This is a genomic window from Duganella aquatilis (genome assembly GCF_009674565.1).
GTDB lineage: Bacteria > Pseudomonadota > Gammaproteobacteria > Burkholderiales > Burkholderiaceae_D > Rugamonas > Rugamonas aquatilis.
This window is the reverse complement of the sequence record NZ_WKJL01000004.1, coordinates 1-323,870: the sequence shown is the minus strand read 5'-3', so window position 1 is coordinate 323,870 and position 323,870 is coordinate 1. Positions and strand designations below refer to the sequence as shown.

The window sequence follows — 323,870 nt, the reverse complement described above, 5'->3', positions numbered from 1 at the left end:
GCCGGCAGCCACGCCGACGCCGGCACCGGCACCGGCGATTGCCGCGCCGCGCCCGGCGCCGGCGGCAGCACCGCGTCCGGCCGCACCGAAGAAAGCCGCTCCGGCGCCATCCGGCGCCGACGAGTGGGAAGAGTTTTAAGCTACACCCCGTGGCATAGTTAGCATAGCCAAAAAAGGATTTAACATATGCCGCAATCAAAAGACACGGTCAAGGAATTTGACTTCAACGCCCGCGATTTCGAACGGGTCCGGGGCCTGATCTACAAGCGCGCCGGCATCTCGCTGGCCGACAGCAAGCAGGAGATGGTCTACAGCCGCCTGGCGCGCCGCCTGCGCGCCACCGGCATCGACTCCTTCGCCAAGTACCTGGACGACCTGGAATCGGGCAAGCTGGGCGAGGAGTGGGAGTCGTTCACCAACGCCCTGACCACCAACCTGACCTCGTTCTTCCGCGAAGCCCACCACTTCCCGCTGCTGGCCGAGCACGTCAAGGGCAAGCGCGAGCCGCTGACCATCTGGTGTTCCGCCAGCTCCACCGGCGAGGAACCGTATTCGATCGCCATGACGGTGTGCGAAGCGTTCAACACGCTGACGCCGAACGTCACCATCGTCGCCACCGACATCGACACCAATGTGCTGGCCACCGCCGCCAACGGCGTCTACGGCATGGACCGGCTGGACAAGATGTCGCCCGAACGCCAGCGCCGCTTTTTCCTCAAGGGCAAAGGCGATCGCGAAGGGATGGCCCGCGTCCGCCCGGAATTGCGTAATATGATCACGTTCAAGCAGTTGAACTTGTTGGCCGACAGCTGGCCGATCAGCGGCCAGTTCGACGCGATTTTTTGCCGTAACGTCATGATTTACTTCGACAAGGCGACCCAGCGCAAGATCCTGTCCCGCTTTGTCCCGCTGATGAAACCGGATGCGCTGCTGTTTGCAGGGCACTCGGAGAACTTCCTGTATGTCTCGGAGTCGTTGAAATTGCGCGGCAAGACCGTCTACGAACTGGACGACACCGCTGCGGCCCGTAAAGCACCGCAACGCACATGAGAATAGAACATGGACCTCGAACAATTTGCCACGAACGTCTATTTCGATAGAACGTTCGACTGCCAGGCGGCCAAGATCCTGCCGGGCGAGTACTACTTCACCAACAAGGACATGTTGATAGTGACGGTGCTCGGCTCCTGCGTGTCGGCCTGCATCCGCGACCGCGTCACCGGCCTGGGCGGCATGAACCATTTCATGCTGCCGGACGGCGGTGGCGACAACGGCAGCCCGGTGTCGGCCTCGGCGCGCTACGGCACCTATGCGATGGAGATCCTGATCAATGATTTGCTGAAGGCCGGCGCCCGCCGCGAAAACCTGGAAGCCAAGGTGTTCGGCGGCGGCGCGGTGCTGAAAGGTTTCACCGCGATCAACGTCGGCGAGCGCAACGCCGCCTTCGTCCTGAACTTTTTGAAGGTGGAAAAAATCCGCGTGGTAGCGGAAGATCTGAACGATATCTATCCGCGCAAGGTGTACTTCTTCCCGCGCACCGGCAAGGTGCTGGTCAAGAAGCTGATGCAAAGCCATAACGACACGCTGGTCAAACGCGAGATCGAGTACGCCAGCCGCCTCAAGGTGGCGCCGGTGGCAGGTGAAATCGATCTGTTTTAAATAACAAGAAGGTAGTTTTATGAAGATCAAAGTCCTGGTGTGCGACGACTCCGCACTGATCCGCAGCGTGATGAGCGAGATCATCAATTCCCAACCCGACATGGAAGTGGTCGGCGTGGCCCCCGATCCGCTGGTCGCGCGCGAGCTGATCAAGCAGACCAATCCCGACGTGCTGACGCTGGACGTCGAGATGCCGAAGATGGACGGTCTCGACTTCCTGGAAAAGCTGATGCGCCTGCGGCCGATGCCGGTGGTGATGGTGTCATCGCTGACCGAGCGCGGCTCGGAGATCACCATGCGTGCGCTGGAGCTGGGCGCGGTCGACTTCGTCACCAAGCCGAAGATCTCGATCCAGGCCGGCATGCGCGAATACACCGAACTGATCACCGACAAGATCCGCGCTGCCTCCAAGGCCCGCGTGCAGGCGCGCCGCCTGCCGCAGCCGGGCGCCGAAGGCCACGCGGCGACGCCGCTGTCGGCGCTGCGCAACCCGCTGCTGTCGTCGGAGAAGCTGATCATCGTCGGCGCCTCCACCGGCGGCACCGAGGCGATCCGCGAATTCCTGATGCAGATGCCGTCCGACTGCCCCGGCATCCTGATCACCCAGCACATGCCGGAAGGCTTTACGCGCTCGTTCGCCAAGCGCCTCGATTCGCTGTGCAAGATCTCGGTACAGGAAGCGCAGGGCAACGAACGGGTGCTGCCCGGCCACGCCTACATCGCGCCCGGCCATTCGCACCTGTACCTGACCCGTAGCGGCGCCAACTACATGACCCGCATCGACCAGGCCGAGCCGGTCAACCGCCACCGGCCGTCGGTCGATGTGCTGTTCCGTTCCGCAGCGCAGGCGGCGGGTAAAAATGCGGTCGGTGTTATCCTGACCGGCATGGGCAAGGACGGCGCGGCCGGCATGCTGGAGATGCGCAACGCCGGAGCGTATAATTTTGCCCAGGACGAGGCGAGTTGCGTGGTGTTCGGCATGCCGCGCGAGGCGATTGCGGTGGGCGCCGCGCACGAAGTCGGTGCATTGCAGGCACTGCCCGGCATGGTGCTGGGCCACCTGGCACAACACGGCATGCGTGCCTTGCGTGTTTAATCGTGCAACTGTGACGTTTTACTGCTACTTTGTTCGCCTTAAGGCAACGGAAATGCTATCCTACAACTTATTGCCGATGTGGGCACTATTAGTAGGCACTATTAACAACCGCGTAGAGAATCAACGGAGCAATTCATGGCTGATCCAAAGATGAAATTTTTAGTTGTTGACGATTTTTCGACGATGCGTCGCATCGTCCGAAATCTGTTAAAAGAACTGGGTTATGCCAATGTCGACGAGGCAGAAGACGGCGTGATGGCGCTGGCGAAGCTGCGCGCCGAATCGTTCGACTTCGTCGTGTCCGACTGGAACATGCCGAACATGGACGGTCTGACGATGTTGCAAAACATTCGTGCCGATCCAGCCCTGGCCAAACTGCCGGTGCTGATGGTCACCGCCGAAGCGAAGAAGGAAAACATCATTGCGGCGGCCCAGGCCGGCGCCAACGGCTACGTGGTGAAACCATTCACCGCCGCCACGCTGGACGAAAAACTGAACAAGATCTTCGAAAAACTCGGAGCTTGATCGTCGTGACGTAACAAATCGGTTGCACCGCCGTTGTCGCCGGTCCCGTGGGCGAGCTACGCGATCGTCCGGGTTTCTGATTTGTATGGCCCGCTCCGGCGGGCCTTTTTCATCCTCCTGAGAGCCATGCATCAGACTAACTTCATCGTCCGCGAACCCTTGCTCGATCCCAAGCAGCGCGTGATCGGGTACGAGTTGTGCTGGCAGCAGGCCAGCACCGGCGCGGCGTCGACGCTGGAGGCGCTGGAATCGCTGGTCAGCTTTGTGGCCGGTCAGGTGGTCGACGAGGACGACGGCTGGCTGCTGCGCGACAAGATGCTGTTCCTGGAAGCGGTGCCGGCGATGCTGTCGACCGACGCGCTGCATGCGCTGCCGCCGCAACACACGGTGTTGTCGATCAAGGCGGCCGAGCTGGCCAATCCGGACACCATGGCGGCGGTGCAGGGCTTGCGCGCCGGCGGCGTCGGCGTGCTGCTGCGTGAAGCCGACCTGACGCGCATCGGAGTCCGCTTGCCGACCATGGCCTCGTACGTGGAAGTGCGCTTCTCGGGCGCCGACGTCGGCTCGCAGGCGCGCACCTATGCGGCGCTGAAACAATCCACCGTGGGCATGATTGCCCGTCCGGTCAGCAACTGGACCGATTTCGACGCCTGCGCGGCGCTGGGACTGAATGCCTTCGTCGGCAAGCTGCACCTGACGCCGCGGCCCTCGGCCGACAGCAAGGGCCTGAATCCGGCCCAGACCATCATCATGCAGCTGATGCAGATGGTGCGCCAGAATGCCGACATCGCCCAGCTGGAGGCGGTGCTCAAGCGCGACGCCACGCTGTCGTACAAGCTGCTGCGCTTCATCAATTCGGCCGGCTTTGGCGCCGGCAGGGAGGTGCAGTCGCTGCGCCAGGCCCTGACGCTGCTGGGCTATACGCCGCTGTACCGCTGGCTGACCTTGCTGCTGGCGACCGCCAGCACCTCGGGCTATTCGCCGGTGCTGCTGGAAACTGCGGTGGTGCGCGGCCGTCTGGCCGAGCTGCTGGGGCAGGCGAGCCTGGGCAAGAGCGAGGCGGAGAATATCTTCGTGGCGGGCATGTTCTCGCTGCTGGACCGGCTGCTGGGCATTCCGATGCAGGAAGTGCTGGCCAATATCCAGCTATCCGACGACGTGGTGGCGGCGCTGCTGACGCGCAGCGGCAAATACGGCCCCTACCTGGCGCTGGCCGAGGCCTGCGAGCTGAATTCCGACCTGGTGGCCTCGCTGGCCGCCACCTTGAAACTGAGTCCGATGGACGTCAACAAAGCCCACCTGTCAGCCCTGGCCTGGGCCCAGAACGTCGCTGCTTGAGCGCTCTCAAACACCTGACGCACGGCGGTTGACGCTCCGGCTTGCGCGGCGCAAGATGGCTGCATGAACGCGAATTCCGACAGGGAGTACATCGACAACAAGGTGGGCGACGTCCGCACCGCCGTTGATGACTTGCGCGTGGCGATGAATGAACGCTTCGTCGCTGTTCACGCTCGCTTTGACAGCATTGACGCCAGGATCGAAAGCGCGGTGGCCAAAGGCACCGCCGAAATAATCAAATGGGTGGTCGGACTATTTGTCACGACGATTGCGCTGAACGTGGCGCTCGCCAGCGTGGTGCTGCACGTCGCGTTGCGCGAGCCGCCGCCATCCACACCTGCGCCAGCGGTGGCGCCTGGCATCAGCACGCCATCCCTCATCATCCAGCTCTCGCCGCAAGGCGCGGCCGTGTTGCCGGCCGCGCCTGCGGGCAGGCCTTAGATTTCCAGGTTGTCGATCAGGCGGGTGGAGCCGAGCTTGGCGGCGGCCAGCACCACCAGCGGCGTGCCCTGCGCCAGGTCGCCGGCGTTCGGCGGTTGCAGGTCGTTGCGCTTGCGGATGGAGATGTAGTCCGGCTTCCAGCCGCGCTTGGCCAGATCGTCCATCGCCTTGTGCTCCAGCTGGAACACGTCCAGATGGCCGGAACGCATTTCATTGGCGACAAAGTTCAAGGTCTGGTACAACGCCGGCGCTTCCGCGCGCTCGGTCTCCGACAGATACATATTGCGCGACGACAGCGCCAGGCCATCGTCCGCGCGCCAGGTCTCGGCCGCGATGATCTCGGTCGGCATCGCGAACTGGCGCGCCATATTACGCACGATCATCAGCTGCTGGTAATCCTTCTTGCCGAACACGGCCACGCGCGGCTGCACGCACGAGAACAGCTTGGTCACCACCGTGCACACGCCGTTGAAGAAGCCCGGGCGGAACTCGCCTTCCAGCGTATTGCCCAGGCCATCCGGCGGCTGCACGCGGTATTCCTGCGGCTCCGGATACAGATCCTTCTCGGTCGGCGCGAACAGCACGTACACGCCTTCCTTCTCCAGCTTCTCGACGTCGGCCTGGAAGGTGCGCGGATACTTGTCGAAATCCTCGTTCGGGCCGAACTGCAGGCGGTTGACGAAGATCGACGCCACCACCGGGTCGCCGTGCTTGCGCGCCAGGCGCATCAGCGACAGGTGGCCTTCGTGCAGATTGCCCATGGTCGGGACAAAGGCCGTGCGCAGCTGGCCGCTGAGTTGGTCGCGCAATTCTTCAATGGAGGTGATAATTTTCATGGGTGTAGTCGCCTAAGCGTAGATAGGCGCCGGCTGCATCAAGCCGGCGAGTAGGCCAGCCGCACGTAAATCGGTGCGAACGGTTCGGCCTGGGTAATTTCAATCAGGGTTTCCTTGGCCAGCTCCAGCAGCGCGACAAAGTTCACCACCACCACCGGCACGCCGCCGGCAATGTCGAACAGGTCGGCGAACTCGACGAAGCGGCTCGACTGCAGCCGGCGCAAAATGCCGGTCATGTGCTCGCGCACGGACAGCTCTTCGCGGCTGATCTTGTGGTGCTGGGTCAGCTTGGCGCGCTTCATCACGTCCAGCCAGGCTTGCTGCAGATCGATGGCCTCGACTTCCGGCCAGGTCGGCACCAGGCTTTGCTCGATGAAGATCTGGGTGCGGACGAAATCGCGGTCCACCTGCGGGATCGTGTTGAGGTCGTAGGCGGCCAGCTTGATCTGTTCGTATTCCAGCAGACGGCGCACCAGTTCGGCGCGCGGATCGTCGGCTTCCGCGTCCAGGTCGACCTGGCGCTGCGGCAGCAGCATGCGCGATTTGATCTCGATCAGCATGGCCGCCATCAGCAGATACTCGGCCGCCAGCTCCAGGTTGGACAGGCGGATCTGGTCGACGTACTTCAGGTATTGCAGCGTCAGCTGCGCCATCGGAATGTCGAGGATGTTGAAGTTCTGCTTGCGGATCAGGTAGAGCAGCAGGTCCAGCGGACCTTCGAACGCGTCGAGGAAGATTTCCAGCGCGTCCGGCGGGATGTACAGGTCGGTCGGCAGCTTGAGCAGCGGCTCGCCGTACAGGCGGGCGAGGGCGGAGACTTCGGCCGTGACAGCGGCGGCTTCGGCCGCAGCGTCGTTGGCCGCAGCGGCAGTGCCAGCGTCGACGTGCGCGTGGGCGCCGTCCTCCGGCGTGCCGTGTTCGGCTTCCGGTACTGGCGGCTGCACGTCAGCCGTATCGTCTGGCAACATCCTTGCCGCCCCGCGCGTGGCTTAGACCTTGTTCTGGTAGACGTAAGGCTGTTGCTTGACGGCCGACTCCAGCTGACGGTGCTGCTCATCCAGCGAGACCGGTGGACGATCCCACAGCAGCGCGCGACCTTGTTGCTGGCCGGCTTCAATGCCTGGGTTCTTTTCCTTCAACGCCTTGATGAACAGGGTGTGGTCGGATTCGTACATCGAATGTTGTTTAGAAAGTTTCATATTATCTAAGTGGGTGGATCAGCAACGGCTATTTTACCGCGCCCCGGCGTTGCAAAGCTATTTCTATCGCTTCCGCACGACGGTATCGGGTATGCTCTTGCAGAGAATGTTGTGCAAATATCAAAAATGAACCAGCGCCTCTCGTCCAAAACCATCTTCCTGCTGACCTTGCCGCCCTTGCTGTGGGCCGGCAACGCCATTGTCGGCCGTCTGGTGCACGACCAGCTGCCGCCGGTGCTGCTGAATTTCCTGCGCTGGGGCATCGCCTTTTTCCTGCTGCTGCCGCTGGCCGGTCCGGTGTTCCGGCGCCAGGCGGGGCTGTGGACGCACTGGAAAACCTACGCCATGCTGGGCCTGCTTGGCATCGGCATGTACAACGCGCTGCAATACATGGCGCTGCAAAGCTCGACGCCGATCAACGTCACGCTGGTGGCGTCCGGCATGCCGGTGTGGATGATGCTGACCGGCTGGCTGTTCTTCGGCGTGCCGGTCAACCGCCGGCAGGTGGCGGGCGCGGTGCTGTCGATCGCCGGCGTGCTGCTGGTGCTGGCGCGCGGCGAATGGCGCCACGTGCTGGAACTGCGGCTGGTGGCCGGCGACCTGTTCATGATCCTGGCGACCATCGCCTGGTCGGTGTACAGCTGGATGCTGACGCGCGTGACCGAACCGGCCGACATCCGCGCCAACTGGGCCAGCTTCCTGCTGGCGCAGGTGGCGTTCGGCGTGCTGTGGTCGGGCGGCTTCGCGGTGGGCGAGCAGGCGCTGGGGGCGATTCCGGTGCAATGGAGCTGGACGCTGGCTGTTGCGCTGCTGTACGTCTCGACCTGTCCGGCGGTGATCGCCTTCGGCTGCTGGGGCGCGGGCGTGCGTGCGACCGGGCCATCGGTCGGCGCCTTCTTTGTCAACCTGACGCCGCTGTTTGCCGCGATGCTGTCGTCGGCCTTCCTGGGCGAGGCGCCGCACGGCTACCACGCCGCCGCCTTTGCGCTGATCGTCGGCGGCATCGTGGTCTCCGCGCGGCGCGACTAGCCGGCCGTCGCCGCCTTCAGCGCGTCGATGAATACGCGCACTTTCTGCGGCACGTGGGCGGTGGCGGGATAGACGGCGTGGATGTCGCTCTCCGCCAGCGACCATTCCGGCAGCAGCCGCACCAGCCGGCCCGCCGCCACATCGTCCTTCACTGAAAACACAGTGGCGCGCAGCACGCCGTCGCCGCTCAACGCCGCCGCGCGCGTGGCGTAGGCGGTGTTCGAGGAAAACACCGTGTTCCGCATGCGCACATCGGCCTGATTGCCGGCGCGGTCGGTCAGCAAAAACTGCGTCGGCTGCGCCAGCACCGACAGCGACACGTAGGGCAGCTGTGGCAAATCATCCGGCGTGGCCGGCATGCCGTGGCGGGCGATGAACTCCGGGCTGGCCACCAGCCAGCGCACCAGCGTATCCACCCGCGCCGCCATGTGGCCGGAATCAGCGAGCTTGCCCAGCCGGACCGTCACGTCGATGCCCTCGGCGATCAGGTCGATGATGTGGTCGCCGCAGGTGAGGTCGATCTTCAGTTCCGGGTAACGCGCGCGCAACTGCGCCAGCAGCGGCGACACCACGATCAAGCCATAGTCGATGGGCGAGGCGACGCGCAGCGTGCCTTGCAGCGTGTCACGCCCGCTGCGCGCCTGTTCAATGGCTAGCTCGGCCGCCTGCAGCAGCTGGCGGCTGGCTTCGTAGAAGGTGCGTCCGGCCTCGGTCAGGCTCAGCTTGCGCGTGGAGCGCAGCAGCAGGCCGACGCCCATTTCCTGCTCCAGCAGTTGCATGTGCTTGCTGACCATGGATTTGGCCAGCCCCAGCCGTTCGGCGGCGGCCGTCAGCGAGCCGGCTTCGACCACGGCGACAAAGGTAGTCAGGCGGTTCAGGTTGATGGTGCTGAGATCGATCATGGCTTGATTGTACACTTTAAGTGGACGGTGATTCCGATTTTGTCCGTCTTATCAGCACGATGCGGTCTCCCTATACTGGCGTCATCACTCACCAACCAAGGACGCATCATGAAGCTGTACGGCATTCCCCTCTCCGGCCACACCCACCGCGCACGCCTGTTCCTCAGCCTGCTGAACCTGCCGCACGAATTCGTGCAGGTCAACCTGGGCGCCGGCGAACACCGCCAGCAGCCCTTCCTGTCGCTGAACGCCTTCGGCGAAATTCCGGTGCTGCAGGACGGCGAGGTGACGCTGGCCGATTCCAACGCCATCCTGGTCTACCTGGCCTCGAAATATGACGACAGCGGCCGCTGGCTGCCGCGCGATCCGGTGGCGGCCGCCAATGTGCAGCGCTGGCTGTCGGCCGCCGCCGGCAAAATCGCCTACGGCCCCGCCGCCGCCCGACTGGTCACCGTGTTCAACGCGCCGCGCGACCACCAGGTTGCCAAGGACATCGCCGTGCGCCTGTTCGACGTGATGGAACAGGAACTGCAAGGCCGCCGCTGGCTGGCGGGCGAGCACGCCAGCATCGCCGACGTGGCCGGCTTCAGCTACATCGCCCACGCGCCGGAAGGCGGCGTCTCGCTGAAACCGTATCCGAACATCCGTGCCTGGCTGGACAACGTGCGCGCGCTGCCAGGTTTTGTCGCCATGCCGGCCACCCAGGCTGGACTCGCTCCCGAGGAGGTGTAATCATGAATGCCGTCGCAACGATCTTCCATGCCGGTGAACTGGCGATCCAGGAGCGCGCCGGCGTGCGCGAGCAGATGGCGGGGGCGACGGCATACATTCGGGATCACATGCCGGAACAGCATCGCGAGTTCTTCCACGAACTGCCGTTCTTCTTCCTCGGTGCGCTGGATGCGGCGGGACAGCCGTGGGCGACCATGCTGGCGGCCGAACCCGGCTTCATCGTCACGCCCGATGCGCGCACGCTGCGCATCGACGGCGGCATGTTGCCGGGCGATCCGCTGGAGGGGCAGTTGCACGCCGGCGCCCACATCGGCGGACTGGGGCTGGCGCCGGCCACGCGCCGCCGCAACCGCGTCAACGGCGAGATCGTGGCGGCCGATGACGGCAACTTGCGCATCAGCGTCACGCAGAGTTTCGGCAACTGCCCGCAGTACATCCAGCATCGCCTGCACACCGCTGCGCTGGCGGATGGTCACAAAGTGCAAGTGCTGCGCGGCATTGCCTTGAGCGCTGCCGACCGCGAGCTGATCGCGCGTGCCGATACCTTCTTCATCGCCAGCGCCAATATGTCGGCCGATGCGGGCAGGGGCCGTGGCGTGGACGTGTCGCACCGCGGCGGCCGGCCCGGCTTCGTGCGCGTGGACGATGAGCGCACGCTGACGGCGCCTGAGTTTGTCGGCAACTATTTCTTCAACACGCTGGGCAACCTGCTGGAGCATCCGCGCGCCGGCCTGCTGTTCATCGACTTCGAGCGCGGCGACATGCTGCATATCGCGGTGGAGGCGGAAATCATCTGGGATGGTCCGCAGCTGCAAGCCTTCGCCGGCGCCGAGAAGCTGCTGCGCTTTCACGTGCGCGAAGTGGTGCGCAACGTGGCGGCGCTGCCATTCCGCTGGAGCGAGCCGAAGCCGGCCGCACAGCTCGTCCGCACCGGCAACTGGCGCGAGGCGGACAGCGTGCAGGCTGCCTCGTCGCTGACCAAGGGCTGGCGGCCATTCAGCGTGACGGATGTGGTGGCGGAAAGTGCGGACGTGCGTTCGTTCTACCTGGAGCCGGCCGATGGCATGGGCGTGGCGGCGCATGTGCCGGGCCAGTTCATTACGCTGCGCGTGCCGGAGTGGGCCGGTGACGGCGCCGCGTCGCAGATTCGCAGCTACACCATTTCCGACGCGCCGGATGGCCGCCGCTACCGCATCAGCGTCAAGCGCGACGGCGTGGTGTCGCGCTGGCTGCATGCCCACCTGGCGCCGGGCGCGCAGATCGAGCTGATGGGACCGGGCGGCGACTTCACGTTTGAAGAGGGTACGCAGCGGCCGGTGGTGATGCTGTCGGCGGGCATCGGCATCACGCCGATGATTGCCATGCTGAACGGCCTGCTGGTGAACGGCAGCCGCACGCGGCACAAGCATCCGATCTACTTCATCCACGGTGCGCGCGATGCCGGCCATCCTTTTGGCGTGCACCTGCAAACGATGGCGGCGGGGCATGGCAATCTGTTTGTGCACGTCGAGCTGGGCCGCATCGACATCAAGCTGTTGAAGGACATGCTGCCGTTTGACGACTACGATTTTTACCTGTGCGGCCCGGCGGGCTTCATGCAAGCCATGTACGACGGCTTGCGCAAGCTGAATGTGGCCGACGAGCGGATCCGCTTCGAAGCGTTCGGCCCGGCCAGCGTCAAGCGCGAGACGGCGCCACCGGCGGCGCAGGTGACGCAGCAGCCGGTCGCCGTGCGCTTCGCCGCCTCTGGTGTCGAGGCTACCTGGGACGGCACGCACGCCAGCCTGCTCGATCTGGCGGAGGCCAATGGTGTGCAGGCGCCCTCGGGCTGCCGGTCCGGCGTCTGCGGTTCCTGCGCGGTGGGATTGCAAGGTGGCGAGACGGCGTCCACGCGCACCTGCAGCGCCCAGCCCGATGACGGACAGGTGCTGCTCTGCTCAACCGCGCCGCGCGCGGGCAGCGGCCCGATCACGCTGGCGCTGTAACAACCGGGGTCAGTTCTGCCAATCGCACACGAGCTCAACCATTTCAATGGTTGAGCTCGTGTGCGATTGGCAGAACTGACCCCGGTTTCAGATTAACGCTTTGATTTAACGGTGGTGTCTTCGCATGGCGAGTGGGCCGGTGCGGTGGCGTTGCCGTCGGTGTGGGCGGTGTTGCAGTCGGCGTTGGCGTTTTTCCGCGCCTTGCGGTCCTTCGCGGTTTTTGCCGGCGCGGTGTTCTGCATGTTGGAATTGTTCTGCATGGCGGTGGCGTTCTGCTCGCCGCTGGTGGCTTTGCTTTCACCCGTGGCTGGCGTGCCGGTGTTCGAGGTGCCCGAGGTTTGGGCGATGGCGGCAGTGCTCATGCATGCCGCCGCAATGATGGCGATCAGTTTGCTGTTCATGATGGACTCCTTGTGGTGGGTTTAACGTTTCACGTCCGGATTGGGCGTGGTGGGGGCGGCATGCGGCGCGGAGGCCTTGCCGTTTTCCTTGCCGCAGTTCGCGGCCTGGGCTTTGCCGGTCTTGGCATGCGCCTCGACGCTCTCGCCGCCACTGGCCTCGGTGCCGCCCTGCATGCTGCCGCAGGCGGCTTGGGCCGGCTTGTCGGACTTCTTGGCCGGCGCCGTCTTGCCGTTGCCGGTTTTGACGGACGGGTCAGGATTGGTCTGCTGTGCAAAGGCGGGGGCGCTCAGGCAGCCTGCGAGCAGGCAGAGGGTGGCCAGGTTCTTCATGGACGCACCTGGCCGGGTTGCGTGCCGTTGCTGTTGCAAGCGACATTCGGTGCGGTGTCAGTACGGACCTGGCCGGTCGCCATGGCTGCCGTCGAGCCGACGCCGGCGTTCACGCCGTTGACGCAGTTCACCGAGTTGTTGCGGTTGATGTTGTTCAGGTTGTTGTTATTGTTCAGGTTGTTAGTGCTGTTGAGCGTGCTGTTGGTGTTGAGGTTGTTGTTCAGATTGTTCAGGTTGGCGCTATTGTTGAGATTGTTGTTGAGGTTGTTCGACGGCGTGTTGTTCAGCGTGCTGCGCGGCTGGGTCAGCGGCAGGGTATTGTTTGGCGTGCCGGCCGGGACCGCGCCTGGCGTCAGCGGCTGGGAGCCGGTGGTGGCCTGGCCGGCAGGTGGCGGCGTGGTCGGCGCAGCGGTTTGGGCGACGGCGGCAGCGCTCAGGCTGGCGGCTGCGATGAGGGCAATCAGTTTGCTGTTCATGTCGAGCTCCTAAGAGAATGAACAGTCATTCTTTCATGCAGGCGCCGCCGCGCACGTAGGACTCGCTCTCGTACGCCTGTCAGTGCCGCAGCAGACGTCGCATGACCAGCGGCGGCGGCTCCAGCGGATTGGCGTGGGAATATTCCAGTTCCTCGGCCAGCTCGAACGCGTAGGCGGTGTAGAAATCGATCAGCTTGGGCTGGTCGGCGCGCACCGCCAGCCGCACCTCTTCCACGCCGGTGGCCAGGCCGTGATGGATCACCGCCTCTAGTAGATGCTGGGAAAGATTGCTGCCGCGATACTCCGGCAGCACTCCCATGCGGCACACTTCCCACACGTCCTGCTCCGCGTCCAGCGGCAGCCAGCGCACCGAGCCGACCGCGCGGTTGTCGATCTCCAAAACAAAACCGCCGCCATCGCGCAGGTGTTCTGCAACGATGACGGCGGTTTCGCGGTGGCCACTTGAGGTGACGCTTACCTTGCCGGCCCACGCAGCACGCGTGAGCTCGGCGATCAGTTTGGCATCGTCCTTTGTTGCTTCTCGCACCATCAGATTCATGCCGGATTCCTTAACTGATGCGCATGCCAGGTTCCGCGCCCGGCCATGGGTTCAGGATGTAGATGCCCGGCTTGGTCTTTTCATCAACCGCCGAAGCCGCCATGACCATGCCTTCCGACACGCCAAACTTCATCTTGCGCGGCGCCAGGTTGGCCACCAGCACGGTCAGCTTGCCGATCAGGTCTTCCGGCTGGTACATCGACTTGATGCCCGAGAAGACGTTGCGCAGGCGGCCTTCGCCGGCGTCCAGCGTCAGGCGCAGCAGCTTGTCCGAGCCTTCCACGTGTTCGCAGTTGACGATCTTGGCGATGCGCAGATCGACCTTGAAGAAGTCGTCCACCGAGATTTCCGGCGCGATGACTTCGATGCCGGTTTCGGTCACGGCGACAGCCGGCGCGGCCTTGGCCTTGGCCGGTTTCTCGGCCTTGACCGCTGGCGCGGCGGCGCCTTGCGGCGCGTCGAACAGGTCTTCGATCATCTTGGCGTCGACGCGGGTCATCAGGTGCGCGTAGGCGCCGATGGTGCGGCCCAGCATGGCGCTCGACACCACGCCGCTGGCGACATTGGTATCGTCCCACAGCAGCTGCTCGTCGTTGAGGAACTTGGCCACGTTGGCGGCCACGCCCGGCAGCACCGGCGACAGCAGCAGCGTCAGCTGGCGGAACAGGATCAGCGCGGTGGTGCAGACGTCGTGCAGCTCGGCGACTTTCGATTCGTCCTTGGCCAGGATCCACGGCTTGTTCTCGTCGACATACTGGTTGGTGATGTCGGCGATTTCCATGATTTCGCGCAGCGCCTTGCCGTACTCGCGCGCCTCGAAATTGGCGGCGATGCTGGCCTGGCGCTCGGTGCCGTCAGCCGTCACCAGCGCGCGCTTGATCCACGCCTGGGCGTTGTCGGACAGGCTGGAGGCCAGCTTGCCGTCGAACTTCTTGGCGATGAAGCCGGCGCAGCGCGAGGCGATGTTGACGTATTTGCCGATCAGGTCCGAGTTGACGCGGGCCACGAAATCGTCGCCGGTGAAGTCCAGGTCTTCCACCTTGGAGTTCAGCTTGAAGGCGATGTAGTAGCGCAGCCATTCCGGATTCATGCCCAGGTTCAGGTAGCGCAGCGGCGAGATGCCGGTGCCGCGCGACTTGGACATTTTTTCGTTGTTGACGGTCAGGTGGCCGTGCACCGCCACGCGCATGCGCTCGATGGTCGGGTGGCCGGCAAACTTCAGCATCGCCGGCCAGAACAGCAGGTGGAAGGACACGATGTCCTTGCCGATGAAGTGGATCTGTTCGGTGTTCGAATCGCGCAGGAAGGCGTCGTAGTCCAGGCCCTTCTTGTCGAAGTAGTTCTTCAGCGAGGCCAGGTAGCCGACCGGCGCGTCCAGCCAGACATAGAAATACTTGCCCGGCGCGTCAGGAATCGGGATGCCGAAGTAGGGCGCGTCGCGCGAGATGTCCCAGTCGGCCAGCTTTTCGCCGGCTTCGCCCAGCCATTCGGAGACCTTGTTGACCATTTCCGGCTGCAGGCGGCCAGGCGTGTTCAGCCATTCCTTGAGGAATTCGTAGCAGCTCGGGTCGGACAGCTTGAAAAAGTACTGTTCCGAATCCTTCAGCACCGGCGTGGCGTTGGTGAATACCGAGAACGGATTGATCAGTTCGGTCGGCTGGTAGGCGGCGCCGCACACTTCGCAGTTGTCGCCGTACTGGTCCTTGGCGTGGCACACCGGGCACTCGCCCTTGATGTTGCGGTCGGCCAGGAACATGCCTTTGACCGGGTCGTAGAAGCGCGGCACGATTTTGGTCTGGATCAGGCCGGCATCGCGCAGCTTGCGGTAGATGCCTTGCGACAGCTCGACGTTTTCCGGCGAGTCGGTCGAATACCAGTTGTCAAAGGCGATGTGGAAACCGTCCAGGTACTGGGCGCGGCCGGCGGCGATCTTGGCCACGAACTGCTGCGGCGTGATGCCTTCCTTCTCGGCGGCGATCATGATCGGCGTGCCGTGCGTGTCGTCGGCGCCCACAAAATGGACTTCGCGCGCCACACCGTTGTCGCGCTGCATTCGCTGGAACCGGACCCAGATGTCGGCCTGGATGTACTCCATCATGTGGCCAATATGGAAAGCGGCGTTTGCGTAGGGCAGGGCAGTGGTGACGAACAGCTTGCGAGTCATGGTTGTTGCACTTTGTGGGTGGAAAAGGAGCATTTTACCAGTGGATGCGGCACTTGCGCAGGTTGCGCTAGAATGACGGCATATTTCACGGAGAGTTACATGACCATTGCAGTAGAAGACGTCAAGGCCGCCTTGTCGAAAATTGTTGACCCGAACACAACGAAAGATTTCGTATCGGGCAAGGCCGTCAAAAATTTGAAGGTTGATGGCAGCGATATCTCGCTCGACATCGAACTGGGCTACCCGGCCAAAAGCCAGATCGACGCCATCCGCAGCAGCGTGATCGCCGGCCTGAAAACCCTGCCAGGCGTGGGCAACATCAGCGTCAGCGTGTACAGCAAGATCATCGCGCACACGGTGCAGCGCGGCCTGAAGCCGATGGTGAATGTCAAAAACATCATCGCCGTGGCCTCGGGCAAGGGCGGTGTTGGCAAATCGACCACCGCCGTCAACCTGGCGCTGGCGCTGTCGGCCGAAGGCGCGTCGGTCGGCCTGCTGGACGCCGACATCTATGGCCCGTCGCAGCCGATGATGCTGGGCGTGTCCGGCCGTCCGCAAACCAAGGACGGCAAATCGATGGAGCCGCTGGAGAACTACGGCGTGCAGGTGTCGTCGATCGGCTTCCTGATCGATCCGGACGAGCCGATGGTGTGGCGCGGCCCGATGGTCACCCAGGCGCTGCAACAGCTGCTGGAGCAGACCAACTGGCGCGACCTGGACTACCTGATCGTCGACATGCCGCCAGGCACCGGCGACATCCAGCTGACGCTGTCGCAAAAAGTGCCGGTGACCGGCGCCGTGATCGTCACCACGCCGCAGGACATCGCGCTGCTGGACGCGCGCAAGGGCCTGAAGATGTTTGAGAAGGTCGGCATTCCGATCCTGGGCATCGTGGAAAACATGAGCGTGCACATCTGCACCAACTGCGGCCATGCGGAAGAAATCTTTGGTCACGGCGGCGGCGAGAAGATGTGCAAGGACTTCCACGTCGACTTCCTCGGCGCGCTGCCGCTGACCATGGCGATCCGCGAGCAGGCTGACGCCGGCAAGCCGACCGTGGTGGCCGATCCGGACGGCCAGGTGGCTGCCATCTACAAGGCCATCGCGCGCAAGGTGGCGATCCAGGTGTCGGAAAAAGCCAAGGACATGACCAGCAAGTTCCCTACGATCGTCGTCAAAAACGACTAACAGGAGCAACCATGATGAAATCGGTATTGGCGGCAACGCTGCTGGCCTTGGGCGCCAGCGCGTGGGCGCAGCAAACGGTGTCGTTTGTCGAGCCAGTCAACGGCGCAACCGTGAGCAGCCCGTTCAAGGTCAGGTTCGCGGTGGCCGGCATGAGCGTCAAGCCGGCCGGCGACATGACGGCCAATACCGGTCACCATCATCTGCTGATCAACGCCGCGCCGGTCAAGGCCGGCGAGGTGATACCGGTGGACGACAAGCACCTTCACTTCGGCAAGGGCCAGACCGAAACCGAACTGACCCTGCCGCCAGGGAACTACACCTTGACCATGCAGTTTGCCAACGGCCTGCACCAGGCTTACGGCCCCAGCATGAACAAGGAAATCAAGATCACCGTCAAGTAACTACTTGTGCAGCGTGACGGCGATGGTTTTGCCCTCGGCCGGCAGCGTGAAGCGGGCGGCCTCGTATTTCGGCGGCCCGAACTTGGCTTCGGCATTGTTGCTGAAGCCGGTCGGCTCTGACGGGATGCCGAACATCAGCGTATCCATCTTGCCGTTGCTGTTCACGTCCTGGAACAACGCAATCGCGTAGTCGCCCGGCGCCAGGTCGTCCAGCTTGACCTGCATGGCCGCTTCGCCGGCCGGCACCTCCAGCCTCTTCATCGACTTGTGCAGGAACTGCTCGCTGTTGTTGTAGATGGAGATCATCAGCGTGCCTTTGCCTGGCACGACATCTTTCAGATCCAGCGTCACCGTGGCTGCCTGCGAGGCGCTCGCCATCGCCGCCAGCGCCACCGCCGCCATGCCGGTGCGCGCCGTCCGTCCCCAGAAGTAGGCCAGCAGCATCAGGAACGCCATCATCGTCACGCCCTGCACCAGGCCGGCCATCGCGCGCTCGCCGTGCAGCAAGGGCACGCGCACAAAGGCTTCGTTGATCAGGCCGCCGATCAGCTGGTAGTAGCTGAAGACGATGGCGGTCAGGTGGATGCGCAGCCAGTGACGGCCCGGCTTGCGCCAGCGGGCGCTGGCAAAGGCGATCGCCAGGCTGGCGAGCGTGACCAGCGCCAGCACGTGGAACACATTGAAGCCACCCAGCTGATGGATGCACAGCGCGCTCACGTTCACGAAGGTCATGGCGTAGATGTAGCGCAGGCCGTCGCGCCGGTGCGTGGCGCCGCCCTTGGCGCGCCACAGCAGCACGCCGCCGATTGCCAGCGCGTAGAAACAGGCCAGGGTGTGCAGCCAGCCGATCAAAGTCATGTGCATGGTGGTCCTCTCAGGTCAGGTGATCACATATCCAGCAATGCGCGCAGTTGCGCCACGTGGTGGCGGTAGGCGGCGCGGCCGGCAGGCGTGGTGCGGATGCGGGTCAGCGGTTTTTTGCCGACGATTTGTTTGTCGATCTCGACATAGCCGGCGCGCGCCAGGGTTTCCAGGTGCGCGCCAAGGTTGCCGTCGCTGGCGTTGACCAGCGATTTCAGGCGGACGAATTCAATCCATTCGTCCTTTTTCAGGGTATGCAGCGCCGTCATCATGCGCAGCCGCGTGCTTTGGTGTATGACTTCGTCGAGGCCGTCCATTGCCGTTGTCCTCAGCGCGCGTGGCGCATCCAGGTGCCGCCCAGCAGCAGGCCGCCGCCGGCCGCAACCGCCATGATCAGGTCGTACCAAGGCCCTTGGAGCAGATAGGCGGCCAGGCTGACGGCGATCACCAGGCCGCCCAGCACGGTCCAGCGCAGGCCGAACCACAGGCCGTGCAGCATATAGGTGCTCATCGCCAGGCAGGTCCAGAACACTTCAATACTGCGGCTGCGCGGGCCGATCAGCATGGAGACGATGATGCCGAACGCCAGCAGGATGCAGCCGGCCCACGCCAGCCGGCGGTCGTTCTGCTGCTGGTTGGCGCCGTCGTTCTCGCGCCAGCGCAGCACGATGGTGCCGATAAAACCCGCCACGTCGCAGAGCATCCAGATGCTGCCGGCCTTGCCCGGCAGCCAGTAGCAGGCCAGGTGCGCGACGATCCACACCACGCCCCACAGTTGCACGATCGGCCCCCGGCGCCAGTAGCCCAGGTATTGCTCGCTGCGTTGCTGTGTTTCTTCAATCTCCGCCAGGAGGTCGCGCGCCAGTTGCTGATTCATTGATGATCCATAGAGTACTCTGTAATGCAGAGTAGTTTGCTGTTAGATTATCTGGATGTCAATTCGGATATCCGGCATCGCGCTAAAATGATGTTTTTACACACAGCCTGTTTTATGCCGCCTGCCGCACTTCGTCTTCGCAAAGCGCCACGCCAGAGCCGCGCCGTCCACACCGTGGATGCGCTGCTGGAGGCGGCTGCGCTGGTGCTGGAGGAGGACGGGCTGGAGGGTTTCAACACCAATGCCGTGGCGCGTCGCGCCGGCGCCAGCATCGGCACGCTGTACCAATACTTCCCCAGTAAAGATGCACTGACCCTGGCGCTGCTGATGCGCGAGGAAGCCAGGTCGCACGCCGCTGCGGCTGCGGCCGCTGCGTTGCCGTCGTGGCGCGAGGCGCTGTCGGCCTTCATCGATGTCGGTGTGGCGCAGCAGCTGACGCGGCCGAATCTGGCGCGGCTGCTGGATCAGGAGGAAGGACGTCCGGAGATCCGCGCGGCGATGGCGGGACAGCACAGCTTCCACGACCTGCTGCTTATCGTGCTCGACAAGCCGGACGCGCCGCCGCATCTGCAGGATGCCGCGCGTCGCGCGGTTGCCGCCGCCGATCTGTTCGTGATCATCCGTGGGCTGGTGGATGCCGCCGGCCAGCGCGGTGAGCACGATGTGGCGGATCTGGCGCGGCGCGTCCGCGCCGCAGCCTTCGGCGTCCTGGCCGGCTAGCCGCTTACCACGGCCAGGCCACGCTCAGGCCGGCGCCATCCCGTTGCGCTGCTTTATATAGAAACTCTCCCAGCACCAGATCCTGCAAGGCCAGGCCGGTCATGTCGAACACCGTGATGTCCGCCGGTTCGCGCGTGAACGATGCGAGGCCTGCCAGCAGATCCCCCATCTGCACGCTTGCCAGTCCGGTGGCCCACTGCATTTCGCCGAGCGTGCTGGCCTGGGCCTGGTCGTCAACGACGATGCGCGCCTGTTGCAGCAAGCCCTCCGGCAGCTCGCGCTTGCCGCGCGTATCGGCGCCGACGCAGTTGATGTGCGTACCGGGCCGTACCGCGCTGGCGCTGAACAGCGGTCCACGGCCCGGCGTTGCCGTGATGACGACGTCGCTGGCAGCCACCGCCGCATCGGCATCGGCCGCGTGTTCGGGCTTGCCCCAGGCGGCGAATTGTGCTTCAAAGCCGGCGTCCGGTGCGCCGCGGTGCGACACGTAGCGTATCTCTTTCAGCGAAGGCAGGGCGCGCAACGCGGCCGCTGTTTGCGCGGCGGCCTGCACGCCGGTGCCGAACATGCACAGCGTCCGGCTGTCCTGGCGCGCCAGCATGCGCAAGCCGAGTTCGCCCGCCGCCGCGGTGCGCGCGGTGGTGATCGCATTGCCGTCCATGATGCAGCGCGGCCGCCCGGTGGATGGATCGAACAGCATCACCGTGGCCTGGTGCGGCTCGCCGCCCAGCGCGCGGTTGGCCGGCCAGAAGCCGGCCGCCTTGAAGCCAAGCACATCCTGGCTGGCGATATCGCCCGACTTGATGCCGAACACGCCGCCCGTCGCCAGCGCCTCGCGCACGACCGGGAAGATGCGTCCCTGCTGCGTGCCCTGCAGTGTGAATGCGGTGCTCGCCGCTGTGAGCGCCATGTCCGGCGTGAGCAGGCCGGCGATTGCATCGCGGTCCAGAAGCAGAAGTTGGGCTTGATTGCGCATGATTGGCTAATTTGTCTAAAATTGGATAGAATGTATTTTATCGCAAATAAGGAGCTGGTCATGCAAAACATCCTGGAAACCCCGGTCCTGTTGCTGGACGAGCGCCGCATGCAGCACAACATCGAGCGCATGCAGAACCGCATGGACAAGCTGGGCGTGTCGTTCCGCCCGCACGTCAAGACCAGCAAATGCCTGGAAGTGGCGCGCCGCCAGATCGCCGCCGGCGCGCGCGGCATCACCGTTTCGACCCTGAAGGAGGCGGAAGAGTTCTTCCGCGCCGGCGTCGAGGATATTCTGTACGCAGTCGCCATCGTGCCGAACAAGCTGGACCACGCGCTGAAGCTGATCCGCGCCGGACTGCGCCTGACGCTGCTGGTGGAATCGGTGGCGATGGCGGAGCAGGTGGCCCGCCACGGCGCCGAACACGGCGTGTGCTACGAGGTGCTGATTGAAATCGATACCGACGGTCACCGCTCCGGCGTCAAGCCCGCCGACCCGATGCTGCTGGACATTGCCGCCGCACTGCAAGGCGGCGCCCGCCTCAAGGGCGTGATGACGCATGCCGGCGCATCCTATGATCTGAACACGCCGGAAGCGCTGGAAGCGATGGCGGAGCAGGAACGCTCCCGCTGCGTGGCGGCCGCCATGCTGCTGCGCGGCGCCGGCCATGCGTGCGACGTGGTCAGCGTCGGCTCCACGCCGACGGCGCTCAGCGCGCGCCATCTGGACGGCGTGACCGAAGTGCGCGCCGGCGTCTACGTCTTCTTCGACATGGTGATGGCCGACGTCGGCGTCTGTACGCGGGACGAGATCGCCATCAGCGTGCTGTGCACCGTGATCGGCCACCAGCCGGCGCAAGGCTGGATCATCACCGATGGCGGCTGGATGGCGATGAGCCGCGACCTCGGCCATCAAGCGCACGGCTATGGCGTGGTGTGCGACGCCGATGGCCAGCCGCTTCCCGACCTCGGTTTCGGCAAGGCCAACCAGGAGCACGGCGTGCTGCAATGGCGCGGTGACGCGGGCGTGGACATCGTCCAGCGCTTCCCGGTCGGCAGCAGCCTGCGCGTGCTGCCGAATCACGCCTGCGCCACCGGCGCGCAGCACGGGCAGTACCACGTCATCCCGCAAAACGGCGGCGACTGGCCGGTGTGGCCGCGCTTCAGCGGCTGGTAAAAGCGAGCAATCCGCTTGCGGCGGCGTTAAGTCGTTGACGGCAAAGGATTTTTCGCGACCGGAAAGCGAGTTGAGGGCAGGGCGTCCGGGTCTTATTCTGATGGCTTCACCAACAGGAGTCAGACCCATGAAATTCAATCACCTCAGCTTCCCATCCAGCGACGTCAAAGCCACCGCCAACTTCTTCGTGCAGCACCTCGGCTGCGCGCTGGAATTCATCAGCCCGGCGGTGGCCATGCTCAAGCGCGCCGAGTTCGACATCGTGATCGAGGCCAAGGACCATGCCGTGGTCTGGCCGCATAACTTCCACCTCGGCTTCGAACTGCCGACGGTGGATGCGGTCAGCGAGCTGTACCAGCACCTGCTGGCGCAGGGCGTCGTCATGAAAACCGGCATGTTCCAGCACGAGCGCGGCTCGCGCTTCTTTTGCGAAGCGCCCGGCGGCCTGCTGTTCGAAATGAACACCCGCGCCGACGCCCACGAGAAGTACCGCGCCAGCTTTGAGCGCCAAGCCCTCGCCGACACTGTAAAATAGCGCTTTTATATCTCAGCTTTTTTACTTCGATGACCAACGCACCAGCCAAGCCAGTCCGCACCCGTTTCGCTCCCAGCCCGACCGGCTACCTTCACCTCGGCGGCGCCCGCACGGCGCTGTATTCGTGGGCCTTCGCCCGTCACTTCGGCGGCACCTTCGTGCTGCGTATCGAAGACACCGACCTGGAGCGCTCGACCCCGGAAGCGGTGCAGGCGATCATCGAAGGCATGGCATGGCTGGGCCTGAATCACGACGAAGGCCCGTTCTACCAGATGCAGCGCATGGACCGCTACCGCGAAGTGGTGGGCCAGATGCTGGAAGCCGGCACCGCCTACCACTGCTACTCGTCGCCGGAAGAAGTGCAGGCGATGCGCGACCGCGCCACCGCCGCCGGCCAGAAGCCGCGCTACGACGGCACCTGGCGTCCGGAGCCGGGCAAGACCCTGCCGGCGATTCCGGAAGGCCGCAAGCCGGTGGTGCGCTTCAAGAATCCGCTGGACGGCGAGGTGACCTGGAACGATTTCGTCAAAGGCCCCATCACCATCGGCAACAAAGAGCTGGACGACCTGGTCATCGCCCGCACCGACGGCACGCCGACCTATAACTTCTGCGTCGCCATCGACGACCTGGACATGGAAATCAGCCACGTGCTGCGCGGCGACGACCACGTCAACAACACGCCACGCCAGATCAACATCCTGCGCGCCATCGGCGCACCGCTGCCGGAGTACGGCCACCTGCCGATGATCCTGGGTTCGGACGGCGCCAAGATGTCCAAGCGCAAGGACGCGGTCAACGTCATGCAATACCCGGCCGAAGGCTATCTGCCGGAAGCCATCCTGAACTACCTGGCGCGCCTGGGCTGGAGCCACGGCGACGACGAAGTGTTCTCGATGGAACAGGTGTGCGCCTGGTTCGACGGCTCGCACCTGTCGAACTCGGCCGCGCAGTTCAACATCGAAAAACTGAACTGGCTGAACAACCACTATATTAAGCAGGCCGACAACGAACGCTTGGCCGAGCTGGCCAAGCCGCGCATGCTGGCCGCCGCCGCCGTGTTCGACGGCGCACCGGCGCTGGCGACCGTGCTGGGTCTGTTGAAGGAGCGCACCAACACCGTCAACGAACTGGCCGACGCCGCCATGCTGTTCTACCGCGAGCCGCAGCCGGACGCCGCGCTGCTGACCCAGCACGTGACCGACGCCGTCAAGCCGGCGCTGGCCGACTTTGCCGAGCGGTGCAAAACGGTGGAATGGAACAAGGCTGCGATCGCCGCGATGATCAAGGAAGTGCTGGCGGCCCACGGCCTGAAGATGCCGCAGATCGCCATGCCGTTGCGCCTGTTCATCACCGGCCAGTTGCAGACGCCGGCGATTGACGCGGTGCTGGAAATTTTCGGCCGCGACACGGTTGTGGCGCGCCTCGCAAAGTTCCTCTAATTAATTCATTGAAGCAGGGGCAAAGTTGCAAAAGGGTATTTGCATAATACGGCGCCTCTGCTATACTCTTGTCTCTCGCGCAAACGGGGGTATAGCTCAGCTGGGAGAGCGCTTGCATGGCATGCAAGAGGTCAGCGGTTCGATCCCGCTTACCTCCACCAGTTTGCAGAGGTTGTAGTACGGTAGTGCCAAGGTCCCCATCGTCTAGAGGCCTAGGACATCACCCTTTCACGGTGAGTACCGGGGTTCGAATCCCCGTGGGGACGCCAGCTTCGCCAAGGCTGGTCAGTAGTAAAAATCTGTGCCAGAGGGGGTATAGCTCAGCTGGGAGAGCGCTTGCATGGCATGCAAGAGGTCAGCGGTTCGATCCCGCTTACCTCCACCACCGCACAGAGATGATGTAGTAAAAAGGTAGTTCCGAGGTCCCCATCGTCTAGAGGCCTAGGACATCACCCTTTCACGGTGAGTACCGGGGTTCGAATCCCCGTGGGGACGCCAGCGATGGCAAAAGTAGTAAATGTTTTCTGCGCCCGGGGGGTATAGCTCAGCTGGGAGAGCGCTTGCATGGCATGCAAGAGGTCAGCGGTTCGATCCCGCTTACCTCCACCAACAGCGCAGAATGCATATTGAGGTTCCTTGGTCCCCATCGTCTAGAGGCCTAGGACATCACCCTTTCACGGTGAGTACCGGGGTTCGAATCCCCGTGGGGACGCCAAAAAATGATGAAGCCGCCATGAGCGGCTTTTTTGTTGTCTGTGCTCTTCACTTTCCCTCCCTCCAAGCCCGAACACCGTCGCGCAACGTGACAAAGTACGCATTTTTCATCTGGGCAAGATGCTATCCTAAGCAACATTGTGATTAACCTACGTTATCTCCGCTCGCGGGCGAACGGCAGATCAACGCAAACTAGTAATTCCATGAAATTTAACCGTCTCATCGCGGCGAGCGTGGGGCTGCTGCTGTCCGCCACAGTCCACGCCGCGCCGCCGATCGCCGATTTCTTCGACAACGCCGCTTTCAACGGCGCGCTGCTGTCGCCCAACGGCCGCTACCTTGCCGCCCTGGTCGGCGCCAATGATCTGCATGACGGCATCGCCGTCATCGACCTCGGCGACATGAGCGTGCACCTGGCGGCCCGTCTGGAAGACACCGATATTGGCCACGTTCAATGGGTTAATAATGACCGCCTGTTGTTCACCACGATCGACAAGAGCGTGGGGCTGGGCTCGTTCGATGACTATCTGCCCGGCCTGTTTGCGGTCGATCGCGACGGCAAGAATTACCGCCAACTGGCCGAACGCCGCAGCGCTGGCTGAAAAACGGCAGCGACGATCAAAACATGCTGTCGTGGCGCACCTTCATGCTCAACCAGACGGGCGCGCAAGATTCCGACTACGTGTATGTACGGTCTTACGAGGTGGTCGGCAACGACAACATCCCGTCGTGGGAGCTGTTGCGCCTGAATACCCGCAGCGGCCATACACAGTCGGTGGACTATCCCGGCAACCACCAGGTCTGGATGCTGGACCAGAAGGGTGAACCGCGCATCACTACCACGCTCGACAAGGACACCGCGACCATCAACTACCTGGACCCGGCAACCAGGCAATGGCGCGCCCTGAGCACCTACAACGGCTACACGGGCATCGGTCCATTTCATCCGCTGACGTTCGGCCCGGACGGCATGCTCTATGTCGTCGCCAGCAACCAGCAAGGCTTCGATGCCCTGTTCCGCTATGACCTGGAGCACAACAAGGTGGCCGACCAGGCACTGGTCAACCTGGATGGCTTCGATTTCAGCGGCAAGCTGATCATCAGCAAGCAGCGCTTGCTGGGTGTCCGCGTGCATGCCGATGCCGAAGGCGTGTCGTGGTTCGACCCGGAAATGCAGGCGCTGCAAGGTGTCGTCAACAGGTTGCTGCCTGGCGCCGTCAACCTGATCACGCCGCCGACGCGGCCGGAAACGCCGTGGATGCTGGTGGAATCGTATTCCGACAAGCAGCCGCGCCGCTACCTGGTGTTCAACACGGAGACGAAGCGCCTGACCGAAGTGGGGCGGCTGGCGCCGAAGATCAAGCCGGCCGAGATGGGTGCGCGCGATCTTCATTATTTCAAGGCGCGTGACGGCCTCACCATCCCGGTCTGGGTCACGCTGCCGCCTGGCGGCGCAAACAAGAATCTGCCAGCGATAGTGCTGGTGCACGGCGGCCCGTGGACACGCGGCGGCACCTGGGAGTGGGACGCGGAGGCCGAATTCCTGGCCACACGTGGCTATGCGGTGATCGAGCCGGAATTCCGCGGCAGCACCGGCTACGGCAACGCGCTATTCGAGGCCGGGATGAAGCAATGGGGTTTGAAGATGCAGGACGACGTCGCCGACGCCACCCGTTGGGCCATCGCCCAGGGCTACGCCGACAGCCGACGCATCTGCATCGGTGGCGCCAGCTATGGCGGCTACGCCACGCTGATGGGGCTGGCCAAAGATCCGGAGCTGTACAAGTGCGGTTTCGAATGGGTGGGCGTTACGGACATCAACCTGATGTACAACCCAGGCTGGGGTTATACATCCGATGCCACCGAAGGCCTGAAGCGCTACGGCATGCCGGCGATGATCGGTGATCCGGTGAAGGACGCCGAACAGTTGAAAGCCACCTCGCCATTGCTGTTGGCCGACCGCATCCGCCAGCCGCTGCTGCTGGCTTACGGCAGCGCCGACGTGCGCGTGCCGCTCAGCCATGGCGTGAAGTTCCGCGACGCCGTCCAGGTCAATAACCACCAGGTCGAATGGGTGGTGTACGACGAAGAGGGCCACGGCTGGAAACTGCCGAAAAACCGTATCGACTTCTGGAGCCGCGTGGAGCGGTTCCTGGACAAAAATATCGGCAAGAACTGAGAGTCGGTGGAGGTCTTGCCACTAGGCGCATTGCTGTTGATGGTTCTCCAGCAGCTTACGCGTACAGGGCGGGATTAAACGGTAAAGGAAGAATTTTTTGAATAAGAAAACATCAATTAAGATACTTGGAATAATATTCGGCATTACCCTTTTGGCCGAGATTCTGACTTGGGTATTGGGGGCGCCTCCAGAGAAGAGCATAGTCAGATTGCTAGGCTTAACTGGAATGTTTTTATGGTTGCTCAGCGGGTCTCGCTTTGCGCGCTACGCGTTGAGTGTCGTGTACTTTCTGAGTGCGCTTTTGGCCGCATTGTCGGCTGCGCGACCAGGAGAGGCTCCTGCATTCATCGCCCTGTTTTTGTCTTTTAGTACGTTCTCGTTTGTTGCAGCTGTTTTCTTCGTTCGCTCAACTGTCCTGGGTGCATTGACCGATCCAGTACCTTAAACGATAGAATGATGTAGCGTCCGGCCATTCGCTGCCGGACGCTATTGAGATTTTCTAAGTTCATTGCGAAGGCGGAGCCTGACTGTGTCCGTCCGAGAACTCTTAAGGAATGTTGGAAAATAAGAGCCGATAGAGGCCTCGCAATGCAAATTTATTTTGAAATTGTTGCGATACATCTCTTGGGACTGCTAGTGCTCGCTTCAATTGCGGCTTTGGGCGTATTCCTCTATCAATAAAATGACGGGGCTTGGCCCTTGAGGCTCACTGCTCCGTGACGCCAACCGGCCAATAGCGGGCAACCATTTTTCGCATATGAAAAGTAACGAAAATCGCCTTGATCATGTATCTTAAAATTAAAGAATAGATTCGTTAAAGAAGAGGAAGAAATTGCGCATCATTGTAAGTGGTCCCGCAGCAATTTTTGACGCAGCAGGTGTTGAAGTCAAAAGCTTGGAGAGCTTGTCTCGCTTCGATAGTTATCAGTTCGATGGCAAACTGGTGGTGGAGGATGCAGATAATGCACTTTCTCATTTTAAAGGTGGATATTGCTATCTAACGCTTGATCGTGATACAGGTGCACTTCGAGTAAACACTGAATTCCTTGTACACCGCAAGCTAAACACGAGCGAGCTACGTCTACTGGTGCAATGCGTAAATGCTCAATGGTCTGATGGGTTCGGCGAAGAGCACCATTCTATTGCTGAATCTGGCGAGCAAATATCGTGGTACCCGATCCCGTATGACGAAACCTCAATTCGCGTCGAGCAAACCCAAGGATCATTTCTTGCTCGTATCTATTCCCTAATTTCACGCGTCCGCGAGTTTATCGTGACGTCAGCATTGGGTGGCGTTGATCGCCCGGGCAGATGGGGAATGACTCGCCTAATGCAGGCGGCAGCTGAAGGCGATGTTCAAACCTTGACCTATTGCATCAAAAAAAAGGCGAATGTGCATCACCGGGGCGAAGGGGGACGTACGAGCTTGACCATGGCAGTTATGTCCGGGAATCTCCAAATTGTCAAAATTTTGCTGGATGCGGGGGCTAACCCAAACGATGCTGACGATGAGGGAATGAGTGCAGTAATTTGGGCTGCAAACCGGGGGTATTTGACAATTTTAGACGGCTTGGTCGCACGTGGCGCGACGTTGAATGCTGCAAATACTCGCGGTGAAACAGCACTTTTTTATGCGCAAGAAATGTCCATGGTTGAACATTTACTCGTACTCGGGAGCGATCCTTGTCGGCGCGATTTGGCAGGTAATACGGCCGCTCAATACGCGCGCATTCAGGCAGAGGGTTTTAAGACGCTGAAGAACTGGCCGCGACCTGACCGCGTGGCGTTCGAAGAAGCCAAGGCCTCATTACTCGAAAAGAGATGTGCCGAGTTAATTTAATAGTATGAGGGGCCGCTAAGCAAGATTGCGGAGAAATACCGGGCCAGTCGCATGCGTGCATGCACGCCGGTATGCGCTATGGGCAGGAAGACCTCTGCTGCCTGCGTCATAGGGATTTTCGATTTCTTCGATCGTATCCCCTCAAACTTTCCGTTTTGTCCAAGCTCTGTGAGGGCTCATACTTGCGCGCTTTCCATCGAAAGCCGCCGCCATGAAGCTCAGTCTCAAACTCCCTCTCGCCTTTATTTCCGCTCTTCTGGTCGCGCTGGCGGCCGGGCTGGCAGGTATCTACACGCTCAACCATGTGGTGATGGACTCCGGCAAGGCGGTGCAGGACAGTTTTGCGCGCGAACGTGTGGTCGGCTACATCGCGGTGGCCTACAAGGTTGAGGTGCTGCACTGGAAAAATACGCTGCTGCGTGCCGCCGATCCGGCTGTGCAACATCAGCAATGGAATGCTTACCTGGCGGCGGAGGCGGAGGTCGACGGCAAGGCGCGCGCCGTGTTGTCGCAACTGGATGGCGACGCGCGCCAGACCATGGCGCGCTTTGTCGAGCTGCATGCGCAGCAGCGGACGCGCTATGCCGCAGCCCGCGCCATGCTGGTCGACGGCGCCGGCAGTGCGGCGGTTGCCGCTGCCGATGCCAGCGTGCGCGGTATTGATGCCGAGCCGGCCAGCTTGCTGGCCGAGGCTATCGGTCAGTTGACCGCGTCCAGCGCCGCCATCACCGACGCTGCCACCGCCAGCGGCAAACGCACGTTCAATCTGACGGCGGTGCTGATGTTGCTGGTGTCGGCCGTCGCGATTGGCGCCAGTCTGGCGTTGAGCCGCTCGATTATTCGTCCGCTGCACGGCGCCCTGGCTGTGGCGCAAGCCATTTCAAGTGGTGATCTGAGCGGCAGCAAGCCAGCGTCGCGTCGCGATGAATTGGGGCAGATGCTGGGCGCGCTCGGGGATATGACCGCCAGCCTGCACAGGATTGTGTCCGAGGTACGCGGCGGCACGCAGGCGATCGTGACGGCGTCGGGGCAAATTGAAGCCGGCAACGCCGACCTGTCCGCACGTACCGAGCAGCAGGCCGGCGCGCTGGAAGAAACCGCCGCGTCGATGGAGGAGCTGACCGCCACGGTGCGTCAGAACGCCGACAATGCCAACCAGGCGCGCCAGCTGGCGGCCGGCGCGGCGGAAGTGGCGCAGCGCGGCGGTGAAGCGGTGGCGCAAGTGGTGGCCACCATGGCCGAGATCCGCCAGGCGGGACGCGAGATGGGCGCCATCATTGCGGCGATTGACGGCATTGCATTCCAGACCAATATTCTGGCGTTGAACGCGGCGGTGGAGGCGGCGCGCGCGGGCGAGCAGGGGCGCGGCTTCGCTGTGGTGGCCGGCGAAGTGCGGACGCTGGCGCAGCGCAGCCACGATGCGGCGCGGCAGATCAAGGTGCTGATCGAAGCGTCCGGCGCCCACGTGGAGCAGGGTGGGGCGTTGGTCGACCGGGCCGGTTCCACCATGGGCGAGGTGGTGGTCAGCGTGCGCCGGGTCAGCGACATCATCGCGGAAATCAGCCATGCCAGCCAGGAGCAGCGGGCCGGCATCGAGCAGGTCAACCAGGCCATCAGCGATATGGATCGCGTGACGCAGCAGAACGCAGCGCTGGTGGAGGAGTCCGCCGCAGCGGCCGGCGCGATGCGCGAGCAGGCCGTCGGCCTCGCGCGGTTGGTTGATGTGTTCCAGTTGCGCCGCAAAAATCCGTGATTGCGCAGGTGTGACAAAGTACGCATTTTCCATTTTGGCAAGATGCTATCCTGAGCAACTTCATAGTTGATAAGCGGATGGCATCCCTGATGAAATTCCAATTCCCGTTTTTTGCGATCTTGCTGGCCCTGCTTGTTGGCGGCTGCTCCACCGTCAACATCACGTCCAAACAATTCATCCCCAAAGATGCCGGCAAGGTTGCGCTGCTGAAGAAGACGGCGCCGTCCTACCAGGTTGATGATATTGAATTTACTCATCCCGATGGCGCCATCAGCCGAGGCATCTTTGTGCATAAACCTGATGCGCAATTTATGGTGTTGTACTTTATGGGCGCTGGCGTGCGGGTGGATGTCAATGGCGCGATGATCGCAAAGCCGTTTATCGAAATGAACGCGAACTTCATCAGCTACGATTATCACGACTTCGGACGCAGCGATGCGCCCGAGTCATCCTTTGGCTTGCCGGACCTGGAGCGCGAAACTTTGGCGCTGTACGACCATGTGCGCGCCACGACCAAGGGTACGCTCGTGGTCCACGGCCATTCTTTCGGCAGTTTTGTTGCCGCCAAATTGGCGGGCAAGCGACAGTTGGACGCGCTGGTGCTGGAGGGAACCGGCACCAATGCGCAAGCCTATGCCGACAATCAAATTCCCTGGTTCGCCAAGCCGTTCGTGCGTGTCAAGCTGGATCAGGAGCTGCTGGCCATCGACAACCGCGCTGCGCTAAGTTCGTATGATGGGCCGGTGCTGATCATCAACGGCGTCAATGATGTTCAGACGCCGGTTGGCATATCGCGGGAACTGTTCGACAGCTTGAATAATCCGCGCAAGCGCTTTGAGGCTGTCAATGAGGCAGGGCATATGAACTCGATGAGCAAGGCGCAGGCCGTCAGCGCATACCGTGCGTTCATTGGTGGTGCGTATTCGAGTTAACATGCTCTGGTTTATTCTATTTTTTGCCGTCTTCGGAGCATGGTTGGCGTACGAGATTCGCGCATTGGGGCGAATGGGAACTCAGAAATCCGAAGAGGCGGCCAAGTATGCGATGCCGTGGAGGGCAATATCGTATGCGCCACTGGCAAACATTCCTGTGACGTCCTTCCTGGGATACGATGTTTATGAAAAGACGCTGACCGGAGTGGGCAAGGGACTATTTGTTGCGGTAGTGTTTTTTACGCCGATGTTTTATGTTGGATTCGTTATTTTTGGTCTTCCGATATATTTCCTGCTTCTGCGGTTGAATCTCTTAAATGTCTGGACCTTGTGCTTGCCCGTGGCGCTGATATCCTTTGCGTTGTTGACAGGAGAGGTGCCGGGGCTGGTGATCTGCATCCTTGTTGCGTCGGCCGTTGTCGTGAGTGCCGCGGCTTATTTTTTACGGCCCCGGATGACGGGATTGCCATAGCGGTTCTGGTGCTGCATGAAAGATGCAAATGACCACTGCCCAATACGCCTTTTCACTTCTGTTGGCAGCTGCGCTTATGCCTGCCGGCGCGTCCGGAAGCGAACTGCAAAAGGTGGTCGTTAAAGGAAAGCAGGATCCCTCTACGGTTGTCGTGAAAGGCGTGCGTGATCCGTCAGCGTGGTTCCGGATCGAGAGTCAGCACATGATCGTCTATTCCGACGACGATCCAGACGACGTCATTGAGCTGGTCAACAACCTGGAGCGGCTAGATTATCTTCTGCGCTTGTATCTGAAGCCTTTCATGGACGAGCAAGAAGCAATGCCCAAGCCCACGCTGTACTTCCTCAAGGGGCGCGTGAGCTGGCCGCCCGAGATTGGCGAGGAGATGCCGTTCGCCATCGGCATGGCTAATAGCTGTGTATCCGCGACGCAGGTCTTCATTTACAGCGCAGGAAAGAGCTGGAAGCTGCAAAATTCGTCGCTGCTCCACGCGGAAGACGATTACACGCTGATGCATAGCCTATGGCTGTACTCCGAGAATTTCTTGCGCCGCCACACCCGCATTCGCGGTCCCGCGTGGTTCATGACTGGCTTTGTCGCGTATTTCGGCGGCGTGCGCTTTACCGATACTCAAATGGCGATAGGGCGCGATGCCGGCACCTCCTACAATTGGCTGCAGGCGATTGACGAAGGTCGAGCCGGAGGACGTCTTTCTTTCGACGACGTGCTCGATTTTAAACCGACGTCCAAGCCTGTCGCGTACCAAAGTGCCGAGTACTATGAGCGATGGGAATTCATGGGGCGCGCTTTCAATCTCATGCACTACATGCTTTCGTCGGAGGAAAATCGCGGCAGGATGGCGAAGTACCTCGACGCGGTCAATAATGGCGCTGACTCCGGTGCGGCGTTCGCCGAGATATTCGGCCTGGCGGGCCGTGATCTCGACGCGGCCATGTGGCGCTACCGGCGGATGTCTCTGCAAATTCTTCAGGTCGACGTGCCGACTCTGCCCAGGGCCGACATCGACTTCACCCGCTTAAGCCGCATCGAAGGAGAATTCGTGCTCGACAACGCCGTGCTGAAGACCTGTCCTGCGCCCACCCAGGGCGGAAAGCTGCTGGCGCGCTTGACGGTGGCCGCAGCGACGGCCCCTGCCGTCGATTTTGCCCAGACGGCCTTGAGCCGCGCCCAGGTCGAGTGGGGCGATCCGCGCGCCGCCATCGGCTACCTGTCGCGCGCCGTAGACAACGATCCCTACAATCCCGAGTTGCATTATCTGTTAGGGGGAGCCTACGCAAAACTGGCGGAAAACGCCGGCGCAAAAAAGCCGGACTTGCTGGCGTTGGCACAGGCCAGCCTGATGCAGGCCTCCGTCCTTGCGCCCGAAGCGCCGGAGACATCGTATGCGCTGTTCCGCGTTGCGCTCATGGGCACCGCGCCGGCTGAAAAAGACATGGGCAAGGCAATCACCGCCTGGCGTCATGGCTATGACGTTCCCGCATACGCGCGCATGGCCGCGCTGGCCTACGCGTGGCTGGGCGATGCCGCCGATTCGTATCAGGCATTCAATACGCTGGTTAGGGATAATGGGAATCCCGAGAGCGCCGCGTGGGCGGCAAGCTGGCTCGCCAGATTGGAGCGGGGCGTGCCGCGCGATGAACTGCTGACGGCGATGCGCAGGGAAAATTCGGCGCCGCCCGGCTTCAGAGCGTGGATGGATGGCGGCCGCTAGGCGGCAACGTTGCAGCGCTGCCAATCTTGCTGTGATTTTCCTGCAAAAACAAGGGTTTGGTATTGCGTTCGTGGAATTAGGCTGCTATGATTCGCGCCTTGGAAATGTCCCCATCGTCTAGAGGCCTAGGACATCACCCTTTCACGGTGAGTACCGGGGTTCGAATCCCCGTGGGGACGCCAAAAGACATTTCCAAATGGCCAGTACGGACAGTTTCTGTCCCCATCGTCTAGAGGCCTAGGACATCACCCTTTCACGGTGAGTACCGGGGTTCGAATCCCCGTGGGGACGCCAAATCATGCAAAAAGCCGCCTTGAGCGGCTTTTTGCATTTCCGGCCCTACCACATGATCGGATTGTAGGGCTTGGGCAGCGGGAACTGGCCCACGTGCAGCGGCTGCCAGTGCGGGTGGTACATCATCTGCGCCCGCGCCAGGTCCAGTCCCAGCGGATCGTAGACCACCGGATTGCCGACGATGAGCCCGGCCATCATAGGCGTCATCACGCCGGCCTGTTGCGGCGCCACCGCTTGCGCCGGCTGCTGGCCCGGCTGCGCCTGCAGGCCGACCGCCACCAGCACATCCGGCAGGCCGTAGCCGATGCGGCTCTGGTCGCCCTGGCTGACGCGGCGCGCGCTGGCGCGGATGATCTGGAACAGCCGCTCCACCCGTTCCGGGCCGCGCGTCTTGTACGGCGCGGTCTGGAAGTCCGGATGATGCGCCAGCGTCAGCGCCGCCAGACCGGTCACATGCGGCGTCGCCATCGAGGTGCCGTCCCAGGCCGCGAAATTATTCGGCGGCACGCAGGAGGTGATCGCCACGCCCGGCGCGCACACCGCCACCTGCGGCCCGAAGCAGCTGAACTTGGCCGTGAAGTAGCCGTAGGCGTCGACGTTGCTGTCCAGCGTCTGCGCGTGGTAGCTGTCGGCCGGGAATTCATCCAGCTTGCCGATGGCCGCCACTGCCAGCACGTTGGGCGAGGAAGCGGGATATTGCACCGCGCCGCCCGAATTGCCGGCCGCGACCACGCACGCCACGCCGGCGCGCTTGGCGCGGATGATCTGCTGCTCCAGCGCCTCCGACACTTCGGCGCCGCCCAGCGACAGGTTGACCACGTCGACCTGCTTGTCGATGCAGTATTCCAGCGCGTCGATCAGCTGGCTGACCTGGCCGCCGGGGAACAGCTTGCAGGCGTGCACTTCCGCCTCCGGCGCAAAGCCGCGGATGCCCGAGGCGATGTCGGCCGCCGCGATGACGCCGGCGCAGTGGGTGCCATGGCCCAGCGTATCCTGGTCCCAGCCGTCGGGATTGGTCTGCTTGTTGAGCACGTCGAAGCCGGCGCGGATGCCGTGCAGATTGTCGTGCGTGGTGGCGGCGCCGGAGTCGATGATGGCGATCTTCACGCCCTTGCCGCGGTAGTTGCCGGGCAACTGGTCGAGCCGCATGGCCTTCTGGCCCCAGCCGTAGCAGCGCTGGCGCGGAAAACCGGCCAGCGCCGGCCAGTCGGACAGCGCGCGCAACGCCACCACATTCGGTTCGTCATTGCTGATGTCCGGATCGCTCTGGTAGAAGCTCCAGTAATCGGCCTTGGGCTTGACGTACAAGCCGCGCACCGTGTCGGCGGTTTCGCCGAACAGCGACAGCGTCACGCGACCGTTGGCGTCGGTCACGCCACTGGCCGGCAGCATGCTGCCGAACAGCGAGACTTCGGCGTCGGCCTGCGGCGCGCCATCCTTGCCGAGGACGTTGATGACGGCGTTGAGCACCGGTCCGCCGCCATTGGTCGGCGTAACGCCGGTGACCATGGCCGGCAGCCGCAGCGACGGCTCCATCAGCGCCAGATGCTGGTCGCGCTCGACCAGCAGGCGGCCCTGGCCCTGCTGGTGCAACGCGGCGGCTTTCTGTTCCGTCATGCGCGCCACCAGCACGCCTTGCGCGCTGCCGCTGCCGTTGGACAGTGCGCTCAACACGGAGCGCGGGCCGACCTTGTCGACCACTTCGATATCGCTGCTGTTGCGCAGCGCCTGCTCCAGCGCGTCGAACGCCAGCGGCTGGAAGCCCAGCGTCTGCAAGCCTTCCGGCGGATGGCGCGGGGCGATCACAAATTGTTTTTTGCGCGCGCCGATGTTGTGGCCAACTTCGCCGGCGTGACCGTTGCTGTGCGGCGCGGCGTCGCCATCGGGAGCGGCGGCGCTGGTCTCGGTGGTGCGCGCTTCGGCGCCGCCACCCGGCGCACGGCGACCGCCGCCGGGATTAGCGCTTTCGGCGAGGGGCGCGCTGTCGCCGTCGGCGGTGGCGAGGTCTGGCGGAATGAGGCCGCCGCCATTGGGATTCTTGGGCATGATATTCCTTTCAAAGGGGGGCGAACGGGCGGTTGTCGAACATCGACAGCGGCTGATCCGGCTCTATCGTCAATTGGTGCGTGGGCGTGCCGGTGGTGCGGAAATGCTGGTCCAGCAGGCGCGCCTTGTCCGGGCTGATCTCCACCACCGCCGTGTGCGGCCGGTCGAGCGGACCGATCACGTCGACCACGGCGATCTCGGGATCGGTCGCGGCCACCGTCAGGAAGTCGTTGAGCGGCGCGCCGCGCGCGGCGTGGACCAGGAAGCGCGCCTTGTCCGGCATGGCTTGCGTGGCGCTTGAGGTTTCAGGCATGAGGAATTCTCCTTAAAGCACAGCGCCCTCCGGCGGCGCAAGCCGCCGGAGGGCCGAATGGCGAACGCCCGCGTCCGGGCGTCGCCGCCGCGATCAATGCAGGGTTTGCTGGCCGTACAGCGCGGTGTTGCCTTGCTGTGCCGCCAGTTGGGCCAGCTGAGCCAGCTGCGCCTGTTGTGCGTAGGCCGCCGTCACCGGATCGACGCCGAACGGCAGCATGCCGCCCAGCTGGCCGGCGAAGCCGCCGATGGTGTTGCCCAAACCGGCGTTACCGAAGGCGCCGCCGATCGCGCCGCCCAGCGGTTGGGCCACGCTCTTGATGATGTTGCCGAACCAGCCCTGCGGCGCCAGCCCTTGTTGTTGCAGCTGCTGTAGTTGTTGCAGTTGCGCTTGCTGGGCATAGGCCTGGCTGACCGGGTCGGCGCCAAACGGCAGCATGCCGCCCAGCTGGCCGGCGAAGCCGCCGATGGTGTTGCCCAGCCCGGCGTTACCGAAGGCGCCGCCAATGGCGCCGCCCAGCGGCTGGGCCACGCTCTTGATGATGTTGCCGAACCAGCCTTGGGGCGCCAGCTGGGCCTGTTGTAGCAGTTGTTGTTGCTGTGCTTGCTGCGCATAGGCAGCGGTGACTGGATCCACGCCGAAGGGCAGCAGCCCGCCGCCGATGCCGCCGGCGGCCGAGCCGATCTGGCGGCCCAGGTTGGCATTGCCGAACAGGCCGCCGATGCCGCGACCGATCAGGCCGCCCAGCGGGGCGCCGATCAAGCCGCCGAAGAAGCCTTGCGGGGCCAGGTCGCCGTATTGTTGGGGCATCATTTGTGGTTGTCCATAGTATTGTTGAAACTCGTTCATGACATCTCCTTGTTGTGGTTTGGATTCGCAGCGTGCCGTCAGGCGGCGCTGGTACGATTGGACTGGCAAGGCGCGCGCGAAGTTTTGGTATTCTTGGTGGCTATCGCGCGTTAATCAGGTATCATCCAGCCCCGACTTTTCTGCCCGCACCCATGATGAAATTCCGCCGCCTGGACCTGTTTTGCCGCGTTGTCGATAACTATGGCGACATCGGTATCTGCTGGCGCCTGGCCAAACAGCTGGTGCGCGAGCATGGCCTGGCCGTCACGCTGTACGTCGACGACCTGGCCAGCTTCCGCCGCATCTGCCCGGTGGTGGACGTGGCGGCCGAACGCCAGCTGGTGGACGGCGTGACCGTGCGGCACTGGCGCGACCAGGACGGCGTCTACACGCCGGCCGAGGTAGCCGACATCGTGATCGAATTCTTCGCGGTCGATATCCCGCCCGGCTATGTCGACGCCATGGCGCAGTGCGAGCCGCGTCCGGTGTGGTTCAACCTGGAGGGGCTGACGGCGGAAGAGTGGGTCGAAGGTTGCCACCGCTTGTCGTCGATGCAGCCGCGCGGGCTGACCAAGCATTTCTTCTTCCCCGGCTTCACCGATAAAACCGGCGGCCTGCTGCGCGAGGCGGAACTGGCGCAGCAGCGCCTGCAGTTCGAGCCGGCCGCCTTCCTGTCTCAGCTGGGCCTGACGCCGGCGGAAATCGCGGCCACCAAGGTATCGCTGTTCTGCTATCCGCATGCGCCGGTGGCGGCCCTGTTCGACGCCTGGCGGCAGGGCGACGCGCCGATCGCCTGCCTGGTGCCGGAAGGCGTGGCGGCCGACGCCGTGCGCGCCTTCACCGGCGGCGACGGCGGAGCAGGGACGGTGGTCACGCGCGGCGCGCTGACGGTGCGCGTACTGCCTTTCGTGCCGCAGCCGGATTACGACAAGCTGCTGTGGGCCTGCGACCTGAACTTCGTGCGCGGCGAGGATTCCTTCGTGCGTGCGCAGTGGGCCGGCAAGCCCTTCATCTGGCACATCTACCCGCAGGACGAAAACCTGCACCACAAGAAGCTGCGCGCCTTTTTGCAGCGCTACGCCGGCGAACTGCCGCACCTGGCCGACTTCGCGCTGCGCTGGAACGGCGCCGGCAACGGCGCGGCCGACGACTGGCGCGCGCTGTGGGCCGCGCTGGCGGCGGAAAGCGGCGCCGCGACGACCCGCGCCGAGGCATGGCAACAACAGATGCTGGCGAACGGCGATTTGGCCGGCAATCTGCTGTCGTTTGCGGCCACGCTGAGATAGGCGCTGCCGGAAAAACAATGTACAATGCCGGGTTAATCTCTATGACGCATTTTTTACCCGATCAAGCGTAAGCCTGCGTGGCGACGATGATCTTTACGCAACCACCTTATTAAGTAGAATCGCTATGAAACCTGCAAAAGAAATTCGTGTTGGCAATATCATCATGGTTGACAGTAAGCCATTCATCGTACTGCGCTCCGACGTCAACGGTTCGAGCCGCACGGGCTTCACCTACAAATGGAAGATGAAAAATCTTCTGACCAACAGCCCACTGGAAAACGTGTTCCGTGGCGACGACAAGTTCGACGTTGTGGTTCTGGACAAAAAGCCAGTGACCTACTCGTACTTCGCCGACCCACTGTACGTGTTCATGGACGCTGACTACGAACAGTACGAAATCGAAGAAGAAAACCTGGGCGACGCGCTGAACTACCTGAAAGACGGCATGGAATGCGAAGCCGTGTTCTACGATGGCAAGGCAATCTCGGTTGAACTGCCAACCACCATCCAGCGTCAGATCGTGTACTCGGAGCCAGCTGTCAAGGGCAATACTTCGGGCAACGTCCTGAAAGAAGCGCGCATCGAAAACGCCATCGAATCGAAACAATTCACCGTTCAAGTGCCACTGTTCGTGAGCCAGGACGACATCATCGAGATCGACACCCGCACCAACGAATACAAGAAAATCGTCCGTAACTAAGCGATTTGTCTTAAAAAAGCACGCCCGCGCAAGCCGGCGTGCTTTTTTTTTATCAATTTTTGTGGTGGAAGTAGCAACCTGCTGATATATTAATGCAACGCAATAAATGCGTTGCATTAGTGATCAAGGCAAAACCAACCACGAGGATGGCATGGATCGCAGGGATTTCGTAAAACTGGGCCTGGCGGCGGGCGCTGCCACGAGCGGCAACCGGGTGCTGGCGGCCACCGGCAATAGCGCGGCTAAACAACTCGGCACGGGTGGCATCCTCGACGCCGGCGTGTGGGAACAGCAGCAGATGATGGAAGCCGGCAAGCTGACGTCGCATGCGCTGACGTCGCAGTATCTGGCACGCATCAAGACCATCGACAAATCCGGCCCGCGCCTGAACGCCATCATCGAGATCAATCCCGAAGCGCTGAAGATCGCGCTGGACATGGACCGCGAGCGCAAACTCAAGCGCGTGCGCGGCCCGCTGCACGGCATCCCGGTTCTCCTTAAAGACAACATCGCCACCGCCGACCGCATGAGCACCACCGCCGGATCGCTGGCGCTGGCCGGCGTGCGCGCCGCGCGCGATGCACACGTGACGGCGCAGCTGCGCGCGGCCGGCGCGGTCATCATCGGCAAGACCAACTTGAGCGAATGGGCGAATATGCGTTCGACCCATTCGGTCAGCGGCTGGAGTGGGCGCGGCGGCCTGACCCTGAATCCGTATTCGCTGGACCGCAATTGCAGCGGTTCCAGCTCCGGTTCCGGCGCGGCGATCGCAGCCGGCCTGGCCACGCTGGCAGTGGGCACCGAGACCGATGGTTCCATCGTATCGCCGGCGTCGATCTGCGGCCTGGTGGGCATCAAGCCGACCTTGGGACTGGTGAGCCGCAGCGGCATCATCCCGATCGCGCATTCGCAGGACACCGCCGGCCCGATGGCGCGCAGCGTCGCCGACGCCGCGCTGATGCTGTCGGCGATGACCGGCATCGATCCGAAAGATCCCATCACGCAGGAAAGCGCCGGCAAGGTTGGCGACTACCGCGCGGCGCTGGACAAGGGCGGCTTGAAAGGCATGCGCATCGGCGTGGCCCGCAACTTCTTCGGCCAGCACGCGGAGCGCGATGCCGTTATCGAAAAAGCGCTGGTCGATTTGAAGGCGCAAGGCGCGGTGCTGGTCGATACCGAGGTGCCGAACGTCGGCAAGTACAGCGAGACCGAAACCGAAGTGCTGCTGTACGAATTCAAGGCCGACCTGGCCGCGTATCTGAAAGAGTATGCGCCGAACGCGCCGGTGTCCAACATGGCTGACGTCATCGCCTTCAACCAGCAGCACCGCCAGCAGGAACTGCCGTACTTCGGACAGGAATATCTGGAGCAGGCGCAGGCCAAGGGCGATCTGGATACGCCGGCCTACAAGGATGCGCTGGCCAACAACCGCCGCTACGCGCGCGCCGAGGGCATCGATCAGGTCATGAAAGAACACAAGCTCGATGCGCTGGTGGCGCCAACCGATGGCCCGGCGTGGCTGACGGACTTCATCAACGGCGACCATTTCACCGGCGGCTTCTCGTCGCCAGCGGCGGTGGCGGGCTATCCGCACATCACGGTGCCGGCAGGGTATGTGCACGGCCTGCCGGTGGGCTTGTCGTTCGTGGGCACGGCCTACAGCGAAGCGTCGCTGATCCGCATGGCGTATTCGTACGAACAGGCGACGCTGCACCGGCGCGCGCCGCTATTCCCGCCGAGCGTGTCGCTGGCGGTGCGCTAGTTCTTCAGCACGTGGCGGAAGGTGGGTTCGATGCCTATCGCATGCAGGTGGCGGACGATGTCTTCCAGCGTCGCGTCCTTCAGCAGCAGGCCGCCCGGAGTGGTGCTGGTGCTTGCGTTGGCGCGTGGTGCGGCTGGCGCCACGTCGTGCCGGCGCAGCAGCGTCGCCAGGGCATGCGCAAATTCTTCCTCGCTGATGCTGTGCAGGCCTTCCAGGAAAGCCGCCTGCGGCGACTCCGGCGGCGCCATCTCCAGACCCAGATCCTCGGCCAGCGCGCCACCCATGCTGGGGTTGATGAAGGCCGACCACAGGCCGGTCGCGCCGTTCAGGCCAGGCGGCAGGTCGATGCGGCTGCGGCCCAGATCAATCGCTTCGTCTTCAAAGTAAGCCTTGTGCAGCAGGGCCAGGAACTGCGTTGCCTGTGCCGCCGGCACGGGCGTCGCTAACGACAGCCACAATCGATAGGCGCTGCCGCCGTCGACGCTGACCGCTGGCGCCGGCAGGCCCAGTTCCGTCTGCAGGGCGTTCGCCACATCGCACAGGCGCACCCAGTGCTGCTCGTCGGCCGCCTTGTGGAAGTCGATGGCCAGCGCGCGCACCAAGCCGCCGTTGACCAGGTCTATCGATGGCGCAGCCGGATCGAAAGGCTGGTCGCCAAACAGGTAAAGCCTGCGCAGTTCAGAAGTTAGTTTTTGCATCAATCCATTGTACTATCACCTGGCCGCAGCCGTGGAGCTGCATCACCTGGGAGTTGGCTTGATGCGTAAAACTGTTCTTGCAGTATTGGCCTTGAGTGCTGGTTGGGCGATGGCGGACGATTTCGCCGTGCCGCATCGGATGATCGCTGTCGACGGTCACAAAATGAATCTGTACTGCAGCGGCAAAGGCCCGGTCACCGTGGTGTTTGATGCGCCGTCGGGCGATGCCGGCTGGTCGTGGTCCAAGGTGCAGCCCGACGTGGCCAGGCATGCGCGCTCCTGCGTGTACGACCGGCCGGGCATGGGCTTCAGCGAATTGTCCAAACGTCCGAACACTTCCGAGAACGTGGTCGAGGATCTGCACAAGCTGCTGGCGGCGGCCGGCGAGAAAGCGCCGTATGTCCTGGTCGGCAATTCGCTGGGCGGCGCCAATGTGCAGGTCTACGCTTATCGCTATCCGCAGGAAGTGAAAGGACTGGTGCTGGTGGAGGCGGAGCACGAGGACGAAACCGAGCGTGCGGACAAGGCCAGCGGCGGCAAGATCAGGGCGTTCTACAAGATGGTCGCGGATCAGAATAAAAACTGCCTTGCCGCCGCCCAGAAAGGATTCAAGCCGGGCAGCGACGAGCAGGCGATGTGCGTCGGCAGCGTGGACGATTTGGGAAAAATCTTTGGGCCGAAGCTGGGCGCGGCGATCGTGGCGTCGCGCGGGAAAGCCAGCTACTGGCGCGCCAACGTGGACGAATACGATGCGGTCGACACCAGCGATGCGCAGCTGCGCAAGTTGCGCCGTCCGTTCGGCGACTTGCCGATTGTGGTGCTGACGCGCGGCGTCAGCCCGTACCGCATTCCGGACCAGCCGCAAAGCGCCACCAACAAGGCGATTGAAGACGCCAACTTCGCGGTGCAGAAGGAATACCTCAAGCTCACCACGCGTGGTACGCAGCGCGTGGTGGAAGGCGCCGGCCACGTGATTCAGGCGGAGAAACCGCAGGCCGTGACCGACGCCGTGCTGGAAGTGCTCAAGCAGGTCAAACGCTGATTACATCGCCTTGCGCACCAGGACCGCATCGGCGCGGTACTGGTCCGGCAGGATGCGCTTGAGGTTCGCCACCTTCGGCAGGTCGTTGAAGACGATGTAGGGATCGGAAGGATGCAGCGTCAGGTAGTTCTGGTGGTAGGACTCCGCGGCGTAGAACTTCTTGTCCGTTTCGATCTTCGTCACCAGCGGCTTCTTGAAGGCATGCGAGGCGTCCAGCTGGGCGATGTACTTCTCGGCCACCGCACGCTGCGCCGGCGTTTGCGGGAAGATGGCGGAGCGGTACTGCGTGCCGCTATCCGGCCCCTGGCGGTTCAGCGTGGTCGGATCATGCGCGACGGAGAAGAACACCTGTAGCAGCTTGCCGTAGCTGACCTGCGTTGGATCGTAGGTGATCTTCACCGATTCCGCGTGGCCGGTGTCGCCGGTTTCAATCATCTCGTAGCTGGCGGTGCGCGCCTCGCCGCCGGTGTAGCCAGAGACGGCGTTGCTGACGCCTTTCACGTGCTGGAACACGCCTTGTACGCCCCAGAAGCAGCCGCCGGCAAAGATAGCGGTGGCCGTGTGTTCGCTGCTTGCCGGTTCATCGACCGCTGGCGGCGCGATGACCACGGCGGCTTCCGCCGCCGAAGCGGCGTGCTGCTGGAAGGCGACGGCAACCAGGAGGGCGAGCGGTGCGCCAAGTTTGAGTGCGATGTTTTTCATGTCTGATTCTCCTGCTTAACCGAAGGTGAAGGCGTAGGCTTGTACGCCGGGATCGAGAAACTCAATGCTGAAGGTGTGGTCGCGGACCTCGCTGTTGTCGCCGGCCTGGCGCACCAGCTGGTACAGGCGCTGGCTGTCGATCTTGCCGCTGCCGTCCGCCGCCGTGTCGGCGCCGTGGTTCTTTCCTGGGGCGGCGCCATCGATGGTCACGCGGTAGCGCACCGGCCTGCCGTCCTTGCCCGGTCCCAGCACCAGGTGCACGTCACGCGCATGGAAGCGGTAGACGATGCTGCCGCTGCCCTGGTTGAGCGTGATCTGTTCCGCCTGCGACAGCCAGTTGCCGGCCAGTCCCCACTGGTTCAGGGCCGGCCTGGCGGGCGCCGTGTATTGACGGGCGGCGTTGGCGGCCTGCTTCTCCGGTGAGGCGAAGTTTTCGGCGCGCTCGTAGCCCAGATAAGTCTCCGGCGAGCCGACCTGGCCCATGTCCGACTGCTGCTGCACGCCGTGCGCATCTTCTGCGCTGACCACGGTGTTGGTCACGTCCTTGCGGCCTGCTTCTTCCAGCAACTGCTGGATCACCTGTTCCGACTTGGCATATTCGCCTTCGCCGAAGTGGTGGAAGCGGATATTGCCCTTTGCGTCGATGAAGTAGTGCGCCGGCCAGTATTGGTTGTTGAAGGCGCGCCAGATCGCGTAGTTGTTATCGATCGCCACCGGGAAGGTGATGCCCTGGTCTTTCACCGCCTTGCGCACGTTGTTGACGTTGCGCTCGAAGGCGAATTCCGGTGCGTGCACGCCGATTACCACCAGGCCCTGGTCGCGGTACTTGTCGGCCCAGGCCTTGGTGTAGGGCAGGCTGCGCAGGCAGTTGATGCAGGAGTAGGTCCAGAAGTCGACCAGCACCACTTTGCCTTTCAGCTGCGCGGCGGTGAGCGGTGCGGTGTTCATCCATTCGATCGCGCCGTCGAGCTGCGGCAGCTTGCCTTCGACCGGCAGCTCGTCTGTGCCGTGCGCCACGGCGCGCATCGCCATCATGGCCGGACCGGCGGCATTGCGCGACATCATGGCGCCGCCTGGCGCGACATCGTCGCCGGTGGCCACTGCGGAGCGCATCATCGCGCCACCGGCGGCCGGTGCGGCATCGCCGTTCGGATTGCCGCGCGGCGCCAGCTTGTCGATCAGCGTTTGTTCGACACTGGCCGTGGCCACGCTCGACACCTGCGTCAGCAGGCCGGTATCGACGCCGGTGACGATCGCCGCCACGCCGGCCAGCATCGCCACGCCCAGGCCACGGCGTATCCATTCGCCGGCGCCCAGCGAGCGCTTCATCGCGCTGAAGACTTTGCCGCCGACCAGCAGCGCCAGTCCCAGCGAGGTCGCCGCGCCGGCCGCATACGCCAGCAGCAGGAAGGTGGTGCCGACGCTGGCGCCATTCAGCGCCGCACCGGTCAGCACAAGGCCCAGCACCGGGCCGGCGCACGGCGCCCACAGCAAACCGGTTGCCACGCCAAGCAGGAAGGACGAACTGACGCCCGAACGCTCGCCGCTGGCGGCCTTGTTGGACAAGCGGTCGCCCAGCGCCACCAGCGGCTTGGTCAGGCGATCGGCCAGATGCGGCAGCATCAGGGTCACGCCGAAGAAGGCCATCAGCACCAGCGCGATCCAGCGGCCGTACTGGTTGGCTTGCACCACCCAGCCGCCGCCGACCGCGGCCAGCGTGGCCACCAGCGCGAAGGTCAGCGCCATGCCGGCCAGCAGCGGCAGTCCGCTGCGCGCGAACGGCTGGCCGGTGCGGGCAAACACGAACGGCAGCACCGGCAGGATGCAAGGGCTGACGATGGTCAGCGCGCCGCCGAGATAAGAGAGCAGTATCAGTAGCATGATGGCATCCTCCCCTTAAGCTTCGCCGGCGACGAAGTTCAGCGCCACGCCATCGATGCAGTAGCGCAGGCCGGTCGGTTCCGGGCCGTCGTCGAACACGTCGCCGAGATGGCTGCCGCAGCGGCGGCACACCACTTCCACGCCATACATGCCGAGCGCGGTGGTGCGGCTGGTGTTGACGCCACGGTCCAGCGGTTTCCAGAAGCTCGGCCAGCCGGTGCCGCTGTCGAACTTGTTCTTCGACGAGAACAGCGGATTCTGGCAACCGGCGCAGAGGAACTTGCCGGCGCGGTGTTCCTTGTACAGCGGGCTGCTGAAGGGCCGCTCGGTGCCGTGCTTGCGCAGCACCTCGTACTGGGCCGGCGAGAGCAGGGCGCGCCATTCGGCGTCGGTATGCGTGACTTCCCACGCTGCGGCCGGTGCGGCCACGGTGCTGCGCCAGGCGATACCGGCCAGCAGGGCGGCGCCGCCGGTCAGGATGAAGGAACGTCTCGTTGTCATGATTTTCTCCCGTGGATGGAATATCGATGGAGCCATTCTGCGCCCGCAGTGGTGACAAAATCCTCACGTAAACTTAAACTAATTGTGATACTTTTCAGGCCCGGAATCCTGCACAATGGCGTCCATGGAACCCGCAAAACGTGTATTAATCGTCGAAGACGACTTTCATATCGCAGATCTGCTGCGCATGCACCTCCAGGATGAGGGGTATCAGGTCACCCACTGTGCCGACGGCACCCAGGGCCTGGCCCAGGTGCGCGCCGGCGGCTGGGACGCGCTGATCCTCGACATCATGCTGCCCGGCGTGGATGGGCTGGAAATCTGCCGCCAGGCGCGTGCGATGACCACTTATACGCCGATCATCATCACCAGTGCGCGCTCCAGCGAGGTGCACCGCATCCTCGGTCTTGAGCTGGGCGCGGACGATTACCTGCCGAAACCGTTCTCGGTGCTGGAACTGGTGGCGCGCGTGAAGGCGTTGCTGCGTCGTGCGGACGCCATGTCGCGCAGCCAGCGCAACGCCGGCGGCGCGCTGGAACTGAACGGCGTGCGCGTCGATCCGCTGACGCGCCAGGCCACCGTCCACGGCAACGCACTGGACCTGACGCCGCGCGAATTCGACCTGCTGTACTTCTTCATCAAGCATCCTGAAAAAGTGTTCTCGCGGCTGGACCTGCTGAACCAGGTGTGGGGCTACCAGCACGACGGCTACGAACACACGGTCAACACCCACATCAACCGCCTGCGCGCCAAGATCGAAACCGATCCGGCCGATCCGGTGCGCATCCTCACCGTGTGGGGCAAGGGCTATCGATACGCCAGCGCCAGCGGGGCCGCATGAACCTGACGTTATCGCAGCGCCTGTCGCTGGTATTTTCGATTCTGCTGCTGGCCTGCTGCGGCGCCTCCGCATGGCTGCAGATCCGCGCCAACATCATGCACGAGAAGGAAGTGGTGCAGGGCCTGTCGCGCGGGCTGGCGCGCAGCATCGCGCTGGACGCGCAGCTGATGCACGCGGAGGACGACACCACCGCCACCCAAGGCATCAGTCCCGAGGCGGTGCGCCGCCTGTTCAGCCGCCTGATGGACGTGAATCCCAGCGTGGAGGTTTACCTGCTCGACATGGACGGTCGCGTGGTCGGCCACGCCGCGCCGCAAGGCAGCTTGAAGCGCGACCACGTCAACCTGGACCCGATCCGCCGTCTGCTGGCCAACGAACCGCTGCCGATCCAGGGCGACGATCCACGCAGCGAAACAGGCCGCAAGGTGTTCAGCGTGGCCGTGCTGCGCGCGGGCGAACGCAAGGTCGGCTACATCTACGTCATCCTGCAAAGCGAAGAGCATGACCGCCTGGCCGCGCGCGCCTCGGCCAGCTCGGTGCTGCGCACCACCTTGTGGTCGATGGTGGTGGTGGCCGGACTGGTGCTGATCGCCGGCCTGATCGCCTTCCGCCTCATCACGCGTCCGCTGCGCCGCCTGACCACCACCATGCAGCAGATCGACACCAAGGCCGATCAACTGGCGCTGCCGGCGCCCAGCGCGGCCGGCCAGCGCGACGAAATCGCGATCCTGGAGCATGCCTTCGGCGACATGGCCTCGCGCATCAACGACCAATGGAAAACCATGCGCCAGCTGGACCACGACCGGCGCGAAGTGGTGGCGAATATCTCGCACGACCTGCGCACGCCGCTCGGCTCCCTGCACGGCTACCTGGAAACGCTGTCGCTGAAGGACGAGACGCTGGATGCGGCCGAACGCCAGCGCTATCTCGGCATCGCGCTGGCGCAAAGCCAGAAGGTGGGGCGGCTGGCGCAGGCCCTGTTCGAACTGGCGCGGCTGGAACACGGCTCGGTGCAGCCGGAGCTGGAAGCCTTCTCGCTGTCCGACCTGATACAGGACGTGTTCCAGAAATTCGAACTGCAGGCGGCCGAACGCCAGGTGCGTCTGATGGCGACGCTGCCGCATCCGGCGCCGATGGTGCGCGCGGACCTAGGCATGATCGAGCGCGTGCTGACCAATCTGTTCGATAACGCCATCCGTCACACGCCGCTCGGCGGCGAAGTGGAAATCACCGTCGCATCCAACGAAGGCGGCAAGGTGGCGGTGACGGTTGCCGACACCGGTCCCGGCGTGCCCGCCGCCATGCGCGAGAACCTGTTCCACCGCCCGGTGGCCCTGCAGGGCGAATACCGCGTCGGCGGACTGGGACTGCTGACGGTCAACCGCATCCTGCAACTCCATCACAGCAAGATCGAACTGGCGAGCGAGCCGGATCAGGGTGCGGTGTTCCGCTTTACGCTGGATGCAGCGTAAGCGGCTGGCGCCACTCGGTCAGGTAGTGCTGCGGCGTTTTGCCGAGGATGCGGCGGAACATGGCGCTGAACGCGCTCGGGCTGGCGTAGCCCAGCGCCGCCGCGATCTCGCCCACGCTGCGGCCGTGCGCCAGCCGGTTGAAGGCTTCGGCCAGATGCACCTGCTGCACCCACTGGCGGTAGTGCAGGCCGGTCTCCTTGGGGAATAGCCGGATCAGCGTGCGCGCGCTGGCGCCGACGTCGTCCGCCCATTGTTCGATATTGCGGCTGCTGCCCGGATCGGCCAGGATCGCCGAGCACACGGCCACCAGGCGCCGGTCGTGCGGCCACGGAATCGCAATCGGTATCGTCTCCGCCGCCTTCAATTCGGACAGGATCAGCATCGCCAGATGCTCGCCGCGTCCCGGTATCGCGTACTCGATCGGCTCGTTCAGCAGCGCCAGTATCAGCTCGCGCAGCAGCGAACTGACCTCGATCACGCGGCAGCTGTCGCCAAAGGCCGCCGCCACGCCAGGTTCGATGTAGATGGTGCGCATGGTGACCTTGCTGAGCGCCGTCCAGTGGTGCACCACGCCGGGCGGTATCCACAGCGCGCGGCGCGGCGGCAGTATCCATAGCCCGGTTTCGGTATGCACCCGCATCACGCCCTGCGTGGCGTACAGCAGTTGCGCGCGTTCGTGGCTGTGTGGCGTGCCGGAGACGCCGTGCTCCTCGTCGCGCGCCATGGCGGTGACGGTGCGGGGAACGCGCTGGTAATCGCGGTGGTCGCTGCTGCGTGGGATGGTAGGCATTGTCACTTATTCGACGAAAGTTGGAATATCAAACTTTGCCGACCATATTACACTGCTTTATCCTCAAACAAGGTCTCTATTATGAATACCGCTACCGCCACCATCAGCCGGCCACACGGCGAAACCGTCATGCAGATCCTCGGCGCCGTCGCGCTGGTGCACCTGCTGAACGACCTGACCCAGGCCATGCTGCCGTCGATTTACCCGATGCTGAAGGCCGAATTTGGCCTGAGCTTCACCCAGGTCGGCCTGATCACCCTGACCTTCCAGTGCACCGCGTCGCTGCTGCAGCCCTGGATCGGCCTGTACACCGACAATCGCCCGATGCCGTTCCTGCTGCCGATGGGGATGGTGTCCACGCTGATCGGCGTGCTGATGATGTCCTTCGCCTCGACCTTCCCGGCGCTGCTGGTGTCGGCCGCGCTGATCGGCGTCGGTTCCTCGACCTTCCACCCTGAAGCCTCGCGCGTGGCGCGTGCCGCATCGGGCGGACGCTTCGGCTTTGCGCAGTCGCTGTTCCAGGTGGGCGGCAATGCCGGTTCGGCGCTTGGCCCGGTGCTGGCGGCGGCCGTCATCATCGGCCGTGGCCAGGGCAATATCGCCTGGTTCGCGCTGCTGGTGCTGGCCGCGATCGTGGTGCTGGTGTACGTGAGCCGCTGGCACAGCCACCATCTGGCGCAGCCGAAGAAGGCGGCCGCCGCGCCGGTGTCGCCGCTGCCTAAGGCGCAGGTGTACGGCGCCATGACGGTGCTGGCGCTGCTGGTCTTCTCCAAGTACATCTACATGTCCAGCCTGACCAGCTACTACACCTTCTACCTGATCGATAAATTCGGCGTGTCGGTGGCGAATGCGCAGATGTATCTGTTCCTGTTCCTGGCGGCTGTCGCTGCCGGCACCTTCATGGGCGGCCCGATCGGCGACCGCATCGGCCGCAAGCGCGTGATCTGGATTTCGATCCTGGGTGCGGCGCCGTTCACGCTGGCGCTGCCTTACGTCGGCCTGTTCTGGACCGCGGTGCTGACGGTGATTATCGGCTTCGTGATCTCGTCGGCGTTTTCGGCCATCGTGGTGTTTGCGCAGGAACTCATGCCGGGCAAGGTCGGCATGGTGGCGGGGATCTTCTTTGGTCTGATGTTCGGCGTGAGCGGCATTGGCGCCGCCGCCATGGGCCACATTGCAGACGTCAGCGGCATCGCCTACGTCTACAAGCTGTGTTCCTATTTGCCGCTGCTGGGCATTCTGACTGTGCTGCTGCCGCACATCGAGCAGCAGAAGCACTAAGCGGCACTGATTGAATCAGGCGTCGATGAAGCGCATCTTGAAGTTGCGGCCTTTGATGGCGCCGAAATCGCCGCCCAGCGGATTGCCTTTGTTCAGGCGCGCAAAGGCGTCGTAGGCGACGCGGCGGTCGATGGCGACGTAGGTCTGGAACTCGGTGACGTTGATCTTGCCGACTTGTTCCTTGCTCAGGCCAGCGTCGCCGGTCAGCGCGCCCAGCACGTCGCCCGGACGCAGCTTGTCCTTCTTGCCGCCCGAGATCACCAGCGTCATCATCGGCGCCGGATCGACACCGTACTCATTGTCGTCCAGGCTGGCCAGGTCGAACCATTCGACCGGCTGGCCCTGATATTCCTCGATCAGCTTGACCCACTTCTTCTCGTTCGGCGCGCACAGCGACAGAGCCAGGCCTTGTTCGTTGCCACGGCCGGTACGGCCCACGCGGTGGATGTGCACCTCGGTGTCCTTGGAGACGTCGACGTTGATCACCGCTTCCAGGTTCGGAATGTCCAGGCCGCGCGCGGCGACGTCGGTGGCCACTAGTACGGAGCAGCTGCGGTTGGCGAACAGGATCAGGATCTCGTCGCGTTCACGCTGTTCCAGCTCGCCGTACAGCGCCAGTGCGGAGAAGCATTTCGCCTGCAGCGATTCCACCAGCTCACGGCATTGCACCTTGGTGTTGCAGAAGGCGATGGCCGATACCGGCTTGTAGTGGCCCAGCAGGCGCGCCACGGCGTCGTTGCGCTGGTCGAAGCCGATCTCGAAGAACAGCTGTTCGATCTTGCTGTTGTCGTGCTGCGCTTCCACCGTCACTTCGACCGGATCGGCCAGGAAGTCGTCGGTGGCGCGGCGGATGTCGTCCGGGTAGGTGGCCGAGAACAGCAAGGTCTGGCGGCGTTTCGGGCAGGCGCTGACGATGCCGGCGATTTCATCGTAGAAGCCCATGTCGGTCATGCGGTCCGCTTCGTCCAGCACCAGCGTGCTGACTTTCGACAGGTCCAGCGTTTCGCGGCCCAGGTGGTCGCGCACCCGGCCCGGCGTGCCGACGATGATGTGGGCACCGTGTTCCAGCGAGGCGATTTGCGGGCGCATCGGCGAACCGCCGGTCAGCACCAGCACCTTGACGTTGCCGGTCGAACGGGCCAGGCGGCGCAGTTCACCGGCCACCTGGTCGGCCAGTTCGCGCGTCGGGCACAGCACCAGCGCCTGCACCGCGAACCAGGCCGGATTCAGCTTGGCCAGGATGCCGATGCCGAAGGCGGCGGTCTTGCCGCTGCCAGTCTTGGCCTGGGCGATCAGGTCGCGGCCTTCCAGCACCGACGGCAGGCTTTGCGCCTGGATGGTCGTCATTTCCTTGTAGCCGAGCGAGTCGAGGTTGTCCAGGAAGGCGGGGCTCAGCGGCAGGCTGGCAAAGGAGGTGGAAGTCATGGTGGCGGACCCTGTTCAAAAAGGATGTGGGCACAGTCTAACAGGCTAACCGTAGCCTGGCCCACTGTGCGTAAGGTGTTTGTGAGGCTTGCAGCAGCCGTACCGTATCAGTCGCGCTTCCATACCGGCAAACCGGTAAGGTCGAGATTCTCGTCGCGGACCCAGACCGGCAGGCCGGTCGTATCGGTCGGTTCCAGCAGTTCCAGCTGTTCCTGCTTGAGCGAGGCACGCTTGCCGCGCGGCGGCGGTGGACGTTTGGCTTCCGGTTCGAGCGGCGCGGCAGGGGCAAAGCCCGGCAGGTCGAACGTAGCGTTATCTTTTTTATCTCTCATCGGGGAAAAAACAAAAGCCCGGCTGTAGTAGTCGGGCTCCGGTAGCTTACTGGATTAATTGCGCGCAGTGTAACACAAACTGTTGCTGCAAAGCGCAACTCAGCGGAAGCTCAGCGCCCCCGTCAGATCGCCCGGCGGCGTGGCGTGGCGCGCGGCGAAGGCTTCGTTGCGGGTCTTCAGGCCTTCCAGCAGCGGCAGGTCGTGCAGGCGGGTGATGAAGCGCATGATCGAGGTGGTGTCGTAGAAGCTGTGATCGACGTGGCCTTTTTTCGCGAACGGCGAAATGACGATGGCCGGGATGCGCGAGCCCGGGCCCCAGCGGTCGCCCTTCGGCGGCGCCACGTGGTCCCACCAGCCGCCGTTTTCGTCGAAGGTGATCACCACCAGCATGTTCTTGAACTGCGGCGACTTCTTCAGGTGCTCGATGACGTTGGTGATGTGGGCGTCGCCGGCCTCGATGTCCGAGTAGCCGGCGTGCAGGTTCAGATTCCCCTGCGGCTTGTAGAAGGTTACGGCCGGCAGCTTGCCGGCCACCGCGTCGGCGATGAATTTATTGGAGATCGGGCTGTCGCCCAGGCCGCCATCGCGCAGATGTTCGGTGCGGGCGGCGGTGCCCGGCGCGAACTGCTTGAAGTAGTTGAACGGCTGGTGGTGGTACTGGAAGTTCGGCTTCTCGCCGCCACCGCGCGCATCCAGCGCCGCCTGCCACGCGCCGCCGTACCAGGCCCAGCTCACATTCTTCCGCGACAGCAGGTCGCCGATGGTGTCGTAGGTTTGCGGCGGCAGGGTGCCGGCGTCCTTCGGATCGGCATGCAGCGGATCGCCGTCGTAGGCCGGACGGATATAGCTAGGCTGGTAGGGCGGGGCCATGGTGTTAACCGCGTAGCCGTCCGGCGTGATGGCGCCGTTGTTGACGAAGTGCGGATGGCCGTCCAGCGCCGAAGCAGGGGAGTCCGGCGCGGTGGACAGGCGCATGCCGGTCGGGCCGTCGTCCAGCACCGCGATCTTCTTCCTGGCCGCGGTGTCCTTGGCGTTGAAGTACTCCGGCACGCGGCCGGTGATCAGGAACTGGTGGTTCAGGTAGGAGCCGCCGAAGGCCGCCATGAAGAAGTTATCGCACAGCGTGTACTGTTCGGCGATCTTCCACAGGCCCAGGTTCTTGCTGGTTTCGCCGTAGTAGCCCATCACCATGCCGCCGGTGTTGCCCCACGCGGCAAAGCCGTCGTTCTTGCCGCCGTTGATCTGCATCTGGTTCTGGTAGAACAAATGCCACAAGTCGCGCGTGATTACGCCTTCCGGCAGCGGCTTGCCTTCGGTGTCCACCAGCTTGAATGGGCCGTTCGGCAGGTTCTTGATGTCGTCTTCCTTGATCGCGTATTTTTTTCCGCCGATGTCCTGCGTGTTCGGCACCATGCCGCCCCAGATCTTCGGCAGCACCGGCAGCACCGAGCCGTCGCGGTCGCGCTGCTGGCAGGCGGCGGCCGGCGCGGCCGACAGCGGACTGGCGGTGCCGGGGAAGTTGGCGAACAGGTTGTTGAAGCTGCGGTTCTCCAGGTAGATCACCACCACGTTCTTGATGCTGGCCTTGATCTTGTCGTCGAGCGAGCCTTTGGCGGCAGTCTTGGCCGGCGCGGCTTCGGTCAGCGCCGGCAGGGAGGTTGCCAGACCGGCGGCGCCGGCCGCCTGGAAGATGCGGCGGCGCGAAGGGCTGACTGGTGCATCCTGCTGTTCTGCTGCGATTGTTTGATCCTTCACGCGCGACTCCCCGGCTAAGCTAAAACGATAATTGTGACAGCTTTGTGACCAATTGGGTATGCAACAGGTTTCAGTCCGTTTCGACAAACGGCCGGCAATCGACCGGGATATCGATCAGGAAGGTGGTGCCGCCGGCTGGCGAGCTGTCCACCGCGACGCTGCCGCCGTGGCTCTCGGCCACGCTCTTCACGAACGGCAGGCCCATGCCCCAGCCGCGCTTGTCCTTGGCGCCGCCTTCGCGCCACAGGTATTCGAAGATCTGTCCGTGATGTTCAGGCGCGATCGGATTGCCGCTGTTGTGCACCGACAGCAGCATGCGGCCGTGCGCTTCGTCGATCTTGATCTGCACGCCGTTGCCGTCGCCGTACTTGATGCCGTTGACGACCAGGTTTTCCAGCGCGCGGCGCAGCGAGTCTTCGCACCAGTAGCCGACCACCGAGGCGCCAACCACCGCGCATTGCGCATCGTCGCTGACGCTGGTGTCGCGGCACACGGTATTGGCCAGATCCAGCACGTCGAATTCGCTGAGATTCAGCGGCAGCTTTTCGCCGCGGTTGAAGCTCAACGCATCCAGCAGTTCCTCGATCATGGTGGCCAGTCGCTTGCCGTTGTCCAGTATTCTGCTGGCGATGAGCGGCGTGCGGTCCGGATTGGCGCCGAGCGACAGCACGTGCGCGGCACTGACGATCACCGACAGCGGATTGCGCATGTCATGCGACAGCGAGGCCGCCATCTTGTGGCGGAACGAGTCATGCATCGACGTGAACTTGCGGATCGACTCGCGCACCGCGGTGTCGATCGAGCTGTTGACGATGCCCCATTCGTCGCGCGTCAGGGTCACCCCTTGTTCATCGGCGACCTGCGAGAACGCGTCGCGGAACAACTGGTATTCGTGGACGATCTGTTCCGGCTCGTAGGACGTCATGCGGGCGCGCTCGTTGCCGTGGGCGGCGGCGATGTCGTTGTTGCTGGTCGCGTTGCTGCGCGGATGATTCGGCGTGAGCGCTTCCGCAATATTGTCGTAAAAGACAGGCAGGGTATTCAGCAGCGTGGGATGCAGGATGTGGCGTGCATCCTTGATCAGGCGGCGCACCTGGCTTTCCCATTCCGCAAAGACGGCATCGCGCATCGCGAGGACTTGCTTGGAGGTGGCCGACAAGCCGTTTGCGTTCATTTTTTGATCAGATGCCAGCATGCGCTGCCTTCCTCGAAATGGTGTGCGGAGAGTTGGACTGCAAAGACACGACAGCGGGCGAGGATGGGGACCGCAGCGGCTCATGATACGCCAAACCCCGGTATCGCGCACCTCCCAGAGCCGTTGATCTCATCATGCGTAGCCTGGATGTTTGAATATGCATTGCGCAAAATTAGCGCGACAAATCGAGGCTATCTTTTTTCCAGTTCTCTACCTTGAGGTTTTTAACGCGATTGAATTCTTGTGTGTTGTCCGTCACTAGCGTCAGTTGGCGTGCACGGGCATGTGCGGCAATGAGCAGATCGTTCGCGCCAATGATTTTTCCAGACGCTTCCAGCACGGCACGAATGTCGCCATATTCAACGTCTGCTGGCGTATCCAGCGATAGAACTGGAATCAGTTTGAGGAAAGCGGCCACCCTGGCCGTCAGTTTGGGCGATTTTTTCTTTTCGCAGCCGTAGCGCAACTCGGCTGCGACGATGATGCTGGTGAAGATCTCTTTAGGATCGATCTCTGCAAGACGGAGTGCAGCAGGTCCGCCTGGGCTTTGGATGACGTCACTGATGATATTCGTATCCAATAGATATCCGCTCAAAATATATCCTCCGATTGAGCGGGAAGGTCCTCAATGATTGGGAACGCATCGTCGGGCCCGAGTGGCGCCTCTTTCCTCCACTCGGCGAGCAATTCAGCGATGTTGCTTGGCCCGGTCACTGGCTCAATGATGAGTTTGTTGCCCTCTTGGTGGATCAGTACACGATCGCCTGGCAATTCAAACTCGACAGGAATCCGCACCGCCTGGCTGCGGTTGTTGCGAAAGAGCTTGGCTTCTTTGGGCTTGGACGGCTTCGATAAGATAGACATAGCGTCGCTCCTTTCGGTGTATATGCCATAATGTATATGCAAAAAATAAGCTTTGTCAACTCTCTGGCAGAGATTGGCTGCGCATGCCGTGAGCACGCGTCGGAAAACAAAAAAGCCGTTGATTCCTGAATAGAATCAACGGCTTGCGTATTTGGTTGCGGGGACAGGATTTGAACCTGTGACCTTCGGGTTATGAGCCCGACGAGCTGCCAGACTGCTCCACCCCGCGTCTGAGGCCATAATTATATACAAGCGCGATGAATTGCGCAAGGCCTTATATTTTGATGCTTATATGGCAGCCAGGCGCCACAGCGAGGTGACTTCGGCGGCGCGGGCGGCGTGCAACGGATCGCTGGCGTCGGCGGCGCGCGGATGCGTCGGGCGCACGTCGTGGCGGTCCAGTACCTTCAAGCCGGCGGCGGCGATCCATGCCAGCAGCTGCTCGCGCGGACGCAGGCCCAGGTGCTCGGCCAGGTCGGACAGAATCAGCCAGCCTTCGCCCCCCGGCGTCAGGTGCGCGGTCAGGCCGGAGAGGAAGCCGCGCAGCATGCGGCTGTCCGGATCGTAGACCGCGTATTCGATCGGCGAACTCGGACGCGCCGGCACCCATGGCGGATTGCACACCACCAGCGGCGCGCGGCCTTCCGGGAACAGGTCGGCGGCCACCAATTCGACTTTGTCGTCGAGGTTCAGCAGCGCCAGGTTCTCGCGGGCGCAGCGCAGCGCGCGCGGGTCCTGGTCGGTGCCGATCACGCGGGCGATGCCGCGTTTGGCCAGCACCGCCGACAGCACGCCGGTGCCGACGCCGATGTCGAACGCCAGCTTGACGCCGGAAGGCAGCGGCGCATCGGCCACCATCTGCACATACTCGCCGCGCACCGGCGAGAACACGCCGTAGTGCGGATGGATGCGCGCGCCCAGCGCCGGAATCTCGACGCCGGTGCGGCGCCATTCGTGCGCGCCGATCAGGCCAAGCAGCTCGCGCATCGAGGCGATGAACGGTTCTTCGTAGCGGCCGTAGGCTTCGTTGCAGGCCAGCTTGACTTCCGGCGCGCGGCGCAGCGGAATGCTGTAGTCCTCGCCGAAAGGAATCAGCAGCATGGCCAGCGTGCGGGCGCGTTGCGACTGCGCCTGGCGGTGCAGGTTGAACGCGTCGGTCGGCGTGGCGGGAATCTTGGCGGGCTTGTTCTTCTTGGCCGGCTTGCCTTTGTGGTCGGCACGGCGCGCCAGCGCCTGCAGCAGTTGGCGCGCGTTCTGGAAGTCGCCGCGCCACAGCAGAGCGGTGCCTTCGCAGGCCAGGCGGTAGGCGACATCGGCGTTGGTGCGGTCGTCGGCGATGACGACGCGCTTCGGCGGCGGCATGCCGGCTTCGGAGCGCCAGCGCGCGGAGCGTGGTTCGCCGTTTTCCTCCCAGTGGATTTGCTGTGGAATCGGAGCGGAGGAGGTTTGTTCAGGCATGTGGGGGCAATCGACAGGAAATAGGACGCGCTGCGCCAGGCGGCGCAGCGGAAAGTGTCGCTATTATACCGGTCGCCGGCCCGCGCTTACGTCGATGCGGTTTGGGCGGGCGCCGTGTCGCTTGCCGCAGCGGCTGCGGCGTCGCTGGCGGCTGGCGTGGTGGCCGGCGCTTCGATCGTGGCCGGGGTGTCGGTGGCGCTGGTTGCGGTCTTGGCCTTGTCGGCGGCGGTGGGCGCGCTGTAGGTGTTGACGTCCTTGCTGTCGACCAGGTTGAGCAGGCGCAGCGACAGGCCGCGCAGCGTGTTGTGGTCGATGCCGTCGTCGGTCTTGCTGTTGCTGTTGCCGCTGGAGCCCAGCGCGGTTTGCAGGTCGCGGCCGATCAGCTGGAACAGGTCCGCCAGCGTGCCGGGGAAATCGATGTTCGGCACCTGCAAGGTCGGCAGCGAGGCGGACGGCTTGTCGCTGCTGGACTGGTCCTGCGCCGGCTGGCTGGCGGCGTCGCTGCTTTGGCTGGCGGCGGCACTCAGTTCGGCGTTGTACTGGACTTCCACTTCAAAATCGAACTTGCGGCCGTCGGCGGTGGTGATGGTGCCTTTGCCGATGAAGTGCGAGCTGTCGGTCAGGCTGAAGCCCGCCGCGTCGCTGGTGCCGTTGGCGCCCTGGGTGTGCTGGTAGCCCACCGCCAGGCTGGAACTGGCTTCCAGGCTGGCCGAGTCGAAATCGATCGTCGCGCCCTTGGCGGCGTCGCCGAACAGCGCTTGCGTGAAGCTATTGACGAAACTCTGGGCGAAATCCACCGTGGCGTTGCCCATCGAGGCGACGCGGCTTTCCAGGTCCAGCGACTTGGCGGACTGGGTGGCAGGCGATGCGGCTTGCGTCTTTTGCAGAGCCGAGGTCTGGCTGTCGGTTTTCTGGTTGCCGGTATAGAGCGACGCCGGCAAGCGCGCACCCAGGTTGGAGATGATAGACATGGTGAATTCCGTGTTCGATATAACTTCTACAACTCTTTAACGGTATCCTAGATGAATACTTGAGGGTGCGGCGCGCAATTTAGTGGTGGTGGGTCCAGCCTTCCGGCGCGGCCAGGTAGGAAGCCACGGCGTCTTTCTGGCCGATGGCGTGGTGTTTCACTTCGCCGCAGGCGCAAATGCCCAGGTAAGGCTGGATGTGCGAGCAGGCCGAGACCTTTTGCAGGCGGGCTTGCACGGCTTTGGCGCATTTGACGCATTTGAAAGTGAGGGTGCGTGGTGCTTTTAACATGATTGCTCGATGACTTGAAAAGGCGAAGGCGGGATTTTATCACTCACGCATAAACATTCACCGAGGACGCCGCGGCCGGCGTGGCGCCATAGGCGTTGTCGGTTTTCTGTTTTGCCAATTCGGCGCGGGCCTGGCTTTCCATCTGCTGCGCCTGGGCCGCCACCGCGCGGTCGGCGTCCGACGGCGCGGCAGGCGCCAGCGCCGCAGCCTGGATGGTGCGGGCGCGTTCGATGGTTTCTTCCGGCGTGGCGCCGGGCGAGGTGTCGATATTGACCTCGCCGCCGATGGCGTAATTGACGCCGTTCGGGCCGCGCTCATAGGTGAAGGAGGCGCCGGAGGTGGCCAGTCCGCCCGCCGCCGCCATGTGGGCCGCCTCGTGCTGGCGCACTTCGAGGTCGCGCGATTTGAGCTTGTCGAGCACCGCCAGCGCTTCGGGCGAGAGCTGGGTCGACGCCGTGGCTGCCGGCGGCGCAGGGCGCGTCGCCGGGCTGATGGCGTAACTGGAGGTGATGGCGCCGATATTCATGGGATGAAAGGCCGCTGCCGTGCGTGTCCCTGAATGATAGCAAAAAAACAGCGCGGGATCGTCGCTAACGGGCCACAGTGGCCACCACGGTGTGCAGCAGGCGATTGACCCTGGCGCCCATTTCGTCGGAACCGTAGTCGCCGGCGGTGATCACCAGCGTCATGTCCAGTTCCGGCACGATGAAGATGCGCTGGCCGCCATTGCCGAAGGCGGCGTTCCAGGCGACGCGATGGTCCTTCCATGCCGCCGTGCCGGCCCACCACTGGTAGCCGTAGTGGATTTCGTCCGGCTGGTCGCCGGGGCTTTTGAAGCCGACGCTCAGGCGCGGCGTCAGCGAGGCGTCGATCCAGTCTTCCGCCACCATCTGGCGGCCGTTCCAGCGGCCGTGGTTCAGCATCAGCCGTCCCAGCTTGGCCATGTCGCGCGGCCGCAGGCGCAGGCCGGCGAACGAGGCGGGACGGCCGCGCAGATCGGTCACCCATTGCCATTGCGTGATGCCGAGTGGCGCGAACAACTCGGTATCGGCCACGTCCAGCCACGGTTTGCCGGCGACGCGGCTGACGATATCGGCCAGGATCAGCGTGCCGCCGCCGTTGTAGTTCCACACCGCGCCGGGCGCCGCTTCGATCGGGCGTTCCAGCACGTAGCGCACCGGATCGGATTTCCAGAACAGGCGCATCTCGTTGTTGGGCTGCGTGCCTTCGTCCCACTTCCAGCCGCCGCTCATGGTCAGCAGGTGTTCGAGGTTGATGGCGTCCAGCGCCGGCGAGCGCAGGTCTTTGTGTTCCGGGTAGTAGTCCAGCACCGGCGTGGTGAGGCCGGCGATTTTGCCCTGCTGTTTCTCGATGCCGATTAGCAGATCGATGATGCTCTTGCCGATGGAGCGGGCGTCGTGCAGCGTGTCCGGGCCGAAGTCGACGGTCGGCGCGAACGGCGGCCACACGCCCAGTCCGCGCGCGATCGATTTGTCCTTGCCGCTGCGGTACATCTCCGCCACCAGTTTGCCGTGGCGTTCGATGACGATGCTGTGGATGTTGTCCTTGCCTTGCGCGATGGCGGTCAGCGTCATGCAAAGCGTGGTGGGATTGAAGCCGCTGGCTTCGGGCGTGCTCAGTTCCCAGCCGTCGGTTTGCACGGTGGGCAGGGCGCAGGAGGCAGCGCTGGCCGACAAGGGAAACAGCAGGCAAAGGCTGAGGCTCAAGGCGCGCATGGCGTTCCTATTGAACGGTGATGGCGCTGCGGCCGCCGGCGGATGGCTGGACCAGGATCTTGGCCGAGATCCGCTCGGTCATTTCCTGCACGTGGGAGATGACGCCGACCTTGCGGCCCATCGCCTGCAGGCCGTCCAGCGCGTCCATGGCCACGCGCAGAGTGTCCGCATCCAGGCTGCCGAAGCCTTCGTCGATGAACAGCGATTCGACGCGCACGCGATTCGAGGACAGCGACGCCAGTCCCAGCGCCAGCGCCAGCGACACGAGGAACGATTCGCCGCCGGACAGCGAGTGCACCGAGCGCATTTCGCCGCCCATGTCCTGGTCGCGTACCAAGAGAGCCAGGGACGGATTGGCGTTGTTCTGGATACGCTCCAGTTGATAGCGGCGCGACAGGTGGTTCAGGTGCGCGTTGGCGTAGCCCAGCAGGACGTCCAGCGTGAATTGCTGGGCGTAGTTGCGGAAGCGTTTGCCGTCGGCGGAGCCGATCAGGTCATCCATGCGCGCCCAGCGCTGGGTGATGGCTTCCTGCGCTTCGATTTCGGCCAGCATGGATTGCGAGCGGTGGCGCTTGTCGTCGTCCTGCGCCAGCGCCAGTTGCAGGGCGGTGGCGTGGTCGTTGGCGGTTTTGCGTTCGGCCAGCAGGGCGTTGAGTGCCGCGGTGACGGCATCGATGGGCGAGTCCGCCGTCGCTGGCGCCTCGTCGGTCGCTGCGATGTCCTGCTGTGCGTCGTCGGACCACAGGTCGGCGGTCGCGGGCGCGGCGTCGTCGGCGTTGCCGGTGTCGGCAGGCGGAGGCGCGGCGTGGACGCGTGATGACGGCGCGGAGAGCTGATGCTGTTCGCGCTGGCGCTGGCGTTCCTGCAGCACGGTGTTAGCCTGGTCGGCGGCGCGCGCCAGCGCTTGCAGGGCGGCGCGTTCGGCGTCGATGTCGTCGAGGCTGAGGGCCAGCAGTTCACGCAATTGCGCCAGGTCTTGCAGGCCGGCGTCGGGCTGGCGCTGCTGGAATGCGGCCAGCCAGTCGGCCAGGCGCGCGGCGGCGGCCGTGGCGGATGCCTGCAGCGTTGCTAGGCGGTTGTTGGCCTGCGCGAGCGCTTCGTCGCAGCGTGTTTTGGCTTGCGCGGCCTGCTGCGCGGCGGTCTGGCTGGCGGCGTAGCGGGCCTTGGCGGCGTCGATCGCGGCTTGCAGCGCGGCTTCTACGTCGCGGATTTCCCTGCCTCCCCACATGGTCATGCGCTGTTCCTGGTTGGCCTTCAATCCGGTATCGGCTGCGGTGAAGGCGTCGCGGGCGGCGAGGGCGTCGTGGCCGGTGCGGGCCAGCGTTTCGTTCAGCGTTTTCAGTTCGGCTTCGAAGGCGGCGAGTGAGGCGGCGCGTTCATCGTAAGCTGCGCGCTGCGCCAGCCATTGCTTGCTTTCGGCCTGACGCGCTTCGTAGAACCGCGCCGGGCCGGACTTCCAGTCTTCCTTCCATTCTTCGCTCGGAATGTCGCCGCCGCTGAAGGCCGCATCCAGATCGGACAGCAGGGCGCTCAGTGCCAGCGCCACTTCGATGCGCTGGTCTTCCAGCGCCTTGTATTCGGTATTCGATTGCGCCAGCGCGGTCTTGGCGCCGGCAGCCACGGTTTGCAGGCGCGTGTGCTCGGCGGCGGCGCGCTCGTAGGCGGCTTGCGCCTGGTCGCGGGCGATGCGCGCCGCGTGCACTTCGCGCTCCTGCTGCTCGACGGCTTGCAGGCCTTTGTAGGCTTCGCCCATCTGCGCGGTGAACCATGCAGTGCGCCCGGTCTCCGCCGGCAGCGCCTTGACGTTGACGATGGCGTGTGCGGACCAGGCGACGGCTACGCGCTCCATTGCCTGCTGCACCGAACGCTGCTCGGCGGCCAGCACATTCAACTGGTCGGCGCTGGCTTGCGCGGTGGCGCGTTGCGCTGCCTGTTGATTGACGTTGGCTTCCATCTGCTGGCGGCTGCGGGCCACATCGCCTTGCAGTTCGCGCAGCATGGTTTGCAGGCTGTCGTCGTTGTGGCGGTATGGGTGATCCTTGGCGCCACAGACCGGGCAGGGCGTGTCGTCTTCCAGCGTCTGGCGCAGCGATTCGACGCTGGCGGCGGTGGCGGCTTCCGCCAGCTTGAGCGAGCGTTCGGCCTGCGCGAAGGTTGCCAGAATGGCGATGCCTTCCTGCTGTGCGGCGGTCAGCTGCGCTTCGGCGGCAGTCATGGCCTGGCGCAGCTGGACCGATTGGGCTTCGATCTGGGCGTGGCGCGTCTGGCGCGATTCCAGGTCCAGCCAGATTTTCTCCGCACCGGCCAGCAGGTCGCGGTGCTGCTCCCAGCTGGTGCGCGAGGCCTGCAACTGCTCGACCGAATAGGCAGCCAGGTTTTGCGCGGCCTGTTGGCGCTGGAGGTCCAACGCTTGCAGCGCTTCGACGGCGCCGGCCAGCTTGGTGCTGGCGTCGGCTTCCTCGTCGCGGTGCATCTGTGCGTTGCGCTGCACGCGCGACAGACCGGCGTGCAGGCGTTCGGCAATCGCCGCCTGCTGGCCGGCCTGAACGAACAACACGTCCCAGCGCTCCCATTGCTGCGCCAGCGCTTTCCAATGCTTGTGCTGCTCCAGCCACGTGACACCGGCCTGCTGCTGCGCGGCCAGGCGCGCGTGCTCGCTCTGGCGCGATTGCAGCGCGGCTTTGGCGGCGGCGTCGGCATGCTCGGCTTTTTCGCAGGCGGCTGCGGCCTGGCGCCAGGCCGGCAGCATCGCTTCGATGCGGGCGTCCAGCGCCTTGGCCTGGTCCAGCTGTGGCGCGGCCGCGCGCTGCGCGGCTTCGGCTTCCTGCTGGCCGGTGGCTACCTGTTGCTGCGCGGCGTAGGCCTGTTCCAGCGCCAGCGCGGCCTGCTGCGCATGCTGCGCGCTGGCGACAATGGCTTCCTGCGTGGCGGCGATGTCGGCGTCGATGCGGCGGATGTCTTCCGCCAGCGGGCGTGCCTGCTGTACCGCGTCGATGCGCGCCAGGGCGGTGTGGCGTGGCGCGGCGGCTTGCACCGCCGCCAGCGCGGTGACGCTGGCCTGCTGCGCCGCCTGTTCTTCCTGCGCCAGTTTCTCGGCTTGCTGATGCCAGCGCAATTCCTGTTCCAGTTCCGTCTTCTGCTGGTCCAGCGCTTGCAGGGCAATGCCGGCGTCGTTGCTCTTGGATGTGAGTTCCGCGCGCTCGTCGGTGCTCAGCGGCTTCTGGTCGGCCAGGCGCAGATTCAGTTTTTGCAGCGCCGCCTGTTCCAGCTTGTTGCGTTCAAAGGCGCGGATCGAGATTTCAGAGTAGACGGTGCTGCCGGTCAGCGTTTCCAGCAGTTCGCCGCGTTCGTTGTCCTCGGCTTTCAGGAAGGCCGAAAACTCGTTCTGCGCCAGCAGCACGGCGCGCGTGAACTGTTCGAACGACAGGCCGATGCGTTTCTCGATTTCCGCCTTGACCTCGGTCTTGGTGCCGCCGATGGCCTGCAGGGCCGGCAGCAGATGCAGCGACATGGTGGTCGGCTGCAGGGCGCCTTCGGCCTTGGTGCGGGCGCGGCGCACGTTCCAGCGCGCGCGGTAGGAGGCGCCGTCGCTGCCGACGAAGTCCACTTCCGCATAGCCTTCCGCCGTGCCGCGGCGCAGCAGGTTGCGCGGGTCTTGCGTGGACACGGTTTCGTTGCCGACGTCGGCCAGGTAGTTGCGGCCGACCACGCGCAGCAGACGCGGGGTGGCGTCGTACAAGGCCAGGCACAGCGCGTCCAGCAAGGTGCTCTTGCCGGCGCCGGTCGGGCCGCTGATGGCGAACAGGCCGGTGGAGGCCAATGGCTCGGCCTCGAAATTGACGCTGAATTCGTCGGCCAGCGAGGCCAGGTTCTTGCCGCTGATTTTCAGGATTCTCATGGCAGCATCAACTCCGCGAAGGCGCTCAGTTGATCGGCCGGCGCTTCGTTGCCGAAGCGCTGCGCATATAGCTGCCGGAAGATGTCGTCGGGCCTCAGCTTTTCCAGCTGGTCCAGCGTCATCACTTCCTTGTCGATGGACGAGGCGCGGGCGGCGGTCGAAGTTTCGATTTTCGCCAGCCGCACAGGCTTGCCGTCCAGCGCCGCTTCGATGCGCGCGCGCAGGCCGGGTTCCGGCTGCTCCAGCAATACGCGTACTTCCAGATACGGTTGCTGCTCGGGCGGCGTGTCCGGCGGCGCCAGCTCGGCCAGTTCTTCCAGCACCTGTGTCAGCGGCGCCGGCTTGGACGGCACGCGCAGCAGCTCCACCGCGCGCGGCACAGGCACCGGCGCGATTTCGCGCACCACAGCGCCTTCCAGGTCGATGCGCAGGATCTGATGCGCGTAATTCACCTCGGCGAAGGACAGCGGCAGCGGACTGCCGGCGTAGCGGATATGTTCCTGCTTGCCGACGTTCTGCGCCAGATGCAAATGCCCCAGCGCGGCGTAGGCGATGGCAGGATCGAATATCCCGGCCGGCAGCATCTCGGTGCCGCCGATGACGATGCGGCGCTCGGAATCGTTGGACATCTGGCCGTCCACCATGTGGCAGTGGCCCATGGCGATGATTGCCTGGCCGTCCTGGCGCTTGCTCTGCGCCAGTTCGAACGCCTGGCGGTAGAGCAGGGCGATGCCGGCCAGGTAGGGATCGGCGCCTTCCTGAAGCTCGCCGCGCGGCACGTCGCCGGGACGCAGGAAGGGCACCACCAGGCACCACGCCTCGACCGCGCCGCTGCGGCCGGTCAGCGGCAGCACCAGCGATTCGATGTCGATCTCGCCCTCCGCATTGCGCTGCACGGCGCCGATCACGCGGGTGCCGTGCGCTTCCAGCAGCGGACCTGGTGCATCGAGCCGGCCCGGCGAATCGTGGTTGCCGGCGATGATGATCAGGTTCAGATGCGGCGCGCGCTCCTTGGCCTGCCGCAGGAAGCGGTACAGCTGCTTCTGCGTCGCGGACGACGGATTGGCGTTATCGTAGACATCACCGGCGATCAGCAGCGCGTCGGCCTGTTCGGCGACGATGGCGTCCAGAAGCCAGTCGAGGAAGCGCTGGTGTTCATAATGACGCTCGAAATTATGCAGGGATTGGCCGAGATGCCAGTCGGAGGTGTGCAGCAGACGCATGAAAAAATGTGATCAAACAGCCGGAAAGCGCTCAATATAGCGCAAGCCGGCCGCACCCGGTTTGATTTATGCCGCGTTGCTTGCCGGTGGCGGGATCACCTGGCCGGCGCGGAAGGTGTTGCGGCCCGCCTGTTTGGCCTCGTACAGCAGGATGTCGGCGCGGTTCAGCAGCTCGGCGGGGCTGACGTCTTCGTCGCGGTAGTAGGTCAGGCCGATGCTGGTCGAGATCGACACCACCGTGCCATCGAGGTCGAAATCGGCCTGCATGGCGGCGACGATCTTGGCCGCCAGCGCGGCCGCGTCGTCGATGCGGTGAATGCGCTCCATGATGATGGTGAACTCGTCGCCGCCCAGCCGGGCGATGGTGTCGCTGGCGCGCATGGTGTGCGTCAGCCGCGCCGAGAAGGCCTTCAGCAGGGCGTCGCCGACGGCGTGGCCGAAGGTGTCGTTGACCGGCTTGAAGCGGTCGATATCCATGTACATCACCGCCATCAGGTTGCCGTTTTCGCGGCTGTTGGCCATGGAGTCGTGCAGCTTTTGCAGGAAGCCGGCGCGGTTGGTCAGGCCGGTCAGGGCGTCGACCTGCGACAGCCGCAGCAGGCGCTGCTTCTCGCGCTTCTGCACCGTGACGTCCTGGCGCATGACGTGGAAGCCGATCACGCCGACGCCGTCTTCGTCCATCTGCGGAATGTAGACCACTTCGTAGGTGCGCTCGATGGTGTCGCTGGTATCGTCTTCCTCGAAGGTCAGGGTTTCGCCCTGCAGTGCGCGCAGCACATAGGGTTCGAGGAAGGCGTAGCGCTCCGCGCCCATGGTGTCGCGAACGCTGCGGCCCAGCACCGTGGGGCCGGTGCGGTTGAATTCGCGCTCGTAGGCGACGTTGTGGAAGCGGTAGACCTGCTCGGCGTCGATATAGGCCACCATGGCCGGCAGCGTGTCGGCGATGGTGCGCAGGCGCGATTCGCTCTCGCGCAGCGCCATCACGGATTTGCGGATGTGGGTGATGTCGTCCACCGTGCCGACGTAGCCGTAGACATTGCCGTCGACGACCATGGCGGCGATCTTGAACGACACCCAGATGATCTTGCCGTCCGGGTGGACGCAGCGCAGCGTGTCCTGGAACGGCGCGCGGGTGCGGGCCATGTGGTTGAGCGCCGACTTGAGCACCGCGCGGTCGGCCGGGTGGACCGCGCGCATCCAGGCGTCGCCCAGCGCCTCGTCGCGCGTCAGGCCGGTGATGGTTTCGAAGGTGCGGTTGACGTAGGTGCAGTGGCCGGTGGCGTCGGCGCGCAGCAGGCCGAGGGGCGAGGCGTCGTTGACGGCGGCGAGTTCGGCCTGGTTCTTGCGCGCCGCCAGTTCGGTTTCCTTGCGCGAGGTGATGTCGCGCACGTTGACCGCGACGCCGTCGGTGATCGGCACGATCTGGTGGTGCAGCCAGTGGACGGCTGCGTTGGGCAGGAAATCGACCGCGTATTCCTCTTCCAGCGGCTGGCGGCTTTCCAGCACGTGGCGGTATTTTTCGACGAAGCCCTTGGAGTGCAGCGCCGGCATGACCTCGACCAGGCGCTTGTCCTTGATGTCGGCGCTGCGGTAGCCCATCAGCTGGGCGCCGCGCTCATTCAGGTCGGCGATGGTGAAGTCGAGGATCTCGCGCCGCGCGCCGCGCATGCGGCAGGCCTTGAACAGAAACACCGCATCGAGGCTGGCGTCGGCGGCGGCGCGCAGCATCAGTTGCGCCTCGATCACCATGCTGGCGCTGCGGCGCAGGCGGTGCGCCTGCTGCACCAGCAGATAGACGAACAGCAGCACCAGCGCCGAGGCGACGGTGGCGGCGCCGTAATACATATTGCGGCGGCTGTAGAAGCGCGTCATGGCCGTGGCGGTCGGATTGCCGACCACCGCCGTCAGCAGATAGCGCGGCATTTCGGCATAGCCGTAGACGCGGTCGATGGCGTCGAACGGGCGCTTGAGCAGGAATTCCTCCGACGGCTGCGGCACGCTGACCTGGGCCACGCGGAAGTCGATGCTGTCGCTGATGATGATCTGGTCGTCGATGCGGGCGGCCGACATGCCGTTCTCGCGGCTGATCAGCATCACCGCACCGCCGGTGTCGACGTTCAGGCGGTCGTAGTCCTCGACGAAATAGGCCGGATCGATCATCACCATGATGACGCCGGCGAAGCTGCCGTTGGCGTGGTTCAGCCGGCGCGAGATCTGGATCTGCCATTTCTTGGTGCGGCTGTCGATCACCGGCGTGGCCACCAGCGAGACGTCGGCCGGATTGCTGGCGTGGTTCTTGAACACCGTCTCGTGCTTCTGGTCCGGCGTGAAGTAGCCGTTCATGCTGTCGACGACGCGGCCGTTCTGGTCCAGGATGGCCATCGGCAGATCGAGCTTGGTCGGCAGCAGCGAATCGAGCAGGCCGTTCTTGCGGGTGAATTCGGGCAGCCGCAGCGCGCCGTCGGTTTCCTCGTATTTGAGCTTGAACAGCTGGGTGGCGTGATCGAGCTGGCGCAGCAGGTGGTTGGTGTGTTCGGCCAGGGTGTGCGCCAGCGACTGGCTGTGCAGCACGGCCTCGTAGCGGGCGGTCTGCTGTTCCTGCCGCACCTGGTAGGTGACGGAAGCCCAGGTAAAGATCAGCAGCGCCGCACCGAAGGCGGGCAGCAGTATCGCGCGGTACAAACGACGGAAAAAATCCAGCATCTGGCAGCAGTCCTTTCGGTGGGCCGAAGTGTTTGCGGTTATTCTGCACGGAAATATCGCTTTTGGCGTGAAAGCTGTGAAAAAAAACATATTCCGTTCACAGGCAATGTTGATTTCTTTATTAGAATAGCGGTCATGACTGAACCGATATTGAGCTTGTCCGCCGCGCGGGCGCTGCATCTGGCGGCGCAAGGGCTGTTGCAGCCGCGCCGCCGCAAGGCGCGCCAGGCCGACCTGCTGGCGGCGATCCGGCAAATGGGCGTGCTGCAGATCGATACCATTCATGTGGTGGCGCGCAGCCCCTACCTGGTGCTGTGGAGCCGCCTGGGCGACTATCCGCAGCCCTGGCTGGAGCAGGCGCTGGCCGCCGGCGAACTGTTTGAATACTGGGCGCACGAGGCCTGCTTCGTGCCGGTCGAGGACTACGGCCTGTATCGGCACCGCATGCTGGACCCGGAGGCCATGGGCTGGAAGTACTCGGCCACCTGGATGCGGGAGCGCCGCGCCGAGGTGGAAGCGGTGCTGGAACATATCCGCGCCAACGGCCCGACCCGTTCCTCCGACTTCGAGCGCACCGACGGCCAAGGCGGCGGCTGGTGGAGCTGGAAGCCGGAAAAGCGCTCGCTGGAAGTGCTGTTCACCACCGGCGCGCTGATGATCGCCGCGCGCCACAACTTCCAGCGCATCTACGACCTGGCCGAACGCGTGCTGCCGGATTGGGACGACAGCCAACTGCCGCCCATGGACGAGGTGCGCCGCGAGCTGGTGCTCAAGGCCGTGAAAGCCATGGGCTGCGCGCGCGCGCCGTGGATCAGCGACTACTTCCGCACCAAGCCGCCGCGCCTCGATCCGGAAACGCTGGTGGCGCAGGGCGCCTTGCTGCGCGCCTGGGTCGAGGACTGGGACGATCCGGTCTACGTCCATCCCGACCACGCCGAACTGCTGGACAGCGCCGCCGCCGGCACGCTGGCGCCGACGCTGACCACCATCCTGTCGCCGTTCGACCCGGTGGTGTGGGACCGCCGCCGCGCGCTGGAACTTTTCAATTTCGACTACCGGCTGGAATGCTATACGCCGGCCGACAAGCGCAAATACGGCTACTTCACGTTGCCCATCCTGCGTCGCGGCGTGCTGGCCGGCCGGGTCGACGCCAAGGCCCACCGGCGCGACGGCGTGTTCGAACTGAAGTCGCTGATACTGGAGCCGGGCGCGCGCATCAGCGACCGCTTCACGCGCGACATCGCCGCCGCGCTGCAACGGCTGGCCAACTGGCACGCCTGCCCGCGGATCCAGATCACCCAAGCCACGCCCGCCGCTTTCGGCGCGCAGCTGCAGGCCGCGCTGGACGCGGCCGAACCGACAAAGGAAGCCGCATGACCTTGCCCGCCGCCCCCGCCAGCCTGCTGGCCGCCGACGGCCAGCCGCTGTTTGGACGCTACGCCGGCCAGGTCGGCAATATCGACTGGAGCCAGCTGGCGCGGCCGTTTTCGCGCAGCCCGCTGTGGCGGCGCTTCCACCACAAGCGCTGGCATTACGTGGCGCTGTGCACCGAGGAAGTGTTCTGCGCGGTCGCCATCGTCGATCTGGGCTGGATCAGCACCGCCTTCGCCTACGCCTTCGACCGCAAGGACGGCGACATGCTGGCCAACTTCTCGCAGGACGGCCTGCCGCTGGTGTCGGCGCGGCTGGCCAACCATGCGGGCGAGTCGAGCCGCTTCCAGCGCGGCGGCAGCCATATCGCCATCGAGACCAACGGCGACGGCAGCTATGCGCTGACGCTGCGCTGCGACTACCTGGAAATCGACGCCGCCTTCGGCCCGTCGCCGTCGCCGCTGCTGCTGGCCACCGGGCCGATCGACAAAGGCTCGGTGCACGCGACGCAGAAATCGTCGGCCATGCCGCTGCGCGGCGAGGTGCGCACCTGGCGCGACGAATTCAAGCTCGATGGCGGCGTCGCCAGCTTCGATTATTCCAACGGCCTGCTGGCGCGGAACACCGCCTGGCGCTGGGCCTCGGCGCACAATATGGAGCTGGGCTTCAACCTGCAGGCCGGCTATTTCGGCGGCCACGAAAACGCGCTGTGGCTGGACGGCGACCTGATCGCGCTGGCGCCGGCCCACTTCCTGTACGATAAAAAGGACGCGCTGTCGCCGTGGCACATCTTCACCGAAGACGATATGCTGGACCTGATCTTCACGCCGGACGGCGCGCGCCGCGACGACAAGAAGATGATGGTGGCGGCCAGCCGCTATTTGCAGCCGGTCGGCACCTTCAGCGGCTGGGTGCGCGCGGCGCCGGACCAGCCGAAACGCATGGTCACGCAGCTGATGGGCGTGACCGAAGACCATTCATCCCGCTGGTAGCCTGACATGAGCATCCGCAATCTCGATCGTCTGTTCCAACCGCGTTCCGTGGCCGTGATCGGCGCGTCGGACAATCCGCAGCGCATCGGCACGCGGGTGCTGGCCAACCTGCTGGAGGGCGATTTCACGCACAACGGCGGCAAGGTGTGGCCGGTCAATCCCAAGCACCAGAAGCTGCATGGCCTGCAAAGCTACGCCCGCGTCGGCGCGCTGCCGGCGGCGCCGGACCTGGCCGTGATCTGCACGCCGCCGGCCACCGTGCCGGGCCTGATCGGTGAATTGGGCGCGGCCGGCTGCAAGGCCGCCATCGTCATGACGGCCGATCCCGGCCACACCGGCGGCCGCTATCTGCACCAGCCGATGCTGGAGGCGGCGCGGCCCTACCTGCTGCGCATCCTCGGCTCCGGCAGCGCCGGGCTGCAATCGCCGGCGCTGGGCCTGAATCCCAGCTTCACGCAGATGGCGGCGGGGAAGGGCAAGCTGGGTTTCGTGTCGCAGTCCGGCGCGCTGGCGACAGCGGTGCTGGACTGGGCCGGCCAGCGCGGCATCGGCTTCTCGCGCTTCGTGGCGATGGGCGACGGCGTCGACGTGGACTTCGGCGACATGCTGGACTACCTGGCGGCCGACGGCGAGACGGAGGCGATCCTGCTGTGCATCGAGCGCGTGAGCAGCGCGCGCAAGTTCATGTCGGCCGGCCGGCTGGCGGCGCGCGGCAAGCCGGTCATCGTGCTGAAGGTGGGGCGCGATCCGGCGCCCGGCGCCGACCTGGTGTTCGACGCCGCCATCCGCCGCGCCGGCATGCTGCGCGTGTACTCCACTGAAGATTTGTTCGACGCCGTCGAAACGCTGGCGCGCCAACGACCGCAGCGCGGCGAGCGGTTGGCGGTGCTGACCAACGGCGGCGGCCTGGGCCTGATCGCCGCCGACGCGCTGGCCTGCAGCGGCGCCCAACTGGCGGCGCTGTCGCCCGAAACCTTGAAGCGGCTGGCGCAGGCCGGCGCGCCGCCAACCAATCCGGTCGACTTCCTGGCCGACGCGCAGGTCGAGCGTTACACCGGCGCGGTGCAGGCGCTGTTGCAGGAGCCGCAGGCCGACGCGCTGCTGTTCCTGCACGCGCCCACCGCCATGGTGGCCAGCGATCTGATCGCCCACGCGGTGGCGCCGCTGATGCAGGCGGCCGGCAAGAACGTGCTGTCCTGCTGGCTGGGCGGCGGCTCGGTGGCCAAGGCGCGCCAGGTGTTCGCGGAAGCCGGCCTGCCGACCTACGACACGCCGGAAAAAGCTGTCAACGGCTTCCTGCAAATCGCCCAGTACCGCCGCAACCAGGAACTGCTGATGGAAGTGCCGGTCGGGGTGCCGACCACCGGCGCCGGCGAGCGCTCGGCGGCGCGCGCGCTGGTGCAGGCGGCGCTGCACGCGGGCCGCAGTGAGCTGTCGGATGCCGACGCGCGTTCGCTGATGGCGGCCTACGGCATCGCGCTGGCCATGCCGCAGCAGGCGGCGCTGACCGGCGCCACGCTGGCGGCGGCGCGCATCCAGATCAGCCACGACCCGGTGTTCGGGCCGGTGGTGTTCTTCGGCCAGGGCGGCATCGCGGCCGACGTGGCGGCCGACCGCGCCGCCGGCCTGCCGCCCTTGAATATGGCGCTGGCGCGCGACATGGTCAGCCGCACCCGCGTCTCGCGCCTGCTGGCGCAGGGCCAGACGCCGGCCGACGCCGAGGCGCTGATCCGCACCCTGGTGCAGGTGGCCGACATGGTGGCCGACCTGCCGGAGCTGACCGAGCTCGATCTGAATCCGCTGCTGGCGATCGGCGGCAGCGCCGTGGCGCTGGGCGCGCGCATGCACCTGGCCAAGGCGCGCGGGCGGCGCGCGGAACTGGCGATCCGGCCCTATCCGCAGGAACTGGAAGAGCGGGTGGACTGGAACGGCGGGCAAATCCTGCTGCGGCCGATCAAGCCGGAGGACGGCGCCCAGCACCAGCAGTTCTTCAGCGCGCTGGCGACCGACGATGTGCGCCTGCGCTTCTTCTCCGCCATGCGCGAACTGCCGCCGGCGCAGCTGGCGCGGCTGACGCAAATCGACTACGACCGCGCCATGGCCTTCATCGCCACCCGGCCGAACGCCAGCGGCCAGCCGGAAACGCTGGGCGTGGTGCGCGCCGTGCTGGACCCGGACAACCAGTCGGCCGAGTTCGCCATCATCGTGCGTTCCGATTTGAAAGGGAAAGGACTCGGCTACATCCTGTTCCAGAAACTGGTCGATTATTTCCGCGCCCGGGGCACGCGCGAAATCGTCGGCGACGCCTTGTCGGAGAACGGCGGCGTGCAAAAGCTGATCCGTCATTTCGGCGGCGTGGTATTGCCGCATCCGGAAGCAGGAATGGTGCGGCTGCAACTGCCTTTGCGATAGCATTCGCCGCACGGTTGAGATATATTGGGGGCATTAGCGTCATAAAAAAGCGCAGGGCGGGTTTGTGCTAGCTCAAAGCGCGGTTGTCGGGAAACTTTACACTTTTACTTCCGCTACATCGCCCTGGGAGTCAGAATGTTAACCGCCACATACACCTTGGTAGCACTATCGGTCGAGCAATCGAGCGTTCGTCTCAGTCTGCTATCGTTTCAAAAGTATGTGCGCACCACGCTCATGCAACAGAACAGCATGACACTGTCGCAGCTGGAATACGCTTGCGAAAACCTCAATACCCTGTATCAAGCCTGCCATTGGCGCAAGACCGAGATGTATCTGATTCCGGCGCTGCGCGACGCCACCGAGCGCGCCGATCAGCTGCTGGAAGAACTCAACCGCCTGAACCAGTCCGCGCTGGTGTCGATCCGCGTGCTGCAAGACAAGCTGGGCTCGCTGGCCGACGTCCGCGACGAGCAGGTCAGCGAAGTGTGCGACAGCATCGACGCCTTTTGCGCGACGCTGCTGAAGCGGCTGGAAAAGGAGGAGCAGGAATTGTTCGCGCTGGCGCGCAACGCCATTGCCGGCGAAACCTGGTTCTCGATCGCCAACCAGTTGATGATGCACGACAAGCATCTGGATGAAATGAAGCGTTCCGGCCTGCCGCCGGCCGAAGCCGCCCAAGTGGCGGCGCGGCGCCGGGCGCTGCCGGGCGGGGAAGTGGATGACGGCCAGATTTCCATCCCCGGCCTGCAGGTATTGCCGATTGTTAGCCTCGACGACGCCCCGGCGGCGGCGGCGCCAAGGCCCGCGCGGTCCACGCCGCGTGATGATGCACTCATGAAATAACCGCCCCCGTAGCGCACTAGCAGGGCAAATTTCCCCTGCACTGCTATGATGGTGGTTTTAGCCATCACCATAGCGCACCATGTTTGATTTCCTCTTTAAGCGTGCGACCGAAGCCTCGGCCGTTCCCACAGCATCCGCGGCGACGCCGGAGCAGGACGCGGCGACCGCCGCTGCCGCCAGCCGCCGTGACGAACAGACGCAGCGCGCCGCCGCGCTGAATGGCAATGAAGCGGCCGCGGTCGCATTAATCCTGGAGAGTGAATTTGCCGGCGTGCGCCTCAGCGCGGCCGAGCACGTGCAGTCGCAGCCGGCGCTGGAGCAGGTGCTGCACGCGGTGCGCAACACCGACCGCCGCGTCGCCAAGCTGATGCAGGGGCGGCTGGACGCCATCCGCTACCGCCAGGCCGAGCAGCAAAAAGCCCAGGCCTGCCTGGAGCACGCGCAGCGCCTGTTGCAAGACGAGAAACTGACGCCGAACCAGGTGGCCGAGCTGGACCGCCAGTGGCTGGTCGTTGCCGAAGTGCCAACGCTGACCGAGGCCTTCGCCGGCGCCCGCGCCGCCCTGGCCGCGCGGCTGGAAGCGCAGGTCAACCTGCAACGCCGCATCATCGACGCGCTGGCCGCCGTGCGCAAGCTGCCGGACAGCGGCCTGCCGACCGACGAAGCGCTGCAGGCGCTGGAACGCCACGCCGCCGATCAAACTGAATACCAGCAGGCGCCGGAACACAGCGCCTTGCCGCGCCACCTGTTGAGCGATTACGCCCAGGCGCTGGAACAGGCCCGCGCCGCGCTGACCGCCCCGCCGAAGCCGGCTGCCCCGGCCGCCGTGCCCGCGCCAGCCAAGCCGGCGCCGTCCGCCGCGCCTACGTCCGCCGGTTCGCCCGAGGCGCCGCAGGAGGTCGCCGCCGACACCGCGTCCGCCAAGCCGCCAAAGCAAGCCAAGCCGGCGCCCAAGGAAACCGACAAGAAATTCCTGGAAACCATGGACGCCCTGGAAGCCGCGCTTGAGCAAGGCCAGCTGCACGCCGCCGCCGAGCACGACAAATGGCTGCGCGAGCACAAAACCCGCCTCAGCCCGGCGCAAACCGAACACCTGAACCACGTCCGCGCCGAACTGAAGCGACTGGGCGACTGGGCCCGCTGGGGCGGCAACATCTCGCGCGAGGAACTGGTCAAGGCCGTGGAAGAACTGCCGGCCCAGAAGCTGGCGATGAGCGAACTGGCCAAGAAAGTCGGCAGCATGCGCGACCGCTGGAAGCAGCTGGACGCCGTTTCCGGCCACGCGCCGAAAAGCCTGTGGGAGCGCTTCGACGCCGCCTGCACCAGCGCCTACGCCCCGGCCGCCGCCCACTTCAAGCAGCTGGCCGACGAACGCCACGCCAACGCCGCCAAGGCCGAGGCGCTGATTTCCGAAACCCGCGCGCTGGGCGAATCGGCCGCTGCCGAGGGCGCCGACCTGAAAAACGTGGCCGCCGCCGGCCAGCGCCTGCGCCAGATGTGGACCCGCCTGGGCACCATCGACCGCAAGGAAAAGCGCAAGCTCGACCACACCTTCGACAAGGTGCTGGCGCACATGCTGGCGCCGCTGTCCGAGCAGCGCAAGGTGGAGGCCGCCAAGCGCGAGGAATTGATCACCGAAGCCGAAGCGCTGGAGCCGTCCGACCGTCACACGCTGGACAAGCTGCGTCGCCTGCAGGAGCGCTGGCAGGAGCAGGCCAAGGCGCTGCCGCTGGAACGCAAGGTGGAGCAGGCGCTGTGGCAGCGTTTCCGTAGCGCATGCGACGCCATTTTCGCCAAGCGCAAGGAAACCGCCCACGCCGCCGACCACGAACGCAAGGCGCATCTGCATGCGCGCGAGGCGATCTGCAAGGAACTGGAAGACGCGACCTTCAGCGGCGAGGACAAGGCCCAGCTGGCCGCTATTGCCAAGGCGCTGAAGGATGCGGCGACGGCCTGGAACGCCGCCGGCACCGTGCCGCGCGCCGCCGAAGCCCGCATCAACCAGCGTTATCACAACGCGGTCGGCAAGGTGCAGGCGCAGGCGGACGCGATCAAGCGCCGCGCCGGCGCCGCCCAGGCCAACGCGCTGCGCGACAAACTGCGCCTGGCGCAAGGGCTGGAAGCGGCCATTGCCGGCCCGGATGCCATCGATGTTGCGGATTGGCAAGCCAAATGGACGGCGCTGCCGTCGCTGGGCAACGATTACGAGCGCGCGCTGCAAGGCCGTTTCAACGCCGCCGTGTCGGCCGTCGACGGCCGGCGCGCCGCCTACGCCCAGGAGCTGGAGCGCAACCGCGCCAGGCTGCTGGACGAAGTGCTGCGCCTGGAAATCGTGGCCGGCGTCGACAGCGGCGCCGAGTTCGCCCGCGAGCGGTTGAAGATGCAGGTGGAAGTGCTGCAATCGTCGCTGAAATCCGGCCAGAAGCCGCAGTCGGCCACCGCTGCCTACCTGCAACTGTGCGCGATGCCGGCCCTGGCCGACGCCCGTACGGCCAGTCGCATCGAGCAACTGTTGCGCCGCATCGGCGCCGCGGAGCGCGCATGAGCTTGAGCGAAGTCCGCATCCAGACCGAGGATTTCGACCTGTCCACGGAAGTTGCCCGGCTGCGCGCGGATTATCCCAAAGTAGGGGGCGTGGTCACCTTCGTCGGCACGGTGCGCGATCTGAACGAAGGCGCTACTGTGTCGGAGATGGAGCTGGAGCACTATCCGGGCATGACCGAACAGGCGATCAGTGACATTATTGACAAGGCCAAACAGCGCTGGCCGATTTTCAGCGCGCTGGTGATACATCGCGTCGGCCCGCTCAAGCCGAAGGAGCAGATCGTGCTGGTGGCGGTGACGTCCGCGCACCGGGGCGAGGCCTTTGCCGCCAGCGAGTTCATCATCGATTACCTGAAGACCGAAGCGCCGTTCTGGAAGAAGGAGCAGACGCCGGAGGGCGCACGCTGGGTGGATGCCCGCGTCAGCGACGACCAGGCGCTTAACAAATGGTTGTAGCTGCTCCTTGAAAAGCTATCGCTGATCCCTATGTTAGCGATAGTTAAATATATCGGAGCAACACCATGCGTCACGACAAACTCACCACCAAACTCCAGGAAGCCCTGTCGGACTCGCAGAGTCTGGCCGTGGGCAATGACAATCAATACATCGAACCGCTGCACCTGCTGACGGCCCTGCTGAACCAGGACGACGGCGGTGCGCGTTCGCTGCTGCAACGCGCCGGCGTCAACGTCGGCGGCCTGACCAAGGCGCTGACGGCCGCGCTGGAACGCCTGCCGAAAGTGTCCGGCACCGGTGGCAATGTGCAAGCCAGCCGCGAGCTGGGCGCCGTGCTCAACCTCGCCGACAAGGAAGCGCAGAAGCGCGTCGACCAGTTCATCACCAGCGAAATGGTGCTGCTGGCGCTGACCGAGGACAAGTCCGACGCCGGCACGCTGGCGCGCGAAAATGGCCTGAGCCGCAAATCGCTGGAAGCCGCCATCGACACCCTGCGCGGCGGCGCCAAGGTGGATTCGCAAGAGGCCGAAGGCCAGCGCGAAGCCCTGAAAAAATACACCCTCGACCTGACCGAGCGCGCCCGCCTGGGCAAGCTCGACCCTGTGATCGGCCGCGACGATGAAATCCGCCGCGCCATCCAGGTGCTGCAACGCCGTTCCAAGAACAATCCGGTGCTGATCGGCGAACCTGGCGTGGGTAAGACCGCCATCGTCGAAGGCCTGGCGCAGCGCATCGTCAACAACGAGGTGCCGGATTCGCTCAAAGGCAAGCGCGTGCTGGCGCTGGACATGGCCGCCCTGATCGCCGGCGCCAAGTATCGCGGCGAGTTCGAGGAACGCCTGAAATCCGTGCTGAAGGAATTGGCCATGGACGAAGGCCAGACCATCGTCTTCATCGACGAGATGCACACCATGGTCGGCGCCGGCAAGGCCGATGGCGCCATGGACGCCGGCAATATGCTGAAGCCGGCGCTGGCGCGCGGCGAGCTGCACTGCGTCGGCGCGACCACGCTGGACGAGTACCGCAAGTACATCGAGAAGGACGCCGCGCTGGAGCGGCGCTTCCAGAAAATCCTGGTGGACGAGCCGACCGTGGAAGCGACCATCGCCATCCTGCGCGGCTTGCAGGACAAGTACGAGCTGCACCACAAGGTGGCCATTTCGGACGCGGCCATCATCGCGGCGGCGGAACTGTCGCATCGCTACATCACCGACCGCTTCCTGCCCGACAAGGCCATCGACCTGATCGATGAGGCGGCGGCCAAGATCAAGATCGAAATCGACTCCAAGCCGGAGGTGATGGACAAGCTGGAACGCCGCCTGATCCAGCTGAAGATCGAGAAGGAAGCCGTCAAGAAGGAAAAGGACGAGGGTTCGCGCAAGCGCCTGGAGCTGATCGACGAGGAAATCGTGCGCCTGACGCGCGAGCTGAACGACTTCGAGGAAATCCTGAAGGCCGAAAAAGCCGTGGTGCAGGGCAGTACCCACATCAAGGAAGAGATCGACCGCATCAAGCTGCAGATGGAGCAGGCCACGCGTGAAAGCAACTGGCAGCGCGTCTCGGAGCTGCAATACGGCCGCCTGCCGCAACTGGAGGCGGAGCTGAAGCAGGCCGAGGCCGCATCGGCCAAGGGCGTGTCGCTGGAAAAGAACACGCCGCCGAAGCAGCGTCTGCTGCGCACCGAGGTGGGGGCGGAAGAAATCGCCGAAGTGGTGTCGCGCGCGACCGGCATTCCGGTGTCGCGCATGATGCAGGGCGAGCGCGACAAGCTGCTGCACATCGAAGAGAAGCTGCACGAGCGCGTGGTGGGCCAGGACGAGGCGATTTCCGCCGTGGCCGACGCCATCCGCCGCTCGCGCGCCGGCCTGGCCGATCCGAATCGTCCGTATGGTTCCTTCATGTTCCTGGGCCCGACCGGCGTCGGCAAGACCGAGCTGACCAAGGCACTGGCCGGCTTCCTGTTCGACACCGAGGAATCGCTGATCCGCATCGATATGAGCGAGTTCATGGAGAAGCATTCGGTGGCCCGCCTGATCGGCGCGCCGCCGGGCTACGTCGGCTACGACGAGGGCGGCTACCTGACCGAAGCCGTGCGCCGCAAGCCGTACAGCGTGATCCTGCTCGACGAGGTGGAGAAGGCGCATCCGGACGTGTTCAACGTGCTGCTGCAGGCGCTGGACGATGGCCGCATGACCGACGGCCAGGGCCGCACGGTGGACTTCAAGAACACCGTCATCATCATGACCTCGAACCTGGGTTCGCATAAGATCCAGTCGATGGAGGATTCCGATCCTGGCGTGGTCAAGCTGGCGGTGATGGCCGAGGTGCGCTCGCACTTCCGTCCGGAGTTCATCAACCGGATCGACGAGATTGTGGTGTTCCACGGCCTCGACGAGAAGAACATCGGCGCGATTGCGCGGATTCAGCTGGCGATCCTGGAGCGTCGTCTGGCCAAGATGGAGATGACCTTGACGGTGACCGACGCGGCGCTGCACAAGATCGCCGAGGCGGGCTACGATCCGGTGTATGGCGCGCGGCCGCTGAAACGGGCGATCCAGCAGCAGATCGAAAATCCGCTGTCCAAGCTGATCCTGCAAGGAACGTTCGGGCCGAAGGACACCATCAAGGTGGATGTGGTCGACGGTGCGCTGACTTTCGGCGGCTAAGCCCGGCCTAGTGGTGGACGATGCGGTTGCGGCCGTCGCGCTTGGCGCGGTACAACGCATCGTCCGCCCGTTTCAAGACTTCCTCATACGAGAGATCGCCCGCGGTCATCTCGCTCAGGCCGCCGCTGATGGTGGCGCCCGGTCCCAGGGTTCCCAATTGTTGTAAAGCGTCGGCGATGCGCTGGCGCAGCCGTTCGGCGATCGGCATCGCCTGTTCGCTGTCGGTGTGCGGCATCAGCACCACGAATTCGTCGCCGCCCAGCCGCGCCGGAAAGTCGGTGGCGCGCAGTTCGCGCCGGCAGACGTCGGCGGTGGTGGCGATGGCCTTGTCGCCGGCCAGGTGGCCGTATTCGTCGTTGATGCCCTTGAACCTGTCGATATCGAAGATCAGCACCGAGGTTGGCGTCTTGTAGCGCGCGAACAGTTCGAAATGCTCGGTCAGGCCGCTCATCAGCTTGCGGCGGTTGAACAGGCCGGTCAGCGAATCGGTTTCGCTCTGCGTGCGCAGCAGCGTTTCCAGTTTTTTGCTGGCGGTGATGTTGCTGGCGACCCAGAGCACGGCTTCCTCATCCAGCACCTGGTAGTCGAGCGGCTGCACCCGGCCTTCAAACCAGATCACTTCCTCCGGGCCGTCGCTGCCCAGACCCTTGATGTCCTCGCGCCCCAACGGATACTCGACCACATGCAGGCCCTTCGAGGCCAGTGCGATGGCGATCTGCGTTTCGAACCAGGCGGCTTTTTCAGGATTGAGGACGTCGCAGATGGATTTGCCGATCAGGCCGCTGCCGTCGTGGTAATAGCGGCTGTCGGTGCCGCCGAAGACAGCGGCGTAGCGGCCGCTGCGGGTGAGGATGAATGCCGGGTCCGGCAAAGCCGCCAGCAGTGCCGCGATCTGTTCGTTTGAAAAAAGGGACAGGTCCGCCATGCGATATCGATTTTCTAATTGATTAGTTTCCACTAATGTACCGTACTTTTGTCCAAGCAAGCGTTATCGGCAGAAAAAATGAAAACTTAATGAACGGTCATTATTGTTGTTATCCAAAGAAGGTCGAGGGCGAGCAGCCGAAGGTCTTCTTGAACATGGCCGAGAAGGCGGACTGGCTGGCGTAGCCCAGCTCGGCGGCCACTCGCGCCAGCGGCACGCCGCTGGCGATCAGCGGCGCGGCGTGCGCCAGCCGCACCTGCTGGCGCCATTGCGTGTAGCCCATGCCGAGTTCGCGCTCGAACAGCCGGGCCAGGGTGCGCTCCGAGGCGCCGACCTGCCTGGCCCACGCCGCCAGCGTGCGTTCGGCGCCGGGGTCGGCGATCAGGGCGTCGCACAGGGCTTTCAGGCGCTTGTCGGTCGGCAGCGGCACGCGCACCGGCCGCACGGCGCAGCGCGGGATTTCGTCCAGGATCATTTCCATCAGCAGCTGTTCGCGCGGCGACTGCTCGTCGCGGTCGTGCTGCTCCAGCGCCACCAGCAGTTCGCGCAACAGGCCGGACAGCTCCAGCAGCTTGCACTCGCCACCGGCGAAGGGCGCACGCCCGGCGTACACCGACATCGGCCGCAGGTGCGTGTTTTCCAGCACCGTGACGCTGTGCTCGACGCCCGGCGGTATCCAGATGGCGCGCTGCGGCGGCACGATCCAGCTGCTGTGGTTGGCGTCCACCCGCATCACGCCGCGCAGGGCGTAGGTGAACTGGCCCCAGTCGTGATGGTGGGGCGGCAGCATGGCGGTGGCCTGCAGGTCGCGGCCGGCCATGGTCAGCGGCCGCCCGGCGCTCGGCTGGTCGTTGTGCCAGTTGAAGTGGGTGTGGCTGACGATGGGGATAGGCATGGCAGAAATGCGATAAATATTGTCGCTCTATCTTAAATCAGACCATGGCAAATTGCTTACACTTCGGCAAAACAACGACAGAGAGAACGGTATGAACGACAAGACCTTGTGGCGTCAGGACGCCCGCGTCATTGCAATGGTCGGGCTGGCGCACGGCACTTCCCACTTTTATCACGTGATCCTGGCGGCGCTGATTCCGTGGCTGAAGCCGGAATTCGGCCTCAGCTACGCCGAGCTGGGATTGCTGATGACGGTGTTCTTCGTGGTTTCCGGCGTGGGGCAGGCGATGGCCGGCTTCGTGGTCGACCGCCTCGGCGCGCGCACCGTGCTGTTCAGCGGCATTGCGCTGCTGGGGGTGTCGGCGGTGCTGCTGTCGAGCGCGCACAGCTACGTGCAGCTGATGCTCGGCGCGCTGGTGGCAGGTTGCGGCAACAGCGTGTTCCATCCGGCCGACTACACCTTGCTGAACCAGCGCGTATCCAAGGCGCGGCTGGCGCATGGCTTTTCGGTGCACGGCATCAGCGGCAATATCGGCTGGGCGCTGTCGCCGCTGTTCCTGACGTTTGTGGCGGCGCGCACCGACTGGCGCACGGCGCTGCTGTGTGCGTCGCTGTTGCCGCTGGCCGTGCTGGCGCTGCTGGCCTGGAATCGCCATGCGCTGCGGCCCGAAGCGATGGCGCTGCCGGCGGCCGGCAAAAGCGCCGGCGCAGCGGACGCCGGCGCCTTCGGCTTCCTCAAGCTGAAGGTGGTGTGGCTGTGCTTTGCCTTCTTCCTGATTTCCGCCGTGGCGCTGGCCGGCATCCAGACCTTTGCCGCGACCAGCCTGGTCAGCCTGTACGGCATGTCGCTGGGCACGGCGACGTCGGCCTACACCTGCTTTATGTTCGCCTCCGCGCTGGGCATGGCGTATGGCGGCTTCCTCGGTGCGGGCAGCCGCAACCATGACCGCATCATCATGCTTGCCTTCGGCACGGCGGCGCTGCTGGCGCTGGTGCTGGCGGCCGCCGTGGTGCCGGCGTGGATGGCGGTGGTGCTGATGGGGCTGATCGGCCTGGTGACTGGCATTTCCGGCCCGTCGCGCGACCTGATGATACGCGGCGCGGCGCCGGCCAACGCCACCGGCCGCGTGTTCGGCGTCGTGTATTCCGGCCTGGACAGCGGTCTGGCGCTCGGTCCGCTGTTGTTCGGCGCGCTGATGGATGCCCACCATCCGGCCGGCGTGTTCGTGTTCATCGGCATCTTCCAGGCGCTGGTGATACTGACGGCGGTGGGCGTCGGCAGCAACACCCGCGTACCGGTGGCGCCGAAAACCGCATAGAATTAAAATTATTCTAACAATGCGAGAGGGACGACCATGAGCTTTGACACCACCGATTTGTGCGACGACCACGCCAACCTGCTGGACGACGGCCGCCTGGCCGTGCTGCCGCCGTTGTTCCGTCACTACGGCCAGCGCGTGCGCTTCTCGGGCCGGGTGGTCACGCTGAAGGTGCATGAAGACAATGCGCTGGTGCGCGCCATGCTGGAAACGCCGGGCGAGGGCAATGTGCTGGTGGTCGATGGCGGCGGCAGCCTGCGCCGCGCGCTGGTCGGCGGCCAGCTCGGCCTGCTGGCGCAGGACAATGGCTGGGCCGGCATCATCGTCGACGGCTGCATCCGCGATACCGATGAACTCAACGCCTGCGACATCGGCGTGCGCGCGCTCGGTGCGCATCCGCAGAAAAGCAGCAAGAAGGGCGTGGGCGAGCGCAACCTGCGGGTGCACATCGCCGGCGTGCCGGTGAATCCCGGTGACTGGATTTATGCCGATGCGGATGGGGTGCTGGTGGCGCAGCAGAAGCTGGCCTAGGAAAACAGCCGCGCCGAACCCGCCGCGGCTGCCGTGCTGTTACGGTTGCTGTTGATGCTGCTGCAGATGGCGGCGCAGGCGCTGCTGGAATTCTTCGACGTCATCGACGGTGGTCAGGTCATCGTCGACTTCCACCATGTGGGTGGCGTGGCCGGGCGAGAACGACACGGTCGCCTCCACGCCATCCTTGTTTTCCGTCAGGTTGTGGCCCTGGACGGCGCCCAGCACGTTGCCGTGCACGTCCGTTACGATGGTCATCTTCATGACATACCTCCGCCTTGCAGGTTGTGGAAGCACCCGCCGGCACCCTGGTTGTGGATGGCGACGAAGTACGTGGCGTTGCCGTTGTTGTCCTTGGCCTTGCGCTGCTGGTCGGCCAGGTGCACGGCGCCCTGGTTGGGCGTCTTCACATCCGCCGAGGCGAACTGGGTGCCACGGTCGCCGCCGTAGGTGTAGCTCCAGAACGCGGTTTGACCGGGCGCCAGGAAGGTCAGCGGCCCTACGTTGTTAAAAGCCATAATCTCCTCCATGAAAGTATGTCGCGCCAGCGGATGCCGGCGTGGCAGTTCCATCTTAGTCAGCTGACATCGCCACACCTTGATCCAAACGAAGTGCGCGCTTTTTTGGTCGGCGGCGCGTTCTGAGGGATAATGTCGGATTGAATCAATCAGGATCACCAGCTTATGTTCTCTTACCGCCACGCCTTCCATGCGGGTAACCACGCCGACGTGCTGAAGCACTTCATCACCATCCAGTTGCTCCAGTACCTGAACCAGAAGGACACGGCGTACAGCTACATCGATACGCACTCGGGCGCCGGCGTCTACGAGCTGGACGGCGCGTTCGCGTCGAAGAACGCCGAATACGACACCGGCATCGGCCCGCTGTGGAACCTGACCGACATGCCGGCGCCGATCAAGGAATACGTCGACCTGGTCCGCGCCATGAACCCGAGCGGCAAGATGCGCTACTACCCCGGCTCGCCGTACATCGCCGACCAGGTGGCGCGCGAGCAGGACCGTTTGCGCCTGTTCGAGCTGCATCCGGCCGATTCCAAGCTGCTGGCCGATAACTTCCGCAAGCTGGAAGAGCACGCGGCGGCGCAAGGCATCCGTCCGACCGTGCGCGGCAAGCGCGTGCTGGTCACCCGCGGTGACGGCTTCGCCGCGCTGAAGGCGCTGCTGCCGCCGCCGTCGCGCCGCGCGCTGGTACTGATCGATCCGCCGTATGAAGACAAGCAGGACTACAAAAAGACCAAGGACGTGCTGGCCGAAGCGCTGGGCCGCTTCCCGACCGGCACCTACGCCGTGTGGTATCCGCTGCTGCAACGCATGGAATCGCGCCAGTTCGCCGACAAGCTCAAGCAACTGCCGGCCGCCGAATGGCTGAACGTGGTGCTGACCACCAAGAAACCGACGCCGGACGGCTTCGGCCTGCACAGCAGCGGCATGTTCATCCTGAACCCGCCGTACACGCTGGAACCGATGCTGAAGGAAGTGATGCCGTGGCTGGTCAAGGCGCTGGGCAAGGACAGCGGCGCGCGTTTCACGCTGGAGAAGGGCACGCAGGCGACGGGTACGCGCAACAATAGCGAGCGCCGTCCACCTGTCCGTCAGAAAAACGTTGTCAAGAGTTCATAAACTGGCGTAGGCTTGGTGACAAGCAAATCGAATGGGAGTGTCCCATGATGATAGCCTCGTCACCGGCGCCATCCAAGTTAGCTGATAATTTCTTCCTCGCGCGCCAGCCCATCCTCAACCGGGGACAGCGGCTGGTGGCGTATGAATTGCTGTTTCGCGGCGCCGCTGCCTACAACGGCGCGCAGGTCACCGACGATGCGGAAGCCACCGCCACCGTGATCGCCAACGCCGCCGAGCTGGGCCTGGGGCAGGTGGTGGGCGACCAGATGGCCTTCGTCAACGTCGACGCGGTGGGCCTGATGAGCGATTTCATCCGCTTTCTGCCGAACGACAAAGTCATCCTCGAAATCCTCGAAACGGTCAAAGCCACGCCGGAAGTGCTGGCGCGCGTGCGCGAGCTCAAGCAGGCCGGCTTCAAGTTCGCGCTGGATGACGTGATCGGCCAGACGGACGACGTGCAAAAGCTGATGCCGTTGTGCGACGTGATCAAGGTCGACATCAAGGACATGCAGCCCGGCACCTTGCCGGCGCTGGCGCGGGTGCTGAAGACGCCGGGACAGAAGCTGCTGGCGGAAAAGGTCGAGACCATCGAGGAGTTCCAGGAGTGCATGGAGCTGGGCTTCGAATACTTCCAGGGCTATTATTTTGCGCGGCCGGTGATCCTGAGCGGCAAGAAGATCTCGCCGTCGCAGATGAGTGTGCTGCATCTGCTGGAAATGCTGGACCGCGACGCCAGCAGCCAGGAAGTCGAGCGCAGCGTCAAGCACGATGCGCTGATCACGCTGAACCTGCTGCGGCTGGTGAACACGCCGGCGGTGGGCGCGCGGCAGCGCATCAACTCGGTGGGGCATGCGCTGATGGTGCTGGGGCGGCGCCAGCTGAAGCGCTGGCTGCAGATCCTGCTGTACGTGAAGAATGGCGGCACGCAGGAATTCACCTCGCCGCTGCTTCAATTGGCGACCACGCGCGGCAAGACCATGGAGTTGATGGTGGAGCACCGCAAGCCGGGGCAGCGGGTGAGCGCTGACATCGGCTTCACGGTGGGGGTGATGTCGCTGATGGACACCTTGTTCTCGATCCACATGCGCGACGTGCTGGAAAGCGTCAACGTGCTGGACGACGTGCGCGCCGCGCTGCTGCACCGCTCCGGCGACTACGGCGCCATGCTCAGCCTGATCGAACACATCGAGCGCGGCCACGACAGCCGCGAGCTGGCGCAGATGCTGCAGCAGCTCGACCTGCGGCCGGCCGAGCTGTACAACATCCAGCTCTCCGCGATCGAATGGGTAACCGAATACACCCGCAACATCTAATCCGGGGTCAGTTCTGCCATTGGTACATGAGCTCGTGTGCGATTGGCAGAACTGACCCCGGTTTTATTCATAGCGCAGGGCTTCGGCGGGATTGGTGCGGGTGGCCCACCAGCTGGGGTATAGCGTGGACAGGAAGGATAGCGCCACCGCCACGCCCACCACGCCTGTCACGTCGCTCCACAGCAGTTGCGACGGCACCGAGGTGATGAAGTAGATGTTCTTGTCGAGGAGCTGCACGCCCAGCAGGTGTTCGATGCCGCTGGCGATGTCCGGCAGGTTCCAGGCGATCAGCACGCCCAGCGTGGTGCCGGCCAGTACGCCCATCAGGCCCGACAGCAGGCCCTGCACCATGAAGATCTTCATGATCGACGACGGCCGCGCGCCCAGCGTGCGCAGGATGGCGATGTCGGCGCGCTTGTCGGTTACCGACATCACCAGCATGGCCACCACGTTGAAGGCGGCCACCGCCACGATCAGCGTCAGGATGATGAACATCATGTGCTTCTGGCTTTGCACGGCGGCGAACCAGGTCGAATTGCGCTGGGTCCAGTCGCGCACCAGGTAGTCGCCGTTGAGGCTGTTCTTCAGCGCTTGGGCGACTTGCGGCGCCTGATTGGCGTCGGCGATGCGCAGGCGCAGGCCGATCGGGGCGTCGACGTGCAGCAGCTCTTCGGCGTCCTGCATGTGGATGAAGGCCATGCCCGAGTCAAACTCGAAGTGGCCCACCTCGAAGGTGCCGGCTACCGTGAAGCGGCGCGTCTGCGGCATGACGTTGTTCAGCGACGATTGCTGCGACGGCATCGCCAGGATGACGTGGTCGCCGGCCTTGACGTGCAGCGCCTTGGCCAGTTCGGAGCCAAGCACGATCTGCCACGCGCCCGGTTTCAGCATGTCGAGCGCGGCGGCGTTCTTGCCTTGCATGAAGTCGGCGACCTTGGCTTCCTGTTCCGGCAGAATGCCGCGCAGCAGCGCCGGTTTCATCGTGTCTTCCTGCAGCAGCATGCCCGGCACCTCGGCAAAAGGTGCGGCGGCCTGGACCGCCGGGTTGCGTGCGGCGTCGCGCGCGGTGGCTTGCCAGTCCCGCATCAGGCCGCGCGCATCGAACACTTCGATATGCGACAGCACCGAGATCATGCGCGCGCCAACGTCGCGCTGGAAGCCGTTCATCACCGACAGCACGACGATCAGCGCCGCCACGCCCAGGCCGACGCCGGCGATCGACACCAGCGACATGAAGGAGATGAAGCTGTTGCGGCCGCTGCGGCGGCCGGCGCGCAGGTAGCGCACGCCGATCAGCCATTCGTAGGGCGAGGTCATTATTGGCCCAGCAGCAGGAACACGGTCGGCTTCTTGTGGAAGTCCGGCGCCGGCGCGGTTTTCCACTGCGCAGCCGTCATCGTGCGGATGGTTTCGGATGGCAGGCTGAGGTCGGTCGCCACGCACAGCAGCGTGCCCGGCGCGCAGGCGGCGACCAGCGCTTCCAGCATGGCGGCGTTGCGGTATGGCGTTTCGATGAACAGCTGGGTTTGCTTTTCCTTGCGCGAGCGCAGTTCCAGCTCCTTGATGCGCTTGTCGCGCTGCGCCGCATCGGTCGGCAGGTAGCCGTTGAAGGCGAAGCTCTGGCCGTTCAGGCCGCTCGCCATGACGGCCAGCAGCAGCGACGATGGGCCGACCAGCGGTCGCACCGGAATCTTGTGCTGATGCGCCAGGCGCACCAGGTCGGCGCCCGGATCGGCCACCGCCGGCACGCCGGCTTCCGACACCAGGCCGCCGTCCTGGCCCGCCAGCAGCGGCGCCAGCAGGTCGGCCAGCGCGGCGGTCGGCGTGTTGACGTTGAGTTCGGCGATTTTGATTTCCTGCATCGGCTTGCACAGCGGATGCCGGGCGCCGACCAGTTTCAGGAAAGCGCGCGCGGTCTTGGCGTTTTCCGCCACGAAGTAGTCCAGCTGCGAGGTGATGCGCTGTACCTGTTCAGGCAGCACATAGTCGAGGCCTTCGGTCTCGCCCAGGGTGTTCGGAATTAAGAAGAGGGTGCCGGTCATTGTTTATTTTGAAAAGAAGGTGACGCCGATGTTGCGCAGCATGCCTGTCAGCGCGATTAATGGCAAGCCGGTGAGGGCGGTCGGGTCGCTGCTGTCGATGCGTTCCAGGATGGCGATGCCCAACGCTTCGTTCTTGGCGCTGCCGGCGCAGTCGTAGGGCTGTTCGATGCGCAGGTAGGCGTCCAGCTCGGCGTCCGGCAGGTCGCGGAACTTGACCACGGTCTGGATGTCTTCGACCTGGGCCGTGCCGTCGCGGCCGTCCCACACGCACAGCGCGGTGTGGAAGATCACTTCGCGGCCGCGCATTTTCTGCAATTGCGCCAGCGCGTTGGCGTGGTTGCCCGGTTTGCCGATCTGTTCATCGTCCAGCGTGGCGACCTGGTCGGAGCCGATGACGATGGCGTCCGGCATCTTGGCGGCCACGGCGGCGGCCTTTTCACGCGCCAGGCGCAGGGCGGTGGTGCTGGGCGTCTCGCCGGCCAGCGGCGTTTCGTCGATGTCCGGAATCGCCACCGCGAACGGCAGTTGCAGTCGTGATAATAATTCTTTTCGGTAGGCCGAACTGGAAGCCAATACGAGTAAACTTGATGTCATGAGGGGAATGTTATATGCTCTGTCGCCGGCGATATGGGCTAAGGCCAGCGACAAAAATGTCGCAAAAAATCGCTAAGGCTTTGACTTGATGTCGAAAACCCTGCTATTATCGCAGGTTTTCCGGGGAATTTTCTGTAATGAATGCTTTTGTGATCGACACCTTTGAATTTTGTCGGATCAACGGTAAGCAGGAAGGCGTGACGTCTGTCGCTGAAATGACCCGTCTGGCCAAGGAGTGCGCGGACGCCTCCGGCGAGATCGCCTGGAAAGTCGCAGGAAGCACCAGCAAGATGGGCTTCCCGCAAATGACGCTGTCGGTCAACGGCACCGTGCAGCTGGTCTGCCAGCGCTGCCTGCAGCCTTACGCTCACCACCTCGCTTCGTCGACGGTGCTGATGCTGGGTAAGGACGATGAACAGGCAGACGAAATTGAAGAGATTATTGCTGACGAATCGATCGACGTGATCGTCGGCAGCCGCAGTATGGAGTTGATGTACCTGGTGGAAGACGAAGCGCTGCTGGCCCTGCCGCACACGCCGAAACACGATGTCTGCCCCGACTCAGCCCTGCTGGACAAGGCAAAAAGCGAGAAGATCTCGCCATTCGACGCTCTGAAGAGCCTCAAATCCGAATAAGTAGTAGTAAAGAACGTGTCAATGCGCGGCGAGTAAATCGAGTCTTGGCAAGTTAGCAGTGCAAAGTAGTAGGGCTCGATTCGCATGTTTTATGCCGGTCGATTGTGTTAGAATTTTAGAACTTATGTATTAGGAGTCATTAACATGGCAGTTCAACAGAACAAAAAATCCCCATCGAAGCGCGGTATGCACCGTTCGCACGATTTCCTGGTTGCTCCACAACTGGCAATCGAGCCAACCACCGGTGAAACCCACCTGCGTCACCACATCAGCCCTAACGGCTTCTACCGTGGTCGCAAAGTCCTGAAAACCAAAAACGACGAGTAATTGTCGCTTTTGCTGGACACAGAAACAGGCGGTGCTGACTTGTGTAGCATCGCTTTTTCTTTTTTAATCGGCTGCAATTTGGTTTTGCATACCGTCATGTTCCAACGCGGATTCCGGCTGTTGCGGTTCTGCCGCTTGCCATAACAATGACAATCAAAATTTCTATCGACTGCATGGGTGGCGATCATGGCCCCTCAGTCACTATTCCCGCAGCTGTTTCCTTCGTTAAACGTGAGCCTGATGCCGAGCTGATCCTTGTCGGTCTCGAAGACGTCATCCGCGCCGAACTGAAGAAACACCATGCCGACGCGCATCCGCGTCTGAGCGTGGTCCACGCCTCCGAACAAGTCACCATGGACGATCCGCTCGAAGTGGCCCTGCGCCGCAAGAAGGATTCGTCGATGCGCGTCGCCATCGAGCAAGTGAAAGACGGTAAAGCCCAGGCTTCCGTCTCGGCCGGCAACACCGGTGCGCTGATGGCTGTCGCCCGCTACGTGCTGAAAACCATGAGCGGCGTCGACCGCCCGGCGATTTGCAGCATCATGCCGAATCAAAAGGGCGGCCCGACCTATATGCTGGATCTGGGCGCCAACGTCGACTGCGAACCGCACCACCTGCACCAGTTCGCCATCATGGGTTCGGTGCTGGTGTCGGCGATGGAAAACATCGCCCGCCCGACCATCGGCCTGCTGAACGTCGGCACCGAGGACATCAAGGGCAACGACGTGGTCAAGGCCACCAGCAAGCTGCTGCAGGCCGACCACGAGCGCGGCGCGCTGAACTTCTTCGGCAACGTCGAAGGCAACGATATCTTCAAGGGCACCACCGACCTGGTGGTGTGCGACGGCTTTACCGGTAACGTCACGCTGAAGGCAGTGGAGGGCGTGGCCCGCTTCTTTGCCGATACCGTCAAATCGGAGTTCACCCGCAACCCGCTGACCATGCTGAGCGCACTGATCGGCCGCGGCGCCCTGAACAACATCAAAAAACGCCTGTCGCCATCGCGTTACAACGGCGCCAGCCTGCTGGGCCTGCGCGGCCTGGTGTTCAAGAGCCATGGCGGCGCCGACGCATATTCCTTTGAATGGGCGATCAAGCGGGCGTATGATGCTGCAAAAAATGACGTGTTGCCGCACATTTCGACCCTGATCGCCGAGCTGATGCCGCGTAACACCGAAACACCGGAAGTACCAAGCTCAACTATTTAGTGGACGGTAAAACGGCATGACCTTGTATAGCAAAATTATCGGCACCGGCAGCTATCTGCCGGAAAAGCGCGTGACCAACCAGGAGCTGGCTGATCAACTCGCTGCCAAAAACATCGAGACTTCGGACGAGTGGATCGTCAGCCGCAGCGGCATCGCGGCGCGCCACTTCGCCGCACCGGACCAGAACTCGTCCGACCTGGCCGTTATCGCCGCCAACAACGCGCTGGACATGGCTGGCCTGCAGCCCAACGACATCGACCTGATCATCGTGGCCAGCTCGACCCCGGATTTCTTCGGCAGCTTCCCCAGCACCGCCTGCGTCGTGCAGCGCAAGCTGGGCATCACCAACCACGGCGCCGCCGTTGACGTGCAGGCGGTCTGCAGCGGCTTCGTCTACGCGCTGTCGACCGCCGACGCCTTCATCCGCGCCGGCGTGCACAAGAACGTGCTGGTGATCGGCGCCGAAGTCTTCTCCCGCATCCTGGATTTCAACGACCGCACCACCTGCGTGCTGTTCGGCGACGGCGCCGGCGCCGTGGTGCTGACCGCCTCGCAGGAGCCGGGCATCCTGGCCACCGCGCTGCACGCCGATGGCAGCCATGGCGACATCCTGTGCATGCCGAATTCCTTCGGCGGCGCGATTGCCGGCGAAGCCTACCTGTACATGGACGGCCCGGCGGTGTTCAAGCTGGCGGTCTCGGTACTGGCCAAGGTGGCCGACGAAGCGCTGGAAAAGGCCGGCATGCAGCCGGAGCAGATCGACTGGCTGATCCCGCACCAGGCCAACCTGCGCATCATGAGCAGCACCGCCAAGAAGCTGGGCCTGCCGATGGAAAAGATGGTGGTTACCGTCGATCAGCACGGCAATACCTCGGCCGCATCGATTCCGCTGGCGCTCGACGCCGCCGTGCGCGATGGCCGCGTCAAGCCGGGCCACAACATCATGCTGGAAGGCGTGGGGGGCGGGTTCACCTGGGGCGCCGTTCTGGCGAAGTTTTAAGCTGAATTAGAATTAGAGTTCTAACGGACTCAACAGTAGCCGTGCTGTCATGATTGCATGATAGCTTTGCTGCCAATAATAAAAGAGATGGATGGACGTCATGACTAAATTTGCTTTTGTATTCCCAGGCCAAGGTTCGCAGGCGATTGCGATGCTGGACGGCTTTGCCGGCAACCCGGTGGTCGCACAGACCGTCGCTGAAGCGTCGGAAGCGCTCGGCTTCGACCTCGGCAAGCTGATCGCCGAAGGTCCGAAGGAAGAGCTGGACCTGACCACCAACACCCAGCCGGTGATGCTGACCGCCGCCGTGGCCACCTACCGCGCGTGGATCGCCGCCGGCGGCGCCGTGCCGTCGGTCGTGGCCGGCCACAGCCTGGGCGAATACTCGGCGCTGGTCGCCGCTGGCGTGATCTCGTTCAAGGACGCCGTGCCGCTGGTGCGCTTCCGCGCGCAAGCCATGCAGGAAGCCGTGCCGGTCGGCCAGGGCACCATGGCCGTGGTGCTGGGCCTGTCGGATGACGAGGTGCGCGCTGCTTGCGCCGAAGCCGCCGCTGGCGGTGGCGTGGTGGAAGCCGTCAACTTCAACGCGCCGGCGCAAGTGGTGATCGCCGGCGACACTGCCGCAGTCGAGCGCGCCTGCGACATCGCCAAGGGCAAGGGCGCCAAGCGCGCCATGAAGCTGCCGGTGTCGGCGCCGTTCCACTCGTCGCTGCTGAAGCCGGCGTCTGACCGCCTGCGCGACTACCTGGCCAACATCACGTTCTCGGCGCCGCAGATCGAACTGATCAACAACGTCGACGTGGCCGTGCTGAACGATCCGGCCGCGATCAAGGATGCGCTGGTGCGCCAGGCCGCCGCGCCGGTGCGCTGGGTGGAAACCGTGCAGAAGATCGCCGCCGACGGCATCACCAAGGTGGTGGAATGCGGTCCGGGCAAGGTGCTGATGGGCTTGACCAAGCGCATCGACGCCAACCTGGTGGGCGACGCCATTTACGATCAGGCTACGCTGGAACGCGTATTGAGCGAGCTCAAATAAGCGTTTGCGGTTTCAGGCACACTCCGTATTTACTGTAGAAGGATTTACATGACTTTAGCAAATCAAGTCGCCCTGGTAACGGGCGCATCGCGCGGCATCGGCAAGGCCATCGCTCAAGAGCTGGCGCGCCAGGGTGCGCGCGTGATCGGCACCGCCACCACCGAAGCCGGCGCGGAAGCCATTTCCGCCTACCTGGCCGAGATCGGCGCCGAGGCAGGCAAGGGCATGGTGCTCAACGTCACCAACGCCGAGGCCTGCGCCGCCATCATCGACGACATCAGCAAAACTTACGGCGCGGTTGGCATCCTGGTCAACAACGCCGGCATCACCCAGGACAACCTGGCGATGCGCATGAAGGACGAAGAGTGGGACAGCGTCATCGCCACCAACCTGAGCTCGGTCGGCCGCCTGTCGCGCGCCGTGCTGCGCGGCATGATGAAGGCCAAGAACGGCCGCATCATCAACATCACTTCGGTGGTGGCCTCGTCCGGCAATCCGGGCCAGATGAACTACGCCGCCGCCAAGGCCGGCGTGGAAGGCATGACGCGCGCGCTGGCGCGTGAAATCGGCAGCCGCAACATCACCGTCAACAGCGTGGCGCCGGGCTTCATCGATACCGACATGACCAAGGCGCTGGGCGAAGAACAGCACGCCGCCTTGCTGACGCAGATTCCTCTGGCGCGCCTCGGCAAGCCAGAGGATATCGCTGCGGCGGTCGCCTTCCTGGCGTCGCCGCAAGCCGCTTATATTACCGGCACCACCCTCCACGTGAATGGCGGTATGTATATGAACTGATGCGGAACGGCATAAAAATAAAGCCGTTTCAAATCTTTTAGCAGTGATTTCGGAATATTTAGCAGCAGACACCGAAATTAGTTTTTCAGTGCGCAAACCTGATAAAATGCGCGCTTTCCGTAACAAACAAATGGAGCCATAACATGTCGGATATCGAACAACGCGTTAAGAAAATCGTCGCTGAGCAACTGGGCGTCGCCGAAGCAGACATCAAAACCGAATCGTCGTTCGTTGACGATCTGGGCGCTGACTCGCTGGACACCGTTGAACTGGTGATGGCCCTGGAAGACGAGTTCGAAATGGAAATCCCTGACGAACAAGCAGAAAAAATCACCACCGTGCAGCAAGCGATCGACTACGCTACCGCGCACGTCAAGGCGTAATTTCTGCCCGATCGACTTTAGGAGAATCGCTTGAGAGGTTCTAAAAACCGTCGTGTTGTCATTACCGGCCTGGGCGCCGTCACTCCGATCGGCAATAACATTGCCGATTCGTGGGCAGCGGCCACCGAGGGCAAATCCGGTATTGCCACCATCACCAAGTTTGACGCAACAGCTTTCAGCACCCGTTTTGCCGGTGAAGTCAAAGGCTTCAACATCGAGGACTATATCTCCGCGAAAGAAGCCCGCCACATGGATACCTTCATCCATTACGGCATGGCGGCCGGCATTCAAGCTGTGCAAGACTCCGGCGTGGTTGTCACCGAAGAAAACGCCGACCGCATCGGCGTGATCGTCGGTTCCGGCATCGGCGGCCTGCCGATGATCGAAGAGCAGAAGGAAGACTACGACAAGCGCGGTCCGCGCCGTATCTCGCCGTTCTTCGTGCCGGCATCGATCATTAACATGATCTCGGGCAACCTGTCGATCAAGTACGGCATGCGTGGTCCTAACCTGTCGATCGTGACGGCTTGCACCACCGGCCTGCATTGCATCGGCGCAGCCGCGCGCATGATTGAGTACGGCGATGCCGACGTCATGGTGGCCGGTGGCGCTGAATCGACCGTGTCGCCACTGGGCCTGGGCGGTTTCGCCTCGGCCAAGGCGCTGTCGTCCCGCAACGACGATCCGGCGACCGCTTCCCGTCCATGGGATGCGGACCGCGACGGCTTCGTGCTGGGCGAAGGTGCGGGCGTGATGGTGCTCGAAGAGTACGAACACGCCAAGGCGCGCGGCGCCAAGATCTATGCGGAAGTGCTCGGCTTTGGCATGAGCGCCGATGCGTACCACATGACCTCGCCTCTGGAAGATGGCAGCGGCGGCAGCAAGTCGGCGCAAGCCGCGCTGGCCGACGCCGGCATCAATCCGGACCAGGTGCAGTATGTGAATGCGCACGGCACCTCGACGCCGCAAGGCGACGTGGCGGAAGTGCAGGGCATCAAGCGCACTTTCGGCGACCACGCCAAAAAGCTGGTGGTCAATTCGACCAAGTCGATGACCGGCCACTTGCTGGGCGGCGCGGGCGGCCTGGAGTCGGTGTTTACGGTATTGGCGCTGCACCACCAGGTGTCGCCGCCGACCATCAACATCTTCAACCAGGATCCGGCGTGCGACCTGGACTTCGTGGCCAATACGGCGCGCGACATGAAGATCGATTACGCGTTGAAAAACTCGTTCGGCTTCGGCGGCACCAACGGCTCGCTGGTCTTCGGCAAGATCTAAAAAAGTTTGAACCAATTCTCGTCTCGTCCTGTCCAATCAGGGTGAGCGAGAATTCGGCGCCGGCACTCGCCGGCGCCTGAATTGCCCGGCCCCGCGCCGGCGCTTCCACGCAGTATCCCCCATTTTTATTCATGTGTTTGTTGTGCTGCCGTCATGTCGATTGCGGTGTCTGTCATCGTTCGCCCCTCGTTCGGCCTGCGTGTTGCGCATGCCGGCCTGTGCTGTTGCGTGATGGCGTCCGCCGCCGTGTGCCCTGGCGTGGTGGCGCCTCTGTTGTGTCTGTTGGCCGGCGCGCTGGCGTGGCTGGGCGGCCGTCCGCCGGCTATTGCGCGCCAGCTTGATATATCCGGTGTCGGCCAGGTGCGGCTGGCGGTATACCAGCACAACGCGGGTGCGCATCAGGGCTGTGCGTTGCGCCTGCTGGGCGGCTCGACTTTATGGCCGCGCCTGCTATTGCTGCGGCTGTGCGACCAGGCCGGCAAGGTGCAGGTGCTGGCGGTGCTGCCGGACAGCGTGGCGCCCGTCGCGTGGCGTGCCGTGGCGCTGGCCTGCCGCGCGGCTGCGCGCAGCGAAATAAACACGTCGGCAGTGTGAACTTCTTGCAGCGGGCTAACTCTATAGCATATGGCTATACGAATCGGCTGCGCTGCAGGCCACCGAGGAATGCAGGAGTGACGACAGAACGCGAGTGCGACCAGTTGCTGGTCGAGCGGGTCCGGGATGGCGATAAGCAGGCGTTTGATTTGCTGGTGGCGAAGTACCAACGCCGGCTGATGCGTCTGCTGTCGCGCATTGTGCACGACCCGGCCGAGGCGGAGGACGTGGTGCAGGAAACCTTTATCAAGGCGTATCGGGCGTTGCGGCATTTCCGCGGCGACTCGGCTTTCTACACCTGGCTGTACCGTATCGGCATCAATACCGCCAAAAACTTTCTGGCGACGCAGGGACGGCGCATGCCCACCTCCACCGACGCCGATAGCGAACAGGCTGAAGGATTTAACGATGGCGAGCATTTGCGCGACATCAATACGCCAGAGTCCATGCTGGCCAGCAAGCAGATCGCCCAGACCGTCAATGCGGCCATGGACGCCTTGCCGGTGGACCTGCGTACCGCGATCGCGCTGCGCGAGATCGAGGGGCTGAGCTACGAGGAGATTTCCGACATCATGGCCTGTCCCATCGGAACCGTGCGCAGCCGCATCTTCCGCGCCCGCGAAGTCATCGCCGAAAAATTGAAGCCTTTACTGGACATGCCGGTTGACAAGCGCTGGTAAGGCAGGAATGATGGATGACATTCGGCAACTTGAGATGGCGGGATAGCTATGGACACCGACAAAAAACTGCGTGAACATATCTCGGCACTGGCGGACGGCGCCTTGCCCGACAGCGAGCGCGAACTGGCCCTGGCCGCGCTCGACACGGACAACGGCCAGGCCGCCTGGCGCGCCTACCACCTGATCGGCGACGTGCTGCGCAGCACGCCCGGCGGCGACCTCAGCGACGGTTTCGGCGCGGCCCTGGCCGCGCGTCTGGCGGCCGAGCCGGCGCATGCCCCGGTTGCGGCGCAAGCGCCGGCGCTTGAAGATCAGCCGGCCGCCATCATTTTCCCCTAAGCACATACCCTTATAATTATTCCGGGCATACGGTATAGCGACATTTCGCTTACCATGTGCTAGCCTCACGTCGCGCGCTTGCCACATCGCTGCGACGGGCAGGGCGCTTGCATCCCGAACTTTAAAGAAGAGACCGATACTCCATGAAAAATAACTTCTCTGCTGGTCGTAAAACGCTGTCCGCGCTGGTTCTCGGCGCAAGCTTCTGGGTGTCCATGGGCATGTCGCCGGCCATGGCGGCCTCGCCGGTCACCGGCGCCGTCATCGGCCTGCCGGACTTTGCCGACCTGGTCGACCAGGTCGGCCCGGCGGTGGTCAATATCCGCACCACCGAGCGGCCGAAACAAGGCAAGGGCGGCGCCAACGGCCTGCCCGGCGACGAAGACATGCAGGAACTGCTGCGCCGCTTCTTCGGCGGCGGCCTGCCGCCGGGCGCGGCGCCGAACGGCCGCTCGCCGCGCCGCCCGGCGCCGTCCGACGAGCCGGTGCAGCGCGGCGTCGGTTCCGGCTTCATCCTGTCGGCCGACGGCTATGTGATGACCAACGCCCACGTGGTGGACGGCGCCGACGAAGTGTTCGTCACGCTGACCGACAAGCGCGAATTCAAGGCCAAGGTGCTGGGCGCCGACGCCAGCACCGACGTGGCGGTGCTGAAGATCGAAGGCGACAAGCTGCCGTTCCTGGTGATGGGCAATTCGGACAAGATCCGCGCCGGCGAGTGGGTCATCGCCATCGGCTCGCCGTTCAACCTGGAAAACACCGTCACCGCCGGCATTATCTCGGCCAAGGCGCGCGACACCGGCGAATATCTGCCGCTGATCCAGTCGGATGTGGCGGTCAATCCGGGCAACTCGGGCGGCCCGCTGATCAATATGCGCGGCGAGGTGATCGGGATTAACTCGCAGATCGCCACCTTGTCGGGCGGTTCCAACGGCATTTCGTTCGCGGTGCCGATCAACGAGGCGATCCGCGTTTCCGAACAGCTGAAGAAAAACGGCAAGGTCACGCGCGGCCGCATCGGCGTGCAGATCGGCGAAGTCAGCAAGGAAGTGGCGGAGTCGCTGGGGCTGAAGAACGCGCACGGCGCCGAGGTGGCGCTGGTGGAGCCGGGCGGTCCCGCCGACAAGGCCGGCATCAAGGCGGGCGACATCATCCTGAAGTTCAACGGCGTCGACGTGAACCGTTCGTCCGACCTGCCGCGCCTGGTGGGCGACACCGCGCTGGAGAGCAAGGCGTCGGTGACCGTGTGGCGCAAGGGCGCCGAGCTGACGCTGCCGGTGACGGTGGCCGAGCTGGATGCCGACAAGACCGCCAAGGCCGGCAAAGGCAAGGGCGCCAAGCCGGCGCCGGAAGCCGCCAAGGCCAATGCGCTGGGCTTGAAGGTGATCGACCTGACCGACGCGCAGAAGAAGGAACTGGGCGTCGATGGCGGCGTGCTGGTCGATTCGGTGGAAGGTGTGGCGGCCAATGCCCAGCTGGACGAGGGCGATGTGCTGTTGCAACTGAATAACATCGAGATCAAGAACGTCAAGCAGTTCAATGCGGCGGTGGCCAAGCTCGATCCGAAGAAACCGTCGGTGGTGCTGGTGTTCCGTGACGGCTCGACCCGCTTCATCTCGCTGCGTCCCACCGCGAAGTAAGGAGCAGGCCCTCCGGCTGTGGCCGGAGGGCGCAACGCATGCATTTCACCCTCTATTCCCGCAGTTATTGCCATCTGTGCCAGGACATGCTGGACGCGCTGCTGCTTCTGCAAACGCCGCAGCGGCCGTTCACCGTGGACGTGATCGACATCGACGAGGCCGGCGATCCGGCCCTGCTGGCCCGTTACGACGAGCTGGTGCCGGTGCTGTTCGCCGACCTCGCCCAGCCTGAGCTCTGCCACTACTTCCTGGACGAAAGCAAAGTCCGGGAAGTGTTAAAAGACTAAGCTTTTGCATTTCTCACTGCATAAGTCGGCCTTTCCACTCTGAAATCCGGTAAAATGCCGGGGGTAGAAAATGTCTTCAAGGCGCTCATCAGGGCAACTGCCCCGCTCGGAGCGCTTTTTTTGTATTGCGCGCACCTTTGCGCCCCCGTCGTGTCAAACCCGTTTTTGAATATTTGTTAATGAACAACATACGCAACTTCTCCATCATCGCCCACATCGACCACGGCAAATCGACGCTGGCCGACCGCATCATCCAGCTGTGCGGCGGCCTGTCCGACCGCGAGATGGAGGCGCAAGTGCTCGATTCGATGGATCTGGAGCGCGAGCGCGGCATTACGATCAAAGCGCAAACCGCCGCCCTGCAGTACAAGGCCCGCGACGGCGTGGTCTACAACCTGAACCTGATCGACACGCCCGGCCACGTCGACTTCTCGTATGAAGTGTCGCGCTCGCTGTCGGCCTGCGAAGGCGCGCTGCTGGTGGTCGACGCCTCGCAAGGCGTGGAAGCCCAGACCGTGGCCAACTGCTACACCGCGCTCGACCTGGGCGTGGAAGTGGTGCCGGTGCTGAACAAGATCGACCTGCCGAACGCCGATCCGCCAACCGCGATCGCCGAAATCGAGGACGTGATCGGCATCGAAGCCGGCGACGCCGTCCAGTGCTCGGCCAAGACCGGCCTCGGCGTGGAAGACGTGCTGGAATCGATCATCGCCAAGGTGCCGCCGCCGAAGGGCGACCCGAACGCGCCGCTGCAGGCGCTGATCGTCGACTCCTGGTACGACGCCTATGTCGGCGTGGTGATGCTGGTGCGCGTGGTCAACGGCACGCTGAAACCGAAAGAAAAAATCAAGCTGATGGCGACCGATTCGCTGCAGCTGGTGGAAGACGTCGGCATCTTCTCGCCGCGCTCGTTCTCGCTGCCGCAGCTGTCGGCCGGCCAGGTGGGCTTCGTCATCGCCGGCATCAAGGAGCTGAAGGCCGCCAAGGTAGGCGACACCATCACCCACGCGGTGCATGGCGCGGCGGCGCCGCTGCCGGGCTTCAAGGAAGTGCAGCCGCAGGTGTTCGCCGGCCTGTTCCCGGTCGAGGCCAACCAGTACGACGCGCTGCGCGATTCGCTGGAAAAACTGAAGCTGAACGACGCCGCCCTGATGTACGAGCCGGAAGTGTCGCAGGCGCTGGGCTTCGGCTTCCGCTGCGGCTTCCTGGGCCTGCTGCACATGGAGATCGTGCAGGAACGTCTCGAACGCGAGTTCGACATGGACCTGATCACCACCGCGCCGACCGTGGTGTACGAAGTCGAGATGCGCGATGGTTCCATCGTCAAGGTGGACAACCCGTCGCGCATGCCGGAAAACACCAAGATCAACGAGATCCGCGAACCGATCGTGACCGTCAACCTGTACATGCCGCAAGAGTATGTCGGTTCGGTGATCACCCTGTGTATCGGCAAACGCGGCGTGCAGATGGACATGAGCTACCACGGCCGCCAGGTCAAGCTGGTGTACGAGATGCCGATGGGCGAGATCGTGCTGGACTTCTTCGACAAGCTGAAGTCGACCTCGCGCGGCTACGCCTCGATGGACTACGAGTTCAAGGAATACCGCGCCTCCGACGTGGTCAAGGTCGACATGCTGATCAACGGCGAGAAGGTCGACGCGCTGGCGATCATCGTCCACCGCTCCAACTCGGCCTATCGCGGCCGCCAGGTGGCGGCGAAAATGCGCGAGCTGATTCCACGTCAGATGTTCGACGTGGCGATCCAGGCGGCCATCGGCGTCAACGTGATTTCGCGTGAAAACGTCAAGGCGCTGCGCAAAAACGTGCTGGCCAAGTGCTACGGCGGTGACGTCAGCCGTAAGAAGAAACTGTTGGAAAAGCAAAAAGCCGGTAAAAAACGCATGAAGCAAGTGGGCTCGGTCGAGATTCCACAAGAAGCATTCCTGGCAATCTTACAAGTGGACGATAAATGAGCCTGCAAGTCATCTTAGGAAACTTTGCATTAATCCTGTTCGTGCTGATGGTGATCACCGGCGTGATCTGGTGTCTGGACGTGTTTTACCTGGCCAAGCAGCGCCGTGCCGCCGCCAACCGCGCGCTGGCCGAGTACGACGCCCGCAACGCCCGCCTGAGCGCCGACGGCATCAAGGCCGACAACAGCGGCAACCGCGCCCAGCTGGAAGCCGGCATCCTGCGCCAGCCGACCTGGATCGAGTATTCGGGCAGCTTCTTCCCGGTGATCGCGCTGGTGTTCGTGCTGCGTTCCTTCCTGTACGAGCCGTTCAAGATCCCGTCGTCGTCGATGGTGCCGACGCTGCTGGTGGGCGACCTGATCCTGGTGAACAAGTTCACCTACGGCATCCGCCTGCCGGTGCTGAACAAGAAAGTGATCCAGATCAACGACCCGCAACGCGGCGACGTGATGGTGTTCAAATACCCGATGGACATGAGCCAGGATTACATCAAACGCGTGATCGGCGTGCCGGGTGATAAAATCACGTATGAAAACAAGCGCTTAACCGTCAATGGCGTGGAAGTGAAGTACACGCCGCTGGACGATTACCTGGAAGACGAGAAGCTGGTCTACAACAAGCAGTTCGAGGAAAACCTGAGCGGCGTCAGCCATCGCATCCTGAACAACGCCAACGCGCCGACCTACAATCGCGACAGCGTGCTGCAGTTCCCGAATAACGAGGCGTGCACCTACCGCTATGAAGGGTTCACCTGCACGGTTCCAGCGGGCAACTATTTCATGATGGGCGACAACCGCGACAACAGTGCGGACAGCCGCTACTGGGGCTTTGTACCGGACAAGAATATTGTCGGTAAAGCATTTTTTGTCTGGATGAATCTGGGTAACCTGCGCCGCATCGGCGGCATCCATTGATGTGCAAGGTGCAGCATAGCGGCTCGAAAGGGACTAAGATGCAACAACGGCAGGGTGGCATGTCGCTGGTCGGACTGATTTGCGTGTTGGCGGTGCTCGGGTTTTTCGTGCTGCTGGCGCTGAAGATCGTGCCGACCTACGCCGAATACCGCGCGATCAAGAACGCCATCGTCACGGCCAAGGCGGCCGGCGGCAGCGTCGCCGAGATCCAGCGCTCGTTTGACGCCAGCGTCACGGCCGGCTACATCGACTCGATCAGCAGCCGCGACCTGATCATCGAAAAAGTGAATGGCGAAACCGAAATCAGCTTCGCCTACGAGAAGAAAATCCCGCTGGTCGGACCGGCCAGCTTGCTGCTTGAATATGAAGGCACCACCGACAAGGGTGGCGCCAAACCCGCGAAAACCGAATAAAGAACCGATCACCCATGAATCTCCAGTTATTGCAAACGCGTTTAGGCTATACGTTCCAGGATGCTGGCCTGTTGCAGCAAGCCTTGACGCACCGTAGCCACAGCAGTCTGCATAACGAACGGCTGGAGTTCCTGGGCGACTCGATCCTGAACTGCGTGGTGGCCTCGATCCTGTACGAGCGCTACATCGACATCGACGAGGGCGACCTGTCGCGCCTGCGCGCCAACCTGGTCAAGCAGCAGTCGCTGTACGAAATCGCGCAGAAGCTGGAACTGTCCAACTTCCTGCGCCTGGGCGAGGGCGAACTGAAATCCGGCGGTTTCCGCCGGCCGTCGATTCTGGCCGATACGCTGGAAGCGCTGCTCGGTGCCATCTTCCTCGACGGCGGCTTCGAACCGGCGCGCGCGGCGATCCGCTCGTTCTACATCCCTATCCTCGACACGGTCGATCCGCAGACGCTGGGCAAGGACGCCAAGACGCTGCTGCAGGAATTCCTGCAAGGCAAGAAAATCTCGCTGCCGCTGTACAACGTGATCGCCACCCACGGCGCCGCGCACAGCCAGGAATTCGAGATTGAATGCCTGGTGCCGAAACTGGGCATCCAGGTCTTCGGCCGTGGCGGCAGTCGCCGCGCCGGCGAACAGGCGGCCGCCAAGCTGGCGTTGGTCGCTGCGGAACAAGCGGCGCAAAAAGCGCCTGCCGCCGCCCGCAAGTCCAAGCCGCGCGCCGCCCAGCTCAAGCTGGCCGGCATCGCCACCGTGCAGAGCAGCGACGCACCGTCGCCGCCTGCCAAGGCAGCCAACAAGTAAAGAGAAATACCATGACGACCGAAACGACCTCCGCCAGCAACTTCCGTTGCGGCTACATCGCCATTGTGGGCCGCCCGAACGTGGGCAAGTCCACGCTGATGAATACGCTGATTGGCGCCAAGGTCAGCATTACCTCGCGCAAGGCGCAGACCACGCGCCACCGCATCACCGGCATCCAGACCTATGACGACGCGCAGTTCATCTACGTCGATACGCCGGGCTTCCAGACCCGCCACGCCAACGCGCTGAACAAGACGCTGAACAAGACCGTCACCAACACCCTGATTTCGTCGGACCTGATCCTGTTCGTCATCGAAGCGGGCACCTTCGGCCCGGCCGACCAGCAGGTGCTGGACCTGCTGCCGACCGAAGTGCCGGTGATCCTGGTGATCAACAAGTCGGACCGCGTCAAGGACAAGGTCGCGCTGATGCCGTTCGCCCAGCAGGTGGCCGCCAAGTTCAACTTCGCCGCCATCGTGCCGGTGTCGGCCAAGCTGCGTTTCCAGCTCGACGGCCTGGAAAAGGAACTGAAGAAATTCCTGCCGGAGAACGAAGCCATCTTCGGACCGGACGACATCACCGACCGCAGCGAGAAGTTCATGGCGTCGGAAATCGTCCGTGAAAAGCTGTTCCGCTTTGTCGGCGACGAACTGCCGTACACCAGCACCGTGCTGATCGAGAAATTCGAGCAGGAGGGCGACCTGCGCCGCGTGTTTGCCGCCATCCTGGTCGAGCGCGACACGCACAAGTCCATGATTATCGGGAACAAGGGCGCGCGCCTGAAGGAAGTATCGACGCAAGCGCGCCTGGACATGGAAAAGCTGTTCGGCGGCCCGGTGTACCTGGAAATCTGGGTCAAGGTCAAATCCGGTTGGGCCGACAACGAAGCGGGCCTGCGCGCTTACGGTTACGAGTAATCCATCACCAGCATGTCCACCACGCCAGACGCCACCTTGGACGCACCGCCAGCGGCGGTGACGGCGGGGGCGGACGTGCCTGCCGCGCCGGTCATCACGCCGGCGCCGCCCAAGCGTCCGCGCGCTCCGTCGCGCGAGCGCACCGTCGGCACCAAGGTTGCCGGCCAGCCGGCCTTCGTGCTGCACAGCTATCCCTACAAAGAAACCAGCCTGATCATCGACCTGTTCACGCGCGACTTCGGCCGCGTGGCCTTGATCGCCAAGGGCGCCAAGCGGCCGCATTCACAGCTACGCGGCGTGCTGCAGACCTTCCAGCCCTTGTCGTCGAGCTGGGTCGGCAAATCGGAACTGCGCACGCTGACCGAGGCCGAATGGGTGGGCGGCATGCTGCCGCTGGAAAAAACCGCGCTGCTGTGCGGCTTCTACCTGAACGAACTGCTGGTCAAACTGCTGGCGCGCGATGACGCCCATCCGGCGCTGTTCGACCATTACGTCTCGACGCTCAACCAGCTGGCGCACAACGAACCTGCCTCCATCGTCTTGAGAAAATTCGAACGGGCCCTACTTAAAGAGACGGGCGTCGCCGCCGACCTGACGCGCTGCGTGGAAACGCGCCGCAGCGTGCAGGCCGACGTCACCTACGTGGTCGATCCCGAGCGCGGACCGCGTCCCGAACGCGCCGCCGATCCGTGGCCGCGCGTGGCCGGCAAGACGCTGCTGGACATGGAATGCGAAAATTACGAAGACGTCGCCACGCAAGCCCAAAGCAAGCAGCTGATGCGCTTTCTGGTCGCGCACCACCTGAACGGCGCGCCGTTGAACACCCGCCAGATCCTCGTGGATCTGTCCCAGTTATAAGAGAAAAAACAATGAGCTTCCTGCAACCCTCCGGCACCATCATCGACCTCGGCGTGAACATCGACCACGTGGCGACGCTGCGCAACGCGCGCGGCACCCAATATCCGGACCCGATCCGCGCCGCGCTGCTGGCCGAGCAGGCCGGCGCCGACTGCATCACGCTGCACCTGCGCGAAGACCGCCGCCACATCAAGGACGCCGACGTCATCGCACTGGCGCCGCAGCTGATCACCCGCATGAACCTGGAAGCCGCCGTGACGCAGGAAATGATCGACTTCGCCTGCAGCATCAAGCCGGCCGACGTCTGCCTGGTGCCGGAAAAACGCACCGAAGTCACCACCGAAGGCGGCCTCGATGTCGCCGGCAACTACAACGCCGTCGAACGCGCGGTGAAGCAGCTGCAGGCCGAAGGCATCCGCGTCAGCCTGTTCATCGACGCCGACGAGGCGCAGATGGACGCCACCGCCGCCCTCGGCGCGCCGGTGATCGAACTGCACACCGGCCGCTACGCCGACACCGAAGGCGCCGAGCAGGCCGCCGAGCTGGAACGCATCCACCGCGGCGTGCTGTATGGCGTCGGCAAGGGCCTGAAGGTCAACGCTGGCCACGGCCTGCACTACACCAACGTGCAGGCGATCGCCGCGATTCCGGAAATCGCCGAGCTGAATATCGGCCACGCCATCGTCGCCCACGCGGTGTTCGTCGGCTGGGAAAACGCCGTGCGCGAAATGAAGGCCATCATGGTCTCGACCCGCATCGGACGCGCGTCGTGATCTACGGCATCGGCACCGACATCTGCAAGATCCCGCGCATCGAAGCGGCGCTGGCGAAGCATGGCGACCGCTTTGCGAAAAAAATCCTCGGGCCGCAGGAGATGGAAAAATACCTGGCGCGCAAAGCCAAGCACCCGGTGCGCGGCATCCGCTTCGTGGCCACGCGCTTCGCCGCCAAGGAAGCCTTCGCCAAGGCCATCGGCCTCGGCATCCGCATGCCGATGACCTGGCCCGCCGCGCAGATGCTGAATCATCCCGGCGGCAAGCCGATGATCGTGTGCAGCGGCGTGCTGAAAGAATTCATGGAAAAGCATAAGCTGTCGGCGCAGGTGACCGTCAGCGACGAAGAGGACTATGCGGTCGCCTTCGTCATCGTGGAGCAGGAAAAGTGACCGAAGAAGTAAGCGATCCGCGCGAACAGGTATTAGCCACCGTTGCCAAGCTGCCCAACCTGCCGGGCGTGTACCGCTATTTCGACGCCGAGGACAAGGTGCTCTACGTCGGCAAGGCGCGCGACCTGAAAAAGCGCGTGTCGAGCTACTTCCAGAAAAACCTGAGCAGCCCGCGCATCGCCATGATGGTCGAGCGCATCGCGCGGCTGGAAACCACCGTCACGCACAGCGAGGCGGAAGCGCTGATCCTTGAGAATAACCTGATCAAGGCGCTCAGCCCGCGCTTCAACATCCTGTTCCGCGACGACAAATCGTATCCCTACCTGAAGATCACCGGCGGCGATGCGCCGCGCATGGTCTACTACCGCGGCGCGGTGGACAAGAAGAACCAGTATTTCGGCCCGTTCCCCAGCTCGTGGGCGGTCAAGGAATCGATGCAGATTCTGCAGAAGGTGTTCCAGATCCGCACCTGCGAGGAGAGCGTCTACGCCAACCGCACGCGTCCCTGCCTGCTGCACCAGATCGGCCGCTGCAGCGCGCCGTGCGTGGACCTGATCAGCAAGGAAGATTACAAGCTCGATGTCGACAACGCCGCGCGCTTCCTGCGCGGCCGCCAGTCCGAGGTGCTGGAAGACCTGGAAAAGAAAATGCACGCCTACGCGGCCGAGCTGAAATTCGAGCAGGCGGCGTCGGTGCGCAACCAGATCCAGTCGCTGTCGCGCGTGCTGCACCAGCAGAGCATGGAGACCACCGGCGACGCCGACGTCGATATCATCGCCGTGCTGGTGCAGGGCGGCCGCGCCTGCGTCAACCTGGCCATGGTGCGCGGCGGCCGTCACCTGGGCGACCGCGCCTACTTCCCGACCCACGTCAGCGACGCCGAGGCGATCGCCGAGGAGTCGATCGAAGTCGAGGTGCTGGCCGCCTTCATGGCGCAGCACTACGTCGACAAGTTCATCCCCGGCACGCTGATCCTGAATATCGAATTCAACCACCCGGCGCTGATCCAGGCCTTGCAGGAGCAGTGCGGCCACCGCATCAACCTGATCTTCCAGCCGCAGGACCAGCGCCGCAAATGGCTGGAACTGGCGCAGAAGGGCGCCGAGATCTCGCTGGCGCGGCTGCTGTCGGAGCAGGGCTCGCAGCAGTCGCGCACGCGCGCGCTGGTCGAAGCCTTGCAACTGGAGCCGGAAGACATCGATGCTTTGCGCATCGAATGCTTCGACATCTCGCACACGCAGGGCGAGGCGACACAGGCGTCGTGCGTGGTGTTCCATCACCACCAGATGCAGAACGGCGAGTACCGCCGCTACAACATCAACGACATCACGCCGGGCGACGATTACGCCGCCATGCGCCAGGTGCTGTTCCGCCGCTACGAGAAGGTCGCCAACGGCGACGGCGTGATGCCGGACGTGGTGCTGATCGACGGCGGCAAGGGCCAGATCGAAATGGCGCGCCAGGTGTTTGCCGAACTGGGGCTGGACATCAGCCTGATCGTCGGCGTGGCCAAGGGGGAAGGGCGGCGCGTCGGTCTGGAGACGCTGATGTTCGTCGACGGCCGGCCGTCGCAGGAACTGGGCAAGGAATCGGCGGCGTTGATGCTGGTGGCGCTGATCCGCGACGAGGCGCACCGCTTCGCCATCACCGGCATGCGCGCCAAGCGCGCCAAGACGCGCCAGACCTCGCGCCTGGAGGAAATCGAAGGCATCGGCGCCAAGCGCCGCCAGCGCCTGCTGGCGCGCTTCGGCGGCCTGCGCGGCGTGGTCGACGCCAGCATCGAAGATCTGAAACAAGTTGAAGGCATTTCCAGCGCGCTGGCGGAAGAAATCTACAAGCAGCTGCATTGACGGGCGTCGCGGCGCAACGGTGCTGGTTTAATGTGCTATGTCAAGGTAGACTAGCGGCGCATTACAACATTTCATGGCCGCACATCACTTTTAGCTTATGCCCTTCAATATTCCGATACTGTTGACCTGGTTGCGCGTTGCGCTGATCCCGCTGGTGGTGGGCGTCTACTACCTCCCGACCACCATGCTCCCGGTAGCAGATCAGAATCTGGCGGCCACGCTGGTGTTCATCGTGGCCGCCGTCACCGACTGGTTCGACGGCTTCCTGGCGCGCCGCTGGAACCAGACCTCGGCCTTCGGCGCCTTCCTCGACCCGGTGGCGGACAAGCTGATGGTGGCCGGCGCCTTGCTGGTGCTGGTGCAACTGGACCGCGCCAACGCCGTGCTGTCCTTCATCATCATCGGCCGCGAGATCGCTATTTCGGCGCTGCGCGAGTGGATGGCGCAGATTGGCGCCTCCAAATCGGTGGCGGTCAGCTCGCTGGGCAAGATCAAGACCACGGCGCAGATGATGGCGATTCCGCTGCTGCTGTTCCATGACGTGCTGTTTGGCGCGGTCGATACGCAGTTCTGGGGCGCGCGCCTGCTGGAGGTGGCGGCGGTGCTGACGGTGTGGTCGATGTTCTACTACCTGCGCCTGGCATGGCCGCTGATCAAGGAAAAATCGGGCCAAATCTAACCGTATAAACAATATTTTCATTGGGCATTGACAGGCGGTGTAGATCCTCTATAATGCTGGCCTGTTGTTGATGACGACGAAGCAAAGCGGGAGTAGCTCAGTTGGTAGAGCGCAACCTTGCCAAGGTTGAGGTCGAGAGTTCGAGACTCTTCTCCCGCTCCAAGCGAAGTCATCGAAAACAAGTAGTACTAGCAAAAACAGCAGTCACCTGCTAATATGCTGGACTCGAAATGCGGGAGTAGCTCAGTTGGTAGAGCGCAACCTTGCCAAGGTTGAGGTCGAGAGTTCGAGACTCTTCTCCCGCTCCAGTTTCTCCGGAAACCGGTTGGCGCAGTAAAAATAGTAACTCCAAGCGGGAGTAGCTCAGTTGGTAGAGCGCAACCTTGCCAAGGTTGAGGTCGAGAGTTCGAGACTCTTCTCCCGCTCCAGAATTCCGGATCGCAGCGCGTAACCCGCTGCGGTCTTTAGTAAAAGTTTCCTCTGGCGAGGTAGCAAAGCGGTTATGCAGCGGCCTGCAAAGCCGTCTAGGTCGGTTCGACTCCGATCCTCGCCTCCAAAACGACTCCAAGCGGGAGTAGCTCAGTTGGTAGAGCGCAACCTTGCCAAGGTTGAGGTCGAGAGTTCGAGACTCTTCTCCCGCTCCAGTATTGAAGAAGGGCAGCCATGTGGCTGCCCTTTTTGCGTTCCTCGCGGGCCCGGCAATGCTTACGTCGACAGCGGGCCGAAGAAATGGATCATGTTTCCCTCGGGGTCGCGGATCATGGTCGAGCGGCGTTGCGGCGTCAGTTGCTGGTCGGCCCAGACGAATTCAACGCCGTGGTCAGCGAATGCCTTGGTGACCGCCTGCAGATCGACGGTATCGAAGACCAGGGCTTTATACCCCAGTACGCCGAGATGGCTCGGCGGCGCCGTGCGATCGACCGCCACCGTGCTCGCGCCGGCCAGCGTGACCAGTTCGATGCGCGTGCCGGCACCTTCCATCATGGCGTAATCGGCGCCTACCGCATCAAAGCGGCCGCGTTGCGCCGCGGTCAGTCCCAGCACGCGCTCGTACCAGGCGGTCATGGCCGGCAGGTCGCGGACCGCGATGGCGACATTGTTCAGGGTCAGCCCCCGCGCGGGACCGTGGATCGATTCAGTTGATGTGCTCATTGTTTTCTTTCGGTGGATGTAGGGCAGTGTGCCCGGTGTGGTTAATCGTGCTCGGCGCCGAACGGCCCGAGATAATCGAGCTTGCCGACCTTGACACCCTGGTTGCGCAGGATGTTGTACGCCGTGACGATGTGGAAGAAAAAGTTCGGCAGGGCGACGGTCAGCAGATAACTTTCGCCCGTGAACGGCACCTCCGCCGACGGCCAGCTCAGTGCGATGGCGCGCGCGCCGCCCGCATCAAGCTGGGCGGTATCGACGCTCTCCAGGTAGGTGATGGTGTTGGCGATACGCTGCTGCAGCTGCGCGAAGGTGGTTTCGTCGTCGGCGAAGCGCGGGCCTTCGCCGCCGCTGAGGCGCTGTGCGGCGAACTTCGAACTGTCGCTGGCGCGCTGCACCTGTGCCGACAGCGGCAGCATGTCGGGCGCCAGGCGCGCGCCGAGCATCGCCGCCGGTGCAATGCCGTGCTGGACGGCGTGTGCTTCGCCCTTGCTCAGCAGCGTGGACAATACTTTCAACGCGCGGACAAACACCGGTACGCTGATGCTGGACATATTCGTGGACATGGTGATTCCTTTCAAGAGGGAGTTACGTTATGAGGGATTACGATTGATGCCGATCAGCAGTGAGGCCAACGCCGCCAGCGCGCCGCCTGCCAGCAGGGCGCTGACGACGCCCATGCCGTCAACGATCAGGCCACCCACCAGCGCGCCCAGCGAAATGGCGATCTGGAAGAAGCTGACCAACAAGGCCTGGCCTGCTTCCGGGGTGGCCGAGGCGGCCTTCAGCATCCAGGTGGTCATCGCCACCGGCACCAGGCCGAACGCGGCGCCCCAGGCGAATACCGCCACGGCGCCGGCCACCGTGCCAGCCGCCGCGCCGTGGCCCGCCAGCGACGACAGCAGCAGCACCACGGCGATCACCAAGGCCGCCGCCAGCGCCGTGCCGCGCACATTGCGCGCCACCAATTGGCCGCCGACGAAGGTGCCGGCGAAGCCCGCCACGCCGTACACCAGCAGCAGCGTGGTGACCGCTGGCGTGGACAGGCCGAACACCTGTTGCAGCATCGGCCGCAGGTAGGTGTAGCCGGTGAAGTGTCCAGCCACCAGGAACAGCGCCACCAGCAGGATCAGGCGCGAAGCGGGATGCGTCAGAGGCGCCAGCAGGTCGCGTGGCTGGACCGCGCGCGCCGGCGGCATGGCGGGCAGCACGCGCGCTTGCAGCACCAGCACGCAACTGGCCACCACGGCGGAAGCGATGAAGGCGGCGCGCCAGCCGATCAGGTCGCCCAGCAGCGCACCGGCCGGCACGCCGGCAATCGTGGCGACCGAGATGCCGGCCAGCACATACGACATCGCGCGCGGCTGCAGCGCGGCCGGTACCAGGTGGCCGGTGGCGCCGGGCGCGAAGGTCCAGAAGCCACCGACAACCAGGCCCAGCAGCACGCGCGCCAGCAGCATGGTCGCCAGGTTCGGCGCCATCGCCGCCAGCACGTTGGACAGCACCAGCAGCGATGACAGCGCCAGCAGCACGACACGCCGGTCCAGCCGGCCGGAGGCGATGATCAGCAGCGGGCCGGTCAGCGCCGCCACCAGTCCCGGCATGGTGATCATCAGGCCGACTGTGCCTTCGCTGACGTGCAGGCTGGCGGCGATGTTGGTCAGCAGGCCGATCGGCAGAAACTCGGTGGTGACCGAGGCGAAGGTGCTGATGGCCAGCGAAGCCACGGCCAACCATGCCGGCGCGGCAATCGCTGGCGCGGCGGAGGCACGGGGGCTGGCCGCAAGGTCGGCGCCGCTTACCATGGCAGCACCTCACCGAGGTGGAAGAAACCGCCGCTCGGGCCATCGTCCGGCAGCAGCGCCAGTTGCACGCTGGTGCGGGCGCCGTCCGCCACCGCCATCGGCGCGGCGCTGCCGCCCATCGACGTTTGCACCCAGCCCGGATGCGCCGCGTTGGCCTTGACCGGCGTGCCGGCCAGCGCCTTGGCCAGGTGCACGGTGTAGCCGTTGAGGGCGGTCTTCGAGGTATCGTAGGCCACCGAATTGGCGCTGTAGATCGGCGAGGACGGATCGCGGTGCAGTGTCAGCGACGCCAGGATGCTGGACAGGTTGACGATGCGGCCGGCGGCCGAGCGCTGCAGCAGCGGCAGCAGCGTTTGCGTCAGCAGCACGGGAGCGAAGAAGTTGGCCTCCATGGTTTGGCGCAGCACCGCTTCGGGCACGTCGGCGGCGTTGTACAGATCCTTGACGCCGGTCTCGCCCTCCAGGTAGACGCCGGCGTTGTTGACCAGGATGTCGAGGCGGCCGGCCAGCGCGTGGAAATGGTCGTAGGCGCGCTGGTGATCAGCGTAGCGGGTGACGTCGAACAGCAGCCACTGGGCCGCAATGCCGTCGGCGCGCAATTGTTCCACCGCTTCGCGTCCGGCCTGCTCGCTGCGGGCGCCGATGACGGGCAGCGCGCCGGCTTGTCCCAGCTGACGCGCGGTCTCGAAGCCGATGCCGCGATTGCCGCCGGTGATGAAGGCGATTTTTTGTTTGGGTACGTGGGTCATAACGGTTCCTTTAATGTGTCAACAAACGGCACAAATTGATGAAAAAAAATGTCAGGCGGCCAGTTGCAGGCTGGCGGTGAAGTCCGCCAGCGTGTGCTGCGCCAGGCTGTGTTCGAAGTCGCACTGCACCCGCTGCAGCAACTGCGCCATGCCGCCCTTGATGGTGCGGCTCACCTGGCAGCTGTCCTGCGTCGGGTAGGCGTGCACGCTAAACGCGGCGGGCGCCTGACTGGCCAGGTAAATATCGAGCAGGGTGATCTGTTGCGGATCCCGGGCCAGCGTGCAGGCGCCGGTCTTGCCGCGTGTGGTCGCCACCAGCCCGGCCTTGGCCAACTTGGACACCACACGGCGTACAAAGCTGGGATCGGCGTTGACGCTGCCGGCCAGCTCGGCCGAGCGCACCGGCGTGCCGTGGTGGGTGGCCAGCGCCGCCATCACGTGGGCCGCGACGGAAAATTGAACGTTGATCTGGGTCATATTGTGATCCTAAACGGCACAAATTTGTTTGTCAAACACACGCGACTTGTTGAGTAGCTGACAAAGCTCAGTGTAGGACCAAAGCATTCATTTAAAAATACGTAAAAATAAAAACACTATTCATACGCGGGAATAATCGATCGCTTTGCAAGCACTCCAATAGTGGTGCCGTTTTTATTTTCGGATCGCCGGTGGCGCGGCAGGGGCGCGTTCGATGCCTGCCCCCTTCACCTGTACCCAGCCATTCGGGCGCAGCCGGTATTCCAGCGTCTTCTGGTAACGGCCGATACCGCCATACTCGACATTGAGCGTGATGCAAAAATGGCCCACGGCTCCGCCAAGCAGCCGTCGCATGGGAATCGAGGCGTCAATGATCGCGTCGCTTGGATTGAATTTTCCGCCGATATCGGCAATGCCTTCGGTGCCGGCTTTGGCGGTCCCCAACAACGCCAGAACCTGGGCTGGCAGTTCACGCAGGGTGGTCACTGTGTTGCCTGCGGCTGCGTCGCATTGCGGCTCTTGCATGCTGTCAGGGTCAGCTGTCTGGGATGCATGGGCGCTGAAGGCCAGTAATGCACCGCACAGCAGGGCAGTTGCGCTAAACGGATGAAGTATGTGCATAGTGATATAAGTTTGGCAGGGCTGACGCGATCATCGCCTATATTGCGGTCCGCAAGCCATCGAATTTTTATTATGTACTCTTTGCTACACTCAGGCACGGAGCGCCTGGTGCTGCTGCAGCATGCCGGCCATCTCCTGCGCCGGCATCGGCCGCGCGATGTAATAGCCTTGCACCTCGTTGCAGCCGAGGTCGCGCAGTATGCTCAACTGGCCGGCGGTTTCGACGCCTTCGGCCACCACGGTCATGCCCAGCGCGTGCGCCATCGAGACGATGGCCTGGAAGAACACCCGGCCTTCGGTCGACAGCCCCAGCTGCGAGGTGAAGGCCTTGTCGACCTTGAGTACATCCATCTTCAGCTTTTGCAGCTGCGAGAGCGACGAGTAGCCTGTGCCGAAATCGTCGACGTGCAGCTTGACGCCCAGCGTGCGCAGCGCGGCCAGCTGCGCCAGGATGGATTCATGTTCGCCCAGCATGGCGGACTCGGTGATTTCCACCTCGATCAGGCTGGCCGGTAACTGGTACCGGGTCAGCTGCGCTTCCAGATGGCGGTGGATGCCGCCATGCGAAAACTGCTTCGGCGAGACGTTGACCGAAATCGGCGCCAGCGGCAGGTCTTGCGCGCGCCACTGCGCCAGCTGGGCGCAGGCCTGGGCGATGACCAGCTCGCCGATGGGCACGATCAGCCCGTTGGATTCCGCCATCGGGATGAAGTCCAGCGGCGGGATCACCCCTTGCTCGGGATGGATCCAGCGCACCAGCGCCTCCATGCTGCACAGCTGTCCGGTCTGGGTGTCCACCCGCGGCTGGTAGTACAGCTGCAGCTGGTCGCGCTCGATGGCCTCGATCAGGTGTTGCTTGAGACGGGTGCGCGATTTGATCTGCTTGTACAGGGATGGATCGAAAAAGCGGTACTGGCCCTTGCCGTCGCTCTTGCCCGCATACATGGCGATGTCGCCGTGGCGGATCAGGGTTTCGGCGTCGGCGCCGTCGCGCGGAAAGACGCTGATGCCGATCGAGGCCCCGACCGACTGCTTTTCCTCGGCCACCATGAAGGGCTGGGAAAACGCCTGCAGGATGCGCTCGGCCACGGCGCTGCTGTGGGCGTCGGAATCGGCCGGACTGATCACCACCACGAATTCGTCGCCGCCAAAGCGCACCACCCGGTCGCTGGGACGCAGCAGCGACTTCAGGCGGGCCGCCGCCTGGCGCAGCAGCTCGTCGCCGGCCGCATGGCCCTGGGTGTCGTTGACGTGCTTGAATTCGTCCAGGTCGATGAACAGCAGGGCCACCGCGTGCCCGGCCGCATGGGCTTGCGACAGGGTGTGCTTGAAAAACTCTTCCAGCCAGTGGCGGTTCGGCAGGCCGGTCAGCGCGTCTTCGTTGGCCATGCGCTGCAGCTCGGCCTCGTGGCGCTTGCGCTCGCTGACGTCGCTGAGCGTGACGGCCAGGCCGTTGCCGACGCGGACCAGCCGGCGGTGGCACCAGCCGATGTTCAGCCGGTTATCGGCCGGCATTTCACGCTCGTCTTCGAGATAGCCGCTCGACATGGCCGCCAGATAGGTTTGCAGCAGCGATTCGGCAAACAGGTGGTTGACCATCAGCGACACGCGCTGGCCCAGCAATTCGCCGCGGGTGACGCCGAAGAAGAAGGCGCCGCGCTCGTTGCAGTCGACGATTTCGAAATCGCGGATCTGCCCGGCCTCGTTGCGCAGCGCCATCGCCATGTAGAAGCCGTCGGTGGCGCTTTCGGTGGCGGTGCGGTAGGCGCGGCGGACTTCCTCCTCTTCGTGGCGGCGCTGCAGTGCGCGCTGCGTCATCACCCGGCCCCAGGCGCCCAGCAGCACCAGCACCAGCGTGGCCAGCATGGCGCTCTGGGTGCGGTTGAGGTTGGCGGTGTTGGCGGCTGCCATCGCTTCGCTTTGCGCCAGGCCGACCGCCGCCACCACAGGGTAGGCGCGCGAACGGCGCCAGCCGAAGATGCGCGCCTTGCCGTCGCTGAAGCTGCCGCCGTCCAGCAATCGGCTGCCGCTGTCCTGGGGCAGTTCGGGCTGGCCCAGCAGCAGCGAGGCGTCGTCGCTGGCGCTGGCGTTGCCGTGCTGTTCGAGGCGCAGCGTGCCGCTGGTGCTGAGCATGGTCACCATGCCTTCGTCGCCAAGCGTGCGGGCGCTGTAGAACGAGGTGAAGTAATCGGCCGCCACGGTCAGCACCACCACGCCGGCGAAGCTGTCGTCCGGCCCCTCCAGGCGGCGGCTGAACTCGATCGAGCGCTGGATCGGATCGTGCTGCTGCGTCGGCACGTTGATGCTCAGCGAGGTGGAATTGTTATTGCGATGGAAGCGGAAATAGTCGGCGCGCGCAATGTTTTCCGGGCCGGCCAGGCGCCGCGTGGAGGTGACGATGCGGCCGCTGCTGTCGGCGATGCGCACGGCAAGAAAGGCGCGGTCGGTGAACATGCCGTCGCGCTGCAGGTCCTCGACATGCAGCTGGCCGCCGGACTGCTCCCAGCTTTGCTTCAGCTGCATGGTGATCTGGTCCATCTGCACCAGCGAGCGGGTGATGTATTGCTCGTAGCCTTCCGCATAGCCGCTGGCGTCCTTGTGCGCGGCCAGTTCGGCGTTGCGGGTTTCGGCGCGGCCCTTGATCAGGGTAAAGCTCCACAAGGCGACCACGCACAGCAGGGCGATCCCGGGCCACAGCAGCGCGCGCCGGCTGTGGCGCATCGCCAGGCGGGTGTCCTCACGCTGCATGCGTTGTGCTTGCGCCGGTGATGGACGACGGCGCGTTCATTGTTGAAATTGCCATGAGGTAAAATTGATAGCCTGATGGAATGGGCTTTAAAGACAATTTACCCTAGAATTGTTTCAGGATCATTGCAAATGAGAGTTCCTTATAAAGCTATAAGAAGTTCTCAATTCTGGCTGCAGATTCCCCTCCTTATACTGTGAGCGCTCGCTGCCCCGGCGGGCGTCATTCAGAAAAGGAAAGCCATGTTCTACGAAATGCGTACCTACACCCTGCAGCCGGGTAAGTTAAAGGAATATCTCCGCCATTTTGAAGCCGAGGGGTTGCCAGTCATCTCGCGCTACGCCACGCTGGTCGGCTACTGGCATACCGAGATCGGAGAACTGAACCAGTTGGTGTCGATCTGGGCCTACGACAGCCTGGACGAGCGCAGCAAGCGCCGCGCCGCGCTCTACGAAGACCAGGACTGGCTGACCAATTTCGTGCCCAAAACAGTCCATTTGCTGCTGCACCAGGAATCGAAACTGCTGCTGGCCACCTCTTTTTCGCCGATACAATAAAAACCAGACCAACGAGGAGACAAGCCATGTGCAACCACAAACAAAAAAACGCGCCCGATGTTCGCAGCCTGCTGGAGGGCTTGCCGAGCAACTGGGGCAAATGGGGCCCGGAAGACGAAGTCGGCGCGCTGAACTATCTGGGGCCGGAGCAAGTCCTGCGCGGCATCGCCGCCGTCAGGCAGGGCAAGACCTTTACCCTGCAGGTCGATATCGGTCACGCCAAGGGCGAGCCGCTGTTCCCCGGCCGGCGCCCGTCGATGCGCATGAACGTGCTGGACAAGGGCCATTTCCTGGCCGGCAAAGCCCATTTCGACGGCAACGTCGAATATGCCGACGACGTGATTTTCATGCACCTGCAGGGATCGACGCAGACCGATGCGCTTGGCCATGTCTGGTACGACGACAAGCTGTGGAACGGCTATGACGCCCTGAGCACGGTCGGCGGCATGGAGCGCGCCAGCATTCTGCCGCTGGCGCAGCGCGGCGTGGCCGGGCGCGCGGTGCTGATCGACATGGCGCGCCACCGTAACAAGGCGGTGCTGGACAAGGGCGAGACCTTCGACCACCACGACCTGCTGGCGGCCGCGCGCGCCCAGGGCGTGACCATCGAGCGGCACGATATCCTGATCATCCGCACCGGCTGGATCGGTTCGTTCTACGAGCGCGATGCGGAGGAGTTCTATCAGGACTTCACGGAGCCCGGACTGACCTTCAGCCGCGAGCTGGTCGAGTGGTTCCACGAGATGCAGATTCCCAACCTGGTGACCGACACCATGTGCAACGAAGTCACCGTCGATCCGCACTCGGGCGTGATCATCCCGCTGCACAATGCGCTGATGCGCAACCTGGGCGTGGTGTTCACCGAGGTGGTGCTGTTGGACGAGCTGGCGCGGGATTGCGCCAACGACGGCCAGTGGCAGTTCCTTTACACGGCCGCGCCGCTGAAGATCGTCGGCGGCACCGGCGCGCCGGTCAATCCGCTGGTCATCAAGTAAGCATAAAAAAAAGGGCAGCCGTGCAGCTGCCCTTGATCAGTTGCCGGCGCGCGTCAGAAGGTGCCCGGATAGGCGCCGCCGTCCAGCAGCAGATTCTGCCCCGTGAAATAGCCGCCGTGCGCGCCGCACAGGAAAGCGCAGAAGGCGCCGAACTCCTCCGCCGTGCCGAAGCGGCCGGCCGGTATCGCCTGGCGCTTGGCTTCCAGCACCGTCTCGTAGCTCCTGTCCTGCGCCGTCGCCGCGGCCTGGGTCGACTGCCGCAGGCGGTCGGTGTCGAACAGGCCGGGCAGCAGATTGTTGATGGTCACATTGCCCTGGGCGATGCGCTTCTGCCGCGCCACGCCGGCAATAAAGCCGGTCAGGCCCGAGCGGGCGCCGTTGGACAGGCCCAGCACGTCGATCGGCGCCTTCACCGCACCCGAGGTGATGTTGACGATGCGGCCGAAGCCGCGCTCCGCCATGCCGTCCACGGTGGCCTTGATCAGCTCGATCGGCGTCAGCATATTGGCGTCCAGCGCGGCCAGCCAGTCTTCGCGCGACCAGTTGCGGAAGTCGCCGGGCGGCGGACCGCCGGCATTGTTGACCAGGATGTCGATGTGCGGCGCGGCCGCCAGGGCGGCGGCGCGGCCGGCGCTGGTGGTGATGTCGCCGGCCACGGCCACCACCGTGACCGCCGGGTTCAGCGCGCGCAGCGCTTGCGCGGTGGCTTCCAGCGCCTCGGCGCCGCGCGCCGTGATCACCACGTTCACGCCTTCCTGCACCAGCGCCTGCGCGCAACCGCGGCCGAGGCCCTTGCTGGCCGCACAGACCAACGCCCAGCGTCCCTTGATATTCAGATCCATTCCGTTTGCTCCCTGGTTTCAATAATGGTTGGGTTAATGTTCGCCGCCTCCCGGGCGGCGCCGTACTGGAACAGGTGGTGGCGACCCAGTTCGTCCAGCGTGCGCACGCCCATCAGCGCCATGCTGACGTCCAGCTCGTTGCGCAGAATCTGCAGCATGCGCGCCACGCCGGGCTCGCCCATGGCGCCCAGCGCATACATGAAGGCGCGGCCCACCATGGTGCCCTTGGCGCCCAGCGCCAGGGCCTTGACCACGTCCTGGCCGGTGCGGATGCCGCCGTCCATCCACACCTCCAGCTGGTCGCCCACCGCATCGACGATGGCCGGCAAGGCCGCTGCGCTGGAAGGTGCGCCGTCCAGCTGGCGGCCGCCATGGTTGCTGACGACGATGGCGTCGGCGCCGATCGCCGCCGCCATGCGGGCGTCGGCCGGATCGAGGATGCCTTTCAGCACCAGCTTGCCATCCCAGGCCTTGCGGATGGCGGCCAGGTCGTGCCAGTTCAGCGTCGGATCGAACTGCTGCGCCACCCATTTGCTGATGGCGATGACATCGCCGCCGCTCTTGGCGTAGCCGGCCAGGTTGCCGAAGGTCTTGGCGCCGCGCAGCGCGCGCAGCGCCCAGGCCGGCTTCGAGGCCATGTCCAGCAGGTTGGCCGGCGTCAGCCGTGGCGGCACGGTCATGCCGTTCTTCAGGTCCTTGTGGCGCTGGCCGTTGATCTGCAAGTCCAGCGTCACTACCAGCGCCGAACAGCCGGCCCGCCTGGCGCGCGCGATCAGTTCGTTGTTGAAGCCGCGATCGCGCATCACATACAGCTGGAACCAGAACGGCGCCGAGGTGTGGCGCGCCACGTCTTCGATCGAGCAGATGCTGACGGTCGACAAGGTGAACGGCACGCCGAACTGTTCCGCAGCGCGCGCGCCCAGGATTTCGCCGTTGGCCCACTGCATGCCGGCCAGCCCGGTGGGCGCGATCGCCACCGGCATGGTCACCGGCTGGCCCAGCATCGTGGCGGCCGTGGTGCGGCCTTCGACGTTGACGGCCACGCGCTGGCGCAGCTTCAGCGCGGCCAGCGCGCGGCTGTTGTCGCGGTAGGTCGACTCGGTGTACGAGCCGCTGTCGACATAGTCGTAGAACGCCTTCGGTACCCGCTTGCGCGCCAGTACGCGCAAATCTTCAACACAAGTAATAACTGACATGCGATTTCCTGTTGAGATACATGGTTTTCAAATTTTAACCGCTGCCAGCGGCAGCGCGGGTTCCGGCGCCCGCACCGCCACCGGCTGCCGCACCAGGATCAGGTAGGCCAGCGCCGAGCACAGCGCCACCGCGGCGCTGGCGATCAGGGCGTAGACGAAGGAGTGGGTGTGGTCGACCACCAGGCCGGTAACGATGGGCGCGGCCGAACCGGCCAGAAAGCCGCCGAAGTTCTGGATGCCGCCCAGCGACGCCACCGCCTGGCGCGGCGCCACCACGCTGACCAGCGACCAGGCGCCGCCGGACGCCATGTTCAAAAACAGCATGGCCAGCGAAATAAAGGCGATCGCCAGCCAGGCGGACGGCGTCAGCGCGGCCGGCACGGTGGCGGCGGCGGCGCCCACCAGGCCGACGCAGATGGGCCACTTGCGGCTGGTGATGGCCGACATGCCCTTGCTGTACAGCCAGTCGGCAATGTAACCGCTGCCGACCATGCCGACGGTGCCGAACAGGTAGGGAATGGCGACCACCCAGCCGGCCTTGGCGATGCTCATGCCGCGCTCGTGTTCCAGGTAGGCCGGCAGCCAGGTCAGGTACAGCCAGACCATGTAGATCACGCCCATGAAGCCGAACAGCATGCCCCAGGTGGTGCGTTGCGTGAACAGGCTGCGCCACTGGGCGCCGTCCAGCGGCGCGCCGTGCGCCGCCGCTTCTTCCTGCGCGCCCTGGTTCAGATGGGCTTCGTCGGCGGCGTCCAGCGTCACTTCGCTGCGGTTGCGGTAGGCCGCGTACCAGCCGAGCGAGACCAGGATGCCGAAGGCGCCGGTGATGATGAACATCTCGCGCCAGCTCATGCTCAGCATCAGCCAGGTCAGCACCGGCGGCGCGATGGCCGGGCCGATGGTGGTGCAGGCCACGAAGATGCCGGTCGGCGCGCCGCGGTCACGCAGCGCAAACCATTCGCCGATCACCTTGGCGCCGGCCGGAAACTGCGGCGCTTCGCCGACGCCCAGCAGCGCCCGCGCGACAAAGAATTGCTGGAAGGTGTGGACGAAGCCGGCGCCGAGCTGGGCGACCGACCACAGCAGCATGCCGACGCCCAGCATCAGGCGCGCGCCCAGCCGGTCCAGCAGCATGCCGACCGGCAGCTGCGCGAAGGCGTACGACATGGAAAACGCCGACAGCAGCAGGCCCATCTGTGCGGCGCTCAGGTCCAGTTCGCCGCGGATGGTGCTGTTGGCCACCGACAGCGCGCTGCGGTCCAGGTAGTTGATGCATCCAGCCAGCGTCAGGAAAAAAATCGACAGCCGCTGGATACGGCGTAGTTTGCTGCTTGCCTGCATGGTGGTCTCCGGTTGTTGTCATGGGTGCGCCGTCTGTGCGGCTTGTCGTGCGCGCCGCGGGCGGCGCTGGTCCATGCTGCTGGCTGCGCTTACATCGACGCCTCCAGCAGCGCATGGTAATCGTTGTCGCTGGCCACGCGCGGATTGGTCTTGTGGCTGTGGTCCTTGAGCGCGCCCTGGACGATGGCGGGGAACAGCGACGGCGCCACGTCCAGCTGCGCCAGCCCGGTCGGCAGGCCGAGCCGTTCCGTCATGGCGCGCACGGCGCCCGCCACCTCGGCGCCGCCGGCCAGCCCCATGGCCTGCGCCATGCGCGCCAGCTTGTGTTCGCTGCGCATGGTGTCGGTTTCCTGGTTGAACTGGATCACGGCCGGCAGGAAGATGGCGTTCAGCGTGCCGTGGTGCAGGCGCGGGTTGATGCCGCCCAGCGCGTGGCTGAGGCTGTGCACGCAGCCCAGTCCTTTCTGAAACGCCAGCGCCCCCTGCATCGAGGCGCTCATCATGTTCAGGCGCGCTTCCTTGTCGTCCGGCGCATGGGTGGCGCGCTCGATGTGCTGCCAGGCGCGCCGCAGACCGTCCAGCGCGATGCCGTCGGCCGGCGGATTGAAGGACGGCGCCATGAAGGTTTCGAGGCAGTGCGCAATGGCGTCCATGCCGGTGGCGGCCGTCATCAGCGGCGGCAGGCCCAGCGTCAGTTCGGGATCGCAGATGGCCACGCGCGGCACCACGAAGGGGGAAATCACGCCGACCTTGCGGCCATCGTCGAGGATCAGGATGGCGCCCCGGCCCACTTCGCTGCCGGTGCCGGCCGTGGTCGGCACGGCGATGACGGGCGCCGTGTTTGCCGTAATGCGGCTGGCGCCGCCTTCGATGACGGCAAAGCCGAGCAGCGGTCCGTCGTGGGTGGCGCACACCGCCACGCCCTTGGCCAGGTCGATGGCCGAGCCGCCGCCGACCGCGACGACGCCGTCGCAGCCGTGGCTGCGGTACATCGCCACCGCCTCGCGCACCACGCCTTCGTTGGGATTGGGCGGGGTGCTGTCGAATACCGGCACCGGCGTGCCGCTATCGAGCGCGGCCAGCACGGTGTCGACGATGCCGGCCGCGCGCACGCCCTTGTCGGTAACGATCAGCGGCCGCCGGATGCCGACGCGTTCGCATTCGCCGTGCAGCAGGCGGATGGCGCCAAAGTCGAATTGAATTTGCGTGATATAGTTGATCAGGGACATGGCAATGAACTTCAGTTATAGTAGACGAAATGCACCCACTGTGGGGCCCGGTCCGGAGTCAGTTGCCGCGCAGCGCTTCCTCATCCGGCTATGGGGCCAGTATAGGAGCGCTGGCGGCCGCCGGTAATTGAGAGCTGCTGATAGGACTATAACTTTTCCTCAACCCCAATGCTTCCTTCCCTGAATTCCATTATTTCCCGATTGCACCTGAAGCAGCTGCGCCTGCTGATTGCGCTGGCCGACCACGGCTCGCTGCTGAAGGCGGCGCAGCAGGTGGCGCTGACCCAGCCGGGCGCCAGCAAGGCGCTGCACGAGATCGAGACCACCTTCGGCATGGCGCTGTTCAACCGCACCAACCGCGGCCTCGAACCGAACCAGATCGGCCACTGCGTGATCCGCTATGCGCGCCTGATCCATACCGATCTGGCGCATCTGCGCGAGGAAATCGGCGGCATCATGCGCGGGCACGGCGGGCGCGTCACCGTGGGCGTGATCATGGGCGCGGTGCCGCTGCTGGCCGACGCCGTCACCCGGCTGGTGGCGGAGCACCCGGAAATGTCGGTCGAGATCGTCGAGGACACCAGCGCCACGCTGCTCAGCCAACTGGACGCGGGCCGGCTCGACCTGGCCATCTGCCGCACCACCATCAGCCCGACGCCCGAGCACTACGGCAGCGTCCAGCTGCAGGAGGAAACCCTGGCGGTGATCGCCAACGTGCGCCATCCGCTGCGGCAGGCGGCGACGCTGACGCTGCAGGACCTGGCCGAGTCCCGGTGGGTGGTGTACCGCGCCAACATGCCGATGCGCCTGCTGCTGGAGCGGGAATTCCGCGACGCCGACATCCGCTTTCCGCAGCACCTGCTGGAAACCACCTCGGTGTTCGCCACGCTGGCCCTGTTGCAGGCCAATCCGTCCTTCGTGGCGCTGGTGTCGGTCGACGTCGCCAGCTTCTTCGCGCGGCACGACATGATGTGCATCCTGCCGCTGACCCTGGCGTCACGCAGCGAGCCGTATGAAATGGTGGTGCGCAAGGGGGCGCCGCTGTCGCCGGGCGCGCGCCTGCTGATTGACGCCCTGACACCGGCGCCGCCGCCGTGATGCCCGGCCCGGCTACACCGACGCCGGCCAGCACAGATGGCGCTCGGACGCCACCAGCTGCTCGATGGCGTTCATCACCGCGCGCACGCGCGGCGAGCGGGCCAGGTCGTTGTGCACCGACATCCAGTAGCTCATGTCGATGCGCACGGACTGCGCCAGCACCGGCTGCAAGGCAGGGTAGTGTGCCGCCAGATAGGTCGGCAGCACCGTCAGGGCCTCGCCGCCCAGCACGGCGGCCAGTTGCGCGGTCAGGCTGTTGGTGCGGTAGCGCGGCATGATGACGGTGTCGCCGAAGGTCAGCATGTCGAGGATCTCGGTGAACAGCAGTTCCTGTATATAGCCGCACCACAGGGCGTCGGTCAGGTCGGCGATCGACAGCGGCGCCGGCCGCCGCGCCAGGAATTCCGCGCTGGCATAGATATGCAGGCGCGAATCGCACAGCTTGCGCAGGCGGATATCGCCGCTGTTCGGGCGGTCCATGGTGATGACGATGTCGGCTTCGCGCATGCCGAGCGAGTAGGTGCGCTGCACCGCCACCAGTTCGATTTCCAGTTCGGGATACTGGTGCAGGATGGTCGGCAGCCGCTGCGCCAGATAATGGGAGCCGAAGCCTTCCGAGGTGCCGATGCGCACCTTGCCGCTGATGCCCTGGCGGCGTTCGGCCAGCGCCTGGACGTCGCGGATGACGATGGCTTCCATTTTTTCCGCCGCGGCCAGCAGCTTGCAGCCTTCTTCTGTCAGGTTGAGCCGTTTGGCGGCGCGGTCGAACAGCACCACGCCGGCGTCCCGTTCCAGGCGGGCGATGCGGCGGCTGATGGTCGAGTCGTCCATGCGCAGCAGGCGCGAGGCCTCGGCCATCCGGCCGCTGCGCGCGACCTGAAGAAAGACCCGGATATCACTCCATTCCATGCGGAACTCCCATTCGTGCAAGAGCCTCTCTCATTTCTGCGCATTGCCGCCGCGTCTGGCTGTGCCAATAATAGCAGCATAGGGAGGAGCCATGAAGATCAGCTACATATGCGGCATTCTGGGTCTGTGCTTGCCGGCGCTGGCGCCGGCGGCGCCATGGTATCCCGCGCAGACAGTGGCCGACGGCCGCCATGTTGCCTACCGGCCGCTGCCGCGGGTGCACAAGTCCTGGCGCATCTGCGCGCTGTTTCCCCACGTGCGCGACCGCTACTGGTGGGGCGTGTCATGGGGCCTGGTCGACGAGGCGCGGCGCCAGGGCGTCAAGCTGGGTCTCTACCAGGCCGGCGGCTACGACAACCTGGCCGTGCAGCAGGAGCAATTCCAGGCCTGCCTGCGCAAGGGCGCCGACGCCATCCTGCTGGCCTCGCTGTCGGCGGACGGCATGAACGATGCCATCGCCCAGGCCGCCGCGCGCGGCGTTCCCGTCATCGACCTGATTACCGGCGTCAGCAGCGACAAGGTCAGCGCCCGTTCGCTGGTGCGCTTTGACGACATGGCGCGGGCCGCCACCCGCTATCTGCTGAGCTATTCCCGGCGCCAGCAAGTCAGCATTGCCTGGCTGCCCGGTCCGCGCGACGCCGGCTGGGTCCGGGGCGCCGAGGCCGGCATGTACCAGGCGATACGCCACAAGTCCGTGACGCTTCAGCACGGTGGTTACGGGCCGCCCGAACTGACTACCCAGATGGGCCTGGTGCGCGCCATTTTGCGCGCCGACGCGCGCTACCCCGATTATTTCTTGGGTAATTCGGTGGCGATCGAGGCGGCCGCCAATTACATGCATCACTATCCACAGGTGGCGAGCCGGGCGATTTCGTTTTACGCCACCGAACCTGTGCTGCGCCTGATCGCGGAAGGCAAGGTGCTGGCCGCCGTCAGCGATTCGCCGGTGCTGCAAGCCCGCATCGGCCTGGACCTGGCGCTGCGCATCCTCGAGAAACAGCCGCATGCCTACAGCGTCAGTCCGAAAATCGAAGTGATCGACGCCGGCAACGTCGCCGCCTATGACCTGAGCCGCGTCTACAGTCCGGAATACGTCCGCATCACGCAGCAAGCCTTACCCAACTGAGGCGGCATGCGCCGGGCGCTGCGGCCGCCTGTTCGTCACCCGGGCATGCTGGTTGAAAATCCGGTAGATTTCCGCCGCCAGGCAGCGGGGATCCGACGACCTGCGCATGTCCGGCTCGGACAGCACCCTGAAGATCGTCGTGGAGGGAATCGCGTGCCGCAGCATGTACGACCAGGCGATCGCCGAACCGTATTCATTATCGATCCGGATGCCGATTTCGATCGTCCTGGCCATGGAGGTGTTGGTTCTCTCAACCATGCTGGCAGCCCTGTGGTTACCTTGGCACGGTGTAGTTCGCCGGGATGAATTCGTATCCCTTGCCGTGGCGGCGGATGTGGCCCAATCCGGGAAATTGCAGGTGCGCCGCACCGACCAGGTAAGCTTCTTCGGCGGCGTCCTTGAATACCGCCTGGCGGCTGGCCATGGCCTGCCTGGCGTCGCTGTCGAAGACGATGGTCACCGAGGGGTCTTTAAACTGTATCACGCCAAGGTGCAGCAAATCGCCCAGCAACATCAACTTCTGGCCTTTGCTCTCGACCAGGTAGCGCGTGTGGCCCGGGGTGTGGCCGTAACTCGGAATCGCGGTAACGCCGGGCAGCAACTGGGTCTTGCCGTCAAACGTTTTCAGCTTGCCGGCCTTGGCATACTCGCCGACCGTGCTGATAATGCCTTTGAAATAGTCTTTGTCGGCCTCGTGTGCGGTCGCCTTGTTCGACTCGTTCAGCCAGTAGTCGGCATCGCGTTTGTCCGCATGGATGAAGGCGTTCGGGAAAACGCTGGGCGACGTGCCGAGGCCGCCGATGTGGTCCGGATGCATGTGCGTGATGTAGATGTCGTCGATTTGCTCGGGCTGATATCCCGCCGCTTTGAGGTTGGCAATCAGGTTGCCCAGGGTGGGGCCGAACAGGTTGCCGCCGCCAACGTCGATCATGACCAGCTTTTGCCCGGTATTGACGACAAATGCATTGAACGAGGTTTCGGTCGGCGTATCCAGGAAGGCATCCTTCAGCGCCTTGTGGGTGGCCGCGGGCGGCGTGTGCAGCCACTTGTCAAACGGCAGATTCGACGTGCCGTCGCAGATGGCGGTCACTTCAAAATCGCCAAGCATCATGCGGTAATAGCCCGGCGCCTGGGTTTTGGCGAAAGGCGCCGCCGCAAATGACAGGGACTGCAACAAGCTCAGGGCGATGGCGATGATCAGTTTCATGATTTCCCCTTTTTGACGAGTCCGACGGCAAGGACCAAGGTAGTAATGTACTGTTCGCCCCCTGAGCAGGTAAGTTAAAAAAAGTAAATATTTGGTAATGCCCCGGCGCACCGTCGGGGCATTGCCGGCTGGATGGACGGGATCGATTAAACTGTGCGCCTGCGAAAGGTGCTTATGAAACTTGATCCTGTGTCCTTGCGGTTGTTTGTCAGTGTGGTCGAAGAAGGAACGATAGCCGGCGCGGCGGCGCGCGAGCACATTGCGGCGGCGGCGATCAGCAAACGCATCAGCGAGCTCGAAGACCAGCTCGACACCGTCCTGCTGGTGCGTAGCAACAAGGGCATGTTTGTCACCGCGGCCGGCGATGCGCTGGCCCACAAGGCGCGCGGCGTGCTCAGCGACCTGGACGACCTGGTGCTGCAAATGAAGGATTTTTCCAGCGGCGCCCGCGGCTCCGTGCGGGTGCTGGCGAATATCTCGGCCATCACGCAATTCATGCCGGCCGCGCTGCAGTCGTTCCTGGCCGCCCATCCGCTGATACGGGTCCAGCTGCGCGAAACCACCAGCCGCGACGTCATCCGCGGCGTGGCGGAGAACAGCGCGGACATCGGCATCTTTACCCAGGTGCCCTATACGGACGACCTGGAAGTGCGCCGCTTCCGCAACGATGAACTGGTGCTGATCGTCCCGACCGACCATCCGCTGGCGCAACTCGACGCGGTCTCGTTCGCGCAGGCGCTGGACTACGAATTTGTCGGCCTGCATGTCGGTACCGGCCTGAACTTTCAGATGCTGAAAGCCGCAAGCGAACTGGGACGGTCGTTAAAGCTGCGCATCGAGGTCAACAGCTACGATGCGCAGTGCCTGATGGTGGAAGCCGGCCTGGGCATCGGCCTGCAGCCCAAGCTCAGCGTGCGTACCTACAATGCGCTGGCGATCAAATCCATCCCGCTGACCGATCCGTGGGCGTTCCGCCAGCTGGACATCTGCGTGCGCGCCGCCAGCGGATTGTCGCCGGCGGCGCGGCTGCTGTACGACCACCTGCTGGCGCCTTAGCAGGCGAAGCTCTGGCGGGCCGCCTTGCCCGACAGCAGATAGCCGGCATTCGGCACCACCGGATCGAGCTCCAGATTCTTCAGCATCTGGTACACGGTGGCGGCCGCCGCGGTCAGCACCGGCTTGCCCAGACGGTCTTCCACCAGCTGGATGGCTGGCAGCGATGGCATCTGCACGCAGGCGGACAGCACCACCGCATCGGCGTTGCTGATGTCGAGGCGGTCGGCGTGGCCGACCAGGTCCATCGGATCGAGGCGGCCCACGGCCAGGTTGTCCGACACCTCCAGGCTGATCGAGTCGGTTACTTGGATGCCTTCGCTCTCGATGTAATCGATGACCTGCTGGGTCAGCGGCTTCATGTACGGCGTGATGATGGCGACTTTTTTGAAGCCCATTTCCTTCAGGCTGTTGACCAGCGCGCCGGCCGAGCTCAGGACCGGCACCGGCGCCTGCGACTCCGCCGTCACCTGGGTCAGGCGTTTTTCCGAGACGCGGTGGTAGCCGGGCCCCTGGCACATGATGGCGACCAGGCAGGCATAGGCCATGACGTCGACGCGGGCGTCACTGAGTTCGACGGCGCAGCGGTCGCTGGCCACGTCCATTTTTTTCAACTCTTCAGGCGTGACATGCATCATGCGCATGCGCGACGAGTGGAAGGTGAAGCGTTCCTCGGGAAACTGCTCGGCGCGGGCCAGCAGCATGGCCGGGATTTCCGTTTCCATCGTGGTGTTCGAGCTTGGCACGATCTGGCCGATGCGGTAGGTTTTCATGGGTAAGTCCTTTCGTAAGTGGTAAGTCAATTGCCGCTGGTCAGCTGGATGCCTTTGGTTTCCTGCAAGGTAAAGACCATGATGGCAGCGAGCAGATAGGCCACGGAGGCCAGGGAAATGGTGTAGGTAAAGCCGATCAGCGGGATCAGCACCGGCACCAGCTTGATGCCGGCGATGGCGCCGACGCGGCCGAAGTTGAAACAGAAGCCGGCTGCGGTGGAACGGATGCTGGTCGGGAACAGCTCCGCGTACCAGGCGCCGAAGCCGCTGAAATACCCGGTGAAGAAGCCCAGCACCGCCGACAGGCTGCCGAGGATGAAGACGTTGCTGGCGGTCAGCTGCAGCTTGCCGTCGACCAGCGGCATGGCGTTCACCGTCAGCGTGAAAAGCGGCACCATCAAGGTCATACCCAGGAAGAACAGCGCGAACGACTTGCGGCGGCCGATGCGCTCGGCCAGCATGCCGAACACCAGGTAGCCCGCCATCGCGCCCAGCCCGCTCCAGACCAGGAATACCGGCGCCTCGTTGATGCGCACCTTCAGGATGTTCTGCAGGAAGGCCGGGGTAAAGGTCAGCAGAATCCAGTAACCCCACATGCCCAGGATGGAAACGGTCAGCGCCAGCAGGGTCGCGCGCAGGTACTGCGGCTGGAAGATGGCGAGCAGCTTGCCCTTGGCCGTGTTCTGCGCCATGAAGCCGCGGTTGGCCAGCCACACCGGCGATTCCTTCATGAAGCACATCACGAACAGCAGGGTGGCGAACGCCGGCACGCTGGCGACGATGAACATGGTGCGCCAGGCGTCCGGATCGTTGGGCTTGAGGACGTTCCATGCCAGCACCGCCGCCAGCAGGTTGCCGCCGGACCAGCCGGTCTGCAGCACGGCGATGGCCTTGGCGCGGCCTTCCGGTTTCCACACTTCCGAGATCAGTGCGGCGGCGGCGGACCACAGGCCGCCCACGGCGACGCCGAGGATGGCGCGGTAGATGTTCAGTTCAAGCAGGCTGTGCGCGAAGCCGCACAGCAGGGTGGCGGTGCCATACGTGAAGACCGACAGGACGATGGTTTTCTTGCGGCCGATCCTGTCGGAGATATTGCCGAGGAAGTAGCCGCCGATGCCGGTCGCCAGCAGGAACCAGGCGACCGTCGACACCACGTCGCCGAGCTGCACGGAAAAACTCTGGGCGATGGACAGCATCACAAAGCCAAAGATGCCGGCGTCCAGCGCGTCGAACAGCCAGGCGACCCAGGCGCCGGCAAGGTTGAGGTAGCGTTGCCGTCCGTTGACGACCTGTGGCGGGCTGCTTTGCTGGGCGCCGAGTGCTGCTGTTTGCATAGTTTGTCTCCATCATGGTTTTCCGCATCAGGTGCGGCATTGAGCCATGATCGGACCCAGCGGCGATTGCGTAAAGCAATCGATGGTTAACCTGCCATCGCCAACGGCGATGGCAGCGCCCGTCGCGCCGCCGTGGCCAGGGCCGGGCCTGCCGCATCGAGGCGGAAGCGGCTCACCGTCCGCACCAGTCCGGTCGCCTGCTGCTCCAGCGCGGCGGCGGCGGCGCTGGCTTCTTCGACCAGGGCGGCGTTCTGCTGCGTCACCGAATCCATCTGGGCGATGGCCTGGTTGATCTGGCCTATCCCCTGGGTCTGCTCGACGCTGGCGGAGCTGATCTCGCCCATGATTTCGGTGACGCGACGGACACTGTCGACGATCTGCGACATGGTGGCGCCGGCCCGGTCCACCAGTTGCACGCCGGCGTTGACGTTGCTGACCGAGTCGCTGATCAGGTCCTTGATCTCCTTGGCGGCCGCCGCCGAGCGTTGCGCCAGGCTGCGGACTTCGGACGCCACCACCGCGAAGCCGCGGCCTTCCTCGCCGGCCCGCGCGGCTTCCACCGCGGCGTTCAAGGCCAGGATGTTGGTCTGAAATGCGATCCCTTCGATCACGCCGATAATGGCGACGATCTTGTTGGACGAGTGGTTGATCGCGTCCATCGTCGTCACCACTTGCGCGACCACGTCGCCGCCTTGCCGCGCCACGCCCGACGCGCTGAGGGCCAACTGGTTGGCCGTGCGGGCATTGTCGGCATTCTGCTTGACGGTGCCGGTCAGCTGCTCCATCGCGGCGGCCGTTTCTTCGAGTGCGCTGGCCTGCTGTTCGGTGCGGACCGACAGGTCCAGGTTGCCGGCCGCGATCTCGCTGGAGGCGGTGGCGATGGTGTCCGTGCCGTTGCGGACTTCGCCCACCACCTGTTTCAGGCTGCTGTTCATGTCGCGCAGTGCGTGCATCAGCTGGCCTGTTTCATCGGTGCTCTCGACCGTGATGTGAGTGCGCAGATCGCCGGCGGCGACGGTTTTGGCGACGGTGATCGCCACTTTCAGCGGCCGCGTGACGGAACGGGAAATCAGCGTGGCGCAGGTGGCGCCCAGGGCCAGCAGCAGGAAGCCCAGCAGCACCATCATCTTCAGGCTGCGCTGATACATGTCGGCGATGCGCTTGCCGGTTTCATCGATGTGCTGGCGCTGCATGGCGACGAAAGCGAGCACCTGGGTGTCCAGCGCCTTCGCGGCCGGCTCGAACGCCGCGCTGTAGAGCCGCTTGGCTTCGCTCAGGCTGCCACGCTGTTTCTGCGCCACCGTATCGTTCTTGGTCTGTAAAAAACGCGTGCGCACGGCGGCGATCTCGCGGTAGGCGGTTTTCTCATCTTCCGACGCGAGCAGGGGCTCCAGCGATTTCTGCAGCGCGGCGGACTGCTCCTGGCCGGCCTGGATGTCGTCGGCGAAAGTCGTCGCCAGCGTATTGTCGGAGCTCTTGATGATCAGCTCCGTGCGTACGATCGCCGCCATCACCAGCAAATGCCAGTCGGCGGCGATGCGTTCCTTGGCCAACGGCTGCTCCATCATCTTCTGCGTGGCCTGGGCAACCTGGCGCAAGTTCCAGATGCCGATGGAGGTGGTGACGGCGGAAATAATCAGGACCGTGGCAAAACCGATACCCAGCCGGGTACCGATGTTCAGATCGGAAATTTTCATGGTGTATCCCTTGACCGCCTGAGCGGATGCTTAGTAAATAAGAAATTGTAGGAATACCCATGCATGCAGTACAGCAACATATTGGCAGCATGCCATCGCCAATGGCGATAATGAGAAGCGCCGTTCAGGCGGCTTCCGCCTGCAGCCAGCCTGTGACGAGGTCGTGATTCCTCTCCATCCACATGCTGGCGGCCTCGCGCGGCGTGAGCTTGCCGACATTGACCAGGTAATCCATCTCGGTGACCGCGTCGATCCCCAGCTTGACGCGGGCCAGCACCGCAAGCGTGTTGCGGGGCAGTGTGTTGAGCCGCCGGGTGGAACCGACCAGCGAGGCATGGCTGGTCCCGCCCAGTACGCCCAGGGTGTCCTGCAGCGGCCGCAGCTTGCCGTCGCGGTTCAGGTATTGGGGCGCCCAGGTTGGAAACACCATCCATTCCCCGGCCGCGCGCGCCTTCTCGTAGGCGGCGATCCAGTCCGCCGCCGGGCCCGGCTGCACGGCATAGCCGGCGGCGCCGAGCTGGTAGTCGCCGACCGCTTTGTGCGACAGGACGGTGATGGCGGCGCCGCTGCCGACGCTCTGTATCCGCTTGCTCATCCGCGCGGCGACCTGCGGCTTGGCCAGGTCGGCAATGCTGCCGACCTCGCTGGCCGGCACATAGTCCGGCACCGCCCAGAAGAAGCGGGCGTCCTCATACAGCACCGCGACTTCCTGCGCGCGCTGGCCGTAGCGCTTCCAGTACGCCGCGTGGCCTTCCGGCAGCCAGGCGGCCGCCATCAGGTCTATGTCGCCGCTGTCCAGCAACGGAAACATTTCTTCGTGCGGCCCCTGGCGCACCACCACCGTATGCCCCAGTTTTTCCAGGAGGTTTTGTATCACCGCGCCGGTCACGGCATAGAAGCTCAGCGAGACCTGGCCCAGCACCACCGGACCCGGATTCTGCGCCTGCGCCTGGGCAGCCACCAGCCTGGCGGCGGCGCCGGTGAGCATTGCCGCTGCGGCGCCAGCCAGCAGGGATCTTCTGGAAATTTTAGCTTGCGGCATACGAACCTCCTTCAAGGCATTGCTTACAGACTGGCTTCGAGGATGCGGCGGCTCTGCGCCAGGGTGACGTCGCCACGTTCGCCGAGGGCGGTCATGCCGTGCGCTTCGAGCTGCTGGATGACGGCGTCGATGTGCTTGGCGCCGATGTCGTAATCGCGCAGGCGGGTCGGAACGCCCATGCTTTCGAAGAAGGCGCGGGTGTGGCCGATGGCCGCGTCGATGCGCTGCTCGACGTCGCCTTCGGTGATGTCCCAGACGCGCTCGGCATATTGCAGCAGCTTGTCGCGCTTGGCCTCGCGGCGCACCTGCATGTTTGCCGGCAGCACGATCGCCAGCGTGCGGGCGTGATCGATGCCATGCAGCGCGGTCAGCTCGTGGCCGATCATGTGGGTCGACCAGTCTTCCGGCACGCCGGCAGCGATCAGGCCGTTCAGCGCCATGGTCGCGGTCCACATCAGGTTGGCGCGGGCGTCATAGTTGTCGGACTCGGCCAGCACGCGCGGACCGATCTCGATCAGCGTTTGCAGCAGACCTTCGGCGAAGCGGTCCTGCACGCGGCCGTCGACCGGGTAGGTCATGTACTGTTCCATGACGTGGGTGAAGGCGTCCACCACGCCGTTGGCGACCTGCGGCAGCGGCAGGCTGTAGGTCTTGGTCGGGTCCAGGATCGAAAAGCGCGGGTAGACGTGGTCGCTGGCGAACACCAGCTTGGCCTTGGTGGCGGCCTTGGTGACGACGGAACCCTTGTTCATTTCCGAGCCGGTGGCCGGCAGCGTCAGCACGCAGCCGAACGGCATCGCCTGCTCGACCACGGCGCCGTGGGTTTCCATGATGTCCCAGGCGTCGCCCTTGTAGTGCACGGCTGCCGCGACAAACTTGGTGCCGTCGATGACCGAGCCGCCGCCGACGGCCAGCAGGAAATTCAGGCCCTGGCGGTGGATCATCTCGACCGCGCGCATCAGGGTTTCGTAGCTTGGATTCGGCTCGATGCCGCCAAATTCCACCACGGCGCGGTCGCCCAGCGCGGCACGCACCTCGTCCAGGGTGCCGGTGCGGCGCGCGCTTTCGCCGCCGTACAGGATCAGGACCCGGGCGCCGGCAGGCACCAGGTCGTTCAGCCGGCCGACGGTTTCCTTGCCGAAGACGATGTGCGTAGGATTGTGTAAATCAAAATTTTGCATGGTGATCTCGTTCTAGAAATGGTTACTTCGCCAGCGCCTGGCGGCGGGTTTCATAGGCGTCGCCGAAGACGCGCTTGGCATGGCCGCGCACCTGGACGAACTCCAGCTGCTCGCCTTCCGGGCCCTTGGCGTAGATCAGCGTCCAGCCGTCCGACTTGCCGCTGGTGATGCGGTTGGTCATGGTGTCGAGCGGCGCCTGCAGGCGTTCCTGCTCGCTGCCGGAGGCGACGATGCGGTTGGCCTTGACATTGCTCATGCCGCGTTTGGCGGACTCGGCCTCCAGGTCATGGATGAACTGGTTGAAGTCGACATCGTCGCGGATGTAGAAGCAGATGTGCATCGAGCGCGGGTAGGCCGGACTGGTATTGTCGTTAGGCTGGGCAAAGCTGTCGCCGCTGCCTTGCGGCTGGTTGCTGTCGCGGTACTGCAGCAGTTCGATGACGACGTTGTCGAACTGGACGAAGCGGACATCCAGGCGTTGCGCGCCGCTGCGCAAATCGGGCACGCCGCGGGTGCGCGGGTTGACGTGGCGCCGTTTCGATTCCAGGTCTTCGGTCAGCAGCAGGGTGTTGTGGATGCCGTCGCCCTGGAAGTCGCCGTCGCGCATGATCTCGGTGCCGCCCAGTACCTCGGTGTAGAAGGTGAATGCGCGGTCCATGTTCTGTACCGTCAGGCCGAAATGCTGGACGCCCTGGAGGCGGGCGCCAAGCGCGCCTTGCTTGACCTCACCGGTCGCAGCCTTGGCCACGGCGGGTGCGAAGCCGGTCGATGCGGATGCGGCAACGCCGCCGATGGCGACCGCGCCGGCCTTGCGTATCAGTTCACGGCGGCCTGGATTGCTTAAGTCGATAGACATGTTGTAGCCTCATGCGTTGATTTGGATGCGCTCACTTTATCCAGCGGCTACTGGCAAGACCAGTAAAGCTAGGTAAAATTTGGTAAAGCGCGGAAATCCCGGTGGGACGCCATGCCGTGTGCGATCATAGTGTTTTAAGCAAAAGAACCATGCCGGATAATATGAACAATAGCGACCAGACGGCGGCCAGCGCCGAGCGCGAATTCATTTTTGAGCCTTACCGCTTCATCCCCGCGCAGCAGCTGCTGCTGTACCACGACGCCCCGGTGCGCCTGGGCAGCCGCGCGCTGGACATCCTCGCCGAACTGGTGGAGCGTCCCGGCGAAGTGGTCAGCAAGCATGATCTGATGGCCCGCGCCTGGCCGAAAAGCGTGGTCGAGGAAAACAATCTGAAGGTGCACATTTCGGCGCTGCGGCGCGCCATGTGCGATGGCGGGCGCGAAAACCGCTACGTCGCCACCGTTACCGGGCGCGGCTACCGTTTCGTGGCGCCGGTCACGTCGCAAGTCCGCGAGACGCCGCTGGAACCGCTGCCGGCAACCTGGGAGCAACTGCGCAAGCTGCCGGCGCCGGCCAGCCGCACCACCGGCCGCACGGAAACCATTGCGGCGCTGCTGCGCATCCTGGAGCAACGCCGCTTCGTCAGCATCGTCGGTCCTGGCGGCATCGGCAAATCGACCGTGGCATTGCCGGTGGCGGAAGCCTTCATCGCCCATACCGATATTGAAATTTGCTTTGTCGAACTGAGTCCGCTCTCCGACGAAAAATTCGTGGTCGGCGCGGTGGCGGCGGCGCTGGGGCTGACCGTCCATTCCGGCGACGGCATCCAGTCGCTGGTCGCCACCTTGCGCGAGCGGCGGCTGTTGCTGGTGCTCGACAGCTGCGAGCACGTCATCGACGCGGTGGCCGTGCTGGTGGAGCAGATCATCAATCGCGCGCCGGAGGTGCGGATCCTGGCCACCAGCCGCGAACCGCTGCGCGCCGCCAGCGAGTACGTCTACCGGCTGACGCCGCTTGCCTATCCGGCTGCGGGCGGGCCGATCACGGCGGCGCAGGCGCTGACCTTCCCGGCGGTCCTGCTGTTCTGCCTGCGGGCGGCCGAAAGCCTGGACGGCTACGAGCTGACCGACGCCGATACCCCGGCGGTGGTGGAAATCTGCCGCCGGCTGGAAGGCATTCCGCTGGCGATCGAACTGGCGGCCACGCGGATGGATGCGCTGGGCGCGGCCGAGCTGGCGGCGCGCCTGGGCGGCCGCTTCGAATTGCTGAAGCGCGGCCGGCGCGGCGTGCTGGAGCGCCACCGCACGCTGTCGGCTTCGCTGGACTGGAGTTACGACCTGCTGCAGGACAGCGAACGGGCCTTGCTGCGCAAGCTGTCGGTGTTTTCCGGGAAGTTTGACCTGGATGCGGCGACCGCGCTGTGCGGCGAGGAACTGGCCGACACCGCACTGGTGGTGGACGGCGTCGCCAACCTGGTGGACAAGTCCATGCTGGTCGCGGATCTGCGCGCATCCTCCGTGCACTACCGGCTGCTCGACACCACCAAGGCCTATGCGCTGGAAAAGCTCGACGAGAGCGGCGAAACCGGCCGGTTCCGGCGGCGGCACCTGGAATTCCACCGCGACCGCCTGGTCCAGTCGGCGCAGGAGCAGGATAGCCTGAGCGACGCCGACTGGATTGCCAGATATGGCCGCTACCTGGACGACGTGCGCAGCGCGCTGGGCTGGGCGTTTGCGGCCGAGGACAGCTCGGCACTGGCGATTTCGCTGACGGTGGCCGCGATCCCCTTGTGGACGCAACTGTCGCTGCTGGAAGAGTGTTATCAATTCGTCGAACGGGCGCTGGCCTGCGGCGTGGCCAGCCGGAGCGACGAGCTGAAACTGCGCGCCGCGCTGGGCGCCGCCGTCCTGTATGTCAACGGTCCGGTTCCTTCCACCGAAGCCGCGTGGACCGCGGTGCTGGACCTGGCCGATGCGCTGGACGACAAGGAGTGCCAGCTGATTGCCCTGTGGGGCATGGCGGTGTGCCGCGCCTACGCCGGCGAAGTGCCGGGCGTGTTGCAGCTGGCGGCGCGCTTTCAGGATATCGCGGTCACGGTCGACCGCCATACCGTGCCGTCCAGCATGGACCGGCTGATCGCCACCGCCCGCCATTATTCCGGCGAGCAGGCCGTGGCGCGCACGCTGTTGCAGGAGATCCTCGACCATTACGTTGCGCCGGCGCACAAATCGCGCCTGGTGCGCATGCAGCTCAATCAGCGCTCGGCGTCGCTCGGCACCCTGGCCAACGTCCTGTGGCTGCAAGGCTATCCGCAGCAGGCGGTGGAAACCGTCGAGGCCGCGATGGAGGCGGCGCGGAGCTCGGGCCATGCGCCGTCGGTGATGTATGCGATCGCCAACGCGGCGTTCCCTATCATGATCCATGTCGGCGACCATGCCGCCGCCGAGCGCTTGCTGGCCGAGCTGGCCGATTATCTGAAACAGCACGCCTTCACGCTGTGGGATACCTTGTGGAACTGTCTGCAGGCGACCGTGCAGGTCCAGCGCGGCGACACCTCCGCGCTGTTCGCGCTGGAACGCGCGGTCGCGCAGTTGCAGGATGCCGGCTACCGTCCGCGCATGGCCTGCCATCTGGCCAAGCTGGCCATGACGCTCAACGTGCAGGGGCGGCAGGATACCGGCCTGACGCTGATCGAATACGCCCTGGCGCTGTGCGACATGGGGCAGGAGCGCTGGTGCCAGGCCGAGATGCTGCGCATCAAAGGGGTGCTGCTGGAGGCCGGCGACCAGCAGCTGGCCGAGGCGCTGTATCGCCAGGCGATCGAGGTGGCCGGGGCGCAGGGCGCGCTGTCGTGGCAGCTGCGCGCGGCAAACAGCCTGGCCAGCCTGAAGCTGCGCCAGGGCTGCGGGGAAGAGGGGCAGCGGCTGCTGCGCGGGATCTACGGGCGGTTTGAGGAAGGCTTCGATACCGCCGACCTGATCGAGGCGCGCAGCTTGCTCGATCAGGCCGGGTAGCCGCTTAAGACAGGGTGGCGTAGTCGGTGTAACCGCCGGCGCCGCCGCCGTAGAAGGTGCTGTGGTCGGCTTCGGTCAGCGGCGCGTTACGGCGCAGACGCTCCACCAGGTCCGGATTCGAAATGAACGGACGACCGAAGGCAACCATGTCCGCGTGGCCGGAATTCGCCGCTTCAATCGCCATCTGGCGGTCGTAGCTGTTGTTGGCGATGTATTTGCCGCCAAAGGCCGCGTGCAGCTTTTTGAAGTCGAACTCGCCGGCGGCATTGTCGCCGCGGGTCTGGCCTTCCACGCAGTGCAGATACGCCAGGCCCAGCTTGCCCAGCTGTTCGGCCAGGTAGAAATAAGTGCCTTCCGGATCGCTGTCGAGCGGCGTGTCGCCGACCGCGCGGGTGATCGGCGATAGGCGCACGCCGACGCGGTCCGAGCCCCAGACTTCCGCCACGGCGGTCACCACCTCGATCGGCAGGCGGGTGCGGTTTTGCACTGAACCGCCGTATTCGTCGGTACGCTGATTGGTGCTGTCGCGGATAAACTGTTCCAGCAGATAGCAGTTGGCGGCGTGCACTTCAACGCCGTCGAAACCGGCGTCCTTGGCGCACTGGGCGGCATGGCGGTAGTCATTGACGATGCGGGCGATTTCGGCGATTTCCAGCGCGCGCGGCATGGATGGGCGTTCGACCGTCTGGTTTTCCAGGAACACCTGTTCGTTGGCCTGGATGGCGGAAGGCGCCACCGGCGCGGCGCCGTTGGCCTGCAGGCTGACATGGGACATGCGGCCCACGTGCCACAGCTGGCAGACGATCTTGCCGCCGGCCGCATGCACCGCATCGGTGACCTTGCGCCACGCAGCGACGTGTTCCTTGGTGTAGATGCCCGGCGTGAAGGCGTAGCCGCGGCCTTCCTGCGAAATATTGGTGGCTTCGCTGATGATCAGGCCGGCGCTGGCGCGTTGGCGGTAGTATTCGACCGCCAGTTCGGAGTGCACGCCCTGCATGTCGGCGCGGGAGCGGGTGAGGGGCGCCATGGCGACACGGTTGGCGACGTCGATCGCGCCGATCGTGGCCGGCGTGAACAGCGGGAGTTCATTGGTAGACATAGTGTTGACCGTTTCTGAAGAAGTGAATGAATTTCAATGGGAAGATACCCAGTTGCACTAAAACCAGATTAGCACCGTGTTCGCAATGAAGGGGTAAAGCGTGGTAAAACCTGGCCCTTTACAAAATTTAACCGCACAACCGGTATGCGCGGTCCGGCGTCAGCAGCTGCCTGGCGCGCCGCAGGTCGAGCGATTCGAAGCCCTCGGTGAACTGGTCGTAGACGGCGCTCAGGACGGCATGCCCCTCGTCCGCGCGGCCTTGCCGGATCCGTAATGTTGCCAGGTTGATGGCGGTGCGCAGTTGCCACGACAGCGCGCGCTGGCTGGCGGCAACGTGCAGCGAACGCAGATACAGCGTCTCGGCGGCCTGCTCGTCGGTGGCCTCCAGCAGTTCGCCCTTGATGCGCAGCAGCTCCGCCAGACACCATTGCTCTCCGCTGGCCTTGCAGCCGGCCAGCGCTTCACCGATGGCGGCCATGGCTTCCGCGTGTTTGCCGTGCCGCCCCCATGCCGCCGCCAGCACCCCCAGGTAGCTGCGATAGCGCAGGCGGAAGCCGGCCTGGCGCAGCTCATCCAGCGCCGCGGCCAGCATCGGCAGTCCGCGCACCTCCCCGCCTTGCACCAGCAGCATGCCGCGCAGGCAGCGCCATAAAGCGCTCCAGACCGTCAGCGCGTGCCTGGCCAGATGTTCGAACAGTTCCTCCAGCAGGCGCTCGGCCTGCTTGTAGTCGCCGAGATACAGGGCGATCGGACAGGCGGCATGCGCCAGGGCGTTGAACAGCGACAAGGCGTGATCGCTGTCGCGCGCGCCGCTCAGGGCGTCCTCGGCCGCAAGCAAGGCCTGGTCGGGAAAGCCCTGTATCCAGCGCACGTTCGCCAGCGTCCCCAGCGCGGCGGCGCGCTGGTCCAGCTGGAAGCGGGCGATGTGCGAGCGCTGCACCGGCGCCACATAGCGGCTGAGCATGACTTTCAGGTGCCGGTGCGCCGACTGCTGGTCGCCCAGGTAATGCAGCGCGGTGGCGATCAAGCGGTCGACGCTGATGTAGGCGGCGCGGTCGCCGCGGCTGTCGGCAATGGCGCGGAAGCGCCTGGCCAGCGCCAGCACTTCGCGGTACTCGCCGGTGTAGCTGCGGTAAACCGCCAGGCCCCACAGCGCGCGCAGCCGGTACTCGTTGTCCTCCAGCGCTTCCGCCAGCGACAGCGCGCTGGTCCAGGCGTCCGCCGTCGCCGCCAATGGGCCGTGCGCGTACAGCAAGGCGGCCGCCAGCGCGGCGTGAAATTTCATCTCGTCGCGCGCCGACGGCTGACTGCCCGCCGCGCCGGCGGCCAGCGCCTGCCCGACCCGCTGGCAGCACTCGTCCAGCAGCGATAAGTGCATCCAGAGCGGAATCGCGGCCGCCGTCAGGGCGATGGCGATGCTGCTGTCGCCGTCCGCCGACCTGGCCCAGATCAGCGCGGCGCGGACATCGTCGATCGCCCGCCCATAGTCGGCCAGCCAGTCGGCGGTGGGGCGCGCCTCCCATTCGATCGAGGCGCGTTCCAGCAGCAGCCGGAACCAGTCCGCGTGGCGGCGCCGGATCGCGGCCATTTCGCCGCTGCCTTCCAGCTTGTCCTGGGCGTAGGCCTTGGTGGTGTCGAGCAGGCGGTAGTAGGTCAGCGAGCCGGTGACGATGGGGGAGATCAGCGATTTGGCGACCAGATCGGCGACGCCGTCGATCACCGCCAGCTCGTCGGCGCCGGCCTTGCCGCACAGCGCGTGGGCGGCGTCCAGCGTAAACGGGCCGGCAAACACCGAGACCGCCCGGAGTATCGCCTGTTCCGCCGGCGACAGGTATTCATAGCTCCAGTCCAGCGCGGCGGACAGCGTGCGGTGGCGCGCCAGCGCGCCGCGCAAGCCGCGCTTCAACAGGCGGAAGCGGTCGTCCAGGCGATGCGCCAGTTCGCGGGCGCTGAAGGCGTCCATGCGCCTGGCCGCCAGCTCGATGGCGAGCGCGTTGCCTTCCAGGCGGCGGCATATCTCGGCCACCGCCGGCGCATCCATATCGTTCAGGCGATAGCCATCGACGCATTGCGCGGCCCGTTCCGCGAACAATTCCACCGCCGCATATTGCAGCGCATGGGCCGCCGTCCGCGGCAGGGCGTCGCCGGGAAAGTCGAGCGGCGCCAGCCGCTGCACGTATTCGCCGGCGGCCCTGAGCGGCTCGCGGCTGGTGGACAGCACCATGACCCCGGCGGCGCCGGCGATCAGTCGTTCCGCCAGCGCGGCTGCGGCGTCGATGACATGCTCGCAGCTGTCCAGGATCAGCAGCAGGCGGCGGTCGCGCAGGCATGCCACCAGCGCCGGCGTGGCGTCGCTGGAATGGATGCTCAGTCCCAGCGCCGCCGCCAGGGCGCCGGCCACGAACTGCTGCTCGCGCAGCGGGCTGAGATCGACGAAGCAGGTTTCGATGCCGTGCTGGCGGTACAGCGCTTCGGCCAGCGCCAGCGCCACGGTCGTCTTGCCGATGCCGCCGGGGCCGACGATCGTGGCAAAGCGCTGGGCGATCAGCAGGCGCATCATGGCCAGCGCGGTGTCGTCGCGGCCGATCATGCGGTTCGCGGGCACCGGCAGGTCATAGGCCTTGCGCGCCGGCGGCGGCGGATGGGCGGTCAAGGGATGGCAGCTGACGGGGGCGACGAAGCGGTAGCCGCGGCCGCTGACGGTGCCGACGTAGTGGTGTCCTTCGCCTTCGTCCAGGGCGCGCCGCAGCGCCGCCACGTGCACCTTCAGATTGCAGTCTTCGACGATGCTCTTGGGCCAGACCCGCGCGATCAGCTCGCTTTTGCTGACCAGTTCGCCGGGGCGTTCCAGCAAGGTGGCCAGCACTTCCAGCGCGCGGCTGCTCAGGCGCAACGAGGTTTCTCCGCGCAGCAGGGATTGCTGCGCGGGGATGAAGCGGAACGGCCCGAACAGATACTCCCGTTCCGACAGGGGAATGCCACCAATCCAGTTGTTCATTGTGTTCCCGTTGTGTGCTAAGCCAGTTTCCGGTAGGCGGTTTCCTCGGCGCGGTACGCGATCCAGCCGGTGAGCATGCATGCCGATGCAATGTACAAGGCGGGGGCGGACGCATGTCCGGTATGTTCGATCAGCCAGATCGCAATCAGCGGCGCGAAGCCGCCCGCCAGCGCCACGGCCAGCCCATAGGCCACCGACACCAGCAGCACCCTGCCTTGCGTGGGAAACAGCTCGGTGACCGCCACCGGGCTGGAGCCATGCAGCATCGACACCACCAGCGCCAGGCCGCCCTGGAGGCCGAGCATGGCCGGGAGGCCGGGCGCCGAACTGACCAGGGAGAACGCCGGCGCCGCCGCAAACATCAGTATCAGGCTGGCGTAGATCAGCAGCGGCCGCCGTCCGTAGCGGTCGGAGAGGGCGCCCATCAGCGGGGTGGCGAGCGTCATGACGGCCAGCGCCAGCGTATTCGAGGTCAGGGCCTCGGTCTGGGAAAAGCCGCCGTACTGCACGGCGTAGGTGGTCATGTAGGTGAAGAAAAGATACTGGCACACCACCGGCGCCACGATCAGGCCGATAGCCTTGATCACCAGCGGGGCCGACCTGGCCAGCCCGGCGCTGGCCGGCACGGCAGGAAGCGCGGCCGGGAGAGTTGCCGGCGCCGGACTGGCCCTGCGCAGCAGCCAGGCGATGGGCAGCAGCAAAGCGCCGCCGAGCAGAAACGGCAGGCGCCAGCCCCAGGCGGCCATCTGCTCGGCGCCCAGCGCGGCGTTCAGCAGCGTGGCGGTGCCGCAACCCAGCAAGGTGCCGCAATGGGTGGACGCCTGTTGCAGGCTTACCACCACGCCTCTGCGCAAGTTCGGGGCGGATTCCGTCAGGTAGGATAGCGACCCACCGAGTTCGCCGCCGGTGGAAAATCCCTGCAGCAGCCGGCACGCCAGCAGCAAGGCCGGGGCCCAGGCGCCGATCACCCGATGGCTGGGAATGAAGGCGATCAGCAGCGTGCCGGCCGCCATCACCAGCAGGGTGATGGTCAGGGCCGTCTTGCGGCCGTGCTTTTCGCCGATGTAGCCGATCACCACCGCACCGGCCGGACGCATCAGAAAGCCGGCGCCGAAGGTGGCGAACGCCAGGATCAGGGCCGTGCTGTCGGAGTAGGTGGGAAAGAAATTCAGGCGGATGTAGGCGATCAGGAAGCCGTACAGGCACCAGTCGTACCATTCGAGAAAATTGCCGAGCACGGTGGCGCCGATCAGGCGCGTATCCGGCGCGGCGGCGGCAGGGATGCCAGTAAGGGCGTGGCCGTGCAGACCGCGCAAATCGGTGAGCTGCGACATGGATCAGTCTCCGCTTGGATGGCGTCCAACAGCTCCCGGAACGCTGGAAAATTATATGCTGCAAGTCGGTTAGCGTCCAGCGTGGAATGCCCACGGCAGCTTGGCGGGCCGCATCGTTGTGGCCCGCAAGGCAACGGCGCGGTCAGCCGGCTTTCGCCTTGAAGCCGTCGGCCAGCGCCTTCAGCCCGTCTTCATAGATGCCCTGGAACAGGCGGGTGGCTTCCTGATCGCTGACGCCGACCGGGGTGAAGCTGCCGAACCATTCGACCTTCGCCGCCTTGGGACCGTCTTCCTGCACGCGCAGGGTCGACAGGTAGTCCTTGACCGGGAAGGGCGCCCGCAGAATCGCATAGCTGTAGCTGCGCGCGGCATGGTCGAAGGCCATCAGCCGCTCGACGATGGCGTCGCCATTGGGGTTGGCCAGCTCGCGCACCCGGCCTCCCTCGCTGAGTACGCTTTTGGGGATGTAGGGCAGCCAGTCGGGCAATGAGTCGAAGCCGCCGATCAATTGCCAGACCTGGTCCGCCGGTGCGGGAATGTTGATGCTTGTGGATGCCTTTGCCATGATATGCCCCTTGGTTAACGGTCAATCGGAAGCGGCGCCAGCGGCGACACCAGTTGTTTTTCGCGCAGTTCCAGCCAGAACGCGGCCGGGATTTCCTCCAGCAGGGCCGCATGGTCTTCGGCCAGCCGCTCGGGACGGCTGGCGCCGGGGATGACCGACACCACCGCTGGATTGGCCAGCGAAAATTGCAGCGCCGCGGCCTTGATCGACACGCGGTGGTGCGTCGCCACCGCGCGGATGCGCTCCACTTTCGCCAGGATCTCTTTCGAGGCTGGCTGGTATTCGAAATGGGTGCCGCCGGCCAGCACGCCGGAACTGTACGGGCCGCCGACCACGATGCCGACGTTCTGTTTGACCGCCGCCGGCATCAGCCGTTGCAGCGCGCGGTCGTGGTCCAGCAGGCTGTAGCGGCCGGCCAGCAGGAAACCGTCCGGTTTGGGCTCGTCCAGGTCCAGCGTCAGCTCGCAGGGTTCTACGCGGTTCACGCCCAGGCCCCAGGCCTTGATGACGCCTTGCTCGCGCAGGCGCGTCAGCACCCGGAACGCGCCCGTGCGCGCCGATTCGAAATGGATCAGCCATTCATCGCCATAGAAATCCTGGGCAATATCGTGGACCCAGACGATGTCCAGCTTGTCCGTGCGCAGGCGCTTCAAGCTGTCTTCGACGGAGCGCATGGTGGCGTCGGCGCTGTAGTCGTTGACGATCTTGTTGGGCCGGCCAAATTCAAACAGGCCGCCTTTTTCGCCGAGGTTGCGGGCGGCCGGGTCTTCCGTCTCGTCGAGAATCAGGCGGCCCACCTTGGTGCTCAGGACATAGTCCTTGCGCGGATACTTTTCCAGGAATGCGCCCAGCCGCAATTCGGACAGTCCGGCGCCGTAGAACGGCGCCGTGTCGAAATAGCGGGTGCCCTGTTGCCATGCCGCGTCCACCGTCGCTTCGGCTTCCTTCTCCGGAATGTTGCGGAACATATTGCCAAGCGGCGCCGCGCCAAAACCGATCGGAATTTTGGGCAATTGGTCTTTCAGACTCATGATGACTCCTTGATATCGTCGGCGCTCTCTGACTTGCAGTTCTCGTACGTGGGAGCGTTGCACGTAGGTAGTAAATTACGTTGCGTTCTTACAAGATGATTGCAAAAAAATATCGACCCAAGGTAGTAAAACTTCGTCAATTTTGGTTAATGGCAGCGGCTTGCTGTAAGCTATTGTGTTTTAGTCACTGTATTGCGTGTGTATGGGTTTCCGCCGGAGCAGACTGCCGATCGCCCTGATGGCTGCGTTGTGCGCGGCGGCTGGCGTGCATGCCGCCGCCGGTCCGCTGCCGTTCTGGCAGTCCAGCCTGTCGCATACGGCCTGGACCAAGCGCGAGGGGGCGCCGGCCAACGCCAGCGCCATGGTGCAGGACCGTACCGGCATGCTGTGGTTTGGCGCCTCTGACGGCCTGTTCCGTTTTGATGGCGTGCGCTTCGAGCGCGTCGACGGTATCGGCGATAACAAGTTGCTGTCGCCCAACGTCTATTCCCTGGCGCTATTCGGCGACGCGCTGTGGCTGGGCTATGCGCACGGCGGCATCACCGTGTTCGAGCACGGCACGGCGCGGCACTATCGCGAAGCGGACGGCGTGCCGCCCAGCGCCGTTATCCAGTTCGGCAAAACCGCCGACGGCACGCAGTGGTTCTCCAGCCCGGCCGGCATCTACTGGCTGGACGGCGCGCGCTGGCGGCGGGTGGCGCCGGAGGACGGCCTGCCGGCCGGCGAGCAGCCGACGCTGACCGTCCTGAACGATGGCAGCCTGCTGGTAACCCACCTCTCCGGGCTGTACCGCAGCGTGCCCGGCACGCACCGCTTCCGCAAGGTGGACGGCTTCGGCAGCATGCAGCGCAGCCAGCTGACCGCCGACGGTCAGGTGATCGTGATGCGATTCGGCTATACGCCGCGGCTGTTCGATCCCGTTTCGGAAACCTCGGCGCCGCTGCGCCTGCCCGATGTCGGCGTCGCGCCCTACAGCATCAACCGCGACCGCCGCAACGCCTGGTGGATCGGCCCCGGCGACGGCTTGCGGCTGTACACGCCGGATTTTCAGCTGAAAAAGCAGTTGCTGGCGCCGGCCGGTTTCAGCGCCGTGCGTGTCTATCGGCCGCCGTTTGACGACCGTGAAGGCAATCTCTGGTTCATGACGGAAAACGGCGTGGACCGGATGCGCGAAACCCGCCTGTCGGTGCAGGACATGCCGACCGGCAGCACCGATTTCAGCATCGTGGCCGGCGCCGACGGCGAAGTCTGGATCAGCAGCCACTCGTCGTTGAGTCCGTTTTCTCCGCCGACCTTCGCCATTGCCGCCGACGGCCAGCGCACCGCCAGCGACATGCCGTCCGCCACCGCCGCCACCCTGGCCGCCGACGGCACGCTGTGGTTTGGCAATGTGCACTGGGTCTGGAACCGGCGCCACGGCCAGGTGCAGCGCTGGCCGATGCCGCCGGGCCTGATCGAGCAGCCGGTGCAAGCTGTGGCGATGGGGGACGATGGCCGGCTGTGGGTCTCCATCATGCGGCGCGGCGTGCACACCTTCAAGGACGGCGCCTGGCAGGCCGGCGGCGGCCACCCCGAGCTGGCCGAGCGTACCGCCGTCTCGCTGCACACCGACGCCCAGGGCCGGACCTGGTTCGGCTACACCGACAACACGCTGGCGGTGCTGGATCACGGCCGGATTCGCCGCTTCGGCGCCGCCGACGGCGTGGCGGTCGGCAATGTGCTGACCATGTTCAGCCGCCGTGGCGTGCTGTGGATCGGCGGCGACCAGGGCGTGGCGCGCTTCCGCGACGGCCGCTTCGTCATGCTCAACGACAGCACCGGCCAGCCGTTTGCCGGCGTCTCCGGCATCGTCGAGACGGCGCAGGGCGAACTGTGGCTGCATGGCCTGGATGGCCTGATCCGCATCGGCGCGGCCGACCTGGCCGCCGCGCTTGGCGATGGCCGCGAGCGGGTTGCCGCCGAGCGTTTCGGTTACCTGGACGGCCACCAGGGCGTGCCGGCCCAGGTGATTCCGCTCAACACGCTGATCGAGGCGGACGACGGCCGCCTGTGGTACGCCACCTCCAGCAGCGTCGGCCTGATCGATCCGCGCCGCATCGCCCGCAACCCGGTGGCGCCGACGCCGCAGATCACCTGGCTCAACACCGACAGCCGGCGCTATGCCGTCGCCGACGGCCTCGAACTGCCGCGCCACACCCATAACCTGCGCATCGACTTCACCGCCGCCGTGCTGTCGGTGCCGGAGCGGGCGCGCTTCCGCATCCGGCTGATCGGGCAGGACCATGCGTGGCGCGACGCCGGCGCCTTGCGCCAGGCGTTCTACACCAACCTCGGCCCCGGCGACTACCGCTTCGAGGTGATGGCCGCCAACGAGGACGGCCTGTGGAGCGCGGCGCCGGCCAGCGTCAGCTTCCAGATCGCGCCGGCGTTCTACCAGACCGGCTGGTTCAAGCTGGCTTGCGCGGCGCTGCTGGCCGGCGCCCTGTACCGGCTGTACCTGTGGCGCCTGTCGCTGATGACGGCGCGCGTGATCGAACGCATGCGCACCCGGCTGGACGAGCGCGAACGCATCGCCCGCACGCTGCACGACACCTTCCTGCAAAGCGTGCACGGCCTGAGCCTGCGCTTCCACAGCATCAAGGCGGTGCTGGCGAAGAACGATACGGCGCAGCAGCAGATCGACGCCGCCCTCGACGCCGCCGACGCCGTGATCGAAGAAGGCCGCGAGCAGCTGATGGACCTGCGCGTCAACCATTCCTGCCGTGGCGAGCTGGCGGCGGTGCTGCAGGAGGCCGGGGCCGCGGCCGCCGCCCAGCAGCGCATGGCGTTCTCGCTGCGCGAGGAGGGCACGCGGCGCCTCCTGCAGGCCGAGGCCCAGGATGAGCTGTTCGCCATCGCCAGGGAGGCGATCGCCAACGCGCTGCTGCATTCCGGCAGCGCCGACGTGGCGGTGCAGATGACCTACGGCGCCACCGTCTTCACGCTGGCGGTGCAAGACCATGGCAAAGGGCTGGACGAGGTGGTGCGCCAGACCGGACGGCGCGAGCGCCACTGGGGCCTGACCGGCATGCGCGAGCGCGCCGCCCGCATCGGCGCCACGCTGGCGATACACAGCACGCCCGGCGCCGGCACCGCCGTGGTGGTGACGCTGCGCGCAGCCTTGGTCTACCGGTAGCCCGGCGTCTATGGCAAAATAATCTCATCATGCATATTTTCCAGCCGCTGCCCATCACTTTGCTGACGGTGGACGATCACCCGCTGTTCCGGCAGGGCATCGCCAGCGTCATCGCCGTCGAGCCGGATCTGTATCCGGTCGGCCAGGCCGCCAGCGGCGCCGAGGCGATCGCCATGTACCGCGAGCTGCGCCCGGCCGTCACGCTGATGGACCTGCAAATGCCCGACATGAACGGCGTCGACGCGATTGCCGCCATCCGCGCCGAATTTCCGGCCGCCCGCATCGTCGTGCTGACCACGCTGGAAGGCGATGTCCACGCGGCGCGCGCGATCAAGGCCGGCGCGGTCGGCTACGTGTTCAAGAACACGGTGCGCAAGCACCTGGTAGACACGGTGCGCCGGGTGCACGCCGGCGAGCGGGTGATACCGCCATCGCTGGCGCATGCACTGGTCGACAGCCGCAACGGCAGCGCCATCACCGGCCGCGAGATCGAGGTGCTCAAGCTGGTCGCGCGCGGCAACTCCAATCCGATGATCGCCGAGGCGCTGCGCATCTCCAGCGAAACGGTGAAGGGCCATGTCAGCAGCATCCTGCTCAAGCTGCAGGCGCGCGACCGCGCCCACGCGGTGATGATCGGGCTGGAGCGCGGCATCCTCAGCATCTGAGCTGGCATCCGACGCCCCCTGTTCGGGGGGAATCTGCGGCGTCATTTTTGCGCCGCGCCGGCACAGCGACGAAAAAATCGGGCAAGCTGGCAGGCATGACCGCGACAACTGTGGAAGCCTGGTATGGATCAGATACATCTCATGCGTGTGTTCGTCGCCGTGGGCGAACAGGAAAGTTTTGTCGGCGCCTCGCGCCGGCTCGACCTGTCGCCGGCGGCGGTGTCGCGCGCCATATGCGGGCTGGAGGAACAGCTGGGCGTGCGGCTGGTGCTGCGCACCACGCGCCATGTCCGGCTGACCGAGGCAGGGCAGCGCTACATGGAGGATTGCCGCGACATTCTGGCCAGCATCGCCGAGGCCAACGAGGTGGCGGCCGGCGTCAATGCCGCGCCCAAGGGCCACTTGTCGGTCACGGCGTCGGCGTCGTACGGCAAATCGTTCATCCTGCCGTGCCTGGTGGAGTTCCTGAAGCAGTATCCCGAGGTCGAAGTCTCGGCGCACTTCCTGGACCGGCCGCTGAACCTGGTGGACGAGAGCGTCGACGTGGCGGTGCAGATCGGCCACCTGCCGGACTCCAGCCTGAAGGCGCTGTACGTCGGCCAGGTGCGGCGCGTGCTGTGCGCCGCGCCGGAATACCTGGCCCGGCACGGCGTGCCGCAGCATCCGCGCGACCTGCGGCAGCATGCGATTGTCGCCGCCGCCGGCGTCTCGCCCAGCGTGGACTGGAAGTTCGGCGGCTGCGAGCCGACCACGGTGCGCATGAAGCCGTGCCTGACCGTCAGCAGCAACGATGCCGCCATCGACGCCGTGCTGGCCGGCCTCGGCATCTCACGCCTGCTGTGCTGCCAGATCGCCGCCGAACTGGCCGCCGGGCGCCTGCAAATCATCCTGTCCGACTACGAGGAAGCGCAGTGGCCGGTGCACATCCTGCATCGCCAGGGCAAGTTCGGCTCGTCCAAGGTGCGCAGCTTCATCGACCTGCTGGCCAGTTCGCTGCGCGCGCATCCTTACATGAATCATCACGGCTGATGCGCGCGGCGGTTTCATAGTCCGAGCTCGGTCAGGCCGGGATGGTCGTCCGGGCGGCGGCCCAGCGGCCAGTGGAATTTGCGCTCGCTGTCATTGATCGGCAGGTCGTTAATGCAGGCGAAGCGGCGCTGCATCAGGCCGTGCTCGTCGAATTCCCAGTTCTCGTTGCCGTACGAGCGGAACCAGTTGCCCGAATCGTCGTGCCATTCGTAGGCGTAGCGCACCGCGATGCGGTTGCCGTCGAACGCCCACAGTTCCTTGATCAGCCGGTAGTCCAGCTCGCGCGCCCACTTGCGCGCCAGGAATTGCACGATTTCCGGCCGGCCGGTGGCGAACTCGGCGCGGTTGCGCCAGCTGCTGTTCTGGGTGTAGGCCAGGCTGACTTTTTCAGGATTGCGCGAATTCCAGCCATCCTCGGCCAGTCGGACTTTCTCGATGGCGGACTCGCGGGTGAACGGCGGCAGCGGCGGACGAATTTCGGTGCTCATCTGGGTTCCTCTGACTGAAGGGAGATGGCCAAATTCTATGACCCGGCGGCGGCGGCGTCGATAGCGCGCGGCGCAACATACAATTTCGCGGCGCGGATCTATGAGCCGGCATCATAAACCCATGCAAATTCCGGTCCGTTTGATGCCTGGTTTCGCCGTTAAGATGCCTGACTCCAGCAACGAAAGGAATTCCCATGACGGTTAAAGCCTATGGCGCCCATGCCAGCGATCAACCCCTGGTGTCGATGGACATCACGCGCCGTGCGCCGGGCGCGCACGACGTGCAAATCGATATCGCGTTCTGCGGCGTCTGCCACTCGGACTTGCACACGGCGCGCTCGGAATGGGCCGGCACGCAGTTTCCCTGTGTCCCAGGCCATGAAATCGTCGGCCGCGTGACGGCGGTCGGCGCCCACGTCAACAGCCACAAGGTCGGCGACCTGGTCGGCGTCGGCTGCATGGTCGACAGCTGCCAGCATTGCGCCGATTGCGAAGACGGCCTGGAAAACTATTGCGACAACATGATCGGCACCTACAACGGCCCGACCGCCGACGCGCCGGGCCACACGCTGGGCGGCTACTCGCAGCAGATCGTGGTGCATGAGCGCTATGTGCTGCGCATCCGCCATCCGGAGCAGGATCTGGCGGCGGTGGCGCCGCTGCTGTGCGCCGGCATCACCACTTATTCGCCGCTGCGCCACTGGCAGGCTGGTCCGGGCAAGAAGGTGGGCGTGGTCGGCATCGGCGGCCTCGGCCACATGGGCATCAAGCTGGCGCACGCCATGGGCGCGCACGTGGTGGCGTTCACCACCTCGGAATCGAAGCGCGCGGACGCCAAGGCGCTGGGCGCCGATGAAGTGGTGGTGTCGCGCAATGCCGATGAAATGGCGGCCCACCTCAAGAGCTTCGACTTCATCCTCAACACGGTCGCCGCGCCGCACGACCTGGACGCCTTCCTGGTGCTGCTGAAGCGCGACGGCACCATGACGCTGGTCGGCGCGCCGGCCACGCCGCATCCGTCGACGCAGGTGTTCAACCTGATCATGAAGCGCCGCGCGCTGGCCGGCTCGATGATCGGCGGCATTCCCGAAACCCAGGAAATGCTGGACTTCTGCGCCGAGCATGGCATCGTCGCCGATATCGAGCTGATCCGCGCGGACGAGATCAACGCCGCCTACGAGCGCATGCTGAAAGGCGACGTCAAGTACCGCTTCGTGATCGACAACGCCAGCATGGCGTAAGCGCTCAGTCCTTGTGCCGGATCGCCTCGATCACCAGCGCCAGGGCGCGCGAGGCGTTGCGGTGGCTGGGATAGTAGGCGTACAGGCCTTCAAATGGCGCGCACCAGTCCTGCATCACGCTGACCAGGCGGCCGGCACGCACGTGCTCGCCGACCAGGCTGTCCGGTAGGAACGCCAGGCCGAAGCCGGCCAGCGCGGCATCCAGCATCGGATAGATGCTGGTGAAGACCGTCTGGCCGCGCACGCGGGCTTCGACCGGGCGGCCCTGGTGCACCAGTTCCCACGCATAAAAAGCGCCGCTGCCGGCCAGGCGCAGGCTGATGCAGTTGTGGCGCAGCAGTTCCTGCAGCGAGGTTGGCTTGGGATGGCGCGCGAAATAGGACGGTGCGCCGACGATCAGCATCGGCACATCGGCCGTCAGGCGCACCGCGATCATGTCCTTGTCGACCTGGTCGCCGTGGCGCACGCCGATGTCGTAGCGCTCGGCGGCGATGTCGACCAGGCGGTAGTCGGAACTGATCTCGACCCGCAGGTCCGGGTGCTCGTGCAGCAGCGGCGCGATGCGCGGCCATAACACCGTGTCCACCGTGTGGTCGATGGCCGTGATGCGCACGGTGCCGGCCGGCTTGTCGCCGAGGTCGCTGATGGCGCTGATCTCCGCCTCGATCTCTTCCAGTCGCGGCGCGACGTTTTGCAGCAGGCGCTCGCCGGCCTCGGTGGGCGAGACGCTGCGCGTGGTGCGTGTCAGCAGGCGCACGCCCATGCGGCTTTCCAGCGCGCGGATGATGTGGCTGAGGGCCGACTGCGTCATGCCCAGCTTGGCGGCCGCGCGCGTGAAACTGCGTTCACGCGCCACCGCGAGAAATACCAGAATATCGTTGATGTTATCGCGTGCCATGCAGTGTATCCGTGAAAAGACGGTGGAATCATACACGCTGCGCAGTGTGGTATACTTGCCGCCTACTCAGAAGGGCAGCCGGTATGGCTGCCCTTTTTGCCTTGTTGGCCGCTACAGAAACGATTTGGACATCTCTCATGGAAATTAAAGTCAACTTTCTCGACAAGCTTCGCCTGGAAGCCAAGTTCGATGATTTCACCGTCGTGGCCGACCAGCCCATCCGCTACAAGGGCGACGGCTCGGCACCGGGACCGTTCGACTACTTCCTGGCGTCGTCCGCCCTGTGCGCGGCTTATTTCGTGAAGTTGTACTGCAATACCCGTAACATTCCGACCGAAAACATTCGTTTGTCGCAGAATAATATTGTCGATCCGGAAAACCGCTACCAGCAGATCTTCAAGATCCAGGTCGAGCTGCCGGAAGACATCTCGGAAAAAGACCGCCAGGGCATCCTGCGCTCGATCGACCGCTGCACGGTCAAGAAGGTGGTGCAGGCCGGTCCCGAGTTCGTGATCGAGGAAGTGGCCAACCTGGACGCCGATGCGCAGGCGCTGCTGATGGTGAATCCGGATACCGAAGCCAGCACCTATATTCCGGGCAAGGACCTGCCGCTGGAGCAGACCATCGCCAATATGTCGTCGGTGCTGGCCAACCTGGGCATCAAGATTGAAATCGCCTCGTGGCGCAATATCGTGCCGAACGTGTGGTCGCTGCACATCCGCGACGCCCACTCGCCGATGTGCTTCACCAACGGCAAGGGTTCGACCAAGGAAAGCGCACTGGCGTCGGCGCTCGGCGAATACATCGAACGCCTGAACAACAACCACTTCTACGCCGGCGCCTTCTGGGGCGAGGACATCGCTAACGCCGACTTCGTGCATTATCCGAACGAGCGCTGGTTTAAGCCGGGCCGCAAGGACGCGCTGCCGGCCGAGATCCTCGATGCCTACAGCCTGGCCATCTACAATCCGGACGGCGAGCTGCGCGGCTCGCACCTGATCGACACCAATTCCGGCAACGCCAAGCGCGGCATCTGCTCGCTGCCGTACGTACGCCAGTCGGACGGCGAGGTGGTGTACTTCCCGTCCAACCTGGTGGAAAACCTCTACGTCAGCAACGGCATGAGCGCCGGTAACACGCTGGCCGAAGCGCAGGTGCAATGCCTGTCCGAGATTTTCGAGCGCGCCGTCAAGCGCGAAATCCTGGAAGGCGAAATCGCCTTGCCGGACGTGCCGCAGGAAGTGCTGGCGAAATATCCGCGCATCGTGGCCGGCATCCAGGGCCTGGAAGAGCAGGGCTTCCCGGTGCTGGTCAAGGACGCGTCGCTGGGCGGCGTGTACCCGCTGATGTGCGTGACGCTGATGAATCCGCGCACCGGCGGCGTGTTCGCCTCGTTCGGCGCCCACCCGAGCTTCGAGGTGGCGCTGGAGCGCAGCCTGACCGAACTGCTGCAAGGCCGCAGCTTCGAGGGTCTGAACGACCTGCCGCCGCCAACCTTCGTCAGCAACGCCGTCACCGAGCCGAACAACTTTGTCGAGCACTTCATCGATTCCAGCGGCATCGTCTCGTGGCGCTTCTTCAGCGCCAGGGCCGATTACGACTTCGTCGAGTGGGACTTCTCGGGCCAGGGCGAAAACTCCAACGCCGAGGAAGCCGCTACCCTGTTCGGCATCCTCAAGGACCTGGGCAAGGAAGCCTATATGGCCGTCTACGATGACCTGGGCGCCATCGCCTGCCGCATCCTGGTGCCGGGCTATTCGGAAGTGTATCCGGTGGAAGACCTGATCTGGGATAACACCAACAAGGCGCTGCTGTTCCGCGAAGACATCCTGAACCTGCACCGCCTGGACGAGGCCCGCCTGGAAGCGCTGCTGGACCGCCTGGAAAACAACGAGCTGGACGAATACGGCGACATCGCCACGCTGATCGGCATCGAGTTCGACGAGAACACCGACTGGGGTCAGCTCAACGTGCTGGAACTGAAGCTGCTGATCCACGTCGCCCTGCAACAGTTCGAGGAAGCGCACGACCTGGTCGGCGCCTTCCTGCAATACAACGACAACACGGTCGAGCGCCGCCTGTTCTACCAGGCGCTGAACGCGGCGCTGGAAGTCGAGCTCGACGATGAGCTGGACATGGACGACTACGAGGCCAACTTCCGCCGCATGTTCGGCAACGAGCGCATGGACGCGGTGCTGGGTTCGCTGGAAGGCAGCGTGCGCTTCCACGGCCTGACGCCGACCAATATGCAGCTGGAAGGCCTGGATCGCCATCACCGCCTGATCGACAGCTACCGCAAGCTGCACGCGGCGCGCGCTAAAGCGGCATCGTCAAAGTAAACACGGTTTTCCCGGCGCTCGACTCGACGCCGAGTTCGCCGTGATGGGCCTTGGCGATTTCTGCCGCGATATACAAGCCCAGGCCGAGGCCGCCTTGCTTGCCCTTGCGGTCGGTTTTCGAGAACGGGTCGAACAGGGTGGCCAGTCTGGCGGCCGGAATGGCATCGCCGCTGTTGCTCACCGCCAGCGTAAAGCGCTGGTGGCCGGTGCGCGCCTCCAGCCGGACCGGCGCCTGCTGGTCGCCGTGCAGCAGGGCGTTGACCAGCAGGTTGGAGGCCAGCTGCGCGATCCGCATGGCGTCGCAGGAAATCGGATCGGTCAGCGACAGGTCGGCCGTGATGCTGCGGTCCGGATACGCCAGCCGCAGCTCCTCGATTACATGCGCCAGCACCTGCTGCATCTGGCAGTGCGGCTCAAGGTTGGAGGCCAGGGCGCCGCCCACCTTGCTGCGCGTGAAATCCATCACGCTGTCAATCAGCATGGAAATCCGCTCCACGCTCAGATTGATGCGCGACATGGCCTTGAGCGTGCGCTCGTCCTCGGAAATCAGGCGCACCAGCCCGGCGCAGGCGGAAATCGCCGACAGCGGCGTGCGCAGATCATGGCCGAGGATGCCGATCAGCCGTTCGCGCATCTTGCTGATGTCCTGCTCTTCGATCAGCGCTTCGCGCGCCGCGCTCAGGCTGTGGCGGTCATCGATCTGGCTCGACAGCAGCTGGGCGTAGAGTTCCAGCGATTCCCGCATGGCCGCGTCGGACAGGCGCGCCGGCGCGGTGTCCAGGCCGCACAGCGTGCCGAAGAATTCGCCGCCCTTGCGGTGGATGGGGATCGAGAAATAACTTTGAAAGCCGTACAGTTGCGGCACCGGATGCCCCTGGTAGGCGCTGTCCGTCGCGACGTTGTCGATGATGATGCTGGCCTGCTCGCGCCGCACTTTGTCGCACAGGGTCTTGGTGATTTCCAGCACGGCGCCCGGCGCAAAGCCGAACGCCAGCTCATCGTGCACGGCGCAAATGGTCAGCTCACTTGCCGTGACGCGCGCAACCGCCACCCAGCGCAGCCCGGTGGCGCCGGCGATCACGCGCAGCATCCTCGGCACCGCGCCGATGGATTGCACAATTTCAACATCAGATGGCGTAGGGCTATTCATCCCGGGTAGGCGCGTAAAGAAAGAAGGTCAACTGATAATAGCCCAAGTGGCACAATCGGAGCCATGGCTTTTTCTCGCGTATAATGCAATTTCCATGGCGCGGCCCCTATTGTCCGCCTCATCCACCTCGGCCCCATGTTTGCCGTACGCAGATGCAGCGTCGCTGCATGCCACCGACCGGAAACATCATGGCTTCCCAGTTCTCTCCGAAACGCATACTTGTTGTCGATGACAATCGCGACGCGGCCGACCTGGTTGCTGAATTGCTCGCGCTTCATGGTCATGTCACCGCCGCCGTCTACGATGGCGACGCCGGCATCGCCTCGGCGGCGGCGTTCGCGCCCGACGTGGTCCTGCTCGACCTCGGCATGCCGGTGGTGGATGGCTTTGCCGTCGCCACCGCCGTGCGGCAACTGCCGGTCGCGGTCCAGCCGGTGCTGATCGCCTACAGCGCCTGGAACGACCCGGCCACGCGCAACCGCGCCATCGAAAGCGGCTTCGACGACTACCTGCTGAAGCCGGCCCGCTTCGACGAACTGCTGCAGCGCGTGGTATCGACCGGCCGGCGCAGTGCCCGCTAGCCGCGGGCGCCATCTCGCCGCGGGCGCCGGTTATCGCTAGAATAGAGGCTGTCTCAACAGTATTCCTCCAGATCCATGGCCAGCAGACCTACTCCCGAACAACGCCACGAGTTTGGCGCCTTTCTTTCCAGCCGGCGCGCGCGCCTGCAGCCGAAGGAGTTCGGCCTGCCGGAAGGGCCGCGACGCACGCCGGGCCTGCGACGCGAGGAGGTGGCGGTGCTGGCCGGCGTCAGCGTCAGCTGGTACACCTGGCTGGAGCAGGGGCGCGACATCCAGCCTTCCGCCGACGCGCTGCGGCGCATCGCCAAGGTGCTGAAGCTGGACCGGGTGGAGGCGTCGCACCTGTTCGCGCTGTCCGCGCTGGAAGCGCCCGCCATCGAGACCAGCGGCGAAGTCAGCGCCGGGCTGGAAATGCTGGTGCGGGCGATCAATCCGATTCCGGCCTATGTGCGCAATCCCCGGCTCGACATCCTGGCCTGGAACGATGCCATCGCCGACATGTTTGTCGACTACGGCTCGCTGCAGCCGCATGAACGCAACACGCTGCGGCTGTTGTTCCTGTACATCCCGTACCGCACCCTGATCCTGGACTGGGAGCAGATGGCGCGCGGCATGATCTCGACCTTCCGCGCGGCCCGCGCCCACGCCCAGGACAAGGCGCCGTTCGACAGCCTGATCGAGGAATTGTCGGCGCAAAGCCCGGAATTCCGCGCATGGTGGCCGGATACCGAGGTCAAGGGCTTCGACGAAGGCCGCAAACGGCTGCTGCACCCGACCAGCGGCTATATCGACTTCACCTACGTGGCGCTGACGCCCGAGGGCCGGCCGGACCTGTCGCTGGTCACCTACATCCCCCGCCACGCTGCCTATGACCCACAGTCATAGGATAACAAGACGCCTTCTTCGCCCGATTCGACTTACCTACACTGATGGTCATGGCAGTGCATTACGCACTGCACCCAACCATCCCGGAGGTAAGAATCATGTCCCAGCAAAATACCAATGTTGCCGTTTCGCGCAATCCTGCCAACGGTGAGCTGATCGCCACCTACGCATACCAGACCCCAAGCGAAGTCGAACGCCTGCTCGACGCCAACAGCGCCGCCTTCCGCCTGTGGCGCGCCACGCCGATGCGCGAGCGCGTCGCCGCCTATCGCCGCCTGTCGGCCACGCTGCGCGAGCGTTCGGAAACGCTGGCCGCGCTGATTACCGCCGAAATGGGCAAAACCATCAAGGCCGCCCGCGCCGAAGTGGAAAAATGCGCTGCCACCATCGACTGGATCGCCGACAACGGCCCAGCCATCCTGGCCGACGAGCCGGTCGCAGTGGACGGCGACGACCAGGTGCACGTTTCCTATTTGCCAATTGGCACCGTGCTGGCCGTGATGCCCTGGAATTTCCCGCTGTGGCAAGTGGTGCGCGCTTCCGGCCCGATCATGTTGTCCGGTAACGGCTTCCTGCTGAAGCATGCACCGAACGTCATGGGCTCGGCCTATGCGCTGCAAGAAGCCTACGAAGCCGCCGGCTTCCCGAAAGGCTTGTTCGCCAACCTGATCGCCGACAACGACACCGTGGCCCGCACCATTGAAGATCCGCGTGTCGCCGCCGTCACGCTGACCGGCAGCATGCGCGCCGGTTCCGCCGTCGCCGCCACCGCCGGCAAGGCGCTGAAGAAAAGCCTGCTGGAACTGGGCGGCGCCGACGCCTTCATCGTGCTGGCGGACGCCAATATCGACCTGGCGGTCAAGGCCGGCATCGAAGCGCGCTTCCAGAACGCCGGCCAGGTCTGCCTGGCGGCCAAGCGCTTCATCCTGGAACAGCCGATCGCCGAGGAATTCACCCGCAAGTTCGTGGCCGCCGTACAGCAGATGACCGCCGGCGACCCGCTGGATCCGGCCAGCACCATCGGCCCCATGGCGCGCGGCGACCTGCGCGACGAGTTGCATCAGCAGGTGGAACGCACCATCGCCGCCGGCGCCACGCTGGTGACCGGCGGCCGCAAGCTGGATGGCCCGGGCAATTTCTACGCGCCGACGGTGCTGACCAATGTCCAGCCTGGCATGGCCGCGTTTGACGAGGAAACCTTCGGCCCGGTCGCCGCCATCACCGTGGCTGACAACGCCGAGCACGCCATCCTGCTGGCCAACACCAGCGACTACGGCCTGGGCGGCAGCCTGTGGACCAGCGACATCGCCCGCGCCCAGCGCATCGCCCGGCGCCTGGAAACCGGCGGCGTGTTCATCAACGGCTATCCGGCGTCGAACGCCCGCATCCCGGTGGGCGGCGTGAAGAAGAGCGGTTACGGACGCGAGCTGTCGCACTTCGGATTGCGCGAATTCACCAATGCACAGGCCGTATGGGCCAAAACCGTTGACTAACAAGGAGAACATCATGCATGCCAATAGCCCAATTCTTCAGCCTGTCACCATCGGCAGCCTGTCGCTGAAAAACCGCATCGTCATGGCGCCGATGACGCGCAGCCGCTCGGACGAGGCCGGCGTGCCGCCGGACTATGCCGCAGCGTATTACGCGCAGCGCGCCGGCGCCGGCCTGATCGTCACGGAAGCCACCAATATTTCGGCCCAGGCCCGCGGCTATCCACGCACGCCCGGCATCTGGACCGAGGAACAGGTCGCCGCCTGGCGCCACGTGACCGACGCCGTGCACCAGCGCGACGGCAAGATCTTCCTGCAACTGTGGCACACCGGCCGCATGTCGCATCCGGACATGCACAACGGCGGGCTGCCGGTGGCGCCATCGGCGATCAAGCCGGAAGGGCAGATCCGGGTGCAGGACGGCATGAAGGACTTCGTCACGCCGCGCGCGCTGGAGGCCGGCGAACTGCCTGGCATCGTTGAGGATTACCGCCGCGCCGCCGAAAACGCCAAGCGCGCCGGCTTCGATGGCGTGGAAGTGCACGCGGCCAACAACTACCTGCTGGAACAGTTCGTGCGCGACAGTACCAATCATCGCATCGACGAATACGGCGGCTCGCTGGAAAACCGCCTGCGCTTCCCGCTGGAAGTGGTGCGCGCGGTGGTGGATGTCTGGGGCGCCGACCGCGTCGGCATCCGCATCTCGCCGGTGACGACGGCGCCGGGCAACACCCCGCTCGACAGCAACACCATGGTCACCTTCGGCGCCTTTGTGGATGCACTGTCGGCACTGGGCCTGCTGTACATCCACGACATCGAGGGCGTGACCCAGTTGAGCCGTGAGGCCACCGACGGCATCAGCTTCACGGCGCTGCGCGAACGCTTCAACGGCGCCTACATCGCCAACAACCAGTACACGCTGGCGCTGGCCGAGCAGACGCTGGCGGCGGGCGACGCCGACCTGTTCAGCATCGGCCGGCCGTTCATCGCCAATCCGGACCTGATCGAGCGCCTGCGCACCGGCGCGCCGCTGGCCGAAGCGCCGAAGGAATACTGGTACGGCGGCGACGCCACCGGCTATTCCGACTGGCCCGGGCTCCATGGACGCTGACCGGCTCAGGGGATGGAGCGCCGCCGCCGCCAGCGTGGCGCGCGACTTCCTCCCCTGGCGCATGTCCGGTGCGCGTGCTGTCGATGAGGTCAGCTGCCTGGCGGCAGTGCTGCTGGCCATCGCCGGAGCGCATGGTCTGGGCATCGGCAATGTCGGCTGGGCCGCCTTCAGCGCCTTCATCGTGATACGCGGCACCTTTGCCGAAACCGCGTGGCGCGGCGCGCTGCGCGTGGCGGGCACGGTGGCCGGCGTGACGCTGGCGTGGCTGCTGGCGCCGGTGTTGCTCGGTTCGACCGTTTTGCTCAGTCTGGCGCTGGCCGTGGTGGGCGGCGCCACGCTGTACCTGTGCGTGGTGGACCGGCGCGGTTATGGCTGGCTGCTGGTCGGCCTGAGCTTTGCCATGGTGCTGGTCGACGGCATGCAGGATTCCAGCGTGGCGCTGGCGGCGTTTGCGAAGGCGCGGCTGGCCGAGGTCTGCGTCGGCACCGCCGCCGCAGTGCTGGTCAGCGCGGTTTCGGCGCTGCTCACCCGGCGCGCCGTGCCGTTGGTCGCGGCGCCGGCCTTGCAGTTCTGGCACAAGCCGGCCTGCCTGCACGCCTTGCAGGGCGCACTGGCGCTGGCGCTGATACCCTGGGTGTGGTCGGCATGGCACATCAAGGCGCTGAGCCAGAGCAGCATCACCATCATGGCGGTGATGATGGTGCCGGCGGTGGAGCTGGCCACCTCGGACAGCCCGGCGGCGACCCGGCTGCGGCACCGTTTCTTCGGCTGCTGCATCGGCGGCCTGCTGGCCACCGGCATCCTGCTGCTCAGCCATGCGTCGCCCGTCATCATGACGCTGGCGGCTTGCCTGGGCGTGGCGGCCGGCCGCCACATCGAGAACGCCGGGCACGGCGTCGAGTACGTCGGCACGCAGCTGGCGCTGGCGTTTCTGGTGGTGCTGGTGCCGGACAACTACGCATCGGTGGACGCCGCGACGGGGCTGCAGCGCCTGTTCGGCATCGTGATCGGCATGGTGTTGCTGGAGGTGGTACGGCGTTTTCTCAAAACAAAGCGTGGTAAAATCCCCGGCCCTTGAGGGCAGCCGCTGCGGCTGCCCTTTTTTGCATCTGGGATGAATAAATCAACAAGCAATGGAGGCAGTAGTGAGTATTTTTAGAACCAAGGACTTGGACGCCATGCGCGAGGCCAGCGCCAAACCTGGCGGCCTGAAGAAAGTCCTCGGACCGGTCGATCTGATTTTGATGGGTATCGGCGCCATTGTCGGCACCGGTATTTTTGTGCTGACGGGCAGCGGCGCGACGACCGCCGGCCCGGCGCTGGCGCTGTCCTTCGTGGTGGCGGCGTTTGCCTGCGGCTTTGCCGCGCTGTGCTACGCGGAGTTCGCCTCCATCCTGCCGGTGGCGGGCGGCATCTACACCTACAGCTACGCCATTTTGGGCGAGATCATCGCCTGGATGATCGGCTGGGACCTGATCCTGGAATACGGCCTGGTGACGTCCGCCGTGTCGGTGGGCTGGTCGGGCTATTTCCAGTCGCTGCTCGGCGGCTTCGGCATGCACATTCCGGCGGCGCTGTCCGCCGCCCCCGGCGCGCTGCCTGGCGTGACCACCTTCTTCAACCTGCCGGCCTTCCTGATCATGATGGTGCTGACCGTGCTGCTGTCGCTGGGCGTGCGTGAATCCGCCCGCGTCAACAACATCATGGTGGTGGTGAAGATCGGCGTGGTGCTGCTGTTCATCCTGGTCGGCGCGCGCCACGTGTCGCCGCCGAACTGGCATCCCTTCATGCCGTATGGCGCCACCGGCGTCATGAGCGCGGCGGCGCTGGTGTTCTTCGCCTTCATCGGTTTCGACGCGGTGACCACGGCGGCGGAAGAGGTCAAGCAGCCCAAGCGCGATCTGCCGATCGGCATCATCGGCTCGCTGGCGGTCTGCACCGTGCTGTACGTGGTGGTGTCGGCGATCATGACCGGCATCGTGCCGTTCACCCAGTTCAAGGGCATCGACCACCCGGTGTCGCTGGCGCTGCAATTTGCCGGCGAAAACTGGGTGGCCGGCTTTGTCGACCTCGGCGCTATCCTGGGCATGAGCACCGTGATCCTGGTGATGGCGTTCGGCCAGAGCCGCGTGCTGTATGCGATGTCGCGCGACGGCCTGCTGCCGAAGCGTTTGTCCGCGCTGAACGGCGCCGGCACGCCGATCGTGGCGACCTGGCTGGTCGGCATCGTGTTCGGCCTGCTGGGCGCGCTGGTGCCGCTGGAAGTGCTGGGCGAACTGGCAAACATCGGCACGCTGGCCGCGTTCTGCCTGGTGTCGGTGGCGGTGATCGTGCTGCGCAAGAAGCGTCCGGACCTGCCGCGTGCGTTCCGTTGCCCGGGCGTGCCGGTCATCCCTGGCCTGGCGATCCTGTTCTGCGGCGCGCTGATGGTGTTCCTCAGTGCCGTGACCTGGATTGCCTTCATCATCTGGCTGGCGATCGGGCTGGTGGTGTACTTCACCTATGCCCGCCGCCACTCGCTGCTGAACAAGGCCAACTGACCTTATTTGCTCAGGTTGTCCTTGACCAGGTCGATCACGTCCTGGCCGCGACCACTCAGCACCGCCTTGGCGGAATACAGGGCGGTGCCCAGCACCTGTTTCATCTCCACGGTGGGCGGCATGACCAGTTCAAAACGGTCGGTCGTCACATCCAGAAGCGCCGGGCCCGGATGGGCCAGCCAGGCCTGCACCGCTTCTTCCAGCTGGGCCGGCGTTTCGACCCGCTGGCCGTAAATGCCGATGGCTTCCGCCACGCGCGCGAAGTCCGGATTCTTCAAGTCGGTATAGGCGTCCAGCAAGCCTTCGACTTTCTGTTCCAACTCCACAAATCCCAGCGAGCTGTTGTTGTAGACCGCGACCTTGATCGCGATGTTTTCCTGCACGGCCGTAATCAGATCGCCCATCAGCATCGCCAGGCCACCATCGCCTGACAACGAAATCACTTGCCGCTGCGGGAAGGCTTTCTTGGCGCCCAGCGCCTGCGGCATGGCGTTGGCCATGGTGCCGTGGGTCAGGCTGACCAGCGTGCGGCGGCGGCCGTTGGCGCGCGTGTGGCGCAGCACCCAGACCATGGGCGAGCCGCCGTCGGCCGTGAAGATGGCGTCGTCGGCGGCGTACTTGTCGATCGTCGCCGTCAGGTACTGCGGGCGGATGGTGCCGTTGTCGCCGGCCGTGGCGCGTTCGTTGAGATGGGCGATGGCTTTCTGGTGGCGGTCGACGCAGTGGTCGAGGAAGGCGGCGTCTTCATGCTGCTGCAACAGCGGCAGCAGCGCCGTCAGCGTGGCGCCGATGTCGCCCACCGCGCCGATTTCGATGGGATGGCGTCGGCCAAGGTGAGTGGGATCGATGTCGATCTGGATGATGCGCGCATGCGCTGGATAAAACTGGCGCCAGGCGAAGTCGCAGCCCAATAGCAGCAAGGTGTCGCACTCGCTGACGGCGTGGTAGCCGGATGCGACGCCAAAGATGCCGGTCATGCCGACGTTGTGCGGATTGTCGTACTCGACGAAGTCCTTGGCGCGCGAGGTGTGGGCGATGGGCGCCTTCAGCCGCGCCGCCACCGCCATCAGCGCCGCATGCGCGCCCTGGCAGCCGGAGCCTCCGTAGATGGCGATTTTCTTGCCGGCGTTGAGCACTTCGGCAATGCGCGTCAGCTCGTCGTCCGATGGCCGCGTTTGCGGACGCGGCTGGTGCACCGCGAACGGCGGCTCGTCGGCTGCGGTTTCCTTCGAAATATCGGCGGGCACGATGATGACGGCCACGCCGCCCTTGGTCAGCGCGGCCTGCGCCGCCGCCGCGGTGACGCGGCGCGCCTGGGCCGGCGTGCGGATCTCCTGGCAGAATACGCTGCACTGGTCGTAGATCGGCTTGTAATCCACTTCCTGCGGGAAATCGAAGCCTTGTTCGTCGCGCACGATCTGGCTGGCGATCAGCACCACCGGCGAGCGGTTGCGGTGCGCCTCGAACAGGCCGTTGACGAAGTGCAGGCTGCCGGGACCGCAGGAACCGGCGCACAAGGTCAGGCGGCCGGTGAGCATGGCCTCGGCGCCGGCGGCAAAGCCGCCAGCTTCCTCGTGGCGCACGTGAACCCAGTTGATCTCGCTGCGGCGGATGGCGTCGGTGATGTGGTTGAGGGTGTCGCCGGGGACGCCCCAGCAATGTTTGGCGCCTGCTTGTTGCAGGGTTTCGATGATGACTTCTGCGACGGTCTTGGACATGGTCTGTTCCCGGTGTTGGTAGCAGACTTAGCATGTGACAGGCGGCCGTTCGTGTATGTTCGCTTCCGCACGAGCGGCCGATCTTGCTTTTCGTCAGGAGAGCAGGGCGGTGAGAGCGTTCGGGTGGATGGCCCAGCCGGCGAGTCCGGCCAGTCCCATCAGCACGCCGAAGGCGGTCGGCACCAGCGCCACGAAGTATAGCGCCCACAGCTGTGTCAGCGCGGTGATGGCCAGCAGCGAAATGGCGATGGCCAGCAAGGCATCCGACAGGTCGAACTGGTCGTCCTTGAAGTTGGCGGCGTCGTAGAGTTTCTGGTCGTTCTCGGCATCCGCCTTGGCCTCGGCTTTCTTGTGGCCCTGTTCCAGCGCCAGCGCTTCGTACTGCTTGATCGCGTCCTGGTACGCCGCCTGTTCGCCGGCCGGACGGCCCACCGCCGCCAGCTTCAGCTGCACCACTGTCGCCTTGGCCACTTCCTCGCGCACGTTGCGCGCCTGGTAGAAGGCCCAGTGGTCGACGCGGTTCACCTGCGCCTGCTGCATGCTCTGGTTGATGTTGTCATCCTTGACCTTGCAGATGCCCATGAAGGTGGCGAGCAAGGCTACCGTGATGGCGACAGTGGCGTTGAGCTTGCGGCCAGCCGGCTGTTGCGGTTCGTTCTGTGTGTCGACGATATCGAGAGGTTCCATAATGCGGTGAAAGTGGGAAAACCGCTAGCATAGCCTAATGCCTTGCTTGCCGCGCCGCCATTTCGATGGAGCTGAGGCCGACATTTGTCGCCGGCGTTTGACGTGGATCTAAAAGCGGACAAATGTGCGCAAGGGACTCAGGTGTATGCTGATTTTTCCGATACAGGAGGCTCACATGAAATCCAGCAAACTCCCCAAGCAGATCACCTGGACTGTTTCGTTGCCGGAAACGGAATATGACGCGATGCAGACCTTGCGTCTGGAACTCGGCGAATCGTCCGGCAGCAAGATCAAGAAAAGCGTGCTGGTCCGCGCAGCCTGCCGCATGCTGATGCATCAGGATCGCGCGGCGATTGCAAATGAGCTATCGAAAATCGACGCGCAATAACGCTGTACTTTCGCATGCCTGACGAATCTGCTAAGGTTGCGGCAGTGTTGGAAACGCCGCCAGAACTGGGCTAGTTCTGTGGCGTAGAGCGCATTATTGCTCAAAATTTTCAAAATCAGGAGCCCATATGAAATCTGCTAATGTTATATTTTCCCGCGTGGCAGGCGTGGTTGAAATGACGCTGGAGATTGACGGTCAACGCATCGCCAGCAGCACCAGCCAGGAATCCATCGCCCTCGAATTGCAAATCCACGAAGTCGGTCATTTGGTTATTGACGGCAAGTTCTCAACCGATTTGCCAACCTCCGCTGAAACGTTGGCGCAGGCGTCGGAAGTTGCGTTCAGCGAACTGATGCCGGCGTTGCGACTGATCGCCGCCTGTTCGACGACGGGACTGGCGAGCCACTCGCTGCTGCCCAAGAAAGCACGGAGGCGCGCCGTTGTTGAGGCCAAGCCGGCAAAAACGGGCAAGCATCCGAATCACTAGATGATGTTCAGCTGGAGCCAGCGATGTCCACGACAAATGTAGATGGTTACGAAATCGAATTTACCGCGGAAGCGCTTGCGGGAACGAACGAGTGGGGCGCATACGTTGCGATCTTCGCGCCTTCCGACAATCCCATGCATCTGGCTAACATCTATCCCAGGCAGCGCGTCGCTGCCGACGTGAGTTTTGCCAGCGAAGCCGACGCCGAAGCGGCGGCGCAGCAGGCCGGACTGGACGCCCTCCAGCAGTTGCGCGCGCAGGGTGACAAGCAACCATAGCAGCATCGGTGCGCTGGCACACCGTCCTGGCGCGGTTTCAGGTCTACATTTCAGGAACACTTAGTTCACCTGAAGAGACCGAAAAATGAAAACCGCACATCTGGCATCTGCATGCATTCTTGGCGCTATCGCCCAATTCGCTGCCGCGCAGACTTCCGCCATGCTGAACAAGGCGGACGAAGGCCGTCTGGTCGCCATCGCCCAGGCCAACATCGCTGAAGTGGCGGCCGGCAAAATGGCGCTGGAGAAAAGCGCCAACGCCGACGTCAAGCAATTCGCGCAGATGATGATCGACGATCATGGCAAAGGTCTGGATGAAACCAAGAAGGTAGCCGCAGCGAAGAATGTCGCCTTGCCGACCGAGCCTGACGCCGCTCATCAAAAAATGGCGGCCGACCTGCAAAAACTGTCTGGTGCGGCATTCGACAAGGCCTACGTGAGCAAGGCCGGCGTGGCCGACCACACCAAGGTCCATGCCGCGCTGAAAAAAGACATCGCCGACAGCAAGGACGCGGACGTCAAAGCGCTGGCGACCAAGCTGGAGCCGACCGTCGCGCACCATGAGGACATGGCGAAAAAACTCGACGCCGCAGTGAAATAAGCATGGCCGCGCCGCTCGCCGGTGAGGCGCGCTTTTGCGTTGGCGAGTGGCTCGACAGCGATCAGGCGGTGTTTGCGGACTGGATGCGTTTGCTGGGCGTGTATGCCCAGGCGCATCCGGCGCCGCTGTTGCCGCCTGTTGCAGCGCTTGCGCAGCATGTTGCCGCAGACGCCGAACTCAGCGCGTTGGTCGTGACGATGTTCGATGAGTTGCCATCCACGCCGCCATGCGATTGCGACCCCACCGGCCGGCCGCAGGCCCGCAGCTTCGCCCAGGCGCTGCAGATGATCAATGCCGCACTGGGGCGTCCTCCAGAATTCAATCAAACCGGCATCACTGGCTTGCCGATCAATGCGATCGTCAACTGGCTGATGCCGACCGCCAGCGGCCACAAGTTCTTTCTGGATGCCGATGTCAATCGCTGCCTGAAGGCTATTTTAGATCACTGGGGACGGTTTCTGACCTCCGCCGCCTCGCTGCCCGCATTGAGCAACGATCCGCACAAAGGCTGGTTTGGCGCCGATGCCATGCAGCACATGTCTGGCTTTGACGAGGAGTTCGAGTGCGATCCGGCATTGCCATATCGCGGCTATCGTTCATGGGACGAGTTCTTCACACGCCGGTTCCGGCCCGGCCAGCGACCGGTCGAGGCGCCGCACGACGATGCGGTGATCGTCAACGCCTGCGAATCGTCGCCATACCGGTTGGCGCGCGGCGTCACATTGCAGGACCGGTTCTGGATCAAGGCCCAGCCTTACGCGCTGGGGCGCATGCTGGCGGGCGACGAGTTGGCTGGCCGCTTCGATGGCGGCACAGTGTACCAGGCGTTTTTAAGTTCATTCAGTTATCACCGCTGGCACAGTCCGGTGTCCGGCCGCATCGTCAAGGCGTATGTGGTGGAAGGCAGCTATTACTCGTCGTGCATCGAGGAAGGGCTGGACCCGTCGGCGCCGCGCCAGTCGCAGGCCTACATTACGCAGGTGGCCAGCCGGGCGCTGGTGTTCATCGAAGCAGATCGTCCCGGCATCGGGCTGATGTGCTTCATGGCGGTGGGCATGGCCGAGGTGTCGGCCTGCGAGATCACCGTGGCGGAGGGCGAACGGGTGGAGAAGGGCCAGCAGATCGGCATGTTCCACTTTGGCGGCTCGACCCACTGCCTGATTTTCCGGCCCGAGACCAAGCTGGATTTCGACCTGCGCGGTCAGCGGCCCGGCCTCGACAGCCAAAAAATCAAATTATGCGAGCGCATCGCCACCGTCAAAGACTGATGCGCTAGGCGTGCTGCCAGCTCTTGTACACGACTTCGATGCTGTAGCCGTCGGGATCGAAGATGTTGGCGGCGTAGTAGCGCGGGTCGTAGTACAGTCGTGCGCCCGGTGCGCCGTTGTCCGTGGCGCCGGCTGCCATCGCGGCGGCGTAGAAGGCGTTCACCTGTTCCTCGCTGCTGGCGACAAAGCCGACATGGGCGGCGCGCGCATCGACGTTACCGTCGCGCAGCCAGAAGTAAATCCGGTTGTTGCTGCCGAAGCCCTTCAGGTCGGGATGACCTTCCGGGCCGTCGGCGCCGTCGTAATCGTGGACGTGCAGGATGCCGAGCGGCGCCAGCGCCTGCTCGTAGAACTTGATGGAAGCGGGCAGGTCGCGTACCGACAAAAACACGTGGTCTAGCATGGGGGTCCTCTCTAATGGTAAAGTCAATCTTTGGAAACATGACTTCTGCCAAGCATTATGCCCACCATCACCGAATTCCGCCATCAAGCGCCGACGCCTGAATATGACCATCCGCGCGCCGAGCGCCGTTTTGTAGGTAATCCGCAGCGCACCACCTGGAACCATTTCACCAACGCCAGCGGCGACGTCAGCGCCGGCATCTGGGCCTGCGAAAAAGGCAGCTGGCGCATCGCCTTCGGCCCGCATAAGGATGAATACTTCTACGTCCTCGAAGGCCGCTGCCGCGTCATCGACGAACAGGGCCACGCTGCCGAAGCCGGCCCCGGCGACGCACTGGTCATTCCCGCCGGCTTTAAAGGCGTGTTCGAAGTCGTCGAGCCAGTCAAAAAACACTACGTCATCATTGATCGTACAAGCTGAGCGTGCTTGAAGCTTTGCATGCAAAAGCATAAGATGAATGCATTGCATGCTGACGAGGGACCATATCATGGCGATGCTGACAATCCGTAACCTTCCTGATGATGTCCATCGCGCGCTTCGGGTGCGTGCTGCCGAGCATGGCCGGAGCACGGAGGCCGAGGTGCGGGAAATTCTGGCTGCGGCAGTCAAGCCTGAGCAGCGTGTGTTGATGGGCGATGCGCTTGCGGCGCTGGGCAGAAAAATCGGCTTCACAGACGAGGATGCAGAGAGCCTCGATCAGGTCCGCGTCAGAACGCCATCCAAGCCGATGAGCTTTGAATGATTATTCTCGATACCAATGTCATCTCCGAGGCGATGAAGCAGCGCCCTGACCAGGCAGTACGGAACTGGCTGAATAGCCAAGTCGAGGCGACACTCTATCTGTCGAGCGTAACCCTGGCCGAGTTGCTGCTGGGTATAGGTTCTCTTCCAAAGGGAAAACGCAAGAACCAGCTGGCGCAGGGACTCGACGATTTGCTGAGTATGTTCAAAGACAAAATTCTCCCATTCGACACCGAGGCGGCGGGGCATTATGCGCAGTTGGCAGTCATTGCAAAAAAGGCTGGGCGGGCTTTTCCCATTCCTGATGCTTACATTGCCGCGATTGCGGCCGCGCGCGGCTTTATCGTCGCGTCGCGTGACACGGGGCCGTATGAGGCCGTCGGTGTCAAAGTCATCAATCCGTGGGAAGGCTGATTGCTCGTATGCTTGAAATTCTTGCGATTACTTGTCCGATTTATCTGATTGTTCTTGCTGGTTATGTCGCTACCCGTGGCGGCTTGTTTGCGCGGGCGGATATGCAGGTGTTCGGGAAGTTTGTGTTTAACCTGGCGCTGCCGGCGCTGATATTCAATGCGCTGGCGCAGCGGCATATCCGGGAGATTCTGCATCCGGCGTATCTGCTGTCGTATCTGTTCGGCTCGCTGTTGATGCTGGCGCTGGCGTTTTTGCTGGGGCGGCGCGTGCTCCGGTTGAGCCTGATACGCAGCACGTTCATGGCCATGGGCGTGTCGTGCTCGAACAGCAGTTTTATCGGCTTCCCGATCCTGATGCTGATGGTGGCGCCGGTGGCCGGCGTGGCGCTGGGCCTGAACGTGATCGTGGAAAACCTGGTGATGCTGCCGCTGCTGCTGGCGATGGCCGAACACGGCCGGGGCGGAGGAGGCGGCGCATGGCATCAGGTCATCCGCCAGTCGGCGCAGCGGCTGATACGCAACCCGCTGGTGATTTCGGTAACGGCCGGCCTGGTCGTCAGCCTGTCGGAATTCAAGCTGCCGCAGCCGGTCATACGCACGGTGACGCTGTTCGCCCAGGCCAGTGGTGGCCTGTCGCTGTTTGCCATCGGCGGCATGCTGGTCGGACTGTCGCTCAGCACGGGCTGGCAGCGCGTGGTGCCGCTGGTGGCCGGCAAGCTGATCGGCCATCCGCTGGCGGTATTGCTGATCGCCTCGCTGGTGCCGCTGCTGGGCATCACGCCGATGGCGCCGGACCTGCGCGCCGCCGCCTTGCTGATGGCCGCCATGCCGATGCTGAGCATCTATCCTATCCTGGGCCAGGCCTACGGCGAGGCCGACCGCAGCGCCACCGCGCTATTGATTTGCATGGTGGCGTCGTTCTTCACGCTGAGTGCCTGGATGTGGCTGGTGCACCCGGCTTGAACAGTTCGCTGATGCCCATGGTCAGCACCGGTCCAGCCAGCGCCAGGTAGGAGCTGTCGACGCCGAACGGATTCCCGGCCAGGAACCAGCCGATGGTGGCGATCACCGACAGAATCACGCCGACAAACGCGCCGCGCGGCGTGCCGAACTTCGGCGCATAGAAAGCCATCAGGATCAGCACCGCCAGCGTCGCCCGCAGCGCCTTGCCGAGGAAGGCGATCATCAGCAGCTTTTCCGCATACAGCGCCAGCACCAGCGGCAGCAGGCCGGTGACCGCGATGGCGACACGCAGGAACAGCACCGATCGTGCATCGCTCTTGGCCTTGTTGAAGAAGGGATTGTAGAAGTCCTTCATCGCCAGTGTGGCCGAGGCCAGGGTGGTGGCCGAAATGCCGCCGAACAGCGCACCGGCCAGGCCCACCACCATGATGCTGGCCGAGAAGGCCGGCATGTGGGCGATCAGCTTGGGAAAGGCGTCGATCGACTTCATGCCGGGCCACATCACCGCGCTGCACATGCCGATCAGCGCGGCCATCAGTCCGAAGGGAATCATCAGCGACGACACGTAGTAGCAGGCGCGGCGCGCCACGGCCGGATTGTCGGTGCCCACCAGCGCCTGGATCACATACTGCGTGGCGAAAATCGAGCCGATGCCGCCGATCATCCAGGCGACGATCTGGCCCCAGCCGATTTCGGTCCAGTTGAACATCTGCGCCGGCAGCTGCGACTGCAAGGTGGCGATGCCGCCGCTGGCTTCCAGCGCATAGGCCAGCGCCAGCATCACGCCCACATACTTGACGATGGAGTGGGCGAAATTGGTGTACACCACCGACCGCATGCCGCCCAGGCTGACGTAGATGACGGTGATCGCGCCAACCAGCAGAATCGCCAGGCTCTTGTTAATGTGCAGCACAGCCGCCAGCACCGCGCCGCCGCCGGCATACAGCGCCACCGCGACGATGCTCAGGGCCACGATGGTCAGCACCGAGGCCGCATAGCGTACCGGCTCGCCGTATGCACTGGCCAGGATGCCGGAGATGGTGGTCTGGCCGCTTTCCTTGAACTTCTTCACCAGCACCACCGCGAGCAGCAGGAAGCCGAGCGACAGCGCCACCAGGTTCCAGGCGGCCGAGATGCCGATTTCATAGCCTTTCTGCGCCGTGCCGATGCTGACCGAGCTGCCGATGAATTCCGACAGCAGCAGCGCGCCGATCAAATAAGCTGGGAAATTGCGGCCGCCGGCCGTCATGCCTTCGCTGCTGTTGGCGTGCTTGCGCACGCTGTAGGTAATCCAGGACATGAGGCCGAAATAGGCCACCATCACCCCGCCGATGATCATTAAACGTGTATCCATTACTTCTTACTCCAGGTAAGCGCGCAGCAGCGCGCTGAACGCCGCGCCGGCTTCGATGTTTGAGATGTGCGATGCAGGCAGCGTTGTCAGCCGGGCGCCGGGGATCTGCTGCTGCAGCCAGGCGCCGTCTGCGGGCGTGGTGACCGGATCGGACAGGCCCGCCACGATCATGCACGGTACAGCGATGCTGGCCACGTCGGCGCGCAGGTCGGCATGCGCCAGCGCTTCGCAGCAGGCCGCGTAGCCGCCGGCGTCCTGCTGGCGCAGACGATCGACCAGCCGCGCCACGATGGCCGGTTCGCGTTCGATGAAAGCCGGCGTGAACCAGCGCGCAGCGGCGCCGTCGGCGATGGCGGCCATGCCGTCCTGGCGCACCTGCGCCGCACGTGTCAGCCAGCCATCGGCGCTGCCGATGCGGGCGGCGGTATTGGCCAGCACCAGCCGCGTGAAGCGCTGCGGGGCGTGGATGCCGAGCCATTGGCCCGTCATGCCGCCCATCGAAATGCCACAGAAGGCGGCGCGGTCGATGTGCAGATGATCGAGCAGGGCGATCACGTCCTGTCCCAGCCGCGCCAGGTCCACCGGCGCGCTGCCGGCCGGCGACTGGCCATGGCCGCGCGCATCGTAGCGGACCACGTAATGATCGGCGGCCAATGCGGCGGCTTGGGCGTCCCACATGGACAGATCGGTGCCGAGGGAATTCGACAGCACAACGCAAGGGTGTGCGGCGTCGCCGTCGGTGCGGTAATGCAGACGGTCGCCGGCTACTTCCAGATAAGGCATAGTGTTCTCCGGTGCGTGCTCACGCGGCGGCGCGTGGACGGTCAACCTCGGCGTCCGGCAGCGCGGCGCGTTCGCGCGTCATGTGGAAGTCGAAGTCGATCGAGGCGTAAGGCTGCTGCAGGCGTGCCGCATCCAGCTTTTGCGGATCGCTGATGCGCTCTATCGCCGGCACCAGGCCCTCGCGCGTGGCGAAGGCGAAATCGTCCCACAGGTATTTGTCGCCGTCGATGTTGATCTGCGTGGTCAGCTTGCGCTGGCCGTCGGCGCTGATGAAGAAGTGGATGTGCGCCGGGCGCTGGCCGTGGCGGCCCAGCAGGTCGAGCAGCTGCTGCGTGGTGCCGTCCGGCGGGCAGCCGTAGCCGACCGGGATGATGCTGCGGAACTGGTAGCGGCCCTGGTCATCGGTGATGATGGTGCGGCGCAGGTTGAAGTCCGACTGCGTGCGGTCGAAGAAGGAGTAGTTGCCGAGCAGGTTGGCGTGCCAGACTTCGACCTTGGCGCCGGCCAGTGGCTTGCCGTCTTCGTCGAACACGGTGCCCTGCATCAGCAGCGTTTCGGCGCGCTCGCTTTCGCTGCCGTCGTCCAGACGCGCGAAGCCCACGCTTTCCGGCGCACCGGCCACGTACAGCGGACCTTCGATGGTGCGCGGCGTGGCGCCGGCCAGGCCGGCCTTGGCCTCCGCCTCGTCGGCGCGCAGGTCGAGGAAGTGTTCCAGTCCCAGGCCGGCGGCCAGCAGGCCCAGTTCACTCGACGCGCCGGCGGCGGACAGGTAGGACACGCCGCTCCAGAACTCATTCGGCGTCACGTCCAGGTCTTCGATGGCTTTGCACAAGTCGCCCAGCACGCGCACCACCACTTGCTGCACGCGCGGATTGGCTGGGCTCTTGGCTGCGTCCACGATCCAGGTTTTTACCAGTTTATCGATGTCTGCATGGTTCATTTCAGGTCTCCTCTATTTAGGATTTTAAAGGTCGTTGTCGCGGACCGAGGAAGGATGGCGGCATAGCGGCATCACCTCGATCTGCATGTAGGGGAATAGCGGCAGGGACGTCAGCAGCGTATGCAGCTCGTCCACGCTGGCCACATCGAACACGCTGATGTTGGCGTACTGGCCGGCGATGCGCCACAGGTGGCGCCATTTGCCTTCGTGCTGCAGGCGCGCCGCCAGCGCTTTTTCGTCCGCCTTCAGTTGCGCGGCCTGCTCGGCCGGCATGGTCATCGGCAGGTTGACGTTCATTCGTACGTGGAACAGCATCGGGTATCTCCTTGGTTATTTGCGGCGCATGGCGTGCAGTTTGTCGGTGTCGATTTCCACGCCGAGCCCAGGGCCGGTCGGCACCTGCAGCATGAAGTCCTTGTAGACCAGCGGCTCGCGCAGCACTTCCTGCGTCAGCAGCAGGGGACCGAACAGTTCGGTGTCCCAGGCCAGCGTGGGGAAGGTGGAGCACACGTGGGCGGTGGCGGCGGTGCCGATGCCGCCTTCGAGCATGGTGCCGCCATACAGTTCGATGCCGGCCAGGCGCGCCACGGTCGCCACTTCCAGCGCCGGCAGCAGGCCGCCGGACTGGGTGATCTTGACCGCGTAGACGTCGGCGGCGTCGGCGCGCGCCAGCGCCATGGCGTCGTCCGGGCCGTGCAGCGCTTCGTCGGCCATGATGGCGACGTCGAAGCGCTGCTTGAGGCGGGCCAGTGCCGCGACATTGGTGGCCTTGACCGGCTGCTCGATCAGGTCGATGCCGCCGGCTTCCAGTGCGGCGATGCCGCGTACCGCGTCGCCCTCCGTCCATGCCTGGTTGACGTCCACCCGCACGCTGGCCTTGTCGCCCAGCGCGCGCTTGATCGCCAGCACGTGGGCCACATCGGCAGCCACGTCGCGCAGGCCGATTTTCAGTTTGAAGATGCGGTGGCGGCGCAGTTCCAGCATCTGCTCCGCTTCGGCGATGTCCTTGGTGGTGTCGCCGCTGGCCAGCGTCCACGCCACCGGCAGCGCGTCGCGCACGCGGCCGCCCAGCAGTTCGGACAGCGGCACATTGAGGCGGCGCGCCTGGGCGTCGAGCAGCGCGGTCTCCAGCGCGCACTTGGCGAAGCGGTTGCCCTGGATGGTCTTGCGGATCTTCGCCATCGCCTTGGCCACCGCGCTCGCCTCCATGCCGACCAGCAGCGGTGCGATGTAGGTGTCGATATTGGTCTTGATGCTTTCCGGGCTCTCTTCGCCGTAATTCAGGCCGCCGATGGTGGTGGCCTCGCCCCAGCCGACGATGCCGTCGCCGCAGGTGACCTTGACCAGCACCAGCGTCTGCGTGTTCATGGTGGCGACGGACAGGCGGTGCGGTCGAATGGTTGGCACGTCTACAAGGTAGGTGTCGATATTTTGAATCATATTTATTCCGTATAATCCGTCAGGTATGCTTACGATATTCCTGCGAAGGTGGCGGGTCCAACACTGTTTTGGTATGGCTTCCATACCTTGAGGGTATGAATCGATGGAATTACGGCATCTGCGCTACTTCATCGCCGTGGCGGAAGAGCGCAATTACACGCGGGCGGCCGAACGCCTGCACATGGCCCAGCCGCCGCTGAGCCGGCAGATCCAGCAGCTGGAAGAGATGCTGGACGTGGCGTTGATCGAAAAAGGTTCGCGGCCGTTGCGGCTGACCGAGGCCGGCGAATTCTTCCTGGCCCACGCGCGCACGGTGCTGGACCAGGTGCGCGATCTGAAGGCGATGACGCAGCGCGTGGGCAAGCTGGAACGCAAGCTGTCGATCGGTTTTGTGGCTTCCACGCTGTACGGCGAACTGCCGGACATCGTGCGGCGCTACAGCGAACGCTTCCCCGAGGTGGAAGTGACGCTGCACGAGATGATGACGGTGGAGCAGATGCAGGCGCTGAAGGACGGCCGCATCGACGTCGGCTTCGGCCGGCTGAAAAGCGAAGACCCGAGCATCCGCCGCATCCTGCTGCGCAATGAGCGCATGGTGGTGGCGCTGTCGCCGCATCACCGGCTGGTGGAGCGCCAGGGTGGATTGCGGCTGCGCGATCTGGTGCACGAGAAGCTGCTGGTGTATCCGAAGTCGCCGCGTCCCAGCTTTGCCGACCAGGTGCTGGCGGTACTGGGCGAGGCCAATGTCACGCCCGGGTTGGTGACCGAGGTGCGCGAGCTGCAGATTGCGATGGGACTGGTGGCAGCCGGGCAGGGCATCACCATTGTGCCGGAGAGCGTGCAGGCCATGCATCACCGCAACGTGGTGTACCGGCCGCTGGAGGACAAGCATGCGTTCTCGCCGATCCTGTTCGGCGTGCGGCATATGGACCGTTCGCCGGAGCTGGGCAACCTGCTGGCGGCGGTGTATTCGATCTACGACGATCTGGGCATCGCCTACACGCCTGAGACGCTTTAAGGCAGCAGCACCGACAGCTCCTGCGCGCCCTGGCGCAGCACGGGCATGAATTCTTCCACCATACGCTCCGGCGTGACGCGGATGGCCTGGGCGCCGACGTTCAGCGCGGCCAGCACGCGTCCCGAGGCGCCGCGCACCGGCACGGCGATCGAGCGCAGGCCCAGTTCCAGTTCTTCATTGTTGGCCGCATAGCCCTGCTTGCGCACCCGCGCCAGCTCGGCGCGCAGGGCGTCGACATCTGTGATGGTGTTGGGCGTGCGCGCCGTCAGCGTCACGCGCGCCAGATAGGCATCCAGCTCCGCCGCCGGCAAATGCGCCAGCAGCACGCGGCCCAGCGAGGTGCAGTACGCCGGCAAGCGGCTGCCGGCGCTTAGCGACACCGACATCACGCGCGAGGCGGCCGCGCGGGCCACGTACAGCACCTGGTCTTCCTCCAGCACCGCCAGCGAACTCGATTCGCCCAGCGTCTTGCTGATCTGGTCCAGGCAGGGCTGGGCCGACAGCGTCAACGGCGTCGACGACAGATAGGAATACCCCAGCGTCAGCACCTTCGGCCGCAGCGTGAAATTCTTCAGCTCCGCATCCACATAGCCCAGCTGCTTCAACGTGTGCAGGCAGCGCCGCACGGCCGCACGCGGAATGCCGGTCTGCTGGCTGATTTGCGCGATGGTCAGCGGCTGGCGCGAATCGGCAAAGGCGCGCACCACGGCCAGGCCGCGCGCGAGGGAGGTCATGAAATCGGGATCGGTCAGCGCCTCGATTTCGTCGGCGATGGTGGGAGCAGGAGTTGTCGGCATGGCAGGATTGTAAACGATGGCGCTTGACCTCAACGGGGAAACAGGCGTAGACTTTTTGTGCGATAAACGGCTATGTGTTCGATTATCGCACAAAAGCCATAATGGAGGATCACAACATCATGATCGACAAGACCTTTGCAACGCTGGAAAGCGCGGTAGCCGACATCCACGACGGCGCCACCGTGATGATCGGCGGCTTCGGCAACGCCGGCATGCCGTCGGCGCTGATCGACGCGCTGCTGGCGCAAGGCGCGCGCGACCTCACCGTCGTCAACAACAATGCCGGCAACGGTGAAACCGGGCTGGCGGCGCTGATCAAGGCCAAACGCGTACGCAAGATCATCTGCTCGTTCCCGCGCCAGGCCGATTCGCATCACTTCGATGCGCTGTACCGCGCCGGCGAAATCGAACTGGAACTGACACCGCAGGGCAACCTGGCGGAACGCATCCGCGCCGCCGGCGCCGGCATCGGCGGCTTCTTCACGCCCACCGGCTACGGCACCCAGCTGGCCGAGGGCAAGGAAACGCGCCTGATCGACGGTCGTCACTACGTGTTCGAAACGCCGATCCGCGCCGACTTCGCGCTGATCAAGGCGCTGCGCGGCGACCGCTGGGGCAACCTGGTGTACCGCAAGACGGCGCGTAACTTCGGCCCGATCATGGCGATGGCCGCCAAGACCACCATCGCCCAGGTGGTGGACGTGGTGGCGCTTGGCGAACTCGATCCCGAAGCGATCGTCACGCCGGGCATCTTTGTACAACGTGTGGTGAAGGAGGCAGCATGAGCCGCTATACCCGTGACCAGATGGCCGAACGCGTGGCCCAGGATATTCCGGAAGGCGCGTACGTGAACCTCGGCATCGGCCTGCCGACCAAGGTCGCCAACTACCTGCCGGCCGAACGCGAAGTGTTCCTGCACAGCGAGAACGGCCTGCTCGGCATGGGCCCGTCGCCGGCGCCGGGCGAGGAAGACGAGGACCTGATCAACGCCGGCAAGCAGCCGGTGACGCTGCTGACCGGCGGCGCCTACTTCCACCACGCCGATTCGTTCGCGATGATGCGCGGCGGCCACCTGGACATCTGCGTGCTGGGCGCGTTCCAGGTGTCGGGCGGCGGCGACCTGGCCAACTGGCACACCGGCGCGCCGGACGCGATTCCCGCCGTCGGCGGCGCCATGGACCTGGCGCTCGGCGCCAAGCAGGTGTTCGTGATGATGGAGCACCAGACCAAGACCGGCGAGAGCAAGGTGGTGGCGCAGTGCACCTATCCGCTGACCGGCATCGCCTGCGTCAGCCGCATCTACACCGACATGGCGGTGCTGGACGTGACGCCGCAGGGCCTGCGCGTGCGCGAGATGGCGCCCGGTCTGACCTTCAACGATCTGCAAGCGGCAACCGCAGCCACGCTGCTACCCGCTGAACCCAACCAGGAGTAACAGCATGACCGATGTATTTATTTGCGACGCCATCCGCACCCCGATCGGCCGCTACGGCGGCGCGCTGAAAGACGTGCGCGCCGACGACCTGGGCGCGGTGCCGCTGCGCGAACTGGTGCGCCGCAATCCCGGCGTAGACTGGAGCGCCATCGATGAAGTGATCTACGGCTGCGCCAACCAGGCCGGTGAAGATAACCGCAACGTGGCGCGCATGTCGCTGCTGCTGGCCGGCCTGCCGCAGGAAGTGCCGGGCACCACGGTCAACCGTTTGTGCGGTTCCGGCATGGACGCGGTGGGCACGGCGGCACGCGCCATCCGCAGCGGCGAGGCGCGGCTGGTGATCGCCGGCGGCGTCGAATCGATGACGCGCGCGCCTTTCGTCATGGGCAAGGCGGAATCGGCGTTCTCGCGCGGCGCGGCGATCTTCGACACCACCATCGGCTGGCGCTTCCCGAATCCGCAGATGCACGCGCTGTACGGCACCGATGCGATGCCGGAGACGGCGGAAAACGTCGCCGACGATTACGGCGTCAACCGCGCCGACCAGGACCAGTTCGCGCTGGCCAGCCAGGCCAAGGCCGCGCGCGCGCAGCGCGACAAGGTGTTTGACGAAGAGATCGTGCCGGTGCTGGTGCCGCAGAAGAAAGGCGAGCCGCTGGCGTTTGCGCAGGACGAACATCCGCGCGAGACCAGCATCGAGGCGCTGGCCAAGCTGAAACCGGTAGTGCGCCCTGGCGGCACGGTGACGGCGGGCAATGCGTCCGGCGTCAACGACGGCGCCTGCGCGCTGCTGCTGGCGAATGCGGAAGCGGCGCAAGCCTATGGCCTGACGCCGCGCGCGCGCGTGATCGGCATGGCGACGGCCGGCGTGGCGCCGCGCGTGATGGGCATCGGCCCGGTGCCGGCGGTGCAAAAGCTGCTGCGCCAGACCGGCATGACGCTCGACCAGTTCGACGTGATCGAGCTGAATGAAGCTTTCGCCGCGCAGGGCCTGGCGGTGCTGCGCGAACTGGGCCTGCGCGACGACGATCCGCGCATGAATCCGAACGGCGGCGCCATCGCGCTGGGTCACCCGCTGGGCATGAGCGGCGCACGCCTGGTCACCACCGCCATGTACCAGCTGGCGCGCAGCGGCGGGCGTTACGCGCTGTGCACGATGTGCATCGGCGTTGGTCAGGGGATTGCGATCGCGATTGAACGGATTCCTTGATTTATATCAAACTGAATGTAAATAAATATTTATTTTATTCTGATCAACTTTGTTGTCGGTGCGACTATATAATCGATAGTAATATTTATTACTGAATGAGATTATGCGGTTAAACTTACCTGTCAGCAATATTGAATATGTTCTCGATGAGACGCAAACAATTGTCTCGAAAACTGATCTTAATGGAAACATTACTTATATCAATAGGGATTTTATTAATGTCAGTGGTTATTCCGAGGAAGAGTTAATCGGGGCGCCGCAGAATATCGTGCGGCATCCCGACATGCCGTGCGCCGCATTTGAGGACATGTGGCGCACCTTGAAGCAGGGCCGGGCCTGGAATGGTCTGGTAAAGAACCGCTGCAAAAGCGGTAATTTCTACTGGGTCGAGGCGAATGCCGCACCGTATCTGGAAAACGGCAAAGTCGTTGGATATACTTCGGTGCGGGTAAAGCCCAGCCGCGAAAGAATCGAGGCCGCGGAACATCTTTATAAAACCGAGAATTTAAAGTTTAAAGAAAAACGTAATATATCGCTGTCGCTGACGCTGAATATCTTGTTCTTTGCGATAATCGGCTTGATGCTGGTTTCATTATTATTGCCAGCGACCAAAACTATTATCGGCATCGATATGGCGCTGACCGTCGCCGGCTTGATGCTGCTGCGTAAAACCGCGATCGCGCCGCTCACCGCCATGCGTGAATATCTCGACGAAATGAGCGGCGGCGACCTCACCGGCCACATCGACGTCAAAGGCAGCAGCGAGACCATCGAGATGCTGCATGCGCTGCGCATCCTGCAAATCAATCTGCAATCGCTGGTCGGCCAGATCAAGGAAGCCAGCACCGTCGTCAGCGCCGACGCCAACGATATCGCCCACGGCAATGCCGATCTTTCCGCCCGCACCGAAGGCCAATCCAGCTCGCTGGAGGAAACCGCGGCCTCGATGAAGCAGATGACCGACACCGTGCGCCAGAACGCCGATGCCGCCCACGACGCCAACGATCTGGCGCTGGCCGCCGCCAGGGTGGCGGGCGAGGGCGGCGAGGCGGTCAACGCCGTGGTGCATACCATGGAGTCGATACGTCAAAGCTCGGCGCGTATTGCGGACATCATCTCCGTCATCGACGGCATCGCCTTCCAGACCAATATCCTGGCGCTGAACGCCGCCGTGGAAGCGGCACGCGCCGGCGAGCAGGGACGCGGCTTTGCCGTCGTCGCCACCGAAGTGCGCAACCTGGCGCAGCGTTCGGCGACGGCGGCGCACGAGATCAAGGATCTGATCACCCATTCGGTCGACGAAATCGCCAGCGGCAGCCGCCAGGCCGCCGACGCCGGCCGCATCATGGCCGGCATCGTGGAGTCGGTGCGCAAGGTGGAGCGGTACATGGGGGATATCAGCAATGCCAGCAAGGAGCAGAGCAGCGGCATTGAGCAGATCAACCAGGCGGTGGCGCATATCGACGCCATCAACCAGCAGAATGCCGTGGTGGTGGAGGAGGCGGCGCTGGCCGCTCAACGCATGCAGCAACAGGCGCTGCAACTTGGGAATCTGATTTGCCAGTTCAAGCTGGTGGCGTGCAGCACGTCATCCAACATCCTTAGGCTGGATGCGCGCCGCAAACGCGTGCCGCTGTCGGTCATGGCCTCCGAAGAGGCCCTTGCATCAACGCGGTTATCAACGCAGATCAGCGTCTACCGGCCTTGATCTTGCGCGCCGGCGCTGCTTGCGGAGCATGCTCCGCGGCGGCGCCGAACAGCGCCTCCACCATCGGGTCGCGGCGGATGCTGAGTTTTTTCGCGCGCGTCGGGTAGGTGGTGTCATCGATCAGGCGGTGCACCCGCGCGCCTTCGCGGTTGACGGTCACGCTCAACGTTGGACCGTCATAATATTCCTGTGCCATTTCCTGTGCCATTTCCAGTTCCATCTTGATTCTCTTTCGATTTAAGCAGTCATGTACACGCTGGACCGGCGCACAACCTGCCGGCTCGATGGCGCTGCAATGACTGGCTGTTCCAGCGCCGGCGATTCAGTGATCTTGAGGATGTGGCGGCGCGCCTGCGCGGCGCAGCCTGCGTACAGGGCCACATAGGTTTGATAGGACGTCATGGCCGGCCAGCCGGCCGGCAGCAGCTCCTGCGGCAGCAGCGGATCGCTGCGGCGGCATTGCTGGTAGCCGTGGCTGACCAGCAGCCGCACCATGTAGGCCTGCTGGTCGGTGAAGGCGCCGCGCTGGCCCAGCATCTGCCGCAGCGGCATGAAGCGCTGCTGGAACTGTTCGTACAATTCGGCCGGCGTTTCCAGATCCCAGTCGCACTTGCCGAATAGCGGCTGGCGCACCGCCGCCGCCAGCTGGGCGCCGGCCACTTCAAACAACGCCAGGCCATGGTCTTCGCCCGCCTGGACGCCGCGCGTGTAGGACGCGGGACGCGCCATCACGTTCGGCGCCAGCACGCAGTAGTCCAGGTCCAGCAGCTGTTTGCGCGCGGCGGCGTAGCGTGCGGCGCTGAAGCCGCCGGTGTGGACCAGCATGGTCCAGTCTTCGCCGAAGCTGCGCGCGGCCGGGATATTGAGCCGCTGGCGCGCCGACAGGATCGCCGCCGCAGTGGGCGGCGTCAGCATGCACAGGCTGCGGCGGCCGTGGCGTTCAATTTTGATCAATTTGCTCTCGGCCAGGCGGAACAGGGCGGTGCGGATGGTGCGTTCCTGGAAGCCGAGCGGTTCGAGCAGGGCGATCACGCTGCCCAGCCACTGGGTCTTCTGCCCGAAGGCCTGGGCTTCGCTGAACATCAGTTTTAACAGGGTGCTCAGGCGCGGCTTGGCCTGACGCAGGACGGCGTCAATATAGAATTCGCTATTCATGATTTTGAAGATATGCAGGTGAGGTTGAGCCAGAGCGCCATTTGCGGCGCGCCAGCATATAAAGTGCGACGCCGGCGAACCACGCGTAGCCGCCGGCCAGCAGGAGCACGCACGCCTGGTGCAGCAGTTCGCCGCGACCGGTCCAGCCGCTCGACAGTGAGGCGGCGACCAGCAGCAGGAACATGCCGGTGGCGTAGGCGCCGGTCAGCCTGGACGTCGGCGCCGCCTGGAAAGCGATGGCGATCGCCAGCAGGCCCACCCAGCCCAGCATGCCCCACATGGCGTGCAAGCCGGCCAGGCGCTGCAAGGGCAGCTGGATCAGGCCAGGCCAGGCGAACACGCTGGCCAGCATGCCGCCCAGCGTCATGCTCACCACCAGCGCCGCCAGCGCCAGGCGGATGCCGGCCATGAGCGCGTCGGAGCCGGGCCGGTGCGGCTGCCACATGGCGACCGTGCAGGCGCCCACAAACAAGAGCAGTCCCGCCAGCAGCAGCGCCATGGCGACGCGGAACAGGGCCGGACTCTCCTGCCAGAACGCGGCGGCCAGGGCCAGCGTGCCGGCGCACAAACACAGGTGCACCGTCGCGCCGACACGACCGGCGCGCGGCACGGCGATGCCCGCCACCGTCGGCAGGATTTGCAGCAGCGCGCCGATCATCGTCATGCTCAGGCATCCGAGCACCAGCAGGTGGGTGATGGCCAGCGTCAGCGGTGACCAGCGGGTGAGCAGTGCAGGCTCTCCCTGCCAGGCGAGGAAGGCTGCCGCCAGCGCCGCGAACAATGGCGCAGTGAGGAAAAAGCGCATCGGCAGCGACCGGGGAGTGTCGCCGAAGGAGAGGGCCCGCTGCGGCGCATCGATGGGTTTCATGCGTCGGGAGCCAGCCAGACAAGCACTTCATAGCGCTGGTCGTCCTGCACCGTGGTGCGGTACTGGTAGCCGTTGCGCAGCAGGATGCGGTACAGCGGCACCGGCTCGCGATCGATAATCACGCGCAGCTGTTCGTCCAGTCCCAGCGTATCCAGCGCTTCGAGGATGCGCACCATCGGTTCCGGCGGTTCCAGGCCGCCCACGTCCAGCAAGGCGTTCATGCTTCGCTCCAGGCGCCGGCTTCCTCGGCGTGGCCGATGTTCTCCATGCTGGCGACGACGGCGTCGGCCTGCTTGGCCAGCACGAAGTCGGCCTGCGGGTAGAGAATGCCTTCTTCTTTCAGGCTGTGCTGGCGCATCAGGATGCGCAGCATGTCGGCCTGGCCGAAGAAGGCTTCGCAATCGCGGTGGTCGATGGCGATCTTCATCGCCGTCAGCATGCCGCGCATCTGGCGGTGCTCGGCGCGCATCACCACCGTGGGGCCGTAGCCGTTGCCCAGCGCGTGGTCCAGGCGCGGGAACAGGATGCGTTCTTCCTTGTCCAGGTGACGGTAAAACATGCTGAGGAACGTGCCGAAATGGCTGCTGGCGGCTTCCCAGTTGTGCAGGATGACGTCCGACTCCGCCATCGAATATTGATCGTCGCACCGGCGATGATCCTGATCGAGATAGGTAGCGATCTTGTGCATCTCATTTGTCCTTGATTCAACTGCATGCATTGTCCCACCCGGTAAAGCACAAATTCTTTGATTCACATCAAGGATTTCCGGGATCACGAAGCGATACAGTTCGTTCGCCCTTCTTAGCTACCAAGATCATATGAATCAATCTGACTCTCCCCCCATCGAGCTGGTATGCCCGGCGGGCAGCCTTCCGGCCTTGAAGGCCGCCATCGACCTGGGCGCCGATTGTGTTTACCTCGGCTTTCGCGACGCCACCAACGCGCGCAACTTCGCCGGCCTGAATTTCGACGACGCCGCCATCAGCACCGGCATCGCCTACGCGCATCAGCGTGGACGCAAGGTGCTGCTGGCGCTGAACACTTATCCGCAGCCGGACAACACGGCGCTGTGGCAGAAAGCCATCGACCGCGCCGCCAATGCCGGCGTGGACGCGGTGATCCTGGCCGATCCGGGCCTGATGCGCTACGCCGCCGACCATTACCCGAACCTGCGCCTGCATTTGTCGGTACAGGGATCGGCCACCAATGCCGAAGCCATCAACTTCTACCAGAAGCAGTTCGGCGTGGCGCGCGCGGTGCTGCCGCGCGTGCTGTCGCTGGCGCAGGTGGAGCACGTGGTGAAGAACACTTCGGTGGAAATCGAGGTGTTCGGCTTCGGCAGCCTGTGCGTGATGGTGGAAGGCCGCTGCCAGCTGTCGTCGTATGTGACCGGCGAATCGCCGAACACCCACGGTGTCTGCTCGCCGGCCAAGGCGGTGCGCTGGCAGCAGAATCCGCGCGGCCTGGAGTCGCGCCTGAACGGCGTGATGATCGACCGCTACACGCCGCAGGAAAACGCCAGCTACCCGACGCTGTGCAAGGGCCGCTTCGAGGTGGAGGACGAAACCTATTACGCCATCGAGGAACCCACCAGCCTGAATACGCTGGAACTGCTGCCGCAGCTGCTGGACATGGGCGTGCGCGCGGTGAAGATCGAAGGACGCCAGCGTAGCCCGGCCTATGTGTCGCAGGTGACGCGCGTGTGGCGCGCGGCGCTGGACGAATGCCTGCACAACACGGCGCGCTACTCGGTCAAGCCGGGCTGGATGTCGGAACTGAATACGCTGGCGGAAGGCCAGCAGCACACACTGGGCGCGTATCACCGCTCATGGAAATAACAACGGAGAAGTCATGCTGAAACTCGCCCTCGGGCCGCTGCTGTACTACTGGCCGCGCGCCAAGGTCATGGAATTTTACGAAGAGATCGCGGCCAGTCTGGTAGATATTGTCTATCTCGGCGAAACCGTGTGCTCGCGCCGCCACGAACTGCGCACCGCCGACTGGCTGGCGGTGGCCGAACTGCTGCATGGAAGCGGCAAGGAAGTGGTGATGTCGACGCTGGCGCTGATCGAGTCCAGTGCGGACGTCGGCGCGCAGCGCAAGCTGGTGGCCAACGGCCGCTTCCAGGTGGAGGCCAACGACATGGGCGCGGCGCATATGCTGTCCGGCCAGTCCTTCATCGCCGGGCCGCATCTCAACATCTACAACCCGCCGACGCTGGCGCTGATGCATGAACTGGGCGCGAAGCGCTGGGTGATGCCGCTGGAGATGGGGCGCGACGGCCTGCAGCACATGCAGCGCCTGCGGCCGCAGGGCATGGAGACCGAGGTGTTTGCCTTCGGCCGCATGCCGCTGGCGTTTTCTGCGCGCTGTTTCACGGCGCGCAACCGCAACCTGCCGAAGGACGACTGCCGCTTCAGCTGCATCGACCATCCGGACGGCCTGATGATGGAGACGCGCGAGCAGCAGCAGTTCCTGATCCTGAACGGCATCCAGAGCCAGTCGGCGCTGGTGTACAACCTGGCGGCGGAGATGCAACAGATGGCCGAACTGGGCGTGGACGTGGCGCGCCTCAGTCCACAGTCGACCAATATGAAAGAGATCATCTCCGCCTTCGACGCCGCGCGTACCGGCGCCGTGCCGCCGCGTGCCGCCGCCGACACCATCTCGCCGCTGCTGCCCGCCGAGGCCTGCAACGGCTACTGGTACGGCAAACCCGGTCTGGAATATCGCATGGAGAATGCAGCATGAATCCTGTAGCACAAAACAATTACGGCGCCGCCCAGCCGCTGCCGGCCTTGCTGGCGACGCTGGGCCAGCGCCTGCCGGCCTATCCCGGTTCGCTGCTGTGCGTGGCCGCGCTCAATCTCGTGCTCAAGCCGCACTTGCCGGACGACGTGCGCGCCGGCCTTACCGGACGCCATCTGCGCGTGCGCGTCAGCGATGCCGGCGTGGCGTTTGATTTCACCTGGCGCGGCGACGGCTTTGCGGCCTTGCACAGCGCCGGCGTGCCGGATCTGGAAATCGGCGCCTGCACCCGCGACTTCATCGCACTGGCGAAGCGCGAGCAGGACCCGGACACGCTGTTCTTCTCGCGCCGCCTGTCGATGGAAGGGGATACGGAACTGGGCCTGCTGGTGAAGAATACGCTGGATGCGATCGAAGTGCCGGTGACGGAACTGGGCCGTCAGGCGCTGGCGCGCCTGTTCAGCGCATTGCCTGGCCGGCGCGGCGCACGCTGAAGTTGGCGAACAGCGGCGCTATCTCGGCCAGCACGTCGTCCTGCGGGTAACCGGGGAAGGCGCTGGCCACAAACGCCTCATCGCCGCAGCCGGTGGGGCGGAATTCCTGAATCACGTAATTGCGGACGCCCATGAAGGCCAGCGTCTGCGCCAGTTCGACCAGCAGGCCGGGTGGCAGATGCGCCGGATGCACGGTGGTGCGGCACTCGTAGGCCACACCGCTGGCGAGAATGGCGGTCACGCAATCGCGCACAGGCTCTCCGCTGCCGGTCACGCCGGTGACGTCGGCATAGCGCTTGAAGGTCGTCTTGACATCGAATCCCACCCAATCGAGCAGCGGCAGCACGCTTTTCAGGCGTGCCGGATAGATGCACGCGGTTTCCAGCCCGATCTTGAAGCCCATGCTCCGCACCTGCGCGATGGCGTCGTACAGCGCCGGGTCCATGGTCGGCTCGCCGCCGCAGAACACCACGGCGTCCAGCAGGCCGGCGCGCCGCTCCAGCGTAGTGATGATCTCCTTCCAGGCGATGGGACTGTCGCGCGTGCGCTCCTGAAGATGGGTATTCTGGCAGTAGCCGCAGCCCCATGGACAGCCCTGCACGAACACCACGGCCGACAGCAGGCCGGGAAATTCGGTGGCGCTGAATGGCGTGTAGCCGCCTACACGCAGCAGGCGGCCTTTCTCTTTAAGAAGCACTTTGCGCATGCGGCTCGCGGAAGAATTTGCGTTCATTGAATTCACCCTGTTTGCCGATGTTGAACGACGACACAGGGCGGTGATAACCCATCACGCGGGTCCAGATTTCGCAGCGCTGGCGCTCCGAGTCGTCGAGCTGGATGGTGGGCTGGTTCATGCTTTGCATGGTGTTTCCTTTGCTGGTTGGTGAAGAGTGGCTTGTTTGCGCGCGATGATCTCGGCGTCGCATTTCGGGCAGAATTCGTGGCTGCCGTTCAGGTAGCCGTGCGTCGGGCAGATCGAGAACGTCGGCGTGACGGTGATGTAGGGCAGGCCGAAGCGGCCCAGCGCACGGCGCACCAGCGTGCGGCAGGCGGCGGCGCTGGACAGCGCCTCGGTCAGATACAGGTGCAGCACGGTGCCGCCGGTGTACTTGCGTTGCAGCGCATCCTGCTGTTCCAGCGCTTCGAACGGATCTTCGGTAAAGCCGACCGGCAGCTGCGAGGAGTTGGTGTAGTAGGGCTGCTGCGGCGTGCCTGCCTGAAGGATGTTCGGATAGCGCTTCAGGTCTTCCTTGGCGAAGCGGTAGGTCGTGCCTTCGGCCGGCGTGGCTTCCAGGTTGTACATATGGCCGGTCGCTTCCTGGAATTCCACCATGCGCGCACGCACGTGGTCCAGCAGGCGGAGCGCGAATGCGCGGCCCCATGGCGTGGTGATGTCGTGCTGGCCGGTCGGATCGAAGTTGCGGATCATCTCATTGACGCCGTTGATGCCGAGGGTGGAGAAGTGGTTGCGCAGCGTGCCCAGGTAGCGTTTGGTGTACGGGAACAGGCCGTTGTCCATGTGGCGCTGGATGACCTTGCGCTTGATTTCCAGGCTGTCGCGACCCAGTTCCAGCAGCTGGTCCAGCGCCGCCAGCAGGCCCGCTTCGTCATTGCGGTGCAGGTAGCCCAGGCGCGCGCAGTTGATGGTGACCACGCCCAGCGAGCCGGTTTGCTCGGCCGAGCCAAACAGGCCGTTGCCGCGCTTGAGCAGTTCGCGCAGGTCCAGCTGCAGGCGGCAGCACATGGAGCGGATCATGTTCGGCTTCAGTTCCGAATTGATGAAGTTCTGGAAGTAGGGCAGGCCGTAGCGCGCCGTCATCTCGAACAGCAGCTCGGCGTTCGGGCTGTCCCACGCAAAGTCCTCGGTGATGTTGTAGGTGGGGATAGGGAAGGTGAAGGCGCGGCCCTTGGCGTCGCCGGTCATCATGATCTCGATGTAGGCGCGGTTGATCATGTCCATCTCTTCCTGCAGCTCGCCGTAGGAGAACGGCATCTCTTCGCCGGCGATGTAGGGAATCTGCTCGCGCAGGTCTTCCGGGCAGACCCAGTCGAAGGTCAGGTTGGTGAACGGCGTCTGCGTGCCCCAGCGCGATGGCACGTTGAGGTTGTAGATCAGCTCCTGCATGTACTGCTTCACTTCGTCGTAGCGCAGTCTGTCCTTGCGCACGAACGGCGCCATGTAAGTGTCGAAGGAACTGAAGGCCTGGGCGCCGGCCCATTCGTTCTGCAACGTGCCGAGGAAGTTGACGATCTGGCCGATGGCGCTCGACATGTGGCGCGGCGGGCTGGATTCCACCTTGCCGGGCACGCCATTCAAGCCTTCGTTGAGCAGCGTGCGCAGCGACCAGCCGGCGCAATAACCGGCCAGCATGTCCAGGTCGTGGATGTGGATCGCCGCTTCGCGGTGCGCGCGGCCGATCTCCGGCGGATAGACGTGATTGAGCCAGTAATTGGCGATGACCTTGCCGGAGACGTTGAGTATCAGGCCGCCCAGCGAGTAGCCCTGGTTGGCGTTGGCGTTGACGCGCCAGTCCTGGCGGTCCAGGTATTCGTTGATCGACGAGGCGACATCGACCAGCGAGTGGCGGTCCTGGCGCAAGGTGGCGTGCTGCTCGCGGTAGACCACGTAGCAGCGCAACGTCTTGCGGTGGCCGGCGTCGTAGAGAACGCGTTCGACGGTGTCCTGTACCAGTTCGACGGTGAGCTTTTCGTCGGCCGGCAGCGACGACAGTTGCAGCAGCACGCCTTCAGTCAGTTGCAGCGCCTTGTCGGTATCGAATTCACCGCTGGCGCGGCCGGCGCGCAGCACGGCGCTCTCGATCTTGACCAGATTGAAGGTCTGCTCGCTGCCGTCGCGTTTGGTGATCGTGGTGTGAAACAGTGCTTCCATGCTCGCCCCATATCTAGTTGATTTGATTGTTTTTCCACTATATATGGTGTATTTCGAGAGGGTAAATACTATCTATGGATTTCTTGATCTGGCCGTCCATTTTCGTATGTGGGCGTTGATGGATTAAGATATCGCCATGGACAAGCGAAAAATCAAGCTGCAGGAGTTTCTGGCGCGGGTGCCTTTATTTAACTCCATGGCGCCGGAAGAATTGAATCGCATCGCGCTCGGCACCACCGAAGTGCGCGTCGGACGCGGCGAACAGATTTTCCGGCGTGGCGATCCTTGCGTGGGTTTTCACCAGGTGCTGTATGGCCAGGTGAAGCTGTCTTTCACCTCGGCTGGCGGTGTGGAGAAAGTGGTGGAGTTGATCGGCCCGGGGCAGAGCTTTGGCGAGGCCTTGATGTTCATGGGCAGTCCGTACATCGTTTCGGCGCAAGCCACGGAAGACAGTTTGCTGCTGCACGTATCGAAGCCTGCGATCTACCGCGAGATCCATCACGATGCGGAATTCGCCTGCAAAATGCTGGCGGGTCTGAGCCAGCGCATGCACGCGCTGATGTGCGACATGGAGTCGCAGGCGCTGCGTACCGGCACGCAGCGCGTGGTCGGCTATCTGTTGAAGGAATTGGCGACGCCTGATGCCACCCAGGTGACGCTGCCGGTCACCAAGGCGGTGATGGCCTCGCGTCTGAGCCTGACGCCGGAACACTTCTCGCGCATCCTCGCCGAGCTGACCGCGCTCGGGCTGATTACCTTCAAAGGACGCACGATCAGCATTCTGGACGTCGAGGCCTTGCGCGCTCACGCCTGAGTAGGAGGGTCTTGTTGCGGCTTTGGCGCATTGAGGCCGAAGGTGTCCCAGCCTTCGCCAAACGTTTCGATCGGATGCTGGGTGCGGTCGGCGCCATTCCCGCAAACCATGGCGTCGTGCGCGCAATAGCGGTCGCATCCCCAGCAGATTAGCTCGGGGCGCGCCGGACGGATGGGAAAAGGCTTGGCCATGTTTCGAGCATACTGCACACGGTCGCTGACAGGCGAGTCCTGATTCCGGTTTTCTTGATCCAGATTATGCATTTCGAACGTGCCGCTTCACCGGCGCATGCATGGCGCGGACAATGAGGAATACCTTCAAGGGAATTCAATCATGACACTGCTCCGCATCGACGAACCGGCACGTGCGTTGGCCGGCCATCCCATATGGCGCCTCGGCTTCCGTCCTTTCTATATGGTGGCCGCAATCTTTGCCGCGCTGGCGATTCCGCTGTGGATGGCGCAGTATTTCGGTGTGCTGCCGCAAGGCCTGCACATCGGCTTCACCTGGCATATGCACGAGATGGTGTTCGGCATGGCGGCTGCGGTGGTGGTGGGCTTTCTCTATACCGCCGGCTATAACTGGACCGGTTTCTGGACGCCGGTGCGCGGCCGGCTGGCGGCGCTGGTGGCGCTGTGGCTGGCGGGCCGCGTGGCGATGCTGGCCGCGCCACCGCTGGCCGCCGCCGTCATCGACTGGCTGTTCCTGCCGGCCGCCGCCTGGCCGCTGTTCCGCGTGATGCAGAAGGCGAACAACAAGCGTAACTACTTTTTGGTTGGCCTGCTGGGACTGATGGCGTTGGCGAACGGCGTGTTTCATGCGATCGCGCTGGGCTGGCTGGCCGTGGCGCCCACCTTGCCGGTGCAGGCGGCGATCCTGATGGTCGTGATGATGGAAGCGGCCATCGGCACGCGCATCATCCCCATGTTCACCCGCAACGGCGCGCCGGGTACTGCACCGCTGGTGCAGCCCAGGCTGGATCGTCTGTCGCTGCTGCTGATCGCCGCCACGGCGGTGAGCTGGGTGGCCGGTTCGCCAGGCTGGCTGTTTGCACTGGTGGCCTTGGTTGCGGCGGTCCTTGTGCTGCTGCGCCTGTGGCGCTGGCAGGCGCTGCGCACGCTGTCGGTGCCGCTGCTGTGGATTATGCACCTGTCCTATGCGTGGATCGCGGCGGGCCTGGTGCTGCTGGCGTTGTCGCGCTGGCAGTGGGTGAGCGCCAGCGCCGGCTTCCATGCGCTGACGGTTGGATCGATGGCCGGCCTGATACTGGGCATGATCACGCGCACCACGCTGGGCCACACCGGCCGCCCGCTGAAGGCCGGCCGCGCCGAACGCGCGATGTTCATCCTGATCCAGCTGAGCGCCGCAGCGCGTGTGGCCTCTGCGCTCGGCATCGACACGCCGCATGGCCTGCTGCTGATCGCCAGCGCTGTGTGCTGGACCGCCGCCTTCATCGCCTATGCGGTGGTCTACTTGCCGTATCTGTCGCGCGCCCGCGTTGACGGAAAACCGGGCTAAGGCTTTGCTTCCTCGCGCGCCGCCGCCCGGCGCTTGACGTCGGCCGCTTCCACCGGCGCGCCACGATTGCCCCAGCTGCCGCGCACGAAGGTGGCGACATCGGCCACGTCCTGGTCGCTCAGGCGCCGCGAAAACGACGGCATGGAGAACTGCGCCGGCGTGCCGGCGGTGCGCGCCGTGGTCATCCCTTCCAGAATGATACGGATGACGGAGTTGGACGGCGCGGTCGCCACCACAGGATTGCCTGCCAGCGCGGGGAACACGCCCTCGTAGCCTTTGCCGTCGGGGCGATGGCAAGCGGCGCAGTTGTCCAGGTAAAGCTGGGCGCCGCGCGCGCTGGCGTCGCCGTTGCGCAGCGACTGGCTGACGGCGGGATCATAGGCATACTTGCCCTTGCCGGCGGCCGGATCGTTCAGCGACTTGAGGAAGTGCGCCGCCGCAGCCGCATCTTCGGCGCTGAGAAATTGCGTGCTGTTGGCGATTACCTCATTCATCGAAGCGAAGGCGATGCCGTGGCGGTTGGCGCCGGTGCGCAGGAACTGGGCGATATCCGCCTCGCTCCAGGCGCCGATGGTGGTGCTGTCGCCGTTGCGCAGGCTGGGCGCGTGCCAGCCGTCGATGATGGCGCCGGACAGGTAGGCCGGTCCATCGGCCACACCCAGCGCGCGTACTTGCAGCATCGGGCCGCGCGGCGTATGGCAATCGCCGCAATGGCCCAGGCCTTCGACAATATAGGCGCCGCGGCGCAGCATGGCGTCGCCGGTTTGCAGCTGGAAGGCGCGCGGCTCGGGAGCGAAGGCCAGGCGCCAGATGGTCAGCGGCCAGCGCATGGAGAGCGGGAAGGGAATCTCGTTCTCGCGCCGTGGCACGGCAGCCGGTTGCACCTCGCGGGTGAAATAGGCGTACAGCGCGGCCACGTCTTCCGGCGTGGTGCTGGAATAGGCGCTGTACGGCATGGCCGGATACAGCGTATGGCCGTTGGCGACGCCGTAGCGCAGCGCGCGGTCGAAGTCGGCCAGCGTATAGTTGCCGATGCCGTGCTGGCGGTCCGGCGTGATATTGCTGGTGTAGATGGCGCCGATCGGCGTCTCCATGCGCAGGCCGCCGGAATAGGGCGGCTGGCCCTGCACGCTGTGGCAGGCGGCGCAATCGCCCACGCGCGCCAGGTAGGCGCCGCGCGAGATCATCTCGCCGGTAACGGCCGAGGCCTGCGGATGCGCGCCGGCGCGCGCGTCGGACCAGCGGGTGGCGCCGATCACCGCAAGCAGGCCGACCACCAGCACCGCGACGGCGCCGATGAAGAGGTTACGTTTGTTCATGCGTGCACCAATGCTCCGCCGGTTTTCAGGTAGGTGGACCGGATCTTTGCAGCGGCGAAGTAGGTCAGCGCCGCCACCAGGCCGGTCGGGTTGTAGCCGATGTTCTGCGGGAAGGACGAGGCGCCGAACACAAACACGTTCGGCACGTCCCAGCATTGCGAATACCGGTTCAATACACTGTTGGACGGATTGGTGCCGATGATGGCGCCGCCCGTGTTGTGGGTAGACTGGTAGACGCGCACGTCGTAGCTGTCGCCCGGCTTGAGGATGCGCTGCGACATCCGTTGCGGCTTCATGGCGGAGACGATTTCCGCCGCCCGCGCCGAGGTGAAGGCGGTCATCTTGTATTCGTTCGGATGCCAGTCGAAGGTCATGCGCAGCAGCGGCACGCCGTGGGCGTCGCGGTACGTCGGGTCCAGGTCCAGGTAGCGGTCGCGGTAGGACATGACGGAACCCATGGTGGCGACGGAACTGGTATGCGCATAGTGCTTGCGCACCGCACTCTTCCAGCCGCTGCCCCAGCGCGGCGCGTCCGGCGGCAGCGGCATCTGCACGATGGGACGGCCGCCGGTGGCGCCGGCGAAGATCATGGCGCCGCCGACGAAGCCATGCTTGCTATGGTCGAAGTGGTCGGCATTGTAGTCGTCGATGGCCTGCTGGCCGGCCGCTCCCGCACCCATGAAGGGATTCATGTTGACGCTCTCGTCGAAGAACGCGGTGGTGCTGCTGACCATCTGGTAAGCGTAGTTCTTGCCCACCACGCCCTTGCCGGTGACCGGATCATAAGGCTTGCCGATGCCGGACAACAGCAGCATGCGCACATTATTCAGCTGGAAGCTGGCCAGTACCACCATCGCCGCCGGCTGGTCGACCTGCTTGCCGTTGGCGTCGATATAGCGCACGCCGGTGGCCAGCTTGCCGCTGCCGTCGAGCAGGATGCGGGTAACGTAGGCGTTGTGAAGCACCTTGAGGTTGTTGCGGCCCTTCAGTATCGGAATGATGGTGGTCTGCGGCGCCGCCTTCGAATACAGGAAGCAGCCGAAGCCCTCGCAGAAGCCGCACAGATTGCACGGTCCCATGCGCACGCCGTAGGGATTGGTGTAGGCGGCGGTGCTGTTCGCTGCCGGCACGGCGAACGGCTGGTAGCCCAGTTCCCGCGCGGCCTTGGCAAACAGCTGGGAACTCAGGATCGGCGCCAGCGGCTGCTGCGGGAACGGGTTGCTGCGCTTGCCCTCGTAGGGATTGCCGCCGGCGGTGCCGGCCACGCCGGTCACTTTTTCGAAGTGGTCGAAGTACGGTTCCAGCTCTTCGAAGCTGATGCCGTAGTCCTGGATCGTCATGTCGTCCGGGATGAACTTCTTGCCGTAGCGTTCTTCGTAGACGCTGCGGATGCGCAGGTCGTTGGGCGAGGCGCGCCACTGCTGGCCGTTCCAGTGTGCGCCGGCGCCGCCGGTGCCGGTGCCGAGGATGAAGGAGCCGTACTGGCGATACGGCACGGCGATTTCGCCCGGCTTGTGGCGCACGGTGACGGTTTCGCCGGCCAGCGGTTGCCACAGGTCGCCGCGCACGGCGTACTTCAGTTCATCCGCGATGCGCGGGTAGTCGAAGTCGGTCGCGGTGTCGCGTTCGGGGCCGCGCTCCAGCACCAGCACCGACAGGCCAGCGTCGGTCAGCTCCTTGGCCATGATGGTGCCGGTCCAGCCGTAGCCGATGATGACTGCATCCACTGGTTTCATGGTCAGCCTCGCGATCCGTCGATGGACACCGGGCCGTAGGGATATTTGCGTCCCTGCTGGTCGATGAAATCGGTGAAGTCGGCGCGCGCGCCGGGGAAGCCGACCATCTTCCATGCCGCCATCTGCTTGTTGCCGCCGTAGATGGGATCGGCGAAGAAGCCTTCGCGCGTGTTACGCAGCAGCAGCGCGAAGAAGGCGGCTGCCATCACGCCGTCTTCCTGCAGGTGGCCGCCGTCGGCCTGCGTCAGCAGCGCGTCGCGCTGTGCGGCGTCCAGCCGGGCGAAGGGCTTGCCGTGCGCGTGCGCCGCGGCGCGTTCGATCAGGGCGATGCCGGCGCGGTACAACTCGCGCGGCGTCTGGCGCAGCTGGTAGCCCAGCGTTGGCGGCGAATCGGGATGGAAGGGGCCTTGCATATACCAGTAGGCGCCATAACCGTAGGGGAGCTGCATCTGCTTGTCGAGGAATACCGGCACGCCGGCGGCCACGCCGCCGGGGCCATTGCCGTCATCGGGTATCAGGCGGTCCACCGCCGCGTTGATGAAGGCCCATTCGGCCGCCGTGAAATAGGCTGGCACATATGCCTTGGCTTCAGGCGCCGCGCCGCCGGCGGCCGCCATGCCGGAGGCCAGCGCCACGCCGGCCGCGCCGCGCAGGAAATCGCGCCGCTTGAGGGGATGAGACTCGGTCATGTGTTTTCCTGCCTTGCAAAGCTGTCAATGTCGTGCAGTGTAGGCCGCGTCCAATGGTTCTTCCTCTGCCAAAAGTGCTCATCCAAAGATAGTGTCGGTTCACACGCCGTACTGATTTAATCGCATGACTATTCAACCGCGAGGACTTTATGAGCATCGAAATCAAACACCATACCGTGCAGGCGAACGGCATCCGCCAGCATTACCTGGAGGCGGGCAAGGGCGCGCCGGTGGTGCTGCTGCACGGCTTCCCGGAGACGAACTTCGCGTGGCGCTTCCAGATTCCCGAACTGGCCAAGCACTATCGCGTCATCGCGCCGGACCTGCGCGGCTACGGCGAAACCGACAAGCCGGCCGGCGGCTACGACAAGCGCAATATGGCGAACGACCTGGTGGAGCTGTTGAAGGTACTGGACATTCCGAAGATCGCGCTGGTCGGCCACGACCGCGGCGCCCGCGTGGCCACGCGCTTCGCCAAGGACCATCCGGAGCTGCTGGACCGCCTGGTGGTGATGGACAACGTGCCGACCCGCATCGTGGCGCGCGAGTTCTCGCCGGCGCTGGCCAAGTCCTACTGGTTCTTCATCTTCAACCAGGTGCCGGACCTGCCGGAAGCGCTGATCGCCGGCCGCGAAGACCTGTGGCTGCGTCACCTGTTCTCGGACTGGTGCTACAACCCGCTGGCGATCGATGGCAAGGCCTTCGACACCTATGTCGAAGCCTACCGCCGTCCGGGCGCGCTGCGCGGCGCCATGTCCGACTACCGCGCCATCATCGAAGACGTGGCGCAGGACAAGGTCGACGAGGACATCAAGATCGCCTGCCCGACGCTGGCCCTGTGGGGCGAGGACTTCCACGCCGTCGGCAAGATGTTCGACATGAAGCAGGTCTGGGCCGAAATGGCCAGCGACCTGCGCACCGTATCGATTCCGCAGTCCGGCCACCTGCCGCAGGAGGAACAGCCGCAGCTCGTCAACGAAGCGCTGCTGGACTTCCTGCTTGGCTGGAAGGGATAACGTGCAGGTTCTGTTTTCCATCGTCCTGCCGATCTTCGCGCTGATCGGCGTCGGCTGGCTGGCGCGGGTGCGCGGCTGGATGGGCGCGGCCGGCGCCTTCGAGATGAACCGCTTCGTGGTCTATCTCGGCATGCCGGCGCTGCTGTTCCAGATCATGGCCAAGTCCAGCTGGAAGCAGCTGGACCAGCCGGGCTTCATCGCCGCCTTCGGCCTGGCCAGCGGCGCGGTGTATGCGCTGACGGTGGCGGTGAGCCGCCTGCGCGGCGGCGCGCTGGCCGACGCCAGCCTGGAAGGGCTGAATGCCGCCTATGCCAATGTCGGCTTCATCGGCTTCCCGCTGGCGCTGGCGGCGTTCGGGCCGTCGAGCATGATGCCGGCGACGATCACCGCAATCCTGACGGTGTGCGTATTGTTCGGTATTGCGGTGACGGTGGTGGAACTGGGCGTAAACGAGGGCGGCAGCATAGCCGGCATATTGCGCAAGGTCGGCTGGTCGCTGGCGCAGAACCCCATGCTGCTGTCGCCCGTGCTCGGCGCGCTGTACGCCGGCTTCGCGCCGCCGCTGCCGGAAGGCGCGGACCGTTTCCTGTCGTTGCTGGCGCATGCGGCCAGTCCGTGCGCGCTGGTGTCGCTGGGATTGTTCATCGCCGACCAGCGCGGCCGGCCGCAGATTCCAGCGTTGAGCGCGCAGGTGGCGCTCAAGCTGGTCGGCCAGCCGGCGTTGACCTGGCTGCTGGCGGAATATGTATTCCACCTGTCGCCGTCGATGACCGGCCTGGCCGTGGTGCTGGCCGCGCTGCCGACCGGTACCGGGCCATTCATGCTGGCGCAAATGTACAAGCGCGAGGCGGGCGGCATCGCCGGCAGCATCCTCGTATCGACGGTGGTGTCGGTGCTGACCATCTCGGTGCTGGTCAGCTGGTTCCGCACCACCGGCTGATTACTGCTTGACCAGCTCCACGCGGCGATTCTTTTCGCGTCCAGCTTCGGCGTCGTTGGAGGCTACCGGCGCGTAGGAGGCGACGCCCTTGGCGGCCAGGCGCTTGCCATCGATCTTGTAGTCGGTGGCAAGCGCCTTGACCACGGCGTCGGCGCGCTTCTGCGACAGGTCGACGTTGTGCGCCAGCGCGCCCTGGTTGTCGGTGTGGCCGACCACGTACACCTTCAGTTGCGGATTCTGCTGCAGCAGCTTGGCCATCTCGCCCAGCGCCGCCTTGGAATCCGGCTTGACGTCGCTCTTGTCGGTATCGAAGTAGACGCCGTACACCGCCACCTTGCCCTCCGTCGCGATACTCTTCGCCATCTCGCTCGCGTTCAGGTTGACGCTGACCTTGTCGCCTTCCATCGGCTTGCCTTCGACGATCTGCAGATACAGGCCGCCGTTGCGGTTCTGCACGGACGGCACCACCCACACGGCAACGTGCACCAGCGTGCCGTCGCTGGTCGTGCCCTTGGCCAGCAGGTAGCGGCCGTCGCGCGCGCCATAGATGAACGGCTCGTACTGCTGGCCGCCGTCGATGAAGTTATTACTCAGATGCTTGCTCTGAATGTAGCCGCCGAACTCGTCGCCGCAAGCCTCCTTGGCGCAGGTGAACACGGTTTTGAGGCCGGCCTTTTCCAGCGCGCTCTGGTAGTTGCGCATCACCTCGACGTCGGAGCGGTTTTGCGGGAAATTGTAGGCGAGGCGGGTGTACTTGCCTTCAACGACGGCCGTGTTCTGGAAACTGTATTGGCGGTCCTTGCCGAAGATGCGCTTGCCGGCGGGCAGCGTCACTTCATCGAATTCCCTGGCTTCATAACCCACCAGTTTCGATTCCGGAAAGCGCGACAGCAGCGGATGGTCCTTGCCGCCCTTCGCGGTGTCCTGCGTCGGCATGGCCGCATACACAGACGAGGCCAGAGCCGCGCTCAACAACAGGAGGAGACTTCGCATGACAATGCCTTGTAAAGTTAATAATTATTGCAATTATAGGAACATTCTATGTGCTCTAGCGCACGATTCGGACAGGCAACGCGCTCTACAATCCAGCAATTAACTGCGGGAGTATCCACAATGAAAAAACTGATGCTGGCGTTTGGCGTGGTGCACGCGCTGATTGCCTTGCTGTTCACTGCCGGTGCGCTGGCCTTGCTGGTCATCGGCGCACAACTTGGCTGGCATGCCCTGCACGCCGATAACGGCCTGACGGCTGTGCAGGAGGTGATCGAGGCGATCGGCATCCTGGCCGCCGCCGTGGTGGCGCTGCAAATCGCCGAGACCATCATCGAAGAAGAGGTGGTGCGCGATGCCGACATCAGCGCACCGACGCGTGTGCGGCGCTTCCTGTCTCGCTTCTTCGTGGTTGTGGTGGTGGCGCTGGCCATCGAAGGACTGGTCGCCACCTTCCACGCAGTGCACGACGACCTTGGCGATTTGCTGTACGTCGCGGCGCTGGTGGCCAGCGTGGGTGTGCTGCTGGCGGCGTGGGGCGCTTTCGTCTACCTGAATCGCTCGGCCGAGGAACTGGAGCCGGACGCCATGCAGGAGGCCCAGGCCGAGGATGAAAAGCTCAAGCCTTAATGCGCTTAGTGCGGGCGGACCTGCGCGCGGCGCTCCGGTTGCGCCGCTTCGTTGGCCGCCTCCGCGCCGCGCTCGAACAGCAGGCGGCGTGTCGGCGCGTTGGCGTCCACACCCAGCTCGCTGAACACTTCCAGTGCGCCCAGCAGCACCGCCTGTTGGGCGTTCATGAAGTTGGCGTACGATGAATTCAGGATGTAGAACACCAGCTCATATTCCAGCGCATCCTGGCTGATGGACTTCAGGTGCACGCGATCGGCGCGCACGTCCGGCTGGCGTTCGACCACGGCGCGCAGCGCATCCGGCACCTTGGCCGCCAGCGCGGCCGGCGTCGCGGGATTGATGCGCAGCGAGAACTGCACGCGGCGATTCTGCATGCGCTTGTAGTTGCGCACCTGGTTCTTCAGCAACTCCGCATTGCCGATGACGACCTGTTCGCCGCTGTCGGCGCGGATGCGCGTGGTCTTCAGGCCCACATGCTCCACCGTGCCGGAGACGTTGGTGATGGCGATCGAATCGCCGACTTCAAACGGCTTGTCGACCGCGATCGCCAGCGATGCAAACAGATCGCCCAGCACATTCTGCACCGCCAGCGCCACCGCGATGCCGCCGATACCCAGGCTGGCCACCAGCGCCGAGACATTGATGCCGAGGTTGGACAGCGCCGCCAGCATGAAGATCACCCACACGGTGGTCTTCAGCGCCCACACCATCAGCGTGTTGGCGACGGTGGTCGGCGAGTCGGGATTCTCGGCGTGGTTGCGGAAGTAGCGGCGCGCGCCCAGCGTGGCTGCGCGGTCCAGGTATAGCACCAGCTGGAAGCCCAGCACGATGAACCACAGGTGGCCGAGGCGTTCTTCCCAGATCGGCGGCAGCTCCAGCATCTTCAGGCCGACCAGCAGGGATACCACCAGCACCGCCAGCATGCTGGTGCGGTTCAGCGTTTCCTTGAACAGCTGCACCGCAGGGCGGTCCGGCCGGCCCGCTTCGTCATGCTTGCACAGCCGCCGGCGCAGCAGCCGCAGCAGGCCGTAGATGGCGAAGAAGGTAATGGCGGCGGCGGCAGCTGCAATCATCAGCTCCTCGCCGTCGACGTGGGAAAATGGGGCAAGATAGCGTTGAATATTCAAACCGTACTCCTGTTCGATGAGGCTGAGACTTGCTCATCCTAGGCGCACAGGCGGCGATGCTCTGTTCGTTGCACCACATGCGAAGGGCATTACGCTTTCTAGTCAGCAACCTCGCCGAGACATTGCAGGATGGCACAATCTCTTGCAGTCTGGCTGATGCCGCACAAGCTGCGCAGGGCCAGCAGCTGTTGTTCCAGCGCGCGCAGGCCGGCGATGCGCTCGCCCACCTCGGCGATATGCACATCAAGCATGGCGTCGACCGCCGCGCAGCTCTGTTCCGGCTGGTCGCGCACCGCCAGCAGGGTGCGGATCTCTTCCAGCCCCATGTCCAGCGCGCGGCAGTGGCGAATGAACTGCAGGCGCTTAAGGTGTCGCTCTTCGTAGACGCGGTAATTGCCGGCCGAGCGCGCGGGCTTGGGCAGCAGTCCGGCATGTTCATAGTGGCGAATGGCTTCGACGGTGTAGCCGGTCTGGCCGGCCAGTTCTCCAATCTTCATGGCTTGACCTTGTAGTGACTTCAGGGTTTCTAATGACGACTATACATCAAGGGAGGATGCATGTCTGGGTGCTGTTCTGGCGGCTGCGCGCCGGCCAAGCCGGTGGTGGACCGGCGCTATCGTCGTATTTTGTGGATTGCGCTGGTGGTCAATGCGCTGATGTTCGTGGTGGAGCTGGCCGGCGGCCTGCGCGGCGACTCGGCCGCCTTGCTGGCCGACGCGGTCGACTTCCTTGGCGACGCCGGCAACTACGCCGTGTCGCTGCTGGTGCTGGGGGCGACGCTGGGCTGGCGCGCCCGCGCCGCCATGGCCAAGGGGCTGACCATGGCGGCCTACGGCGGTTTCGTGCTGGCCAAGGTGGCGTGGGACTCGGCCACCGGCAGCGTGCCGGCGCCGGCGGTGATGGGCGCCATCGGCCTGACCGCGCTGCTGGCCAACGGCACCGTGGCGCTGCTGCTGTACGCCTGGCGCGACGGCGACGCCAATATGCGTTCCGTGTGGCTATGCACCCGCAACGACGCCATCGGCAACGTCGCCGTGATGCTGGCGGCGCTGGGCGTGTTCGGCAGCGGCAGCCGTTGGCCGGACCTGGTTGTGGCGGCGGTGATGGGCTGCCTGGCGCTCAGCGCCGCGCGCCAGGTCATCCGCCAGGCGCGGGCCGAGTTGCGCGCCGGCGCAGCAGCAGATACGCCGCCGGCATCACCAGCATCGATAACAAGGGCGCGGTGATCATCCCACCCACCATCGGCGCAGCGATGCGCTGCATGATCTCCGAGCCTGTGCCGCCGCCCAGCATCACCGGCACCATGCCCGCGACGATCACCGCCACCGTCATGGCCTTTGGCCGCACGCGCAACACAGCGCCTTCGCCGATGGCGGCCAGCAGGTCGTCGGCCGACACCGCACCATCCTGCACGCGGCGTTCCCACGCGGTCTTCAGGTACAGCAGCATGATCACGCCGAATTCCGCCGATACGCCGGCCAGCGCGATAAAGCCGATGCCGCTGGCCACCGACAGGTGATGTCCCAGCAACCATAGCAGCCACACGCCGCCGGCCAGCGCGAACGGCAGCGTGGCCATGATCAGCGCCGCCTCGTCCAGACGGCGGAAGGTCAGGTACAGCAGCACGAAGATCACGGCCAGCGTCAGCGGCACCACGATTTTCAGCCGTGCCGTGGCCCGCTCCAGATACTCGAACTGGCCGGACCACGACACCGAATACCCCGGCGGCAGCCGTACCTTGTCCGCCACCACCTGCTGCATCGCGTGCACCGCGCCGCTCAGGTCACTGCCGTGGATGTCGACGTAGACCCAACCTGACAGCCGCGCATTCTCGCTCTTGAGCATGGACGGCCCGTCGGCGATGTCGATGGCGGCCAGGTCGCTCAGGCGAATTTGCGCGCCGCGCTCGGTCAGCACCGGCAGTTGCCGCAGCTGTTGCAGCGAATCGCGCAGCGCTTGCGGATAGCGCACGTTGATCGGGAAGCGCTGCAGGCCTTCCACCGTTTCGCCGACCTTGTCGCCGCCGATGGCGCTGGCGACGATGCTTTGCACGTCGTCGATATTCATGCCGTAGCGCGCCGCCGCGTCACGGTCGATGCGGACATCGATATAGCGGCCGCCGGTGAGGCGCTCCGCCAGCGCCGACGATACGCCCGGCACCTCCTTGACCGCGCGTTCGATCTCGCCGGTGAGGCGGTCGATCTCGCGCAAGTCCATGCCGGCGACCTTGATGCCGACAGGGCTTTTGATGCCGGTAGCCAGCATGTCGATGCGGTTGCGGACCGGCGGCACCCAGATGTTGGACAGGCCGGGCACCTGCACCACGCGGTCCAGTTCCTTGACCAGCTTATCGGGCGTCATGCCGGCGCGCCATTGGTCGCGCGGCTTGAAGCGGATGGTGGTTTCGAACATTTCCAGCGGCGCCGGATCGGTGGCGGTGTCGGCGCGGCCGGCCTTGCCGAACACGCTGTCCACCTCGGGCACGGTCTTGATCAGCCGATCCGTCTGCTGCAGCAGCCCGGACACCTTGCCGATGCCGATTCCCGGCAGTGCCGACGGCATGTACAGCAGATCGCCTTCATCCAGCGGCGGCATGAATTCGCCGCCGAGCCGCGTCAGCGGCCATACGCTGCCCAGCGCCAGGGCGGCCGCCAGCAGCAGCGTCGTTTTCGGATAGCGCAGCACGCGGTCCAGCACCGGACGGTAGGCCGCGATCAGCCTGCGGTTCAGAGGATTGCGCTGTTCTGATGGAATGCGGCCGCGTATCAGATAACCCATCAGCACCGGGATCAGCGTCACCGACAGCGCGGCGGCGGCAGCCATGGCGTAGGTCTTGGTGAAGGCCAGCGGCGCAAACAGGCGGCCTTCCTGCGCCTCCAGCGCGAACACCGGAACGAAGGACAGCACAATGATCAGCAGCGACAGGAACAGGGCAGGGCCAACTTCGGCCGCCGCGTCGCCGATGATGCGCCAGTGTTCGCCGCCGGCCAGATCCTGTTGCGGATGCGCGTGGCGCCATGCTTCGATATGCTTGTGGGCGTTCTCTATCATGACCACCGCCGCATCGACCATCGCGCCGATGGCGATGGCAATGCCGCCCAGCGACATGATGTTGGCGTTGACGCCCTGGTAGTACATCACCGTGTAGGCGGCCAATATGCCGAGCGGCAGCGAGACGATCGCCACCAGCGCCGAACGGGCATGCAGCAGGAACAGCCCGCATACCACGGCCACCACGATGAATTCTTCGATCAGCTTGTGTTGCAGGTTGTCGACCGCGCGGCCGATCAGCGCCGAACGGTCGTAGGTGGTCACGATCTCCACGCCGGCCGGCAGGCTGGCCTTCAATTTTTCCAGTCTGGCTTTGACGGCGGCGATGGTCTGCTGCGCGTTTTTCCCGGACCGCATGATGATCACGCCGCCGGCCACTTCACCTTCGCCATTCAGTTCCGCGACGCCGCGCCGCGTTTCGGGGCCGACCTGTACCCGCGCCACATCGCCCAGCCGCACCGAAGCGCCGGCTGCGGTGGCGGACAGGGGAATCTTGCGGAAGTCATCCAGCGATTGCAGATAGCTGTTGGCGCGCACCATGTACTCGGCTTCGCCCAGCTCCACGACCGAGCCGCCGGATTCCTGGTTGGCCTTGCGGATCGCATCGATCACGCGCGCGTGCGGAATGCCATAGGCGGCCAGCTTGGCCGGGTCCAGCAGCACCTGGTACTGGCGCACCATGCCGCCGATGCTGGCCACTTCGGCCACATTCGGCACCGTCTTCAGCTCGTATTTGAGGAACCAGTCCTGCAAGGTGCGCAGCTGCGACAGGTCATGCCTGCCGCTGCGATCCACCAGCGCATATTCGTAGATCCAGCCGACGCCGGTGGCGTCCGGCCCCAGCGCGGCGCGCGCCTGCGCTGGCAGCCTTGCCTGCACCTGGTTCAGGTATTCCAGCACGCGCGTCCTGGCCCAATAAGGATCGGTGCCGTCTTCGAACAGGATGTAGACGAAGGAATCGCCGAAGAAGGAATAGCCGCGTACCGTCTTTGCTCCCGGCACCGACAGCATGGTGGTGGTGAGCGGATAGGTCACCTGGTTCTCGACGATCTGCGGTGACTGGCCGGCATACGTGGTGCGGATGATCACCTGTACGTCGGACAAGTCGGGAATGGCGTCCACCGGCGTGCGCAGCAGCGCCCACGCGCCCCATGCGCTCAGCACCAGGGCCGCCAGCAGCACCAGTACGCGGTTGGCGATGCAGGCGCGTATCAGACGGGCGATCATGGCCGTGCTCCATCCATGCGCATGGCCGTGCCGTGCAGGCTGGCGTCCGAATCGATCAGGAACTGGCCGGATACTACCACCTTGTCACCCGTATGCAGGCCGCTGCGGATTTCGGTTTTGCCGTCCGCTTCAGCGCCGGCTTCCACTTCCGCCGGCGCGAAGCCGCCGCCCTCCTGCATCACCATGACGATGGTGCGCGTGCCGGTGCGTATCACGGCTTCGGAAGGAATCAACAGCATGTCGCTGCCGGCCGCAGAATGCAGGCTGACATTGACGAACATGCCCGGCGTCAGCCGCCGTGACGAATTGGCCAGTTCGATGCGCGCCTTGATCGTGCGCGTTGCGGGATTCAATTCCGGCAGCAGCGCGCTGACATTACCCTTGAACGTCACGCCCGGCAGGGCCGCTGCGTGGGCTTCCACCGGCACGCCGGCGCGCACCTGCGCCGCCGCCTGCTCGGGGATTTCGGCTTCTATCCACACGGTGGCGGTGCCGTTGATGCGGAACAGCGGCGCGCCGGCGGCCACGGTCATGCCTTCGCGCGCGTTCAGTTCCGTGACGACGCCGGAGGCGGGCGCCGTAATGGTCAGGCGCGGATGCAGCTTGCCGCTGCTGTCCACCAGCTGGATCTGGGCATCGCTCATGCCGGCCAGGCGCATGCGCTGGCGTGCCGCGTCCAGCAGGCTGTCGGCGCCGACCATGTGGCGCACGGCCAGGTATTCCTCCTGCGCGGCCACCCAGTCCGGCATGTAGACGTCGGCCAAGGCCTGTCCCTGACGCACCGGATCGAGCGGGGCGCGCACGTGGAGGCGTTCGATGTAGCCGTTGGCGCGCGCCTGTACCAGCACCACATCGCGCTCGTTGTAGGCGACTGTGCCAACCGCCGCCAGTGGCGCCGCCAGCCGGCCCATTTCTGCGGTGGCGGTACGGATGCCGAGGTTTTGCTGGATGCGCGGATCGATCCTGACGCCGTTGTCCTTGACGCTGTCGTCCGCGTACACCGGCACCAGCTGCATATCCATGAACGGCGACTTGCCCGGCTTGTCGAATTTCTGGCCGGGCACCATGGGATCGTGCCAATACAGGACTTTCTTTTCCTGTGGCGCTGGCGCGGCGGCGGCCTGTACCGGCTGGGCATGCCGCGTACCGAATTGGTAGCCGGCGATTGCGGCCAGACTGGCGGCTATCGCCAGCGATATCATCATCGTGCTCTGTTTCATGGTGCTTCCTTGAGGGGGCGACCCGGCTGTAGAAAATTGAGTTGTGCCCAGAGGCGGGCGGTGTCGGCTTCCAGCTGCAATGCTTGCAGACGTGCTTCCGTGTCGCTGCGGCGCGCGGCCAGCACGTCGGCCAGGCTGGCCTTGCCGCCTCGGTAGGCGGCAAGGACGGCTTCCGCGCGGCTGGTGGACAGCGGCAGCAGCTCCTGCCTGTAACGGTCCTGGCGCTGGCGGTTGCTGCGCCATTCCTCAACCATGGCCGCGACTTCGGCCTGATGGCTGCGCAGGGCTTCGTCGCGATCGGCGTCGGCCTGGTCGGCCAGCGCCAGTTTCGCCGCCAGTTCGCGGTCCTGGCGGTTCTTGCGGTCCCATTGCAGCGGTACGGACAGGCCAACCGACACCATATTGGAATACGCGCCGCCGCGCTGCTGGAAGGCGACCGACACCGTCCAGTCGGTGCCGCGGGCCGCCTTCGCAAGATTGGCATCGATGCGGGCGATGTCCGCCTGCGCCTTCATGACCGTGATGTCCGGATGGTGGGCGAGGGCGGTGGTCAAGCCGTCAGGATCGAACGGCAGCGCGGCGATGTCTGGCTTTTCCGCCAGCGGCGCGTCGGCGGCCAGGCCGGTCCAGCGGGCCAGCTGGATGCCGGCCACCCGCTCGCGGCGCGACAGGTCGGCGGCGCGGTCCTGGGCCAGCACCAGGCTGGCGCGCGCGGACAGCGCATCTGACTGCGAGCCACGGCTGCTGCGATAGGCGCTGTCTGCGGCGGCGATCTCCAGCTGCGATTGGGACACCAGTTGCGCGGCCAGCGCCGTTGCGGCCTGCGCATAGTAGCGGTCCAGCCAGGCCAGCGCGGTATCGCGTTCGACGGCGGCGTGGGTCAGTTCCTGTTCGGCCAGCGTTTTTTGCGCCTCGCCTTCGTAGCGGGCAGCACGTAGCCGGCGCTTGTCGCCGCTGGTGAGTTCCTGCGACAGGCCGATGCGGCGCATGGTCATGAAATCGGCGCCGGTGCGGTAGCGGTCCTCGCCGCTGACGGGCAGGTTGTCGATGCCGGCGCTCAGCACCGGGTCCGGCAACTGGCCGGCGGCGACCGCCATCTCGCGTGAAGCGCTGACGGCGCGCTGCTGTCCTTGCAGTTGCAGGGAGCGTGAAACGGCGAGGCGCTGCGCCTCGGCCAGAGTGAGCGGCGGTTCGGCCGCCGAAACAACGCCGCACAGCGCAGCGCACAACCATAGCAGCCGCTTCGCACCCGCATGGCGGGAACGCGCGCGGCCAGGCGCGGAAAATCGGGACAGCATAAAACCTCCAGACGATAGTGGACTACATCGCAGGCGCGAAGGCGCGGCGATGGCGGACTAGCGTGACGAAGGTGTCAATTACGGAAGCAGCAGTGCTGGATCGCCAATGGCGGTGCGGTGGCGCGGGTCAGCAGGCGGTCGCCCGCCGGCGGCAGGCCGGCATGCACAAGGGGCATGGCAGGAATGACGGTGGCGCTTAATGTGGAAGGGATGAATGGGCTGACGGTAGGCAGGTCCGGCTTGTCCAGCGAGGGCTGGCCGGGATGCGCGGAGGCCGCGCACAACACTGGCTGCTGTTCGTCCATGCCGGCGCAATCGGGCATGGACATGCGCTCGTGCGCCGCCTCCATCACCTGCGCCACGCCGCCGAGCTGCGTCGGGCAGGCGTACGCCGATACCGCCAGCTGCATGAACAGCATGCTGCATAGCGCGATCAACGCGGTGAACCATCGGTGGGAGCGTGTAAGCCTCATATTGGCCGATTATACGACATACCCATAAACATAGTCCCTATTGGTGATTTTCGTAATTGCCATTCCGAAAATGAAGACGCACAATGCGGTCACATCTCCAATAAAAGAGAGGATTATGAGACTGCTCGCCCACACGCCGGTATTTACCGCGCTCGCATCGATTTTTGCCTTTACCACCTCCGCGCTGGCCGCGCCCATCGCCACCCTGGACCGCGATGGCGCCTACGTGTCGGTTGAGGCCTATGGCCCCAACGTGGTTCACGTCACCATCGCCGTCGACAAGGACGAGGTGCTGAAAGGCCCCGGCTACGGCATCCTGCCAAAGAACAGCGACAACGCCGCCTTCCGCCATAACGGCGGCAAGGACGGCGATGTATTCACCTCGACCGCCATGACGGTGCGCGTGAATCCGTCGCCGCCGCCATCCGTGCCGACGCAGGGACAGAAGTATTTCGCGCCGTCGCTGGCGCCGGTCGGTTTGCAGGTGCTGAACGCCAAGGGCGAACAGATCGTCAGCATGAACGGCTGGGAGATGTCGCCGCAGACCGTCAACACCGAAAAGACCTTCCAGGTCGGCGCCTCGTTCTCGGTGGCGGGCGACGAGCATTACTATGGCATGGGCCAGAACCAGGAATCGCTCGGCGCGCTGGACCTGCGCGGCCGCGTCCTCGACTGCAAGCACTGGTACGATGCGCCGGCCGGCGAAAGCGTGTGCGTGCCGTTCATGGTGTCGTCCAAAGGCTATGGCATCGTGTGGGACAACCCGTCGGCCACGCGCTTTGTCGCCGGCGTCAATGGCCGCACGGCGTTTCAGTCGAACGTGGGTGAGCGGGTGAGCTTCTTCATCATCACCGGTTCGACGCCCGAGGAGATCTACTCCGGCTATGCGCGCGTGACCGGCAAGACGCCGATCCCGCCGAAATCCGCCTTCGGCCTGATTCAGTCGAAAGCCCGCTACGACAGCCAGCAGGAAGTGCTGCGCGTGGCGAACACCTACCGCCAGAAGAAGTATCCGCTGGACGTTATGGTGGTGGACTGGTTCTACTGGACCCGCATGGGCCAGATGGACATCGATCCGGCGCAGTTCCCCGATCCGAAAGGGATGAACAAGCAGCTGCACGACATGGGCATGGAGTCGATCATCTCGATCTGGCCGCGCTACGAAACGTCGAGCCGCTACTTCAATGAGCTGGATCACAAGGGCTATCTGATCAAGGATAAGGATGGCAAGACCGTGGACGGCCTGCCGTTCCGCTCCGACCGCACCGGGGGCCTGATCGATCCGACCAATCCGGCCGCGCGCAAGTGGTACTGGGAGAAGGCGCGCGACAACATCCTGTCGCAGGGCTTCGATTATCCGTGGCTGGACGAAACCGAGCCGGATCTGGTGCCGAGTGGCTTCTTCTACTCGATCGGTTCGGGCGACCGCTATCATAACCTGTTCCCGCTGCTGCACGTGGAAGGCGTGGCGGAAAACCTGCGCGCGTGGAAGCCGAACAAGCGTGTGCTGATCCTGTCGCGCGCCGCGTATCTGGGTTCGCAGCGGACGGGCGCCTTGTTCTGGTCCTCGGACATCCAGCCGACCTGGGAAGCGCTGACGCGCCAGATCCCGACCGGTTTGAACATGACCGCCTCCGGCATCGCCTACTGGGGCAACGACATCGGCGGCTGGCAGAAACTGGCGCCGGCCACGTCGGCGACCAAGGCGCCGCTGCTCGACCCATCGGACGCGCGCGACGTGGTGGGCAACTACCACGACTATCCCGAGCTGCTGACGCGCTGGTTCCAGTACGGTACCTTCCTGCCGACGCTGCGCCTGCACGGCGACCGCAAGGAAGCGGATATCTGGTCCTTCGGCAAACAGGCCGAAGCCGTAATGGCGCGCTTCGACAAGCTGCGCTATCAGCTGATCCCTTACATCTACTCGCAGGCCAAGTTCACGCACGATACCGGCGCGCCGTTCATGCGTCCGTTGTGGATGGACTTCGCCAGCGATCCGAACGTGGCCAATATCGGCACGCAGTACATGTTCGGCCCGGCCTTCCTGGTGGCGCCGGTGACGCAGCAGGGACAGACCGAGAAGGATGTCTACCTGCCGGCCGGCGCCGACTGGTATAACTTCTGGACCAACGAGAAGCTGTCCGGCGGACGCTGGGTGAAGGTGGCCGCACCGATCGACCAGATTCCGGTGTTCGTCAAGGCCGGTTCGGTCGTGCCGATGGGCGCCGAGGTGCAGTCGACCGCCAGCAAGCAGGCCATCGCCAGCATCAACGTCTACCCTGGCAAGAGCGGCGAGTTCCGCCTGTATGACGACGATGGCGTCAGCTATGACTACGAAAAAGGCAAGTCGACCGTCACGCAGCTGAAGTGGGACGATACGGCCGGCAAGTTGAGCGCCAGCGGCGGCGATGCCGCCCTGGCCAAATCGGCGGCGGGCCTGGTGAAGGTGATCGGCAAGTAAGTCACCTGGTTTTCTTCAGATAGCGCTGTTCGCGCAAACGCTGTAACATGCTGTGGCGCAAGTCGCACCACAGCGGCAGCGGGTCGCGCCAGTCGAAGACGAAGTAGCCGGAGTGCGGGCGCAGGAATTCGATCGCGTAGGCCGCCAGCTCGCGCCAGTTCAGTACATGCAGCAAACGCCGCGTCTCCGCCGTCATGTAGCGGCAGCGCACACCGGCGCGGTACGGTGCGGCGTCAATCGGCTGATCCAGCGCAAGCGCCTGGTAGCAGTACCACGGAAAACTGGCGCCGGCCTGGCAGGCCAGCGGCAGGCTGCCCCAGAAGCGTCCATTCACCTCCATCAGCGCCGCCTGTCCGGTGGCCGGATCGTAGCGGTATTCGACCATCGCCACGCCTTCCCATTCCAGTTTCCGCAGCAGCGCCACCGATTGGCGCATCAACGCAGCATGCTGCGACAGCGGCAGCGAGACGCATAGCGTTGAAGTGCCGCCTTCCGGTGGCCATTCGTGCAGCCGCTGGTGCTGGAACTGGTACAGCGCCTGGCCGTCCTTCATCAAAACAAACTGGCCCAGGCCATGGCCTGCGGCGAATTCCTGCATCATCGGATAGCGGCCCAGCGACTGGTAGCGCCGCAGATAGGCCATCATGGCCGGCGCATCGTCGCAATAGCATGCTTTCTCCAGTTGCAGGCCAGCCTGGCGCAGCAAGGGAATCATGGCGTTCGGATCGGCCCACTTCAGCACCACCGGATAGCGCGCCTGTGTGGCGGCGGCTTGCGCTTCGTCGATGGTGGCCGGATGCCAGGTGCGCGGCACGGGGATGCCTACCTCCGCCGCCGCCGCGTAGGTCAGATCCTTGCGCAGCACGCGCTCCATGCGCGCCGCGTCGGCAAACATCATGCGGTAGTTGTGCAACGCATCGCGAGCCTTGTTGAACGCCAGAATGTCATGCTCCGCAATGGCGAACAGCGCAGCCGGTCCGATCTCTTCGCCAAGCTGCTGCAACTGCTTCACCACATCGTCGGCCCGCAGCATGCCGCGATGCAGATAGCGCGAGCCGAGGCCCGGTGCGCCGTCGCTGCGCGCAATGCCATATACCTTGACGCCATGCCGCCCGAGATCGCGAATGATGGCCAGGCCGATCGGCGTGTCGATGCCCAGCACCACGGCAGGCAAGGGCTGTGCCGGCGGTGCGGCGAGCAGCCGATGTATCGCCCGCCGCCAGTGGTGGCGCTGCTGCTCGGTCACCGTGCCGATGGCGAAGATGCTTAGGAAGACGGCCGCCATGGTCGTCATGTAGAACCACGGCCGTGCCGGATCGCCATTCAGCAGCGCACCGTAAAACTGGATCAGCGGCTGATGCAGCAGGTAGATGCTGAAAGTGTAGGCCGCGACTGGCCGCACCAGCGGCGCCAGGCGCTCCAACGGCGGCGCCAGCGCGCGCATGCCGGCGAAGTGGCAAACCACGATCAACGCCAGCAGGTAATCGGTGACGAAGAACCTGGAGAACGCCAGCTGCTGATGCCAATGCGCGCCAATCAGTTGTCGCATCCACGCGCTGCCGGCCTCGGTCAGCCCGTGGTGATGGAACGCGCCATAAGCCGCGCAGGAGGCGGCCACCAGCAGTGCACCGGTGGCGGGGCGCAGGCGTTGCAAAGCGCTCCACCGATGCAGCAGCACGCCGCTCGCCCACACTGGCGCCAGCAGCAGGATCTTGGGACCGATCAGCAGCGCCGCGCCGGCGCACCACGCCACGCGCCGCCGTCCGCGCAGGAAGGTCAGGATCGCAAACAGCGCGTAGTACCAGAACTCGTAGCACAGCGACCAATACGGCACGTTGGAGAACGACATGATGGACAAGGTCCACGTCTCGTTCAGGAAGGCCAGGCTGGTGAGGATGCGTAGCCAGGCCAGATCGTGCGTGGTGCGGTCGCCATAGAACTGCGGCGCCATCGCCTCGCCCAGCAGGTCCAGCAAAGGCGTCAGCAACACGGCGGGCAGCGCCAGTGAATAGAAGCGCGCCAATCTGCTGGACCAGTATTCCAGCGGGGTGTTCTCGCGCGTGGCCGTGATGTGGGCGATGACGTAGCCGGACAGGACGAAGAACACAATCACCGCCGCGTGGCCGTGGGTGCTGAGCGGCAGCTTTTCCACGCTGAGCAGGCGGAGGTTGGAGTGGTACAGCATCACCAGCAGCGCGCTGGCGATCCGCACCAGATCGAGGTAGATCGAGAAGGATCGGTTCATGGCACGCTCCGCGACAGCGTGCGATGCAGGCCGTGCACCGCCTGTCGCACGCGCATGAAGCACTGGTCGAAATAGGCGTCGCTGAGCGTGTAGGGATCGTGCAGGTGAGGCATCGGCGGCTTGCACCACAGGCCGAGCAGGGCGATCTGGATGTCGCTGCGGCCGATCAGGCGGTGCTGAAGCGCCCGCGCGTGGTGCACCTCCATGGCGAGAAACAGGTCGCCGGGCAGCACTTCAAAATCCTTGATGTCGGTGGCGCGGTGGCTGCGCAGGTCTTCGCCGCAGCGTTGCGCCGCGCGCTGCGCCGTGTCAGGGGAGGCGGCGCCGGTCGTGGTGGCCAGGCCGATCGATGCGCAGGGCATCCTTAGACGCTCCGCCACGCGCTGCGCATAAGCGCTGCGGCAGATATTTCCCAGGCAGACGAACACCACGCGCCGCACCTGTTGCGGATGCCTGAGATGGAACTCCTTCAGCCGGCCGCCACGCAGATCGATCAGCGCCAGCCAGGCCCGCACCGCGCCGCGCCAGGTGCCGTGGCTGCGCCAGTTCATGCGGCCCTCGCCAGCATCCAGCGGCCATAATGGTCGTAGATGGTTTGCGCGGCGATGCGGCAGGCGGTGCGCCATGGACGGCCACGCAGCAGCGGATTGTGCGAGGACGAGGGCGTCAGCGGCTGGCCGGCCGCAGCCGCCATGCCGCAAGCATCAAAACGCTGCGGATGCGCGGCGAGATAGGCGCACAGCCGCTCCAGGCGCGCCTGGTTGAGCGCATGCCGCCGCAAGCGCCGGAAGCCATCGCCATCGCTCTGCACATATTCAAACGGATGGGTGAGGATGACCACCAGTTCCAGCCCCGCAGCGTGGGCCTGTTCCAGCGCCGCGCGCATCTCGCCAAAGCTGCTGCTCGATACCGCCGCAGACTTCAGGTGCGAGCGCCAGTCGCAGTACGTCAGCACCGGGCATTCCAGCACGCCGTGGCGCAGATGGCGGCCGGCGTACAGTTGACACTCCGGCAGCCCGGCGTTGTAGACGCCCAGCCCGATGTTGGAGCTGTACGGAATCCCTGCGGCGGCCAGCGCGCGGTACAAATTGTCGTCGTATTGCAGATTCCCGGCGCGGAATACCTGCGGCGCGGGCAGGCCCCATTCGGCAAACGCCGCCTGTCCCTGGCGCAGCAGGCCTAGCGTGGAGGCGACATCGCGGCCCGCCAGGTCGTCCTGGCGCGGCTGGCGGCGCACGCGCTCCGGCCAGTCCGCATGGCGGAACACCGCCCAGCAGGGATGGACGTGCAGCTGCACCTCGTGGCCCGCAGCGGCGATCTGCCGCGCCAGTGCGCCCATCGGATCATCGCGAAACCAGTGCCGCTGCGCCGTCTCGACAAAGAACGTCGCCTGCACGCCATGCCGGCCGAAGCAGCCAAGCAGGAAGTCCAGGCCCTGCGAACGTCCGCCCACTTCGCAGCGAACCTTGGGCACGCCCACCGGCTGCCGCGCAGGATCGGCAAACGCCCCGGCGATGCTGAATTCCGTATCGATTGTTATGCACACGCGCATGACGGCCACCCGGCAACGGCAATCTGACCAGTGTAGTCATCGCCATTGCGCCCGGCATGCGCTTGATCAAACTCAAGGCATGTCAGTCGGCCGGAACGCCTTGCTTCCAGCGCGACCAGTGCCTGGTCATTTCGCGTAGCACCGGCTGCGCGGTCAGCAGCAGGTTGGCGGTGGACGGCTCAAAGCCGCCTTGCTGCGCGTAGTTGACCAGTACGTCGCTGTTGCTCTGGCCCGGATGCGGCCGGTCCACATCGGACGCCGAACGCAGGATCAGCACCCGGCCGAAGTCCACCCTGCCTGCGGCCTGGCCGCGGCGCAGCACTTCCAGCGTGGCGTTGTCTTCCTGTTGCGAGGTGCAGTAGCGCGCCTTGCCGCCGGTGAGCAGGACGGACCATTCCTCGGCGCGCCGGCCCAGCGTTTCGCCGGCATACCAGGTGTCGCCGGAGACGGTATCGCAGCGCGTGACAGCCGGCGGCTGGTTGGCCGGCGCCGTGGTGAAGCTGGCGCGGTAGGCGCGCGCGGCGTCCGAGTCGCTCAGTTTCACGTGCTGCGACAGTTTGTAGGCGCGGTCCACCAGCGCGGTATTCAACTGGAACACCTCGGTGCGGTAATCGAAGCGCGGCAACTGGCCCGGCGCATTGGTGTGGATGCCGAAGTAGCCGTAAGCCCAGTCCTGCGGCATCTCGCGGGCGTCGATTTCGTGCGACAGCGAATAATCCACCGCGTAATCGGCCCACGCCGCCGTCGCCACCGTGCCATGCCGGGGACTGATGCCCGCGATGCCGGCGATGATGAAGTAGGTATTGCGCAGGTCGAAACCGCTGGCGTAGAGCAGGGCGCTGATGCTGGCGGCGGCGTTGCTGTAGCCCATATCCGTGGTCAGCTGGCAGATCTGCTCGCGGTTGCACTGCACCTCCGGATAGCGCGCCGACAGGCCAGGCACCTTGCGCTTTTCGGTCAGCTTCAGGCCTTTGACGAAGGGCGCGGCCTCGGCGCCGAACATATTGACGATCATGACCTTGGGCGCGTAGGCCGGCGCGGTCTTGCGCGTAACGGCGGCTGGCGCGGCGCCGTCCTGCCAGTGTTTGAGGATATCCTGTACCAGCGGATTGCCGGCGATGTACAGGTTTTGCAGCGCCGGCGGGTAGCCGCCCGACTGTGCGTGCAGCGATTCCAGCGCGGTCATGCCGGGCGGCTGGCGGTCGAAGTTGGACGCCGTGCGCAGCACCGCCACGCGCTGAACGTCCAGCAGGCCGGCCTCGCTGCCGCGCTTCAGCGCCGTGTAGGTGGCGTTGTCTTCCTGCGCGACGATGCAGTACTTGCCCTGGTTCGCCGTCAACTGGGCGAACCAGTCGCGTGCGCGCTGGCCCAGCAGCTCGCCGTGATACCAGGTGTTGCCGGTCATGGTGTCGCATTGCCTCACCTGCGGCGGCTGGTTGGCCGGCGCCGATGGATAGCGTGCGCGATAGCTGCGCGCCTGTTCCGGGTCGGCCAGCACGGCGTCGCGCGACAGGGCCAGCGCGCGCTGCATCAGTTCTTCATTCAGTTGATACATCTCGGAGCCGTAGTGCAGCGGCGGGACATCGGCTGGCGTTTTCATATTGATGCCGAGGTAGCCGGTGCTCCAGCCGTCGCCGCGCTCGCGCGCATCCAGCTCCCAGGCCAGGTCGGCGTCCACCAGGTGGCGCGACCAGGCGGCGGTGCCGGTGGTGCCCTGCGCCGGATCGATGCCGCCGATGCCGGCCACCAGGAAATAGCTGGCGCGCAGGTCGAACAGGCCGCTGTGTACCATCGCCGCCACGGAGGCTGCGGCGTTGGCCTTGCCCATGTCGGTGGTGAGCTGGCAGACGTCGGCGGCGTTGCAATGCACCACCGGGTAGCGCGGCGACAGGCCGGGCACCGCGATGGACTGCGTCAGCTGGAGCTTGTCAGTCCATATCTCGGCCTCCTTATCGAACATGCTGATGATCATGACCTTGACCGGCCGGGGGGTAGCAGCAGGAGCGGCAGCGGCGGTGGCGGCAACGCCTGCCAGCAGCAGGGCGGTAAGCAAGTGATGGCGAGGCATAGGTTTTCCGGTGGATGGCGACAAGAAAGCCACATGCAATCCGTGTGCCAGCTTTCGCGCTTTTGTCCAGGACGAACGGTTGGTGCACATCAAATACCAGTTTTTCTTTGCTCTCAAGTAAAATTGACAATACAGAGCCTTAAAGGATGAGCATGCAGCAGAGTATCCAGTCCAGCGTCGACGCCATCGAAGCCGAGCGCTTCCGCCAGTTCATCATGGGCGTGACCGACTACGCGATCTACATGCTGTCGCCCGAGGGCGTGGTGGTGACGTGGAACGCCGGCGCCCAGCGCTTCAAGGGCTATCATCCGGATGAAATCATCGGCCGCCACTTTTCCATGTTCTATACCGAGGAGGACCGCGCCGCCGGCCGCCCGGTGCATGCGCTGCAGGTGGCGCGCAGCGCCGGCAAGTTCGAGGACGAAGGCTGGCGTGTGCGCAAGGACGGCAGCCGCTTCTGGGCCAGCGTGGTGATCGATCCCATCGTGGATCCGCAGGGCGAGCTGCTGGGCTTTGCCAAGATCACGCGCGACATCACCGAACGCCGCGTCGCCGCCGAGCAGCTGGAGCGGGCCCGCGAGGCGCTGTTCCAGTCGCAGAAGCTGGAAGCCATCGGCAAACTCACCGGCGGCATCGCGCACGACTTCAACAACCTGCTGAATGTGATCATGAACGGGCTGGAGCTGCTGCGCCTGTCGCGCGACCCGGCGGTGCACGCCAAGTCGGTCGACACCATGGCGCGCGCTGCTCAGCGCGGCGCCTCGCTGACGCAGCAGCTGCTGGCTTTCGCGCGCCAGCAGCCGTTGCGGCAGGAGCCGCATGACGCCGGCCGCGTGATCCGTTCGTTCGAAGCGGTGCTGCGGCGCGCGCTGCCGGACGATATGCGGCTGCACCTGCAGCTGGATGCCGAGCTGCCGCAAGCGATGCTGGACCCGACGCAGTTCGAGTCGGCGCTGCTCAATCTGGTCGTCAACGCGCGCGATGCGATGGCGGGCGTGGGTGAGGTGCAGCTGGAACTGTCATCGGTGACGCTGGCCGACGCCGAAGTGGCGCAACTCGCGGCCGGCCGCTACGTGCGCGTGGTGGTGCGCGACCAGGGTACGGGCATGACGCCGGAAGTGATGGCGCGCGCGGTCGAACCATTCTTCACCACCAAGGAAGTAGGCAAGGGCACCGGTCTTGGCCTGAGCCAGGTCTATGGCCTGATGCAGCAGTGTGAAGGCACGCTGACGCTCGATTCGCATCCCGGCCAGGGCACGGCCGTGTCGCTGTACTTCCCGGCGGTGGAAGGCGGTTCCGTGGACGATGCGAACGCCGCCGCCGGCAGCGAACAGGTGCTGCTGGTGGACGACCAGCCGGAGGTGCTGGAAACCGCCATCAGCCTGTTCAACCACCTCGGCTACGAAGTGCTGTCGGCCGATAACGGCGCGCAGGCGCTGGAGACGCTGCGTTCGAATCCCGGCATCGCCATCCTGTTCAGCGACGTGGTCATGCCGGGCATGAACGGCGTCGAGCTGGGCAAGGCTGCGCGGCAGGAATTCCCCGACCTGAAAATCGTGCTGGCGTCGGGCTACGTCAAGGCTGCGCTGCGCGACGAGATGCCGGATATCGGCAATTTCGAGATGATCGCCAAGCCCTATCGCCTGAGTGATTTGATCCGTACTTTGAAGGTGTTGTAGCGCCGGATTTTGCCTGTCTATGTGCGGCAGCGCACCCAGGATATTGCCCTTGTGCGGCACTATTGGTTTTTGCCTGGAGCTTCTGTGATCCCGCACCGCATCCGATATCCCCGTCCGCGTCGCAGCAAGGAGCTGTGACCATGCGGATACTGCAACAACGCCTGCTGCGAGGCGCCAATCTTTACAGCCGTTTTCCCTCCCTGCTGGCAGTGGTCGAGTCGTCGCTGGACGAGGCCGGGCCGCAACTTGCCTACACCGCGCGCTTTTTGCAGCACGCCTGCGGCGAGCCGGTCGAATTCATCCACGCTGAAGCGGTGGCCGGCGCGCCGAGGCAATGGCGCGTCGTGGTGCAGTACCAGCTGGAACACCTGGGGCAGGCTGCGCTGGCCGCCGCCGTGGAACTGATCTCCGCCACCGAGCATGGCGTAGCGCCGGACGTGCCGGCGGCGGTTGCCTCGCTGCGCGCGCTGGCCGCATCGATGCAGCTGTCCGACAGCGCGCAGGCGATCGCGCGCGAAGCGGCGGCGATGGGCATTCCGGTGCAGCGCATCAGCGAACATGCTGGCCTGATCCGGCTCGGCTGGGGCGCGCGCCAGTGGCGCTATGTTGACAGCGCCGGCGACGACAACCGTCTGCTGACCGACACCCTGCTGCACGACCGCCAGCTGATGCGCTCCCTGCTGATCGAGGCGCAGCTGCCGGTGCCGTTCGAGCACTTTGAAAATCCGCAGCGCCAGCCCGGCGAGCGTTTGCGCGTGCAGGTGATGGACGGCCAGGCGCAGAACGCGCCGCCGGAAACGCGGCATATCAGCGAACGCGCCGCCGGCACGCTGGGCCTGGCCCATGCGCAGGTCGATCTGCTGCCGGGCCGGCGCGGCCCGACGGTGGATGCGGTGCTGGGCACGGCGCCACCCAGCCATGATCAGCGCGCGCTGCTGCGCGAACTGCGCGCGGCGCCGGACCAGGCGCGCATCCCGGTTATCGGCATCACCGGCACCAACGGCAAAACCACCACCACGCTGATGATCGCCCATGCGGTGCAGCTGGCCGGCTACCGCACCGGCTGCGCCAGCACGCAGGGCCTGGCGCTGAATGGCGAGATCTATGCGGAGGGCGACTGCACCGGTTACTGGTCGCATCGCAGCATCCTGGCATCGCCGCAGACCGAATTCGCGGTGCTGGAAACCGCGCGCGGCGGCCTGCTCAAGCGCGGGCTGGCGTATGACCGTTGCAGCGTGGGCGTGATGCTGAACGTCTCGGACGACCATCTGGGGCTGGACGGTGTGGAGACCGTGGAGCAGCTGGCGCGCGTCAAGTCGCTGGTGGTGACTTCCGCCGCCGTCGCGGTGCTGAATGCCGACGACGGGCACTGCGTGACCATGCGCGCGCGGCTGGCGCCCGACGCGCGCGCCATCTACTTCTCCATGAAACCGGATAATGCCGTGCTGCTGGCGCACCTGGCGCAGGGCGGCGACGCGGTCTGGCTGGACAACGACGTGATCATGCTGAGCCAGCGCCAGGTGCGCCAGCGCGTGATGCCGGCTGCGCACATTCCCGCCACCTGCGGCGGCCTGGCGCGCTACAACATCGCCAACAGCCTGGCGGCTGCGGCGGCGCTGTCGGCATCCGGCTTCACGGTGGCGCAGATCAGCGCGGGGCTGGCCAGTTTCGAATCCAATGCGGCCAACAACCCGCTGCGTTCCAATGTGTTCGAGCTGGGGGCGATCAGCATCGTACTCGATTATGCGCACAATCCGGCGGCCTATTCGGCGCTGGCGACGCTGGCGCGCGGACTGGCGCAAGGGCAGGGGCAGAGCAAGGCCACCGGCCAGAATCCGGGCCGCGTGCTGGCCGTGGTCACCTCGCCGGGCGACCGCCGCGACGCCGACCTGACGCGTACCGGTGCAACCTGCGCGATGCACTTCGATCAGCTGTTTGTGTATGAATCGGCCAGTCGCGGCCGCGCGGTGGGAGAAGCGGCTGAACTGATCAGCGCCGGCGCCCGTGCCGCCGGCGGCGCCGTCATCGCGACTTATTCCGAGGCTGCGCCGGCGGTGCAGGCGGCGTATCGCGCCTGCCAGCCGGGAGATGTTTTGGTATTCGCCTGCGGCACCGAGGTCTCCACCCTGATTGAAGCGATACGCGAGATTGACGCGCCAGCCGCCGAACGGCTGGCGCAACAGGCGGCGCCCGCCGCCTGATGCTTGTTACACCAGCGTGGCGTCGATGCGCGCCGCGCTGACCGGGTCCACCGGGCGCAGCGCATCCACCAGTTCCGACACCGACGAACCGCACGCATACACCAGCACATCGCCTGGGCGGCACTGGGCCAGGCCCAGACGCAGCGCCTGCGCCGGATCGGCTTCCAGCAATACGCCACCCTCGGTGCCGCGCGCGGCGCGGGCGGCCGCCTGCATCATGGCGGCGCGTTCGCCCGGCGTACGGCCACGGTGCTCGCTTTCCCATTCATAGACCACGGTGGTGTCGAAGCCGGCGCCGCAGATCTGGCCGATCTGCTGGAAGTCGCGCTCGCGGCGGTCGCCCGGCGAGGTGACCACCGCCACGGTACGGCCGGTGGTCATGGCGCGCGCGGTGGCGGCCAGCGCCTCGAACGCCGCCGGATTATGGGCGAAATCGACGATCACGCGCACGCCGTTGACGTCGTACAGATTGGCGCGCATCGGGTTGTGGCGCGCATCGGATACAAAGCTGCGCAGGCCGGCGGCAATCGCGCCGTTACCCAGGTCGCTGGCCATCAGCGCCGCCGCTGCCGCCAGGCCGTTGGCGATGTTGTGGCGCGCGCAGCCGCCCAGCGTGGACGGCATCTCGGCCGCGTCGAGCAGCTGATGCCGCTGGCCGGCGCCGTCGGACGCCATCAGTGCGCCGTCCTGTAGCCAGGTGGCGCGGCCGCCGGCTTCCAGGTGTTGCAGCAGCGCCGGGTGGGCGGCGTCGCAGCTGAAGTAGATGCGTTCGACGTCTTCATCCAGCGTATCGCCGATGGCGCGGCAGCGCGCGTCTTCCGCATTCAGCACGACAGCGCCACTGGCTGCCTGCAGAACCACGGCCTTGACGGCGGCCAGGTCTTCCAGCGTCTCGACGCCATCCAGGCCGATATGGTCTTCGCTGACGTTCAGCAGCACCGACACGTCGCAGCGGTCGAACGCCAGACCGCGTTTGAGGATGCCGCCGCGCGCCGTTTCCAGCACCGCGAATTCAACGTCCGGCGCCGACAGCACGCTGCGCGCCGACCAGTAGCCGCTGCAATCGCCACGCTTGATTTCCTGGCCGTTGACGAACACGCCCTCGCTGGTGGTGCAGCCGGTGGTGATGCCGGCCTGGCGCAGCACGTGTTCGATCATCAGCGTGGTGGTGGTCTTGCCGTTGGTGCCGGTGACCGCGATGACCGGAATGCGGCCGTCCTGGTCGCCGAACATCGATTCGACGATGGCGGCGCCGGCGTCGCGCGGCACGCCGGCGCTCGGGTATTCATGCATGCGGATGCCGGGAGCGGCGTTGATCTCGATGACGGCGCCATTGCGGCCGTTCAGCGGCACGCCGATGTCTTCGCATACGAGGTCGATGCCTGCCACGTCCAACCCGATCTTCTGGGCGGCGCGCACGCACATGGCCAGCGTTTCCGGCGGCAGGCGGTCGGTGACGTCTTCCGCCGTGCCGCCGCTGGACAGGTTGGCGTTGCCGCGCATGAGTACACGGCGGCCCTCGGCCGGCACGCTGTCGAAGCTCAGGTCCTGCGTCGCCAGCGTGGTTTCGGCGTGGCCGTCCAGCGGAATGCGGGTCAGGATGTTGGTGTGGCCTTCGCCGCGTGCCGGATTGCGGTTTTCCTGCTCCACCAGCTCGCGCACGGTGGAGACGCCGTCGCCCGTCACGGCGGCGGGCCGGCGCAGGGCCGCCGCCACCACGCGCTCGCCGGCCACCAGGATGCGGTAGTCGTCGCCGGGAATGTAGCGTTCAACGATGATGGTGCGGCCATGTTCGCGCGCGCGTTCGAACGCCAGCTTGACGTCCTCCGGCGTGCCGCAGCGGGTGGAGACGCCGCGTCCGTGGTTGCCGTCCAGCGGCTTGATGGTGACCAGGCCTTCCAGGTCGCGCGCGGCGCGCAGCGCCTGTTCCACCGTGCGCACGCTGACGCCTTCCGGCACCGGCACGCCAGCTTCCTGCAGCAGCGCCTTGGTCAGCTGCTTGTCCGAGGCGATGCCGAGCGCGATATGGCCGGTGTCGCCGGTGATGGTGGCTTGCAGCCGTTTTTGCTGCGCGCCCCAGCCCAGCAGGAACATATTGGCGTCTTCGGTCAGGCGCTGGTACGGAATGCCCTGGCGGATGGCGGCGCGCAGGATGGCGCCGGTGCTGGTGCCGATGGCGTGATGTTCGGCGGTGTCGCGCAAGGCGGCGACGCCGTTTTCCAGTTGCTGCGCCAGGTCCGGCGCGTTGGACGCCAGACCGCGCACCAGCGACAGCGCCAGGTCGCAGGCGTCGATGGCGACGTGCTCCAGTTCGAACGAGCTGACCACACGGTAGTGGCCCGGCATGCCGCTCACTTCATGGGTGCGGCCCAGGTAGGTCGGCGTGCCGGCCAGGCATTGCAGCGCGATGGTCACATGTTCGACCACGTGCGCCAGGTTGGCGCCTTGATTGAGCGCCTGCACGAAGCCGCCGTACTGGCCCACCGAGCAGCGGTGGTCGTACAGCGACGGCAGCAGCGCCAGCAGGCGGTCGTTAAAGCCGGGCAGGGTGGCGGTGTCGCGGTCGCGCAGCTCCTGCAGGTCGATCACGGTGAGCAGGCAAGGCTGGTTGGAATACAGATTCGGTCCGCGCAGTACGTGTTGTTTAACGATGTTCATGCTCTAAGGTCCTGTCAGTGAGATAGTGAATAAAGTCAGCCAGCGGGCCGGCGTCGTCGGCGCTGGAAATTCCAGAGCCGGAAGGCAGCAGGTGCAGCCGCACGTCCAGCATTTGCGGCGCCACGCCGGCTGCAACGTCGGCGATATTGGTTTGCGACTGGCGGCAATCGACCACGGTCACGCTGCCGTGGCCCGCCACCTCGATACCGCCGTCCTGCACGATCAGCGCGGTGTCTTCATCGATGCCGGCGCCCAGCAGGAACGGGCTTTGCGCGATGGCGCTCAACAGCCGGTTCAGGCGGTGCCGCTGCGAAAAGTGCTGGTCGATGATGACGCGGCTGACGAAGCCCAGGCCGGCGCCAAGGCGCACCGCGCCTTTTTCCGGCGCCAGGTCGGCCCGGCCTTCGGCCAGCATGTGGGTGCACATGCCGGACGCGCCGGCACTGGTGCCGGCGATGCAGGCGCCGTTGTCGCTGTAGGCGCGGCGCATGGCGCGTTCCAGCTGGGTGCCGCCGAGGAAGGTCACCAGGCGCTTCTGGTCGCCGCCGGTCATGAAGATGCCGCGCGCCTGGGCCACTTTGTGCGCCAGCATGTCGTCGTCGGCTTCGGCGCGGCTGCTGATGGAGACGTGCGTGACGTTCTCCACGCCGATGGCGACGAAGGCTGTTTCGTACATCGCCCACACATCTTCGGGAACTTTGCTGGCGGCGGTGATGACGATGATAGGCTGTGCCACGCCGCCCGCCAGCGCGATAAATTTTTGCAAAACTTCCTTGTCATCGGTGCGGTCTTCAGCGCCGCCGATGATCATCAAACTGCCGGTATGGGTCATATGGTCAATCGATCAGTTGGCGGTACATGCGGGTGGCCATCAGTCCCAGTGGACGGTGATGCTGGTCCGGCGTCATCAGCGCCTGCAGCAGCTGCATGGCGGCCTGCTTGCTGCCCAGCGTAGCGATCTTCTCTTCCAGCTGGCGCAGCGGGCCGTCGTTGTCGTCGCCGCTGTGGTGACGCACGATGCCGCGCGGCGGTCCGCGGCGCGGCGTGTGGTGCATGCCCAGTGTATCGAGCGAGCGTTGGCGGGCGCGGAAGCTGGCCACGCGCGGCGGCGTGACGATCCAGTCGCTCAGCACCTGCTGCTCGTAGGCGCTGAAGACGCCGAACATCTCGGCGCGCTCGCTCTGGATCAGGCGCCAGAAGCGGCTGTTTTCCGCCGGCTGGCCGCGCTGTATCCAGCCGGCGGTTTCCAGCTCGGCCAGCATCTGCGGGATCTGCTGCGGATCGCTGAGCCATTCGTTGATGCTGCGGCCGGCCAGGCGGCAGTAGTTGGAGTGCATATTGCAGCCGGCATGGCTCTTGTCGGCCAGGATGTCCACCAGCTCAGCGTGCAGGTCGAAGCCGTCGATGATCGAGGTGGTGCAGGCGCCCAGGTCGTTCAGGCGATAGCCGTCCTGCACGCGCTGCCACATGCTGGCGCTGTCGCCGAAGCGGTGCATCAGCTGCATCAGCGCCTGCACTGCCTTGTGGGCGTGGCCGGTGCTGCCGTTATCGACCGTGATGTGCAGCGTGAAGTAATAGGGATCGATGCCCAGCTCATTCAGTTCGTAGGCGGTGATCAGCAGGTGCAGCGGCAGCTGTTCGTAACCGAGGTTGTAGCCGATGATCTCCGGCAGGAAGCGTTCGGCGTCATAGGCCAGCGCCAGCTGGATCGCGCCCTGTTCGAAGTAGGTGTCAGCAAGTTGCTGCCAGTCGTCGCAATCGTGCGCAGCCAGCAGTTTTTTGTAGAGCAGGACGTGGTTCTTTTCCGGCACGCCGTCGCCCAGTTCTTCCAGATAGGTCTGGATCAGCGGGCGAAAGTCCGGATCGTCCCAGCGCGCCAGCATGCCGTACAGCCAGGCGCCGTCCACCAGCTTGGTGGGTGCGGCGTGCTTGAGAAAATACAGGGCGTGGGCCTGGTTGCTGAAATAGCGACGCGGCGCGCCATCGCGGCGGGCTTGCAGGTAGGCCTGGTATTCCATGCCCACCGTGAAGGCGCGGCTGGCCACCCAGGGCGCCAGCTGTTGCGGATCGGCCGGCAGGTCGTGATGCAGTTGGCGGGCCGCCTGCAGTCGCTGCACCAGGAAAGTGCGGGCATTGGCCAGGGCGCCGGCGTCCGGCGGTCCTTCATTGAGTGACCGGTACACCGCTGCGGCGCTGGTGGCGTCGACAGGGGCGGATACGGCGTGCGCAAGCTGTAGCATGGGAGTCCCGATAATTGTGAAGAGTTCGTCTGACAATTATCGGGGGCGGTCGCCGTGCCCCACATCGGTGCGTCGCTTGTGTTGCTGTAAGAGTAGGCCCACAACCACCGTAGGCCAAAAACGTCAGCGCTGGTCGTCGGCTTCCAGATTGGTGCGGATCTGTTGCAACAGTGTTTGCAGTTGCGTCAACTGTTCGGCCGTCATGCCGTCCACCGCCGCGCCGGCCGCCTGGGCGCCCAGCTCGCGCAGGCTGTTGAAGATGTGCAGCCCCTGCGTGCTGGGCTTCAGGCGCGTGATGCGGCGGTCGGCGGCGTCGGCTTCCGCTTCCAGCAGTTCCTTGTCGCGCAGGCCTTTCAGCAGGCGCGCCAGCTGGGCCTTGTCGCGGCCCGAGTGGGCCACCAGGTCGCCCTGCGTGGCGCCGGGATGGCGCGCAAAAAAGCCCAGCGCCTTGTATTCCATGTGGGTCAGCTCGTGCGGGTTGTCGCGCAGGCCTCGCAGCTGGCGCGCCCGGAACAAGTGCATGATCGAATGGATGGCGTCGAAAACCTGTTCCGATTGGTTGACTTTATTAACTTGTTTGGTCATAATTGGTGACATTATCAACTAAGGAGCGGCAGATGAGCAATCGAATTCAGCGTGTGCGGCATGAAATCAAACGGCGCGAGCTTGAAGTAATCAAGGTGCAGCAGCTGGCTCCGGACTATGTCAGCGTAACATTCAAAGGCGAGACCTTACACGATTTCGTCTCGGCTTCCTACGATGATCACATCAAATTCATGTTGAGCGACGAGGACCGCCGCGATTTCACGCCGCGCAGCTATGACAATGTGGCCGGTGAATTGACCATCGAATTCGCGCTGCACGCCACCGGCGCCGCGTCGGATTGGGCGCGCCAGGCGGCGGTGGGGCAGACGGCGGTGATCGCCGGCCCGCGCGGCTCGATGATTATCCCGATGGACTACGCGTGGCATGTGCTGGCCGGCGACGCCACCGCGTTGCCGGCGATCCGCCGCCGTCTTGAGGAACTGCCGAAGGACGCCAGGGTGCAGGTGCTGGTGGCGGCCGACGGCGCGGCTTCGCTGTCGTTCCACAGCGAAGCGCAGGTCGCGCCGCAATTCTTCGGCAGCCAGCAAGCGCTGCTGGCCGCCATCCGCGCGCTGCAACTGCCGCAAGGCGAAGGCTTCTTCTGGTTCGCCGGTGAAGCGTCGGTGGCCGCGCAGGTGCGCGACGCGGTGTTTGTCGACAAGGGCCACCCGCGCGAGGCGGCCCGCATCTCCGCATACTGGAAGCAGGGCGCTTCCGGTCACCACGAAGACCTGTAACGGTCAGAAGGTGTGCTTGATGCCGGTGATGATGCCGGTCTGGTTCAAGCCGGCGCCGACCGAGCCGCCGGCGCTGAGCGCCACCGCCGCCGCGCCGCTGTTGTTGATGCGGGCGGCCGCCACGTAGAAGGCGCTGCGCTTGGAAAAGTTGTAGATGCCGCGAATGATCACCTGCGTGGAGTCATTGTTGGTGGCGCGGTAATCCAGCTTGGCCACCTGGCCGTCCAGCGTGAAGAATGGCGTGATGTTGTAGGCCGCGCCGACGTAGAGCAGGTTGCTGCGCGGCTGCGTCGCCGAGCCTTGGTTGTTGCGGTTGATGACGCCGACGCCGAGCTTCCAGTCGTCGCGCTTGAGGAAGGCGGCGATGTGCGCGCGGCTGTCGGTCTTGTCGCTGCTGGTCAGGCCATTGGCCGCGCCGGCGCCGCCGTAGATGCGGTCGTAGGCGCTGATCAGCGCATAGCCTGGCGCGTCGTAGCGCAGCAGCGCGGACCATTCGCGGCAGGCGATGGCGTCGGCGGCGCTTTCGCCGGCGCAGCCGGTGCCTGCCGGGCCGCCGGCGGACGAGGTGTCGCGGCCCAGGCTATAGGTGCCGCCGAGCGTCACGCCGCTGAAGGTGCCGCGATAGGCCACCGAGTTGTCGCTGCGGCCGTTCGGAATGAACGAGTCCAGCGAACCGAGGCCGTATTGCGACGGGCCGATGATGTCGACGTCATAGGTCGAGATGTTCAGCATATTGTAGTTGCGGCCGAAAGTGACCTGGCCCCAGTTACCGGACAATCCCACCCAGGCCTGGCGGCCGAACAAACGGTTCTGGCCCAGCGTGCCGGTGTCCGGCGCGAAGCCGTTCTCCAGCTGGAAGATGGCTTTCATGCCGCCGCCCAGATCCTCGGCGCCACGGAAGCCGAGGCGCGACGGGAACATGCCGCCGCCCAGGCTGGGCATGCGGGTCAGGCTGTTGCCGGCGGCGTCGGCGTTGTTGTAGTACTCGACGGCGGCGTCGATGATGCCGTACATGGTGACGTTGCTTTGCGCATGCGCGGCCGTGGCGGCGAAGGCTGCGGCTGCGATGACGAGGGATTTTTTCATTGTGTGTCTCCGTTCTGGTTTTGTATAGTCGTGTCGGGATAGCCGCCTCCGTGCGGAGGCGGTTCTCAGGGGATGGCTAGTCTATTTTTTGTCCCAGGCCGCGCTGGAACCTACCGAGTACAGCGCGCCCGGTGCGTTGCGGGTCTTCTGGAAGTCTTCCAGCGACTGCCCGCGCATGGCGGCGTAGATGTGCAGGTTGGATACGCCCACCACCGCGCCCAGCTTCTCCAGCAGGAAGAAGATCACGCCATACTGGATCATGCCGCGCCAGTCGCGGCGGGCGATCAGGTCGCGTTCCTGGGCCGTCAGACCGGCCGTGTCGAAGGTCGCTTCCGGCGCATCCTTGAACCGCGCGCGGAAGGCCGGGTCGACCAGCTGGTGCAGGTACTTGTTGATGCGGTAGGCGCGTACGCTGGTCTCCAGCGTGAACGGGTAGGTGCCCGGCAGGTCTTCAACGCCCCTGGTCTGGTGGGCGATGTGTTCGCGGTGCGCTTCGATGGCGGCCGCATTCAGCGCCTTGTCGGTGGAGGCGGCGTTTTCGTACAGCGCCACGGCGATGCCGGTCATCGACGGCAGGTAGTACTCGCGGTGCACGCAGTGCAGCTTGCTCGACATGGCGCCGCGCATGGCCATCCACATCACCACCTCGGCGCTTTCCCAGCCGCCCAGCCTGGCGTAGTCTGCGTGCGTCATGTTGAGCAGCGTTTCCGGATCGTTCTCGAACAGGTCGAGGAACTGGTGGTCCCACGGCGTGTTGTTGAAGCCCGCGCGCTCGCCATGCACCTGGTGCGACAGGCCGCCGGTAGCGACCAGCACCACGTTCAGGTCTTCCGGATAGCTTTCGATGGCGCGGCGCAGGCCTTGCCCCAGCTTGAAGCAGCGGCGCGCCGACGGCACCGGGAACTGCAGCACGCCGATCTGCAGCGGCACGATCTTGCCCGGCCATTCCTGCTCGTGCGGCCACAGGATGGACAGCGGCGAGAAGCAGCCGTGGTCCAGCCCTTTCTCCTGGAAGAACGACATGTCGAATTCGTCCGCCATCAGCGACTGGCCGATGTGGTGCGCCAGGCCCGCGTGGCCGGCGATCGGCGGCAGGTTGCGCGCGCCGCCGCCTTCATCGGCCGCCTGGTAGCTGTCGCCGATCCCCAGCGAAAACGCCGAGTAGTGGTCGAAGAAGAACGAGGTCACGTGGTCGTTGTAGATGACGAGCATGACGTCGGGTTTTTTCTCCGCCAGCCATTGCTGCACCGGTTCATAGGCTTTGAAGATGGGCGCCCAGGCAGCGTCGCGCTGCTTGTTGGCGTCCAGCGCGAAGCCGATGGTCGGGGTGTGGGACGAGGCGATGGCGCCGATGATGTTGGCCATGATGATTCCTAAGCTTTCGCTGCAACGGCGCGCTGGCCGAGTTTATTAATGACGATGAAGATGGCCGCCAGCGTTGCCGGTCCCGCCAGGATGGCGATCACCGCGCTGAAGCCCCAGCCCATTGACAGCAGCACGCCGCCGGCGAAGGAGCCGAAGATGCTGCCGAAGCGGCCCATGCCCTGCATCCAGCTGACGCCCGTGGCGCGCACCACGGTCGGATAGCACGACGGCGCGTAGGCATTCAGGCCGGTCTGGGCGCCGCTCATGCAGAATCCCGCCAGCAGCACGAACACCGAGAACAAGGACGATTCTACGCTTCCCGAGGCCAGGCACAGGATGAAGATGGCGCCGCCCAGGTAGGCCGCGGAAATCACCTTGTTCGGTGATACGCGGTCCATGAAGTAGCCGACCAGCAGCGCGCCGACGGTGCCGCCCAGCTGGAACAGCGCGGTGATGTTGGCGGCGCGTTCGATCGGCAGGCCGGCATCCTTGATCATGGTCGGCAGCCAGCCGCTCAGCAGGTAGATCACCAGCAGGCCCATGAAATAGGTGCCCCACAGCGACAGCGTGGTGGCGCGATAAGCGGAAGACAACAGCACTTTGCCTGGCTGCGAGCCGGTTACCTGCGGTTCGCTGATGGTGAACTGCGCGTTGTCCGGCACGTCGCCGCCAACCACGCGGCGCAGCGTGCGGCCGATGCGCTCGGCCGGGAACTTGCGCACCACCAGGAAACGCACCGACTCCGGCACCAGCAGCAGGTAGACGGGCAGGCAAAGCAGCGGCACCGCGCCGCCGGCGATCAGCACCGCGCGCCAGCCGTAGTACGGCAATATCGCCGCCGCGCCGAAGCCGACCAGCGCCGAGCCCAGGTTAAAGCCGGTGAACATGATGGCGATCAGCGTCGAGCGCGAACGCTCCGGCACGTATTCCGACAGCAGGGTGGTGGTGTTCGGCATGGCCGCGCCGAGACCGAGGCCTGTCAGGAAGCGCAGCAGCGACAAGGTGGTGACGTCCTGCGCAAAGCCGCTGATGATGGTGAAGGCGCCGAACCAGGCGACGGAAGTCATCAGCAGTTTCTTGCGGCCGAAGCGGTCCGACATCGGGCCGACCAGGATGGCGCCGATGGCCAGTCCGATGGGGGCGGCGCTCATGACGACGCCGAACGCGGCGCGCGAGATGCCCCATTCCCTGGTGATGTCCGGTGCAAGGAAGCCCATGATGGCGACATCCATGCCGTCGGTGGCGACGATCAGGAAGCAGAGGGCGAGCAGCAGCCATTGGCGGCCGCTCATCTTCCTGCTGTTGATGTGGGCCCGGACGTCGAGCGTATGTCCTATATTCATTAAGTCTCCTGTCTTGGTTCTGGTTTTATGTAAAGAGGTGTTAAGGCAGATGAAGCTGCCATCGCCGCTGTAACACAATCGCAGTGTACGTATTGACAGGAAGGAGAGTATTGCTTTTGCTTGCCGGACCGTTTCAATCTGCTTATCGCCAGCGCGTGCTGATGGCTTCGATCTCGGCCAGCAGTGCATACGCCCCAGGGGACAAGTGAGCATTCTTGCGGGTGGTGATGCCGATGCTGCGCTCCATGCCGGGCATCTCGAACGGCAGCACCACCAGCTGGCCGGTTTGCACTTCGTGGTGCAACTGGTGCGCCGACAAAACCGTCAGCATGTCGCTGGAGACCAGCAGGCCGCGCAGCAGCGCCAGGTCGCCGGTTTCCACGGCGGGCGAGGGCGGCTCCTGACCTTGGCGATTGAAGAACTGCACCAGCGATTCGCGCAACGGCGTACCGCTGCGCGACAGCACCCAGGGGTAGCCGGCGAGATCTTGCAGCGTCAGCTTCTTGCGCTGCGTGAGCGGATGGCCGGTGCGCGCCACCAGCGCCGCCTTGTCCTGGAACAGCGAGCGCGATGCGAACACGTCGGCCGAGCTGGCGCGCTGGGCGCCGACGATGAAGTCGATGCGGCCGCTCAGCAGGCTGGCGGTCAGCTCTTCATACGGGCTTTCCAGCGAGCGGATATGCAGTTGCGGATGGCGCTTGAGCACCGAGGCGATCGCCGTCGGCAGCAGCTGCGATCGCGCCAGCGGCAGCGCGCCGATGGTGACCACGCCCAGCACCACGCCGGCCAGCGCGGCGATGTCTTCCGGGATGTGGCGCAGTTCCGACAGCACGCGTTCGAACGATTCGGTCCAGCGGCGACCGGCATCGGTGGGCATCATGCCGTGGGCGGTGCGCAGGAACAGCGGCTGGCCCAGCATGTCCTCCAGCCGCGCAATGGCCTGGCTGACCGCCGACTGCGACACACCCATGACGTGCGCCACGCTGGGCATGTGATGCATCTCTGCCAGCAGCGTTGCGGCTTGCAGGCGGCGTTCGTTGAGCAGCGCTTCGATGCCGCCGACCTTGGCGCCGTTGCGGTCGCGCAGGCGGACGGCCTCCTCGCGCACCGCGTGCAGCTCGGCCTCGATGCGGTCGGCGCGCTTGCGCACCTCTTCGCCGGCGGCGGTGAGCAGCATGCCGCGTCCCTTGCGTTCGAACAGCTGGGCGTCCAGGCTTTCCTCCAGCGCGGCAACGGAGCGCGCCACGGCGGACGATGCGCGGAACAGGCTTTCCGACGAGCGGCGGATGCCACCGCTGGCGGCAACGGCGTTAAACGCGTGGAGGTGGCGCAGGCTGACCAGGAACATGGTGATTAAAAAGTAGGCGTAATAAGCAGATTAGAACAAATCAGCGTCCACAACGCAACCATGGAAACGGTGCCGGCACAGATACTGGCGTCATTCACACAGCGTATTCCTTCCTCACCATGAGCCAATATCCAGTATCCGACCAGCGCGCAGTCCCTTGTATGTTGATGCGTGGCGGGACCTCGCGCGGGCCGTTTTTCCTGGAGTCCGATCTGCCTGTCGATACGGCAGCGCGCGACCGGCTGCTGCTGGCGGCCATGGGTTCGCCCGATCCGCGCCAGATCGATGGCCTGGGCGGTGCGCATCCGCTGACCAGCAAGGTCGGCATCGTCCGCCGCAGCACCACGCCCGGCGTTGACCTGGACTTCCTGTTCGCCCAGCTGCAGCCAAATAACGATACGGTGGACGTCACACCCAACTGCGGCAATATGCTGGCCGCCGCGCTGCCGTTCGCGCTGGAACGCGGCCTGCTGCCGGTGGCGCAAGGCGTCACCACTGCGCGCATCCTGACGCTGAACACCGGCATGCAGTGCGACGTGACCGTGCAGACGCCTGACGGACAACTGCAATACAGCGGCGACGCCCGCATCGACGGTGTGCCCGGCACCGCCGCACCGATCAGCATCAACTTCCTGGACACCGCCGGCTCCGTATGCCCGTCGCTGCTGCCCACCGGCCGTGTGCTGGACCGCATCGCCGTCGACGGCGTGCAGGTGGAGGCCACGCTGATCGACAACGGCATGCCGATGGTGCTGATACGCGCCACCGATTTCGGCATCACCGGCTACGAGCCTGCCGCTGAACTGACTGCCAACGACACCTTGCGCGCACGTCTCGAAGCGCTGCGCCTCGCCGCCGGCCCGCTGATGGGCCTTGGCGACGTCGCCGCGAAAAACTATCCGAAGATGTGTTTGATCTCCGCGCCGCGCGACGGCGGCGCGATCAACACGCGCTGCTTCATCCCGCACGTTTGCCACGACTCCATCGGCGTGCTGGCTGCAGTGACGGTGGCCACCGCCTGCGTGCTGCCGGGCGCCATCGCCGGCGACGTCGCCCGCGTGCCCGCCGGCGACGTGAAAACGCTATCGATCGAACATCCCACCGGCGAATTCAGCGTCGAGCTGGAAACCGACCAATCCGGGCAGGTGACGCGCGCCGCTTTGCTGCGTACCGCCCGTCCCATCATGCGGGGCGAAGTGCTCGTCCCCGCGCATCTCTGAAAAGGATCATCCGATGATTATTGATTGCCACGGCCACTACACCACCGCGCCGAAAGCGCTGGAAGAATGGCGCAACAAGCAGATCGCCAACCTGAACACGCCGGAACTGGGACCGAAAGTCGCCGACCTGAAAATCAGCGACGACGAGCTACGTGAATCGATCGAGACCAACCAGCTGCGCCTGATGAAAGAGCGCGGTTCGGACCTGACCATCTTCTCGCCGCGCGCCAGCTTCATGGCGCACCACATCGGCGACTTCAATACCAGCGCCACCTGGGCCGCCATCTGCAATGAGCTGTGTGCGCGCGTGTCGCAGCTGTTCCCGGACCATTTCATCGGTGCGGCCATGCTGCCGCAGTCGCCCGGCGTCGCTCCGGCGACCAGCATCCCCGAGCTGGAGAAGTGCGTCAAGGAGTACGGCATGGTCGGCATCAACCTGAATCCCGATCCGTCCGGCGGGCATTGGACCTCGCCGCCGCTGTCGGACAAATCGTGGTATCCGATCTACGAAAAGATGGTGGAGTACGACATTCCAGCCATGATCCACGTCAGCACCAGCTGCAATGCGTGCTTCCACACCACCGGCGCGCACTACCTGAATGCCGACACCACCGCCTTCATGCAGTGCCTGACCAGCGACTTGTTCAAGGACTTCCCGACGCTGAAGTTCCTGATCCCGCACGGCGGCGGCGCGGTGCCGTATCACTGGGGCCGATTCCGCGGCCTGGCGCAGGAAATGAAAAAGCCGCTGCTGACCGAACACCTGCTGAACAACATCTTCTTCGACACCTGCGTCTATCACCAGCCGGGCATCGACCTGCTGACCAAGGTCATGCCGGTCAAGAACGTGCTGTTCGCTTCCGAGATGATCGGCGCGGTGCGCGGCATCGATCCGGAAACCGGCAACTACTACGACGACACCAAGCGCTACATCGAGGCCGCTAATCTGACCGACGCCGATCGCGCCAATATTTTCGAACATAATGCGCGCCGCGTCTTCCCGCGCCTGGACGCTGCACTGAAGGAGAAGGGATTATGACCACACCGCTGATCAATCAACTGGGCGTCGTCAAGCGCAATATCGTGCGCGCCGAGCGCGAACACGTGGACCACCTGGGCCAGTTCGGCAGCGCCACCGTGCACGAAGCCATGGGCCGCGTCGGATTGCTGAAGCCTTATATGCGTCCGATCTATGCCGGCGCGCAGGCCGCCGGCACCGCCGTCACCGTGCTGCTGCATCCGGGCGACAACTGGATGATGCACGTGGTGGCGGAACAGATCCAGCCGGGCGACATCGTGGTTGCCGCCATCACCGCCGAATGCACGGATGGCTATTTCGGCGACCTGCTGGCCACCAGCTTCAAGGCGCGCGGCGCGAAAGCGCTGATCATCGACGCCGGCGTGCGCGACGTGCGCTTCCTGACCGAGATGGGCTTCCCTGTGTGGAGCAAGAACATCAGCGCCAAGGGTACGATCAAATCGACGCTGGGCTCCGTCAATATTCCCGTGCTGTGCGCCGGCGCGCTGGTCAATCCGGGCGACGCCATCATCGCCGATGACGACGGCGTGGTGGTCGTGCCGGCTGCCGACGTCGCCCGCGTGGCCGCCGTGGCGCAAAAGCGCGAAGACCTGGAAGGCGAGAAGCGCGCCAAGCTGGCGGCTGGCGTACTTGGCCTGGACATGTACAACATGCGCGGCCCGCTGGAGCAGGCAGGCCTCAAGTACATCGACTGATGTATCAATTCGGTCCTGGTGGGATTGATTGAATTAACGGATTGTAGGATTATCTTTGTCGGGCGTCCTAATACAATGAAGCGATTCATTGATTAGGAACTCCCCGATGCAAAAATTGTTTTCGCCTTTCGATCTGGCGGGCCTGCTCCTGCCGAATCGCACCGTCATGGCGCCCATGACCCGCTCCCGCGCGGAGAATGGCGTGCCGGATGCGCAGACAGCGTTGTACTACCGCCAGCGTGCTTCCGCTGGCCTCATCATCAGCGAAGGCATTCCGGTCTCGCGCGAGGGCGTTGGCTTCCTGTTCAATCCCGGCCTGTATTCGGATGCGCAGCAGGCCGGCTGGCGCCAGGTGACCGATGCGGTCCACGCCGACGGCGGGCGTATCTTCGCCCAGCTCTGGCATGTTGGACGGCTCTCGCACGTGTCCTTGCAGGAGAATGGGGCGTTGCCGGTATCGTCGGTGGCGCGTCAGGCGGCCGGCTCCAGCGCGTTCGCCTGGCAGCGTCCCGGCGTGGCCGGCCTGGTTCCAGCGAGCCAACCGCGCGCGCTGGCTGCCGATGACATTCCGCGCGTGATCAACGATTTCGTGCTCGCCGCACGGCGCGCCATGGCGGCCGGCTTCGATGGCGTTGAACTGCATGGCGCGAACGGCTATCTGTTCGAACAATTCATCAACGGCGAACTGAATACACGTGATGACGCTTACGGCGGCTCGATCAACAACCGCCTGCGGCTGATGCTGGAGACGATCGACGCGCTGATTGCCGAAGTTGGGGCGCGCCGCATTGGCGTGCGGATCTCGCCCTTCGGCCGGCTGTACGACATGCAGCCCTTCGCCGACGAACGCGCAACCTGGCTTGCGCTGGCAAGCGCGCTCAATCAACGGCAACTGGCTTACTTGCATACCAGCGACCAGCTGACGCTGGGTCAGACGCCGATTCCTTCCGACTTTGCCAGCGAATTCCGCAAGGCCTATCAAGGCACGCTGATTTCCGCCGGCGGCTTTGACCGCGACAGCGCCGAAGCGGCGCTTCAGGATGGCCAACTGGATCTTGTGGCGTTCGGCCGTCCCTTCATCGCCAATCCTGACCTGGTGGAACGCATGCGCAATGGCTGGCCGCTGGCTGACGCCGACCGCGCCACGTTCTACGGCCTGCACGGTGCGAAGGGGTACACCGACTATCCCGCTTACCAGTAATCTTAAGGAGAATATGATGACCGATCACGTACAAAAACTGCTGGACCTGGAAGAAATCAAGAACCTGCGCGTGCTGTATGCGCACTGCCTGGACAGCAACAGCTTGACCGAACTGGCGGAGCTGTTTGCACCCAACGCTGTCTGCAACTTCGGCGCCGGCGACATTCACGGACGCGAAGCGATCCGCGACGGCCTGGCGAAAGCGTTCACGGAGTACGACGTGGAGCGCCATGGCAGTTACCCGTTTCTGCATGCGGTGACCAACCAGTGGGTGGAAATCATCGATGCCAATACCTCGCAGGGACGCTGCTATCTGCTCGATCTGCACACGGTCAGCAAGCCTGAGCGTGATCCCTGGATTCTGCTGGGGATGTACGCCGATGAATACCAGCGTATCGACGGCCGCTGGTACATCGCGCGCTCGCAACTCGACGTGGTCTGGCCATCGCGCCAGGTTGGCGGCGGTCATCCGGGGCATGGGCTGGTGCTGCCGGTACAGGCACGCCAATGAGCCAGACATCCGATCAAGAACGCGCCAGCCTTGCGCAGCATGCCGCCTTCAAGCGGGTATTCACGCCTGGCCACCTGACCTTCGGCCTGATCGCTCCGCTGGAAGCCTATCCGAATACGCCGTTCCCGACGTTGAAAGATCACGAGCGCCTGGCGAAAATGATCGACGACGCCGGCTTTGCCAGCATGTGGCTGCGCGATGTGCCGTTCTACGATCCCAATTTCGGCGACGTGGGACAGATGCTGGATCCCTTCGTCTACGCGGGATTCCTGGCCTCGGTCACCAGCCGGATCAGCATCGGCACCGCCGGTATCGTGCTGCCGCTGCGCGATCCGATTATCGTTGCCAAGCAGGCGGCGTCGGTCGATCAACTTAGCGGCGGACGATTCATTCTGGGTTTGTCGACCGGCGACCGGCCTTCGGAGTATCCTGCGTTCGGCGCCGATTTCGACAACCGCGAGGAGCGCTACCGTGAAGCGTTTAACCTGATCCGCAGTGTGGGGGAGCAGAGATTCCCCAAGCTGGGTACCAGGCATTACGGCACGTTGCATGGCGAACTCGATCTGTTGCCGAAGCCGTTCGGTGCGCGCATGCCGATGATCGCGGTGGGGCGCTCGCGCCAGCCGCTGGAATGGCTGGCGCAGAATGTCGATGCGTGGATCTGGTCCGTCGACGATGCGAATGCGATCAGCCAGATATTGGATAGCCTGCGCGTCAACGCTGGCACGGCGCCGCCGCCGGCATACGGCTATGCGACCTTTTTCGATCTGGCGAAAGATCCGGACGCGCCGCCCAAGCGTTTCTATAACGTGGTGCGGATCGGGCGCAAGGCGCTGATCGATCGCTGGTATCAGCAGCAGGAGCTGGGCGTCACCCACGTCGCCTTGAACATGAAGCCGTCGCAGCGCAGTGCCGAAGACGTGATCGCGGAGATGGCGGAGCATGTGCTGCCGTTGTTCGGCGGGAGCGCTGTGGCGCCCGCCGATGCATAGCCTTCAACGCGTCGGATGAAACACCGGGTTCGGCGCCGCCGCCATATCGGTCAGCGCGTCAATGGCGGCGCGCAGCTTGGGCTTGAGATAGCGCGTCACCGGCCATACCGCATGGATCGGCATTTCGCCGCCCGCGTATTCATCCAGCACCGTAACCAGTTCGCCTGATTGCAGGTGGGTGTCGATCAGCCAGGTCGGCAACTGGCACAAGCCCGCGCCGGCCAGCACCGCGTCCAGCATCGCCTGGCCATCCCGGAATTCGTGGCGAACGCGAATGGCCTGGGCGATGGTGTCGCCATCGGGCGTACGCAGCATCCATGCGGGCGGTCCCTGCCTGCGCCAGCCGATGATGCAGTCGTGTTCACCGAGCTGCTCCCGCTTCACCGGGGCGCCGTGCCGTGCAATGTAGGCCGGGGCCGCGCAGATCAGCAGGCGCTGCGTGCCGAGCTGGCGCGCGACCAGGTCGGCGTCGTTGTTCAAGGCGCCGATGCGGACTGCCAGGTCGACGCCTTCCTCCACCAGGTTGACGGTACGGTCGGTAAACGTGACGGCGAGATCGAGGCGCGGATGCCGGGCCGCGAAATCCAGCAGGGTTGGCAGAACGTGCAGGCGGCCAAATGCCGCCGGCAAGTCCACCCGCAACCTGCCGGCGGGCGACTGGCGGCCGGTGCTCAGGCTACTTTCCATTTCCTCCAGGTCGCCGAGCATCTGCACGCACATGTCGTAATACGCCGTGCCTTCCTGTGTCAGCGCCAGCCGGCGCGTAGTACGGTGCAGAAGCTTGGTGCCCAGCCGCGACTCCAGCCGGGTAACGCTCTTGCCGACGCCGGACGCCGTGACGCCACGCTCGGCGGCCGCCGCCGCAAAGCTGCCCAGGCGTACCGCCGCGACAAAGTCGTAAATCCCGTCAAAGCGGTCATTGTCTGTCATGGATGGCCTTTTATATCCGCAGCGCGTCGACCACCAGCGTGAAGGCCAGCGAGGACTGGCGGCGGCTCGGGTAGTACAGGTGGTAGCCGGGGAAGGTGGGACACCATTCGCGCAGCACGCGGAACAGCGTGCCGTCTTTTACGTGATCCTCCACCATATCTTCCGGCACGTAGGCCAGGCCGTAGCCGGCCAGCGCGGCGCGCAGGCGCGATGAGGTGTTGTTGAACACCCATTGGCCGTCGACGCGCACGTTCAGCGGCGCGCCGTTCTTTTCGAATTCCCAGATTTGCAGGTTGCCGTGCGTCGGCAGGCGCAGGTTGATGCAGCGGTGCTGCTGCAGGTCGTGCGGCGTGCGCGGTTTGGGATGGCGCGAAAAATATTCCGGGGTGCCGACCACCGCCATGCGCAGGTCCGGGCCGATGCGCACGGCGATCATGTCCTTTTCCACGGCGTCGCCGAGTCGTACGCCGGCATCGAAGCGCTGCGTGACGATGTTGGTCATGCTGTAGTCGACGTTGATGTCGATCTTCACGTCCGGATAGTCGTGCATGATGGCCGACAGCTTGGGCCACAGCACGTTGTTGGCCGCGTGTTCGGCGGCGGTGATGCGGATGGTGCCGGCCGGCTTGTCACGCAATTCGCTCAGCGAGGCCAGTTCCTGCGTGATCTCGTCGAAGCGCGGCGCGGCGGTGTTCAGCAGGCGCTCGCCGGCCTCGGTGGGGCTGACGCTGCGCGTGGTGCGCGTCAGCAGGCGGATGCCGAGGCGCGTTTCCAGGCCGCGTATGGTATGGCTCAGCGCCGACTGCGACACGCCCAACTGCTTGGCCGCCTTGGTGAAGCTGCCTTCGCGCGCCACCGCCACGAAGGCCAGCAGGTCGTTGAAATTCTCGTGTTCCACTGATGAAACTCCCTCATAAGCTCATGCTGATTATACCGTCTTATCAATAAGGCCTGGCTTGCCTACACTGTGCGGCTTACATCCCATTGGAGCAAAGCACATGGAACATAAGCGCGCCATACTCGCCATCATCCTGGTCAGCTACGTGATGATCGTGCTGGACACCTCGGTGGTGCTGACCGGGCTGCCGAAAATCCAGCTGGAGCTGGGCTTCAGCGACAGCGGCCTGGCGTGGGTGCAGAGCGCCTACACGCTGACCTTTGGCGGCTTCCTGCTGCTGGCCGCGCGCGCCGGCGACATCATCGGGCGCCGCCGCATGCTGGTGGCGGGGCTGGCGCTGTTCACGCTGGCGTCGCTGGCCATCGGCGCGGCGGCCGCGCCGGCCGCGCTGATCACAGCGCGCGCGGTGCAGGGACTGGGCGCGGCGATCCTGGCGCCGTCCACGCTGGCGCTGCTGCAAGCCACGTTTGCCGACGGCGCCGAACGCACCCGCGCGGTATCGCTGTACAGCGCCACGGCGGGCATCGCCGCCAGCGTCGGCCTGGTGCTGGGCGGCGTGCTGGCGGAGTGGCTGTCGTGGCGCGTCGGCTTTCTGATCAACCTGCCGATCGGCGCGGCGATGATCTGGGCCGCGCGCCGCCATATTCCCGAAAGTGCGCGCAGCAGCGGCCAGTTCGATGTGGCCGGCGCGCTGACGTCCACCGTCGGCATGAGCGCGCTGGTGTACGCCTTCATCCGCTCGGCCGCTAGCGGCTGGTCGGACGGCCTGACGCAGGGCGCGCTGGCGGCGGGCTTGCTGCTGCTGGCTGCGTTTGTCGTCAACGAACGCAGCGCGGCGCAACCGATCATGCCGTTGCGGCTGTTCGCCGACCGCCAGCGCGCTTCGGCCTATGCGGCGCGCATGCTGTTCCTGGCGGCGATGATCGGCTTCTTTTTCTTCATCACGCAGTATCTGCAAACGGTGCTGCACTATCCGCCTTCGCTGACCGGCATGGCGTTCCTGCCGATGACGCTGGTGAACTTTGTGGTCGCGCTGCAGGTGCCGCGCTTGACGCGCCGCTTCGGTAATGCGCGCCTGCTGGCGTTCGGCCTGCTGGTCTGCCTGCTCGGCATGGCGTGTTTGAGCCGCGTGTCGCCCGGCAGCGCTTACCTGACGGCGGTGGCGCTGCCGATGGTGCTGATCGGCGCAGGGCAGGGCCTGACGCTGAGTCCATTGACGGCGGCCGGCATTGCCGGCGTGCCGGCGCGGGATGCGGGCGCTGCGTCGGGCGTGGTGAATGTGGCGCACCAGCTGGGTAATTCGCTGGGTCTGGCGGTGCTGGTGGCGCTGGCTGCGGCCGGTGCGCGCGGTCTGTCCGGCGTTGACTTGCTGGCGCAGCGCGTGACGACCGCGCTGAGCGCGTCCAGCGTCTTTCTGGTGTTGGCGCTGTTGCTGATGGTGTGGCCGGGACGTGGCAAAACCGACAGCATTGCAGCGCCGATTAACCCTCGAAGGTGAATGGAGGATCCCACTTAAGTGAGATCGCGACGCGCCGGGGCGGGCGCTACCATCGAAACATGAAATCAATCGCCTTCTTCGTTTTCCCGGGATTCGAGTTGCTTGATTTCGCCGCCGTGACGGTGTTCGAGCTGGCGAACGTGATCTCGGGCGCGTGCCTGTACCAGATGGCGATGCTGTCGCCGCAGGGGGGCGCGGTCGCCAGTTCGGCCGGACCGACGGTCGGCACCCAGGCCTGCGCCGCTGCATCCGGACCGTGGGACACGGTGCTGGTGTTCGGCGCGATCGGCAACCTGCCGACCGGCGCGCCGGTGGTGGCGATGGTGTGCGCCGCCTGCACTGGCGCGCGGCGTGCCGCCAGTAACAGCAGCGGCGCCGAGCTGCTGGCGGCCACCGGCCTGCTCGACGGCCGCCGCGTCACCACGCACTGGGCGCGCGCGGCCGAACTTCAGCAGCGCTTTCCATCGCTGAAAGTGGAGACGGAAGCGATCTTTATTCGCGACGGCAAATACTGGACCTCGGCCGGCATGACGGCCTGCATCGACCTGGCCCTGGCGATGGTGGAGCAAGACCACGGCGCCGAACTGGTGCTGCAGATCGCGCGCCAGATGGTGATCTACCACCGCCGCGCCAGCAAGCATGCGCAGCTGTCCACGTTGCTGGAGATGGCGCCGCGCTCGGACCCGATCCAGAAGGCGCTGGACTATGCGCGCACGCATCTGTGCCGGCCGCTGTCGGTGGAGGAGCTGGCCGATGTGGCCAATCTGAGTCCGCGCCAGTTCTCGCGCCGCTTTCGCCTGGAGATCGGGCAGTCGCCGGCCAAGGCGGTGGAGTCGCTGCGGCTGGAGTCGGCGCGCGAGTTGATGGAGAACAGCCGCCATCCGCTCAGTTACATCGCCCGCGAGTCCGGCTTCGCGCAGGAGGAGCACATGCGGCGCGCCTTCGTGCGCGTTTGCGGCACAACGCCGCAGGCGCTGCGGCGGACGTTGCGGCAGGTCGCCTAGGCTGGCGTCCGCCGCACGAACAGCGCGGTCAGCGCGCCGACCAGGCAGACGCCGATCACGTAATAGGCGGGGCTGAGCGGATCGTTCTTCAGCATCATCGACACCACCACCGGCGTCAGGCCGCCGAAGATGGCGTAGGACAGGTTGTACGAAAACGACAGGCCGGAGAAGCGCACCTGCGGCGGAAACGCCTGCACCAGCACGCACGGCACCGCGCCCACCACGCCGACAAAGAAGCCGGTCAGGCCGTACAGCGGCAGCAGCAGTTCCGGCTGCGTGCGCAGGGTGGTGTAGAACACATAGGTGCACACGGCCAGCAGCAGCGAGCCGACGCACATCACCGGCTTGGCGCCCAGGCGGTCGGCCAGCGTGCCGTAGAAGATGCAGCCCAGCGCCAGGCCGATGGTGGCGGCGATATTGGCCACCAGCGCGGTGCGGGCGTCGATGTGGTAGATCTTTTGCAGCAGCTGCGGCGTCATCAGGATGATGACCACGATACCGGCCGACAGCATCCAGGTCAGCAGCATCGACACGGCCACCGCCGCGCGGTGGCTGCGCAGCACCGCCTTGAGCGGCATCTCGGCGGCCAGCGCCTTGCGCCGCGCCATCTCGGCGAACACCGGTGTTTCGTGCAGCCAGCGGCGCAGATACATGGCGCCCAGGCCGAACACGCCGCCCAGCAGGAAGGGCGCGCGCCAGGCGCCTGCCAGCACTTCGGCCGGCTGGTAGGCGGTATTCAGGCCGGTGGCCACCAGTGATCCGAGCAGGATGCCGAAGGTCAGGCCGGCGGTCAGCACGCCGCAGGCGTAGCCGGTGTAGCGCGCCGGCACGTGCTCGGAGACGAACACCCAGGCGCCCGGCACTTCGCCGCCCACCGCCGCGCCTTGCAGCACGCGCATCAACAGCAGCAGGAGCGGCGCGGCCAGGCCGATGTCGGCGTAGGTCGGCAGCAGGCCGATCGCCAGCGTCGGCACCGACATCAGCAGGATCGACAGGGTAAACATGCGCTTGCGGCCCAGCAGGTCGCCGAAGTGCGCCATGACGATGCCACCCAGCGGCCGCACCACGTAGCCGGCGGCGAAGATGCCGTAGGTCTGCAGGGTGCGCAGCCAGTCCGGCATCTCCGGCGGGAAGAACAGCTGGCCGATAGCGTTGGCGAAGAAGACGAAGATGATGAAGTCGTAGAATTCCAGCGCGCCGCCCAGGGCGGCAAGCGACAGGGTCTTGTAATCCTGGCGGGTCAGCGGGCGGGGCGCGGCGGCGGTAACAGTCATGGGCAGGTGATGTGTGGTGGGTCCGGAGCCATAGCATACAGGGCGCCGCCGTCCGGTAGAAGCGTTGCGGTATTGCGACGCTCATGGTGCGATGCAGTATGAATAATTCTTTACAAATTTCCACGGTAAGCTAAAGTTCATAGCAAATGATAACGCTAACTTAGCGCGCATAAGTCTCCCCCTGTGTTTGATTGATAGTTGCTGCCATGCGGCTTCCCTTCTCGCAGAATGCTAATGTTAGCGCTATCTAACCTTGGAGATGTGGATGCAGAGTATCCGTTGGGTGGTGATGGGCGTCAGCGGCTGCGGCAAGAGCACGGTGGGCCGGGCGCTGGCGGCCGCGAATGGCGTGCCCTTTGTCGAGGGCGACCAGTTTCACCCGCAGGCGAATGTCGACAAGATGTCGGCCGGCATAGCGCTCAACGACGACGACCGCGCCGGCTGGCTGCTGGCGCTGCAGGCGCAGATCCGCGACGCGCAACAGCGCGGCGCCGGCCTGGTGATTTCCTGCTCGGCGCTGAAACGGCGCTACCGCGACCTGCTGCGGCAGGGCGATCCGGCGCTGCGCTTCGCCCACCTGAATGGTCCGAAGGCGCTGATCGCGGCGCGCATGCAGGCGCGCGTCGACCACTACATGCCGACCTCCCTGCTGGACAGCCAGTTCCGCGACCTGGAACCGCTGCAGGCCGACGAAGCCGGCCTGACGCTGAATATCGAAATGCCGCCCGCCGAACTGGTGACGCAGATCAGGGCCTAGAAGCAACGCAGCACAGCAGCACCGCAACAAAGACAACACAAAAAAACTATATGGAGACTCACATGACTACTCAAACTACCCGCAACACCATCATGCGCCTGGCCGTGGCCAGCGCGTGCAGCTGGCTTGCCGTCGCCCACGCGCAGCAGGCCACGCCGCCCGCCGCCGATCCGGTGCAGGCGGCGCCGGAAACCGCCGCGCCGGAACCGGAGGTCAAAGTCGAAAACGTGGTGACCGTGTCCGGCTCGCGCATCTCGGCGCGCGGCTTCTCGCAGCCGACGCCGACCACCACGCTGAGCGCCGAAGACCTGGCCAAGAACGCCAAGCCGAATCTGTTCAACGCCATCGCCGAACTGCCGGCCCTGCAGGGCAGCACCGGCCGCACCACCAGCACCAACAGCACCAGCAGCGGCATCCAGGGCCTGAGCTCCCTGAGCCTGCGCGGCCTCGGTCCGATCCGCACGCTGACGCTGCTGGACGGCCAGCGCGTGGTGGGCGCCAACGTCACCGGCGTGACGGACGTCAGCCAGTTCCCGCAGCTGCTGGTCAAGCGGGTGGACGTGGTGACCGGCGGCGCCTCGGCGTCCTACGGTTCGGACGCCATCGGCGGCGTGGTCAACTTCATCACCGATAAAAAATTCGAGGGCTTCAAGGCCAACGTCGAAGGCGGCCAGACCACCTACAGCGACGACAAGAACGGCACGCTGCAAGCCGCATGGGGCAAGGCCTTCCTGGACGACCGCCTGCACGTGACGGCCAGCGCGGAGTACGGCCGCGAGAAGGGCATCGATTCGCCGGGCTTCGGCGAGGTCGGTCCGAACGGCCGCACGTGGTACAAGAACCCGGCCTACCAGGTGCGCCCGTTGAGCGCGACCACCGACGGCAAGCCGCAGTACACCGTCATCGAACACGCGCAGCAGTACCAGTACGCCAAGTACGGCCTGATTACCAACGGCCCATTGCAAGGCACGGCGTTCGGCGTCAACGGCCAGCCGTACAAATTCAACTACGGTTCCGGCGGCGTGCCGACCGGCACCGGCGCGGTGACCGGCTGCGTCAATCCGTTCTGCGTGGGCGGCGACTTGAGCGGCAGCGTGGGCGCCGGCACCAACCTGGCGATGGACCTGACGCGCCAGGTGTTCTACACCCGCGTGGGCTTCGACCTCAACCCGGATCACGAGATCTACTTCAGCGCCAACTTCGGCAAGGTGAAGTCGGTGTTCTCGCCGAACCCCGGCGCGGCCAAGAACGCCAACCTGACCATCCAGTGCGACAACCCGTATCTGCCGGCCTCCATCGCGGCGGCGTGCGCGACGAATAACATCACCAGTTTCCAGTACGGCACCGCCAATGCGGAATTCCCGGAGAATATCAATGTTCATCCGACCCGCAAGATGCAGCGCCTGGTGCTTGGCGCCGACGGCCACTTCCCGGTCATGGGCAAGGACTGGTCGTATGACGCCTACGTGGAACGCGGCGTCAACTTCACCGACATCATCGTCCACGACATGACGCTGAATAACCGCTACACCGCCGCCATCGACGCGGTGCGCCTGCCCGACGGCAGCATCGGCTGCCGCAGCGCGGCGGCGCGCGCCTCCGGTTGCGTGCCGCTCAACGTCATCGGCGATGTGCCGGTCAGCGCGGCGACGTGGGCGTATGTCGCGCCGGGCTACGGTCCACAGCAGCACACCCGCCAGCAGCAGGACGTGGGCAGCTTCAACTTGAGCGGCGAGGCGTTCGAATCGTGGGCCGGCCCGATCGCCGTGGCGACCGGCGCCGAGTGGCGCCGCGAGAGCTATCGCGTCAGCGGCGACCCATACGGCAACGGCGCTGCCGGCGACACGCCGTACAACACCAACTATCCGGCCGATCCGCTGCTGAACTCCACCGTCGGCAACAACTGGTACGCGGGTAACTACCACAACGCGTCCGGCACCTACAACGTCAAGGAAGCCTACGCGGAGCTGAACATTCCTGTGCTGAAGTCCGACGGCTGGGGCGAGGCCAGCGTCAACATGGCCGACCGCCACACCAAGTACAGCACCTCCGGCCACGTGGAAAGCTGGAAGCTGGGCGCCACCTGGAAGACCGGCATCGACGGCCTGCGCCTGCGCGCCGTCACGTCCCAGGACGTGCGCGCGCCCAACTTGAGCGAGCTGTATGCGGCGCCGGTGGTGGTCAACGCCAATGTGCTGTACCAGGGCGCCAACGTCACCATCCAGCAGCGCACCGTGGGCAATACCGCGCTGCGTCCTGAAATCGCCCGCAACAAGATCTTCGGCATCGTGCTGGACCGCCCGTCGTGGGCGCCTGGCTTCAGCGCCTCCCTGGACTACTTCGACATCAAGGTTGGCGGCGTGATCTCGACCCTGAGCGCGCAGCAGGAAGTGGACCTGTGCGTGGCCGGCAACAAGGAAATCTGCAACGCCATGTCGCTGGGGAATGCGGTCCAGACCAACAACTACGTGACGGTGCAGTCGTTCAACCTGGCCTCCATGCGCCTCAAGGGCTATGACCTGGAAGGGGCGTATCGCCTGAACCTGAAGGACTGGAACCTGCCGGGCCGCGTCACGCTGCGTGGCCTGCTGACCCGTAACATCACCTTCCTGACCGACAGCGGCGTGGTCGGCACCATTCCAACGGAAGGCGCGGGCAACAACCTGGGGAACACGCCGCGCTGGAAAGGCCTGACCTCGCAGTCGTGGGACACCGATAAATACAGCCTGACGCTGACCCAGCGCTGGATCAGCAGCGGCAAGTACAGCAACGAGTTTATCGAGTGCCAGACCAACTGCCCGGTATCGACCATCATCCATCCGACCATCTACAACAACCACATGAAGGGCGCCTTCTACGTGGACCTGGGCGGCACCTGGAAGTTCGCGGATAAAGCCACGGCCTTCTTCAAGATCGACAATATCGGCAACGTCGATCCGGTGGCTGCGCCGCAGACCAATCTGAGCTACGGCATCAACCCGGCGCTGTACGATGTGATCGGCCGCGTGTACCGCGCTGGCGTGCGCTACAACTTCTAAGCGATGGCCATTTCCAGTCCGTTGGCGTCACTCCTCGGAGTGACGCCGGCTGCATGGGCGCTGATTGCCGTGGCCCTGTCGGTCGGCCTGCTCACGCTGCTGATCGCCTGGGGCAAGGTGCAGCCGCTGCTGGCCTTCGTGGCGGCGGCGCTGGCGGCCGCGCTGCTGCTTGGCATGCCGGTGGAGAGCATTCCGCGCTCCATCGACAAGGGCATCGGCGACCTGCTTGGATCGCTGATCGTGATCGTCTGCCTGGGCGCGGTGTTCGGCAAGCTGATTGCCGACAGCGGCGCGGCGCAGCGCATCGCCAGCTATCTGATCGGCGTGTTCGGCTCCGCGCGCATGCCGGTGGCGCTGACGCTGACCGGCTTCGTCGCCGGCATTCCGCTGTACTACAACGTCGGCTTCGTGCTGCTGGTGCCGCTGGTGTTCTCGCTGGTGTACCAGAGCGGCCGGCCGGCGGTGGCGCTGGCGATACCGCTGCTGGCCGGGCTGTCGATCGCGCACGGCTTCCTGCCGCCGCATCCGTCGCCGACGGCGCTGGTGGCGCAGTTCCATGCCGATATGGGCCGCACGCTGCTGTATGGCCTGATGGTCTCCGTGCCGACGCTGATCATCGCCGGGCCGCTGTTCGCCATGACGCTCAAGCGCATCAGGGCCGAACCGGCGCCGATGTTCCGCACCGGCCTGCGCGACGAGGCCGAGCTGCCCGGCGTCTTCAACAGCTTCGCCACCGCGCTGCTGCCGGTGTGGCTGCTGGCCGCCGCCACCGCTGCGGCGGCGCTGCCGATTGCCGATCCGGCGCTGAAATCGGCGGTGGCCTTCCTCGCCAATCCGATGATCGTGATGCTGATCGCGCTGCTGGTGGCGGTTTGCACGCTGGGGCTGGCGCGCGGGCGGCAACTGGCGGTGCTGATGTCCGGCGCCCAGGACGCCATGCGCGACATCGCGCCGATTCTGCTGGTGATCGCCGGCGCCGGCGCGCTCAAGCAGGTGCTGGTCGATTTCGGCGTCAGCGCGCAACTGGGCACGCAACTCGGCGCGCTGCCGGTGCCGCCGCTGGTGCTGGGCTGGCTGGTGGCGACGCTGATCCGCATCTGCCTCGGCTCCGCCACGGTGGCCGGACTGACGGCGGCGGGCATCGTCGCGCCGGTGGTGCAGGCGTCCGGCATCGATCCGTCGCTGATGGTGCTGGCGATCGGCGCCGGCAGCTTGATGTGCAGCCACGTCAACGACTCCGGCTTCTGGATGTTCAAGGAGTACTTCGGACTGTCGCTGAAAGACACCTTCCGTTCGTGGACGCTGATGGAAACGCTGGTCGGCGTATTCGGACTTATTTTCGTGCTGATTCTCTCTGCCTTTTTAGGATAAACAGATGAAACCAATCTTGAACGTGCTTGCGGCCGCAGCGTTGGCCGTGCCCTTGCTCGCCCATGCCGCATCCATTTCCGCCTACCAGACCATGCCGGACGATCCGCGCGCGGTGAAGGTGAAGGCGGTCGGCGACGGCCGCGCCGACGACAGCGCGGCAATCCAGGAAGCGCTGGACGCTGCCTCGAACAAAGGCGAGGGCGGCGTGGTGTTCCTGCCGTCCGGCCGCTATCGCATCACCCGTTCGCTGCTGGTGCCGCTGGCGGTGCGGCTGTATGGCGTCGGCCCGACGCGGCCGGAGCTGGTGCTGGGCGCGAAGACGCCGGGCTTCCAGAAAGGCGTGGCCAATATGGTGGTGTTCACCGGCGGCGACCAGTACACCGTGGGCAAGGTGCCGGTGCCGGTAAAAAGCGCGGTGCCGTACAGCGAGAATGTGCGCGATGCGAATTCCGCCACCTTCTATTCGGCGATGAGCAATGTGGACTTCGAGATTGGCGACGGCAATCCGGCCGCTGCGGCGGTGCGGCTGCGCACCGCGCAGCACTCGTACCTGAGCCATATGGACTTTCACATCGGCTCCGGGCTGGCCGGCGTCTACATGGTGGGCAACGAAAGCTTCGACCTGAAGTTCTACGGCGGCCGTTACGGCATCCTGACCGAAAAGACGTCGCCGGCCTGGCAGTACACGCTGATGGACTCCACCTTCGAAGGCCAGCGCGATGCGGCGATACGCGGCCACGAGGCCGGGCTGACGCTGATTAACACCACTATCCGCAATACGCCGGTCGGCATCGAGATCGACCGCGGCTACGGCGACTGGTTGTGGGGCAAGGACGTGCGCTTCGAGAATGTGTCGAAGGCGGCGGTCGTCATCAGCAACGAGGACAACGTCTACACGCAGGTCGGCTTCGACAATGCGCTGGCCAGGAATGTGCCGGTATTCGCGCGCTTCCGCGACAGCGGCAAGACGGTGGCCGGCTACGGTCCGTCCTACCAGGTCAGCGAATTCAATTATGGCCTGATGCTGCCGGGGCTCGGCAGCGTGGGCAAGTTCGCCACCAGCGTCAAGGGCGCGGCGCTGAAGGCTTTGCCGGCCGCGCGCGCGCCGGTGATGCGCACGCTGCCGTCTACTAAGGAATGGGCCAGCGTGCGCAGTTTCGGCGCGGTGGGCGACGGCGTGACCGACGACACGGCGGCGGTGCAGAAGGCGATCGACAGCAGCCGCGTGGTGTATCTGCCGCAGGGCTTCTACATGGTGCAGGACACGATACGCATGAAGGCCGATACGGTGCTGGTCGGCCTGCATCCCGGCGTTACCCAACTGGTGCTGCCGAACGGTTCGGCGGCCTACGCCGGCGCGGACGGTCCGAAAGCGCTGCTGGAAAGCGCGAAGGGTGGCGATGCGATTGTCTCCGGCTTCGGCCTGGCCACCGGCGAGGTGAATCCGCGCGCCACGGCGCTGCTGTGGCGCGCTGGCGCCGATTCGCTGGTGGACGATATCCGCATCCAGGGCGGCCACGGTACGCGGCTGTACGACGGCAAGCGCCGCGATCCGTATCAGAAGACCGCCAACTTCGATCCGATCCAGCACTGGGACCGCCAGTATCCGAGCATCTGGGTGACGGATGGCGGCGGTGGCACGTTCGTGGCCTGCTGGTCGCCGAGCACTTTTGCGCAGGCGGGCTTCTACGTCTCCAACACCAGGACGCCGGGCAGGGTGTATGAGCTGTCGGCCGAACACCATGTGCGCGCTGAGATCGTGCTGGATAACGTGGAAAACTGGGAGTTCCTGGCGCCACAAACGGAGCAGGAGGTGCGCGACGGGATGGATGCGGTGTCGCTGGAAATCCGCAACTCGCGCAACATCACCTTCGCCAACTACCACGCCTACCGCGTGACGCGCTCGATCAAGCCTGCCGTGTCGGCGGTGAAGATGAGCAACTCGGGCAATATCCGCTTCCGCAACGTGCACGTGAACGCGGAAAGCGGCTTTGCGACCTGCGACGACAACGGCTGCGGCACCTATCTGCGCGCCAGCAAATACCCGTTCGAGAACACGCTGCAGGATCTGACCAGCAAGCAGGAAGTGCGCGAGCATGAATTTGCGATGCTGGACATCGGGACCGATGTGCCGCGCGCCGCGCCGGTCAGCGGCAAGGTCGACAAGCTGGAAGATGGCTTTTACTCCATCGCCGGCGCGACGGTGGACAGCAAGGGCCAGCTGTACTTCGTCGACCGCCGTTTCAACCGCATCTACAGCTGGAGCAAGGAGCGCGGCCTGGCCGTGGTGCGCGATGCGCCGCTGGACCCGGTCAATCTGGCGATCGACAAGAGCGGTGCGATGATGGTCGTGTCGTCCTTCGGCGCCGAAGGCACGGTGTATTCCTTCGATCCCGCGCAACCGGCCGGGCCGATTACCGTCATCAAGCCGACGCCGGTGAAGGCGCATGCCGGCGCGCGCGTCGTGGTGCCGGTCAACTTCTGGCAGAACGGCGAGTTCCGCGATCAGCTCAATGTCGACACCTATGAATTCACCACGCTGGCCGAGATGTTCGCCCGCGACGTCGCCCAGCCCAAGCAGCGCGAATACGTGTCGCCGGACGGCAGCCTGGTGCTGCCGGCTTACCGCGTCTTCAAGCAGGGGCCGAGCGACCACCTGGGCTACCGCTTCTCGGATACACTGGACACGCACGGCCTGGTGTCGGCCGGCGCCAACGGCCGCGTGGTGTTCACCAACGGTTCGGAGAACCGCACCTTCAGCGGCGTGATCGGCGCCGGCGGCGGCATCACGGATCTGAAGCTGGCGGCCAATCGCGGCGGCGAAAGTGCGGCGCTGGACCGCAACGGCAATGTCTATGTCGCCAACGGCCAGGTCTTCGTTTACGCGCCGGATGGCAAGGAGATCGGCCGCATCGACGTGCCGGAGCGTCCGCTGCAGCTGATCTTCGGTGGCGCCGATGGCCGCACGCTGTTCATTCTCACTCACCATGCGCTGTACGCAGCGGGAGACATTCATGCGCAATAAACTTGTACTGATACTGCTGGCGCTCTGCGCCCACGCCGGCGCGCAGCAACAGCTGCTGTGGCCCGACGGCGCGCCGGGTGCGGAGAAGCGCCACAACGAGCCGGAGAAAGTGGAGAACACTTATGTCAGCAATATCCATGATCCTTCGCTGACGGTGGTGCGCGCCAATCCACGTCACGCCAACGGCGCGGCGGTTGTCATCGTGCCCGGCGGCGGGCATCGCATGCTGGTATGGCAGAACGAAGGCATGGTCGCGGCCAAGTCGCTCAATCGCGTGGGGGTGACGGCGTTCGTGCTGAAGTACCGGCTGGCGCGCGACCAGGGTTCCAGCTACGGCATCGACACCGATGCCGCCGCCGACCTGCGCCGCGCGGTGCGCTGGGTGCGCGCGCATGCGGCGGAGTATGGCGTTGATCCGCATCGGCTGGGAGTGATGGGCTTTTCGGCGGGCGGCGAACTGGTCTCGCTGGTGGCCGACAATCCCGAGCCGGCGCCGCCGGCCAAACCGGATGCGATCGACAGGCAGAGCGCGCGGCCGGACTTCCAGGTGCTGGTGTATCCGGGGCCGCTGGGCGTGCCGGCCAAGGCGGTGCAGAACGCGCCGCCGGCTTTCATCGTGGCCGGCTCCAGCGACAAGTGCTGCATGCCGCCGGCGCTGGCCTTGTACCAGCAGCTGAACGGCGCCGGCGTGTCGGCCGAGCTGCATCTGTATGCCGACACCGATCATGCCTTCAACATGGGGCAGCGTTCCGAGCGGCTGTCGGATGTGCACTGGCCGGACCGGCTGGCGGACTGGCTCAGCGACGGCGGCTGGCTGATTCCGCACGACGGCAAGGCGCCGCAAGGCGTACCGGCTCCGTAGTTGCAGCCGCGCCACGGAGGTACGTTACCGCACGGCGGAAGCTGCTGTAGAATCCGAGAATTGGATTTTATCCATATTCAGGAGTCAGCGATGTCTACCAAGCAAACTTTCCGCCCAGACTATCAATCGTCTGAGGTGGTGGAGGCCGGCATCGAGCGGGCCGACCGGCTGGGGCCGGAGAGTGCGGCGGAGTACCTCAGTCATCGAGGCGTGCTGGAAAGCGTGATCAAGCGCGTTGTTTCCGAGCCGGAACATCGCCGCAATCCGGGCCGGCTGCGTTCGCGTGACGAGCGCTTGATCGAAGAAGGTTCGCGTTGCCTCAAGTTCACCTCTTGACGCATCAAGCCTGATGCAACAAGCCTGATTACACAGCTGAGATTTCTTGAACGCAATGTAGGACCAGGCTGACACAATGCTATGTTCCCAGCCTACATATGGCGCGTCTGTGCTCCTATAAGCGAGCGCACATAGCGGCGATATAGTGTGACCCATCGAACACAAACAAACAGATGAGGCACGCCATGTACGCAGCTAATCAGACTTCCGTTTCCGCCAGCATCCCACGCGCGATGCAGCAAACCGCCGCACCGGTCATCAGCCTGACCGGCGCCCAGCAGAACGAACTGCTGCGCGGCCTGTCGCGCGAGGAACTGATCGACCTGTTCGTGCACCTGGACCTGGTGCCGCTGGAAGCCGGCAAACGCCTGTTCGACTCGGGCGAACTGATGGAATACGCATACTTCCCGACCAACGCCATCGTCTCGCTGCAGTATGAGACCGAAGAGGGCGGCGCCGCCGAAGTGGCGGTAGTCGGCCGCGAAGGCGTGGTCGGCGTCACGATGTATGAAAACGAGCGCGCCAACTGCTGCGCCGTGGTGCAGACCAGCGGCTACGGCTACCGCATCAAATCGTCGGTGCTGCGCCAGGCCTTCTTCAGCGGCGGCGCGCTGGCCCAGCAACTGATGCGCCACACCAGCGCGCTGTTTGCCCAACTGGCGCAGACCGTGGCCGGCGTCCGCCACGGCAGCATCGAGCAGCGCCTGTGCCGCTGGCTGCTGGAACGCCTGGACCGCTCGCTGTCGAACGAACTGAAAGTGACCCAGGAGATGATCGCCAACATGCTGGGCGTGCGCCGCGAATCCATCACCTGCTGCGCCGGCAAGCTGCAGGAAGAAGGCTTGATCGAATACCGTCGCGGCACCGTCACCGTGATCGATCGCGCCGGCATGGAACGCCGCGCCGGCAGCTGCTACTCGCCAGCCTGATTCCGTCCTAGTGCAAGTAACGCGGCGCATGCTGGAGTTCTTCCAGCTTGCGCTGCACCAGCCGATACCACGCCTGCGCCCAGCGCGCCGCCGCCTGCGATTCCTCCACCGTCGGCGCTGAAATCGTCCTGCGCACCGCCACCATCTGCCTGTGCATCGCGTAGGCGGCCGGGTGGTATTTGCGTGGGCTGGTGATATTGGTGTGGGTATCCATAGACTTTATTTTGCGCGCCCGGTCTGGCTGCGGCTGTACGCTGCCTCACCTACACGACTACGCGAATTTTGCATAAAGAAGCTTGTTTTAATTCGTTTCCTGCTGGGTTGGCTCTCCATATACTCGCTATTGGGAGAAAATCACAAGGGAATTGATGAGCAAGCGCACTTATCTGGCCGTTGCGGCCTTGTCGGCCGGCGTCGCCATCGCCGCGGAGCCGGACTCGGACAAAATAGAAAAGGTCGAAGTCACCGCCACGCGCGCCGCCACGGCGGTCGATGTACAGCAGGTGCCGGCTGCCATCACGGTGCTGAAGCCGGACAGCCTGACGCGCTACGGCCAGGGCAACCTGACCGATATCGCCAACCTGGTGCCGGCCATGTCGGTGCAGGAGCAGGGGCCGGGCGTCAACAACATCACCATGCGCGGCCTGGTCGTGCGCGGCATCGTACCGTCCGAGGTACAGGATTCGTCGCTGGTGGCGGTGTATGTCGACGACATGCCGGTGACGCTCAAATCCGGCAATCCGGACCTGAAGGTGCTGGACCTGGAACGGGTGGAAGTGTTGCAAGGGCCGCAGGGCACGCTGTTCGGCGCCGGCGCCATGGCCGGCGCGGTGCGGCAGATTACGCAAAAGCCGGAGCTGAACGATTTCTTCGGCAGCGTGGAAGCGGTCGGATCGCAGACCTCCAGGTTCGGCGGCGCCAATCACAACCTGCGCGGCATGGTCAACCTGCCATTGAAGGACGACGTGGCGGCGCTGCGCCTGACGGCCTACACCGGCAACGACTCCGGCTACATCCGCAACCAGTACAACGGCGCCACCACCAACGCGGTATCGACCAACCAGGGCCGGGCGGCGCTGCGCATCAAGGCGTCACCGGACCTGGTGATCGACGCCAGCGTGACCGCGTCCAACACCAAGGGCGGCATCAACGACGCCTACGCCGGCCTGGCGCCGTTCACCACCTTTGCGCTGCTACCGCAAACCAGCAACGACAGCCTGCAGCTCTACAACCTGGGCGTGAACTATGACCTGGGCGGCGCGCAACTGGTGTCGTCCACCTCCTATGTGCACCACGATACGCTGTACGTAACCTCGGCGCAGTACCCGGCCACCGCCTTCATCTTCGGCGGCCAGGATCCGCTGATGAAGGCCGCCTACACCATCGGCAACGCGGTCAAGGATTTCGCGCAGGAGTTCCGCCTGAGCTCCAAGGGCGAGGGCCCGTTCAAGTGGACCGCCGGCGCCTTCTTCGAGGCGGGCAAGCGCGATACGCGCCAGGACGAGCCGACCGAAGGCTTCGACGCGCGCTTCGCGGCGACCCACAACTTCCCCGGCTATAACTCGCAGACCAATGAACTGGCTTTCAATCCGGACGATTTCTTCTCCGGCCAGCAGAACACGAAATCGCGCCAGGCCGCGCTGTTCGCGGAAGGCACCTATACATTGTGGAACAAGCTGGACCTGACGGCCGGCCTGCGCCTGTTCCGCGGCACGCAGGACTTCGACCTGCGCTTTACCGGCTTGTTCGGCAACCTGGTCGGCGCCACGCCGGCCGCGCCGGTGGGACAGCCGGAACTGAGCACCAGCAGCGCCACGTCGCGCGGCGGCAATCCGCGCTTTGCGGCGGCGTATCACGTCGATGCGGATCACACCTTGTACACCTCGGTGGGCAAGGGCTTCCGCTATGGCGGCAATAATCAGCCGGTGCCGTTCAACTTCTGCGGCATCAACGCACCATCGACCTTCGCGCCGGACAGCTTGTGGAACTTCGAGGCCGGCTCCAAGAACACGCTGCTCGACCATCGCCTGACCTTCAACGCCAACGCCTACCTGATCGAATGGAAGGACGTGCAGGTGTTTAACAAGCTGCCGTGCACTTATTACTTCACGCAGAACGCCGGCAAGATCCGCAGCGAAGGGCTGGAACTGGAGACGGCCTTCAAGATCACGCGCCGCGCGTCGGTCGGCGTCAGCGCGGCCTACAACCACGCCTACGCCACCCGCACCGTGGTCACCGGCATCGCCGCACAGAATATCCCGGAAGGCAGCCGCGTGCCGTATGCACCGCGCCTTGCCGCCACCGTCAACGCCAGCTACTACGTGCCGGTGCGCGGTGTCGACGAACTGGGATTCCTGGCCAGCTATTCGCATCGCGGCAGCGCCTACACCAACTTCGCGGCGGCGCAGGGCAGCTACGAGGAGATCCCATCGTCGAATACGCTCAACGCCACCGTGACCTATCGGAGCGGCGCCTATGAATTCGGCCTGTTCGGCACCAACCTGACCAACGGCGCCAAGGTCAGCGACGTGACGGCCAATACCATCACCATCCAGCCGGGCAACCTGGTGTACATGGTTCGCCCACGCACGGTGGGCCTGCGCATGAAGGCACGCTTCTGATGCAGGCCTGGATCGACGCCACGCAGCAGCAGGAGGTCAGCTCCGAGCGCCGCCGCCCGCTGTGGCGCGGCGAGTGGCCGACCTGGCTGCTGATCGTGGCGATCCATGGCGGCTGGCTCGCCACGCTGGCTTGCTGGCGGCTGCTTGGCGCCGTGCCGGCGACCTTGCTGATGATCTGGTGGTGCGCCTGGTATATGTCGCTGCAACATGAGCTGATACACGGCCATCCCACGCGCTGGCCATGGGTGAACCGGCTGTTCGGCTACGTGCCGCTGGCGGTGTGGTATCCGTACGAGATCTATCGCGAGAGCCATCTGCGACATCACGACGATTTCAACCTGACCATGCCGGCGCTGGATGCGGAGAGCACCTATGTGTCGCCGGCCGAGTGGGCCGCGACGCCACCTCCGCTGCGTGCCTTGCGCTGGCTGAACAAGACGTTCTGGGGCCGGCTGGCGGTCGGGCCGGCGCTGGCGATCGTGTCCACCTGGGGCGGCGCTGTCCGCCGCATCGCGCGCGGCGACTGGCGCGATGCGGACGTCTGGCTGCGCCATCTGGCGCTGCTGGCCGGGCTGTTGTGGTGGGTGCAATCGGCGTTCGGCGTATCGGCGCTGTGGTATGTGCTGGCGATTTCGTATCCGGCGCAGTCGCTGGCGATGATACGGTCCTACTACGAACATCGTCCGGCGGAGGATCACAAGCAGCGCATCGTGCTGAATAACGCCGGCTTTGTCTTCCGCCTGCTGTTCCTGAATAATAATCTGCACCTGGTGCATCATGACCTGCCGTCGCTGCCGTGGTATCTGCTGCCGCGCGTGTACAGTGCGCGGCGCGAGGCTTATAATTCCCGCAGCGGCGGCTTCCAGATCAATGGCTACGGAGAGCTGATGCGCCGCTATGGATTCCGTCCCATCGACGCACCCGTACACCCTCGCATGCCATGACATGGAAAGTAGCACTGCCGATGTATAACGTCTCGCCGCGCGTGCAGCGGGAGTACGAGGCATTCCTTGCCCGGCTGTTAACGGAAGCCGACGTGCGCAAAGAGGTTGAACTGCTGCCGGCGCCAGAACTGCCGGCGTTCTGGCAGCGCGAAGATGTTCTGCTGACGCAGACCTGCGGTTACCCTTACATGAAGTCCCTGCACGGCGCACTGACGCTGCTCGCCACGCCATGCTTCGATTTCCCCGGCTGCAAAGACAGCGATTATTCAAGCGCGATCGTCACGCGCGCCGACAGCGGTATTCATTCGCTGGCCGATGCGCAGGGGCTGACCGCTGCGGCGAATGATGCACACTCCAACAGCGGCATGAATGTGCTGCGGCATGCGGTGTCGCTGCTGGCGCGCGGCGGGCAGTTTTTCGATGAGGTGAAATGGACCGGCAGCCACGCGGCCAGCCTGCGCCTGGTGCGCGACGGCGAGGCGGATATCGCCGCCATCGATTGCGTCACCTATGGCTACCTGAAGGAAGAACAGCCGGAGAGTGTGCGCGGAACGAAGATTCTGCAGTATTCGGCGCAGACGCCAGGTCTGCCGCTGGTGGCGTCGCGCGCGGCGTCGGAGGAGCTGCTGACCCGCCTGCGCAACGCCTTGCTGTCGCCGGGACCGGCGTTGCAGAGCCATATGCTGGCCCTGCACATCAAATCATTCGTGCATTGTCCGGAATCCGATTACGAACGCATCCTGCGGATGGAAGCCGTGGCGCGGGCCGCCGGCTATCCGGTGCTGGCCTAGTTTCAGCGCAGGCGCCACAGCGGAACGGCCGTGGCATCCAGTTTGCGCGGCAGCAGACCTTCGCCATAGAAGGCGTCGGCGATGCGCTGCTGTTCGCCGAGGGCGTCTTTCACCACCAGCCGCACATCGTAGCTGCGGCGGCTGTTGGCCAGTTCCACCGTCGCTGCATCCAGCCCCCATGCAGGCGCCAGCAGCTCGGCCGCTTCCTTCGGCGACTGCTTGACCCACTTGCCGGCCTTGCGCAAAGCCTCGAACACCACCGACAGCACTTCCGGATGTGCCTCCGCATACGCCGTCGACGCCAGGTAGTAGCGCTGGTAATCCGCGATGTTGCGGCCGTCGGCCAGGATGCGTACCTGCGACTGCTTCTGCACGCCGGCCAGGTACGGATCCCACGTCACCCACGCCGCCACGCTGCCGCGCTCAAACGCCGCGCGTCCGTCGGCCGGCGTCAGGTAAGCCGGTTCGATATCCTTGAAGCGCAGTCCGGCCTTGTCCAGCGCCGCGATCAGCAGATAGTGGCTGCCGGCGGCCTTGGTCACGGCAACCTTCTTGCCTTTCAAATCCGCCACGCTGTTGATCTGCGATTCCGTGCGCACCACGATGGCCTGGGCGGACGGCGAGGGCGCCTCCTGCGCGAAGTAAGTCAGCTTTGCGCCGGCCGCCTGCGCAAACACGGGCACGGTGTCTGCCACGTCGGCGCTCAGGTCGACGCCGCCGACATTCAGCGCTTCCAGCAACGGCAGGCCGCTGGAGAATTCATGCCAGGTGATCTTCACGCCGAGCGGCGCCAGATCCTGCTCCAGTTGCCCGCGCACCTTGAGCACCGTCAGCAGCGTAGATGACTTCTGATAGCCGATGCGCAGCGTGGATGGGGCCTTCTGCGCGAGCGCGGCAAACGGCAACAGGGATAACAAGGACAGCAAAGTACGACGACGCATGGCGGCTCCTGATGGTAACTGTGTTGCGATGGTACGGCGCGCTGCCGCCTGCAGGAACGAATAGTTTCGATTTTCAATTATCGATATTGGTATATCGGTGGTAATCTTGAACCGCACATAGAGGAACCCGCAGCATCAGGAGGAAGTACCATGAGTGAAGCACAACAACGCGATCTGCCGCCGCGCTTGCGGCATTTCGTCAGCCAGCTGGAAGCCGTGATCGGCAAGGATGAGGCGCAGATCGTCGAGCAGGGCTCGGCCGCGCTGCGCGAACTGGTGGCGCATGACGACTGGTTGCCGCCGGAAGCGGCCGCGCCGCATCCGCAGTTCTACCGCCAGTATTTGCTGTACCGCGATCCGGCGGCGCGTTTTTCGGTGGTCAGCTTTGTCTGGGGACCGGGCCAGTCGACGCCGATTCATGACCATACCGTGTGGGGCCTGATTGGATTGCTGCGCGGCGCCGAGGTGTCGCATGACTTCCGCCGTAACGCCGACGGCGCGCTGGAACGCCACGGCGAGCCGCAGCGGCTGGAGACCGGCACCGTGGTGGTGGTGTCGCCGACGCTGGGCGATATCCACCAGGTCTACAACGCCTATAGCGACCGTGTGTCCATCGGCATCCACGTGTATGGCGCCGACATCGGCGCGGTGGACCGCCACGTGTTCACGCTCGACGGCCAGGTCAAGCCGTTCCGCTCCGGCTATGCGCCGCAGATTCCGTTCCGCAGCTATCAGCAGGTGAGGGCGGACCTGCTGGCCGGCCGCGAAGTCGCGCTGCTGGACGTGCGGGAGGAAGATCCGCACGCGCAGTCGCACCCGCTGTTTGCCGCCAACTTCCCGTATGGCCGGATCGAGGTCGATGCCTACACCAAGCTGCCGCGCCGCGATGCGCCCATCGTGGTGCTGGATGACGGCGAAGGCCTGGCGCTGCCGTCGGCGCTGCGGCTGCACCAGCTGGGCTACACCAATGTGGCGCTGCTCGAAGGCGGGCTGCAAGGCTGGCGCGACGCCGGCGGCGAGTTGTTCCGCGACGTGAATGTGCCGAGCAAATCCTTCGGCGAACTGGTGGAGCATGAACGCCACACGCCATCATTGTCCGCGCCGGAGGTGAAGGCGCTGATCGACCGGGGCGAGAACATCGTCATCCTCGATGCGCGCCGCTACGACGAATACCAGACCATGAGCATCCCCGGCAGCATCAGCGTGCCGGGCGCGGAGCTGGCCTTGCGCGCGCGCGAGCTGGCGCCCGACCCGTCCACCCGCATCATCGTCAATTGCGCCGGACGCACGCGCAGCATCATCGGCACGCAGTCGCTGATCAATGCCGGCGTGCCGAATCCCGTGTCGGCGCTGCGCAATGGCACCATCGGCTGGACGCTGGCGCAGCAGCAGCTGGAGCATGGCCAGTCGCGCAGCTATCCGGCGGCGTCGGAAGCCAACCGGCAGACGGCGGCGCGTGATGCGCGTGCGCTGGCCGACCGCGCCGGCGTGAAGCGGCTGGACCGCGCGCAGCTGAGCGAGCTGCATGCGGACCGCGTGCGCACCAACTACTTCTTCGATATCCGCAGCCCGAATGAATACGGCGACGGCAGGCTGCCGCACTTCCGCTCCGCGCCGGGCGGGCAACTGGTGCAGGAAACCGAGCAGTTCGCGCCGGTGCGCGGCGCGCGCATCGTGCTGGCCGACAGCGACGGCGTGCGCGCCAACCTCACCGCGCACTGGCTGAAGCAGATGAACAACGACGTCCATGTGGTCGATGGCTTGCAAGCTGCCGATTTCAGCGTCGCCGGCGCCTGGCAGGACGAGCTGCCGCCGGCTCCGGAAGTGGAGGAAATCGGCGTCGACGCCCTGGCGGAGTGGCTGGATACCGCACCGCAGCAGGTGGCGGTATTGGACTTTACCTCCGGCGTCAACTACCAGAAGCGGCATATTCCGGGCGCCTGGTTTGCGCTACGTTCGCAACTGGCGACGGCGCTGACGCAGCTGCCGGATGGCGTGCAGCGCTATGTGCTGACCTGCGGCAGCAGCCTGCTGGCGCGCTACGTGGCAGCCGATCTGCGCGCGTTGACCAGGCTGCCGGTGCTGGTGCTGACTGGCGGCACGGCCGCATGGCTTGCATCCGGCAAGCCGGTCGAATTGGGGGCAACGCGGCTGGCGTCGCCGCTGATCGACCGTTACCGCCGCCCGTACGAGGGCACGGATAACCGCGCCGAGGCCATGCAGGCGTATCTGGACTGGGAATTCGGATTGGTTGCGCAACTGGGCAAGGATGGGACGCACGGCTTTAAAGTAATCTAATTTGACTTGTCTCATTGCAAGTTTAGTTGCATTGCAGCATAATTTCGAGTGTTACTGATGATTAGTTTACTTGGGAAAATGGCAATGACGATTACGAAGCGCTTGATTCTTACCTTGTCGTTGGCGCTGGCGGCGCTGATTTTTGTCGGTGTCTCCGGCCTGACCCAGCTGTCGCGCGCGCAGCAGCGGCTGGACATGGTGCAGACCCGGCTCATTCCCAGCATCGCCAGTTTGAACATGGCCAAGGGCTACATGGCCGATTCCCGCCTGGCGGGCTATCGGCTGTCGGTGTTTTCCAACCTGACCGACAAGACCGCGTTGGATAAAGCCTACAACGACGCCCACACCAAGTTCGACGAGGTGATGGCGGCCTACGAAAAAGAACGCATCTTCGACGACACCGACCGTAAGATGCTGGAAGCCGACAAGTCGGCAATGGCGACATATCGCCAGACGCTGGTGCCGTTCCTGGCCGGCGCGCATGCCGGCGACATGGATGCGGTGCGTGCCACGCTGCAAGCGGGCACGCCGCTGGCCACCGCGGCCGGCGCGCTGAAAAAAGCCTTCGACGACCATATCGCCTACAACAACAAGCTGATTGACGACGTGCGCGCGGAGAGCGTGGCGGCGTACAACTTCGCCTTCAACATGCTGGTAACGGTGATCGTGCTGGCGGTGCTGGTGACCGGCGTGCTGGCGTGGCAGCTGTTCAGCACCATCAAGAACAGCCTGGCGTCGATCCGCGGCACGCTGGAGGATGTAAGCCAGTCGCTGGACCTGACCAAACAGATCAAGGTCGAGCGCATGGACGAAATCGGCCATACGGCGGTGGCGTTCAACAAGCTGCTGGAGCAGATCGCCGGTGTGATCGAGACCGTGCGCTCGTCCACCAGCGCGGTGGGTGCGGCTTCGCAGCAGATCGCGGCCGGTACGGGCGACCTGTCGCAGCGCACCTCGTCGCAGGCGGCGGCGCTGGAGGAAACTGCCGCCAGCATGGAGCAGCTGACCGCCACCGTGGGCCAGAATGCGGACAACGCGCGTCAGGCGAATCAGCTGGCGCGGTCGGCGTCCGAGGTGGCGACGCAGGGCGGCTCGGTGGTGGAGCAGGTGGTGGTTACCATGGGTTCGATCAACGAATCGTCGCGCAAGATCGTGGATATCATTTCGGTCATCGACGGCATCGCGTTCCAGACCAACATCCTGGCGCTGAATGCCGCAGTGGAAGCTGCGCGCGCCGGTGAGCAGGGACGCGGCTTTGCGGTGGTGGCGTCGGAAGTGCGCACGCTGGCGCAACGCTCCGCCGCCGCGGCCAAGGAGATCAAGGCGCTGATCGATGATTCGGTGGACAAGGTCGGCTCGGGCACGCGCCTGGTGGAGCAGGCCGGCACCACGATGCACGAGGTGGTGGCCAGCATCAAGCAGGTGACCGACATCGTCGCCGAGATCAGCGCCGCGACGCAGGAACAGAACGACGGCATCTCGCAGGTGCACCGCGCGGTGACGGAGATGGACCAGACCACGCAGCAGAACTCCTCGCTGGTCGAGCAGACCGCGGCGGCAGCGGCGACGCTGCGCGATCAGGCGGATACGCTGGAGCAGGTGGTCAGCGCATTCACGATCAACGCCGCGCGCGCTTCCACCCGCGCTTCGTATGTGCCGCCTGCGCCGCGTGCTGCCGCCGTCAAGCCAGCGGCCTTGCCGAAAGCACCGGCCGCCAAGCCGGCGCCGCAGAAGCTGAAGGCCGCTGCGCCGTCCAGCACGGAGTGGGAAGAGTTCTAAGCAGAAATTGACGGCGTTGGTTTAACACCTCACACAGGGATGCGAATCCCTATCGTGCGCTTGTCGATGGCGGCGTATCTTGGGTCATCCACTTCAAGAGGGCCTCAAGATGACCATACGCAGCCTGCTTTCCTCCGCTCTGATAGGCGCCGTCGCCAGCGCGCGCTCGATGACTCCCATGGCGACCATCGCGACGGCGCGCCTGGCCGATCGCAGCACGCCGGGCGAACTGGTACTGCTGGATCGGCCCCTGTTCAAATATGGCGCGCTGGCGATGGGCGTCGGCGAGCTGTTTGGCGACAAGATGAAGACGGCGCCTGACCGCACCGTCTTTCTGGGCCTGCTGGCGCGTGTGGCAAGCGCCGGGATCGCCGGCGCCGCGCTGGCGCCGGAAGGCAAGGAGAAGGCCGGCGCCGCAATCGCCGTCGCCACCGCCGTGCCGCTGGCCTATCTGACGCTGGCCGGCCGCAAGCAAGCCATGGCGCGCATCGGCCAGACCCGCAGCGGCCTGATCGAAGACGCGCTGATCGTCGCCGCAGGCGCTGCGGTTGTGGCGCTGGCGACCCGGCCCAAGCACGGATAAGCCTTGCGGACGAGGCCGGCTCACGCGCTACGGCGTTGCCGGCTGGCGGATTTGTCGATATACATTTCCTGGTCGGCCTTGTCTTTCATCTGCGCTACCGTTCCGTACCTGCTGGCATCGTATTCCACGATGCCGACGCTGAACTGCAGCACATAAGGCAACCGGAGTTCACTGGCCCGCGCCTTCAGCGCCAGGCGTAATCTGGCGATGATTTCAGTCGCCACACCGTTGCCCGCATCGATCAACAGCGCCGCAAACTCATCTCCGCCAAGGCGGCCAACAGGGTCGCTGTCGCGCACCGCTTCCATTAAAACATCGGCAAAGATGGCCAGGGCGCGATCGCCTTCCGCGTGCCCGAACCTGTCGTTAATGGCTTTGAAGTGGTTGAGGTCGAAGAACACCATGGATGCCGGCTTGCCGATGCGCCGGCACAAGTTCAGCGCCTGCTTGGCGACATGGTCGAAGCCGCGCCGGTTGGGGACGCCCGTCAGTTCATCCATCGTCGCCAGGTTGAAGGACACCATCTCGCGCACGACGATATCGGCAAGATCCCTGAGACTTTTTCGGTCTTCCTTGCTGAACATTCTAGGCTGGCGGTCCATCAGGCATAAGGTGCCGAGCTTGTGCCCCGACGGCATGGTCAACGGGCAGCCAGCATAAAACCGGGTATGGGGAGAACGCAGCACGAGCGGATTATCGTGGAAACGCGGATCTTCCAGCGCATCGGGGACGACCAGCACATCGTCCTGCAGGATGGCGTGGCCGCAAAATGAAATATCACGCCTGGTCTCCTTCATATCCACCCCATTGACCGATTTAAACCACTGACGCTCGCCATCGACCAGGCTGACCAAGGCTATTTGCACATCGAACAGGCGGCGCGCAATGCACGTTATACGGTCGAATCGCGCCTCCGGAGCGGTATCCAGCATCTGCAGGGCATGGAGCGTCTTCAAGCGCTGACGTTCGTTATGAGGGATTTCCGGGATTTGCATGATTTTCTCTTTAAATGGGTATTTGCCTGGACAAGGCGTAAATTTAAAAGAAATCACATATTTTGGATAATTGAATAAATCTTTGGCGCCTATTATTGATTACTATGGTTTATTAAGAATATCCGATGTGGCGGAATACGGTCCTGTTTTGGCAGATTCCGATCCATTGAAAATGTTTTTATTTTTCCGGCTTTATGAAATTATGAGTGCGTGCCGATATATAGGTGATGTTTATAGAAATTGAATGCACTATATATTGGATATAAATATCGGCGCGACTTAATATTTTCCATAAGCGCAAGCCATCCGGCGGCGCCAGTCCATACTATCCAGGAGTAATATAATGAGCAATAAACTGACGACCGCGTTTGGCGCCCCTGTCGCCGATGACAACAATATTATGACCGCCGGTCCGCGCGGCCCGGCCTTGCTGCAGGACGTGTGGTTCCTGGAGAAACTGGCGCATTTTGACCGCGAAGTGATTCCCGAGCGGCGCATGCATGCCAAAGGCGCGGGTGCGTTCGGCACCTTCACGGTAACCCATGACATCAGCCGTTTCACCAAAGCGAAAATCTTTTCGGAAGTCGGCAAGAAGACCGAGATGTTTGCCCGCTTTTCCACCGTTGCCGGCGAGCGCGGCGCGGCGGACGCCGAGCGCGATATCCGCGGCTTCGCGCTGAAGTTTTATACCGAGCAAGGCAACTGGGATCTGGTGGGTAATAACACACCGGTGTTCTTCATCAAGGATCCGCTGAAGTTTCCGGACTTGAATCACGCCATCAAGCGCGATCCACGCACCGGCATGCGCAGCGCCGATAACAACTGGGATTACTGGACGCTGCTGCCCGAAGCCATGCACCAGATCACCATCGTCATGAGCGAGCGGGGCATCCCCCGCGACTGGCGCCACATGCACGGCTTCGGCAGCCACACCTACAGCTTTATTAATGCGGATAACGAACGCTTCTGGGTGAAATTCCACTTCCGCACGCAGCAAGGCATTCAGAACCTCAGCGATGCGGAAGCGACCGCCCGCATCGGCGTCGATCGCGAGAGCCATCAGCGCGACCTGTTCGAGGCGATTGAACGCGCAGACTATCCGCGCTGGACCTTGTTCGTGCAGGTGATGACCGAAGCGGAGGCGGATGCCTACCCGATCAATCCTTTCGACCTGACCAAGGTGTGGCCGAAAAAAGACCATCCGCTGATTGAGGTGGGCGTCGTCGAGTTGAATCGCAATCCTGAAAACTTCTTCCAGGACGTCGAGCAGGCCGCGTTTGCACCTTCCAACATCGTGCCGGGGATCGGCTTCTCGCCCGACAAAATGCTGCAAGGACGACTGTTCTCCTACGGCGATACGCAGCGCTACCGCCTGGGCGTGAACCACGCGCAAATTCCGGTCAACGCGGCGAAGTGCCCGGTGCACAGCTACCATCGCGACGGCGCCATGCGCGTCGATGGCAACGGCGGCCGCAGCACCCACTACGAACCGAACAGCCGCGGCGCATTGCAGGCGCAGCCGGACTTTTCGGAACCGCCGCTGAAGAACGAGGGCGCCGTGGCGCGCTGGAACCACCGCGAGGACGACGACTACTATTCGCAGCCGCGCGCGCTGTTCCGTTCGATGAACCCGGCGCAGCAGCAGATCCTGTTTGACAACACGGCCCGCGCCATCAGCGGCGCTTCGCAGCCTGTCATCGAGCGCCACATCGCCAATTGCACGAAGGTGGATGCCGCCTACGGCGACGGCGTGGCCAATGCCGTCGCTGTGCTGCAGCTCAAGGCGGAATGATGGACGCCTGCCCGCAAGCACGTCTTTGCGGGCAGGTTTTTGTAGACAGAAAGCCTATGCCATGAACCTGAGCGGAATTAATTTGCGGGACTTCGAGTATGCGATCGCGGTGGCGGAGCTGGGCAGCTTCGTCAAGGCGGCCGAGCGGTGCCATGTCACCCAGCCCTCGCTGTCGATCCAGATCGGCAAGCTGGAGGAGCGCCTGAAAACCGTGTTGTTTGAGCGCACGACCCGGCGCAACATCATCACGCCTCACGGCCGCGAACTCATCGGGCAGATGCGCAAGATTCTGCACGAAACCACTTCGCTGATGGCGATGGCGCAGACCTCCGACCAGGCCTTCGGCGGCGCCTTGCGCCTCTCTGCGATCGCCACTTTGGGGCCATATTATTTCCCGCATATATTGCAGCCGCTGCGGAAAAACTATCCTGGGCTGACGCTGATCCTGGGCGAGGGGCGCACCGGCGATCTGATCGCGTCGCTGAACCATGGCGAGCTGGACGCGGTGCTGATTGCTTCTTCTGTGGCCGATAGCGCGGTAAGCGTGTTGCCGCTGTTTCAGGAGCCATTCTTCATGGCTTGCCCTGACCAGCACTGCGGCAATGAGCGGTTGCGCTCTAGCTGGGAGGGTATCGCCGCCGCTGACCGCTTGTTGCTTGAGGAAGGGCACTGCCTGCGCGAGCAAGCCATCGCCGCTTGCGCCGATGTGGGGGCGTCAAACCGTCACGCAACAAGTCTGGAAACGCTGAAATACATGGTGGCCGCCGGGGAGGGATGCACCCTGATACCGGCGCTGGCAGTCTCCGACGTTGCCGGCGTCGAATACCTGCCATTGACCGGGGCCAGGTATGTGCGAACCGTTTCCCTGATCTGGCGCCTGAGCGACCCCAGGTCTGCCGATTTCGCGGACCTGGGCAAGCTGTTGCAGGCACTTCACCCGTCAGCCGCGCGGTGGTCGTGAATTGAACTTGCGGATCAGCCAGACCACGCGCACTAATCCATAGGCCAGCGCAAACACCATGATCGAGATTGCAGCTTTGCTGGCGTAGGCCAAGGGCAGCAGCAACCAGGCCAGGGCGAAACCCAGGCCGCCCAATACCAGCGCCCAGGCGCCGGCGCGGCGTATCGCGAGCGAGCATGCGGAGCCGGTCTGCTTCGGAATGACGTTGGCAAGCAACATGACAAACGTGCCGGAGAACAGGCCGATGCTGCGCAACCGGAATGCCTCGTCGACCCATCCCAGGCGTCCGATCATTCCGACGCCCAATAGCAGGCAGGCAAACACGATGCCCAGCGTCACATCGCGTCGTGCCGCGCTGCTGGCGGGATTGCGTTCTGCGCCAGCGCCAACGAATCGACGCATGGTCCAGGCAAAACAGATCAATCCGATCGCCATCAGATATTGCAGCGGATGTTCGCGATTGACCACGTATAAATATAAGCTGGCGCAGATGACGCCGACGGACAGTGTGCCGGCAACTGCAAACAAGGGTTGTGTCTCAGGCGTCGTTTTCATCGCTTTCCCTTTTCGGTGGAAAATACTGGTCCCGCACGTTGCGCGCCCTTCGGCGCCTTGGCCTGAATGCCCAACAATTCGGCGAATCCCGCCAGGGCTTCTTCCAGCACCGAGAGCTTCAGGCAATACACCACGGACTTGCCGTTTTTCGACGATTCGATCAGATCGGCTTCGCGGAGCACGGTAAAGTGCGCTGACATCGTCGGCTTTGAAACGTCAAAATGCTCCGCCAACTCTCCCGCCGTGAGAGGGCCATCTTTCAGCAGCGCCAAAACCTGGCGGCGGGTCGGATCGGCAAGCGCCTTGAATACTTTGTTCATGATTTTAAGATTAGCTAAACATCTAAATGATGTCAAGATCTATTCAGGCCCGAGACTTTGCCCGGGAAGCGGGATGCTTATTGGCGCGGCTGGCCGTTGGAAGCGCGCAAGCCGGCGTCCACCGGCAGGTTGACGCCGGTGATGAGGCGTGCGTCGTCGCTCGCAAGGAATGCCATGGCTGCTGCGATACCGTCCGGATCTTCGGGCGTCCCGAGCGGCATGCGCTCCTTGAACTTGGCGACCAGTTCAGCATCCTTCAGCATGTCCGTGGTCATGCCGGTGTTGGTGAGGCTCGGATTCACCGCATTGACCCGCACGCCATCCTTGGCCGCATCCAGCGCCATGGCGCGCACCATGTTGCTGACCGCGCCCTTGGACGTGTTATAGGCGAACATCTCCCAGTCGCCGCCAAGTCCGGAAACGGAGGAGGTCATCACGATCGCGCCGCGTGTTTTCACCAGTTCGGGCATCGCGGCCTTGGCCATGTTGAAGTAGCCAGTGACGTTGACTGCCATGACGCGTTCGAAGTCTTCTTCGCTCGTCTTCATGATGTCGCCCTCGCTTGCGATGCCAGCGTTGTTAATCAGGATGTTCAGTCCGCCAAAGCGGCCGACAGCCGCCTTGACGGCGGTGGTTGCGGTTTCCTTGTCCGCAGTATCGCCGACCTGCACGAGAACGCGGTCCTGCGGAAATTTTGCCGCAACTTCCCGGAGGCTGGCTTCATCGATATCGAGCATGACGACGCGCGCGCCTTCATCGAGAAAGCGGCGGGCGGCGGCCAGCCCCATGCCGGAAGCTGCACCTGTGATCAGTACGGTCTTGTCTTCGAAACGGTTCATGTTTTTCCTCAACTAAGAATGTGAAAACGACGTTATCACAGCAGGGAAGGGCGCAGCTTTTCGGTACTGGCAGGCAATCATAAAGCGCGCACAGCTGACGTAAAACTTGACGGAAGGCATCAGTGCCGTGCTGATTACCTCACCGGCAGGGCATATCCTGGTTGATGCCGGCGCGCCTGAAGTCGAGGAGCAAATTGCGGCGCATGTGCGCAAGCTTGGCTTCCGGGTCGAAGATATTCGCTACATCCTGAATAGCCACGCGCACCAGGACCACGCCGGCGCTATCGCAGCCATGCAGAAGTTGAGCGGCGCGACGGTGCTGGCCAGTCCTGCGTCTGTCCAGGTGCTGCAAAGCGGCCAGCCAGACCCGGCCGATCCGCAATTTCCGAACCTGACTCCCATGTCGCCGGTGACGCACATCCGCGCTGTGGGCGACGGCGAGACCATTCGCCTTGGGCCGCTGGCGGTGACCGCGCACTTCACGCCTGGGCACACCAAGGGCGGCACCAGCTGGACCTGGCAGGAGAAAGAAGGCGATCGCGTCGTGAACGTGGTGTTTGCCGACAGCCTGATTGCGCTGGCTGCGGAAGGCCGGCGTTTCAGCGGCAACCCGTTGTATCCGCAGGCGCAGGCCGATGTCGAACGCTCGATGGCTGCCGTTGAGGCGCTGCCGTGCGATGTGCTGGTCTCGGCGCATCCGGAAGCGGGCGGTTTGTGGGAGCGCAAGGCCCGGCAGGCGGCGCTTGGGAATGCGGCATTCATCGATGCCGGCGCCTGCCGCAGCTATGTGGCCAAGGCGCGCACCTTCCTGGCGCAGACGCTGGCCGCCGAGTCTAAACCGACGCAAGGGAACTGACGCGGACCAACGTGATTTTCGCGTGCGCGCTACAATCAGCATTCAGCGCGCCGTGTCGCGCTTTACTTGAGAGGATTGCGATGAATCACAAGCGTCTTGGAAAGTCCGGCTTGCGCGTGCCGGAACTCAGCTTCGGCACCGCCACCTTCGGCGGTGGTAACGACTTCTTCAAAGCCTGGGGCAGCACCGACAGCGGCGCCGCTTCGCGCCTGATCGACGTGTGCCTTGAACACGGCGTGTCGATGTTCGACACCGCCGACGTCTATTCCGACGGCCTGGCCGAACAAATCCTCGGCGAAGCCATCAAGGGCAAGCGCAATCGCCTGCTGATCTCGACCAAGGTCACGTTCCCCACCGGCGACGGCGCCAATGACTACGGCTCCTCGCGCCATCACATCATCGACGCGGTCGACAAATCGCTGCAGCGCCTGCAAGTCGACCATATCGACCTGTTGCAGCTGCACGGCCAGGACTACAACACGCCAGTGGAAGAAACCTTGTCCACACTGGACCAGCTGGTCCGCGACGGCAAGGTGCGCTATATCGGCGCCTCCAACTTCTCCGGCTGGCACCTGATGAAATCCCTGGCGACCTCGGACCGCTACGGCTACCCGCGCCACGTGGCGCACCAGATCTACTACTCGCTGCTGAACCGCGACTATGAATGGGAACTGGCGCCGCTGGCGGACGACCAGGGCGTCGGCGCGGTGATCTGGAGTCCGCTCGGCTGGGGCAAGCTGACCGGAAAAATCCGTCGCGGCCAGCCGGCCAAGCCGGGCACGCGCGCGCACGACATCGCCGGCACCGGTCCGCACTTCGAGGAGGAGCGCCTGTTCCGCATCATCGACGCGCTGGACGTGGTGGCCGAGCAGACCGGCAAATCGATCCCGCAGATTGCGCTGAACTGGCTGCTGGGTAAGCGGACTGTCGCCAACGTCATCATCGGTGCGCGCGACGAGAAGCAGCTGATCGAAAACATCGGCGCCACCGGCTGGTCGCTGACGGCCGAGCAGAACGCGCTGCTGGAAGCGGCCAGCGATGTGCCGCCGGCTTACCCGGTATGGCACCAGCGCAGCTTCACCATGCTCAACGAGCGAGGCGCATAAATTGAAGACTCTTCGCGTTGCTGGCACGGCGCTGGCGGTGGCCTGCGGCATGGCCGCGCAGGCTTCCGCCGCACCCACATTTACCTTCGAGTCCGTCCCGGCGCTGGACGATATGACGGCGCTCATCCAGTCGAAATTTCAGCTTGGCGCATCGCGTGCGGACTTGCGCCGTACATTTGTCGAAGAAGGCCGCGCCACGCTGAAGGTCAGGCCCGGCGATCCAGGCATTGAAAAGTACATCTACGATATCGACCTTTGCCATTACTACGTGTGGCGCTGGAATATATCGGCCGATTACGACGCCGGCGGCCAATTGCGCCAGGCATATGTGAACGGGAATATCGTCTACCCGGCCGGGACGCCCAAGAAGGTCGTTTCAACTGTGGCGGAAGAGGGCAGGAAAGCCGCCATCTACCGGGTGCAGCGTCCGCGACCGGAAGCCTACAAGGGCGAAAAGTCGCTGGGGTTTATGCTTCTCGACCGCGACAGCGACTTGAAAACCATCGACGACCAGATGCTGATCGGCGCCGGGCCGAGCCGCCCGGACCCCATGAATATGGGGAGGATGGTCGCTTATTCGGAGGTCGACCCATGGCGCTCCATTTTCGATCTCGATGACGCCGATCGCATTGCGCCTTACCCGGGCAACTGCGCGGATGTCGACAAGTTCATGGACGCGCAGAAGCAGGCGCTGAAGCGCTGAGGCCCGTGGCGCCTAGAAGTTCTTGATCAGCGTGGCCCGCAGCGAGCGCGATTCAATCGGGTGGAAGTGGATGTCGGACACCGGCTCCGCTTCGCCCTTCAGCTGCGATGCGTAGTAATAATCGATGGCCGAATCACGGCGGTTGGTGATGTTGAAGGCTTCCAGTTCCAGCCGCAGATCCTTGCGGATCTTCCAGCCCAGGCGGCCGTTCAGCGTCATGCTGGAATTGGAGCGCACGCTGTTGTCCTCGATCAGCGGACGCGGTCCGAAGTAGCGCAGCTTCAGCGATCCCGAAAACGGGCCGCCGTCATCCACCGTTACCGCCAGCTGGCCGGTGCCTTCAATCGCGCCGGGAATGTAGCTGCCTTCTTCCAGGTCGCCGCGCGAACGCGCGCGCGCATACGCCAGGTCCAGGTCCACTGACAGCCATTTCAGCGGCTTGTAGTAGTTGGAGAACTCCACGCCGTAGCGGCGGCTGGGCGGTCCGGCCTCGGTGGTGCCGGCGTCGCCGGCGTAGGTCAGCTCCGAATCGAAATCAAGCCGGTACACCGACAGCGAGGTTTGCAGGCCGGGCAGCCACGCCGTGCGCGCACCGAACTCGATGCCGCGCGAACGCACCAGCGGCTGCACCTTGTCTGCCGCCAGTCCGGTTTTCGGATCGACGGTGATGGTCGAACCGCGCGCATCGTTGCTATGGAACCCGCTGCCGAAGTTGGCGTACACCTCGGCGCTTTGCCACGGGCCATAGATAACGCTCAGGCTCGGGCTGACCAGGTGGTCGTTGGCCTTGCCCGAGTTGGCGGCAAGGTCGCTCCGCACGTCGAAGCGGTAGCTGTCCACGCGCGCGCCGGCCACGGTGCGCAAGGCCTCGTTCCAGCGCGTGTTGTTTTCCACGTACAGGCCGGCGCTGGATTCAACGATGTGATCCTGGCGCGTGACCGACAGCGTGCGGCGCGCCTGCGTGCTGTACAAGCCATTGAAGATATTGTCGTTCTGGAGCTGCACGCCGATGGTGGTTTCGGTGTTGCCGGTGTCGGTGTGCTGGTGCCAGCTGTGCGACGCATTCACACCGCTGGTGACGCGCTTGTCCGGCTGCGCGAACTGGTCGCCGTGCACCGGGTCGTCCATGAAGTAGGTGAAGTTGGACCACAGGTCCAGCTGATTCGCGATGATGTAGGCGTTGACCTTGCTGGCGCTGTCGTCGTTGGTGCGGCGCCAGGCGCCGGACAGGCTGTAACGGTGGGCCTTGCCGCCGTCGGTATCGTCGATGGCGTCGTTGCGGCCGATCTGGCCAGCCTGCACGGCGCGCAGCGGAATCTGGTCGGTCGAGTTCCAGTCGGCCTTGTAGGCCATCAGGCTGACGTTGAATCCGTTGTTGGCGTAGCCTTCGCTGTAGCGCAGCACCGCGTTCAGCTTCTTGTATTCGTCGGGATTGGTGAACGGGCCGTCGTTGTGCAGCGCCTCGATGGCGTACAGCAGGCTGCCGCGCTGCGTCTCCACCGAATCGGCGACCAGCGCGCGGCCGTAGCCGTTCTGGCCCGCGGAGAGGCTGGCCACGCCCTGCAGCAGGCGGTTGGCATACACCACGGACGCGGTGCCGGCCGAGGCGAAGTCGCCTTCCTCGGCGGAATAGGGGCCTTTCTTGTAATCGAGGCGTACCGCCAGTTCCGGGATCAGGAAATTCAGGTCGGTCCAGCCCTGGCCATGTGCGTGGCTGCGCTGGTTGACCGGCATGCCGTCGACGGTGGTGCGCAGGTCGGTGCCGTGATCGAGGTTGAAACCGCGCAGGTAGAATTGATTGGCCTTGCCTTCACCGCTATGCTGGCTGACCACCAGTCCCGGCACCGCCTCCAGCATCTCGCCGGGACGGTAGACGGTGCGTGCCGCCAGTTCATCCTGCGTCACGCTGCCGGCGCTGGCCGCATCGGCCACGCCCAGCTGATTGGTGCGCGAGCCATCCACCAAAACCCGTTGCAGGATCTGGTCGTCGGCCTGGGCGGAACCCAATGCCAGCAACAGTGCGTACTTAAGGGGCGATTTGATCGATGCTGTCTTGATCGAAGAAGAGCGTTTTAACGGTGCCATCGGTTTCCACATTCACGGTGTTTCTTTGCGACGGCAGGAAGTCTACCAGCAAAGCATTGTGGATGCGGCTACCTTTTTTGAGTTTTACGCCTTTGATCTCCTGGAACACGAGCACCGAGTCGGCATCGACCTTGGCGCCGACCCATTGCAGCGGCAGGCGCTTGTCGTCCGCGTCGGAGAGGGTGAACTGTTTTTCCACATAGCGGCGCAGCGGCGGTTCGCTGTCCGGGCGGCCCAGATCGAACTGTTGGCCGTACAGATTGGCCAGCAAGGCAGCGAGATCGTGACCCGTATAGGTGTGCACGATCTCGGTGTTGCCGGTGCTTTGGTTGTAGCTGATGTCCGCTATGCCCATGTGGAAGTTATGGGCATGGGACACCGTGCCGGCCAGGGCCAGCACGGTCGCTGCAATCAGATGCAGGCGTCGGAAGATCATTACTTCTTGTCGTCCTTGCCTTTGAGCGGCGTATTAAAGTCGCGCATCAGATTGTTTTTGTCACGCTCGGTCTTGAACAGTTCCAGGCGCGATTGCGATACCTTGCGCGGCCAGGAGTTGTTCGAGGTGTCGATGTCGGCGGTTTCCCAGTAAGGATCCTGGGTGATGCCCACGATGGTCTCGTCGGCGACGATCAGCTTGGTGATCTTCTTCGGCGAGTAGCGCCATACTTCGGCCGGAATGCGCTCGATGTACTTCTTGCCGCTCTTCAGTTCAATCTCCAGGATCAGCGGCATCACCATGCCGCCCAGGTTGGAGAAGTCCACCAGGTACAGGTGCTTGCCCTGATCCAGCAGTTTTTTCTCCCACGGTTCCAGCTTGTCGATCGCTTCGTTGTAGCTGTTGCGGTCCTTGTTGGTGACGGTGAACTCGTCGTGATCGTTGTAGAAGTCCTTCAGCTCCGGATGCTCGGCCAGACGCTTAGGCAATGCCTTGTTGCGTTGTTCCGACACGGAGATCGGCTGCGCGTCCTTCTGCGCTTTTTTCCAGGCCTTTTCGGTTTCCGGATTCTTCGTGCTCACGCCGTATTCCGTGATGCCGTCGATGCTGATGTCCACCGGATCGGTGGTGTAGAACCAGCCGCGCCAGAACCAGTCGAGGTCCGTGCCCGAAGCGTCTTCCATGGTGCGGAAGAAGTCGGCCGGCGTAGGACGCTTGAACTTCCAGCGTTGTGCGTACTCGCGGAAGGCGTAGTCGAACAGGTCGCGGCCCAGGATGGTCTCGCGCAGAATGTTCAGACCGGTGGCCGGTTTGGCGTAGGCGTTGTTACCCAGCGCAGCGATCGACTCCGAGTTGGTCATGATCGGCACCTGGTTGCGGCTCTTCATGTAGTCGACGATGTTGCGCGGCTCGCCGCGGCGCGACGGATAGCCGTCTTCCCATTCCTGCTCGGCCAGATACTGCACGAAGGTGTTCAGGCCTTCATCCATCCAGGTCCACTGGCGCTCGTCCGAGTTGACGATCATCGGGAAGTAGTTGTGGCCCACTTCGTGGATCACCACGCCGATCAGGCCATACTTGGTCTGCTGCGACCAGGTGACCTGGCCGGTCTTCTTGTCCTTGGTCGGACGCGGACCGTTGAACGAGATCATCGGGTATTCCATGCCGCCCACCGGACCATTGACCGAAATCGCGGTCGGATACGGATAGTCGAAGCTGAACTTGTTGTACTTGTCGATGGTGTGGATGATGGCCTGGGTGCTGTACTTGCCCCACAGCGGATTGCCTTCCTTCGGATAGTAGGACATCGCCAGGACGTTGGTGGAATCCTTCTTGAAGCCTTGCGCATCCCAGATGAACTTGCGGCTCGACGCCCAGGCGAAGTCGCGCACGTTGCTGGCCTTGAAGTGCCAGGTTTTGGATGCGGTGCTGTGCGACTTCTCGGCGGCGGTGGCTTCTTCCTGGGTGACGATGACCACCGGTGCGGTGGCGGTGCGGGCCTTGGCCAGGCGGTCGCGCTGGGTGGCGGTCAGCACATCGTTAGGATTCTGCAGTTCGCCGGTGGAGGCCACCACGTGGTCCGCGGGGACGGTCAGTTGCACGTCGTAGTCGCCGAATTCCAGCGTGAACTCGCCGGTGCCCAGGAACTGTTTGTGCTGCCAGCCGTAGACGTCGTAGTAGGCCGCCATGCGCGGGAACCACTGGGCGATCTCGAACAGGTCGTTCTTGTCTTCGTCAAAGTGCTCGTAGCCGGAACGGCCGCCCAGCACTTGCTGTTCGTTGATGTTGTAGGACCAGTCGATGTTGAACACGAACTGCTCGCCGGACTTCAAAGGCTTCGGCAGGTCGATGCGCATCATGGTGCGGTTGACTACATACTTCAGCGGCTGGCCGCCGGCCGCCACGGTTTTGATCTTGAAGCCGCCGTCGAATTCACGGCCGGCCAGGATGCCGCGCATGCCTTCGAACTTGTAGCCGTCGTCCGGACCCGCAGGCTTGGCCCACGCTTCGCGCGATGGCTGGGTGAGCATCATGCGCGAGTCGGAGTCTTTTTTGTAGATGTTCTGGTCCAGCTGCACCCACAGGTAATTCAGCGTGTCCGGCGAATTATTGTGATAGGTGATCTGTTCGCTGCCGGTGAGGGCGCGCTTGGCTTCGTCCAGCGAGGCGCTGATGGTGTAATCAGCGCGTTGCTGCCAGTAGGCGTGGCCTGGTGCGCCGGATGCGGTGCGGTAGGCCGTAGGAGTCGGCAGGATTTCTTCGAGTTGACGGAATTTGTCGTCGAAAGGTTCCGCCGCGTAGGCGGAAACTGTCAGGCATAACGCCATGAAGCCAAGTTTCTTGTGCATTGGGTATGTTTCCTCAAGATAAGAGGATAAATTGTATAGCAGGTTTTCAATCAATTACCCGCTGATACAATAAAATACAAAGTTGTCTTTAAGGCCTTGCCTGCGACTCCTGGAACTGGTAATGCGCGTCGTCGGTGGCGGTGACGGCCCGGGACGGCACGCCCAGTTCCATCAGGCGGGAACCCGCGCCGGCACTGGCTTGCGGCCACTCCGGCAGGCCGCCGCCATTGGGGTTGCCGGTCTTGATGAAGTTGGCGAAGTAGTCCTGCATCTGTGCGGACAGCGCATAGTCGTCCGCAGTCCATGCATAGACTTTATTCCCCGGCAGGTTGCCCAGCGCGTATTCAATCTCCACCGAGTGGCCGGCGCCTTCCTGGCCCGGGCGTGGGCGGGTGTAGTAATAACGATACGTCGGCTTGCCGCTGGTGCGCGCGTGGCTGTTGATCCACTTCCAGGTGCCGTAGGCGATGAAGCGGTCGCTGGCCAGTTCCGTGGCCGCCTGTTTGATGTCGCCGCCGTAGGCTTGTTGCGCGGCCGCCGCCTGGTCGCCGTACAGTTTTTGCAGCGCGGCGGCGAAGTTTTCGGCGGTCGGTTCGGTCTCGCCGAGGATTTGCTTGTAGTGGCCTTCGTAGGAATTCCAGCCCGCCAGCAGCGGCACCTTGGCCTGTTCGCCGGCCGCGTACATGGCGACCGGCGCGCGCGGAATGACGTAGCCGTCCTGCACCGCCGAGAACCATCTGCCAGGCTTGCTGGTCTCATCCAGCAGCTGCTGGGCGGGCAGGGCGCGCAGTTCGACCAGCGTCGGCGCGCCGATGGCCAGGGCGAATTCCGCGCCGCCTTGCTGTCCGGCGGCCAGCGGTGCGGGCGCCTTGAGCCCAAGCAGCGAGCCGCTTTCGCCGATGGCGCCGGCGAACAGGCCCCTGGACTGCGGATTGATCATCTGCGCGCTGACCGAGAACGAACCGGCCGACTCGCCGGCGATGGTCACACGCGACGGATCGCCGCCGAAGGCCGCGATATTCTTCTTCACCCAGGCCAGCGCCGCCGCCTGGTCCATCAGGCCGTAGTTGCCGGAGGCGTGGTGCTTCGATTCCTTGGTCAGTTCCGGATGCGCCAGGAAACCGAACACGTTCAGGCGATAGTTGACGGTGAGCGTGACGATGCCCTTGGCCGCCATGCTCTCGCCGTCGTAGCGCGGCTCGGAGCCGTCGCCGGCCGCAAAGCCGCCGCCGTAGAAGTACACCAGCACCGGCAGCTTTTCCTTTTTGGACTTGGCCGGCGTCCAGACATTGAGGAACAGGCAGTCTTCGCTGACGCCGTCAGAGCGGAACACCATGTCGCTGAACAGCGGCAGTTGCATGCAGCGCGCGCCGAAATGATCGGCCTTGCGCACGCCTTTCCATTTTGCCGCCGGCTTGGGTTCCGCCCAGCGCAGCTTGCCGACCGGCGCCGCCGCATACGGAATGCCCTTGTACGAGGTGACGCCCGACGCTTCGGTCACGCCTTCCGCCACGCCGGTGGCGGTGGCGGCGCGTGGCGCCGCTTGAGCGGAGAGGGCAAACAGGCTGGAAGACAGGAGCAGCAGACCGGCTTTTTTCATGGCGTAGGCGATATCGGTTAAACGGGGAGATTAACTATATCGCAAAACGCCATGCGCCAGCGTGACTGCTTATGCTGCGCCGCCGCGAACCTGGCTATTTCGCCTTGCCGGCGATCTTGGCCGATGGCCGCAGGCGCGGCGCGGCGTCGGACTGGCGGCGGATCAGCGTGTGCCTGGTCACCACGTGGCGCGGTTCTTCCGGCGTGCCATTGCGTTCGGCGCGGATCAGGCGCACCAATGACTGCACGGCTTCCTCCGCCATGTCGGTAATCGGCTGGCGCACGGTGGTCAGCTCGGGCCAGATGGTGGTGGCCAGCGCGGTATCGTCGAAGCCGGCGACGGTGAGGTCGCCAGGTACGTCCAGTCCGAGGCGGTGGGCGATCGCCACCACGGCGGCGGCCATGTCGTCATTGCTGGCGAAGATGGCGGTCGGGCGCTGGGCGAGGCCCAGCAGCGACTCCGCCGCATCCAGGCCGGAACGGTAGGTGAACTGGCCCTGCACGATCAGCTCCGGCGCGCTTTGCACGTGCTTCTCCGCGATGGCGGCCTTGAAGCCGGCCAGGCGGCGCGCGCTGGCGCTCTGGTTCGGATGGCCGATGACGAAGCCGATGCGCTGGTGACCCAGCGCGATCAGGTGGCAGGTCATCGCATACGCGGCTTCGTAGTCGTCGATACTGACGCCGCCCACGCGCGCGTCGGGCTGGCCGCAGGCCACGGTGATGGCCGGCGTGCCGGAAGCGGCGATCAGGTCGATCAGGTTGCGCGTGTCGCACAGCGGCGGCGGCAGGATGATGCCATCGACGCCGTTGGCGATCAGGCGGCGCGCCTGCTCCACGCCATGTTCATCGGCCTCGCATTTTTCCACCACCAGCTGCACGTTGTTCGGGCTGGCCTGGTTCAGCAGGCCGACCAGGAATTCGCTCAGGTAGCCGGCGGAAGGATTCGAGTACAGGAAGCCGACGCGGATCGGGCGCGATCCGGCCAGGCGGCGCGCCGCCTGGTTGGGGACGTAGTTAAGGGCAGCGACAGCCGCATCGACGCGGTTGCGGGTTTTTTCGCGGACGTTGGTGTCGCCGTTCATCACGCGCGACACCGTCATCGGGGACACGCCTGCCAGTTCGGCCACGTCGGCCATGGTCGGCGCTTGCGAGCGGCTCTGCACGGCCGGTACCGGCGCCGGTTTCACCTTAGTTTTTGTCATCTGTCCTCAAATAAAATAAAGCTATGTTCAGTCCCGGACTTTACCACAAGCGGGCAGGTTTTCCTCCCTAGCCACGCCCCGGCGCATAGGGATAACTTAGCGATTTGTAGTAATCCAGCGGATGCGCCGGCGCCGTGACGCCGGGCGGCAGCGCCAGGCCGGACACCGACTGGAAGTAGGCGATGCAGGCATCACGCCACAGAACGGCGTTGTTGACCTGGCGGTTCAGGCGCTGCGCTTCCTCAGCGTAGCGGCGCGCGTCAATCAGCGGTTTCAGCGCCACCCAGCGCGCCTGCAGCGAACGGGCGTCGGCCACGCCCTTGTCGTATCGGGCCAACAGTTCGGCCCACAGCGTGCGGCCGGACGGCATGGCGTAATCCCATGGCAGGTGGTGGAACCACAGCAGGAACTGTTCCGGCGTGGTTTTCGGATCGGCGTACTGGCGCGCGATCTCCGGCGCATACTGTTCCAGCGCGTTGCTGCCCTTGGCGGTGCGGTCGAAGCCGATGCCGTCGCGGCTGGCGCGGTGGTAGTAGACGGGATTCCAGTCCGGACGCTCAAGATTATCCACCCACGGCGCGGGACCGAAGTGGTGGCCGGTGCCCATGATGTGGTGCAGGCCCAGTGGCGTCATGTAGTTCACCACCGTTTCGCGCGACATCATCATCATGTCGACCACCGGCGCTTCGGCGCGCTTGCCGAAGGTGAGGGCGGCCCATTCGGCGGCGACGTCGCGCGCCTTGGCCTGCGGATTCCACGCCATGCGGCCGAAGGCGTACCAGTTGGCCTGGTCGAAATGCGAACCGGCCCAGTTACGGTCGCTGCCGATATTCGCCACGCCGGCCATGCCGCTCAGCGTTTGCGCGACCGCGCCGGTAGAGGTTTTGGTGTCGGTTTCCAGCGTCTCTTCAAACAGCGTGCCCAGATAAGCCATGTCGGTCGAGTAGCCCAGGTACTCCTTGGTGATCTGGAATTCCATCATCAGCGGCGTTTTCGGCATCGCGCCGAACAGCGGGTGGAACGGCTCGCGCGGCTGGAAGTCGATGGCGCCGTTCTTCACCTGTACCAGCACGTTGGCGGCGAAGCTGCCGTCCAGCGGCTTGAACTCGTCGTAGGCCTGCTTGGCGCGATCGTCGGCCAGGTGTGCGCCTTTCGGCGCGTAGACAAAGGCGCGCCACATGACGATGCCCTTGTGCGGCGCCACGGCGGCGGCCAGCATGTTGGCGCCGTCGGCGTGGCTGCGGTGATAGTCCTGCGGGCCTGGCTGGCCTTCGGAATTGGCCTTGACCAGGAAGCCGCCGAAGTCGGGAATGGCCTTGTAGATTTCATCGGCCTTGCGCGCCCACCATGCGCGCACTTCCGGCGACAGCGGATCGGCGGTGCTGGTTTCCTTCAGCTCCAGCGGGGTCGAGAAGCGCGCCGACAGATAGACCTTGATGCCGTAAGGGCGCAGGATGTCCGCCACGGCGGCGGCCTTGGCGATGAAGGGCGCCGTCAGCACTTCCGGCTTGGAATTGACGTTGTTGAGCACCGTGCCATTGATGCCCAGCGACGCGTTGGCGCGGGCGTAGTCGGTGTAGCGCTGGTCCTTGATGTCCGGCAGCGCCCACCAGTCCCAGATCGACTGGCCGGAGTAGCCGCGTTCCACCGTGCGGTCGAGGTTATCCCAGTGGTTCAGCATGCGCAGTTGCAGCGTGGGCGCGGACGATGCTTCCGGTTTGGCTCCGGTGGCGGCGTCGCGCAGCCAGGCGTAGGCGCCGTAGAGCAGGCCGATGTCGCTGTTGGCGGCGATCAGCGTGACATTGTGGCCCTGCACGCGCGTCTGGCGCAGCAGATAGCCTTCGTTGCCCAGCGCCGTCAGTTCGGTGTGTAGTGGCGATGCGGCGCCAAGTTCCGGCAGGCGTGCCGGCGTGGCGAGCAGCAGGGCGCCGTCGGCGATGCGCGACGCTGGCCCGGGTACGCGGCCCAGCATGCCGGCCAGGCCCCGGTTCAGTTCCGCCAGGGCGGCTTGCGTGGTGGGCGAGGCAACGCCGGGAATCACGATGCTGCGGGCTTGCGCCTGCACGCCGGCTTGCGCGGCACGGTCCAGTGGACGGTAGCGCAGCCACAGGTCGTAGCCGTCTTCGTCGGCCGCCGATGCCGTCGCAACGAGCGATAAAAGCAGCGCGGCCAGCGCGGCGGAAAAGGTAAATCGCATCTTGTCTCCGTTTTTATGATAGCGTAACCATTTCATTATGCCACGATGTTAGCAAACAATTCCAACGAGGAGTGAGACAAAAATGAAGATATCCCGACGCGGTGTTTTGGCAATGATGGCGGCAGGCGGTTTTCTGCCGCTGCATGCGGCAGAGATGCCGGAACCCTTGAAAGTACTGGGCAAACGCAAGGGCCTCCATGTCGGTAATGCGATTGGCGGCCGCTACTTCCGCGATTCCGGGTACAAGGCGCTGATGGCGCGCGAGTGCGACATGCTGGTGGCGGAGAACGAAGGCAAATGGAAGGCGCTGGAGCCGCGTCCAGGCGAATATCACTTCGAGCCGGCGGATGAGATGTATGCCTGGGCGAAGTCGCAGGGCATGCTGGTGCGCGGACATAACCTGATCTGGCAGGATGCCAAGTGGCTGCCGAAGTGGGTGAACGAATACGACTTCGGCGCGCAGCCGGTGCAGGCGGCGGAGGCGCTGCTGCGCAAGCATATCGTGACGGTGTGCGATCACTTTGGCGGCGCGATCCATAGCTATGATGTGGTCAATGAGGCGGTGGATCCGAAGACGGGCGCGCTGCGCACCAATGTGTTCACAGAGCGTCTGGGGGCGGTGGAGCAGATCGATCTGGCATTCCGCGTGGCGCGGGAGCATGCGCCAAAGGCGCAGCTGGTTTATAACGATTACATGCGGCCGGACGATGGCAGCAAGAAGCATCGCGAGGGCGTGTTGAAGCTGCTGCATGACCTGAAGTCGCGCGGCACGCCGGTGCAGGCGCTTGGGCTGCAGAGCCATATCGGTTCGTGGGATGACCTGGGTGGCGCGAAGCAGCAGCAGGTGTGGCGCAAGTTCCTGGATGAGGTGACGGGCATGGGGCTGGATCTGCTGGTGACCGAGTTTGATGTCAACGACCGCAAGCTGCCGGGCGATGTGGCCGTGCGCGATGCGGGCGTCGCGGTGCTGGCGAAGGATTATCTGGATGTGACGTTCAGCTACCCGCAGTGCCGGGATTTCCTGATGTGGGGGATGGCGGACAACGTCAGCTGGCTGCAGGGATGGAAGGAGGCGCCGCGTACCGATGGCCTGGCGATGCGGCCTACGCCGTTTGATGAACAGATGCGGGCCAAGCCGCTGCGCGATGCCATCGCTGCTGCTATCAACGCGATGCCGGCGCGCTCCTAGACCCGCCCGACCCCTAAGTGGTACGGCATGCGTATCGCTAAAGGTTGCGGGTTTTACTGGCGCGGACTTTCGGGCGGACCAAGGTAGCTCGGACGCAGGCCGCCTGTGTTGACCACCAGCTTTTGCACCACCAACCCCGAATCAACCACCCAGAACTTCAGGGTATGGGGGCCAGGTTTGTCAATGTTATGGTGGGAAGTCAGCACCGTCGCACCATCAGACACCGTGCGCTCCCAGGCCTTCTCGCTGCCATCCGCATGGACGTTGATGACCTGCGGCGCCTCGTCATCAAACGAAATCGCATAACGCAATCCCGCCCCCGGCTGGAACTTCTGCGTCGGCGCCAGCGTGGTCTGCACCTCCACCTTGCCCACGCTGAACAGCTGCATCGCATACTCCAGCCGCATGCGCGGCTGTACATCGGCTGGCGCATCGACCGGCAACGCCGTCATGCCCGACAGCGTGCGTCCATGATCCGGAATCAGCTGCCACGCGCGCTGATCGGCCGACACCGCATGCGTGTAATGCTCCGCTTCCATCGCCACCACGCCGCCGGTTTCGATAAAACCCTTCAGCGCCGCCGCGCCAGCCGGCTTGCGCAACGGGACTTTGACCGTCGTCTTGCCGCCCGCACCGGAGATGGTCAGCGTAGCATCTCGCACCCCATCCGGCGCCTCGGCCCAGCGCACATTCACCGCTACGCGCTGCTGGCGCGCGACTTTGCCGGACGGCTTATCCAGCGTAATCCAGGATTCGCTGGCGCTTACCGTGTAATCAAACGCCTGCTGCCCGCGATTGAAGATGTCGATGAACCGCGCCTTCTTCTCAAATACATCCAGCGCCGGCAGCGCGAGCGCATCGCCTCCCGGCCCCGGCCAGACCTGTTCGCTGCCTTCCACGGCGACGCCCATGTCAGCCGCTTTCGGCGCCTGCACCTCCGTCACCGGCGGCATGACATTGCGCGGCGGCTGGTTCCAGTAGGTGTAGCCCAGGTGGGTCTGCGACATCATGTGGTTCCACTTGCCGCCGCTGATGTCCTCGTGATACTGGCGAACCAGCTCCGCATCCTCTGCAAACAAAGCCCGCGTCCGCGCCGCCAGATCGTTGGTGGCGGCGCGGCCCTGCAGGCCATACAGCCGATTCTGACCAGCCGTGACATACAGCTCATTGACGACAGCCGACGCCTTCACCGGATACAGCACCAACTGGAAGAACGCATCGCGCTTGTTGGCCGGCAGGGCGGCGGAAATCTTCTCGGCCCGCGCCGCAATCGACTTGTACTCATCGACGATGCGCGCAGCCTCGTTGTAGTTCACCAGGCTATAGGTGGTCGGCTCCAGCTGTTCCGGCTTGCGGCGGCCGTTGTACTTGGCGTACTTGGCCACGATGTCGGCGATATCGTCGGCATGCTCCGGCCCGAATTCGCGCGTCGCCCACAGCTTCAGATACTCCGGCAAACGCTCGGCCGGCCATGCCTCGGGATTCCAGGCGTAGGTGAGGAAGAACTCAATCGGCACCTCCATCGGCTTCAGGTCGCCGACATTGACGATCCAAAGCTTGTTGGCCTGGTACTGCCACGCCAGATGCATCTGTTCCCATACCTTAGGCAGCGGCGTCACGTTGATCCACTTGTACGAACGCGGACCGCCGACATAATCGAAGTGATAGTAGATACCGGCGCCGCCCGCGCGTTTGCGTTCCTCAGCGGTCGGCAGTCGGCGGATGTTGCCCCAGTTGTCGTCGCACCACAGCAGCGTCACGTCGTCCGGCACGCGCATGCCTTTTTCGTAGTATTCCTGCACTTCCTTGTACAGCGCCCATACCTGCGGCACCTTGGTCACATCCGGATTGACTTCCCTGGCGATGATGCTGCGCTGGTCGCCGACGATGCGTTCCAGCAGCGACACGTTGGCGCCTTCCGACATCGGCTCATCGCCGTCGCCGCGCATGCCCAGCGTGATCAGCTTTTCCTGGCCTTGCGACACGCGCAGGCCCTGCGTCCAGAACTCGCGCAGCTTGTCGCCGCTGCGGTTGTAGTCCCACGGCTTGCCTTCGCCATAACGCCGCCATTCATCGTGGGCGCGCATCATCGGCTCGTGGTGCGAGGTGCCGATGACGACGCCGTATTCGTCGGCGGTCTTGCCGTTCAATTTGTCGTCATCGTAGAAGGCTTCGCCCCACATGGCCGGCCACAGGTAATTGCCGCGCATGCGCAGGATCAGCTCAAACACCTTTTCGTAGAACTGATGATTGAAACCGCCATAGCGCTGCTTGACCCAGCCGGTCAGCGCCGGCGCTTCGTCGTTCAGGAAGATGCCGCGATACTGCACCGCCGGCGCATCGCTGACCGCTGCGGCGGCCGATGCGTACACATTCGCGTGTTTCGCCGCCGGCACGTCGGCCCACCAGTTCCACGGCGAGACGCCGATCTGTTCGGACATCTCGTAGATGCCGAAGATGGTGCCGCGCTTGTCGCTGCCCGCGATCACCAGCGCGCGCTCCACGCCGGGCAACGGCTTGCGCAGCGTCTGCACCTGCCAGCCCTCCCACTTGCCCTTGATGGCCGAGACATCCAGCTTGCCGGCGGCCACCAGTCGGTCGATCAAGGCGCTCTTGCCGACGGTGCCGATGATAATGACATCGGCACCGGCCGGCTTGCCGTCCCTGGACAGTACCGGTTTGGCGGCGCTGACGCGGGCGATATCGGCCTGCAGATCGCCGGCAGCGCGCAGCACGCCGGCATAATCGGCCGCATCGACGTATAGTTTGGCGGCCTGGCCGTTGTGGGCCAGCGCCACCGCATCGGCGGGCGGTTGATCGAACCAGGCCAGTTTTTTCTGGCCCAGCGCCTGCGCGGGCAGGGCGTGGCAAAGCAGGGCCATGAGCATGGCCCCTGCGGCAAAAATACGTTGTCTCATGTCGTTATTTTTCCAGTGGTATGTAGTCGAACCATGCAAAATCCGCAGCCGGCATGGCCTGCTGCTTGCCCGCGCCTTCGGCAAACATGCCGATGAAGACGCCGGTAAAACCGCCCGCTGATTCTGATGACAGCGGTGCGGTTGGTGCGGTGCCGATCAGCTTGAGCGGCGCATCGCCGCTGCCAAAGCTGAACGCATAATGGTCGGGCCACGATTCCACCTGTAGCGTTACGGGACCGGGCGGCAATGCCGCCGAGGCCTGGAGCGACGTGACGCCGCCGGTCCGTATCAGCAGTTCGAGGCGGCGCTCCGGGGTTCCGGTCACGCGCAGTTCATAGTAGTTTTTCTCGTTCTGGCGCAGCACCAGGCCCGCCGACTGCGTCGCGGCGGCTGGCAGGAATTCCAACTGCGTGGCCGCGCGCATGCGCATGTGCTCCTGGCGGCGCGCCACGAATGCAGGCTGCGCGACGTCGTTCATGGTGATGCTGCTGCCTTTCAGGCGCAGGTAGCCGGCACGCTCGCTCAAGGACCACAGGCCATCGCCCGGACCGCGCAGCTGCGACCATTGCAGGCCCAGTTTCGGCGCGCTGAAGTCGTCGCGCACCGGTTGCGCAGGCCATGGCGAGGAGGGGGGCAGCCCGTCGGCCGACATTTCGACCGCCAGCGGCTTGCCGCCGTTGGCGGTGAGCCAGCCCTGGTCATTCCACGCCACAGGCGTCAACAGCGTTTCCCGGCCAAGGTGATGGCGGTTATCGACAGGACGGATGCCCAGCAGCGACATCCACCATTTGCCCTCCGGCGTTTGCACCAGGTCTCCATGGCCGGTGGCCTGCAACGGCAGTTCCGGGTGGCCGCGGTGCGTGAGGATGGGATTGGCCGGGTTGGCGGTGTATGGGCCGAACGGCGATGACGAGCGGGCCATCGTCAGGCTGTGGTTATAGGATGTGCCGCCCTCGGAGATCATCAGGTAATACAGCCCATCGCGCTTGTACAGGTGCGGACCTTCGGGCCACACGCCGCCGGTGCCGGACCAGATCAGGCGCGGTGGCTCCAGCAGCTTGCCGGCCTTCAGGTCGATTTCCGCCTGATAGACGCCGCCGTGCTCTCCGCCGCCGTGCCGCGTGTAATAGACCTTGCCGTCGTCGTCGAAGAACAGCGACGGGTCCATGGCGAAGCTTGGGTCGTTCAGCCATACCGGTTCCGACCATTCGCCGGCCGGATCCCTGGTGTGAACGTAGAAAGCGCCGCCACCCTCCATATTGGTGGTGACCATATAGAACTCGCCGTCATGGCAGCGCAATGTCGGTGCGTAGATGCCCTGCGAGCTGCGCGTGTGGGCCAGATTCAGCTGGCTGGCGCGTGTCAGCGCGTGGCCGATCTGGCGCCAGTGGACCAGATCCTTGCTGTGGTAAATCGGCACACCGGGGAAGTATTCAAAGCTGCTTGTCGCCAGATAGTAGTCGCCGCCGACGCGGCAGACGCTGGGATCGGCGTGGAAGCCGCTGAGTACCGGATTGGTGTAGGTGGCGGCCTGCGAGGCCAGCGTGGTGGTGGCCAGCAGTGCGGTCAGCGCGGCGCGCGCGGCGATCATCATTTCTTGCTTCCGCATTGCTGGCGCAGCGCCGCCAATGGCACGGTGTCCGCCAGCGCGCGGTAGCCGGCCAGCGATGGATGCAGGCCGTCGCCCGAGTCATACACCTTTTTCAGCCTCGAAGGCTGGGCCGGATCGCGCAGCGCCGCATCGAAGTCGGCGACGGCGTCGAACACGCCCGAGGTCCGCATCCACTGATTCAGTTCCAGTCGATCGGACTCGTTGCCGGCGTCGGGATGGTAATAGTCGCTGCCCGAATACGGCGTGATGGTGCCGCCGATGACGCAGATGCCATGCGCATGCGCGCGCTCCGCCAGCTGGCGATGCGCCAGCTTCAGGTCCGCCAGCAGCTGTTGACGGTCGGCCGGCGTATCCGGGCCGTTGCGATGCTGGACGCCGAAATCGTTCACGCCGATCAGCACCAGCGCGTGCGTGACGCCTGAACGCGACAGCACATCGCGGTCGAAGCGCGCAATCAGCGGGGTGCCCAGCCCTTCGCGCAGCAGGCGCCCGCCGCCGATGCCGGCGTTGACCACGGCCAGCGGCTGCTTGTTATCGCGCAGCCGCGCGGCCAGCACGTCGGTCCAGCGGGTGTTGGTGTCGGGCGGGATGCCGTAGCCGTCGGTGATGGAGTCGCCGATGGCCACCAGCGCGCCGGCGTCGCGCGGCGCCAGCACGTCGACATCGCTCAGTGCATACCAGCGCGTGACGCTGCCTGCATCGGCCCACGACGCGTCCATCACGCGGTTGCCCTTGGCGAGAAAAGTATGGGTACGGGCGCCGTTATGGCTGGTCTGGCGGGCCGGCTCGGCCTTGAAATACAGCGAAATCGCCAGGTCGGCGGCCGGTTTGACTTCCATGGCGACGGCGTCGCTGTAGTATTCCGCGCCGGCCGGAATCATCACCGAAGCGCGGCCGTCGAAGGTCAGCGGACGCAGGGTAGGGGCCTGAACGCCGGCCTGGCCGGGCGCTTGCGCCAGCGCCACGCTGGCGCCGTCGAGCATTAATGGTGCGGTGCCATATGCGTTGCTGACGCGGACCCGAAACTGCTTGCCGCCCAGAGAGAGGTGAACGATCTGGCGCAGGCTGGCGTCGCGCCAGTTCTCGGCCGCCAACTCATTCGCGGTGTCGGGAATTTGCTGCGCCGCACCCCAACTGGTGACCCAGTGCGGCGCCGGTTGCGGCGCTGGTGCGGCCGCTGCCGCATGCATCAAAAAAACCGCTATGGCGGCGCCCAAATAACGGGGTAAAGCGTGTTGACTTGATTGCATAAATCCTTCACACTCATAAAATGTTAGCGCTATTCATTTTAGGGTAATCGGATGGTAGGTGCAACAAAAACGCCGGAAGAGCCATAACGAGACAAGGACATTTTGTGAACAATCATTTGAAGCATGCGCCGGCATCGGCGCACCTCCCCGCCGACCTGTCCGACGCGCTGCTGGTAGGCCGCGTGTGGCGCAGCGACGTCAACGGCCCGAGCGTGGTGGTCGTGCGCAAAGGCGAAGTATTCGACATCACCGCGCAAGTGGCGACGGTATCCGATCTGCTGGATCGCGACGACGTGGTGGCCTTCGCCCACGCCGCGCAGGGCGAATCGCTGGGCCGCGTGGAAGCGCTGGTCGACGGCGCATTGAGCGGCGCCGACGCGCCGGTGCGCCTGCTGGCGCCATGCGACCTGCAGGCCATCAAGGCCTGCGGTGTGACCTTCGCGGTCAGCCTGCTGGAACGCGTGATCGAAGAACAGGCGGGCGGCAATCCGGCGCGCGCCGACGAGTTGCGTAGCTCACTGCTGAAAGACATCGGCGCCGACCTGTCGGCCATCAAGCCAGGTTCGCCGGAGGCGGAAAAGCTGAAGCAGCAATTCATCGCGCGCGGCGCGTGGTCGCAGTACATGGAAGTGGGCATCGGTCCATACGCCGAAGTGTTCTCCAAATCGCAGCCGATGTCGGCGGTCGGTTTCGGCGCGGACGTCGGCCTGCACCCTGAATCGAAATGGAACAATCCGGAGCCGGAGATCGTGCTTGCGGTGAACAGCCGCGCACAAACCGTGGGCGCCACGCTGGGCAACGACGTCAACCTGCGCGACATCGAAGGCCGCAGCGCGCTGCTGCTGGGTAAGGCCAAGGACAACAACGCATCGTGCGGCATCGGCCCGTTCATCCGCCTGTTCGATGAACACTTCACCATCGACACCGTGCGGAATGCAGAACTGCGCCTGCTGATCGAAGGCTCGGAAGACGGCTTCCGACTCGATGGCGAGAGCCGTATGCGCGAAATCAGCCGCGATCCGCTGGACCTGGTGTCGCAAACCAGCGGCGCGCATCACCAATATCCGGACGGCTTCATGCTCTTCCTCGGCACCATGTTCTCGCCGATCAAGGACCGTGGCGCGCCGGGCGCGGGTTTCACCCACAAGCTGGGCGACCGCGTCAGCATCAGCAGCCCGTCGCTGGGCATGCTGGTGAATCACGTACAACTCAGCACCACCGTGGCGCCATGGACGTTTGGCGTGCGCGCGCTGTATCGCAATCTGGCCCAACGCGGCCTGCTCAATTGAGCTTAGCTAAAACAACTATATCTCTGGAGGAGAGCAAGATGGTGCAACCCATGGTGTACGCCACCTACCCGGACCTGGCTGACAAGCGGGTCCTGATCACCGGCGGCGGTACGGGCATCGGCGCCGGTATCGTGGACGCCTTCGTCAAGCAGGGCGCGCAGGTATTCTTCATCGATATCGCGGTCGACGCCTCGCGCGAACTGGCGGACAGCCTGAAAGGCGCCAAGTATGCGCCAGTGTTTTTCCACTGCGACCTGACCGACCTGGATGCCTTGTCAAAGGTGCTGGCGCAGATCGAAGCGGACCACGGCGCGATTGAAATCCTGATCAACAACGCAGCCAACGACAACCGCCACCAGGTGCAGGAAGTGAGCGCCAAGTACTGGGACGACAGCCTGGCCGTCAACCTGCGCCACCAGTTCTTCTGCGCGCAGGCCGTGGCGCCTGGCATGAAGGCCAAGGGCGGCGGCGTGATCCTGAACTTCGGTTCGATCTCGTGGCACCTGGCGCTGCCGGACCTGACGCTGTACATGACCGCCAAGGCGGCCATCGAAGGTCTGACCCGCGGCCTGGCGCGCGACCTGGGCAAGGACGGCATCCGCGTCAACTGCGTGATTCCAGGCTCGGTGCGCACGCCGCGCCAGATGGCCATGTGGCATACGCCGGAAGGCGAGCAGGATATCCTCAACGCGCAGTGCCTGCACGAGCGCGTGGAGCCGGAAGACATCGCCGCCATGGCGCTGTTCCTGTCCTCGGACAATGCACGACGCTGCTCCGGCCGCGATTACTTCGTCGACGCCGGATGGTATGGAGCATGAACCTCTATCAGCCTGAGTGCATCTGGGCCCTCGGCGCGACGCTGGCCGAAGGACCGGTATGGCATCCGGAAGACAAGGCGCTGTACTTCGTCGACATCAAGCAGCGCGCGATTCACCGCTGCGCCGAGGACGGCGGCCGCCGCCAGAGCTGGACGGTGCCGGATGAAGTGGGCTTCGCCTTGCCGATGCATGGCGGCGACTTCGTCTGCGGCCTGCCGGGCCGCATCGAGCGCTTCTCGTTCGAGACCGGCGCGCTGACCACGCTGCACGAACTGGAACAGCACCTGCCGGGCAATCGCCTCAACGACGGCTACGTGGACCGCCACGGCGCGCTGTGGTTCGGCTCCATGGACAACGCCGAAGAGGCGCCGAGCGGCGCGTTGTACCGGCTGGGCGCCGGCGCGGTGGCGGAGCACAAGGACGGCGGCTACGTCATCACCAACGGCCCTTGTGTCAGCCCGGACGGCCGCACCTTCTACCATACGGACACGCTGGAGAAGACCATCTACGCCTTCGACCTGGACGAGCAGGGTGGCCTGTCGAACAAGCGCGTGTTCGTGCGTATCGAGGGCAGCGGCTACCCGGACGGCACGGCGGTGGACGCCGACGGCGCCCTGTGGGTCGGCCTGTTCGGCGGCGCGCGCATCGAGCGCTATGCGGCGTCGGGCCAACTGCTGGACACCGTCAACATGCCGTGTTCGAATATCACCAAGGTCACATTCGGCGGCGAGGATTTGCGCACCGTGTTCGTGACCACCGCCCGCAAGGGCCTGTCGGCTGAAGAATTGAGCCGGGAGCCGCTGGCAGGAGGCATCTTCAGCTTCCGCGTGGCCTCGCCGGGACAACTGCAACATCTGTACTTACCTGAATAGGCACTCTATGAGCACCCAATCGCGTCGCTACCGTTCGCAAGACTGGTTTGATAATCCTGACCATATCGATATGACCGCGCTGTATCTTGAGCGCTTCATGAACTACGGGATCACGCCGGAAGAACTGCGTTCCGGCCGTCCCATCATCGGCATTGCGCAATCGGGCAGCGATATCAGCCCGTGCAACCGCATCCACCTGGAACTGGCCAAGCGCGTGCGCGACGGCATCCGTGACGCCGGCGGTATAGCGATGGAGTTCCCGCTGCATCCGATCTTTGAGAACTGCCGCCGTCCGACCGCCGCCATCGACCGCAACCTGGCGTATATGGGCCTGGTCGAAATCCTGCACGGCTATCCGATCGACGCCGTGGTGCTGACCACCGGCTGCGACAAGACCACGCCGTCCCAGCTGATGGCCGCCGCCACCGTCGATATCCCGGCCATCGTGCTGTCCGGCGGTCCGATGCTGGACGGCTGGCTCGATGGTGAGCTGGTGGGTTCCGGCTCGGCGATCTGGAAGGGCCGCAAGCAGCTGGCCGCCGGCAAAATCGACAACGAGAAGTTCCTGGAGATCGCCGCCGCGTCGGCGCCGTCCGCAGGCCACTGCAACACCATGGGCACCGCGTCGACCATGAACGCCATCGCCGAAGCGTTGGGCATGTCGCTGACCGGCTGCTCGGCGATTCCTGCGCCGTACCGCGAGCGCGGCCAGATGGCCTACGAAACCGGCAAGCGTATCGTCGAAATGGCGAAGCTGGACCTGCGTCCGTCGCAGATCCTGAACCGCGACGCCTTCTTCGACGCGATCGTGGTCAATGCCGCCATCGGCGGTTCCACCAACGCGCAGCAGCACATCGTCGCCATGGCGCGCCACGCCGGCGTTGAACTGAAATCGAGCGACTGGATGGAGTTCGGCCACAAGGTGCCGCTGCTGCTGAACATGCAGCCGTCCGGCAAATTCCTCGGCGAGCGTTTCCACCGCGCGGGCGGCGTGCCGGCCGTGATGTGGGAGCTGGAACAGCAGGGCAAGCTGCGTTCGAAACGCCTGACCGTCACCGGCAAGACCATGGCGGAAAACCTGGTCAACCGCGAGACCAACGACCGCGAAGTGATCTACCCGTTCAACGCGCCGCTGAAGGAAGACGCAGGCTTCTTCGTCCTGAAGGGCAACCTGTTCGACTTCGCCATCATGAAGACCAGCGTGATTTCGCCGGAATTCCGGCAGCGCTATCTGAGCGCGCCGGGCAAGGAAAACATCTTCGAATCGCGCGCCATCGTGTTTGACGGTTCGGGCGATTATCACGACCGCATCAACGATCCGGCGCTGAACATCGACGAGAACTGCATGCTGGTGATTCGCGGCGCGGGTCCTATCGGCTGGCCTGGATCGGCGGAAGTCGTCAACATGCAACCGCCGGATGCGCTGATCAAGCGCGGCATCAACTGGCTGCCGACGCTGGGCGACGGCCGCCAGTCCGGCACCTCGGACAGCCCGTCCATCCTGAACGCTTCGCCGGAAAGCGCGGTGGGCGGCGGCCTGGCCTACATCCGCACCGGCGACACCGTGCGCGTGGACCTGAACGAAGGCTCCTGCAATATGCTGATCAGCGACGAGGAACTGGCCAGGCGCAAGGCCGAAGGCATTCCGCCGGTGCCGGCCAGCCAGACGCCATGGCAGCAGCTGTACCGCTCCACCGTCGGCCAGATGGAAACCGGGGCCTGCATGGAGCTGGCGCTCGAATACCGGGGAGTGGGGCAGACGCTGGCGCGTCACAACCACTAACTCTTCAGCAAAATACCAATAACGGAGACAATATGAAGAAGACTGTAGTTAGCGCCGTCATCGGCGCCATGCTGGCCCTGAGCGGCGGCGCCGCGATGGCCGACGCCAAGAATCCGAAGATCGGCTTTTCCATCGACGACCTGCGCCTGGAACGCTGGGCGCGCGACCGCGACTACTTCACCGCCGAAGCGGAGAAGCTGGGCGCCAAGGTCTACGTGCAGTCGGCCGACGCCAGCGAACAGCGCCAGATCGCGCAGATCGAGAACCTGATCTCGCGCGGCGTGGACGTGCTGGTCATCGTTCCCTACAACGCCACGGTTCTGAACAACGCCGTGCGCGAGGCGAAGAAGGCCAAGATCAAGGTCGTGTCCTACGACCGTCTGATCCTCAACGCCGACATCGACGCCTACATCTCATTCGACAACGCCAAGGTCGGCGAGCTGCAAGCCAGCACGCTGGTGGGCATCAAGCCAAAGGGTAATTACTATCTGCTGGGCGGCGCACCAACCGACAACAACGCCAAGATCCTGCGCGAGGGCCAGCTGAAAGTGCTGCAGCCGCTGATCGACAAGGGCGATATCAAGGTGGTGGGGAAGCAGTGGACCAAGGACTGGAGCGCGTCGGAAGCGCTGTCCATCGTGGAAAACGCCCTGACCGCCAACGGCAACAAAATCGATGCCGTGGTGGCTTCGAACGACGCCACCGCCGGCGGCGCGATCCAGGCGCTGGCCGCGCAAAAGCTGGCGGGCAAGGTTCCGGTCTCCGGCCAGGACGCCGACCTGGCTGCCGTCAAACGCGTCATCGCCGGCACCCAGGCCATGACCGTCTACAAGCCGCTGAAAGTGATCGCCACCGAAGCGGCGCGCCTGTCGGTGAAACTGGTGCGCAACGAAGCGCCGGCCTTCAACTCGTCGTATAACAACGGCTTGAAGAACGTCAGCACCATGCTGCTGGCGCCTGTCGCGCTGACCAAGGCCAATGTCAACGTGTTGGCCGACGACGGCTTCTACACCAAGGCCCAGCTGACCGCCAACTAAGGAATCAGCATGGCCGAATATCTTCTGGAAATGCGCAACATCGTCAAGGAATTTGGCGGTGTGCGTGCGTTGAACGGCATCGACATCAAGCTGAAAGCCGGCGAATGCGCCGGCTTGTGCGGCGAGAACGGCGCCGGCAAGTCGACGTTAATGAAAGTGCTGTCCGCCGTGTACCCGCACGGCACCTGGGATGGCGAGATCCTGTGGGACGGACAACCGTTGCAGGCGCAGTCTATCCGCGACACCGAGGCGGCCGGCATCGTCATCATCCACCAGGAACTGATGCTGGTGCCTGAGCTGTCGGTGGCGGAGAACATCTTCCTCGGGAACGAGATCACGCTGCCGGGTGGCCGCATGGACTATGCGGCCATGAACCGCCGCGCCGAGCAGCTGCTGAAAGAACTGAACATCAATGATGTGAACGTGGTGCTGCCGGTGAAGCAGTACGGCGGCGGCCACCAGCAGCTGATCGAGATCGCCAAGGCGCTGAACAAGAACGCGCGCCTGCTGATCCTGGACGAACCCTCGTCGTCGCTGACGGCGTCCGAGATCAAGGTGCTGCTGAATATCATCCATTCGCTGAAGGCGAAGGGCGTCACCTGCGTCTACATCTCGCACAAGCTGGATGAAGTGGCGGACATCTGCGACACCATCGTCACCATCCGCGACGGCCAGCACATCGCCACCACGCCGATGTCGGAGATGAATATCGACCGCATCATCGCGCAGATGGTGGGACGCGAAATGACGCAGCTGTATCCACAGCGCGAGCACCAGCCGGGCGAAGTGATTTTCGAGGCGCGCAACGTCACCTGCTACGACGCCGACAATCCCGAGCGCAAGCGCGTGGACAACATCTCCTTCAAGCTGCGCCAGGGTGAAATCCTGGGCATCGCCGGCCTGGTGGGCGCGGGCCGCACGGAGCTGGTGTCCGCCATCTTCGGCGCGTATCCGGGACCGAGCGAGGCGGAAGTCTGGCTGAATGGCGCGAAGCTGGACACCAGCACGCCGGTCAAGGCGATCCGCAACGGCCTGGCCATGGTGCCGGAAGACCGCAAGCACCACGGCATCGTGCCGGATCTCGGCGTCGGCCACAACATGACGCTGGCGGTGCTGAACGACTTCGCGCGCGCCGCCCGCATCGACCAGGAAGCCGAGCTGGCGACCATCCGCCAGGAGATCAAGAGCGTCAAGCTGAAGACCTCCAGCCCGTTCCTGCCGATTACCGGCCTGTCCGGCGGTAACCAGCAGAAGGCGGTGCTGTCCAAGATGCTGCTGACCAAGCCGAAGATCCTGATCCTCGACGAGCCGACGCGCGGCGTCGACGTCGGCGCCAAGTTCGAGATTTACCAACTGATGTTCGACCTGGCCAGGCAGGGCATGTCGATCATCATGGTGTCGTCCGAACTGGCCGAGGTGCTGGGCATTTCGGACCGCGTGCTGGTGATCGGCGAAGGAAAACTGCGCGGCGATTTCGTCAACGATAACCTGAGCCAGGAAACCGTGCTGGCAGCGGCGCTGGATGCGCATTGAACTAGGAATGAAAATGAAGAGTATGAATATCAAGCAGCTGTTCACGCAGTACAAGATGCTGGCCCTGTTGATCGCGGTCGCGCTGATCTGGGCCTTCTTCAGTTATCACACCGACGGTGGCTTCGTCACGCCGCGCAATCTGTCCAACCTGATGCGCCAGATGGCCATCACCGGCATCGTCGCCTGCGGCATGTCGCTGGTGATTATCGCCGGCGAGATCGACCTGTCGGTCGGTTCGCTGCTTGGCCTGCTGGGCGGGATCGCGGCGGTGCTGGACGTGACGCACCATCTGCCGCTGCCGGCGACGCTGGCGGCGGTGCTGGTGGTCGGCCTGCTGATTGGCCTGTTCAACGGCTACCTGACGGCTTACCTGGGCATCCCGTCGTTCATCGTCGGCCTGGGCGGCATGCTGGCGTATCGCGGTATTGTACTGGGCGTCACCGGCGGCACCACCATCGCGCCGGTGTCGGACGACATGGTCTACATCGGCCAGGCCTATCTGTCGCCGACGCTGGGCATCGCGCTGGGCGTGCTGCTGTTCGTGGTGGCCATCTACCTGATCCTGCAACAGCGCCGCAGCAAGGCTGCGCACGCGCTGGAAGTGGCGCCCGTGTGGCGCGACGCGGCCAAGCTGGCGGTGCTGGGCGTGGTGCTGGCGGCGTTCGTCATCACCTTCAATTCATATGAGGGCATTCCGCTGCCGGTGCTGCTGCTCCTGGCGCTGCTGGGCATCTTCAGTTACGTCACCACGCAGACGGTGTTTGGCCGCCGCGTGTACTCGGTGGGCTCGAACATGGAGGCGACGCGCCTGTCGGGCATCAACGTCAAGTCGATCAAGCTCTGGATCTTCGGCATCATGGGCCTGATGTGCGCGCTGGCCGGCATCGTCAACACGGCGCGTCTGGCGGCGGGTTCGCCGTCGGCAGGCACCTCGGGCGAGCTGGATGCGATTGCGGCCTGCTTCATCGGCGGCACCTCGATGCGCGGCGGCTCGGGCACCGTGCACGGCGCGCTGATTGGCGCGCTGGTCATGGCGTCGCTGGACAACGGCATGTCGATGCTGGACGTGGACACGTATTGGCAGATGATCGTCAAAGGCGCGATCCTGACGCTGGCGGTTTGGGTGGATGTCAGCACCCGTGCAGGTAAGCGGTAACTATAAAAAATCCAACAGGAGACAAATGCATGAGCAATAACCGTAGGCAGTTCCTCACTTCCATGACCGGCCTGGCCGGACTCTCCATGCTGCCGCCGATGGCGCTGGCCGCCGCTTCGGCGCCGTACAAGGACGCCTCGCTGCCGGTCGACAAGCGCGTCGACGACCTGCTGGGCCGCATGACGCTGGAAGAGAAGATCGCGCAGATGCAGTGCACCTGGCAGGCCAAGACCGAGATCCAGGACGCCAAGGGCGAGTTCTCGGCGGCCAAGGCGCAAAAGGCATGGCCGCATGGCCTGGGCATGATCGGCCGCCCGTCGGACCGCCAGCTGGGCCAGGCCGCAGGCGCGGGCGACACCGGCGGACACGCCAACCGCAATGCGCTGGAAACGGCCACCTACACCAACGCGGTGCAGAAATGGGCGGTGGAACAGACCCGCCTCGGCATCCCGCTGTTCATGCACGAAGAGGCGCTGCACGGTTACGTGGCGCGCGATGCGACCTCGTTCCCGCAGGCGATCGGCATCGCCTCGTCGTTCGACACCGAGCTGACGACGAAGATTTTCAGCGTGGCGGCGCGCGAGATGCGTGTGCGCGGCGCCAACCTGGCGCTGGCGCCGGTGGTGGACGTGGCGCGCGAGCCGCGCTGGGGACGTATCGAGGAAACCTACGGCGAAGATCCTTATCTCTGCGGCGAGATCGGCAAGGCGGCCATCATCGGTTTCGCCGGCACCGATTCCAAGCTGGCCAAGGATAAAGTGCTGGTCACGCTGAAGCACATGACCGGTCACGGCCAGCCGGAAAGCGGCACCAACATCGGCCCGGCGGAAGTCAGTGAGCGCACCTTGCGCGAGGAGTTCTTCCCACCGTTCGAGAAAGCGATCAAGGAAGCCAATGTCGGCTGCGTCATGCCGTCGTATAACGAGATCGGCGGCGTGCCGTCGCACGCCAACCACTGGCTGCTGCACAAGGTGCTGCGCGAAGAGTGGGGCTTCAAGGGCATCACGGTGTCGGACTATTTCGGCATCAATGAGCTGATCACCCGCCACAAGCTGGCCGCCACGCCGAAGGAAGCCGCGCTGCGCGCCGTCAAGGCCGGCGTGGATGTCGAGACGCCGGACGGGCTGGCGTACAAGACGCTCGGCGAACTGGTGGCGGAAAAACGCGTCTCCGAAGCGGAGATCGATGTGGTGGTACGCCGCGTACTGACCTTGAAATTCCAGGCCGGCCTGTTCGAGCAGCCGTACGTGGACGCCAAGGCCGCCGACAGCCTGACCGCGACGCCGGACGCCGTGGCGCTGGCGCGCCTGGCCGCGACGCGCACGCCGGTGCTGCTGAAGAACGACAAGGGCCTGCTGCCGCTGGACGGCAAGAAGGTCGGCAAGGTGCTGCTGATCGGTACCCACGCCAAGGATACGCCGATTGGCGGCTACTCCGACCATCCGCGCCACATCGTGTCGATTCACGACGGCTTGCAGGCCGAGGCCAAGGCGCAGGGCTTTTCGCTGGCGTATTCCGAAGGCGTGCGCATTACCGAGAGCCGCGTGTGGGGCGCCGACGAGATCAAGTTTACGCCGCCGGAAGTGAACGCGAAGCTGATCGCCGCCGCCGTGGAAGCCGCCAAGTCGGCCGACACCATCATCATGGTCCTGGGCGATAACGAGCAGACCAGCCGCGAGGCATGGGCCGACAATCACCTGGGCGACCGCGAAAGCCTGGACCTGATGGGGCAGCAGAACGATCTGGCACGCGCGATTTTCGCACTGGGCAAGCCGACCGTGGTGTTCCTGCTGAACGGCCGTCCGCTGTCGATCAACCTGCTGGCCGAGAAAGCCGACGCGATCATCGAGGGCTGGTACATGGGCCAGGAAACCGGCTACGCGGCGGCGGACCTGCTGTTCGGCCGCGCCAACCCTGGCGGCAAGCTGCCGGTATCGATTGCGCGCAGCGTCGGCCAACTGCCGATCTTCTACAACCACAAGCCTTCGGCGCGCCGTGGCTACATCGACGGCTCGACCAAGCCGCTGTACCCGTTCGGCTTCGGCTTGAGCTACACCACGTTTGCGATTTCCGAGCCGCGCCTGACCAAAGCCAGCATCGGCGTCGGCGACGCGACCAAGGTCGAAGTCGATGTGACCAACACCGGCAAGCGTGCCGGCGACGAAGTGGTGCAGATCTACATCCGCGACGACGTCAGCTCGGTCACGCGGCCGGTACTGGAACTGAAAGCCTTCAAGCGCGTTACGCTGCAACCGGGCGAGAAGCGCACGCTGAGCTTCGACATCAAGCCGTCCGACCTGTGGTTCTATAACACCGAGATGCAGCGTGTGGTGGAGCCTGGCAGCTTCACCATCCACGCCGGCCCGGATAGCGCGAACCTGAAGTCGGTCAAGCTGATGGTCGGCTAAACCGGTACAGCACCCACGCCGCCGACAGATACCAGGCGGCGTGGGCGCCGAATACCGCCATCAGGCTGCGCGGCGTCAGCAGCAGGTCGCCGAACAAGATCCACGCCGCCGGCACGACGGCGGCCAGCACGCCCACCACCGCAAACCAGCGCACGCGCCGCCACGCCGTGCATGACCACAGCAGGATGGCCGCGCTCTGCGCGACAAATCCCGCCTTGCTGAATACCTGGATCGTCACGCCGATCGGGCGCAGCACCGTGGCCACCTCCGCATCCGCCAGCAGCGGCGTCACAAAGCCATCCAGCAGCATCGCCATGCCAAGCAGCACGCAGCCGAGGCGATAGACATAGAGCGCGCCTGAACGCTCGTTCAGCGCTTCACTCAATACCGCAAGAGTGCTTGCCAGTACCGCCAGCAGGAAGATCAGAATACCGTGTACCTGATTGTCCCTGGCGGCCTGCTGCGCGAGTTCCACATTCGAGGTTGCGACGGGATGGTGAAACAAGGCCAGCGTGATCAACAGGACCACGCCGGCAATGGCGAAAGCGGCCACGCGCGATAACAATTTCATGCTCTTCCTTTACATGTTGTTGGAAGTGACATTAATATCAGTGGCAGCGCCGCAGTTGGCGGCATGTTGGCGTCTGACGTCCGTTAGCGGACAAACGGGCGCCATTGTCCATGAGGGGAAGGTATGACGGCGGCACCTGACAGGCGGCAGACCAAAACCCGCGCCGCGCTGCATAACGCGTTCCGTTCCCTGTTGCGGGGACAGGGCTACGACGAGCTGACGGTGGGAGCGGTGGCGGAGACGGCGAACGTCGGCCGTTCCACCTTCTATGAGCACTACCGGACCATGGACGATCTGCTGCGCGCAAGCATCCAGGCCCGTGCTGGCGTCCGCGCTGGCACAGCTGATTGCCGACCGGCTGCGCGCCACGCCACTGGCCGCGCCGCTGATTCCCGCCGACGTCATCGCCCGCCAGATCGCCGAGATGCAGCTGGCCCTGATCGACGCCTGGATCGCCGGCCGCCCCGCGATGCAGCCGGAAGCCGTGGCGAGCGCGCTGGGCGCCGGTACGGATGCACTGATGAGTGTCTTGGCGGGCAGGGTGCGCTAGCGAACGTTCGTTTTGCGATCCGCTTGCTACGATGCCTTACCGATTAAATAAAAGGCGAGGCAAAAATGGCTAGCGCAAAACAGGTTTTGGTGGTGGATGATAATGTGGATGTGGTGGAGTCGCTGTCGGCGCTACTGCAATGCCAGGGCTACGAGACCGCGTCCGCCCACAACGGCTATGAAGCCTGCGACTGGGTGCGCGATGCGATGCCGAAGGCGATCATCATGGACCTGGGCATGCCCTGGATGGACGGCTTTGGCGCCGTGCGCGCCATCCGCCGCATGCCTGGCGCGGAGACGCTGCCGATCATCGCGCTGACCGGTTCCGCCGACAGCGACTCGGCCAAGAAGGCTGTCGCCGCCGGCTTTACCCAGCATTTTTCGAAGCCGCTGAACTTCGAACACCTGAACCAGTATCTGAGCAATCTGGGTTAAACCAGGTCAGGCGGCAGCCGGCTGCGCGCCAACCGCGCGGCCGGCGAACACCAGCAGCAAACCGGCCGCCGCCAGCACGGCGCCGGCTACCGGCACTGCGGCATAGCCCAGGCCCGCGGAAATGACAAAGCTGCCCACCGCGGCGCCCAGTGCATTCCCCAGGTTGAATGCGCCGACGTTGACCGACGACGCCAGGCCAGGCGCCTCGGCTGCCGCGTGCATCACGCGGATCTGTACCGGCGGCACCAGCGCGAACGCCGCCGCACCCCACAACACCACGCCCACCAGCGCTCCCGCATGGCTGCCGAACAGCAGCGGCAGCACCAGCATGATCACGGCCAGCGAGGCCAGGAAGATCTTGGTGGCGCCATCCAGCGACCAATCGGCCAGCTTGCCGCCGATGCCGTTACCGATGGTGAAGCCGACGCCGATCAGCACCAGCGCCAGGGTAACGAAGGTCGACGAAGCGCCGGTCAGGGTGGCCAGCACCGGCGCGATATAGGTGTACAGCGTGAACATCGCGGCCGAACCCATGACCGTGGTGGCCATGGCCATCAGCACGACAGGGCGGGTCAGCACGCGCAGTTCCTTGCGGATGTCCGGCATCGCGCCCATTTCGCCGCGCGGCAGCGCGACCACCAGCGCCGCCATCGCCAGCAGGCCCAGGCCCGCCGTGCCGGCAAACGCCATGCGCCAGCCGATCTGCTGGCCGACCCAGGTCGCCGCCGGCACGCCGCCGATATTGGCGATCGTCAGTCCCATGAACATGGTGGCCACCGCGCTGGCGCGCTTGTCCGGCGCGACCAGGTTGGCCGCGACCACGGAACCGATGCCGAAGAAGGCGCCGTGATTCAGGCTGGTGACCAGGCGCGAGGCGAGCAGTGTCCAGTAGCCGGGCGCCATGGCCGACAGCAGGTTGCCGATGATGAAAATGGAGAGCAGCACCATCAGGGCCTGCTTGGCGCGCAGGCGTGACAGCAGCAGTGTCATGATGGGGGCGCCGATCATCACGCCCAGCGCGTAGGCGCTGATCAGCAGGCCGGCGCTGGGGATGGAGACGTGGACGCCTTCGGCGATCACTGGCAGCAGTCCCATGGGCGAAAACTCGGTGGTGCCGATGCCGAAGGCGCCCACGGCCAGTGCCAGCAGGGCCCAGGTGGGCTTCTTGTTTGTATCCGTCACTGTGTACTTTCAGTTAACCAAAAGAGGTCAACTATAGTGGAGTTCAGGATTTTTTGCAGAAGCCCGGCGAAAAATCAGCGCAGCGTTTCGGTCAGCACGCGGCCTTCCGCGCCTGCCGGCGGACGCACGTGCAGCAGATTGGCCAGCGTCGGCGCGATGTCGACCACTTCCGCATACTGGCCGTAGGCGCCCGGCTTGATCCAGCGTTTACCCATGATCATCAGCGGCACGTTGGTGTCGTAGGCGTACGGCGAGCCGTGCGAGGTGCCGCTGGTGCCGGTGCCGAAATACCAGAACGGCTTGGTGATCACCATCAGGTCGCCCGACGATTCGCGGTTCCAGGCGCGGCGCATCAGGGTGTTGATGTGCGTGCCCTGCACCGCGCCGCTTTCGAACTGGGTGCGGGTGTAGGCGTCGACGATGCCGTTCTGCGCCAGCAGATAGTGCGCGGCGGCGTTTTCCACGTCTTCGTGTTTCAGCTTGTTCTGGTCGGCCAGCGCGTAGTCCAGGTGGATGTTCGGCAGCGACCAGGCTTGTACCAGTTTGGCGACGCCGAATTTTTCAGCCAGATGCTTGTCCAGCGCGGCCATCAGCTTGTCGCCGTCGAGGCGCTGCGCGTCCAGGTGCTGGGTCTGCGCGAATTCCGGCGTGTTCGGGAAGCCGTGATCGGCGGTCAGCACCACCAGCACATTGTCCATGCCGATGCGCTTGTCGAGGTAGTTGAAGAAGTCCGCCACCATGCGGTCCAGGCGTTGCAGGTGGTCGTGCGACAGCTTGCTTTCCGGGCCGAAGGCGTGGTTGACATAGTCGTGCGCGGACAGGCTGACGCCCAGCAGGTCCGGCACGCCGGCCGGATTGCGGCCGAGGTTTTCGCCTTCCACGGCGGCGCGCGCGAAGTCCAGCGTCAGCTGGTCCAGGAACGGGCCGACGCGCAGGCTGGCGTAGTAGCCGGCGTCAATCTCGCCGCTTTCGCTGTAGTAGGTGTACGGCAGGCGGTTGTGCGAGCCTGGCTTCGGCGTGTTCAGTTCTTCCGGCGCGTCGCCAGCGTAGGCGGCTTCCGGCAGCAGCGGCGCCCAGGTCTTGCCGTAGTAGCGGTCCTGCGGCTTGGTGGCTAGATACTTCTGCGCCCACTCCGGGTGCTGCTTCATGTAGTAGGTGCTGCTGGCGAAGTTGCCGGTCTTTTCCATGTACATATAGGCGGTGCCGGTTTTACCCGCCAGCAGGATCGCGCCGCGGTCCTTGCCGGACACGGTGATCACCTTGCTGCGGCTGCCGGTGGCGTAGCGCAGTTCATCGCCCAGCGTGTCGACTTTCAGCTTGGTCGGCGCGGTGCCGTCGCTAGGCTTGGTCTCTTCGCCGATGTAGGTGTAGTTGGTGTCTTCGGTGCAGTAGACCGATTTCTTGGTGACCGGATCGATCCAGTTGTTGCCGATGATGCCGTGCACATAAGGATAGGCGCCGGTCAGCACCGCGCTGTGGCCGATGGCGGTGACGGTCACTCCGTGCGCCTGGTGCGCGTTGCTGAACGATGCGCCCTGATCTAGCATGCGGCGCAAACCGCCCTGGCCGAACTGGTCGCGGTAGCGCTGCACCTGTTCGTTCGGCAGACCGTCCACCACCAGCACTACGACCAGCTTGGGCAGGGTAGAGGCGGTGGTTGGCGCCGCAGGCGCGGCGTGCGCGATGGACAGGGCGAGGCAGGATGCTGCGATGGTGATCGCACGCAGGGACAGATTCTTGGTCATAGGGTGTCGTCAGATTGGATAGGATAGCTTGGGCGAGCCGGATACTATCCTATTCCTGTGACAGTTTTATGACAAGATCAGGCCTTGCGCTTTTCTCCTGCCACCACCTGCACGATGACGGCGATGACGATGTTCAGCAGCAGCGCCACCAGGCCGGTGTAGGCGGTGTAGCTGTCGCCGCCGATGACGTAGGTGTGCACCGGCTTGATGCCGTCGCTGAACGCCAGCAGGCTGCCGGCGACGATGCCGACCGCCCAGCCGCTGAGCAGCGCGCGGGCGCCGAACCAGCCGAAGAACAGGCCGAACACCACCGACGGGAAGGTCTGCAGAATCCACACGCCGCCCAGCAGCTGCAGATCCAGCGCGAATTTGGTCGGCAGGAACAGGATGAACACCAGCGCGCCCACCTTGACCACCAGCGACACCAGCTTGGCCACCTTGGCTTCGCCGGCCGGCGTGACCGACGGATTCACATACGGCTTCCAGAAATTGCGGGTGAACAGATTGGCCGCGCCGATCGACATCACGGCCGCCGGCACCAGCGCGCCGATGGCGATGGCGGCGAAGGCGAAGCCGCTGAACCAGCTCGGGAACAGGGCGTTGAACAGCGCCGGCACCACGTCGTTGTTGCTGGCGACGGTGATGTGCGCCGCATACGCCATGAAGCCCAGCAGCGCGATCAGGCCAAGCAGGATGGTGTAGGCCGGCAGGAACACGGCGTTCTTGCGGATGGTGTCGGCGCTGTTGGCGGCGAAGATGCCGGTCAGCGTGTGCGGATACATGAAGGCCGCCATCGCCGAACCCAGCGCCAGCGTGGCGAACGGCAGGATCTGCGCCGACTTCAGCGTCAGGCCGGTGGCGCCGCCCTTGGCCGCGAAGGCGTCGCCGGCGGCGGAGAACACCGCGCCGTAGCCGCCCAGCTTCATCGGCACCAGCACCACGGCGACCAGCACCACGATGTAGATCATCAGGTCCTTGACGAAGGCGATCAGCGCCGGCGCGCGCAGGCCGGCGGCGTAGGTGTACAGCGCCAGGATCACGAAGGCGGCGGCCAGCGGCAGTTCGCCGGTGAGGCCCAGCGCCTTGATCACCACTTCCATGCCCACCAGTTGCAGCGCGATGTAAGGCATGGTGGCGACCACGCCGGTCAGCGCGATGGCGAATTCCAGCGGGCGCGAACGATAGCGGCCGAACACCACGTCGGCGGCGGTCACGTGGCCGGCCTTTTGCGCCGCATGCCACAGCTTGGGCATGATGGTGTAGACAATCGGGTAGACCAGAATGGTGTACGGCAGCGCGAAGAAGCCGTAGGCGCCCACCGCGTAGACCAGCGCCGGCACGGCGATGACGGTGTAGGCGGTGTAGAAGTCGCCGCCGACCAGGAACCAGGTGATCCAGGCGCCGAAGTTACGGCCGCCCAGGCCCCATTCCTCCAGGTGGTTGCCATCCTGCTTGCTGCTCATCCAGCGCGATGCGCCGAAGCCGAGCACCGTCACCAGCACGAAGAAGAAAATGAAGACGCCAAGCGCCGTCCAGTTGATTTGGTCCGGCATTATTCAACTCCCTTCTTCTTGTCGCTCTGGTAGACGATCCAGATAATCAGCGCCGTCAGCGGCACCCAGGCGAACTGGTACCAGTAGAAGAAGGGGAAGCCGAACAGCGAGGGGAGTTCCTGGTTATAGAAGGGCAGCCACAGAAGGCCGATGAAGGGCAGGGCAAGCAGGTAGCGCACGACGACTCCATTGTTGTAAGTTGTCGCGCCATGGTATTAAAACCACGTGAGGTGCGCTACCATCTATGGAGATATAAATTGTAGCGGTCCTGTTACAAAGCGCCGACATACCGGTTTATTGTGTGTTTGACATGAAAATGCATGCAAAACTATCAAACTTTCCGGGTCATTGATTTTTTTAATTGACGAAGTGCCATAAGGCAACTGTTTTGAAGTAAAAGAGCACTTTTTTGCAGTAGATGCGGGCACGAAATGGTAACTGTTGCCAAAACGCTGCTAGAATGTAGTCGTGAGGAATCTTCTTGCAGGAGTCAATTATGATTACGGTGAACAACATTGGTGGTGCTTCCCTTTCCGCAGCTCTGGTTGCTGACAAGGCGCTTGCACCTGTAAAAGTTCAGAGCGCCACGGACAGTGGCACGAACGCGGACCTGAGTGCATCGGTTGCCGCGTATTTGTCGTTGCCTGGCTTCAATGCCACCAGTTCCCTGCAGACTGATACGACCAACACCACCAGTAACGGCGATCAGGCCAATGCGCTGGTCAAGGCGGTGTCGGAAGACGATACGCTGAAAGGCGCGCTGGAACAGTTCGACGAAGGCCTGAAAAAACTGGTCTCGCGTCCGGAAACGCAGATCTTCCAGGCCCGCTTTGGCGCTGACGCCAATGCGACCGGCGACGTCGGCGTGAGCGGCGCACAGAAAGCGCAGCAGGATCCGCTGCTGACTCCTGAGCCGCTGCCAGGCGTGGGTGAAGACGGCGTGCTGGGCGTGCCGCCACCTGCGGCCGAAATGGCTGCCGACACCAACCATGACGGCAAGATCAGCGAAGAGGAACGCATCCGCTACGAAGCGCCGCTGACCTACCGCAGCCTGGCGCATGACGATGCCGTCGATGCGCAGACCAACGGTCCGACCGCGTTCTCGCTGACGGAAGTGAACAGCGCCTACGGCGCCGCCGGCTCTGCTGTAGCAGCCTGATCATTTTTATTTCCCGAATCAGAAACGGGCTTTGCCAGCGATGGCAAAGCCCGTTTTTTCATTCTCCGCACGGCAATTTAATCACACCTGAGCGGTAAAAAATGCGAACATGAGATTTAATGTATTTTCATTTAACCTTTGGTGAGCAGCAATCTTTAAATATCTGTAACAAGTGCGGGAGATTGTAGTGAAAAGAAGAATCTTCAGGCAGTTCAATACGCTGGCCTTGCGGGCCGGCGTTGCGGCGTTGATCGCCGCTGGTCTGGGCGGCTGTGCGCTCGGGCCGAACTTCAAGCAACCAGACGCCCCGGCCAATGCCGGCGCCAGCTACACGCCCACGCCGCTGCCCAGCCAGACCGCCTCGGCGCCCGGCCTTGGCGGCGCGGCGCAGCAGTTCGGGTTCGGGCAGGAGATCCCGGCGCAGTGGTGGTCGCTGTTCCGCTCGCCCGCGCTGGATCAGCTGATCCGCAGCGCGCTGGAGCAGAATCCCAACATGGCGGCGGCCGAAGCGGTGCTGCGCCAGGCGCAGGAGAACTACAACGCTCAGGCCGGCAATCTGCTCTACCCGTCGGTGAACGGGCAGCTGGGCGTGTCGCGGCAGAAGACCAGCGTCGCCACCGCCGGTGCGGCCGCCGGCGTCTACAACGTGTACAACGCCTCGGTCGCCGTCGCCTACACGCCGGACGTCTTCGGGGCCACGCGGCGCACGCTGGAAGGCGCGCAGGCCGCCATCGATTACCAGCGCTTCCAGGTCGAGGCGACTTACCTGACGCTGAGCGCCAACGTGGTCACCACGGCGATCCAGGAAGCCTCGCTGCGGGCGCAGTTGCAGGCCACGCGCGAAGTGCTGGCGGCGCTGACCCAGCAGCAGAACGTCATCGAGAAGCAGTTCGAGTACGGCGCCATACCGCGCACCACGGTGCTCAGCCAGCGCAACCAGGTGGCGCAGATCAACGCCACCATCGCGCCGCTGGAAAAAGCGCTGGCCTCGGCGCGGCACCAGTTGTCGGTCCTGGCCGGCAAGCTGCCGGGCGAGGCGGGCATGCCGGAGTTCTCGCTGGAGACGCTGACCTTGCCGGAGCAGCTGCCGGTGTCGCTGCCGTCGGCGCTGGTGCGCCAGCGGCCCGACATCCGCGCCAGCGAAGAAGCGCTGCACCAGGCCAGCGCCAACATCGGCGTGGCGACGGCGGCGCAGTATCCGCAGATCACGCTGAGCGGCGCCTATGGCTCGTCGGCCGACACCTTCGGCAAGCTGTTCGACGCCCAGACCACCGCCTGGAACCTGGCGGCCGGCCTGACCCAGCCTATCTTCAACGGCGGCGCCTTGCGCGCCCAGCGCCGCGCGGCCGAAGCGGCCTACGACGCGGCTGCCGCGCAATACCGCGCCACCGTGCTGAATGCGTTCCAGAACGTGGCCGACACGCTGCGCGCGCTGGACGCCGATGCCGCCGCGCTGAAATCGCAGGCGGAAGCCGAGGCGCTGGCCAAGGAAACGCTGGACCTGTCGGAGCAGCAGTACAAGCTTGGCGGCATCAGCTACCTGGTGCTGCTGGACGCGCAGCGCAGCTATCAGCAGACGCACGTCAGCCTGGTGCAGGCGCAGGCGGCGCGTTATGCGGATACGGCGGCATTGTTCCAGGCATTGGGCGGCGGCTGGTGGAATCGCGCGAACGGCGTCCCGGCTGCCACGGCGGTTTCCGCCGCAGCGCCTTACGGTAAAAATCAATAATCAAATACTGCAGGAGATTGTTACATGACCAAGCGCATGCTCATCATGGTAGGGTGTGTCATCTTACTGATCGCCGTCCTCGCCTTCGGGAAGTTTTTGCAGATTAAAAAGCTGATCGCCAGCGCGCCGAAACCGGCCGCGCAAGTGGTCACCGCCGTCAAGGCCGCGACGGCCGAATGGCAACCGCAGCTGACCTCCGTCGGCACGCTGGCGCCGGTGCGCGGCGTCGATGTCACCACCGAGATCGCCGGTCTGGTGCGCGAAGTGCGCTTCAAGTCGGGCGACGAAGTGAAGGCCGGCCAGGTGCTGTTCGAGCTGAACGCCGATTCCGACATCGCCCAGCTGCGCGCGCTGCAGGCCAACGCCGATCTGGCGGGCACCACGCTCAAGCGCGACAAGCTGCAGCTGTCGGCGCAGGCCATCAGCCAGGCGCAGGTCGATGCCGACGAGGCCGACCTGAAATCGAAACAGGCGCTGGCCGCGCAGCAGAAGGCATTGGTCGACAAGAAGACCATCCGCGCGCCGTTCGCCGGCAAACTGGGCATCACCGCCGTCAATCCTGGCCAGTACCTGAACCCCGGCGACAAGCTGGTGACGCTGCAAACCATCGATACCGTGTACGTCGATTTCTTCGTGCCGCAGAAGCAGCTGGCCAGCCTGTCCATCGGCCAGAAGCTGAACCTGACCAGCGATGCCTATCCCGGTACCGGCTTTGCCGCCAAGGTGACCTCGATCAGCCCGAAAATCGATCCGGCCACGCGCAACGTGCAGGTGCAGGCCACCGTGCCGAACGCCAAGCGCCAGCTGTTGCCGGGCATGTTCGCCAATGTCAGCCTGGACCAGGGCGAGCTGAAAAAATACCTGACCTTGCCGCAGACCGCCATTACCTACAATCCGTACGGCTCGACCATCTTCCTGCTGGCGCCGCCGCCGGCCGATTCCAAGGACGCGCTCAAGGATGAAAAAGGCCAGGCTTACCTGGTGGCGCAGCAGGTGTTCGTCACCACCGGCCCGACCCGTGGCGACCAGGTGGCCATTCTCACCGGCCTGAAGGAAGGCCAGACCGTGGTCACCAGCGGCCAGCTGAAACTGAAGAACGGCACGCCGGTCGTCATCGACAACAAGGTGCAACCGGCCAACAGCCCGAATCCGACGCCGCAGGAACACTGAGGATAACGCGCCATGAACTTTACCGATATCTTCATCAAACGGCCGGTGCTGGCCAGCGTGATCAGTTTACTGATCGTGGTGCTGGGCCTGCGCTCGCTGTTCAGTCTTCCGATCAACCAGTATCCGAAGACGCAGAACGCGGTGGTCACCATCTCCACCACCTACTACGGCGCGGATGCCGCCACGGTGGCGGGCTTCATCACCCAGCCGCTGGAATCAGCCATCGCGCAGGCGCAGGGCATCGACTACCTGTCGTCGTCGTCCAACAGCGGCGTGTCGACCATTACCGCCACGCTGCGCCTGAACTACGATTCCAACCGCGCGCTGACCGAGATCACCACCCAGGTCAACTCGGTGAAGAACCAGTTGCCGCAACAGGCGCAGCAACCGGTGCTGACGGTGCAGACCGGCCAGACCACCGACGCCATGTACATGGGCTTCTACAGCGACACGCTGCCGACCAATAACGTCACCGACTTCCTGGCGCGCGTGGTCAAGCCGAAGCTGGATTCGATCCAGGGCGTGCAGACCGCCGAGCTGCTGGGCGCGCGCCAGTTCGCGCTGCGCGCATGGCTGGACGCCGACAAGATGGCGGCGCACGGCGTCACCGCGGCGGAAGTCAGCGCCGCGCTGGCCTCCAACAACTACCTGGCCGGCCTCGGTTCGACCAAGGGCCAGGCGGTGACCGTGCCGCTGACCGCCGGCACCGACCTGCACACGGTGGAAGAGTTCAAGGCGCTGGCAGTCAAGCAGCAGGGCGGCGCCATCGTCCACCTGGAGGACATCGCCACCGTCACGCTGGGTTCCGAGAACTATGACTTCAACGTCGCCTTCAGCGGCGTGCGCTCAGTGTTCATCGGTATCAAGGTGGCGCCGGACGCCAACATTCTGGACGTGGCCAAGCGCGTGCGCGACGCCTTCCCCGGCATCAAATCGCAGCTGCCGACCGGCCTGACCGGCGAAATCGTCTACGACTCGACGGAGTTCATCAACACCTCGATCGACGAAGTGGTCAAGACGCTGATCGAGGCGCTGGTCATCGTGACCATCGTGATCTACCTGTTCCTCGGCAGCTTGCGCGCGGTGATCGTGCCGGTGGTGGCGATGCCGCTGTCGCTGGTCGGCACCTTCTTCGTGATGCTGATGTTCGGCTACTCGATCAACCTGCTGACGCTATTGGCGATCGTGCTGGCCATCGGCCTGGTGGTCGATGACGCGATCATCGTGGTGGAGAACGTCGACCGCCACATGAAGGAAGGCATGACGCCGATGGACGCGGCCATTCAAGCCGCGCGCGAATTGGGCAGCCCGATTCTGGCAATGACCGTGGTGCTGATCGCGGTGTATGTGCCGATCGGCTTCCAGGGCGGCCTGACCGGCGCGCTGTTCACCGAGTTTGCCTTTACGCTGGCCGGTGCGGTGGCGGTATCGGGCATCGTCGCGCTGACCCTGTCGCCAATGATGTGCGGCCACTTCTTCGATCCCAAGCAGGACGAGGGCAAGTTCGTCAAGGCCATCGACAAGGTATTCGACAAGGTTCACGGCGGCTACCTGCGCGTGCTGCATAGCCTGCTGAACACCTGGGCCGTGCTGATCGTGTTCGGCGTCATCGTGTTCGGCCTGCTGATCATCCAGTTCAAGATGTCGCAGTCGGAGCTGGCGCCGGAAGAGGACCAGGGTATCGTGCTGTCGCAGGTGGTGGGCGCGCCTACCGCCACGTCGGACCAGATGCAGACTTACGCCAAGCAGATCTTCGACGTCGCCAAGTCGCTGCCGGAATACGATCAGATGTTCCAGATCACCGGCGTGCCGACCACCAATGCCGGTATCGGCGGTGTGCTGTTCAAGTCGTGGGACAAGCGTTCGCGCTCGGCGCACGAGATCCAGCAGGAGCTGCAGGCCAAGTGGAACCACATCGCCGGCGGCCGCGTGGCGGCGTTCCAGTTCCCGGCGCTGCCCGGCAGCTCCGGCTTGCCGGTGCAGTTCGTGATCACCACCACCGAGCCGTTCGAGAACCTGAACACGGTGGCGCAGGCGGTGCTGGACAAAGCCCACAAGGACAACAAGTTCTACTTCGTCGACGTCGACCTGAAGATCGACACGCCGCAGGCGCGCGTCGATGTGGACCGCGACAAGCTGGCCACGCTGGGTCTGACACAACAGGACTTCGGCAACGCCATGGCGGCGGCGCTGGGCGGCGGCTACGTCAACTACTTCTCGATCTCCGGCCGTTCGTACAAGGTGATCCCGCAGGTGCAGCAGGTCGATCGTCTGAATCCCGACGATGTGCTGAACTTCTACATCAAGACGCCGGCCGGCGACATGATCCCGGCCAGCACCGTGGCCAGCATCAAGTACAGCGTGCAGCCGGAATCGATCACCCGCTTCCAGCAGCTGAACTCCGCGACCATCTCCGGCGTGACCGGCTCGTCGCAGGGCGAGATCCAGCAGTACCTGCGCGACACGCTGAAGGAAGTGGCGCCATCGGGTTACACGGCGGACTTTTCCGGTGAATCGCGCCAGTATGCGGCGGAATCGGGCGGCTTCCTGGTCACCATGCTGTTTGCGATCATCATCGTGTTCCTGGCGCTGGCGGCGCAGTTCGAGAGCTTCCGCGATCCGATCGTGATCCTGTTCTCGGTGCCGATGGCGCTGTTCGGGGCGATGACGTTCATCTTCCTCGGCTTCGCCTCGATCAATATCTATACGCAGGTGGGCCTGGTGACGCTGATGGGCCTCATCTCCAAGCACGGTATTCTGATCGTGGAGGTCGCGAATCACCTGCGCGAGGCCGGCAAGTCCAAGCGCGAGGCGATCGAGGAAGCGGCGGCCACCCGTCTGCGTCCGATCCTGATGACCACGGCGGCGATGGTGTTCGGCGTGGTGCCGCTGGTGATCGCCTCCGGCGCCGGCGCGGCCGGCCGTCACGCCATGGGCCTGGTGATCTTCACCGGCCTGTCGATCGGCACGCTGTTTACGCTGTTCGTGGTGCCGGCGATGTATTTGTGGCTGGCCGGCGAGCATAAAGCCCACACCAAGCCGGCCGATGCGCCGCCGGCCGAACCGGGCGAGCCGGCCCCTCAGCCCGCGCACTGAGCTTCGTCATGAGCAGCACCGACAAAGCCAGCGCAAGCCGCTGGCGCTGGTTGTCGGGAGGCCGCCAGCGGCGTCAGGAAGAAGTAATCCTGATGCTGCTGTGCGCCCTCAGCATCCCTAGCATTCTTCCATTTGGCGTCTACCGGCTGCTGCAAGGCAGCTGGGCCTCGGCCGCCGTCGACATGGCGCTGGTGACGGCGATGGCGGCGGTGATCGTCCATGTATGGCGCACCGGCCGTTACAAGGTCGCGGGCCTGTGCGTGACCATTTTCTATTCCGCCGGCATGCTGGCCACCGTCTACCTGCGCGGCGTCGGCCTGGTGTACTGGGTCTATCCGACCATGATCGCGGCCTACTTCGTGCTGCGGCCGGCGCTGGCGCTGGCGATCAACAGCACCGCGCTGGTGGTGCTGGTGGCGATATTGACCGGACGGGTGGAGGTGGTGAACCTGGCCACCATCATCGTGACCATAGGCCTGGTCAACCTGTTCGCCTATATTTTTTCATATCGCACCGGCCTGCAGAACCAGCGCCTGCACACGGCGTCCGAACTGGATTTCCTCACCGGCGTGGGCAACCGGCGCGCGCTGGACCGGCGCCTGGCCGAATATGCGCAGGAGCGCAGGCCGCAGCCGGAATCGTGCCTGCTGTTGCTGGACCTGGACCACTTCAAGCAGGTCAACGACGCATACGGCCATGCGGCCGGCGACCAGGTGCTGGTGCGGCTGGCCGAGTTGATGCGGCGGCATACGCGGTCGAGCGACCGCATCTTCCGCTACGGCGGCGAGGAATTCGCCATCATCGCCAGCGGCGCGGGATTGAGTGCGGCAGCCAATCTGGCCGAAGGCTTGCGCGCGGCGGTGGCGGCGGCCACGCTGCTGGAGCAGCATCCGATCACCATCTCCATCGGCGTCGCCTTCATGGACAAGGCGCGCACGCCGGACGAGTGGCTGGCCCAGGCCGATAAATTGCTATATGCTGCCAAGCAGGGCGGCCGTAACGCCGTCCGTGTCGCCGAACCGTCCTGAGAAACCATGCCGATGAACCTCGCTACCTTGCTGGCAACCCGTACCTTCGGTAAGCGCCGATGAGGCGGCTGTTTGCGGCTGTTGCCATATCCCTGCCGTTGCTCGTCCACGCCCAGGAGTGCGATTATTCCCTCTGGTCGCCCAGCCGCGAGACGATCAACGTCGACGACGATTATGCGCTGAGCATTACACGGTACGACAATGATTACCGGCGCAGCACCGTGCGTGACGCGGCCCGAAATATAGACATGTATGCTGGACAAGGGCTGGTACTGGTTAAAGGCTACTCGCTGGCCGAACTCTCCGAGCCGTTGTTGCCATGGAGTCGGCTTGGCCTGGTGCCGCTGAAGATTGTCTCCGCATTCAGTCTGAGCGGGATTTCTCTTTGCCATGCGCCAGGATCGTTGCAGGCGCATATTGAGCTGGAACCCGGCGCCTGGAATACTGACAAGCATAGCGGCGAGGGCGAGATTGTATATGGATCGCCCGGAGAGCTCCATTATGCTTTTAACGTCAATAAGGATGACTTGTGGCCGGGGCGCACAAACATAAGATACAGCGGTGAGATTTCGTTTGCGACGCGCTCTGCGCCGCCATCGGATGACACGGATTTCAGCGGTTATACACTCTTGACGGTGAATCCGGAAACTGCCGAGGGCAGGATATGGGGCGTTGCCGGCACGGCCGGCATGCCCTCAACCCTCGGGGCATTACGACGCCACGTTAAATCGCGTTAGAACGGACGCACGCCGATCAGCGGCGCATGCAGCCACAGGGCGAAGATGATGGCGCCGGCGATGCCGGCGACGATGGTCAGCGCGGTGGCACCGCCGCTGCCGGCCGCGTAGGTCACACCCAGCGCCGCGTCGCGCTTGCGCGAGGCGCGGAACAGCAGGATGGCCCAGGCCAGGAAGCTGCCGAACAAGACGATGTCGTGCAGCGTGCCATTGGCGATCAGGTGCGCCAGCGCCCAGGTCTTGATCCCCAGCGTCATCGGATGGTGCAGCCTGGCCTTGATGCCGTTGCGCGGAATGTAGGAGGCGGTGATGAAGATGAAGGCGATCACCGCCAGCAGCGCGGCGATGTGGCGGGTGAATGGCGGCGGCGTCCAGACCACCACCGGTTCCTGGCGCGCCAGGCTGTAGCCCCAGATAATCAGCAGCAGGCCGGTGATGGACACGATGGAGTAAAACGCCCGCCACGGCAGCAGTCCGATGCGCGCGCATGGCGTTGCGCCAGTCTTCGGCGAAGATGCGGACCGAGTGCAGTCCGAGAAAAATGATCAGGCCCGATGTGAGTGTAATCATTGCGTGTTCCTGTGTTGAATGGTGGCGTGACGATACACCCGGATGCGGCTGCGCGCAACGCCGCTAGCGCAAGTTTCCCGCCAAATGAATGTCGCCGTCGGCGCCGGCCAGGCGCACGGCGCGCCGGCCTGCGTCGTCCGCCGGTGCGATTTGCACCGCCAGCGTGGAGCAGGGCAGCGGCACCGGTTTGACGAAGCGGACGTCGATCTCGCTGAACGCAATGCCTCGCTGCTTGAGGATTTCATAGCTGCGTACAAAGCTGCCGAAGCCGTGCAGCACCATGCCACGGAAGACCGAACGCCGCGCCAGCGGTGCGCACCAGTGGATGGGATTGAAGTCGCCGGTCAGCAGCGCGAAACGCAGGCCGTCGCGCAGGTCGGCGTGCCATATGCCGGCGGTGCTCCATTGCGGTTCCGGCGGGCGCTCGCGCGCGTCTTTGGCAGGACGAGGACCGGGCAGCAGGAAGCTCATATGCAGACGGGCTTCCACCAGCGACGGCTGCTGCGCCGTGCCGGTTGTCACGGCCACCACGGCCTTGATCCGGCCGGGCACTTCCTCGATCTGTTCGACGGCCGCGCCGACCAGCAGCGGCGTGCTGCGCGGCAGTGGGCCGTTCACGCGCAGGCTCACGCCCTGGTTGATGACGCTGGTCAGGTTGTAGGGCATGCGCAGCAGCAGTTCGCCCACGAGCGGCAGGCTCCATTGCGACACCATGTGCGGCGGCAGCGCGGCGTCATAGCCGTCCACCGCGCCGGACCAGCCGACATACCGCGCGACCAGATCATCCGGCGGCGGCGCGATCACGCGCGAAACCGGCGCGATGCGCGGCGGCGCCGCGCCCGGCATCGACGCAGGCGACAGCACGTTCAGCAGCGTATGGCCGACCACCCGCGCACCGGTCAGCAGCATCGGCCCCTGATGGCGCAGCAGGCCATACGGCACGGCCGTCATTGCTGAACCGCCTTCACCACCGCCGCCAGCAGCGCCTGCGGCTGATACAACAGGCGATGCGGCGTCAGGCCAAGCCGCACCACCACCAGCTGCTGCGACGGCACGATAGCGATGCTCTGCCCATCATGCCCCTCCATCCAGTAGGTGTCGGCCGGCAGCTGGAAGCGCGTATCGGGATTCTGGCCCTCGGGCGTAGCGCCGGACGGCCCCCAGCGCCACACCTGGCCCTGTCCATATTGGCCGCCCGACGCCGGCGCTGCCTGCTGCATGCCGCCGACAAAACCTTCGGGCAGGATGCGCTTGCCCTGCCAGACGCCGTCCTGCAGCAGGAACTGGCCGAAGCGCGCCCAGTCCTGCGTGGTGGCGTACATATAGCTGGAACCAACCAGATTGCCGCGCGCATCGGCTTCGATGATCGCGCTGTTCATGCCCAGCGGCGCAAACAGACGGTTATGCGGCAGCGACAGCACATCGGCCGACGTGGCGGCCTTCGCATCGCCGCCAGCGGCGGCGCGCTGCCAGATGCGCGACAGCTGTACCGCCGTGCCGCTCGAATAATTCCATTGGCCGCCCGCCGCCTGTTGCAGCGACTGCGCCGCCGAGAAAGCCGCCATGTCCGGCTCCAGGTACAGCATGCGCGTGGCGTCGGTGACGTCGCCATAGCCTTCGTTCCAGCGCAAACCGCTGCTCATCGACATCAACTGTGCCAGCGTAATCTGCGCGCGGCCATCGCCGGGCGGCCAGAAACCGCTCTGCTGCAAGGACAGCTTGCCGTCCGCGATCTGCATGCCGACCAGCGCCGCATTGACCGTCTTGGTCATCGACCATCCCAGCAAGGGGGAGGCCGCGCTGAAGCCCGCGCCATAACGCTGGGCGATCAGGCGGCCGCGATAAATCACCGCCATGCCGCGCATGCCCGGTCCGGCCAGCGCATCCTGGTCCAGCAAGGCCTGCACCGCCGGATTGGCCTCGGCCTGCGAGCCGGTAGGCCACGGCACGTTGGGCGAGGGCGCCCATATCCTGATCGGATTGAATTGGTATTGCGAGGCCAGCGCCACATCGCCGTCCGGCGCCACCGCGCAGCCGGTGCCGGGACGGTAGACCGCCATGCCGTCGCCGACAAAACCGAGGAATTGCGCGCGCACCGTCTTGCGCTGCCGGTCCACGGCCACTTCCAGATACTTCAGCAGCGGATGGCCGGGTGCCTGCACGTCGTCGGCCAGCACCGCCCGGCCGTCGCGCCCGGCGATGAACACATTCGAACAGACGATTTTGGCGCCGTAGCCGGCGCCCAGCCGCAGCAGGTCCGGCGGCTTCACCGCCAGCGTTGCCACAGCGCCGGCCGCAATCACCAATACTGCCGCAGCAGCCAGTAGGATTTTCGATGCCATTTACATGCTTGCCTTGATCTTGATGCGGATGGCGTCAGCGTACACGCAAATGGAATTTGCCGATAGGGAGGCGCATCAGACGCCATTCGCCTCGTTCGAGAGCCAGTCGCGAAACGCCGCCAGCCGCGGCAGGTTGGCGCATTCCGGACGGTGGATGATGTAGTAGGCCAGCGGGGAAACGAAGCGGATGGCGGGGAATAAGCGCACCAGGCGACCAGCCGCCAGGTCGTCGCGCGCCATGACGCTGCGGGCCAGCGCCACGCCGTGCCCTTCGATTGCCGCCTGCAGCACGGCTGCGGAATTATTGATTCTCAAGCCGCGCCGCCTGGCGCCGCCGACGCCGGCTTTACGCATCCACGCGTCCCAGGTCGGGAAGCCCTGGTGCTCGTCCATCGACAGGTCGTGGATCAGTGTCAGGTTTGCCAGCTCGCCGGGATGCTGCAATACGCGGTGCTCGCGCAGCAGTTCGGGCGAGCAGACCGGGTAGACCTCTTCGTCCATCAATTTTTCGGCGGCGAGTCCAGGCCAGTGACCCGTGCCATAGCGGACGCCGATGTCGATGCGCTGGGCGACGAAGTCCACCGGCTTGAGACTGGTGTCCAGTCGCACATCGGTATCCGGGCAGATGTTCTGGAACCTGTCGATGCGCGGCAGCAGCCACTTGGCGGCGAAGGCGGGACTGACGGTCACCGTCAGCACGCCGCTTAGCGATCCTTCCTTGAGACGCTCCACACCCAGCGCCAGCCGGTCGAAGCCGGCGCGGATTTCCGGCAGCGCGCGCAGGGCCGCCTCGGTGGCAACCAGCCGCGCGCGGCCGCTGGTCCCGCGCAGGAACAGCGGGGCGCCCAGCCAATCCTCCAGCGTGCGCACCAACTGTCCGACTGCGGCGGGCGTGACATTCAGCTCGGCGGCGGCGCCTGAAAAGCTCTGGTGGCGGGCGCTGGCTTCGAACGCGCGCAAGGCGTTCAGATGGACGGGAGTCTTCATGGTGATAAAGATTTTCTTTTGATCTGGCAGAGTTTATCTGGTTTGTCAGCAAGAGTGGAAAGTCGGAGCATTGCGGCTGCATCAATAGTTTTTCTAAACATCGAAAGGTTTAAAAATGAGCAATCAATTCAAAGGCAAAAAGCTGCTGGTTGTCGGCGGCACCAGCGGCATAGGACTGGAAACCGCGCGCATGGTGATGGCGCAGGGCGGCAGCGCGGTCATCGTCGGCAACCGTGCCGGCAAGGCGGAGGAGGCGCGCAAGGCGTTGGCCGTGCTGGGACAGGCATGGGCATTGACGGCGGATCTGTCGAGCGAGCGGGATCTCGCGGCCCTGCTCAACGCGCTGGATGAACAGCACGCCGATATCGACCTGCTGGTCAGCGCCGCCGGCGTGTTCTTTCCCAAGCCGTTCCTGGCGCATCAGGAGGCTGACTACGACCAGTACATGAAGCTGAACAAGGCGCTGTTCTTCATCAGCCAGCGCATTGCGGCCAATCTGGTCGCGCGGGACCGGCCGGGCGCGATCGTCAACATCGGTTCGATGTGGGGCAAGCAGGCGATTGCGGCGACGCCGTCGTCGGCCTACTCGATGGCCAAGGCGGGACTGCATGCGCTGACCCAGCACATGGCGATGGAACTGGCGGCCAAGCGCATCCGCGTCAATGCGGTGTCGCCGGCGGTGGTGCAAACGCCAATCTATGAGGGCTTCATTCCGAAGGCGGAAGTGCACGACGCGCTGCAAGGCTTTAACAGCTTCCACCCGATCGGCCGCGTGGGCATGCCGCGCGACGTCGCCGAGGTGGTCGCCTTCCTGCTGTCCGACAGGGCCGGCTGGGTGACCGGCGCCAACTGGGATGTGGATGGCGGCGTCATGGCCGGCCGCAACTGATGCCGGCCATGACTACCAGCGCTACTTAAAAGCTGGTCGACAGGCCAGCGTAGAAGGAGCGGCGCTCGCCGTACTGCGGTGCGCCGACGCCGACGCCCGAGCCGTCGCGCAGCAGGTAGACCTTGTCGAAGGCGTTGATCAGCGCCAGGCGGCCTTCCACGGTGCCGACCGGCGTGGCCTTCCAGGTGTGGGTCAGCGCGAAGTTGACCGTGGTGTAGTGCGGCAGGTGGCCGGAGTTCGGCGCGCCGTTGTCCGGCGTCAGACGCAGGCCGCTGCCGTACAGGACATCGCTGCTGATCTGCGAATCGCCGAAGTGGTAGTGGGCGCCGCCCGACACCGACACCGTCTGGTCGTGGTCCACGTGGATGTAGTGGTTGGCGATATAGGCCAATTCGTCCGGGCCGAACAGCGACTGGCCGGAGATGATGTTGCTGCCTTCGGCCTTCTGCGTGGTCACGTTGAGGAAGCCGCCCCAGTTCTTGCGGCTGTAGACGCCGGACAGCTCCAGGCCCTTGGCGTAGCCACGGTCGTAGTTGAACGGCGACAGGATCAGCGCCTGGCCGAACTGGCCTTCATCCAGCATGTTGCGGATCTTCTTGTAGTACGCATCGGCGGTGAAGGTCAGTTCCTCGCTGAACTGGTGGCTGAGGCCGACATCGTAGTAGTTGGTGCGTTCGGACTTGACATTGTCCGACACGCCCACTTCCGGCGCATTCGAGGTGCCGGCGTATTTGTCGATGCTGGACTGCGCCGCCAGTTCCTGCGGCGGCGGCGTGAAGTAGCGCGAGTAGCCGGCGTGCAGCGCCGTGCCCTTGGCCAGCTGGTAGGCGACGTTGATGCGCGGGCTCCATTGCTGTTCGCTGACGAAGGCGTCCACCTTGTCGAAGCGCACGCCGTAGTTGACGGTCAGCGGCGCGCCGATATGCCATTCGTCCTGCAGATAGACGCTGGACTGTTTGCCGGTCTTGCTGCTGTTGTCGATGATGGTGCGCGGCGTGGTGCTGGCTTGCGTGCCGTCGTCGTTCATATCGAAGACGCCGACGCTGTTGTCGCTGTGCGTGGTCTGGCGGGTATAGGCGAGGCCGGCGCGGAGGGTGTGGGTGTCATTCAGCTTGTAGCTGGCGTCGAACTGCATGCCGTTGGAGGTGTTCGAACGCAGCGTGTCGGAGGCCACGCCGTTGTAGGCCAGGTCGCCGATCGCGTCCGGCGTGTAGTGCAGCTCCGAATACTGGTGGAAGCCGGACACCTGGTAATTCAGGTCGCCCACGCTTTTTTGCAGCGACAGCACGACAAAGCGGTTCTTCTCGCGCTGGTTTTCATTCAGCTGGGCCGAATCGGGCGTGGCGGCGCCGGCCACGGTGAACGCGGCGTCCTGGTTGGGATTGTTCGGAATCTGGAAGCGGCCGTTGTAGGTGCCGAACATCAGGCCCAGGCGGGTGTTATCGTCCAGGAAGTAGGACAGGGCGCCGAAGGACTTGGTCTGGTTGGTCTTGTCGTGCAGCGCGCTGCTGGTCGGCAGCGGATTCTCGATGCCGAGTTTATTGGTCAGGTAGCTGCCGGACAGGTAGTAATTGAACGCGCCCTGGGTGCCGAAGAATTCCGCGCTCGGCTCGACGTAGCCATGGCTGCCGGCCAGCACGCCGATGCGGCCGCCGGATTTCGGCTGGCCTTCCTTGGTCTGGATGTCGATGATGCCGGCCGTGCGCAGGCCGAATTGCGCCGGCAGCGCGCCGGTGATGAAGTCGGTCGACTCGACGAAGCGGGTGTCGATCGACTGGCCGAAGCCGCTGATCGACTCCGGCAGCTGCACGCCGTTGACGCGGTACTGCACGTTGGCGTGGTCGTCGCGCACGTGGATCGAGCCCGATCCTTTCGAGTCCTGGCTCACGCCCGGCAGGCGCAGCAGCACTTCATTGAACGGCGTGTTGTCGCCCTGGCCCAGCTGGTCGACCATGTGCTTGTCGATGCTGTAGATGGTGGTGCCGACGTTCGGCGACAGGTCGATGCGCGCGCTCTTCAGGTGTGCGGCGGTGACTTCCACCTGCTGCATCGGCGCGGCGTCCGGCGCGACGTCGGCAGCGGTATCTTCCGCATAGGCGTGTTGGGCGTAGAAAGCGGCGGCGATCAGCAGTGGCAGGGTACGGAGTTGTGGCTTGTGTTGCATGTTAAATCCTTGAATGGTGAGGCGTGACGGTGCATCGTTCCCTCGCGGGAGATGCAGCGATGAATATTCAGATGGAGAAAACAGCAACGCCGGGCGGCGCGTGGGAAGGCGGGGTCAGGTAGCTGGTTTGCGCGGCGCGCACCACGGTGTGCGGCGCCAGCACCGGCAGGCTGCTTTGCAGGCCGGTCGGCGCCACCAGCAGGGTGGCCGGCGGCACGCCGCCGGCAGGCAGGTGCACCACCGCGCACGCGGCGCAATCCGGTTCGTGATCGGTGTAGGCGTGGGTGTGCGAACTGGCGCCGATCAGTTGCAACGCCAGGAACATGAGCACAAAGAACATCATGACGCGTTGATAACGCGTCTGGCGATGTGGTGTGCTCAGGTTGATGGTGGGGGCGTGCATGCCCGGGATTTTACAACGGAATCAGGTGCTTAGTGTTGTTGATTGCCATATGGCTCGCCCACCAGGCCGCGCCGGGTGGCCAGCACCACCGCGTGCGTGCGTGCCGTTGCGCCAAGCTTGTCAAAAAGACCCTTGACGTGGGTCTTGACGGTGCCGACGCCGATGCCCAGTTCGCGCGCGATCGATTTGTTGCATTGGCCCTGGGCCAGCAGCTGCAGCACGTCGGTCTCGCGGCTGGTCAGGCCGATGCGGGTGAAGCTGTCGGCCACGCAGCGGCTCAGTTCCGCGCTCAGGTAGCGCATGCCGCGGCTCAGCGTGCGCACGGCGGTCAGCAGCTGTTCGGAGTCGGCGTTTTGCAGCAGGTAGCCGTGCACGCCGGCCATCATGGCGGTGCGCACTTCCCATTCGCGTTCCAGCTGGGTGACGATCAGCACCCGCGGCTGCGTGTCGCCGTGGTGGGCGCTGGCGGCGCGGCGCATGTGTTCCAGGCCGCTGCGGTGATCGAGGATGATCACGTCGGCGCCCGCGTGGCTGTCGGCGTGCGGGTCCGCCACCGCCACCTGCATGTCGCCGTGGTTGCCCAGCAGCGCGGCCAGGCCGGCGCGGATGATCGGGTCGGCATGGGCGATCAGTACGCTGACCTGGTCGCCTTGCGCGGCGATCGCGGTGGTGGTGCCGGCGCCGCCGGCGGCGGACTGTGGCCAGGATCGGGTATCCATTCGCATGTCACTCTCCTCAATTGATAAGCTGGTACATAACAGATTAAACTTTTCTGAGCTTTTTGCCACGCCCCAATCCGGGAGGAGGTCCCTACCCATATGGAGGTATAGGCAAAAACTTGCGCTTGTGTCATGCTAGGCGCCAGATGCCAGAACTTTAATCACGAGATGCCTATGACTCCTCAGCCCATCAAGATCCTGAGCGTGGACGACCATCCGATGTTCCGCGAGGGCATAGCCAGCGTGATTGCCGACGAAGACGACATGCTGCTGCTGGAGGAGGCCACCAACGGCGTGCAGGCCGTGGAGGCGTATCGCCGCCTGCGGCCGGACGTCACGCTGATGGACATCCAGATGCCGGACATGAACGGCATCGACGCCACCATCGCCATCCGCAAGGAATTCCCCAACGCCCGCATCGTGGTGCTGACCACCTACGAAGGTGACGTTTTGGCGCAACGCGCGATTTCCGCCGGCGCCGCCGGCTACCTGTTGAAAAGCATGCTGCGGCGCGAACTGCTGGCGACCATCCGCTGCGTGCACGAGGGCCGCCGCAGCATTCCGGCGGCGGTGGCCAGCGGCATCGCCGAGCACTGGCACGAGGGCGCGCTGAGCAAGCGCGAAGTGGAAGTGCTGCAGCTGGTCGCCGGTGGACAGAGCAACAAGCGCATCGGCATGCACCTGGTGATTTCGGAAGAAACCGTCAAGGTCCACATGAAGAGCATCCTCGCCAAGCTGAACGCCAGCGACCGCACCCACGCGGTCACGCTGGCCATCGAGCGCGGCATCCTCGACCTGCACGCCTGCGGCCTGGTGCAGTAGGCGTCAGGCGGCTTTCCGCATCAGCCAGCGCCGCAGCGTGCCCGGCCTGCGCTGGTAGACGGCGCTGCCCGGCGCCGTCACCTGCGCCACCGTGCCCATGCCGGGACGGCACCACAGATCCAGCGCCGCATCGATCTTCACCGCCCGCTCGCGCATGCCGATCAGGCCCCAGTGGCCGGGCCGTTCGCCGGCCGCCAGCACCTGTTCATCGATGCCGCGGCCGTTGTCGCGCACCTGCAGCGTGAAGTGGTCGGCGGCGTAGCCCAGTTCCAGCTCGATGCGGCTGGCGTCCGCGTGGCGGAAGGCGTTCAGCAGCGCCTCGCGGCCGATGTGGTACAGGTGTTCGCGGCCGGCCTCGTTGAGCGAGGTTTGCTGGCCGGTGACGATCAGCGCGAAGTCGGCCGCGTGCTCCTCACGCAGCTGCTGGCCCAGTTCACTGAACATATGCGGCAGGTCGTCGTGGTGCGGCTGCAGGTCGCGCAGGCCGCTGACCTGGATGCGGCCTTCGGCCAGCACCCGGTCGGCCTGGTTGAGAATTTTTTCCACCAGCTGGTAGGCGTCGCTGTCCGGCGGCAGGCGCTTGAGCAGCGTCTGCACCCGCAGCATCAGCCCTTGCACGCTTTGCAGGAAGGTGTCGTGCAGCGCGCGGGCGATGCGTTCGCGTTCGTCGGCGCGGTCTTCCAGCCGCGTGCGCAGTTGCTGGGTCACGTGGCGCAGCCGCAGGCGATACAGCAGCGCCAGCGTCGCCGCCACGCCGATGAAGCACACCAGCTTGAACCAGATGGTTTCCGCGAAGGTGGGCGGAATCGAGAACGCCAGCTGCGCTTCCTGCGGATTCCACATGCCGTCCTCGTTGGCTGCCATCACGCGGAAACGATACTGGCCCGGATCGAGGTTGGTGTAGAACGCCTGGCGGCGCGCACCGGGGTCCTGCCAGTCGTCGTCGACGCCGTCGAGGCGGTAGCGGAAGCGCACCCGCTCCGGCACGCTCAGGCTCAGTGCCGTGTAATCGATGCGCAGGTTGCTGGTGGACTTGGGCAGTTCCAGGCCGGGCAGGGGACTGTAGTGCTGCTCGCCGATGACCACGTCCTGCACCATCACCGGCGGCGTCACCGGGTTGCGCGTGATGTGCGCCGGGTTGATCCAGTTGATGCGGTTGGCCGTGGCCATCCACAGCAGGCCGTCGTCGCCCAGCAGCAGCGACGGCATCGGCCGCAGCTGCGAGGCGGCGCCGAGCAGGCCGTCGTGGGCGTCGAAGCGTTCGTATTCCACTTCGTGAGCGGGGGCGCGCATGGCCAGCGCCACCTGCGCCGCGCTGATGCGGCTCAGGCCCTCGGTGCCGAACAGCCACAGGTCGCCCTGCGGCGCGCGGACGATGCCGGAGACGCCGCGAAACGCCTCGCCGCGCTGGCCGTGCAGCGTGATGAAGCGCTGGCCGTCGAACCAGGCCACGCCGCGCTCGCCGCCGGCCCACAGCTGCGTGCCGCTGCGGTAGATGGTCAGCACCTGGCCCAGCTCCAGGCCCTGTTCCGCGCCGTACAGCGTGGTCTTGCCGCCGGCCAGGCGCGCAATGATGTTGCGCACGTAGCCGGCCCACAGCGCGCCGTCGGCGCCGGCCGCCAGCGCGATCGGGAACAAATCGGTCATGCCCGGCGCCGTGGCCAGCGGCAGCGCTTCCTGGCGCCGCCAGTGGCCGTCCTTCAGCAGGTACAGGCCGGCGCGCACGACCGACACCCACAGGCCGCCGCCGTCGGCGCGGCACAGCGCCTGCACTTCGTAGCTGCTGGCTTCCGGCGGCAGCGGGTAGCGCTCCGTGCGGCCGCCGTCCACGCTCCATACTTCCTCGTCGTTGCCGGCCCACAGCACGCCGTCCGGATCGCGGTACAGCGCCGAGATGCGCGCCGACAGTACATTGCGCCGTTCGCCCTCCGGCCCCAGCGCGTGCAGCGCGCCGATGCGGTCGCCGGCCCAGATGCCGCCGCCGTTCAGCGGCGCGATGGCCGGATGGTTGAAGATGGTCTGCAGCGGCAGGGTCAGCAAACGGTTGCGGCGGAAGCGGTTCAGGCCGGCCGAGGTGCCGATCCACACATTGCCTTCGCGGTCCTGGAAAAAGCTTTGCGGCAGGCCGCCGTTCAGATCCTGCTGCTGCGCCTCGCCATTGCCGGCGTTGCGGCGTTCCAGGCCGCCGGCGCGGAACACCCACTGGTTGCCGTCGCGGTCGAAGTACAGATTGGCGCCCTGGAAGACGGCGCCGGCCGCCGCTTCGCCCGCCGGCGCCGCCGGCAGCACGCGGTAATAGCTGTCGACGTCGGAGGCCCACAGCGTGCCGTCCGGGGCCAGCGCCATGGCGCTCAGGTCGCCGTGCGGCCAGGCCTGACGGAAGGCGGCGCTGCTGTCGGCGCGGCTGTAGATGCCGCCCTGCATGGCGACCCACTGGCGGCCCGCGTGGTCGAACAGCACCTGGCGCGCGCGCCGCGCCGGCAGGCCCTGGTCGGCGCCGATGGTGACG

The 323,870-nt window shown here is 64.5% G+C and carries 294 protein-coding genes, 14 tRNA genes and 2 pseudogenes; 168 read left to right on the top strand and 142 right to left on the bottom strand.

Going from position 1 to position 323,870, the window contains the following annotated elements:
- Positions 1-186: 186 nt before the first annotated feature.
- The 6 genes from GJ698_RS09325 (at position 187) to GJ698_RS09300 (ending at position 5,059) form a co-directional block, all read left to right on the top strand.
- Positions 187-1,050, top strand: coding sequence for a CheR family methyltransferase (locus GJ698_RS09325; protein ID WP_154357326.1), 864 nt, complete (start codon positions 187-189; stop codon positions 1,048-1,050).
- Positions 1,051-1,059: 9 nt separating this feature from the next.
- Positions 1,060-1,659 (top strand): chemoreceptor glutamine deamidase CheD, encoded by a 600-nt coding sequence (gene cheD / locus GJ698_RS09320; RefSeq protein WP_154357325.1) that lies wholly within the window; start codon positions 1,060-1,062, stop codon positions 1,657-1,659.
- Between the two features lie 19 nt (positions 1,660-1,678).
- Entirely contained in the window at positions 1,679-2,755 is a 1,077-nt protein-coding gene (locus GJ698_RS09315) for a protein-glutamate methylesterase/protein-glutamine glutaminase (RefSeq protein WP_154357324.1), read from the top strand.
- A gap of 135 nt (positions 2,756-2,890) precedes the next feature.
- A complete protein-coding gene (gene cheY / locus GJ698_RS09310; protein ID WP_008450066.1) occupies positions 2,891-3,280 on the top strand; it encodes a chemotaxis response regulator CheY in 390 nt (129 codons plus the stop codon).
- A 126-nt stretch (positions 3,281-3,406) separates the two neighbouring features.
- On the top strand, positions 3,407-4,618 hold the full coding sequence (locus GJ698_RS09305; RefSeq protein ID WP_154357323.1) for an EAL and HDOD domain-containing protein: 1,212 nt from the start codon (positions 3,407-3,409) through the stop codon (positions 4,616-4,618).
- Positions 4,619-4,681: 63 nt separating this feature from the next.
- Positions 4,682-5,059: a hypothetical protein gene (locus tag GJ698_RS09300; protein ID WP_154357322.1), complete on the top strand. Its 378-nt coding sequence runs from the start codon at positions 4,682-4,684 to the stop codon at positions 5,057-5,059.
- Here the strand turns inward: GJ698_RS09300 and panC are convergent.
- Genes panC through GJ698_RS09285 form a run of 3 tightly spaced genes read right to left on the bottom strand, consistent with a single transcriptional unit; the run spans position 5,056 to position 7,094 of the window.
- Positions 5,056-5,895, bottom strand: coding sequence for a pantoate--beta-alanine ligase (gene panC, locus GJ698_RS09295; protein ID WP_154357321.1), 840 nt, complete (start codon positions 5,893-5,895; stop codon positions 5,056-5,058). The genes GJ698_RS09300 and panC overlap by 4 nt on opposite strands.
- Positions 5,896-5,933: 38 nt before the next feature.
- Complete coding sequence (locus tag GJ698_RS09290; protein ID WP_154357320.1) at positions 5,934-6,863, bottom strand: segregation and condensation protein A; 930 nt, start codon at positions 6,861-6,863, stop codon at positions 5,934-5,936.
- Positions 6,864-6,884: 21 nt separating this feature from the next.
- Entirely contained in the window at positions 6,885-7,094 is a 210-nt protein-coding gene (locus GJ698_RS09285; protein WP_154357319.1) for a DUF3460 family protein, read from the bottom strand.
- A gap of 126 nt (positions 7,095-7,220) precedes the next feature.
- On the opposite strand from GJ698_RS09285, the gene GJ698_RS09280 reads away from it, so the two are divergent.
- Entirely contained in the window at positions 7,221-8,123 is a 903-nt protein-coding gene (locus tag GJ698_RS09280; protein ID WP_154357318.1) for a DMT family transporter, read from the top strand.
- On the opposite strand, the gene GJ698_RS09275 is transcribed toward GJ698_RS09280, so the two are convergent.
- On the bottom strand, positions 8,120-9,025 hold the full coding sequence (locus tag GJ698_RS09275) for a LysR family transcriptional regulator (protein ID WP_154357317.1): 906 nt from the start codon (positions 9,023-9,025) through the stop codon (positions 8,120-8,122). The two genes, GJ698_RS09280 and GJ698_RS09275, sit on opposite strands and share 4 nt — an antisense overlap.
- Before the next feature lie 108 nt (positions 9,026-9,133).
- On the opposite strand from GJ698_RS09275, the gene GJ698_RS09270 reads away from it, so the two are divergent.
- Positions 9,134-9,757, top strand: coding sequence for a glutathione S-transferase family protein (locus tag GJ698_RS09270; protein ID WP_154357316.1), 624 nt, complete (start codon positions 9,134-9,136; stop codon positions 9,755-9,757).
- Positions 9,758-9,759: 2 nt separating this feature from the next.
- Positions 9,760-11,742: a 2Fe-2S iron-sulfur cluster-binding protein gene (locus GJ698_RS09265; RefSeq protein WP_154357315.1), complete on the top strand. Its 1,983-nt coding sequence runs from the start codon at positions 9,760-9,762 to the stop codon at positions 11,740-11,742.
- A 92-nt stretch (positions 11,743-11,834) separates the two neighbouring features.
- Here the strand turns inward: GJ698_RS09265 and GJ698_RS09260 are convergent, their stop codons facing one another.
- The 5 genes from GJ698_RS09260 to metG all read right to left on the bottom strand — a co-directional run bounded on the left by GJ698_RS09260 (position 11,835) and on the right by metG (position 15,672).
- The gene (locus tag GJ698_RS09260; protein ID WP_154357314.1) at positions 11,835-12,143 is read right to left on the bottom strand and encodes a hypothetical protein; all 309 of its coding nucleotides are present in this window, start codon (positions 12,141-12,143) and stop codon (positions 11,835-11,837) included.
- A gap of 21 nt (positions 12,144-12,164) precedes the next feature.
- The gene (locus GJ698_RS09255; protein WP_154357313.1) at positions 12,165-12,473 is read right to left on the bottom strand and encodes a hypothetical protein; all 309 of its coding nucleotides are present in this window, start codon (positions 12,471-12,473) and stop codon (positions 12,165-12,167) included.
- The gene (locus GJ698_RS09250) at positions 12,470-12,949 is read right to left on the bottom strand and encodes a hypothetical protein (protein ID WP_154357312.1); all 480 of its coding nucleotides are present in this window, start codon (positions 12,947-12,949) and stop codon (positions 12,470-12,472) included. The genes GJ698_RS09255 and GJ698_RS09250 overlap by 4 nt, the downstream gene beginning before the upstream one ends.
- 79 nt (positions 12,950-13,028) lie before the next feature.
- Positions 13,029-13,508 (bottom strand): GNAT family N-acetyltransferase, encoded by a 480-nt coding sequence (locus tag GJ698_RS09245; protein WP_154357311.1) that lies wholly within the window; start codon positions 13,506-13,508, stop codon positions 13,029-13,031.
- A gap of 10 nt (positions 13,509-13,518) precedes the next feature.
- Entirely contained in the window at positions 13,519-15,672 is a 2,154-nt protein-coding gene (metG, locus tag GJ698_RS09240; protein ID WP_229259900.1) for a methionine--tRNA ligase, read from the bottom strand.
- A 99-nt stretch (positions 15,673-15,771) separates the two neighbouring features.
- Here metG and apbC point away from each other — a divergent pair, with 99 nt between their 5' ends.
- Together apbC and GJ698_RS09230 are read left to right on the top strand one after the other, a co-directional pair.
- Positions 15,772-16,860, top strand: coding sequence for an iron-sulfur cluster carrier protein ApbC (apbC, locus tag GJ698_RS09235; protein ID WP_154357309.1), 1,089 nt, complete (start codon positions 15,772-15,774; stop codon positions 16,858-16,860).
- 11 nt (positions 16,861-16,871) lie between these two features.
- Positions 16,872-17,261 (top strand): DUF4399 domain-containing protein, encoded by a 390-nt coding sequence (locus GJ698_RS09230; protein WP_154357308.1) that lies wholly within the window; start codon positions 16,872-16,874, stop codon positions 17,259-17,261.
- On the opposite strand, the gene GJ698_RS09225 is transcribed toward GJ698_RS09230, so the two are convergent.
- Genes GJ698_RS09225 through GJ698_RS09215 form a run of 3 tightly spaced genes read right to left on the bottom strand, consistent with a single transcriptional unit; the run spans position 17,262 to position 18,999 of the window.
- Positions 17,262-18,125, bottom strand: coding sequence for a DUF2141 domain-containing protein (locus GJ698_RS09225; protein ID WP_154357307.1), 864 nt, complete (start codon positions 18,123-18,125; stop codon positions 17,262-17,264). It lies immediately after the preceding gene.
- A gap of 23 nt (positions 18,126-18,148) precedes the next feature.
- The gene (locus tag GJ698_RS09220) at positions 18,149-18,439 is read right to left on the bottom strand and encodes a transcriptional regulator (protein ID WP_154357306.1); all 291 of its coding nucleotides are present in this window, start codon (positions 18,437-18,439) and stop codon (positions 18,149-18,151) included.
- An 11-nt stretch (positions 18,440-18,450) separates the two neighbouring features.
- The gene (locus GJ698_RS09215) at positions 18,451-18,999 is read right to left on the bottom strand and encodes a hypothetical protein (protein WP_154357305.1); all 549 of its coding nucleotides are present in this window, start codon (positions 18,997-18,999) and stop codon (positions 18,451-18,453) included.
- Positions 19,000-19,113: 114 nt separating this feature from the next.
- On the opposite strand from GJ698_RS09215, the gene GJ698_RS09210 reads away from it, so the two are divergent.
- A complete protein-coding gene (locus tag GJ698_RS09210) occupies positions 19,114-19,719 on the top strand; it encodes a TetR/AcrR family transcriptional regulator (protein ID WP_229259899.1) in 606 nt (201 codons plus the stop codon).
- Positions 19,720-19,723: 4 nt separating this feature from the next.
- On the opposite strand, the gene GJ698_RS09205 is transcribed toward GJ698_RS09210, so the two are convergent.
- Positions 19,724-20,695 carry an ornithine cyclodeaminase family protein gene (locus tag GJ698_RS09205; RefSeq protein WP_154357304.1) on the bottom strand — a complete coding sequence of 324 codons (972 nt, stop codon included), beginning with the start codon at positions 20,693-20,695 and terminating at the stop codon, positions 19,724-19,726.
- 60 nt (positions 20,696-20,755) lie between these two features.
- Between GJ698_RS09205 and GJ698_RS09200 the strand changes: the two genes are divergently transcribed.
- The 19 genes from GJ698_RS09200 to GJ698_RS09115 all read left to right on the top strand — a co-directional run bounded on the left by GJ698_RS09200 (position 20,756) and on the right by GJ698_RS09115 (position 33,761).
- A complete protein-coding gene (locus tag GJ698_RS09200; RefSeq protein WP_154357303.1) occupies positions 20,756-21,871 on the top strand; it encodes an alanine racemase in 1,116 nt (371 codons plus the stop codon).
- 127 nt (positions 21,872-21,998) lie between these two features.
- Positions 21,999-22,406, top strand: a complete 408-nt coding sequence (locus tag GJ698_RS09195; protein WP_154357302.1) for a VOC family protein — start codon at positions 21,999-22,001, stop codon at positions 22,404-22,406.
- A gap of 29 nt (positions 22,407-22,435) precedes the next feature.
- The gene (gene gltX, locus GJ698_RS09190) at positions 22,436-23,845 is read left to right on the top strand and encodes a glutamate--tRNA ligase (RefSeq protein WP_154357301.1); all 1,410 of its coding nucleotides are present in this window, start codon (positions 22,436-22,438) and stop codon (positions 23,843-23,845) included.
- Positions 23,846-23,930: 85 nt separating this feature from the next.
- Positions 23,931-24,006, top strand: a tRNA-Ala gene (locus GJ698_RS09185).
- A 32-nt stretch (positions 24,007-24,038) separates the two neighbouring features.
- A tRNA-Glu gene (locus GJ698_RS09180) sits at positions 24,039-24,114 on the top strand.
- A 40-nt stretch (positions 24,115-24,154) separates the two neighbouring features.
- A tRNA-Ala gene (locus GJ698_RS09175) sits at positions 24,155-24,230 on the top strand.
- Between the two features lie 37 nt (positions 24,231-24,267).
- Positions 24,268-24,343: transfer RNA gene (locus GJ698_RS09170), tRNA-Glu, on the top strand.
- Between the two features lie 35 nt (positions 24,344-24,378).
- Positions 24,379-24,454, top strand: a tRNA-Ala gene (locus GJ698_RS09165).
- A 30-nt stretch (positions 24,455-24,484) separates the two neighbouring features.
- Positions 24,485-24,560, top strand: a tRNA-Glu gene (locus tag GJ698_RS09160).
- Positions 24,561-24,762: 202 nt separating this feature from the next.
- On the top strand, positions 24,763-25,161 hold the full coding sequence (locus GJ698_RS30880) for a hypothetical protein (protein ID WP_229259898.1): 399 nt from the start codon (positions 24,763-24,765) through the stop codon (positions 25,159-25,161).
- A gap of 23 nt (positions 25,162-25,184) precedes the next feature.
- Complete coding sequence (locus tag GJ698_RS09155; protein ID WP_229259897.1) at positions 25,185-26,738, top strand: S9 family peptidase; 1,554 nt, start codon at positions 25,185-25,187, stop codon at positions 26,736-26,738.
- 97 nt (positions 26,739-26,835) lie between these two features.
- Positions 26,836-27,183: a hypothetical protein gene (locus GJ698_RS09150; protein WP_154357300.1), complete on the top strand. Its 348-nt coding sequence runs from the start codon at positions 26,836-26,838 to the stop codon at positions 27,181-27,183.
- A gap of 387 nt (positions 27,184-27,570) precedes the next feature.
- A complete protein-coding gene (locus tag GJ698_RS09145; protein ID WP_154357299.1) occupies positions 27,571-28,578 on the top strand; it encodes an ankyrin repeat domain-containing protein in 1,008 nt (335 codons plus the stop codon).
- 211 nt (positions 28,579-28,789) lie between these two features.
- Positions 28,790-30,331: a methyl-accepting chemotaxis protein gene (locus tag GJ698_RS31260; RefSeq protein WP_208023796.1), complete on the top strand. Its 1,542-nt coding sequence runs from the start codon at positions 28,790-28,792 to the stop codon at positions 30,329-30,331.
- Positions 30,332-30,420: 89 nt separating this feature from the next.
- Positions 30,421-31,263, top strand: coding sequence for an alpha/beta fold hydrolase (locus tag GJ698_RS09135; protein ID WP_154357298.1), 843 nt, complete (start codon positions 30,421-30,423; stop codon positions 31,261-31,263).
- Between the two features lies 1 nt (position 31,264).
- Positions 31,265-31,735, top strand: a complete 471-nt coding sequence (locus GJ698_RS09130; protein WP_154357297.1) for a hypothetical protein — start codon at positions 31,265-31,267, stop codon at positions 31,733-31,735.
- Between the two features lie 28 nt (positions 31,736-31,763).
- Positions 31,764-33,467, top strand: a complete 1,704-nt coding sequence (locus tag GJ698_RS09125) for a tetratricopeptide repeat protein (protein WP_166454839.1) — start codon at positions 31,764-31,766, stop codon at positions 33,465-33,467.
- Positions 33,468-33,573: 106 nt separating this feature from the next.
- Positions 33,574-33,649 (top strand) — tRNA-Glu (locus GJ698_RS09120).
- 36 nt (positions 33,650-33,685) lie between these two features.
- Positions 33,686-33,761: transfer RNA gene (locus tag GJ698_RS09115), tRNA-Glu, on the top strand.
- A 45-nt stretch (positions 33,762-33,806) separates the two neighbouring features.
- Here GJ698_RS09115 and GJ698_RS09110 read toward each other — a convergent pair.
- From GJ698_RS09110 to GJ698_RS09100, 3 genes are all read right to left on the bottom strand, one after another.
- Positions 33,807-35,807 carry a S8 family serine peptidase gene (locus GJ698_RS09110; RefSeq protein ID WP_154357295.1) on the bottom strand — a complete coding sequence of 667 codons (2,001 nt, stop codon included), beginning with the start codon at positions 35,805-35,807 and terminating at the stop codon, positions 33,807-33,809.
- Between the two features lie 10 nt (positions 35,808-35,817).
- A complete protein-coding gene (locus GJ698_RS09105) occupies positions 35,818-36,120 on the bottom strand; it encodes a hypothetical protein (protein WP_154357294.1) in 303 nt (100 codons plus the stop codon).
- A 93-nt stretch (positions 36,121-36,213) separates the two neighbouring features.
- Positions 36,214-36,933, bottom strand: a complete 720-nt coding sequence (locus GJ698_RS09100) for a hypothetical protein (protein ID WP_229259896.1) — start codon at positions 36,931-36,933, stop codon at positions 36,214-36,216.
- A gap of 188 nt (positions 36,934-37,121) precedes the next feature.
- Between GJ698_RS09100 and earP the strand changes: the two genes are divergently transcribed.
- The 3 genes from earP (at position 37,122) to GJ698_RS09085 (ending at position 40,717) form a co-directional block, all read left to right on the top strand.
- Entirely contained in the window at positions 37,122-38,255 is a 1,134-nt protein-coding gene (earP, locus tag GJ698_RS09095; protein ID WP_154357293.1) for an elongation factor P maturation arginine rhamnosyltransferase EarP, read from the top strand.
- Between the two features lie 124 nt (positions 38,256-38,379).
- Positions 38,380-38,955, top strand: coding sequence for an elongation factor P (locus tag GJ698_RS09090; RefSeq protein WP_154357292.1), 576 nt, complete (start codon positions 38,380-38,382; stop codon positions 38,953-38,955).
- Positions 38,956-39,106: 151 nt separating this feature from the next.
- Positions 39,107-40,717, top strand: a complete 1,611-nt coding sequence (locus GJ698_RS09085) for an amidase (RefSeq protein ID WP_154357291.1) — start codon at positions 39,107-39,109, stop codon at positions 40,715-40,717.
- On the opposite strand, the gene GJ698_RS09080 is transcribed toward GJ698_RS09085, so the two are convergent.
- Complete coding sequence (locus tag GJ698_RS09080; RefSeq protein WP_154357290.1) at positions 40,714-41,415, bottom strand: hypothetical protein; 702 nt, start codon at positions 41,413-41,415, stop codon at positions 40,714-40,716. The two genes, GJ698_RS09085 and GJ698_RS09080, sit on opposite strands and share 4 nt — an antisense overlap.
- Positions 41,416-41,476: 61 nt before the next feature.
- On the opposite strand from GJ698_RS09080, the gene GJ698_RS09075 reads away from it, so the two are divergent.
- Positions 41,477-42,457 carry an alpha/beta fold hydrolase gene (locus GJ698_RS09075; protein WP_154357289.1) on the top strand — a complete coding sequence of 327 codons (981 nt, stop codon included), beginning with the start codon at positions 41,477-41,479 and terminating at the stop codon, positions 42,455-42,457.
- On the opposite strand, the gene msrA is transcribed toward GJ698_RS09075, so the two are convergent.
- From msrA to msrB, 3 genes are read right to left on the bottom strand one after another with little or no spacing between them, the layout of a single operon-like run.
- Entirely contained in the window at positions 42,458-43,159 is a 702-nt protein-coding gene (gene msrA, locus GJ698_RS09070; RefSeq protein ID WP_154357288.1) for a peptide-methionine (S)-S-oxide reductase MsrA, read from the bottom strand.
- A 15-nt stretch (positions 43,160-43,174) separates the two neighbouring features.
- Complete coding sequence (locus GJ698_RS09065) at positions 43,175-45,040, bottom strand: cytochrome c biogenesis protein DipZ (protein WP_154357287.1); 1,866 nt, start codon at positions 45,038-45,040, stop codon at positions 43,175-43,177.
- Between the two features lie 15 nt (positions 45,041-45,055).
- Positions 45,056-45,541 (bottom strand): peptide-methionine (R)-S-oxide reductase MsrB, encoded by a 486-nt coding sequence (msrB, locus tag GJ698_RS09060; protein ID WP_154357286.1) that lies wholly within the window; start codon positions 45,539-45,541, stop codon positions 45,056-45,058.
- Between the two features lie 124 nt (positions 45,542-45,665).
- Here msrB and GJ698_RS09055 point away from each other — a divergent pair, with 124 nt between their 5' ends.
- Positions 45,666-46,382 carry a response regulator transcription factor gene (locus GJ698_RS09055; RefSeq protein ID WP_154357285.1) on the top strand — a complete coding sequence of 239 codons (717 nt, stop codon included), beginning with the start codon at positions 45,666-45,668 and terminating at the stop codon, positions 46,380-46,382.
- Positions 46,379-47,854: a sensor histidine kinase gene (locus GJ698_RS09050; protein WP_154357284.1), complete on the top strand. Its 1,476-nt coding sequence runs from the start codon at positions 46,379-46,381 to the stop codon at positions 47,852-47,854. The genes GJ698_RS09055 and GJ698_RS09050 overlap by 4 nt, the downstream gene beginning before the upstream one ends.
- On the opposite strand, the gene GJ698_RS09045 is transcribed toward GJ698_RS09050, so the two are convergent.
- Positions 47,835-48,644 (bottom strand): AraC family transcriptional regulator, encoded by an 810-nt coding sequence (locus GJ698_RS09045; RefSeq protein WP_154357283.1) that lies wholly within the window; start codon positions 48,642-48,644, stop codon positions 47,835-47,837. The two genes, GJ698_RS09050 and GJ698_RS09045, sit on opposite strands and share 20 nt — an antisense overlap.
- An 81-nt stretch (positions 48,645-48,725) precedes the next feature.
- On the opposite strand from GJ698_RS09045, the gene GJ698_RS09040 reads away from it, so the two are divergent.
- Complete coding sequence (locus GJ698_RS09040; RefSeq protein ID WP_154357282.1) at positions 48,726-49,925, top strand: MFS transporter; 1,200 nt, start codon at positions 48,726-48,728, stop codon at positions 49,923-49,925.
- Positions 49,926-49,940: 15 nt separating this feature from the next.
- Here GJ698_RS09040 and dbpA read toward each other — a convergent pair whose 3' ends face one another.
- From dbpA to GJ698_RS08965, 15 genes are all read right to left on the bottom strand, one after another.
- Entirely contained in the window at positions 49,941-51,350 is a 1,410-nt protein-coding gene (gene dbpA, locus GJ698_RS09035; protein WP_154357281.1) for an ATP-dependent RNA helicase DbpA, read from the bottom strand.
- A gap of 107 nt (positions 51,351-51,457) precedes the next feature.
- Positions 51,458-51,682: a hypothetical protein gene (locus GJ698_RS09030; protein WP_154357280.1), complete on the bottom strand. Its 225-nt coding sequence runs from the start codon at positions 51,680-51,682 to the stop codon at positions 51,458-51,460.
- Between the two features lie 99 nt (positions 51,683-51,781).
- The gene (locus GJ698_RS09025) at positions 51,782-53,437 is read right to left on the bottom strand and encodes an acid phosphatase (protein WP_371865207.1); all 1,656 of its coding nucleotides are present in this window, start codon (positions 53,435-53,437) and stop codon (positions 51,782-51,784) included.
- 70 nt (positions 53,438-53,507) lie between these two features.
- Complete coding sequence (locus tag GJ698_RS09020; RefSeq protein WP_166454838.1) at positions 53,508-54,632, bottom strand: sensor histidine kinase; 1,125 nt, start codon at positions 54,630-54,632, stop codon at positions 53,508-53,510.
- Between the two features lie 172 nt (positions 54,633-54,804).
- Positions 54,805-55,227 carry a type II toxin-antitoxin system VapC family toxin gene (locus GJ698_RS09015; RefSeq protein WP_154357277.1) on the bottom strand — a complete coding sequence of 141 codons (423 nt, stop codon included), beginning with the start codon at positions 55,225-55,227 and terminating at the stop codon, positions 54,805-54,807.
- The gene (locus GJ698_RS09010; RefSeq protein ID WP_154357276.1) at positions 55,224-55,496 is read right to left on the bottom strand and encodes an antitoxin; all 273 of its coding nucleotides are present in this window, start codon (positions 55,494-55,496) and stop codon (positions 55,224-55,226) included. The genes GJ698_RS09015 and GJ698_RS09010 overlap by 4 nt, the downstream gene beginning before the upstream one ends.
- 152 nt (positions 55,497-55,648) lie before the next feature.
- Positions 55,649-55,725 (bottom strand) — tRNA-Met (locus GJ698_RS09005).
- 59 nt (positions 55,726-55,784) lie between these two features.
- Positions 55,785-56,954: a methyltransferase gene (locus GJ698_RS09000; RefSeq protein ID WP_154357275.1), complete on the bottom strand. Its 1,170-nt coding sequence runs from the start codon at positions 56,952-56,954 to the stop codon at positions 55,785-55,787.
- Positions 56,955-57,040: 86 nt separating this feature from the next.
- Positions 57,041-57,925: a hypothetical protein gene (locus GJ698_RS08995; RefSeq protein ID WP_166454837.1), complete on the bottom strand. Its 885-nt coding sequence runs from the start codon at positions 57,923-57,925 to the stop codon at positions 57,041-57,043.
- A gap of 79 nt (positions 57,926-58,004) precedes the next feature.
- Entirely contained in the window at positions 58,005-58,214 is a 210-nt protein-coding gene (locus tag GJ698_RS08990; protein ID WP_154357274.1) for a hypothetical protein, read from the bottom strand.
- 43 nt (positions 58,215-58,257) lie between these two features.
- Complete coding sequence (locus tag GJ698_RS08985) at positions 58,258-58,740, bottom strand: putative metalloprotease CJM1_0395 family protein (protein WP_154357273.1); 483 nt, start codon at positions 58,738-58,740, stop codon at positions 58,258-58,260.
- A 64-nt stretch (positions 58,741-58,804) separates the two neighbouring features.
- A complete protein-coding gene (locus GJ698_RS08980; protein WP_154357272.1) occupies positions 58,805-59,950 on the bottom strand; it encodes a serine hydrolase domain-containing protein in 1,146 nt (381 codons plus the stop codon).
- Between the two features lie 7 nt (positions 59,951-59,957).
- Positions 59,958-63,848, bottom strand: a complete 3,891-nt coding sequence (locus tag GJ698_RS08975) for an AAA family ATPase (protein ID WP_154357271.1) — start codon at positions 63,846-63,848, stop codon at positions 59,958-59,960.
- On the bottom strand, positions 63,845-65,071 hold the full coding sequence (locus tag GJ698_RS08970) for an exonuclease SbcCD subunit D C-terminal domain-containing protein (protein ID WP_154357270.1): 1,227 nt from the start codon (positions 65,069-65,071) through the stop codon (positions 63,845-63,847). Before GJ698_RS08970 ends, GJ698_RS08975 begins: the two co-directional genes overlap by 4 nt.
- A 66-nt stretch (positions 65,072-65,137) precedes the next feature.
- Positions 65,138-67,774, bottom strand: coding sequence for a sensor domain-containing diguanylate cyclase (locus GJ698_RS08965; RefSeq protein WP_154357269.1), 2,637 nt, complete (start codon positions 67,772-67,774; stop codon positions 65,138-65,140).
- 135 nt (positions 67,775-67,909) lie between these two features.
- Between GJ698_RS08965 and GJ698_RS08960 the strand changes: the two genes are divergently transcribed.
- From GJ698_RS08960 to clpB, 7 genes are all read left to right on the top strand, one after another.
- Positions 67,910-69,151, top strand: a complete 1,242-nt coding sequence (locus GJ698_RS08960) for a winged helix-turn-helix domain-containing protein (protein ID WP_154357268.1) — start codon at positions 67,910-67,912, stop codon at positions 69,149-69,151.
- Positions 69,148-70,137, top strand: coding sequence for a DUF2804 domain-containing protein (locus GJ698_RS08955; RefSeq protein WP_154357267.1), 990 nt, complete (start codon positions 69,148-69,150; stop codon positions 70,135-70,137). The genes GJ698_RS08960 and GJ698_RS08955 overlap by 4 nt, the downstream gene beginning before the upstream one ends.
- 6 nt (positions 70,138-70,143) lie before the next feature.
- Positions 70,144-72,549 (top strand): bifunctional acetate--CoA ligase family protein/GNAT family N-acetyltransferase, encoded by a 2,406-nt coding sequence (locus tag GJ698_RS08950; RefSeq protein ID WP_154357266.1) that lies wholly within the window; start codon positions 70,144-70,146, stop codon positions 72,547-72,549.
- Between the two features lie 249 nt (positions 72,550-72,798).
- Positions 72,799-73,392, top strand: a complete 594-nt coding sequence (locus tag GJ698_RS08945) for a hemerythrin domain-containing protein (protein WP_229259895.1) — start codon at positions 72,799-72,801, stop codon at positions 73,390-73,392.
- Between the two features lie 79 nt (positions 73,393-73,471).
- A complete protein-coding gene (locus GJ698_RS08940; protein WP_154357265.1) occupies positions 73,472-75,937 on the top strand; it encodes a DUF349 domain-containing protein in 2,466 nt (821 codons plus the stop codon).
- On the top strand, positions 75,934-76,392 hold the full coding sequence (gene moaE / locus GJ698_RS08935) for a molybdopterin synthase catalytic subunit MoaE (protein ID WP_154357264.1): 459 nt from the start codon (positions 75,934-75,936) through the stop codon (positions 76,390-76,392). Before GJ698_RS08940 ends, moaE begins: the two co-directional genes overlap by 4 nt.
- Before the next feature lie 65 nt (positions 76,393-76,457).
- The gene (gene clpB, locus GJ698_RS08930; protein WP_154357263.1) at positions 76,458-79,058 is read left to right on the top strand and encodes an ATP-dependent chaperone ClpB; all 2,601 of its coding nucleotides are present in this window, start codon (positions 76,458-76,460) and stop codon (positions 79,056-79,058) included.
- Between the two features lie 7 nt (positions 79,059-79,065).
- Here the strand turns inward: clpB and GJ698_RS08925 are convergent, their stop codons facing one another.
- Complete coding sequence (locus GJ698_RS08925; RefSeq protein ID WP_154357262.1) at positions 79,066-79,983, bottom strand: GGDEF domain-containing protein; 918 nt, start codon at positions 79,981-79,983, stop codon at positions 79,066-79,068.
- 109 nt (positions 79,984-80,092) lie between these two features.
- Complete coding sequence (locus GJ698_RS08920) at positions 80,093-80,878, bottom strand: AraC family transcriptional regulator (protein WP_154357261.1); 786 nt, start codon at positions 80,876-80,878, stop codon at positions 80,093-80,095.
- 91 nt (positions 80,879-80,969) lie between these two features.
- On the opposite strand from GJ698_RS08920, the gene GJ698_RS08915 reads away from it, so the two are divergent.
- Positions 80,970-82,196, top strand: a complete 1,227-nt coding sequence (locus GJ698_RS08915; RefSeq protein ID WP_154357260.1) for an MFS transporter — start codon at positions 80,970-80,972, stop codon at positions 82,194-82,196.
- Between the two features lie 36 nt (positions 82,197-82,232).
- Complete coding sequence (gene rraA, locus GJ698_RS08910; protein ID WP_154357259.1) at positions 82,233-82,727, top strand: ribonuclease E activity regulator RraA; 495 nt, start codon at positions 82,233-82,235, stop codon at positions 82,725-82,727.
- Positions 82,728-82,766: 39 nt separating this feature from the next.
- On the opposite strand, the gene GJ698_RS08905 is transcribed toward rraA, so the two are convergent.
- Together GJ698_RS08905 and GJ698_RS08900 are read right to left on the bottom strand one after the other, a co-directional pair.
- Positions 82,767-82,991, bottom strand: coding sequence for a hypothetical protein (locus tag GJ698_RS08905; RefSeq protein WP_154357258.1), 225 nt, complete (start codon positions 82,989-82,991; stop codon positions 82,767-82,769).
- A complete protein-coding gene (locus tag GJ698_RS08900) occupies positions 82,988-83,245 on the bottom strand; it encodes a hypothetical protein (protein WP_154357257.1) in 258 nt (85 codons plus the stop codon). The genes GJ698_RS08905 and GJ698_RS08900 overlap by 4 nt, the downstream gene beginning before the upstream one ends.
- A gap of 165 nt (positions 83,246-83,410) precedes the next feature.
- Between GJ698_RS08900 and GJ698_RS08895 the strand changes: the two genes are divergently transcribed.
- Both GJ698_RS08895 and GJ698_RS08890 read left to right on the top strand, forming a co-directional pair.
- A complete protein-coding gene (locus GJ698_RS08895) occupies positions 83,411-84,367 on the top strand; it encodes a 23S rRNA (adenine(2030)-N(6))-methyltransferase RlmJ (RefSeq protein ID WP_154357256.1) in 957 nt (318 codons plus the stop codon).
- Positions 84,368-84,411: 44 nt separating this feature from the next.
- Positions 84,412-85,680 (top strand): EAL and HDOD domain-containing protein, encoded by a 1,269-nt coding sequence (locus GJ698_RS08890; RefSeq protein WP_154357255.1) that lies wholly within the window; start codon positions 84,412-84,414, stop codon positions 85,678-85,680.
- Between the two features lie 63 nt (positions 85,681-85,743).
- Here GJ698_RS08890 and GJ698_RS08885 read toward each other — a convergent pair whose 3' ends face one another.
- Genes GJ698_RS08885 through GJ698_RS08875 form a run of 3 tightly spaced genes read right to left on the bottom strand, consistent with a single transcriptional unit; the run spans position 85,744 to position 88,316 of the window.
- A complete protein-coding gene (locus GJ698_RS08885) occupies positions 85,744-86,997 on the bottom strand; it encodes a lipoprotein-releasing ABC transporter permease subunit (protein WP_154357254.1) in 1,254 nt (417 codons plus the stop codon).
- Positions 86,997-87,722, bottom strand: a complete 726-nt coding sequence (locus GJ698_RS08880; RefSeq protein ID WP_154357253.1) for an SAM-dependent methyltransferase — start codon at positions 87,720-87,722, stop codon at positions 86,997-86,999. Before GJ698_RS08880 ends, GJ698_RS08885 begins: the two co-directional genes overlap by 1 nt.
- A gap of 3 nt (positions 87,723-87,725) precedes the next feature.
- Positions 87,726-88,316, bottom strand: a complete 591-nt coding sequence (locus GJ698_RS08875) for a Maf-like protein (protein ID WP_154357252.1) — start codon at positions 88,314-88,316, stop codon at positions 87,726-87,728.
- 137 nt (positions 88,317-88,453) lie between these two features.
- Between GJ698_RS08875 and GJ698_RS08870 the strand changes: the two genes are divergently transcribed.
- The 28 genes from GJ698_RS08870 (at position 88,454) to GJ698_RS08735 (ending at position 108,740) form a co-directional block, all read left to right on the top strand.
- The gene (locus tag GJ698_RS08870) at positions 88,454-88,951 is read left to right on the top strand and encodes a YceD family protein (protein ID WP_154357251.1); all 498 of its coding nucleotides are present in this window, start codon (positions 88,454-88,456) and stop codon (positions 88,949-88,951) included.
- Between the two features lie 144 nt (positions 88,952-89,095).
- A complete protein-coding gene (gene rpmF / locus GJ698_RS08865; RefSeq protein ID WP_072783806.1) occupies positions 89,096-89,278 on the top strand; it encodes a 50S ribosomal protein L32 in 183 nt (60 codons plus the stop codon).
- A gap of 146 nt (positions 89,279-89,424) precedes the next feature.
- Entirely contained in the window at positions 89,425-90,486 is a 1,062-nt protein-coding gene (gene plsX, locus GJ698_RS08860; protein WP_154357250.1) for a phosphate acyltransferase PlsX, read from the top strand.
- Between the two features lie 16 nt (positions 90,487-90,502).
- Positions 90,503-91,486: a beta-ketoacyl-ACP synthase III gene (locus GJ698_RS08855; protein WP_154357249.1), complete on the top strand. Its 984-nt coding sequence runs from the start codon at positions 90,503-90,505 to the stop codon at positions 91,484-91,486.
- A 100-nt stretch (positions 91,487-91,586) separates the two neighbouring features.
- Positions 91,587-92,522 carry an ACP S-malonyltransferase gene (gene fabD / locus GJ698_RS08850; RefSeq protein WP_154357248.1) on the top strand — a complete coding sequence of 312 codons (936 nt, stop codon included), beginning with the start codon at positions 91,587-91,589 and terminating at the stop codon, positions 92,520-92,522.
- Positions 92,523-92,570: 48 nt separating this feature from the next.
- On the top strand, positions 92,571-93,317 hold the full coding sequence (gene fabG, locus GJ698_RS08845) for a 3-oxoacyl-ACP reductase FabG (protein ID WP_154357247.1): 747 nt from the start codon (positions 92,571-92,573) through the stop codon (positions 93,315-93,317).
- Positions 93,318-93,460: 143 nt separating this feature from the next.
- A complete protein-coding gene (acpP, locus tag GJ698_RS08840; RefSeq protein ID WP_055936274.1) occupies positions 93,461-93,700 on the top strand; it encodes an acyl carrier protein in 240 nt (79 codons plus the stop codon).
- A gap of 30 nt (positions 93,701-93,730) precedes the next feature.
- Positions 93,731-94,978, top strand: a complete 1,248-nt coding sequence (fabF, locus tag GJ698_RS08835; RefSeq protein WP_154357246.1) for a beta-ketoacyl-ACP synthase II — start codon at positions 93,731-93,733, stop codon at positions 94,976-94,978.
- 165 nt (positions 94,979-95,143) lie between these two features.
- Positions 95,144-95,572, top strand: coding sequence for a protein YgfX (locus tag GJ698_RS08830; RefSeq protein WP_154357245.1), 429 nt, complete (start codon positions 95,144-95,146; stop codon positions 95,570-95,572).
- A gap of 77 nt (positions 95,573-95,649) precedes the next feature.
- Positions 95,650-96,252, top strand: coding sequence for an RNA polymerase sigma factor RpoE (gene rpoE / locus GJ698_RS08825; RefSeq protein ID WP_166455253.1), 603 nt, complete (start codon positions 95,650-95,652; stop codon positions 96,250-96,252).
- Between the two features lie 48 nt (positions 96,253-96,300).
- Positions 96,301-96,591, top strand: a complete 291-nt coding sequence (locus tag GJ698_RS08820) for a sigma-E factor negative regulatory protein (RefSeq protein ID WP_154357244.1) — start codon at positions 96,301-96,303, stop codon at positions 96,589-96,591.
- A 221-nt stretch (positions 96,592-96,812) separates the two neighbouring features.
- A complete protein-coding gene (locus GJ698_RS08815; protein WP_154357344.1) occupies positions 96,813-98,231 on the top strand; it encodes a DegQ family serine endoprotease in 1,419 nt (472 codons plus the stop codon).
- Positions 98,232-98,269: 38 nt separating this feature from the next.
- Entirely contained in the window at positions 98,270-98,518 is a 249-nt protein-coding gene (locus GJ698_RS08810) for a glutaredoxin family protein (protein ID WP_154357243.1), read from the top strand.
- 179 nt (positions 98,519-98,697) lie between these two features.
- Positions 98,698-100,491: a translation elongation factor 4 gene (gene lepA / locus GJ698_RS08805; protein WP_154357242.1), complete on the top strand. Its 1,794-nt coding sequence runs from the start codon at positions 98,698-98,700 to the stop codon at positions 100,489-100,491.
- Positions 100,488-101,405, top strand: a complete 918-nt coding sequence (gene lepB, locus GJ698_RS08800) for a signal peptidase I (RefSeq protein ID WP_154357241.1) — start codon at positions 100,488-100,490, stop codon at positions 101,403-101,405. Before lepA ends, lepB begins: the two co-directional genes overlap by 4 nt.
- A 38-nt stretch (positions 101,406-101,443) precedes the next feature.
- Positions 101,444-101,818, top strand: coding sequence for a DUF4845 domain-containing protein (locus GJ698_RS08795; RefSeq protein ID WP_154357240.1), 375 nt, complete (start codon positions 101,444-101,446; stop codon positions 101,816-101,818).
- Positions 101,819-101,832: 14 nt separating this feature from the next.
- Positions 101,833-102,627 (top strand): ribonuclease III, encoded by a 795-nt coding sequence (gene rnc, locus GJ698_RS08790; RefSeq protein WP_154357239.1) that lies wholly within the window; start codon positions 101,833-101,835, stop codon positions 102,625-102,627.
- An 11-nt stretch (positions 102,628-102,638) separates the two neighbouring features.
- On the top strand, positions 102,639-103,544 hold the full coding sequence (gene era, locus GJ698_RS08785; RefSeq protein WP_154357238.1) for a GTPase Era: 906 nt from the start codon (positions 102,639-102,641) through the stop codon (positions 103,542-103,544).
- 12 nt (positions 103,545-103,556) lie between these two features.
- Positions 103,557-104,402, top strand: a complete 846-nt coding sequence (recO, locus tag GJ698_RS08780) for a DNA repair protein RecO (RefSeq protein ID WP_154357237.1) — start codon at positions 103,557-103,559, stop codon at positions 104,400-104,402.
- Between the two features lie 11 nt (positions 104,403-104,413).
- The gene (gene pdxJ, locus GJ698_RS08775) at positions 104,414-105,175 is read left to right on the top strand and encodes a pyridoxine 5'-phosphate synthase (protein ID WP_154357236.1); all 762 of its coding nucleotides are present in this window, start codon (positions 104,414-104,416) and stop codon (positions 105,173-105,175) included.
- On the top strand, positions 105,172-105,567 hold the full coding sequence (gene acpS / locus GJ698_RS08770) for a holo-ACP synthase (RefSeq protein WP_371865205.1): 396 nt from the start codon (positions 105,172-105,174) through the stop codon (positions 105,565-105,567). The genes pdxJ and acpS overlap by 4 nt, the downstream gene beginning before the upstream one ends.
- Positions 105,564-107,417, top strand: a complete 1,854-nt coding sequence (gene uvrC, locus GJ698_RS08765) for an excinuclease ABC subunit UvrC (RefSeq protein WP_371865204.1) — start codon at positions 105,564-105,566, stop codon at positions 107,415-107,417. Before acpS ends, uvrC begins: the two co-directional genes overlap by 4 nt.
- Before the next feature lie 97 nt (positions 107,418-107,514).
- Entirely contained in the window at positions 107,515-108,096 is a 582-nt protein-coding gene (gene pgsA / locus GJ698_RS08760) for a CDP-diacylglycerol--glycerol-3-phosphate 3-phosphatidyltransferase (protein ID WP_154357235.1), read from the top strand.
- Positions 108,097-108,182: 86 nt separating this feature from the next.
- Positions 108,183-108,258, top strand: a tRNA-Gly gene (locus tag GJ698_RS08755).
- Positions 108,259-108,328: 70 nt separating this feature from the next.
- Positions 108,329-108,404: transfer RNA gene (locus tag GJ698_RS08750), tRNA-Gly, on the top strand.
- Positions 108,405-108,448: 44 nt separating this feature from the next.
- Positions 108,449-108,524 (top strand) — tRNA-Gly (locus GJ698_RS08745).
- Between the two features lie 54 nt (positions 108,525-108,578).
- Positions 108,579-108,652, top strand: a tRNA-Cys gene (locus GJ698_RS08740).
- Between the two features lie 12 nt (positions 108,653-108,664).
- A tRNA-Gly gene (locus GJ698_RS08735) sits at positions 108,665-108,740 on the top strand.
- A gap of 61 nt (positions 108,741-108,801) precedes the next feature.
- Here GJ698_RS08735 and GJ698_RS08730 read toward each other — a convergent pair.
- From GJ698_RS08730 to GJ698_RS08700, 7 genes are all read right to left on the bottom strand, one after another.
- Entirely contained in the window at positions 108,802-109,248 is a 447-nt protein-coding gene (locus GJ698_RS08730) for a VOC family protein (protein ID WP_154357234.1), read from the bottom strand.
- A 41-nt stretch (positions 109,249-109,289) separates the two neighbouring features.
- Positions 109,290-109,811, bottom strand: a complete 522-nt coding sequence (locus GJ698_RS08725) for a DUF1993 domain-containing protein (RefSeq protein WP_154357233.1) — start codon at positions 109,809-109,811, stop codon at positions 109,290-109,292.
- 27 nt (positions 109,812-109,838) lie between these two features.
- Positions 109,839-111,050 (bottom strand): MFS transporter, encoded by a 1,212-nt coding sequence (locus GJ698_RS08720; RefSeq protein WP_154357232.1) that lies wholly within the window; start codon positions 111,048-111,050, stop codon positions 109,839-109,841.
- Positions 111,044-111,799, bottom strand: coding sequence for an SDR family oxidoreductase (locus GJ698_RS08715; protein WP_154357231.1), 756 nt, complete (start codon positions 111,797-111,799; stop codon positions 111,044-111,046). The genes GJ698_RS08720 and GJ698_RS08715 overlap by 7 nt, the downstream gene beginning before the upstream one ends.
- Positions 111,800-111,850: 51 nt before the next feature.
- Positions 111,851-112,276 carry an Rrf2 family transcriptional regulator gene (locus GJ698_RS08710; protein WP_154357230.1) on the bottom strand — a complete coding sequence of 142 codons (426 nt, stop codon included), beginning with the start codon at positions 112,274-112,276 and terminating at the stop codon, positions 111,851-111,853.
- 174 nt (positions 112,277-112,450) lie between these two features.
- Positions 112,451-112,762, bottom strand: a complete 312-nt coding sequence (locus tag GJ698_RS08705; protein ID WP_154357229.1) for a hypothetical protein — start codon at positions 112,760-112,762, stop codon at positions 112,451-112,453.
- A gap of 225 nt (positions 112,763-112,987) precedes the next feature.
- Positions 112,988-115,645, bottom strand: a complete 2,658-nt coding sequence (locus GJ698_RS08700) for a bifunctional diguanylate cyclase/phosphodiesterase (RefSeq protein WP_154357228.1) — start codon at positions 115,643-115,645, stop codon at positions 112,988-112,990.
- A 240-nt stretch (positions 115,646-115,885) separates the two neighbouring features.
- Here GJ698_RS08700 and GJ698_RS08695 point away from each other — a divergent pair, with 240 nt between their 5' ends.
- Both GJ698_RS08695 and GJ698_RS08690 read left to right on the top strand, forming a co-directional pair.
- Positions 115,886-116,200 carry an NIPSNAP family protein gene (locus tag GJ698_RS08695; protein ID WP_154357227.1) on the top strand — a complete coding sequence of 105 codons (315 nt, stop codon included), beginning with the start codon at positions 115,886-115,888 and terminating at the stop codon, positions 116,198-116,200.
- A 26-nt stretch (positions 116,201-116,226) separates the two neighbouring features.
- Positions 116,227-117,195 (top strand): cyclase family protein, encoded by a 969-nt coding sequence (locus GJ698_RS08690; protein ID WP_154357226.1) that lies wholly within the window; start codon positions 116,227-116,229, stop codon positions 117,193-117,195.
- Positions 117,196-117,248: 53 nt separating this feature from the next.
- Here GJ698_RS08690 and GJ698_RS08685 read toward each other — a convergent pair whose 3' ends face one another.
- The 4 genes from GJ698_RS08685 to gbd form a co-directional block, all read right to left on the bottom strand.
- Entirely contained in the window at positions 117,249-118,037 is a 789-nt protein-coding gene (locus GJ698_RS08685; protein WP_154357225.1) for an SDR family oxidoreductase, read from the bottom strand.
- Positions 118,028-119,233: an alpha-hydroxy acid oxidase gene (locus tag GJ698_RS08680; RefSeq protein ID WP_154357224.1), complete on the bottom strand. Its 1,206-nt coding sequence runs from the start codon at positions 119,231-119,233 to the stop codon at positions 118,028-118,030. Before GJ698_RS08680 ends, GJ698_RS08685 begins: the two co-directional genes overlap by 10 nt.
- Positions 119,234-119,260: 27 nt before the next feature.
- Complete coding sequence (locus tag GJ698_RS08675) at positions 119,261-120,574, bottom strand: MFS transporter (RefSeq protein WP_154357223.1); 1,314 nt, start codon at positions 120,572-120,574, stop codon at positions 119,261-119,263.
- Positions 120,575-120,663: 89 nt separating this feature from the next.
- Entirely contained in the window at positions 120,664-121,803 is a 1,140-nt protein-coding gene (gbd, locus tag GJ698_RS08670; RefSeq protein ID WP_154357222.1) for a 4-hydroxybutyrate dehydrogenase, read from the bottom strand.
- Positions 121,804-121,971: 168 nt separating this feature from the next.
- Here gbd and GJ698_RS08665 point away from each other — a divergent pair, with 168 nt between their 5' ends.
- Complete coding sequence (locus GJ698_RS08665; protein ID WP_154357221.1) at positions 121,972-122,901, top strand: LysR substrate-binding domain-containing protein; 930 nt, start codon at positions 121,972-121,974, stop codon at positions 122,899-122,901.
- Between the two features lie 12 nt (positions 122,902-122,913).
- Here GJ698_RS08665 and GJ698_RS08660 read toward each other — a convergent pair whose 3' ends face one another.
- The gene (locus tag GJ698_RS08660) at positions 122,914-123,810 is read right to left on the bottom strand and encodes a LysR family transcriptional regulator (protein ID WP_154357220.1); all 897 of its coding nucleotides are present in this window, start codon (positions 123,808-123,810) and stop codon (positions 122,914-122,916) included.
- 91 nt (positions 123,811-123,901) lie between these two features.
- Between GJ698_RS08660 and torT the strand changes: the two genes are divergently transcribed.
- Entirely contained in the window at positions 123,902-124,936 is a 1,035-nt protein-coding gene (torT, locus tag GJ698_RS08655) for a TMAO reductase system periplasmic protein TorT (RefSeq protein WP_154357219.1), read from the top strand.
- On the opposite strand, the gene GJ698_RS08650 is transcribed toward torT, so the two are convergent.
- Positions 124,925-125,170, bottom strand: a complete 246-nt coding sequence (locus tag GJ698_RS08650; RefSeq protein ID WP_154357218.1) for a hypothetical protein — start codon at positions 125,168-125,170, stop codon at positions 124,925-124,927. The genes torT and GJ698_RS08650 overlap by 12 nt on opposite strands.
- 40 nt (positions 125,171-125,210) lie before the next feature.
- Positions 125,211-126,143, bottom strand: coding sequence for an MBL fold metallo-hydrolase (locus tag GJ698_RS08645; RefSeq protein ID WP_154357217.1), 933 nt, complete (start codon positions 126,141-126,143; stop codon positions 125,211-125,213).
- Between the two features lie 174 nt (positions 126,144-126,317).
- Between GJ698_RS08645 and GJ698_RS08640 the strand changes: the two genes are divergently transcribed.
- Positions 126,318-127,199, top strand: coding sequence for a LysR family transcriptional regulator (locus tag GJ698_RS08640; RefSeq protein WP_154357216.1), 882 nt, complete (start codon positions 126,318-126,320; stop codon positions 127,197-127,199).
- Here the strand turns inward: GJ698_RS08640 and GJ698_RS08635 are convergent.
- The 6 genes from GJ698_RS08635 to GJ698_RS08610 all read right to left on the bottom strand — a co-directional run bounded on the left by GJ698_RS08635 (position 127,196) and on the right by GJ698_RS08610 (position 134,079).
- Positions 127,196-127,969 (bottom strand): maleate cis-trans isomerase family protein, encoded by a 774-nt coding sequence (locus tag GJ698_RS08635; protein ID WP_154357215.1) that lies wholly within the window; start codon positions 127,967-127,969, stop codon positions 127,196-127,198. The genes GJ698_RS08640 and GJ698_RS08635 overlap by 4 nt on opposite strands.
- A 26-nt stretch (positions 127,970-127,995) precedes the next feature.
- A complete protein-coding gene (locus GJ698_RS08630; RefSeq protein ID WP_154357214.1) occupies positions 127,996-129,303 on the bottom strand; it encodes an MFS transporter in 1,308 nt (435 codons plus the stop codon).
- A gap of 86 nt (positions 129,304-129,389) precedes the next feature.
- Positions 129,390-131,000: a methyl-accepting chemotaxis protein gene (locus tag GJ698_RS08625; protein ID WP_154357213.1), complete on the bottom strand. Its 1,611-nt coding sequence runs from the start codon at positions 130,998-131,000 to the stop codon at positions 129,390-129,392.
- A 124-nt stretch (positions 131,001-131,124) separates the two neighbouring features.
- Positions 131,125-132,042, bottom strand: coding sequence for a glycine betaine ABC transporter substrate-binding protein (locus GJ698_RS08620; RefSeq protein ID WP_154357212.1), 918 nt, complete (start codon positions 132,040-132,042; stop codon positions 131,125-131,127).
- A 23-nt stretch (positions 132,043-132,065) separates the two neighbouring features.
- Positions 132,066-133,223: an iron-containing alcohol dehydrogenase gene (locus GJ698_RS08615; RefSeq protein ID WP_154357211.1), complete on the bottom strand. Its 1,158-nt coding sequence runs from the start codon at positions 133,221-133,223 to the stop codon at positions 132,066-132,068.
- Positions 133,224-133,245: 22 nt separating this feature from the next.
- Entirely contained in the window at positions 133,246-134,079 is an 834-nt protein-coding gene (locus GJ698_RS08610) for a VOC family protein (protein ID WP_154357210.1), read from the bottom strand.
- 161 nt (positions 134,080-134,240) lie between these two features.
- Between GJ698_RS08610 and GJ698_RS08605 the strand changes: the two genes are divergently transcribed.
- On the top strand, positions 134,241-137,093 hold the full coding sequence (locus GJ698_RS08605; protein WP_166454835.1) for an ATP-binding protein: 2,853 nt from the start codon (positions 134,241-134,243) through the stop codon (positions 137,091-137,093).
- A gap of 4 nt (positions 137,094-137,097) precedes the next feature.
- Here the strand turns inward: GJ698_RS08605 and GJ698_RS08600 are convergent, their stop codons facing one another.
- The 5 genes from GJ698_RS08600 to GJ698_RS08580 all read right to left on the bottom strand — a co-directional run bounded on the left by GJ698_RS08600 (position 137,098) and on the right by GJ698_RS08580 (position 144,120).
- Positions 137,098-138,192: an alkene reductase gene (locus tag GJ698_RS08600; RefSeq protein ID WP_154357208.1), complete on the bottom strand. Its 1,095-nt coding sequence runs from the start codon at positions 138,190-138,192 to the stop codon at positions 137,098-137,100.
- Between the two features lie 127 nt (positions 138,193-138,319).
- The gene (locus GJ698_RS08595; protein WP_166454834.1) at positions 138,320-141,190 is read right to left on the bottom strand and encodes an ATP-binding protein; all 2,871 of its coding nucleotides are present in this window, start codon (positions 141,188-141,190) and stop codon (positions 138,320-138,322) included.
- A 17-nt stretch (positions 141,191-141,207) separates the two neighbouring features.
- The gene (locus tag GJ698_RS08590) at positions 141,208-142,524 is read right to left on the bottom strand and encodes an MFS transporter (protein WP_154357206.1); all 1,317 of its coding nucleotides are present in this window, start codon (positions 142,522-142,524) and stop codon (positions 141,208-141,210) included.
- Between the two features lie 142 nt (positions 142,525-142,666).
- Entirely contained in the window at positions 142,667-143,089 is a 423-nt protein-coding gene (locus GJ698_RS08585; protein WP_154357205.1) for an SRPBCC family protein, read from the bottom strand.
- Between the two features lie 14 nt (positions 143,090-143,103).
- On the bottom strand, positions 143,104-144,120 hold the full coding sequence (locus GJ698_RS08580; RefSeq protein ID WP_154357204.1) for an aldo/keto reductase: 1,017 nt from the start codon (positions 144,118-144,120) through the stop codon (positions 143,104-143,106).
- A gap of 238 nt (positions 144,121-144,358) precedes the next feature.
- Here GJ698_RS08580 and GJ698_RS08575 point away from each other — a divergent pair, with 238 nt between their 5' ends.
- The 3 genes from GJ698_RS08575 to GJ698_RS08565 all read left to right on the top strand — a co-directional run bounded on the left by GJ698_RS08575 (position 144,359) and on the right by GJ698_RS08565 (position 148,989).
- Positions 144,359-147,295 carry a sensor histidine kinase gene (locus tag GJ698_RS08575; protein WP_166454833.1) on the top strand — a complete coding sequence of 979 codons (2,937 nt, stop codon included), beginning with the start codon at positions 144,359-144,361 and terminating at the stop codon, positions 147,293-147,295.
- Between the two features lie 29 nt (positions 147,296-147,324).
- The gene (locus GJ698_RS08570) at positions 147,325-147,960 is read left to right on the top strand and encodes a response regulator (RefSeq protein ID WP_154357202.1); all 636 of its coding nucleotides are present in this window, start codon (positions 147,325-147,327) and stop codon (positions 147,958-147,960) included.
- A gap of 123 nt (positions 147,961-148,083) precedes the next feature.
- The gene (locus GJ698_RS08565; protein WP_154357201.1) at positions 148,084-148,989 is read left to right on the top strand and encodes a LysR family transcriptional regulator; all 906 of its coding nucleotides are present in this window, start codon (positions 148,084-148,086) and stop codon (positions 148,987-148,989) included.
- A 14-nt stretch (positions 148,990-149,003) separates the two neighbouring features.
- Here GJ698_RS08565 and GJ698_RS08560 read toward each other — a convergent pair whose 3' ends face one another.
- Entirely contained in the window at positions 149,004-149,477 is a 474-nt protein-coding gene (locus GJ698_RS08560; RefSeq protein WP_154357200.1) for a nuclear transport factor 2 family protein, read from the bottom strand.
- A 194-nt stretch (positions 149,478-149,671) separates the two neighbouring features.
- Between GJ698_RS08560 and GJ698_RS08555 the strand changes: the two genes are divergently transcribed.
- Positions 149,672-150,718 carry an NAD(P)-dependent alcohol dehydrogenase gene (locus tag GJ698_RS08555; protein WP_154357199.1) on the top strand — a complete coding sequence of 349 codons (1,047 nt, stop codon included), beginning with the start codon at positions 149,672-149,674 and terminating at the stop codon, positions 150,716-150,718.
- A gap of 4 nt (positions 150,719-150,722) precedes the next feature.
- On the opposite strand, the gene GJ698_RS08550 is transcribed toward GJ698_RS08555, so the two are convergent.
- A complete protein-coding gene (locus GJ698_RS08550) occupies positions 150,723-151,616 on the bottom strand; it encodes a LysR family transcriptional regulator (protein ID WP_154357198.1) in 894 nt (297 codons plus the stop codon).
- A 137-nt stretch (positions 151,617-151,753) separates the two neighbouring features.
- Here GJ698_RS08550 and GJ698_RS08545 point away from each other — a divergent pair, with 137 nt between their 5' ends.
- Positions 151,754-153,955, top strand: coding sequence for an OsmC domain/YcaO domain-containing protein (locus tag GJ698_RS08545; RefSeq protein WP_154357197.1), 2,202 nt, complete (start codon positions 151,754-151,756; stop codon positions 153,953-153,955).
- Here the strand turns inward: GJ698_RS08545 and GJ698_RS31390 are convergent.
- A complete protein-coding gene (locus GJ698_RS31390) occupies positions 153,933-155,072 on the bottom strand; it encodes a GAF domain-containing sensor histidine kinase (RefSeq protein WP_166454832.1) in 1,140 nt (379 codons plus the stop codon). The two genes, GJ698_RS08545 and GJ698_RS31390, sit on opposite strands and share 23 nt — an antisense overlap.
- Positions 155,073-155,293: 221 nt before the next feature.
- Between GJ698_RS31390 and GJ698_RS08535 the strand changes: the two genes are divergently transcribed.
- The 6 genes from GJ698_RS08535 to bcaP all read left to right on the top strand — a co-directional run bounded on the left by GJ698_RS08535 (position 155,294) and on the right by bcaP (position 161,712).
- Positions 155,294-155,686: a response regulator gene (locus tag GJ698_RS08535; RefSeq protein ID WP_154357195.1), complete on the top strand. Its 393-nt coding sequence runs from the start codon at positions 155,294-155,296 to the stop codon at positions 155,684-155,686.
- 75 nt (positions 155,687-155,761) lie between these two features.
- On the top strand, positions 155,762-156,571 hold the full coding sequence (locus GJ698_RS08530) for a helix-turn-helix transcriptional regulator (protein WP_154357194.1): 810 nt from the start codon (positions 155,762-155,764) through the stop codon (positions 156,569-156,571).
- A 98-nt stretch (positions 156,572-156,669) separates the two neighbouring features.
- On the top strand, positions 156,670-158,064 hold the full coding sequence (locus GJ698_RS08525) for an NAD-dependent succinate-semialdehyde dehydrogenase (RefSeq protein WP_154357193.1): 1,395 nt from the start codon (positions 156,670-156,672) through the stop codon (positions 158,062-158,064).
- Between the two features lie 13 nt (positions 158,065-158,077).
- The gene (locus GJ698_RS08520) at positions 158,078-159,172 is read left to right on the top strand and encodes an alkene reductase (RefSeq protein WP_154357192.1); all 1,095 of its coding nucleotides are present in this window, start codon (positions 158,078-158,080) and stop codon (positions 159,170-159,172) included.
- Positions 159,162-160,250 (top strand): FUSC family protein, encoded by a 1,089-nt coding sequence (locus GJ698_RS08515; RefSeq protein ID WP_154357191.1) that lies wholly within the window; start codon positions 159,162-159,164, stop codon positions 160,248-160,250. The genes GJ698_RS08520 and GJ698_RS08515 overlap by 11 nt, the downstream gene beginning before the upstream one ends.
- Before the next feature lie 67 nt (positions 160,251-160,317).
- Positions 160,318-161,712, top strand: coding sequence for a branched-chain amino acid transporter BcaP (gene bcaP / locus GJ698_RS08510; protein WP_371865201.1), 1,395 nt, complete (start codon positions 160,318-160,320; stop codon positions 161,710-161,712).
- A 2-nt stretch (positions 161,713-161,714) separates the two neighbouring features.
- Here the strand turns inward: bcaP and GJ698_RS08505 are convergent, their stop codons facing one another.
- Positions 161,715-163,430: a thiamine pyrophosphate-dependent enzyme gene (locus GJ698_RS08505; RefSeq protein WP_154357190.1), complete on the bottom strand. Its 1,716-nt coding sequence runs from the start codon at positions 163,428-163,430 to the stop codon at positions 161,715-161,717.
- A gap of 93 nt (positions 163,431-163,523) precedes the next feature.
- Positions 163,524-164,117, bottom strand: a complete 594-nt coding sequence (locus GJ698_RS08500) for a DUF4337 domain-containing protein (RefSeq protein ID WP_154357189.1) — start codon at positions 164,115-164,117, stop codon at positions 163,524-163,526.
- A gap of 175 nt (positions 164,118-164,292) precedes the next feature.
- Here GJ698_RS08500 and GJ698_RS08495 point away from each other — a divergent pair, with 175 nt between their 5' ends.
- The 5 genes from GJ698_RS08495 (at position 164,293) to GJ698_RS08475 (ending at position 167,139) form a co-directional block, all read left to right on the top strand.
- Positions 164,293-164,505, top strand: a complete 213-nt coding sequence (locus GJ698_RS08495) for a hypothetical protein (RefSeq protein ID WP_154357188.1) — start codon at positions 164,293-164,295, stop codon at positions 164,503-164,505.
- Between the two features lie 127 nt (positions 164,506-164,632).
- Positions 164,633-164,992 (top strand): hypothetical protein, encoded by a 360-nt coding sequence (locus GJ698_RS08490; protein WP_154357187.1) that lies wholly within the window; start codon positions 164,633-164,635, stop codon positions 164,990-164,992.
- Positions 164,993-165,015: 23 nt separating this feature from the next.
- A complete protein-coding gene (locus tag GJ698_RS08485) occupies positions 165,016-165,270 on the top strand; it encodes a hypothetical protein (protein ID WP_154357186.1) in 255 nt (84 codons plus the stop codon).
- A gap of 85 nt (positions 165,271-165,355) precedes the next feature.
- Positions 165,356-165,871, top strand: coding sequence for a DUF4142 domain-containing protein (locus GJ698_RS08480; RefSeq protein ID WP_154357185.1), 516 nt, complete (start codon positions 165,356-165,358; stop codon positions 165,869-165,871).
- A 2-nt stretch (positions 165,872-165,873) separates the two neighbouring features.
- Positions 165,874-167,139, top strand: a complete 1,266-nt coding sequence (locus GJ698_RS08475) for a phosphatidylserine decarboxylase family protein (protein WP_208023795.1) — start codon at positions 165,874-165,876, stop codon at positions 167,137-167,139.
- Between the two features lie 4 nt (positions 167,140-167,143).
- Here GJ698_RS08475 and GJ698_RS08470 read toward each other — a convergent pair whose 3' ends face one another.
- Positions 167,144-167,542, bottom strand: a complete 399-nt coding sequence (locus tag GJ698_RS08470; protein ID WP_154357184.1) for a VOC family protein — start codon at positions 167,540-167,542, stop codon at positions 167,144-167,146.
- Between the two features lie 57 nt (positions 167,543-167,599).
- Here GJ698_RS08470 and GJ698_RS08465 point away from each other — a divergent pair, with 57 nt between their 5' ends.
- The 4 genes from GJ698_RS08465 (at position 167,600) to GJ698_RS08450 (ending at position 169,659) form a co-directional block, all read left to right on the top strand.
- Positions 167,600-167,962, top strand: coding sequence for a cupin domain-containing protein (locus tag GJ698_RS08465; RefSeq protein ID WP_154357183.1), 363 nt, complete (start codon positions 167,600-167,602; stop codon positions 167,960-167,962).
- 67 nt (positions 167,963-168,029) lie between these two features.
- Positions 168,030-168,284, top strand: a complete 255-nt coding sequence (locus GJ698_RS08460; RefSeq protein ID WP_154357182.1) for a FitA-like ribbon-helix-helix domain-containing protein — start codon at positions 168,030-168,032, stop codon at positions 168,282-168,284.
- Positions 168,281-168,697, top strand: coding sequence for a type II toxin-antitoxin system VapC family toxin (locus GJ698_RS08455; protein ID WP_154357181.1), 417 nt, complete (start codon positions 168,281-168,283; stop codon positions 168,695-168,697). Before GJ698_RS08460 ends, GJ698_RS08455 begins: the two co-directional genes overlap by 4 nt.
- Positions 168,698-168,705: 8 nt before the next feature.
- Positions 168,706-169,659: an AEC family transporter gene (locus GJ698_RS08450; protein WP_154357180.1), complete on the top strand. Its 954-nt coding sequence runs from the start codon at positions 168,706-168,708 to the stop codon at positions 169,657-169,659.
- Here GJ698_RS08450 and GJ698_RS08445 read toward each other — a convergent pair.
- From GJ698_RS08445 to GJ698_RS08425, 5 genes are read right to left on the bottom strand one after another with little or no spacing between them, the layout of a single operon-like run.
- Complete coding sequence (locus GJ698_RS08445) at positions 169,619-171,013, bottom strand: sodium:solute symporter family protein (protein WP_154357179.1); 1,395 nt, start codon at positions 171,011-171,013, stop codon at positions 169,619-169,621. The genes GJ698_RS08450 and GJ698_RS08445 overlap by 41 nt on opposite strands.
- Positions 171,014-171,019: 6 nt before the next feature.
- Positions 171,020-171,796: a 3-oxoadipate enol-lactonase gene (gene pcaD, locus GJ698_RS08440; RefSeq protein WP_154357178.1), complete on the bottom strand. Its 777-nt coding sequence runs from the start codon at positions 171,794-171,796 to the stop codon at positions 171,020-171,022.
- Between the two features lie 19 nt (positions 171,797-171,815).
- On the bottom strand, positions 171,816-172,736 hold the full coding sequence (gene catA, locus GJ698_RS08435) for a catechol 1,2-dioxygenase (RefSeq protein WP_154357177.1): 921 nt from the start codon (positions 172,734-172,736) through the stop codon (positions 171,816-171,818).
- Positions 172,737-172,760: 24 nt separating this feature from the next.
- A complete protein-coding gene (gene catC / locus GJ698_RS08430) occupies positions 172,761-173,051 on the bottom strand; it encodes a muconolactone Delta-isomerase (protein WP_154357176.1) in 291 nt (96 codons plus the stop codon).
- A 15-nt stretch (positions 173,052-173,066) separates the two neighbouring features.
- A complete protein-coding gene (locus GJ698_RS08425) occupies positions 173,067-174,176 on the bottom strand; it encodes a muconate/chloromuconate family cycloisomerase (protein WP_154357175.1) in 1,110 nt (369 codons plus the stop codon).
- A 103-nt stretch (positions 174,177-174,279) separates the two neighbouring features.
- Between GJ698_RS08425 and GJ698_RS08420 the strand changes: the two genes are divergently transcribed.
- Positions 174,280-175,194, top strand: a complete 915-nt coding sequence (locus GJ698_RS08420) for a LysR family transcriptional regulator (protein ID WP_154357174.1) — start codon at positions 174,280-174,282, stop codon at positions 175,192-175,194.
- On the opposite strand, the gene GJ698_RS08415 is transcribed toward GJ698_RS08420, so the two are convergent.
- The gene (locus GJ698_RS08415; RefSeq protein ID WP_154357173.1) at positions 175,191-175,991 is read right to left on the bottom strand and encodes an IclR family transcriptional regulator domain-containing protein; all 801 of its coding nucleotides are present in this window, start codon (positions 175,989-175,991) and stop codon (positions 175,191-175,193) included. The genes GJ698_RS08420 and GJ698_RS08415 overlap by 4 nt on opposite strands.
- 119 nt (positions 175,992-176,110) lie before the next feature.
- Here GJ698_RS08415 and GJ698_RS08410 point away from each other — a divergent pair, with 119 nt between their 5' ends.
- The 5 genes and pseudogenes from GJ698_RS08410 (at position 176,111) to GJ698_RS30855 (ending at position 180,344) form a co-directional block, all read left to right on the top strand.
- Positions 176,111-176,776 carry a 3-oxoacid CoA-transferase subunit A gene (locus GJ698_RS08410; RefSeq protein WP_154357172.1) on the top strand — a complete coding sequence of 222 codons (666 nt, stop codon included), beginning with the start codon at positions 176,111-176,113 and terminating at the stop codon, positions 176,774-176,776.
- Positions 176,773-177,426, top strand: a complete 654-nt coding sequence (locus GJ698_RS08405) for a CoA transferase subunit B (protein ID WP_154357171.1) — start codon at positions 176,773-176,775, stop codon at positions 177,424-177,426. The genes GJ698_RS08410 and GJ698_RS08405 overlap by 4 nt, the downstream gene beginning before the upstream one ends.
- Positions 177,427-177,430: 4 nt before the next feature.
- Entirely contained in the window at positions 177,431-178,636 is a 1,206-nt protein-coding gene (pcaF, locus tag GJ698_RS08400; RefSeq protein ID WP_154357170.1) for a 3-oxoadipyl-CoA thiolase, read from the top strand.
- A 103-nt stretch (positions 178,637-178,739) separates the two neighbouring features.
- Positions 178,740-179,069, top strand: a pseudogene (locus GJ698_RS30860) (PAS domain-containing protein); the annotation flags it as partial.
- Positions 179,070-179,267: 198 nt separating this feature from the next.
- Positions 179,268-180,344: a methyl-accepting chemotaxis protein gene (locus GJ698_RS30855; RefSeq protein ID WP_307766652.1), complete on the top strand. Its 1,077-nt coding sequence runs from the start codon at positions 179,268-179,270 to the stop codon at positions 180,342-180,344.
- On the opposite strand, the gene GJ698_RS08390 is transcribed toward GJ698_RS30855, so the two are convergent.
- The 5 genes from GJ698_RS08390 to GJ698_RS08370 are packed head-to-tail and all read right to left on the bottom strand — an operon-like array spanning position 180,325 to position 183,055.
- Positions 180,325-180,564: a hypothetical protein gene (locus tag GJ698_RS08390; protein WP_229259893.1), complete on the bottom strand. Its 240-nt coding sequence runs from the start codon at positions 180,562-180,564 to the stop codon at positions 180,325-180,327. The genes GJ698_RS30855 and GJ698_RS08390 overlap by 20 nt on opposite strands.
- Before the next feature lie 17 nt (positions 180,565-180,581).
- Positions 180,582-181,499 carry a PaaX family transcriptional regulator C-terminal domain-containing protein gene (locus GJ698_RS08385; protein ID WP_154357168.1) on the bottom strand — a complete coding sequence of 306 codons (918 nt, stop codon included), beginning with the start codon at positions 181,497-181,499 and terminating at the stop codon, positions 180,582-180,584.
- Complete coding sequence (locus tag GJ698_RS08380) at positions 181,492-182,367, bottom strand: hypothetical protein (RefSeq protein WP_208023794.1); 876 nt, start codon at positions 182,365-182,367, stop codon at positions 181,492-181,494. Before GJ698_RS08380 ends, GJ698_RS08385 begins: the two co-directional genes overlap by 8 nt.
- Complete coding sequence (locus GJ698_RS08375) at positions 182,364-182,588, bottom strand: DUF2249 domain-containing protein (protein WP_154357167.1); 225 nt, start codon at positions 182,586-182,588, stop codon at positions 182,364-182,366. The genes GJ698_RS08380 and GJ698_RS08375 overlap by 4 nt, the downstream gene beginning before the upstream one ends.
- Complete coding sequence (locus GJ698_RS08370) at positions 182,585-183,055, bottom strand: hemerythrin domain-containing protein (protein WP_154357166.1); 471 nt, start codon at positions 183,053-183,055, stop codon at positions 182,585-182,587. Before GJ698_RS08370 ends, GJ698_RS08375 begins: the two co-directional genes overlap by 4 nt.
- A 130-nt stretch (positions 183,056-183,185) precedes the next feature.
- On the opposite strand from GJ698_RS08370, the gene ubiU reads away from it, so the two are divergent.
- The 3 genes from ubiU to ubiT are packed head-to-tail and all read left to right on the top strand — an operon-like array spanning position 183,186 to position 185,609.
- Entirely contained in the window at positions 183,186-184,205 is a 1,020-nt protein-coding gene (gene ubiU / locus GJ698_RS08365) for a ubiquinone anaerobic biosynthesis protein UbiU (RefSeq protein WP_154357165.1), read from the top strand.
- 13 nt (positions 184,206-184,218) lie between these two features.
- Positions 184,219-185,118: a ubiquinone anaerobic biosynthesis protein UbiV gene (gene ubiV / locus GJ698_RS08360; protein ID WP_154357164.1), complete on the top strand. Its 900-nt coding sequence runs from the start codon at positions 184,219-184,221 to the stop codon at positions 185,116-185,118.
- Positions 185,115-185,609, top strand: a complete 495-nt coding sequence (gene ubiT, locus GJ698_RS08355; RefSeq protein ID WP_154357163.1) for a ubiquinone anaerobic biosynthesis accessory factor UbiT — start codon at positions 185,115-185,117, stop codon at positions 185,607-185,609. Before ubiV ends, ubiT begins: the two co-directional genes overlap by 4 nt.
- On the opposite strand, the gene GJ698_RS08350 is transcribed toward ubiT, so the two are convergent.
- Genes GJ698_RS08350 through GJ698_RS08340 form a run of 3 tightly spaced genes read right to left on the bottom strand, consistent with a single transcriptional unit; the run spans position 185,575 to position 188,499 of the window.
- Complete coding sequence (locus tag GJ698_RS08350) at positions 185,575-186,315, bottom strand: anaerobic ribonucleoside-triphosphate reductase activating protein (protein WP_154357162.1); 741 nt, start codon at positions 186,313-186,315, stop codon at positions 185,575-185,577. The genes ubiT and GJ698_RS08350 overlap by 35 nt on opposite strands.
- Positions 186,296-186,472 (bottom strand): anaerobic ribonucleoside-triphosphate reductase, encoded by a 177-nt coding sequence (gene nrdD, locus GJ698_RS31150; RefSeq protein WP_154357161.1) that lies wholly within the window; start codon positions 186,470-186,472, stop codon positions 186,296-186,298. Before nrdD ends, GJ698_RS08350 begins: the two co-directional genes overlap by 20 nt.
- The gene (locus tag GJ698_RS08340; RefSeq protein ID WP_154357160.1) at positions 186,460-188,499 is read right to left on the bottom strand and encodes a ribonucleoside triphosphate reductase; all 2,040 of its coding nucleotides are present in this window, start codon (positions 188,497-188,499) and stop codon (positions 186,460-186,462) included. Before GJ698_RS08340 ends, nrdD begins: the two co-directional genes overlap by 13 nt.
- Before the next feature lie 136 nt (positions 188,500-188,635).
- On the opposite strand from GJ698_RS08340, the gene GJ698_RS08335 reads away from it, so the two are divergent.
- Entirely contained in the window at positions 188,636-189,313 is a 678-nt protein-coding gene (locus GJ698_RS08335) for a Crp/Fnr family transcriptional regulator (protein ID WP_154357159.1), read from the top strand.
- Here the strand turns inward: GJ698_RS08335 and GJ698_RS08330 are convergent.
- On the bottom strand, positions 189,304-189,504 hold the full coding sequence (locus GJ698_RS08330; protein ID WP_154357339.1) for a DUF3079 domain-containing protein: 201 nt from the start codon (positions 189,502-189,504) through the stop codon (positions 189,304-189,306). The two genes, GJ698_RS08335 and GJ698_RS08330, sit on opposite strands and share 10 nt — an antisense overlap.
- Before the next feature lie 142 nt (positions 189,505-189,646).
- Between GJ698_RS08330 and GJ698_RS08325 the strand changes: the two genes are divergently transcribed.
- On the top strand, positions 189,647-190,831 hold the full coding sequence (locus tag GJ698_RS08325) for an NnrS family protein (protein ID WP_154357158.1): 1,185 nt from the start codon (positions 189,647-189,649) through the stop codon (positions 190,829-190,831).
- Here the strand turns inward: GJ698_RS08325 and GJ698_RS08320 are convergent.
- The 3 genes from GJ698_RS08320 to GJ698_RS08310 are packed head-to-tail and all read right to left on the bottom strand — an operon-like array spanning position 190,828 to position 194,575.
- Positions 190,828-192,150 (bottom strand): cytochrome c, encoded by a 1,323-nt coding sequence (locus GJ698_RS08320; RefSeq protein WP_154357157.1) that lies wholly within the window; start codon positions 192,148-192,150, stop codon positions 190,828-190,830. The two genes, GJ698_RS08325 and GJ698_RS08320, sit on opposite strands and share 4 nt — an antisense overlap.
- The gene (locus GJ698_RS08315; protein ID WP_154357156.1) at positions 192,147-193,886 is read right to left on the bottom strand and encodes a GMC family oxidoreductase; all 1,740 of its coding nucleotides are present in this window, start codon (positions 193,884-193,886) and stop codon (positions 192,147-192,149) included. The genes GJ698_RS08320 and GJ698_RS08315 overlap by 4 nt, the downstream gene beginning before the upstream one ends.
- A 2-nt stretch (positions 193,887-193,888) precedes the next feature.
- Entirely contained in the window at positions 193,889-194,575 is a 687-nt protein-coding gene (locus tag GJ698_RS08310) for a gluconate 2-dehydrogenase subunit 3 family protein (RefSeq protein ID WP_154357155.1), read from the bottom strand.
- Between the two features lie 149 nt (positions 194,576-194,724).
- On the opposite strand from GJ698_RS08310, the gene GJ698_RS08305 reads away from it, so the two are divergent.
- Both GJ698_RS08305 and GJ698_RS08300 read left to right on the top strand, forming a co-directional pair.
- Complete coding sequence (locus tag GJ698_RS08305) at positions 194,725-195,591, top strand: alpha/beta fold hydrolase (protein WP_154357154.1); 867 nt, start codon at positions 194,725-194,727, stop codon at positions 195,589-195,591.
- Between the two features lies 1 nt (position 195,592).
- Positions 195,593-196,531, top strand: coding sequence for an AEC family transporter (locus tag GJ698_RS08300; RefSeq protein WP_371865199.1), 939 nt, complete (start codon positions 195,593-195,595; stop codon positions 196,529-196,531).
- Here the strand turns inward: GJ698_RS08300 and GJ698_RS08295 are convergent, their stop codons facing one another.
- Positions 196,532-197,524: an OmpA family protein gene (locus GJ698_RS08295; protein WP_154357153.1), complete on the bottom strand. Its 993-nt coding sequence runs from the start codon at positions 197,522-197,524 to the stop codon at positions 196,532-196,534.
- A 120-nt stretch (positions 197,525-197,644) separates the two neighbouring features.
- On the opposite strand from GJ698_RS08295, the gene GJ698_RS08290 reads away from it, so the two are divergent.
- Entirely contained in the window at positions 197,645-198,151 is a 507-nt protein-coding gene (locus tag GJ698_RS08290; RefSeq protein WP_154357152.1) for a hypothetical protein, read from the top strand.
- Positions 198,152-198,156: 5 nt separating this feature from the next.
- On the opposite strand, the gene GJ698_RS08285 is transcribed toward GJ698_RS08290, so the two are convergent.
- Both GJ698_RS08285 and cadR read right to left on the bottom strand, forming a co-directional pair.
- Positions 198,157-199,278: a mechanosensitive ion channel family protein gene (locus GJ698_RS08285; protein WP_154357151.1), complete on the bottom strand. Its 1,122-nt coding sequence runs from the start codon at positions 199,276-199,278 to the stop codon at positions 198,157-198,159.
- 98 nt (positions 199,279-199,376) lie between these two features.
- Positions 199,377-199,775 carry a Cd(II)/Pb(II)-responsive transcriptional regulator gene (gene cadR, locus GJ698_RS08280; RefSeq protein ID WP_154357150.1) on the bottom strand — a complete coding sequence of 133 codons (399 nt, stop codon included), beginning with the start codon at positions 199,773-199,775 and terminating at the stop codon, positions 199,377-199,379.
- A 60-nt stretch (positions 199,776-199,835) separates the two neighbouring features.
- Here cadR and GJ698_RS08275 point away from each other — a divergent pair, with 60 nt between their 5' ends.
- Positions 199,836-200,504 (top strand): cation efflux transmembrane domain-containing protein, encoded by a 669-nt coding sequence (locus GJ698_RS08275; RefSeq protein WP_154357149.1) that lies wholly within the window; start codon positions 199,836-199,838, stop codon positions 200,502-200,504.
- Here the strand turns inward: GJ698_RS08275 and GJ698_RS08270 are convergent.
- From GJ698_RS08270 to GJ698_RS08255, 4 genes are all read right to left on the bottom strand, one after another.
- Entirely contained in the window at positions 200,416-203,556 is a 3,141-nt protein-coding gene (locus GJ698_RS08270) for an efflux RND transporter permease subunit (RefSeq protein ID WP_154357148.1), read from the bottom strand. The genes GJ698_RS08275 and GJ698_RS08270 overlap by 89 nt on opposite strands.
- Positions 203,553-204,776 (bottom strand): efflux RND transporter periplasmic adaptor subunit, encoded by a 1,224-nt coding sequence (locus tag GJ698_RS08265; protein ID WP_154357147.1) that lies wholly within the window; start codon positions 204,774-204,776, stop codon positions 203,553-203,555. Before GJ698_RS08265 ends, GJ698_RS08270 begins: the two co-directional genes overlap by 4 nt.
- A complete protein-coding gene (locus GJ698_RS08260) occupies positions 204,773-206,074 on the bottom strand; it encodes a TolC family protein (protein WP_154357146.1) in 1,302 nt (433 codons plus the stop codon). Before GJ698_RS08260 ends, GJ698_RS08265 begins: the two co-directional genes overlap by 4 nt.
- Positions 206,075-206,148: 74 nt before the next feature.
- The gene (locus GJ698_RS08255; RefSeq protein WP_154357145.1) at positions 206,149-206,493 is read right to left on the bottom strand and encodes a hypothetical protein; all 345 of its coding nucleotides are present in this window, start codon (positions 206,491-206,493) and stop codon (positions 206,149-206,151) included.
- A 169-nt stretch (positions 206,494-206,662) separates the two neighbouring features.
- On the opposite strand from GJ698_RS08255, the gene GJ698_RS08250 reads away from it, so the two are divergent.
- Entirely contained in the window at positions 206,663-209,008 is a 2,346-nt protein-coding gene (locus tag GJ698_RS08250) for a glycoside hydrolase family 31 protein (protein ID WP_154357144.1), read from the top strand.
- Position 209,009: 1 nt separating this feature from the next.
- Here GJ698_RS08250 and GJ698_RS08245 read toward each other — a convergent pair whose 3' ends face one another.
- From GJ698_RS08245 to GJ698_RS31385, 4 genes are all read right to left on the bottom strand, one after another.
- Positions 209,010-211,253 (bottom strand): acyltransferase family protein, encoded by a 2,244-nt coding sequence (locus GJ698_RS08245; protein ID WP_154357143.1) that lies wholly within the window; start codon positions 211,251-211,253, stop codon positions 209,010-209,012.
- Entirely contained in the window at positions 211,250-211,804 is a 555-nt protein-coding gene (locus GJ698_RS08240; protein WP_166454830.1) for an arsenate reductase/protein-tyrosine-phosphatase family protein, read from the bottom strand. Before GJ698_RS08240 ends, GJ698_RS08245 begins: the two co-directional genes overlap by 4 nt.
- Positions 211,801-212,805, bottom strand: coding sequence for a polysaccharide deacetylase family protein (locus GJ698_RS08235; RefSeq protein ID WP_154357141.1), 1,005 nt, complete (start codon positions 212,803-212,805; stop codon positions 211,801-211,803). Before GJ698_RS08235 ends, GJ698_RS08240 begins: the two co-directional genes overlap by 4 nt.
- A gap of 82 nt (positions 212,806-212,887) precedes the next feature.
- On the bottom strand, positions 212,888-214,873 hold the full coding sequence (locus GJ698_RS31385; protein ID WP_154357140.1) for a purine-nucleoside phosphorylase: 1,986 nt from the start codon (positions 214,871-214,873) through the stop codon (positions 212,888-212,890).
- A gap of 152 nt (positions 214,874-215,025) precedes the next feature.
- Between GJ698_RS31385 and GJ698_RS08225 the strand changes: the two genes are divergently transcribed.
- Both GJ698_RS08225 and GJ698_RS08220 read left to right on the top strand, forming a co-directional pair.
- Entirely contained in the window at positions 215,026-216,552 is a 1,527-nt protein-coding gene (locus GJ698_RS08225; protein WP_154357139.1) for a PAS domain-containing hybrid sensor histidine kinase/response regulator family protein, read from the top strand.
- A gap of 140 nt (positions 216,553-216,692) precedes the next feature.
- The gene (locus GJ698_RS08220; protein ID WP_154357138.1) at positions 216,693-218,753 is read left to right on the top strand and encodes a Mur ligase family protein; all 2,061 of its coding nucleotides are present in this window, start codon (positions 216,693-216,695) and stop codon (positions 218,751-218,753) included.
- 6 nt (positions 218,754-218,759) lie between these two features.
- On the opposite strand, the gene cphA is transcribed toward GJ698_RS08220, so the two are convergent.
- The 4 genes from cphA to GJ698_RS08200 all read right to left on the bottom strand — a co-directional run bounded on the left by cphA (position 218,760) and on the right by GJ698_RS08200 (position 224,236).
- Entirely contained in the window at positions 218,760-221,411 is a 2,652-nt protein-coding gene (cphA, locus tag GJ698_RS08215) for a cyanophycin synthetase (RefSeq protein ID WP_154357137.1), read from the bottom strand.
- Positions 221,398-222,243, bottom strand: coding sequence for a cyanophycinase (locus GJ698_RS08210; protein ID WP_229259892.1), 846 nt, complete (start codon positions 222,241-222,243; stop codon positions 221,398-221,400). Before GJ698_RS08210 ends, cphA begins: the two co-directional genes overlap by 14 nt.
- A gap of 4 nt (positions 222,244-222,247) precedes the next feature.
- Positions 222,248-223,651: an iron-containing redox enzyme family protein gene (locus GJ698_RS08205; RefSeq protein WP_154357136.1), complete on the bottom strand. Its 1,404-nt coding sequence runs from the start codon at positions 223,649-223,651 to the stop codon at positions 222,248-222,250.
- Between the two features lie 123 nt (positions 223,652-223,774).
- Positions 223,775-224,236, bottom strand: coding sequence for a MarR family winged helix-turn-helix transcriptional regulator (locus GJ698_RS08200; protein WP_166454829.1), 462 nt, complete (start codon positions 224,234-224,236; stop codon positions 223,775-223,777).
- A 32-nt stretch (positions 224,237-224,268) separates the two neighbouring features.
- Between GJ698_RS08200 and GJ698_RS08195 the strand changes: the two genes are divergently transcribed.
- Positions 224,269-224,973, top strand: coding sequence for a siderophore-interacting protein (locus GJ698_RS08195; protein WP_154357135.1), 705 nt, complete (start codon positions 224,269-224,271; stop codon positions 224,971-224,973).
- Positions 224,974-224,976: 3 nt separating this feature from the next.
- Here the strand turns inward: GJ698_RS08195 and GJ698_RS08190 are convergent, their stop codons facing one another.
- From GJ698_RS08190 to GJ698_RS08175, 4 genes are all read right to left on the bottom strand, one after another.
- Positions 224,977-226,059, bottom strand: a complete 1,083-nt coding sequence (locus GJ698_RS08190) for a porin (protein WP_154357134.1) — start codon at positions 226,057-226,059, stop codon at positions 224,977-224,979.
- Positions 226,060-226,140: 81 nt separating this feature from the next.
- Complete coding sequence (locus GJ698_RS08185) at positions 226,141-227,424, bottom strand: gallate dioxygenase (RefSeq protein ID WP_154357133.1); 1,284 nt, start codon at positions 227,422-227,424, stop codon at positions 226,141-226,143.
- An 8-nt stretch (positions 227,425-227,432) separates the two neighbouring features.
- Positions 227,433-228,767: an MFS transporter gene (locus tag GJ698_RS08180; RefSeq protein ID WP_154357132.1), complete on the bottom strand. Its 1,335-nt coding sequence runs from the start codon at positions 228,765-228,767 to the stop codon at positions 227,433-227,435.
- A gap of 142 nt (positions 228,768-228,909) precedes the next feature.
- Positions 228,910-230,115 (bottom strand): LysR family transcriptional regulator, encoded by a 1,206-nt coding sequence (locus GJ698_RS08175; protein ID WP_154357131.1) that lies wholly within the window; start codon positions 230,113-230,115, stop codon positions 228,910-228,912.
- Positions 230,116-230,276: 161 nt separating this feature from the next.
- Between GJ698_RS08175 and GJ698_RS08170 the strand changes: the two genes are divergently transcribed.
- From GJ698_RS08170 to GJ698_RS08145, 6 genes are all read left to right on the top strand, one after another.
- Complete coding sequence (locus GJ698_RS08170; protein WP_267874786.1) at positions 230,277-231,335, top strand: 4-oxalomesaconate tautomerase; 1,059 nt, start codon at positions 230,277-230,279, stop codon at positions 231,333-231,335.
- A 13-nt stretch (positions 231,336-231,348) separates the two neighbouring features.
- Positions 231,349-232,374 (top strand): amidohydrolase family protein, encoded by a 1,026-nt coding sequence (locus GJ698_RS08165; protein WP_154357129.1) that lies wholly within the window; start codon positions 231,349-231,351, stop codon positions 232,372-232,374.
- 11 nt (positions 232,375-232,385) lie between these two features.
- On the top strand, positions 232,386-233,069 hold the full coding sequence (ligK, locus tag GJ698_RS08160; protein WP_371865213.1) for a 4-carboxy-4-hydroxy-2-oxoadipate aldolase/oxaloacetate decarboxylase: 684 nt from the start codon (positions 232,386-232,388) through the stop codon (positions 233,067-233,069).
- Between the two features lie 106 nt (positions 233,070-233,175).
- On the top strand, positions 233,176-234,270 hold the full coding sequence (locus tag GJ698_RS08155) for an alkene reductase (protein ID WP_154357127.1): 1,095 nt from the start codon (positions 233,176-233,178) through the stop codon (positions 234,268-234,270).
- A 13-nt stretch (positions 234,271-234,283) separates the two neighbouring features.
- Positions 234,284-234,781 (top strand): nuclear transport factor 2 family protein, encoded by a 498-nt coding sequence (locus GJ698_RS08150; RefSeq protein ID WP_154357126.1) that lies wholly within the window; start codon positions 234,284-234,286, stop codon positions 234,779-234,781.
- Entirely contained in the window at positions 234,778-235,773 is a 996-nt protein-coding gene (locus tag GJ698_RS08145) for an LLM class oxidoreductase (RefSeq protein WP_154357125.1), read from the top strand. The genes GJ698_RS08150 and GJ698_RS08145 overlap by 4 nt, the downstream gene beginning before the upstream one ends.
- A gap of 3 nt (positions 235,774-235,776) precedes the next feature.
- Here GJ698_RS08145 and GJ698_RS08140 read toward each other — a convergent pair whose 3' ends face one another.
- Both GJ698_RS08140 and GJ698_RS08135 read right to left on the bottom strand, forming a co-directional pair.
- Positions 235,777-236,703: a LysR family transcriptional regulator gene (locus GJ698_RS08140; protein ID WP_154357124.1), complete on the bottom strand. Its 927-nt coding sequence runs from the start codon at positions 236,701-236,703 to the stop codon at positions 235,777-235,779.
- Positions 236,704-236,713: 10 nt separating this feature from the next.
- Positions 236,714-237,601 (bottom strand): LysR family transcriptional regulator, encoded by an 888-nt coding sequence (locus GJ698_RS08135; RefSeq protein WP_371865196.1) that lies wholly within the window; start codon positions 237,599-237,601, stop codon positions 236,714-236,716.
- A 100-nt stretch (positions 237,602-237,701) separates the two neighbouring features.
- On the opposite strand from GJ698_RS08135, the gene GJ698_RS08130 reads away from it, so the two are divergent.
- Together GJ698_RS08130 and GJ698_RS08125 are read left to right on the top strand one after the other, a co-directional pair.
- Positions 237,702-239,099: an MFS transporter gene (locus tag GJ698_RS08130; RefSeq protein WP_154357123.1), complete on the top strand. Its 1,398-nt coding sequence runs from the start codon at positions 237,702-237,704 to the stop codon at positions 239,097-239,099.
- 59 nt (positions 239,100-239,158) lie between these two features.
- A complete protein-coding gene (locus GJ698_RS08125) occupies positions 239,159-240,103 on the top strand; it encodes a GlxA family transcriptional regulator (RefSeq protein WP_154357122.1) in 945 nt (314 codons plus the stop codon).
- Here the strand turns inward: GJ698_RS08125 and GJ698_RS08120 are convergent.
- On the bottom strand, positions 240,100-241,377 hold the full coding sequence (locus GJ698_RS08120) for an MFS transporter (RefSeq protein ID WP_154357121.1): 1,278 nt from the start codon (positions 241,375-241,377) through the stop codon (positions 240,100-240,102). The two genes, GJ698_RS08125 and GJ698_RS08120, sit on opposite strands and share 4 nt — an antisense overlap.
- A 265-nt stretch (positions 241,378-241,642) precedes the next feature.
- Between GJ698_RS08120 and GJ698_RS08115 the strand changes: the two genes are divergently transcribed.
- The 7 genes from GJ698_RS08115 to GJ698_RS08085 all read left to right on the top strand — a co-directional run bounded on the left by GJ698_RS08115 (position 241,643) and on the right by GJ698_RS08085 (position 251,695).
- Positions 241,643-242,134: a gluconokinase gene (locus GJ698_RS08115; protein ID WP_229259891.1), complete on the top strand. Its 492-nt coding sequence runs from the start codon at positions 241,643-241,645 to the stop codon at positions 242,132-242,134.
- A 62-nt stretch (positions 242,135-242,196) separates the two neighbouring features.
- Positions 242,197-245,172 (top strand): TonB-dependent receptor plug domain-containing protein, encoded by a 2,976-nt coding sequence (locus GJ698_RS08110; RefSeq protein ID WP_166454828.1) that lies wholly within the window; start codon positions 242,197-242,199, stop codon positions 245,170-245,172.
- Positions 245,173-245,211: 39 nt separating this feature from the next.
- Positions 245,212-246,543 (top strand): gluconate:H+ symporter, encoded by a 1,332-nt coding sequence (locus GJ698_RS08105; protein ID WP_371865194.1) that lies wholly within the window; start codon positions 245,212-245,214, stop codon positions 246,541-246,543.
- Positions 246,544-246,547: 4 nt separating this feature from the next.
- Positions 246,548-249,568, top strand: coding sequence for a glycosyl hydrolase family 28-related protein (locus GJ698_RS08100; protein ID WP_154357119.1), 3,021 nt, complete (start codon positions 246,548-246,550; stop codon positions 249,566-249,568).
- Complete coding sequence (locus tag GJ698_RS08095) at positions 249,558-250,430, top strand: alpha/beta hydrolase (RefSeq protein ID WP_154357118.1); 873 nt, start codon at positions 249,558-249,560, stop codon at positions 250,428-250,430. Before GJ698_RS08100 ends, GJ698_RS08095 begins: the two co-directional genes overlap by 11 nt.
- Before the next feature lie 90 nt (positions 250,431-250,520).
- Positions 250,521-250,766: a hypothetical protein gene (locus GJ698_RS08090; RefSeq protein ID WP_154357117.1), complete on the top strand. Its 246-nt coding sequence runs from the start codon at positions 250,521-250,523 to the stop codon at positions 250,764-250,766.
- 185 nt (positions 250,767-250,951) lie between these two features.
- Positions 250,952-251,695: a Crp/Fnr family transcriptional regulator gene (locus GJ698_RS08085; protein WP_154357116.1), complete on the top strand. Its 744-nt coding sequence runs from the start codon at positions 250,952-250,954 to the stop codon at positions 251,693-251,695.
- 7 nt (positions 251,696-251,702) lie between these two features.
- Here GJ698_RS08085 and GJ698_RS08080 read toward each other — a convergent pair whose 3' ends face one another.
- Entirely contained in the window at positions 251,703-251,909 is a 207-nt protein-coding gene (locus tag GJ698_RS08080) for a hypothetical protein (protein ID WP_154357115.1), read from the bottom strand.
- A gap of 154 nt (positions 251,910-252,063) precedes the next feature.
- On the opposite strand from GJ698_RS08080, the gene GJ698_RS08075 reads away from it, so the two are divergent.
- From GJ698_RS08075 to GJ698_RS08065, 3 genes are read left to right on the top strand one after another with little or no spacing between them, the layout of a single operon-like run.
- Positions 252,064-254,316: a TonB-dependent receptor gene (locus tag GJ698_RS08075; protein ID WP_154357114.1), complete on the top strand. Its 2,253-nt coding sequence runs from the start codon at positions 252,064-252,066 to the stop codon at positions 254,314-254,316.
- Positions 254,316-255,260, top strand: a complete 945-nt coding sequence (locus tag GJ698_RS08070) for a fatty acid desaturase (RefSeq protein ID WP_154357113.1) — start codon at positions 254,316-254,318, stop codon at positions 255,258-255,260. Before GJ698_RS08075 ends, GJ698_RS08070 begins: the two co-directional genes overlap by 1 nt.
- Positions 255,257-256,051, top strand: a complete 795-nt coding sequence (locus GJ698_RS08065; RefSeq protein WP_154357112.1) for a phosphate/phosphite/phosphonate ABC transporter substrate-binding protein — start codon at positions 255,257-255,259, stop codon at positions 256,049-256,051. The genes GJ698_RS08070 and GJ698_RS08065 overlap by 4 nt, the downstream gene beginning before the upstream one ends.
- Before the next feature lie 2 nt (positions 256,052-256,053).
- Here GJ698_RS08065 and GJ698_RS08060 read toward each other — a convergent pair whose 3' ends face one another.
- A complete protein-coding gene (locus tag GJ698_RS08060; protein ID WP_154357111.1) occupies positions 256,054-256,992 on the bottom strand; it encodes an aliphatic sulfonate ABC transporter substrate-binding protein in 939 nt (312 codons plus the stop codon).
- 714 nt (positions 256,993-257,706) lie between these two features.
- Here GJ698_RS08060 and GJ698_RS08055 point away from each other — a divergent pair.
- The 3 genes from GJ698_RS08055 to GJ698_RS08045 all read left to right on the top strand — a co-directional run bounded on the left by GJ698_RS08055 (position 257,707) and on the right by GJ698_RS08045 (position 261,652).
- Positions 257,707-259,290 (top strand): rhodanese-related sulfurtransferase, encoded by a 1,584-nt coding sequence (locus tag GJ698_RS08055; protein ID WP_371865211.1) that lies wholly within the window; start codon positions 257,707-257,709, stop codon positions 259,288-259,290.
- An 84-nt stretch (positions 259,291-259,374) separates the two neighbouring features.
- Entirely contained in the window at positions 259,375-261,069 is a 1,695-nt protein-coding gene (locus tag GJ698_RS08050; protein ID WP_154357109.1) for a methyl-accepting chemotaxis protein, read from the top strand.
- 109 nt (positions 261,070-261,178) lie between these two features.
- Positions 261,179-261,652, top strand: a complete 474-nt coding sequence (locus GJ698_RS08045) for a hypothetical protein (protein ID WP_154357108.1) — start codon at positions 261,179-261,181, stop codon at positions 261,650-261,652.
- A 20-nt stretch (positions 261,653-261,672) separates the two neighbouring features.
- Here GJ698_RS08045 and GJ698_RS08040 read toward each other — a convergent pair whose 3' ends face one another.
- Positions 261,673-262,647: a sensor domain-containing diguanylate cyclase gene (locus GJ698_RS08040; RefSeq protein WP_154357107.1), complete on the bottom strand. Its 975-nt coding sequence runs from the start codon at positions 262,645-262,647 to the stop codon at positions 261,673-261,675.
- Between the two features lie 343 nt (positions 262,648-262,990).
- Here GJ698_RS08040 and GJ698_RS08035 point away from each other — a divergent pair, with 343 nt between their 5' ends.
- Positions 262,991-264,439, top strand: coding sequence for a catalase (locus GJ698_RS08035; protein ID WP_154357106.1), 1,449 nt, complete (start codon positions 262,991-262,993; stop codon positions 264,437-264,439).
- Positions 264,440-264,500: 61 nt separating this feature from the next.
- Positions 264,501-265,400: a LysR substrate-binding domain-containing protein gene (locus GJ698_RS08030; protein WP_166454826.1), complete on the top strand. Its 900-nt coding sequence runs from the start codon at positions 264,501-264,503 to the stop codon at positions 265,398-265,400.
- On the opposite strand, the gene GJ698_RS08025 is transcribed toward GJ698_RS08030, so the two are convergent.
- From GJ698_RS08025 to budC, 3 genes are all read right to left on the bottom strand, one after another.
- Entirely contained in the window at positions 265,380-265,955 is a 576-nt protein-coding gene (locus GJ698_RS08025) for a hypothetical protein (RefSeq protein ID WP_154357104.1), read from the bottom strand. The genes GJ698_RS08030 and GJ698_RS08025 overlap by 21 nt on opposite strands.
- A complete protein-coding gene (locus tag GJ698_RS08020) occupies positions 265,952-266,275 on the bottom strand; it encodes an autorepressor SdpR family transcription factor (RefSeq protein WP_154357103.1) in 324 nt (107 codons plus the stop codon). The genes GJ698_RS08025 and GJ698_RS08020 overlap by 4 nt, the downstream gene beginning before the upstream one ends.
- Positions 266,276-266,352: 77 nt before the next feature.
- Positions 266,353-267,114, bottom strand: coding sequence for a meso-2,3-butanediol dehydrogenase (gene budC / locus GJ698_RS08015; RefSeq protein WP_154357102.1), 762 nt, complete (start codon positions 267,112-267,114; stop codon positions 266,353-266,355).
- A gap of 106 nt (positions 267,115-267,220) precedes the next feature.
- Here budC and bla point away from each other — a divergent pair, with 106 nt between their 5' ends.
- The 3 genes from bla (at position 267,221) to GJ698_RS08000 (ending at position 269,779) form a co-directional block, all read left to right on the top strand.
- Complete coding sequence (gene bla, locus GJ698_RS08010) at positions 267,221-267,970, top strand: subclass B3 metallo-beta-lactamase (protein WP_154357101.1); 750 nt, start codon at positions 267,221-267,223, stop codon at positions 267,968-267,970.
- A gap of 80 nt (positions 267,971-268,050) precedes the next feature.
- Entirely contained in the window at positions 268,051-269,076 is a 1,026-nt protein-coding gene (locus tag GJ698_RS08005) for an aldo/keto reductase (RefSeq protein WP_154357100.1), read from the top strand.
- A 1-nt stretch (position 269,077) separates the two neighbouring features.
- Entirely contained in the window at positions 269,078-269,779 is a 702-nt protein-coding gene (locus GJ698_RS08000) for a hypothetical protein (protein ID WP_154357099.1), read from the top strand.
- A gap of 12 nt (positions 269,780-269,791) precedes the next feature.
- Here the strand turns inward: GJ698_RS08000 and GJ698_RS07995 are convergent, their stop codons facing one another.
- The 6 genes from GJ698_RS07995 to GJ698_RS07970 all read right to left on the bottom strand — a co-directional run bounded on the left by GJ698_RS07995 (position 269,792) and on the right by GJ698_RS07970 (position 279,646).
- A complete protein-coding gene (locus GJ698_RS07995; protein WP_154357098.1) occupies positions 269,792-271,864 on the bottom strand; it encodes a TonB-dependent receptor in 2,073 nt (690 codons plus the stop codon).
- Entirely contained in the window at positions 271,806-272,300 is a 495-nt protein-coding gene (locus GJ698_RS07990) for a DUF6702 family protein (protein ID WP_154357097.1), read from the bottom strand. The genes GJ698_RS07995 and GJ698_RS07990 overlap by 59 nt, the downstream gene beginning before the upstream one ends.
- Entirely contained in the window at positions 272,300-274,648 is a 2,349-nt protein-coding gene (locus GJ698_RS07985; protein ID WP_154357096.1) for a M1 family metallopeptidase, read from the bottom strand. The genes GJ698_RS07990 and GJ698_RS07985 overlap by 1 nt, the downstream gene beginning before the upstream one ends.
- 88 nt (positions 274,649-274,736) lie before the next feature.
- Positions 274,737-276,248 (bottom strand): carboxylesterase/lipase family protein, encoded by a 1,512-nt coding sequence (locus tag GJ698_RS07980; protein ID WP_154357095.1) that lies wholly within the window; start codon positions 276,246-276,248, stop codon positions 274,737-274,739.
- 94 nt (positions 276,249-276,342) lie between these two features.
- Positions 276,343-277,449 (bottom strand): LacI family DNA-binding transcriptional regulator, encoded by a 1,107-nt coding sequence (locus GJ698_RS07975; RefSeq protein WP_154357094.1) that lies wholly within the window; start codon positions 277,447-277,449, stop codon positions 276,343-276,345.
- Between the two features lie 67 nt (positions 277,450-277,516).
- A complete protein-coding gene (locus tag GJ698_RS07970; protein WP_154357093.1) occupies positions 277,517-279,646 on the bottom strand; it encodes an alpha-glucuronidase family glycosyl hydrolase in 2,130 nt (709 codons plus the stop codon).
- 82 nt (positions 279,647-279,728) lie between these two features.
- On the opposite strand from GJ698_RS07970, the gene GJ698_RS07965 reads away from it, so the two are divergent.
- Complete coding sequence (locus GJ698_RS07965) at positions 279,729-280,835, top strand: endo-1,4-beta-xylanase (protein WP_154357092.1); 1,107 nt, start codon at positions 279,729-279,731, stop codon at positions 280,833-280,835.
- 53 nt (positions 280,836-280,888) lie between these two features.
- Here the strand turns inward: GJ698_RS07965 and GJ698_RS07960 are convergent, their stop codons facing one another.
- From GJ698_RS07960 to GJ698_RS07950, 3 genes are read right to left on the bottom strand one after another with little or no spacing between them, the layout of a single operon-like run.
- Positions 280,889-283,717 carry a glycosyl hydrolase 115 family protein gene (locus tag GJ698_RS07960; RefSeq protein WP_229259890.1) on the bottom strand — a complete coding sequence of 943 codons (2,829 nt, stop codon included), beginning with the start codon at positions 283,715-283,717 and terminating at the stop codon, positions 280,889-280,891.
- Positions 283,718-283,757: 40 nt separating this feature from the next.
- Complete coding sequence (locus tag GJ698_RS07955; RefSeq protein WP_208023793.1) at positions 283,758-285,362, bottom strand: glycoside hydrolase family 43 protein; 1,605 nt, start codon at positions 285,360-285,362, stop codon at positions 283,758-283,760.
- Positions 285,344-286,555, bottom strand: a complete 1,212-nt coding sequence (locus GJ698_RS07950; RefSeq protein ID WP_208023792.1) for an SGNH/GDSL hydrolase family protein — start codon at positions 286,553-286,555, stop codon at positions 285,344-285,346. The genes GJ698_RS07955 and GJ698_RS07950 overlap by 19 nt, the downstream gene beginning before the upstream one ends.
- 164 nt (positions 286,556-286,719) lie before the next feature.
- Between GJ698_RS07950 and GJ698_RS07945 the strand changes: the two genes are divergently transcribed.
- From GJ698_RS07945 to GJ698_RS07910, 8 genes are all read left to right on the top strand, one after another.
- Positions 286,720-287,904: a fumarylacetoacetate hydrolase family protein gene (locus tag GJ698_RS07945; RefSeq protein WP_371865191.1), complete on the top strand. Its 1,185-nt coding sequence runs from the start codon at positions 286,720-286,722 to the stop codon at positions 287,902-287,904.
- Positions 287,905-287,954: 50 nt separating this feature from the next.
- Positions 287,955-288,722: a D-xylose 1-dehydrogenase gene (gene xylB / locus GJ698_RS07940; RefSeq protein WP_154357331.1), complete on the top strand. Its 768-nt coding sequence runs from the start codon at positions 287,955-287,957 to the stop codon at positions 288,720-288,722.
- Entirely contained in the window at positions 288,719-289,594 is an 876-nt protein-coding gene (locus GJ698_RS07935; RefSeq protein ID WP_154357089.1) for an SMP-30/gluconolactonase/LRE family protein, read from the top strand. The genes xylB and GJ698_RS07935 overlap by 4 nt, the downstream gene beginning before the upstream one ends.
- Positions 289,595-289,601: 7 nt before the next feature.
- Complete coding sequence (locus GJ698_RS07930) at positions 289,602-291,377, top strand: IlvD/Edd family dehydratase (protein ID WP_229259889.1); 1,776 nt, start codon at positions 289,602-289,604, stop codon at positions 291,375-291,377.
- Between the two features lie 68 nt (positions 291,378-291,445).
- Positions 291,446-292,414, top strand: coding sequence for a D-xylose ABC transporter substrate-binding protein (gene xylF, locus GJ698_RS07925; RefSeq protein ID WP_371865210.1), 969 nt, complete (start codon positions 291,446-291,448; stop codon positions 292,412-292,414).
- 9 nt (positions 292,415-292,423) lie between these two features.
- Complete coding sequence (xylG, locus tag GJ698_RS07920; RefSeq protein WP_154357086.1) at positions 292,424-293,947, top strand: D-xylose ABC transporter ATP-binding protein; 1,524 nt, start codon at positions 292,424-292,426, stop codon at positions 293,945-293,947.
- Between the two features lie 13 nt (positions 293,948-293,960).
- A complete protein-coding gene (locus GJ698_RS07915) occupies positions 293,961-295,103 on the top strand; it encodes a sugar ABC transporter permease (protein ID WP_154357085.1) in 1,143 nt (380 codons plus the stop codon).
- A 29-nt stretch (positions 295,104-295,132) separates the two neighbouring features.
- On the top strand, positions 295,133-297,511 hold the full coding sequence (locus GJ698_RS07910; protein ID WP_154357084.1) for a glycoside hydrolase family 3 N-terminal domain-containing protein: 2,379 nt from the start codon (positions 295,133-295,135) through the stop codon (positions 297,509-297,511).
- On the opposite strand, the gene GJ698_RS07905 is transcribed toward GJ698_RS07910, so the two are convergent.
- A complete protein-coding gene (locus GJ698_RS07905) occupies positions 297,492-298,082 on the bottom strand; it encodes a hypothetical protein (RefSeq protein ID WP_154357083.1) in 591 nt (196 codons plus the stop codon). The two genes, GJ698_RS07910 and GJ698_RS07905, sit on opposite strands and share 20 nt — an antisense overlap.
- Before the next feature lie 123 nt (positions 298,083-298,205).
- Between GJ698_RS07905 and GJ698_RS31380 the strand changes: the two are divergent.
- From GJ698_RS31380 to GJ698_RS07895, 3 genes and pseudogenes are all read left to right on the top strand, one after another.
- Positions 298,206-298,331 (top strand): annotated as a pseudogene (locus GJ698_RS31380) (hypothetical protein); the annotation flags it as partial.
- Between the two features lie 19 nt (positions 298,332-298,350).
- On the top strand, positions 298,351-298,632 hold the full coding sequence (locus GJ698_RS30845) for a hypothetical protein (RefSeq protein WP_229259888.1): 282 nt from the start codon (positions 298,351-298,353) through the stop codon (positions 298,630-298,632).
- 65 nt (positions 298,633-298,697) lie between these two features.
- A complete protein-coding gene (locus tag GJ698_RS07895; protein WP_154357081.1) occupies positions 298,698-299,066 on the top strand; it encodes a response regulator in 369 nt (122 codons plus the stop codon).
- 6 nt (positions 299,067-299,072) lie between these two features.
- Here the strand turns inward: GJ698_RS07895 and GJ698_RS07890 are convergent, their stop codons facing one another.
- The 4 genes from GJ698_RS07890 to GJ698_RS07875 all read right to left on the bottom strand — a co-directional run bounded on the left by GJ698_RS07890 (position 299,073) and on the right by GJ698_RS07875 (position 303,725).
- Entirely contained in the window at positions 299,073-300,248 is a 1,176-nt protein-coding gene (locus tag GJ698_RS07890; RefSeq protein ID WP_371865189.1) for an MFS transporter, read from the bottom strand.
- Between the two features lie 74 nt (positions 300,249-300,322).
- Entirely contained in the window at positions 300,323-301,993 is a 1,671-nt protein-coding gene (locus GJ698_RS07885) for an alkaline phosphatase family protein (RefSeq protein ID WP_154357080.1), read from the bottom strand.
- 77 nt (positions 301,994-302,070) lie between these two features.
- Complete coding sequence (mctP, locus tag GJ698_RS07880; RefSeq protein ID WP_154357079.1) at positions 302,071-303,546, bottom strand: monocarboxylate uptake permease MctP; 1,476 nt, start codon at positions 303,544-303,546, stop codon at positions 302,071-302,073.
- Positions 303,546-303,725 carry a DUF3311 domain-containing protein gene (locus tag GJ698_RS07875; protein WP_371865188.1) on the bottom strand — a complete coding sequence of 60 codons (180 nt, stop codon included), beginning with the start codon at positions 303,723-303,725 and terminating at the stop codon, positions 303,546-303,548. Before GJ698_RS07875 ends, mctP begins: the two co-directional genes overlap by 1 nt.
- Positions 303,726-304,186: 461 nt before the next feature.
- Here GJ698_RS07875 and GJ698_RS07870 point away from each other — a divergent pair, with 461 nt between their 5' ends.
- From GJ698_RS07870 to GJ698_RS07845, 6 genes are all read left to right on the top strand, one after another.
- Entirely contained in the window at positions 304,187-304,705 is a 519-nt protein-coding gene (locus GJ698_RS07870; RefSeq protein WP_229259887.1) for a hypothetical protein, read from the top strand.
- Between the two features lie 187 nt (positions 304,706-304,892).
- Positions 304,893-306,434: an efflux transporter outer membrane subunit gene (locus tag GJ698_RS07865; protein ID WP_371865187.1), complete on the top strand. Its 1,542-nt coding sequence runs from the start codon at positions 304,893-304,895 to the stop codon at positions 306,432-306,434.
- 24 nt (positions 306,435-306,458) lie between these two features.
- A complete protein-coding gene (locus GJ698_RS07860; protein ID WP_154357077.1) occupies positions 306,459-307,604 on the top strand; it encodes an efflux RND transporter periplasmic adaptor subunit in 1,146 nt (381 codons plus the stop codon).
- Between the two features lie 12 nt (positions 307,605-307,616).
- Positions 307,617-310,700, top strand: coding sequence for an efflux RND transporter permease subunit (locus tag GJ698_RS07855; protein WP_154357076.1), 3,084 nt, complete (start codon positions 307,617-307,619; stop codon positions 310,698-310,700).
- A gap of 8 nt (positions 310,701-310,708) precedes the next feature.
- Positions 310,709-311,728 carry a GGDEF domain-containing protein gene (locus tag GJ698_RS07850; RefSeq protein WP_154357075.1) on the top strand — a complete coding sequence of 340 codons (1,020 nt, stop codon included), beginning with the start codon at positions 310,709-310,711 and terminating at the stop codon, positions 311,726-311,728.
- A 59-nt stretch (positions 311,729-311,787) separates the two neighbouring features.
- The gene (locus tag GJ698_RS07845; RefSeq protein WP_154357074.1) at positions 311,788-312,465 is read left to right on the top strand and encodes a hypothetical protein; all 678 of its coding nucleotides are present in this window, start codon (positions 311,788-311,790) and stop codon (positions 312,463-312,465) included.
- Here GJ698_RS07845 and GJ698_RS07840 read toward each other — a convergent pair.
- The 4 genes from GJ698_RS07840 to gcvA form a co-directional block, all read right to left on the bottom strand.
- The gene (locus GJ698_RS07840; RefSeq protein ID WP_371865186.1) at positions 312,462-312,908 is read right to left on the bottom strand and encodes an NnrU family protein; all 447 of its coding nucleotides are present in this window, start codon (positions 312,906-312,908) and stop codon (positions 312,462-312,464) included. The two genes, GJ698_RS07845 and GJ698_RS07840, sit on opposite strands and share 4 nt — an antisense overlap.
- 190 nt (positions 312,909-313,098) lie before the next feature.
- Positions 313,099-313,986, bottom strand: coding sequence for a MaoC/PaaZ C-terminal domain-containing protein (locus tag GJ698_RS07835; protein WP_154357073.1), 888 nt, complete (start codon positions 313,984-313,986; stop codon positions 313,099-313,101).
- The gene (locus GJ698_RS07830) at positions 313,983-315,377 is read right to left on the bottom strand and encodes a serine hydrolase domain-containing protein (RefSeq protein WP_154357072.1); all 1,395 of its coding nucleotides are present in this window, start codon (positions 315,375-315,377) and stop codon (positions 313,983-313,985) included. The genes GJ698_RS07835 and GJ698_RS07830 overlap by 4 nt, the downstream gene beginning before the upstream one ends.
- A gap of 75 nt (positions 315,378-315,452) precedes the next feature.
- Positions 315,453-316,364, bottom strand: coding sequence for a transcriptional regulator GcvA (gcvA, locus tag GJ698_RS07825; protein ID WP_154357071.1), 912 nt, complete (start codon positions 316,362-316,364; stop codon positions 315,453-315,455).
- Between the two features lie 115 nt (positions 316,365-316,479).
- Here gcvA and GJ698_RS07820 point away from each other — a divergent pair, with 115 nt between their 5' ends.
- Positions 316,480-317,253: an SDR family NAD(P)-dependent oxidoreductase gene (locus GJ698_RS07820; RefSeq protein WP_154357070.1), complete on the top strand. Its 774-nt coding sequence runs from the start codon at positions 316,480-316,482 to the stop codon at positions 317,251-317,253.
- A 25-nt stretch (positions 317,254-317,278) separates the two neighbouring features.
- On the opposite strand, the gene GJ698_RS07815 is transcribed toward GJ698_RS07820, so the two are convergent.
- The 3 genes from GJ698_RS07815 to GJ698_RS07805 form a co-directional block, all read right to left on the bottom strand.
- Positions 317,279-319,417 carry a TonB-dependent receptor gene (locus GJ698_RS07815; RefSeq protein WP_154357069.1) on the bottom strand — a complete coding sequence of 713 codons (2,139 nt, stop codon included), beginning with the start codon at positions 319,415-319,417 and terminating at the stop codon, positions 317,279-317,281.
- Between the two features lie 67 nt (positions 319,418-319,484).
- Entirely contained in the window at positions 319,485-319,820 is a 336-nt protein-coding gene (locus GJ698_RS07810) for a hypothetical protein (protein ID WP_229259886.1), read from the bottom strand.
- A 29-nt stretch (positions 319,821-319,849) separates the two neighbouring features.
- The gene (locus GJ698_RS07805; protein WP_307766650.1) at positions 319,850-320,539 is read right to left on the bottom strand and encodes a LuxR C-terminal-related transcriptional regulator; all 690 of its coding nucleotides are present in this window, start codon (positions 320,537-320,539) and stop codon (positions 319,850-319,852) included.
- 174 nt (positions 320,540-320,713) lie between these two features.
- Here GJ698_RS07805 and GJ698_RS07800 point away from each other — a divergent pair, with 174 nt between their 5' ends.
- Entirely contained in the window at positions 320,714-321,361 is a 648-nt protein-coding gene (locus GJ698_RS07800) for a response regulator (protein WP_154357067.1), read from the top strand.
- Positions 321,362-321,364: 3 nt separating this feature from the next.
- Here the strand turns inward: GJ698_RS07800 and GJ698_RS07795 are convergent.
- Positions 321,365-323,870 (bottom strand): sensor histidine kinase (locus GJ698_RS07795; RefSeq protein WP_154357066.1); only part of this gene is annotated, 2,506 nt, incomplete at its 5' end.

Excerpts from the sequence above, each read along its gene's own strand:
- GJ698_RS09325 (WP_154357326.1), top strand. The coding sequence starts at position 187 with ATGCCGCAATCAAAAGACACGGTCAAGGAATTTGACTTCAACGCCCGC.
- cheD (WP_154357325.1), top strand. The coding sequence starts at position 1,060 with ATGGACCTCGAACAATTTGCCACGAACGTCTATTTCGATAGAACGTTC.
- GJ698_RS09315 (WP_154357324.1), top strand. The coding sequence starts at position 1,679 with ATGAAGATCAAAGTCCTGGTGTGCGACGACTCCGCACTGATCCGCAGC.
- cheY (WP_008450066.1), top strand. The coding sequence starts at position 2,891 with ATGGCTGATCCAAAGATGAAATTTTTAGTTGTTGACGATTTTTCGACG.
- GJ698_RS09305 (WP_154357323.1), top strand. The coding sequence starts at position 3,407 with ATGCATCAGACTAACTTCATCGTCCGCGAACCCTTGCTCGATCCCAAG.
- GJ698_RS09300 (WP_154357322.1), top strand. The coding sequence starts at position 4,682 with ATGAACGCGAATTCCGACAGGGAGTACATCGACAACAAGGTGGGCGAC.
- panC (WP_154357321.1), bottom strand. The coding sequence starts at position 5,895 with ATGAAAATTATCACCTCCATTGAAGAATTGCGCGACCAACTCAGCGGC.
- GJ698_RS09290 (WP_154357320.1), bottom strand. The coding sequence starts at position 6,863 with ATGTTGCCAGACGATACGGCTGACGTGCAGCCGCCAGTACCGGAAGCC.
- GJ698_RS09285 (WP_154357319.1), bottom strand. The coding sequence starts at position 7,094 with ATGAAACTTTCTAAACAACATTCGATGTACGAATCCGACCACACCCTG.
- GJ698_RS09280 (WP_154357318.1), top strand. The coding sequence starts at position 7,221 with ATGAACCAGCGCCTCTCGTCCAAAACCATCTTCCTGCTGACCTTGCCG.
- GJ698_RS09275 (WP_154357317.1), bottom strand. The coding sequence starts at position 9,025 with ATGATCGATCTCAGCACCATCAACCTGAACCGCCTGACTACCTTTGTC.
- GJ698_RS09270 (WP_154357316.1), top strand. The coding sequence starts at position 9,134 with ATGAAGCTGTACGGCATTCCCCTCTCCGGCCACACCCACCGCGCACGC.
- GJ698_RS09265 (WP_154357315.1), top strand. The coding sequence starts at position 9,760 with ATGAATGCCGTCGCAACGATCTTCCATGCCGGTGAACTGGCGATCCAG.
- GJ698_RS09260 (WP_154357314.1), bottom strand. The coding sequence starts at position 12,143 with ATGAACAGCAAACTGATCGCCATCATTGCGGCGGCATGCATGAGCACT.
- GJ698_RS09255 (WP_154357313.1), bottom strand. The coding sequence starts at position 12,473 with ATGAAGAACCTGGCCACCCTCTGCCTGCTCGCAGGCTGCCTGAGCGCC.
- GJ698_RS09250 (WP_154357312.1), bottom strand. The coding sequence starts at position 12,949 with ATGAACAGCAAACTGATTGCCCTCATCGCAGCCGCCAGCCTGAGCGCT.
- GJ698_RS09245 (WP_154357311.1), bottom strand. The coding sequence starts at position 13,508 with ATGAATCTGATGGTGCGAGAAGCAACAAAGGACGATGCCAAACTGATC.
- metG (WP_229259900.1), bottom strand. The coding sequence starts at position 15,672 with ATGACTCGCAAGCTGTTCGTCACCACTGCCCTGCCCTACGCAAACGCC.
- apbC (WP_154357309.1), top strand. The coding sequence starts at position 15,772 with ATGACCATTGCAGTAGAAGACGTCAAGGCCGCCTTGTCGAAAATTGTT.
- GJ698_RS09230 (WP_154357308.1), top strand. The coding sequence starts at position 16,872 with ATGATGAAATCGGTATTGGCGGCAACGCTGCTGGCCTTGGGCGCCAGC.
- GJ698_RS09225 (WP_154357307.1), bottom strand. The coding sequence starts at position 18,125 with ATGCACATGACTTTGATCGGCTGGCTGCACACCCTGGCCTGTTTCTAC.
- GJ698_RS09220 (WP_154357306.1), bottom strand. The coding sequence starts at position 18,439 with ATGGACGGCCTCGACGAAGTCATACACCAAAGCACGCGGCTGCGCATG.
- GJ698_RS09215 (WP_154357305.1), bottom strand. The coding sequence starts at position 18,999 with ATGAATCAGCAACTGGCGCGCGACCTCCTGGCGGAGATTGAAGAAACA.
- GJ698_RS09210 (WP_229259899.1), top strand. The coding sequence starts at position 19,114 with ATGCCGCCTGCCGCACTTCGTCTTCGCAAAGCGCCACGCCAGAGCCGC.
- GJ698_RS09205 (WP_154357304.1), bottom strand. The coding sequence starts at position 20,695 with ATGCGCAATCAAGCCCAACTTCTGCTTCTGGACCGCGATGCAATCGCC.
- GJ698_RS09200 (WP_154357303.1), top strand. The coding sequence starts at position 20,756 with ATGCAAAACATCCTGGAAACCCCGGTCCTGTTGCTGGACGAGCGCCGC.
- GJ698_RS09195 (WP_154357302.1), top strand. The coding sequence starts at position 21,999 with ATGAAATTCAATCACCTCAGCTTCCCATCCAGCGACGTCAAAGCCACC.
- gltX (WP_154357301.1), top strand. The coding sequence starts at position 22,436 with ATGACCAACGCACCAGCCAAGCCAGTCCGCACCCGTTTCGCTCCCAGC.
- GJ698_RS30880 (WP_229259898.1), top strand. The coding sequence starts at position 24,763 with ATGAAATTTAACCGTCTCATCGCGGCGAGCGTGGGGCTGCTGCTGTCC.
- GJ698_RS09155 (WP_229259897.1), top strand. The coding sequence starts at position 25,185 with ATGCTGTCGTGGCGCACCTTCATGCTCAACCAGACGGGCGCGCAAGAT.
- GJ698_RS31260 (WP_208023796.1), top strand. The coding sequence starts at position 28,790 with ATGAAGCTCAGTCTCAAACTCCCTCTCGCCTTTATTTCCGCTCTTCTG.
- GJ698_RS09135 (WP_154357298.1), top strand. The coding sequence starts at position 30,421 with ATGAAATTCCAATTCCCGTTTTTTGCGATCTTGCTGGCCCTGCTTGTT.
- GJ698_RS09130 (WP_154357297.1), top strand. The coding sequence starts at position 31,265 with ATGCTCTGGTTTATTCTATTTTTTGCCGTCTTCGGAGCATGGTTGGCG.
- GJ698_RS09125 (WP_166454839.1), top strand. The coding sequence starts at position 31,764 with ATGACCACTGCCCAATACGCCTTTTCACTTCTGTTGGCAGCTGCGCTT.
- GJ698_RS09110 (WP_154357295.1), bottom strand. The coding sequence starts at position 35,807 with ATGCCCAAGAATCCCAATGGCGGCGGCCTCATTCCGCCAGACCTCGCC.
- GJ698_RS09105 (WP_154357294.1), bottom strand. The coding sequence starts at position 36,120 with ATGCCTGAAACCTCAAGCGCCACGCAAGCCATGCCGGACAAGGCGCGC.
- GJ698_RS09100 (WP_229259896.1), bottom strand. The coding sequence starts at position 36,933 with ATGATGCCCCAACAATACGGCGACCTGGCCCCGCAAGGCTTCTTCGGC.
- earP (WP_154357293.1), top strand. The coding sequence starts at position 37,122 with ATGATGAAATTCCGCCGCCTGGACCTGTTTTGCCGCGTTGTCGATAAC.
- GJ698_RS09090 (WP_154357292.1), top strand. The coding sequence starts at position 38,380 with ATGAAACCTGCAAAAGAAATTCGTGTTGGCAATATCATCATGGTTGAC.
- GJ698_RS09085 (WP_154357291.1), top strand. The coding sequence starts at position 39,107 with ATGGATCGCAGGGATTTCGTAAAACTGGGCCTGGCGGCGGGCGCTGCC.
- GJ698_RS09080 (WP_154357290.1), bottom strand. The coding sequence starts at position 41,415 with ATGCAAAAACTAACTTCTGAACTGCGCAGGCTTTACCTGTTTGGCGAC.
- GJ698_RS09075 (WP_154357289.1), top strand. The coding sequence starts at position 41,477 with ATGCGTAAAACTGTTCTTGCAGTATTGGCCTTGAGTGCTGGTTGGGCG.
- msrA (WP_154357288.1), bottom strand. The coding sequence starts at position 43,159 with ATGAAAAACATCGCACTCAAACTTGGCGCACCGCTCGCCCTCCTGGTT.
- GJ698_RS09065 (WP_154357287.1), bottom strand. The coding sequence starts at position 45,040 with ATGCTACTGATACTGCTCTCTTATCTCGGCGGCGCGCTGACCATCGTC.
- msrB (WP_154357286.1), bottom strand. The coding sequence starts at position 45,541 with ATGACAACGAGACGTTCCTTCATCCTGACCGGCGGCGCCGCCCTGCTG.
- GJ698_RS09055 (WP_154357285.1), top strand. The coding sequence starts at position 45,666 with ATGGAACCCGCAAAACGTGTATTAATCGTCGAAGACGACTTTCATATC.
- GJ698_RS09050 (WP_154357284.1), top strand. The coding sequence starts at position 46,379 with ATGAACCTGACGTTATCGCAGCGCCTGTCGCTGGTATTTTCGATTCTG.
- GJ698_RS09045 (WP_154357283.1), bottom strand. The coding sequence starts at position 48,644 with ATGCCTACCATCCCACGCAGCAGCGACCACCGCGATTACCAGCGCGTT.
- GJ698_RS09040 (WP_154357282.1), top strand. The coding sequence starts at position 48,726 with ATGAATACCGCTACCGCCACCATCAGCCGGCCACACGGCGAAACCGTC.
- dbpA (WP_154357281.1), bottom strand. The coding sequence starts at position 51,350 with ATGACTTCCACCTCCTTTGCCAGCCTGCCGCTGAGCCCCGCCTTCCTG.
- GJ698_RS09030 (WP_154357280.1), bottom strand. The coding sequence starts at position 51,682 with ATGAGAGATAAAAAAGATAACGCTACGTTCGACCTGCCGGGCTTTGCC.
- GJ698_RS09020 (WP_166454838.1), bottom strand. The coding sequence starts at position 54,632 with ATGCTGGCATCTGATCAAAAAATGAACGCAAACGGCTTGTCGGCCACC.
- GJ698_RS09010 (WP_154357276.1), bottom strand. The coding sequence starts at position 55,496 with ATGTCTATCTTATCGAAGCCGTCCAAGCCCAAAGAAGCCAAGCTCTTT.
- GJ698_RS09000 (WP_154357275.1), bottom strand. The coding sequence starts at position 56,954 with ATGCCTGAACAAACCTCCTCCGCTCCGATTCCACAGCAAATCCACTGG.
- GJ698_RS08995 (WP_166454837.1), bottom strand. The coding sequence starts at position 57,925 with ATGTCTATCATCTCCAACCTGGGTGCGCGCTTGCCGGCGTCGCTCTAT.
- GJ698_RS08990 (WP_154357274.1), bottom strand. The coding sequence starts at position 58,214 with ATGTTAAAAGCACCACGCACCCTCACTTTCAAATGCGTCAAATGCGCC.
- GJ698_RS08985 (WP_154357273.1), bottom strand. The coding sequence starts at position 58,740 with ATGAATATCGGCGCCATCACCTCCAGTTACGCCATCAGCCCGGCGACG.
- GJ698_RS08980 (WP_154357272.1), bottom strand. The coding sequence starts at position 59,950 with ATGCGCGCCTTGAGCCTCAGCCTTTGCCTGCTGTTTCCCTTGTCGGCC.
- GJ698_RS08975 (WP_154357271.1), bottom strand. The coding sequence starts at position 63,848 with ATGAGAATCCTGAAAATCAGCGGCAAGAACCTGGCCTCGCTGGCCGAC.
- GJ698_RS08970 (WP_154357270.1), bottom strand. The coding sequence starts at position 65,071 with ATGCGTCTGCTGCACACCTCCGACTGGCATCTCGGCCAATCCCTGCAT.
- GJ698_RS08965 (WP_154357269.1), bottom strand. The coding sequence starts at position 67,774 with ATGCTGGATTTTTTCCGTCGTTTGTACCGCGCGATACTGCTGCCCGCC.
- GJ698_RS08960 (WP_154357268.1), top strand. The coding sequence starts at position 67,910 with ATGACTGAACCGATATTGAGCTTGTCCGCCGCGCGGGCGCTGCATCTG.
- GJ698_RS08955 (WP_154357267.1), top strand. The coding sequence starts at position 69,148 with ATGACCTTGCCCGCCGCCCCCGCCAGCCTGCTGGCCGCCGACGGCCAG.
- GJ698_RS08950 (WP_154357266.1), top strand. The coding sequence starts at position 70,144 with ATGAGCATCCGCAATCTCGATCGTCTGTTCCAACCGCGTTCCGTGGCC.
- GJ698_RS08945 (WP_229259895.1), top strand. The coding sequence starts at position 72,799 with ATGACACTGTCGCAGCTGGAATACGCTTGCGAAAACCTCAATACCCTG.
- GJ698_RS08940 (WP_154357265.1), top strand. The coding sequence starts at position 73,472 with ATGTTTGATTTCCTCTTTAAGCGTGCGACCGAAGCCTCGGCCGTTCCC.
- moaE (WP_154357264.1), top strand. The coding sequence starts at position 75,934 with ATGAGCTTGAGCGAAGTCCGCATCCAGACCGAGGATTTCGACCTGTCC.
- clpB (WP_154357263.1), top strand. The coding sequence starts at position 76,458 with ATGCGTCACGACAAACTCACCACCAAACTCCAGGAAGCCCTGTCGGAC.
- GJ698_RS08925 (WP_154357262.1), bottom strand. The coding sequence starts at position 79,983 with ATGGCGGACCTGTCCCTTTTTTCAAACGAACAGATCGCGGCACTGCTG.
- GJ698_RS08920 (WP_154357261.1), bottom strand. The coding sequence starts at position 80,878 with ATGCCTATCCCCATCGTCAGCCACACCCACTTCAACTGGCACAACGAC.
- GJ698_RS08915 (WP_154357260.1), top strand. The coding sequence starts at position 80,970 with ATGAACGACAAGACCTTGTGGCGTCAGGACGCCCGCGTCATTGCAATG.
- rraA (WP_154357259.1), top strand. The coding sequence starts at position 82,233 with ATGAGCTTTGACACCACCGATTTGTGCGACGACCACGCCAACCTGCTG.
- GJ698_RS08905 (WP_154357258.1), bottom strand. The coding sequence starts at position 82,991 with ATGAAGATGACCATCGTAACGGACGTGCACGGCAACGTGCTGGGCGCC.
- GJ698_RS08900 (WP_154357257.1), bottom strand. The coding sequence starts at position 83,245 with ATGGCTTTTAACAACGTAGGGCCGCTGACCTTCCTGGCGCCCGGTCAA.
- GJ698_RS08895 (WP_154357256.1), top strand. The coding sequence starts at position 83,411 with ATGTTCTCTTACCGCCACGCCTTCCATGCGGGTAACCACGCCGACGTG.
- GJ698_RS08890 (WP_154357255.1), top strand. The coding sequence starts at position 84,412 with ATGATGATAGCCTCGTCACCGGCGCCATCCAAGTTAGCTGATAATTTC.
- GJ698_RS08885 (WP_154357254.1), bottom strand. The coding sequence starts at position 86,997 with ATGACCTCGCCCTACGAATGGCTGATCGGCGTGCGCTACCTGCGCGCC.
- GJ698_RS08880 (WP_154357253.1), bottom strand. The coding sequence starts at position 87,722 with ATGACCGGCACCCTCTTCTTAATTCCGAACACCCTGGGCGAGACCGAA.
- GJ698_RS08875 (WP_154357252.1), bottom strand. The coding sequence starts at position 88,316 with ATGACATCAAGTTTACTCGTATTGGCTTCCAGTTCGGCCTACCGAAAA.
- GJ698_RS08870 (WP_154357251.1), top strand. The coding sequence starts at position 88,454 with ATGAATGCTTTTGTGATCGACACCTTTGAATTTTGTCGGATCAACGGT.
- rpmF (WP_072783806.1), top strand. The coding sequence starts at position 89,096 with ATGGCAGTTCAACAGAACAAAAAATCCCCATCGAAGCGCGGTATGCAC.
- plsX (WP_154357250.1), top strand. The coding sequence starts at position 89,425 with ATGACAATCAAAATTTCTATCGACTGCATGGGTGGCGATCATGGCCCC.
- GJ698_RS08855 (WP_154357249.1), top strand. The coding sequence starts at position 90,503 with ATGACCTTGTATAGCAAAATTATCGGCACCGGCAGCTATCTGCCGGAA.
- fabD (WP_154357248.1), top strand. The coding sequence starts at position 91,587 with ATGACTAAATTTGCTTTTGTATTCCCAGGCCAAGGTTCGCAGGCGATT.
- fabG (WP_154357247.1), top strand. The coding sequence starts at position 92,571 with ATGACTTTAGCAAATCAAGTCGCCCTGGTAACGGGCGCATCGCGCGGC.
- acpP (WP_055936274.1), top strand. The coding sequence starts at position 93,461 with ATGTCGGATATCGAACAACGCGTTAAGAAAATCGTCGCTGAGCAACTG.
- GJ698_RS08820 (WP_154357244.1), top strand. The coding sequence starts at position 96,301 with ATGGACACCGACAAAAAACTGCGTGAACATATCTCGGCACTGGCGGAC.
- GJ698_RS08815 (WP_154357344.1), top strand. The coding sequence starts at position 96,813 with ATGTCGCCGGCCATGGCGGCCTCGCCGGTCACCGGCGCCGTCATCGGC.
- GJ698_RS08810 (WP_154357243.1), top strand. The coding sequence starts at position 98,270 with ATGCATTTCACCCTCTATTCCCGCAGTTATTGCCATCTGTGCCAGGAC.
- lepA (WP_154357242.1), top strand. The coding sequence starts at position 98,698 with ATGAACAACATACGCAACTTCTCCATCATCGCCCACATCGACCACGGC.
- lepB (WP_154357241.1), top strand. The coding sequence starts at position 100,488 with ATGAGCCTGCAAGTCATCTTAGGAAACTTTGCATTAATCCTGTTCGTG.
- GJ698_RS08795 (WP_154357240.1), top strand. The coding sequence starts at position 101,444 with ATGCAACAACGGCAGGGTGGCATGTCGCTGGTCGGACTGATTTGCGTG.
- rnc (WP_154357239.1), top strand. The coding sequence starts at position 101,833 with ATGAATCTCCAGTTATTGCAAACGCGTTTAGGCTATACGTTCCAGGAT.
- era (WP_154357238.1), top strand. The coding sequence starts at position 102,639 with ATGACGACCGAAACGACCTCCGCCAGCAACTTCCGTTGCGGCTACATC.
- recO (WP_154357237.1), top strand. The coding sequence starts at position 103,557 with ATGTCCACCACGCCAGACGCCACCTTGGACGCACCGCCAGCGGCGGTG.
- pdxJ (WP_154357236.1), top strand. The coding sequence starts at position 104,414 with ATGAGCTTCCTGCAACCCTCCGGCACCATCATCGACCTCGGCGTGAAC.
- pgsA (WP_154357235.1), top strand. The coding sequence starts at position 107,515 with ATGCCCTTCAATATTCCGATACTGTTGACCTGGTTGCGCGTTGCGCTG.
- GJ698_RS08730 (WP_154357234.1), bottom strand. The coding sequence starts at position 109,248 with ATGAGCACATCAACTGAATCGATCCACGGTCCCGCGCGGGGGCTGACC.
- GJ698_RS08725 (WP_154357233.1), bottom strand. The coding sequence starts at position 109,811 with ATGTCCACGAATATGTCCAGCATCAGCGTACCGGTGTTTGTCCGCGCG.
- GJ698_RS08720 (WP_154357232.1), bottom strand. The coding sequence starts at position 111,050 with ATGGTAAGCGGCGCCGACCTTGCGGCCAGCCCCCGTGCCTCCGCCGCG.
- GJ698_RS08715 (WP_154357231.1), bottom strand. The coding sequence starts at position 111,799 with ATGACCCACGTACCCAAACAAAAAATCGCCTTCATCACCGGCGGCAAT.
- GJ698_RS08710 (WP_154357230.1), bottom strand. The coding sequence starts at position 112,276 with ATGACCCAGATCAACGTTCAATTTTCCGTCGCGGCCCACGTGATGGCG.
- GJ698_RS08700 (WP_154357228.1), bottom strand. The coding sequence starts at position 115,645 with ATGCAGCGTGAGGACACCCGCCTGGCGATGCGCCACAGCCGGCGCGCG.
- GJ698_RS08695 (WP_154357227.1), top strand. The coding sequence starts at position 115,886 with ATGTTCTACGAAATGCGTACCTACACCCTGCAGCCGGGTAAGTTAAAG.
- GJ698_RS08690 (WP_154357226.1), top strand. The coding sequence starts at position 116,227 with ATGTGCAACCACAAACAAAAAAACGCGCCCGATGTTCGCAGCCTGCTG.
- GJ698_RS08685 (WP_154357225.1), bottom strand. The coding sequence starts at position 118,037 with ATGGATCTGAATATCAAGGGACGCTGGGCGTTGGTCTGTGCGGCCAGC.
- GJ698_RS08680 (WP_154357224.1), bottom strand. The coding sequence starts at position 119,233 with ATGTCAGTTATTACTTGTGTTGAAGATTTGCGCGTACTGGCGCGCAAG.
- GJ698_RS08675 (WP_154357223.1), bottom strand. The coding sequence starts at position 120,574 with ATGCAGGCAAGCAGCAAACTACGCCGTATCCAGCGGCTGTCGATTTTT.
- gbd (WP_154357222.1), bottom strand. The coding sequence starts at position 121,803 with ATGTCCCTGATCAACTATATCACGCAAATTCAATTCGACTTTGGCGCC.
- GJ698_RS08665 (WP_154357221.1), top strand. The coding sequence starts at position 121,972 with ATGCTTCCTTCCCTGAATTCCATTATTTCCCGATTGCACCTGAAGCAG.
- GJ698_RS08660 (WP_154357220.1), bottom strand. The coding sequence starts at position 123,810 with ATGGAATGGAGTGATATCCGGGTCTTTCTTCAGGTCGCGCGCAGCGGC.
- torT (WP_154357219.1), top strand. The coding sequence starts at position 123,902 with ATGAAGATCAGCTACATATGCGGCATTCTGGGTCTGTGCTTGCCGGCG.
- GJ698_RS08650 (WP_154357218.1), bottom strand. The coding sequence starts at position 125,170 with ATGGCCAGGACGATCGAAATCGGCATCCGGATCGATAATGAATACGGT.
- GJ698_RS08645 (WP_154357217.1), bottom strand. The coding sequence starts at position 126,143 with ATGAAACTGATCATCGCCATCGCCCTGAGCTTGTTGCAGTCCCTGTCA.
- GJ698_RS08640 (WP_154357216.1), top strand. The coding sequence starts at position 126,318 with ATGAAACTTGATCCTGTGTCCTTGCGGTTGTTTGTCAGTGTGGTCGAA.
- GJ698_RS08635 (WP_154357215.1), bottom strand. The coding sequence starts at position 127,969 with ATGAAAACCTACCGCATCGGCCAGATCGTGCCAAGCTCGAACACCACG.
- GJ698_RS08630 (WP_154357214.1), bottom strand. The coding sequence starts at position 129,303 with ATGCAAACAGCAGCACTCGGCGCCCAGCAAAGCAGCCCGCCACAGGTC.
- GJ698_RS08625 (WP_154357213.1), bottom strand. The coding sequence starts at position 131,000 with ATGAAAATTTCCGATCTGAACATCGGTACCCGGCTGGGTATCGGTTTT.
- GJ698_RS08620 (WP_154357212.1), bottom strand. The coding sequence starts at position 132,042 with ATGCCGCAAGCTAAAATTTCCAGAAGATCCCTGCTGGCTGGCGCCGCA.
- GJ698_RS08615 (WP_154357211.1), bottom strand. The coding sequence starts at position 133,223 with ATGCAAAATTTTGATTTACACAATCCTACGCACATCGTCTTCGGCAAG.
- GJ698_RS08610 (WP_154357210.1), bottom strand. The coding sequence starts at position 134,079 with ATGTCTATCGACTTAAGCAATCCAGGCCGCCGTGAACTGATACGCAAG.
- GJ698_RS08605 (WP_166454835.1), top strand. The coding sequence starts at position 134,241 with ATGAACAATAGCGACCAGACGGCGGCCAGCGCCGAGCGCGAATTCATT.
- GJ698_RS08600 (WP_154357208.1), bottom strand. The coding sequence starts at position 138,192 with ATGTCTACCAATGAACTCCCGCTGTTCACGCCGGCCACGATCGGCGCG.
- GJ698_RS08595 (WP_166454834.1), bottom strand. The coding sequence starts at position 141,190 with ATGAACAACTGGATTGGTGGCATTCCCCTGTCGGAACGGGAGTATCTG.
- GJ698_RS08590 (WP_154357206.1), bottom strand. The coding sequence starts at position 142,524 with ATGTCGCAGCTCACCGATTTGCGCGGTCTGCACGGCCACGCCCTTACT.
- GJ698_RS08585 (WP_154357205.1), bottom strand. The coding sequence starts at position 143,089 with ATGGCAAAGGCATCCACAAGCATCAACATTCCCGCACCGGCGGACCAG.
- GJ698_RS08580 (WP_154357204.1), bottom strand. The coding sequence starts at position 144,120 with ATGAGTCTGAAAGACCAATTGCCCAAAATTCCGATCGGTTTTGGCGCG.
- GJ698_RS08575 (WP_166454833.1), top strand. The coding sequence starts at position 144,359 with ATGGCTGCGTTGTGCGCGGCGGCTGGCGTGCATGCCGCCGCCGGTCCG.
- GJ698_RS08570 (WP_154357202.1), top strand. The coding sequence starts at position 147,325 with ATGCATATTTTCCAGCCGCTGCCCATCACTTTGCTGACGGTGGACGAT.
- GJ698_RS08565 (WP_154357201.1), top strand. The coding sequence starts at position 148,084 with ATGGATCAGATACATCTCATGCGTGTGTTCGTCGCCGTGGGCGAACAG.
- GJ698_RS08560 (WP_154357200.1), bottom strand. The coding sequence starts at position 149,477 with ATGAGCACCGAAATTCGTCCGCCGCTGCCGCCGTTCACCCGCGAGTCC.
- GJ698_RS08555 (WP_154357199.1), top strand. The coding sequence starts at position 149,672 with ATGACGGTTAAAGCCTATGGCGCCCATGCCAGCGATCAACCCCTGGTG.
- GJ698_RS08550 (WP_154357198.1), bottom strand. The coding sequence starts at position 151,616 with ATGGCACGCGATAACATCAACGATATTCTGGTATTTCTCGCGGTGGCG.
- GJ698_RS08545 (WP_154357197.1), top strand. The coding sequence starts at position 151,754 with ATGGAAATTAAAGTCAACTTTCTCGACAAGCTTCGCCTGGAAGCCAAG.
- GJ698_RS08535 (WP_154357195.1), top strand. The coding sequence starts at position 155,294 with ATGGCTTCCCAGTTCTCTCCGAAACGCATACTTGTTGTCGATGACAAT.
- GJ698_RS08530 (WP_154357194.1), top strand. The coding sequence starts at position 155,762 with ATGGCCAGCAGACCTACTCCCGAACAACGCCACGAGTTTGGCGCCTTT.
- GJ698_RS08525 (WP_154357193.1), top strand. The coding sequence starts at position 156,670 with ATGTCCCAGCAAAATACCAATGTTGCCGTTTCGCGCAATCCTGCCAAC.
- GJ698_RS08520 (WP_154357192.1), top strand. The coding sequence starts at position 158,078 with ATGCATGCCAATAGCCCAATTCTTCAGCCTGTCACCATCGGCAGCCTG.
- GJ698_RS08515 (WP_154357191.1), top strand. The coding sequence starts at position 159,162 with ATGGACGCTGACCGGCTCAGGGGATGGAGCGCCGCCGCCGCCAGCGTG.
- GJ698_RS08505 (WP_154357190.1), bottom strand. The coding sequence starts at position 163,430 with ATGTCCAAGACCGTCGCAGAAGTCATCATCGAAACCCTGCAACAAGCA.
- GJ698_RS08500 (WP_154357189.1), bottom strand. The coding sequence starts at position 164,117 with ATGGAACCTCTCGATATCGTCGACACACAGAACGAACCGCAACAGCCG.
- GJ698_RS08495 (WP_154357188.1), top strand. The coding sequence starts at position 164,293 with ATGAAATCCAGCAAACTCCCCAAGCAGATCACCTGGACTGTTTCGTTG.
- GJ698_RS08490 (WP_154357187.1), top strand. The coding sequence starts at position 164,633 with ATGAAATCTGCTAATGTTATATTTTCCCGCGTGGCAGGCGTGGTTGAA.
- GJ698_RS08485 (WP_154357186.1), top strand. The coding sequence starts at position 165,016 with ATGTCCACGACAAATGTAGATGGTTACGAAATCGAATTTACCGCGGAA.
- GJ698_RS08480 (WP_154357185.1), top strand. The coding sequence starts at position 165,356 with ATGAAAACCGCACATCTGGCATCTGCATGCATTCTTGGCGCTATCGCC.
- GJ698_RS08475 (WP_208023795.1), top strand. The coding sequence starts at position 165,874 with ATGGCCGCGCCGCTCGCCGGTGAGGCGCGCTTTTGCGTTGGCGAGTGG.
- GJ698_RS08470 (WP_154357184.1), bottom strand. The coding sequence starts at position 167,542 with ATGCTAGACCACGTGTTTTTGTCGGTACGCGACCTGCCCGCTTCCATC.
- GJ698_RS08465 (WP_154357183.1), top strand. The coding sequence starts at position 167,600 with ATGCCCACCATCACCGAATTCCGCCATCAAGCGCCGACGCCTGAATAT.
- GJ698_RS08460 (WP_154357182.1), top strand. The coding sequence starts at position 168,030 with ATGGCGATGCTGACAATCCGTAACCTTCCTGATGATGTCCATCGCGCG.
- GJ698_RS08455 (WP_154357181.1), top strand. The coding sequence starts at position 168,281 with ATGATTATTCTCGATACCAATGTCATCTCCGAGGCGATGAAGCAGCGC.
- GJ698_RS08450 (WP_154357180.1), top strand. The coding sequence starts at position 168,706 with ATGCTTGAAATTCTTGCGATTACTTGTCCGATTTATCTGATTGTTCTT.
- GJ698_RS08445 (WP_154357179.1), bottom strand. The coding sequence starts at position 171,013 with ATGGATACACGTTTAATGATCATCGGCGGGGTGATGGTGGCCTATTTC.
- pcaD (WP_154357178.1), bottom strand. The coding sequence starts at position 171,796 with ATGCCTTATCTGGAAGTAGCCGGCGACCGTCTGCATTACCGCACCGAC.
- catA (WP_154357177.1), bottom strand. The coding sequence starts at position 172,736 with ATGAACCATGCAGACATCGATAAACTGGTAAAAACCTGGATCGTGGAC.
- catC (WP_154357176.1), bottom strand. The coding sequence starts at position 173,051 with ATGCTGTTCCACGTACGAATGAACGTCAACCTGCCGATGACCATGCCG.
- GJ698_RS08425 (WP_154357175.1), bottom strand. The coding sequence starts at position 174,176 with ATGATTCAAAATATCGACACCTACCTTGTAGACGTGCCAACCATTCGA.
- GJ698_RS08420 (WP_154357174.1), top strand. The coding sequence starts at position 174,280 with ATGGAATTACGGCATCTGCGCTACTTCATCGCCGTGGCGGAAGAGCGC.
- GJ698_RS08415 (WP_154357173.1), bottom strand. The coding sequence starts at position 175,991 with ATGCCGACAACTCCTGCTCCCACCATCGCCGACGAAATCGAGGCGCTG.
- GJ698_RS08410 (WP_154357172.1), top strand. The coding sequence starts at position 176,111 with ATGATCGACAAGACCTTTGCAACGCTGGAAAGCGCGGTAGCCGACATC.
- GJ698_RS08405 (WP_154357171.1), top strand. The coding sequence starts at position 176,773 with ATGAGCCGCTATACCCGTGACCAGATGGCCGAACGCGTGGCCCAGGAT.
- pcaF (WP_154357170.1), top strand. The coding sequence starts at position 177,431 with ATGACCGATGTATTTATTTGCGACGCCATCCGCACCCCGATCGGCCGC.
- GJ698_RS30855 (WP_307766652.1), top strand. The coding sequence starts at position 179,268 with ATGGCGCTGACCGTCGCCGGCTTGATGCTGCTGCGTAAAACCGCGATC.
- GJ698_RS08390 (WP_229259893.1), bottom strand. The coding sequence starts at position 180,564 with ATGGAACTGGAAATGGCACAGGAAATGGCACAGGAATATTATGACGGT.
- GJ698_RS08385 (WP_154357168.1), bottom strand. The coding sequence starts at position 181,499 with ATGAATAGCGAATTCTATATTGACGCCGTCCTGCGTCAGGCCAAGCCG.
- GJ698_RS08380 (WP_208023794.1), bottom strand. The coding sequence starts at position 182,367 with ATGAAACCCATCGATGCGCCGCAGCGGGCCCTCTCCTTCGGCGACACT.
- GJ698_RS08375 (WP_154357167.1), bottom strand. The coding sequence starts at position 182,588 with ATGAACGCCTTGCTGGACGTGGGCGGCCTGGAACCGCCGGAACCGATG.
- GJ698_RS08370 (WP_154357166.1), bottom strand. The coding sequence starts at position 183,055 with ATGCACAAGATCGCTACCTATCTCGATCAGGATCATCGCCGGTGCGAC.
- ubiU (WP_154357165.1), top strand. The coding sequence starts at position 183,186 with ATGAATCAATCTGACTCTCCCCCCATCGAGCTGGTATGCCCGGCGGGC.
- ubiV (WP_154357164.1), top strand. The coding sequence starts at position 184,219 with ATGCTGAAACTCGCCCTCGGGCCGCTGCTGTACTACTGGCCGCGCGCC.
- ubiT (WP_154357163.1), top strand. The coding sequence starts at position 185,115 with ATGAATCCTGTAGCACAAAACAATTACGGCGCCGCCCAGCCGCTGCCG.
- GJ698_RS08350 (WP_154357162.1), bottom strand. The coding sequence starts at position 186,315 with ATGCGCAAAGTGCTTCTTAAAGAGAAAGGCCGCCTGCTGCGTGTAGGC.
- nrdD (WP_154357161.1), bottom strand. The coding sequence starts at position 186,472 with ATGCAAAGCATGAACCAGCCCACCATCCAGCTCGACGACTCGGAGCGC.
- GJ698_RS08340 (WP_154357160.1), bottom strand. The coding sequence starts at position 188,499 with ATGGAAGCACTGTTTCACACCACGATCACCAAACGCGACGGCAGCGAG.
- GJ698_RS08335 (WP_154357159.1), top strand. The coding sequence starts at position 188,636 with ATGGACAAGCGAAAAATCAAGCTGCAGGAGTTTCTGGCGCGGGTGCCT.
- GJ698_RS08330 (WP_154357339.1), bottom strand. The coding sequence starts at position 189,504 with ATGGCCAAGCCTTTTCCCATCCGTCCGGCGCGCCCCGAGCTAATCTGC.
- GJ698_RS08325 (WP_154357158.1), top strand. The coding sequence starts at position 189,647 with ATGACACTGCTCCGCATCGACGAACCGGCACGTGCGTTGGCCGGCCAT.
- GJ698_RS08320 (WP_154357157.1), bottom strand. The coding sequence starts at position 192,150 with ATGAACAAACGTAACCTCTTCATCGGCGCCGTCGCGGTGCTGGTGGTC.
- GJ698_RS08315 (WP_154357156.1), bottom strand. The coding sequence starts at position 193,886 with ATGAAACCAGTGGATGCAGTCATCATCGGCTACGGCTGGACCGGCACC.
- GJ698_RS08310 (WP_154357155.1), bottom strand. The coding sequence starts at position 194,575 with ATGACCGAGTCTCATCCCCTCAAGCGGCGCGATTTCCTGCGCGGCGCG.
- GJ698_RS08305 (WP_154357154.1), top strand. The coding sequence starts at position 194,725 with ATGAGCATCGAAATCAAACACCATACCGTGCAGGCGAACGGCATCCGC.
- GJ698_RS08295 (WP_154357153.1), bottom strand. The coding sequence starts at position 197,524 with ATGCGAAGTCTCCTCCTGTTGTTGAGCGCGGCTCTGGCCTCGTCTGTG.
- GJ698_RS08290 (WP_154357152.1), top strand. The coding sequence starts at position 197,645 with ATGAAAAAACTGATGCTGGCGTTTGGCGTGGTGCACGCGCTGATTGCC.
- cadR (WP_154357150.1), bottom strand. The coding sequence starts at position 199,775 with ATGAAGATTGGAGAACTGGCCGGCCAGACCGGCTACACCGTCGAAGCC.
- GJ698_RS08275 (WP_154357149.1), top strand. The coding sequence starts at position 199,836 with ATGTCTGGGTGCTGTTCTGGCGGCTGCGCGCCGGCCAAGCCGGTGGTG.
- GJ698_RS08270 (WP_154357148.1), bottom strand. The coding sequence starts at position 203,556 with ATGATCGCCCGTCTGATACGCGCCTGCATCGCCAACCGCGTACTGGTG.
- GJ698_RS08265 (WP_154357147.1), bottom strand. The coding sequence starts at position 204,776 with ATGAAACAGAGCACGATGATGATATCGCTGGCGATAGCCGCCAGTCTG.
- GJ698_RS08260 (WP_154357146.1), bottom strand. The coding sequence starts at position 206,074 with ATGCTGTCCCGATTTTCCGCGCCTGGCCGCGCGCGTTCCCGCCATGCG.
- GJ698_RS08255 (WP_154357145.1), bottom strand. The coding sequence starts at position 206,493 with ATGCTGTTCATGCAGCTGGCGGTATCGGCGTACGCCTGCCCGACGCAG.
- GJ698_RS08250 (WP_154357144.1), top strand. The coding sequence starts at position 206,663 with ATGAGACTGCTCGCCCACACGCCGGTATTTACCGCGCTCGCATCGATT.
- GJ698_RS08245 (WP_154357143.1), bottom strand. The coding sequence starts at position 211,253 with ATGAACCGATCCTTCTCGATCTACCTCGATCTGGTGCGGATCGCCAGC.
- GJ698_RS08240 (WP_166454830.1), bottom strand. The coding sequence starts at position 211,804 with ATGAACTGGCGCAGCCACGGCACCTGGCGCGGCGCGGTGCGGGCCTGG.
- GJ698_RS08235 (WP_154357141.1), bottom strand. The coding sequence starts at position 212,805 with ATGCGCGTGTGCATAACAATCGATACGGAATTCAGCATCGCCGGGGCG.
- GJ698_RS31385 (WP_154357140.1), bottom strand. The coding sequence starts at position 214,873 with ATGCCTCGCCATCACTTGCTTACCGCCCTGCTGCTGGCAGGCGTTGCC.
- GJ698_RS08225 (WP_154357139.1), top strand. The coding sequence starts at position 215,026 with ATGCAGCAGAGTATCCAGTCCAGCGTCGACGCCATCGAAGCCGAGCGC.
- GJ698_RS08220 (WP_154357138.1), top strand. The coding sequence starts at position 216,693 with ATGCGGATACTGCAACAACGCCTGCTGCGAGGCGCCAATCTTTACAGC.
- cphA (WP_154357137.1), bottom strand. The coding sequence starts at position 221,411 with ATGAACATCGTTAAACAACACGTACTGCGCGGACCGAATCTGTATTCC.
- GJ698_RS08210 (WP_229259892.1), bottom strand. The coding sequence starts at position 222,243 with ATGACCCATACCGGCAGTTTGATGATCATCGGCGGCGCTGAAGACCGC.
- GJ698_RS08205 (WP_154357136.1), bottom strand. The coding sequence starts at position 223,651 with ATGCTACAGCTTGCGCACGCCGTATCCGCCCCTGTCGACGCCACCAGC.
- GJ698_RS08200 (WP_166454829.1), bottom strand. The coding sequence starts at position 224,236 with ATGACCAAACAAGTTAATAAAGTCAACCAATCGGAACAGGTTTTCGAC.
- GJ698_RS08195 (WP_154357135.1), top strand. The coding sequence starts at position 224,269 with ATGAGCAATCGAATTCAGCGTGTGCGGCATGAAATCAAACGGCGCGAG.
- GJ698_RS08190 (WP_154357134.1), bottom strand. The coding sequence starts at position 226,059 with ATGAAAAAATCCCTCGTCATCGCAGCCGCAGCCTTCGCCGCCACGGCC.
- GJ698_RS08185 (WP_154357133.1), bottom strand. The coding sequence starts at position 227,424 with ATGGCCAACATCATCGGCGCCATCGCCTCGTCCCACACCCCGACCATC.
- GJ698_RS08180 (WP_154357132.1), bottom strand. The coding sequence starts at position 228,767 with ATGAATATAGGACATACGCTCGACGTCCGGGCCCACATCAACAGCAGG.
- GJ698_RS08175 (WP_154357131.1), bottom strand. The coding sequence starts at position 230,115 with ATGTTCCTGGTCAGCCTGCGCCACCTCCACGCGTTTAACGCCGTTGCC.
- GJ698_RS08170 (WP_267874786.1), top strand. The coding sequence starts at position 230,277 with ATGTTGATGCGTGGCGGGACCTCGCGCGGGCCGTTTTTCCTGGAGTCC.
- GJ698_RS08165 (WP_154357129.1), top strand. The coding sequence starts at position 231,349 with ATGATTATTGATTGCCACGGCCACTACACCACCGCGCCGAAAGCGCTG.
- GJ698_RS08155 (WP_154357127.1), top strand. The coding sequence starts at position 233,176 with ATGCAAAAATTGTTTTCGCCTTTCGATCTGGCGGGCCTGCTCCTGCCG.
- GJ698_RS08150 (WP_154357126.1), top strand. The coding sequence starts at position 234,284 with ATGATGACCGATCACGTACAAAAACTGCTGGACCTGGAAGAAATCAAG.
- GJ698_RS08145 (WP_154357125.1), top strand. The coding sequence starts at position 234,778 with ATGAGCCAGACATCCGATCAAGAACGCGCCAGCCTTGCGCAGCATGCC.
- GJ698_RS08140 (WP_154357124.1), bottom strand. The coding sequence starts at position 236,703 with ATGACAGACAATGACCGCTTTGACGGGATTTACGACTTTGTCGCGGCG.
- GJ698_RS08130 (WP_154357123.1), top strand. The coding sequence starts at position 237,702 with ATGGAACATAAGCGCGCCATACTCGCCATCATCCTGGTCAGCTACGTG.
- GJ698_RS08125 (WP_154357122.1), top strand. The coding sequence starts at position 239,159 with ATGAAATCAATCGCCTTCTTCGTTTTCCCGGGATTCGAGTTGCTTGAT.
- GJ698_RS08120 (WP_154357121.1), bottom strand. The coding sequence starts at position 241,377 with ATGACTGTTACCGCCGCCGCGCCCCGCCCGCTGACCCGCCAGGATTAC.
- GJ698_RS08115 (WP_229259891.1), top strand. The coding sequence starts at position 241,643 with ATGCAGAGTATCCGTTGGGTGGTGATGGGCGTCAGCGGCTGCGGCAAG.
- GJ698_RS08110 (WP_166454828.1), top strand. The coding sequence starts at position 242,197 with ATGACTACTCAAACTACCCGCAACACCATCATGCGCCTGGCCGTGGCC.
- GJ698_RS08100 (WP_154357119.1), top strand. The coding sequence starts at position 246,548 with ATGAAACCAATCTTGAACGTGCTTGCGGCCGCAGCGTTGGCCGTGCCC.
- GJ698_RS08095 (WP_154357118.1), top strand. The coding sequence starts at position 249,558 with ATGCGCAATAAACTTGTACTGATACTGCTGGCGCTCTGCGCCCACGCC.
- GJ698_RS08090 (WP_154357117.1), top strand. The coding sequence starts at position 250,521 with ATGTCTACCAAGCAAACTTTCCGCCCAGACTATCAATCGTCTGAGGTG.
- GJ698_RS08085 (WP_154357116.1), top strand. The coding sequence starts at position 250,952 with ATGTACGCAGCTAATCAGACTTCCGTTTCCGCCAGCATCCCACGCGCG.
- GJ698_RS08080 (WP_154357115.1), bottom strand. The coding sequence starts at position 251,909 with ATGGATACCCACACCAATATCACCAGCCCACGCAAATACCACCCGGCC.
- GJ698_RS08075 (WP_154357114.1), top strand. The coding sequence starts at position 252,064 with ATGAGCAAGCGCACTTATCTGGCCGTTGCGGCCTTGTCGGCCGGCGTC.
- GJ698_RS08070 (WP_154357113.1), top strand. The coding sequence starts at position 254,316 with ATGCAGGCCTGGATCGACGCCACGCAGCAGCAGGAGGTCAGCTCCGAG.
- GJ698_RS08065 (WP_154357112.1), top strand. The coding sequence starts at position 255,257 with ATGACATGGAAAGTAGCACTGCCGATGTATAACGTCTCGCCGCGCGTG.
- GJ698_RS08060 (WP_154357111.1), bottom strand. The coding sequence starts at position 256,992 with ATGCGTCGTCGTACTTTGCTGTCCTTGTTATCCCTGTTGCCGTTTGCC.
- GJ698_RS08050 (WP_154357109.1), top strand. The coding sequence starts at position 259,375 with ATGACGATTACGAAGCGCTTGATTCTTACCTTGTCGTTGGCGCTGGCG.
- GJ698_RS08045 (WP_154357108.1), top strand. The coding sequence starts at position 261,179 with ATGACCATACGCAGCCTGCTTTCCTCCGCTCTGATAGGCGCCGTCGCC.
- GJ698_RS08040 (WP_154357107.1), bottom strand. The coding sequence starts at position 262,647 with ATGCAAATCCCGGAAATCCCTCATAACGAACGTCAGCGCTTGAAGACG.
- GJ698_RS08035 (WP_154357106.1), top strand. The coding sequence starts at position 262,991 with ATGAGCAATAAACTGACGACCGCGTTTGGCGCCCCTGTCGCCGATGAC.
- GJ698_RS08030 (WP_166454826.1), top strand. The coding sequence starts at position 264,501 with ATGAACCTGAGCGGAATTAATTTGCGGGACTTCGAGTATGCGATCGCG.
- GJ698_RS08025 (WP_154357104.1), bottom strand. The coding sequence starts at position 265,955 with ATGAAAACGACGCCTGAGACACAACCCTTGTTTGCAGTTGCCGGCACA.
- GJ698_RS08020 (WP_154357103.1), bottom strand. The coding sequence starts at position 266,275 with ATGAACAAAGTATTCAAGGCGCTTGCCGATCCGACCCGCCGCCAGGTT.
- budC (WP_154357102.1), bottom strand. The coding sequence starts at position 267,114 with ATGAACCGTTTCGAAGACAAGACCGTACTGATCACAGGTGCAGCTTCC.
- GJ698_RS08005 (WP_154357100.1), top strand. The coding sequence starts at position 268,051 with ATGAATCACAAGCGTCTTGGAAAGTCCGGCTTGCGCGTGCCGGAACTC.
- GJ698_RS07995 (WP_154357098.1), bottom strand. The coding sequence starts at position 271,864 with ATGGCACCGTTAAAACGCTCTTCTTCGATCAAGACAGCATCGATCAAA.
- GJ698_RS07990 (WP_154357097.1), bottom strand. The coding sequence starts at position 272,300 with ATGATCTTCCGACGCCTGCATCTGATTGCAGCGACCGTGCTGGCCCTG.
- GJ698_RS07985 (WP_154357096.1), bottom strand. The coding sequence starts at position 274,648 with ATGCACAAGAAACTTGGCTTCATGGCGTTATGCCTGACAGTTTCCGCC.
- GJ698_RS07980 (WP_154357095.1), bottom strand. The coding sequence starts at position 276,248 with ATGAAAAAAGCCGGTCTGCTGCTCCTGTCTTCCAGCCTGTTTGCCCTC.
- GJ698_RS07975 (WP_154357094.1), bottom strand. The coding sequence starts at position 277,449 with ATGACAAAAACTAAGGTGAAACCGGCGCCGGTACCGGCCGTGCAGAGC.
- GJ698_RS07970 (WP_154357093.1), bottom strand. The coding sequence starts at position 279,646 with ATGCGATTTACCTTTTCCGCCGCGCTGGCCGCGCTGCTTTTATCGCTC.
- GJ698_RS07965 (WP_154357092.1), top strand. The coding sequence starts at position 279,729 with ATGAAGATATCCCGACGCGGTGTTTTGGCAATGATGGCGGCAGGCGGT.
- GJ698_RS07960 (WP_229259890.1), bottom strand. The coding sequence starts at position 283,717 with ATGGCCCTGCTTTGCCACGCCCTGCCCGCGCAGGCGCTGGGCCAGAAA.
- GJ698_RS07955 (WP_208023793.1), bottom strand. The coding sequence starts at position 285,362 with ATGCGGAAGCAAGAAATGATGATCGCCGCGCGCGCCGCGCTGACCGCA.
- GJ698_RS07950 (WP_208023792.1), bottom strand. The coding sequence starts at position 286,555 with ATGCATGCGGCAGCGGCCGCACCAGCGCCGCAACCGGCGCCGCACTGG.
- xylB (WP_154357331.1), top strand. The coding sequence starts at position 287,955 with ATGGTGTACGCCACCTACCCGGACCTGGCTGACAAGCGGGTCCTGATC.
- GJ698_RS07935 (WP_154357089.1), top strand. The coding sequence starts at position 288,719 with ATGAACCTCTATCAGCCTGAGTGCATCTGGGCCCTCGGCGCGACGCTG.
- GJ698_RS07930 (WP_229259889.1), top strand. The coding sequence starts at position 289,602 with ATGAGCACCCAATCGCGTCGCTACCGTTCGCAAGACTGGTTTGATAAT.
- xylF (WP_371865210.1), top strand. The coding sequence starts at position 291,446 with ATGCTGGCCCTGAGCGGCGGCGCCGCGATGGCCGACGCCAAGAATCCG.
- xylG (WP_154357086.1), top strand. The coding sequence starts at position 292,424 with ATGGCCGAATATCTTCTGGAAATGCGCAACATCGTCAAGGAATTTGGC.
- GJ698_RS07915 (WP_154357085.1), top strand. The coding sequence starts at position 293,961 with ATGAAGAGTATGAATATCAAGCAGCTGTTCACGCAGTACAAGATGCTG.
- GJ698_RS07910 (WP_154357084.1), top strand. The coding sequence starts at position 295,133 with ATGAGCAATAACCGTAGGCAGTTCCTCACTTCCATGACCGGCCTGGCC.
- GJ698_RS07905 (WP_154357083.1), bottom strand. The coding sequence starts at position 298,082 with ATGAAATTGTTATCGCGCGTGGCCGCTTTCGCCATTGCCGGCGTGGTC.
- GJ698_RS30845 (WP_229259888.1), top strand. The coding sequence starts at position 298,351 with ATGAGCACTACCGGACCATGGACGATCTGCTGCGCGCAAGCATCCAGG.
- GJ698_RS07895 (WP_154357081.1), top strand. The coding sequence starts at position 298,698 with ATGGCTAGCGCAAAACAGGTTTTGGTGGTGGATGATAATGTGGATGTG.
- GJ698_RS07885 (WP_154357080.1), bottom strand. The coding sequence starts at position 301,993 with ATGACCAAGAATCTGTCCCTGCGTGCGATCACCATCGCAGCATCCTGC.
- mctP (WP_154357079.1), bottom strand. The coding sequence starts at position 303,546 with ATGCCGGACCAAATCAACTGGACGGCGCTTGGCGTCTTCATTTTCTTC.
- GJ698_RS07860 (WP_154357077.1), top strand. The coding sequence starts at position 306,459 with ATGACCAAGCGCATGCTCATCATGGTAGGGTGTGTCATCTTACTGATC.
- GJ698_RS07855 (WP_154357076.1), top strand. The coding sequence starts at position 307,617 with ATGAACTTTACCGATATCTTCATCAAACGGCCGGTGCTGGCCAGCGTG.
- GJ698_RS07850 (WP_154357075.1), top strand. The coding sequence starts at position 310,709 with ATGAGCAGCACCGACAAAGCCAGCGCAAGCCGCTGGCGCTGGTTGTCG.
- GJ698_RS07845 (WP_154357074.1), top strand. The coding sequence starts at position 311,788 with ATGAGGCGGCTGTTTGCGGCTGTTGCCATATCCCTGCCGTTGCTCGTC.
- GJ698_RS07835 (WP_154357073.1), bottom strand. The coding sequence starts at position 313,986 with ATGACGGCCGTGCCGTATGGCCTGCTGCGCCATCAGGGGCCGATGCTG.
- GJ698_RS07830 (WP_154357072.1), bottom strand. The coding sequence starts at position 315,377 with ATGGCATCGAAAATCCTACTGGCTGCTGCGGCAGTATTGGTGATTGCG.
- gcvA (WP_154357071.1), bottom strand. The coding sequence starts at position 316,364 with ATGAAGACTCCCGTCCATCTGAACGCCTTGCGCGCGTTCGAAGCCAGC.
- GJ698_RS07820 (WP_154357070.1), top strand. The coding sequence starts at position 316,480 with ATGAGCAATCAATTCAAAGGCAAAAAGCTGCTGGTTGTCGGCGGCACC.
- GJ698_RS07815 (WP_154357069.1), bottom strand. The coding sequence starts at position 319,417 with ATGCAACACAAGCCACAACTCCGTACCCTGCCACTGCTGATCGCCGCC.
- GJ698_RS07810 (WP_229259886.1), bottom strand. The coding sequence starts at position 319,820 with ATGCACGCCCCCACCATCAACCTGAGCACACCACATCGCCAGACGCGT.
- GJ698_RS07805 (WP_307766650.1), bottom strand. The coding sequence starts at position 320,539 with ATGGATACCCGATCCTGGCCACAGTCCGCCGCCGGCGGCGCCGGCACC.
- GJ698_RS07800 (WP_154357067.1), top strand. The coding sequence starts at position 320,714 with ATGACTCCTCAGCCCATCAAGATCCTGAGCGTGGACGACCATCCGATG.